This window comes from Actinoplanes derwentensis (assembly GCF_900104725.1).
Taxonomy (GTDB): Bacteria; Actinomycetota; Actinomycetes; order Mycobacteriales; family Micromonosporaceae; genus Actinoplanes; species Actinoplanes derwentensis.
On sequence record NZ_LT629758.1, the window covers coordinates 2,562,089 to 3,023,461 of the forward strand.

Annotated in this window: 326 protein-coding genes, 1 tRNA gene and 8 pseudogenes (2 of these 335 only partly in view); 131 read left to right on the plus strand and 204 right to left on the minus strand. The window is 69.3% G+C overall.

Going from position 1 to position 461,373, the window contains the following annotated elements; all coding sequences use genetic code 11:
* The 3 genes from BLU81_RS11860 to BLU81_RS11870 all read right to left on the minus strand — a co-directional run.
* Positions 1 to 1,252, minus strand: the 5' portion of a protein-coding gene (locus BLU81_RS11860) for a hypothetical protein (RefSeq protein WP_197686200.1). It extends 35 nt beyond the left edge of the window; 1,252 of the gene's 1,287 nt are visible here — the first part of the coding sequence; the start codon lies at positions 1,250 to 1,252; its stop codon lies off the left edge, out of view.
* A 56-nt stretch (positions 1,253 to 1,308) separates the two neighbouring features.
* The gene (locus BLU81_RS11865) at positions 1,309 to 2,001 is read right to left on the minus strand and encodes a phosphatase PAP2 family protein (protein WP_092544281.1); all 693 of its coding nucleotides are present in this window, start codon (positions 1,999 to 2,001) and stop codon (positions 1,309 to 1,311) included.
* 66 nt (positions 2,002 to 2,067) lie between these two features.
* Positions 2,068 to 6,693, minus strand: a complete 4,626-nt coding sequence (locus BLU81_RS11870; protein ID WP_092544283.1) for a family 78 glycoside hydrolase catalytic domain — start codon at positions 6,691 to 6,693, stop codon at positions 2,068 to 2,070.
* 250 nt (positions 6,694 to 6,943) lie between these two features.
* Here BLU81_RS11870 and BLU81_RS11875 point away from each other — a divergent pair, with 250 nt between their 5' ends.
* Positions 6,944 to 8,842, plus strand: coding sequence for a PAS domain-containing protein (locus BLU81_RS11875; RefSeq protein ID WP_172890532.1), 1,899 nt, complete (start codon positions 6,944 to 6,946; stop codon positions 8,840 to 8,842).
* Between the two features lie 46 nt (positions 8,843 to 8,888).
* Here BLU81_RS11875 and BLU81_RS11880 read toward each other — a convergent pair whose 3' ends face one another.
* Positions 8,889 to 10,031 (minus strand): chymotrypsin family serine protease, encoded by a 1,143-nt coding sequence (locus BLU81_RS11880; RefSeq protein ID WP_092544287.1) that lies wholly within the window; start codon positions 10,029 to 10,031, stop codon positions 8,889 to 8,891.
* A 291-nt stretch (positions 10,032 to 10,322) separates the two neighbouring features.
* Here BLU81_RS11880 and BLU81_RS11885 point away from each other — a divergent pair, with 291 nt between their 5' ends.
* Positions 10,323 to 11,873 (plus strand): GGDEF domain-containing protein, encoded by a 1,551-nt coding sequence (locus BLU81_RS11885; protein WP_231954429.1) that lies wholly within the window; start codon positions 10,323 to 10,325, stop codon positions 11,871 to 11,873.
* A 41-nt stretch (positions 11,874 to 11,914) separates the two neighbouring features.
* Positions 11,915 to 12,634: a DUF998 domain-containing protein gene (locus BLU81_RS11890; protein ID WP_092544291.1), complete on the plus strand. Its 720-nt coding sequence runs from the start codon at positions 11,915 to 11,917 to the stop codon at positions 12,632 to 12,634.
* A 38-nt stretch (positions 12,635 to 12,672) separates the two neighbouring features.
* Here the strand turns inward: BLU81_RS11890 and BLU81_RS11895 are convergent, their stop codons facing one another.
* Both BLU81_RS11895 and BLU81_RS11900 read right to left on the minus strand, forming a co-directional pair.
* A complete protein-coding gene (locus BLU81_RS11895) occupies positions 12,673 to 15,564 on the minus strand; it encodes a GH92 family glycosyl hydrolase (RefSeq protein ID WP_092544293.1) in 2,892 nt (963 codons plus the stop codon).
* A 113-nt stretch (positions 15,565 to 15,677) separates the two neighbouring features.
* Entirely contained in the window at positions 15,678 to 16,553 is an 876-nt protein-coding gene (locus tag BLU81_RS11900; protein WP_092544295.1) for a serine/threonine-protein kinase, read from the minus strand.
* A gap of 457 nt (positions 16,554 to 17,010) precedes the next feature.
* Between BLU81_RS11900 and BLU81_RS11910 the strand changes: the two genes are divergently transcribed.
* Both BLU81_RS11910 and BLU81_RS11915 read left to right on the plus strand, forming a co-directional pair.
* Positions 17,011 to 20,106, plus strand: coding sequence for an ABC transporter permease (locus BLU81_RS11910; protein WP_197686201.1), 3,096 nt, complete (start codon positions 17,011 to 17,013; stop codon positions 20,104 to 20,106).
* Positions 20,103 to 23,153 carry an FtsX-like permease family protein gene (locus BLU81_RS11915; protein WP_092544299.1) on the plus strand — a complete coding sequence of 1,017 codons (3,051 nt, stop codon included), beginning with the start codon at positions 20,103 to 20,105 and terminating at the stop codon, positions 23,151 to 23,153. The genes BLU81_RS11910 and BLU81_RS11915 overlap by 4 nt, the downstream gene beginning before the upstream one ends.
* A 112-nt stretch (positions 23,154 to 23,265) precedes the next feature.
* Here BLU81_RS11915 and BLU81_RS11920 read toward each other — a convergent pair whose 3' ends face one another.
* Positions 23,266 to 25,446 carry a PAS domain-containing sensor histidine kinase gene (locus BLU81_RS11920; protein WP_092544301.1) on the minus strand — a complete coding sequence of 727 codons (2,181 nt, stop codon included), beginning with the start codon at positions 25,444 to 25,446 and terminating at the stop codon, positions 23,266 to 23,268.
* Between the two features lie 19 nt (positions 25,447 to 25,465).
* Positions 25,466 to 26,605, minus strand: coding sequence for an FIST N-terminal domain-containing protein (locus tag BLU81_RS11925; RefSeq protein ID WP_172890533.1), 1,140 nt, complete (start codon positions 26,603 to 26,605; stop codon positions 25,466 to 25,468).
* A gap of 101 nt (positions 26,606 to 26,706) precedes the next feature.
* Between BLU81_RS11925 and BLU81_RS11930 the strand changes: the two genes are divergently transcribed.
* Positions 26,707 to 27,798: a response regulator gene (locus tag BLU81_RS11930; protein ID WP_092544305.1), complete on the plus strand. Its 1,092-nt coding sequence runs from the start codon at positions 26,707 to 26,709 to the stop codon at positions 27,796 to 27,798.
* 62 nt (positions 27,799 to 27,860) lie between these two features.
* Complete coding sequence (locus BLU81_RS11935; RefSeq protein WP_092544307.1) at positions 27,861 to 29,105, plus strand: HDOD domain-containing protein; 1,245 nt, start codon at positions 27,861 to 27,863, stop codon at positions 29,103 to 29,105.
* Positions 29,106 to 29,145: 40 nt separating this feature from the next.
* Here BLU81_RS11935 and BLU81_RS11940 read toward each other — a convergent pair whose 3' ends face one another.
* Positions 29,146 to 29,679, minus strand: coding sequence for a hypothetical protein (locus BLU81_RS11940; RefSeq protein ID WP_092544309.1), 534 nt, complete (start codon positions 29,677 to 29,679; stop codon positions 29,146 to 29,148).
* Positions 29,680 to 29,701: 22 nt separating this feature from the next.
* Complete coding sequence (locus BLU81_RS11945; protein ID WP_157751496.1) at positions 29,702 to 30,568, minus strand: nucleotidyltransferase family protein; 867 nt, start codon at positions 30,566 to 30,568, stop codon at positions 29,702 to 29,704.
* 632 nt (positions 30,569 to 31,200) lie between these two features.
* Here BLU81_RS11945 and BLU81_RS11950 point away from each other — a divergent pair.
* Complete coding sequence (locus BLU81_RS11950; RefSeq protein ID WP_231954431.1) at positions 31,201 to 31,929, plus strand: EAL domain-containing protein; 729 nt, start codon at positions 31,201 to 31,203, stop codon at positions 31,927 to 31,929.
* Positions 31,930 to 32,491: 562 nt separating this feature from the next.
* Positions 32,492 to 33,277, plus strand: a complete 786-nt coding sequence (locus BLU81_RS11960; RefSeq protein ID WP_092544315.1) for a glycosyltransferase family 2 protein — start codon at positions 32,492 to 32,494, stop codon at positions 33,275 to 33,277.
* Between the two features lie 198 nt (positions 33,278 to 33,475).
* Here BLU81_RS11960 and BLU81_RS11965 read toward each other — a convergent pair whose 3' ends face one another.
* Complete coding sequence (locus tag BLU81_RS11965) at positions 33,476 to 34,120, minus strand: tetratricopeptide repeat protein (protein ID WP_231954766.1); 645 nt, start codon at positions 34,118 to 34,120, stop codon at positions 33,476 to 33,478.
* On the opposite strand from BLU81_RS11965, the gene BLU81_RS50520 reads away from it, so the two are divergent.
* The 3 genes from BLU81_RS50520 to BLU81_RS47950 are packed head-to-tail and all read left to right on the plus strand — an operon-like array spanning position 34,036 to position 34,992.
* The gene (locus tag BLU81_RS50520; protein WP_092544317.1) at positions 34,036 to 34,695 is read left to right on the plus strand and encodes a phosphotransferase; all 660 of its coding nucleotides are present in this window, start codon (positions 34,036 to 34,038) and stop codon (positions 34,693 to 34,695) included. The two genes, BLU81_RS11965 and BLU81_RS50520, sit on opposite strands and share 85 nt — an antisense overlap.
* Positions 34,658 to 34,807, plus strand: coding sequence for a hypothetical protein (locus tag BLU81_RS47945; protein WP_157751498.1), 150 nt, complete (start codon positions 34,658 to 34,660; stop codon positions 34,805 to 34,807). The genes BLU81_RS50520 and BLU81_RS47945 overlap by 38 nt, the downstream gene beginning before the upstream one ends.
* A gap of 11 nt (positions 34,808 to 34,818) precedes the next feature.
* The gene (locus BLU81_RS47950) at positions 34,819 to 34,992 is read left to right on the plus strand and encodes a P-loop NTPase family protein (protein ID WP_157751499.1); all 174 of its coding nucleotides are present in this window, start codon (positions 34,819 to 34,821) and stop codon (positions 34,990 to 34,992) included.
* A gap of 320 nt (positions 34,993 to 35,312) precedes the next feature.
* On the opposite strand, the gene BLU81_RS11975 is transcribed toward BLU81_RS47950, so the two are convergent.
* Complete coding sequence (locus BLU81_RS11975; protein ID WP_092544319.1) at positions 35,313 to 35,921, minus strand: methyltransferase family protein; 609 nt, start codon at positions 35,919 to 35,921, stop codon at positions 35,313 to 35,315.
* 73 nt (positions 35,922 to 35,994) lie between these two features.
* Here BLU81_RS11975 and BLU81_RS11980 point away from each other — a divergent pair, with 73 nt between their 5' ends.
* The 7 genes and pseudogenes from BLU81_RS11980 to BLU81_RS12010 all read left to right on the plus strand — a co-directional run bounded on the left by BLU81_RS11980 (position 35,995) and on the right by BLU81_RS12010 (position 42,489).
* Positions 35,995 to 36,318, plus strand: a complete 324-nt coding sequence (locus BLU81_RS11980) for an ArsR/SmtB family transcription factor (protein ID WP_092544321.1) — start codon at positions 35,995 to 35,997, stop codon at positions 36,316 to 36,318.
* Positions 36,318 to 37,046: a cation transporter gene (locus BLU81_RS11985; RefSeq protein WP_092544324.1), complete on the plus strand. Its 729-nt coding sequence runs from the start codon at positions 36,318 to 36,320 to the stop codon at positions 37,044 to 37,046. The genes BLU81_RS11980 and BLU81_RS11985 overlap by 1 nt, the downstream gene beginning before the upstream one ends.
* The gene (locus tag BLU81_RS11990; RefSeq protein WP_092544326.1) at positions 37,001 to 37,684 is read left to right on the plus strand and encodes a DsbA family protein; all 684 of its coding nucleotides are present in this window, start codon (positions 37,001 to 37,003) and stop codon (positions 37,682 to 37,684) included. Before BLU81_RS11985 ends, BLU81_RS11990 begins: the two co-directional genes overlap by 46 nt.
* Entirely contained in the window at positions 37,681 to 38,319 is a 639-nt protein-coding gene (locus tag BLU81_RS11995; RefSeq protein WP_373873334.1) for a vitamin K epoxide reductase family protein, read from the plus strand. The genes BLU81_RS11990 and BLU81_RS11995 overlap by 4 nt, the downstream gene beginning before the upstream one ends.
* A 438-nt stretch (positions 38,320 to 38,757) precedes the next feature.
* Positions 38,758 to 39,414, plus strand: a pseudogene (locus BLU81_RS12000) (IS5 family transposase); the annotation flags it as partial.
* Positions 39,415 to 39,801: 387 nt separating this feature from the next.
* Positions 39,802 to 40,932 carry a non-reducing end alpha-L-arabinofuranosidase family hydrolase gene (locus BLU81_RS12005; protein WP_407923901.1) on the plus strand — a complete coding sequence of 377 codons (1,131 nt, stop codon included), beginning with the start codon at positions 39,802 to 39,804 and terminating at the stop codon, positions 40,930 to 40,932.
* 213 nt (positions 40,933 to 41,145) lie between these two features.
* Positions 41,146 to 42,489, plus strand: coding sequence for a LacI family DNA-binding transcriptional regulator (locus BLU81_RS12010; RefSeq protein WP_231954433.1), 1,344 nt, complete (start codon positions 41,146 to 41,148; stop codon positions 42,487 to 42,489).
* Between the two features lie 44 nt (positions 42,490 to 42,533).
* Here BLU81_RS12010 and BLU81_RS12015 read toward each other — a convergent pair whose 3' ends face one another.
* Entirely contained in the window at positions 42,534 to 43,967 is a 1,434-nt protein-coding gene (locus BLU81_RS12015) for a glycoside hydrolase family 30 protein (protein WP_092544332.1), read from the minus strand.
* On the minus strand, positions 43,964 to 44,101 hold the full coding sequence (locus tag BLU81_RS47955) for a hypothetical protein (protein WP_157751500.1): 138 nt from the start codon (positions 44,099 to 44,101) through the stop codon (positions 43,964 to 43,966). The genes BLU81_RS12015 and BLU81_RS47955 overlap by 4 nt, the downstream gene beginning before the upstream one ends.
* A gap of 407 nt (positions 44,102 to 44,508) precedes the next feature.
* Between BLU81_RS47955 and BLU81_RS12020 the strand changes: the two genes are divergently transcribed.
* Positions 44,509 to 46,608 carry an alpha-glucuronidase gene (locus BLU81_RS12020; RefSeq protein WP_092544334.1) on the plus strand — a complete coding sequence of 700 codons (2,100 nt, stop codon included), beginning with the start codon at positions 44,509 to 44,511 and terminating at the stop codon, positions 46,606 to 46,608.
* An 88-nt stretch (positions 46,609 to 46,696) separates the two neighbouring features.
* Here the strand turns inward: BLU81_RS12020 and BLU81_RS12025 are convergent, their stop codons facing one another.
* The 6 genes from BLU81_RS12025 to BLU81_RS12050 form a co-directional block, all read right to left on the minus strand.
* Positions 46,697 to 47,329, minus strand: coding sequence for a hypothetical protein (locus BLU81_RS12025; protein WP_231954434.1), 633 nt, complete (start codon positions 47,327 to 47,329; stop codon positions 46,697 to 46,699).
* 50 nt (positions 47,330 to 47,379) lie between these two features.
* A complete protein-coding gene (locus tag BLU81_RS12030) occupies positions 47,380 to 48,912 on the minus strand; it encodes a GH39 family glycosyl hydrolase (protein WP_092544338.1) in 1,533 nt (510 codons plus the stop codon).
* A 63-nt stretch (positions 48,913 to 48,975) separates the two neighbouring features.
* On the minus strand, positions 48,976 to 50,625 hold the full coding sequence (locus tag BLU81_RS12035; RefSeq protein ID WP_092544340.1) for an ABC transporter substrate-binding protein: 1,650 nt from the start codon (positions 50,623 to 50,625) through the stop codon (positions 48,976 to 48,978).
* 28 nt (positions 50,626 to 50,653) lie between these two features.
* Entirely contained in the window at positions 50,654 to 51,562 is a 909-nt protein-coding gene (locus BLU81_RS12040; RefSeq protein ID WP_231954435.1) for a carbohydrate ABC transporter permease, read from the minus strand.
* Positions 51,559 to 52,542 (minus strand): ABC transporter permease, encoded by a 984-nt coding sequence (locus tag BLU81_RS12045; protein WP_092544344.1) that lies wholly within the window; start codon positions 52,540 to 52,542, stop codon positions 51,559 to 51,561. Before BLU81_RS12045 ends, BLU81_RS12040 begins: the two co-directional genes overlap by 4 nt.
* Positions 52,539 to 54,944 carry a beta-xylosidase/alpha-l-arabinosidase gene (locus BLU81_RS12050; RefSeq protein WP_092544346.1) on the minus strand — a complete coding sequence of 802 codons (2,406 nt, stop codon included), beginning with the start codon at positions 54,942 to 54,944 and terminating at the stop codon, positions 52,539 to 52,541. The genes BLU81_RS12045 and BLU81_RS12050 overlap by 4 nt, the downstream gene beginning before the upstream one ends.
* A 1,126-nt stretch (positions 54,945 to 56,070) precedes the next feature.
* On the opposite strand from BLU81_RS12050, the gene BLU81_RS12055 reads away from it, so the two are divergent.
* The 3 genes from BLU81_RS12055 (at position 56,071) to BLU81_RS12065 (ending at position 61,469) form a co-directional block, all read left to right on the plus strand.
* Positions 56,071 to 57,126 carry a non-reducing end alpha-L-arabinofuranosidase family hydrolase gene (locus BLU81_RS12055; RefSeq protein ID WP_197686202.1) on the plus strand — a complete coding sequence of 352 codons (1,056 nt, stop codon included), beginning with the start codon at positions 56,071 to 56,073 and terminating at the stop codon, positions 57,124 to 57,126.
* A 423-nt stretch (positions 57,127 to 57,549) separates the two neighbouring features.
* Positions 57,550 to 59,226: a ricin-type beta-trefoil lectin domain protein gene (locus tag BLU81_RS12060; protein WP_197686203.1), complete on the plus strand. Its 1,677-nt coding sequence runs from the start codon at positions 57,550 to 57,552 to the stop codon at positions 59,224 to 59,226.
* A 119-nt stretch (positions 59,227 to 59,345) separates the two neighbouring features.
* A complete protein-coding gene (locus BLU81_RS12065) occupies positions 59,346 to 61,469 on the plus strand; it encodes a family 43 glycosylhydrolase (protein WP_092544350.1) in 2,124 nt (707 codons plus the stop codon).
* Between the two features lie 514 nt (positions 61,470 to 61,983).
* On the opposite strand, the gene BLU81_RS50530 is transcribed toward BLU81_RS12065, so the two are convergent.
* Positions 61,984 to 62,511, minus strand: a complete 528-nt coding sequence (locus BLU81_RS50530) for a hypothetical protein (protein ID WP_231954437.1) — start codon at positions 62,509 to 62,511, stop codon at positions 61,984 to 61,986.
* Here BLU81_RS50530 and BLU81_RS50535 point away from each other — a divergent pair.
* Positions 62,447 to 63,436 (plus strand): glycoside hydrolase, encoded by a 990-nt coding sequence (locus BLU81_RS50535; RefSeq protein WP_231954438.1) that lies wholly within the window; start codon positions 62,447 to 62,449, stop codon positions 63,434 to 63,436. The genes BLU81_RS50530 and BLU81_RS50535 overlap by 65 nt on opposite strands.
* Positions 63,437 to 63,514: 78 nt before the next feature.
* Here BLU81_RS50535 and BLU81_RS12075 read toward each other — a convergent pair whose 3' ends face one another.
* Both BLU81_RS12075 and uxaC read right to left on the minus strand, forming a co-directional pair.
* The gene (locus BLU81_RS12075; RefSeq protein WP_092544352.1) at positions 63,515 to 64,642 is read right to left on the minus strand and encodes a mannitol dehydrogenase family protein; all 1,128 of its coding nucleotides are present in this window, start codon (positions 64,640 to 64,642) and stop codon (positions 63,515 to 63,517) included.
* Positions 64,639 to 66,042: a glucuronate isomerase gene (gene uxaC, locus BLU81_RS12080; RefSeq protein ID WP_092544354.1), complete on the minus strand. Its 1,404-nt coding sequence runs from the start codon at positions 66,040 to 66,042 to the stop codon at positions 64,639 to 64,641. Before uxaC ends, BLU81_RS12075 begins: the two co-directional genes overlap by 4 nt.
* 101 nt (positions 66,043 to 66,143) lie before the next feature.
* Here uxaC and BLU81_RS12085 point away from each other — a divergent pair, with 101 nt between their 5' ends.
* Entirely contained in the window at positions 66,144 to 67,361 is a 1,218-nt protein-coding gene (locus tag BLU81_RS12085; protein ID WP_092544356.1) for a lactate racemase domain-containing protein, read from the plus strand.
* On the opposite strand, the gene BLU81_RS12090 is transcribed toward BLU81_RS12085, so the two are convergent.
* On the minus strand, positions 67,274 to 68,353 hold the full coding sequence (locus BLU81_RS12090) for a LacI family DNA-binding transcriptional regulator (RefSeq protein ID WP_092544358.1): 1,080 nt from the start codon (positions 68,351 to 68,353) through the stop codon (positions 67,274 to 67,276). The two genes, BLU81_RS12085 and BLU81_RS12090, sit on opposite strands and share 88 nt — an antisense overlap.
* Before the next feature lie 92 nt (positions 68,354 to 68,445).
* Here BLU81_RS12090 and larE point away from each other — a divergent pair, with 92 nt between their 5' ends.
* The 4 genes from larE to BLU81_RS12110 all read left to right on the plus strand — a co-directional run bounded on the left by larE (position 68,446) and on the right by BLU81_RS12110 (position 72,046).
* Complete coding sequence (gene larE, locus BLU81_RS12095) at positions 68,446 to 69,282, plus strand: ATP-dependent sacrificial sulfur transferase LarE (protein ID WP_092544360.1); 837 nt, start codon at positions 68,446 to 68,448, stop codon at positions 69,280 to 69,282.
* On the plus strand, positions 69,275 to 69,949 hold the full coding sequence (gene larB, locus BLU81_RS12100) for a nickel pincer cofactor biosynthesis protein LarB (RefSeq protein WP_092544362.1): 675 nt from the start codon (positions 69,275 to 69,277) through the stop codon (positions 69,947 to 69,949). Before larE ends, larB begins: the two co-directional genes overlap by 8 nt.
* Positions 69,946 to 71,121: a nickel pincer cofactor biosynthesis protein LarC gene (gene larC / locus BLU81_RS12105; protein WP_092544364.1), complete on the plus strand. Its 1,176-nt coding sequence runs from the start codon at positions 69,946 to 69,948 to the stop codon at positions 71,119 to 71,121. Before larB ends, larC begins: the two co-directional genes overlap by 4 nt.
* Positions 71,122 to 71,605: 484 nt before the next feature.
* Positions 71,606 to 72,046: a helix-turn-helix domain-containing protein gene (locus tag BLU81_RS12110; protein WP_231954443.1), complete on the plus strand. Its 441-nt coding sequence runs from the start codon at positions 71,606 to 71,608 to the stop codon at positions 72,044 to 72,046.
* 10 nt (positions 72,047 to 72,056) lie between these two features.
* Here the strand turns inward: BLU81_RS12110 and BLU81_RS12115 are convergent, their stop codons facing one another.
* From BLU81_RS12115 to BLU81_RS12135, 5 genes are read right to left on the minus strand one after another with little or no spacing between them, the layout of a single operon-like run.
* On the minus strand, positions 72,057 to 73,019 hold the full coding sequence (locus BLU81_RS12115; RefSeq protein ID WP_197686204.1) for a cyclase family protein: 963 nt from the start codon (positions 73,017 to 73,019) through the stop codon (positions 72,057 to 72,059).
* Entirely contained in the window at positions 73,016 to 74,158 is a 1,143-nt protein-coding gene (locus BLU81_RS12120; protein ID WP_092544366.1) for an alpha/beta hydrolase family protein, read from the minus strand. The genes BLU81_RS12115 and BLU81_RS12120 overlap by 4 nt, the downstream gene beginning before the upstream one ends.
* The gene (locus BLU81_RS12125) at positions 74,159 to 75,079 is read right to left on the minus strand and encodes a fumarylacetoacetate hydrolase family protein (protein WP_092544367.1); all 921 of its coding nucleotides are present in this window, start codon (positions 75,077 to 75,079) and stop codon (positions 74,159 to 74,161) included.
* Positions 75,076 to 76,020: a VOC family protein gene (locus tag BLU81_RS12130; RefSeq protein ID WP_092544369.1), complete on the minus strand. Its 945-nt coding sequence runs from the start codon at positions 76,018 to 76,020 to the stop codon at positions 75,076 to 75,078. Before BLU81_RS12130 ends, BLU81_RS12125 begins: the two co-directional genes overlap by 4 nt.
* Positions 76,021 to 76,034: 14 nt before the next feature.
* The gene (locus BLU81_RS12135) at positions 76,035 to 77,165 is read right to left on the minus strand and encodes an FAD-dependent monooxygenase (RefSeq protein WP_092544371.1); all 1,131 of its coding nucleotides are present in this window, start codon (positions 77,163 to 77,165) and stop codon (positions 76,035 to 76,037) included.
* Positions 77,166 to 77,277: 112 nt separating this feature from the next.
* Between BLU81_RS12135 and BLU81_RS12140 the strand changes: the two genes are divergently transcribed.
* Positions 77,278 to 78,210: a LysR family transcriptional regulator gene (locus BLU81_RS12140; protein WP_092544373.1), complete on the plus strand. Its 933-nt coding sequence runs from the start codon at positions 77,278 to 77,280 to the stop codon at positions 78,208 to 78,210.
* 3 nt (positions 78,211 to 78,213) lie between these two features.
* Here the strand turns inward: BLU81_RS12140 and BLU81_RS12145 are convergent, their stop codons facing one another.
* Genes BLU81_RS12145 through BLU81_RS12155 form a run of 3 tightly spaced genes read right to left on the minus strand, consistent with a single transcriptional unit; the run spans position 78,214 to position 80,694 of the window.
* Complete coding sequence (locus BLU81_RS12145) at positions 78,214 to 79,371, minus strand: acetyl-CoA C-acyltransferase (protein ID WP_092544375.1); 1,158 nt, start codon at positions 79,369 to 79,371, stop codon at positions 78,214 to 78,216.
* Positions 79,368 to 80,003 carry a 3-oxoacid CoA-transferase subunit B gene (locus BLU81_RS12150; RefSeq protein WP_231954446.1) on the minus strand — a complete coding sequence of 212 codons (636 nt, stop codon included), beginning with the start codon at positions 80,001 to 80,003 and terminating at the stop codon, positions 79,368 to 79,370. Before BLU81_RS12150 ends, BLU81_RS12145 begins: the two co-directional genes overlap by 4 nt.
* Entirely contained in the window at positions 79,990 to 80,694 is a 705-nt protein-coding gene (locus BLU81_RS12155) for a CoA transferase subunit A (protein ID WP_092544377.1), read from the minus strand. Before BLU81_RS12155 ends, BLU81_RS12150 begins: the two co-directional genes overlap by 14 nt.
* An 89-nt stretch (positions 80,695 to 80,783) precedes the next feature.
* Here BLU81_RS12155 and BLU81_RS12160 point away from each other — a divergent pair, with 89 nt between their 5' ends.
* A complete protein-coding gene (locus tag BLU81_RS12160) occupies positions 80,784 to 81,554 on the plus strand; it encodes an IclR family transcriptional regulator (RefSeq protein WP_092544379.1) in 771 nt (256 codons plus the stop codon).
* Positions 81,555 to 81,580: 26 nt separating this feature from the next.
* On the opposite strand, the gene BLU81_RS12165 is transcribed toward BLU81_RS12160, so the two are convergent.
* The 5 genes from BLU81_RS12165 to BLU81_RS12185 all read right to left on the minus strand — a co-directional run bounded on the left by BLU81_RS12165 (position 81,581) and on the right by BLU81_RS12185 (position 88,415).
* A complete protein-coding gene (locus BLU81_RS12165; RefSeq protein WP_092544381.1) occupies positions 81,581 to 82,597 on the minus strand; it encodes a LacI family DNA-binding transcriptional regulator in 1,017 nt (338 codons plus the stop codon).
* A 76-nt stretch (positions 82,598 to 82,673) separates the two neighbouring features.
* Positions 82,674 to 85,232, minus strand: a complete 2,559-nt coding sequence (locus BLU81_RS12170; RefSeq protein WP_231954448.1) for a glycoside hydrolase family 78 protein — start codon at positions 85,230 to 85,232, stop codon at positions 82,674 to 82,676.
* 34 nt (positions 85,233 to 85,266) lie between these two features.
* Positions 85,267 to 86,169: a carbohydrate ABC transporter permease gene (locus BLU81_RS12175; protein WP_092544385.1), complete on the minus strand. Its 903-nt coding sequence runs from the start codon at positions 86,167 to 86,169 to the stop codon at positions 85,267 to 85,269.
* 2 nt (positions 86,170 to 86,171) lie between these two features.
* Positions 86,172 to 87,056 carry a carbohydrate ABC transporter permease gene (locus BLU81_RS12180; RefSeq protein WP_092544387.1) on the minus strand — a complete coding sequence of 295 codons (885 nt, stop codon included), beginning with the start codon at positions 87,054 to 87,056 and terminating at the stop codon, positions 86,172 to 86,174.
* Between the two features lie 60 nt (positions 87,057 to 87,116).
* Positions 87,117 to 88,415 carry an ABC transporter substrate-binding protein gene (locus BLU81_RS12185; protein ID WP_172890534.1) on the minus strand — a complete coding sequence of 433 codons (1,299 nt, stop codon included), beginning with the start codon at positions 88,413 to 88,415 and terminating at the stop codon, positions 87,117 to 87,119.
* Positions 88,416 to 88,658: 243 nt separating this feature from the next.
* Between BLU81_RS12185 and BLU81_RS12190 the strand changes: the two genes are divergently transcribed.
* Positions 88,659 to 89,663 carry a LacI family DNA-binding transcriptional regulator gene (locus BLU81_RS12190; RefSeq protein WP_092544389.1) on the plus strand — a complete coding sequence of 335 codons (1,005 nt, stop codon included), beginning with the start codon at positions 88,659 to 88,661 and terminating at the stop codon, positions 89,661 to 89,663.
* On the opposite strand, the gene BLU81_RS51505 is transcribed toward BLU81_RS12190, so the two are convergent.
* The 6 genes from BLU81_RS51505 to BLU81_RS12220 form a co-directional block, all read right to left on the minus strand.
* Positions 89,664 to 91,574 (minus strand): adenylyl cyclase, encoded by a 1,911-nt coding sequence (locus BLU81_RS51505; protein WP_197686205.1) that lies wholly within the window; start codon positions 91,572 to 91,574, stop codon positions 89,664 to 89,666.
* A gap of 155 nt (positions 91,575 to 91,729) precedes the next feature.
* Complete coding sequence (locus BLU81_RS12200; RefSeq protein WP_092544391.1) at positions 91,730 to 92,629, minus strand: LysR family transcriptional regulator; 900 nt, start codon at positions 92,627 to 92,629, stop codon at positions 91,730 to 91,732.
* Positions 92,630 to 92,811: 182 nt separating this feature from the next.
* Complete coding sequence (locus BLU81_RS12205) at positions 92,812 to 93,921, minus strand: S-(hydroxymethyl)mycothiol dehydrogenase (RefSeq protein WP_092544393.1); 1,110 nt, start codon at positions 93,919 to 93,921, stop codon at positions 92,812 to 92,814.
* A gap of 5 nt (positions 93,922 to 93,926) precedes the next feature.
* The gene (locus tag BLU81_RS12210) at positions 93,927 to 95,114 is read right to left on the minus strand and encodes a cytochrome P450 (RefSeq protein WP_092544395.1); all 1,188 of its coding nucleotides are present in this window, start codon (positions 95,112 to 95,114) and stop codon (positions 93,927 to 93,929) included.
* The gene (locus BLU81_RS12215) at positions 95,111 to 96,055 is read right to left on the minus strand and encodes a PDR/VanB family oxidoreductase (RefSeq protein WP_307833818.1); all 945 of its coding nucleotides are present in this window, start codon (positions 96,053 to 96,055) and stop codon (positions 95,111 to 95,113) included. Before BLU81_RS12215 ends, BLU81_RS12210 begins: the two co-directional genes overlap by 4 nt.
* 85 nt (positions 96,056 to 96,140) lie before the next feature.
* Positions 96,141 to 96,899 (minus strand): IclR family transcriptional regulator, encoded by a 759-nt coding sequence (locus BLU81_RS12220; RefSeq protein ID WP_092544399.1) that lies wholly within the window; start codon positions 96,897 to 96,899, stop codon positions 96,141 to 96,143.
* Positions 96,900 to 97,056: 157 nt separating this feature from the next.
* Between BLU81_RS12220 and BLU81_RS12225 the strand changes: the two genes are divergently transcribed.
* The 5 genes from BLU81_RS12225 (at position 97,057) to BLU81_RS12245 (ending at position 99,648) form a co-directional block, all read left to right on the plus strand.
* Positions 97,057 to 97,377, plus strand: a complete 321-nt coding sequence (locus BLU81_RS12225) for a hypothetical protein (protein ID WP_157751502.1) — start codon at positions 97,057 to 97,059, stop codon at positions 97,375 to 97,377.
* Positions 97,378 to 97,609: 232 nt separating this feature from the next.
* Positions 97,610 to 97,753 carry a DUF3311 domain-containing protein gene (locus tag BLU81_RS12230; protein ID WP_373873350.1) on the plus strand — a complete coding sequence of 48 codons (144 nt, stop codon included), beginning with the start codon at positions 97,610 to 97,612 and terminating at the stop codon, positions 97,751 to 97,753.
* A 6-nt stretch (positions 97,754 to 97,759) separates the two neighbouring features.
* Positions 97,760 to 98,452 carry a sodium:solute symporter family transporter gene (locus BLU81_RS12235; protein WP_157751503.1) on the plus strand — a complete coding sequence of 231 codons (693 nt, stop codon included), beginning with the start codon at positions 97,760 to 97,762 and terminating at the stop codon, positions 98,450 to 98,452.
* Positions 98,453 to 98,605: 153 nt separating this feature from the next.
* Positions 98,606 to 99,019, plus strand: coding sequence for a glycosyltransferase (locus BLU81_RS12240; RefSeq protein ID WP_092544405.1), 414 nt, complete (start codon positions 98,606 to 98,608; stop codon positions 99,017 to 99,019).
* Positions 99,016 to 99,648 (plus strand): glycosyltransferase, encoded by a 633-nt coding sequence (locus tag BLU81_RS12245; protein WP_092544407.1) that lies wholly within the window; start codon positions 99,016 to 99,018, stop codon positions 99,646 to 99,648. The genes BLU81_RS12240 and BLU81_RS12245 overlap by 4 nt, the downstream gene beginning before the upstream one ends.
* A 31-nt stretch (positions 99,649 to 99,679) precedes the next feature.
* Here the strand turns inward: BLU81_RS12245 and BLU81_RS12250 are convergent, their stop codons facing one another.
* The 15 genes from BLU81_RS12250 to BLU81_RS12320 all read right to left on the minus strand — a co-directional run bounded on the left by BLU81_RS12250 (position 99,680) and on the right by BLU81_RS12320 (position 121,143).
* Positions 99,680 to 100,738 (minus strand): hypothetical protein, encoded by a 1,059-nt coding sequence (locus BLU81_RS12250; RefSeq protein WP_092544409.1) that lies wholly within the window; start codon positions 100,736 to 100,738, stop codon positions 99,680 to 99,682.
* Positions 100,674 to 102,086, minus strand: a complete 1,413-nt coding sequence (locus tag BLU81_RS12255) for a hypothetical protein (protein ID WP_092544411.1) — start codon at positions 102,084 to 102,086, stop codon at positions 100,674 to 100,676. The genes BLU81_RS12250 and BLU81_RS12255 overlap by 65 nt, the downstream gene beginning before the upstream one ends.
* Positions 102,087 to 102,090: 4 nt before the next feature.
* Complete coding sequence (locus BLU81_RS12260) at positions 102,091 to 102,714, minus strand: helix-turn-helix transcriptional regulator (RefSeq protein ID WP_231954452.1); 624 nt, start codon at positions 102,712 to 102,714, stop codon at positions 102,091 to 102,093.
* Between the two features lie 91 nt (positions 102,715 to 102,805).
* Positions 102,806 to 103,009, minus strand: a complete 204-nt coding sequence (locus BLU81_RS50550; protein ID WP_231954454.1) for a hypothetical protein — start codon at positions 103,007 to 103,009, stop codon at positions 102,806 to 102,808.
* 216 nt (positions 103,010 to 103,225) lie between these two features.
* Positions 103,226 to 103,525, minus strand: coding sequence for a YbaB/EbfC family nucleoid-associated protein (locus tag BLU81_RS12270; RefSeq protein ID WP_092544415.1), 300 nt, complete (start codon positions 103,523 to 103,525; stop codon positions 103,226 to 103,228).
* Positions 103,526 to 103,542: 17 nt separating this feature from the next.
* Positions 103,543 to 106,818: a right-handed parallel beta-helix repeat-containing protein gene (locus BLU81_RS12275; protein ID WP_092544417.1), complete on the minus strand. Its 3,276-nt coding sequence runs from the start codon at positions 106,816 to 106,818 to the stop codon at positions 103,543 to 103,545.
* Complete coding sequence (locus BLU81_RS12280; RefSeq protein ID WP_092544419.1) at positions 106,818 to 109,577, minus strand: hypothetical protein; 2,760 nt, start codon at positions 109,575 to 109,577, stop codon at positions 106,818 to 106,820. Before BLU81_RS12280 ends, BLU81_RS12275 begins: the two co-directional genes overlap by 1 nt.
* 1 nt (position 109,578) lies before the next feature.
* Positions 109,579 to 110,916 (minus strand): type VII secretion protein EccB, encoded by a 1,338-nt coding sequence (gene eccB / locus BLU81_RS12285; protein ID WP_092544421.1) that lies wholly within the window; start codon positions 110,914 to 110,916, stop codon positions 109,579 to 109,581.
* Between the two features lie 6 nt (positions 110,917 to 110,922).
* Positions 110,923 to 112,326 (minus strand): type VII secretion integral membrane protein EccD, encoded by a 1,404-nt coding sequence (gene eccD, locus BLU81_RS12290; RefSeq protein WP_092544423.1) that lies wholly within the window; start codon positions 112,324 to 112,326, stop codon positions 110,923 to 110,925.
* Between the two features lie 28 nt (positions 112,327 to 112,354).
* Positions 112,355 to 116,320 carry a type VII secretion protein EccCa gene (gene eccCa, locus BLU81_RS12295; RefSeq protein WP_092544425.1) on the minus strand — a complete coding sequence of 1,322 codons (3,966 nt, stop codon included), beginning with the start codon at positions 116,318 to 116,320 and terminating at the stop codon, positions 112,355 to 112,357.
* Positions 116,317 to 116,652, minus strand: coding sequence for a hypothetical protein (locus tag BLU81_RS12300; protein ID WP_092544427.1), 336 nt, complete (start codon positions 116,650 to 116,652; stop codon positions 116,317 to 116,319). The genes eccCa and BLU81_RS12300 overlap by 4 nt, the downstream gene beginning before the upstream one ends.
* Positions 116,645 to 119,563 carry a hypothetical protein gene (locus BLU81_RS12305; protein ID WP_092544429.1) on the minus strand — a complete coding sequence of 973 codons (2,919 nt, stop codon included), beginning with the start codon at positions 119,561 to 119,563 and terminating at the stop codon, positions 116,645 to 116,647. Before BLU81_RS12305 ends, BLU81_RS12300 begins: the two co-directional genes overlap by 8 nt.
* A gap of 50 nt (positions 119,564 to 119,613) precedes the next feature.
* Positions 119,614 to 120,501, minus strand: a complete 888-nt coding sequence (locus BLU81_RS12310; RefSeq protein ID WP_092544431.1) for a hypothetical protein — start codon at positions 120,499 to 120,501, stop codon at positions 119,614 to 119,616.
* Position 120,502: 1 nt separating this feature from the next.
* The gene (locus BLU81_RS12315; protein ID WP_092544433.1) at positions 120,503 to 120,805 is read right to left on the minus strand and encodes a WXG100 family type VII secretion target; all 303 of its coding nucleotides are present in this window, start codon (positions 120,803 to 120,805) and stop codon (positions 120,503 to 120,505) included.
* Positions 120,806 to 120,819: 14 nt separating this feature from the next.
* Complete coding sequence (locus tag BLU81_RS12320) at positions 120,820 to 121,143, minus strand: WXG100 family type VII secretion target (RefSeq protein WP_157751504.1); 324 nt, start codon at positions 121,141 to 121,143, stop codon at positions 120,820 to 120,822.
* 252 nt (positions 121,144 to 121,395) lie between these two features.
* On the opposite strand from BLU81_RS12320, the gene BLU81_RS12325 reads away from it, so the two are divergent.
* From BLU81_RS12325 to BLU81_RS12345, 5 genes are all read left to right on the plus strand, one after another.
* Positions 121,396 to 121,803: a YbaB/EbfC family nucleoid-associated protein gene (locus BLU81_RS12325; protein ID WP_092544437.1), complete on the plus strand. Its 408-nt coding sequence runs from the start codon at positions 121,396 to 121,398 to the stop codon at positions 121,801 to 121,803.
* Positions 121,800 to 122,924: a hypothetical protein gene (locus tag BLU81_RS12330; RefSeq protein WP_157751505.1), complete on the plus strand. Its 1,125-nt coding sequence runs from the start codon at positions 121,800 to 121,802 to the stop codon at positions 122,922 to 122,924. Before BLU81_RS12325 ends, BLU81_RS12330 begins: the two co-directional genes overlap by 4 nt.
* Positions 122,925 to 122,928: 4 nt before the next feature.
* Entirely contained in the window at positions 122,929 to 153,927 is a 30,999-nt protein-coding gene (locus BLU81_RS12335) for a hypothetical protein (RefSeq protein ID WP_092544441.1), read from the plus strand.
* Positions 153,928 to 153,953: 26 nt separating this feature from the next.
* Positions 153,954 to 154,994 (plus strand): hypothetical protein, encoded by a 1,041-nt coding sequence (locus tag BLU81_RS12340; RefSeq protein WP_157751506.1) that lies wholly within the window; start codon positions 153,954 to 153,956, stop codon positions 154,992 to 154,994.
* A 189-nt stretch (positions 154,995 to 155,183) separates the two neighbouring features.
* The gene (locus BLU81_RS12345; protein ID WP_092544445.1) at positions 155,184 to 155,627 is read left to right on the plus strand and encodes a peptidase inhibitor family I36 protein; all 444 of its coding nucleotides are present in this window, start codon (positions 155,184 to 155,186) and stop codon (positions 155,625 to 155,627) included.
* A 74-nt stretch (positions 155,628 to 155,701) separates the two neighbouring features.
* On the opposite strand, the gene BLU81_RS12350 is transcribed toward BLU81_RS12345, so the two are convergent.
* Positions 155,702 to 156,337, minus strand: a complete 636-nt coding sequence (locus BLU81_RS12350; protein WP_231954456.1) for a pyridoxamine 5'-phosphate oxidase family protein — start codon at positions 156,335 to 156,337, stop codon at positions 155,702 to 155,704.
* 61 nt (positions 156,338 to 156,398) lie between these two features.
* On the minus strand, positions 156,399 to 156,869 hold the full coding sequence (locus tag BLU81_RS12355) for a GNAT family N-acetyltransferase (RefSeq protein WP_157751507.1): 471 nt from the start codon (positions 156,867 to 156,869) through the stop codon (positions 156,399 to 156,401).
* Positions 156,870 to 157,027: 158 nt separating this feature from the next.
* Between BLU81_RS12355 and BLU81_RS12360 the strand changes: the two genes are divergently transcribed.
* Positions 157,028 to 157,411: a PPOX class F420-dependent oxidoreductase gene (locus tag BLU81_RS12360; RefSeq protein WP_092544449.1), complete on the plus strand. Its 384-nt coding sequence runs from the start codon at positions 157,028 to 157,030 to the stop codon at positions 157,409 to 157,411.
* 5 nt (positions 157,412 to 157,416) lie between these two features.
* Here BLU81_RS12360 and BLU81_RS12365 read toward each other — a convergent pair whose 3' ends face one another.
* The 3 genes from BLU81_RS12365 to BLU81_RS12375 all read right to left on the minus strand — a co-directional run bounded on the left by BLU81_RS12365 (position 157,417) and on the right by BLU81_RS12375 (position 159,187).
* Complete coding sequence (locus BLU81_RS12365) at positions 157,417 to 157,749, minus strand: hypothetical protein (RefSeq protein ID WP_092544451.1); 333 nt, start codon at positions 157,747 to 157,749, stop codon at positions 157,417 to 157,419.
* Between the two features lie 397 nt (positions 157,750 to 158,146).
* Positions 158,147 to 158,338: a hypothetical protein gene (locus tag BLU81_RS12370; RefSeq protein WP_092544453.1), complete on the minus strand. Its 192-nt coding sequence runs from the start codon at positions 158,336 to 158,338 to the stop codon at positions 158,147 to 158,149.
* 78 nt (positions 158,339 to 158,416) lie between these two features.
* Positions 158,417 to 159,187, minus strand: a complete 771-nt coding sequence (locus BLU81_RS12375) for a hypothetical protein (RefSeq protein ID WP_157751508.1) — start codon at positions 159,185 to 159,187, stop codon at positions 158,417 to 158,419.
* 163 nt (positions 159,188 to 159,350) lie between these two features.
* On the opposite strand from BLU81_RS12375, the gene BLU81_RS12380 reads away from it, so the two are divergent.
* Positions 159,351 to 160,424 carry a hypothetical protein gene (locus tag BLU81_RS12380; RefSeq protein WP_231954458.1) on the plus strand — a complete coding sequence of 358 codons (1,074 nt, stop codon included), beginning with the start codon at positions 159,351 to 159,353 and terminating at the stop codon, positions 160,422 to 160,424.
* Between the two features lie 118 nt (positions 160,425 to 160,542).
* On the opposite strand, the gene BLU81_RS12385 is transcribed toward BLU81_RS12380, so the two are convergent.
* The 4 genes from BLU81_RS12385 to BLU81_RS12400 all read right to left on the minus strand — a co-directional run bounded on the left by BLU81_RS12385 (position 160,543) and on the right by BLU81_RS12400 (position 163,989).
* Positions 160,543 to 160,920, minus strand: coding sequence for a peptidase inhibitor family I36 protein (locus BLU81_RS12385; protein WP_092544459.1), 378 nt, complete (start codon positions 160,918 to 160,920; stop codon positions 160,543 to 160,545).
* Between the two features lie 160 nt (positions 160,921 to 161,080).
* Positions 161,081 to 161,467: a peptidase inhibitor family I36 protein gene (locus BLU81_RS12390; protein WP_092544461.1), complete on the minus strand. Its 387-nt coding sequence runs from the start codon at positions 161,465 to 161,467 to the stop codon at positions 161,081 to 161,083.
* Positions 161,468 to 161,628: 161 nt separating this feature from the next.
* Positions 161,629 to 163,233 (minus strand): fatty acyl-AMP ligase, encoded by a 1,605-nt coding sequence (locus tag BLU81_RS12395; protein WP_092544463.1) that lies wholly within the window; start codon positions 163,231 to 163,233, stop codon positions 161,629 to 161,631.
* 96 nt (positions 163,234 to 163,329) lie between these two features.
* A complete protein-coding gene (locus tag BLU81_RS12400; protein ID WP_092544465.1) occupies positions 163,330 to 163,989 on the minus strand; it encodes a class I SAM-dependent methyltransferase in 660 nt (219 codons plus the stop codon).
* A gap of 24 nt (positions 163,990 to 164,013) precedes the next feature.
* Between BLU81_RS12400 and BLU81_RS12405 the strand changes: the two genes are divergently transcribed.
* The 3 genes from BLU81_RS12405 (at position 164,014) to BLU81_RS12415 (ending at position 166,402) form a co-directional block, all read left to right on the plus strand.
* Positions 164,014 to 164,403, plus strand: a complete 390-nt coding sequence (locus BLU81_RS12405) for a VOC family protein (RefSeq protein ID WP_092544467.1) — start codon at positions 164,014 to 164,016, stop codon at positions 164,401 to 164,403.
* A 731-nt stretch (positions 164,404 to 165,134) separates the two neighbouring features.
* A complete protein-coding gene (locus BLU81_RS12410; protein ID WP_092544469.1) occupies positions 165,135 to 165,431 on the plus strand; it encodes a hypothetical protein in 297 nt (98 codons plus the stop codon).
* 530 nt (positions 165,432 to 165,961) lie between these two features.
* Complete coding sequence (locus BLU81_RS12415) at positions 165,962 to 166,402, plus strand: PALP domain-containing protein (RefSeq protein ID WP_157751509.1); 441 nt, start codon at positions 165,962 to 165,964, stop codon at positions 166,400 to 166,402.
* Here the strand turns inward: BLU81_RS12415 and BLU81_RS12420 are convergent.
* The 3 genes from BLU81_RS12420 to BLU81_RS12430 form a co-directional block, all read right to left on the minus strand.
* Positions 166,383 to 168,101, minus strand: a complete 1,719-nt coding sequence (locus tag BLU81_RS12420; RefSeq protein WP_092544473.1) for a hypothetical protein — start codon at positions 168,099 to 168,101, stop codon at positions 166,383 to 166,385. The genes BLU81_RS12415 and BLU81_RS12420 overlap by 20 nt on opposite strands.
* Positions 168,098 to 169,072, minus strand: coding sequence for a caspase family protein (locus BLU81_RS12425; RefSeq protein ID WP_092544475.1), 975 nt, complete (start codon positions 169,070 to 169,072; stop codon positions 168,098 to 168,100). The genes BLU81_RS12420 and BLU81_RS12425 overlap by 4 nt, the downstream gene beginning before the upstream one ends.
* A 158-nt stretch (positions 169,073 to 169,230) precedes the next feature.
* Entirely contained in the window at positions 169,231 to 170,361 is a 1,131-nt protein-coding gene (locus BLU81_RS12430; protein ID WP_092544477.1) for a lipase family protein, read from the minus strand.
* A gap of 155 nt (positions 170,362 to 170,516) precedes the next feature.
* Between BLU81_RS12430 and BLU81_RS12435 the strand changes: the two genes are divergently transcribed.
* Entirely contained in the window at positions 170,517 to 171,053 is a 537-nt protein-coding gene (locus BLU81_RS12435) for a hypothetical protein (protein WP_092544479.1), read from the plus strand.
* A 257-nt stretch (positions 171,054 to 171,310) separates the two neighbouring features.
* Here BLU81_RS12435 and BLU81_RS47965 read toward each other — a convergent pair whose 3' ends face one another.
* Positions 171,311 to 171,451 (minus strand): hypothetical protein, encoded by a 141-nt coding sequence (locus BLU81_RS47965; protein WP_157751510.1) that lies wholly within the window; start codon positions 171,449 to 171,451, stop codon positions 171,311 to 171,313.
* A gap of 249 nt (positions 171,452 to 171,700) precedes the next feature.
* On the opposite strand from BLU81_RS47965, the pseudogene BLU81_RS12440 reads away from it, so the two are divergent.
* Positions 171,701 to 172,888: pseudogene (locus BLU81_RS12440) on the plus strand (IS256 family transposase); the annotation flags it as partial.
* Positions 172,889 to 173,138: 250 nt separating this feature from the next.
* Here BLU81_RS12440 and BLU81_RS12445 read toward each other — a convergent pair.
* Positions 173,139 to 174,317 carry a hypothetical protein gene (locus tag BLU81_RS12445; RefSeq protein ID WP_092544481.1) on the minus strand — a complete coding sequence of 393 codons (1,179 nt, stop codon included), beginning with the start codon at positions 174,315 to 174,317 and terminating at the stop codon, positions 173,139 to 173,141.
* A 167-nt stretch (positions 174,318 to 174,484) separates the two neighbouring features.
* Complete coding sequence (locus BLU81_RS12450; RefSeq protein WP_092544483.1) at positions 174,485 to 175,108, minus strand: hypothetical protein; 624 nt, start codon at positions 175,106 to 175,108, stop codon at positions 174,485 to 174,487.
* Between the two features lie 512 nt (positions 175,109 to 175,620).
* Here BLU81_RS12450 and BLU81_RS12455 point away from each other — a divergent pair.
* Positions 175,621 to 177,819: a tetratricopeptide repeat protein gene (locus tag BLU81_RS12455; protein ID WP_157751511.1), complete on the plus strand. Its 2,199-nt coding sequence runs from the start codon at positions 175,621 to 175,623 to the stop codon at positions 177,817 to 177,819.
* A 237-nt stretch (positions 177,820 to 178,056) separates the two neighbouring features.
* Here the strand turns inward: BLU81_RS12455 and BLU81_RS47970 are convergent, their stop codons facing one another.
* The gene (locus BLU81_RS47970; RefSeq protein WP_157751512.1) at positions 178,057 to 178,311 is read right to left on the minus strand and encodes a hypothetical protein; all 255 of its coding nucleotides are present in this window, start codon (positions 178,309 to 178,311) and stop codon (positions 178,057 to 178,059) included.
* 222 nt (positions 178,312 to 178,533) lie between these two features.
* Between BLU81_RS47970 and BLU81_RS12460 the strand changes: the two genes are divergently transcribed.
* The 4 genes from BLU81_RS12460 to BLU81_RS12475 all read left to right on the plus strand — a co-directional run bounded on the left by BLU81_RS12460 (position 178,534) and on the right by BLU81_RS12475 (position 181,414).
* On the plus strand, positions 178,534 to 179,172 hold the full coding sequence (locus tag BLU81_RS12460) for a class I SAM-dependent methyltransferase (protein WP_092556978.1): 639 nt from the start codon (positions 178,534 to 178,536) through the stop codon (positions 179,170 to 179,172).
* Positions 179,173 to 179,601: 429 nt separating this feature from the next.
* Positions 179,602 to 180,300, plus strand: a complete 699-nt coding sequence (locus BLU81_RS12465; protein WP_092544485.1) for a winged helix-turn-helix domain-containing protein — start codon at positions 179,602 to 179,604, stop codon at positions 180,298 to 180,300.
* Positions 180,297 to 180,629, plus strand: coding sequence for an MFS transporter (locus tag BLU81_RS12470; RefSeq protein ID WP_092544487.1), 333 nt, complete (start codon positions 180,297 to 180,299; stop codon positions 180,627 to 180,629). Before BLU81_RS12465 ends, BLU81_RS12470 begins: the two co-directional genes overlap by 4 nt.
* A 29-nt stretch (positions 180,630 to 180,658) precedes the next feature.
* Entirely contained in the window at positions 180,659 to 181,414 is a 756-nt protein-coding gene (locus BLU81_RS12475; RefSeq protein WP_092544489.1) for an MFS transporter, read from the plus strand.
* Positions 181,415 to 181,513: 99 nt separating this feature from the next.
* Here BLU81_RS12475 and BLU81_RS12480 read toward each other — a convergent pair whose 3' ends face one another.
* Together BLU81_RS12480 and BLU81_RS12485 are read right to left on the minus strand one after the other, a co-directional pair.
* The gene (locus tag BLU81_RS12480; protein WP_092544490.1) at positions 181,514 to 181,852 is read right to left on the minus strand and encodes a hypothetical protein; all 339 of its coding nucleotides are present in this window, start codon (positions 181,850 to 181,852) and stop codon (positions 181,514 to 181,516) included.
* Complete coding sequence (locus tag BLU81_RS12485; protein WP_157751513.1) at positions 181,839 to 182,408, minus strand: hypothetical protein; 570 nt, start codon at positions 182,406 to 182,408, stop codon at positions 181,839 to 181,841. Before BLU81_RS12485 ends, BLU81_RS12480 begins: the two co-directional genes overlap by 14 nt.
* Before the next feature lie 796 nt (positions 182,409 to 183,204).
* Between BLU81_RS12485 and BLU81_RS12490 the strand changes: the two genes are divergently transcribed.
* Positions 183,205 to 183,480 carry a hypothetical protein gene (locus BLU81_RS12490; protein ID WP_231954459.1) on the plus strand — a complete coding sequence of 92 codons (276 nt, stop codon included), beginning with the start codon at positions 183,205 to 183,207 and terminating at the stop codon, positions 183,478 to 183,480.
* A gap of 379 nt (positions 183,481 to 183,859) precedes the next feature.
* A pseudogene (locus tag BLU81_RS51510) lies at positions 183,860 to 185,185 on the plus strand (NACHT domain-containing protein); the annotation flags it as partial.
* Between the two features lie 1,602 nt (positions 185,186 to 186,787).
* Here the strand turns inward: BLU81_RS51510 and BLU81_RS50560 are convergent.
* On the minus strand, positions 186,788 to 187,759 hold the full coding sequence (locus BLU81_RS50560) for an IS30 family transposase (protein ID WP_231954769.1): 972 nt from the start codon (positions 187,757 to 187,759) through the stop codon (positions 186,788 to 186,790).
* A gap of 569 nt (positions 187,760 to 188,328) precedes the next feature.
* Between BLU81_RS50560 and BLU81_RS12510 the strand changes: the two genes are divergently transcribed.
* The 4 genes from BLU81_RS12510 to BLU81_RS12525 all read left to right on the plus strand — a co-directional run bounded on the left by BLU81_RS12510 (position 188,329) and on the right by BLU81_RS12525 (position 193,119).
* Positions 188,329 to 188,793: a hypothetical protein gene (locus BLU81_RS12510; RefSeq protein WP_231954460.1), complete on the plus strand. Its 465-nt coding sequence runs from the start codon at positions 188,329 to 188,331 to the stop codon at positions 188,791 to 188,793.
* A gap of 333 nt (positions 188,794 to 189,126) precedes the next feature.
* On the plus strand, positions 189,127 to 189,864 hold the full coding sequence (locus tag BLU81_RS12515; protein ID WP_157751515.1) for a hypothetical protein: 738 nt from the start codon (positions 189,127 to 189,129) through the stop codon (positions 189,862 to 189,864).
* Positions 189,857 to 190,951: a KAP family P-loop NTPase fold protein gene (locus BLU81_RS12520; protein ID WP_092544502.1), complete on the plus strand. Its 1,095-nt coding sequence runs from the start codon at positions 189,857 to 189,859 to the stop codon at positions 190,949 to 190,951. Before BLU81_RS12515 ends, BLU81_RS12520 begins: the two co-directional genes overlap by 8 nt.
* 68 nt (positions 190,952 to 191,019) lie before the next feature.
* A complete protein-coding gene (locus BLU81_RS12525; protein WP_157751516.1) occupies positions 191,020 to 193,119 on the plus strand; it encodes a CHAT domain-containing protein in 2,100 nt (699 codons plus the stop codon).
* A 45-nt stretch (positions 193,120 to 193,164) separates the two neighbouring features.
* On the opposite strand, the gene BLU81_RS12530 is transcribed toward BLU81_RS12525, so the two are convergent.
* The 16 genes and pseudogenes from BLU81_RS12530 to BLU81_RS12600 all read right to left on the minus strand — a co-directional run bounded on the left by BLU81_RS12530 (position 193,165) and on the right by BLU81_RS12600 (position 221,616).
* On the minus strand, positions 193,165 to 194,184 hold the full coding sequence (locus BLU81_RS12530) for a CBS domain-containing protein (RefSeq protein ID WP_092544506.1): 1,020 nt from the start codon (positions 194,182 to 194,184) through the stop codon (positions 193,165 to 193,167).
* Positions 194,185 to 194,186: 2 nt separating this feature from the next.
* Positions 194,187 to 196,085: a GmrSD restriction endonuclease domain-containing protein gene (locus BLU81_RS12535; RefSeq protein WP_331717480.1), complete on the minus strand. Its 1,899-nt coding sequence runs from the start codon at positions 196,083 to 196,085 to the stop codon at positions 194,187 to 194,189.
* Positions 196,086 to 196,088: 3 nt separating this feature from the next.
* Positions 196,089 to 198,341, minus strand: coding sequence for a UvrD-helicase domain-containing protein (locus tag BLU81_RS12540; protein WP_092544510.1), 2,253 nt, complete (start codon positions 198,339 to 198,341; stop codon positions 196,089 to 196,091).
* Positions 198,338 to 204,823 carry a DEAD/DEAH box helicase gene (locus tag BLU81_RS12545; protein WP_231954461.1) on the minus strand — a complete coding sequence of 2,162 codons (6,486 nt, stop codon included), beginning with the start codon at positions 204,821 to 204,823 and terminating at the stop codon, positions 198,338 to 198,340. Before BLU81_RS12545 ends, BLU81_RS12540 begins: the two co-directional genes overlap by 4 nt.
* Entirely contained in the window at positions 204,811 to 206,040 is a 1,230-nt protein-coding gene (locus tag BLU81_RS49600; RefSeq protein WP_197686207.1) for a hypothetical protein, read from the minus strand. Before BLU81_RS49600 ends, BLU81_RS12545 begins: the two co-directional genes overlap by 13 nt.
* Before the next feature lie 660 nt (positions 206,041 to 206,700).
* Positions 206,701 to 206,811 (minus strand): annotated as a pseudogene (locus BLU81_RS52055) (hypothetical protein); the annotation flags it as partial.
* Positions 206,812 to 209,764: 2,953 nt separating this feature from the next.
* A complete protein-coding gene (locus tag BLU81_RS12555) occupies positions 209,765 to 212,434 on the minus strand; it encodes a DEAD/DEAH box helicase (RefSeq protein ID WP_231954462.1) in 2,670 nt (889 codons plus the stop codon).
* Between the two features lie 188 nt (positions 212,435 to 212,622).
* The gene (locus tag BLU81_RS12560; protein WP_092544514.1) at positions 212,623 to 213,675 is read right to left on the minus strand and encodes a serine/threonine-protein kinase; all 1,053 of its coding nucleotides are present in this window, start codon (positions 213,673 to 213,675) and stop codon (positions 212,623 to 212,625) included.
* Between the two features lie 189 nt (positions 213,676 to 213,864).
* Positions 213,865 to 214,149: a hypothetical protein gene (locus tag BLU81_RS12565; protein WP_092544516.1), complete on the minus strand. Its 285-nt coding sequence runs from the start codon at positions 214,147 to 214,149 to the stop codon at positions 213,865 to 213,867.
* A gap of 48 nt (positions 214,150 to 214,197) precedes the next feature.
* Positions 214,198 to 214,575 (minus strand): hypothetical protein, encoded by a 378-nt coding sequence (locus BLU81_RS12570; RefSeq protein ID WP_092544518.1) that lies wholly within the window; start codon positions 214,573 to 214,575, stop codon positions 214,198 to 214,200.
* Positions 214,572 to 215,657, minus strand: coding sequence for a hypothetical protein (locus BLU81_RS12575; RefSeq protein ID WP_092544520.1), 1,086 nt, complete (start codon positions 215,655 to 215,657; stop codon positions 214,572 to 214,574). Before BLU81_RS12575 ends, BLU81_RS12570 begins: the two co-directional genes overlap by 4 nt.
* On the minus strand, positions 215,657 to 216,466 hold the full coding sequence (locus tag BLU81_RS12580) for a thiopeptide-type bacteriocin biosynthesis protein (RefSeq protein WP_092544522.1): 810 nt from the start codon (positions 216,464 to 216,466) through the stop codon (positions 215,657 to 215,659). The genes BLU81_RS12575 and BLU81_RS12580 overlap by 1 nt, the downstream gene beginning before the upstream one ends.
* A gap of 20 nt (positions 216,467 to 216,486) precedes the next feature.
* Positions 216,487 to 217,719: a lanthionine synthetase C family protein gene (locus tag BLU81_RS12585; RefSeq protein WP_092544524.1), complete on the minus strand. Its 1,233-nt coding sequence runs from the start codon at positions 217,717 to 217,719 to the stop codon at positions 216,487 to 216,489.
* Positions 217,716 to 220,718 carry a lantibiotic dehydratase gene (locus tag BLU81_RS12590; RefSeq protein WP_092544526.1) on the minus strand — a complete coding sequence of 1,001 codons (3,003 nt, stop codon included), beginning with the start codon at positions 220,716 to 220,718 and terminating at the stop codon, positions 217,716 to 217,718. The genes BLU81_RS12585 and BLU81_RS12590 overlap by 4 nt, the downstream gene beginning before the upstream one ends.
* A 95-nt stretch (positions 220,719 to 220,813) precedes the next feature.
* Positions 220,814 to 220,993, minus strand: a complete 180-nt coding sequence (locus BLU81_RS12595; protein WP_092544528.1) for an FxLD family lanthipeptide — start codon at positions 220,991 to 220,993, stop codon at positions 220,814 to 220,816.
* Between the two features lie 71 nt (positions 220,994 to 221,064).
* Positions 221,065 to 221,616 carry a class I SAM-dependent methyltransferase gene (locus tag BLU81_RS12600; protein WP_092544530.1) on the minus strand — a complete coding sequence of 184 codons (552 nt, stop codon included), beginning with the start codon at positions 221,614 to 221,616 and terminating at the stop codon, positions 221,065 to 221,067.
* A 324-nt stretch (positions 221,617 to 221,940) separates the two neighbouring features.
* On the opposite strand from BLU81_RS12600, the gene BLU81_RS12605 reads away from it, so the two are divergent.
* Positions 221,941 to 222,987 (plus strand): protein kinase family protein, encoded by a 1,047-nt coding sequence (locus BLU81_RS12605; RefSeq protein ID WP_092544532.1) that lies wholly within the window; start codon positions 221,941 to 221,943, stop codon positions 222,985 to 222,987.
* Between the two features lie 138 nt (positions 222,988 to 223,125).
* Here BLU81_RS12605 and BLU81_RS12610 read toward each other — a convergent pair whose 3' ends face one another.
* The 8 genes and pseudogenes from BLU81_RS12610 to BLU81_RS12645 all read right to left on the minus strand — a co-directional run bounded on the left by BLU81_RS12610 (position 223,126) and on the right by BLU81_RS12645 (position 231,180).
* Entirely contained in the window at positions 223,126 to 224,115 is a 990-nt protein-coding gene (locus BLU81_RS12610; RefSeq protein ID WP_092544534.1) for a tyrosine-type recombinase/integrase, read from the minus strand.
* Positions 224,112 to 225,041: a tyrosine-type recombinase/integrase gene (locus BLU81_RS12615; RefSeq protein WP_092556982.1), complete on the minus strand. Its 930-nt coding sequence runs from the start codon at positions 225,039 to 225,041 to the stop codon at positions 224,112 to 224,114. Before BLU81_RS12615 ends, BLU81_RS12610 begins: the two co-directional genes overlap by 4 nt.
* A complete protein-coding gene (locus BLU81_RS12620) occupies positions 225,038 to 226,243 on the minus strand; it encodes a site-specific integrase (protein WP_157751518.1) in 1,206 nt (401 codons plus the stop codon). The genes BLU81_RS12615 and BLU81_RS12620 overlap by 4 nt, the downstream gene beginning before the upstream one ends.
* 108 nt (positions 226,244 to 226,351) lie before the next feature.
* Entirely contained in the window at positions 226,352 to 227,074 is a 723-nt protein-coding gene (gene fxlM / locus BLU81_RS12625) for a methyltransferase, FxLD system (RefSeq protein WP_092544538.1), read from the minus strand.
* 128 nt (positions 227,075 to 227,202) lie between these two features.
* A pseudogene (locus BLU81_RS12630) lies at positions 227,203 to 227,985 on the minus strand (SAM-dependent methyltransferase); the annotation flags it as partial.
* Positions 227,982 to 228,758 carry a GPP34 family phosphoprotein gene (locus BLU81_RS12635; RefSeq protein WP_092544542.1) on the minus strand — a complete coding sequence of 259 codons (777 nt, stop codon included), beginning with the start codon at positions 228,756 to 228,758 and terminating at the stop codon, positions 227,982 to 227,984. The gene BLU81_RS12635 and the pseudogene BLU81_RS12630, both read right to left, overlap by 4 nt.
* Complete coding sequence (locus tag BLU81_RS12640; protein WP_231954770.1) at positions 228,755 to 229,762, minus strand: acetamidase/formamidase family protein; 1,008 nt, start codon at positions 229,760 to 229,762, stop codon at positions 228,755 to 228,757. The genes BLU81_RS12635 and BLU81_RS12640 overlap by 4 nt, the downstream gene beginning before the upstream one ends.
* A gap of 5 nt (positions 229,763 to 229,767) precedes the next feature.
* Positions 229,768 to 231,180 (minus strand): APC family permease, encoded by a 1,413-nt coding sequence (locus BLU81_RS12645; RefSeq protein ID WP_092544546.1) that lies wholly within the window; start codon positions 231,178 to 231,180, stop codon positions 229,768 to 229,770.
* Positions 231,181 to 232,184: 1,004 nt separating this feature from the next.
* Between BLU81_RS12645 and BLU81_RS12650 the strand changes: the two genes are divergently transcribed.
* From BLU81_RS12650 to BLU81_RS47985, 3 genes are all read left to right on the plus strand, one after another.
* Complete coding sequence (locus BLU81_RS12650) at positions 232,185 to 233,063, plus strand: helix-turn-helix domain-containing protein (RefSeq protein WP_092544548.1); 879 nt, start codon at positions 232,185 to 232,187, stop codon at positions 233,061 to 233,063.
* Positions 233,060 to 233,278 carry a DUF397 domain-containing protein gene (locus BLU81_RS12655; protein WP_092544550.1) on the plus strand — a complete coding sequence of 73 codons (219 nt, stop codon included), beginning with the start codon at positions 233,060 to 233,062 and terminating at the stop codon, positions 233,276 to 233,278. Before BLU81_RS12650 ends, BLU81_RS12655 begins: the two co-directional genes overlap by 4 nt.
* Before the next feature lie 321 nt (positions 233,279 to 233,599).
* A complete protein-coding gene (locus BLU81_RS47985; RefSeq protein WP_157751519.1) occupies positions 233,600 to 234,949 on the plus strand; it encodes a hypothetical protein in 1,350 nt (449 codons plus the stop codon).
* Here BLU81_RS47985 and BLU81_RS12670 read toward each other — a convergent pair whose 3' ends face one another.
* The 13 genes and pseudogenes from BLU81_RS12670 to BLU81_RS12725 form a co-directional block, all read right to left on the minus strand.
* Entirely contained in the window at positions 234,950 to 235,780 is an 831-nt protein-coding gene (locus tag BLU81_RS12670) for an alpha/beta hydrolase (protein WP_092556984.1), read from the minus strand. It abuts the gene before it with no gap.
* A gap of 58 nt (positions 235,781 to 235,838) precedes the next feature.
* The gene (locus BLU81_RS47990) at positions 235,839 to 235,976 is read right to left on the minus strand and encodes a hypothetical protein (protein ID WP_157751520.1); all 138 of its coding nucleotides are present in this window, start codon (positions 235,974 to 235,976) and stop codon (positions 235,839 to 235,841) included.
* A gap of 128 nt (positions 235,977 to 236,104) precedes the next feature.
* Positions 236,105 to 236,308, minus strand: coding sequence for a hypothetical protein (locus BLU81_RS12675; RefSeq protein ID WP_092544555.1), 204 nt, complete (start codon positions 236,306 to 236,308; stop codon positions 236,105 to 236,107).
* A 142-nt stretch (positions 236,309 to 236,450) separates the two neighbouring features.
* A complete protein-coding gene (locus BLU81_RS50565; protein WP_092544557.1) occupies positions 236,451 to 237,149 on the minus strand; it encodes a DUF4192 family protein in 699 nt (232 codons plus the stop codon).
* Positions 237,056 to 237,592, minus strand: a pseudogene (locus BLU81_RS52060) (DUF4192 family protein); the annotation flags it as partial. The gene BLU81_RS50565 and the pseudogene BLU81_RS52060, both read right to left, overlap by 94 nt.
* A 45-nt stretch (positions 237,593 to 237,637) precedes the next feature.
* The gene (locus BLU81_RS12690; protein WP_092544559.1) at positions 237,638 to 238,930 is read right to left on the minus strand and encodes a hypothetical protein; all 1,293 of its coding nucleotides are present in this window, start codon (positions 238,928 to 238,930) and stop codon (positions 237,638 to 237,640) included.
* On the minus strand, positions 238,927 to 239,640 hold the full coding sequence (locus tag BLU81_RS12695) for a GGDEF domain-containing protein (protein WP_157751523.1): 714 nt from the start codon (positions 239,638 to 239,640) through the stop codon (positions 238,927 to 238,929). The genes BLU81_RS12690 and BLU81_RS12695 overlap by 4 nt, the downstream gene beginning before the upstream one ends.
* 137 nt (positions 239,641 to 239,777) lie before the next feature.
* Complete coding sequence (locus BLU81_RS12700; protein WP_092544563.1) at positions 239,778 to 240,374, minus strand: hypothetical protein; 597 nt, start codon at positions 240,372 to 240,374, stop codon at positions 239,778 to 239,780.
* Positions 240,367 to 240,789, minus strand: coding sequence for a hypothetical protein (locus tag BLU81_RS12705; protein ID WP_092544565.1), 423 nt, complete (start codon positions 240,787 to 240,789; stop codon positions 240,367 to 240,369). Before BLU81_RS12705 ends, BLU81_RS12700 begins: the two co-directional genes overlap by 8 nt.
* A gap of 31 nt (positions 240,790 to 240,820) precedes the next feature.
* Complete coding sequence (locus BLU81_RS12710) at positions 240,821 to 241,441, minus strand: RNA polymerase sigma factor (RefSeq protein ID WP_092544567.1); 621 nt, start codon at positions 241,439 to 241,441, stop codon at positions 240,821 to 240,823.
* A 108-nt stretch (positions 241,442 to 241,549) separates the two neighbouring features.
* On the minus strand, positions 241,550 to 242,011 hold the full coding sequence (locus BLU81_RS12715; RefSeq protein WP_092544569.1) for a hypothetical protein: 462 nt from the start codon (positions 242,009 to 242,011) through the stop codon (positions 241,550 to 241,552).
* An 834-nt stretch (positions 242,012 to 242,845) separates the two neighbouring features.
* Positions 242,846 to 243,691, minus strand: a complete 846-nt coding sequence (locus BLU81_RS12720; protein WP_092544571.1) for a TRM11 family SAM-dependent methyltransferase — start codon at positions 243,689 to 243,691, stop codon at positions 242,846 to 242,848.
* Positions 243,684 to 244,247 (minus strand): hypothetical protein, encoded by a 564-nt coding sequence (locus BLU81_RS12725; RefSeq protein WP_231954464.1) that lies wholly within the window; start codon positions 244,245 to 244,247, stop codon positions 243,684 to 243,686. The genes BLU81_RS12720 and BLU81_RS12725 overlap by 8 nt, the downstream gene beginning before the upstream one ends.
* A gap of 260 nt (positions 244,248 to 244,507) precedes the next feature.
* Here BLU81_RS12725 and BLU81_RS12730 point away from each other — a divergent pair, with 260 nt between their 5' ends.
* A complete protein-coding gene (locus BLU81_RS12730; protein WP_092544573.1) occupies positions 244,508 to 245,284 on the plus strand; it encodes a hypothetical protein in 777 nt (258 codons plus the stop codon).
* Positions 245,285 to 245,375: 91 nt separating this feature from the next.
* On the opposite strand, the gene BLU81_RS12735 is transcribed toward BLU81_RS12730, so the two are convergent.
* Positions 245,376 to 246,200, minus strand: a complete 825-nt coding sequence (locus tag BLU81_RS12735) for an NYN domain-containing protein (RefSeq protein WP_231954465.1) — start codon at positions 246,198 to 246,200, stop codon at positions 245,376 to 245,378.
* 310 nt (positions 246,201 to 246,510) lie between these two features.
* Between BLU81_RS12735 and BLU81_RS12740 the strand changes: the two genes are divergently transcribed.
* The 16 genes from BLU81_RS12740 to BLU81_RS50575 all read left to right on the plus strand — a co-directional run bounded on the left by BLU81_RS12740 (position 246,511) and on the right by BLU81_RS50575 (position 261,654).
* Complete coding sequence (locus BLU81_RS12740) at positions 246,511 to 246,804, plus strand: pilin (RefSeq protein WP_092544575.1); 294 nt, start codon at positions 246,511 to 246,513, stop codon at positions 246,802 to 246,804.
* 6 nt (positions 246,805 to 246,810) lie between these two features.
* Complete coding sequence (locus BLU81_RS12745) at positions 246,811 to 247,710, plus strand: hypothetical protein (RefSeq protein WP_092544577.1); 900 nt, start codon at positions 246,811 to 246,813, stop codon at positions 247,708 to 247,710.
* Positions 247,707 to 248,597 (plus strand): PrgI family protein, encoded by an 891-nt coding sequence (locus BLU81_RS12750; protein WP_092544579.1) that lies wholly within the window; start codon positions 247,707 to 247,709, stop codon positions 248,595 to 248,597. The genes BLU81_RS12745 and BLU81_RS12750 overlap by 4 nt, the downstream gene beginning before the upstream one ends.
* 41 nt (positions 248,598 to 248,638) lie before the next feature.
* Positions 248,639 to 250,345, plus strand: coding sequence for a VirB4 family type IV secretion system protein (locus BLU81_RS12755; RefSeq protein WP_157752143.1), 1,707 nt, complete (start codon positions 248,639 to 248,641; stop codon positions 250,343 to 250,345).
* A complete protein-coding gene (locus tag BLU81_RS12760; protein ID WP_092544583.1) occupies positions 250,342 to 252,807 on the plus strand; it encodes a type IV secretion system DNA-binding domain-containing protein in 2,466 nt (821 codons plus the stop codon). The genes BLU81_RS12755 and BLU81_RS12760 overlap by 4 nt, the downstream gene beginning before the upstream one ends.
* Positions 252,808 to 253,013: 206 nt before the next feature.
* The gene (locus BLU81_RS12765) at positions 253,014 to 253,871 is read left to right on the plus strand and encodes a replication-relaxation family protein (RefSeq protein ID WP_092544585.1); all 858 of its coding nucleotides are present in this window, start codon (positions 253,014 to 253,016) and stop codon (positions 253,869 to 253,871) included.
* 325 nt (positions 253,872 to 254,196) lie between these two features.
* Positions 254,197 to 254,898 carry a hypothetical protein gene (locus BLU81_RS12770; protein WP_092556990.1) on the plus strand — a complete coding sequence of 234 codons (702 nt, stop codon included), beginning with the start codon at positions 254,197 to 254,199 and terminating at the stop codon, positions 254,896 to 254,898.
* Positions 254,899 to 254,988: 90 nt separating this feature from the next.
* Complete coding sequence (locus tag BLU81_RS12775; protein WP_231954466.1) at positions 254,989 to 255,576, plus strand: hypothetical protein; 588 nt, start codon at positions 254,989 to 254,991, stop codon at positions 255,574 to 255,576.
* A gap of 139 nt (positions 255,577 to 255,715) precedes the next feature.
* Positions 255,716 to 257,089, plus strand: a complete 1,374-nt coding sequence (locus tag BLU81_RS12780; RefSeq protein WP_157751524.1) for a helix-turn-helix domain-containing protein — start codon at positions 255,716 to 255,718, stop codon at positions 257,087 to 257,089.
* A gap of 74 nt (positions 257,090 to 257,163) precedes the next feature.
* Positions 257,164 to 257,718 (plus strand): DprA-like winged helix domain-containing protein, encoded by a 555-nt coding sequence (locus tag BLU81_RS12785; RefSeq protein ID WP_092544589.1) that lies wholly within the window; start codon positions 257,164 to 257,166, stop codon positions 257,716 to 257,718.
* A 73-nt stretch (positions 257,719 to 257,791) separates the two neighbouring features.
* Positions 257,792 to 258,781, plus strand: a complete 990-nt coding sequence (locus tag BLU81_RS12790; protein ID WP_092544591.1) for a DUF932 domain-containing protein — start codon at positions 257,792 to 257,794, stop codon at positions 258,779 to 258,781.
* Between the two features lie 86 nt (positions 258,782 to 258,867).
* Positions 258,868 to 259,275: a hypothetical protein gene (locus BLU81_RS12795; RefSeq protein ID WP_231954467.1), complete on the plus strand. Its 408-nt coding sequence runs from the start codon at positions 258,868 to 258,870 to the stop codon at positions 259,273 to 259,275.
* On the plus strand, positions 259,272 to 259,712 hold the full coding sequence (locus BLU81_RS12800; RefSeq protein WP_092544593.1) for a hypothetical protein: 441 nt from the start codon (positions 259,272 to 259,274) through the stop codon (positions 259,710 to 259,712). Before BLU81_RS12795 ends, BLU81_RS12800 begins: the two co-directional genes overlap by 4 nt.
* A 37-nt stretch (positions 259,713 to 259,749) precedes the next feature.
* Complete coding sequence (locus tag BLU81_RS12805; RefSeq protein ID WP_092544595.1) at positions 259,750 to 260,091, plus strand: hypothetical protein; 342 nt, start codon at positions 259,750 to 259,752, stop codon at positions 260,089 to 260,091.
* 79 nt (positions 260,092 to 260,170) lie between these two features.
* Positions 260,171 to 260,512, plus strand: a complete 342-nt coding sequence (locus BLU81_RS48005) for a hypothetical protein (protein ID WP_157751525.1) — start codon at positions 260,171 to 260,173, stop codon at positions 260,510 to 260,512.
* 83 nt (positions 260,513 to 260,595) lie between these two features.
* Positions 260,596 to 261,654 carry a hypothetical protein gene (locus BLU81_RS50575; protein ID WP_231954468.1) on the plus strand — a complete coding sequence of 353 codons (1,059 nt, stop codon included), beginning with the start codon at positions 260,596 to 260,598 and terminating at the stop codon, positions 261,652 to 261,654.
* Between the two features lie 181 nt (positions 261,655 to 261,835).
* On the opposite strand, the gene BLU81_RS50580 is transcribed toward BLU81_RS50575, so the two are convergent.
* From BLU81_RS50580 to BLU81_RS12845, 5 genes are all read right to left on the minus strand, one after another.
* Positions 261,836 to 265,918 carry a tetratricopeptide repeat protein gene (locus BLU81_RS50580; protein WP_231954469.1) on the minus strand — a complete coding sequence of 1,361 codons (4,083 nt, stop codon included), beginning with the start codon at positions 265,916 to 265,918 and terminating at the stop codon, positions 261,836 to 261,838.
* Positions 265,919 to 266,019: 101 nt separating this feature from the next.
* Positions 266,020 to 267,207 carry a VWA domain-containing protein gene (locus tag BLU81_RS48010; protein WP_157751526.1) on the minus strand — a complete coding sequence of 396 codons (1,188 nt, stop codon included), beginning with the start codon at positions 267,205 to 267,207 and terminating at the stop codon, positions 266,020 to 266,022.
* Entirely contained in the window at positions 267,204 to 268,145 is a 942-nt protein-coding gene (locus tag BLU81_RS12835) for an AAA family ATPase (protein WP_172890537.1), read from the minus strand. The genes BLU81_RS48010 and BLU81_RS12835 overlap by 4 nt, the downstream gene beginning before the upstream one ends.
* A gap of 1 nt (position 268,146) precedes the next feature.
* Positions 268,147 to 269,112, minus strand: a complete 966-nt coding sequence (locus tag BLU81_RS12840; RefSeq protein ID WP_092544601.1) for an effector-associated domain EAD1-containing protein — start codon at positions 269,110 to 269,112, stop codon at positions 268,147 to 268,149.
* Positions 269,109 to 270,326 carry an effector-associated domain EAD1-containing protein gene (locus tag BLU81_RS12845; protein WP_231954470.1) on the minus strand — a complete coding sequence of 406 codons (1,218 nt, stop codon included), beginning with the start codon at positions 270,324 to 270,326 and terminating at the stop codon, positions 269,109 to 269,111. Before BLU81_RS12845 ends, BLU81_RS12840 begins: the two co-directional genes overlap by 4 nt.
* Between BLU81_RS12845 and BLU81_RS12850 the strand changes: the two genes are divergently transcribed.
* On the plus strand, positions 270,316 to 271,233 hold the full coding sequence (locus BLU81_RS12850) for a hypothetical protein (RefSeq protein WP_172890538.1): 918 nt from the start codon (positions 270,316 to 270,318) through the stop codon (positions 271,231 to 271,233). The genes BLU81_RS12845 and BLU81_RS12850 overlap by 11 nt on opposite strands.
* Positions 271,234 to 271,427: 194 nt before the next feature.
* Here BLU81_RS12850 and BLU81_RS12855 read toward each other — a convergent pair whose 3' ends face one another.
* The 3 genes from BLU81_RS12855 to BLU81_RS12865 are packed head-to-tail and all read right to left on the minus strand — an operon-like array spanning position 271,428 to position 276,317.
* Positions 271,428 to 272,846 carry a hypothetical protein gene (locus tag BLU81_RS12855; protein ID WP_092544607.1) on the minus strand — a complete coding sequence of 473 codons (1,419 nt, stop codon included), beginning with the start codon at positions 272,844 to 272,846 and terminating at the stop codon, positions 271,428 to 271,430.
* A gap of 28 nt (positions 272,847 to 272,874) precedes the next feature.
* Positions 272,875 to 273,573 (minus strand): prepilin peptidase, encoded by a 699-nt coding sequence (locus BLU81_RS12860; protein WP_092544609.1) that lies wholly within the window; start codon positions 273,571 to 273,573, stop codon positions 272,875 to 272,877.
* The gene (locus BLU81_RS12865) at positions 273,570 to 276,317 is read right to left on the minus strand and encodes a transcriptional regulator (RefSeq protein ID WP_092544610.1); all 2,748 of its coding nucleotides are present in this window, start codon (positions 276,315 to 276,317) and stop codon (positions 273,570 to 273,572) included. Before BLU81_RS12865 ends, BLU81_RS12860 begins: the two co-directional genes overlap by 4 nt.
* 188 nt (positions 276,318 to 276,505) lie before the next feature.
* Between BLU81_RS12865 and BLU81_RS12870 the strand changes: the two genes are divergently transcribed.
* From BLU81_RS12870 to aroA, 4 genes are all read left to right on the plus strand, one after another.
* Positions 276,506 to 277,600 (plus strand): tyrosine-type recombinase/integrase, encoded by a 1,095-nt coding sequence (locus tag BLU81_RS12870; RefSeq protein WP_092544612.1) that lies wholly within the window; start codon positions 276,506 to 276,508, stop codon positions 277,598 to 277,600.
* Between the two features lie 4 nt (positions 277,601 to 277,604).
* On the plus strand, positions 277,605 to 277,922 hold the full coding sequence (locus BLU81_RS12875; RefSeq protein WP_092544614.1) for a helix-turn-helix domain-containing protein: 318 nt from the start codon (positions 277,605 to 277,607) through the stop codon (positions 277,920 to 277,922).
* A gap of 224 nt (positions 277,923 to 278,146) precedes the next feature.
* Positions 278,147 to 279,649: a site-specific integrase gene (locus tag BLU81_RS12880; protein WP_231954472.1), complete on the plus strand. Its 1,503-nt coding sequence runs from the start codon at positions 278,147 to 278,149 to the stop codon at positions 279,647 to 279,649.
* Positions 279,650 to 279,832: 183 nt separating this feature from the next.
* Positions 279,833 to 281,071 (plus strand): 3-phosphoshikimate 1-carboxyvinyltransferase, encoded by a 1,239-nt coding sequence (gene aroA, locus BLU81_RS12885; RefSeq protein WP_092544616.1) that lies wholly within the window; start codon positions 279,833 to 279,835, stop codon positions 281,069 to 281,071.
* A gap of 199 nt (positions 281,072 to 281,270) precedes the next feature.
* On the opposite strand, the gene BLU81_RS12890 is transcribed toward aroA, so the two are convergent.
* The 11 genes from BLU81_RS12890 to BLU81_RS12940 all read right to left on the minus strand — a co-directional run bounded on the left by BLU81_RS12890 (position 281,271) and on the right by BLU81_RS12940 (position 289,916).
* Positions 281,271 to 281,702 carry a pilus assembly protein TadG-related protein gene (locus BLU81_RS12890; RefSeq protein ID WP_092544618.1) on the minus strand — a complete coding sequence of 144 codons (432 nt, stop codon included), beginning with the start codon at positions 281,700 to 281,702 and terminating at the stop codon, positions 281,271 to 281,273.
* Positions 281,699 to 282,199: a pilus assembly protein gene (locus tag BLU81_RS12895; protein WP_157751529.1), complete on the minus strand. Its 501-nt coding sequence runs from the start codon at positions 282,197 to 282,199 to the stop codon at positions 281,699 to 281,701. Before BLU81_RS12895 ends, BLU81_RS12890 begins: the two co-directional genes overlap by 4 nt.
* 8 nt (positions 282,200 to 282,207) lie before the next feature.
* Positions 282,208 to 282,615, minus strand: coding sequence for a TadE family protein (locus BLU81_RS12900; RefSeq protein WP_092544622.1), 408 nt, complete (start codon positions 282,613 to 282,615; stop codon positions 282,208 to 282,210).
* Positions 282,612 to 282,806: a hypothetical protein gene (locus BLU81_RS12905; protein WP_092544624.1), complete on the minus strand. Its 195-nt coding sequence runs from the start codon at positions 282,804 to 282,806 to the stop codon at positions 282,612 to 282,614. Before BLU81_RS12905 ends, BLU81_RS12900 begins: the two co-directional genes overlap by 4 nt.
* A 90-nt stretch (positions 282,807 to 282,896) precedes the next feature.
* On the minus strand, positions 282,897 to 283,679 hold the full coding sequence (locus BLU81_RS12910; RefSeq protein WP_092544626.1) for a type II secretion system F family protein: 783 nt from the start codon (positions 283,677 to 283,679) through the stop codon (positions 282,897 to 282,899).
* A gap of 217 nt (positions 283,680 to 283,896) precedes the next feature.
* Complete coding sequence (istB, locus tag BLU81_RS12915; RefSeq protein WP_269460971.1) at positions 283,897 to 284,688, minus strand: IS21-like element helper ATPase IstB; 792 nt, start codon at positions 284,686 to 284,688, stop codon at positions 283,897 to 283,899.
* On the minus strand, positions 284,685 to 286,307 hold the full coding sequence (istA, locus tag BLU81_RS12920; RefSeq protein ID WP_172890773.1) for an IS21 family transposase: 1,623 nt from the start codon (positions 286,305 to 286,307) through the stop codon (positions 284,685 to 284,687). Before istA ends, istB begins: the two co-directional genes overlap by 4 nt.
* Before the next feature lie 232 nt (positions 286,308 to 286,539).
* On the minus strand, positions 286,540 to 287,364 hold the full coding sequence (locus BLU81_RS12925; RefSeq protein ID WP_092544628.1) for a type II secretion system F family protein: 825 nt from the start codon (positions 287,362 to 287,364) through the stop codon (positions 286,540 to 286,542).
* A 3-nt stretch (positions 287,365 to 287,367) separates the two neighbouring features.
* Entirely contained in the window at positions 287,368 to 288,696 is a 1,329-nt protein-coding gene (locus BLU81_RS12930) for a CpaF family protein (RefSeq protein ID WP_092544630.1), read from the minus strand.
* A 7-nt stretch (positions 288,697 to 288,703) separates the two neighbouring features.
* Positions 288,704 to 289,396: a hypothetical protein gene (locus tag BLU81_RS12935; protein WP_092544631.1), complete on the minus strand. Its 693-nt coding sequence runs from the start codon at positions 289,394 to 289,396 to the stop codon at positions 288,704 to 288,706.
* A 1-nt stretch (position 289,397) separates the two neighbouring features.
* Positions 289,398 to 289,916, minus strand: a complete 519-nt coding sequence (locus tag BLU81_RS12940; RefSeq protein WP_157751530.1) for an SAF domain-containing protein — start codon at positions 289,914 to 289,916, stop codon at positions 289,398 to 289,400.
* Positions 289,917 to 291,047: 1,131 nt separating this feature from the next.
* On the opposite strand from BLU81_RS12940, the gene BLU81_RS12950 reads away from it, so the two are divergent.
* The 3 genes from BLU81_RS12950 (at position 291,048) to BLU81_RS12960 (ending at position 294,846) form a co-directional block, all read left to right on the plus strand.
* A complete protein-coding gene (locus BLU81_RS12950) occupies positions 291,048 to 291,437 on the plus strand; it encodes a primosomal protein N' (RefSeq protein ID WP_231954473.1) in 390 nt (129 codons plus the stop codon).
* Positions 291,425 to 292,282, plus strand: coding sequence for a hypothetical protein (locus tag BLU81_RS50585; protein ID WP_231954474.1), 858 nt, complete (start codon positions 291,425 to 291,427; stop codon positions 292,280 to 292,282). The genes BLU81_RS12950 and BLU81_RS50585 overlap by 13 nt, the downstream gene beginning before the upstream one ends.
* Before the next feature lie 824 nt (positions 292,283 to 293,106).
* Complete coding sequence (locus tag BLU81_RS12960; protein ID WP_092544639.1) at positions 293,107 to 294,846, plus strand: recombinase family protein; 1,740 nt, start codon at positions 293,107 to 293,109, stop codon at positions 294,844 to 294,846.
* Here the strand turns inward: BLU81_RS12960 and BLU81_RS12965 are convergent.
* The 3 genes from BLU81_RS12965 to BLU81_RS50595 all read right to left on the minus strand — a co-directional run bounded on the left by BLU81_RS12965 (position 294,828) and on the right by BLU81_RS50595 (position 295,990).
* Positions 294,828 to 294,911 (minus strand) — tRNA-Leu (locus BLU81_RS12965). The genes BLU81_RS12960 and BLU81_RS12965 overlap by 19 nt on opposite strands.
* Positions 294,912 to 295,085: 174 nt before the next feature.
* Positions 295,086 to 295,298, minus strand: coding sequence for a hypothetical protein (locus tag BLU81_RS50590; protein WP_231954475.1), 213 nt, complete (start codon positions 295,296 to 295,298; stop codon positions 295,086 to 295,088).
* 62 nt (positions 295,299 to 295,360) lie between these two features.
* Positions 295,361 to 295,990 (minus strand): alpha/beta hydrolase, encoded by a 630-nt coding sequence (locus BLU81_RS50595; protein ID WP_231954477.1) that lies wholly within the window; start codon positions 295,988 to 295,990, stop codon positions 295,361 to 295,363.
* Between the two features lie 404 nt (positions 295,991 to 296,394).
* Here BLU81_RS50595 and BLU81_RS12975 point away from each other — a divergent pair, with 404 nt between their 5' ends.
* Entirely contained in the window at positions 296,395 to 296,580 is a 186-nt protein-coding gene (locus BLU81_RS12975) for a hypothetical protein (protein ID WP_092544641.1), read from the plus strand.
* Between the two features lie 9 nt (positions 296,581 to 296,589).
* On the opposite strand, the gene metG is transcribed toward BLU81_RS12975, so the two are convergent.
* Together metG and BLU81_RS12985 are read right to left on the minus strand one after the other, a co-directional pair.
* Entirely contained in the window at positions 296,590 to 298,047 is a 1,458-nt protein-coding gene (gene metG, locus BLU81_RS12980) for a methionine--tRNA ligase (protein WP_092544643.1), read from the minus strand.
* A 195-nt stretch (positions 298,048 to 298,242) separates the two neighbouring features.
* Positions 298,243 to 298,905 (minus strand): DUF6199 family natural product biosynthesis protein, encoded by a 663-nt coding sequence (locus BLU81_RS12985; RefSeq protein WP_092544645.1) that lies wholly within the window; start codon positions 298,903 to 298,905, stop codon positions 298,243 to 298,245.
* A gap of 64 nt (positions 298,906 to 298,969) precedes the next feature.
* Between BLU81_RS12985 and BLU81_RS49145 the strand changes: the two genes are divergently transcribed.
* The 3 genes from BLU81_RS49145 to BLU81_RS12995 all read left to right on the plus strand — a co-directional run bounded on the left by BLU81_RS49145 (position 298,970) and on the right by BLU81_RS12995 (position 302,016).
* Positions 298,970 to 299,578, plus strand: coding sequence for a DUF3887 domain-containing protein (locus tag BLU81_RS49145; protein ID WP_231954479.1), 609 nt, complete (start codon positions 298,970 to 298,972; stop codon positions 299,576 to 299,578).
* The gene (locus BLU81_RS12990) at positions 299,575 to 300,363 is read left to right on the plus strand and encodes a CPBP family intramembrane glutamic endopeptidase (protein WP_197686210.1); all 789 of its coding nucleotides are present in this window, start codon (positions 299,575 to 299,577) and stop codon (positions 300,361 to 300,363) included. The genes BLU81_RS49145 and BLU81_RS12990 overlap by 4 nt, the downstream gene beginning before the upstream one ends.
* 156 nt (positions 300,364 to 300,519) lie before the next feature.
* Positions 300,520 to 302,016 (plus strand): MDR family MFS transporter, encoded by a 1,497-nt coding sequence (locus BLU81_RS12995; protein ID WP_092557002.1) that lies wholly within the window; start codon positions 300,520 to 300,522, stop codon positions 302,014 to 302,016.
* A gap of 75 nt (positions 302,017 to 302,091) precedes the next feature.
* On the opposite strand, the gene def is transcribed toward BLU81_RS12995, so the two are convergent.
* Complete coding sequence (gene def, locus BLU81_RS13000) at positions 302,092 to 302,631, minus strand: peptide deformylase (protein WP_092544647.1); 540 nt, start codon at positions 302,629 to 302,631, stop codon at positions 302,092 to 302,094.
* Positions 302,632 to 302,888: 257 nt separating this feature from the next.
* On the opposite strand from def, the gene BLU81_RS13005 reads away from it, so the two are divergent.
* From BLU81_RS13005 to BLU81_RS13015, 3 genes are all read left to right on the plus strand, one after another.
* Positions 302,889 to 303,332: a hypothetical protein gene (locus BLU81_RS13005; protein WP_092544649.1), complete on the plus strand. Its 444-nt coding sequence runs from the start codon at positions 302,889 to 302,891 to the stop codon at positions 303,330 to 303,332.
* A gap of 69 nt (positions 303,333 to 303,401) precedes the next feature.
* Positions 303,402 to 304,112 (plus strand): response regulator transcription factor, encoded by a 711-nt coding sequence (locus BLU81_RS13010; protein WP_269461042.1) that lies wholly within the window; start codon positions 303,402 to 303,404, stop codon positions 304,110 to 304,112.
* A 48-nt stretch (positions 304,113 to 304,160) separates the two neighbouring features.
* Positions 304,161 to 305,585, plus strand: coding sequence for a HAMP domain-containing sensor histidine kinase (locus BLU81_RS13015; protein WP_092544653.1), 1,425 nt, complete (start codon positions 304,161 to 304,163; stop codon positions 305,583 to 305,585).
* On the opposite strand, the gene BLU81_RS13020 is transcribed toward BLU81_RS13015, so the two are convergent.
* From BLU81_RS13020 to BLU81_RS13035, 4 genes are all read right to left on the minus strand, one after another.
* A complete protein-coding gene (locus BLU81_RS13020) occupies positions 305,578 to 306,144 on the minus strand; it encodes a hypothetical protein (RefSeq protein WP_157751531.1) in 567 nt (188 codons plus the stop codon). The two genes, BLU81_RS13015 and BLU81_RS13020, sit on opposite strands and share 8 nt — an antisense overlap.
* A 62-nt stretch (positions 306,145 to 306,206) precedes the next feature.
* Positions 306,207 to 307,019, minus strand: coding sequence for a hypothetical protein (locus BLU81_RS13025; RefSeq protein WP_092544657.1), 813 nt, complete (start codon positions 307,017 to 307,019; stop codon positions 306,207 to 306,209).
* 4 nt (positions 307,020 to 307,023) lie between these two features.
* Positions 307,024 to 308,172 carry a hypothetical protein gene (locus tag BLU81_RS13030; protein WP_092544658.1) on the minus strand — a complete coding sequence of 383 codons (1,149 nt, stop codon included), beginning with the start codon at positions 308,170 to 308,172 and terminating at the stop codon, positions 307,024 to 307,026.
* A 7-nt stretch (positions 308,173 to 308,179) separates the two neighbouring features.
* The gene (locus BLU81_RS13035; RefSeq protein ID WP_092544660.1) at positions 308,180 to 310,408 is read right to left on the minus strand and encodes a hypothetical protein; all 2,229 of its coding nucleotides are present in this window, start codon (positions 310,406 to 310,408) and stop codon (positions 308,180 to 308,182) included.
* A gap of 66 nt (positions 310,409 to 310,474) precedes the next feature.
* Here BLU81_RS13035 and BLU81_RS13040 point away from each other — a divergent pair, with 66 nt between their 5' ends.
* A complete protein-coding gene (locus tag BLU81_RS13040; RefSeq protein ID WP_157751532.1) occupies positions 310,475 to 310,639 on the plus strand; it encodes a hypothetical protein in 165 nt (54 codons plus the stop codon).
* Positions 310,640 to 310,667: 28 nt separating this feature from the next.
* On the opposite strand, the gene BLU81_RS13045 is transcribed toward BLU81_RS13040, so the two are convergent.
* Positions 310,668 to 311,054 (minus strand): GAF domain-containing protein, encoded by a 387-nt coding sequence (locus BLU81_RS13045; protein WP_092544664.1) that lies wholly within the window; start codon positions 311,052 to 311,054, stop codon positions 310,668 to 310,670.
* A 150-nt stretch (positions 311,055 to 311,204) separates the two neighbouring features.
* Positions 311,205 to 311,999 carry an SAM-dependent methyltransferase gene (locus BLU81_RS13050; RefSeq protein WP_092544665.1) on the minus strand — a complete coding sequence of 265 codons (795 nt, stop codon included), beginning with the start codon at positions 311,997 to 311,999 and terminating at the stop codon, positions 311,205 to 311,207.
* A gap of 136 nt (positions 312,000 to 312,135) precedes the next feature.
* On the opposite strand from BLU81_RS13050, the gene BLU81_RS13055 reads away from it, so the two are divergent.
* Complete coding sequence (locus tag BLU81_RS13055; RefSeq protein ID WP_092544667.1) at positions 312,136 to 313,560, plus strand: WGR domain-containing protein; 1,425 nt, start codon at positions 312,136 to 312,138, stop codon at positions 313,558 to 313,560.
* A gap of 63 nt (positions 313,561 to 313,623) precedes the next feature.
* Here the strand turns inward: BLU81_RS13055 and BLU81_RS13060 are convergent, their stop codons facing one another.
* Positions 313,624 to 314,589: a glycoside hydrolase family 6 protein gene (locus BLU81_RS13060; protein ID WP_092544669.1), complete on the minus strand. Its 966-nt coding sequence runs from the start codon at positions 314,587 to 314,589 to the stop codon at positions 313,624 to 313,626.
* A 326-nt stretch (positions 314,590 to 314,915) separates the two neighbouring features.
* Here BLU81_RS13060 and BLU81_RS13065 point away from each other — a divergent pair, with 326 nt between their 5' ends.
* Entirely contained in the window at positions 314,916 to 315,929 is a 1,014-nt protein-coding gene (locus BLU81_RS13065; RefSeq protein WP_172890539.1) for a LacI family DNA-binding transcriptional regulator, read from the plus strand.
* A 220-nt stretch (positions 315,930 to 316,149) separates the two neighbouring features.
* Entirely contained in the window at positions 316,150 to 317,412 is a 1,263-nt protein-coding gene (locus BLU81_RS13070) for a cellulose binding domain-containing protein (RefSeq protein ID WP_197686212.1), read from the plus strand.
* Positions 317,413 to 317,424: 12 nt separating this feature from the next.
* Here BLU81_RS13070 and BLU81_RS13075 read toward each other — a convergent pair whose 3' ends face one another.
* Together BLU81_RS13075 and BLU81_RS13080 are read right to left on the minus strand one after the other, a co-directional pair.
* The gene (locus tag BLU81_RS13075) at positions 317,425 to 318,039 is read right to left on the minus strand and encodes a TetR/AcrR family transcriptional regulator (protein WP_092544671.1); all 615 of its coding nucleotides are present in this window, start codon (positions 318,037 to 318,039) and stop codon (positions 317,425 to 317,427) included.
* 13 nt (positions 318,040 to 318,052) lie between these two features.
* Positions 318,053 to 319,642, minus strand: coding sequence for an MFS transporter (locus BLU81_RS13080; protein WP_092544673.1), 1,590 nt, complete (start codon positions 319,640 to 319,642; stop codon positions 318,053 to 318,055).
* Between the two features lie 166 nt (positions 319,643 to 319,808).
* Here BLU81_RS13080 and BLU81_RS13085 point away from each other — a divergent pair, with 166 nt between their 5' ends.
* The 5 genes from BLU81_RS13085 (at position 319,809) to BLU81_RS13105 (ending at position 324,996) form a co-directional block, all read left to right on the plus strand.
* Positions 319,809 to 322,532: an AfsR/SARP family transcriptional regulator gene (locus tag BLU81_RS13085; RefSeq protein ID WP_172890540.1), complete on the plus strand. Its 2,724-nt coding sequence runs from the start codon at positions 319,809 to 319,811 to the stop codon at positions 322,530 to 322,532.
* Between the two features lie 195 nt (positions 322,533 to 322,727).
* Complete coding sequence (locus BLU81_RS13090) at positions 322,728 to 323,402, plus strand: hypothetical protein (RefSeq protein WP_092544677.1); 675 nt, start codon at positions 322,728 to 322,730, stop codon at positions 323,400 to 323,402.
* Positions 323,403 to 323,653: 251 nt separating this feature from the next.
* Complete coding sequence (locus BLU81_RS13095) at positions 323,654 to 324,025, plus strand: hypothetical protein (protein ID WP_092544679.1); 372 nt, start codon at positions 323,654 to 323,656, stop codon at positions 324,023 to 324,025.
* A 64-nt stretch (positions 324,026 to 324,089) separates the two neighbouring features.
* Entirely contained in the window at positions 324,090 to 324,494 is a 405-nt protein-coding gene (locus BLU81_RS13100) for a hypothetical protein (RefSeq protein WP_092544681.1), read from the plus strand.
* 58 nt (positions 324,495 to 324,552) lie between these two features.
* Positions 324,553 to 324,996, plus strand: coding sequence for a hypothetical protein (locus BLU81_RS13105; protein WP_092544683.1), 444 nt, complete (start codon positions 324,553 to 324,555; stop codon positions 324,994 to 324,996).
* 27 nt (positions 324,997 to 325,023) lie between these two features.
* Here BLU81_RS13105 and BLU81_RS13110 read toward each other — a convergent pair whose 3' ends face one another.
* From BLU81_RS13110 to BLU81_RS13125, 3 genes are all read right to left on the minus strand, one after another.
* The gene (locus BLU81_RS13110; RefSeq protein ID WP_157751533.1) at positions 325,024 to 325,356 is read right to left on the minus strand and encodes a DUF2306 domain-containing protein; all 333 of its coding nucleotides are present in this window, start codon (positions 325,354 to 325,356) and stop codon (positions 325,024 to 325,026) included.
* A 115-nt stretch (positions 325,357 to 325,471) separates the two neighbouring features.
* On the minus strand, positions 325,472 to 325,927 hold the full coding sequence (locus BLU81_RS13115; protein WP_092544686.1) for a hypothetical protein: 456 nt from the start codon (positions 325,925 to 325,927) through the stop codon (positions 325,472 to 325,474).
* 561 nt (positions 325,928 to 326,488) lie between these two features.
* A complete protein-coding gene (locus BLU81_RS13125) occupies positions 326,489 to 327,277 on the minus strand; it encodes an aminoglycoside N(3)-acetyltransferase (RefSeq protein ID WP_092544690.1) in 789 nt (262 codons plus the stop codon).
* A gap of 176 nt (positions 327,278 to 327,453) precedes the next feature.
* On the opposite strand from BLU81_RS13125, the gene BLU81_RS13130 reads away from it, so the two are divergent.
* The 7 genes and pseudogenes from BLU81_RS13130 (at position 327,454) to BLU81_RS13150 (ending at position 333,805) form a co-directional block, all read left to right on the plus strand.
* On the plus strand, positions 327,454 to 328,086 hold the full coding sequence (locus BLU81_RS13130; protein ID WP_092544692.1) for a DUF7003 family protein: 633 nt from the start codon (positions 327,454 to 327,456) through the stop codon (positions 328,084 to 328,086).
* Between the two features lie 148 nt (positions 328,087 to 328,234).
* Positions 328,235 to 328,441, plus strand: coding sequence for a hypothetical protein (locus BLU81_RS48015; RefSeq protein ID WP_157751534.1), 207 nt, complete (start codon positions 328,235 to 328,237; stop codon positions 328,439 to 328,441).
* Between the two features lie 687 nt (positions 328,442 to 329,128).
* Entirely contained in the window at positions 329,129 to 329,773 is a 645-nt protein-coding gene (locus BLU81_RS13135; RefSeq protein WP_157751535.1) for a hypothetical protein, read from the plus strand.
* 173 nt (positions 329,774 to 329,946) lie between these two features.
* Positions 329,947 to 330,862: pseudogene (locus BLU81_RS13140) on the plus strand (transposase); the annotation flags it as partial.
* A gap of 526 nt (positions 330,863 to 331,388) precedes the next feature.
* The gene (locus BLU81_RS48020) at positions 331,389 to 331,550 is read left to right on the plus strand and encodes a hypothetical protein (RefSeq protein ID WP_157751536.1); all 162 of its coding nucleotides are present in this window, start codon (positions 331,389 to 331,391) and stop codon (positions 331,548 to 331,550) included.
* Positions 331,550 to 332,338 (plus strand): SDR family NAD(P)-dependent oxidoreductase, encoded by a 789-nt coding sequence (locus tag BLU81_RS13145; RefSeq protein WP_092544696.1) that lies wholly within the window; start codon positions 331,550 to 331,552, stop codon positions 332,336 to 332,338. Before BLU81_RS48020 ends, BLU81_RS13145 begins: the two co-directional genes overlap by 1 nt.
* An 87-nt stretch (positions 332,339 to 332,425) precedes the next feature.
* Positions 332,426 to 333,805 carry an FAD-binding oxidoreductase gene (locus BLU81_RS13150; protein ID WP_172890541.1) on the plus strand — a complete coding sequence of 460 codons (1,380 nt, stop codon included), beginning with the start codon at positions 332,426 to 332,428 and terminating at the stop codon, positions 333,803 to 333,805.
* Positions 333,806 to 333,807: 2 nt separating this feature from the next.
* On the opposite strand, the gene BLU81_RS13155 is transcribed toward BLU81_RS13150, so the two are convergent.
* From BLU81_RS13155 to BLU81_RS13195, 9 genes are all read right to left on the minus strand, one after another.
* Positions 333,808 to 334,230, minus strand: coding sequence for a MarR family winged helix-turn-helix transcriptional regulator (locus BLU81_RS13155; protein ID WP_157751537.1), 423 nt, complete (start codon positions 334,228 to 334,230; stop codon positions 333,808 to 333,810).
* Positions 334,231 to 334,313: 83 nt separating this feature from the next.
* On the minus strand, positions 334,314 to 335,387 hold the full coding sequence (locus BLU81_RS49605) for a hypothetical protein (RefSeq protein ID WP_197686213.1): 1,074 nt from the start codon (positions 335,385 to 335,387) through the stop codon (positions 334,314 to 334,316).
* A 90-nt stretch (positions 335,388 to 335,477) separates the two neighbouring features.
* A complete protein-coding gene (locus tag BLU81_RS13165; protein ID WP_092544702.1) occupies positions 335,478 to 336,686 on the minus strand; it encodes a pectate lyase in 1,209 nt (402 codons plus the stop codon).
* Between the two features lie 107 nt (positions 336,687 to 336,793).
* The gene (locus tag BLU81_RS13170; protein ID WP_092544704.1) at positions 336,794 to 337,417 is read right to left on the minus strand and encodes a hypothetical protein; all 624 of its coding nucleotides are present in this window, start codon (positions 337,415 to 337,417) and stop codon (positions 336,794 to 336,796) included.
* Positions 337,418 to 337,512: 95 nt separating this feature from the next.
* The gene (locus BLU81_RS13175) at positions 337,513 to 339,585 is read right to left on the minus strand and encodes an iron ABC transporter permease (protein ID WP_092544706.1); all 2,073 of its coding nucleotides are present in this window, start codon (positions 339,583 to 339,585) and stop codon (positions 337,513 to 337,515) included.
* Positions 339,582 to 340,622 carry an iron-siderophore ABC transporter substrate-binding protein gene (locus BLU81_RS13180; RefSeq protein ID WP_092544708.1) on the minus strand — a complete coding sequence of 347 codons (1,041 nt, stop codon included), beginning with the start codon at positions 340,620 to 340,622 and terminating at the stop codon, positions 339,582 to 339,584. Before BLU81_RS13180 ends, BLU81_RS13175 begins: the two co-directional genes overlap by 4 nt.
* On the minus strand, positions 340,619 to 341,443 hold the full coding sequence (locus tag BLU81_RS13185) for an ABC transporter ATP-binding protein (protein WP_197686214.1): 825 nt from the start codon (positions 341,441 to 341,443) through the stop codon (positions 340,619 to 340,621). The genes BLU81_RS13180 and BLU81_RS13185 overlap by 4 nt, the downstream gene beginning before the upstream one ends.
* A 100-nt stretch (positions 341,444 to 341,543) precedes the next feature.
* Positions 341,544 to 342,374, minus strand: coding sequence for a helix-turn-helix transcriptional regulator (locus BLU81_RS13190; protein ID WP_092544710.1), 831 nt, complete (start codon positions 342,372 to 342,374; stop codon positions 341,544 to 341,546).
* Between the two features lie 31 nt (positions 342,375 to 342,405).
* On the minus strand, positions 342,406 to 343,194 hold the full coding sequence (locus BLU81_RS13195; protein WP_092544712.1) for an SAM-dependent methyltransferase: 789 nt from the start codon (positions 343,192 to 343,194) through the stop codon (positions 342,406 to 342,408).
* Between the two features lie 125 nt (positions 343,195 to 343,319).
* Here BLU81_RS13195 and BLU81_RS13200 point away from each other — a divergent pair, with 125 nt between their 5' ends.
* On the plus strand, positions 343,320 to 346,316 hold the full coding sequence (locus tag BLU81_RS13200; RefSeq protein WP_157751538.1) for a CHAT domain-containing protein: 2,997 nt from the start codon (positions 343,320 to 343,322) through the stop codon (positions 346,314 to 346,316).
* Positions 346,317 to 346,324: 8 nt separating this feature from the next.
* Complete coding sequence (locus BLU81_RS13205; RefSeq protein ID WP_092544716.1) at positions 346,325 to 347,536, plus strand: TIR domain-containing protein; 1,212 nt, start codon at positions 346,325 to 346,327, stop codon at positions 347,534 to 347,536.
* Here the strand turns inward: BLU81_RS13205 and BLU81_RS13210 are convergent.
* On the minus strand, positions 347,511 to 348,398 hold the full coding sequence (locus tag BLU81_RS13210) for a macro domain-containing protein (RefSeq protein ID WP_197686215.1): 888 nt from the start codon (positions 348,396 to 348,398) through the stop codon (positions 347,511 to 347,513). The genes BLU81_RS13205 and BLU81_RS13210 overlap by 26 nt on opposite strands.
* Before the next feature lie 66 nt (positions 348,399 to 348,464).
* Here BLU81_RS13210 and BLU81_RS49610 point away from each other — a divergent pair, with 66 nt between their 5' ends.
* Positions 348,465 to 349,982: a macro domain-containing protein gene (locus BLU81_RS49610; RefSeq protein ID WP_197686216.1), complete on the plus strand. Its 1,518-nt coding sequence runs from the start codon at positions 348,465 to 348,467 to the stop codon at positions 349,980 to 349,982.
* Here BLU81_RS49610 and BLU81_RS13220 read toward each other — a convergent pair.
* The 4 genes from BLU81_RS13220 to BLU81_RS13235 form a co-directional block, all read right to left on the minus strand.
* Entirely contained in the window at positions 349,947 to 351,086 is a 1,140-nt protein-coding gene (locus tag BLU81_RS13220; RefSeq protein WP_172890542.1) for a glycosyltransferase, read from the minus strand. The genes BLU81_RS49610 and BLU81_RS13220 overlap by 36 nt on opposite strands.
* 114 nt (positions 351,087 to 351,200) lie before the next feature.
* Positions 351,201 to 352,034: a glycosyltransferase gene (locus BLU81_RS13225; RefSeq protein WP_092544720.1), complete on the minus strand. Its 834-nt coding sequence runs from the start codon at positions 352,032 to 352,034 to the stop codon at positions 351,201 to 351,203.
* A gap of 81 nt (positions 352,035 to 352,115) precedes the next feature.
* The gene (locus BLU81_RS49150) at positions 352,116 to 352,271 is read right to left on the minus strand and encodes a hypothetical protein (RefSeq protein WP_092544722.1); all 156 of its coding nucleotides are present in this window, start codon (positions 352,269 to 352,271) and stop codon (positions 352,116 to 352,118) included.
* 130 nt (positions 352,272 to 352,401) lie between these two features.
* Positions 352,402 to 353,247, minus strand: coding sequence for a helix-turn-helix domain-containing protein (locus tag BLU81_RS13235; protein ID WP_092557014.1), 846 nt, complete (start codon positions 353,245 to 353,247; stop codon positions 352,402 to 352,404).
* 83 nt (positions 353,248 to 353,330) lie between these two features.
* On the opposite strand from BLU81_RS13235, the gene BLU81_RS13240 reads away from it, so the two are divergent.
* Together BLU81_RS13240 and BLU81_RS13245 are read left to right on the plus strand one after the other, a co-directional pair.
* Complete coding sequence (locus BLU81_RS13240; RefSeq protein WP_092544724.1) at positions 353,331 to 354,089, plus strand: nuclear transport factor 2 family protein; 759 nt, start codon at positions 353,331 to 353,333, stop codon at positions 354,087 to 354,089.
* A gap of 65 nt (positions 354,090 to 354,154) precedes the next feature.
* Positions 354,155 to 355,207: a PQQ-dependent sugar dehydrogenase gene (locus tag BLU81_RS13245; protein WP_092557016.1), complete on the plus strand. Its 1,053-nt coding sequence runs from the start codon at positions 354,155 to 354,157 to the stop codon at positions 355,205 to 355,207.
* A 52-nt stretch (positions 355,208 to 355,259) separates the two neighbouring features.
* Here BLU81_RS13245 and BLU81_RS13250 read toward each other — a convergent pair whose 3' ends face one another.
* A complete protein-coding gene (locus BLU81_RS13250) occupies positions 355,260 to 355,733 on the minus strand; it encodes an SRPBCC family protein (RefSeq protein ID WP_092557018.1) in 474 nt (157 codons plus the stop codon).
* A gap of 159 nt (positions 355,734 to 355,892) precedes the next feature.
* Between BLU81_RS13250 and BLU81_RS13255 the strand changes: the two genes are divergently transcribed.
* The gene (locus tag BLU81_RS13255; protein WP_092544726.1) at positions 355,893 to 357,197 is read left to right on the plus strand and encodes a choice-of-anchor B family protein; all 1,305 of its coding nucleotides are present in this window, start codon (positions 355,893 to 355,895) and stop codon (positions 357,195 to 357,197) included.
* Positions 357,198 to 357,244: 47 nt separating this feature from the next.
* On the plus strand, positions 357,245 to 358,036 hold the full coding sequence (locus BLU81_RS13260) for a hypothetical protein (protein ID WP_092544728.1): 792 nt from the start codon (positions 357,245 to 357,247) through the stop codon (positions 358,034 to 358,036).
* Here the strand turns inward: BLU81_RS13260 and BLU81_RS13265 are convergent.
* Positions 358,026 to 358,598: a TetR/AcrR family transcriptional regulator gene (locus BLU81_RS13265; RefSeq protein WP_092544730.1), complete on the minus strand. Its 573-nt coding sequence runs from the start codon at positions 358,596 to 358,598 to the stop codon at positions 358,026 to 358,028. The genes BLU81_RS13260 and BLU81_RS13265 overlap by 11 nt on opposite strands.
* A 61-nt stretch (positions 358,599 to 358,659) precedes the next feature.
* On the opposite strand from BLU81_RS13265, the gene BLU81_RS13270 reads away from it, so the two are divergent.
* Complete coding sequence (locus BLU81_RS13270) at positions 358,660 to 359,520, plus strand: SDR family oxidoreductase (RefSeq protein WP_092544732.1); 861 nt, start codon at positions 358,660 to 358,662, stop codon at positions 359,518 to 359,520.
* Here the strand turns inward: BLU81_RS13270 and BLU81_RS13275 are convergent.
* Together BLU81_RS13275 and BLU81_RS13280 are read right to left on the minus strand one after the other, a co-directional pair.
* Positions 359,517 to 361,712 (minus strand): arginine/lysine/ornithine decarboxylase, encoded by a 2,196-nt coding sequence (locus BLU81_RS13275; RefSeq protein ID WP_197686218.1) that lies wholly within the window; start codon positions 361,710 to 361,712, stop codon positions 359,517 to 359,519. The two genes, BLU81_RS13270 and BLU81_RS13275, sit on opposite strands and share 4 nt — an antisense overlap.
* Before the next feature lie 103 nt (positions 361,713 to 361,815).
* Positions 361,816 to 363,030 carry an amidase family protein gene (locus BLU81_RS13280; RefSeq protein WP_092544736.1) on the minus strand — a complete coding sequence of 405 codons (1,215 nt, stop codon included), beginning with the start codon at positions 363,028 to 363,030 and terminating at the stop codon, positions 361,816 to 361,818.
* A 90-nt stretch (positions 363,031 to 363,120) separates the two neighbouring features.
* Here BLU81_RS13280 and BLU81_RS13285 point away from each other — a divergent pair, with 90 nt between their 5' ends.
* Both BLU81_RS13285 and BLU81_RS13290 read left to right on the plus strand, forming a co-directional pair.
* Positions 363,121 to 364,458, plus strand: coding sequence for an amidohydrolase (locus tag BLU81_RS13285; RefSeq protein ID WP_092544737.1), 1,338 nt, complete (start codon positions 363,121 to 363,123; stop codon positions 364,456 to 364,458).
* The gene (locus BLU81_RS13290) at positions 364,455 to 364,940 is read left to right on the plus strand and encodes a RidA family protein (RefSeq protein ID WP_092544739.1); all 486 of its coding nucleotides are present in this window, start codon (positions 364,455 to 364,457) and stop codon (positions 364,938 to 364,940) included. The genes BLU81_RS13285 and BLU81_RS13290 overlap by 4 nt, the downstream gene beginning before the upstream one ends.
* A 210-nt stretch (positions 364,941 to 365,150) precedes the next feature.
* Here the strand turns inward: BLU81_RS13290 and BLU81_RS13295 are convergent, their stop codons facing one another.
* The 7 genes from BLU81_RS13295 to BLU81_RS13325 all read right to left on the minus strand — a co-directional run bounded on the left by BLU81_RS13295 (position 365,151) and on the right by BLU81_RS13325 (position 375,311).
* Complete coding sequence (locus tag BLU81_RS13295; RefSeq protein ID WP_157751539.1) at positions 365,151 to 366,323, minus strand: McrC family protein; 1,173 nt, start codon at positions 366,321 to 366,323, stop codon at positions 365,151 to 365,153.
* A 29-nt stretch (positions 366,324 to 366,352) separates the two neighbouring features.
* On the minus strand, positions 366,353 to 368,632 hold the full coding sequence (locus BLU81_RS13300) for an McrB family protein (protein ID WP_092544743.1): 2,280 nt from the start codon (positions 368,630 to 368,632) through the stop codon (positions 366,353 to 366,355).
* Positions 368,633 to 368,957: 325 nt separating this feature from the next.
* Positions 368,958 to 369,806: a CPBP family intramembrane glutamic endopeptidase gene (locus tag BLU81_RS13305; protein WP_197686219.1), complete on the minus strand. Its 849-nt coding sequence runs from the start codon at positions 369,804 to 369,806 to the stop codon at positions 368,958 to 368,960.
* Between the two features lie 66 nt (positions 369,807 to 369,872).
* Entirely contained in the window at positions 369,873 to 371,333 is a 1,461-nt protein-coding gene (locus tag BLU81_RS13310; protein WP_092544745.1) for an MDR family MFS transporter, read from the minus strand.
* Entirely contained in the window at positions 371,330 to 372,796 is a 1,467-nt protein-coding gene (locus BLU81_RS13315) for an outer membrane protein assembly factor BamB family protein (protein WP_092544747.1), read from the minus strand. The genes BLU81_RS13310 and BLU81_RS13315 overlap by 4 nt, the downstream gene beginning before the upstream one ends.
* On the minus strand, positions 372,793 to 374,571 hold the full coding sequence (locus BLU81_RS13320) for a flavin-containing monooxygenase (protein ID WP_092544749.1): 1,779 nt from the start codon (positions 374,569 to 374,571) through the stop codon (positions 372,793 to 372,795). Before BLU81_RS13320 ends, BLU81_RS13315 begins: the two co-directional genes overlap by 4 nt.
* Before the next feature lie 110 nt (positions 374,572 to 374,681).
* Entirely contained in the window at positions 374,682 to 375,311 is a 630-nt protein-coding gene (locus BLU81_RS13325) for a TetR/AcrR family transcriptional regulator (RefSeq protein ID WP_092544751.1), read from the minus strand.
* On the opposite strand from BLU81_RS13325, the gene BLU81_RS13330 reads away from it, so the two are divergent.
* Both BLU81_RS13330 and BLU81_RS13335 read left to right on the plus strand, forming a co-directional pair.
* A complete protein-coding gene (locus BLU81_RS13330; protein ID WP_092544753.1) occupies positions 375,310 to 375,543 on the plus strand; it encodes a hypothetical protein in 234 nt (77 codons plus the stop codon). The two genes, BLU81_RS13325 and BLU81_RS13330, sit on opposite strands and share 2 nt — an antisense overlap.
* Positions 375,544 to 375,681: 138 nt before the next feature.
* Positions 375,682 to 376,785 carry a methyl-accepting chemotaxis protein gene (locus BLU81_RS13335; protein ID WP_092544755.1) on the plus strand — a complete coding sequence of 368 codons (1,104 nt, stop codon included), beginning with the start codon at positions 375,682 to 375,684 and terminating at the stop codon, positions 376,783 to 376,785.
* 52 nt (positions 376,786 to 376,837) lie between these two features.
* Here BLU81_RS13335 and BLU81_RS13340 read toward each other — a convergent pair whose 3' ends face one another.
* Both BLU81_RS13340 and BLU81_RS13345 read right to left on the minus strand, forming a co-directional pair.
* Positions 376,838 to 377,578 carry a MerR family transcriptional regulator gene (locus BLU81_RS13340; protein ID WP_197686220.1) on the minus strand — a complete coding sequence of 247 codons (741 nt, stop codon included), beginning with the start codon at positions 377,576 to 377,578 and terminating at the stop codon, positions 376,838 to 376,840.
* 42 nt (positions 377,579 to 377,620) lie between these two features.
* Positions 377,621 to 379,060: an alpha/beta hydrolase gene (locus BLU81_RS13345; protein ID WP_092544757.1), complete on the minus strand. Its 1,440-nt coding sequence runs from the start codon at positions 379,058 to 379,060 to the stop codon at positions 377,621 to 377,623.
* A 198-nt stretch (positions 379,061 to 379,258) separates the two neighbouring features.
* On the opposite strand from BLU81_RS13345, the gene BLU81_RS13350 reads away from it, so the two are divergent.
* Positions 379,259 to 379,612, plus strand: a complete 354-nt coding sequence (locus BLU81_RS13350; protein ID WP_092544759.1) for a hypothetical protein — start codon at positions 379,259 to 379,261, stop codon at positions 379,610 to 379,612.
* Between the two features lies 1 nt (position 379,613).
* Here the strand turns inward: BLU81_RS13350 and BLU81_RS48025 are convergent, their stop codons facing one another.
* The gene (locus BLU81_RS48025) at positions 379,614 to 380,030 is read right to left on the minus strand and encodes a hypothetical protein (RefSeq protein WP_157751540.1); all 417 of its coding nucleotides are present in this window, start codon (positions 380,028 to 380,030) and stop codon (positions 379,614 to 379,616) included.
* A 9-nt stretch (positions 380,031 to 380,039) separates the two neighbouring features.
* On the opposite strand from BLU81_RS48025, the gene BLU81_RS13360 reads away from it, so the two are divergent.
* Positions 380,040 to 380,534 (plus strand): hypothetical protein, encoded by a 495-nt coding sequence (locus BLU81_RS13360; protein WP_157751542.1) that lies wholly within the window; start codon positions 380,040 to 380,042, stop codon positions 380,532 to 380,534.
* Positions 380,535 to 380,651: 117 nt separating this feature from the next.
* Here the strand turns inward: BLU81_RS13360 and BLU81_RS13365 are convergent, their stop codons facing one another.
* The 3 genes from BLU81_RS13365 to BLU81_RS13375 form a co-directional block, all read right to left on the minus strand.
* Positions 380,652 to 382,013, minus strand: a complete 1,362-nt coding sequence (locus tag BLU81_RS13365) for an MFS transporter (protein ID WP_092544765.1) — start codon at positions 382,011 to 382,013, stop codon at positions 380,652 to 380,654.
* 92 nt (positions 382,014 to 382,105) lie between these two features.
* On the minus strand, positions 382,106 to 382,516 hold the full coding sequence (locus BLU81_RS13370; protein WP_231954486.1) for a cytidine deaminase: 411 nt from the start codon (positions 382,514 to 382,516) through the stop codon (positions 382,106 to 382,108).
* A 38-nt stretch (positions 382,517 to 382,554) separates the two neighbouring features.
* A complete protein-coding gene (locus BLU81_RS13375) occupies positions 382,555 to 383,574 on the minus strand; it encodes a hypothetical protein (RefSeq protein ID WP_092544767.1) in 1,020 nt (339 codons plus the stop codon).
* A 168-nt stretch (positions 383,575 to 383,742) separates the two neighbouring features.
* Between BLU81_RS13375 and BLU81_RS13380 the strand changes: the two genes are divergently transcribed.
* Positions 383,743 to 384,711, plus strand: coding sequence for an aldo/keto reductase (locus BLU81_RS13380; protein WP_092557026.1), 969 nt, complete (start codon positions 383,743 to 383,745; stop codon positions 384,709 to 384,711).
* Positions 384,712 to 384,733: 22 nt separating this feature from the next.
* On the opposite strand, the gene BLU81_RS13385 is transcribed toward BLU81_RS13380, so the two are convergent.
* The gene (locus BLU81_RS13385; RefSeq protein WP_231954488.1) at positions 384,734 to 384,997 is read right to left on the minus strand and encodes an amino acid--tRNA ligase-related protein; all 264 of its coding nucleotides are present in this window, start codon (positions 384,995 to 384,997) and stop codon (positions 384,734 to 384,736) included.
* A gap of 220 nt (positions 384,998 to 385,217) precedes the next feature.
* On the opposite strand from BLU81_RS13385, the gene BLU81_RS13390 reads away from it, so the two are divergent.
* Positions 385,218 to 386,390 (plus strand): EAL domain-containing protein, encoded by a 1,173-nt coding sequence (locus tag BLU81_RS13390; protein WP_157751544.1) that lies wholly within the window; start codon positions 385,218 to 385,220, stop codon positions 386,388 to 386,390.
* Between the two features lie 9 nt (positions 386,391 to 386,399).
* Here BLU81_RS13390 and BLU81_RS13395 read toward each other — a convergent pair whose 3' ends face one another.
* The 8 genes from BLU81_RS13395 to BLU81_RS13430 form a co-directional block, all read right to left on the minus strand.
* Positions 386,400 to 387,359 (minus strand): hypothetical protein, encoded by a 960-nt coding sequence (locus tag BLU81_RS13395; protein WP_092544771.1) that lies wholly within the window; start codon positions 387,357 to 387,359, stop codon positions 386,400 to 386,402.
* The gene (locus BLU81_RS13400; RefSeq protein ID WP_197686221.1) at positions 387,356 to 389,179 is read right to left on the minus strand and encodes a class I SAM-dependent methyltransferase; all 1,824 of its coding nucleotides are present in this window, start codon (positions 389,177 to 389,179) and stop codon (positions 387,356 to 387,358) included. Before BLU81_RS13400 ends, BLU81_RS13395 begins: the two co-directional genes overlap by 4 nt.
* A complete protein-coding gene (locus tag BLU81_RS13405) occupies positions 389,173 to 390,330 on the minus strand; it encodes a glycosyltransferase (RefSeq protein ID WP_092544773.1) in 1,158 nt (385 codons plus the stop codon). The genes BLU81_RS13400 and BLU81_RS13405 overlap by 7 nt, the downstream gene beginning before the upstream one ends.
* Entirely contained in the window at positions 390,327 to 391,127 is an 801-nt protein-coding gene (locus BLU81_RS13410) for an alpha/beta fold hydrolase (protein ID WP_092544775.1), read from the minus strand. The genes BLU81_RS13405 and BLU81_RS13410 overlap by 4 nt, the downstream gene beginning before the upstream one ends.
* Position 391,128: 1 nt before the next feature.
* On the minus strand, positions 391,129 to 391,419 hold the full coding sequence (locus BLU81_RS13415; RefSeq protein WP_092544777.1) for a hypothetical protein: 291 nt from the start codon (positions 391,417 to 391,419) through the stop codon (positions 391,129 to 391,131).
* Positions 391,416 to 396,338 (minus strand): type I polyketide synthase, encoded by a 4,923-nt coding sequence (locus BLU81_RS13420; RefSeq protein ID WP_197686222.1) that lies wholly within the window; start codon positions 396,336 to 396,338, stop codon positions 391,416 to 391,418. Before BLU81_RS13420 ends, BLU81_RS13415 begins: the two co-directional genes overlap by 4 nt.
* A 20-nt stretch (positions 396,339 to 396,358) precedes the next feature.
* Complete coding sequence (locus BLU81_RS13425) at positions 396,359 to 403,048, minus strand: type I polyketide synthase (protein ID WP_231954490.1); 6,690 nt, start codon at positions 403,046 to 403,048, stop codon at positions 396,359 to 396,361.
* A gap of 454 nt (positions 403,049 to 403,502) precedes the next feature.
* Entirely contained in the window at positions 403,503 to 404,369 is an 867-nt protein-coding gene (locus BLU81_RS13430) for an SCO6745 family protein (protein WP_092544784.1), read from the minus strand.
* A 140-nt stretch (positions 404,370 to 404,509) separates the two neighbouring features.
* On the opposite strand from BLU81_RS13430, the gene BLU81_RS13435 reads away from it, so the two are divergent.
* From BLU81_RS13435 to BLU81_RS13445, 3 genes are all read left to right on the plus strand, one after another.
* Entirely contained in the window at positions 404,510 to 405,379 is an 870-nt protein-coding gene (locus BLU81_RS13435) for a hypothetical protein (protein ID WP_092544786.1), read from the plus strand.
* A gap of 127 nt (positions 405,380 to 405,506) precedes the next feature.
* Positions 405,507 to 405,824 carry a CATRA system-associated protein gene (locus BLU81_RS13440; protein WP_092544788.1) on the plus strand — a complete coding sequence of 106 codons (318 nt, stop codon included), beginning with the start codon at positions 405,507 to 405,509 and terminating at the stop codon, positions 405,822 to 405,824.
* Positions 405,808 to 407,334 (plus strand): CATRA conflict system CASPASE/TPR repeat-associated protein, encoded by a 1,527-nt coding sequence (locus tag BLU81_RS13445; protein WP_092544790.1) that lies wholly within the window; start codon positions 405,808 to 405,810, stop codon positions 407,332 to 407,334. The genes BLU81_RS13440 and BLU81_RS13445 overlap by 17 nt, the downstream gene beginning before the upstream one ends.
* 47 nt (positions 407,335 to 407,381) lie before the next feature.
* Here the strand turns inward: BLU81_RS13445 and BLU81_RS13450 are convergent, their stop codons facing one another.
* The 12 genes and pseudogenes from BLU81_RS13450 to BLU81_RS50610 form a co-directional block, all read right to left on the minus strand.
* Complete coding sequence (locus tag BLU81_RS13450) at positions 407,382 to 408,305, minus strand: NPCBM/NEW2 domain-containing protein (protein WP_092544792.1); 924 nt, start codon at positions 408,303 to 408,305, stop codon at positions 407,382 to 407,384.
* A 63-nt stretch (positions 408,306 to 408,368) separates the two neighbouring features.
* Complete coding sequence (locus BLU81_RS13455; RefSeq protein ID WP_092544793.1) at positions 408,369 to 411,527, minus strand: CHAT domain-containing protein; 3,159 nt, start codon at positions 411,525 to 411,527, stop codon at positions 408,369 to 408,371.
* A 66-nt stretch (positions 411,528 to 411,593) separates the two neighbouring features.
* Positions 411,594 to 412,457 carry a 3-hydroxybutyryl-CoA dehydrogenase gene (locus BLU81_RS13460; protein ID WP_092544795.1) on the minus strand — a complete coding sequence of 288 codons (864 nt, stop codon included), beginning with the start codon at positions 412,455 to 412,457 and terminating at the stop codon, positions 411,594 to 411,596.
* Complete coding sequence (locus BLU81_RS13465) at positions 412,454 to 413,443, minus strand: 3-oxoacyl-ACP synthase III family protein (RefSeq protein ID WP_092544797.1); 990 nt, start codon at positions 413,441 to 413,443, stop codon at positions 412,454 to 412,456. The genes BLU81_RS13460 and BLU81_RS13465 overlap by 4 nt, the downstream gene beginning before the upstream one ends.
* Before the next feature lie 3 nt (positions 413,444 to 413,446).
* Positions 413,447 to 414,796 (minus strand): crotonyl-CoA carboxylase/reductase, encoded by a 1,350-nt coding sequence (gene ccrA / locus BLU81_RS13470; RefSeq protein ID WP_092544799.1) that lies wholly within the window; start codon positions 414,794 to 414,796, stop codon positions 413,447 to 413,449.
* Between the two features lie 90 nt (positions 414,797 to 414,886).
* Positions 414,887 to 415,525: a 4'-phosphopantetheinyl transferase family protein gene (locus tag BLU81_RS13475; RefSeq protein ID WP_231954491.1), complete on the minus strand. Its 639-nt coding sequence runs from the start codon at positions 415,523 to 415,525 to the stop codon at positions 414,887 to 414,889.
* Positions 415,522 to 416,577, minus strand: a complete 1,056-nt coding sequence (locus BLU81_RS13480) for a sulfotransferase family protein (RefSeq protein ID WP_092544801.1) — start codon at positions 416,575 to 416,577, stop codon at positions 415,522 to 415,524. Before BLU81_RS13480 ends, BLU81_RS13475 begins: the two co-directional genes overlap by 4 nt.
* 9 nt (positions 416,578 to 416,586) lie before the next feature.
* Entirely contained in the window at positions 416,587 to 417,342 is a 756-nt protein-coding gene (locus tag BLU81_RS13485) for a thioesterase II family protein (protein ID WP_092544803.1), read from the minus strand.
* A pseudogene (locus BLU81_RS13490) lies at positions 417,339 to 423,506 on the minus strand (type I polyketide synthase); the annotation flags it as partial. The pseudogene BLU81_RS13490 and the gene BLU81_RS13485, both read right to left, overlap by 4 nt.
* 93 nt (positions 423,507 to 423,599) lie before the next feature.
* Positions 423,600 to 445,226, minus strand: a complete 21,627-nt coding sequence (locus tag BLU81_RS51515) for a type I polyketide synthase (protein WP_269461045.1) — start codon at positions 445,224 to 445,226, stop codon at positions 423,600 to 423,602.
* A gap of 150 nt (positions 445,227 to 445,376) precedes the next feature.
* Positions 445,377 to 455,162: a type I polyketide synthase gene (locus tag BLU81_RS13500; protein WP_092544809.1), complete on the minus strand. Its 9,786-nt coding sequence runs from the start codon at positions 455,160 to 455,162 to the stop codon at positions 445,377 to 445,379.
* Positions 455,163 to 455,192: 30 nt separating this feature from the next.
* Positions 455,193 to 461,373, minus strand: the 3' end of a protein-coding gene (locus tag BLU81_RS50610; protein WP_092544811.1) for a type I polyketide synthase. The gene runs 15,017 nt beyond the window's last position; the window shows 6,181 of its 21,198 coding nt (coding positions 15,018-21,198); the start codon falls outside the window, past its right edge; its stop codon occupies positions 455,193 to 455,195.

The following is a 461,373-nucleotide window of genomic DNA, read 5'->3' on the forward strand; positions in this document are numbered from 1 at the left end:
CGGTCTGTTCGATGGTGGCGGCCCGGTCGGCGGCGAAGGCGGGGTCGAGCAGCGCGGCCGGATCGGCGAACGCGAGCAGGGCCGAGATGTGCAGGTGGCCGCCCGGAATGTCGGTCGCGCCGAGCGCCAGGCGCAGCCGGTTCGACCGGTACATGCTCTCGTTCGACAGATAGCTGCCCCCGCCGCCGGAGGACGCCTGACCGCCCGCTGTCGGCTCGCCGTCATGGCAGGTCACCGCACCGGTCGGCCGGTCGCCGGCGGCCCACTCACAGAGCTGCGGGTTGAGGCGGGTCGGCCACGGCCCGGTGCCGGCCCCGACCATCGCCTGGTGCGGCAGCGTCGTCTCGATCCACTCCGGGGCCGGGTCCGGCTGCGGCCAGCCGTGCGCGAGCGGCACCGGCTCAGGAGTGCCCTCGTTGTTGTTGTCCGGCACACCGCCCCGCCAGCCGGCCGCCCAGCGCTCGACGTGCATGACCCCGCGCCGCCCCTGACTGATCGTCATGATCAGGTCGGCCCGCTGCCGCGACTCCCCGGCCAGGTGCGGGCCGAACGCGTCCTCGACGATGCCCGCGTCGAAACCGCCCCAGGTCACCGGCAGCGCGACGGCCTGCACCTGCACGGTGCGCCCGTTCCGGACGAAGACGGCCCCGTCCAGCTGCAGCGCGGCGCCGCCGGACGGGTTGGAACGGCGGATCTCCGCGTCCAGCTGGTAGGGGTCGAAGCCGCTGACCAGCACCCGGGTGACGCCCGACCGGAAACCGGTCGAGGCGAGACCGCGGGCCGCGTACTCATAAGTCTGAAGAAGCTCGTCGCGCTGCGCCGTGGAGAGCGTAAAGCGCGGGGTCCAGCGCCGGATGTCGCGGGTGCCGGTCAGCCGGGTCCAGTAGAGCGGGCGATCATCGAGACGTTCGATGTCCCCCATGCTGATCCGGCCCTGCGCGCGGGCGACCGCGGTCTTCCACAGCCGCACCCCTTCGGCCTTGAGCTGCTGTTTCGCGGCGCCGAGCGATCGGGTGGAGCAGAGGGTGGCACGCAGTCGCGGCGGGAACCGCGTGAATCCGCCGGCGGCGATCAGCGCGCCCGGCACCTGCTGGCTGCCCAGACGCGCTTCTTCCACGGTATCGGACGAGCCGGAGACGGGCGAGCCGGTGCCGAAGCAGCCGCGGTCTCGCGCGGCGGCGGGCGCGGCCACGGCCCCCACCATGACGACGGCCAGTGCTGCGCTCAGTGCTCCGGTGCTGAGTCGTGCCAAGGCGACAACCTCTCCCGAGAGAAAATATCGACGCCCGTATATCTACATGGTAATGATCAGGATTGCCACCGGCCGACGCTGGACGGCCTCGCGGTCACCGCGTCGGCATACTCCCGTGGGGAGACCGCCGGGCGTGGGACCGGGAGACCGGGGCCGAGTGCCCAGCCGAGCGCCGGCCGGGACCGTCCCCACTCGACGAGCCGGGCGCCGGGCCGGGCCAGCAGCAGCGTGACCACGGCGGTGACAGCCGAGCCGAGAAGGTAGCCGGTCAGCACGTCGTGCGGGTAGTGCACGCCGACGAACACCCGGGAGAAGGCCGCCAAGGTGGCGATCGGCAGGGCGACCAGGCCCCAGCGCCACGACACCAGGAACGCCGCGATGAACAGCGCCCCGGCGATCGTGGAATGGTTGCTGGGGAACGACCAGTCACCGACGGGCGGGCACTCGGCGGCCACGATCGGCAGGCCGACGGCACGGCAGGGGCGCTCCTCGGCGAGAACCGTCTTGACGACCTCGCTGGTCAGGTAGGCGATCACCCCGGCGGCGGGCGCCAGCACGCTCAGCGCCATCATGGTGGCGCTCGCGTGCCGGGCCCGCCACCACAGCCACACCACGATCCCCACCAGAAGGACGATCGAGACCTCGGTGAAGTGCTCCATGAACCACTGGAAGCTCTCCGGCGACCGGTTGGCGATGCCGACGACGAGACGATAGACCTCAGTGGAGAACTCCGGTGGCTGCAGACCCATATGCGCAGATCTTAGTGACTGTTCACTTGAGAGATATCTTTGGGTTCTCCCTTGTTCAGCTCATGTTTACTCAAGGACGGACCACACGTCGGCGATGGACGGATCGTAGTTGTGGCCGCCGGAGTCCTCCTGGAATCGGACTCGCACCGTGCCGTCCGCGCCCAGGTCGGCCCGGTCCACCAGGATCTGGTAGCTGACGGTGCCCTCGGCACTCGCGGTGCGCCGGTAGGACCGGGCGTGGACGAGGACGCCGTCGACCAGCACGTCGTAATCCTTGATCTGCGCCTGGTTGTAGGTCTCGACGGCACGCAACACGAACGGCCGGCCGGCCGGGACCGCCAGGTCGAACTCGAAGTAGGCGCCGACGACTCCCTGCTGGGTGTATCGGCGGGTCTTCCCGGCTTCGGTGTTGGTGCCCGAGGTGGCCGAGGCCGTCAGGTGGTGGGCCTGCTCCGAGGTGCCGTCGCCGAGGTCGACGTGGTCGGCGGCACCGGACGGCGGTACCGCGACGACCACCCGTACCTCGGTCGTGACCCGCTCCGCCTGGCCGGGGCCGGTGGCAGCCGTCAGATTGGCGGTGCCCTCAGTGACGGTCAGTGGTGCGGTGACCGGTAGCGTAACCGTCTGTTCCCGGCCCGCGACCAGGGAGTACCGCTGTCCGGGGACGACGGGCCATCCGGCGGGCGCGGAGACGGTGAACTCGCCCTGTGCCGGGACCGTCGAGCGGTTGCGCAACGTCACAATGACCTCGGTCGTCTCGCCGGGGGTCACGGTGTCCCGGTCCGCGGTGAATCCGGTGATCTCGACCGGGGGTGCGATCGTGAGCGCGGCACTGATCGGCAGGGTGGCGGCGCCGGTGTGCAGCCGGTAGGCGACGGTGCCGGTCAGTTCGGCGGGGCCGGGTGTCTGGTCCGTCGCGACGCGAACGTCGTAGCGGGCGGTCACCGTCGCGCCGGGCTTCACCGTCGTCGACGGCGCCGGTCCGGCCGGTGTCACGGTCCATCCGGTGGGAGCGGGAACGGTGAAACGTACGCCGGTCAAGGGTGTGCCGCCGTTGTTCCGCAGTTTCGCCTCGACCCGGATCACCGCTCCGGGCAGGAGATCCCCGGCCGGCACGTGCACCGAGGCGACCGCGCCCACCAGCACGGCCGAAACCCGGGACAGCCGATTCCGTACGTCGGACAGCACGGCCCGGACTTCAGCGGCGGCCGGCGCGGGCAGGTGTCCGGCCCACCGGTCGAGATCGGCGGCTTGCGCCAGCGCGAGGTGCACGCTGGTGGCGGTGGCCGCCGGGGACACCGTGCGGTAACCACGGTCGGCGGTCGTGGTGGTGAGCGCCAGGGTCCGGGCCAGTGCCGTGGCCACCGGCCACTCACCGACCAGGCCGGGCAGTCTCCCGGCCGCGGTCCGGGCCTCGCCGAGGTCACCGCGAACGGTGTCGACGGCGAACCGGTAGCTGCCGGAGCCCACGGTGAACACCGCGTTGGGCCCGCTCATCTTGACGAAACGGACACCGGTGGCCGCGGAGGCGGGGCGGCCCGCCTCGGTCACCGCCCAGCGGCTGGCCGCCGGGATCTCCACGGTGGCCGTGGTGTTGCCGGGAACGGTGACGTTCAGCGACATCTGCCCGGCGGCGTCGAGTTTCCAGTCGCTGACGAACCGGCCGTACCGGGACTGGTAGGCGGCCCGGGCCGAGGTGAGGCCGCCGCCCGGCCGCGGCGCGATGGTGACGTGCCGGTATCCGGGTGCGGTGTCGTCCGGGCGGATGCCGCCGATGGTGCGGTACATCCAGTCGCCGACCGCGCCGTACGCGTAATGGTTGAAGGAGTTCATGCCGACGTCGCCGAAGGTGCCGTCGGGTTTGATGGAGTCCCAGCGTTCCCAGATCGTGGTGGCGCCGCGCTCGATCTCGTAGCCCCACGAGGGGTAGTCCCGGTTCGTCAGCAGCCGGTAGGCGATGTCCAGGTTGCCGGTTTCGGTGAGCGCGGGCAGCAGGTCGGGGGTGCCGAGGAAGCCGGTGGACAGGTGGTGGCCGCGGTCGGCGACCCGCTCCGCCAGGCGTGCACCGGCGGCGTCACGCAGCGCCGGCGGTACCAGGTCCATGCTCAGGGCCAGGACGTACGCGGTCTGGCTGTCGCCTTGGACCCGGCCGTCGGCGGAGAGGTAGGCGTCGGCGAAAGCGGCGGCGACGGCGGTGGCCCGAGCGCCGTACTTCTCGGCGTCGGCGCTATGACCCAGAGCCGTCGCCATCTCGGCGAAGAGCCGGGTGCTGTACGCGGAGTACGCGGTCCCCACCACACCGGCCGGAGTCGGGTCGTCCAGGTTCAGCCAGTCCAGGTACGGACCGGCGTCCGGCCGCAACAGTCCCTGACTGCTGGCCTGCAGGTAGTCGACGTACCGGCGCATCGAGTCGTAGTGATCGGCCAGCACCTTCGTGTCGCCGTACCGTTTCCACAGCGTGTGCGGCACGGTGATACCGGCGTCCGCCCAGCCGGACACGCCCTCACCGCAGCATTTCCGGGGCGCCACGTCCGGATAGGCCCCGTTGGCCGACTGGGCGTCCCGCAGGTCCGCCAGCCACTTGGTCAGGAAGCTCAGCGAGTCCATGTTGAACGTCGCGGTCTCGGCGAAGACGTTGATGTCGCCGGTCCACCCGAGGCGTTCGTCGCGGGCTGGGGTGTCGGTCGGGATGGACAGGAAGTTGCCGCGCTGGCCCCAGACGATGTTGCTCTGCAACTGGTTGATCATCGGGTCGGAGGTGGTCAGCTCACCGGTGAACGGCGCTGCCGTGCCCATCACCCGCCCGGTCACCGCGGACAGCGCCGGGGTGCCGGGGAAACCGGTCAGCTCCACGTACCGGAAGCCGTGGAAGGTGAAGCGTGGCTCGTACACCTCGGCGCCGGTTCCGGCCAGGGTGTAGTAGTCGGTGGCCTGGGCGGTCCGCAGGTTGGCGGTGTAGACGGTGCCGTCCGGGTTGAGGACCTCGGCGTGCCGGATCCGTACCTGTTTCCCGGCCTCGCCGGTGACCCGCAGCCGGACCGAACCGACCATGTTCTGGCCGAGGTCGAACACCCACACTCCGGGGCGGGGCTGGGTGACGGCTCTGGCCTTCAGCTCCGCGGTCACCTTGACCGGCGGGTCGACCTGTGCGACCAGGCGCTTCGTCGGGTCGTCGGCGCTGGTGTCCCGCACGGTGGCCGGGGACCAGGCGGTGTCGTCGTAGGCGGACCGGCGCCAGCCCGGCGGGTCGAGGCGCGCGTCGTACGTCTCGCCGTGGACGTTGTCGCCGCGCAGCACCGGGCCGTCGGCGGACCGCCAGGTGCCGTCACTGCCGATGACCTGTGACGTGCCGTCGGTGTAGTCGATGTGCAGTTGCGCCAGCAGTTCGGGCCGCTGGCCGTAGAGTTTGTCGCCGAACCAGGCGATGTGGCCGGACCACCAGCCGTCCCCGAGCATCGCGCCGATGGTGTTGTCCCCGGCGACGAGTTGTGCGGTGACGTCGAAACTCTGGTACTGGATCCGCTTGGTGTAGTCGGTCCAGCCTGGTGCGAGCTGGTGGTCGCCGACCCGGGAACCGTTGAGCGACAGTTCGTAGACGCCGAGCGCGGTCGCGTAGATCCGGGCCCGGCTGACCGTGCGGTCGACGCGGAACTCGCGCCGCAGCAGTGGCTTCCCGCCGAGGTCGGCCAGCAGCGTCTCGGTCGTGCCGGAGAGGGCGAGGCCCTGTGCGGTGGGCGTACCGGCGGTGAACGGGTTGGTCCCCTCGGTCAGATCCGCGTCGACCTCGACCCGGTCGCCGGCGGTGACCTTCACCGAGTGGACGACGGCCGTCTCCGGGTCCGATGTCCGCAGCCCGACGGTCCCGCTGGTGATCCGGCTGTCGACGGTGGTGTCGACCAGGGTGCCGTCCACGAAGGTCCGGATGGTGCTGCCGGCCGCCTCGATGCGCAGGTCGTGTGGCTTGTTGAAGTCCGCGGGCGCGACGACGTCGCCGATCGGCACCTGTTTCAGCAGCTGCCAGGTGCCGCCGATCCGGACGTGCGGGCGCAGCACCGGGACGTCACCGAAGTCGGCGAGTTGCCACATGTAGGCGTCGTTGACTCCGCGGGCACGGAAGAAGACACCTGCCGCGTCGCGGGTCACCGTCAGCCGGACGTCGACCGTGTAGTCCGTCCAGGAGGCGCTGGGGCGTTCGCGGCCGATCCACTTCGCCCGCCAGTCCTCGGTTCGCAGCAGACCCGTCTCCCACCAGGACGGTGCGCTCCAGGGCGAGCGGCGGCCCTCGGCGTCCCAGACGCGGACCTGCCAGTGGTAACGAGTGGCGGAGGTGAGGGCGGGGCCGTCGTACCGGACCTGGGTGGAGTTCGTGCTCGCCGTGCGGCCGCTGTCCCAGACGTCGGCGGTGCCGGCGGACAGTCCGGCTGCGGTGGAGGCGACTCTGACCTGGTAGGCGGATTGGGTGACGCCGCGCTGCGGGGAGCTGATCAGCCAGCCGAGTCGCGGCTGCGGCGTGTCGAGGCCGAGGGCGCCGCTGACGCCTTCGACGGTGAGGCCGGTGACGGCCGGGGTCGCGGCAGCCGCGGCGGCCGGGCCGGAGGTGACGGCGATCGCGGTGGTGGCGACCATCGTGACGGTAAGGAGTTGAGCGCCCGCCCATCGGGCGGCGCGCCGGAGTCTCGTTCCTCGGTTCATGATTCACCCTTCGAAATCGGGCATGCCGATGTGCGGCACGGGAGGCGTGCCGAGCAGGTGGAACGTGATGGTGAAACGTTTCACGAAACAGGTAACACGATCGTACGGACCCCGTCACACAAACGCAACGATTGACAACCGCGGATGCCGTACCACCGGTTGTTCAAGTCTTTCTCAAGTCGTCCGCCTCGCGACCGATCAGTCTCTACGCCGAATGGGGCAGCATCGCTGCGAGCGGAAGGAACGGACTTTGTCGGATCAGGCGGCCATCACGGGTGACACGGACGAGCTGCTGGCCGAGCTCAGGAGCCAGGTCGAGGCGTACGAGCGGGGTTCAGCCACCGCCGAGTACAGCCCGGACGGCGTGCTACTGCGGGCGAACAACGCCTTCGCCGCGCTGGTGGGCTTCGCCCCGGCCGCGATCGTAGGCATCGACCACCACTCGCTGGTCTCCCCCGAGATGGCCGGGTCACCGGAATACCTCACCCTGTGGGAGCAACTGCGTTCCGGCGGCAATCTCACCGGCGAGTTCCGGCTGCTCTGGCAGGGCAGCGACGAACGGTGGATCCGCTCCAGCTGGGTGCCGGTGAAGAACCGCGCCGGCCAGGTGGTCAAGGTGATCGAGCAGGCGCTCGACGTGACCCAGGGCAAGCGAGCCGCAGCCGACGCGCACGGCAAGATCCAGGCGATCTCCCGGTCCCAGGCGGTGATCGAGTTCGACCTCGACGGCTACATCCTGGACGCGAACCACAACTTCCTCGACCTGGTCGGCTACTCCCGGACCGAGGTCATCGGCCGGCACCACCGGATGTTCGTCCCCGCCCAGGACGCGCAGTCCGAGGCGTACCAGGAGTTCTGGCAGCGCCTCGGGGCCGGCGAATTCGTCTCCGGAGAGTTCCGGCGGATCGGCCAGAACGGGCGCGAAGTGTGGCTGCAGGCCGTTTACAACCCGATCCTGGGCGTCGACGGCGAGCCCTGGAAGGTGGTGAAGTTCGCGGTCGACGTGACCGCCACGAAACTCGCCAACGCCGAGTTCGAGGGGAAGGTCGCGGCGATCAACCGGTCGCAGGCGGTGATCGAGTTCGATCTGAACGGGCATGTCCTCAGCGCGAACGAGAACTTCCTGGACGCGGTCGGGTACCGGATGGCCGACGTGATCGGCCGGCACCACCGGATGTTCGTGTCGGCGGAGACGGCCGACTCCACCGAGTACGCGGACTTCTGGCGGCGCCTGCAGCAGGGCGAGTTCGTCTCCGGGGAGTTCCACCGTTACGGCAAGGACGGGCGCGACGTCTGGCTGCAGGCCACCTACAACCCGATCTTCGGGCTCGACGGTAAGCCGTGGAAGGTGGTCAAGTTCGCCAGCGACATCACCGAGGCCAAGGCCCGCAACGCCGACTTCGAGGGCAAGGTGACCGCGATCCGGCGCTCGCAGGCGGTGATCGAGTTCGACCTCGCCGGCACCGTACTGGAGGCCAACGACTCGTTCCTCGACCTGATGGGCTACCGCCTGGACGAGATCCGTGGCCGGCACCACCGGATCTTCGTCGCCACCGAGGAGGCGGCCCGGCCGGAGTACCGGGCCTTCTGGGAGAAGCTGGGACGCGGGGAGTTCCACTCCGCCGAGTACCGGCGCATCGCCAAGGACGGCGGTGAAGTGTGGATAAGAGCCACCTACAACCCGATCCTCGACGCCGACGGCAAGCCGGTGAAAGTGGTCAAGTTCGCCAACGACGTCACCGCTGAGAAGCTGCGTAACGCCGAGTTCGCCGGGCGGCTGGCCGCGATCGACCGCTCGCAGGCGGTGATCGAGTTCGACCTGGACGGCCGGATCCTGACCGCGAACGAGAACTTCCTGAGTACGGTCGGGTACACGCTGGCGGAGATCGCCGGCCGGCACCACAGCATGTTCTGCACCGCCGAGTACGCCGACTCCGCCGAGTACCGGGACTTCTGGGCTAGCCTGCGCAGCGGCGAGTTCCGCTCCGGCCGCTTCCACCGGCACGGCAAGGACGGCCGGGACGTCTGGATCCAGTCCAGCTACAACCCGATCCTGGACCTGTCCGGGCGGCCGATAAAGGTGATCAAATACGCCTACGACGTCACCGAACAGGTCCACCTCGAACAGCGACTGAGCGTCTCGGCGTAGTCACCCTCCTGGACCGGCCCGGGTGACCGGGCCGGTCCAGCGTGGGTCAGTCGGCGATCCAGATGCCGTAGTCGCGGGTCGCGGTGCCGAAGTCCTGGAAGCCCAGGATCGTGTTGTTGCCGACGTACGTGTAGTTGTTGATGCCCTTGGCGATGGTGTTGCCGCTGGCCGACGGGCCGAAGACGGGGCCGCCGCTGTCGCCGCCGCGGACCGCCGGCTGGCCGTCCACCTGCCGGGCCTCGACGGCGTCTCCGGAGTCGGTGTTGAACTTCTCGACCCGCAGGCCGCAGACCGGGGCGCCGGTGTCGCGGGCCGAGGAGCCGCCGGACTGGCACAGGTACTCGCCGGGGAACACCCAGTCCCAGCCTTCGACGGTGGTGACCAGGTTGCTGTCCAGGCCACCGACGTACATCAGGTTGTCGGATCCGCTCGGGGTGTGGACCAGCCCGATGTCGTGGCTGTCGAGGTCGCCGGTGAACGTGCCGACGAACTCGCCGGTGCCGTCGCGGATCGTGTCGCCGTTGCTGCCGCAGTGCCCGGCGGTCAGGATGAACTCGGCGTCGGCGTTGCGGACCGCGAAGCCGGTGGTGCAGCGGGAGTTGCCGTTGATCTGGTCGGCGCCGCCCTTCCACTGCGGCCAGTCGTCGCGGCGGCTGGTCAGGACCTTCTCCCCCTGGTCGGTCAGCTCGACCGGCACCCCGACCGGCGGGATCTGCGCCGTGGTGAAGCCGGCGCCTCCGCCGGCGACGTCGACGACCACCCGGCTGCCGTCCACGGCGTACTTGATGCGCGGCTTCCCGGCGGCCAGGGAGGTGCGGAGCTCCGCACCAGCCGCGCGCAGCTCGCTCAGCGAGTACGCGGCGCCGGCGATCCGGACGGGGGCCTGCCGGCGCGCGGTGTCGACGGCCCGGCGGACCGGGGCGGGAACCGTGCCCTTCCACCAGAGGACGACCCGGTCGTCCTGGATTTCGAGCCCGGCGTATCCGGTGTCCGCGTCCAGGTCGAGGACGCGCCGGATGGTTCCGGCGGCCTGGACCAGGGGGATCTGCCGGCGGGCCTCGGCGGGGAACTCGAACCGCTGCGAGACCGGCTGCGGGGCCGGTTTCGCGGCGGCGGGTGCGGGAACGCCGGTGAGGATCAGCGCGGCGACGATGCCGAATGCAGTGCCCAGACGCCTGTTGTCGTTCATACGGTGTGCCTCTCCACGTGGGGAACGGATGACCGTTAGATCGACAACAGTCTATAAGTAAAGGTTCCTAAATTCGAGACGGCGTCATCCGGATGTCGCGGCCGGCTGCGGGCGGGGTCGAGCGGCAGGTCACGCATCCGGCGGATCGGTGTGGAGAGGTAGATGATCGGGTCCTTGAAATGCCCGGGTGGCCGGATCCGCGGATCTGACGGTGACGGGCTCGCGGGCGGGTGATCCTTGAATCCGGCTCGGATCAGCCGACCATAGAGCCATGCGAGACGGGTCGTGCCGATGAACCGCCTGCCGGTGCTGGTGTCGCCGTACGGTCCCTTCGCCGGCATCGCGTTGCGGGTCCATGACCTCACCATGCGCGGGCACCACACCGAGACGCTGCTCGCCGCGGACGAGGCCGAAGCGGTCGCGGAGCTGCTCGGCGACCAGCGCACCCGCCGGATCAGCCGCCAGGCCCGGATGTATGCCCTCGGCGCTCTCGGCCGGCTCGACGAGGCACTGCTCATCGCCGAGGAACTGGTCGCCGAACAGAGCACCCTGGGCGGCCCGAAGGCCACCGACGCCAAGATCATGGCGGACGCCGCCGAGGTACTGATCCACCTCGGCTGCATCGACGACGGACTGCACTACATGGCCAAGGCCCTGGCCGTGCTGAAGGTGGCGCCACGCCGGAGCATGCGGTACTTCTCCGCGATGGCTTCGCTGGCCGAGGCCGCCCAGAGCGCCGAGCTGTACGAACTCGCCGACGACGCCATGCGCCAGGCGATCGAGGCCTTCGACGTGACCGACGTCCAGTACCGCGCCTCCGCCTCACTCGCCCACGTGGAGCTGTGGGTGGAGTGGGCTCTGCGATTGGAACAGGTGGGCCGGGCCGAGGAGGCGGCGGTCCTGTTCCGCAAGAGCACCACGGAGCTGGAGTTCTGGTTCGGTGAGGGTCTGGACTCCCCGATCGGTGTGGCGGTTCTCGCGATCTGTCACGCCAAGGGCGGCCGGATCCCCGAGGCCTTGGCCCTGGTCGCCGACCTGCTGCCCAACATGCGCGCGACCGGCCAGCACCACGAGGCCCGCCTGCTGCATCTCGCGCACGGGCTGGCACTGCGCGCCGACGGCGAGTGGCGGGCGGCCGGGCGCGAGTTCCGGGCCGCGCTGCAGCTCTCGGTGCTGCGTTCCCAGAAACTCTTCTTTCAGTACGAGGTGGCGGTCACCGCCGCACTCGAGTTCCCCGGCGAAACGACCCAGGCGATCCTCGAAGCGCTGCAAGGCCACGTCGACGCGCTGTGGCAGCTGCGGATGGACCGGCGCACCATGCTGCGCCAGGCGTTCCGCCGGGTGGAATTGGAAGCCGCCCGGACGACCGCTGACCTGGCCGCCAGCTCGGACGCCCTGACCGGGCTCGGTAACCGGCGGATGTTCGACCGCCGGATCAACGCGGTCACGAGCGGCGAATCCCTGCTGCTCATCGACGTGGACCACTTCAAAGGCATCAACGACCGCTACTCGCACGGCGTCGGCGACCGCGTGCTCAGCGAGATCGCCGCGGTGTTGCACGCACACTGCCGCCACGGCGAGGCGGCGATCCGTTTCGGCGGCGACGAGTTCGCCATGTTCCTCGCCGTCGGCGAGCAGGAGGCCCGGCAGATCGCCGCACGCATCCGCGGTGTGCTCCGGTCCCGCGACTGGGACACCATCATGCCGGGCCTGACGGTCACCCTGAGCATGGGCTTGGCCGAGTACCGCTTCGGCGAAGCCGGTCCCGACCTGTACAACCGGGCGGACGCCGGCCTGTACGCCGCCAAGGTCTCCGGCCGTGACCAACTGGCCACCGTCTGATCCCTCCCGCCCGGGGCCGGGCTGTCGATCATGATGGTGGGATGACACGGATCCGGCTCACGGCTGTCGCCGCCGCCCTGGCGGTGGCGAGCGGCACCGCCATGATGGTGTTCACGCTGGGCACCGGGCCCGGGCGCTGGTGGCAGGGGTACGTCAGCGAGGCCGGCACTGCCGGTCAGCCTTATGCGGTCACGTATCGCTGGGGACTGATCACGCTGGCCCTCGGCGTCGCACTGTTGAGCGTGGCCCGATCAGCGGCACCGCGCCGGGCCGGGCCACCGTCCGGAATACGGCGCCGGCTGGCGGGGACGTTCTGGTTACGAGGGTCGCTCGGGCCGCTGCTCGACGGCACGGTGACGGTGTGGGCTCTCGCGGTCGCCGCCGTCCTCGCGGCAGTCTCGGGAGCGGTGCCGTGCAGTGACCAGTGCCCGCTGCCGCCGTACGAACCGACGACCATCGCCGATGTCGTCCACGCGGGGGCGAGTGTCGTCGGCATGGTGGTGCTGGCGGCGGCGATGGCGACGATGTGGTTCTCGGCCCCGGAACGCGCCGTCCGATGGCTCGCGGGTGCAGCGGTCCTGCCGACTGTTCCGCTCGGGGCAGTGCTGGCGGTGACGATGCTGGTCGTCGGGCGAGGAACTCTGGGTGCCGTGGTGGAACGTCTGGTACTGCTGATCGCCGTGGCCTGGCTGGTCGGCGTGGCCCTGCTCACCGCCCGGCCGGTCCGGGAGTCCACTCCCCCGCCGCGGCCGGGACGCTGAGGGCGTCCCGGCCACGGTCGGAGTGGAACAGGCGACGGTCAGCTGACCGCGACGTCGAAGATGTGCATGATGCCCTTGTCGGTGTTCGCGGGCAGGGTCACCGACGCCACCGTCCTGGCCGGGTCCAGGGTGGCCGGGGCGGAGGCGAAGATGCGGAAGGTGCCGGTTCCGGCGGTGCCGTTGACGTTGTTGCGCCCGGTGAGGGTGACCGCCGTGGTCTCGCCCGCGGCCGGGTTCGCCGCCCAGTCGCTCAGGGTGAGCGGGACGTTCTGGCTGGTGCCGTCGGTGTAGGTGACCACCGCGGTTCCGGTGGCGGGGCCGTTGGTGGACAGGCCGAGGACGGACAGTGTGCGGCCGGATCCGCCGACGGTGATCTTCTGGCCGTGCGGGATCCAGTTGTCCGGCTTACCCGGCTCGGCGGTGGGCCAGGTGAAGGACGTCCCGGGCACGGTCGCGCCGGGTGTCACGCCGGCCGCGGCCAGCGACGTACGGGACAGGGACCAGTCGCTGAGGTCCAGCGAACCGAGGTTTCCCTTGCCGTCGGGGGTGGTGCCGGCGTTGTTGCGCGCGTCCGCGCCGTCGGTGTAGGAGGGCGGAACGTCGGCGGCGCCGGTGCCCCAGCTGTCGGCCGTGGATTTCATGGTGAAGTCGAGGGTGCCACCCTCGGTCAGGAACGTGCTGTCGATCCAGGACGCGGTCTGCGCCTTGCCGTTGACGCGGAGACCGTTGACGTAGCGGGCGCCGGAAGCCGTACCCGCCGCCTTGATCTTGATCTTGCGGGAGGGGGCGGCTGCCGGGTTGATGGTGATCTCGTCGAACATCGGGCCGCTGATCACCAGATCACCCGTGCCGTAGACGGCAGGATAGAGCCCGATGTTGGCGAATACGTACCAGGCACTCAGCGCGCCCTGGTCGTCATTGCCCGGCAGGCCGGACGGCGAGACATCGTACATCTCGGAGACAGCCCGGTAGAGGACGTCCGTCGCCTTGGCCGGCGCTTGCAACCAGTGGTAGACCCACGGGGTCCCGAACGCCGGCTGATTCGACAGATAGTTTCCGGTCTGGGTGTACGCCCCGGCGTCCAGCCGCTCCATCAGCTTGTCGAGCGCGATCGTGGACTCCGCGATCCCGCCCCGAGCCGCGACCAGTGTCGACAGATTGTGCGGCACCAACCAGCCGTACTGATAGCCGGTAGATTGGTTGAACTGCCCGCGACCGGCGGAATCGTCGCGGACCCGCAGGTCGAAACTCCGATCGAACCCGTTCCGCGACCGCGGAATGAGGTGTTTCGACACCGGGTCGAACACGTTCATCCAGTTCTGCGACCGCCCCGAGAAATACTCGTAGGCCTCGGTGTCACCGAGTCGCTGCGCGAGCTGCGCGATGGCGAAATCGTCGATCGAGTATTCGAGGACGCGCGACGTGGCGAAATCCCCCTTGGCGTTCTCGATCAGGCCGGTGGAGAAGTACTGGTAGCCGTCCGACCGGGTGGTTTTCGTGGCCGGAAGGGTCTGGGTGGCCTTCATGGACGCGAGCGCCGCCGCCCGGTCGTAATCGGTCGCACCCATGTCGTCGAGTGTCGCCAGGATGACCTGGTAGTTGTCGCCCTGCATGCGGGCCGCGCCGGGCGCCCAGGTGCCCTTCTGCTGGGTGAGCGCCACGATCGACCTGTTGATGTCGTTCGCGACCTGCGGGAACGTCAGCGCCAGGAGCTGAACCTGGCTGCGGTACGCGTCCCAGCCCGACCCGGCGAAGTTGACGTTCTTGTAGAAGTGGTGACCGCGATCGATCAGGTGCACCTGGTCGTCGAAGCCCAGGTACTGACCGTTCACGTCCTCCCGCACGTTAGGGTGCAGGAACGAGTGGTAGAGCGCGGTGTAGAACTTGGTGCGCTGCTCAGATGTCCCGCCGTCGGCGTCGATCGTGCCGAGGGCGTCCTTCCACAGCTTCTTGGCGTCGTGCTTGACGTCGTTGAAACCGTCCCGGCCGACCTCGGTATCCCGGTTGAGAGCCGCGTTCGCGACGCTGACGTAGCTGAAACCGGTCTTCGCGACGACCTTGGCGCCCTGCGGGAAGGTGAGCCACGCGCCGGTGTCGTGACGGTAGTCCACACCCGTGTCGGTGGTGCTCTTGACCGCGTGCGTGGAGCCGACGGTCATCGCTTCGTCGGTCCAGGTGCCGAAAGACGAGAATTCGTGGTCGTACGTGGTGGAGAAGTAGGCCTTGTAGAGGTTTCCCACATCACAGACGTCGGTTCCGTACATCCAGCCCGAGACGGTCCGGGTGGCGGCGTCCACGAACACCTCGCTGCCGAACGTCCGGTTGTTCGGCCCGGAGACGTCCAGGATCAGCGTCGAATCCCCGCTCTTCGGGAAATCGAATCGGCTGACCGCGGTCCGGGCGGTGGCCGTCAGTTCCACCTCGACGCCGTTGTCCAGCGTCACGCCGTAGTAGCCGGGTTGCGACTGTTCGTTGGCGTGACTGAACGGCAGGTAATAGTCCTTGATCGCCGAGGCCGGGCTGGACGGCAGGACACCGCCGGCCAGCCCACCGGCATACGGAATGGTCGGGAACTCGTACCCGCCGAATCGGCCGGTGCAGCCGGTTCCGGAATGGCGGGTCATCCCGAATCCGCGGATCAGCGAGGCGGTGTACTCGTACCCGCCCTTCTGCCCGACGTTGGCATTGCCCTCGGCCCAGGTCGTCGGGCTCGGCTGGACCATGCCGAACGGCACCGACGCGCCGGGATACGTGTTCCCGTAAGCGTCGTTGCTCTTGTTCTGCGTGGTGTCCAACTCGGTGCCGATGAATTGGTCGACGGCGTCGAACGCCGAGATCTCCGCGGGCGACGCGATCGCCGCCGACGGCATCAGAACCACGGTCGCCACCAGGACCGTCCGCAGGGTGCGCCCAGCACTCCAGCCAGTCATGTGTTTCCTTCACAGGTATCGACAAGTTTCGTCGGCGCCACTGTCGTCGGCGTATCTCGTCCTAACACGACGATCACGCAACGGGAAGGAAACCTAAAGATCAACTTCCGGGGTCAGCGGCGCCCGAGAATCGTCCGGAGACTCCACTCCCGTTTCTTCGCGGATACCGGCTGCTCCCCGCGGAGAAGGGCGTCGAGCAGCTCTCTCGCGGTGGGCCGCCGCGCCGGATCCCGGGTCAGTGCCCGCTCGACCAGCGGCCGCAGCCATCCCGGCAGCCCGGTCAGGTCCGGAGTGCCGCTGAGGATGCGCATAGCGATCGCCGACGCCGAGTCCCCGGCGAACGGGGTACGGCCGGTCGCCGCGAACGTCACCACCGCACCCCAGGCGAACACGTCGGCGGCCGCGGTCAGCGACTGCCCGCCCGCCGGGTCGAAGCGTTCCGGCGCCATGTACGTGATCGTGCCGACCAGGTGATCAGGTTTGGTGTGCCGGCTGGTCACCTCGAACGCCTGGGCGATCCCGAAGTCGATGACCTTGACGCCGTCCGGCGCGACCAGCACGTTGTCCGGCTTCAGATCACGGTGGATCACCCCCGCGCCGTGGATCGCGGTCAACGCGGTGGCCAGGCCGGTGGCGGTCCGGTGCAGGGTGGCCCCGGCGAGCGGCCCCTGCTCGCGGACCAGGGCGGCGAGGTTGGGGCCGTCGACGTACTCGATGACCAGGTACGGCGGGTCGTGACCGGGATCCGCGTCCAGCACCGCGGCGGTGGCCAGCGGCGGAACCTGCCGGGACCGCGTCACCTCACTGCGGAACCGTCCCCGGAACTCGGCCTCGTCCATGTGCTCAGCGCGGCCCATCTTGATCGCCACCCGGCGGCCGTCCGGTGCCCGGCCGAGGAAGACCGAACCCATCCCGCCCGAGCCGAGCCGGCCGATCAACTGGTACTGCCCGAGCGCGCCCGGGTCATCCGGCCGCAGCGGCTTGATCATGTAGCCATCTCTCCCCGCCACTGTCCTCTAGCGACGGCGAGCCTACTAGAGATCGATCTGAACGCGCCGGGGCCACCGCGGGGCATTGTCCGTCTCGCCGGCAGTGCTGCCATCGCCGCCTCCGGTAGACGCTGATCGCCAGGAAGAACACCTGATGACCGAGCGCCTCACCCCGGAAAACGGTGAGAAGAAGGGCGTTGCCGGCGATGCCCACCGGCCAGGCGAGCCCGCTGCGGCGCGGACCGAACAGCGCCGAGCCGAGCCCGAACGCATGCCGAGGATCTCCCCCGCTGGCGGAACGGCTGGTCCGCGGTCACCTGCCAGCGGGCGATGTAGAACGTAGTGATCGGATCGTCCGGCCAAGTCGCGGTTCGTCGTAGGCTCGCCACAGATCCGCAGTGCCCCCCACGCGCTGTGGCTATCGCGTAGCCTGCCCGTTGATCGGGGAGGGTGGAGTTTGTTCGCACTCGTTTTCGACGCGGTGCGGGCGCGGACCGCGCAGGTACTGACAATCTTCGTGCTGACCACGCTGGCCGCCACCGTCGCTGCCGCCGGTCCTTGGTACGCCTACGCATCCGCGACCCGCGCCGCCGAGGCGCAGCTGAGCGCCGCCTCGGCGGCCCAGCGCAACGTCTCGATCCAGACCGAGACCGATACCCAGAATGACGCGGCCGGCGCGCTCCGCCGGTTCGCCGACCTCGCCGCCGGTGAGCTGTCCAGCTCACTGGACCAGCCGGTGCGCGGGATCCAGCTGCGGCTGAGCGTCACCCGGGCCGGCGGAGACGCGAACATGGCGGTCGCCTACCGGGACGACCTCTGTCAGTACGTCCGCCTCGACGGGCCCTGTCCGTCCGCCCCCTTCCAGATCGCGGTCAGCAACACCACCGCCCAGAACCTGGGGCTGGAGATCGGCGACAAACTGACCCTGCTGGGCCGGTTGAGCGCCCCGTTCCAGTTCACGGTCGTCGCCCGTTACTCGATGCGCGATCCCACTGACCCGTATTGGAGCAATCCACTGTTCCGGGCCGAGGTCCGCGGACTGGACCCGGTCTTCACACCGGTCGAGACGTTCGGTTCCGGCGGGTTCTCGCAGCCGACGCTCACCTACGACGTCCAGGTCCCGCCAGACCTGATCCGCGGTGACGGCGGGCAGCGCCTCGGTGTCGCGCTGGCCGATGCCGAGGCCCGGCTGAACCTGGACCGGCTGCGGATGATCACCGGCATCGGCACGGTACTGAAGCGTATCGCCGAGGACCGGGACACCGTGCGCCGCGGCGTTCTGACCGTGGGCCTGCAGACGCTGATCCTCACCTGGTTCGCGATCGGGATCGCCGGACGTTGCACCGGCCGGGACCGGCGTACCGACCTGGCGCTGCTCAAACTGCGCGGCGTGAGCCGGGGCGGCATCCTGCGGCTGGCCTGGGGACAACACCTGGTGCCGCTGCTGCTCGGTGTGCTGGCCGGTGCGCCCGCCGGTCTTCTGCTCGCCGGTGGCCTGGCCGGGTCGGTGCCCCCGGGCGACCGGGGCGCCGCGCTGTTGCTCGTCGGAGCCGCCGTCGCCGCCGTACTGCTCGGCAGCCTGCTCGTGCTGAGCATCGGTGAGGCGCTGGTGCTGCGGCAGCCGGTCGCGGTACTGCTGCAGCGCTCGGCGATGGAACGCGCCGACTGGCGCTCCACCCTGGTCGACCAGGTGCTCGCCGCCGTCGCTGCCGCCGCGGTATACCAGGCCCGGTCCGGCGGGCCGGAGGACGGCCTCAAGGCCGCCGCGCCCGCGCTCGCCGCACTGGCGGTGGCACTGCTGGCCGCGCGGCTACTGGTACGCGTCGCCGACCGGGCCGGTGGCGTGGCCTTGCGTGGCGGGCGGCTCCGGCTCGGCCTCACCACCGTCCTGGTCTCCCGGCAACACGGCGTCGACCGGGTGTTCGCCCTGATCGTGGTGGCGGTCGCCATCTTCGTCACGGCGGCCGGCGGGCTGGCCGCCGACCGTACCGTTCGGGCCGATCGCAGCGCCGCGGAGCTGGGCGCCGCCCGGGTGCTCAAGGTGGAGGCGCCGAACCGTACGGCGCTGCTCGCGGCGGTCCGCCGGGCCGATCCGGGTGGCCTGGAGGCGATGGCGGTGGTCGCCGACACCACGACCATCCCGCCGGTGCTGGCCGTGGACACCACACGGCTCGCCGCGGTTGCCGAGTGGCGCCCCGAGTTCGGGCCGGTCGGTCTGCTCCCGGACGCGACGGCGGCCGGCAGCGTGAAACCGCTGCCGATGGTCACCGGCGACCGGTTGACCCTCCGGACGCGGTACGAGGGCACCGCCCCGGTCACTGTCGAGCTGCTGCTCCAGCACGAGGGCACCGGCCTGCCGGTGCAGGTCGACTTCGGTGTCCTGGACCCGGGCGAGGGTACGGTTTCAGCTCCGGCCCCCGGATGCGCCGCCGCGCCTGGCTGTCGCCTGGTCCGCTGGGGGCTGACCGTGCCGGGCTGGAGAAGCACGTGGAACCCGCTCCCGCCGGACACCGTGGTGACGCTGCAGAGCCTGCGGCAGGACGGCCCTGCGGTGGAGGTCCTGGACCCCGCCGGGTTCGGCGATGTCGGCTGGTGGCGGCCCGCCATCGGGGGCGTCGCCATCGACATCGCCACGACCGAAGACGGCCTGCGGCTGTCCGCCGACCGCAACGAGCTGGCAGTGCCGGTGAGTGGCACCGAGGTCTGGGCGTCCGACACCTCGATGCCTGTACCGGTGGTGCTGGCCGGCGAGGCTCCGGCCGAGTGGCGGCTCACCGATCCGCTGCTGAGCTCGTTCGGCCAGGTCCCGGCGCGGGTCGCCGGCACCGCGCGGGCCCTGCCCGGGCTGGGAACGACCGGGATCCTCGTCGACCTGGACGCCACCCGCCGTGTCGCGGGTGAGAGCGAGCCGCCCGGGCAGTTCCAGGTCTGGCTCTCCGCCGGCGCCCGCGCGGGCCTGGTGGCCGACCTGACCGCGGCCGGGCTTACCGTGATCAGGGACGACAGCGTCGCGGGACGATCCGCCGTCCTCGGCCGCCAGGGACCGGCGGCTGTCGCGCGGTTCGGGTCGCTGGCCGGCTTGGTCGTGCTGCTGCTCGCCGCGGCCACGACAGCCGTCGCCGTCGCCGTCGACCGGCCCATGCTGCGCGGGCACCTCGAGGCGCTACGCCTGCAAGGAATACCCGCCCCGGTCGCGGTCACCACGGGTTGTGCCGGGACGGCCGCCCTCGTACTGGCCGGTCTGTCGGTCGGTGTGTTCGCCGCCTCGATGGCCGGGCCGCTCACCCGGATCGTCGTGCCACCGTTCACCGACGGCTGGGCGGTGCTGCCGCCGCCGGCCACCCTCAGCGGCGCCGTGCTCGCGCTGTCCGCGCTGGTCGCCCTCGTCGTGCTCGGCGTGACCGGGTGGCTGTCGGTGCTGCCGATCCTTCGCAGCCTGCGAGCGCCCGGTTCGGCGCCGCCCGCCGCGCCGCCGCCTGACCGGCATGCCGGCGGCGTGCCGACTGGCGTGCCGGCCGGTCCCGGTGCCGACCCGAAAGAGGACGGTCGATGATCTCGCTGGTCTTCGTCATGCTCTGGCACCGCCGAGGGCAGGCCGTCACCCTGGCACTGCTCGGCCTGCTGGCGGTCACCTCCGCGGTCGCCGCGCCGGCCTATCTGATCGCGGTCGACCGTGCGGTCGCCGCCGGGCAGATCGCCACCGCCGCGTCGAACGAACTCGGCCTGGTGGCGAGCGCGGTGCAGAACGAGCGCGTCACCACCGAGGACGACACCCAGAACCCGAGCCAGGCGGAGCAGGGTGGTTTGCAGTTCGGCGACGTGGCCACGGCGCTGATCGCCCTGCCCGGCTTCACCTACGTCTACTCGGCGGAGTACTGGGTCATCGGCATCGACCCGAACCCGGCGAACGCCGATCTCTTCGTCTATCGCCAGGACGTCTGCGCCCACCTGCAGATCCTCACCGGCCGCTGCCTGGCCGCCGAAGGCGACATAATGCTCGGGGAGCACACGGCGCAGCGGCTGAACCTGAAGGCCGGCGACTCGGTCGAGCTACGGTCGGCCCTGCCGAGTCCGGATCCGAAGCGGAAGGTCTGGCTACCGGACGGGAAGCCGCGGCGCCTGCTGATCGCCGGCACCTACCGGCCGACCGAGCCGAGTGCCAGCTTCTGGGGCGCCCGCGGCTACTTCACCGCGACACCGGAGACCGGCCCGGGCGAACCGATCTTCACCGCCGCGGTGACACAGCAGACGATGGACCACGGCCAGATCACGCTGGCGATGGAGGGCCGGGCCGGGCCGGCCGCGTTGCACCCCGACCGTCTCGGCCAGCTCCGGGCCGACCTGCAGAGCCTGGATCGGACCACCGCCGACGTCGGCATGGCGGTGAAGATCGACACCGGCATCACGGCACTGCTGGACCGCATCGACATCGGACAGTCGTCGACCCGGCTGCTCGTGCCGGTGATGGCCGCGCCACTGATCCTGCTCGCCTGCTTCACCATCTTCCTCACCGTCGGCTACGGCCTCGAGGGCCGGCAGAGCGAGTTGGCGGTCGTCGCGCTGCGCGGCTCGCGATGGTGGACGCGGTGGTGGCTGGCGGCCGGCGAGAGCCTCATCGCGGTCCTGGCCGGTGCCCTGTGCGGCTGCCTGATCGGGCAGTTGCTGGTAAACGCGATCGCGGTGATCGTCTTCCCGGACGGCGGCATCCCCTCCAGCTGGACCTCCCTGCGCTACGCACCACTGGCTGCGGGGGCGGCGCTGCTGTCCGTGGTGGTGGCCCAGCGCCGCCAGTTCGTCGGCTCGGTCGCCGGACTGCTGCGCCGGAACCCCTCCGCCGCCAACGGCCGGTGGGCGATCGCGGCGGAGGTGCTCGCCGTACTCCTCGCCATCGCCGCCTCGGTCCAGCTCGTACTCTCCAAGGGGTCGCTGACCGGGGTGGGCCTGTTCGCACCCGCCATCCTGATGCTCGCCCTCGGCCTGCTCGCCGCCCGCGCCCTGCTCCCCTTGATCAGCCGGTACGCGGTCCGCGCTCTGCACCGCGGCCGTCTCGGTGTCGCCCTGGCCGGTCTGCAGCTCGCCCGGCGACCCGGCGCCGGCCGGCTCTTCGCACTGCTGACGGCCACCATGGCGGTGGCCGGATACGCGACCTGCGCGGTGGACACCGCCGCCGCCGGCCGCACCGTCGAGGCAACCCTCGGCATCGGTGCGGACCGGGTCCTCACTGTGCAGACGGCACAACCCCAGCAGCTGCTGGCCGCGGTACGCCGGATCGACCCGGACGGTGACTTCGCCATGGCGGTCACCCGGCTGCCCCCGGGCGGCTCCGCCGGCGACGCGCCCGGCCTGGCCGTGGACTCCACCCGGCTGGCGGCCGTCGCGGCGTGGCCGAACGACGGACCCGGCCCGGCCGAGGTCGCCAGCCGGTTGCGCCCGGAGTTGCCGGCTCCACCGGAGTTCCCCGGCCCGGACATCGCCGTCGACGTGTCGGCGTCCGGCCTGGTACCGGGCACGAAAGGCCTGCGGCTCCAGGTGTCGGTCTCGTCGCTGAACGGGATCGGTGACGCGGTGATCGAACTCGGTGAACTGCAGAACCGGTCGGCCACGTACAAGCAGAGGATCGCGGTCTGTCAGGAAGGATGCCGGATCGACGGCATCGGGTTCGCCCGGACCGGCTCGTCCCCCATCACCGCCTCGGTGGTGCTCCACGGCATGCGCGCCACCGGCACGCCCGTCGCCCAACTGGCCGACCCGAACAGCTGGCGGGCAAGCCCGGAGGTGCGGCTGGCGCAGGCGCCGGACGGCCTGCGGGTCGACTTCGCCGAATCGGTCAGCGTCTCCCAGCTCGTCTGGATCAAGCCGGCCAGCACACCGGACCCGATCCCAGTCGTCGTGGCCGGTGGCCGCCTCGCCGACGACGTCATCAGCGGCCTGGACGCCAAGCCCATGCTGATCACCGACACCGAGACCCTGCCGGTCGTGCCCCAACTGGGCCGCCGGGCCGTCGTGGTCGACCTCGAGTACGCGGACCGGATAACCATGAACGCCGGCCTCGGCAACGCTCCACAGATCTGGCTCAACGCGGCGGCACCGCCGGACATCCTGGACCGTGTCTCGGCACAGGGTCTCACCGTCTTCGCCGACGTCCGCTCCGATCAGTTACGCCGCCGCCTCGAACAGCAGGGGCCGGCGCTGGCGCTCTGGTTCCACGTACTGGCCGGCGCTCTGGCCGTACTGCTGGGAGCAGGCGCACTGGTGCTGGCGGCAGCGGTGGACCGGCGCCGCCGGGTCGAGGACCTCTCCGTGCTGCGGACCCAGGGGCTGTCTCCCGGCCCGGCCGGACAGGCGATGCTCTGGACGTACCCGGCACTGGCCGCTGTCGCCGTAGTGATCGGACTGTCGGTCGCGGCGATCGCGTGGCTGGTCACCGGCTGGGCACTGCCGCTCGCCGGCCCGTACCCGCCGGACCTCCCACTGCCCGGCTGGCCACGAGTCACCGTGCTGCTCGCGGTGGGTGCGGTGGTTCTGCTGGTACACACGGCCGTGGCCGTCGCCACGGGACGCGATCTGCGCCGGCGTGTGATGCGCCGGGGAACGCGTTGACACCGGGAGTGGGGTTGAGAACGGCGACCTTTCGGGGCTGACTCACGGTCGGCAGTTCGGGCATGTCGGCATGTCGATTGGTCGCGCGCCGATCAGCAGCACACTGGCGCCGTCATTCGGTAGTTCTTGTCTCCATGTGGGTGGGGATCCTGATGGTGAATTCGGCCCCTGCTCCGGGGGTGGACGTTACCTGGATGGTGCCGCCGTGCTTCTGCACGATGGTGGCGTAGGCCATGCTCAGTCCCTGCCCGGTGCCTTTGCCGACCTCCTTGGTGGTGAAGAAGGGGTCGAAGATCCGTAGCTGGGTGGCCTCGTCCATGCCGATGCCGTCGTCAGCGACGGTGATGCGGATGTCGTCCGCGGTCCGGGCGGTGCGGACGGTGATATGGCCGAGCCCGCCCCCACGCTGCGGTGCGGCCGCCTCGACCGCGTGTGCGGAGTTGACGATGAGGTTGAGGATGACCTGCTTGAGTTCACCTTCGTAGCAGGGTACGAGGCCGACGTCGGGGCCCAGGTCGAGTTCCAGTTCGGCGTGGTACTTCCACTCGTTGCGGGCGACCTGGGAGGTGCTCTCGACCGCGCGGTTGAGATCGACGTCGCCGAGGCCGTGACCGGGGTGGGAGAAGTCCTTCATGGCCCGGACGATCTGAGCGACCCGGGCGAGCCCTTCCAGCGACTCGGTCATCGCGGTGGGCACCTCGGCGACGAGGAAATCGAGGTCGAGGTCAGGGTCGATCGCGGCGATGGGTTCGCGGAGCTGGATGACGGCGTCCAACAGTTGGGTGAAGGACTGTTCGACGAAGCGGGTGTTGTCGGAGACGAACTGGATCGGAGTATTGATCTCGTGGGCGATGCCGGCCGCGAGTTGGCCGATCGCTTCGAGCCGGTTGGTCTGGTTGAGTTGGCGTTCCAGCGCGCTGATCCGGGTGACGTCGGCGCCGATGCCGATGACGCCGATGCGGCCGTTCCCGATGGGTTGGGGCAGTGCGCTCATCAGGATGGTGCGCAGGCTGCGGTCGGGGCCGGTCACAGTGGCATGGTGGTCGACGATCGGCTCGTTGGTCTCCAGCACGCGGGCTTCCAGGCCGGACAACAGCGTGGCGAGTTCGTCCGCCGCCCCGATCTCGTGCTCGGTACGGCCGGTGAGATCAGTGTCGGCCGGGAGGCCTCGGGTGGCGAGGAAAGCCGCGTTGTGACCCACGTAGCGGCCCTCGGGATCCTTCCAGTAGATGAGGTGCGGGATCGACGAGATGACCCCGGTCAGCACCGCCTTCTCCACCGACAGATCGGCAGCGAGTGATTCGGCACGGTTCTTGGCCGCCTTCTGCGCCTGTTCGGCGTTGTACCGCTTGGTGATGTCCCGTTCGACGGCCATCAGGCTGACGACGCCCTCGTCGTCGGCGACCCGGTACAGAGCCACACGCATCCAGCAGAACCGTCCGTCCTTGGTGCGGGTCTCGAACTCCGGGAGGACCATCGATTCGCCGACGGCCAGTGCGGAGAGGTCGAGGGGCGGGAGGGTGTCGGCGCCGAGCAGGTCGGTCCGCAGCCGCCCGGTCGCCTCCGCCCGGGTGTACCCGCTCAGGGTGATGAAGGCATCGTTGACCCACTCGATCCGGCCTTCGGTGTCGGCGATCACGACGCCGTCCTCCATGTGCCGGGCCACCAGGGCGAGCCGGGACGCTTCCCGGGTGGCGTGGTGCAGTTCCTCCTGGGTACGGACGGCGTTCGTCTCGTCGGTGAGGGTGAGCACGGCCTGGGCGTCGCCGTGGCCGCGTACCGGGTCGGCGCGTATCCGCCACCAGCGCGGGCCCTCGGCCGTCTCGACCTGGTGGGTGGCGGTGACCTGGCTCGCCTGGTTCCTCAGCATGTGCCGGACCTGGGTGGCCGCCTCCTGGGTCAGCGTGCCGAGCCCCTTCACCGACCGGTCCGCCAGCGTGAAGAAGCTGGTCGCGGTACGGTCACCCCGCGCCCGGTCCTGCATCGTGCCCCATACCTGGTTGGTGTCGACGATCCGGCCGTCACCGTCCAGGATGCACAGGCCCGCGTCGATCGAGTCGATGACGGCCCGTAGCAGCTGTTCGGCGTTGCGGATGCGCTCGGTGCGTTCGACCAGGCGACGTTGCAGCGTCATGTTGCGCTGCCAGGTGGCCAGGGCCGCGCTGTCGGGTTCCCCGGTGGTGCGCCGCTCGGCCGCGACGACCAGGGCGTCGATGGTGCGCCGCTGTTCCTCGATCGTGCGGCGCAGCGCCGCGGTCTCGTCGGTGTCGGGCTTCGTCGCGGTGTCGGTCATCGGGTCTCCTCGAAGTCGGTCAGCCGAACGCCACGGCCACCAGTGTCTGGTTCATGTGCATGCCGTTGAACTGCTCGCCGTATGTGCTGAAGCCGATCGCCCGATGCTCAGCGAGGAAGGTGCCGACCTTCTCGGCCAGCCCGTGTTCCTCGAACTCCAGGCGGCGCAGGATGCAGTCGAAGGTGAGTACGGCGCTGATCGAGCCGAGTTCGGCGGCGATCGCGTCGAACCGCTCGGTGAGCGTCTCCAGCATCCCTGCGGGCCGGCCGAGGCGCAGGACGTCACCGGTGTCGACCCGGGCGAACATGCTCAGCGACTCGTCGGCGTTGACCGCGGCGATGCTGCGGATCCAGCTCGACCCGCCCGCGTTCAGCAGCAGCGGATGCGTTGAGAACGTCGTCGGGCCGATGTCGGCCAGAGTGGTGCCGACCGCCTCCGCGTAGGCCGAGGCGGCGGGCCGCCCGTTGAACTGCCGGATGATCCGCCGGTCGGCGTCCACGTCGGTGGCCACCAGAATGGTGTCCGTCGGCTCGTGATGCTGCAGCCGCAGCAGATGGAACGGTGCCCCGGTCCGGACCAGCGTGACCGTGGCGGTGTTGGCCAGGAATTTTCCATCGTGGTAGACGGCGGTGTGGGCGAAGGCCAGATCGTCGCCGGCGGAGCCTCCCACGATCGGCACATCGCCCAGTGTCGCCATCAGGTTGGCGGCCAGCAGGTCTTCGTTACGGGTCAGCCCGTCGGTGAGCAACACCGCGAAGCCCTCGCCGTCGGCGGAGAGCTCCGACCGCAGCCCGGCCAGGGCCGAGCCGGCCTGTTCGACGGCGGTGGCGGTGTCGTCGAGAGGGCCGACCGTTATCGTCCGGGTCTGGAGGCCGCCCCCGGTGAGTGCGGCGGCGCAGATACCGGTCCGCTCGTAACCGTTCGGTCCGATGTTTCCGGAGCTGGTGCACCCGATGACCTGGTCACCGAAATGCTGTTTCAGTGCCGGTCCCACCACCTCGAGGTCGTAGCCGGTGGACACGAAAACCGTGTAGAGATCGGCCTGGGAGCCGAGCGCGGCGGCGATCTCGGCCACCGCGGCAGCGCCGTCCGACAGATGCGACGCCGCTGACGCGGCGGCGATGTGCTGCCCGCTTCGGGGCAGAGCGGTCGTGACCATGGATTTCCCCTGTCTGCCGCCTACTCCTTCGGCCCCGCGATGACGAAGCTGAGCTGCGCATTCAGCGTCGTTTCCCGGCGTACGGGACATATGCTGCGCCGGTGGCTGAGCGCATTCTGATGGTCGACGACGAACAGCGGCTCCTGGACGGTCTGCGACGCTCGCTGCACGGTCGCTATGTGATCGACTTCAGTACGTCGGGCGCTGACGCACTCGCGCGGATCGAAGGTGCTCCCAGCCCGTACGCAGTCGTGGTATCCGACATGATGATGCCGGTCATGAACGGCGCGGAGTTCCTCGCCCGGACCCGCGACGTCAGCCCCGACTCGGTGCAGATCATCCTCAGCGGCCAGGCCGACCTGACCTCCACCATCGCCGCCGTCAATGACGGAAACCTGTTCCGCTTCCTTACCAAACCGTGCGAACCGGACCACCTGACCCGCGCCCTGAACGCGGCCCTGCACCAGCACCGGCTGGTCATGGCCGAGCGGGAACTGCTTCAGCGCACTCTTGACGGCACCGTGGAACTGCTGACCGATCTGATGAAGGCGACCAACCCGCTCGCCGCGGCACGCAGCGAACAGTTGTGCGCCCTCGTCGACGCGGTCGCCCCCGCGGAGGCGTGGGAACCGCGGATCGCGGCAATGCTCGGGCAGGTCGGGCTGCTCGCCATCCCCGGCGAGGTCCTCGGCCGGGTTCGTGCCGGCGAGACCCTGGACTCGGAGTCCGAAGCCTTGTTCCACAGCCACCCCCAGTTGGCGTACGAACTGGTCAAGCGCATCCCCCGGCTCGGCCGCGTCGCCGACTGGGTGGCCGCGCAGCCGCTCACCGCCGGGGAGAAGCCAGCCGGTGAGGTCGACGAGCACCAGGCGCCGTACGCCGCCGCGGTCGCGTTCGTCGTGGGGGTCGAGGCGGGCCGAACACCGGCCTCGGTCGCCGCCGGGCTCACCCAGTACCCGAATGAGATCGTCCAATCCCTGCTGCGGGCCTACACGACGGCGAAGGTGCGCAAGCCCCGGAAGGTTTCCGGAGCCGAACTCATGGTGGGCATGGTGGTCGACCAGGACATCGTCACGAACAGCGGGCTCGTCCTGGTACGCGGCGGGGAACTGCTGACCGAGACGATGGCCATCCGCCTGCGCCACTTCGCCGAAGGCGTCGGCATCGTCGAACCGGTCGCGGTACTCGTCTGACCTCACCACCGAGGATTCCCGGCTCCACCGGTCGTGACCGAAGACATCAGGGAGGTGGCGGCGTGACACAGAAGCCACACGTCCTGTTCGTGGACGATGAACCACGCGTCCTCGACGGGCTGCGCCGGATGCTGCGTGGGCAACGAAACCGCTGGGAGATGTCGTTCGCCAGCGGTGGCGCAGAGGCGCTTCTGCTGATCGCCGAACGGCATTGCGACGTGGTCGTCACCGACTTCCGGATGCCGGAGATCGACGGCGCCGCGCTGCTGGAGAAAGTACGGAAGATGTCACCGGACACCGCCCGGATCATCCTGAGCGGCCAGACCAGCGCCGACAACGTCATGCGGGTGATGACACTCGCGCATCAGTTCCTCAACAAGCCAGCCGCCCCTGACGAGATCGTCGAGGCGATCGAACTGGTACTGGGCGCCCAGGAAACGACCTCGACGAGCGCCGGCATCATCAGCGACGTCTCCGGCGTATCAACGTTGCCGAGTCCTCCGGCGCTGCTCGCCGAACTGCTCAGCGTGCTCGAGGACGAGACGGCGAGTGCCTCGTCGATCAGCAAGGTGATCGAGGGAGATCCGGCCGTAGCCGCCAAGATCCTGAACCTCGCGAACTCGTCGGCCCATACGGCCGGCCGCCGGCTCGCCGACATCACCCAGGCCGTGGCACTGCTGGGCACCAACGTCGTACGAGGACTGGTGCTGCTGCACGACATCGTCAGCGTCTTCACCGAACGCGTACACCTGCCCACGGCCTGGCTGAACGCCCTCAACACGCACTCCGTGCAGACCGCTCAGCTCGCCAACCGGCTGTCCACCGGGGAGAGCTGGGCCCCGCACGCCTTCACCGCCGGGCTGCTGCACGAGGTCGGCCAACTCGTCCTCGCCACCTCACGCCCCGACCAGTTCGGCATCATCATCAGCGAGTGGCGACAGTCCGGCGAGGCGGCCGGCGCCGTCGCGAACGCCCCCGGGGCCGAGGCGCGGGATACCCCTGCACTCTGCGAACTCGAGTCCGCCAGACTCGGCACTTCACACAGCGATGCCGGCGCCAGTCTGCTGTCACTCTGGGGACTGCCCTCGGACATCGTCGAAGCCGCCGCTGGTCACGCGCGAACCGAGACGCCCACCACGGCCGGGGACCTGACCGCGGCCGTGGCGCTCGCACACGCGGTGGTGGAACAAGACTTCGGCGCGGTCTGTGGGACGCTGCCGACCAGCCCGCTCGACGAGGAGACACTCGGCCCCTCCGAGCGTCACCACATCCAGCGCTGGCGGGCATTCCTGCGTACTCCGAGGTGAGGCCCGCCAGTGTTCTGGGTCTGCCTCTGCTGGGCCGAAGTCAGCCCGCCGCCACCCGCCCCCGCTCCACGGGCAGCGGGAAGCTGCCCTGGCGGAGCGCCGCCCGCATGGCCGTCACACAACGATCGCGGGCGGCGTCCACCCGCCGGCGGTCATAGTGCTGTTCCAGGTTCATCTCCGCGTCGGTGGCACGCAGCGGTTTCTGCCAGGCAGTCTTCATCTGCACGCCGACTTCGGCCTTGGCCTCGTTGGCCAGCAGCCGGTAGGCGGCTCCGACCCCGGGTGCCTCGATGTCCAGCAGCGCCTGGTGGAAGGCGAGCCGCGAATAGATCCGGCTCACCTCCTCGGTGAGTTCCCGGCGCACCTCCACGGTGCCGGTGCGCCGGCGGATCCGGTACGGCATCTCCGCGTAGTCCTCAATGACGCTGAGCGCCTCACCGAACGCCCGGGCCCGGCGCTCGCGGCGCGCCCCGCGCTGGTTGAGACCATAGGTCATCAGTGCGGTGAGCGCCGCCCCGAAGATCGCGATGACCGGCACGATCACCGCCGCAGTCTGCGCGGCCGTCCAGGTCATACTGCGAAATCCATCCCGGACGTCAGAGTTGGTGAAGGACGCCGATGATTCTCGCAGCCGCGCCAGGATCCCATTGATCCGGGCCCGGCCCGAACAGCCGGTTGATCCCGTTCTGGCAGGGCAGGGCGGCGAAGGTCGCCGGATCGTCGCGGTGGGTGCGGCGCAGCCACGCCAGCGCGTCCCGATAGGCCGCCGAAGGTGACGCGGCCGAGCGATAGACCCGGTCGGGGACATTGAAGAGCAGACATTCGATCAGGTACGACGGGGCGAGCCAACCGTCGATCATCAGGTCCGCGCCGCCGAGCCGCCGGGCACGCTTGGCAGACCGGACCGCCGCCTTGAACCGGCCCTCGGTGCACCGGTCCTTGGCGTCGCCGTTACGCCGGTGCTGCCGGGGGAAGTTGACGATCGCCCGGCCGTCCTGGTCCCGGAAGAAGACGCCCTGCTCGTAGTAGTCGGCGCCGGGCACCGGGTACCAGCGATGCTCGGTGGCGACGAGCACGTCCACCATCTCCCCGAAGAGTGACCCGGGATCGTCGACGTTGAGGCAGCGGCGGCCCATCCGAACGGTGTACGACTTCCCCAGCACGGTCAGGACGTCATCGCGGAACTCCTCCCAGCCGTAGCCGGGGGCAGGCGCCGTGAGCATCAGCACCAGGTCGATGTCACTGCCCTGGTCGAGATGGGTGTCATTGACACGCGAGCCCTGCCCGAATATCTCGAACGGCCGCCCGTCGAGCATCGTGGACCGGCTCAGCGCCCGGCGTAACTCGTCCTCCGCCCAGTTCAGCAGGAATTGGCTCGGCGCTGGACTGCCGGACGGCCGTCGCGGTCGGGCCGGACGACACTGCGGTCTCGCCGTACCCGTCTGCGGCAGCCTTGTGGTCATGACGTCAAGTATGCGCTCAGGCCGGTTCGCGGAACAGATCGCGGCCCGGCACCAGCGGCCGTTCGCGAAGCAGCCCGCTGCGGCGCCCTCGCGTCGTCAGCAGCGGCGCCGTCCGCCATCCGGTCACCGACCAGTCTCGCGCACGATCCGAACCGCGCCCTCACGGAACTCACGGTCGGACCGTCGGCTCGTGTCGTCATTCGGGGGCGGCGGGATAGCAGGGGATGCGGACCAGCAGGCTGGCGCCTGGTGGTCGGTGTCGAGGGTGATGGTGCCGTTCCGCGATGGTGGTGATCGGTTGGGCGTGGGCGATGAAGGTCCGTTCGCGCTGGTCGGAAGAACGGATTAGCACGTCGGCGCCGCGCACGTGCTCGCCCAGCCAGATGAACGGGCAGCCGTCTGCTTGCCGGGTGAGGAACCTTCGTCTTCCAGTGCAGCCCGCGCTCAGGGCTTTCGTCGTCAGGGAAGTCGACGACAGGCAGCTCCGGCAGTCCGGGCCGAGGCGCGACGATTTCATTCGCGTCAGCCTGCCGCCCGTCCGGGCCGGCCCGGACGGGCGGCAGCCGGATTCTTGCGGTGATGGTGATGCCAGGCTGAACCGGGCTTGAGACAGCCCACCGATCGTTACCGGCATGACTTCGCCGCTGACTGCTTGCCCGGCCACCGTCGAGAGCGTGCACGCCGTTCTGGGTTCCGCCGCGATCGAGGCCACCTTCCAGCCGGTGCTTAGCCTGGCCGACAGCACTATCGTCGCCTACGAGGCGCTCGCCCGGTTCCCCGATCACCGCCTGCTCGACCCGGGAACCGCGTTCGCCGCGGCGAACCAGGTCGGTCTCGGTGTGGAGCTGGAACATCTGGCTCTGCGGCAGGCATTGTCCCGGCTCGGCGACGTCCCGGCCGGGGTCTACCTGAGTACCAACCTGTCCGTCGAGGCGATCCTGGACCCCGGGGTTCAGGAGACCGTGCTGACCCACGCGCACCGGCAGATCGCGGTCGAGTTGACCGAGCACACCCAGGTTCTGGACTATCCCCGGCTGGTCGCGGTCACCGACCGGTTCCGGCAGGCCGGGATCCCGATCGCGGTCGACGACGCCGGCGCCGGGTTCGCCAGTCTCAGCCACATCCTGCAACTGCGCCCGGACATCATCAAACTCGACATCACCCTGACCAGCGGCATCGACGTCGACCCGGTCCGGATGGCCCTGGCCCGTTGCCTTACCGGGTTCGCCAACGACATCGGTGCCATGCTCATCGCTGAAGGCATCGAGACCGCCGCTGAACGTGACAAACTCCTCGAACTCGGCATCACCTACGGGCAGGGGTACTTCCTGGGCCGCCCGGCACCCCTGCCCCACCACTGACACCAGCACCACACCGGCGGAAGCTGTGAGCGCTGAGATCGTGTCGCGTGTGGGCATCCGACCTCGAGACCCAGACCATGAACAGCAGCGCGCAGCCAGTCGTAGCGGCGATCGAGCGGGTCGCTCGGGCCGCCCAGAAGGTCGACGCCGTGCACGAAGCACACGCGATCGCCCGGCTGAGCATGTTCAGGTCAGGGCCCTCGTCGGCACCCATGGGATCCGGAGCCGGTTCGGCGGCGTCAGCCGGCAGCGCGCCTTTCAGCTGACCAGCCGGGTGGACTTCCCGTTCCCTGGCACCGACCTGGCGCAGGGCAAGGTGTGGCCCGCCGCCGACGCCGACGTCTGGACGGCCGAGTCCCGGCGGCCGCCGGCAGCCTGAATTCAGCGTGGACACCCCACCGCACACCCTGTGCCGCGGCGACAGTTCCACACTCCGTTCCAGGGTGCGGTGGCTGCCGGTGGGGCCGCCGAGTCGATTCGTGTCGTGCGGGGGTCGGTTTCTTGCGGGAGGGCGGAGTCTGGCCTGAGGTTGTCTTGAGACGGCGGGCCGATCTGGTGGGGCATGAACGCCACCGTGATCGCCGCCCCCGCCGCCCCCGCCGCTGCCGCCGCTGTGGCTGGTGTCGAGTTGAGTGTGGTGGTGCCGTACTTCAACCCGGGTGCGGCGCTGCGCCCGACGGTGCAGCGGCTGGTGGACTGCCTGGCCGAGGCGGGGGTGGCATTCGAGGTGATCGCGGTGTCCGACGGCTCCACCGACGGGTCGGCGGCGACGCTGGCCGGGCTGGCCGGGGTGACCGTGATCGACAACCCGGTCAACCAGGGCAAGGGCGCGGCGCTGCACCAGGGGTTCGCCGCCGCGAACGGGGCGTGGATCGGGTTCGTCGACGCCGACGGTGACATCGACCCGCGCCACCTGGTCGACTACCTGATGATCGCCCGCGCCGGTGGGCACGCCGTGGTGTACGCCGACAAGCGGCACGCCGGCTCGGTCAGTGCCGCGTCCGGGTTCCGCAAGCTGGTGTCGATCAGCTACTCCACCCTGGTCAGCACGATGTTCGGGCTGGGCGTGCGCGACACCCAGACCGGCTGCAAGGTGATCCGCCGCGACGCGCTGCTGGCGGTGCTGCCCCGGCTGCGCGAGCGCCGCTTCGCCTTCGACCTGGAACTGTTCGTGGCCACCCGGGCCGCCGGGATCACCGACGTGCAGGGCGCCCCGGTCCGGTTGGAGGCCCGGGTGGCCGGGTCGTCGGTCAGCACCGGCAGCATCATGCGGACCATCCGCGACACATTCGTCATCCACGGCCGCCGCCGCGCCGGCCACTACACCACCTACGCCCTGGCCGCCTGAGAGAGCGACCGTCGATTCACCCGCTGGCCCGGACACTGCCCGGGGCGTCATGGCTCCAGGTGTCCCCGTATTCGGTAGATTCCGGGACGGTACCCGACCGGCCGAGGGTGAGCGGTTGTTGCCCGCTGTGATGCGTGTTTCGGTTGTTGCTTGCTGGGTGGGGAGGGCTCGAGGCGTGTCCTGATCACGTTGAGTTGGTCAGGTCTCGGTGGGTGCCTGGGCCAGTTCCCGGCGTACCTGCTCGAGCATCGCCGTGTCATCGGCCAGATCGGGGTGCTCGACCTGCCGGTCCAGTTCCACGACCTGTTCCAGTTGCGCGACCGTGGCCGCCAGGTCACCGCTGTCCCGGTAGCGCATCGCCATGTTGTAGCGGGTCGCCGCCTCCCCCACCCGGTCCCCGACCTCCCGCCGGACGGGCAGGGCCTGCTCGTAGTAGGTCAGTGCCTGCCGGTAGTCGCCGAGCCCGACATACAGGCCGCCGATGTTGGTGAGGGTGGCGGCTTCGTCACCGCGGTCGCCGGCCTGCCGGTACAGGGTCAGAGCCTGCTCGTAGTCGTCCAGCGCCAGCCCGGGACGCCCGGTCGCCCGGTACGCCCAGCCCCGCTGGTAGAGGGCGTGAGCGTGCGGGGCGAGGGTAAGCGTCGCGCGGTGGCGATGGCCTCGACCTGGACGAACCAGGACCGCGGCAGCAGGATCCGGCCGAGGCGGCCGCCGGTGTCCCGGGCGATCGGGGCCTGCCTGGCCGAGAAGAGGCGACCGTGAGCGATCCGATGCAGCGGGGCCGCTTCGCAGCCCCGGTCCGCCGTGGGGAGACCGTCGAACGCTCGCCAGGTCCCGCCTCAGCCAATGTCCACGCCCTGCTGACCCATCTCGAACAGCAAGGCTTTGCGTTCTCGCCCCGGCTGACCGGCATGACCGCCGAGGGCCGCGAGATCCTGAGTTTCCTTCCCGGCGATTCCGGTGATCCACCGCTGACCGAGGTCCTACGCAGCGACGCCACGCTGATCAGCGTGGCCCGTGCTGGTCGGGCGCTGCACGACGCCACCCGAGGCTTCGTGACGCCGGAACCCGGACGCTGGCATCGGATGGAACTCGCCGTCCCGGCCGTGATCGACTGCATCGGCCACCACGACCTCGCCCCGTGGAATCTCGTATTCGACGACGGCGGCGAGGTGATCGGCATCCTCGGCTGGGACACCGCCGGCCCGTCGAACCGCGTCTGGGATCTCGCCTACGCGGCCCACCATCTGGTCCCGTTGCACCCGCCGGACGGCGTGGCCGGTTTCGGCTGGACCAGCGAACCCGACCGGGCCCGCCGGCTGCGGCCGCGACATCCGGCCCGACCACGTCCTGGACTTCGCCACCCTGCGCCTGCTGGCCATGGCCGTCTACATCGACGCTCAGGTACACGCCGGTGATCCGGCCTTCGCGGTCCACCGCGACGAGCGGCACGCCGACGGCTACCGCCGGGCCAACGCTTACATCCTCACCCACCGCGACGACCTGCTCGGCGAGGGCGGCAACCGATGACAGGGCACGGAATGCGGAAGATCGCGATCGTCGGGAACAGCGGCGCCGGCAAAACGGTGCTGGCCAACCGGCTCGGCACCCTGTTGGAGATCCCGGTGACCCACCTGGATGCGCTGCGCTACGACCCCGGCCTTCGCCGCCACCCCATTCGTTATCTCCGGTTGTCAAGTATTTGGACTGGTTAGCAGAATGTCGCAGTGTGAGCACGGGGATCCGGGCTGCAGTTGAGGTGCCCAGCGGCCCTGGACCCCACCGACATGACTACGGCCGAAACCGAGCGGCCGCTATAACCGGGCCGTGCAGCAGCCGTTTGAGCGGCTCCACGGGCATTTAGCCGCGACCATGGCCGCGACGCCGCGATCCTGCGACAGCTAGCCGGTCGGATCCGTTATGTCCGCCCTGACCGAGAGGTAGCCGGGACGCGGGGCCGGATACCCGGGCCAGATTTCACCGGTGCTGTTCGCGCATCGTGCTGTCCGTCGGTCAGCGGCGTCCGTGGTGAGAATCAGGCTGGCGTCCGCCCGACGCCGGGGAGGAACCGTCCGGTGCGGCGGGTGTAGCCGTCGTACGCGGCGCCGTGTGCGGATCGCAGGTGCGGCTCTTCGACGACGCGGACCTGCAGTTCGATGCCGGCGATCACGGCGGCGAAGGTGAGTAGCTGGGCCCAGGTGGGCGTCATGGCGGTGATGCCGGCGGTCGCGGTGATCATGGCGGTGAAGATCGGATTGCGGACGACGCCGAACACTCCGCCGGTCACCAGGGTTGTGCGTTCGCCGGTATCGACGCCGATTCGCCAGGAGGTTCCCATCGCGTGTTGGGCGGCCACGACGGCGGCGAATCCGGCTACCGCGACCGCGAGGCCGAGCCACTGGGTGGCGGTGTGATCGAGCCAGGCGACCGGGTGCAGGACCGCGGTCGCGTCCAGCAGCGGTGCGGCCAGCCCGCCGAGCAGTCCCGCGGCGAGTAGCACCTGGGCCCACCATGCCCAGGTGCCGGCTGGCGGGTGGCTGTGCCGGTGACCGGTGTCGCCGGTGCGGCGCCGGTGCAGCCAGGTGCGCAGGCCGAATGCGGTGAGAATGCCCGTCAGGTACAGGGCGAAAGCGAGTAAGGCCATAGCCGTTCCTCTCGATGCGCAGGTCTTGGAGTGGCGACAGTACAGCATTGGATGTACTGTTTTCAGGGTGGAGATGCTGACTCATGGCGCGGTGCTGGCCCGTTTCGGTCATGCGCTGTCGGACGCGACCCGGGCCCGGCTGCTGCTGGCTCTGATGGCGGAGCCGGGGTACCCAGCGCAGCTGGCGGAGAGGCTGGGCACGACCCGGCAAAACCTGTCGAACCATCTGACGTGCCTGCGGGGCTGCGGCTTGGTGGTCGCGGTGCCCGAAGGTCGGCGAGTGCGCTACGAGCTGGCCGACCGCCGATTGGCGCACGCGCTGGGTGACCTGCTCGGTGTGGTGCTGGCCGTCGACCCGGCCGCCTGCCCCGACGCGGCCGAGAAGGGCTGCTGCTGATGAGCCGCCCGTTGATCCAGATCGCCACCGCCGAGCCGTCGCCGCAGCGGCGGGCGCAGCTCAGTAGCCGGATCCGGCTACTGGTCGCCGCGACCATCACCTACAACGTGATCGAGGCGGTTGTCGCGATCACCGCCGGCACGATGGCGTCGTCGACGGCGTTGATCAGTTTCGGTCTCGACTCGGTGATCGAGGTGTCCTCGGCGGCCGCCGTCGCCTGGCAGTTCGCCGGCCGTGATCCCGAAGCCCGCGAGAAAGTCGCTTTGCGGATCATCGCGGTCTCGTTCTTCACCCTCGCCGCCTATGTGAGTGTCGAGTCGGTGCGGGCGCTGATCGGCGGGGCCGAGGCCGAGCACTCGTCGGTCGGGCTGGCGTTGGCCGCGCTGTCGCTCGCGATCATGCCGGGGCTCTCGTACGCGCAGCGCAAGGCCGGCCGTGAGCTGGGTTCCCGGTCGGCGGTCGCCGATTCGAAGCAGACGCTGCTCTGCACGTATCTTTCGGCGGTCCTGCTCGTGGGTCTTGCCGTGAACAGCTTGTTCGGTTGGTCCTGGGCCGACCCGGCCGCCGCCCTGATCATCGCTGCCGTCGCGGTGAAGGAGGGCCGGGAGGCCTGGCGCGGCGACGGCTGCTGCGCCGTCCCGGTTCCGGCCGCGCAGGCCCCTGGGACCGGTGATGTGTGCGGATGCGCGCCCGGCTGCGACTGCTGCGGGCCGGCGTCGACGCGGTAGGCGGCACTTACGTTCGGGGTGTCATCGTGCAGGACACGTCGGCACCGCAAAGGGGCCGCCGGGCCGGGACCGGGCCGGCCAAGCCCACGAAGTCCGCGGAGGCCACTCAGGTGGTCCGCGACGACAGCCACCGCCTGTCCACGGCCGCCGACGGCAAGGTCACCGTCGTGGAGTTCCTCGACTTCGAGTGCGAGGCCTGCGGTGCCGCCTACCCCGGCGTGGAGAAGCTGCGCGCCGAGTACGGCGACAAGATCACCTACGTGGTGCGGTACTTCCCGATCGCCAGCCACCCCAACGCCTTCAATGCCGCCCACGCCGCTGAGGCTGCCGCCCGTCAGGGCAAGTTCGAGGACATGTACGTCAAACTGTTCGACAACCAGGCCGCGTGGGGCCACACCGAGCAGTCCCGGGCGCCGGTCTTCGAGCAGTACGCGAGCGAGCTCGGCCTCGACATGACGAAGTTCAAGGCCGACGTGGCGGGCCCAGAGGTCGCCGAACGGGTCAAGTCCGACGCGGCCGACGGCACGGCACTCGGGGTCCAGGGCACGCCGACGTTCTTCGTCAACGGCGAGAAGTACACCGAGCAGCCCACCTACGAAGCGCTCAAGGCCACCATCGACAACGCGCTCGCCCCGTGACGGCCACCGCCGACATCGCCGCCCAGGTGGACGGCGACCACCACGATGATCAGCCGGCGCTCACCGACCGGCTGATCGGCTGGATCCTCACCGTCGGCGGCCTGGCCGGCGCCCTCGCAGCGTTCGTGCTGATCGTCGAGAAGGTGGCGCTGCTCAAGGACCCGTCCTACACCCCGAGCTGCTCGATCAACCCGATCCTGTCCTGCGGGTCGATCATGACAACCACCCAGGCGGAGGTGTTCGGGTTCCCGAACCCGCTGATCGGTGTGGCCGCCTTTCCCGTGGTGGCCGCTTCCGGCGCGGCGGTGCTGGCTGGGGCCCGGCTTCCGCGCTGTTGGTGGCTCGCCTTGCAAGGCGGTGCGTTGTTCGGGGTCGGGTTCGTGCACTGGCTGTTCTTCCAGAGCCTGTATCGCATCGGCGCGCTCTGCCCATACTGCATGGTGGTGTGGATCGTCATGATCGTGGTCTTCTCGTATCTGACGCTTTACAACGCCGAACGTGGCCACTTGCGTGCCCCGCGCCGGGTCACCGATCTGCTGGTGCGAATACACAGCACAGTCCCGCTGCTGTGGCTGCTGATCCTGACCGTACTGATCGGCGTCCAGTTCTGGGACTACTGGCGCACCCTGCTGTGAGCTGCGGGACCTTGACGGCGCCGATGACGACCACACTGGAGAAGTTGATGCGTGGCGATTGCCGTACGCAACACCCGTGTGGAGCGGGATCGATCCTTCCGCGACACTTGGCGACGATCGCCGCGGTCGCGGCTGGCCTGTTGACCAATCTGCTTGGTGCGGCTGGTCATGACCGCCGTCTCCGGGAAGTACGCCGTCCTTGACGGGCAGCCATGCGTCGTGGTGCCGGTAGTCGGCCGCTGACGAGGTGAGCAGACATTCCCGTGTCGTTCACAGCGAGGGGCTGGGCGCGGTCAGGCGGCCAGCCCCTCGCTAAGACTGCTCAGCTCAGAGGGCATTCGAGGAATTGCTGTCATGCCATGACCTATTTGCGGTGTGCCGGATACGCACCATCAACCACGTGAATGGCTATTTGGCCATGCTCTGGCGGGCTGAATGACGCACGCTCCATCCCGATATACGCCACACACCACGGTGTACTTCTACTATGCCGCCTGGCGCGACGAAGGCGTCTTCGCCCAGCTCAACGTCGATCTGACTGCCCTCGCACGAGTCAAGGCAGGCCGTGATCCGCAGCCCACCGCCGCCGTCATCGATACACAGAGCGTGAAGACGTCCACCAACCCGCCGACCGCGACGCAGGGAACCGACGCCGCGAAAAAGATCGTCGGCCGTAAGCGGAGCGTAGTCACAGACACCTTGGGTCTTCTGCTGGTCGTCATCGTCATGGCCGCGTCCGTGACCGAGAACCGTGCTGGTATCCAGGTCCTGGACCAGCTCAAAGTCGACTACCCGAGCGTCACCAAGACCTGGGTGGACGCCGGCTTCAAGAACCAGTTCATCGAACACGCCGCCACGCTGGGTATCGACGCCGAGGTCGTACCCCGCAACACCGAAACCCGCGGCTTCCACGTCGTGAAACGGCGCTGGGTGGTGGAACGGAGCCTGGGCTGGCTGATGCTGCACCGCAGACTCGCCCGCGACTACGAGACCCGCCCGGACAGCTCCGAAGCCATGATCCACATCGCGATGCTCGACAACGTCAGCCGCCGCATAACGGACGAATCAACACCTACCTGGAGAGGTACATACTAGTAGATAAATCGCAAATCGAACGCCCTCTAAGAGGGGTCCGCGATGCACGACACCGGGGGCTGAAGTGCACAGGCAGGATGCCGGTGCTCACGAAAGCATTGACGGGTGCGACCTTTATTGGATCATGGAGGGCACCAGACTTTATGATCACCAACCGGTCGCATACCTCCCCCATCGGACCCACCCCGCCCGAGCCCCCGCTCGGCCACGCCTCAACCGACTACACAACGGTCCTGGCCCCCCGAAAGGCAAGTCATGACAACGTCCGCACGTCCCCCCGGACATCGTCGACCGGCACGACGGCGCACCGCAATCTCAGCGGCCGCCATCAGCGGTCTACTCGCCGTCGGCGCGGGCATCGCCTACACCCAGACCACGGGCGCAACCATCAGCACGGTCGCCGCCTCTGCCCCGCCACCAAATACAGCCCACGGCTCGGCCTACGTCTCGACCCCGCCTTCGCAGACTGCCCCCGCCTCAGCCAGTTGCACAGTGACCTCGACGGCGAGCACCGCTCCGACCGGCAATAGCACCGCCCGCCCTCAGAAAACCTCCTGCCTCACCAGCAGCGCCGCCGCCAAGACAGCCACACCGACGAGCGCCTCGGCTTCATGCGCCCTGCCGTCGAAGTATCGCTGGAAGTCGACGGGGGCGTTGGCGACCCCGAAGTCGGGGTGGGTGGCGCTCAAGGACTTCACCTCGGTGCCCTACAAGGGCAAGCACTTGGTCTACGCGTCGTCGCACGACAGCGGGTCGTCGTACGGTTCGATGAACTTCGGCTTGTTCAAGGACTGGTCGGATATGGCCTCGGTTAGCCAGACCGGTATGTCGTCCAGTGCGGTCGCTCCAACGTTGTTCTACTTCGCGCCGAAGAAGATCTGGGTGCTCACCTACCAGTGGGGCGCGACCGCGTTTTCCTATCGAACCTCCAGCGACCCGACCGACCCCAACGGCTGGTCTGCTGCAAAACCGCTGTTCTCCGGCAGCATCACCGGCTCAGGCACCGGCCCGATCGATCAGACGATCATCGGCGACAGCACCAAGATGTACCTGTTCTTCGCGGGTGACAACGGCAAGATCTACCGAGCCAGCATGCCCATCGGCGACTTCCCCGGCGACTTCGGCACCGACTACACCACGATCATGAGCGACACCAAAAGCAACCTGTTCGAAGCGGTCCAGGTGTACAAGGTGCAGGGTCAGAACCAGTACCTCATGATCGTTGAGGCGATGGGGGCGAACGGGCGCTACTTCCGGTCGTTCACCGCTACCAGCCTGAGCGGGTCGTGGAAGCCGCAGGCCGCTACCCAGAGCAACCCGTTCGCCGGCAAGGCGAACAGCGGCGCCACCTGGACCAACGACATCAGCCACGGCGATCTGGTCCGAGCGACCGCTGACCAGACCATGGCCGTCGACCCGTGCAACCTGCAGTTGCTCTACCAAGGACATGCCCCCGGTTCGTACAGCAACTACGACACGATGCCGTACCGACCCGGTTTGCTGACACTGCAGCGCTAACAACCAGGTTGAATCGGCATCCGTGATTGCGCATGAGGGATCTCTTCACCGGTAGCCGTTCAAACCGTGCTCACCGACGGTGGGCGTGAGCCGCTACCGCCCTGTCGCGGCGGACCACCCGCGATGCTCGCCGTGCCGCATGCCCACTTGCGGCACGGCGAGCAGCAGAAACTGCGCAGTCGTGGAGCCAGAATTTCGTGTTACGGTGGCTCCATGGAGGATTCGACCGCATCCACGCGGCAGCCGCGTGGTGAGATCGAGACGCTTCCCAGCGGATCGTTGCGCGTGCGGGTCTACGCCGGCGTCGACCCGATCACAGGGAAGCGAATTCATCTAACCGAGACAATTCCGGCCGGCCCTGACGCGCAGGCCGAGGCCGAACAGATTCGCGACCGGCTGCTGGCGGAGCGCGACGCGAAGCGCCGGCAACGCGCTGCCCCTACCGGCCAATCGCCGAGGCACCTACGGCGGACGGCTTCCGGATCCGACACCGAGACGCCGCAACCGGCGACCGGCGCTGCCCCACGTGCGCCCGGCACTCGGCGCGGACGGCGGCGCGGCGAGATGACCGTTGCGCGGATCGCGCGACTGGCAGGCGTGTCCGCTCCGACCGTGTCGAAGGTGCTCAACGGGCGCTCCGGGGTCGCGTCCGAGACCAGGCGCCGGGTGGAGTCCGTGCTGCGGGAACACGAGTATCGCCGGCCGGAAATGGTAGTCGCGGCGGCCAGCGTGGAGGTCGTGTTCTACGGGATGCAGAGCAACCTGGCCATCGAGATCTTGCATGGCGTCCAGCGGGTCGTCGGTCTCCACAAACTGGCGGTGGGCTTCACCGACGTCGGTTCGCAGGCTGCACTGGGCCGTTCCTGGGCGGCCGACCTGCTGGCCCGGCGGCCGACCGGCGTGATCACCGCGCATTTCGATGTGGCTCCCGAGGAGCACAGTCTGCTGGCGGCGAGCGGGATTCCCCTGGTGGCGCTGGACCCGACGGGGCAGCCGTCGCACGACGTGCCCTCGGTGGGTGCCACCAACTGGAGCGGCGGGATCGTGGCGACCCAGCATCTCCTCGATCTCGGCCACCGGGACATCGCCGTGATTTCTGGGCCGCTCGACCGGTTGTCGGGTCGGGCGCGGCTTGAGGGTGCCCGGGCTGCGCTGGACTCGGCTGGAGTCGGGCTGGATGACCGGCTTGTGCGCTTGGGGTTGTTCTCGTTTGCCGATGGGCTGGAACACGGCGAGGATCTGCTGACGCGCCCGGACCGGCCGACCGCTGTGCTGTGTGGCAATGATCTGCAGGCATTGGGCGTGTACGAGGCGGCACGGCGCCACGGTCTGCGGATCCCGGAGGATCTCAGCGTCATCGGCTTCGATGACATCCCGAACGCTCAGTGGTGCGGGCCGCCGCTGACCACCGTCCGCCAGCCACTGGCCGACATGGGGGCCGCTGCCGGGGCCATGGTGCTCGCACTGGCTGCGGGGCAGCGTCCGGAGCAGCCCCGCGTCGAACTGGCGACCACGCTGGTGGTGCGGGAGAGCACCGCGGCCCCCGGCCGGCGGTGAGCAGGGGCACCCGGGCAGGCGACACACCCGGCGTGCTGCCCGGGTCACCGGCTGGTTTCGTCGATCACGTAGGTAACCAGCGAGCGCGCCGGGACCGTGGCGGTGAAGCTGCCACGATGCAGGCAGAGCGGCGCCTGGACTGCGGTGTCATGGTCGCTGTTGGTCAGGTACGGGGTCACCGGGCAGCCCCGCGCCGCTCCCCTGCCGCGCAGGCGGTAGGAGGTGGTGGCGTCGGTGGTCGCGGTGTTGAGCGCCACGACGACGCGGCTGCCGTCGACATTGCGGAACGCGGCCATCTCGAGGCTTTGCTGTGGGCTGCTCGCTCCGATCCGAACCGCGCCGGGCCGAATGAATCGGCTGAAGTTCACGAAGGCGAAATAGCGCTTGGCGGGGATCAGCGTCGTCCCGCTCAGCAGGATCAGAGAACTGTTGCTGCTGGCGCTGACCGACGTTCCCCACCAGTAGAGGAAGGCGTTGAGGTTCGCCTCGGTCAGGCCGGTGAGGATGTTCTGGGCCCAGGTGAACCCGGATTGGGTGCTGCCGTCGTCCCAGGCCGTGTTGAAGGCGCCCCGCCCGGTGGACCATTCGGTCTGCCACACCGGCTTGCGGCCGGTGGCCACCGGTGAGTCCGGTGGCGTGGCGTATCCGTGGCTGGTGAACACGTCGACTGCCTGCCGGGCCGCGGGATCGGACAGCACCGCGCTGGTGTAGTTGGGCAGGTCGCTCCAGCCGATGGCGTCGCAGCAGGTGATCCGGGTGGGCAGACCTGACGCACGCATGGTGGGACCGAGCACCTTGGCGAAGTCGGCGGCCTGGGCCGGGGTGAAGTCCATGCTGGAATAGCCGACGACGTAGTTCGGCTCATTCACGAAACCGAGGGCGGCGGGGGTCAGCCCGACCGACGCCCAGTTCTTGGCGTGCTGGACCAGGTAGTCCGCGTAGGCCTGGCGCCAATCGCCGCTGGCGCAGACGGCGCCGGGTGTACCGCACAACATCCCGCCGTTGGCCTCGTGGTTGTTCGTCTTCATGTAGCCCGGAGCGCTCCAGGCGTTGTTGTAGAACCTGGTGACGCCGTACTCCCTCGCCTTCTTGGCCAGCCAGAGCTGGCCCCAGTCGGTGGCGTCGCTGGTGCCGTCCCACACATAGGTGGGTGGGTCGGACGGGCTCGCCGGCGCCACCGGCGTCATGGTGTGCGCGGGGTCGGACGGGATCAGGTTGCGCAGGATGCTGAAGCCCGCCCCGGTGGAGGTGTCGAACAGCATGTCGAGCGCCTGCCGCTGTACCGGGGTGTCGCCCAGGTAGCGCAGCTGGTTCGCTGTACCGAATGCCTCCGAGATGCCGAAGCCGTCGATGCGCTGGTATCGGGTGGTGGCGTCGATGACCGCGGCGGCCAGGGGCCGGTCCACGCTCACCGCGCCGGCGGGCGTCATGGCGAACAGCGGGAGGATCGCCGCCACTGCGGCGGGGGCAGGGTTCATTGGTCTTCTCCTAGAGGTGGGCAGGTCGTGGCGGTGAGCAGGCCGAGACACCAGGGCAGGAACGTGTACGACGCGGTGGAGGTCAGGTCCACGTCCGGGTAGAGGTACTGCAGGTGGCGCGGCTCGATGCTCAAGTCTGGTCGTACCGGATCACCTCGCTGCGGCTGATCGAGGTGATCCACGCGGGGCCGGGGAAGGTCACGATGGCGGCGCCGGCGAAAGGGTTCGCCGGCTAAATCGCCAATGGCCGGCGGCTGGCCCTGTGGTCACCAGAAGGATGCCGGCCAAGGCGGCGACGAGCACGCCGGGTGTCCGTGGCCTGTCAAAGGCTCTTCTCTGGTTCATATGGATCGGCATCGTGCTGCCAGAGTCATGCTCGCAGAATCATTCGGTAACATCAAGGAACTATTTCTAAAACCTTTCGAAGTGCGAATGAACCTTGCCGTGGAGACATCAGGGCACCCCATGGAGCCGCTTGACCCGCCGGATCCCGTGCGGCAGATTGAGAAGCTTCACCCCACCTGACACCTGAGGAGCCCTGATGACCGTGTCCGACCGAACTCCCGCGCATCCGGCGTGGTTGCCGCCTGAGGCATTTCGCGCGATTGGGGCACGCCGCGTGCTGGTGCTCGGCGACGGGATGCTGGTCGAGACGGTGCGAGAGGAGATCACCGTCGCCTGCGCCCGGTTCGGTGGACAGGTACGACACCGGCAGGACCAGGCCGGTGAGCGTTTCGACCTCGTGCTTGCACTCACGGGCGCCCTGCCGGCGATGCCTACGGCGGCGGATGCCGGACATCCGTTCCTGGGCAGTGACGCCGCTATCGCCACCTGGCAGTACGGATGGCGCGGTGCGCCCGAAGCGCTGGGAGGCGAGGGTTTCGTGCTGACGCGGCGCGAAGAGGTCACCGTCGTTCTGGCCGATGAGCCGCGCGGCCTTCTCTACGGGCTGTTCGAGGTCGTCCGGCTGGGTGAGTCAGCATTCGGATCCGGCCTGGGCGCTGCGATACATCGCCCGGCGATGCGCCTGCGCATGATCAACCATTGGGACAATGTCGACGCCCATCCGGTGATGGGCCAGGTCGAGCGGGGATACGCCGGCGGTTCGCTGTTCTGGCAGGACGGCCTGCCACGTCGGGACCTGGCCCGGGTACAGGCCTACGGCCGACTGCTGGCGGCCTGCGGCATCAACGCCGCGACAGTGAACAACGTCAATGTACACCGAGCCGAGACACACCTGCTGACCGATCGACTCGGCGAGGTCGCGGCGATCGCGCGCGTGCTTCGGCCGTACGGCGTGCGTGTGCACCTGTCCGTGAACTTCGCAGCGCCGATCGTACTGGGCGCTCTGGCGACCGCCGATCCGCTGGACCCGGCTGTGCGGGATTGGTGGGCGAGTGCGACGCGACGGGTCTACGAAGCGATTCCCGACTTCGGCGGGTACGTGGTCAAGGCCGATTCGGAGGGCCAGCCGGGTCCGTTCGCGTACGGACGTAGCCACGCCGAGGGAGCCGACATGCTCGCCGACGCCGTGGCGCCATTCGGTGGAGTGGTGCATTGGCGTGCGTTCGTCTACAACCACCGCCAGGACTGGCGGGATCGGTCCACCGACCGGGCCCGCGCCGCGTACGACCATTTCGTACCGCTGGACGGCCGTTTCCGGGACAACGTCATCGTGCAGGTCAAGCACGGGCCGATGGACTTTCAGGTTCGGGAGCCGGTGTCGCCGGTGATCGCCGCGATGCCTGCCACCCGGGTCGCCGTCGAGGTGCAGGCGACCCAGGAGTACACCGGCCAGCAACGGCACATCTGCTATCTCGGACCCCTGTGGAGCAGCGTGTTGCGGTTCGCTCCACACGGGCCCGATGGCTCCACGGTGGCCGACATCGTCGCGGGTGGCGGCGGGTTCGTCGCCGTATCGAACGCAGGCGCCGACCATTTCTGGACGGGACATCCACTAGCCCAGGCCAATCTGTACGCGGCCGGGCGGCTGGCATGGCAACCCACGGCGGATCCGACTGCGCTGTTGGACGAATGGATCGGACTCACCTTCAACCCGGCCACCGGTGACGACGCGGAGCCGGTGCGGCGCACGTTGCACTTGCTGATGGACGATTCCTGGCGCACCTACGAGCAGTACACCGCGCCGCTGGGTATCGGTTTCATGGTGCGCCCTGGTCACCACTACGGACCCGATGTGGACGGCTACGAGTACACCCCGTGGGGGACCTACCATTTCGCCGATCGCGACGGCGTGGGGGTGGATCGCACCCGCGCGTCCGGGACGGGTTTCACGGGCCAATATCCCGAGCCGTGGTCGCAGATCTACGAATCACTCGACGACTGCCCCGACGAGTTGCTGCTGTTCTTCCACCACGTCGGCTTCCGGCACGTCCTGCACAACGGCTCCACGGTCATCCAGCACATCTACGACACCCACTTCGCCGGTGCCGAGCGCGTGGCCGAGATGCGCCAGCAGTGGCACGAGCTGGACGGACTGGTCGATCCGGCCTTGTTCACCCGGGTGGTTGCGCTGCTCGAGGAGCAGGTGCGCAGCGCCGAGGAGTGGCGCGACCAGATCAACACATACTTCTTTCGCAAGTCCGGCGTACCCGACGCCAAGGGCCGCCCGATCTACTGAGCCGGTGGCCATCGGTCCAAATCTGCCGGGACCACCGTGCCAGGGTCGTTTTCTCGGCGCAACGGCGACGCCGCTGGTCCGGGCAGACTCACTCGGTGAACTCATGCCGCACGGTGGCGATCATCGGCCGGCAATTGTGCAGCAGCGCTAGCAGGAACACCGAACCCAGCAGGGCCAGCACCGCCTCCGACCAGAGCAGGATGGCGGCGACCGCGAGAACCAGCAGGCAGCCGCTGCCTGCTGTGACGCCCGGCGTCCGGACCAGGAAGTGTGCGGCCAGGCGCGCAACGTCTCGGGTGCGGAAGGCGAACAGAGCCGTGATGAGCAGGGCGTTCAGTGCCCAGAGCGTCGCGGCCACCGCGATCAGGGCTAGGGGCCCGACCCACCACTCGGACAGACCCGTGACGGAAAGGTTCGCCAGACTCATCGTGAGCACGGTGATCCAGAGCAGCCAGATCGCCCAGATCGGCAGCACGTCTCGGGCGTTGCGCCGGTACCCCCGCCAGAACAGGGCAGCCGGCCGCAGGTCGGTCAGGTCGAGCCGCCCGTGGTGCAGCGCGTAGAGCGCGGCAGACAGCGCGGGACCGGCAGGCAGCGCGCATGCCGCGGCCAGCGGCAGATTGCTCGGGTCCCGGTCGAGCAGCACCAGGGCGAGCAGTCCGGGCCCGGCCGTGGCGAGCAGAAGCAACTCGACGGTGAGCAGGTGATAGATCAGAGCCATGACACGGGCGAGAGGTCCGGCACCGAATCGCTCCCCCACCCCGGCGCCGCTCATGAGAAGGGTTCCGCCGTGGGATCGGCACCCAGTAGTCGTCGCTCGTCGTACCACGGTGGGGTCTCGTCGACTACCGGGGTGATCTCCAGCAGGGTCACCTCGTGCCGGCTCAAGGTCACGTCGAGGGTCACCCGGCCGTCGACCAGCGGCAGGCTTCGGTGGCTGCGTGCCGGCTCGGCTGCCTCACGCAGGACCTCCAATTCGCGCGGCCGGGGTGACCGTGGACGCCCCATTTCGCACCAGGCGGTCCAGGCGTTGCCTCGCTCCTCGTCGACCGTCGAACGCAGCACGAAGGCAGAGGACGCGCCGGGGGCCGAGACCGGGACGGAGAGCTGCAGCGGGTGGTGGCCGGGTGACGCGGTGCCGGTGTGGTCCACCGGCGACCAGGCCAGGATCGTGACACGACCGGTGTCGTCGACGGTGACCAGGTGGTCGGTGCCGCGCGTCAGGATCTGATCGCCCATCCGCGCCATGAACGCATACAGGTGGTAGGTGGGTTTCTTGATCTGGCGGTGGGTGAGCAGGCCGAAGCCGCCATGGAACAGCGCGGTCGGTACCCCTTCCTCCTCGAACATGTCACTGAACGTCCAGTAGGCGAAGGAGTCGGCCACCTCGCCTCCGGCCGCGATCACCGGGGCGAGGTAGGCGGCGTTGAACGCCGTGTCGTGGATCGGGTTGTCCGGCCGGTAGGACGAGTTGAACTCGGTGATGTGCACCGGCAGGCCGGCCAACGGGGTGCCGCGCAGCTGTTGCCGCGGCAGCGCGAACTGCTCCAGGAGCCGGGATGCGGGTTCCAGTGTCTGGTGGACGCCGAACGGGACCTGCTGGGCCGGGCCTGAGGTGTACGCGTGCCGGCTCACGAAGTCGATCGGCACCTCGCGATCGGTGACGAACGAGGCGAAGCGCAGCAGCCAGTCGTCCTCGCCGGGTGAGATGGCGGGCCCGCCGACCTGGAGGCTGCCGTCGATGTCCTTGATGGTGTTCGCCGTGATCTCGTACAACCGGTGATAGGCGCCGGCGTCCGCGTCCTGCCAGAACTGTTTGAGGTTGGGTTCGTTCCACACCTCGATGGGCCAGCCGCGTACCTCGTCCAGACCGTAGCGGTCGATCAGGTGCGTGACGGTCGCGCGGACCAGGGCCGCCCATTCGGTCCAGGATCTCGGCGGGGTGACGTTGCCGTGCCACCAGAAGACCGTCTGGTCGCCGGAGGCCAGTTCGGACGGCATGAAACCCAGTTCGACGAACGGTTTGATGCCGAGCTCGAGATATGCGTCGACGACCTGGTCGAGGTAGGTGAACGCGTACCGGACCTGGCGGACGCCCTGATATTCGTAGGGCCGGTAGATGCCGACTCCGTCGCTGAGCAGGCCGTGCCCGCGGATGTGCCGGAAGCCGATGTCACGCTGGAGCAGCGCGAGGGAGTCCTGGTAGTCGCGCCGCAGCGCGAGCTCGAACCTCCCGGTGCCGACGCAGGTGCGCCAAGCGTCGCCGAGCCGGCCGCACGGTGTTTCGGGAACATGAATGAGCATCGTCGTCCTTCGCGTACGCAGAGGCCGGGCCGCGACTCGACGCGGCCCGGCCGGGGAATCCGATCAGGGATTGCTCTTCTTGAACCGGTCGTACGCCTTGTTCGCCAGGTCGATGTACTGGTCCATGTTCTTGCCCTTGAGCTCGGCGAGGTAGGCGTCCCATTCGCTGAACGGCCGCTGGCCCAGGATGAACTTGACGCTCTGCTGGTTGACGTGGTCCTTGAGCCCGGTCTCCCACAAGCTGGCCTGCTCGCGTTCCTCAGGGCTGAACGGGTGCGGCGGCGGCACCGGCCGGATCTGGCGTTTGTTCATCTCCGCCTGGAAGGCCTTCTCCTCATCGGAGAACTGCGAGTTCAGCAGCTTGGTGCTGCCGGCGTACGCGAAAACGCCGTTGGAGTAGCCGTAGTCGACCTGCAGATCCCTGGGGGCCGTGGGGTTGATCCCGGCCCATTTCACGTCCGGCGCGAGTTTGAAACTGTCGTCCGCGACGCTGCCGTTGTAGGTCTGCCCTTCGATACCCCACTTGGTGAACATCTTGCCCGCGTCGGAATACCACAGCCAGTCGATGAACTGCATCATCGCGACGAAGTTCTTGCTCTCTCGCGCCTTTCTGCTGATCATGATGCCGTTTTCCAGTCGGCTGAGGCCTTCGAGTGACGGCCCCATCGGCCCGGTCGGCAGGGGGATCTTGACCACCGTCGCCCCGGGGATCTTCGCGATGTCCTTGCGGCATTCGTTGACCAGCGTCTGGGCGTTGCAGCTGATCACGAACGACTTGCCGTTGGCGAATTTCTGCCGGGCGTTGTCGTCGGTTTGGGTGAAGCTCTCCGGGTCGAGCAGCTTCTCGGCCACCAGCGTGTTCAGGTATTGCAGCACCTGTTTGTACTGGTCCATGGCCGCGCTGAAGACGAATTTACCGGCGGCGGCGTCCCAGAAGGCACTTTGGTAGGCCCAGCCGGCGTAGGTGCCGTAGGCCGCGCCGAGCAGACCGACGAGGTTGTTCGCGCCGGGGTTCGGCGGGGTGCTCCACCGGTCGGAGAAGGGGTACCGGTCGGGGTATGCCTGCCGCATCGCCCGGAGCACCGTTGTCAGTTCGTCCCAGGTCGTCGGCACCGCCAGGCCGAGCTTCTCCAGGATGTCGGTGCGCATCGCGAGGGAGTAGTCCTGCCAGACGTTCTCATGCAGGCCGGACAGCAGGTAGTACTTACCGTCCTGCTGGCTGATCGCCTCCAGGTTGCCCTGCAGGTTCCACTGCTTGACCTGGGCCGAGTAGTTCGGCATGAGGTCGACGTAGTCGCTGACCGGGATGATCGCGCCGCCCGCGATGTACGCTTCCTCGTCCGGGTGGTAGGTCTTCGGGATGATCATCGGGGCGTCGCCGGCGCCCACCACCACGCTGCGCTTCTGGTTGTAGTCGCTGAGCGGCACCACGGTGGGTTGCAACGTGACGTTGGTGCGCTTGCTCAACTCGGCCCAGAACGGCCAGTCCGCCTTGTACGGGTAACCCGGATTGCTCAGCATCATGATCGAGAAGGTGAGCGGCTCAGCGGCCTTGAACTGGTTGCCGACCGCGTAGGCGTCCATGGCCCCGACGCGATTGCTGTCGAGGCTACTGCTGTCGCTGTCGGGGTCATCGCTGCTACAGCCGGCCACCGTGGCAGCGGCGGCCGCACCGGCCGCGGCCAGTATCTGACGTCGGGTGAAATGATACATATCGGAACTCCTTGAGAAGGCGGAGAAGTCAGCCCTTGACGGCGCCCAGCGTGACGCCGGAGACGAAGAACCTCTGAATGAAGGGATAGATGAGCAGGATCGGCAGCATGGTGAGGACGATGGTGACGGCCTGGATGCTCGCCGCGATCTGCAGCGCGGTATCGCTGGCCGTGCTGTTGTCCGAGCCCGCGGTGGCGCCGGCGATCAGGTTGCGCAAATAGACGGTGACCGGGAACAGTTCCTGCCGGTCCATGTAAAGGAACCCGGAGAACCACGAGTTCCAGAACGACACCGCGTAGAACAGCAACATGGTGGCGAGCACCGCCTTGGACAGCGGCAGCACGATCCGCAGCAGGGTGCGGTAGGTGCCGCAGCCGTCGACGGCCGCGGCCTCCTCGAGTTCGACCGGCAGGCTCTCGAAGAACGCCTTCATCACCAGCAGGTTGAACACGCTGATCGCGTTCGGCAGCACGATCGCCCACAGGGTGTTGCGCAGCCCGAGCGTGCTGACCAGCACGTAGTTGGGAATCAGGCCGCCGTTGAAGAACATCGTGAACACCGCGATGCCGACCAGCACGCCACGGCCCTTGAGATGGCGCTTCGACAGCACGTAGGCGTAGCAGGTGGTGAGCACCAGCGCGATGGCCGTGGCGACCACGGTGTAGAGCACGGTGTTGCGGTAGTTGGTCCAGAACATCGCGTCGGACATGACGTGCTGGTACGTGGTCAGGTTGAAGCCTTTCGGCAACAGGACCACCTGCCCGGAACGGATCTCGTGCTCGCCACTGAATGAGCGGGCCACGATGTTGACGAACGGGAACAGCGTGGCCACCACCACGGCGGTGAGCACGAACGCGTTGATCACCTGGAAGGCCCGGTACGCCCGGGTCGCCTGCGGAACCCCGTTACGTGCTGGTCGGATGGCGGCCGAGGTCACCACAGGCTCGTCCCGATCGTGCGCCGGGACAGTGTGTTCGCGCCGAGTACCAGCAGCAGGCCGATCACGGACTCGAACAGGCCGATGGCCGCCGCGTAGCTGAAGCTGCCGGAGACGACACCGACGCGGTAGAGGTAGGTCGAGATGACGTCCGCGGCCGGGTAGGTGAGCGGATTGTAGAGCAGCAGGATCTTCTCGAAGCCGACCGCCAGGAACGTGCCGATGTTGAGGATGAGCAGCGTGATCATCGTGGGCCGGATCCCGGGCAGCGTGACGTGCCAGGTCTGCCGCCACCGGTTCGCGCCGTCGACCCGCGCCTGCTGGTAGAGGTCACTGTCGATGGTGGTGAGCGCGGCGAGATAGAGGATCGTCCCCCAGCCGACGGTCTGCCAGACCTCTGAGGAGACGTAGATCGTGCGGAACCAGCCGGGCTGCTGAATGAACGCGATCTTGTCGTGCCCCATTGCGGCAAGCCCGTGGTTGATCACGCCGTCCACGGACACCGTCTGCAGGACCAGACCCGCCACCACCACGATGGACAGGAAGTGCGGCAGGTAGGAGATGGTCTGCACGAAGCCCTTGAGCCAGCGGGTGCGGACCTCGTTGAGCAGCAGCGCCAGCACGATCGGCAGCGGGAAGCAGAACAGCAGGGTGAGCGCGCCCATGATGATCGTGTTGGTGAAGACCTGCCAGAAGGTGGGATCGGCGAGGAACATCCGAAAGTAGTGCAACCCGACCCAGTACTCGCCGACCAGTTCACCGCCGGGCTGGTAGCGCCGGAACGCGATCACGTTGCCGAGCATCGGCAGATAACGGAACACCGCGAAGAACAGCAGCGGCAGTACGGCCAGCGAGTACAGCTGCCAGTCTCGGCGCAGTGCGTGTCGCCAGCCTCTTCGTCGGGTTCGTTCAGGATGCGCGGTCCGGGGCGGCCGGCGGAGCGTGTCCGGCACGCGGTCGATCACCTTGGCCGGGTTCATGACGTCGGCCCTTGCCGCGCGGGCGCGAGGGCCGGCAGGCGGTCGACGCGGACCCGTGACTCCAGCATCCGTTGCGCTCCGGTCTCGCGCTCGGCGCCGACCAGCCGCAGCCGTACGGTGGCCGCGGCGTCCGCGCTCGACCGGCCGAACCGCAGCTCCACGTCGCCCGGTTCGACCACGCGCCGGCCGTCGACGCCCGTGAACGACGCCATGTCGGCCGGCACGGCGAAGCTGACGTAGGCGGCTTCGCCGTGCTTCAGAGCGACCCGGGCGTAGCCGATCAGCCGTACCACCGGCCTGGTCGTCTGTGCGACGGGGTCGTGCAGATACAGCTGGACGACCTCGACGCCGTCTCGCTCGCCGGTGTTCCGGACGGTGATCCGTACCGTCGCGTCGCCGTCGACGGGCCAGACGGCGGGCTCGTCGACCGGAACCTCTTCAATACTGAGCGCGTGCGCGTCGGTCCAGTCGAAGGTGGTGTAGCTCAGGCCGTGCCCGAACGGGAACGCGGGCGTCGGGTCGATCGAGGACACCTGGCTGCGGCGGCCCAGCGGCGGCGACAGGTAGGTCGTGGGCAGTCCACCAGAGTTGCTCGGCACACTCACCGGCAGCCGTCCTGACGGGTTCACGGCACCGGTCAGGATCTCGGCTAAAGCCTGGCCGCCCTGTTGGCCGGGGAAGAACGCCTGCACGATGGCGGCGGCCGTGGCGACCTCGGGGCCGAGGGCATAGGGGCGGCCGGCCAGCAGCACCAGCGCCACCGGGGTGCCCGTGTCGAGGACCGCCCGCACAAGGTCCGACTGGATGCCGGGCAGCCGCAGGTCGTCGGCGTCGCAGCCCTCGCCCGAGGTACCCCGCCCGAACAGGCCGGCCCGGTCGCCCACCGCGAGGACGCACAGGTCGCTGTCGGCTGCGGCGGCCACGGCTGCGGCGATGCCGGAGGCATCGTCGCCGGTGATCGTGCAGCCCTGCTCGTACACCAGGTGCGGAGCGAGATCGCTGAGTGCCTCGCGGAGGGTGGGAACGTTGATGCCGAGGTCGTGGTCCGGGTGTCGTTGTCCGACGTGGAGCGGGAAGGAATAACACCCGAGCATGGCGAGCGGATCGTCGGCGACGGGGCCGACCAGCGCGATCCGCTGGGCGGTGGCCAGCGGCAACACGGTTCCGGTGTTGCGCAGCAGCACGATCGACTCGCGGGCCAGACGTAACGCGACGTCGCGCCCGGCTTCGTCGTCGAGCCGCAGTTCTCCGGCATCATCGACCAGGGGCTGCCAGTCGGCGTCGAGCAGGCCCAACTCCGCCTTCTGGGTCAGCACTCGAAGCAACGCCCGGTCGACCAGCGCCTCCTCGACGGCGCCTGATCGGATCGCCTCGAGCAACGGCGGACCATAGGCGTCGACCGTAGGAAGTTCGACGTCGATGCCAGCGCGGAGAGCGAGCCGGGCCGCATCGGCGGCACCGTCCGCGACACCATGCAGCGTTTCCAGGAATCGCACGGCGAAGTAGTCAGCGACCACCGTCCCTCGGAAGCCCCACTCGTCACGCAGCAGCCGGTTCAGAAGTGCACGGTCGGCCGCGACCGGAACACCGTCGATCTCGGCGTAGGAGTGCATCACCGAACGGGCCCCGCCCAGCCGCAACGCCATCTCGAACGGCGGCAGTATCACGTCATTCAACTCCCGGACGCCCATCGGCACCGGGGCGAGGTTGCGTCCTCCACGCGAGGCGGAGTAGCCGGCGAAGTGTTTGAGTGTCGCCACCACGCCGGCGTCCTCGAGCGCACGGACGTAAGCCGCACCGACGGAGCCGACGAGGTAGGGGTCCTCCCCGATCGTCTCCTCGGTGCGGCCCCAGCGGTAGTCCCGGGTCACGTCGAGAACCGGAGCGAGTCCCTGATGGACTCCCGCGGCCCGCATGGACCGCCCGATCCCGCCGGCCATCTGCGCCACCAACGCGGGATCGAATGAGGCGCCCCAGGCCAGCGGTGCCGGGTACACCGTGGCACGCCAGGCGGCGAACCCGGTGAGGCACTCCTCGTGCACCTGCGCCGGCAAACCGAAACGGCTCTCCGCCATGATCCGCCTTTGGGCTGCAGCGAGCGACCGCGCACCGGCTGCGGGTTCGACCGGGGCCGTGCCGAACGGCCGGGTCAGCTGCCCGAGCCCGTGACGGATGAGCGAGTCCCACGCAGGCGTCTCGCCGCTCATTTCGGCCTGGTACGGCGCCACGCCCCCGCCGGACGCGTCCGCGCCGACCCACACGCCGACGAGCTGTGCCAGCTTCTCTTCCAGCGACATGAGGGGGAGCAGGGCCCGTGCCCGATCCTCCGGGGACAAACGCGGGTCGCGCCATCGGCCGCTCGGCGGCTCGGGACGGGTGTCGATAGACGGCTCGATGCTCATATCAGTCCTGTCTTCAGCGCTGACGGGAAGTCACCGTATTCATCGTGAGGCGAGCGAAACTTTCGTCGGCGCATCGAGATTCGTGACTGGGAACGTAAGCCTCGGGTTTCGTCGATGTCAAGACGCCGTAACGAATACATCTTTAGCATCAACGAAATACTTCTCCACGCGCTGATCAGTGCATGGAGCTTTTCGTGGAGTGGCATGCACGCCCCATGGAGATTCATCCTGAGGGTCTGCCGAGGGCCGGACCGACCCGGTAGCGTCCGCTATCGTCCCGGTGTGACGTCGCAGTGGCCGTGCGCACCGATCGACCTGACCGAAACTACCGGTGGCAGTGTGAGAACAGATGGCAGGACGCGCAAGCAGCCGAGGATGGTCCGGCAACCACGCGGATCAACCCCGTAAGCGAGTTGCCCGTACGGGAGAGCAGCGCATCACCGGAGCCTCCAACGAAGGAAATCGGCGTGCGGATTGTTGACGCTCCCGTGATCGGCACCCGTCCGGACGGAACTTCGTCACCGTGAAAGTCGGCGTGGACGACGGACTCACCGGCTTAGGCGACACCTCGCTCAACGGCCCGCGAGCTCGCCGTCGCGAGCTACCCGACCATGGGGGCCGGCGCTGATCGGCCGCGATCCCGCGCGGATCGAGGACACCTGGCAGTGCGGGAGATCCGCAGCTTATGTCCACTCCCACCTATCGCGCCGATGGAGGCTCTGGACGAAACATCAACGACATACTATGTTAATGTTTCGTGCAGGTCAGGAATTAGTTCTTTCGCACCGGCGCTCCCCGCCTGCCGCAGCAGGGAGGCCAATGGTAACTACCTGCCATAACCCTCACCTCTGATGGCGATTGCCGGGCACCCCGGCCATCCACCGGAGCTCCCTGAACGCGCAGCTTCAGGCTCCACATCGGCTCCATTAGTCTCCACGAAGCGCCGCTGTCGACCTGCCCCGGCCCATTCCCCAGGCGTCCGGATCATTGAACGCCCGAAACGGCGCAGCCGAGCACTACCCGGAGCGGGCTTCAGCGACGCTCAGCCGCGGGAGCCACCACCACCGTCCCCCACCGTCCCCGGCCGTCTGTGGCACCGTCCGGCCGCGCGTTCCCCGGAGGTCTCGTGAAACACATCCCCCATCGGCTGTGGTTGGCAGCCACTGCCGTCGTCGCCCTCGCCGCGGGCGTCATCGTCACCGCGAACCCCGCTCAAGCCGCCACCATGCAGAGGAGCTACCAGTGGAGCTCGAGCGGCATCCTGATCGCGCCGAAATCAGACTCCAGCCACAGCCTGGTGTCGATCAAAGATCCGTCGGTCGTCCACTACAACGGGCGATGGCACGTCTTCGCCTCGACGGTCGACTCGGCCGGCGAATACAGCATGGTGTACCTGAACTTCACCGACTGGTCCTCGGCCGATTCGGCCACGCCGTTCCACCTGGACGAGACCGCCATCGGCACCGGGTACCGGGCGGCCCCGCAGGTCTTCTACTTCGCCCCGCAAAGCCTGTGGTACCTGGTCTACCAGACTGGCGGGAACGCCTCCTACTCCACCAACACGGACCTTGCCAACCCGTCCGGATGGACCGCTCCGAAGGGTTTCTACTCCGGCGTGCCCTCGATCATCCAGCAGAACATCGGATCCGGCAGCTGGGTCGACATGTGGGTGATCTGCGGCAGCGTCAACTGCCATCTGTTCTCCTCGGACAACAACGGCCATCTCTATCGCTCGCAGACCAGCATGGCCGGCTTCCCCAACGGCATGAGCGATCCGGTCATCGTTTTGTCCGACTCGAAGTTCAAACTGTTCGAGGCGAGCAACATGTACAAGATAGCCGGCGCCCAGGAATACCTGCTGCTGGTCGAAGCGATCGGCTCCGATGGCAAGCGGTACTTCCGGTCCTGGACCACGGATGCGATCAACGGGGCGTTCACCGCGCTGGCCGATACCGGGAGCAATCCGTTCGCGCGGTCCACCAACGTCGCCTTCGGTGGCACCGCATGGACCAAGGACATCAGTCACGGCGAGATGATCCGCGCTGGATACGACCAGAACATGATCATCAACCCGTGCGGCTTGCGCTACGCATATCAGGGCTTCGACCCGGCCTCGACCGCCGGTTACACCTTCCCGCCCTGGCGGATCGGGCTGCTGACCCAGACCAATTCGGCCTGCTGAAACGCGAGGGCTGCAACGCCCCGAACCAAGCCGGCGCCCCAGGCCACCCGCCGCACCGGCCCTCCCCTGCCGGATGACGGTCGCTGGTCACCTAGATGGTCCGTGGACTCGAGCGGCGCGCCGGGTGTCGCCCTCTGATTCCCGTGCCGGTTCGGCAGCGCTGAGGCGATTCCGACACACGCAAGCATCGATATCAGTCAGTGCCGCGCGCCGCCCCGGACGCGCGAGCCGAAGCTCGCTCGACTCGCTCGTTCCATGGCCGCGTGGCCTCGGTACGGAGGGAAGCAGGAATGTCGCGAAACATCAGACGGCAACTTCAGAGCGCGCTGGCAGCCATGACCGTGCTGAGTGCGGGTGGGCTCGTTGCTCTGGGCCAGTCCGCCGCGTATGCCGCGGCGTCGGACGCAACCATCAACGGCACGAATGTCCTGCAGCCCGATCGACGGCTTCGGCTTCTCCGAACACTTCGGCCGGGCGACCATCATGCACGGCTCAGAGGGCCTGTCCGCCCAACGTCAGCGGGAAGTGCTGGACCTGCTGTTGAGTCGCACCAGCGGCGCGGGGCTGAGCATCCTGAGGTTGGGTATCGGTTCGGCCGGCAAGACGTCGATCCAGCCGACCGACCCCGGAGGTCCGGGCGCGACACCGCGATACGTGTGGAACGGCGACGACGACGGTCAGGTGTGGCTGGCGCAACAGGCCAAGGCATACGGGGTGAACCGGTTCTATGCCGATGCGTGGAGTGCGCCCGGCTACATGAAGACCAATGGCGACGAGTCCAACGGCGGGACGCTGTGCGGCCTGTCCGGCACCGCGTGCGGCAGCGGGGACTGGCGGCGGGCTTACGCGAACTACCTGGTCCAGTACGCGCGTTTCTATGCCCAGGAGGGCATCACGATCAACGATCTCGGGTTCACCAACGAACCCGACTACACCACCTCGTACTCCTCGATGCGGTTCACCCCGGCCCAGGCGGTCGAGCTCACGAAGATCGTGGGACCGATCGCCGGCGCGGCCGGGCTGAAGGTGGCCTGCTGCGACGCCGTGGGCTGGACTTCACAGGGTCCATTCACCGCGGCGATCGCCGCCGATGCCGAGGCGCACAGCTGGATCACCACTCACACCGGACACTCGTACAGCAGCGCGCCCACGGCACCACTCCCGGTGAGCGGCCGACGTACCTGGATGTCGGAGTGGTCACCGAGCGGCACCACCTGGAACGAGAGCTGGGACGACGGCAGCGGCTACGACGGATTCACCGTGGCTCAGGCGGTCCACACCGCGCTCACCAGCGGAAACGTCAACGGGTACGTGTACTGGTACGGCGCGTCCACCGGCACCACCCGCGGGCTCGTCCAGCTGGACGGGGACGGGTACCGGACCTCGAAGCGGCTGTGGGCGCTGGCCTCTTACAGCCGGTTCATCCGGCCGAACGCCACTCGGATCGGCGCATCCACTCCGGACGGCAATCTGCGGCTGTCCGCTTACCAGAACACCGACGGCTCGCTGGTGCTGGTGGCGCTGAACGCGTCGAGCAGCGCCACCGAGGTGTCGTACGCGCTGCCGAACACCGGCGTGACGAGTGGAACCGCTACGCCGTATCTGACCAACGGAGTGAACAGCATGGCCGTCCAACCGGCCGTAGCCGTCACCGGCGGGGCGTTCACCGCCGCCGTGCCCGCCAGATCACTGATCACGTACCGGATCACCGGCCAGGGCACGACCGGGCGGATACGTAGCGAGGCGGCCAGTCGATGCGCGGACGTCCCGAACAGTTCCAACGCCAATGGCACCAGGTTGCAGGTCTGGGACTGCAACAGCAACGCCAACCAGCGGTGGACGCTCACCGGCGGGGAATTGCGGGTACTCGGCAAATGCCTGGACGCCCCGCTGGGAAGCACTGCCGCAGGCACCCCGGCGCAGCTGTGGGAGTGCAGCGGCAATCCCAACCAGCAGTGGACCGTCAACGCGAACGGGACGATCAGCAACCTCGCATACGGGTTGTGCCTGGACCTCAACGGCGGCGCCACGGCAAACGGCACCGCGATGGTCATGTCCACGTGCAACACCGGCGCCGGCCAACGGTGGGCACGGATCTAGCCGCCAAGACCTGTCCGGGCGATCGACCCGGACACCCCTGAATCTCATCACCCGATCACCTATCAGAGATCAAGGAGAGTCATCCGGTGGAGCACCCCTTACCAGTAAAGATCCCCCGAATGTTCACCGTGCTCGTGACGGTTAGTCTCATGCTGGTCGCCGGGGTCGTTACGGCGGCTCCGGTCCGGGCGGTCGACTCGAACCTCATCGTGAACGGCGGATTCGAGGACGGCCTGGCCGGCTGGTTCCCCAACGACACGACCGGCAGCGCCACCCTGTCGTCCACGACCGATGCTTACTCCGGCTCGAGCGCCATGCTGGTCACGGGCCGGCCGAAAACCGGATCCGGCCCGATGCAGGACCTCACCGGCACGGTGCAGCCCGGCAAGATCTACACGGTCACGGCACGGGTGAAGTACGAGAACCCGAGCAGTCCAGCGACCAAGCAGTTCGTCCTCACCATGCACTACGGTGGCTCGACGTTCGCCCGTCTAGGCGCCGGGACGGTGACGCGTGGACAGTGGGGGCTCATCCGCGGCACGTTCGTGATTCCCGCGTCGCAGGACGTCACGACCGCCAGGATTTTCGTCGAAACGCCCTGGGTGGCAACCCCGTCGACCGATCCGGACACGCATCTGATGGACTTCAAAGTCGACGACGTGGCCCTCGAGGAGTACACGACGTCGAGAACCATCGAGGTGCTCGGCAAGATCCCGGGCGAGGGCAACCCCCTCATCTCGCACAAATTCGGCGCGGACGCCTACGCCTTCGTCCACGGCGACCGGGTGTATCTGTACATGACCAACGACACGCAGATCTACTATCCCGGACCGGACGGGATCTCCCCGGCCAACAACTACAGCGGGATCAGGACGATCACGGTCATCTCCTCGAACGACCTGGTCAACTGGGTCGATCACGGGGAGATCGCGGTCGCCGGCCCGGACGGGATCGAGCGCTACGCGGGCGAGTCGTGGGCGCCCGCGGTCACGAGCAAGGTCATCGACGGCAAGGAGCGGTTCTTCCTCTACTTCGCGAACAACGGCGGATCCACCGGCGTCCTGGTCGGCGACTCGCCGCTCGGTCCGTGGCACGATGAGCGCGGCAGCCTGCTCATCACGAACGCGACGCCAGGAGCCTCGAACGGCCGGAACTGGCTCTTCGACCCGGCTGTTTTGATCGATGACGACGGCAAGGGCTACCTCTACTTCGGCGGTGGCGGGGACGACCGCTCAGGCAGCTATGAGAACACGAACCACCCGAAGTCCACGCGGGTCATCAAGCTCGGCGACGACATGGTCAGCACGGTCGGCTCGGCGGAGGTCATCGATGCACCGCTCGTTTTCGAGGCGAGCCACATGTTCAAACGCCAGGGCAAGTATTACTACTCGTACTCGTCGAACTTCGGGTTCTCCGGCCCGGTGGACCCGAACGGTCCGCCGACCGGCGCCATCGCATACCTCATGGCTGATGACCCGATGGGTCCCTGGACACCCGAGACCTACGCGGGCGTGATCTTCCGCAACCCGGGCACCTACTTCGGAGCCGGCGGCAACAATCACCAGTCGGTGTTCGAATTCAAGGGCCAGTACTACTTCACCTATCACGCCCAGACGCTCAACCAGCGCGTCACCGGCGGCACCACCCAGGGCTTCCGCAGCCCGCACATCGCCAAGCTGGCGTTCAACGAGGACGGGACGATCCAGGAGGTGATCGGCACCTACGACGGCGTCGACCGGGTTCGCACACTCGACCCGTACCGTCCGATCGAGGCCGAGACGATCGCGTGGCAACAGGGCATCGCGACGAAGAAGATCGACGAGCCCTCACCCGGGTTCGGCCCGCAAGCACCGAACCTGGCCGTGAGTGACATCGACAACGGCGACTGGACGGCGCTCGCGTCGGTCGACTTCCGACGGGACGGCGCCGCCAGGCTCACCGCCACCGTGCTCCCGCTGACGCCCGGTGGAAAGATCCAGGTTCGCCTCGACGAGCGCACCGCCCCCGTGATCGCGACCATCCCCGTCGACGCACCACCGGGCACATGGACGAGGCTGACAGCACGCCTCCACGGCGTCACCGGCGTCCACGATGTTTACTTCACCTACACCGGGCCCGATGACGCGGATCTCTTCGAAATCGACTCCTGGTCATTCCGATCGTCGAAATCAAAGTGCCGGCCAGAACTACCGCGCGGGTCCGCGGCCTCGTCGGCGAGCGTGCGCCACTGTGCGGGCGTGTGACGACCACAACGCCCTGATGAACATGGCTCAGCAGACCCTGCACGGCGGGCGGTTCCTCTCGAACGTGGTGCTGGCAGGGAGCGTTCACCGGTCGTGAGCCACCCGGACGGTCCGGAGTTCGCGCCAGCTCCGTGACCGTCCGGGTGATTCACGACAGCGCGAAGGTGACGAGCGGCCTCGACTCGTAATCGGGGCGTAACCGAAGGCCAGCCCGTCGCCCCGGTTCCTCGCCACCCTGCTCGGCTGTTGCCTTGATCACGTCTCGCCACGGCGGTAGCCGAGTGGGTATGGTCGCATTCGCCCTGACATGATCACCAACCGTTCGCATCCATCCCCCATTGGACCTACCCCCGGTCCGAACCAAAGCTCAACCGACTACGCAGCAGCCCAGGCCCGAAAGGCAAGTCATGACAACGTCCGCACGCCCCCCAGGACACCGTCGACCGGCACGACGGCGCACCGCGATCGCCGCGGCCGCCATCACCGGATTGCTCACCGCCGGCTCGGGCATCGCCTACACCCAGATCACCGACACGACCAGCACGGCCACCGTCTCCACCCAGCCCCCCGGCTCCACCCAGTTCCCCGGCACCGCCACCGCTTCAGGAAGACCCGCCACCTCCATCAGTTGCACAGCGGCGTCAACCGCGAGCACCGCTCCGAACGACAGCAACAGGACTGCCCAACCGCAGAGCGCCCCCTGCACCAGCGGCAGCGCGGCCACCAAGACGACCGCGCCCGCCGCCGCGGCGGACATCACGGTCAACACCGCCACCAAGTTCCAGACGATCGACGGCTTCGGCTCCGCCGTCTCCATCTGGGGCAGCGCCTGGTCGACGGCCGAGACACAGACGCTGATCGGCACGGGCGCCAGCCAACTCGGCTTGTCCATCGTGCGGACCGGCATCTCGCCGATCTCCAGCGAATGGGTAAAACAAGTCAAGGCCCTCAAAGCCGCCAAGGCATCGGGATCGAACGTGAAGATCCTCGCAACGCCGTGGACCGCTCCGGCCGCGTGGAAGACCAACAACAGCCAGATCAACGGCGGCAAACTGAAGACCGACTACTACGACGACTACGCCAACCACCTCAACAAATACGTCACATACATGAAGAGCCAGGGCGTGACCATCGACGTCGTCTCCATTCAGAACGAGCCGGACTATCACCCCGACTACGACTCGATGGAGTGGACCGGCACTGAACTGCGGAACTTCGTCCGCGACCACGGGGCGAAGATCAAGAACACCAAGCTGATGGCCGCTGAGAGCACGGGCATGGAATACGATCTCACCGACCCGATCCTCAGCAACGCGACCGCCCGCGACAACACCAGCTACATCGGCGGGCACCTGTACGGCACCGAGGACTCCGGCCGGCTCAAGGCCTACTCGCTGGCCGACCGGTACAACAAGCCGGTGTGGATGACCGAGTGGAACTACCACAAAGCCGCCGGCGACACCTCCACCACCTGGGGAGATCCCAGCAACCAGGCTGTCTGGGACGAAACCCTGGACGAGGTCATGCGCACCGTGCACAGATCGATGGAATCGAACTGGAGCGCCTACATCTGGTGGTACGGCAAGCGCTACTACTCGTTCATCGGCGACGGCAGCGCCGGCACCACCACCGGGGCGCCACTCAAACGCGGCTACGCGTTTTCGCAGTACGCGAAGTATGTACGCCCCGGCGACCAGCGCGTCGCCCTGACCAAGAGTTCCCAGGCCTCTCGCCTGGAAGTGACCGCATACCAGGGCGGCGGAAAGATCAAGCTGGTGATCCTGAACCGATCGACCCGTGCGGTCGACAACGTCGTCATTCAGGCGCCGAAGACCGTCACCAAGGCGAAGAACTACGTCACCTCGAAGTCTGCCAACGCGTCCAGCCAGGCGACTAGCGTCAACGGCGAACAGGTGACCGTCAGCATTCCCGCCCGGAGCATCTCCACGGTCGTTCTCACCCAGTAACAGATTGCGAGATCCGTTCGAAGATTGACCGGGTCTCGCAATCTGCTCGGCGCGCCGATCACGACCTCCCGGGTCGGCTCACAGGGCTCCGAAAACGGCGGCGACCAGCTCCTCGTCAGCGGCGAGCCGCTCGTCAAGCGAACGCAACACTACGGGCACCGCTCCGGTCGGTGCTGCGGTGTCACGCACCGGGACCGACTCGCCGCGCAGGTGCCGGGTCCACGCCGCGAGCAGTTCCACCGCCGGGCGGGGCAGGCGGCCCTCGGCACGGGCCCGTAACAGCGCCGGGACGATCCGGACCGGGATCTTCACGCTGCCGTCGGCGGCGATCTGCGCGAGGCGGTGCTCGATGCGCGCGTTGCTCCACCGTTCGAGCAGGCTGGTCCGGTAGACGCCGGCCTCCGGCAGCCGGGCGTCGGCCTCGTCCCACCATTGCTCGAGCAGTCCCCGGCAGTACGGGTCGGCGACGGCGGACGCGACGGTGATGTGCCCGCGCAGGCTGCCGACGTAGGCGAGCAGCGTGTGCCCGCCGTTGAGCAGCCACAGTTTGCGCTGTTCATAGGGGGCCACGTCGTCGACGAACCGGGCGCCGGCCTCCTCCCAGGCGGGCCGCCCGGCCGGGAAGTCGCCGGCGAGAACCCATTCGGTGAACGGTTCGGTGACCACCGCCGTGCCGTCGGCCGGTGTCGAGGCCGGGGTGATCCGGTCGACGACGGTGTCCACGAACGACACGTTCGCGGCGATCCACTCGCGCAGCGCCGGATCCGCCTCTTGCGTGATCAGGCGGGCGAGGACCGTACCGTTGCCGGGAAGGTTGTCGCAGCTGATCAGCGTGACCGGGCCGCCGTTCGTGTCGCGCCGGGCGGTGAGCCCGGCAGCCAGCCGGCGTGGCAGCGGTCCGGGGCGATAGGCCGCCTCGGTGACGGTCAGGGTGACCACGGCCAGGTCCGGGGCCGCCCATTCGCGCAGCCAGGCCGCGTCGTCGGCGCCCGGATAGGCGGCGGCCAGGGTCAGTTCCTGATCGGTGTCGTGTGACGGTCCGCGGGTGATCAGGGTGTAGCGGCAGCCTTGTGCGTTGAGCGCGTCCGCGACGGCGGGCGAGCGGCCGGTGAACGCGGCGATGTCCCAGCCGCCCGCTGCCGCGGTGTACCAGGCCTGATGGGCACGGAAGAAGTTGCCGAGCCCGAGGTGCAGCATCCGGCTCATAGCTTGAAGACCTTCCGCGGCTGGGCGCTGACCAGCGATGTCAGCGTGTCGAGAGCTTCGTCCTCGTCGAGGCGGTGTGCGACGACGAGTTCGGCGAGGTGACCGGCGTCGAGGCGACGGGCCATGTCGTGCCGCGCCGGGATGGACAGGAACGCCCGGGTGTCGTCGATGAAACCGGAGAGCCGGCTGAACCCGGCAATCTCGGTGACCGAGCGCTGGAACGCGCGGATCTCCGACGGGTTGTCGAGGAACCACCACGGCACGCCCGCGTAGACCGACGGGTAGAAGCTGGCGAGGGGTGCGATCTCGCGGCTGTAGACGGTCGGGTCGGTGGTGAACAGCACTAGGTGGAAGCCGGGGTGGGTGCCGAAGCGGGTCAGCAGTGGCCGCAGCGCGCGGGTGAACTCCACCTGGGTCGGGATGTCGTGGCCGGTGTCCGGACCGAACCGGTCGAAGGTGGGCGGGTGGTGGTTGCGGGCGATCGCCGGGTGCAGGGTCATCACCAAGCCGTCCTCGCAGGACATCCGCGCCATCTCGAGGATCATGTGCCGGCGGAAGGCGGTGGCCTCCGCTTTGAGGACTTCCCCGCTGAGGGCTCGCGCGTAGATCCGGGCCGCCTCGGCGAGCGGCAGCGGCTCGGCTGCGGCATCGGCGTGGCTGTGATCGGTGGAGACCGCGCCGTGGGCGATGAAGTGCCGCCGCCGGTTCTCCAGCGCGGCGAGGAATCCGTGGTACTGGCCGATGTCGGTGTCGGCAACGGCGCCGAGTCGTTTGACCGTGTCGGCCCAGCCCGGCGCGGCGGTTTCGAGGTAGCGATCCGGGCGGAAGGTGGGGACGATCCGAGCGCGCAGACCGGCTTCGGCGAGGGCGGCGTGTGCGGTGAGGTCGTCGGCGGGGTCGTCGGTGGTGGCGAGGAACTCGATGCCGAACCGGTCGAGCATCGCGCGCGGACGGTGGCTGTCCTGGGCGAGCCGGGTGGCGATCCGGTCGTACAGATCGTCGGCGTTGCCGGTGCCGGGCCGGTCGCTGATGCCGAAGACGTCACTCAGCGCCGTCTCGAGCCAATACCGGACGGGGGTTCCGCGGAACAGATCCCAGCGGCCGCAGAGCAGCCGCCACACCTGACGGGCGTGGGCTTGCGGCAGCGGTCCCGCTCCGATGCCGAGATCATTCAGGGGTACGCCTCCGGCGTGCAGCAGCCGCGTGACGTAATGGTCGGGCTGGACGAACAACGAAACCGGATCGGTGAACGGGGCGTCGTCGAGCAGCAGCCGCGGATCGACGTGCCCATGCGGTGAGATGATCGGCAGGTCCCGTACCGCGTGGTGGAGTCTGCGGGCGACCGCACGGGTGCCCGGGTCCGCCGGCAGAAGCCGGTCCGGATGCGAAGTCAGCGACATGCAACCGAAGGCTGAGGGCGACCTGCACACGGTGGCAAGCGGTTGCCAGCTGTTGCCCGCTGCCCTTGCCGTAAGCCGGGCGATCAGCGCAAGGTGCGACGATGACAAGCGTTATCGGTGGACCTCAGCAGACCTTGCACGACGAGCAGGTGCGCGCCTTCGTCGTCGCACAGCTGGCCGGGGCCGACCTCGACGGCCGCAGCGTGTGCGTGATCGTGCCGGACGCGACCCGCAGCTGCCCGTTGCCGATGCTGATGGGCGCCCTGCACGAGGTGTTGCACGGCCGGGCCGCCGCGGTCACCGTCCTGATCGCGCTCGGCACCCACGCCCCGATGACCGACGAGCAGCTGCTGGCGCATCTCGGTGGCTCCTACCCGGGCTTTACGGTCCGTAACCATGAGTGGTGGGAGCCGTCCGAGCTGGTATCAGTCGGGGTGATCCCGGCGGCTCGGGTCGCCGAGCTCTCCGACGCGCGGATGGCGCAGGACGTCGACGTGGTGGTCAACCGGGCCGTCGCCGAGCACGACGTGTGCCTGGTGATCGGGCCGGTGTTCCCGCACGAGGTGGTCGGTTTCTCCGGCGGCAACAAGTACTTCGTCCCCGGCGTCGCCGGGCAGCAGATCATCGACTTCTCGCACTGGCTGGGTGCACTGATCACCAGCGCGGAGATCATCGGTACGCGCGGGATCACCCCCGTGCGGGCGCTCATCGACCAGGCCGCCGCGCTGATACCGAGCCGCAGGCTGGCGCTGTGCCTGGTGGTGCAGTCCGGCACCGGCGCGCTGCACGCCGCCGCGTTCGGGCCGCCCGAGCAGGCCTGGTCGGCATGCGCCGATGTCTCTGCGGAAACCCACGTGCGGTATCTGGATGCGCCTGTCGACCGGGTTCTGTCGATCATTCCGGAGAAGTACGACGACATGTGGACCGGCGCGAAGGGCTTCTACAAGGTGGAGCCGGTCGTCGCCGACGGCGGCCAAGTGATCATCTACGCCCCGCACATCACCCGCATCTCGGAGATGCACCCGGAGATCGAACAGATCGGCTACCACTGCCGGGACTACTTCCTCAAGCAGTGGGACCGGTTCTCCGATCAGCACTGGGGGGTGCTCGCACACTCCACGCATCTGCGCGGCGCCGGAACCTACGACCCGGTGCACGGCGAGCGGCTGCGCGTGACGGTCACCCTCGCGACCGGCATCCCGGAGTACGTGGTCCGGGCGGCGAACCTCGACTACCTGGATCCGGCAGCCGTCGACACCTCCGCACCCGGCGCCTTCGTGGTGCCCCACGCCGGCGAGGTCCTGTTCCGTCTGCGGTGAGCGGTCGACGCCCGCACCACCAGCCGCGACGGCAGGCTGACCGGTTCGGCGGTCTGCAGTCTCGCGCCCCGGATCATCGCGAGCAGGTTGCGGACCGCGGTGGTGCCCATCGCGGCCAGCGGCGCGGCGACCGTCGTCAGCGCCGGGGTGACCAGGTCGGCGGCGAAGATGTTGTCGAAGCCGATCACGCTGACGTCCTGCGGGATCCGCACCCCATCGGTGGTCAGGGCCCGGATCAGCCCGATCGCCATCATGTCGTTGTAGGCGATCACCGCCGAGGTGGGGTGTTTCAGCAGCTCGGCGGCCGCCCGGGCGCCACCGGCGACGGTCGGCTCGTAGGGACCGATCCGGCGTACCTGCAGCTCCAGTGCGAGGCCTGCCTCGCGCAGTGCCCGCCAGCGGGTGCCGTCGGCCCATGACGCCTCCGGGCCGGCGACGTAGGTGATGCGCTCGTGGCCGAGCTCGCCCAGGTGCTCGGCGGCCCGGCGCATGCCACGTGGGTTGTCGGTGACCACGCTCGGCACGTCGGCCAGGGTGCGGTTGAGCACGACGGTCGGCCGCTGCTTGGCGATCATCCGGATCGCCGAGTCGGGCATCCGCGAGGTGGCCAGCACGATGCCCTCGACGGTCGACATCGTGCGCTCCAGCACTTCGCGTTCGCGTGACCCGGACTCCTGGGCGTCGGCGAGCAGCATCGTGTAGCCGGCCTCGGCCACGGCGGACTGCGCGCCCCGCAGGATCTCGTTGTGGAACGGGTTGGCCAGATCCGAGACCACCACGGCGATCATCGAGGTGCGGCCGGTCGGCAGTGCCTGGGCGATCGGGTTCACCCGGTACCCCAGCTCGGCAGCGGTCTGCCGGATCCGCTCGGCGGTTGCCGCGTTGACCCGGCCCGGCCGGGCGAACGTGCGAGAAACCGTCGAGGCGGCCACCCCCGCCGCCTTCGCGACGTCGTAGATGGTGGGCGCCCGGTGTGGAGCTTCGTCCGACATGTGACCTCCCCGGATGTGGCGGCCACGCTAATGCCGCCCGCAACATCTGGCAACCGCTTGCCACCGAGTTGTCCGCCGCCTGGAATGAGGTGATGAGTGCATCGCCGACCGTGGACGCGATAACCCGCTTGACCAGCGAGCTGGCCGATATTCACCGCCTCGGCGTCGCCGTCTCCGGCGGAGTGGACTCCTCGGTGCTGCTCGCCCTCGCCGCCCGTGTCCTCGGCCGCGAGCAGGTGGTGGCGCTGCTCGGGATCTCCCCCAGCCTCGCCGCCGACGAACGGGCCGGCGCCCACGCGGTCGCCCGGGACCTCGGGGTGACGGTGGTCGAGGTGACCACCCGGGAGATGGACCGGGCGGCCTACCGGGCGAACGGACCTGACCGCTGCTTCCACTGCAAGGACGAACTGTTCACGACGATCGACACCCAGGTGATGGCCGCGCATCGGCTGGACGCGGTCGCCTACGGCGAGAACGCCGACGACGCCCGCCGCCCGGACCGCCCCGGCAGCCGCGCCGCCACCGAGCACCGGGTGTTGCGGCCCCTCGCCGACCTGGGCCTGACCAAAGCCGCCGTCCGAAGCATCGCCCGTGACCTCGGCCTGGCGTGCGCCGACAAGCCGGCCGCGCCATGCCTGGCATCGCGGATCCCGCACTTCGCCGAAGTGACCCCGGCCAAACTACGGCAAGTGGAACGGGCCGAGTCGGCGCTGCACCGGCTCGGCTTCACCGACATACGCGTGCGCCACCACGGCGACGTGGCCCGCATCGAACTGCCCGATGAGGACCTGCTCCGCGCGATCTCCGAGCCGCTGCGGCACGCCGTACGACAGGCGGTGACGACCGCGGGCTTCCGGTACGCAGCCGTCGATGTCGGCGGCATCCGATCCGGTGCCTTCACCCTAGCGCTGGTGGCCACCCATGACTGAGCTCACCGACGTGGCCGCAGTTGCCGATCTCGATCTGGGCCGCGCTGCCCGGCGCGGCTATCCGGAGGCCGTCTATTGCCCCGGCAAGTCCCCTGACCAGGCCGCGGTCATCGCCGCCGCCGTCCGCGAACGCCCCGACGTGACCACCCTGTTCACCCGGGCGACCGCAGCGCACGCGGCGGCCGTGCTGGGCGAACTGCCCGAGGCGCACCACGACACCACCGCCGGTCTGCTGGCTTGGCCGCCCACCCCGCCCCTGCCGACCGGTGGACCGGTTCTGGTCGTCGCCGCCGGCACCTCCGACCTGCCGGTCGCCCGCGAAGCGCTGCTCACCGCCCGCTACCTGGGCCGCGCCGCCGACCTGATCGTCGATGTCGGGGTGGCCGGTCTGCAGCGGATCCTGGGGCAGTTGCCCGCCCTGCGCGCCGCCCACGCCGTCGTGGTCGCCGCCGGGATGGACGGCGCCCTGCCCAGCGTCGTCGCCGGCCTGGTCAGCGCACCGGTGGTCGCCGTACCGACCTCGGTCGGTTACGGCGCCGCCTTCGGCGGGCTCGCGCCCCTGCTCGCCATGCTCAACTCCTGCGCACCCGGCGTCGCCGTCGTCAACATCGACAACGGGTACGGCGCCGGGCACCTGGCCGCTCAGATCACGGCGGTCCGGTCATGACCCACGTGTGGATAGACGCCTCGGCCGGGATCGCCGGGGACATGTTGCTCGGCGCACTGCTCGACGCCGGAGCCTCCCTCGACCGGGTGCAGGCGAAGGTCGACGCGGTGCTGCCCGGCGCGGTCCGGATCACCGCCACCGAGGTGCACCGGGCTGGTCTGCGCGCGTGCAAGGCCGACGTCACCGCGCTGACCACCGACCTGCCGCACCGTAGCTGGCGCGACATCCGCGGCCTGCTCGCAGCCGGATCCCCGGCCGCCGCCGTCTTCGCCACCCTGGCCGGCGCGGAGGGCGCGGTACACGGCATCGGCCCCGACCAGGTTCACTTCCACGAGGTCGGGGCGCTCGACGCGATCGCCGATGTGGTAGGCGTCTGTGCCGCGCTCGACGACCTCGGTGCCACCACCGTCTCCGCCGGGGAAGTGTCGGTCGGCTCCGGCACGGTGCGTTCCGCCCACGGCCTTCTGCCGGTTCCCGCACCCGCTGTCGCCGAACTCTCCCGGGGCTGGCGGATCCGCTCCGGCGGCACCGGCGAGTTGGCCACCCCGACCGGAATGGCGCTGCTGCGCACCCTCGCGGTGAGCTGCGAGGATCTGCCGTCGATGACGGTGTCGGCGGTCGGGGTGGGCGCCGGCAGCCGGGACACCCCCGGACGACCCAATGTGGTGCGGGTGCTCATGGGCGGGAAAAAGACGGCCACCCAGGATGCCCTGCTCCTGGAGGCCAACGTCGACGACCTGGATCCACGGCTCTGGCCAGGGGTGCTCACCGGCCTGCTGGACGCGGGCGCGGACGACGCGTGGCTGGTGCCGATCCTGATGAAGAAAGGCCGGCCCGCGCACACGTTGTCCGCGCTCTGTGCACCCGCCGCCGTCCCCGCCGTGCAGGCCCGGATTTTCCGGGACACCAGCACCCTTGGTGTCCGAACATCCCCCCGCGCCAAGACCGCCTTGGACCGCACAGTCGTCCGGCTCGACGTGGCCGGCCACCCTGTCGCCATGAAGATCGGCCTCGACGGTGGGGCGATCGTGCAGGTGACGCCCGAGTTCGAGGACGTGGCAGCACTGGCCCGTGCCCTCGGAATAGCGGAAAGTGAGGCCCTGTCCCGCGCCGCGCACGGGGCCTTATCTGCGGGCATGATCGTCGGCGAGCCCGTACAGCCCGATGGCTAGACGCCACAGGTGGCAGCCGTTGCTACTCGCCGTGCATAAGTGCCCATGGGCCATAGTCGAAACCCCTGCGCACCAGCGCCGAGACCTGCACGGGGTACTCGAGGCCTGTCTAGAACTCGTGCAGTCCCGTAGTCCGCCAAACCGGCCTGCACAGCAGCAACATGAAGGGCGTCATCCCTGCAAGACGACGCGTCGTCAGTTGATGCGGATGCATATGCAGCGGTTCCGCATGCGGTAAGTGAGTAGGAGCAGAGCGCATCCGATCACGATCAGAGCGATCCCGGCCAGGGCGATCGATAGGGATGGACGACCGGTCACCGGCAAGTCCCCGTCGCCACGGGTGGGTGAATCGCTCGGCGAAGCGGACACCGATGGCGATGGGGACGGGGAGGGGGACGGGTGGGCCAGCGGCGGGGACCACCACCGTGGAAGCGGCCGTGGCTTGGACTGGTGGGGCCTCAGGCTGGATGAGGTGGCCGACGACGTGGGCCTTGTAGGTCCGGTGGCCGCGGACGATCTCGTCGGCGGTGAGGTGGTAGGTGGCGGAGGCGCAGTGAACGGCCATCCGGCGGTCGTCCGGGCCATGCGCCTGATGGAGGCGGCGCCCGACCGGCCCTGGACACTCAACGATCTGGCGGCCGAACCCCACCTGGCCCGGGGGCATCTCTTCCGCCTCTGCAAGGCGGTCACCGGCCTGCCGCCGATCACCTACCTGTTGCGCCTGCGCGTCGAGCTGGCCACGTCATTGCTGCTGTACACCGACCAGTCGGTGAGCCAGATCGGCGAGTCGGTCGGCTGGCCGGACGCGAACTACTTCGCGCGCCGTTTCAAGGCGCACTACAGGCTCAGCGCCTCCACGTACCGCACCCGTTTCACTCACAACACCGCACTCCTGCGCGCGGGGAGCCCTCAGCCCGGCGGCTGAGGGCTCCGGGTCATTTGACGGCGATCGGGTTCACCGGGCTGCCCACCGCCCCGGTGATCGGCAGCGGCGCCGCCGTCAGCCAGAACTCGTAGACCCCGTCGGCCGCGCAGTCTTCCGCGAGCGCGTCCAGGTCCCACATCTCGCCCAGGAACAGGCCGATGTGCGGGATCGCGACCTGGTGCAGCGGCTGGAACGCATCGTCGAACTCGTTCGGCCGCACCTCGAAACCCCAGGTGTCGGTAGCGATCGCGGCGATCTCGGTACGGTGCAGCCAGTCCGCCGTGGTGAACGACAACCCGGGCGCTGGTCCGCCGGCGTAGTCGCCCCATCCCTGTCGGCGGACCCGGGCGAGCTGCCCCGTGCGTACCAGAACGATGTCGCCGCAACCCACCGCGGACGTCGCGCCCTGCAACGACATCGTCTCGCGCAGATGGTCCTCCGTGATGGCGAAGCCATCCGGCAACTCCCCCGAGCCCAGCGCACGGCCGACGTCCAGCAGCACACCCCGGCCCGCGATGACCGAAGCCACCGTCTCGATGCCGGTGACCGCGTCACCGAGGCTGGTCACCACTTCTCCCGCGGGCCGCCCGTTCCAGGCGACACCGTGGTCGAAGATGTGACCGAGTCCGTCCCACTGGGTCGAGCACTGCAACGGCATGGCGATGACGTCGTCGGCGCCGCCGATGCCGTGCGGGAAACCCTGGATTCCGGCGGCAGCGTCGGTGCCGGTGTCGAGCATGGTGTGCACCGGGTTGGTGCGCCGGCGCCAGCCCTTCTGCGGCCCGTCGGCGTCGAACGACTGTGACAGCGAGAACGAAACCCCGCGCCGCACCAGCGATGCGCCCTGTCTACGCTTGTCCGGGGTCAGGAAATTCATGGTTCCCTGTACGTCGTCAGCGCCCCACCGCCCCCAGTTGGAGCAGCGTTTCGCGGCCGCCGCGATCGCGCCCTCCGGATCGGTCCGGTCGATCAAGCGAACTCCTTGGCGATCCAGTCGGCGATGTAGCTCTGCACGTGGGCGAGGTGATCGAGCCCGATGTGCTCGGCACCGCCCTCGGCAGGGGTGAAGATCCGCAGCTCACGGTTCGGGGAGTTGACCGCCTGCTCGTACGAGCGGTGTGCGTACTGCAACGGGATCTGCCGGTCGTTCTCGCCGTGGCAGATCAGGAACGGCACGGTGATCTGCTCGACCACACCGTCGAGGTTGACCGCCTCGGCCTTCTTGATGAACGTGTCCAGGTCGTCCTCACCCCACACCCAGAGCACGTGGTCCCAGTAGTGCGGAACCGGGTTCTCACCCTCACGCTCCAGCCGCCGTTTCTGCACCGCGCCCCAGTCGTGGTTGGCACCCCACGCCACGGCCAGCGCGAGCCTCTTCTCGAACGCCGCCGCCCGGGGCGCGTAGTAGCCGCCGAGCGACCACCCGGCCAGCCCGATCTTCCCGGCCACCACGTCGTCCCGGGTGAGCAGGTAGTCGACGCACGCCGCCGCCCAGTCCTCGGTCTCGACGCGGGACGTCAGCCCCAGGAAACGCAGCGCCTCACCACTACCGGGGCAGTCGACCATGAGCGTGTGGATGCCCCGCGCCGCCATCTCGTGGGCGAACCCGGCGGCGTACATGTGTTCCTTGGTCGAGTCGAGCCCGTTCCACAGGATGATCACCGGGGCGGGCCCGTCGACGGCGGCCTTCGTGAAGTAGGCCGGAAGAAGCGATCCCTCGAACGGGATCGACACCCGAGTGGTCGCCGGGTCGATCAGGTCGAAGACTTTCTGCTGCAGGTCGAGGAGCCGCTGGTAGAACGCCTTGCGGTCGGGCGACTTGGCGCTCTGCATCCGCTCGGCCTGCGCCAGGTAGTTGGTGGCCCGCTGGTATTTCTGCCCGGCGGTCCGCGTGTTGCCGGCGGCCTCGTCGGCCGCCGCCTGCGTCGCCAGGTCCTCCGCGACGGCGGCCCAGGCCGCCATGAACTCAGCTGTGCCGACGTCCGAGCCCTGCGCGGCCAGCTCTTTGATCGGACGGCAGGCGCGGTCCACCTCGTCGATCAAGCCGCCACTGTTCAGGGTGGCGACGACGCTCAGGTTCCAGACGTAGTTGCCGGGAAAGTACTCGAACATTCAGTGCTGCCTCTCTGCCCTTGCTTGTGCCTGGTCGCGACGGCGCACAGGCGGAAGGTCACCGGTCTGCGGACCGGTGACGACACGATTGGTCAGGCTGCCGATACCGTCGACGGTCAGGGTGACCACGTCGCCGTCACGCAGCGGCGGCGGATCCTGTTTCCCGTTGCGGCCCCAGAGTTCGGCCAGGCAGCCACCGTTGCCGACGGTCCCGGAGCCGAGCACGTCACCGGCCATCACCCGGCTGTCGCGGGCCGCATAGGCGATCAGGGTCTCGAAGGTCCAGCCCATGTTGCTCAGCAGGTCGCGCCCCACCTCGACGCCGTTCACCTGGGCCGTGCACCAAAGATCCAGAAAACCTTCTTCGTGGTACGGATCAAGCTCGTCGGCCGTCACGATCCACGGGCCCAGAGTGCTCGCGAAGTCCTTGCCCTTGGCCGGCCCCAGGCTCACCTGCATCTCACGTCTCTGCAGGTCACGGGCCGACCAGTCGTTGAGGATCGTATATCCGAAGATGCTCTGCTCAGGACCCGCGATCACGGCGACCTCGAGTTCGAAATCACGGTCCACCGACCTGGCGGGGAACGGGATGTCGTCGTCCGGGCCGTAGACGCGGTGCGGATTGGTGAAGTAGAAGGTCGGCGCGTCGTACCACGCCTCCGGCACACCGCTGGAACCGTCGATGCTGCGCCGAACCCCTTCGACGTGCTCCTCGAACGCGACGAAATCGCGCAGCGTCCGAGGCTGCAAGGGGGCCATGAGCTTCACGTCATCGAGAGGTACGGGTCCGGCTGTGCGCTGTTCCGCCGAGCCGTCGATGATCTCCAGCATCCCGGGATCGCCCTCGAACGGCAGCACGTGATCGCCCTCGACGACACCCGTCCGGACCCGGCCGTCGTGCCGGAAACGCGCCAGCCTCATACCGGCGGCGCCACGAAAACACCACGGTCGACGTCGTTGAAGGACTGTTTGGCGACGAACTCGCTCATCGGGTTCGCCGTACCCCACTGGTCGGTGACCGTCGGGTCGGAGAAGTCGTAGAGGTGCGGGTGCCAGGTGTCCTCGTCGAGTTCCTCCAGCTCGGTGGTGTACTCGACGGTGTTGCCGTGCGGGTCGAGGAAATAGCTGAAGGTGTTGTTGCCGGCCATGTGGCGGCCCGGTCCCCACACCTTCTCGACGCCGCCGCGCAGCAGCCGGCCGGTGCCGCGCATGTACTCGTCGATGCCGCGCATCTCGAACGACGCGTGGTGCAACGACACGTGCGGGCCGCGGGCGATCGCCAGGCTGTGGTGCCAGCGGTTGGTCCGCAGGAACCACATCACCTCTCCCATGTGCGGGGAGTGCAGGGTGTCGGAGAGCGCGAAGTGCAGGTGCCGCTGGTAGAAGGCGACGGTCGCCTCCGGGTTCGGCGAGTTGATCACCACGTGCGAGAGTTTGACCGGGACCGACTCGCCCTCTTCCAGCTTGCGGTGCTGCCGGACCCGCACGTCGGAGGAGATCTCGACGGTACGGCCGTCGCAGTCGAAGAACCGGAAGCCGTAGCCTCCGCCCGGGGTGAGCAGGCGGCCCGGCTCGCAGACCAGCTTCACGCCGGCGCGGCCGAGACGCTCGGCGAGCGCGTTCACGTCGGCCTCGTTCGCGGCGCCGAACGCGATCAGGTCGAGCCGCTTCTCGGCGGCTGCACGAAGCCGTACCGAGTACTGCTCGGGTGAGCCGGCCGCGGCCAGGAACGCAAGGCCGTCGTCGGTCGTCTCGGCGTCCAGGCCCCACATGCTCGTGTAGAACTCGAGCTGCTTGTCGTAGTCGGGCACGGCCAGGTCGACGTGCCGCAGGTGGGTGACGAGTCGTTCGTCGTTCATCATTCCCCTTGTGAAGATCAGGCGGGCGTCTCGACGAGGTGGGCGACGCGGGCCATCAGGCCGGGCACGTCGCCGCGTTCGTGGTCCAGCAGCCAGCGGGTCAGTTGCAGAGAGGCATCGACGACCGCCTTGGCGCGGTCCAGGCGGCGGGCGGTGAACTCCTGCCAGAGGCCGTCGGTGACCGTGTCGTCGCGCAGCAGGAGCGCAGCGAGCACGGAAGCGTCCTCCAGGGCCTGCGCGGCGCCCTGGGCCAGGGTGGGCGGGCAACTGTGGGCGGCGTCGCCGATCAGCACCACCCGGCCGCGATGCCAGGGTCCGTCGATGACGTGGCTCTCGAAGGCGGTGTAGTTGACGCGGGCCGGGTCGGTCAGGTTCGCCCGGATCTCGTCCCACGGGCCGTGGTACGCCCCGGCCAGCTCGCGCATGGTCGCGAGCGCGTCCTGCGGGCTCAGGCTGAACCGGTCCTGGACGTCCTCGACCAGGTATGCGTAGAGCGTGTCCGGGCCGGTCGGGCAGTACCCGGCGATGTAGGCGGTCCCGCCGTAGTAGAGGTCTGTCCTCTCCACCGAGGCGGGGCGCTTCGTGAAGGCTCGCCAGATGCCCATGCCGACCGGCTGCGGCTCGCACACGACGCCGATCTGCTCACGGGTCCGGGAACGGAGCCCGTCCGCGCCGATCACCAGGTCGTACCGGCCGGTGGATCCGTCGGCGAACGTCGCCAGCACGGTGTCGCCGTCCTGGTCCAGGGCCACCGCGTGGGTGCCGAAGCGGACCTTCGCGCCCGCGGCGGCGGCCCGTTCGACCAGAATCCGGGCCAGAGTCGGCCGGTACATGCCGAGGGTCGCGGGCAGGTCCGGACCGCCGGTGCGACTGTCGGTGAGCTCGGCGATCAGGGTGCCGGCCGGGTCGGGAGCGCGCAGGCCCAGCGTGTCGAAGGCGTACCCCTCGGGCTTGATCTGGTCCCAGACGCCCAGATCGCGGAGCACGCGCAGGGCGTTGCCCTGCAGGGTGATGCCGGAGCCGAGCGCGGCGACGTCGGGCTTGACGTCAATGAGGTCGACCGCGACGCCGCCCTCGGCGAGCAGGATCGCCGCAGCGGCGCCGGCGGCACCGCTACCGACGATCAAGACGTTACGAACTGTCGGCACGACGGTTTCCCTCCTGTTACTTCGGTGACTGGGGTCACTGTCTCGCGAGCGTCATCCATCAGGGAAGGTCCAGTTGGTGATGCCGTTCATCAGCCAGACTTATAGTGTCGGGATGACGGCTGACCGGGTACTGGCCAACCTCGACCTGAACCTGCTGGTCACGCTCGACACTCTGCTGCGCGAACGCAACGTCACCCGAACCGCTTCACGACTCGGTGTCAGCCAGCCCGCGGTCAGCGGCGCTCTGGCCCGGTTGCGGCGGCACTTCGGCGACCCACTGCTCACCCGCATCGGCAACCACTACGAGCTGACGCCTCTCGCCGCCCGTGTCGGGGAGCTGACCGGGCCCGCTCTGGCCGGGGTCCGCCGGGTCTTCGACTCAACGGCGGATTTCGACCCGTTCCGCCTGGACCGCGAGTTCACCCTGGTCATCTCCGACTATGCGGCCACCGTGCTGGCTCCCCTGGTGGCCCGGCGGCTCACCACACTCGCGCCCGGCGTGCGCTTACGCCTGGAGCAGACGACGCCGTACGCGGTCGACCACGCCGCCGAGACACTGCGCTCCGCCGACGGCCTGGTGGTCCCGCACGGGTTCGTCACCGGCCTGCCCTACCTGGACCTGTTCACCGACCGCTGGGTGTGTGTCGTGGCCGCCGACCACCCCGACGTCGGCGACACGATCAGCCTGGACCAGCTCGCCGGCCTGCCCTGGGTGGTCGTCTTCGACCGGCCCACCGCGTTCGCACCGGCCGCCCGGCAACTACGGATGCTCGGCATCGAGCCACACGCCGAGGTGGTGGTGGACGGTTTCGTCCAGTTGCCGTTCCTGGTCGCCGGCACCCGGCGGGTGGCGCTGCTGCAACAACGACTCGCTGACCTGCTCGGACCGGTCGCCGGGGTCCGCACGCTGACATGCCCGTTCGACGTCGTCCCGGTCGCCGAGGCGTTCTGGTGGAACCCGATGTACCGCACCGACCCCGAACACTCCTGGTTCCGCACGGTCATGACCGAATCGGCCCGCGAACTCGCCACCGACGGGAGGTAGCGCTCAGATCGCCTTCAGAATGACCCCGGAACCCTGGCCGCCTCCCCCACAGATCGCGGCCGCGCCGAGGCCCCCGGTTCCCGATTCGCTCAACTGGCGGGCCAGGGTGCCCACGATCCGGGCGCCGGACGCGCCGATCGGGTGGCCGAGGGCGACCGCGCCGCCGTGGACGTTGACGACGGCGGGGTCGACACCCAGAGCAGCGGTGGAGGCCACCGCCACGGCCGCGAAGGCCTCGTTCACCTCGATCCGGGTCAGGTCGGAGGGTACGGCGCCGAGCCGGCCGAGGGCGGTGCTGATGGCGTAGGACGGCTGATGGTGCAGCAGTACGTCCGGGCCCGCGACCATCGCCGACGCCAGCACCCGGGCCAGCGGTGTCACGCCGTGCGACGCCGCCGCGGCCGCACTCATCAGCACGACGGCGGCCGCGCCGTCGGTGAGCGGAGAGGAGTTACCGGCGGTGATGGTGCCGTCGGCCGCGAAGGCCGGCCGCAGTCGTGCGAGCGTCTCCGCTGTGCTGCCGGGGCGCACGCCGTCATCCGTGTCGAGGATCCGGTCGGCCACAGTGAACGGCGCGATCTCGCCGGCGAGGAACTCCCGGGAGGCCGCGGCCCGCTGGTGTGATCGGGCGGCCCAGGCGTCCTGAACGGGCCGGTCCAGGTGCAGGGCGGTGTTGCCGGCTTCGGTGGACGCACCCATCGAGCGGTGTTCGAAGGCGTCGGTGAGGCCGTCGTGTTCGAGGGTGTCGAGCATGTCGACGGTGCCGTAGCGGGTTCCGGTGCGGCCGTGCCAGGCGTGCGGGGCAAGCGACATCGACTCCATGCCGATCGCCACGACGATGTCGGCACGGCCCGTTGCGATGAGGTCGGCGCCCGCGACGACGGCTTCGAGGCCGGACAGGCAGACCGCGTTGACGGTGGTCGCCGGGGCGGTGAGCGGGATCCCGGCGGCGACGGCGGCCTGGCGGGCCGGGTTCTGCCCGGCCAGCCCCTGCAGGACGTGACCGGCGAAGACCCGCTGCACAGCCTCGGCCGGGACACCGGCGCGGGCGAGTGCGGCCCGGGCCGCGTGGGCGCCGAGCGCGACAGCGGGAATGGTGGCGAACGCGCCGGTGTAGCGCAGGAACGGAGTCCGGGCGTATCCGGCGATCACGGCGCTCATCCGAGGTCCACCGTGAAGCCGGCGCCGGTCAGTGCGAGCACCCCGTCGGTCGTCTGGCCGTCGGCGAGGCGCCGCAGCACCAGGCCGTCGGCGGTGACGTCGAAGACCGCGCGGTCGGAGATGATCCGGTCGACGACGCCGGCGCCGGTCAGCGGCAGGGTGCACCGGTCGACGATCTTCGGGGTGCCGTCCTTGGCGACGTGTTCGGTGACGACGATGACGCGTGGGGTGCCGGCGACCAGGTCCATGGCGCCGCCCATGCCTTTGACGAGCTTGCCGGGGATGGTCCAGTTGGCCAGGTCGCCGTTGGACGCCACCTGCAGGGCGCCTAGGACGGCGGTCTGCACGTGGCCGCCGCGGATCATGCCGAACGAGGTCGCCGAGTCGAACACCGACGCGCCGGGCAGCAGAGTGACGGTCTGCTTGCCCGCGTTGATCAGGTCGGGATCCTCGTCACCGTCGTACGGGAACGGGCCCATGCCCAGGATGCCGTTCTCGCTCTGCAACGTCACCCTCACCCCGGCCGGCAGGTGGTTGGCCACCAGGGTGGGGATGCCGATGCCGAGATTCACGTACTGGCCGTCGGTCAGTTCGGCGGCGGCGATCGCGGCCATGTCGTCACGCGTCCACACGGGGCCGCACCGTCCTCTGCTCGATGTCCTTGTCCTGGATCTCGCTGCGGACCAGGTGATTGACGTAGATACCGGGGGTGTGTACGTCGTCAGGGTCGAGGAAGCCCGCCTCGACGACGGTGGCCTCGGCGATGGTGATCCGCCCAGCGGTCGCCACCAGGGGGTTGAAGTTGCGGGCGGTGAGCCGGTACCGCAAGTTGCCTTCGAGGTCGGCGCGGTGGGCGCGCACGAGGGCCAGGTCCGCGACGATGCCGTGTTCGAGGATCGTACGAACGCCGTCGAAGTCTCTTTCGGGTTTTCCGTCACCGACCGGGGTGCCGGCGCCGGTGCGGGTGTAGAAGGCGGGGATGCCGGCGCCACCGGCGTGCAGGCGTTCGGCAAGGGTGCCCTGGGGCACGAATTCGACGTCGAGTTCACCGTCGAGGTACTGCTTGGCGAACAGTTTGTTCTCGCCGACGTAGGAGGCCAGGACCTTGGCGACCTGGCGGTTCTCCAGCAGCAGGCCGAGGCCTTTGCCGTCGACTCCCATGTTGTTGCTGACGATGGTGAGGTCCTTGACGCCGGTGTCGCGCAAGGCGGTGATCAACGAGGTGGGGATGCCGGAGAGGCCGAAGCCTCCGACGGCCACGGTCATGCCGTCCCGGGCGACGGCCGCGACGGCTTTCGCCGCGCTGTCGACGAGTTTGCTCATGGCGCGGCACGGTAGACATGCCGGTGGCGCAAGTTCCCGGGCTGATCACTGCGTGACTGTTCTGGGCACGCGATGCTCATAATGTGAGCATGCAGGGGACGCAGTTGGTCAGCCGGGTAGCCGCGGTACTGCGCCGGGTCGGGTCCGGCGCAGCCGACGGTGTCACCACTGCGGAGGTTGCCACGGCGACCGGTCTGCCCCGGTCGACCGCCCAGCGGGTGCTCGCGGCGCTCGCCGAGGAGGGGTTCGTCGACCGTGACGCCCGCAGGGGCCGCTGGCATCTCGGCCCGGAGCTGTTCCTGCTCGGGTCGGTCGCGGCCGAACGCTACGACGTCACGTCGACGGCCCGCGACATCCTGCGGTCGCTGGCGGTCAAGACCGGGGAGAGCGCCTACTTCTCGGCACGCCGCGGCGACGAGACGGTGTGCCTGGCCAGTGAGGAGGGCAGCTTCCCGCTGCGGTCGCACGTGCTGCACGAGGGCATCCGGCTACCGCTCGGGGTCGCGTCGGCGGGGCTGGCGATCCTCGCTTATCTGCCGCTGCCCGACGCCGCGGCCTACGTCCGCTCACGGGCCGGTGAACTCGCCGCAGTCTACGGCGAGCAACACGGCGCGGCCCCGCTCTCGCGGCGGGTCACCGCCACCCGGCGCCGCGGCTTCTCGGTGAACCCCGGTCTCGTCGTCCCCGGCAGCTGGGGCGTCGGCGCGGTCGTGTTCGACCGCACCGGCTCCCCCGCGTGGGCGCTGAGCCTGACCGGGGTGGAATCCCGCTTCAACGGCGACCGCACGGCCCAGCTCGGCGCACTACTGCTGGAAGCCGCGCACGCTCTGACGCAGCGGATCGCCCGCCGCGGCGGATAGCCCCGCCACGAGTGCCGATGTCCTGGTCACCTGATGAGGCTCCGCGTGGTGGCCGTGGACTCGCGGATCACCAGCTGGGGTTCGAACACGATGTCCTCGACCGAGTGCACGGACCGGTTCATCCGGTCGGCGATCAGCCGGACGGCGGCAGCGCCCATCGCGGCCGCGGGCTGGCCCACACTTGTCAGTTCGACGGCGCTGGCCGCGCTGGCCAGATCGGTGTCGTCGAACCCGACGACGGCGAGGTCGTCCGGAATACGCCACCCGATCCGGGTGGCGACCTGAACGACACCGGCCGCGATGAGATCGTTGGCGCAGAAGACCGCGGTCGGGCGCTGAGCATGATCGAGGCCGGCCAGGTGGGCACCGGCCGTCAGTCCGTCGGCCAGGCCGGCGCCACCGGTGCCGATCCAGGTGAGAACCGCGCCCGCTTCGGCCGCGGCTCGAGCCGCCCCCTGGTAGCGCTCGTCGTGACGCCACCCGGCGAAGGCGAGCCGCCGGTGACCGTGGTCGAGCAGGTGACGGGCGGCCAGGACACCACCGAGAACGTCGTCGCAGCGCACGGCGCTGCGACGACGGCCGGGCACCTCCCGGGCGAGTACGACCACGGGTGTGCCCCGCTGCTCGATGGCCACCAGCAGGGGGTCTTCCACGTTGTTCGGAGTGATGATCAGACCGTCGAGGTGGCGTTCGGCGAGGCGGTGCAGCAGCCGCTCCTCGCGGGTGCGCTCACCGAGACCGGTCTGGAACAGGGCGATATCTGCGCCGGCTTCCACAGCCGCCTGTTCCGCACCGGCGGCGACCTCGGCGAAGAACGGGTTGCCGAAATCCAGCACGACCAGGCCGATGGTGCGGGTCCGGCCGACGCGCAGGGCACGAGCGGCCGCGTTCGGCACATACCCGACCGTCGCCATCGCCTGCCGGACCCGGTCACGGGTCTCCGGGTTGACCAGGTGCGGACGGTTGAGGGTGTTGCTGACCGTCCCGTCGGAGACTCCGGCGACACGGGCGACATCCCGGATCGTTGCGCGCCCCACCGTCATCCCCACTTGTCTGCCGTGAGCCCGGCCGCTGCCGGAGGCGGCTCCCGGCCTGAGCCTACGGGAGCCGCCGGCCGGTTCAGAAGTACCGGCGTGCCGGAAGCGGGGCGATGGGATCGTCGGCTGCCGCCCGGTAGGCGCAGGTGAGGGTGTGCGCGCCGCTGCCGGCGGTGATCGGCTCCTGCCCGGGTAGTTCGATCACGGCATCGCAGCCCGGTGGCACGCTGACCTCGACGTGCAAGGTGGCGTCCTCGCGTCGCCACCGGACCGAGGCGGCTCCGTAAGGGGTGAGATGCCGCGCCTCGGCCCAGGTCAGACCTCCGCCGGGCAGCGGGCGCACGCGCAGGGTCCGATAGCCGGGTGCCGCCGGCGCCAGGCCGGCGACGGTACGGTGCAGCCAGTCGGCCACCGCGCCGAGCGCGTAGTGGTTGAACGAGGTCATGTTGCCGGAGTTGATCGACCCGTCGGGCAACATGGAGTCCCAGCGTTCCCAGATCGTGGTGGCACCCATGGTGACCGGGTACAGCCAGGACGGGCAGCCCTTCTCCAGCAGCAGCCGGTAGGCCTCCTCGAGATGGCCGGTGATGGTGAGGGCGTCCAGGATCAGCGGAGTGCCGGCGAAACCGGTGCCGATCCGGAACTCGCCGTCGCGGACCAGAGTGGCCAGCCGACGGCCGGCGTGTTCGCGCTGTTCATCGCCGTCGAGCAGGTCGAAGCAGAGCGCGAGGGCATGCGCGGTCTGGGTGTCGGACACGCACCGGCCGGTGGGGGTGACGAACTCACGGCGGAATCCGGCGGTGACCCGGTCGGCGAGAAGGTCGTACTCGGCGGCGTCGTCGGCCTTGCCGATCAGCCGCGCCTGCCGGGCCAGCAGACGCGCGGAACGGGCAAGGTAGGCGGTGGCGACCAGGTACGGGTCGGTGAGCGCCTGCTGTGGGCGGTCCGGCGGGGCGGCCGGGTCGAGCCAGTCCCCTAGCTGCAGTCCCCCGGCTATGACGTGATGTTCGTTGAGGAGGCGGCGGCAGCCCTCGACCCAGGCGCGAGCGGTGTCGTAGCCGCGCAGCACCGGTCCCGGGTCGCCCGCCCGGTCGAACAGGACCAATGGGACCACGGTGGTGACGTCGCCCCAGACCGCGCAGTGGAACTGCGTGAAGTCGGTCTCGATGTGCGGCACGTACAGCGGGACGAGCCCGTCGGCGCCCGTCTCGGACACGACGTCGGTGAGCCAGTCGGAGATGCTGCCGGTCGCGTCGTAGAGGAACGCGGCGGTGGGGGCGAAGACCTGCAGGTCACCGGTCCAGCCGAGACGCTCGTCGCGTTGCGGGCAGTCGGTGGGCACGGAGACGAAGTTGCCACGCATGCTCCACCGCACGTTCTCGTGCAGCCGCTCGATCAGCGGGTCGGAGCAGGAGAACGTGCCGGCCTCGGGCATGTCGTCGTGGCAGACGACCGCGACGACGTCGGCCGGGTCGAGGTCGCCGGGCCAGCCGGTGATCTCGGCGTACCGGAAGCCGTGATAGGTGAACCTCGGCTCCCACGTCTCCGGGCCGGTGCCGGCCAGCACGTAGACGTCGTGGGCGACGGCGGTGCGGATCGGCCGGGTGCACAGGCGGCCGTGTTCCAGCACTTCGGCGTGCCGGATATTGATCTCGGTGCCGGCCGGGCCGCTGACCGTGATCCGCAGCCGTCCGGCCAGGTTCTGCCCGAAGTCGAGCAGATGGGTGCCGTCGTCGAGCCGGGTGACATCGGCCGGCGGCAGCGTCTGGTTGCGGCGGACCGGCGGGCCGGTGGGTGCGGTCAGCTCACCGACCGTCGGTTTCCTCACCTGTACGGGACTCCAGCCGGCCGGTTCGATCCGGGCGTCGTGGTGTTCGCCGTCGTAGATGCTGGAGCGCTGGATCGGCCCGTACGCCCAGTTCCAGGTGCCGTCGGTGACCACCCGCTCGATGCTGCCGTCGCGGTAACGCAGTTCGAGCTGGGCCAACAGCGCGGTGTCGGCGCCGTAGCGTTCGCCGACCCGGTTCCAGCCGTATTCGCCCCGCCACCAGCCGTCGGCGAGCCAGCCGGAGATCGTGTTGGCGCCGGTGGACAGCAGGCCGGTGACGTCGTAGGTCTGATAGGGCAACCGGTGGTGGTAGCTGGTCCAGCCGGGCGCGAGCACGTCCTCGCCGACCCGGGAAGTGTTGAGCCGCAGTTCGTAGACGCCGCACGCGGTCGCGTACACCCGGGCTTCGAGCAGTCCGGGCCGCACCGTGAATTCTCGCTGCAGCAGGACCGGCCGCCGGTCACCGTCGCTGCTGTCGGCGGAGCCGACGAACACGGCCGTCCAATCGTCATGCTCCAGCAGACCGGCTTCGACCGTGGTGGCCTCACTCCACGCGGAGGGTTCCGCATCGCCGTCGGCCCAGACCCGTACCCGAACCGTGGCCTGGTCGCGGGATATCAGCGCGGGGCCGGGCCACGGGACCAGGACGCTGTCGGCAGAGTCGGTCCGCCCGCTGCTCTGCCCGTTGATCTGGATCTCGTAGGCCTGCTGCCGCCAGCCGGTCCGGACGGTCTCCACCTGCCAGGACAGGCGTGGGGCACGTTCGCCGACGCCCAGCGGGTGGTCGTGGTGTTCGATGCGGGGCGCACGCACACGCGTACCCGCTCCATGCGGTACAGACAACGGATCAGCCCTTCACCGCGCCGGCCGCCAGGCCGCGCATGACTCGCTGGTTGAGGAAGATGTAGATGGCCAGGATCAGCAGCACGTTGATACAGATGGCCGCGAAGGTGGGGCCGTACTCGACGACACCGAACTGGCCGGTGAAGTTGAGCAGCCCGACCTGGACGGTGCGCTGGGCGTCGTCGGTGGTGAAGGTCAGCGCGATGAGCAGGTCGTTCCAGAGGAAGAAGAACTGCACCAGCGCGATGGTGAGCACCGAGTTGCGCATCATCGGGAATCCGATGGAGATGAACGAGCGAATGATGCTCGCGCCGTCCATGGTCGCGGCTTCGAACACCGACTTGGGGATGGCCCGAAAGTAAGTGGCCATCATGAACACGGTCAGCGGCAGGCCGGTCGCGGTGTAGGTGATGATCAGCGGCCACAGGGTGCCGGTCAGATGCAGCTGGAAGTAGACAGTGAAAAGCGGCAGCAGGATCATCTGGCCGGGGATCATGATGCCGGCCAGGAACAGCATGAGTGTGGTCTGCCGGCCCTTCCAGACGAGCACTTCGAGGGCGAATCCGGCGGCGGTGCCGAACGCGATGATCAGCGCGAGTGAGGGCAGCACGGTGAGCAGCGAGTTCTGCAGGTAGGTCGCCACCGACGACCAGGCCTGGCTGTAGTTGGCGAAGTTGGTGAAGCTGTCCGGCAGCGAGGTGGTCGGATTGTTGAGGAACTCGTCCTGCGTCTTGAAGGACCCGAGGAACAGCCAGATCAGTGGGTACGTCACGACGACGAGCAGCAGGGCCACGGCGGCGTAGCCGGGTAGCCGCCGCAGCGTACGGCCCACGTTGCGGTTGCGTTCGGGCTGCCGTTGGGCGGCAAGCCCCGCCGTGGTGATCGGTCGGTCGGTAGTCAGTGCCATGGTCACCCCAGCCCGGTGTCGCGGCGTGTGCCGCGGAAGATGAAGACGGTGACCAGTAGGCACAGCACGGTCAGCGTGAGCGCGATCGTCGAGCCGTATCCGTAGTCGCCGTAGGCGAACGAGGTCTGATACATGTACAGCGTCAGCGGGGTGGTGGCGCTGCCCGGTCCCCCGCCGGTGAGGGCGTAGATCGAGTCGAACGCCTTCAGGGTGCCGTTGATGCTGAACACCAGGGAGGAGACGAGCACCGGCAGTGACAGCGGCACGATGATGCTGCGGATCAGCCGCCGGGTGGACGCGCCGTCGATCGAGGCGGCCTCCATGATCTCGTCCGGGATGTCGAGCAGGCCGGCGTAGAGCAAGACCGCGTAGAAGCCCATGGACCGCCAGATGTCCATCAGCGCGACGACGAAGAACGCGTTGCCGGGGCTGCTGAACCAGTCGACGCCGGTGCCGCCGAACGCCTCGATGAGTGCGTTGACGGGGCCGGTCTGCGGGGCGTACTCGAAGAACTTCTGGAACAGCAGGGCGACGGCGACGGTCGGCAGGATGACCGGGAAGAACACCAGGGTCCGTACGAGCGAACCGGCGCGGCGCAGGAAGAACACGTAGAGCAGGGCGAGGGCATAGCCGACGAGCACCTGCCCAACGGTGATGACCACGGCGTACTTGACGGTGAACCAGAGGGCCTCGGGCAGGGCCGGGTCGTCGACGAGCTTGCCGAAGTTGTCGAAGCCGGTGAAGGTGAAGCCGGTGATGACGCTGCCGGTGAAGAAGGTGTAGCCGAGCGACCACAGCATCGGCACCAGCATGATCAGGGAGTAGACCAGCAGGGCCGGTCCGAGAAGGATGGCGACCGATCGCCGGTCACCCAGGACGCTGTGCATCAGCTCGCCTTTCGTGCCGCGGCGACCCCGACCGTGGCCGGGGCCGCCGCGAGAGGGTGATCAGCTCAGGTTGCTGCTGACGGTCTGCATGAACTTCTCGCCGGTCAGCTGGCCGGCGGCGAGCAGGCCGCCGTTGGCCTGGCTGACTGTGGTGGCCTTGGCGGAGAATTGGCCCTCGAACCAGAGCACGCTGGTCTGCACCTTGCTGATCTCGTCCTGGATCTGCTTGGTCAGTGCGGGCACCTGAACGCTGCCGTCGGTGGCGAAGCCGGTGATCTGGTTGGAGTCGCGCAGCGCGACGGTGCCGTAGTTCTCGACGATGCACTTGACCCATGCCTGGGTGTTCGGGTCGCTCTCGTAGGCCTTCTTGGACACTGCGACGGCGGTGCCGACGTTGGCGGGCATCTGGTCGGCCGTGCCGGCGCCACCGGCGACGGTCGGGAACTTGAGGAAGCCGATGTTGTCGGCGCCGACTTTGTTCTTGGCCTCGTCGTTGAAGTCGGACAGCGCCCAGGAGCCCATGTAGATGAAGGCGGCCTTGCCGGTGAGGAAGGTGTTCAACGCGGTCGCGTAGTCGATCGAGGTGGGCGACTTGCCGAAGTAGCCGGCCTTGCCGAGCGCGGCGATCGCGTCGGCGGCCGCGACGTACTGCGGGTCGGTGAGCTTCGCCGATCCGTCGGCGACCTTCTTCAGTGCGTCCGGGCCCTGCTGACGCAGGATGTAGTTGCCGACCCAGCGGGTGACACCCCACCCGTCGCCGCCCTTGCCGGCCTGCGAGATCGGCTGGACGCCCGCGCCCTGCAGCCTCGCGAACGCCGCGACCAGGTCTTCCCAGGTAGCGGGCGGGGTGGTGATGCCGTTGTCGGCGAGCAGCTTCTTGTTGTACCAGATGCCCTCGATGTTGAGCTCGGTCGGCAGGACGAGCTGCTGGCCGTCGTAGAGCGACTTGATGGTCGACGACGCGGCCGGCAGCACGCCGGGCGCTGCCGCGGCGGTGTCGAGAACCGAGCCACTGCCGGCGAGCTGCTTGGTCAGCGACGGTGCGTTCGCGGCGATGAAGGTCTGCGGCAGTGCGCCCTGGCCGGCGAGGAGCTGGAGTTGCTGGTCGAGGCTAGCCTGGGCCTGCTTCTTGATCTCCAGCGGCTGTGCCGTGTTCTGGGCGGCACATTCCTTCTGGCTGAGCGTGGTCAGTGTGGTCGGCACCGTGGTGTTCTCGTTGATGGCGAGGAAGGTGAAGTTCTTCGCCGAGGTACTGCCGGAGCCGTCGTCGTCGCTGCCGCCACAGGCTGAGGTGGAGAAGACGAGGGCGAGCGCGCTGAGCGCCGCCGCAACTTGGGTCCGTCGGTTTATGAGTGCCACAGGTCCTCCTAGACGACCGCGGGATGCCTTCGCTTTGAAGCGTCTAAAGCTTCAGATGGGGATCCTGGACCGTCAACATCGTCATCCTGATACTCGCCATTGACCGGTTGGATACACGCCGTTCACGTGCGGCATTAGAATCTGGAACGATTCAACACCGGGGCCACAGGCCCGTGACCGCTATCGGCTTTCTGGACCACCCCGGCCTGCCGGAGATTGAAGCGTCTGACATACCCTCGGCCGATGGCGAGAATCGAGGACGTCGCCACCCATGCAGGGGTATCGGTGGGGACCGTGAGCAATGTGCTCAACCGGCCGGGGGCCGTCGCGGCCACGACCCGCGATCGGGTCCTCGCCGCCATCACCGCACTCGACTACCGGCCCAACGAGGCGGCCCGGTCGCTGGCCGCCGGGCGCAGCCGCACCCTCGGCCTGATCGTCCCGGACGTCACCAACCCGTTCTTCGCCGACCTGGCCCGCGGCGCCGAGCAGATCGCCGATCAGCGCGACGTCGTGGTGATGCTGTACAACAGCGGTGAATCCACCGAGCGGGAACAACGCTACTTCGGCCGGCTCGAAACCCAGCGTGTGCAGGGTGTCCTGGTCAGCCCGGTCCACGAGGTGGGTACCGCGGTCGATGACCTGGTACGGCGCGGCACGCCGGTGGTGCTGCTGGACCGCGGCTCCGGTAAGCACGGCTTGTGCTGCGTATCCGTCGACGACCACACCGGAGGCGATCTCGCCGCCCGTCACCTCATCGGCTGCGGCTATCGCAGCCTGGCATACGTGGGCGGCCCGTTGTCGGTTCCGCAGACGGCCGCCCGGCTCGCCGGTGCCCGCGAGGTCACTCAGGGCGCGGGGGCGACTCTCGAGGTCATCGAGACCAGGGCCGTCACCGTCGCGGAGGGCCGGGCGGCGGGCACGGCGATCGGCGTCCGCCGTGCCGGGCAGCGGCCGGAGGCTGTGTTCTGCGCCAATGACCTGCTCGCTCTCGGCGTGCTGCAGGCGGTCACCCGGCAGGGTCTACGGGTTCCCGACGATCTGGCGATCGTCGGCTACGACGACATCGACTACGCAGCCGCGGCTGCCGTACCGCTTACGTCGGTACGGCAGCCGCGCGCCGAGCTGGGCCGGGTCGCCGCCGGTCTGCTGTTCGAGGAGATCGACTCTCCGGAACAGCATCGGCATCGACAGGTGGTGTTCCAACCGGAACTGGTGGTCCGACAGTCCTGCGGGGTCAGCCGATGATCAGTGGGGGTAGGACGCCAGCCGGGCGGAGGCGGTGAAGCCGGGGACGACCTGGTTGGGCTGGGTCGATTCGACGGCGGCGCCGCTGTCGCCGACGATGTGCCGGATGCCGCCGCCGAACGCGATGACGGCGGTCGTCAGCGACGTGAACCGGACGCTGGCGAGTGGGGGCGCCTCGATGGAGGTCCAGGCGTGCGCCGGCGCGCCGGCGGAGGTGGAGTCGATAAACAGCGTGTAGACGGCCGTGCCGGTGGCCGTGTGGGTAGTCACGCCGGGTGCTACCCGGTATGAGGCGTACCCCTCCTTGGCGCCGTCCATCCAGGCGGCCTGGTTCGGCGGGTCGTACGGGAACTCGCTCTGGTAGAAGATGGTCCGGCCGCGTTCGCCGTTCCAGACGACCTGGTTCTTCTGGTGGTGCTCGACGAACAGGCCGAGGGCTGTCACATCGGTGCCGTTGACAACGAGGCCGGTGTCGCTGGTGTTGCTGCTCCAGCCCACACCGGTGCCGTGGTCGGCGCGCCAGAGCCAGTTGTCGTCGAGGATGACCTTGCTCTGGTTTACCTGCAGGGCGGTCTTGGTGGAGCCGGCCTGGGCGCCGCCGATCCGGATGAACAGGTCGCTGAGCGTGGTCGGGTTGGTGTCGTCGCCGATGTTGACGGCGTTGCCGGTGCCGACCTTGACCAGGACGTCGGTGCCGGGGCCGGCGTCGACCAGGAGGCTGGAGACGACCACGCCCTTGACGTCGCCGACCTCGATCGCGGCCCGGCCACCGGTGGGAGCCAGGGTCGCGTAGCCCATGCCCATGATCACCGTGTCGGCCCGGGCCACCTTGATCGGGCCGTCGAGACGGTAGACACCGGGGGTCAGGATGAGGTTCTTGCCCGAGGCCAGGGCCGTGTTGATCGTCGCGGCGGTGTCGGTGCCCGGCTTGGCGATGTGGAAGCGGGAGATCGCGATGCTGGTACCGGCGGTGCTGTCGGTCGCCCAGTTGGCGCCGGAGGTGTTGGTGCGCGCCTTCGGCACGAAGACCGCGTAGGCGTCCCCGTTCACGGTCAGGAAGGGTGCTGGCCGGGAGGTCGGGGTGGTGGCGAGGGTGGTGATGCCGCGACCGGTGAAGTCGGTGGCCGGTGCTCCCTTGACGCCGGAGAAGACCAGGTTGGCGGAACCGCCGCTCCAGGCGCCGATCTGACTGTCGCGTACGTAGTACTGCGCCTGGCCCGGTCCGGCGTCACCGCCGCTGTTGACGGTGCCACTGATACGGCTGTCGGCCATCGTGGTGCCGAAGAGCGTGGCGCCGTAAGCACCGTTGAGATCGAGGTTGCCCTGGATGTCGACCCGGCGCAGCGAGGACGCCTGGGAGGTCGCCCAGCGCATGGTGTGTGCCGGGGCGACGCCTTCCGGCTTGGCCCGAGCGGCGTCGGCGCCCACCGGCCGCTGGACGGGGTTGATGGAGAGGTTGGCCAGCGACCGGTAGAAGTTGGTCAGGCCGTCGGAGGAGCCGTCGGCGTTCTGACGCGGTTCGGAGTGCAGCGCACCGTTGATCTTGACACTGGTGGGCGAGGAACCGAGTCCGGCGATCGCGGTGTAATAGCCGACCTCGCTGTTGACGATGTCGGTGGCGGTCGCCGGGTCGTTCTGGCCGGCCGCGCTGCCGTAGACACCCGGCTTGAAGTACACCGCGTGCCGGCTGGTGCTGAACTCGGGCTCCGCCGAGATGCTCTGCAGGTAGGCGTTGATCTGAGCGGCCGGTGTGGCCGGGTCGAAGATCCTGACGTTCGGGCCGAAGTCGGGGGCCGTCGCGGCCCATCCCGACAGGGCGGGGCCGGCGACCGCGAAAGCACCGGCGGCGGCCAGGACAGCGAGGGCGGTGCCGACCGGGAAGGCCACGTGCTGTCGGCTGCGTTTTCGCATGGGTGTCTCCTCTGTTCCCGCGTCGTACCCGCATGGGGACTGCGGGTGGGGACGGCGCGCGGGTTCCGTCACGGTGCCTGACCGAAGGAGTGCCGGAGAAGACGAAGTTGTTTATGCAATGTATCCGGCATGTTAATAGACCGTGGTCACAGCGTTCACTGCTGGACCTCGATGGCCGCGTCCGCGAAACACCGGCGCAGCCATCGATGGGCGGGATCGTTCTCATGTCCCGGATGCCACCACATCGCCTCGACGACCGGCGCCGTCGGGAACGGGCACTCCACCATCCGGACCCGGCCGCTCTCGGCCATCGCCGCGCCGAGCTGCCGTTGGATCAGAGCGACCCGGTCGGTGCCGGCGATCAGAGCGGGCAGCACCGTGTAACTCTCGACTACCAACCGGGCGTCGAGGTCGATGCCGTGGGTACGCAACTCCCGGGCGCCGGTGGTGATCGCCGTGCCGTCATGGTAGGTCAGCACCCAGGACCGAACGGCCAGGTCCTCGACGGTCAGCTCGGCGTCCGCGGCGGCGTCGACCAGACAGGCCCACTCGTCCTGATACAGGTTGTGGTGCGGCAGGCCGGTGACGATGCCGTGCGGCAGCACCAGCAGGTCGACCTCACGCAGTTCGTCGGCGGCCTGATCGACGTTCTGCCGGGTGGTCGGCTGGACATGCAGGCGCACGTGTGGCGCCCGCTGGTCGATCAACGCGGCCACCGCGGCGCCGAGGACGGTCACGGCGTAGTCGGACATGATCACGGTGAACGTGCGCCGCGACTGCACGGGATCGAAGTCGGGTTGGGCGCTGAGAACCTGATCGGCGGCCGCGACCACGTCGGCGGCCGCGGCGGCGAGCCTGGCCGCGAGCGGGGTGAGCTGGTAGCTCTGCCCGGCCCGGATGAGCAGGTCGTCGCCGAAGTGCCGGCGGAGCCGGGCCAGCGCCGAACTCATCGCGGGCTGGCTGATCTGCAGCCGCTCGGCGGCCCGGGTGACGCTGCATTCGGTGAGCAACGCGTCCAGCGCGGTCAACATGTTGAGATCGGCATGGCGGGCCATCGCCAGACAACTCCGTTCCGGGACAGCCGGCCGGGCGAGCGCCGTATCACCGACGCCCGCCTGGCCGGCCTAGATTTCTTCGAGGCGGGCGCGCTCGGCTTGGATCGTGGTGTCGCCGCTGTGACCGGTGTCGGCGGCCAGGATCGCGCCGGCCATCACGCGGTGATCGATGCGGACGCCGGTCACAGCACCACCACCGAGCGCAGCACCGGCTGAGCGCCGGGACCATGCATCTTGGTGAACGTCTCTTCCACGTCTGCTATACCGATTTCCTCGGTGACGAACGCGTCCAGGTCGAGACGGCCCTGCTGGTAGAGATCAACCAGCATCGGGAAGTCGCGGCTGGGCAGGCAGTCGCCGTACCAGCTGGACTTCAGCGCCCCGCCGCGGCCGAACACGTCGATCAGCGGCAGGTCCGGCAGCGTCATCTCCGGTGTCGGCACCCCGACCAGCACGAGGACACCGGCCAGGTCACGGCCGTAGAACGCCTGTTTCCACGTCTCCGGACGGCCGACGGCCTCGATGACCACGTCGGCGCCGTCCGCGCCCTCGTACGTCTCGGCCGTGATTCTCTTGATCTCGGTGATCGGGTCGGTCCGGGAGGAGTCGACCAGGTGGGTAGCGCCGAGCCTACGAGCCGCTTCGAGTTTCGCCGGGTCGATGTCGACGGCGATGATCGGGCTGGCGCCGGCCAGGGCCGACCCGGCGACGGCCGCGACACCCACTCCCCCGCAGCCGATGACCGCGACCGACTTTCCCGGGGTCACGGCGCCGGTGTTGATGGCGGCGCCGATGCCCGCCATCACCCCGCAGCCGAGCAGCCCGACCGCCGCCGGACGGGCCGACGGGTCGACCTTCGTGCACTGCCCGGCCGCGACCAGGGTCTTCTCGGCGAACGCGCCGATCCCCAGGGCCGGAGACAACTCCGTACCGTCCTCGAGTGTCATCTTCTGCTTCGCATTGTGGGTGTTGAAGCAGTAGTGCGGGTCGCCGCGTCTGCAGGCCCGGCACTGGCCGCACACGGCCCGCCAGTTCAGCACGACGAAGTCGCCGGGTACCACGTCGGTGACGCCGTCGCCCACGGCTTCGACGATGCCGGACGCCTCGTGACCGAGCAGGAACGGGAATTCGTCGTTGATACCGCCGTCGCGGTAATGCAGGTCGGTGTGGCAGACCCCGCACGCCTGGATCCGCACCACCGCCTCACCCGGCCCGGGATCGGGCACGTTGATCGTGACAAGTTCGACCGGGGCGCCCTTGGCACGGGCGATGACGGCCTTGACCTGTTGCATGGTTCTCACTTCCGGTGCAGGCGGACGGGGATGCTGTGCCAGGCGCGCAGCGTGTTGTTGTGGTGGCGGGCCACCGGACCGGCGAGCTCGATCCGGGAAACCCGGCGGGCCAGTGCGGTGAGCAGGGACTCGGCTTCCAGGCGGGCGATGTGCTGGCCGATGCACTGGTGGATACCCATGCCGAAGCCGACGTGCCCGGACGGGTCACGGCCGAGGTCGAAGGTGTCGGGGTCCTGCCAGCGGCGGGGGTCGCGGTTCGCGGCGCCGAGGAACATCAGAATCTTCGCGCCGTCCGGGATGACGGCGTCCCCGACGGCGACGTCGGTGGCGGCGGTGCGGAAGAAGGTCTGCACCGGCGACTCCCAGCGCACCGCCTCGTCGAACGCGACGCGAGCCAGCGACGGCTGGGCGCACATCCGCTCCCACTGATCCGGGTTGGTGGCGAAGGCGTAGAGCACGGCCGACAGCCCGTGCACGGTGGTGTCGACACCGGCCGACAGCAGCGACCGGACCACCAGTGGCGCCTGCTCGTAGGTGAGGTCGCCGCGGTCGGCGGCAGCCCAGATGGCGGCGCCGAAGGTGTCCGGGGCGAGCACGTCGCGGGCGCACTGCGCGTTCACCCAGGCCGATAGACCGGCGATCCGGCCAGTGCCGGCAACGACCAGATCGTTGGGCGGGCCGAACGCGTTGAACAGATGGTCGCCGTAGGGCAGCAGGTTCTCCCGCCCGGCGTCGGGGATACCGACGGCGTCCGGGAAGACCCGCAGCGGGAACGCCTCGGCCAGCGCCGGCACCGCGTCGACGACGTCGCCCGTGCTCAGGACGCGGTCGACCAGGTCGGCGGCGTCTGCGGCCCACCTGTCCCGGAGCCGGTGCAGGGCCCGTGGGCCGATGATCGTGGACAGGACGCGGCGCGGGGCGTCGTGCTGCGGCGGATCGGCTTCCAGCAGCAGGCTCGGCGGGCGCCACGGCTTCTCGTACCGGAAGTTGCTCAGGCCGACCCCGGCGGCCGATGGGAACCGCTGCCAGTCGGTGAGCGCCGCATGCACCTGCTCGTAACGGGCCAGCGCATAGGTGTCGTAGCGGCTCAGGTGCACGACCGGACCGGCCTCACGCAGAGCCGAGTGCAGTGGTCCGGGATCTTCGAGATGGTGATGGTCGAACGGGTCGGCGTGGGACGCGGGCGGTTTCACAGGTCGACCACCAGTCGGTCGGAGCGGGAGCGGGAGACGCAGGCGAACATGCAGGTGCCGGCAGCGCGCTCGGTGTCGTTCAGGACGCTGTCGCGGTGGTCCGGCTCCCCCGACAGGACGGTGACCTCACAGGTACCGCAGACACCCTGACGACATGAGGACAGGACGTCAGCGCCAGCCTTGGTGAGCACGTCGAGAACCGACGAGTCGGCGGGGACGGTCAGCACGGTCTTCGACCGGGCCAGCTCGATCTCGAACGGTGTGCTGCGCGCGGGGCCGGTCGGGGTGCAGGCAGCGAACCGCTCGGTGCGCAACGAATGCGGCGGCAGTCCGGCGCCGGCCCGTTCGACGGCGGCCAGCAGCGGGGCCGGACCGCAGCAGTAGACGCGGGTGCCGGGTTGCCAGCCGGAGAGGAAACCGGGCAGGTCGAGCAGCCCGTACCGGTCCTCAGGCCGCAGGTGGACGCGGTCGCCGTACCCCGCAAGGTCGTGGCCGAAAGCGAGGCTCGCCTCGCGCCTGCCGCCGTAGAGCAACCGCCAGTCCGCGCCGAGCAGGTCAGCCTGCGCGATCATCGGCAGCAACGGGGTGATGCCGATGCCCCCGGCGATGAACAGGTATCGCTGCGCGGGCACCAGCGGGAAGTTGTTGCGCGGGCCGCCGAGGCCGACGGCATCGCCAAGATCAAGAGCGTCGTGGATGTACGCGGAACCGCCGCGCCCGTTCGGTTCGCGCAATACCGCGATCCGGTATGAGCAGGCGTCCCAGCGGTCGCCGCACAGCGAGTACTGACGCACCGATCCGTCGGGCAGGATCAGGTCGATATGAGCGCCGGGCGTCCAGTCCGGCAGCCGGGCCTTGTCCGGGTCGGCCAGGGTCAGCGCGACCACACCGTCGGCGACCGGTTCCTTGCCGACCACGCGCAGGCTTCGTGTTTCCGCCACGTGAACCTCCTGTGACATCAGGCCGCCAGAATGCGACGCCGGTCACATCGGTACCAGTGTCCTTCTCACTCAGCGAGAGACGAGTTCACTGAAGTCGTCTCGCGATACCCCGGGCTGCGGCTTGCAGCGCCGGCACCAGCGACGGCGCACGGCCGTCGTTGGGAACAATGGCCGACAACCCGGCGATCACGGGACTCATCGGAGCGGCGTCTTCCCGCACGGGAACCGCGACACCGGCGGCATCGGCGTGGATCTGCCCGTCCGAGACGATGTATCCCTGCCGGCGGATGCCGTCCAGCACGCTGCGAAGCCGTGCTGGCGTGGTGATCGTCGCCGCGGTGTAACCGGGCAGCGGGCCGGCCAGCACCTGCTCCTGGAGCTCGCGCGGGGCCCACGCGAGAAGCACCAGCCCGGCGGAGGAGGCGTGCACCGGCAGCCGCCCGGCGATCCGGGTCACGTTGATCACCGCGTCGCGGGCCGACAACCGTTCGACGAACAGCACCTCGCCGGCATCGAGCACACCGAGCTGCACGTGGTGCCCGATGACCGCGTGCAGATCCTCCAGATACGGCATGGCTGCCTCACGCAGCCCCAGCGTCGGCGAGGCCCGCTGAGCCAGCTCCCACAGCCGCACGCCGATGCGTACCTTCCCCGTCGCCGTCCTTGCGAGAAACCCTTCGTCGACGAGTGCGGCGATCAGCCGGGAGGCCGTGGCTACATGCAGCCTGGCACGGCGGCCGACCTCGGAGACCGACAACTCCGGCTCGTCCGGCGTGAAGGCCTCCAAGATCCGGGCAGCACGGGCAAGGACGGACTCACCGCGGTGCCGGTCATCAGGTTGCACAGCGACATCGTGACACTGAGCGGGGCTGCGGCACCGCCCGGATCAGGCAGGCCGGGCGGCAGCTCGCCGCCGAGCTGGGCGCGTCCGCCGCAGATATCGAGCACGCCTGGTCCGACACCGGCAGCGGCCCGACCTGGTCTGGGGAATGCTGGACCGGTTGACGCAGCGCTGGCTGCTGGTCATCGACAACGCCGACGACACCCGGCTGCTCACCCCACCCGACGAACCGGTCGCTGCCGGGCGCGGCTGGCTCCAGCCCGTCCCGCACCGCCACGGCTTGCTGCTGCTCACCACCCGCGACGGTGATCCCGCCACCTGGCCCGCAGCCCGGTATCCCGACGACGGGGTCCGCGACGACTGGTACCGACTGCATCCAGTGGGGATGCTCACCCCGGCCGACAGGGCCACCCTGGCCGCCGCCGCTCTCCTGCCTGGCCTCACCGGCGAGCACCTCAGCTCGCCGGCGAACGCCGGCTGACCCGCGGCAGCCACTCGTTCGTGCTGCGCATCGACCCAGCCGCCTACCAGAACTTCAACCTCGGCCACTGGACGTTCACCCGCCGCTGACCACACCGGGCCTCACCGAGGCCCGGTGTAACCCTCGTCGCCCAGCCACCGCCGAACTTCGCCGGAGGAGCCAGCTCTGGAAGGGCATGACAACACCTCCTGACGATCGCAGCCGATGGCACTGGCTACTGATAACGATCGTCGTGCCCCTGACGACGGTCCTCTACAACACCGCGGGACCCGAACTAGGCGGTTTCCCGCTCTTCTGCTGGCTGCAGCTGGCCTCCGTCGGCCTGGTCGTCGCCATCACCGCGCTGGTCTACCGGCTCACCCGGCGGGGGCGGTGACCACACATGTGGCGTGACCACCTCACCCAGATCATCATGTTCGCCGTGCTCTTCCTCGGTGTCAGCGCGCTCGGCTTCGCCGCCTCCAGGTGGCGGCGCACCGGCACGCTGAACAGCCTGGACGAGTGGGGTCTGGGCGGCCGCGGCTTCGGCGGCTGGATCACCTGGTTCCTGCACGGCGGCGACATCTACACCGCGTACACCTTCGTCGCCGTCCCGGCCCTGCTGTTCGCCGCCGGTGCCACCGGCTTCTACGCCGTGCCGTACACGGTGGTGATGTATCCGCTCGTCATGCTGGTGCTGGTACGGCTCTGGCCGGTCTCCTACCGGCACGGTCTGGTCACCCCGGCCGACTTCGTCCGCAAGCGCTACCAGTCGCCGACACTCGCGCTGATCGTCGCGATCACCGGAATCGTGGCGACCGCGACCGTCTCCAAGATCGTGTCGCTGGTGGTCAAGTTCGGCGCTCTGCTGTTCATCGTCGCGATCAGCCCGCAGTTCGCCATCGACCTGCAGCTCATCGGCGGCGTCATCATCCTGCAGACGCTGCCCGCGGTCGGCATCGGCACGGGTCCGGGACAGCGGCGACAGCACCGCACCGGACGACTACACCGCCGATCGGCCGGCCGCCGCGGCGACCACCTGACCGCGATTCCAGTCCCGGAAGTCATAGATCAGTGGCTGTCAACAGCTCACTGATTGACTTCATCAGGCGGTGACACCTCCGGATGTCCCGGCCGCCCGTCCCGACCCCTGTTCAGGTACGGGCGGCTCCGGCGACTCAGTGTGTCCCGGACCAGAGCCGCCGGACCTCTCACATCACCGGACGTCTGACACCACAAGGAGACGCGCATGCGCGTGGTGATTCTCGCGATCGGAACCCGCGGCGACGTGGAACCCGCCCTGGCCCTGGCCTGGCGGCTGCAGAAGCGGGGGCACGAGGTCACCGTGGCGGTGCCGGTGGACCTGCTCGCCTTCGCTGCCGAGGCCGGCGTGGACGCCCGGCCGGTGAGTGTCAACGCCCGGGAGTTCCTGGAGTCGCCGGAGGGCCAGCAGTTCCTGACGGCCGGGAACAGCCGGGCCTACGTACGGCTGCTGGTCACCAAGAAACACGAGATCGCACCGGCCGTGCACGCCGACCTGACCGCGGCGGTCAAGGGCGCCGACGTCATCGTCGCGACCCGGCTGGTCGAGGAGGAGGGGTCGCCGCCACCCGCCTGGCCCGGTCCGGTTCGGTGGAGTTGCAGGCATACAGCCGCCACTTGATTCCGGAGCTGGCCGACTGGAGCCTCCGGCGGCCGCTGATCGGAGCGCTGCGAATGCCTCCCGAACAGCGCTCGCTGATCAGCGCCGACCACGGCGACCAGGAACTCGACAGGTGGCTGGACGACGGCGACCCGCCGGTCTACGTGGGTTTCGGTAGCCAGCCGTTCCTGGACGGGCACCGCCTGATCGGCGCGATCCGCGACACCGCCACCTGGCTGGGCGTCCGGGTGCTGCTGAACGCGGGCTGGAGCCACCTGGAACCCGCCGATCTCGGCGACCGGATCCTGCTGCGCGGCTCGGTCGACCACGAACGGATCTTCCCCCGATGCAGCGCCGCGGTGCACCACGGGGGTGCCGGATCCACCGCCGCGTCGATCGGCGCGGGACTGCCCACGATCATCTGCGCCGACTACGGCGACCGGGCGCTGTGGGGGCAGGTGATCACCCGGCTCGGGGCCGGCAGCACCATGAGCTTCGCCGAGATCGGCGCCGCCCCGCTCATCGCCGCCATCAAGCCGCTGCTGAGCGGCGAGGCGGCCGGCCGGGCCCGGGCGATCGCCGCCCGGATGAGAACCGAGCACGCCGCCGAACGGGCGATCGCCGTCGTCGAACGGCACGAACGACTGTGAGGGGCCTCCGCTACCGGAGGCCCCTGTCAGGTCAGGCCATGCACTTCGCGCGGACCGCTCCCCCGGCGATGTGCGGATCGGTCACCGGGTAACCCCACGGGATGCCCCGGTCGGTGATCTTGACGCCGATCGTCCCGTTGCTGACCGGGTAGCTGCCCAGCGATACCCAGCTGCCGTGGTTCGACGCCTGGGAGACGGTGCGGGCGCCGGACGGGCTGCTGTAGGCGGTGCTGTTCAGGCCGGTTCCGGTCAGCACCGCGATGTGCACCGGGTTCACGATGACGTCGCGGCGGCCCTGGCCCGGGTCGGCCGTCGTCGGCACGGTGGGGCTGACCGGGACGTACAGGTCGAGGGCGCAGCTCTGGGCGCCGGCGCCGGTCTGGAAGCCGAAGACCATCGCCCGGCCCGGGGTCGCCGCGTTCGCGTCGGCCGAGGTGGGCATGTCGTCGAACTGGCCGTTGCAGCCGCCAGTGGTGGTGCTGCCGGACGCCAGCGTCCACCAGCCGCCCTTGCCGTCCTTGAACCAGCCGTGCCGGGTGTAGCTGGTCCCCGCGCCGGTGCAGCCGAGACCGGCGATCGCGCTGTAGGTGACCTTCTTCGCCACCACCGCCGTGGCCGGCTTGGTGGTCGCCGTGGTGCCGGGTTTCGTGGTGGCGCCGGTGGTGGGCGAGGCCGTCCCCGTGGTGGTGGTGACCGCCGGGACGGCCGGTTTGCCGGGAGTCGGGCCGGTGGTGCCGGCCGAGATCGCCGGCGCGGCCGGGTTCGGGGAGATCCAATCGGCCCGGCCACCGTCCGGCGCTGGGGCCGGGGGCACCAGCGCGTCAACGGCCTCGGCGGCGGGCTTCGGCGCCGGCGGCTCATCGGCGGGCGCGGCCGCGGCCAGCCCGGCCACCGCACCGGCGACGATCACGGCAGCGACACCTCCGGACGCGAGACGCACCGCCCGGTTCCCCCACACCCGCCGGATCACCGGCCGCGACGGCGGGGGCGGCGGCGGCTCGGTCGGCGGTTCGGTCGCCCCCGGCTCAGTGGGCTCGGCCCAGAACAGGACTTCCCGCTGTTCCGTCGGCTCCTCGGCTGGCTCGGACATCCCGTTGTTCCTCCTGGTGGTGGGGTGCGATGTCGACCTCGACATCGATCGGTGCGGCGGCCGCCGGGGCGGGTGCCACCGCCGGGGCCGGGGCTGGTCGGACTGTCGCCGCGCGGCTGGTGCCGGGCGGCGCGACGATGGTGAGTACGCGTACCGGCGCGGGCTCGTCACCGGTGCCGGCGAGCCGATCCACCAGGTCACCGGCGACATCACGCAGCCGGGGAAGCAGTGCCAGCTCGGAGTCGTCGACGAGAACGTCCGGACCGCGGTCGCCGGGCACCCGGCCGCGGACCGCCCCGGAGTGCGGGGGTGTCCGCAGTGGCCGCACCCAGAGTCCGGACTGGACCACCTCGACCGCGACGTCGTGGGTGTAGTGGTAGACCCGTGGTTCGGCCGGCTCGCCGAGGAAGTCCGGCACCCACAGGTCCTGGATCCGCGGCGCCGGTGCCGGCCCGAGGCCCGTCCGCGGCTGAAAGCACAGCTCCCGGGCGTAGATCCGGCGGCCGAGACCACCGTCCGGGGTGACCGCCCGCATGTCGGCGGCGCCGGGACGCCCGGTCGGCAGGCCGGTGAAACAGGTGACCGGCGTGCCCAGGAGGTCGGCGAGCGCCTGCCCGAGGGTCGTCCCGGCGGGCAGGCGCACCGGGCCGTACCCGACGAACCGGGCCGCGTCCCGCCACTGCTCCGGGACACCCAGCCAGAACCGGGCCACGTCGTCGAGCGACAGCGGCGTGGTGCCCGGGCAGCCCAGGACCACGGTCATCGTCGCGGGCAGGCACGGCACGTCGGCGAACAACAGCCGCCGGTGGGTGGCGGCGGCGTCCTCGTCCCGGGTGTCGCGGATCCACACTCCGGTGGGCAGCGGTTCGGCGACACCGTGCGCGCTGGTGCCGCGATGCGCGCCGCCGGCCTCGTCCCACACCGGCCGCGGATAGCGCCGGCCCTCCCGCTCCGGAACCCGGCCCGGCCGGTGCCGCACCCAGCCGCCCTCCGGGCCGTCCTCCGCCAGCAGCATCCCGGCCGGAGTGCGGACCACCGGGCCGTAGGGCACCGTGACATCCCGGTCCAGCCGGTCGCTCAGCCACTGCCCCAGCAGAGCCGCCATCTCGTGCCCGGCACCGCACGGCACGATCCGCAGGCCCCGCCCACCCGGCGGCAGGGCCCGGGCCGCCTCGTCCCAGAAGCCGACCGGCAACGGTCCACTCACGTCCAGGACCACCAGGTCGTCCTCGGCTCCGGCCGGGGCGGCCAGCGCGATGTCGCAGGCCTGCCGGCTGGGCCGGTCGTGCGCGTGCAGCACGAGGGCGTGGCCTATCGTCAGCGCACTGAGCGCCACCGGGTCGCCCATCGGCTCAGATCATGCCGAGACGCATGGCGTACGCCACCGCGTGCGAACGGTTCCGCAGACGCAGGCGGCTGGTCATGCTGTAGATGACATTCTTGACCGTGCGCTCGGCGTAGCACAGTTTGTCGGCTATCTCGTAGGTGTCCAGGCCGTCGGCCATCAGCCGCAGCACGTCCACCTCGCGCGGGGTGAGGCCGGAGGCGTCCAGGCCCTGCGGCGCGAGGACCTCACGCTGCAGCCGTTCCAGGTGTTTGAGCAGATCGCCCACCAGGTTCGGGGGCAGCACCCCGCCACCGGCGGCCGCGGCCGCGGCGAGCACGGCGTGCACCAGCCGCTCCCCGGTGACCGCGGCCCGCGGCAGCACCGCGACCACCCGGCACTCGACCGCGACCAGCAGATCCATTTCGGACATCTCACCGACCACGAGCACCACCGGCACACCGGTCTCGGCGGCCGACAGGCGCAGCATCACGATCACCTCGGAGCTGAGCCGGTCGCAGCAGACGACAAGCGCCTCGGCGCGCGCCGCCTCCGCCTCGGGCAGGACGGTGAGACCGGGGCTCGCCTTCAACAGGCTGGTGAGCCCCTCCCTGCTCAGCGCGTCCGACGAACGTACGACCACCCGAGACACTTTCGCTGCCACCTTCCGGCTTCGGACACGACCGGGGCCCAGTGTGGCGGGCGGTTGTTGACGGCCACTGGAACGCTTATGGACGGGTGGCTCAGCCGGGCCCGCGGGCGGTGGCGGGGCGCCGGGCGAGCCGCAGCGCGGCAATGTATCGGGGCAGCTCAATGGCCGCCTGTTCGAGCCGGCCGGGGGCGATCTGCTCGATGAAGACGCCGTTCACAAGATCGCCGGGACGGGGCTGCGCCCGGCACCCGGCGCAGCTGTTCCAGTGCTGGACGGCCGCCAGCCGGGCCAGCACCGTGGCCAGCGACCGCTCCAGCCGCGCGACCGTCTCGTCGGCGGTGTCCGCGTCGAGAACCAGCCGGCCCTACCGGGCGAGGCTCAGGAACAGCCGGCCGGCGAACGGCGTCTCGGCGGGCACGTCATCGCGTCCACCCGGATCACCGCCGCCGGTACAGAAAGTCACGGCCGGAGTGCCCGTGGTTACCTCGCGATCTGCCCGGTCCGGCATCGGTCAGCTCAGACTGATCTCGATCGGTCCCATCCGGGTCGCGGCGAGACGTTCGGCGTTGTTCGCGGCGGCCCGGATGGCTTGCAGGATCGCGGTCTCCAGGGCCGGGGCGTCACGCCCGTCGAAGACCGCCGCCTCGACCCGGACCGCGAGCGTCCGGCCGAGACCGCTGGCTACCACGGTCACCAGGCCGTCTGCCGAGTTGCCGGTCACCACCGACTGCTCCAGCTCCTTCTGTGCGCTGACCATCCGCTGCTGCATCTGCCGCGCCTGCTCGGCGAGGGCGGTGAAATCGGGTTGCATGATGTTCCTTCCAGGTGTCAGCCGACGGCGGCGAGGCCGCCGGTCGTCGCGGCACGGCCGGCGATCCCGCCCAGGTCGGCGACGGTCAGGGTGCGGGAGGCGGCGGTACGGGTGATCGAGCCGGACAACAAATGCGCGGCCCGGACCGTACGGTCCGGCAGGGTCACCGCGAGGTCGGCGATGGCCTCGCGCACGTCCTCCGGCACCTCGTGCCCCCGCCGCACCAGATGCCGGACGATCACCTCGGCCAGTTCCTCGCCGGAGTAACTGGGCATCGTCCAGCGCTGCCCGAAGACCTCGGCCAGCCCGGGCACCGCGGCACCCAGCGCGCCGATCGCGGCCGGCTCGCCCAGCAGCACGACGACCGGGTTGCCCAGAGCCGGGCGCATCAGCTCCACCAGACTCTCGACCACCTCCGGGCCGTCGCCGCCGCCCTCGGAGTAGTCGACCACCAGCACGCCGCCGTCGGCGTCGGCCAGCGCGGTCCCGGCCAGACTGCGGGCGTGCCCGTGCCACTGCGGGGCCAGCTGATCACGGGTGGCGACCCGGACCAGCTGACCGACCGGGACCAGGCCCAGCTCGGACAACCCGGCGGCATAAAGCCTGGCGAACTCACTGCGGCCGGTTCCACTCGGGCCGCTGAACAGGACGTTCGCCTGCTTTCCGTACGCCCGGCGACGGTTGCGCAACTCACACGCCTGCAACAGGGCCGCACCGATCGCGTCCCGCACCCCGGCCGCCCCGGCCAGTGCGCCGATCCGCTGCCAGCTGCGGCTCGCGGTGATCGCCGCCCGCGGGTTCTGCGCCGAGTCCGGGGTGTCCGGCGCCCCGGCCGGCAGGTCGTCCAGCAGCGCCAGTTCCGGCGCGACGTCCTCGGCGGTCAGCCGGTTCAGCTCGTTGTCCCGCTCCGGCGGCTGCACCGCCAGCCGCGACGCCTGATTGTTGATCATCGCTTCGAACAGCTTGCGCGCCACCCGGCCGTTACCGAATGTCGCGTTGCGCGGGACCCGCGTGTAGTAGGTGGTGAGCGCGTCCACCGCGTCGTCGGTCAGCTCGTAGTAGTGCTTGACACACAGGTTGGTGGTGATGGTGACCAGCTCGGCCACCGAGTAGTTCGGGAATTCCACGGTGCGGGTGAACCGGGAGGCCATACCAGGGTTGGACTCCAGGAACTTCTCCATCAGCTCGGAGTAGCCCGCCACGATCACCACCAGTTCGTCGCGGTGGTCCTCCATCATCTTCATCAGCGCGTCGATCGCCTCCTGGCCGAAGTCCGGGCCGGAGCCGCCGGAACCGGCCGACAGGGTGTACGCCTCGTCGATGAAGAGAACGCCGCCCAGCGCCTTGGTGATCAACTCGGTCGTCTTGATCGCGGTCGAGCCGATGTACTGCCCGACCAGGTCGGCCCGCGCCGCCTCGATCATGTGCCCCTTGGTGAGGATGCCCAGCTCGGCCAGGACCGAGCCGTACAACCGGGCCACCGTGGTCTTACCGGTTCCGGGCGGGCCGGCGAAGACCAGGTGCCGGCTCATCGGCGGCATCGGCAGGCCCTTCGCCAGCCGGGCCTGCGCCACTTTGATCAGGTTGATCAGCGCGGTGACCTCCTGCTTCACCCCCTGCAGGCCGATCAGTGCGTTCAGCTCCCGCAGCGGCCCGGCCAGCTCGCCGCCGAGTTCGGGCAGCGCGGCCGGTTCGTCCTCGGGGCCGTCCGGCGCCGGAGCCTGCGCGGGCCCGGGGCCCGCCGGGCGGCCGGTGCTCAACGACTCGGCGGTCACCCGGGCGCCGTCGGCGCGGCGCAGATCCTCGCCGCCGCTGCCGTGCACGATGCAGCGCTCGATCCGGACCGGCTCGGTGGTGCCAACGTCGAATCCCGCGGCGCCGCTCTCCAGGATCTCGCAGTCGGTGAAGGTGCCCCGGCTGCCCGCGGCCATGCTCACGCCGTTGCGGCCGGCCCGCCGGATCCGGGTCCGGGAGGCGGTCACCACGGCCGCGCCGTCCAGCGCCAGGGCGTCGCCCGGGGCGGTCGCCAGATCGCCGTCGGTGAGCCGCAGATCGCCCCGGACCCGGACGCCGGTGCCCCGGAACCGGGCCGACGTCAGCGTCAGCAGGGTGCCCTCCCCCACCAGCACCGATGCTTCGGCGGTGCCGGTGAACTGGGCGTCCCGGACGATTCCCCGAGCGCTGTCCCGCAGGTCGGCCGCGACCGCCGCGCCGCTCTCGATAGCGAGGTCGGTGCCGTCGAAGGTGGCTCCTCCGGTGACCAACAGGCCGGCCCCGGACGTGACGGTGGCCCGCAACCGTTGCAGCACCGTGGAACTGTCACCGGTCAGGGTGGCGAGCTGGTCCCTCGTACCACGGAAAGTGGCGCCCTCGAAACGCGGTGCGCTCTCCCCCTCGGCGTTCACCCCCACCGGCGCGTCGGCGATCGTGCAGTCGGTGAACACCGGCCGCGCCTTACCCGCCACGTGCACGGCGGTGTGCCCGGCCGGGCCGAACACACACCGCTCGAAACGCGGGGCCGCCGCCTCGACGATGTGCACGGCCTGCAGGGCGGCACCGGTGAAACGGCAGTCGGTGAACGCCGCGTCGATCTCACCGCGCAGGAACACGTCCACGTTGACACTGTCGGTGACGGTCAGCCGGTTGATCCGGGCGTGGCCGTTCTGCTCGATCACCACCGCCGGCTTGCCGGAACCGCTGATCTCGGCCTGCTCGACGGTGAGCCGCCCGGAACCGTTGACACACAGGCTGTTCGCCCCGGCCCGGCTGATCACGCAGCGGCGCAACGTCAGGACACCCTGGTCGGTCACCACCACACCGGAGGTCGGCACATCCTTGATCGCGGTGTCCTCCACCGTGCTCGGCCCCGGTGAGGTGACGACGATCCCGGCACCGGACGTGCTGGTCACCGTGCACCCGCGCAACGCTACCGAACCGTCCAGCCGGGCCAGCATGGTCACCCACGACGCACCGGCGATCCGGCAGTCGTCGAACGCCGCCTCCCCCGCGTACACGTCCACCGCGGCCAGCTTCGGATCACTACCGGCCAGGTCGATGCCACGCAACTGGGCGCCCTCGCCATGCACCGCCAGCACACTGCCCTGCTCCACCCGCACCTCGACCGGGCCGTCACCGGCCGCGCTGATCGTCAGGCGATTGCCCACCACCAGCTTCTCCACGTACCGGCCGGCGTGCACGGTGATCGTCGCCCCCGCCTCGGCCCGGGCCACCGCCGCCCCGATCGTCGAGAACGCCCCGGGCTCGTTCCCGCCCACCACCAGATGCCGGCTCATCAAACGCTTCCTTCTCGGCCGTCCAGGCCGGGCAGTGTGCCGAACCGGCCGGCCGAACCCGCACCGATCCGCTGTCTCGTCTCCGCCGTCGCCCACCGCTCGACACTGCGGCGCAGCGCGTTCACGGCCAGTTCGTCCAGCGCGGCCCGGTCGGTGGCGACCCGGCCGTCCGCGCCGATCTCCTCCGCGCCCAGCTCCCGCAGCAGGATCGCGCCCCGCTCGCCGTCCGCGGGCTCGTGCAGCTCCAGCACCTTGAAATGGGTCCCCGGCAGGAACACCACCCGGTCCTCGACCCGGTCCTCGTCATCTGGCTCCAGCAGCGCCGTGCGGCGCGCGGTCATCGACCAGACCAGCACGTCGGTGTCGCCGTCCTGGGTGCTGCACGGGCCGGTCAGGACGTTCACGAAAGCCCAGTCCGTCACCAGCTTGTGCGACCGGAAATGGGCCCACTCCTGTTCGCTCAGCGACGTGCGGACGACCGTGGTGCCCCGGAACGACGGCAACCGCGACAACCCGGCCACCGTGCAGCGGGCGAACGGCACGTGCGGGCCGCCCTTGCCGGTGCGCAGACCGGCGTCCACCCCGGCGCCGCGTCGCGACAAGTAGAGGCGGACCGCCACCGAGTCGGCCAGGATGTCCTCCTTCGGGACCGTCGCCGAGGACTGCAGGCCCGGGTGCTCGGACATGATCCGGGCGACCGAGCTGGACATGATGTCGAACTCGCGGCTCAACGTGCGGCGCAGCCAGGAGCGTTCCTCGGTCAGGCCGTTGCGGGGCAGCAAGGCCGCGGCCGAGGCCGACGGGGTGCCCTGGAGACGTATCCCGGCGATGGTGGCCGGGGGCGGCTCGGGGGCGGCCGGGGGTGCGATGGGCTCGGCCGGTTCGGCAGGGCCCTCCCCGGCGGGGACCTGGCGGCGCTCGGTCACCGGGGCCTCGACCGGTTCGATCACCGACACCGGCTCGATGCCGGAGGCAGGGGCGATGGCTGGCGGTGGTTCCACGGGTGGTGGTGGTGGTGGTTCCACCGGCGGTGCGGGCTCCACCGGTGGTGGCGGCTCGACAGCAGGCGGCGAATCGGCGATGGGTGACGGCTCTACCGCGGGTGACGGCTCTACCGCGGGCGGCGGCTCTACCGGCGGTGACGCGAAGGCCGACCGCGACATCACGCGCGTCGGTTCCTCGGCCTCCGGCTCGAATCGCGCGGGCGGCCGGACCGGGACCAGGATGGTCGCGGGCGGCGTGACCGCCGGTGGCGGCGCGACCTTTGGGGCCCGGGCCTGGCCCAATGCTCGCGGGACTTCGGCCGGACGCAGGACGATGGTGGCGTACTCGCTGGTCGCAGCTTGAACGGCGGCCGCGACCCGGGAGTCGGCGGACGGCGGCTCGATCGCCGGGGGCGGCATCACGGCTTCCGCGCGGACCGGTAGCGCCCGCATGTCGGACGGCGCGAGGATCGCCTCGGCCCGCCCGGCCGGCGCCTGCCCCGGCACCACGACCGACGCCGGGAACAGCGCGGTCTGGTCGCCCATCACGGCGTCGACCTGGGCGGCCAGGTCCTCGGCGAGTTCCCGCATCCGGCCGGTCGACGCGGCCACGGTGTCGTCGAAGATGAGCGTGTTGCCCTCGGGGTCGAGTGTGGTGGCCCGGACCCGTTCGCCGTTGGCAGGTTCGGCGGCCGGACGCACCCACAGCCCGGACTGGACGACCTCGACGACGGCGTCCGGCGCGTACCAGTAGACCCGGGGCGCCACCTCGTCCGGCCAGGCCAGTGGCGCGCGGTGGCTGAGCACGGCGGGCCGGCGGGGTTTCGACTGCGGGTGGAGCCTGGGAACATACCCCAGTTCCAGGGCGAACGGCGGCCAGCCGAGCAGGCCGTCGGCGCGGATCGTCCGGATCTCGTACTTGCGGGGCGCGCCCACCGGCACTCCGGTGTAGCAGACCACCTCGGTGGCGAGCAGGTCGGCGAGGGCCTGCCCGAACGCCTCGCCCTCCGGCAGGCGGACGTCGCCGTACCGGACGAACCGGGCCCGGGTCCGGGTGTCGTCGTCGAGGTCGCGCCAGAACCGGACCACGTCGTCGAAGGACAGCGGCGCGGTGCCCGGGCAGCCGAGCAGCACCGTCATCAAATCGGGCTGGCACGGCAGGTCGGCGACGAGCCTCCGCCGGTGTGCGGCGACCACGTGCTGGTCGCGCATGTCACGGATCCACACTCCGCCGGGGAGCGGTTCGATCTCAGCGGTGGAGCTGGACGCCCTGGTGTCGGTGGCGGCCCGGTCCCAGACCGGCGCCGGGTATCGTTTCGCCTCCCACACCGGCGGGCGTCCGGGCCGGAACCGCACCCAGCCGCTGCCCGGCGCGGTTCCGGCGAAGAGTCCACCGGCCGCCCCGCGGACCAGTTCCCCGGTCGGCGCGATTACCGCCCGGTTGAGGCGCTGGGACAGCCATTGTCCGGCCATCGCCGCCGCGTTGTGGTTGCCGCCGCAGGTCATCAGCCGGATGCCGCGTTTGCGGCGGGTCAGCATCCCGGCCATCGCCTCCCAGGCGGCGACCGGCATCTCGTCGTCGAGGTCGAGGACAACGACGTCGTTCTCGGTGTCCTCGACGACGGTCAGCGCCAGCGACTGGGCTTCCGGGCTGACGCCGTCCTCGTCGTGCAGTACCAGCGCGTTGCCGATGGTGTGCGGCACGACGCCGCGGCCACTGTGGTCGCCGCCGTCGCCGCCTCCGCCGCGTAGCAGGTTTCTGATCACTGATGCCATGTCAGCCCTTCGGCAATCCGACGACGGCCTCACGGCTGAGCACCGGCCCCTGTTCCATTCCCGCGAGCAGCCCGGCCGGGAACGGGACGGGTGCGGCGGCGTCGAGTTTCAGCGCCCCGGTCGCCTCGCTGTCCGCCAGGCGGTAGGCGATGCCCTGGTCGGAGACGAGATAGAGCGGTGCCTCGGTGGCCGACGGCGCGGGTTTGACCACCATGCCGGACCCGATCCGGGAGAGGACGAACGGCCGGCCGTTGGAGTCCACCGCGGCCAGGCCACGTTCGACGAACACGACCTCACTGGTGAACGCGTCGGCGGAGACCGGTTTCTGCCGTACGCAGAGGGCCCGGCCACCCGGCGTGACCGGTTTGAGCGCGGCGAGGTCCGGCAGCCGGTCCAGCAGCGAGTTGTCGGCCGAGCGTTCGGCGCCGACCAGGGCCGACGGATCAAGTTCGACCGGGGCGGCCTCGTCGGCGGCGTCGGCGATCAGGAACTCGGTGCGGCTCATCGGGGCGAGACCGTCGGTACGCAGGACGAACAGCTGACCGCCCTGACGGAACAGGGTGCCGACCTGATGGCGCTCGCCGCCGACCTCGGGGCCGTTCTTTCCGGCGCCGGGGATCACGGCCGGGCCCAGATCCGGGCCGTCGCCCAGCGTGCCCAGCCACACCGCGGGCGCCGCCGGTGGGCCACTCGCTGCGGCGCCCAGGGCCACCAGCGCCGCCTCGTCGGCGATCTTGTACTTGAGGTACTGGGTTACCAGGTAGTGGACGCGGCCCCGGCCCCGTACGACGGTGAAGGAACCGGCGGGCAGATGTTCAGCCGGGACGGCCGGTTCCAGGTTGAGGCCGACCCCGGACGACTTGGCGCCGGGCACCGCCGAGTCCGGCAGGCAGGCCAGCCACGGCCCGGCGACCAGCGCCTCCGGCTCCGGCACCCGCGCCGGGGCGCCCGGCACACCCACCGCATAGGACCGCGGCACACCCTTGAGCGAGTCCCTGGAGATCAGCTTGATCTGGCCGCCGTTCTGGATCAGCAGCGCCGACGCCAGATCGGGGGTCGGGTGCAGGGCGCCGTCCAGGTAGACGTACCGATTGCCGGTCTCCTTCTCCACCAGGATCGCGCCGGTTTGCTTGTACACGGTGCTGCCACCGGGCACGATCCAGCCGTAGACGGCGAACCCGGCCACCAGCAGCACCGCCAGCAGGGTGCCGACGGCCAGTCCGGTCTGCAGTCGCTGGCCGGGGATCTGCGCCGCGGTCGGGTCACCCTCGACCAGGGCCGAGCTGATCCGCCCGACCATGAAGGTCTGTGCGTGTACGTGGTCGCGCTGAGTCTGCACCGGCGTCTACCCGAACAGTCCGCGCGCCCAGGCGTACAGGCCCAGGATCTGCACCAGCACCGGCAGCGCCACCACACCGGTGGCCACGTCGAAGAAGGTCGCGGTGTACTCCCAGAACGGCAGCATCCGCCGGGCCCCGGGCCGCATCGCCGCCATCACCAGCGGCACCAGCAGTACGAGCAGCGTGGTCAGCAGCACCCACCAGCCGGCCGCCGGCAGCAGTTCGGTGAGCCGCCGGACGACCAGGACGATCCCGGCGGTGCCCGCGACGGTCAGCGCCACCCGCTGCCACAGCCCGAAGAACGCCCGCGCCCGCAGCAGCAGCGCCGCCGCGACCAGCAGCACGTAGAGCCAGCCGGCCCAGCCCGGGTCGCCGAGCGTGTAGTGGAACAGCACCGGCAGCACCAGAGCCCCGGTGACCATGACGACGGTCAGGTACGTGTCGGCCTCGTGAGTCCGGTCGCGCACCGTGTCGAAGGCGGCCGGTTCGATGTCGTACGTCATGTCCGCACCGGTTTTGGGAAGTTGCGGCCCGCGCAGACGGGCCAGTTTCACCGCCACCCGGGGAGCGACGACCACCACCACCACGAACAGGGCGATTCCGAGCGCGGCGGACTGCGGCGGCGTCATCCCGGACGCGGACTGGGCGAGCAGCAGCAGAACGGTGACGCCGGCCGTCAGGGCCGCCACCATGGTCGGCGCCACCGGCAGGTACGGGGTGACCGTCCGCTGGGCGAGCAGCAGCAGGTCGGTGAGCACGAAGACGCCGACCGCGAAGGCGAGCGCGGTCGACCAGGTGACGGCCGGGCCGTCCGGAACGGTCACCACCCGGGCCGCGGCGAGACCGGTGTATCCGGCCGAGCCGAGCCCGAAGAGCAGCGAGAACACCCCGTCCGGCACTTTGCGCGCGCTGATCAGCGCGGCAGCGCCGAGCGCGACCGCGATCACGGCGGCGGCGGCCACCTGGCCGGTGAGCGCGCCACGGCCGGTCAGCACCATCGCCACCAGGACCATCAGCACGGCGGCCAGGATCACGAACAGCGGCCGACGGTATTCCGGCTGCCAGCGGTCGCCGCGCCGGTTCACCACCGTCGCGATGCCCTCGGCCACGTCGTCGAAGTCCAGCTCGGGCAGCGGGTCCTGGGCCGGGCGCAGGTGCAGTTCCTCACCTTCCAGCCAATCCAGGCTCTCCGGTGTGCCGGCCAGATCGAACGGCTCCTCGCCGAGGCGTTGCAGCACCCAGGCTCCCTCGTCGCCGCCGGGCGGCGTGCTGTCGGTGGCGGCGATGTGCCGCAACAGCACCGGCAGCAGGGCGGCGACCGTGACGGTGTGCGGCACCGCGAGGTCGGCCCGGCGATCCGGGCCGACAACCGTGATCCGGCACAGCTGGCCTTGCGTCGCGGTGCTCACCGCGGTCCCCCTTCGGGTCGTACGTGGATCATTCGACGATTCCGGTCTGCATCAGCGTCACGCCGCGGCGGGTGACGAGTTGGGCACGGCCGGGTGGCAGGCGGCGCGGGACGGCCTCACCGAGGAACTTGCCCTCCTCCTTGGGGTAGGAGAGCAGCGTCGCGGGCGTGCCCAGTTCCCAGAGGCGGCGGATGACCGGGTCCATCATCGCCCGCATGGCGCCGGAGGTGCTGCGCGCGATGATCACGTGCAGGCCGATCGAGGCGCCCTGGGCGAGCAGTGGCAGCAGCGGGTCCAGGGTGGAGCCCATGCCGCCGCCGCGGGACATCAGGTCGTAGTCGTCGACGACCACGAACAGCTCGGGCCCCTCCCACCAGTCGCGGCGGCGCATCCGCTCGGAGGAGATCTCCGGACCGGGCACCCGCTTGTTCATCGAGACGGCGGCCTGACCGGCCAGCTCGTACAACTTGTCGCCGGTGAACCCGAAACCGACCAGGTAGTCCGGGCGGACCGCCAGGTCGAGGTCGCGCCGCGAGTCACCGAGCACGATCTTGGCCTGGTCCGGCTGGTACTTGTCCTGGATCGCCTTGAGCACCAGGCGCAGCACGTTGGACTTGCCGGTCTCGTTGTCACCGAGGACCAGCATGTGCGGGGTGGCCAGGAAGTCGTGCCAGACCGGGGCGAGACGCTGCTCGTCCAGACCGGTGCAGACCCGGAACACGTCCTCCGGTGCGGGCAGTTGCGCCACCGGCAGACGGGCCGGGAGCATCCGCACGGCCGGGGCGGGTGGCCCGCTCCAGAACGTGGAGATCTCCTCGACCACCGACTTGGTCGCCTCGGTCAGGTCGTCGGTGCCGGTGCCGGCGTCCATCCGGGGCAGGGCGCCGAGGAAGTGCAGCGCCTTGCCGGTCAGGCCGCGGCCCGGCTGGTTGGGCACGGTGGCGCCCTTGCGGGAACCGTGCTCGGACTCCATCGCGTCGCCGAGGCGCAGCTCCAGCTTGGTGCCGAGCAGGTCCCGCATCCAGGTCCGCATCTCCGACCAGCGGGTCGCGGTGACCATCACGTGTACGCCGAACGACAGACCGCGCGACGCCAGCTCCTGGAAACGGGTCTCCAGGTCGAGGAAGTCCTGCTTCATCGTGTACCAGCCGTCGACGACCAGGAAGACGTGCCCGAACGGGTCGTCGATCTCACCCCGGTCACGGGCCGCGAGATACCCCTGCATCGAGTCGAGGCCACGGGCGGCGAACTCGGCCTCCCGGCGCTCCATGATCTGCCCGAGCTCCTGGATGGTCCGCACCACCCGGTCGCGTTCCATCCGGGTGGCGACCGAGCCCACGTGCGGCAGCCCGGCGATCGACGACAGACCGCCACCACCGAAGTCGAGGCCGTAGAACTGCACCTCACGCGGGGTGTTGGTGAGCGCCAGGGACAGGATCAGGCTGCGCAGCAGGGTGGACTTGCCGCTCTGCGGCGCCCCGGCGATGCCGACGTGCCCGTCCGCACCGTTCAGGTCGGCCACCAGCAGCTCGCGCAGCTGGTCCTGCGGCCGGTCGACGATCCCGACCGGCACCCGCAGCCGGCCCTGTGCCGCCGGGTCGGTGACGGTCATGCCACGCACCGGATCCGGCACCACCGTCGGCAGCAGCGCGTCCAGGCTGGGTGCCGACGACAGCGGCGGCAGCCACACCTGACGGGCCGGCGGACCGGCACCGGCGAGCCGGCTCAGCAGCACGTCGACCAGGCTGGGGCCGATCGCCTTCTCCGCCTCCGCACGCCGTTCGGCGGCCTCGGCGGCGACCTGGGCGGCCCGCTCGGCGGCCGGGTCGAACCGCACCGACGCCTGCCGGGTGGAGAACGGCACCACATCCAGGGCGGCGTCGGTCCCGCTCGGCCCGGCGTCGCCGCCGTCGATCCGGCCGGTGTACGGGCCGGAGACGTAGGCCGCCTTGAACCGCACCAGGTTCGTGGTGTCCAGCTTGAGGAAACCGTTGCCGGGCTCCGGCGGCAGTTCGTAGGCGCTGGCCACCCCGATCACCGAGCGTGATTCCATCGACGAGAAGGTGCGCAGGGCGATCCGGTACGACAGGTGGCCCTCCACCCGGCTGATCCGGCCCTCGTCCAGGCGCTGCGAGGCCAGCAGCAGGTGCACGCCGAGACTGCGGCCCAGCCGCCCGATGGACACGAACAGGTCCATGAACTCGGCCTTGCTCGACAGCAGCTCGGAGAACTCGTCGACGATGATCAGCAGCACCGGGAACGGCACCAGCTGGGTGCCGGCCGCGCGCGCCTTCTCGTAGTCGAACAGCGACGCGTACCCGCTGGCCCGCAACAGCTCCTGGCGACGGGTCATCTCGCCGTTGAGCGCGTCCTGCATCCGGTCCACCAGCGGCAGCTCGTCGGCCAGGTTGGTGATCACCGCGGAGGTGTGCGGCAGCCGGTCCATGCCGAGGAACGTGGCGCCACCCTTGAAGTCGACGAGCACCAGGTTCAGGATCTCCGAACTGTGCGTGGCGGCCAGCCCGCAGACCAGGGTTCGCAGCAGCTCGCTCTTGCCCGAGCCGGTCGCGCCGATCAGCAGGCCGTGCGGGCCCATCCCGCCCTGTGCCGACTCCTTCAGGTCCAGCTCGATGACCTCGCCGTCCTCGGTCACGCCGATCGGCACGGTCAGGCGGTTCCGCTGGGCGTTTCGCCCACGCCACAGCTGCGGTACGTCGAACGTCTGCGCGTCCCGGATACCCAGCAACGCGGTCAGTTCGAAACTGGACTCCATCGGCTCGTCGACGATGTCCAGGCTGCCGCTGGTGCGTTTCGGCGCCACGATCCGGGCCAGCGCGTCACACTCGGCCAGCCCGAGACCGTCCCGGGTCGCCGAGCCGACCTCCGTACCGGCCGGGTAGGTGACCTGGTCACCGTCGATGCTCAGCCGCAGCACCTTCGGCCCGCCCGGCATCGCACCGGTCAGGTCCAGCAGCACCACGTTGCGCATGCCCACGTCCAGCAGCCGGGAGTTCTCCGGCAGGTCGGCCAGGTGCGCGAGGATCACCACCAGCGGCTCGGCCGACGTCGGCCGGGCGTCCCGGTCATGGTCGCCGCGTTCGGTGATCTCCGGGCCGAGCAGCTCCATCAGGGTGTCGTGGGTGCCGGCGAACAACCGGACCGGTCCGGCCGCGTCCATCGCGGTCGGATGCGCGTTGTGCGGCAGCCACTTGATCCAGTCCCATGGCTCCCGGTTCACCTCCGGCGCCAGCACCGCGATCCGCAGTTCGTCCGGCGCGTGGAAGGTGACCAGCTGCGCCACCATCGCGCGGGCCAGGTCGATCGCCGGATCCGCGTCACCCTCGAACTCGATGCTCGTGAAACTGCGCAGACCCACCGCGATCGGGATACCACCCACCGTCCGGTACGTCTCCTGGAACCGTCGCAGCGAAATGGACGCCAGGGGTTCCAGGTCCTCGATCGGTTTGGTGCTCGGTGGCGTGAACGTCAACGCCGCGGTCTGCCGGCCCAGCCCGATCCGGACCCGGCCGAAATCCTCGTGACCGGGCCGCCGCTCCCACAGCCGGCCACTCATCGCCAGCGACCACAGCCAGCTCGGCTCCGGGTTGTTCCAGAGCGCCGCCTCCCGCTGCTGGGCGGCCGCCGACCGGGCCTGCCGGCGCAGCTGGTTGATGTAGCGCAGGAAGTCACGGCGCTCGCCACGCATCTTGCGTTTGCGGTCCGACGCGGCCTTACCGACCTGCACCACACCCATCAGGACCATGCCGGCGGCCATCACGCCACCCATCACGTACATGATCGGGGCCCGGTTGTAGACACCGAACATGGCCATCATCGCGCCGACGCCCAGACCGGTCGGCACCACCATGGCGAACGACCGGAAGTCCAGCGGCGCCTCCTCCGCCATCACCGGCGGCTCCTGCAGCTCGATGTCGCCCGACGGGGCGTCCGGGCCGGCCACGCGGGGCGGACGTTTGACGGTGACGGTGCTCATCCCAGCGCTCCCAGATCCGGGCCGCCGGAGCCCCACACGTTCTCCTGCTGGCGCAGCAGCTTCACCGCGTAGCGGTCGTTGCGGTACCGCTCGGCCGCCTTGTCCGGGTCCTCGTCGTCCTTACGGGCCTTGAGCTTGGCGTCCTCGGCGGCCTTCTCCTCCTCGATCCGCTTGTTCTCCGCCATGTACGCCAGCCGCTTCTCCCGCATCTGCAGGAAGTACTCGCGCGACGTCGGCTCACCGTCACCACACAGGACGTCCTCCGCGAACTGCTGCGCAGGCACCGCGCCCGTCGAACGGCGCCACACCTTACGCCGGGCCTCGTCAGTCATCCGTCTTGTCCTCGTCACTGTCGGTGAGCCAGTCCGCGCCGTCGACGTCGTCCCAGCTCGCCATGTCGTCCTCGTCCGGAACCGCCACCACCGGCACGAACTCCTCGTCCGGCTGCTCGGGAACGTCCGCCGGCCGGCCCCAGCTGCCGTCGTCCGCCAGCAGTTCGGCCGACGAGGGGCGCCCGGCCTCGCCTTCGGTCTCGCCGTCGGTGACCACGCCGCCGATCCGGTCGCCCGGCACCACCAGATGGGCGGCACCGTCCCGGCCCGGGCGGGGCGCCGCACCACCGGGCGCGACATCGTGCGCCGGCGGCGCGACCGGCACCTGCTCCACCGGCACGGTCACCGCGGTCACTCCGGCCACCCCGGCCGCCGCAGCCACCGGAACAGCCGCACCGGGATCCGGCACTTCCGCATCCGGTCGGCCCGGATGGTGCGGGCCTGCATCCGCCGGGCCCGACTCTCCAGCCGACGCCGCCGGGGCTGTCGGCGCCTCGGGCGCGAGCGGAGCCGATTCCGCCGAACCCGTCAGCGCGTCAGGCACGGGCGGACTCAACTCCGCCGAGTCCGTCGGCACATCAGACGAGAGCGGACTCGATACCGCCGAACCCGTCGGCGCGGCAGGCGCGGGCGGGTTCGGCGCCGCAGGCGCGGGCGGTGTCGAGGCCGCCAGGGCCGCTGGTGCGACAGATGCGGATGGCGTCGTTCGGGCCGGGGCCGCGGGTTGCTGGCCCTGCGGCGGGGACCCTGGCGGAGGTCCGCCCGCAGCGGCCAGCACACCCGCGGCGGCGGTCATCGCCACGGAGGTCGCGGCGATGTCGACGCCGGCCGGCGAGATGTCCGCCGCCGCCGGGGCGATGTCCGCGGCAGCCGGGGCGATGTCCGCCGGGGCCGGTGGCACGGAATTGCCGGATGTCAGGCCGGCGCCGCCGGGTAGCGTGCCGCCGATGCTTCCGGGAACCTCCGCGGCCGGTCCGGCCGCCGGAGCCCAGTCCTCGTCACCGGCTCCGACGAGATCCTTGGCCTCGGGGGCGTCCGGAATCCCGGTTCCGCCGGGGCCGCCCGTTCCCGGGCTAGCCGGGCCCGGCATGCCGCTGCCCATACCGGCACCACCGCCGAGACCGGCACTACCGCCCAGCCCAGCGCCGCCACCCAGTCCGGCGCCACCGGCCGCCACTCCGGACGGGGCATCCGGCACGCCGGAGCCGCCGCCGATGGCGGACCAGTCCTTCTCGTCGCCGCCCAGCAGGCCGCCCGCGTCCGGGGCGTCGGGAATGCCGGAGCCGCCCGAACCGGCGGGTCCGCCGCCCGACCCCGGCGAGCCCGGCATGCCGTTGCCGAGGCCCGCGCCACCCGGGAGACCACCGCTGTTGCCGAGGCCCGCGCCACCCGGCGCGACGCCCTCCGGTGCGTCGGGCAGGCCGATGCCACCGGCGGCGGGACTCCAGTCCTCCTGGTCACCGTCGAGCAGGCCACCCGCGTCCGGCGCGTCCGGCAGACCCGAGTTCGAGCCGCCGGGGCTGCCACCCCCGGCCGGCGAGCCGGGCATGCCGGCGCCGGAACCGGCACCGCCGAGCCCGGGCGTGGTCACCTTGCCGGGGCTGGTCAGCCCGGGTGCGGTGACCTTCGGCGGGACGAACGATCCGGCTCCGGTGCCACTGCCGGCGCCGACACCCTTCGGCGGTTTCACCGTACCGACCCCGTTCAGGCCGCTGCCGGTGCCCCCGCCGATCCCGCTACCGATCCCGCCGCCGACGCCGCCGAGGCCGGGCAGTCCGCCGCCGAGGCCGGGCAGGGCGGTACCCACACCGGGCAGGCCGCCACCGGTGCTCGGCGAACCGCTGCCGGGAGTCGTCAGGGGCGGGATGTTCGGGGTGTTGATCTGTGGAATGTTCGGGTTCGCCGGCTTCGACGGGGTGCTGAGGCCACTGCCCAGGCCACCACCACCACTGCCGCCACCGCTACTACCGCCGCCGCCACTGGAGCCGGGCGGTGCGGTGAGGTCCGGCGTACCGACGCTGGGTGTTTTGATGTTGCCGCCGCCACCACCGCCACCACCGCCACCGCCGGTGAGACCACCACCGAGACCACCCGGGCTCGGGATGTTGGTGCCGCCACCACCGCCGCCACCACCGCCGCCACCACCGCCGGTGCTGGGAGTCTTGGGCAGGTCCGGCGTGCCGCTGCCGCCGCCCGTGCCGCCGGGGGTCTGCGGGCCGTTGATGCCGTCGCCGCTGACCTCGGGGCTCGCCTGCACGGTGAACTGGTACTGGGTGGCCAGCACGTCGACGACCTCGGCCATCTGCTCGGCCATCTTGTACTGCAGCGGCGAGAGGCTGATCGACACCGAGCCGGTGCTCGGGTTGTAGTGCGTGCCCTGTGACTTCGCGAGCTCGCCGTACGCGTGATCGAGGTAGACGATCGACTCCTGGGCCCACTGCAGGTACTGGGCGCCTTTCCAGAGGTTCGCCGGCACCGAGTACATGTCGTTGGTGCCCGGCGGGCCGTTGAGATGCTGGATCTGTGCGCCGATGCGGTCCGACACCAGCGTCATGTTCTCCAGGAAGACGTCGGCCGCGGGGCCCTTCCACACCTTGCCCTCACCGGCGATCGCCTGCGAGCCGTCCCGAAGCAGTTTCTCCACCCAGACCAGGACGTCGTTCGAGTACTTGAACGCCGCGTACGTCTCCATCAGGGATGCGGGGCTGACCCGTCCGGCGGCGAACCGCCTGCCGTCGGTGCTTTCGCCCATCGCCGACCCGCCCATGACGGACGCCTCGATCTTGCGCCAGCCCCGGTCCTCCTTGGCCCACCGCTTGTAATCCTCGGTGTCACCGGGATCGATCTTCTCCGGAGGGTAGGTGCCGGCGCCGTACTGCTTCTGCTTCCATTCTTCGTTCTCGTCAGGCACAGGGCGACCGTTTCACTAGTGACTCTCGATGACGGGCGTACAAAACTCGGTCAGGCGCCCTCGGTGGTGGTTTCCTTGCCGTACTCGCTGATGTTGGTGCCGGCCTTCCAGCCGCCGTCCATCACCTCGCCGAGCTTGTCGGCGGTCAGGTCGTTCAGTTCCTCGGTGCTCTCGTAGTTCTTGGCCAGCAGGCGCAGGCCCGTCTCCACCTGGAACACCGTCGACCGGACGGCCATCAGCATGTTCTTCGTCTCGACCTGCAGACCGGCCTGGCCACCCGCGGCGCCCTCCAGCTGCTGGCGCAGCGCCTCCGCGCGGGCGAACGCACCGGGCCGCGGCGCTGCCGCCTCGAGCATCTGGACCGCCTGGTCGAGCGGGGTGGCGGTACCGTCGGTGACGGCCTTCAGCTGGTCGGCCATCCAGATCAGTGCCTGGGCGTTGACCGAGACGTTGCTCTTCGGATCGCCCTCACCGGTCCACTTGCCCGGGTCCGGCGCGGTGAAGCTCGGATTGTCGTTGTCGAGGTACGTCTTGTCCGGGTTGAAGCCCCCGGCTATCGGATTGCCGTTGGCGTCGGTCCCGGGGCCGACCGGCGGAGGGCTGGTGTCACCCGGCGTGGTCCCACCCTCGTTGTACGACGCGACCAGGCCCTTCCACTTCTCCTCGCTGTACGCCGACTGGTAGTACTTGTAGGCCGCCATCTCGTCGTCGTCGTACTGGACGATCTTCTGCGGCTTCACGCCGCTGCCGCCCCCGGGACCGGAACCGTCGACGTCACCCTCGATCGACTCGGCCGGCGGATTGTTCTCGATCTGGTCGACGACGTTGCGGAAGGTGCCCGGCGGCCAGCCGTGCTCCTCGTCATAACGCTTCCAGAACCCCGGATCCACCGAATCGATCGACGCCATGGTCGGCGGCCAGGTGATGTCGACGGCCATGTCAGCGGGATCCGTTGATGTCGCTGAAGTTCTGCTGGTTCCGGATCTCGGTCGCGGCGTAGTTGCTGGCGATGTTCTGCAGGGCGGTGCGCGCGGTGTTCAGGTGGGTGGCCATGTCCAGAGCGGCCTTGTCCCACGCCTTCTTGGCCAGCGTGTACTCATCGCGGGCGGAACCGGTCCACTCGGCGAGCCGGGTCTCGACGTTCGTCTCCATGTTGCTCAGCGTGGTGTCGATCGCGGTGGTGGTGGTGCCGATGTTGTCGATGACGCTCTGCGCCTCGGCGAAGTTGAACGTGTACGTCATGGTGTCTCTCCTGCTCAGAAGTGGGGAAGGCCCTTGTCGAAACCGCCGGCGTCGTCGACGCTCTGTGCCTCGGCCGCGGTGTACTGGGCGCGGGACACGCCCATCACGTCGGCCATGTGCCCGAGCTGGCTGATGATGCCGCTGAACGCGGTGCTCCAGTTGTTCATCGCGTTCTGGAAGTTCGTCGAGGCCTGACCGGTCCAGGACGAACTCAGGGCGTACACGTCGCTGTTGACGTTGCTCAGCTTCAGGGAGAAATCGCCGTACGCGTCGACGAACTCCTGCCCGGCTGCCTGCATGCCCTCGGTACTGGTGGAAACCTGATTGCCTGTCGCCACTGCCAACTCCTCACGTCGTCGCATTCGAAATGCCTGGGCGAGTCTTCGCGCGGGTCACCCCCGGACGCCATGCCCGACGGTTCGGACGGGTGCTGACGGGCGATCGGATGTGCACGGAAGCGCCGTGCCTGCACCACTTCCGGGAAACACCGGCTGCACTTTTCCGCCCTGTACCGGGACGAGACCTGTCCGGCGTACCGGAAAAGGGACTTCAATCAACGCCTCGGGCGTACGTGGGAAGGAGAACGGTTCATGGACGGCGACCGTGTCGAAAGACTGTTCGCGGAGTACGAACGGCAGCGCGGCGCGATGGCCGACATGCAGCGCCGGATGAGCGAGATCTCGGTGACCGTCACCTCACCACGACGTGAAGTGAGCGTCACGGTCGGGCAGAACGGCGTACTCACCGGCATCGACTTCCCCAGCGGCGCGCACAAGCGCCTGACCACCGCGGACCTCACCAGACTGGTGATGGCGGCCTATACCGAGGCCAAGGAGAAAGCCCTCGACCAGGCCGCGGAACTGCTGGCGCCGAGCCTGCCCGCCGGAATCGACGCACGCGGTCTCGTGCGCGGCTCCACCGATTCCCTGATGCCCGCACAGCCACGCTTTCCGGAGAGCGTGCGGGAACTGCTGATGAAAGGCCGGTCGACGTCGTGAGCCAGCCGCACGGAACACTCCGGGTGGACCCGGACGGAGTGGCGTCGGTCGGTGACACCTACGCACGTCAGGCGGTCGTCTATCAGGAATACCAGAACCGGCTCCGGGAACTCCGGGATCGATACGTGTCCGCATGGGGCACCGACGAACTCGGCGCGAAGTACACCGAGAAGTTCGAGGACGGCGTGGAGACCGTCAACGGCATCGTCGGCGGCACCCGGCAGCGGCTGAACTACGCCGCGGCGGCGTTGCAGGCGGCCGGTAAGGCATACAACGACGCCGATGACAGTGCCCGCGACCTCACCCACCGGGTGGCGCTGGGCCTCGACCAGCCAGGCGGTTCCGCCGGTGGCGGTTCGCTGAGCCGACCGCTGACGGGCGAGCGGCTGGACCCGGCCTCCGGGGCGGCGCCCGTTCCGTTCGCGGACGGGGCCGCTCGCGCCGACGTGCCCGGCTTCGTCCCGGGCGGCGCGCTCACGGGCAGCGACCCCGAACCACACTCGGCCGGTGCGGCCTCGGCCAGTGTGCCCGGGATCCCCCGCGGCGGCGCCGCCACCGGAGCCATGGCCGGGACGCCCCTCGGCGGCGCGGCCACCGGCGCAGTGGCCGGGGCTCCCCTCGGCGGTGCCGCTACTGCTGCCGTGGCCGGGGCTCAACTGGGTGGCGCGGCTACCGGTGCCGTGGCCGGGGCTCCGCTGGGCGGCGCGGTCACCGCTGGTCTGGCGGGTGAACCCCTTGCGCCGGCGGTGCGGCTCGCGGTGCCCGAAACGCCCGGCTCGCCCCTGGGCGGCGTACCGCTCGCGCCCGCCGCCGGCGCATCCGCGGCAGCCGTGGACACGCCGCCGCTCGCCCCCTGGGGCGCCCCGCTGGAAACCGGCGCCGCACTGGCCGCGCCGGTCCGGATGGAGCCGCGGCTGGAGGCGCTGCCGCCGGGCCCGGACGGCGGTTCCGTGGTGGACGCCGCCCGCTACAACTCCGTCGCCCCGGCCGTCGGACCGGACGGCCAGATGGCCGACGACCGCGGCTGGCGGTACTTCATGGTCGAGGACAACCCGTCCGTCGACCCCACCGCGGCCGGGTACCGGCCGCTGCACGTGACATATTCACCACCGAACGAATAGCGACATGCCTGACCTTCACATCCCGAACGACCCCGCGTGGGAATGGCTCTACGTCGCGATCCTCTACGGAGCCGGCGAGGAGTATCCCGAGGCGTACCCCGAGGAACTGCGGGAGGCCAGGGAAGAGCTCGCGCGGTTCACCGCCGACCTGGTGGGCAGCATCTCCGGGACCAACGCCATCGGTGGTGCGCTGGACGGTCACCTGGACGGCCCGGCGGCGGACGTCTTCCAGGACGTGCGTGGCCAGCTGGTAGCGGGTCTGCCCGAAGGTGCGGACATCTCGGCGCTACTCGGCGACGCGGCGGTGGGTTTCGCACTGGACGCCGAGGCGACCCAGATCGAGATCCTGATCGCGATGATCTTCATCGCGTTCGAGGTGTTCCACGCGCTGACCTCCGGGTTCGGGGCGGCGGCGGTTCCCGGCCTGGTCAAGATCGGTCAGGAACTCGTCGGGACGCTGATCCGGCAGCTGAAGAACCGGTCCTGGTCGTCGATCGCGCGGATGTCCTGGAATGCATTCGACGACATCGTCATCGAGGGCGCGCTCACCGAGGTCGGTGAGAACATGGGAGCCCAGCTCGTTCAGATCTTCTCCGGCGACCGTAAGGGGATCGACGGCCACGCCGTCAGCGAGGCGTTCAAGGCCGGCCTGATCATCAGCGGTCTGACCACCGGTTTCCACAAGATCGGGACCAAGTTCTACCCGAAACTCGACCACACCGCGCTCGGCCGGCACGGCGGCGGCGCGGGCTTCGAGACCGCCGCCGAGTGGATCTACACCGCGGGTGCGGGCGGCTCGTTCAACGCGATCGCCACCGCCAGCTCCTCGTTCCTCGGCGGCATGCTCGTCGAGATGGCCCACCGGATCGGCGGCGGAAACCCACAACACGGCACACCCAACCTGGGTACGCCCGGGGCGCCCGTTCTCACCGGCGGATCCGGATCGTCCACCACGTCACCGGGTGGCGGCGCGACGTCCCCCGCATCGGGAGGCGTTCCGCAGGTGGCCGCACCGTCGATCGGGGCGGCGCCGGGCAGCACGGGCGACGCCACCGGCGCGGGCCCTGTCGCCGGCGGCACGGGCTCCGGTCAAGGAAGGCCGGGCGGCGCCACAGGCACAGGCACCGGCACCGGCACCGGCACCGGCGGCACCACGGGAACCGGCGCGGGCGGCACCACGGGAACCGGCACCGGTGTGGACGGAACGACCGGTGCGGAGACAGGCGGCGCGACAGGTTCCGGGACCACCGGCACGACCGGATCCGGTGTCGGCTCGGGCGCGGCAACCGGCAACGGCACCACCTCCGGGGCACCGGCGGGCACGCCTGCCGGTACTGGTCAGGGCGGTGCCGGAGACGGCAGGACCGACACCGGCGCGGGTACGTCCACCGGCTCGGCCGACTCGCCGGCCGCACCGAGCGGCATCGGTACCGGCATCACAGTCGACGCTCCGGCCGGTCCGGCCCCCGGCGTCACCGGCCCGGGCATGGACGGGCTGTCCGGCTCCACCTCAGCCCCGGCCGGTCTGCCCGGCTTCGACATCGGCTCGGTCGCATCCTCCGGCAGCACGGCCACGCCCACACCGGCCGGCACTACGCCAGCCGCGGGTCAGGGCCCATCGGCGGGTTCCACCTCATCGGTCAGCGGCCAGCCTTCGGCCACCGGAGCGGCTTCGACCACCAGCCAGGGTTCAACCACCAGCCAGGGTTCAACCAGCGGTCAGGGTTCGGCCGCGGGCCAGCCATCCGGTGCGGCGGCCGGCAAGAGCAGCACCGGCCCGGCCGGCACCGCTCCACAGGCCGGCAACTCCCAGCAGGGCAGCGCCACCCCGCCGGCCCGTGGTTCCCAGACCGTCAGCGGCAGTACTCGGTCCGGAATCGACGGCACCACCGGTCAGCCGGTGGCGAGCACGGCTCCGATCGACCTCGCCGCCGGGATCACCGTCGATCTGCCCGAGACCGCGCCGGTGACCGAGACCCCGATGGTGGCCGAACCCGAGACGGTCGTCACCACGGTCGAGGGTGTAGCGGCACCGGACACGGCTGGGGCAAGCCCGGCAAGCCTGTCGCGGCCCACCCGGAAACCCCGAGGACCGCGTACTCAAGACGCCGGGCCGTACCAGGACAGCGCGCCGGTGACCGTACCCAAGGAATCCGAACCCAAGGAATCCGAAACCGCGGCGGTGGTCGCGCGACCCACCGCGACCACCGCGAACCCCGCGCGTCCGGAACGGCGGCCCGCGGGTCCCCGCCCGATGCGGAGCACGCCCGGCCGCGAATCTTCCGCCGGTACGCCCGCGCCGCCGACCGACTCGGCGACCGACCTCACCGTCGACATCCCGACAACGGACCTCACCGTCGACATCCCGGAGACCAGCGTCCCGGAGACCGGCACTCCGGCCGTCGAGGAGACCTCTCGACCGGACGAGGTAACCGATACGTCGTCCATGACCGAGACATCGTCTGACTCCGATGCGCTGTCCAGCACCGACACGTCGTCCGTCACCGACACCTCGTCCGTGGCGGAGCCCGAAGTGGAAGCGCTGCGGGGACAGGTGCTGTCGACCAGCGGGCGCACCAAGATCAACGTACCGCCGTTCGGGGATTGTCTGTTCTACGCGACCAAGGTCAGCGCCGTTCGCCAGGGCGTCGATCTCCGCGTCACCGACGACTACGGGATGCCCATCGCCAAGCCCACCATGAAGGACATCCGGGCGCACGCCGCCCGTCGATTCCTCCAGCTGGACGACCCGACCGGCAGGATCACCGTTTTCGCGGGTTCCCCGACGGAACTACTCGTCTCGATGCTGACCGACGTCAGCCCCCGCCTCCGGCAGTGGCGAATGAGTCAACTCGACCTGCCCGTCGACACCGGCGCCAGGGCCGTCTCCGAGTTCCTCACCAGACCCCGCTTCCGGAAGCATCTCGCAAACAACCTCCACAGGATCGGGTTGGCCCGGTCCGACCAGGCCCTGGCCCGCCGCATCATGGAGGGCGCCTCATTCCGGGAACTCCTGCACGACGGCTTGAGCGACAAGACCTTCTGGGACAGCGCTCTCGGCGACTTCATCCCGGACGCCCTGGCAAGGTCACTCGGTGTCAACATCGTCGTCCACAACGAGAATCTCGCGGAAACCTTCTCCACCAACAGCGATGCCGACGACGCGATCATCGTCTTCCGCAGGAACGACCACTTCCAGGGGTACACGGCAGTGACCCCGAGCCCGGTGGCGGAGGTCCCCGCTCCACCCGGGAGGTTCGGTCGTCTGATCGCGGACGCCTACCGTCGGGGCGCCACGTTCCCGCCTGGTGCGCCGACCGCCGCGGAACTGGCCACCGATCCGGCCGCGCCCGGCCGGCTGCGGCAGGCCTTGGCCGACGGCCTGACCCGACAGCACCTGCGGAACCTCACCGGCCGGACCCAGCGGGCTGAAACTCTACTGGCCACGACGCTATGGCAGCACCTGCCGCCGGACAGCCCGGTGATTCGGGCGAACCCCGATCAGGCGGCGTTCGTCCAAGCAGTGCGGCTGATGTTCCGTGATCCGATGCGGCGGGGTGAACTGCCGCTGGCCGCGCTGCCGCCGGGCCACCGTGAGCTCGCGCATCTGATCGTGGCCGGCCAGAGTTACGAGACGATCGTGAAGACGGCGCTGACCAGGGAGGAGCTGTCAGGCACCGCGATCGATGAGGACATACCCACGATCACCGCCGAGATTCTCGGCCTGACCCCGCACGGCGAGATCATGCCGGACACCCGGCCCGCGCTGACGATCGCCGCGGAGCAGGCCCGGCGGCACCAGGAGTGGCTGGGGCAAGTCAACCCGAACCGGGATACCCCCAACCACCTGGTCGCCGCGATCGCCGTCGATCTGATGCTCACCACAGGTGAGATTCATCCCGCGCCGCCGGTCACGACCACCCCGGAAGAGTTTCTGGAAGGCTACGCCGGCCGGGCGCCGTATCCGGTGACGGGCTTCGCCGAGATCGAGCGGATCCTGCGGACGGCGGGTCCCGGCGCCCACGGCATGGTCCTCGTCGGTGACGGCCGTGTGGTCAACGCGGTCCACGACGGGAACCGGGTCGTCTTCCTCGACGGGCAGGCCGGGCGGCCGGCCGAACCACCGGCGGACGGTACGCCGATCCGGTTCGTGCCCCGCGGCGATGTCCAGCGGGTCCCCAGCTTCCCCGAGGTCGATGCCGTCCTCGCCGACGGTCACGCCGGCCCGGACGAACGGGTGGCCGCCCTGTTCACCAGGTCCGCCATGCGGACCGAACTGCTCAGCGGGCTCGCCTTCACGCCGCATGTGGTCGCCGCGAACAGCTACCGGGGCCCGGACACCGAAGCCCGGATCGACCTGGTCACCGAGCAGTTCCTGGCCGGAATCGATCAGATCCCCGGCCTGGCGGGCGCCGACCGGCACACCGCCGCACAACTCGTCGACGACTTCCTGGCAGGCAGCACCTCACCGTCGGCGCCGAGGGCGACGGTCCAGGACCTCGACGAGCTCGAACGACGGATCGGGCATTCCTTCGGGGGCGGCCTCGACCTGGAGACCTTGGCCGACCGGCTTGCTCCGCTGCCTCCGTACTCCCGGGGCATCGTCACCATCGAGACAGAGCAGTCATGGCACGTCGTCAACGTGGTGAAGACGGAATCGGGTCATCTACTCTTCGTAGACGGCCAGAACGGCGGCCTGGCCGCGCTGCCGAGCCACGCCGAGTCGCCTCGATACCACTTCATGGCGACGTACGTGCCGGGGCAGACAGGTCCGGATCCGGATCCGGACCGTCAGGCGTGGTCGGACGGCATCGCCCTGATGGGCGAGGACCTGGCCGGCCGGTGGCCGGCGGCCACGGCGTACGGCGCACGGCATACCGAGGCCCTGACCGCACTCGCGTTCGCGCCCGGGCCACCGATGCTCACCGGACGCCAGATCACCCTGCTCAGCCTCGCCCCGCTCACCGGAACACTCGCCGCGGAACAGGCGGAGGCGGTCGCGGACGCCACCCGCGTGGCAAGGGACTTCGACCCGGCCCTCCTCGACTTCGGCAGCGCGCTCGGCCCGCTCGTCGTGACGGCGCTCGCGAAACAGTACGAACGCACAACGGCCGACGAAGCGGTGACCGCCTCGATGACCGCCGCAGCGACACCGGTGACCGCCGCGGAGATCCGTGCCCTGCGCTCGGAAACGCCCGCGCGACGCCGGGCCGGCATCACCGCGTACGACGTGGTGGATCTCGGCCGAAGCGACGGCGAAGTACCGAAGGCCGTCGCCCGGTCGCGAGCCGAGGCCAAGCTGGACACACCCGACGGGCCGGTCTTCCGGCCGGTGCTCACCCACGTCGACGGCCTGATCGCCTACGACCACCGGCTGCTGACCGCGGCCGGCGGCCGGCGTGTCCAGGACTTCACGATCCGGATCCGGCTGGAACCGCAACCCGGCGTCACCGACGAACAGCAGCACAAGGTGCGACGGCTGACCACCGAGGCCGTCGCGGCCGCCTTCAACACCGGCCACACCATCGGGGCCGCCGCCGACCAGCTCAACGTCAACGTCGAGTTCACCGACGACCCCGCCGAGGCACACACCACCATCCGGCTGTACGGCGAGACCGCCCCGGCGATGACACAGACCGATTGGAACGTCGACGCCACCGGCCTGAAGATCGCGCACGAGGTCGGCCACTACCTGGGACTCAAGGACGAGTCGCCGGATCGGGGGCCCAACCCACGGGTTCTGCTGCGGACCACGGCGGACACCACCGGCTCACTGATGGCCACCACCGAAGCCGCCGGTAATCCGAAGATCAAGCAGCATCATCTCGCCGCGATCGGCGCCACGGCAGACATCGCGCTCTCCCCCGACCGGGGTGACCTGCCGGTGACCGGCCGCCCCACCGACCTGACCCCGGACGAGGGCATCCGCACCCGGCCCGCACCGGCCCCGGTCAACGGAGCGCGCAACGCGGCTTTCGCGGCCCTGGTGGCCGAGGCCCAGAGCGCCGCGGTCCGGCAGGACATCAGCACCGACTATCAGCAGGTGTCCCGCCGCCTCATCGAGTCGCGGGCGGAACTGGCCTTCGTCGTCAACATCATCCTGCCGGTCGACGACCTGCCGCGGATTCCCGACGTGGTCCAGGCCGTCACCGACGGGCTGCCGGCGAACGTGCGAGTGGCGTTCGTCTTCGGCGCCAACACCATGGAGACGACGCCGGGCGACAACTTCCGGACCAGAATGGCGACCGTCAGCGCCGTGATCGACGGGCTCGACGTGCCGGTGGCCGTCCACGGTTTCGCGGTCGGCGCGGCCGCGGCCACTACCCGGGGGGACACCGGCCCGAAGTTCCCGTTCGGCACCGCCCGGAACGCCACACTGGACCACCCGGACACCGTAGAGGCAATCAGCGCCCTCGCCGCGGCGGGTCACTACCCGTACATCTCGTTTCAGGACTTCGACACCGGCAGCAGGCTGACCCCCGGCGACGCACACGTCTTCACCGCTTTCCGCGACCTGACGGAATTCGACCCGACCGAAGGCCTCCTGCCGTCCCGGCCACTGATGTTCTCCGGCGGATACCGCGGCGGCGACACCGCGGAGCTGATCACCGCGGTCCAGGACCGGCTCGACCGACGGGCGCCGGAGGACAACGGGCCCGCGGGGGCGGTGAAGGACGAACTGTTCGGCGATCAGTTTTCCACACTGGACGAACAGAAGGCGCGGGACTTCAACCTCGCGCTGCTGGAGGACATGTGGACGCGGGATCGGCTCACGCTGTTCCACCCGCTGTTCCCCTACGCTCCCGAGCCGAACCTGTTCGTGGACGGCATCGCCATCGCCGGTCGCGAGACCTTGCGGTTCGGCGGCGGCGCGGGCGAGTACTCGGGGCTTCGCAAGGATCTCCTGACGGCGTACAGCCAGGAGGTCGCGCGTCTGGTCCTAAACCACTTCACCGACCCGCGTCCGGCGACGACCGACCTCGCCCTGAGCCCGGATCAGATCCGCGGCGAACTGCGGCGGCACCTGCACAACAACAGTCATCCGGATCGCAACATCGGATTCCTCAGCGACTTCGTCGGCTCCGCCGTGCCCACCGACACCTCCCGGCTCGCCCTGAACTATCTGCAGAAGGGTTACCCGGCACAGGTTCAGACAAGAAACAGTCCTCCGAACCAGATCCAGCAGACGCTGAAGAATGCCGGCCTGAAGGTCGACATGCCCGTTGCGGCCGAGGAGCTGGAAAATGCCGAAGAGCTGGAAGACATCGAGAGAAATCGCGGCCGGGTCAGCGATTCGGGGACGGCGTCGTCGGAAGCCTGGGCCGCCGACACCGAAGCTGATCTGCTGGCGGACAGCGTCGGCACGTACGAGGAGTCGTTCAAGACCGACCTCAGCCGGTTCAAGGCAATGCCGATCTTCGACCCGAAGTGGGTGGGGCAACAGGCCGGTGTCAGGCCGCCCGCAGTCGGCAACCTCAAGATCGAACAGGTCATCGGAATCATCGCAGCGATCCGCGGCATCAGGCGGCTGCACCAGCTGAAGAAGCTCGACCCGGCCGACCCGTCACACGCGGATGCCTTCACAGCGGTAAAAGCGCTCAAGTTCAGGCGTGTCACCGACTGGCAGATCATAACCATGCTGCAGCAGGCGGACATACTTCAGAGTTCCGGCCGGCTCAGTGCTGTCCGGCAGCGCTTGCAGACCGAGGCACTACGCACGCGTCCCGGCACCGGTTCGGTGCTGCGGCGATGGTTCGCCGACCTGGAACGGCAGGCCGTCGTCGTCGCACCTGACATCGCCGGGGACTCGCTCTATCACGCCCTGACCACGGCGGGTGTGCCGTCCGGCGCCGGCGGCCCCGAGTCACTACGGCAGACGGTTCTGCGGGCCGCGGCAGCCGCCGGCGGCTCGATGCAGGCCGACATGGTCCGCGCCCACCTGACCGCGCCCCCGCCTCAGGGCGACCTGGCCCTGGCGGCACTCGCCCCACCGCCGCCCCGGATCAACCGCCGCCAGGAGCCGGTCGGCCCGATCCGGCGACAGGCGATCCGCGACGCCAACGCCGTGGTGCTGACCGCGGCCGCGTTCGCCACCGGCACCGGCATCGACGTCACCGACACGGACGGCACCACCACCATCTTCCGGCCGGACGGTCAGGCGAACACCGTTCAGCTGTGGCGGACGATCGACGCCACCGGCCACGTCGGTTACCTCACCGAGGAACCGGCCCGGGTAGCCACACCCGCTCCCCGTACGTACGAGGTGGGAGACTGCCTGTTCGACGCCGTCATCGACAGCGCCGCCGTCCAGGGCGTCGACCTGCCCGGTGGCGGCCCCGGCCAGGTCACCGTTGAGCAGTTGCGCCAGTATGCCACCGCGCGCTACCAGCAGAACCCGGATCTCGTCGGGGGGCCCATCCTGCACCGGACCCGGGGCCAGTTGCTGGTGGATACCATCTGGACTCCGAACGAAACACTCCGGAACGAGCGGTTGCGCGCCCTCGGCCTGGATCAAACGACGCGCGATCAGCTGGCCGGTCAACTCGACATCGCCCTGACCGATTCGTCCGGGCCGATCGTCACGGCGTTGAGACAGCTCCGGCTTCCCCTCGGCGACCGCGCGCTCGTCGATCTGGTGCTCGGGGGCACCTATTACACCGAACTCATGGCCGAGGCCCTGCGCACCCCACTCCTGTGGAACACCACGATCGGTGACGACGTGCCCTACGTTCTCGCCAGGGCTCTGGGCATCGACATCGCGATCGAACAGACCGGTCAGGCCCCGGAACACACGAACCAGGACGGCGACGCCACGGTCCTGATCCATCGCACCGGCATCCATTTCACAGCGGTCACCCCCGTCGAGCCGAGTCCTTCGGCGGAGACGCCGGAGACGGCCGACCTGAGTCCGATCCGGAACGCGCTCGTCGAGCAAGCGGACTCTCTGGCCACCCGCCGGATCGACGCCGGGCAACGACTGGACCGGCTCCGGGAACAGCTCGACGCCACCGGCACATCCACCGACCCGCGGCGGGCTCTGCGCATCGCCGAGATCGCGGCCGCACTGATCGGCACCGCGTCACTGCTGCGGCGGGCCGGCCGGGCCACCGAACAGGCCGAGGGAACCCTGCGGCTGTTCGACTCGGCGTCGGTCAAGGTCAGCGAAGCCGGCGACGATCCGGCCCGGATCGGGCGGGCCTGGCGCCACGTCACCATCGCCGAGCAGCGCTTCGGGATGCACGTGACCGGGCCGGCGACCGACCGCCTCGACGAGGCCGACCGGGATCTCGACCGCTACGAGCGGATGCTGGCTCAGCTCGGCACCGGTACCCCCACGCCGCTGGACGTGCTCGCCCAGCGGACCGAATCCCTGGTACTGCGCCGGGTCGCCGCGGAGCAACGCCTCACCCGGCTCCGTGGTCTTCTCGGCACGGCCGGAACGCCCGCCGACCCGGTACGCGCCGCCGAGATCGAGGGTGAGCTGCTGGTCATCGCCTCGCGGCTGAGGCGGGCTGAGGACGCCACGAACCAGGCCCGGATTCCTGAGGGCCGGGGGTACCTGGATCATCTCCAGCAGGAGACGGACCGGGCCGCGAGAGTCGCCGGTGACCCGGCCCGGGCCGAGGCCGCCCAGCGCCGTGTCCTCCGGTCCGAGACCCGGTTCGAGATCGACGTCATCGGACGGGCGACCGTCCACCTCGGCGAGGCCGAACAGGCCCTCCAACGCTACGAGCGGATGCTGCCGGCGGACACCGGCCGGCCGACGCGGACGACCCGGACCCTGCTGGCCGACGACGCGGTGAGTCTGGACGTGGCGCGGCGCTTTCCCGTCGTACCCGGGCAATATCTGGTTTTTGCGCACGGCGAAGCCGGTGTGGTGCGTCTCGGTGACCGGGTGGTCACCCCCGCCGAGCTCGCCGCGATCATCCAGGCCGACCCGCAGTGGCGGAACCAGCCGGTCACCCTCGTCATCTGCGACACCGGTGCCGACCAGGTGCACGGGTTCGCGGCCCAGCTCGCCCAAGCACTGCCGGCCCGCACTACAGTCACCGCTCCCAGTGGCACCGTCTGGACCACACCGTCCGGACAGGCCTTCGTCGCCGGGCGCCAGCTCACCGACGACGGACGCCCACGACTCGCCACCACCGGCGACACCTGGCGAGTCTTCGTCAACGGACCGCCCCCGACCGTCGAGGACGCCGGCCCGGACCTGCCACAGGCGCCGGTACGACCCGGCACCGACACCGAAAGTCCGTTCGCCTGGGGCACCGGCGACCCGATTCACCAGCAGCAAGCCGCCGCCTTCGAGCAGAACCTCGGGGACGCCCTCTATCAGGACGACGGTGTCCGGCACGCGGCCCGGGCCACGCTCGCCCATCTGCGGGACGGCCTCGTCCCCGACGTGGACACCCCGGAACTCATGACGGCCATCGTCGACACCTGGACGGCATCGGACACGTCCGGGATCATGGCGGCGTTCGACGAGGCGAACGTTCCCGGCGTCCTGCGCGAGGAGTTCCTCGCCGGTGTCACCGCGTGGATGCTGGCCAACCGGCACCAGTCGCTCGCCGAGATCCTGCGGGACGCTGGCGTCGCGAACGGCGGCCGGATCAACGACGCGTTGAGTGTCCTCGGGCTGACCCCGGCGCGGGTCCGGGCCGCCGGCGCGCTCACCGCGATCCGGATCCGCGACCACGCGTATCTCACCGGCCTGGCCCCGAGGCTCGTCCGGCAGGCGCTGAACCCGCGGATGCTGCCGCACGAGTCGGCCTACGTCCTGCGGGCGCTGGAGTCGAACCCGGACGAGGTGGTCAGCGCGCTCCAGACGATGGCCGATCTCCGGAACGGCAGCTCGGCCACCGACCCGGACGCGTTCCGGGCCGCCGCGGAACAGCTGACCCTGGCGCACGTCATCGCCCTGACGATCCACGCCGGAGACCGGCCGGAGCCGGCCGGGCACCACGAGGTTATCGCCGAGGCCGCCCTTCTCCTGCCGCCCGTCACCGGCATCGTCCCGCTCACCGGGCCCGCTCCCGACCCGGACGCGTGGACGGAACAGACCCACCGGGCCGCCGCACACGCCGATGACCTGCTGCGTGTCGTGAACGGGATGCACGAGCACACGCACACGGGCATCGCCGCGATCCAGCGCCTCCCACTTCCGGAGGAGACACTCGACAACGCGCTGGGCGAGCAGCAGACAGCGGCCGACACCGCCCGGGAGCAGCTCGTCGCGCTGACGCAGACCCTCGCCGCCGGCCGGGACACCGAGAAGGCGAAACTTCGCGCCCTGCGGGACGAGGCCGCCCGCGCCCTGCACGAGAGCATCGGCCCGAAGCGGTCGGCCCGGCAACGACAGGATCGGTCGACGCGGCGGATCCACTCCGTCATCCAGCTCACCGACCGGGCACTGCACGATCTGGAATATCGCTTCCACCATCTGGAAGGGTCGATCGGCGAGGCCGACGCCCTGATCGAGCAGTCCCGCCGCCAGCGGGTCCGGGCCGCCGCCGAGATCACCACGCTGACCCGGCGACGGAGGCCCGACCCGCTGCTGATCGAGGCCGACGCGCTGCTGGAGCAGACCACGACGGCCCAGGCGCGGGTACGATCCATCAACGGCCGTCCACTGTCGACCGCGACCTGGACCGAACTGCACGGGGCACGGCGCGACCTGACCGACAGCTTCGCCTCCCTCGCCGATCTGCGTACGAGTGTGCGCAACCACCGGGAGGCGGAGCGGGCCGGACTCGACCGGGTCTCGGCACGGCTGGACCGGAGCATCGCCGACGCTCGGGCGGCACAGACACCGATCGCGACGGCGGAACGCAACCTCGGCACGCTCACCACGGACGTCGACAACGCGGTACGCGTGCTCACCGACCGCCTGCACGCCAGGTCGACGCTCGACGAGACCCTGCAAAGCGGCCTCGCCCTGCTCGACGACAGCGCCGTACGGCTGGTGCTCACCGGCGACGACGCCGTCATCGAGGAAGCCGGCCGTTTCCCCATCCCGGTCGGCCACTACGTGATCCTGGCCCACGGCGACGACCTGCCGATCACTCCGGAAGACCTGGCCGGGTACATCACCGGCGACCCGGACTGGCGCGGCAAGACGATCCTCCTGATCATCTGCGACACCGGCCAGGACCAGACCGGCGGGTTCGCGGCCCGGCTGTCGCGCGCCCTGCCACCCGGCATCGCCGTCATCGCCCCCAGCGGCACCGCCTGGACCACCCCGTCGGGGCAGGCGTTCGTCGCCGGGGCGACCTACACCGCCGACGGCCGGCCCCGGCCCGCAACCGCCACCGACGCCGACACCTGGCGAATCTTCGTCACCGTAGTGCCGCCCGGGGAACCCGCCGCCACCACGGTCCGGGCGCTCGGCTCCGACCTGATCCCGGACCGGCCTCGCGACGACACGACGTGGACGGCCACCGACCGGCCGGTTCGGTGGGGCACCCCGCCGGCCGGCTCACCCGAGGCCCTGCAGAAGTCGATCGACGATATCCGCCGACGGCTCGAAGCGGCACTGGCGGCCGGTGATCCACGCGTACGGCAACTCGAACGCAGGATCCGGGACGGGCTGCGGATCGCCACCTCGCTGCTCCAGAAGATCCGCACGTCGTCGAAGGACGTATCCGGGTACAACAACGAGCTCGACGGTGCCCTGCGCGCGGACGAACGTACCCGGCACGCCGTGTTGCGGCTCGCCGGTGACACGATGCTGGATCGCGACGAGACCTCGGTGCGGTTCGACGAGGCTTTTCACGATCGGGTTCGCATGGCCCGGGCGAAGTTCCCCGGCGACGGAGACAAGAACAGAGCTCGAGCCAAACACATCGAGGCCGAGCTCAAAGAGACGATGAAGGAGCGCACCGACTCGTACCGGGAACAGGCCGAGGCGGCGATCGCGCGGTCCGCGCAGCTGCTGGAGATCGGCCTGGTCACACCGCTGCGGTTGCCGGCCGGCCTGCTGATCCCCGCGCCCGGCACCAGGTTCCCGGCCCTCGACGCGGTCCGGCCCCATCCGGACCGCTACCTCGTGGTCGGCACCGTGGCCGGCGACGGCATGCTCCTCGGTGAGTCGACGCTCCCCACGGCCGAGGTCGCCGCCACGATCCGGAACGACGAGTCCTGGCTCGACCGCCCGCTGATGCTCCTGGTCGACGGAGCCGCCGCTGACCGCGCCGACGGTCTGGCCGCGCGGCTCGCCCGCGAACTGCCGGGCATCACGATCATCGCGCCGAGCACTGCCGTCGACGTGTGGGCAGACGGTCTCGCCGTCGTGCGGCCATCCGGCGAGCGTTCGGCGGACGCCCCCGGACCACTGGGCCGGTTCGTCTCCTTCCGCGTCGAGCCGGACGGCGCCGGCCCGATCACGATCGCCGAGCTTCCCCATTTCGTAGACCTCAACGGCGAACTCGACGACAGCGCGCCCGCGCCATCGGGGCCGGCCATCACCAGCGCGGCCGACGATTTCGTAGCGGCATTCTCCACTCTGACCCAAGAGTTCGAGGAGTACCGGGAGGCGTTGGACACGGCGCTGCTGGAGACGGCCCGGATCGACGCGATCAGCGCCCGCATCGACACCGTGCGGGCGACGACGCTCACGTCCGCCGCCGAGCTGGAACAGCGTCTCCAGGCCCAGAACGAACGGATGGAACAGCTCGACCTGCTCCGACGGCATCCGGAGACACCGCGGCCCCTCCGCGATGCCACCCGCGCGGACATGAAACTCGCTTATCACCATCTCAGGCGTGCGGCGACCGCGGCCTACGGCTCGCGGCATCAGCTGACACGCGACGGCAAAAACGTCATGGAGCACGCGCTGGACGTCATCGTCCGGCAGGCTCAAGCCTCCCGCCGCGTCGCGGAGTTGCTGGCCGAGTCACGCGTCCGATATGAGGGAGCCCTCGAACAGTACGACGACATCCGCGCCCTGTCCGCCACGGTCACCACCGCCCGCCAGGCCCTGGAACTCATCACGCCGGGACGTCCCTACGACGACACCACGCAGGCGGCGCTGGCTGACGCCATCGTGGTGACGCGCGAGTCCCTGGCCACACTCATCGACGCCACGCTACGTATCCGGATCCGGATGGATACAGCGAGCGCCGATCGGGTGCTGTCACTCGTCACCGGAGGCGACACCTCCGACCGGATCGTCACCCGATATGACGAGAGCCTGCGGAATGACACGTTCCCGCAGGCGGACAGCCACCTCGGTGTCGCCGCCGAGCACCTGAGACTGGTCGAGCAGGAGCTGGCAGGGATTCAGCTTCCTCCCGTGGCGCCCGCCGCCACGGCTCCGGCCCACAGCTCCGGGATGCGGGGCCGTACCCGTCTGGAGACCGCCGGCGGCGGGGACTGCCTCTTCCACGCGGTGGTGGACGGCGCCGCCGCGCAGGGCATCACCTTGCGGGCCATGACACCCGGCGGGGCGCCGCCGGCCCGGCCCACGATGGCCGAGCTGCGAGCGTTCGCCGCCCAGCGGTTCGATCCGCACCGGCATCTGCGGGTCACCCAGACACCGCGTCTGTCGGAGCTCACCATGGTCGCCGACACCCTGCTGGGCGGCGCACCCGCGGTGGCCCGGCAACGTCTGTCCCGGCTCGGGCTGCTCCCCACCCTCGACCGCGACGCCGTCACCCGGCGGCTGGTGGACGACGACTTCCAGCCGGAACTGGTGGCCGCACTGCCCGATCTCGGGCTGTCGCCGAGCGAGCAGCACCTCATCCGGCGGGTCGTCGAGGGCGCGACGTACGAGACCCTGATCCGGGAAGCCCTGGCCGGCCCCGAGCTCTGGGACAGCGTCATCGGCGACGACGTGCCGTACGTGCTGGCGGCGGTCCTCGACATCGACATCGTCGTCGACAATCCGGCGGCCGGTGAGGTCACCCACGCCAACATCGAGGCCGTCGACCGGGTCGCCGTGCACCGGGCCGGCTTCCACTTCTCGGCGTACGGGCCGTCGCCGGTAATGCACTGGCGCCCGCCCGCCACCGCGGCATCGATCCCGGACAGCCGTTGGCAGGACGAGGATCTGCTCGCCGGTATCCACGCCGCGGCGAACGGGCCCGCCGTCACCGAGCGAGCCGGTACGCGGGCCGCCCTCTTCCGGGCCGCCGCCTCCGGTGACCTGACGGAGGACCAGTATCTCGACCTCGCCGAGGCGGCGGGCATCAATGCCGAGATCGAGCGCCGTCTCGCGGAGCGACCGCGGGACACTCTGCTCCGCGAGCTGGCGCCCTGGGTCAACGGTCTGGGTCAACGCACCAGGGCGGATCGCGGAGATCTGCTGGCCGCGGCCGGCATCGGTGCCGCGGCCGCGATCCTGGCGCGCCACGACGACGCCATCGCCGACGCGGGACGCTCGTACCGGTCAGGCGCCCGGGGAGGGAAGAATCGGGACCGCATCGTGCCCGCCGAGCTGCCGCCGTCCATGCGGGATCTGCTGGCCGACCCGGAGGCCTCCGCGCGACGACTGGCCCTCTTCTGGGACCGTCTCCCGGCTCTCAGCGCGTTCATCGAGGGTGTCCGTCTCGGTGACCGGATCGGCACGGCCACCCTGCTGCCCCCGATCGCGGCGACCTCCGATCTGCCGAGCGCGGGCCTGGCCGAGGCACTGCGCCGGGCGATGTACGAGCAGGACATCGCCCTGTCCATCGCGATCGAGGAACACCTGGACGCGCTGGCGGCGCAGACCGAACCCGACCTCGCCCGGTTCGCCGCCGAGGCCGGATTGTGGGTGCACACCCTGGACCTGCCGGACGGCACGATCGGCGACGATCCCGCGGCAGCCGTCGAGGTGTACGGCGACGAGACCGCCCCGGACGTCATGGTCGTACGGCATCGCGGGCAGTGGCGGGTGCCGGTCCAGCCGGTGACCACCGACCCGGTCCGGACCGAGGCCGCCTGGCACGTCGGCCGCGGCGCCCTCGGCGAGTTCTCCGTCGGCGTCGCCACCTGGCACGACCCGGCGGCGACGGCGACGACTCTGACCGACGGCCTGACCGGTACCGGGGTGACCCCGGCGATCGTGGCCGGAGTCCGCGCCGAGATCGAGCGGATGCTGACCGACCGGGACCACTGGGACGCCCTGCTGACCCAGGGCGTGACAGTGGCGGTCGACGGCCGTCTGGTCTGGATCAAGCCCCGGCCGCACAGCCTGACCGCGCTCGGGAACCCGGTGACCGACGGCCGGTACGGGATCGCCGCCGCCTCCACCACCATCGCCACGTCCGTCGGCAGCGCCAGGGAGAAGTCGCTGACGGACCTCGGCGCTGAACTGATCTTCTACGCCGCGTCCGCGGCCCTGTCCCGGTTCCTGTTCACCGTACCGGCGATGAGCGTGAGCAGCGGCCGGGAGCACGGGTGGAGCCAGAGCCTGACGGTGCTCTCCGGCCGGACCACTGCTGCCGATGGAATGACCGAGTTCACCGGCGAGCTGTCCTTCGACGTGACGGTCGACGGCGAGCCGGTCGCGGCGCTGGCCGTGCCGCCCGCCGACGGTGACTTCGTGATCCGCTTCCCCCGGCAGTACGCCGAGGCCCCGCGCCGTCCGGACTTCGACAGCCGGGCGGAGAACGACTCCGGCGGGCACCGCGCCGCGGGCGGCAGCCGGGAGACCTTGAACGCGGTCGACGTCAGCACGCTGGTCCGCGGGCTGCACCGGCATCTCGCCACGACCGGCGACCTGACCGTGGAGGCGAAGGCCACGCTCGCCCGGCAGATCACCGCCGACGTGCTGAACGAACGCGCGCTGCGGGCCGGCAGCATCGCCGCCCTGAGCAACGGTGTCGTGTCGGATCCGATTCCGGTCCCCTCCGGCACGACCGTGCAGGTGCGGGTCCAGTTGCGCCCGGCGGGCATGCAGTACCTGGCCGGCGAGACCGTCCCGCCGGTCACCGTCTACGAGAACCGGGGCATCGTCCGCGGCTTCGCACAGGCACGCGAGAGCGGCATCGAGGTCTCGGTCTCCAGCACCGGGTTCGTGCGCGGGCTCACCGCCGCCCCCGCCACCATCGTGGACGGCAACCTGATCGGCGAGCTGGAGGGCGGCGTCCAGCGCGGGAACGCGACAGCGCTGAAGGTGCAGTCCGGCAGCCGGGACTCGTTCACCACGACCGGCGAGCAGCATCGATACCGGACCGAGTTCGCCGGAATCATCGAATTCCTCGGTGCCGAGACCCCGGTGCCACCGGTGACCGGGGTGGTCGAGGGCGAACTGGGCGTTCTCGACCGCGACCGTCACGACTTCGAGCAACAACATTTCGGCCGTACGCTTCCGGACGCCACGTCCCCACTCATCGCGGTGCCACCGCCGCCACCGGTCCAGCTGTCCGATCCGTTGGACGATCGTCAGCTCGGTGAACGTATCGGCGCCCCGCTGCCGGACGCCCCGCACCTGCGGGCGATCGGGGCGCGGACCGCCGTCGCCGGGGTGCCTCCGGTGCTCGCCGCCGGGCGCGGGCACGGCGAGGCGGTGGAGACCCGCTGGACCGGGATCGACCGGGTGCTGCCCGCCGTCGAAGCGATGCTGCGTACCGAGGCCCGCCACTATCCGGCGACGTCCGAGGAGTGGGCTCGCGCCGCCCGGGTGCTGGCCACCGCCTACGGGCAGGACGCCCTGGAAGCGGCACCGGACCGGTTGTGGGTCGGCGCCCAGCAGGACTTCGAGCTCGGCGGCCGTACCTTCCACGTCGTCGTGACGGCCCACCCCGGCCGGATCGGCGACGAGCGGGCGCCGGACCCGGTGACGGCCGACAGCCAGGTCCATCGCGCGCCGTCCATGACGGCCGCCACCTCATCGTCGGCATCGGTCACGGCCGAGCTGGCCGGGCAGGCACGGCTGGGTGACGGCGGGCTCCGGGTGCTGGGCGGCGCCGGAGTCTCGGTCAAGGGCGAGTGGGGCTCGGAGAAGCCGATCACCGCCGGGGCGAAGGCGTCGGTCGGGTCGACGATCGAGACCGGCGACGGTGTCACGGTGCCGACGGTCGTCTCGGTGGCGGTCAGCATGGGAGACCAGACCCCGGTCGTACGTGTCATCGAAGGCCCGGAGATCGTCGAGCACGTGTCGGTGCCCGGCTTCTTCCCGGCCGACGGCACCGCGCCCGCCGAGGTGACCGTGCGCCGTATGCAGCTGGGAGTCACCGCCGGCGACCGGGTGGCGCCGATCGGCGAGCACGGGGCCTCCGGGATCCGCCCGTTCTTCGGCAACCTACCCGAGCTGTCGGCCGCGGTGGCCGAACTGTGGGCGCGAACCCACCTGATCACCGCCAACCCGATGACGTGGCCGGCCCCGATCCGGATCCTCGGCGAGGGCGGCACGCTGGCCACGGTGTTCCGTGACCTGGTCGACGGGCGCGGCGCGTTCGTGCCGCTCGGCCGGCGCGGCGACATCGAATCGGCCGCACACATCACCATGACGGTGATCAACCCGGAGTCGTCCGGCACGGATCAGCGGGGTGAGATCACCAGGTCGTCGCAACGGAGTCACGAGTCCGGCGTGGAGAAGTCGGCGAAGGTGACCGCCGGGGTGCTGTGGGGTGGCGGCGGGCAGGCCGGCATCGGCTATCGGCACGGTGACGACGACGACATGCGCGGCAGCGACCGGGTGCTGGTCACCGGCGGCCGCGAGGAGGCCTGGGAGTTCGGGACGAGCCGCGGTCGCCAGCACGGCATGAGCGAATCCGGCGAGGAGACCACCCGTGGTCTGCACTACCGGGCGTCCGCCGTGCTGGAGGTCCGGGTGCTGAGCTGGAACGCGGGCTCCCTCCCGAGCCGGATCGTCCCGGCGCTCCGGCAGGCCGCCGGCGACCTGCCGATGATCCGCCGCACCCGGACCATCCGGCTGCGCGCCGACAACGCCCTGACGTTCCTCACCGATCACCGGCTGGCGTCGCTGATCGGGTTGCCCGGCGTCGATCCGGCCGGGCCGCCGACGATCACCCGGACCCTGCTCGACCCGGACCTGGCCCGGGCCCTCAGCCAGGTCGAACACATCGCGGCACCCCGGCTCCTGGATCGGATCGCCGCGACTCTGAGCCGCTGGAACATCGCGGTGGACGCGCCGTACAACCTGCTGAACAGCCAGCTCGACGAGACGTTCCGGCCGAACCGGATGGAGTCCGCCCACTTCGAACTCCTCGGCTCGGGTCTGCTCGGCTGGTTCCCGGTGCTGGAGGGCGCCCGCACCGGTTACCTGATCGTCGAGGCGAGGGTGCCCGCGGACGCCCGCCGTCCGCGAGGAGACCACGAGCGCCCCGGCGTCACCAGCACGCAGGGGTCCGAGGGAACCGACGCCGACGAGGAGTCGGCGAAGTACCTCCGGGCCTCCGGCCGGTTCATCCGGTCCCGGGTCCGGACGATCACTGAAGAGGGCCCGGCCGGCGGCGTGTCCCAGTCCAGCGGCTGGGGCACCGCAGCAGGCAGTACCCAGGGGAAGTCCACCTCGACCGATACCTCCGAGGAACGGACCGCCTCCTCGGACGACATGGTCGAGTTCCTCGAGGACATCACCGTCGACCTGCACATCGAGTTCATCGACAGCCCCCGCCGGCTGGTCGAGTTCGTCCTGCGCAGCTTCCGGTCGGTGCGCGACCGGGTGGCGGCGTCGCGGCAGCAGACCACCCCGTGGACCGTAGTGCTACGTGAACCGGCGCAGGTGCCCGGGAGCATCAGGTACGTCGTCCCCTCCTACGTCACCGCGACCGGAACCGGCGGCGGGCAGGTCGTGCTGACCGCGCTGCCCGGACCGGACCCGGCACTGCCCGGCCCCGATGTCCCGCTGAGCACCGCCGACGTCGACCGGGTCAAGGGGATGGCGTCGTACAACGCCTTCGTCACCGCCGACCCGCACATCCAGACCCTCGCGCTGCCGGCCGCCGAGCGGATCGAGCACCTGGTGAGCCTGATCGCCACGGGCCGACCGGTGCGGGACGCCGAGACCCCGGCGGAGACCGGGATCCGGGCCACCCGGGCGGCGACCGAGTCGATGCTGCGCCCGCGCACGGCCGATCTGCTGAGCCCGCGCGGGTACCCCATCGGCGACACCACGGTCCGGGTCGTCGTCACCGGCATCCGGATGTTGCACGGCCCGGACGGCCAGCCGGTCCGGACGGATTTCACGTCGGTGAACCACCTGTCGAGTTCGACATCACCGTCGCTGTCGGCGGTGGCCGCCACCGAGAGCAAGACCAGGCTTTCCGGGTACGGCGGACGCGTTCTCGACACACCGATCGGCCCGGAGTCACTGCAACTGGAGATCGCCGGCGGGCGTGCCGGTTACGGTTACGGGATCGAGACTGCCGCCCGGATCAGCAGCGAGCTGAGCCTCGGTACCAAGCGGAGCCACGACGACGCGGCGACCACCTCGTCGTTCATCGCGCTCGACGTCATCCTGCTGGCCGAGGAGCCGGGCGGCAGAGCCCACGCGGTCACCGTCGAGTCCGGTCTGCGGATGCTCACCAGCCGGGACGCCGACGCGCTCCGGGCCGCGGTCCCGGCCACACCGCCGCAGACACCGGCCGCGCCACCGGCGCCGTCGTTCTGGACCCGTGTCCGGGCCATGCTGCCCGACCTGCCATCGGTGCCGACGTGGCGGATGCTGTCCACGGTGACCGCCGAGATCGCCGCGGACGAGATCGAACTGACCCCGATCACCCCACGCGGTTTTGTGCTGCCGCTGCTCAGCGACAACGATGGCACTCCCGAGGCGCTGCGGGGGATCACCTCGCCGCGCGGCTCGTTCACGGTCGTCGCCCACGGCACCCCGGACGGCATCACCGTCGACGGTGAGCCGATCACCCCGGAACAGCTGGCCACGATCATCCAGGGCAACGAGAACTACCGCCCCGGCCAGCCGGTCGTCCTCATCGCCTGCGACACCGGTCTGCCCCGGGGATACGCCGCCCGCCTGGCCGCCCTGCTGCCGCCCGGCACCACGGTCACCGCCCCCGCCGCCCAGGTCTGGACCACCACCGCCGGCCAGGCGTTCGTCACCGCGCCCGTTGAGCACACCGCCGACGGCCGCCCACGGCCGCAGCTGCCGCCCACCGGAACCTGGACCGTTTTCACCCACCCCGGCGACACCGCCGAGGAGACCGGAAACCCCTACCTGACCGGCCCCGCGGACCAACCGGTGACCCCGGACATGGCGAACGCCACCGCGTGGTCGGGCCCGACCCGGACCGAACTGGCCGAGAGGTACGAGGAGATCCTCAGCCAGGGGCTCTACACCAACGAGAGGGTCGCCAAGGTCGCGCGGCGAATCGGAAGCCGGGTTCATCAGGTGCTGAGTGCCGCCACGGTCGATCCCACCGCCTCGTTCGTCAGCGGCGACGTCCGGCGGCCGGGCGCCGTCGGCGAACAGCTCACCGCCGGTGAACTGGCGACGATGCTCCGCGAGGGCAATGTCCGCGAAGTCATGACCGCGACCCGGAACGCGCTCATCGCCCCGGGCGGCCGGTCCTTCGTCGACCTGGCCATGAAACTCGTCGAACGACAGGACTGGGCCCGCGCCGAACGGTTCGGGCTGAACGTCGAGAAGATGAAGGAGCACCGCCGCTACCTGGACAACCCGGCACGCGCGCGGGCTCTGCAACTCCTGAAGGACAAGGGTGTCCACGACTATCCGGAGGCGCCGGACCACCCGACGACCTGGCTGAACATGACCGCCACCGGGCCCGATCCGCTGCGGGTGGCCGAAGATCTCGATCAGCTGTGGCCGATTCCCCGCGACGGTGCCGTCGAACACCGTACGACCAGAAGGCAGTTGCACCATCTCGGGATGGGCCTGAGCCGTCGTGAGGCGTCGTTCCTCGCCGGCCGGCGGGGTGAGGTGCCGCCGCTGGTCCTGGAGACAGTGGACGTCCGGGAGTTGTCCCCGGACGAGATCCCGTACGACGAGGACGGGCGGCCCGACCTCACCGCACTGCTGGACGCGGACGACACGGTCAGCGTGTCGGTGGAGTACGCCGGGCAGAGCGTCGCCAGGGTGCTGCACCGCGTCCGCCGGAACGTCGAGCACGCCCAGCCGTGGCTGTCCTGGACCGACCGCCCCGGGCCGGAGCTGCCGTTGCCGTCGATGAGCGGCCGCTCCAGGTTCCGGATCGAGATGCCGTCCCCGCGTGCCGAGCACCTGGCCGCCCAGGGTGTCCCGCTCGCCACCGGGTTGTCCGGAACCACCGCCCGGATGATGACCGTCTTCTCCTGGCTGAACCTCCCGAACACCAGCAAGGACGAACTCCTGGTCGTTCTGATCGCCTGGCAGCTCGCCACCGGCAACCACTCGCTCTATGAGGTCGTCCGTGCCGCGGAGGTGGGCGGTCGGGAGCTCGTGCCGGGCGGGGTGCACAAGCTGGAGAGCCCGTATCAGATGTACTCCGCTCTCCGGAAACTGAATGTGCATCAGCTGCTCGGCGACGCGGCTGCGGAAGCGGACCGCGTGATGGAGAAGCTGTGGTGGCACCCGGAGAACGTGGGACAACGACAGCCCCCTCACCTGCGGCCGGCCCTGGACCCTCCGTCCGAGTTCCTGACCATGCCCGACCTGCCGGTGACCGATGACTGGAAGAATCAGGCAAGACTTGCCGTACCGCGAGGATTCCTGATCGTCGGCGGGAACGGAGCCGGCGGCAACGTCATCTCCGAAGAGCACCGGGTGGCCCACGACGTGATAGCCGCCCAGATCCGGACGGTCTCGAAGCAACGGTTCCGCAATGTCGTGCTCATGGTGAACGAGGCCGGAGTATCCGGCGGTATCGCCGAGTCGGTCACCCGGTCCCTCCGCAACACCACCGTCTACGCAGCGAACGCGCAGGTGTGGACCACACCGTCGGGCGAGGCGTTCGTCTCCACCGGGAACGGCGGCGCACCGGTTCTGCCGCCCGACGGCAACTGGATCAAATTCACCATCGGTGCCGGCAACTCGGTGCGGCGGCAGGTGCTCGGCTCGTTCCTGTCCGGTGCGCGGAACACGCCGCTGACGCCGGAGATGACAGCCGCGACACGGTGGAGCCCGGTGGTCGGGTTCACCGTCGTCAAGGGATTGTTCAACACGAACGACACGCCTGAAGTACGGAATGTCGTACGGACCCTCACCACCACCCACGGCGTGTACACCGTCGTCGCGCACGGCACCGCAGACGGCATCGTGATCGACGGCCGGACCATCACCGCCGAAGAACTCGCCGAAAACGTCCAGAACGACGGGGATTACACGCCGGGCCAGCCGATCATCCTGGTCGCCTGCGACACCGGTATCCCGGACGGGTACGCCTCCCGGTTCGCCCGGCTCATGCCGTCCGGCACCATCGTCATCGCCCCCAACGCCACGGTCTGGACCACCCCGAGCGGCCAGGCCTTCGTCACCCCAACGATCAGCTACGACCTCGACGACAACAACCGGCTCACCGGCCGCACCCGGCCCGCGGTCCCACCCGTCGGCACCTGGACCGCCTTCGACGACAACGGCCGGATCCTCTGGCAGGACGGCCCCTACCTGCGCGGGCCGATCAATCAGCCGACCACCGCCGACATGTACGACGGCATCCCCTGGTCGGCCGGCTTCGTGCTCCCGCTGCTCAGCGACAACGACGGCACCCCGCCGGCACTACACGACGTCACCGCACCACACGGTTCCTTCACCGTCGTCGCCCACGGCACCCCCGACGGCATCACCGTCGACGGCGAACCGATCACCCCGGAACAACTCGCCACGATCATCCAGGGCAACAAGAACTACCGCCCCGGCCAGCCGGTCGTCCTCATCGCCTGCGACACCGGCCTACCCCAGGGATACGCTGCCCGGCTCGCCGCCCTACTGCCACCCGGCACCACCGTCACCGCACCCGCCACCCAGGTCTGGACCACCGCTGCCGGCCAAGCGTTCGTCACCGCGCCCGTCGACCACACCCCCGATGGCCGCCCACGGCCGCAACTGCCACCCACCGGCACCTGGACCGTGTTCACCCACCCCGGCGACACCGCCCAGGACACCGGAAACCCCTACCTGACCGGCCCCGCCGACCAGCCCGTCACCCCCGACATGACGGACGCCACCGCCGGGTCGGGCCCGACCCGGCTCGAACTGGCCGAGAAGTACGAGGAGATCCTCGGCCGAGGCCTGGCCACCAACGAGCTGGTCAAGACGGTCGCGCGCAGAACCGGGCTGCGGCTCCTCAAGGTGCTGGGCGACTCCGGGCACCGCAACACCGCCGATTCGTTCGGCACCGACGACTTCCGGTGGGCGGGCGCCATCGGGGAGCGGGTCACCAGGACCGAGTTGGAGACGGTATTCAAGGACGGCGGCATCCGGGAGGTCATGAACGCGGTCTGGCACGCGATGGTGAACACCGATACCAGCTCGACGTTCGCCGGCGTGGCGATGGCCCTCATCAGGAACAACGACTGGACCACCGCCGAACGGTACGGCCTGAACGTCACGGAGATGAAGAAGTTCCGTGCCTTCCTGGACAGTCCGGTACGAAGGCAGACGGTGCAGGCGCTGTTTGCCAGGGGTGTCGAGTTCACCCAGCGGGACCACCCGGACGACCCGACCGCCATGATCAACATCGTCGCCACCGGGCCGGCCGGAATGCACGCGGCCGAGGATCTCGCTCAGCCGAAGAAGATCAAACGGACCGACGATCAATACCGTACGACCAGAAAACAGCTCCACCACCTCGGGATGGGCTTGAGCACCCGTGAGGCGGCGTTCCTCAACGGCCAGCGCGGCGTACGTCCACCGACGCTCGAACTGGAGACCGTGGACGTCCGGGAGTTGTCCCCGAACGAGATCCCGTACCACCGCAACGGGCAACCCGATCTAAGCGCGCTGTTGAGTGTGAACGACACCGTCAGCGTCTCCGTGGAGTACGCCGGGAATCGGATCGCCAAGGTACTGCATCGGGTCCGCCGCACTGTCGAACACGAGCAGCCCTGGCTGTCCTGGACCAGCGGGCCCGGCCCGGAACTGCCGTTGCCGTCAAGGGCCGGCCGATCCGGCTTCAAGATCGACTTGTCCTCCGAACGGGCCGAGGAACTGACCGCCAAGGGCATCCCGCTCGCCACCGGGCTGTCCGGATCCACGGCCCGGATGATGAAGATGTTCTCCTGGCTGAACGTCGACGGCATCAACCCGTACGAGTTCCTGGCAGCTCTGACCGGCTGGATGCTCACCTCGCACAACCACTCGCTCTACGAGGTCATCCACGCCGTGGAGGCCGCGGGCCTGCCGGTCCACAAGGATGGGGTACACGGCCTCGAAAACCCGGTGGATCTGTATGAGTATTTCCAGAGAAGAGGCTGGCACGGGCTCCTCGGCGACGCCGCGAAGGAGGCGGATGACACGCTGGCCGCCCTGCGGGAGCACCCGGAGAACGCGAACCTGCGACCGTTCGGGCCCCGGCCACCCTTGGAACCCCGATCCGTCGTGCAGGCCATGACCGAACTGGCCGATACCCGCGATCTGGAGCGGCAGGCCCTCCTGGCAGTGCCACGGGGGTACCTAATCCTCGGCGGGGAAGGCCAAGGCGGTGAAGTCCTGTTCCGCGGGAACCCGGTGAACCACCACAACATCATCGCCGGCATCCGGCAGAACGCGAACGGGCTCAACCGTGTCCTGCTGATGATGAACGAGGGAGCCGTCGCCGGAGGTGTCGCCGAATCGGTCGCCCGCGCCTTCCCCCGGGTCATGGTCTTCGCCGCGACCGGGCAGGTCTGGAGCACCCCGTCCGGCGACGCGTTCGTCTCCACCCGGACCGGCGCGGCGCCGATGCTGCCGCCCAACGGCAACTGGGTCGGATACCAGTCGCACGACGGCCGACTGGTTCATCGGCAGATGTTCGGACCGTTCCTGTCCGGAGCGCAGCACCGGCCCGTGACACCGGAGATGGCGGCGGCGAATCGGTGGGGCCCGCAGGCGCCGGCCGGGCGGATCGCGGTGTACCACCACCCGTCCGACGATGCCACCACCCGGCGCGTCATCAGGGGCCTCACCGTGCCCAGGGGCGCGCTCACCATCGTCGCGCACGGCACCTCGCACGGCATCCAGGTCAACGGCAAGATCCTCACCGCCGAAGAACTCGCCGCGGAGATCCGCAAGGACAAGGACTACACCCCCGGTCAGCCGATCGTCCTGGTCGCTTGCGAAACCGGTTTCCCGGCCGGGTACGCCGCCCGGCTCGCCACGCTCCTGCCGGCCGGCACCACCGTCACCGCCCCCAGCACGCTGGCCTGGACCACGGCGAGCGGCCAGGCCTTCGTCACACCGTCCACCGGCTACACCGTCGACGGCCGGCCCATGCCCAGGATTCCACCCACCGGCACCTGGACCGTCTTCAACGACGCGGGGAAGGTCTCCCGGCGCACCGGCCCCTACCTCAGTGGGCCCGCCGACCAGCAGGTCGCCGCCGACATGTACCACGCGACACCCTGGTCGGCCGATCTGACCCCGGCCGACGAGCGCTACCTCGAGGCGGTCAACGCCGAGACCGGCGGTTTCCCCAGCATCGGAGCCGCCGAGCGGGACGGCGCCGCCACCGCAGTGGAGCGGATCCGGAGTTTCGGTGACGCGTCCTGGTGGCAGCTGTGGCGGGCCGACCCGGCACTGACCGCGTGGCAGTGGCGCAACGCGGCCCGGATCAACGAACTGACCGCCCGGATGAACACCGCGCAGATCACCGCCCTGCACCTCTACAGCCGGTCGGACTCGGCACTGATCAACCTGGCCATGCGCAACCCCGGTGACTCCGGGCCGGTCTTCGAGAGGGTCCGTAAGGCGCTGCTGGCGAATCTGGACGCCTACGCCGAGGACGCCGAGGGTCTGCCCGGCGTACTCCGCAATGATCCGGTCCTTTCGGCCCTGCGCGGTGAGTGGCGGGAGGCGGCCGCGCAGTCCGTCGAGGGCGCCAGGAGCCCGGCCGAGGAGCGACGGCGGCTGCGGGACTTCAAGGTCCAGCAGCGAACCACCGACATGCGGTCCGAGATGCTCCAGCGCCTGGACGAGCTGCGGGACGATCTGGACGCCGAGATGCGCGTCCACGGCGACCGGGTCGTCGAGGCCCTGCGGCCGCTGCCCGCGGTCAGCGGACGGACCGTCTACCGCGGCATGCGGTGGCCGGGGCGCAAGATCGGCGACGAGTTCACCGAAACGGTGCTGACCAGCGGCAGCCGAAGCCGGGACGTCGCGTTCGGGTTCGCGGCCGAGACCGACTCGCTCACCGTCATGTCCGTGCGGCTGACCGGTCATTCCGGACGCGACATCGACATCTTCTCGGCGTACGGCTTCGAGAACGAGGTCCTGCTGATGCCGGGCGCCCGATTCCGGGTCACCGACATCGGCACCTATCCGTACGGCCGGTTCCAGATCCCGCTGATCACCGTAGTGGAGATCGAGCCGTTGCCCACGGCGCCGGTGACGAATACGCCGCCCGGAGACGACGCCGAGACCAACGCGCGTCGCGAGCGGCAACTGGCGGTGGACCTCTACCACGACCCCAGGATGGTCGAGGTCGCCCGGGCCACCGCACAACGGCTCCTGGACGTCTTCGACCGCGTCGGACCGCGGGCCCTCCGGGTGTTCACGAAGGACGAGACCCCTTCGGCGGGGCAGATCGGCACGTCGGTCTCCGAGCCGGATCTCCGGGCGATGCTCGCGACGGGCGATCTCCGGGAGGTCATGACCGCGGTATGGAACGGCATCTACTACAACGACAAGGCTGTGGACCGAACCTTCGCCCGGCTCGTGGGCGAGATCGTAGCGAACGCGGACTGGGCCCGGGCCGGGGAACTCGGCCTCGACGTCCCGGCGCTGCGCGCCTATCGCCAGTTCCTCTCCAGTTCGGTACGGGGCGAGGTGCAGCGCGCGATGGCCGGGCACGGTCTCGGGCCGGCGGCCCGCAGCTTCGGTCCGGACGATCCGACCGATGCGATCAACATCATCGCCCGGTCCTCGTCCTGGCAGGAGGCGACCATCGATCAGGTCGCCCTGAAACGCGCGCAGCGGGCCCGGACCGACAACCGATTCCGCACGACCCGCCGGGAGATCCACCAGTTGGGCATGGGCCTGAGCCGCCGGGAGGAGACGTATCTCCGCGGTGGTGTCGCCTACACGCGGGCCACCGACCAACGGGAGGTGGAGAACTGGAAGCTCGCTCCCATCTCCGTGGACACCGTCGACACGACGTCGTACACCGCCGACGACATCGGCTACCACGAGGACGGCAGCCCCGACCTCACCGGTCTGCTGAGCGCCGACGACACGATCAGCGTGTCGGTCGAGTTCGACGGGGACATCGCGACGCGGGAATCGATCAGTTCAGTGGTCCTTCTGTCGCGCGGAAAACCCCATGACCACGTCGACATGGCGCGATCCTGGATCGACGGCATCGGCCCCGAGCTCCCCCTGCCGTGGACGACCGGGCAGTCGATGTGGCAACTCGACGAGTCGAGCGACTGGTTCCGTAAGCGTCACGAGGCCGGAATCCCGCTGCTCGCCGGTACCTCCCTGACCACGTCACGGCTGCTGGTGCTGTTCGACTGGCTCAACGTCCCGGGCGTCAGCAGGCGGGAGTTCGTGCTCGCCAGCGCCGCATGGATGATCTCCAGCAACGATCACAGCCTGTACGAGGTGCTGATGGGCGCCGAGATAGCGGGTTTCAGCATCTCCGGGACCTCGTCGATCCGCGATCTGACCCGGCCCGAGACCATGTACGAATGGGTCGCCGAGGACGGGCGAACCGACGTCCCGGCCGCCACCATCGAGACACGCGAACCTACCGACGACCGTACGGTGAAGGTGGTCCTGGCCGGTTCCGAGGACACCGCGTCCCAGGCCGCCGGCGCCCGGTTCCCGCACCGGCCCGGGCACTACACCGTGGTCGCTCACGGAGATCGCGACGGTATCCCCGGCCTGTCGCCGTCCGAGCTCAAGGCGCGGATCGAGAGCGACGACCGGTTCCGCGGCCAACCGATCACGCTCGCGGTCTGTGACGCGGGGCTGCCCGGTGGATACGCTGCCACGTTGTCGGGACTCATGCCGGGTGTCGAGATCCACGCGCCGGACGGACTCCTCTGGAGCACCGGCGCCGACGCCTTCGTCAGTCCCGCCACCGGCTACTCGACGGACGGCAGGCCCCAGTTGCCGCCCCAGGGGGTGTGGCGGATCTTCGTCACCGACACCACGGGCGTCTCCCAGGACGAAACGACCGGACCGTACATGTCCGGAGCCTCTACGCACCAACCGGTCACGCCGGACATGCTCACCGCGTTCCGGTGGGCGCCGCGGGGCCGCCGCCCGTTCGGTTCCCGGCCGTTGGGACCACGATCCCGGGTCGAGAGCATGCCCTACGAGAGGCTGGTCGCGGACCGGATGCGGGCGGGGAACACCGACAGCCTCTTCCGGATGGCCGCTCGCGCCTCCGACGTCCGGCTGTGGCTCGACCGCTCCGCCTTCCCGGGCGACGCGGTGAGCGCCGGCCTGACCAGCACCGACCCTGCCGTCGTGGAGCGCACGTTGTTCGCCACACTGCTGGCCGGTCCGCGGCCCCTGCATGCCCTGCTCTCCGCCGCGGCCGGCACCCCACCCCCGGGAGTCGACACCGCCCTCCTGAACAGGTTGCGGGAATCCGCGCGCTCCCCCACGGCGACGACGACAGCGGCCTTGCTCACGGCCGCGGACCAGCACTGGAGCACCGGCGGGCGACTGTTCTCGCCTTCAGTTCTCCTAGCCCTGTTTCTGACGACTCCGGGCCAGCAGATCTCGCAGGAGAGAACCAACAATCTCGCATCGTCGACGTCCTGGCGGATGGCGCAGACCACGATGATGCTCCGGCTCCTGGGGGGGCCGCCCCAGGAAGTGATCGCCGTTGTGCAGAGGCTGGCCGGATATCTGCACTCGGTGGATCAGAGCCTGTCCCTGCACAAGATTCTGAATGGTACCCAACTCGGCCAGGCCCCGATGGGTGGTTTCACCTGGGACACCACCTTCGACCAGGAGGACGTCTACCGGGCTCTGAACAGTCTCGGTTTCTCCCCGGGAACGGAGAGTCGCCTGCATACGCCGTACGAGGCCGCCTACTGGCTGCGGGCGACGGGGACGAGTCCCGTGTCTCACCAGAATCATGTGAGCCTGTCGACGATAGGCCTTCAGGAAGTCAAGGTGCTTTACACCGGCTTCCGGGATGTCATCCTCTACCGGCCGGTCGACAGCACCCGCCAGAAGCTGGTGGATGACTGGCTGCTCCGGAATCCGGGATTCCACCGACGAACTCCGATTCAGTTCACCCCGGCACAAGCGGCCGCCGTCTACATCTACACGACCGGGGCCTACAAGCTGTTCCAAGCCGTCTATTCCCAGCCCGATAGCGTGAAGGCCGTACACGACCAGCTTCTCGAATTTCACAAATCCGACCTGATGAACGACCCTCCGTGCAACGACTCGGACATGCCGCTCGGCTTCTTCAACTACGACCCGATCATGCGTGTCCTCCGGGCGCGATATCAGGCGGCGGTCGCGGCCGACGCTGACGGCGACGTCGAATCCGCCCTGCTGTTCAACATGCGTGAACGCATCAGAGCCATGGCCCCCGCCGTCCTCCTGGAGATGAAGGACCACGCGGACATGCTGATTGATGCCTTGTACGCCCTTCCGCCGCTGCACGGCCCTGAGATCTACCGAGGCGTCAAGAGGGACCCACGACTGAGGCCCGGCGACGTCTACGTACCGGACTCTGTGATCAGCGCCAGCAGAAGCATGGAATCCGCGGGCGCCTACCTCCCTTCCGCCGCCACAACAGGAGGAGCCGTCCTCGCCATCGAGACGAGGGGCTACGCCGCCAGGGACATCGACATCTTCTCCAGGTACGAATTCGAGAAGGAGATCGCCATCCTGCCCGGTTCGAGACTCGTGTGCGTCGAAGTCACCTATTTCGACCACACGATCCTCGGCAGAACCAGGCGGTATCCCCGATACCTCCTGAGAGAAGAAAACCCGTGAACATCCCAGCAATCTGGAGAACCGCTATGACAACACCCGACACCCGAACGGTCGTCCAATTCCACCAATTGCTTCTCCGCCTCGCCGGATGGGCCCCGGACGACACCATCCGCGACGCCCGTGACCTGCTCGCGCGCGGACTCGTCACCGATGTCGCCGCCCGCGTGGTCGAGACCGTAGTCAGTGATCGGGTGCCGATCAGGCCCCAGGACGCGGGCCTGCTCGCCGCCACCGTGCCCGATCTGCCGGAGACCGTGATGCTCATGAACGCGGCCGAGGCCGGGGAGAACGAACGTCCGGCAGTGGAGTTCGTGCCCTCGCTCCCCGACCCGCTCACCATGACACCGCCGCCGATGCTTCTCGATCTCACCGGCACCGGCACCCTCGACCCGCTCGACGCCGCTGTCGTGGAGGCGCTCGACCAGGTCGCCGGCCCGGTCGCGCTGTGGCGTGCCTGGCGGCTCCCGCAGCACGACCGGCCGGCCGGGACCCCGCCGATCCCGGTCTACCTGCTGGAGACGGCGGGTGACGCGGCCGGCCGCCCCGGCGCCGCCGCCTGGATCCAGTCGTCGATCGCCGCCGCCGGTCGCGACGATGCCCAGGTCGAGGTCTTCGGATCCGACGCGGAGCTGCCGCCCTACCAGCGGTCGGCTCGCGGCCGGTCGGCGCTGCTGTGGGCGGCGGCCCCGGCCGAGCCGGTCACCGTCGCCCGGGTCTTCGACTCGTACACCCCGGAGACCGGCGGCCAGTTCGACCCGGAGCATCCGCTGCTGGCCGGCGGTGACGAGGCGACCCGGGTCCTGGACTACCTGAACCAGGGCCATGTCCTGCTCGCCACCACGATGCGCGAGCCGGACGTCTTCGACACCGATGCCGGGCCGGTGGTGCCGTCGAGTTTCCGCACCGACGGCCGTTTCGTGTGGACCGACGCGGTCGGCTACTACCTGCGCACCTACGCCCTGAGCCCGGACGCCGAGCTGCTGGATCACGTCCGGGAGCGGGATTTCGCAGCGCCGGAGGTGGACGCGGTGGCCGAGCATCGAGCCTTGGCCGCGCTGATGGGCTGACAGACCTTTTTCACCCCTTGGTCGTACGATCCCCGAGCGCCCGCCTTTTCGCCCGAGCAATTGTCGGAATCATCAAGAAACCGTCAACAGATCCTCCACAGCCGACGATTACGTTTCTCCACAAGGGCATTCGGCGGAATCTCGGAACAGTGATTTCCGTCGCATGCCGAGGTTTACCAAGGAGGATTCGTGAATCTGTTGAACAGGCGTATCGCCACCGTGGGCGCGAGTATCGCCGTGGCCCTGACCGGCTCGCTCGTCGCGATCTCCTCGCCCGCTTCGGCCGCCTACGCCTGCCCGGCGAAGCAGGTCTGCCTCTACGAGGACTACAACCAGCAGGGCAGCCCGGCCACGCTGGCCGGGCTGGTCCAGGGCGCCGGTGGGGTCGGCTACTTCTGGGACCACAAGTTCCACAACGGCGTGAACCTCAACGACAAGGCGTCGTCGGTCCACAACAACACCAGCCAGTGGGTACGGGTCTACGAGAACAACAACTTCGGCGGCCGGTCGACATTCGTCGCGCCGTACGCGAAGACCAATTTCACCGGCGGCAACGCCCAGGTTCGCAACGACCAGGCTTCCTCGGCCCGGTTCGAGGAGCCCTGCCAGCCGAACGAACCGTGGTGTGTCTGAGTTCTCCGGTAATTGAAAGTAATTGAAAGGGAATCGGGGCGGGCCACGAATGAAGTGGCCCGCCCCGATTTCGTTCAGGCAGGTGGCGCGCCGAGTTCCCGGCGCAGCCGCTGGTTGGTCTCCCGCAGATCCGCCAGCTCGTTCTGCAGCTTCTCCAGCGCGGGGGCGAGCTCGTCCTGCGTCCATCGCGGGGTGATGTGCTGCGGGCAGTTCCAGTCGAAGGCGTGCACCTCGACGGTGATCACCCGTTCGATGTACGCGCGATAGTCCGGGGTGCTGACCAGCGCCACCAGATCGGCCGCGTCGGGACGCCGGGCGTCGACCACCCGGGCCTCGCCGAGGATCTTGAGCCGGCGCTGCAGCGGGTAGTCCATCAGCAGCAGCGACACCTTCGCGGACGATCCGAGGTTGCCGACCGACACGTACTGCCGGTTCCCGCGGTAGTCGGCCCAGCCGAGCAGGGTCGGGCTCAGCACCCGCAGGAATCCGGGCGGCCCGCCCCGGTGCTGGACGTACGGCCAGCCGCTCTCGCCGACGGTCCCGAGGTAGAAGGTGTCGCGCTCGGCGATGAACGCGGCCTCGTCGTCGCCGATTTCGGTACCGGTGTCGTATCCGGCGATCAGGCGCCGCATCGCGGTGTGGCTGCCGTACTCCCGTTGCGCGGCTTCGACCGAGGGTGTTTCGAGCGCGTTCAGGTAGCGGTATGGCACGGCATCCTCCAGGAGCTGGTTTCGCCGCGATGCTAGCCAGCCGCACTTGACGATTCGTGGATCAGCGCTCGAGGACGTACTGCCGGACGCCCTGCCCCGCCGAGGACGACAACCGCCAGTCGCCCGGCTGGAACGCGGCGCCGCGATCCAGCCCCAGCAGGGCTGCCACGGCCGTGTTGCCGGCGGCGGACAGCGCGGACACCCGGGTCATCCCGGACGCCGCGCACCGGTCCAGCAGAGCGCGGACCAGGCCGGTGCCGATGCCCCGGCGCTGCCACTCGTCGGCGACGAAGACCGCGATCTCGCAGCCGACACATTCCGCGACACCCACCGGCGTCCCGTCCACGAACGCCACCTCGATCAGATGCTCGGCCTGCTCCAGCTGGTGCAGATAGGCCGTGGGGAGCACACACGTGCCGGTCAGGAAACGAGCGGTCAGGGTCTGTGCGGAGAACGAGCCGGCCGCCGCCCGGAGCAGGGACAGATCAGCACGCCGCCACGGCCTGATCTCGGCGGCCATCGTCGCGATCATGAGGTTCCTTCCAGGAGAGGCCCCGGCCCTTGACGGGAGTGAAGAGGACCGGGGCCGTCCCGGGTTCATACGGTAGGGCGGAGCAGTGGACGGCCACTGGATCGTGAATCCACCGCCGGGTGCACAAGCTGTCAAGTCGCCCTCGATACGGTCGCGGCATGACTGTCCTGGAAGAGCTCGGCGCCGCGAAGTACGTCCTGCTGACGACCTTCCGCCGGGACGGCCGCGCGGTGTCGACAGCGGTGTGGATCCTGCCCGCCCCCGGCGGCGAGCTGGCCGTCTGGACCGGCGAGGACACCGGCAAACTCAAACGGATCCGCAACAACAGCGACGTCACGCTGGCGCCCTGCACGGTCCGGGGCAAGGTGCTGGGCGAGACGGTGCGGGCAACCGCCCGGATCGGCAGCCGTGAGCAGACCCTCTGGGCGACGAAGCGGATCCTGCGCAAGTACGGCCTGATCGGCCTGTCAGTCCTCACCGGCAGCCTGCTCAAGAACCGCCGGATCGGCGGCGTCGCGGTCCTACTGACCCTTCAGGACTGAGGTCGTCACCGGGTCAGCTTCTCGGCCAGGCTGTCGAGCTGTTCGCACATGTGCGGAGGCCCACCGCCCTGGAAGGAACCGAGTACCTCGCTGGCCCGGTCGAACGCCTCCCGCGCCCCGCCTCGGCACCGAGGGTGATCAACAGCTCGGACAGGCCACGGAACGCCTGAAAGCGGTACGGGCCCTGGCCGACCGAGCGGCCCCGTCGGAGCGAACACCACCTGCGGGTTGAAGCTGCTGTGCAGGTAGTACTGCAGCAGCCGGGTGACCGCGGCACGCTGATCAGCCTCGGTGTCGATCGAGTGGAAGAGCTCTTCCGCGTACGCCCGGACCAGCACGTGCGCGGTGTAACAGCCGCCGTTCTGCTCGTTGACCAGCGCGGCCTCGGCCGGTTCCTACCGGCCTCGGCCGGTTCCTCCAGGGCGGCCCGGATGGCGGCGGCGTCCACACCGGCCAGACTGGCACAGGCCTCGGCGGTGATGCCTGCGGTGGGCGCCTGCGACAGCAGCCAAAACAGCCGGGCCGCGCCGGGGCCGAGCTGGCGGTACGACCAGGAGAACGCGGTCCGCGGGTCTATCACGCCACGGCCCTCCGGGAACGCCGCCAGCCGTCGCGCGCCGTCACGCAGTTCGGCGGTGACCGTGGCCATCGACAGTTTCGGGCGCACACTGAGCCGGGCGGCCCGGACGGCCAGGGCCAGCGGCAGCCGGCCGCAGAGCTCCGGCCCGGGCGGACCTAGAGAGTCTTCTGCGACGACGCCTTGTCGTTCATCTCGTTCGTCGACCAGTCCGGCCCGAAGTTCATCTCCCGGCCCGCCCACACCCAGATGGCGATGCCGCCCTTCTTCGTGTTGTAGCTACCCTCCGAATAGATGTAGAAACCGCGGTTCGAATCGAACCTCTTCGTGCCGGAAACCCAGCGATCCACCACCGGAAGAATGGCGGATCGCTCTTACTTTCCCGACGTTAATCACCGCCTCTGGACAGCCGATGGACGGTGACTTGATCAGTCGAGGGCCGGCAGCGAGGCCTTGCCCTTGTCCGGGATGACGAACGGGGTGTCGATGTCGGCGGTGCCCTCGCCGATCTTCACCGCGGCGACCCCGACCCCGGTGCCGGCGATCTCACCGGTCGGGTCCTGGATGATGAAGACGTCCGCGCCGGTCCGGATCGTGTAGGTGGGCTTGCCGTTCGACTCACCGGTCTGCCGGAACCGGAAGATCTGGTCGGCGGCCGCCGCGTTACAACCGGCCGTCACCACGGTGCCGGGCCGGCCACCCGCGCCGAGTTTCGCCGACACGCACAGCGCCTCACCGCCGGACCGCACCTTGGCGGTGCGGATGTGGAATTCATCGCCGCCAGCCGTGTCCGGTGTGAGCACGAACAGTTCTTTGTCACCGAACGACGACGACAGACCAATCTTGCCGCCGTTGACCACACCGAGGGTGGCCTCGCTGTTCTGCGGCAGCAGGTAGACCTGCCGGGTTCCGCTGAACACGCCACTGCCACCACCGCTACCAGTACCGCTACCGCCGGTGGCCGCGGTGGTGGCGGTGGCTGCCGGGCGGGTGGTCGTCCGAGTCGCGGGTTCGGTGGTCGTGGCGTCGGCGGTCGGCGCGGCGGCCGACTCCGACACCACCGGCAACGATGCCGGGTCCACCCCGAGCGACGGCGCCGAGACCGGCGGGGAATCACCCCCAGCGCTGTTGCAGGCGGAGGTGAGCAGCAGACCGGCGAGAGCCGCGGCAATCGCTGGAACACGAGCTGAGGAAAGCACGGCGAACTCCTAATACAGAGGTGTTTGTCGAAGTCTTTCCGCAGGCCCAGGGCCGCCACCAGCACCTGGAGCGGAACCGGTGACGAAGAGGCAGCGCCGATGGGCCGTTGTTACGGCCTACCGCCTCGTCGGATACGCCTTCCTGCGTGCGAGGATGCGGATCATGAGCGTTGCCGCGGCCCTGGTGTTCTTCGTGGTCGTCGCGGGCCGGTTTCTGCTGCCGCTGGCCATTCCGTACTTTCCGCTACCCGCCGTCATCGGCTGCCTGGTGCTCGACGGCGTGGACCAGACGATCTTCCAGAGCTTCGGGTACGACCCGCCTGGCTACCAGTCGTACGACAAGGCGATGGACGTCTACTACCTGTCCATCGCCTACCTGTCGACACTGCGCAACTGGACCAACCAGGCCGCGTTCGAGATCTCCCGGTTCCTGTTCTTCTACCGGCTGGCCGGAGCGCTCCTCTTCGAGGTCACGCAGGCGCGCTGGCTGCTGCTGGCCTTCCCCAACGTCTTCGAGTACTTCTTCATCGCGTACGAGACGATCCGGTCCCGCGGGTCACCGGTCACCCTGATGGCCACCTGGTGGATCAGCCTGGCCGGGGTGATCTGGGTGGTGGTCAAGCTGCCGCAGGAGTGGTGGCTGCACGTCGCCCAGTTGGACCTCACCGACGAGATCTCCGGCCATCAGTGGATCCTCGGGCTGATCGTCGCCCTGCTGGCCGGGATCTCCGTGCTGTTTCAGCGACTGATCCGGCCACGGCTGCCGCCCGCCGACTGGGATTGGCGGGTCCGTCCCGAACCGCTGCCGGAGGAGATCGACGAGCCGCACGAGCAGGACGCCTGGCGGACCCGGTACGACGCCGTCTGGTCCTGGAACACCTTCGAGAAAGCGCTGCTGCTCAGCCTGGTCTGCGGCGTCTTCGGCCAGATGCTGCCCGACTTCACCGGCTCCACCACCGAACTGTTCGCCGGTGTGGCCGTCGCCGTCGTCATGAACGCGGCGATCTCACTGGCCGTCGCCCGGCGCAACTGGACGATCCGGTCCACCGGACTCGCCTTCGCCACCCGGCTGCTGCTCAACGTGGCGCTGGCCACGATCGGTGACTGGCTGCTCGGCCGGCAGATGGACGGTTACGACACGCTGTTCTTCCTCACCATGATCTCGCTGATCACCACGTTGCACGACCGCTGGCGCCCGGTGCACCACTACCGCAGGCTCACCGCCACGGCCGGGTGAGCCACGGCGGACCTGTCGCCGCTCCAGCTTCACGACCCGGGCCGCGGGGTTCGACCCGCGATCCGGGTCGAACCCCGCAGCGGATCAGGCGCTTGTTCGGTACGGGTGGATGCTGCTGTCAGGCAACGCTGATGAAGGACATGGTGTCGTTCGCCAACCGACCGCCCAAGCCGTCGAAGTTGATCCGCTGGCCGGACAGCAGCCACGTGCTGGCACCCTGGGCGTTGAAGTCCGCGGTGACCCGGACGTTGGTGTCGGTGTTGTTGATGATCGAGGAAGCGGCGTCGTTGGCGGCGTCGCCGTTGTAGAAGTGCCAGTCCGGCAGGAAGTTGTGCACGCCGCTGTAGACGATGAGGACGCTGCCCGTCAGGTTGACGTTCTGGTAGATGCAGACCTCCCCGTTCTTGCAGGCGTAGGCGGCCTGGGCCGGCGCCGGCAAGGCGACCAGGCTGGCGGCGACGGCCGCGGCTGCAGCGGCAACCATGCGCTTCTTCATACGATCTCCCCATTCATGAACAAATTGTCTATCTCACCCTGACCGGCCCCTCTGGACAGGCAGTTCCTCCGCAGATGCGCCTGGTCGGAGCTGCCCCGGCGGGCGCGCCGCCCGGCCGGCCGACCTGCTCGGGCGGCCGGGTGCGGTGCCCGCTGAGGAGTTATCTGGTCAGCGAGATGTAGGACATGCTGTTGTCGGCCAGGACCAGGCCCTTGCCGTTGAGATTCAACTGCTCGCCAGGCGGGACCCACAGGCTCTTGCCCTGGGCGTCGAAGTCCTCGGTGATCCGCGCTGTCAGCGTGGTGGACCTGTTGATGATCGAGGAGGCGGCGTCGTTGGCGGCGTTGCCGTTGTAGAAGTGCCAGTCCGGCAGGAAGTTGTGCGCGCCGCTGTAGATGATGAGGACACTGCCCCTGAGGTTGACGTCCTCGTAGATGCAGACCTCGCCGGTCTGGCAGGCGTAGGCGGCCTGCGCGGGCGCCGGCGACACGACCAGACCGGTGACGGCCGCCGCGACGGCAGCGGCTGCTGCCATGCGCTTCTTCATGGGTGCTCCTCGAATCTGAGTGTGCTTTCGGCATCACGCTGCCACGCGGCACTGGACAGACACTTTCCGATCTGTTGACCGATGGGTGTTCGGAGTTGATTCGCCTGGTTGGCGCGGAGTTGGACGGGTGACGGCGACCTACCTGTCCTACAAAGGAATGCCTAACCGTCCGTGGCCGCGAAAAGTGCCCGGGCCCGCAGCCGCCGGACCTTGCCGCTCGTGGTCACCGGGATGCTGCCGGTCGGAACCAGGACGATCTCGGTGATCTCGACGTCGTGCCGATCGCGGACCGCTGACCGGATCGCGGACTCGATCTCGGCGCGTAGGACGGCATCGACCGGCAGCGCGAGCCGGACCTCGGCGGCGACGGCGAGCCGGTCCAGGGCGGGGCCGTTCGGGACGACCGCGCAGCGCCGGCCGCGCAGCGCGGGGTGACAGCCCTCGATCGTGAACTCGACGTCCTCCGGGTGCAGGAAGCGCCCGTCGACCTCGATCACGTCGGCGAGGCGGCCGGTGACGAACAGCTCGCCGTGGTGCAGAAAGCCGAGGTCGCCGGTACGGAAGTAGTCCTGACCGTCGAACCCGGAGATGCGGGCGCCGTACACGGTGGTGGTGTCGTCCTTCTCGTAGCCGCGCGCGACGTTCGGGCCGTGCAGCCAGATCTCGCCGATGCCCCCGGGGCCGCGTTCGACGTGGGTGGCCGGGTCGACGATCCGGGCCGTCAGGCCAGGTGCGACGATGCCGCAGCTGACCACCTCCGGCCCGGTGTCCGGCTGCTCGACGGCGGCGCCGGTCTGCAGCGCTCGCCGGTCGAAGCGCACGACGCGGGGCGGGCCGCCGTACCGGAGCCCGCTGACGAAGACGGTGGCTTCGGCCATGCCGAAACAGGGCGCCAGCGCGTCCGGATCGAAGCCGGCCAGGCGGAAGTGCTCGGTGAAGCGGGTCAGGGTCTCGGCACGGACCGGCTCGGCGGCGTTCAGCACGACCGCCATCGACCGCAGGTCGAGCCCGGCCGCCTCCTGCTGGGACACGCGCCGGGCGCAGAGGTCGAAGGCGAAGTTCGGCGCGGCGGTGATCTGGCCGCCGGTCTCGCTGATCGTGCGCAGCCAGACGCCGGGGTCTTTGAGGAAGTGCAGCGGGGAGATCATGGTGGCGGTGCCGGCCCGCCAGGCGGCGAACAACAGCAGGGCCAGGCCCATGTCGTGGAAGACCGGTAGCCAGCTGACCACCTGAGCGGTCTCCACCCGCGGGCCGACCGACCGGACGAACTCGTCGAGCATGCGCAGGTTGTGCAGGTAGTTGTCGTGGCTCACCAGCACGCCCTTCGGCGCTCCGGTGGAGCCGGAGGTGTACTGGACGAGGGCGAGTTCGTGGCCGGCCCGGTCCGCCGCACTGGTGAGACCTGTTTCCACTGCCTGGTCGACGGTGATGCCCCGGTCGCCGAAACCGACCAGTTGGTCCGAGGTCACGATCATCGTGGCGCCCGAGTGCTCGGCGGCCCGCCGGCCGGTCCGTCCCGGGGCGATCGGCACCGCCACGACGCCGGCGTACCAGCAGCCGAACAGCGCCGGGACGAAGTCAGCGTCCGCGCCGAAGAGCAGGGCGACCCGGTCACCGGGTGCGGTGAACTTGGCGAGCGACCCGGCGACCGCCTGCGCCCGGCTGTCGACCTGGGACCACGTCAGCTCCGGCTGCCCGGCGGCACGGACGGCGATGCGGTCGGGGTGGTCGGCGGCGTTGCGCCGCAGCAACTGGACGAGATCCATCGGGTTTTCCTCTTTCGTGAATGGAGAACCCGCGGAACGGTACCTATGCGTTGTTTACGTTTTCTGACCGTTATATACATAAATATTTCACTGCGATCATCGACCGGTCAGATCATCGGCACGGGCCAGCACCATCGCCTGGTCGTCGCGTTCGTTGTCGCGGGGGCGGCGGATCAAGCGGCTGACCTCGCGCAGACCCGCCGACGCCAGGAAGCCGGCGACCTGATCGGCGGAGTAGCAGTAACGATCGAGCCGGACCTGGTAGCCGAGCCGCAGGTAGACCGGGGAGACGTCCCGGACCCCCTCCCCGGCCTGGAACCCGATCAGCAGATGACCACCCGGCCGCAGCACCCGGGCCGCCTCCGCGAACAGCCGGGACTGACCGGCGGGCGGGGTGTGGATGGCCGAGTACCAGAGCAGCACCCCGGCGAACCGCCTGTCCGGGTAGGGCAGCGCGGCCAGCGAGCCGACCGCGAAGTCCAGATCGGGATGGTCCCGGCGGGCGTACGAGACCATGCCCTCCGACAGGTCGACACCCCGCACCCGGCAGCCACGATCAGCGAGGTAGCGGCTCATCCGCCCGGCACCGCACCCGGCATCCAGGACCAGCGGATCGGCGCCGGCCGCGGTCACTGCCGCGATGAAGGCGTCCACCATGGCGCGATCGATCGGGGCTTCGACCCCGGGATCCGGGACGGCACTGACGTACGCGGCGGCGCCGGTGTTGTAGGCGAGGCGCACCTGGTCGGGATTCATGGGCTCGCATCGTAGGGTGCTGAGGTGCATATAGACCTGGTGACCCTGATCGTGGACGAGTACGACCCGGCCATCGCGTTCTTCACGACGGTGCTCGGTTTCGAGCTGACCGAGGACTCGCCGTCGCTGACCACCGACGGGCGGCCGAAGCGCTGGGTGGTGGTGCGCCCGCCCGGCGGCGGGACCGGGCTGCTGCTGGCCCGCGCGGACGGCGAGCGGCAGAGCGGCGCGGTCGGCGATCAGACGGCCGGGCGGGTCGGGTTCTTCCTGAACGTCGACGACTTCGACGCCACTCATCAGCGGATGGTGGAGGCCGGGGTGACGTTCGTCCGCGAGCCGCGTACCGAGTCGTACGGCCGGGTGGCAGTCTTCCTCGATAGCGCCGGAAACCGGTGGGACCTTCTGGGAAAATAGTCCCATGTGTACCGATTACGAGACCCGGCACGGGCTCACCCGCAGGGCCGCCGTCCTCGGCGCGGCCGGCACGCCCGCAGGATGGCGCCGACCTCGAACGGTTTGTAGGCGACGTAGGCCAGGCCGCGCCATGCTGACCGCACGACGGGGGAAGCTTGCACCACTGCCGGCCTCCGCCGGGAACAAGCGGCAGGAAACGCCGTAGTCGCCAGGCCGCCATCAGCGTCTATATCAAAGCCCTCCAGCGTGAGGTCGCCCGAGACCTCCCGGGCGGACCACGCCCCCTTCGCCGACGGCGACCCAGGACCGTGATGCTGTCCGCGTGTCTGGGCCAGCACTGGAGACTCCCGGCCACGATGGAGGATGCAGCGGCCTACCAGCAGCAACCCCGAGTGTTCGGGGTCACACGAGCTCTGCACCCCTGGTGGGGGAATAGGCAGAGGAACCAAAAGTAAGCCCCACCCTGACCCGGGTGGGGCTTACTTTGTTGTCATAAACGACGCCCGGTAGGGCTAGTGGCTATCATGTTCCACATGAACACCCTTTTTGAGCAAGGGTGCCACATTTCTGTGTCCGAGGATCGACACAAACCAATACCCCATTGCCGCCGATTCTTGAAATCGACGTAATTCAAGTCTAATCGCTGCGGGACTCCCACACGATAACCCATACGAGTGGCAGCAGGTCCGGGGAGTGGGGTCGGCGGCAATCCTTCTCCGAAGGAGGCGACGATGACCGATCCCGATCCGGCCCACATGCTCCACTACTGCAGCACTGTCGTACCCGACATGCTCACCACGGTCTGCGGCGTCGATGTGGACCTCGCGCACCGTATCGGCTGCGACATCCTGGACCGTGCGGAAGCGTTCGCCGCTCTCACCGCATCCGACCAGCGGGTGCTGATCGTTCCGTTCCTGGAGGAAGCGGCTCATCACCGCCGCTGGACGCTTCGGTGGACAGCCGGGCGAAGGTCACCGTTGTCGTGCGGAACAGCCTGCTCGAACAAGCCCACCACGACGGCCTGCTGACCTCGGGTGCGATCGTGTCGTTGACCCGATCCGCTGTCGCACCCGCTGGCCGCCCGTCACCGGAACCCGATCAACCACACCGGCCGAACCAGTTCACCGGGCTGTCCGACCGCTACCCCCGCCCCTGGGCCTGCCTGACCGCAGTCGCCGACGCCTTCACCGACCGCCGCCGACACCCGTTGCGCCTGACGGCCGCAGCAGCACCCCAGTTACCCGGCGGCGCTGACGTGGCCCCCGCATCCCCCGTCACCACCACCACCGGCGGCGGGCCGGTCTTCAGCGCCATCGACCCCAGATACGACCACCACCAACTACATGATCCGCCCGACCGACGTCTGGATCCCTCTCGTGCGCCCGGACAGCACCGACTCCTACACCGGCATTGCCTGTACCCGAGGCCTTACCAGCACCCACCGTAAGATCACCGAAACTCTCACCCGCCAACAAGCTCTGCCAGCGCACCACCAGGCCTGGCGACAACACGCACGACGGACAACTCCACACCCGCCGCAGACGACCCCTGCGCGAGCATGAGAATGCTGCCTGACCAGCGCGGACGGCATTCTCGGCACCCGCAGGGCTCCCCCGGCAACAACCCGATCGTCACCAGCTGGCCCGGACCGTACCTGCCGCTCCCCAGCGACGTGGTGATCACCACCGAGCACAACGAGCCACTGGTGAACTGGCACGCCCTCCGCGGACCGCAAGCGATGGCCGCGGTCGCCGCCACCGGCGGCCAGGTCCACGCCGCCGCCGACAACGAACTGCTGACCGCCCGGACGGTCCTGGCCCGCACCGGCTGGACGTCCACCAATCCGGAGCGGCCGGACACGCCGGACTACTGCGGACGGCGCGTTCCGGTCAACTCACCGCAACCCCGATCGTGGTGCTCACCGCCCGTCCGCCCTGAGCAGCCATCGTCCGCACGGTCCGGTCACCCGGGCGGACGCATCACACGAGGCCGTCGATGATCGCCTCGAACACCGGGTGTCTCGGCGGGTAGCGACGAGAGACCGCGCGCCAAGCGCTACGAGTGGTCCGGGCCGCCTCAGCCACCGATCGACGGATCAGAGGAACGTCGTTGTCGGTCAGGGATTCGACCGGGACAAGTATTGCTCTGATGACGTCGCGGGAAACACTGACGTGGAAGGACACCGGAAGCTCAACTTCCCAGCCGACAGGCTCGATCAACGGCACCAGCACGTCGTAGGTCCGCCGGTCGACCACATAACGTACGCGTACTACGCCCTCGGACGATCCCTGAACGCGGAGGAGATGAGGGGACAATTGAATGACGACGATGCCTGCCGTGGACCGCCACAACCTCTCGATCTGACGCGGACGGTCTACCTGAACGGAATCGGCGTGCGATATCGGGCCGGCGGCCAGTTCGTAGGCGTCCCGGCCGTAACCGAGTCCGCGCAGATTACGGAAAATCTGCCTGCGGACACGGGCCTTCAGATCCGCGGACCGCGCACGATCGCCGAATCCGTCAACGGCGCTACGTTCGGCCTTCTGCACGGCACGAATAGTTGGCGACGCCAACGACGACTGTACCGGTGCCGGCTCGTCGAAGAGTCGACTCTCCCAGCCCTCGGTCAGCTCGTGACGCATGGAAAGCCGCGTCCAGTTCGCTGGCTCGGCGGGTGTCGACGCCTGGTCGAGCCTTAACGGCACGTTGGGGGTGAGAGACGAGTACGTGGTCAGGGCGGCATGCCCCATGGCTCGTTGATACTGACGAACGTTCCCGAGAATCACTGCCGTCGGCCGATGGGGAAGACCCTCCCGATCATGAGACACCAAGGCCAAGCCGTCAGCCAGCAGACGCACACCGGAGGCGATCACCGGACCGCCGAGCTCGTGAGCCCGAGTCAATGACCTCCGTACCGCTCTGATGTCGGGCTGCGCCGACCGCAGTTCCTGCCATGCGGCCAAGACATACGCGTCTGCCGATCCCGGCAGCCGCCGTACGAGTTCTTCTGCTGAGTCAGCATCCGGCTCTGCCTCGGTGAGGAATCGGACGTATGCCAGTGCCACGGCGGCGCTTGTGGTAAAACGATCCGAATCCCGCGCGTGCCGGTCCGCGAGCAGCGCGGCCGCCCGCAGATCGCCGTGGCTCAGATAGCCCAGCAGCGCTGCCGCCACGTCGTCGCCGAACAGCGCGACCTCACCGCCTTCCGCTGCCCACGACCCGATGAGCAGGTCCTCACCCTGCACCGTCAACACCGTCGCGATGGGACCGTCGTCCCCGCCGAGCTGGACGGCGACGGGTGTACCGGCATGTTGTCGTGGCAGTTCCGCCAGCAGGTCGGCACTCAGTGCCTGCATGGCTGTCATCGGTACCCATCGGCGTTTGTCGCGCATCCAGGGAATGACCCATCGAACGGCATGTCCCGGACCCGGGGATCTGTTCGTCTGCGGAGCCGGTGTGACGACGACATCGGTCTGATCGTCAGTATGAAAGAACTCCTCGAACGGCCGCCCAGTAGGTGTCCAGCCGCGAACGAGATAGCGCCCCGGATAGGGCAACGGGACGACTGTGCGCCCACTGTAGATCGGCACCTGCGCCACGACACGAAGATCCTCGCCGAGGATCTCCGCTACCGAAGCGTCGGGCTGACTGCGGTCGTCGTCGGGCTGTTGCCGAATGACGATCGCGGACGACGTCATCGCCGCACCACCGGAACGGAGTAGCGGTGATTCGGCGGCACCAGCATGCGCCGGTTGACAGCGTCGTCGAAGTCGCCTCCGCCGAACGTCGCGGCGACCGTGTACGAGTCGGCTGTCGCGTGATCCTGCCACGCCTCCGGCCGCGGAGCCCGGTGCAGCTTCTCCACCGTTCCGTCCAGGGTCAGATCCGCTAACTCCATGGCCTCAGCGGGACGGCACTCGATGCGGAATGGGACCCGAGGCGCCGAAGCGAACGTGCGGATCACACCGCCGTGATAGCCGCCGCCGAACGCGGGCTGCTGTCCGAGGGGTTTCGGCCATGCGTTCCACTCCATGACCCTGGCGATGGCAGCACCCAGGGATCGAGTGTCGATCACCCAATCGTCGTCCTGCCGGGCCCCCAGCCCGCCCAGCGTGTCCAGGACGGCCGCGGCAAAGGGTGTCGGCTGATCTCTGACCCCGTACGCCTCCGTCCCGACGGAGGTGGAATAGATGATCGGAGCGTCGCGGGGCGGCTGATGCAGTGAGGGCGTCATCAGCGAACGTGGCCGCAGTTCCAGATCGTCGAGATAATCGGGCACGTCCCGGCAGGCGTCGATGAAATAGCACTGGATGCCGGCGGCACAGGCGGACATCGCGCGATAGGTTGCCCCGAAATCCACGGCGTTGTCGAAGAATCCGGCCTCGGCGTCGCAGACGTCTTCCAACAGCAGAACGTCGTCTGCCTGGATACGGCAGCCGTGCCCGAAAAAGAAGAAGAGAGCGACGTTGTCCGGGTTAGAACCGCATCGTTTCCGCCAGAGCTCAAAAGCACGGCGGACGTTACCGAACGTCGCTCTTTCCACCTCCGTCGTGCCCTCGTCTACCGGGAAGAGAATCGGTCCAGCCGCGGACACCAGCAACTCGAGGCTGCCGAGCGGCCTGAAGTCGTCGCCCACCAGATTATCGAGGAGCCAGTTCGCGGTCGTCACCGCTGAGGGAACGGCACATGTCAGATCTGAGATCTGCCGCGCCGCCGACCCGAACCTACCCGCGTGCCGAGTAGTCGGTCCGCAGTACGGATACCTGTCGACGCCGACAACAAACGCATGGATCTGCGGCCGGGAACCGGCCCTGTCGAGGACCGTTGTCATGCCAGCGCTCCCTTGACTCGTTCGGCAAGGCGCAGGTGGAAGTTCGGCTGCCGGAAGTACGCGCTGTGCGCCCAGATCGCGTCAGTGGGATAGCAGTAGTCAGTCGTGCCGGACACGATCCGCGATACTCCGTAGGAGAGCACGTCCGCACGATCGACCACGTTGATCCACTGGGCGACGTTCTCGGGCCGGGCGAGACATGGCGGCGGAGTTTCACTGTGAGATGAGAGCACGGGTCCGCTCGCACGGAACAGGCCGAGTTCCGCGAAAAGGCCGACCTGCGAGCCCACCGTCACTAGGACGTCGACTTCGAGGTCGGTCCGGAAGTGGGTCACGATGTCGTACAGGATGTTGCCGCCCATGCTGTGCGCGACCACGACCAGCGGCTGATCCGGCTTTCGTTCCCGAGTCGCCTGGTCGAGGTCGTCCAGAACCGCTCGGACGATGGGCCCCGGTCGATCGCGGTCCCCGCGTTGCGCGAGGTAGGCCAGCACGTCGCCGGCCAGTTCGGTGACGGTGCGCGACGTGGCCCGGCGGACGCCCGACGCCACCCTGCGGGCCGGGATGCCCATCACGTGCTGACCAAGCCGCCGCACCCCCTTCGTCAGCGCTTTGCGAACCGCCCCGGCCCCACCCATGGACTCGATCCGGTCACCGGCCCCGGCGTGCGCGGGTCGCAGGTCACCGGCTAGATGCCACTGCGCGGAGCGTTCCAGCAGCTCTGCTACCAGTTCACTGTCGTTCTCCACCTCGGCGATCCACGGATGACGCTCGACCTCGTCCAGCCCGGGCCGCAGGAGACGATGATGGTGACAGAAGGCGACAGCGCGGGCGGCGGAGTCTGCGACGGACGGATCCCAATCGTCTGCCGAGAGCAGGCCGAAGACGAGATCGATCGCATCGCCGAGGTCACGGCGGGCGACGCCGCAGACTATACGGTCCGGGACGGCGATGTCTTCGGTAGCCGCGACCTCGTCCCGCAGGCCGTCGTCGCCGGCCCCGCCCAGCGCCTCGACGTCGTCGATGCGCAGACTGACGCCGCCCCACCGCAGCATTCCGGCGGAAGGTCCCCAGAGCGGATTCCGCACCACGTCGGTGTCGGGCCACGCGTTGATGACGGGGAACATGAATCTTTTGAAAAGTTCGTCCCGCGCCGTCGCAGCGCTCTGACACCGCGAATCAGGTCGGTTTCCGATGCCGTGTACGAAGACGAGAGGCATACGGAGCCCTTTCCCGGGAACGGCGGCCGTGGATTCACGGCAACGGCCCACCACCGTAGCCAGTGGACAGTCGTCCGGCAAAGTATCCGCGTGCCTGGGCCTGTTTCACCGTCCTGGCCGAGGCGTTTACCAACCGTGGCCGGCACCCGCTACGCCTACCCGCCGCGCCGATCCCCGAACTGCCACACGGCGACGAAGTCGTCACCGTTCCGCTGTCCGGCGTGGACGATGCCGGGCCGGTCTTCAGCGCCATCGACCCGCGCTACGACCAGCACATGATCGCGGCCCTACGCGACGCCGCGACCGCACCTACGACCGCCTGGATGTCGGCGTTGAGTCGGTACTCCCGCAACAGCGACAAGTTGCACCGCACCGTCGAGTACCTGCTCGCTCACCAGACCACCATCCTGACCACCAATTACCTAATCCGACCCACCGACGTCTGGATCCGCCGCGGACACCTCCGCAGGCTCGACAGCCGCGACCCGTACACCGCACTCACCGACATCCACGGTCTGGCCGGCACCCACCGCAACATCGTCGAAGATCTCACCCGCCGGCTCAGCGGCATAGACCGAGCACCGATCACGGCTGGCTGAATGATGCCGAACGGTAGATCAGTGGCCCATCGGGCCCGAAGCAACCTCCGACTCCCGCCTACGCGGGACTCTGCCCGCCGTGGCGGCGCAGTGTGTGGAAGGCGCTGACCTGGCGTTCCGTGCTCGCTCAGCGCCACTGCCACCGTTTCATGGGCAGTCCCGTTCGGCGGACAGTGCGAAGTCCGCAGCTGAGCCAGATGATCATCCCCGATGACGCGCACGGCCGGGGACTCTTTCGTTGGTCCGCTCTGGCCCTCCTACTGGAGTTCGCTGATGCCGTAGAGCGCGCGGAGCCGGTGTCCGGTGGTGTCGCTGAACTGCCACGGCAGGTTGACCCTCGGTGGGTTGTCCATGCTCGGGTTGTAGCCCGGGACGTTACCGAGGGGCAGGTGTTGCATGATCCTGTTGAGAGCGCCCAGGCATGCTGGGAAGAGCTTGTTGACCAGTTGCCGTACGTCGAGGACCAGTTCCCCGTCGAGAGGATCTGCGGGTCTCGGCGCACCGGTCCGCCGGGGACGGAGTGGAGTCCCTGATAGTGGTGTAACGCGGTTGGCGTGATCGTCGGACAGCTTGTCCGGCATAGAGCGCGGCCATCGCGTGATCTTTCGAGCGAACGTCTCACGGAACTCTCGAAAGGACCCACCACGATGGCCGCTCCTCACATCATCGACCCTGCCGGCCTGCTCGGCCAAGCGCTGACCGACGCGTCACCGGATCTGATGCGCCACCTACTGTCCACCGTCATCAACAGCCTGCTCTCCGCCGAGGCCGACGCGATCTGCGGCGCCGAGTACGGCATCAGCAGCCCGGACCGGGTCAACTCCCGTAACGGCTACCGCCACCGCGAGCTCGACACCCGCACCGGCACCATCGACGTCGCCATCCCCAAGCTCCGCTCCGGCTCCTACTTCCCGGAATGGCTGCTCGAACGCCGTAAACGGGCCGAAGCCGCCATGGTCAGCGTGGTCGCGACCTGTTACCTGCTCGGCGTCTCCACCCGCCGGATGGACAAACTGGTGCAGTCTCTGGGGATCACCAGCCTGTCCAAGTCGCAGGTCTCGCGGATGGCCGCCGACCTCGACGACCAGGTCCACGCGTTCCGGACCCGGCCCCTGCACGAGTCCGGGCCGTTCACCTTCGTCGCCGCCGACGCGCTGACCATGAAAGTCCGCGAACAGGGCCGGGTCGTCAACGCCGTCGTGCTGGTCGCGACCGGTGTCAACGCCGACGGCCACCGCGAGGTCCTCGGCGTCAAGGTCGCCACCAGCGAGACCAAGCAGGCCTGGAACACGTTCTTCGCCGACCTGGTCGCCCGCGGCCTGACCGGCACCCTGCTGGTCACCTCCGACTCCCACGCCGGCCTGGTCAACGCCATCGCCGCGAACCTGCCCGGCGCCTCGTGGCAGAGATGCCGCACCCACTTCGCCGCAAACCTCATGGGGATCTGCCCGAAGTCGGCGTGGCCGGCGGTCAAAACCATGCTCCACTCCGTCTACGACCAACCCGACCCCGACTCGGTCCACGCCCAGTTCGACAAGCTCCTGGACTCGGTCGGCAGATCGCTGCCGAAAGTGGCCGCCTACCTCGACGACGCCCGCGCCGACCTGCTCGCCTTCACCACGTTTCCGCAGCAGATCTGGCGTCAGATCTGGTCCAACAACCCCAACGAACGCCTGAACAAGGAGATCCGCCGCCGCACCGACGTCGTCGGGATCTTCCCCGACCGCGACGCCGTCACCCGCCTCGTCGGCGCCGTCCTGGCCGAACAACACGACGAATGGACCGAAGGCCGCCGCTACTTCGCCCTCGACGTCCTCGAACGAGCCCGCAAGACACCGCCCGCAGCCACCGCCACCACCACGGACCTGCCCGCACTGGAGACCGCAGCATGCCCCACCCGACCGGCGACCCCGCCATCCCCGACCCCACCGAACGCGCCCGGCGCAACGCCGCCCTGCACACCGACAACATCGAGACCGGCTTCTGGGACGACCGAGGCCGGCCCGCACCCTGGCCCGACGACATCGACCACTGGCGACCCGAAACCCGCGACCCCGTCACCGGACAGCCCGGCGAACAACCCTTCTAACCAGCACAACTCGAAAGATCAGCCGTTACACCACTTCCAGGGGCTTGACCCCGGACGGTGACGGTGTAGCGGCCGACACCCGGCACCCATCTGCCCTGCGTTGCGCCCCCGGGCGGCTGGACTTTGATACCGAGTGTCGTGGTGGTCCATCCGGGATGGCTTTCGCGGAGGAAGGAGCGAAGCCTGCCCTGGGTGGTGGGCTCGGTGGTGAGGTAGAAGGTTCCGTCCGCGCGGGTCAGGTTGATGGCCTCGTTGTGGACGCTGTTGCGGAGATCTCGCAGGACGCGGAAGGCGTGCTGCATTTCGCTCCCGGGTTTCGTGTGGTCGAACAGGTCTTTGGCGACCGGTTCCAGGCTGGACTGCCACTCCCCATTCTGAGTGTTCTGCCATCCGCCCCGGCGTCCTCCGTTGCGTCCAAGCACGACGTCGGTGATGCGGGCGGCGACGTCGAAGGCCCCGACCAGGGAAAACAGCAGCGAGTCCAGCTCGCACAGCATGTCTTCCGGCTCGTGGCCGACCATCGTGGCTGACAGCGCGAAGATGCTGTCGCGAAACTGAAAGGCCCGCGAGATGCGGGTCAGGAGGGTGCGGTTGAGGTTCTCCAGGGTGAGATCGTTCTTGGTGTCGTACCAGACCCTGCCGGCCTGGTTCCAGCGCTCGAAGGCGGGCATCGCGATGTAGGCGGCGCTCCGCCTCATGGACGTGGGATGCCACCGAGTCGCCGACCCTCCGATGATCACTGGCCGCTGGTGCCAGCGCAGGTAGAGGCCGATGATTGCCAGCGCTTCGTCTGGTGAGACCACGTTGGCGAGGAGTTGGCCGTACGGTCGGTGTCGTTCGGCCAGGAGCCAATCCCGCTCGGTGACGATCAGGTCAGCCTCCTGATCGCTGCCGACGCGGTAGAGCAGCACGCCGTCGCGAGCATCGTTCATGTCGATGCCATGCTTGGCCGCCATCTCGTCGACTTCGACGACCGAATCGGGGTAGTCGTTTACGTCGTTGTGGTCGAACTCGTCGTCGGCGAGCCTCACTTCGAGTGCGTCATGGCCGAAGTAGCTGCGCAGCACCGTCGGGGCGTCGGGGAAGCCGGTACTCCCATTACCGAGGAAGGGATAGCCGTGAAAGGCGCCTTGGCCGTCGACCTGGCCGGTTGCGAGCGGCTGATCGATGAGCATAAGCAGCCGCTGAGGCTGTGATCGGTCAAACGGGTTCGGCGCCCGCGATGAGCGCAGCGTCGGCGGTGCATACGGCGGGAGAGGCACCCATCTACTACAGCACCACCTGAACCCGGCGAGCGACCCAGTTACCCCGGTCATCGAGCCTCGGCAGTCGACGTGACGAACTACTGACCGCTTTGTGTAGTGCTTCGCTGCTTCAGGTATTCGGCCAGGGTGGGCTCCCTGTCGTCTGGCTCGCCTTCGGTCTGGGTAATGAGGAGGTCGAGGCGGCCGAAGATCCACGTAGCCACCATGTCGGGGTAGGCGGACGTGAAGTCGCGTGGTGCCGGCTCCTTCTCATCGATTTCGTAGCACCAGGCGGAAACGACGTTGTCCCCGGCGGCTAGGTCGGCGACTGCGGCTCGGAGGCGGCCGGTGTGTTCGATGATGGTCTGCCGGTGCAGACCCCAAATCGGGCCGGTCGACATGCCTTCGTGCGCGATGAAGTTGCGCGCACGGCGAGCGCGGTGAAGGAGATCCATCTTCGCCATGTCGCTGCTGAGTTGATAGCCGGTGATGTCCTGCACGGTGGCCGCGAGCATCTTGTCTTGTGGCAGCGCGGCAAACGCTTGCTCCAGCGTCAGCACCGGATCGGACTCGACGATCTGCACCAGGTTGAGTATTCGCAGTACGTACTGGCACTTGGTCTCGAACGCGTTAGCCAGGTACAACGCCTTGCCAGCGGCTAGCAGCAACTCTTCGGCCAATAGGGGCTGCCGGAACTCTCGGAGACTCAGCGACCACGCCACGACACCAAGGGTAGGACCGATGTCCATCGAAATAGACTGACGCGCACAGGGGGGCGCCGAGCCAGACCCAAGACATCGCCCGGGTCGGGGCCCGCGGTAACAGTCGGGAACGCGATGCTCGGCGGTCAGCGTGTGATGGGAATGCCGTAGCGCGGCCGAAGAACGGCTGTAGCGAGCAGGTGGCAGCTTGGTCGATGTCGGCGGGCAGGTCCACCGGCCCACCGACAGGCGTACGGCCGCGATCACGGGCGAAGTCCATGACGGTGAGAACGGGTGGGGGCCGGGTGCTTCCGCTGTGGCAGGCGTCGTGCGGGTGGTAGGTGGCTCGATGCCAATGCTGGAGAGAGGCTGGACGCAGCCTCGGGCTGCAGCCCGCGCGGTCGTGCGCGCGTGGACAATCGCGGACAGGATTTTGTAGTCACTGCGACCATGGCTGCATGGTTCGGTACCCCGGCGCTCGACCGCGCCGCCCTGCTCGTCTGGCCGCTGTAGTGACCGTTGCCGCAGTCCTGGTGGCGGTGGTGATGTGGGGGCGGCATCTGCTGGCGAACGCCCTGGTCGTGCCGAGCTGGGACGTGCTCGAGCGTGCTTCATGGGTCGCCGCGGTGGTGGCAGTAGTCGTTCCTGCCGCGGTCGCAGGCCGTACAGCATTGCTGAAACGAAGAACGCGACGGCAAACGTCAGTCCGGATCGGGCGAATCCCCCCGGAGCCAGCCTGGTTTCAGCAGCGGCCCGATCTGCTCGGTCAACCCGGCACCCGGTGGCGCAGCCGGAACCCTTGGCCTACCCAGGTGCTATCGGGGCTGGGCGGGGTCGGCAAAACCCAGATTGCCGCAGCATTCGCCCGTCAGGCCGCCGGCCGCGGTGACCTGAAGCTGCTGGTCTGGATACCCGTGTACGGCCTAGACTCGATCATCACCGCGTACGCAGAGGCCGCAAGAGCCCTGGCAATCGTCGACGACCAGGCCCATCCGCAACAGGCGGCCGACCAACTGATGGTGTGGCTGGAGCAAACCGATCAGAACTGGCTCATCGTCTGGGACAAACTCGACAGCCCTGCCGACGCGGCCGATTGGTGGCCACCTGTGAGCACACATGGCCGGACCATCGTCACCACCCGACGCCGCGATGCCGTGCTCGACGTAGGACACCGTACCTTGATCACCGTTGACCTGTTCACAGCCGACGAGTCAGTGGCATATCTCAGGCGGGCTGTCGGCAAGCCCGTTCAACGCCAGCATGCCGTAGCCCTGGCCAAGGACCTGGATCATCTTCCGCTCGCCCTGGCACAGGCTGCCGCCTTCATCCGGGACCGTGAGCTCGACTGCGTTACCTATCGACGCCGGCTCAGTGACGTGAGACTCAGCCTCGCCGACGTGGTCCCGCCTGAGGACGGGCTTCCGGACAACCACCGCACGACGCTCGCCGCGACCTGGGCGCTGTCGATCGAAGCGGCCGACAAGGCCGGTCCGCCAGGCCTGGCACATTCCATCCTCCACCTCGTCTGCCTCCTGCAACCCGAGGCGATCCCGTTGGACTTCTTCACGAGTACGCCCGCCATCGACTACATAACTTTGGAAGGCGAACTCGGGCAGGAAAGCGATATTCTCGACGTCCTGCACACTCTCGATCGGCTGAACCTGGTCACCTGCAATCAGCGCACCGCCCTGGTACAGACGCATGTGCTGATCCAGCGTGTCATTCGCGATGACCTGGATGCGGACAGCCTCGACGTGCTGGCCTGGATCGCCGCGGACGCGCTGCTGGAAATCTGGCCGGAGGTCGAGCCTGATCGGCTCCGCGAACAGATGTTGCGCGCCAACACGCTCGTCCTCTTCGAGGCGGCGCGCGCCTACTTGATCGAACCCCGTACTCACCGGCTGCATTTCCGCATCACCGACAGCCTCGTCGAAGCGGGGAACCACGATGCTGCGACCGCCATACTGCGACAGCTTCTGGCCGAACAGACCGGCCTGATCGGCGCCGATCATGTCGATTCGCTGACCACCCGCCGACACCTTGCCGACGCGATGGAAGAGAACGATCCACGCGAAGCCGCGGCGGCCTACCGGAGGCTGCTCGACGACTGCGTGCGCATCATGGGCCCGGAACATTCCTACACTCTGGTCACCCGCTGCGAAGTTATGAAACGGGACGCCGACCACGACAATCCGCAGCACACCGTGGCCCGCTTCGAGGAACTGCTCGGCGACTGCCGCCGCATCCTCGGACCAGACGACCCAGTCACGCTCGGCGTACAGGCATCCTTGGCCAACTGGCACGGAGAGACCGGTCACTTCGACGCGGCCAACGAGGTATACCACGAGGTCCTCGCAGCGGAAACCCGGATATTCGGCCCCGACCACCCCACCACGCTGCGCACCCGCAACAACGTTCTGTGCCTTCAGCAGGACTCCGGAATTCCCCTCAACGGATCCGTCAGCTTCCGGGAGCTTGCCGAGGAATACACACGAGTATTCGGTCCGGACCACCCACGCACCCTCGCCACCCGAGCCAATCTCGCCTCCGCCATCGGTGCGGAAGGTGACGCGGAAGGTGCTGCCGACGCATGCCGGACACTGCTCGATGACTATGCCCGGGTTTACGGCGCCGACCACTTCGAAGTCTTGGTCATGCGCTTGGCGCTGTCGTACTGGCAGGCCCACGTCGACGCAGCTCGGCGCACCAACGATCTGTCACCGAAGCGCTGAGACCATTTGCCAGGCCCCTCTCTGTCTGAAATAAGGACAGCACCCGAAGGCTGGCTCCGCCTGCCGAACCAGGCGGAGCCGGCGAACGGGCGGACAGCCCCTATCTCCGCGGATTCGACAGGGTCGATGCGCAGCTGCTCGCCAGCGCGGGCACCACAAATGGCGGATGCTGTACTAAATCAACTTTTATGATCCCTGGTCGCGCATCCGTTAAGAAACTCCGTCTTCGAGGGCGGGCTACCAGTCGTGGTTGTCCATAAAGTTGATGTCGCCGCCGAGCACGGTGCGATATATGGCCTCCTCATGCTCGGCTGCAGCGCGGGCCCGAGCTCGATCACGATCGGACTGGCTCTGGCGCCGTCGCCGCTCGTCCTCGCTGATCGCCGGTGCCGCCGGGGCTGCGCGGGTCTTGTCGGCCGGACTCTGCTGCTGCCGATGCTTGCGCTCGGCCGGGGGAAGGCCCGCCCATCGACGGGGCTGCTGTCCTGCCATCACTCCATGGTGGTTGCCGTCAGCTGGATCCGCGAGCCCTCACCAATGCCACGCTGCGGTGCCACTCTGCGGTGGCATCGTGCCCTTCAACTACGGGAAGTAGGCCCGTCCGACTGGCAGAGTCGCGTAATCCAACCGTCGCCTATTCATGCTTCAACTGGACGGTCGGTCGCTCTGAGTATCGGTGGGGCGGTGCTCGGGGCTCCGTCGAGTGCGCAGACAATGATCGATATGAACGTCCGATATGACGAGGTTCTCGACCCGCTGCGCCAGGCATATGACACCCGCGCGGCCTGGCGCGACGGGCTAACCAAGGAACCGTGGAAGTTGGCAGAGCGTCAGGCGTTCCGGGACCGTCTGGCATCAGGTGCGCGGTTGCTGGAGATCGGTGCGGGCACCGGGCAGGACAGCGCCTTCTTCCAGCAGGAGGGTCTTGACGTCGTCGCAGCCGACCTGTCGCCGTTGATGGTGGAGCACTGCCGGGCCAAGGGCATCGAGGCTCACGTGATGGACTTCCTGCACCTTGACTTCCCGCTCGGCTCCTTCGACGCGGTGTTCGCGATGAACTGCCTGCTGCACGTGCCCAACCACGACCTGCCTGTGGTCCTGGCCGTGATCCGGGCTATCCTGCGTCCCGGCGGCCTACTCTTCGTCGGGGTGTATGGCGGCAGCGAAAGCGCTGAGGGTCCGATCGACGATGACCAGCACGTGCCGCCGCGCTTCTTCTCGTGGCGAACTGACGAACAGTTGCTCGGCTTTGCCGCCGCCGCGCGGTTCGACGTGGTGGACTTTCATCCGGTCGATACGGGTCGCGGCTACCGCTTCCAGTCGCTGACCCTGCGGCGCCCCAACGGCGACTGAGTAGCCGGCAGCAGCGGACCCGTGGTCACGGTGCGCTGCAGCCGGGGCGGCAGCGGTTCCAGGTAGTAAATAACCCAAAACCAACGACAGCGCAGGTCAGAGCCCCGATATCACCGGGTGGTCGCCGCCCATTCCGTCAAGCGGTTGACCAGCGCTGGCGTTGATTCGGGCTGGAAGCTACGGCTTGGCCAGTTGAGGTGGTCGCCATTGGTCGATAGACCTCACACCCACCCCAACCTGGACGGGGGGTGTCAATACCTTGGAGGATTTGATCGTTCTGGGACGGTGCGAATATGCGGGCGCGCTGGTGACGTCGCGGACGCGTCCCGCCCCCAACGATGATCACTGCTGCCATTCCATCGACTTTGCGTCGCACGCTATGCCAACGATCCGTTGCAAAGAATCCTTTGCCAAGATACGTTGGCATGCATGGCTGAGGGCCCCCGTACCCCCGGGTACGACTCCACGCACGATGTGGTTCTGGACGCTCGAACGCTGCGAGGCGTTGCCCATCCACTACGCCTGCGGCTACTCGGTTCGCTGCGTCACGAAGGACCGCAGACCGCCACCCAGCTGGCTGCTCGGCTCGGTGAGTCCAGCGCTTCGACCAGCTACCACCTGCGCACCCTGGCAGCGCATGGCTTCGTTACCGACGCACCCGAGCTAGGCCGCGGCCGGGAACGTTTCTGGCGTGCCGTACATCGCTCGACCTGGTTCGAAACTCCCGACCAAGACGCGCCGGAGCGCGAGCTCGGTGAGGCTTACCTGCGCACCGTCGCGCGGATGTACGCGGACAACGTCGAGCAATCGATCAATGAGTTAGCCGACTGGCCGCAAGAGTGGGTGCAGGCGTCGAACATGAGCGACACCACCATCCGCCTGAGCGCCTCGGAGACCCGGCAGCTCTCCGACGACTTGATGGCCCTGTTGGCGCGCTACCGGAAACAGGCGACGGAGCGGGGCGACGACGAGTCGGAACGCGTCGCGATGACCACACAGTTCCAGATCTTCCCGCGGCGAGGCCAACTGGACGATCTGTTGGCGAGGCGGACCGCGCCTGCAGATACCGAGTCGTCCGGTGCCGTGGTCGATGAACCGTCCGGCGCCGTGGCCGGGGACCAGGCGTGAGGCGGGCCGCGTACGGGCTCCTCGTGGCCGAGGCGGTCTCGGTCACCGGCACCCGAATGTCGGTGGTGGCGGTGCCCTGGTTGGTGTTGCAGACCACCGGTGATGCCCTGTTGACGGGCATCACCGCGTCCGTGGAGATGGGCACCCTGGTCGCGGCAAAAGTACTCGGTGGACCGCTGGTCGACCGGATCGGGTTGCGGAGCACCAGTATCGGCGGTGACCTGATCGCCGGTCTGGTGCTCGGCGTGGTGCCGCTACTGCACATCGCGGGACTGCTCGATTTCCCGGTCTTACTCGTCTTGGTCGGGGTAGTGGGACTGTTCTGCTGATCGCGCTGGTCGGAGCGCCGGCGGTCATCGTGCTGGACGCGGCCAGCTTTCTGATCGCCGCTGCGCTGGTGGCGACGCTGGTCCGCGTCCGGCGGGCCGCACCCGGCCCCGCCGAGCAAGACAAGCCCACCGGTGCCGGCGGCTACCTCGCCGATCTCGCAGCCGGGCTGCACTTCATCCGGCGTGACCCGCTGTTCCGGGCGATCGTCGCGATGATTCTGCTGACGAACATGCTCGACCAGGCCATGACGGCGGTACTCATCCCGGTATGGGCTGCCGAGCGCTTCGACGACGCCGTACCCATCGGACTCGTGTTCGGCGCGGTGAGCGCCGGAGCCGTCGTAGGATCGCTGCTCGTGTCGGCGTACGGCCAGCGGCTGCCGCGATGGCGCACTTACGCCTTGGCATTCCTGCTCGGCGCTGTGCCGAAGATCTTCGTGCTGGTGCTGCCGGTCGGACTGCCCGTCATCGCCGGCGTCGCGCTCGTCTGCGGGGTACTGATCGGGGCCATCAACCCGTTACTGTCCGCTGCTGAGTTCGAACGCATCCCCGCCGGGCTGCGGGCGCGCGTGCTCGGCGCGGTCGGTGGTCTGGCCTGGGCCGGTATCCCCCTCGGTGGGCTGCTGGGCGGAATGCTCGCGTCAACCCTCGGCGCCACCGGCAGCATCCTCGCGGTAGGGGCGGCGTACCTACTGGTCACCCTCGACCCACTGATCCGTCGACGCACCTGGCAGCTGATGAACCGGCCGCCCTCAGACGCCGCTGCGGTATCCGCAACGGCTTAACTACAGCGTCACGTCGCAACCCGGCCGCCGAGCTGGAGCGAAACAGCCTGAACAGCCCCGCCGCCGGACGCAGTATGCGGGACCGGATCCGCAGGAACATCAACTCCTTCGGACAAGTTCATCGCGGGGTGAGGAAATCTCAGCTGCGGAGAGCGCGAGATGCCCATCGACGATCTCCGCGGGCAGCTTGAGGTGAGCGAGTTCCGGGTAGTACTCGGCGGCCCGGGCTAGACCGAAGTCGCGCTCGGCCGGGTCGGCGGGCCGCAGCGGGCCGTCCTCGTCGTCGTTGCGGACCACATCACCGGGGGGCGTCAGGTACAGGACAGGTCCCCAGTAGTTGAACAGCGGGAGGCACCCGGGCCGGACCGAGCCGCTGCGCCAGTCGTCAGCCTGTGCCGTCTCCTCGATCAGCCGATGGAAGAGTTCAGCGTTCGTCATGGTCGTCTCCGGGAGATGTCAGGTGGAGCAGATCGGCGACCCGGAACGTGCGCTGGACGGCGTCGGCGACGAGGGCGGGGCGGATCACCCGGCACTTGTGGACGGTGAAGAGCTCCCGTTCGCAGACCGTCCACGCGGGGATCCGGCCGAGTAGAAAGTTCGCGCGCAGTGGCGATTCGCTGTCCGGTGGGACGGCACCCACCAGTTCGTACTCCAGGTGATATTTCATCAGTGGCGCCGGGGACGGGAGCTCGACCACGACGAACAGGCCTCTCGTGCCGGTTGACACCATTCCGGCGAGGGCGTCGCCGCGCCACCTGATCTCGCCCGCGACGACCGGCAGGCCCTGAGCCGAGAACGACCATGCCCGGTGAACCTTCACCTCCCCGGTCCAGGGCCAGTCCCGTGAGCCGGCCTCGACGGGCACCCAGCCCGCGTCCGTCACCTGACGCGCCATCTCGCGGTGCGCCTTGTTCTCCTTCACCAGCCCGACGACGAACCAGGTAAGGACCAGGAGCAGAGCCGCGCCGGAGAACTGGACAGGATAAGTGCGCATAGCCCAGTCCGCTGACACCATCACCAGCGAGTACAGCATGCCGCCCAGCACGTGACCGCAGGCCGCGACTGCCCAGCCCCTCATCCGTTGACGGACTGACATCGGCGTTCCCCGTGGTGGAATCGACTGACTGCCGACCACGGTAACGACCACCGTCAACGGATCAAAGGCCGATGACCGGGCCAGAGCCAGCCGCTGACGCGGGCGAGGTGGGCGGCTTCGATGCGGTTGCGGGCGCCGGTCTTGCCGACGGGCCCACCGGTCACCCCATCTACTTCCGCCGGGTGACAACAACCACCGAAAAGCCGTACCAATGCCACCAAAAACCGAAAGTCGGTGCCAACCGTCGCCGAAACCCCTGCGCGGCCCCGCAGGTCGCCTCCTCTGGGCAGTGCCAACTACGACGGAGAGCACGGCCCCGCCCCAGCCGACCGCGGAGGAACGTGCCACACAACGGCGAGCAGCACAGTGGGAACGCGAGAAGAAACTCTGGGAGAAGGATAAACGCGCCCGCGGGCTCTGACCTCCGGTGAGTCACCCGGCCGGTGCCAGGGAATCGAGGAACGTCACATCTACCGCCCGCTGCGGCCGCCCGTCCGCGCGGGACCGGACGACCGCGGTGTCCCCGTCTGAGAACGCCTCCCGCTTGGCCGGATGGAGACGCGTGGTGCCGTGGGCAGGGTGGCGACCTCGGTCCGGATCGTATCCAGCGCGCCGATCACATGGGCTTGCACCGCGTCCCAGGGGGTGCGGTCGTTGGAGGACCCCGTCGCCGATCAACACCGCCGACGAGGGCATGGGCCGAATCGCGTTCCTGCTGCTGGCACTGTTCGCGAAGATGGAGCGCACGTTCGCCGCCGAACGCGCCGCCAACGCCCGCGCGGTCTCCGAGGCCAAGGGCCGGCACGTCGACCGGCCCCTCGCACACCTAACCGACAAGATCGAGTACGCGCGGTTGCTCAAGGCCCAAGGTCAGAGCCTGGGCACGATCGCTGGCAAGACCGGTATCCCGAAGACGTCGCTGCACCGCCATTTGTCCGACATCGATACCGCGCCGGTACCGTCGGCATAGCAGAGCACGAGATCGGTAGATGGGTGTGGCCTCGGCGACGAGAGGGTGCCGGCCGACGATTGGCGATCTTGCAGAAACTAGCGTTTAGGCTGCTCAAGATACTTGCGGCAGATGATAGTGGGGCCGTTCCGGCTGAGCGTGACTCCTTCTTTCGGGTGACTGTCGCGGTATGGGGGTCCACATAGGTTTATTGCTGGTGGTCGATGATGATGGAACCGAGTTCCTGTCTGCCGAGCAGGCGGTCGGGCACGGGCGGTTTCCAACCGCCACCAGCGGGCCAACGGAGGGTACTGCGCGAGCCCGGCCGTGGCGACGACCCGTTAGCTGCCGACACACGCAGGGCGTTCGGAGGTAAGGCGGAAGGCGAGGGAGACAAGGCATGGGTGTGGTCGAGACAGCGCTGCTGCGTACAGCAGGTTCGGTGGTCTCACCGGCGGTGCGACGGTGGCTGGGACGCCGCCGTGACAAGCGGGAACGCGAGACACCGCTGATCGAGCTGATCGGGACAGGGGTCGCCGACGATCTCGGCGTACGCCGAGCCAGCCGCCGGCTGGGCGACATCACCGACACCGTCTACGAACGGCTCCAACCGCTTATCCGCCGCCGCGAGCAAGCGCTGGCCGACAACGAGATCGTCGCTGTCCTGGACGCGGTCACCGACACCCTGCAAGCCGCTGACCTGTCCGACGCCGCGGTGTTCGCCGACGACGTCGACCCCGCCCTGATGGCCACCCGCCTACGGCGGCAGCTACCCGACATGCCCGCCCTGGCCGGCCTGAGCGAGGCGGCGGTCCATCTGTACGGCAGGGTTCTCGACGAGTGCTGCACCTGCCTGACCCAACTAGTCGTGCAACTCGGCCCGTTCCAGGCCCGCGCCACCATCCAAACCCTGGAGCGACTAACCACGGTCGCCGACGGCCTCACCGAAGTCCTTGCCCGGCTACCGGTAACCAGCCTCGACGCACCCACAGGCACCAGCCACGACACCCAGTTCCGCAACCGCTACCTGGCCCACATACTCACCGAATTGGATCACCTGGAACTGTTCGGCGTCGACGTACACCGCTACCGCCTGCGCACTCCGCTGAGCATCGCCTACATCAGCCTCACCGTCACCGGTTCCAACACGCGGGGCTTACGTCGAGCCGGGTTCCGCTGGAATCCCGGCCAGTTCCGCGCCGATAGCGGCGCGGACAGCGCATCGGTCCGCGCCGAACAGGCCCTCGGCGACGCGGCACGAGTCTTACTACGCGGCGACGCTGGTTCCGGCAAGACCACCCTGATGCAGTGGATCGCCGTTACCGCTGCCCGGCACGGGTTCGCCAGTGAGCTCGACAGCTGGAACGGACGCACCCCGTTCCTGATCCGGCTACGCGACCATGTCACCCAGCCATTGCCAGCTCCGGAGCGTTTCCTAGACCTGATCGCCGCCGCCATCGCTGGTTTGATGCCCGTGGGATGGGTCCACCGTCAACTCGATGCGGGAGCCATACTGTGTATCGACGGTGTTGATGAAGTACCCGAAGCCCAACGCCGAACCGTCCGCGACTGGCTGCGCGGCCTGCTCGCCGCCTACCCCAACCTGCGAGTAGTCGTCACCTCCCGGCCCGCCGCCGCATCAGCTCGCTGGCTGGACACCGAAGAATTCTCCTCGGTCTTCCTGGAACGCATGGGCCCGGCCGACATCAAAGCCCTCATCCGGCACTGGCACGAAGCCGTGCGACGTGCCGGAGACCTACCCTGTCAACCACACCAGCTCTCCGGCTTCGAGCAGCGGCTACTCGCCCAGCTCGACGGCAGCCCCCACCTGCAGAACCTGGCCGCCAGCCCGCTGCTGTGCGCGATGCTGTGCGCGCTGAACCTCGATCGCGACAGCAACCTGCCCCGCAACCGGATGGATATCTACCAAGCCGCGATCGACATGCTGCTGCACCGCCGCGACTCCCACCGCGGCGTAGCTACTGAACTACCCGAACTCACCAGCCGCGACCAAGCCCAAATCCTGCAGGAAGCCGCCTGGTGGATGACCCAGAATGGCCGCGCCGAACTTACCCGAGCCGAAGCCGCACAGCGGTTCTCCCACCGCCTCGCCGGAATCCGGCACATCACCGCACCGGCTACCGAAGTTCTCGAGCACATGATTCAACGCAGCGGCATCCTGCGTGAGCCGGTCCCCGACCGCATCGACTTCGTTCACCGCACCTTCCAGGAATACTTGGCCGCCCGCGAAGCCGCCGACCAAGGCCACACCGGCGCCCTCATCGAACACGCACATCTCGACACGTGGCGGGAAACCATCATCCTGGCCACCGGCCACGCCAACGCGCCCATCCGCGCCCAGGTGCTGACCGGCCTGCTCGCGCTCGCCGACAAACAGCCCAAGAAAACGCGGCGGCTCCGGCTACTCGCCGCAGCGTGTCTGGAAACCGCACCGGCGGTCGAACCGGATGTCCTCACCCAGGTCCGCGGACACCTACGCGACCTGCTGCCCCGTTCCGTCACCGAAGCGAGATCTGTGGCCGCAGTCGGAGAACCGCTGCTCGCCGAACTGCCCGCAGACCTCACCGCATTGAGCGAAGCCCAGGCCGCGGCCACTGTCCGAGCCGTCGCACTGGTCAACGGGCCGGCAGCGCTCGACACCCTCGCCCGCTACGGTCCCGACCCGAGGCCCCGCGTCCAAAGGCAGCTCATTACCGCTTGGGAGTACTTCGACCCCCACGACTACGCCGAGAAAGTCCTGGCTGACTCACCCCTCGACGGCGGCGCGATAGAAATCCAAAACGCGAGCCTAATATCGGCACTGCCGCGACTGCGTCACCTCACCGACACGAGCCTGGACACTTTCCAGAGGCTGGAAATCTCCTATCTATCGAACGTACCACACCTCACCAGGCTGCTCCTTCAAGGAGGATTTTCCGGTGACCTACGGCAACTGTCCCTACATTCTGAACTTCGGTGGTTATATCTCAACGCAAAAGATCGGCGCCTTGATCTCTCACCGCTGCAGGACCTTCCTGAGCTCACATCTCTCTCGTTGTCGAATCTCGACCCGAATCAGGATTTGACTCCTCTTCGCCAAATACCGAAGCTTTCTAGCCTCGGCATTTCGGGATTCGCAATAACCGAGACAACTTTCGCAGAGTTGTCCGAGTTGAAGCATCTTTCCTTGATGGCACCCTCGTCGTGGAATCCTGAGACGCTGAATTGCCTCCAGAACATGAACAGTATGTCTTTTTCAACAGACGGCGAGCCAGTGGGAGGAGCCCACGCTCTGGCAAAAGCAACCCAGAGGCTGGGCTTGGCAGATTCAGGCAGTCGAAGCATTTGCCTCTACGAGTTCGGCGAATATCTCGGAGGGCTTCTTCCAATTGTGGATCTTACGGGGTCGGTCATTGATTTCGGAAGCCACCATTGCCAGGTATTTCGGATCCGATGTGATCGGGACGCCTTTCGGGAAGTACTCGCGCAGGATGCGGTTCGCGTTCTCGTTGCTGCCGCGCTGCCATGGTGAGTGCGGGCGGGCGAAGTAGACCGGCAGCCCGGCGGCGGTGATCCGTGCGTGTCCGGCCATCTCGGAGCCGCAGTCCCAGGTCAGCGAGCGGGCGATCTGTGGCGGCAGCGTTCCGGCGGCGGCGATCACCGCGTCGCCGACGGTCAGCGCGTCGCGTCCGGTCAGCGGGACCAGGACCAGCATCCGGGAGGTCCGCTCGACCAGGGTCGCGACTGCGGACCTGCCGGCCTTGCCGATCACGAGGTCGCCTTCCCAGTGGCCGGGCACCTGCCGGTCCTCGACCTCGGCGGGGCGTTCGTCGAGGTAGCGGGGCTCACGGATCCGCGGGGCCGGGGCCGGGCGGGGGCCCGAACGGCGGGCGGTCCGGCCGGTGCGCAGCTTCAGCAGTTCCCGAGCCAGGGCGGACACCGGCTGGGCGTAGACCCACTGGTAGATCGCTTCGTGTGACACCCGTACAGCCTGATCGTCGCGGTAGTCGCGCGGCAACCGGCCCGCGATCGACGCCGGCGACCAGCCGCCCTTGAGCAGCTGCGTGACCACCGTCCGCAGCCGTGGTGACCGGTCGACCGCGTACGCCTTCGGCCGCAACCGACCGGTCAGCGCCGACTGGTCCGCAGTCACGGCCCGGTACTCCGCCCGGCCGCCGTGGCGGGCCACGTCCCGTGAGACCACCGACGGGTTCCGGCTGATCAGCCGGGCAATCTCCTTGAATTCCAGGCCCTCGGCCAAGCCACGGGAGATCTCTTCACGATCGACCAGGGTCAACATGTTGCGCACGGCGGGCATCCTGTCCCACCGACCCATCAAGATCAAATGCTACGACTGACTGAACTCGCCCTTGACATCCCTGAACTGCTACCTCCGCGGCGAGACCTGGCTCACGGACTTGGCGCCGCTCGCCTCCATCGACTCCCTGACTACCCTGCGGATCGAGTACACACCCGTCACTGATCTGAGTGCCTTGGCCAACCATCCCCGGCTCACGGAGTTGGCGATCGAAAATGAGGTACATCTTTTCGATCTGGCGCCGCTTGCAGACATACCCGGGTTGAGAAAGCTCTGGATCAGAGCCTCGGCCCCTGGCCTTGACCTAACGCCCCTGCGCGGCAGCGACGTCACTGTATTTCTTTCCCGACGGCTAAGGGCCACGACCGCGGATCCTGGTGGGATACGAATCCGAACGTAGTGGTCATCTCGTTGCGCGCGCTATCACAGAAAGCAGACTATTTTCTGCGATAAGCTCCGCGACGAGCCGCCTCGGCCTGCCCACACCCCGGCGGACGAGGCGGCGAATACCGGTTCTTTTCTGCGATAAAGCCGCGCGGGAGGATCTTCGGATGGGAACCGTGAACAGGCTTGCCCGCCCGGCGACCCCGACCGCGGCCGAGGCGAGCACGGCCTACCTGGGCATCCTCGACCATCCTGAGAGCGTCGGCACCCGCCGCGTCTACGCCTCTACCCTGCGCCAACTAGCCGACGATCGCATTGAGCAGTCTAGATTGGCGCCCCACGCTGGGCTACTCGTGGAGCACTGGAGCCGCACCGCGCTACGCCGTGCGGCTGAGCAGATGGCGCAACAATTCCGCCGGGAGACACGTTACGACTTCACCCCGTACTCAGCGGAGGATCCTGCCGGTCAGCTGGTGATTCTGTTGCCATCGCACCGGTTTCTCGTCGGTCGAGGGAAACTCATTGCTGGTGCGGTCGGCATCGATCCCTCAGTGCAGTATCGCGATGAGCGGACCCCAGGCCATGCGCGACTTGGATGTACGTCCACCCCTACGAGCGAGGATCTGGTCTGATCTCCGGGGTGTGGCCGTATCTCGTTCAGCGGTGGCCCGGCTTGCCCCTTCCAGGGCCGTTCACTCCCACCGGTCTTGCACTGCTGCGTAGCCTCATTGCCAAAGGTCTTCATCCAAGCCATATCGGAACCGTGCCCGCAGAGGAGGCCCAGTAGCCTCCACTGTGTTACGAACGTTTGTTCTGTTCTACTAGTCCTTTCGGCCAGAGTAGAGGAGGAAACCAGCTTTCCGGGTTCGTGCCCTCGGCGGCAGAGACTCCATCGAACGAATCGGCCATTCATGTCGGCCGCTTGGTACGAAGGTGATCGCCGGGCGTGCCGGTATCCTTTCACTGTGTCACAGGCGAATCCGGCGGCCAGCAGGCCCACCACGATGAGTCGGCTCGACGCCGGGCTGGCCGTGGCCCTCGCGGTGCTGGCATTCGCGGCCGGGTCGGCGGTGTCTCCGTTGTGGTCTGGCGCGCCCTGGGCACGGGGCGGGCCAGCGATGGCCGATGCTGCGGACGTCCGGAGGCTCGCGAACGCTCAGCAGAGAGCCGACGCGGTGCGGTCGTTTCGTGAAGCGCTCAAGTCCAGGCTTGCCGACGAACAGGTAGACCAAGTGGCCGACCGGGCGGCGGCGGACCATGCGAGCGAGCCGGAGGCGGCAAAGCTCCAGGACGGCATCAAAACTCGCGAGGCGTTGCTGAGTGCGCTGCGGGTCCAAGCCGACGACGCGGTTACCGACCAGTCCGCGGCGGATCGGGAGCTGCGGCTCGCGACCGAGAAGGCCAACAAGAGCGAGAAGAAAGCCACTGGCCGCCTGCGGATTCTCGGCGACCTGACGCGCGCCGCCGTCGCCGCCATGGTCTGGTTGGTATTCGCCATTTTCCTCCTAGCCGGTGTCGGGGTTGTCCGGCTGTTCATGCGGCGGAGGGCTCGCTTGATTCACGTGTGGACGGTCGTTGGCTGTAGCTTCGTCCTGCTCGCTGCCCTGCTACTCGCGGTGACGGCGGGTTGGATCGCCGCGACCGCCTTCGTGGCGATCGTGGTGGTCGGTTGGTTGCTCGTGGCGGGGAGACGAGTTGCCTGACGCCACCGAAGCGGCAATCTCCGATCCGCGTGACGACCTGCTCGCGATGGCCGGTGACGCGGAACGGCTGGCCCAGCGCATAGCCGGGCGGCCGCTGCCGTTCACGCTGGGCATCTACGGCGCCTGGGGTGAGGGGAAGACCAGCCTCGCCAACCTGGTCGTGGGCTTTCTCAAACAACAGAACGGCTGGGAGGGGCTGCGCGTAGTCGAGTTCTCGGCGTGGCCGTACGTCACGGCCGACGCCATCTGGCGCGCGCTGCTGGAGAAGGTGGCCCGAATGGCCTACGGCTTCGACTCTGACCCCGGCCCCGCGCCGGTCCAGCCGTTGCCGGCGCGGCTGCGAGGTCGCCTGCTTGCCGAGGTATTCCTCGGCACTGTCGCCAAGACCGAGGAGGAACAGCACGCCGAGGAGTTCGAGCAGTTGATGGCCACGCTCGGCCGGGCCACGGCGGTCGCCAATCGCGTCGCCGCAGAGTCCGAGTCGGCGCGGCAGCTGTCCTCGCTGGCCGGCGCCGTCGTCGATCTTGCCGCTGCGGCGGCGAGCCCGCTCGGCTCGCTGCGCGGCCTGCTGGGCAAGGACGAGACTGCGAAGAGCACTGCTGATCGTGCCGTCGCCACCATCGAGCAGATGAGAGCGGGTGTACGTCAGCTGTTCCGAGCGGCCAGTAATCCCCGCACCGTGGTGCTTATCGACGACCTCGACCGATGCCTGCCCGAGGTGGCCTTCGACGTTCTTGAAACTATCAAGATCTTCCTCTCAGAATGTGCCGAGGCCGAGGCGGAATGCCTGTTCATCGTGCCTGTCGATGAGGCCGTACTACACCGGGGTCTTCATGCCCGGATCGGCGGCGACTATGTGAACGCCCGGATGTACCTGGAGAAGGTGATCCAGCTGGGGATCGACGTCTCGGCCGTGCGCGCCCCCTCGTCCGAGCGGTTCATCGCTGCGCAGTTCCCGGAGTGGGTGGGCGCCGCCGACCTGATCGACCTCGCGAGCCGGGGCAACCCGCGCCGTCTCAAGCAGCAGTGCGACCTGCTCGCCTTCAGCTTCGGCCGCGAGCCACAGGAGAAAGGCGAGACGAAGTGACCACGACCCCGGCCGAACTCGCAAAGGTTTGGCATCGCCTAGTGCAGTCGACCGCGACGGATCCCGGCATGGCCGAACAATTCGCCGTCAATGGCGTCACCGCCCGGACGCTGGAGATCCTGCGGGGTTTCACCGACGCGCGCGCCGTCGACGGCTCGATCGTCAGCAAGGACGGACCATTCACATACATTGCGCGGACCGTCAGTGATCAGGCGGCCACCACCTCGGTCGGCTGGCTGCACCTGCGGTTCTTCAACCGGGTGCTGAGCCTCTGGCACGACAATCACGGCCTCGCGGCGAGCGTGCGGCAGGCCGCCAGCCGGGACGGCTATGTGGACGCGATCGGGGCCGTCGACAGGTGGTTGGATGACCCGCATCCGCCCAAGGACTTCGACGGGCGCCCAGCGTTGCTGCGCGCGCTCGATCCGAGCGGGGAAAAGGGCCGTGACGAATGGCGGCTGCTGTTGGCAGGATCGCCGCGGATCTCGCAGGTACCGAGGGAGTATCTGCTTGCCGATCCTGCCGAGTTGCCGAAGTACCCTGGTGAGTTCAAGGACTACAGCGAGGACCCAGACACCTACCACCGGGCGGCCCAGGTGTTGCTGGATGCGGCCAGGGCCGCCGACGAGGACTTTGATGCCTGCGCGGAAGCGCGCCTCGCCGTCGCCCTCGACCTTGTCCGGCGCCGCCGATTCGCCAAGGTTCGCATGCTGGAGGTCGGCTGGCCCGAACTTGTGGAGCGGGTCCGGACGCCCGGCGGTCGCCGGCGGCTACGGCAGCTGGAGGCGCGGGTCCTCGGTGACACCGATACGGAGGCTTTGCCGGAGGCTTGGCAGAGCGCCGAGAGTGACGAGCGGCTGAGCGAGTTCCTGCGGATCGGCCCGTACTTCCGGACGATCTTCGACGACCAGTTCGCCCGTGTCGTCGGCGTGGTGGAGGGTAGCGCATCATTGGCCGCGTCGATGGTGACGTGGGAGCCCTATGCCGACATCGAGCTCCATCTGGAGCCACCGGATCAGACCCGCGCGGTGAAGTCGCCGAACCAGACAACTGCGGCGCGGCGGCCCAAACTGCTGCGTTGGCGAGGCATCGCCCGACTGGCTATCGGACCAGATCATCATCGCTGGCCGGTCGAGATCGACGTTGAGAAATTCCGGAGGCTGGCCGCCAGCCTACTGAACGCCTATGCGTCCGCCTACACCATCGCAGCCCGGCCATCCACGACCACCCGGGACGTCGCACCCGCGCCGAGCGCGGCTGCGACGGTGGAACAGATCGGTGAGCTTCTGTGGCACCAGACGTTCGGCGCGCAAGCCGAGGCAACATCGAAGTTCCTCACCGTCATGAACGCAGGCAAGCGAGTGCGGCTTACCATCTCCTCCGGCATGGCCGATCTGACCGGCCTGCCGTGGGAGTGCCTGCAGATTCCTGACCTCCGGATTGTGGCTGGCCTGACTGTGAAGCTTTCCGTCGTCCGGCGGGTTGGTGACGCGATCGCCGGGGATCGCTCCATCGGTACGACTCTGCGGGTCCTGGCCGTGCACTCCGAGCCACGGGGCTTGGCGCAGCTGCCCGGCGCGCGCCAGGAACTGCGCTTGCTGCGGGCGAGCTTTGCCGAGGCTGAACAGCAGGGCTGGGCGTCGTTGACGACCATCGAGGATGCCACCGAGCGGGACCTGCGGGAGAGCCTCCGCAGGGTGCGTCCGCATGTCCTGCACTACACCGGCCACAGTGGGATCATCAACGACACTGCGACGCTGATTCTTCAGGACCACCACGGTGCCCCTGCTCTGCTGACGGCCGAACAGCTCGCCGTGCAGCTGTGGGATTCCGGTGTGGTCCTGGCCGTGCTGAATGGCTGTGACACGGGCGTGGACCCTGGTGTTCCCGGCCAGGCGGCGTTCGGAGTGTGCCAGAACATAGTTCGCCAAGGCGTACCGGCCGTCGTCGCCACCATCCGTCCGGTCCTGGACAACGCCGGCTTGCGCTTCGCCCAAGAGTTCTACCAGGCGCTGATGGACGGCTACCCGCTCGAGGCCAGCGTCACCGAGGCCCGCAAGGGCATCTTCATGCAGGGCTGGGACTGGTCGGCATGGGCGTTGTTCGCCGCCGATCCCAGCGCGCTCGAACCTGTCCGCCTCCGCCGTCCGGGCGGATTGATCGTGTGACCTCACTCGCCGCAGCCGCAGCTTCCTTCTTCTCGAAACGTTGCGTTACAGGAGCTGTTTGAGCAGTCCGGAGAACTGATACAGCTCGTCAGTCTGCCGCACGGTCAACGGCTGCTCGTCGAAGTGCGCGATCTGGTTGCGGATGGTTCTGACTCGGTCGAGTTGAGCTACGAACTGGGCTTGGTCGACCCCGGTCCAGCCCAGTGTCGCCCAGTTGGTTTCGGCGAGTTGAGCCAGCCGCGCGTCCTGCTGATCGGTGGCCAGCAGCTTGACGTAGTCGCCGAACATTAGTCGCGAGAAATCGCCCGACTGGTACTTCTTACCCAAAGCTCGTACCGGATCGCCCGTCAGTTTGGGTCCGAGGCATCGCCGGATGCGGAACTCGATCTCGCCGACGAGGAAAAACGGCTGGGCGAGCTTGTGGAACCGTGCCGTGATGTCGGCACCGGTGATGATCCCGGCGAAGGTGCCGTTGTTCTCCCGTACCAGGAGGTATCCACATCGCTGAAGTTCGGGCAGGCGCGTGAAGAGTTCCTGGTGCACCTCGGCCAGCGGGAGGTCGTCTCGGATCATCGCGCTGGACAGCGTCGGCACCTCGCCCTTCTCGTAGCGAGCGGCGATCGAATCCCAAGTGATGACGCCCTTGAGGTCGGCAAGGCCGTCGATCACCGGCAGTTGCGAGTAGTTCTTCTGACGCATCGTGTGCGTTACCGTGCTGAGTAGAGCGCTGGAGTTGACCGATTCGACGCCGTTGCGGGCCGAGGGAACATCGCCGATTTTGAACGACTGTTGAGGCAGGGTGCCGGGGAGTACCTCCTCTTCGGCTTCGTCCTCAGCTTCAGTGAACAGACTCTTCGCGACGACCAGCATCTCGGTCGTGAGTCCGCACGTGGTGAACGACGGGTGGGTGTCAAGACCGGCCTCGTGCAGGGCCTCTTGGATCATCGGCACGGTCTGGTGGTTTCGTACCCGGGTCCCGAACATGGTGAGCAGGTCGGAGGTGCGCAGGGACCTGCCCTTGAGCCCGACGAGCTCCTCGCGGGTGGGGCGGCGGGAATCGGCCATGTTCATCGGTCCGACTCGGCGCGGAAGACGGTGCGCTTACCCATGGCCTCGTTGACCAGTTGGACCAAGCGGGCGGACCTGTCAGCGTAGAAGGCGTCGAAGTCGTCTTCGTGCAGTGTGGCTGGATCGATGACGTGGGTGGTGACAACGTCGTCGAACCATTCGGGCCGTGTGCCGGCTTCTCGGGCGAGCACCTTGAGGTAGCTCGACGGTGAGCCGATGAGACTCTTGCTCGCCCGGTAGGACAGCGGGGTCTTGTTCACGATCGAGTTGCCGCGGTTGTCGTCGGGGAAGTTTCGGGCGAGCCAGTGCTTCGGGAACACCTGCCGGATGGCGACGGCATGCTGGATGAGAGCGCTGGCGGTCAGCGGGCCCTCGCTGTGGTACCAGTCGACCGCTCCCTGCTTGACGAGGAGCGCATAGATTCCCTTGTAGGCCGCGCTGTTGCGGGTTGTCAGGGTGTCCAGCCGGTCGGCCAGGAATGCCGCCTCCATGATCGTGTCAGGCAGGCCAGTCCGTGTCGAAGACATCGACGATCCGTGCGATTCGCCTCTCACCGCCGCGATGAGCTGTTCAACGTCGCGGGTGAAACGACTCTCGGTGGCCCCGCCGTACATCTCGCCCAGCACGCCACACCAGTACCAGCGGGTGAGCAGTTCCCGGGTACCCGGGTCCTCTGCCTCATCGTCGAGCAGGATCGCCCGCACCGCGGCCATCGGTACGAGCTGGGTCCGGTAGGGCAGGTCGGCATGGCGCACGATCAGCTGCTCGCTGAGGAAGTCGCCGACCCATTCGAACGCGCTCGCGACCCGGGGCGCGATCCTGATGAAGTCCTCCAGCGGCAGGTTCAGAAGATCGCGCCGCTTGCAGGAAACCGCCATGGACGGTCTCTCCCGCTTGCGTTCCCAGGTGCTGACGAGTGTGACCGCTTGCAGGAAGTCGCTGCTGCTCAGCCCGTCGTCGACGCCCTGCTCGGTGCGCCCGAACACCGGATAGGAGGTGGTCAAGCCCTTCTTGATGTCGTGCCAGGCGTCCGGCAGTCGGTAGTAGTCGCCGTGGGTCAGCTCGTACTCGCTGTCGCCGGCGTAGGTGGCGGTCAACAGTTCGAACACGTTCAGCGGAACACCGCCGGTGTTCACCCGTTCGAACACGGAGCACACCGCGTCCTTGGTAGTCGAGGCGGCTAGTTTGATCATCGGGATCTGGAAGGACCGAACGTTGTGCAGGATTCCGTGCTCGAACTTGGCCCAGAGGTCCCAGTTGGCCTCGTCCAGCAGGACGAACTCGCGTTGCCAGGCGGTGACCTTGTTACTGTCGAAGACGATGCTCAGGGGGAAATGCCTCGCCTGGCATTCCAGCGTTCGGCTGCTGAGATCGAGTTGCACCCGGCGGGCGAAGTCCGAACGCAGGACCCGATCCCTGGGCACGGACACGATGGCCTCGTCGCGGTCCGTGGATGAGCCGACGGCTTTGACGATGTCGACGTAGTACCAGCGCTCAAGTTCTCGACCGCGCTCGTCGGTGGTCCGTACCGGCTGGTTCAGGTGCAGAGCCTGGTACAGAGAGGTGAGCCGCTGCTGACCGTCCAGCAGCAAGAGGTCAGGCGCGGTGGACCGGCCGGACTCCGCACCGGTGAGCGTGCGCGGCCGGAACGGCTTCTTGCCACCGGTTTCGAGAGTCATGACGACGCCGAGCGGATAGTCGAGGGTGACCGTCGCGATCAACTCCCGGATGCGCTGGTCGTCCCACTTCCACTCACGCTGGAAGTCCGGAAGCTGAAGCAATCCCGACCCGATATCCGCCAACACCGTCTGCAACTTCGGACTATCAAGAGCCACCGAGCGTTCCCCCTGGCAATCATCTGGTGAGCAGCCATCGAACGTATCGATGCCCGCCACCACGTGTCAATGCCGTAATTCCATAGTGGAGGATTGATCATCAGAGCTTACCGTCAGCCCCGCCAGGGACGCCGAGATGAAAGGGCTGCGGTTTCCATGCCAGAAGACCGCGAGGTCATCGCGGGCACGGGTGGCTGCGACGAACAGGCGTGAGCGGTCCCGGGCGCGTTCCTGCTGGTAGCGCTTGGCGTCGGTGTCCCGGAACCGGTCGATCGCACGCCGTGGGACGAGGCCATCGCTGGCACCGGCGATGATGACGCGCTGGTATTCGAGGCCTTTGAAGCGGTGCATGGTGCCCACGTGGACGCCGTCTGGTCGTGCCGGGCCGTCCGGGCCGATCTCCACGGCTTGGATGCCGTCGTCGGTGAGCCACTGAATCACCTCGGCGACATACTCCTTGGTCGGGACGCAGACAGCGGCGGACCCGTCGGACGTGTTGGTCCAGGCTCGGAGCTGCCCGATGATCAAGCCGCGTTCCTGGCCCCAGGTCGGCGCTCCCCGGAAGATCGGCGGCGCCCCGTGGAGCAGGGAGCGGTAGCCGTTGAGGGTGTCGGTGCCACCGTCCAGGTCGTCGTAGGTCTCCCCGGTGAGCAGTTGGGTCGCGGCTTTCAGGATCTCCCGGGTGGTGCGGTAGCTGATCGTGAGCCTGGAGGACCTGCGGCCCCGGATGTTGATGCCGACGGTGGAAAGCGCGACCTGGTTATCGTAGAGGCGTTGGTGGGTGTCGCCGACGATGAACATGTCGTCGGGGCCGACGGGGGTCATGGCGCGTAGTAGTCGCCAGTGGGTGGGGCTGAGGTCCTGGGCCTCGTCCACGACGATGTGCTGGTAGCGGTAGCGCAGGGTCTGCCCGGTCGCTGAGGACTCGTCGTTGTTGGCTTCGAGGATGCGGGTTTCCCGGTCGAGTTCGAGGCGGGCGGCGCGGGCGGCGATCTGGCGCCAGGTCCAGATGCCTTCGCTGTCGAGTTGCTTGGTGAAGCGCTCGGTGAGTTGCCAGATGGCGTCCCGCTGTTCTCGGGTGATCGATTTGCCGCGGCCGACACGTCGCGCGCGGAAGTATTCGTCGCGGGTGGTCGCGGCTTGGCCGAGGACGACGTGTGCCCACTCCGCGTTGAGGAATTCGGCGTCGAAGCGACGCTCACCGAGTTCGAGGAGGAAGGCGTTCCAGCGTTTCAGGGCCTCGGCCTCGTTGATGACGCGGCGTTTGGTGTCGGTGCCGGCCTCGTTGACGATGCGGTTCGCGAGTTTGTCGATGTTCACGATGTCGACGCGGGCGCTGAGTTCGGCGCCGGCTAGGTCGAGCAGACGGGATCGGAGATCGGCGGCGAGGTTGCGGTTGAAGGTGGTCAGCAGGATGGGCTTGTCCTTGCCGGCTTTGAGACGTTCGGCGAGGTACCTGACGCGGTGCAGGGCGACGATGGTCTTGCCGGTGCCGGGGCCACCGCTGACCCGGGCCGATCCCGGGTAGGGATGGTCGACAACCTTACGTTGGGTGGGGTGCAGGAAGACCTGCCAGCGGGCGAAGGATTCGGCCAGGATCGCCTGTAGCGCGGAGTCGTCGGTGGTGACCTGGGTGGCGGGGCTCGCCGAGGCGGCCGCCCAGTCCTCGGTGTCGACGGGTTCGTCGGCCTTGACCGGGGTGGTGACGAGATCCAGCACCTCGTCGAACGTCTTGCCATCGTTCAGGGCGAGGAGGACATCGGCCGTCAGCGCCGGAACACAGTCGACGAAGCGGAGCAGGTCGTCGTCGGTGAGCAGCCGGCGGATGCTGGGGAGCAGGGGTTCTGCCACGCCGAGGTCGGTGAGTTGTTGGTCGGTGTGCGAATCGAAAAGCGTGGGAATCTCTGCGGTCTTGGGAGGAACGGCCGTCGGGTCGTCAGCGGGCAGGAGACGGCCGACGATGCTGTTCCCGACTGCGGCGAGGTCGATGACCTCGATTCCTCCGGTGACCCGGTTGATCTGGTACGAGTACCGGTCGAGATCGTCATAGACGTCGCTGCGGTGCCGGACGGACACGAGCAGGAAGTGCTGGTCGCCGACGTTGAGCAGGATGGCCCGGTAGGCGTCGGTGACTCGGGCGGAGTACAGCCGTGAGCCCTTGAGCTGCTTGAGCCAGAAGCCACGCGCATTCGGGTTCTGCCGAAACTTGCTCTGAAAGTTGTAGACCGCGCCGGCATCGGCCCGGGACAGAGCCAGGATCTCCTTGTCGGCTCGATCCAGGATCTGCAGGATGACCGGGCCTCGACTGGTTGCGGTCATTCTTCTCCTCCGTTGACCAGGGCGGCGAGCTCGTCGACATCCCACTCTTTCGCCGGGCGGGCATGCCATCCTTCGGCGGCGAAGGCGGCGTCGCGGTCCTGCTCCTCGATTTCCGCCGCCGGGCCGTGCAGCCGCTGGACGACGGCGATTCGCAGCCTGGGCCAGGCGAAGTCAGCCTGCCACCCGGCATCGTTGAGTTCGTATCCACCGACGGGTGCCGGGACGTGCCGTTGGATCAGGCCGCGCAGCAGGCTTTCGACACCGGATTCCTCCAGGTCAGCCAACTCGATGACACGCTGCCAGGCTGAGTCGGGTTCGTCGCTGGATGCGGTTGCGGCGGACGTTGGTTCGGCGCTGCGGCCGAGCCAGGTAGCGGTCTCGTCGTCCAGCAGCTCGGGACGGTGTGCTGCGATGAAACCGGTGCCTTCGGCCGCGTACAGCAGCGTCGGGTCGAACGTGCCGAGGATGCTCTTCGCCAGTTGTGCGGCGTCGCCGTCGCCATCGGCGAGGAACTGGATGATGTTGCCCCACCAGAGCCAGGCCGCCCACCGGCGCTTGTGCTGCGCGTCCGCGCTCAACGTGGCCGGGCGGTCGTCGACGACCGTGAAAGCGGACCAGACCGGACGCCGGGGATCGGCCCGTTGGTCGAGGATCAGCACGAGCGGGCAGCCGTTGGCGTCGCTGGCACGGGCAATGACGATTCGGCCGCCAGCAACCGCAGCGGGCAACGGCTGGCCGTGGACTGCTGCGTTGACTCTGGCCGTCACACCGGTGGAGTCGGTGGTGACGCGCTCGTTGTCGGGCTGACGGAGCAGGCCGGCCAGGGTTGCTTCGGCGCGGAAGCGCCACAGGTCGCGGTCCGGGTCACGCAGGAATTGCAGGAGCAGGTGGATCGGGTTGCCCCAGACGAGATCGTTGAGTTGCTGCGGGTCGTTGCCGGTCCGCTGGCGATACAGGTCGCGGGCAGCCTGTTGAGCGAGGCCCTGGTACGGCGGCCATACCGGGTCGTGACGGACGTCGGTGTTGCGCCAGGACTGGACGTCGTCCCAGGTCAAGGCGAAGACGTGTAGATCGTGAGCGCGAAGCCTGGTGCGTTTGATGGTGTCGTCGGCCAGCCGGTTCACGCCGGGCGGCGGGCTGGCGTGGTACTGGTAGCCGTCGAGGTAGACGGCTACCTCCTGCGCGGCGGCGTCGAGGCGTTTGAAGTGCACGTCCGGGCGGGTGCCGGTGATGGTGTTCTGCAGCTTCATCCGCCAGTGCACCACGCGGCCGTCGGGTGCTTCCAGGAGAAGGTCGGCGAAACGCGCGCCGTCGGTGTCGGCGCGCCGGGTCAGCCGTACGGTCGGGTCCTGATCGGCCCATGCGAGGAGCTTGTGCAGGAACTTGCGTTCCAGCTCGCTCTCGACCAGCGGTGTCAGTGAGATCTCGTCAGCGGGTCCCACATCGGTGGAGATCTGCCAGTCGTCGAGGAGTTGGCGCAGGATCTCCAGCGCCTCGTCACGGCTCATCAGCGGGAACTCCTCGTCGCGGGCGAACCGCAGCAGGCAGCGGTGGCACGCCTTGCGGCCCTCCCGATTGCACTCACACGTCGTGATCGCCTCGACGGCCGTCTCCAGTACCTGCTTGAACTCTTCATCGGCCGACAGGCGGTGCAGGTAGCCGGTTCCCGAGGGCTGGGTGTCGTAGACGACCAGGAACTGGCGGACGTTGTCGCTGTCACGGTCGGCCATCGGCGCTCGGACCACCCGAAGATGGTCGGGCTCACCGCCGTACTTGACGGTGATGCCCAGCATGAGCGCCGCTGCGAAGGAGACGACGCGCTCGTCGACGAGCGCCGTCGCGGCGGGGATCAGGATCCGCAGCGCCTCGGTCTCCAACTCGTGCACCAGCAGCAGTGGCGTGTGTTTGGCCGTGTTGGGCGATCGGCGGTGCCGACACCAGGGCTGGTGGTGTTCGGTGCCCGGCACGTTGCCGGTCGGCGCGAGGCCGGCACCGGAAACGGGATCGGAACCGGGGAGGTTCGTAGCCGTGGGCGGCGGGCCGTCCGCGGTGGCCCCTCCACAATCCATACAGACGTAAAAGGGATTGAGCCGTACGGACGAACCGGCGAAGGCGTCGGTGGCCGGTCGGTCGAAACGGGCCGCACCCAGGTTGAACTCCCGGATCTTCGCGTGCCTGGTGTAGTCGACACCGAAGGTGACCTTCTTGTGCCTCCACGGATTCTCGACGGTGGGGATGTCCACCGCGAAGGTCGTGGTGTAGCGACGCTGGGTTCTTTCGTCGGTGTCGTCTCGAATTCGGGCTTCCTCCCGGCGGTCCCGGGAACGTACGACGGTCGGGCGCAGAACGTAGTGCAGGCAGCCGGCGTCCGCGATGGCCGGCGTCTTGCAGCGTAGGCAGGCGCTGGTGTCGGCCACGGCGTTACTCGTGCGGACATGGCCGCAGGACGGGCAGATCCGCCATCGCTCGTACAGCGGCCGATCTGGTCGGCCGATCTCCAGGCCGTCGATGGTGTGGCGGTATCCGCGGACGTAGTAGGTGTTGCCCGGTGCCAATTCGACCAGCGCGGTGCGCGCCGGCCGCGAGTATTCGCGCAGTTCACCGCCGTAACGGCGGTCTCCGTCCTCGGTCGAGTTCTCCCAGGTGAGAGTGGCGTCCAGGAGGGTGCGCGAGTCGATCAGCGAGTAGTTCGGCAGCAAGCCGAATTCGACCATCGTGGCGTGCGCACTCGCGCTGCCGATGTCGCCGAGCCGGTCACCGACCGCCTTTCGCTCGGCCTTCAGCGCTCTCAATTCCCGCGCCTGGGACGGATCTGAGGCGATGAGGCCGGCCATCGCGGCGTTGATGGCATCCTTGCGCTGGCGCAAACCGTCGATGCGGTCCTCCCAGCTCAGCACGAACTCGGCGACCGCAGCGGCGATCCCGTCAGTGGCGAAAGATCTCAACTCGCCGGCGGCGCTTTCGTTCACGGCTCCGGCAAAGAGATCCAGGAAGTCGGTGACCAGGCGCTCGCCTTCGGCGATCGCAGTGGTCACCAGATCGTTGAGCCAACCGGTGTCGCCGAACAACGCGGAGGCGCGCCGCGGCATCGGTGCGGCATCGGTGAGTCGGTCCCGAGCGGCGAGGTCGATCAGATATGCCAGGTACTGTCGACGCAAGATGGCGACGGCGGACAGGTAGCAGCCGGGCGGTCGGATCTGACCGGCGATCATGTCGCGCGGCTCGTTCAGGTAGTAGCGGTCCCGTTCGCGCCGCCCGACGAAGGTCAGCACCAGCGAGTTGCCGCTGGTGCGCCCCGCCCGGCCGGCGCGCTGCACGTAGTTGGCCGGGCCGCGAGGCAACGAGCCGAGAATCACGGCGGACAGGTCGCCGATGTTGATCCCGAGCTCCAGTGTCGGGGTGCAGGCGAGCACGTTCGGGTCGTCATATCGCCTCTTCTCCCGGCGGAATGCCTCCTCGACGCTTTCACGCTGGGCTCGGGTGAGCATGCCGGTGTGCTCGGCGGTCACCACACGGAAGACCCCGCCGTCGAGGTAGAGACGCCGGTAGTAGTCACCAGCCGCATTCGCATCATGCGCTGCGACGAAATGTCCACCGCACCGGTACCGCAGGCACCGTTGCCCGACCCAGTCGGATATCCGTGCGGGCGGTACGGTCTGCTCCCACGCACATGAGTCGCAGCGCACTCCGGACTCGGCAGCATCAGCATCGCTGAGCCGGATCAGGTTCATGTGCCCCGGCTGCAAACCGTAGACGACCGTTGAACTGTCGACGGTCGTCCGTGCCGCCAGCACCCCTTCCCGCGCCAGCACGACCAGCAGTTGCTGCAGATAGCGACCGGCCTCAGCGCGGGACAGGCCCAGACACCGCATCACCCAGTCTTCGTACCAGTTGTGCGCTGCGGAGAGCACATCGAACTCGCTACGGCCCTTCGGCGCGGTCATCGCGAACGCCGGCGCTGCCTGGCCGAACGGGAAGGCGGGCATCCCGTCCGGCCGACCACGCCACACCTGCCAGCGGCGACCGCCTTGGTGTATGTACGGCTCCAGCCAGGTGTGCCGGACACCGCCCCGGATCCGCAATCGCTCCAGCAAGCCGCGAACCATGGTGACGAACACCGCGTCGTCGGGCAGCGAGTCCAAGGTGAGCTGTGGACCGTCCAACAGCACGTCCCGGCACAGCGCCACGACCTTAGGTAGATCGTCGATCACGACCTCGACGGCGGCGGTACGAGTCAACTCCAGCGTCCGGCCCTGCCGTGACCGCAGCCCGACCTCCATCACCGTGGCGAACGCCAACCGTTCCCCGATCAGCCGCCAGGTGTCCCGGTCTGCCATGCCGCCGGAAAGCAGCGCGTCGACCCCCGGATCGTCGTGAAGGTCGGGCGGCACGACCGCGGCCAGCGTCGCCGGGGCGCTGGCCGCCCGGATCACATCAGCCATGACGTCGTTGAGGCGCGCCGGAACACCCGGGGCCAACTGGTCGACCAACAAGGCCCGTAGCGAGAACTTGTACGACCGGTTAGCGACGAAGCCCGCCCGGTGTGCGGCATCCTGCACCGAATCGTTGAACAGCAGAGTCTTGCGCTCGTTGTCGACGAGTTCGCCGCCCGTGAACAGTTGCGTCACAGCGACCGAGGCGAGACTCGCCAGGCCCGCGCCGAGGAACCGAATGCCATCGTTGAGTCCGCACGCCGGGCATCGGTCGGTCTCGGCGTCCCGGTCCCGGTACAGGTCGCCGAGGACCACCACGCCGCCGTCGGCCACGGCTAACCGATCGACCGCAGGATTGAACGGGCGAATCCGGATGCCCGACGCTTCGAGAACCAGGAGCCCTTCACCGGAGCCGCCCTGGATCTCTTCGCCGGTTGCGGCGATCAGCGATCGTACCCGGCGTTTGTCCCGTCCGATACTGGCGCGGTAGATCTTCTCCGGATCACCGATCAGTTCCTCGGGATCGCGCTCTGGCGAGATCGCCGACCAGCCCGATCGACCGCAGTGCCGGCAGTAGATCGCCGGCAGCAACGAGTACCGCCGGTCCGCGACCACCGAGTCGGCGTCCGAGGTCTCGTCCTCCGTGCCCCGAGGGAGTTCACCGGACCACCCGAACGCGGGCCTGGTGGCAACCGCCCGCAGCAGCCGGGAAACCACTCGAACCCACATGTGCGTCTCGACCGCCAGCAGCGGCAGATCGGGTGCCTCGGGCCGCCGCGCCATCGACAGCAACGCCACGAACCGGGCCAGCGCGGTCGCCGCCACTTCCGGCTCCACCCGGAACGCGCGGCCCCACGAGTACGCGCCTTCCCGTGGCACCAATTCCAGGATCTCTGCGAACGTCTGCGGCCGGTCGCCCAGCACGCGCAGTACCGCCTGGGTCAGGATGTGCTTCCGCAAACCCGCGCCCAGCTTGACCGGCGTCAGGTCGTCGGTTCCGAGCACCGCCAGCGCGATCGCTCGCATCGCCGCCGGATCCCGCGACGGATCCGGGAACGCCGCGAGTTCCGCCGGTTCCGGGAGCGGGAACCCGAAGTCGATCTCCTTCAGGATGTCGTCCGCGGCAGCCCGAGACTCGCCGATCACCGCTTCCTCGTCGAAGTCAGTGCCGAACACCTGCGCGGCGACGTCACGCAGCTTCTGAGTCACGTCGCCCGCTCCACCGTTTCCCAGCGTCGCCGACGTGGCTACCAGGCAGATGTCCCCCAACGGCTGTCCCGGCCGAGCCTGCCCCGTCACCGCGGCCAGCCTCCGCAGCAGCATGGCGACGTCGGTGCCCTGGGCGCCGTCGTAGGTGTGGAATTCATCGAGCACTACGAAGGCCAGGCCAGCGTCCTCCCACAACTTCTTGTCCTCGGAGCGCTGCAGCAGCAGGTCGAGCATCTTGTAGTTCGTGATGAGGATGTCGGGCGGGTTGTCGCGGATCTCCTGTCGGCTGGTCATGACCGGTGTCTGGGACAGTTCGGCGACATCGCCGATGTACAGCCCGGCGGTCACCGCGGCCAGGGCTGGCTCCTCGGCGAGGAGCTTCTTCAGCCGCAGGGTCTGGTCGGTGGCGAGGGCATTCATCGGGTAGAGCAGGACGGCTTTGACCCCGGCCCGCCCGTCCTGGCGGGCTCGTCGGCAGTGGTCCAGGATCGGATACAGGAACGACTCGGTCTTGCCCGACCCGGTGCCGGTGGTGACCAGGGTGGGGCGGGCGGGGCCGGCAACCGTGCTCAGCCGGGCGAATGCCTTGGCTTGATGCTCGTAGGGCGAGAATCCTGCCGGAAGCCATTCGAACGGCGGCCGCCACCTCTTGCCGACCTTCCGGAACGGCATCCGCACCCGCAGGTACGGGCCTCGGAAGATGCCCTGCTCGGGATGGTTGAGGAACCCGGCGAGCGCCTCCCGGACCCCGGTGTCCGCGAGCGCGAACGTGGTCGTCAGGTACTGCGTCAGCGTATGCCGAAGACTCTCAGCAGCCAGCGTCGGCCTCACGGCCGCCACCCCCTATCCTTCGCCGCCTGAAGCCGCGCGCTGAACACCGCGTGCGCCTGACGCATCTCCTTCGGTCGATCCGCCTTAACAAACGGTGCCGAGTATCCCTCTGGAGCCGCAACGCCTACAGGATCGTCTAGGTGTGCGTCGAGTCGCACAAAGTGTTCTTTCTGCTGGCCAATCCCGAAGGCATAGGGATCCGCCGCGAGCCTTCGTCCTGCACTGTCGAAGTACATCCCGGCCTCACGGTCCAGCAAGATCGGGAACCGAGAGCGGTAGATCGCCAGAAGCTCGTCGATGTCGATTCCCAACCAGACGGATACCAGGGCATCGATCTCCACCAGCGCTGCACGGCGCTCTTGTTCAGTTCGGAGGGGCGTCGAGCTTGACCAGTGCTGCTCGACCCGACCAAGGGCCTCGAGGCCAGCTGGCTGCGATGCCCAGGCGTCCTCGATCCAGCTTCCATCAAACAGCTCCTGCCAAAGATCGGCGTACGCCTCAGTAAGACAGTTCAGTCGCAACACGCGTAGCAACAAGGACTCCGCGAGTGGGTGGTCCTCAGCGGGCGCAGGCATCGCTTTAGCCTCAGCGACCTGCAGGTGCGACCGCCCTGTGATCCGGAGCAGATAGTCGATCGGAAGGCTCGCCCAGAACCCAGCGTTCAACACGGTGAGGCGCGAGGTGGATAGCACGAGTGAGTGCACAGCGTGCACATGAGACGGGCCGGGCGGCAGAAGTGCTGCGAACAACGAACGTTCAGTATTAAAGGCAATCATGCTGCGCCACGTCAACCGATAAAAGTCCACATGACGCACGCCGTTTCGATGATCTTGACCGCCACGACTGAGGATTTCTTCACCTGTTAGCGCATAGTTTGCCCCCGGTAAAAACTGACTACTAAGTTCGCGGAGATCGAGCTGATTCCAGTCGTTATTGCTGCGGTATGGAACTCGGGGCTGCTTGGCGAATGGCGTCGCAATTCCGAAGTGTGGACCCTGTATCACCAAGTGCTCCAACGACTCCGGAGTTCCTTGCTGCCAGCGAATCAAGCCGTCCCTCTTTGCGCCGGACTCATGATATCCGCTGCTAATCCAGGGGTCGTCTTCAGCAAGCCGCCTCTTGACATTGGCCAACGCCTCAATGGCCTTTTCTTCGTACAACGTTACCGGTTGCAGCAGGCTCGCCTGCTCGGGATCTCCCGTTCCAGCAACCAATCGCTGCCACACTGTCAAGGTGCCGTGATCAACGTTGATTACGCGGGCACGGTGCGCTCGAAGATCCCACCCTCCTCGATACCGCTGTCCAGGGATCGAGCCCTCGCCTGAGTGGTCTAGGGAATCGACAAGAACCTGAGCGCCGTACATTTGGCTGAGATGCCTGAAATCAATTCTTTGCGGAGAGCCGTATACGTGTACTCCGAATTCAACGTTACGACTTGCGTCATCGAACGCCCAATTTCCGACATTGATGAAACCCCCGTGGACCCGGAGTCGGTGATAGGCGGCCCTTCGGAGGCGCGCTTCTCGAACGCCTCCGAAGTGTGTGTCCGGATGAACTAGCCCAATTGCCCCACCCTCGCGCTGATGACTCCAAACCCGACACATGAAGCCTCGGTAGAGGTCTGGCTGGGTACCTTCGACAAGCGGAAAGGTACTCGGGTGCCCCAAGAATGCAACTATGCCACTGCTGTCGGATAGCTCGCGGAGGTAGTAGTTACGGCTTGAGGGAGAATCCAGGAGTGCCGTCTTGCGTTCACTCCAATCCTGCACCGACGGTTTATCCGCCAAACGGAACCACGGCTCCCTCTCGGCAAGCACAAGGTCCTCTCGCCATTGCGGGCGCACCCACGGCGGGTTGCCGACCTGCAGGTCGAAGCCGCCATCGGCGAAGACTTGGGCGAACTGCAACTCCCAGTGGAAGAAGCCCTGGCCGGCAGCGATCTCCTCGACGACGCGGGCCCACGGGAACCGCTCGGCAACGCGGGTAGGCGTCTCCATCCCGGTCCACCGGAGCAATTCGTCCTCGTACTCCTCAAGGGTTTCGAGGTTGTCGAAGGTGGCGACGAACGAGTCCTCCGGGACGTCGTGGGTGCCGAGCAGGGCTTCGCAGAAGTCAAGCCAGTCGTCCAGGCGCGCGAGGGGCACCTTGCGGGCGAGCCGTAGGGTGATTCGCTCCTCGCTAAACCGCAATTTCTGCGGCCTACTCGGGGCAGGGAGTGTGAGCTGCTCGGGCAGTCCGAGTTCGGCGAGACCGAACAGGGCGCCGTCTGCCCACACGTCGACGAGAGGTGCCTCTTCCGGAACGAGCCGCTCTTCGATCCTGGATCGGATGTCGCCGCCTGCCCGTATTCGGGAGCGGTGCCGTCGAGGAGATTTGCGTGTTCCAGAGGCCAAAACCAGAGGGCGCACCAAGCGTCCATCAGGGTCTTGAGTCGCCAGTACGGCGCGCCGACGGCTTCGAGCGCGGCGAGGATCTCCTCGCGCGGGGCAGAATCGTCCGCATCAGGCAGGCCGGTCGCGCCCCAGACGTCGATGTGACGGCGGATCTTGTCCTCGGACAGTTTGATGCGCTGGCGGACCAGATCCCAGAACATCTCGACTCGTCCAGCGAGCCCCTCCAAACGCCGGAGATGGGATGCCGACTTTTTGGTGTCCGGATGCAGGATGCCCTTGCGCCAGTCACGAAGCCGCGCGGCATCTTCGGGGGCCCAGGCGCGAGCCTCCTTCTCCTTGGACACGGTTCCCCAGCCGTCGGCGGGGAGAAGGAAGTGATGGAGTTCCCCCGCTGGCAGATCGCCGTCGCGTAGCGGCCGATCCTGTGGTGCGGTGTTGAGCCAGGCGCGCTTGGTCAGTGCCTTCTTCGGGTACGTGCGACGGCCGGCGCCGATGAGGGAGTTGCCGTGGCGGAGATGGAGGCCGAACCAAGGAGCGCGGAGCCCGCGGTGCATCACGTTGAGCCAGATCGACACTTCGGCCAGCTCGACCGCCGTCTCATTGAGATCGACGCCGTAGCAGTTGTGCAGCGCGATGTACGCCTTCACATTCTGCAACTCGGCGGCGTACTGCTCCGGGTCGAGGGTTCGCTCTTCCCGCTCCTGCGCCCGTCGAAGGTACTCGGCGGCGACCTGATTGATCGCCTCGTTGAGGAACGCGCCGGAGCCGAGGGCCGGCTCGCAGATGGTCCAGGTGAGGACGTCCTCAGGACGTTGCGGCGGGTTTTCCTCGACGAGTTGCCTGAGCGCCAGCTTCACCGTGACCTCGGTCAACGAGGGCGGCGTGTAATAGGAGGCGCTGGTCTGCCGGTCACGGCCGGCGAGCCGGTAGACGAAGTTGCCGACCGGGTAATACACGCGATCGCGGCGGCCCTCCTCATCGACGCGGGTGACGAAGACCTCGTCGGGGAAAGCGTGGACGGTCGAGGCGCGGATCATCCAACTGCCGTCGCTGGCATCGCCACTCTTGGCGACCTCGTACAGGTCCTCGTCGGCGATGAAACCGGTGTAGGACATCAGGCCCTCGTAGACCGCGCCGAGTTGGCTGATGCCGAGTTGGGCGTACGAGATGAAGCCGCCTCGCTCCTTCTTGTTGCCGCGGGTGAGCATGAGCAGGCGAAGGACGGTGTGCAGGGTGGCGTTGCGGAGCCTGGTGTCGATCGTCCGTGCCTCGGGCTCGTCAGGATCGTCGTCGGGATGGGTGAAAGCTTTCGGCCCGATGTGTTTGATCGCGCCGTCCAGGAAGAGGTTGGAGCGCAGCGGCTCGAACCGGATGCTTTCGCTTTCGCTCGTGGTGCGGGTGACCTCGGCGGTGCCGCGCTCCCGATAGCCGTTGTTGACCTTGTGGAACAACAGGTCGAGTGACTCGTAAAGGTGGAAGCCGTTGGCAGCGGCCTCGCCGACCAGTGGCCGGGTGACCAGGTCGCCGAGTCGGGCGAGGCTGTAGCCCTCCATGTACTCGGGATAGTCGACCGGCAGCACGCCGAGGTCGGGCCGGGCTTCGGCATAGAGCAGGAACAGGATGCGGTAGAGGTAGCGCAGGGCCTCGCGGGCGAGGGACCGGCCGAGCTCGGCGGGTTCCATGAGCTGTTCGGGGCGGACCCCGGTCTGGGCGATTCGAGCCAGGACTTCGTTTGCGATGTGCTCGACCGACAGTCTGATGCCTTCACGTAGTTCGGAGGAGACCCCGGCTGCGTTCTGGCGGGAGCCGGCGATGAGACCAGCCAGCGGTTCGGCACCGCCTTCGGGCGGAGGGCGAAGGGCGTCGGCGCTGAACAACGCGGCGATGACGTCGAGTTCACCGGCGTTCCGGGTGTCGTTACGCGCATACGCGGTGTCCAGTGCCGCAGCGAGGTATCGGCGCTCGCCCCAGGTGAGCCGGTCGGTAAGGACCAGCACACCGCCGCAGAGGATCAGTACATAACGGGGTGGGTTGTGTTCCGCCCCGAAAAGCCAGGCAGCGAGTGCGAATCCGGCGTCGATGTGTTCCCGCCGGTCCAGGTCGAACGGGTGGCGGAGTCGGCCGGCGTCCTCGTCGGGGTCGACGACCTCATCCGGGTCGGTGGCCCAGCCGCACTCGATGACCACGATGCCAGGTTCGGAGTGCGCGACGAGGACTTCGTATTCGTGGTTGGCGCGTTCCACGGTGATCGCCACCGGTTCGCGTTGGGTCGTGCCGGGTTCCAGATAGCCGAGCCAGCTGAGGATGGTGGTGTGCAGATCGTGCAGGACGATGCTGCGTTTCTCCGCGTCTCCGAGGTCGGCCAGGTCCCTTTTCGCGTCGAGGTAGTCGCGGCGCAGCGCCCGAATGCCGACCCGAGGAGTCGATCGTCCGTCGCTCTCCTCCTTCGCCCATCTGGCGAGCAGGCCCTCGTCTCTCTTCTTCAGGTCTCGCGGCAGGACTTCGGCTAGGTAGTACGAGGACAGGTATTCGCCGCGGTTGGCGATCGCGTCGAACGTCATCGTCCCTCCGCCCCTTCATCGGTCCGGGCAACGAGTACGGCCAGCAACCGCAGCAGCGGTTCCCCGTCGGTCGCAAGCCGCCCGACCAGTTCCTCCTGCTCAGCCACTGTCGTCTCGACCTCACGTTTGCGGCGGGTGCGCTGGCCCGCACTGGTCTGGTCGTCGCCGAACAGGCTCTCCTGCACCCACCGTTGAAGCTGTTGGCGGTAGTCGCGGATCGGCTGTTCCACGATCTCGTCCCAGCGCTGTCGCTCACCGGCCAGGTGGATGCGCGCGGCGTCGATCGCGGCCGGCACCCACTTCTGGAGTTGCTCCAGGTCGAGAGGCGTCAGCGGGTTGGTCATGTTCGGACCGACCCGTGCTGCGGCGAGCGCCTCGGACAGCGGCTTGATCGTGGGTTCTCCGGCGAGACCGCTCACCGCCATCCAGTCGACGACGGTCGGCTGGCCGAGGCGGTTGCAGTACACGCCTTGGACCAGGTAGGTCGGCTCATGCACGTCAGCGATCAACACTGGTGCCTGCTGGCGGCCGAGACGGAGCAGCACCTTGTCAGCCAGCCACTCGACCATCGGGTGCACGTCGCTGACGAAGGTGACATCCGGCCATGCGGTCTTGCTGAGCCGCCGCGCCTGTACCAACTTCGTCTGGGCGAGATCCCTGTCGAAGGTGACCCGTAACCGCAATCCTCGCTCGGTGCGCTGTGCTGCCAGGTAGGAACGTGGCAGGTCGGACAGCCGGGACGTGAGATCCGGTGGTACGTCGAAACTGAGCAGGCCCGATTCGCGGCGCAGGCCTATGGTGTCTTCTGCGGCGTCAAAAACCTCGGTCAGCGCCTGATCGACGAAAGCCTCTGTGCTCTCGAACAGGGTCGGGATGGTCGCCTTGGCCGGTGTCGGGTTGCGCGGTGCGTCGCCCATGCCACCCAGCAGGTCGGCCAGTACGTCGCGCTCTTCGACTGCCTCCAGGGATTGCTCGATGGTCTTGCCGGCGAGCAGGTCCTGGACGAGGCGACGCTCTTCTTTTTCCGGCAGATACTCACCCGTGACTGCTTCGGCGGTACCGAGGCTGCGGTGGGCGGCTTCCTCTCGCTTGAGCAGATGCTCGGCAACCGACCGGTCATCGAGCGCGTCTTTCGTCGCCGAGGTGAGGATCAGCGCGTCGAACTGCGGCTGGAATCGCTGCCCGTACCGGTCGATCCGGCCGTTGCGCTGCTCGATACGAATCAGGCTCCATGGCAGGTCGTAGTGGATCAGATGGTGGCACTGGGTGTGCAGGTTGACTCCCTCGGAGGCGATATCTCCGGTAAGCAGAAGACGGACGTCGCTGCCGGCCAGCGAGAACTCCTCGACGATCTGCTGCTGCTCGGTGTCCGTGCGCCCGCCGTGCATAACGCGGATGGCGTCCTTCGATAGGTCGAGACGGGCGGGGAGGGCCTCGGCGAGCCATTCGAGTGTTGCCACCCGCTCCGAGAAGACCACGACTCGTGTACCGCTCTTCTCCCTGACGCCGATGTCGGTGAGCAGTGTGACCAGGGCTGACAACTTCGCCGAGTCATCGTCCGACATTGCGCCGGTCAGTGCCTGCAAGCGGGTCAGCGCGGCGCGCTCGGCGGGCTCGGTGCAGTTCGACGAACCGAGTCGGTTACCGACGGTGTCGGCCAAGGCCCGGTGCGAAGATAGGAAGGCCTTGACCATTGTGTATGGCAGCAGGCGCCGCCCTGCACCGGTGCTGACGCCGTTCTTGGCCAGCCAGGTGTTCGTCAGCTCCTGGAAGATCGCTTCCTCGGCCGGTGTGGCAGCGCAGTGCGTCGGCACGGACGGGCCTCGGTCTGCCCACTGCTCGCCGATCTGGTCGCGCACTTCCGGGCTGATCTTGGTGCGGCGCAAGTAGACATGGGCGATGTCCGAAGCCGTGTAATTGTCCCTGTCGGCGATAGCGGCGGGATCGAGCAGCCGGATCAGGTCGGCGAATGAGCGTTTGTCACCGTTGTGCGGTGTGGCGCTGGCCAGCAATAGGGCGTCGCTATGGGAAGCGAGTAGCCGGGCAAGCCGGTTACGAAGGCTGGTTCCGCCGATCAGATTGTGTGACTCGTCGATGACGACCGCGTCCCACCAGACGTTCTTCAGGTGGTGCTCGTACTCGGCGACCCGCTTCAACGTGTCGATTGAGATGATGATCCGTCGGAAGTATGTGAACGGGTTACGGCCCGCTGGAATCTCGCGCTGAATACGCTCCAGACCGCTGGAGTCGAGTCGCACCAGCGGGATCGAGAACCGGGTCCACATTTCCCGCTGGAACTGATCCAGGATGTGCTGCGGGGTGACGACCAGCATCCGATCGCCTCGGCCGCGCCGTACCAGTTCGGCAAGGATCATGCCGATTTCCAGCGTCTTGCCCAGCCCCACCACGTCGGCGAGCAGGATTCGCGGGCGCAACGCCGAGAGTGCGAGTTCGGCCGGCCGCTGCTGGTAGACCAGTGGATCGGCGACGAATCCCCCGGACAACGCCAGGCCACGTTCCGAGCGTGGCAGTGGCGTCCGGCGCAGCACCGCTTCCAGGAAGAGACGACTGCGCCGGAACCGCGGCGAGTTGTCAGTCACCAGCAGGGTGTCCTCCGGGCGGAGCACTTCGATCGTGTCGATCTTTGTGAAGAACGTGGCGGGCATGTCCCGGACGTATTCGGAGACCCCGATCGCCTCGATCTTCGTGCCGTCATGGTCCGTGGGGACGGCCCGCTTGACCAGCCACTCCTCGTCCCGTACAAGGATCCGCGCCCCTGGCGGGAACGGTGACTGGGGTTCCGTGCTCATGTGTCTCGCATCCGTGATCTCTTATGGCTGTCTGTCCGAGCTCGTCAGAAGCGCGCGTCCCGGGCATAGGCGGCCCGGAGTTCCTCGGCGAGCCAGCGCACGTCCGCCTCCACCGGCTCGGGTTGCGTTGGTTCGGGAATAGGATCCGCTCGGTCCTCGGCATCCTCGGGGTCGACACGCGGATCCGCCAACTCCGGCGGCACCACGATCGATGGAGGCGCGTCGAACGTCGCCTTGATCAGGCGTCGGCGGATGGTGGACACGCTCTCCCCGCTGCTCGTAGCCAGCGCGATGAGCTGGTCGTGAACCACCCTCACGCCAGGCCGGGCAGTCGGCTCGTGCGCGAGCATCAATCCCAACAATGGCACCAGTTCCGCCGGAGCACCGGTCAGGTCAGGCTGGACCACAGGATCGCTGATGCGGTGAGCCAGCACGATGCCAGGCGGCCCCGGGTACAACGGGCGGCCGGTCACCGCGTACGCCAGCGTGGCGCCCAGGGCGTACACATCTGTGGACGGCAGCAGGTCACTCTCGGCTCGAACCTGCTCGGGTGCCATGTACGCCAGAGTGCCGATCCATTGTCCGGGCGCGGTTACCTGGTGGTCCCGGGCGAGGAGCACCTTCGCGAGCCCGAAATCGATGACCTTCGGCCCCTCTTTGCTGAGCAGAATGTTCTGTGGTTTGAAGTCCCGATGGAGGACTCCCGCCTCATGGATCTTGTTCAGCCCGTCGGCCAGTTGGGCGCCCAGCATGGCGGCCAGGGTGACATCCAGCGGGCCGGAGCGTTCCACGCGCTGCCGGAGCGTCGGACCCTCGATGTACTCCACCGCCAGCCACGGTGGCTCGTCATCCAAGCCGGCGCCTTCGAACCGAGCGACGCGAGCGCCATACACGGTCTTGAGGTTGACGACCTCCAGGGCGAAGCGCTCCCGGAAGTCCGCGTCGTTGAGCAGCGGGCTCTTGATCACCTTTACGGCCACGCGGTCCGCCGTTGGCGAGACGCCGAGAAAGACCTGTCCCATACCGCCAGCACCCAGCCGGCCCACGATCTCGTATGGGCCGACCTGCTGCGGATCACCAGCCTGCAAAGCCTCCATGCCACCGCCCCGTGTCCGCGCTCTTGGGAAGTCGAAACGTATCATGGCCCGTCACGGACGGTCACTACGGATTGCACCCGTTCCCGGCGTCATGAGATTGCGACCGCGAGCACCGACATACGCCCGACTACTCTGCGTGCATGGACCGTCATCGGTCGTATCTGGCGAATGGCTTTGGAGACGTGCTGGTTACGCGACGCCTTGGGCTACGAGTTGGTCGTCGACGTAGGCGTAGACCGGTTGTGGGCGGAATCCGGCGAACAGCCGCTCTCGGTGCTTCTCGATGCGGACGTGGTGCTGTTCCTCGGTGCCGACCATGAACTCGTAGCGCTTGACGAGGTCGATCGAGGCGAATCGGGCAGCCCGGACGACACTGACGTCGTCGACTTTGATGGACAGGTTGCCCCAGAACTTGTTGAACGAGAACGTCACGTGGTGGCGCTCGGTGACGCCGACGTCGAAGGCGAGAAGCACCCGGTCACTGTACGACCCAACGCCTCGCGGGCACTCGTTCCTTTCGATTCATCGCTGTCGCGCTGATACCGGACAGACTGGCTGGTGTCCGGCGATTAGGCTGTTGGTGCGGTTCAGTGCGGCGACGACGGTGTGGTAGCCGTGCCACGGGTCAGTTTTTGATCGCGGTGACGGGCCCGGCGGCCCGGTTCGGGTGCAGCGGATGAACCGGGCGTACAGGTCCTCGGCGGGCGGGGCGCCGTCGCCGAGGTCGGCAACGGCGGTGCGTAGTGCCGCCCACATGAACATGGCGAGCGGGATGGAACCGAGGTGTTCCCGCAGTGCCTGCCGTGCCGGTGCGCACGGGAACGAGGCGCCGCAGCTGCGGCAAGTCCATGAGGTGCGGTCCGGCTGGTGGTTGTCGACGCTGAATTCCGGGTCGATCACGGTTGTGTGACCGCCGTCAGGCTGCTGCGCAATCCGATCGGTCCGCCAGGGCTGCGGATGGCTGACTCGGTCGCGTCGAGAAGCCGGTTTATCCGGTTCAGGCCGGTTGTGGGGATGTGTCCTCGGTCGAGGCCGCAGTCGTTGACGATCTTGAGTAGGCGATGCCGCTGTCGGTTTCCGGAGAGGTGGTGACAGCCTGGGTGGGCGAGAATGTCACGGGCTGCGTACCCGTCGTTTGTTCGGTCCAGAAGGTTGTTGGCGATGGCTGTGGCCGTCGGGTGGTCGATGCCGAGGGCGTCGATGACGCTGAGGTCGTGGCGTGTCCAGAACACCTCTGTGCCTGGTGCGCGATGGCGGCTCGGCAGGTATGGAGGTCCGTCGTGTGCGCCGGTGGTGGTGCAGAGCAGGTTCAACACGGTGGTGACGGCGTTTTCCCACGGTTCGCCGGGCATGGTCGTGCGTAGCAGGTCGGCGGCGTGGTGGTGGCGTCGGGCGAGGGTGTGGGAGATGACGGCGATCTGGCGGCCGTCGAGCATGCGGTGTCCGATGCCGTGGTGCTGTTCGAGGCGGTGTCGGGCGTCGTCCCAGCGGTTGGCGGAGGCCAGTGCGTGGGCGCCGGTGCCGAGCAGGACCGTCCAGATCCATTGGCGTAGCTCGGCGTGCTCCGTCGCGCTGGCGGTGAGCGCGGTGGTGGCGATGGTGATGCCGTCGATGGTGACCGTGGCGTGGTCGGCGACGGCCTGGTAGAGGGTTTCGAGGATGGTCCAGGCGGTGGCGCCGTCGCCGTCGCGGATGCGGAGCCGGGCGAGGTTGACCAGGGGTTCGAGGGCGTTGCGGCCGGGGTGGGGTCGGCTGAGCGTGGCGTGGGCGAGTCGATGGCACCAGTGGTGGGCCAAGTCGTGGTCGCCGCAGTCGGATGCGATCAGGGCGGCGAGGTTGAAGACGGCGGACGCGGTGGCGAGGTCACCGGTGGTGGCTTTGTCGGCGAGCGTGCTCAGGCTGGTGATGCGTTCGGGCAGTGGGGTGCAGGCAGGCCGGGCCCGGGCGATCAGCGGGAACCGGCGGGTGGTGCTGGCGTCCATCAGGCTGCCGTCGCCGTGGTGGCGCTGAGTGTGGGGTCGTCGCCGAAGATGACCGTGCGGGCCGCGGCGGCGAGGGCGGCTTGTTCGTTCTCGGGGATGCCGCGCCGGTTGAAGGCGAAGATGACGTGGTGGGTGAGAACGTCGCGCAGACCTCGGTGCAGCTGTCCGGAGTCGTACAGGCGGCGCAGAGCTTGGCCCGCGGCGGTGAAGGCGGCGTGCCATTCGATGGCGGCTGCCAGTGGCGCTCCATCGTGGGTGAGGCCAGCCGGGTCGGCAGTTAGTAGCCGCTGGATCGGGTCGTGGAGGTGTCGGAGGTGTTCGGGCCGAATCGGGTCGCGGTGGGCGGTGACGCGGGCCCATACGTCGCCTTGCTCGTACCAGTCCAGCCCGGCCGAGCGCAGCAGCTGGGTGCACTGCAGCATGGACAGTTCCCGGCGGTGGGGCTGGCTGGGTGGACGGGTGAGCAGGTGACGGCTGTCGAGGTGCCACAGCCGGTGGGCGATGGTCATCGCCTTGTGTCCGCCGAAGGCGTGGATTTCGGGTTCGTAGACGCCTTCGGTGACGGCAGTCAGGTGGCCGGCACGGCGAAGGTCGTGCAGGTGACCGGTGATGTCGGTCGGCGCGTCACTGCGGGTGGGCAGGTAGCGCAGCCGCCAGTGGGTTCCTTTGCGGACGACGAACCAGGCGTCGATCATCTGGGTGTTCTCGGCGTGGGTGAGGATCGGGATGACGTGGGCGACGGCGATTCGCTCGGCGTCGCGGTGCTCGGCGAATCCGATGGTGAATTGCTGCCAGCCGGGCTCGTACATCGGTGCCTCCGGAAGCGTGTTCAGGCGAGCAGGAGGAAGGCGTCCCAGCCGGTCGCGTTGGTGCCGGTGTGGGCGTTGTGCAGGGCGAGGGCGGCTCCGGCGAGGCCGTTCATCAGCTCTGGCGTGTCCGGTGCTGCGGTCTGGAGTTGGTGGGCGAGGTCGTCGGCCAGGCCGGGCAGATGTGTGGTGATCTGGGCTGCGGTGGCGGTGGTGCTGCTGGTGGCGGTGCGCCAGGCGGCTTGGAGCAGTCCGGCGCTGCCGTGGCAGAGGCCGGGTTCGGTCAGTAGGGTCCGCCAGCCGGGTTCGGTGACGGCGGTGCGCATGGCGGCCTCGGCGCGGTGTTGCCGGACGGTGTCGTGCAGGGCGAGTCCGGCCAGTTGCTGGGCGCGGGCGATGCCGGCGGTGCCGTAGCACCAGGACGGCCGGTGCCGCGAGGGCGTTGCCCGCGCTGCGGCGTCGGTGAGGTACGGGGGCCACCACCAGCTGGTGCCGTCGTGGTGGCAGTGCTGGTCGGTCCAGGAGCACAGGTCGGCTATGGCGTCGAGGGTGCCGGGCGGGTGCTGGCCGGTGGTGACGGCGAGAGCGAGCAGCGCGATGACGGCGCTGATGCCATGGGCGACCCCCAAGTTGCCGTGACCACCTGGAAAGCTGGGGTCGGGGGTGCCGCCGAGTCCGGAGTCCAGCCACCACGGTGGACGTCCGCCAGCGCTTGCCAGGGGTGTGGTGAGCCGGGTCAGGTAGGTGAGGACGTCGTGGGTGATCGGATGGTCGGGGTGGCGGCGTAGGTGGTAGACGCCGTGTCCGGTCAGGCCGTGGACGAGGTCGAACTCGCTCATGGTCAGCGCCTGTCCGGCATCCAGGCGGGCGGTGGCGGCGGCGAGCCGGGTACGGGTGAGGGCGACGGTTCGATCGGACAGCAGGGCCGCGGTGCGCTGATAGCCGCCGAGGGCCGTGGCGGCGTGCAGGAGCAGGGCCAGGGTGGGTACGCCGTGGAACAGGTTGGCGTTGGGGCCGGCGCTGACCGGGTCGCCGGTGGCGGCGCGGATCCAGTGGTGCGCGGTGGCTTCATCGCCGCGCCCGGAAACCGCCCGTTCCAGATGGAGCAGGGCGATCCCGACAGCTCCACCGGCGAGGGAAGCGGGGTTGGTCCGCTCACCGGCGGTCCGGTCGATGATGCCGGGATCGGCGAGCTGGGCGGCGATCGTGTCGAGGAGGTCGCCGGTGTTGGGGCGGGTTGCGGTGGTGAGGGTCATGGGGTGCTCCGGGCTCGGGCAGCCCAGCTCAGGGCGGCGGCGCGGGCGAGGTGCAGGCAGACGGCTTCGGCGGGCCGGTCCGGGCCGGCGACGCGGGTGTGGTGCAGGTGCAGCAGGTCCGGAAGCAGGGTGGCCGGTGTGAGGCCGGCGGTGTGGAGGGCGTCGCGGTAGCGCAGGACGGCGGAGGCTCGGGTCTGCCAGGCGGCCAGGATCTGATGTCCGCCGGGCAGTGCGGTCAGTGCGGTGTGGGCGGGGTCGGCCAGGGTGACGGCCTGCTCGTAGAGGGTGCGTTGTGGTGCGGGGCGTTGGGTGCCGACGTGGTCGGTGAGCCAGCGCCGGGCGTGGTCGAGGTCGTCGAGCAGCGCAACGGTCAGGTCGAGCATGCTGGCCGCGGTCAGCGCTGCCCCGGCGGGTCCGCCGCGCTGGATGGTGGCGGTGAGTTGGGCGAGGGCGGCGGCGGAGTCGGCGGCGAAGAACGCTTCGGCGGCGGGGTAGGCGGTAGGTCCGCCGAAGCGGTCGGTCTCCGGGTAGTCGGTGTCGACTTGGCTGCGGCTGGTCAGACCGTGTTCGCGAAGCCTTCGGACCCACCAGCGCAGGGTGGCCGGGTTGTTGCCGGTCAGCCTCAGCCGGAGGTGTTGGTCGGGGTCGTGGTAGCGCTGGAACCACCACGGTCCGGGTAGCTGGGTGAGCAGGTCCGGGAGGTGGGTGGTGAGGATGCGGTCCTGGGCGGCGGGGTCGGCGTAGACCTTGAGTAGGGTGCGGTGGCTGCCGGGAAGGTGGCCGTGATCGCGGACGCGTACGACGCTGTCGGGTAGCCGTGGTGCGGGAACGGGTGGGGTGGTTGCGGCGAGAGGGATGACGATCTCGTGGGCCCGGCCGCCGATCCAGCCTGCTGGGGCGGGGGCTTCGTGCAGCACCGCGGTCCGCTGGCGGTGCAGGTAGTCGCGCAGTAGTTCGTGGTGGGCGGGTTCGTCGAGGTCGAGGGTCAGGCACTGGTCGCCGCTGCCGAGTGACACGTGTGGTGGGCAGCCGACCGTCTCGCGCCACCGGTGGAGCCGTTCACTCCAGTCGGGTTCGTCCGGTGAGAGGTCGTCGGGGGTCAGTCGCCAGCGGGCGGCGCTGAGCAGGGTCCGGCCGTAGCGCAGGGCGGGCAGGAATGGCAGGTCCTGGGCCGCCGGTCCCCAATCGAACGGGTGGCAGGGGGCGGCCAGGGCGGTGCTGGCCTCGGCGAGGAAGCGGGTGATCGGCATCATCTGCCGGTCCGGTTCGACGGCGGTGACCGGGACCGGCTGCACCGGCCGCCGGTGGGACCGGCTGATCAGGTAGAGCCGATGCGGGTCGGCGGTGATGGCTATGTCGTCGATCGTGATCCTCTGCGAACCATCGGTGTGGAATTCGCCGAGGGCGACCAAATAGGGCAGGACGTGCGGTGCGCGGGCTACATCCATGCTGATCGCGTACCTGGTCGGTGCTACGAGCTGGGCGATCATGGCGTCGTCGGTGATCGGTGGGGTGCCGGTGGCGTATGCGGTGGCGAAGCGGTGTTGCTCGTCTACGTCGAGCAGGTCGAGCAGGCGGCCTGTGCTGGTCCCGGCGTTGCGCGAGACCCGTACGAGCGACAGGCTGAACCGGCCGTCACGTAGACCGGCCGGGTCGTCGGCGTGCACGCGGACGGTCAGTTCGGTGGTGACCTGCACCGACGACGGCAGCAGCTCGGGTGACGCCCAGGTGGTGATCGTGGCGTCGTCGAGTGCGATCTCCCGCTGCCGGGCCAGGGCTGCACGCTGAGCCGCCGCGAGTAGAGCTCGATCTCGGTCGGTCACCGTTACCGACGGGGCGGGGTCTGCTCCGGCGTAGCCGGCGGGATAGCCGAGCCCGCCGACAGGGTCGACGGCGTCGAGGACCGGGACCAGCGCGTACGGGCCGAATCGCTCGAGGAACCGACGATGCCATCCCGCCCATCCGACACGCGGCGGCACTGCGAGGCGGGTCAGCGCGGACGCCGCCCGGCACGCCTCGGCCATCACCACCGGAGGGAGGGAGATCTCGCAGTCCAGGCGCAGATCGACGCCGATCGCCGGGCGGTCGGCCACGGTGGCGGCGGTGACAGCGAGCGCTCGCCTATGCGCGGCGGCCTCGGCGCCGGTGGCGTGGTCGTGTTCCTGCTTCTGTTTAGCCAGGCGCCGCAGGGTGTCGACCAGCTCAGCCACGTCCGACTCGGCGGCATCGGGCATCCTGTCCAACGTCTCCAGCAGTGCGGACAGCGGATCAGTACAGCTGGCCGGCGGCCGGAGTTCAGTGACGAGCAGCCGCTGCGCCACCAGCTGGGCGAGCAACCTATCGACCACCTGCGGGGGTGCGCCCTGCTCGGTGGCGATCCGGTCGGACAGCACCCCGCCGCGGATCGGGGTAGCGGTGACCGCAAGGGCGGCGGTGACCGGACCGGTGGCCCGAACCCGTACGTGCACCGGTGCCGCGTCGGCATCAGTTCCGGCCCGGTGATGCAGGATCACCTCACCGTCCCGCTCCACCAACAGGTCGTTGCGGCGAACGAGCAGATGGCAGCGGATTCCCGGGTCGGCCTCCAGCCGGTCGATCACCTGCTCCAGCCAGCCGGCACGGATCCGTGCCGTCGCCCGGTGGTTGGTGCCGAACCGGGCGTGGGGCTGCTCGGCGATGGTGATGGCGGCGATCCCGGCGAACAGCCCGTACGGGGTGGCGCGGCCGGTGGCGCGTATCAGGTACCGCATGACCGCCAGGACCACCCGCCGGGCATCGCGCGGGGTCACGGTTCCCCTCTGGACGGCGGTGATGCGGCGGGTCAGGTCGGGGCTGGCGTGGTGCACGGCGACGGCGAAGCCGGGGATCGCCATGGCGCGGGTGAGCCAGTGGGCCCAGGATGCGGTGGTTCCTGCGGTCAGGTCCGGCCACGTGTCGACCTGACCGGGCGTACAGACGGCGGCTCTGATCAGCGCGGCGTCGGGCAAGCTTCGGTACACGGCACCTCCGGTTGCGTTGAGATCCGGGCTCAGGGGTCTCGGGTCCGGAACGGCACTCCCGGACCCGAGACGCGCTGGCCGCTATCGGGCGTCAGTCAGCAGCTGGTACAGGCGGACTCGCAGGTGGTGCCGCAGTTGTCGCCGGTCATCTTGATGATGTGGGTGACGCTGTCGCCGGCCTCGAGGAACGTGATGTCCAGCTCGAAGTCGGTGTCGGGCTGGTCGGCCGTCGGCGGGGTGACGACGGTGGTGCGGTCGATCGTGGGTGCGGTCATGACAACCTCTTCTTCGTCTCGAACAGGGGGTATGGGGTTTCTCCGGCCCTCGCACGGACCGGAAACTCAAGTCACGTCCAGCTGATGGCCAGGACGCCGTGGCGTTTGACCGACCGCCATCCGGGCAGCCCGGTGATGTCGGTACCGGCCGGGTAGTAGACGATCCGGGCGGCACCGCGCCGGAAGTGGTCGGTGCCCCAGTCGCGGACCAGGTCGAGCATCCGCTCGCCGACCTGCTGCGCCTGCGGCCCGTACGCGCGGACCCCGGCCTCGAAGCCGCTGGCGAACTGGGTGCTCTCGCGTTTGGTCCGGTAGGCGAAGCTGCCGCCCTGCACCAGCACCGGCAGGCCGTGGCGGACCGCGGGCTCGACCACATGCTCGTCGACGGCCTTCTGCGCGGCGTGCATCATCGCCATGCCGGAGCCACCGTTGGTCAGCTGGAACATCGCGAGTTCGTCCGGCATGTCGAACGGCGTGCCGGCCCACAACTCGACCGCAGGAGCCGCTAACGCCGTCCGCAGAGCTTCGACGTCAACGTCGAGATCGTGCTGGGGATCGACGTACAAGCCGACGTCAGCGGTGATCCGGATGAGCCGTTCGGTGTTCGCCCCGTCGCCCTGCATCGGTACTTATGCGGACCTCACGGTTATGCCGATGGGGCCTGCGCAGAAGTCTCGTCCCGCTCAGGAACGTGAGGCACCCGGGCCATCGGCATTGCGACGCCGGGTGAGCCGGGCAACCCGCCGTCGTTGCCAGCGGAGAGGGATCGTTGTCGTGGGATGACACGCGGATCGTGCATACGAGTGAGTCGTCACGTTCTGTACCAGTGCTCTTCCAAACCTTTGCGGCGCCGTCACCGTCGCATTCGGGCGCATCATCGACGCCTGCCGCAGGAAGGCGCTCGGCACTGCACCAAGAGGGCTGTCGCCCGATGGCATGATGCAGCGATGCTCCCTACCCGCCGTGCCCTCCATGACCGTGTCGCGGCGTCGTTGGCCGCCTGCGCCGACGGTGAACTGGCGGCGTTGTTGCAGGCCGCGTCACCCGTAGGTGTAGGCGTGGGAGGCGGCTCTTCGATCGCCGATGTCGATGGCACGCCCGTGTTCGTCAAGCGGGTTCCGATCACCGATCGGGAGCTGGATCATCCGCACAGCACGGCGAACCTGTTCGACCTGCCGGTCCGTTGCCAATACGGTATGTACCGCCTGGCCGGTCCGGGCTTCGGCGCGTGGCGCGAGCTGGCCGCAAACCAGAGCGTTACCGAGGGCGTCCTCGCCGGGGAGACGGAATCGTTCCCGCTGTTGCACCACTGGCGGGTGCTGCCGGGCCGCCCGCCGGTCGCGGCTGAGCACCTCGACATTGACGCCGTCGTCGCCCAGTTCGGTGGTAACCAGGCTATGCGTGCCCGGTTCGAAGCGCTGGCGGGCGCCACCGCGAGCCTCGTGCTGTTTTTCGAGGCTCTCCCCGACGGGCTGCCTCGCTGGCTGAGCGACCCGGTCGGCAGAGCCGCGGCGGTCGAGCGGCAACTGTTCGACATGGTGGCGTTCCTGCGTCACCGCGATGTGCTGCACTTGGACGGACACTTCGGCAACATCCGGGCCGACGACGACCGGCTCTATCTGGTCGACTTCGGGCTCGCCACCTCACCACGCTTCGACCTGTCGGACGCCGAGCGCGAATTCGCTGCCCGCAACGCCGGTCACGATGCCGACTATGCTTCCATGCGGCTGGTGAACTGGCTGGTCACTTCGGTATGTGGGGTGCCCGTGTCGCCCGACAGTGGTCCCGTCGCCCGCAATCAGTTTGTGCGGCGATGCGCGTCCGGCGACATCCCACCGGACGTGCCGCTACCCGTCGCGGAAATCATCGCCAGACACGCCCCTGCAGCCGCCCGGATGAACGACCTCTGCTGGCGCCTGTTCGACGGCGACCTTCACGCCGAGTATCCCGGCAGTGAAACCACGGTCCGGATCACTGCGGATCGGGCAAGTTGAGGAAGCGGACAACGCCCTCTTCCCGGCCAGATCTGGACTGTCGTCGGGTCGACGAGCCCCCACCTCGTTGAGTCGAGGATTCTTGTGTGCAGCCGACCCGCTGGCTCGTCGGCGAGCCAGCGGACGGCGTCGGCATAATCACAGGCTCTCCAGGAAGGCGACGATCGTGTCGGTGGGCTGGTAGCGCCCGGGGGTAGTGCCGAGCGGTGTGGTTCGGGCCAGCGCGCGTTCCTTGAGTGCGAGGTCGGCGTGGACATAGATTTGGGTTGTGGCAACGCTTTCGTGGCCGAGCCAGAGGGCGATGACGGTGGTGTCGACTCCGGCGTTCAACAGCCGCATGGCTGCGGTGTGGCGCAGGACATGCGGGGAGATCTTCTTCTCGGCGAGGGTCGGGCAGGCCAGGGCGGCGGTCGCGGCGTGCTTAGTGACTCGCCGTTCGAGCGCGTCCCGGGTGATGGCGGTGCCTGAGCGGGTGGGAAACAGTGGGTTGGCGGGGAGTCCGCCGCGGTCTTTGATCCAGTTCTTCAGCGTGGTGACGGTGTCCTTGGTCAGCGGCGTGATCCGCTGTTTGCGGCCTTTGCCGATGCAGTTGACGTGCGCTCCGGTGCCCAGGTGCGTGTCTTGAAGCGTCAGGGTCGTCAGTTCTGTGGCGCGCAGGCCGGTCTGGATGGCGAGGGTGAGCAGCGCATGGTCGCGTCGCCCGGTCCAGGTCGCTTGGTCGGGGGCGGCGAGCAGTGCGTCGATCTCTGGGTCCGTGAGGTAGGTGACGATCGCCCGCTCGAAGCGTTTGGCCGGGATCGCCAACACGCGCTGGATGACGGCCGCGTCCTCGGGGTGGCGCAAAGCCGCGTAGCTGAACAGGGAGCGGATCGCGGCAAGGCGGGCGTTGCGGGTGCGGGCGCTATTGCCGCGCTCGGCTTCCAGATGATCGAGAAACGCGCTGATCATGGGAGCGTCCAGGTCGGCTATCTGCAGGTGGGACGGTGTGCGGCCGGTGCTGGCCGTGGCGAAGGTCAGCAGGAGTTTGAAGGTGTCCCGGTAGGCGGCGGTCGTGTGGCTGCTGGCGTGACGCTGCCGGACCAGTCTGTCGGTGAAGAACGACTGCAGGGTGGGGCCGAGGGTGCTCATGCGGCTTCTCCGGTGTTGAGGTGGCGTTCCAGGCGCTCGCCGGCGAGGCCGAGCAGTTCCGGAGCTGCCGAGAGGTACCAGTACGTGTCTTTCGGCTTGACGTGCCCCAGGTAGGTCGACAGGCGCGGCAGCATTGCTTGGACGTCGTCGCCGTTGCGGTAGGCGTCCAGCAGCGTCGCGACGGCGAAGCTGTGCCGGAGGTCGTGAACCCGCGGCCGGCATGCCGCCGACCTGGCCGTCACGCCGGCATTCTTGGCGATCTGCCGGAACGTTCGGCCCACGTTCGGGCGGTCCATCGGGCCGCCCGAGGACGAGACGAACAACGCCCTGACCACCGTCGCAGGGACGAACTGTTCGCGGGCCTGCCGGTAGCGCAGGAGCGCGTCGATAGTGCTCGGGTGCACGGGCAGCAGCCGGGACTTGCCGAACTTGCCGTCCCTCACTGTCACGATGCCCTGTTGCGCGTCAACGTCCTGATCCTGCAGAGCCAGCGTCTCACCGACCCGCATCCCGGTCACGGCCAGCAGTCCGATCAGGACCGGATAGACGAGGGCGTGCAGAGGGAACGGCAGCTGCCGAGCTGTCGCTACCAACGCATCGATCTGAGCGGGTGAGTAGAGGTACGGGGTTGCCCGGCTCGATCCGTAGCGGATGAGTCCGGCCGGAGGCACTTCGTGGCGAGGGTCGCGGGCGTGCAGGTAGACCGCGAACGGGCGAACCGCGTTCAGCCGCAGAGCATGCCACCAGGGATCCCCGGCCGGTGCGGTCGCCCACGCGAGGGCATGCTCGACAGTGACCGTGTGGGCGTCTTCGTCGTGTAGATAGTCCAGGAATTGTCCGAGGAGCTTTTCCGCGCGCTCGAGCTTGTAGCCCAAGGCCCGACGGACGGCCAGGTAGTCGGCGAGGGTCTGCCGCAGGGCACTCATGCGGCTGCCTCCGGCGTCGGCCACGGTCGGGCGACGCGACGCAGTCCCGCGATGTCGACCTTGGCGTAGATAGCCGTCGTTGCCGTGTGCTGGTGGCGCAGCACCTGACCGATCTCGGTGAGCGAACCGCCGGCGGCGAGCATGGCGGTCGCGGCGCTGTGCCGCAGCCGGTGTCCACGGACGATTCCGAGGCCGGCTTTACGAGCGGCCGCCGCGGCGACGTTGCTGATCGCGTCGGGGCTCATGGGCCGGTATGGGCCCCGGGCAGAGAGGAACACCTCCCGATGCGCACCGGCCTGTCGGCCGTCCTTCAGATACGCCACGATCGCGCCGCCCGCGTCACCGGGCAGCGGCAGCCGCTCATAGCGGCTTCCTTTGCCCATGACCATGACCTCGCCGCGGCGCCAGTCGATGTGCTCGAGCCGCAGGCGAGCCACCTCACCGGAACGCAGTCCAAGCCGGGCAAGCAATGTCAGGATGGCCAGGTTGCGGCGTCCCACAGCCGTATCCCGGTCGCAGATCGCCAACATGGCGGCAACCTGCTCCGCGGGCAGCGCCTTGGGCAGCCCGGCCAGTCTCCGGCTGTTGGCCGCCGGCACCGCGCTGGCCAGTCCAGCCGAAACGAGACCCTCAACATGCAGGAGCCGCAACAAGGAGCGCAGCGCAGTGACCGTCGGTGGCACCGACGCCGGCCGGACCTTGGATTCCGCGACAATGAAGGCGGTCACATCCTCAGCGGTCAGCGACGGCAGATCCAGCCCACCGCGGTCCGTCAGCCCTACCAAGAACGGGCGCACGAGCTGCATCCGCAACGAGACCGTCGACTGCGCCAGGCCACGCTCCTTGGCCAGATACCCAGCGAACCGGAGGAGCAGCGCATCGACCTCGCCGACCGGCGCCTGCTCCGGCAACCCGATCACACCGACGCCGCGCAGGTAAGCCAACAATGACGCGAATGAGCCGACCCGCAACCGCGTCTGACGGCCCTTTGCGTGACGTTCAACCAGGAATTCTTCGATCAGTCCTTCGCCCAGTACGTCGGCTCCGAATGCGCGGGTTTCCAACCAGCGACTCAGGTGTCCCACATGCTGGCGGTAAAGCACCACGGTCCCAGCCGCGTAGCCCTGGGCGGCCAACACCGCTGCGAAGCCGTCAACGTACGGCATCAGCGGCCCGGCCATCGGCGCGGCAGCACTCGACACGTTCAGTCCCCTCCCTCGTTCTCGACAGGAGGAAGCAACCGCGCCCGATAATCGGATTATGCCGAGATGTGAACCATCGAACACCAGGAATATACGGCTGCCCGCTGGTCAGTTCGGCATAACAACCAGGTCCGCATAAGTGCCGTTATGCCGACTTCGGCATAACGGAACGAACCCGCCGAGCCGGTAGCTGTCGGCGGTCAGCGTGTCACCGGTGCGGTCGAACGCGATCATGCGGGTGATCCCGGCGAAGCGCAGCGGGACCACGATCCGGCCCTTCTCGGTCAGCTGGGCCAGCCAGGCTGGTGGGATGTCCCACGCGCCGACGGTGACGATGATCCGGTCGTATGGGGCATGCTCCGGTACGCCGTGCTCGGCATCGGCCAGCACCACGTTGATGCGCTCGTAGCCGGTCGCCGCCAGGCAGGTCCGGGCGCGCTCGACGACGCCGGCATCGATGTCCACTGTTGTCACCGCGCCGTCCGGGCCGACGACCTCCGCGATCAGCGCCGCGTTGTAGCCGCCGGAGCCGATCTCCAGGACCCGCATGCCGGGCTGGACGTCGGCCATCTCCAGCTGGATCGCCTGGATATGGGTGGCCGACACGACGCTCGACTGGCTGCCGTCGGCGAACAGCACCGGCTCCAGCGTGGTGTGCGTGTCGTACACCTTGGCCAGATCGCTCTCCCCCGGAGCGAACGCATGCCGGGGAACCGTCGCGAGCGCGGCGGCCACCCGCTCGGAATGCAACAAGCCCTGCTCACGTAACGAGGCCACCATCGCCGCGCGGAGCACGGCCGGGTCCGGGGTCTGGATCGGGGTTGCTGTCATGATCGCTTCTCATCTCCGGTCATCGGGTCGGTTCTGGTCGTCTGAAGGTCTATCGCCTGTTCCGAGTCGCCCGGTGCGGAGCCCCGCGCCGGGGGCGGCGTCTGTCCGTATCGGGTGACAGGCGACGCCGGTTTGCGGGCGACACCCGCCCAGTAGTAGGCGTCAGTCGGATCTGGTGGAGGATGGTCGGGGCGCCAACTCAGGACGGGCACGAGGCCGGGATCGAGGAGCTGCCAGTCGCCGAACAGGGCGGCCACCTGCTCTTCGGTGCGCGGCACGAAGGTCAGCCCGACCTCGCGGGTGGTGCTCACGACGGCGGCGACGGCGTCCGGGTCGTGGTCGGCGGTGGGGTGGCTGATCGCCAGGTGGCTTCCGGCAGGTGCCCAGTCCCGCAATCGCGCGGTGATCTTCCACGGGTCGTCGTGGTCGGACAGCAGCATCAGCACCGAGGCGCAGACGATCCCGACCGGTCGGCTGAGGTCGAGTACCGTGTTCAGGTCGGTGTCGGTCAGTACCGCGTCGATGTCGCGGATGTCGGCGTCGAGGTAGGCGCAGCGACCTTGCGGGCTGCTGGTCAGCAGAGCCCGTGCGTGCACGAGCACGAGCGGGTCGTTGTCGACGTACACGATGCGGGCATCCGGGACGATCTGCTGGGCGCACTGGTGCAGGTTCGGTGTGGTGGGGATGCCGGTGCCGATGTCGAGGAACTGCCGGATGCCTGCTTCACGGGCCAGGACGGTGACGACGCGGTGTATCCACTGCCGGTTGGCGCGGACCATCGTCGCGACCGCGGGTACGGCCTGGGCGATCTTGTCCGCGACCGCCCGGTCGGCGGCGAAGTTGTCCTTGCCGCCGAGCCAGTAGTCGTAGATGCGGGCCGCATGCGGCACATTCCCGTTGAGTCGGGTCATCGGATCGCTGCCACGGCGAGGTCACCGCGTCCGGCGTCGACGGCCTGCACGACGGCGGTGATGGCCGTGTGGTTCTGGCGTTCGGCGACCAGGGCGAGCCACGTGTTGAGTTCGTCCACGGGCATCGCGTCGTACAGGAATTCCGCCAGCTCCAGCACGGTGATCAGGCCGCACAGGGCGGAGCTCTCGTCGCTGGGTGGGGTGGGGCGGTAGCGGGAGCTCTGCGCGTGGTGGGCGACCGCGTCACGGATGCGGGCGCGCGCCCGTACGGCGAAGCCGTAGTGCACCGGAAGGTAGACGTCGGCGGTGATGAGTCCGGCCAGGCGGCGGCGCCGGGTGCGCTGGAGCAGGCCGGCGGTGACCAGAGCGGCGCGGGTCCGCTCGTAGAGGTCGGCGGACGCGAACGAGCGTAGCCAGGCGCGCAACTGCTGCTCGTCACGGCGGCGGGTTTGCCCGATGGTCGCCACTGCAGCGTCCCACAGGGTGTTGCCGGTCGCCTGGCTCTGACACACGGTCAGTCGGCCGGGTCGGGGTTGCCACTGGCGACGGAACTCGTCGTAGTCGTAGCCGACAGCGACGTGCTCGGCGAAAGCCAGCTCGAGCAGCAGGGCGCCGGCCAGACCGAGTTCGAGGGACTGCTGGTTGATGAGCAGGGCACCGGTGTCATCGTTGTGGGCGAGGAGGTACAGCTCGGCGTGCAGCGGCAGCACACTGCGCGGGCCGCTCGGGTTCATCGGGTCGGCCTTGCCGGTGGTGGTGGCATATGTGGTCATCGCGATTCGGCTCCACCAGTGCGCAGCCGTCGGTGGGTGCCTCCGTAGATGGCGGCGGCATCGGGCAGCAGGTGTTTGGGCAGTCGCGCGAGCATGGTGTAGTTCGGATCCACGACGTTGCCGACCGGTGCGGTGCCGGCCTGCGACACCAGCTGGTAGGCGTCGAGGGTGTCGAGGCCGGTCAGCTCGGCGGTCCAGGCGACGAGGTCGTGCTGACTGATCCGGAACGCGTCCTCCAGGGGACGGGCGCAGCCGATGGACATGATGGCGTCGTCGGATTCGATTCGCGGCCACCGAGTCCTCACCTGCTTGAGGACCTCGACGGTGATCGTCGTGGTCATGGCGACCTCGACCGCGACGCCGCAGACCTCGCCCTGGCCCTGGCGGGCGTGTCCGTCGCCGAGGCCGAGCAGCGCGCCGGGCACGTTGACCCCGAGATACAGCGTGGTTCCGGCGCGTAGCTCGGGGGTGTCCAGGTTCCCGCCGTGGGTATCGGCGGTGAGGCTGGAGCGGGCCTCGAAGGCGGCCGGGGCGACGCCGACAGTGCCGTGCATCGGGTCCAATGGCAGGTCCACGGTGTACTCGGCGTTCCGGGCCCGGTAGCGGACCACCCCGGCGGCGCTGTCGATGTCGTACAGCCACACCCGTTCCTCCAACGGTGGTTGCAGGCTCGCCGTATGCGACGTCGAGGTGAGCGCTCCGAAGTGCGGGAACGTGCTGGACACGCCGGTCGTTCGGGCCGGGACAATGGACTGGAAATGCACGGCGAGCGTATCGCCGGGTTCAGCGCCGTCGATGAAGAACGGCCCCGTCACCGGGTTCAGATACGGGAACTCACAGACCCGGCTCGGCAGGTCGTCGACCGTGGTGACGGCGCCGCCGAAGCAGTCCTCGGTGAACAGCGTGAGGGTGTCGCCGGAGCGCAGGCTCGCCACCGGTTCCACGCCGCCGAACGTGTATGCCAGGTCCGAGGCGATCGGGGTGTACGTGTGGTGTTCTCCCACGAGCGTCACACCTCCTGACGTGCGCGGGCCGCCGGATGCGCCACTGACGCGAAGCCGGACAGCTGCGGTCGACGCCCGGTCAGGTGGAGACCGATCAGCACCAGGACACCCAGACCGATCCACACGAACCCGAGATGCTGCGCGGCGACATTCGCGTTCCACACCACAAAGGCGAGGATCGTCGCGCCGACGAGCGGCATCAGCAGGTGAGCGATCAGCTGGCGGCTGCGCAGCCGGATGACGTAGTAGACGATCACCGACAGGTGCAGTAACAGGAACGCGGTCAACGCCCCGAAGTTGATCAGACTCGACAACAGGGCGATCCCGTCACCGCGCTGGTTCATGTAGAGGCCGAGCACGAGCGAGACCGCGGCGACGAGCAGAATCGCGTTGCGCGGCACGTTACGTTTACGCGACACCTTCGCCAGGAACGCCGGAAGCTGCTTGTCGCGGGCCATCGCATACAGCAGCCGGGAGATCGCGACCTGCGCCACCATCGAGTCCGGCAAGCCCCAGGCGATAGCGGTCGCGACCGCGCACACGGTGGCCAACCACGGCCCGGACGCCACCTCGGCCGCGGTGTAGAACGCCGTCCCCGCCGGATCCCCGTTCGTGATCAACGCTTGCGGATCGGGGGTCAGGATCGCCGCCACCCACGTCTGGGCGATGAACAGCAGACCGGTGACGAACAAGGCCCCGGCCATCGCCCGGCCGATCGCCTGCGAACCGCCCTTGGCTTCCTCGGCGAGCATCGCGATGCCGTCGAAACCCAAGAAGCTCAAGACCGCCACCGAGGTCGCACCGAGCAGCAAGGCCCAGCCGAAAGTGTTCGGGTTGTACAGCGGCTCCCAAGTCCACTGGCCGGCCCCGCTCAGGATCGCCCACACGCCGAAGCCGAGGAAGATGAACAGGACAACCAGTTCACCGATGAGCATGATCCAGGTGAACCGCGCGGTCATCCGGATCCCGAGTGAGTTCACGATCGTGTTCGCCGCGACGAACCCGATCAGCCACAGCCACACCGGGACCGACGGGACAGTGGCGTTCATCGCGACTGCGGCTACCAGGTAGAGAAGCGAGGGCACCAGGATGTAGTCGAGCATGATCGCCCATCCGGCGACGAACCCGACCGGCGCTCCGATGCCTCGGCCGACGTAGTTGTAGACCGACCCGGACAGCGGGAACGCCTTCACCATCTGTGCGTACGAGAACGCGGTGAACACCAGGGCAACAACGCCGATCGCGTACGCGCCGACTACCATGCCGCCGGACGCGGAGAACACCGCGCCGAAGATCGCCATCGGGGCGATCGGCACCATGAAGATCAATCCGTACGCGAGCAGGTCCCGGAACCGCAGTGCCCGCCGTAACTCCTGCTGATATCCGAACCGCTGTAACTCTTCGACCGGGTACGACACCGGAGAGTTTCCCTTCGCTGGACTGGATGATGTTTTGCTGGCCCGGACGATCCGGGCAAGGCGTCGTGGAATGTGGCGGGCACCTGCCTCCGGAAGGTGGCCGACGGCGGTGCGCAACCCGCCGCCGCGCCCCGCTCGGCAGCGACGACGGGCGCGGTCTCATGGGCGCGGTACAAACCTGATGTCGTCTAGCGTCCCGCCGACCTCGATACGGCCGGGGCCGTCGATGGCTGTAAACGTTTGAGGACCGCTCTGACCAGCTGCTGCCGGTATCGCGTGAAGCATGTTCCTGGTGGCGGCCACCTGACGCTCGATGGTGTCCGCATCGATCGGCCGTAGCCGACAACCGCACACCGTCATGTACTCGCGCCGAGCCCCGGGCGACTCCGATCGGTAGAACCGGGCACCGCAACGGCAGAACAGCATCCCGCACAGCGGATGTCGCGCGGGTGGGCGCTGCTCGCGGTTGCCATCGGCCACCGGATGGGCGATCTCGGAAGCTGCCGGAACGACGTTGAACCCGGAGTTTGCTGGGCTGGGCGGTCGGCCGGCATGTGCCGACCGACCGCCCAGCTGGTCCCGGTCACGACGCTCGGGGGAAAGCCATGACCGGGCGATCCACCCTTCACCGACCAGCGGCAGCGACGTGTTCGACATTGGGGAGTGTTCGGTCATCACGTCCTCCACGGTGGTGTTCGGGTGTTCCGGCGCGTCAGCGGCGAGGCTGTCGCAGCCGGTGACTGGCGACCCGCGACATCGAAACGTCGCGTGTCGTGTGCCTACGATCACCGACAGTCCACAAGCGCGGAACCCCGTATTAGTAGGAGAGTTAGCAGGAGAGTTGGTAGGCGAACTGCCGTTGACCTGCGGTTCCGTAACCCTGGCGAGAGGCCAGAAAGGTCCTGAAGCCGAAATCCGGGGTTACGCTCTGGCAGCACCCGACAGTCCCGAGTTGCCGGACAGTCGCGATGCGCTCTCACATTTTTGGTGCCGGAGGTTTGTTGATGATCAGCCCCTACGTGCGGCGCCATCGCCTCGCGGCTGAGCTGAGACAGCTCATGCAGGAGCATGGCTACTCCGCCCTGCGGCTCGCCGCGGCAACCCGCATCCCGAGGCAGCGGATCAGCCAAATACAGAACGGGCACGTCGGCCCGAGCGATGCCGAGATGATGCGCATCCTCGAAGTGCTCAAGGTCGGCCAACGCCGCTGGGACGAGATCATGGCCGTGACCCGAGACTGCCGGGAACGCGGCTGGTGGGAGAAGTTCCGCGATGAAATGGGCCCGCAGCAAGCCCTCTACGCCGACCTTGAGGCCGGCGCACGTTCGATCACCGAGTACCAACTCATGGTTCCCGGCTTGCTCCAGATTCCCGCCTTCACCGAAATCCGCGTACGCGCCAACCGCGGCACCCGCCCCGAGCACTTCGACCCCGCCCGCGCGCTGGAGGCTCGCGCGTTTCGCCAACGCGTACTCGACCGCGCTGGTGGCCCCAGCTACGAAGTCATCATCGACGAGCAGGCGGTACGTCGGCCAGCGGCCCCACCAGACGTGATCCGCGCACAGTTGCATCATCTCGTCCAGGTGGGACGCGACCGTAACAAGATCACGCTTCGAGTCCTTCGCCTGTCCGCCCAACTACCTGGCTACGTCGTGCCCAAATCGTCCTTCTTCACCTACCGGTTCCCGGACCCCAACGACCCGACCGTGGTCGCGGTCGACACCGACGGTGAAGACCTGGTCCTCACCAGCCCGACAGCGACCAGCCACTACCTGGACCTCTACCAGCGCATCCAGCAGGCGGCTCTTTCTCCCGCCGACAGCCTCGACTTCCTCGCCACGGTGGCCGAGGAACAGCCCGACTACGCAGGGAACCGACCATGAGCAGCAGCAAGTTCACAACCTGGTTCAAGTCCAGCAGGAGCGACGGCGCCAGCAACTGCGTCGAGACCTCCTTCGCCGACGACGGAACCGTGGGCGTTCGCGACAGCAAGAACCCCACCGGCCCGATCCTCGAGTTCACCCCCACCGAGTGGAGCGCCTTCGTCGCCGGAACCAAGGACGGCGAGTTCGACCGCAATCCGACCAACGGCAGATAGGCAATCGGCACGGCGGCTGCAGCGAATGGTGCCGCCGCCGTGCCCACCAACCTATCGCTGTCCGGCGGAGAAACGGTATCGACGGAGTCCGTCACGCCGACGCTCACCTGCATCACGCCTTCCGGGGAACACGGAACTGTCGCAGGCGGCGCGGCCTGTTGTCCGCGGTGAGGATCCGCTACCGTCAACGCACGGCGGATCCACCACAACTGCGACACAACGGCGACGCCGGAACAACCGCAAGGTCTGGACGAGAAGCGCAGTTCGACAAGTCGCGGCCGAGGGCTGATTTTGGTGACTACTCGCAAAAAACCAGGCACCATGCCGAACGGCAAGCTGATCGAGGCCCGTCTGCGTCTCCTCTCGCCCACCGGCTCCGGCCAGCCGATGTCGCGGCAGGAACTCGCGGAAGCGGTCAACGCTTGGCAGTGGGAGCACGAAGCAGCCAGAGATCACCTCGACGAGAACGACATCGGAGCCTATGAGCGCGGCGAGTACCGCTGGCCGCGGCGGCGGCGCAGGGATGGCCTTCGCGCCGTCACTGGTGCACGGACTGACGCTGAGCTTGGTTTCTACCGAAACCGTCGGCCGTCGTCGACCCGTGCGGCTACAGCCGCAGCAGAGCTACTGAATCATGAGAACGGCCGTGCCGCTTTGCCGAGTGAGCGGGTGGACCGTCGTGCTCTGATCAAGTACGTTGCGGCAGCCGGAACCGGGCTCGCGGTGGCGCCGGCGCTCATACTCGATGATCTGGACCGGATCGAGGCGGTGGGCCGGGACAGCCACGAATATGGCGACGAGGCGCTCGTTGCCTTCCTGACCGGCAAGCTTGCCGAAAGCGCAGGGGACGATGGGCTTCATGGTCCACGTTATGCTCTGCCGACCGTGCTCGGAATCATTTCGATCGTGCAGCGTAAAGCGCGATCAGTCGATTGGGACATGCGCCGTCCCCTGATGCGCGTCGGCGCCCAAGCGTCAGAGTTCGCCGGTTGGCTGTATCGCGACCTGGGCAATCCCGTCGCCGCAGACTATTGGCGAGACCGGGCATCGGAGTGGGCCATGGAAGCAACCGATTACGCCATGCCCGGATACATCTTGGTCAAGAAGAGTCAGGCTTCGTGGGACAATCGCGACGCCGCCCGGATGTTGGGACTTGCCGAGGCAGCCCAGGAAGGGCCATGGCGATTACCGGCGCGAATCATGGCGGAAGCGGTTCAGCAGCAGGCGCGTGGACTGGCGATGATGCAGACGAGTCGACAGAAGGTCGATGACACGCTGAAACGAGCACGTGACCTCCTTGAACAAGGCGCAGGAGATAAAGGCGCATTGGCAGCCCATTACGATGGAGAATTGTTCAAGCTGCAAACCGCGATCTGCTATGGCGAGTCCGGTCGTCCTGAGAAGGCTGCCGAGATCTACGAGACAACCTTGAGACCGGATATCTTCTCAGCGCGGGACTTCGGGTACTTCTCCGTACTGCGGGCCCAGAACATGGCATCCATCCAGCAGGCTGATGCAGCCGCATCCATCGGCTGCGCGGCCTTCTCCACTGCCACTCTGGCCGGATCGGTGCGGACCGTGCAGGAACTGTCCCGGTTACGGGCTCACCTGCATCCCTGGTGGAAACGGCCGGCAGTTGCCTCGTTCGCCCAACTCATGGAAACGGTGTAGCTAAGCGCTCCAGGCGGCAATGTCCTCGATTGCCTTCGCCTGCCATATTTGCGTCTGCGGATTCCGGTACTGCGGATCGTCATGGACGGCGATCCCGTGCTGCGCACCCTCGATCTCAATCAACTCAGCGCGTGCGGCGATCTTCGCTATGAAGTCGCGTGAACTCTGCACGGGAATGAAGGTGTCACCGGTCCCGTGCAGGATCAGCGTTGGTGCCTGAATGTCGCCCGACTTTCGATCAGGGCGCAGATAGAACACCTCGTTGAGCAGAGGACGGCCAAGCTTGAACGTTGTCGAGTGTGGCAAGAACCCATCCTGAATCAACTCACGACCCGCAGACTCGGCGATCTGATCATTATTCCAGTAGGGCTTATCGTCAATAAACCGCTTCTTGTAATTGACCAGCGGGTTGATCAGGATGAGCCTAGCGATCTCCATCGGAAATTCGGCAGCGAAATACGCACAGATGCCGCCGCTGAAGCTGGCCCCTAAGAGATTAACGGGAACACTATTAGATAGCTCGCGGGCATGCGCGACAGCAGCACGGATGTCGTTGAGGACCCCGGAAAGCGTGAGATCCTCCTGTCTGCCTTCGCTTTCACCGTGGCCGCGAAAGTCGAAGCGCAGCGACGCCACACCAGCCGAAGTCAGGCCCGCAGCGAGCCGACCGAAGAACCCGCCCTCTTCACGGGTCACACCTCCACCGTGTACCAACACGGTGCAGGACCGCGGCGGTCCGCTCGGCGCGACAAATGTTCCGCGAAGAAGCAGGCCGTCGGCACTGCGAAAGCTCGTTTGCGTGGTCGCGGCCGACGTGGCGTCGTCTGTCATGCTCGGGGTTCCCTCCAGCCGGATCCGCACCTCGCCGGTAGCTTAACGGTTCCACGCCTCACGGTTGGCCTGCGCTCAACGTGCCGACGTCAGGGCGGCGATCGTCGTCAACCAGCGTCGGTTCCAGGCGGGCCAGTGCCACCGGTTCGTAGCCCGCCAGTTCCTCCCCGGCGCGGGCACGCCAGGCCGGGATCATCGCGACCGTTGCTCCCCATAAGCACAAAAAGCACGCCTCTCGCGCGTTGCGGCTGATAGCGGGGGCGGCGGAGCGAGCCGTGACGGCTCGCTCCGCCAAGGTAGGCCAGTAGATGGGGCGGTCCCGATTTACCGGCTGTCCATGATCTGTAGGAGTTTCTCTGCCAGCCACTGTCGTCCGTGCGGAAGGGCGACGATGTGGGCTGCGTTGATCCTGGTGGCGTGGTCGATGGCGCGTCGGTCGTCGGAGGTGAGTGCGGCCACGACGACGATGCCGCCGCAGTAGAAGGGCTTGCGGACGCGTCCGACGAGGTCCGTACCGATGATGATCATCGGGCGATGGCGAGCGTTCTTACGGCCGTCCGGAAGGGAGCCGGTGACGTCGAAGTCGCATCCGGCGTGCTGTTGGACTTGTTGTATTTCTTGGCGGAGCCAGGTGCTGGCGGTGATGGCGACTGGCGGGTACCAGAGTGGCCTACTTGCCATGGTCGTCCTCCCTCCGTGATGCGGTGCTCTGGTCGTCGATCGACCGCTCGATCTCTGCCGCACTGATCCCCGCGTTCACTGCGTAGAGGATGGCGAGGGCGGTCTCGTTGGCCGGGTCGATGTTCAGGGCGCGTTCGGCAGCCAGGGTGGCGATCATGCCGTCGCCGAATCTCCAGGCGGTGAACGCGAGCAACGTGGCGGGGGCGAGGACGAACGGTTCGGGTGCTCGGCGGGTGATTTCGATCCAGAACGCGAGGTGTTGCTGGTTCGGTTCGGTTCGCCCGCTGGCCCGGTTGCATACCGATGGGTGCGTGAGCAGGACCAGGAGCCAGGCGAGTTCGGCTTCGTCGGGTGAGATGCCGTTGGCATGCTGGCGGAGAGCCTCGGCGATGGCCGATACTCCGGCTTCGTCGAGGTCGTCACCCAGCATCTGTAGACGGGCGGTGGCTTCGATGATCGCCTGCTGGATCGCTTCACCGGTGGCAGCGGTGTCCGGTGTGAGCAGGGCAGCCTTGGCGTCCCGGTTGGGCAGGGGGCGACCACCCCGGCGTACGTGGCTTCGGCGGGGACCGGCGAGGCCGAGGGATCGAAGGGTATGCCGTCCGGCGGGCAGTCGGAGTGGGTGCAGCCGGGGTGCAGGATGCGGTTGTCGGTCACGCGTAGCAGCGGGCGCACGGGCAGTCCGCAGAGGGAGAACACGGCGGCGGCAGCGTGCAACGCCGGGTCGAGGTCGGCCGCTGGGCCGTAGCCGATCAGACCCAGCGTGGGGTTCGGGTGGGCTCGGCGGGCGACGTCAGCGATGTGGTGACTCATTTCGATCAACGCCGCGGCGGGGTCGTCCGGGCCGGGGAGTTCCAGGCGTGCGCCGAGTACGACGAGGTTGTCGGCGAAGGCGATGACGACGATGCTGCCGTCGCCGGGCTGGAATCCGAGCAGGTAGGGCGCGACAGCGACGAGGTCGACGTCGTTGCGGATCCGTAGTTCGGGTAGGGCGTCATACATGAAGAGGCTCCTTGGCAAGATTCTGGTAGCACTGCTGATGCGGCGCCGGGCGCATTGGGACCGGCCGGCCCCGTGAGTCGCGCGATGCGCGCTCCGGCGGGGCGAGACACCGTCATGAACCGGGTCCATGGCGCCGTGGCGGGTGAGGCTCGGCCTCACCCGCCACGTGCCGGATCACTCTGGTGAGCGGTTTCCGGTGTCAGGCCGTCCGCGCAGGATGCGGACGGTGGTGCTCAACTTGATGGGCAGGTTCTCGTCGCCCTTGAGGAAAGGCTGGACGTCGATGGGACGGCGCAGGCTTCGGCCGGGGCCATACGCCTGTTGACGTTCATGACCGGAGACCCAGAACCGGTGGTCGGGCTTGGCCCGCGTCCGCGAGCCGCCCCGCCTCTGATCCGGTTGCGCCATAGTGGTGGTACGGGGTTTGATCCGTACGGTCTTGACCTCGGGTGCCGGGCGTCGGCTGCGCTGGTAGGCGCGGATCGTGCCGTTGGGCAGTTTCGTCGCCACGGTGTCGGCCATCTGCTGATGGATCAGCAGCCAGGTGGTCACCATTGGGCTGAGCGGGTGATCACCGTCGATGGCGGCCCGGCGGGTGAGGTGTTCGGCGTGGATGGGCAGCAGCCAGCCGATCTCGTGCCGCAGCTGCGGCATCAGGGTGTCGGGGACGGCGGTGCCGATGCTGCGGTAGCCGATGAGCTGCCAGCCGTCGGTGCTCTGGGTCCAGGAGACGGCGGCGAGTTCCTCCCTGGTGCCGACCGGTTCGGACCAGACGATCAGGCCGTCCGGGGTGGGTGCGAGGTCGTCGGTGAGTCGGGCGGTGGGCTGGTCGGTGCTGACCGCGGTGACCAGGCCGGTGAACTCGTCGTTGACCCAGTACATCGGTGCGACGTCGAGTTGGTCGGCCAGGTGCCGCCGGCGGCTCGGCTCGTTGATCGGGCCGGGTAGCCGCACGCTGCCGCGGAGCAGCCCGGTGAACCGGTCACGGATCTTCGGCAGCATGTCGGCGGTGATCCGGGCCGGTGGCCACGGCGTGGTGGCCAGCAGGGTCCGGTCTTCGCGGCCGAGGACGATGCCGCGGTGCAGCAGGTGGAGTTGGGTGTACTCGATGCTGCCGGGACGCCATCCGACCAGGCCCGCGCACCGTGCGGTGAGAGCGTCGATGTCGTCGGCCTCGATGAGCTGGGCGCACGGGTAGCAGATCTGCCAGTGGTCGTTGTAGGTCTGCACGACACCGGCGTCGACGGCCAGGAGTTGGATGAGCCCGGTCCGGTAGTCCCAGACCGGCAGGCCAGTGGAGCAGGTGTGGCAGCGGTGGAAGACATCGCGCAGCAGGGTGGCGCTGATGGGCGTGACCGGGTGGTCCTTCTCGGCGACCGGGTGCCGGTAGCTGACGTGTTCACCGTCGTGGTGTTCGGTCAGGGCTTCGCGGCAGAGGGCACAGGCCATCAGGTTGGCGAGGTTCATGCTCCGCCGCCGTTCGGGGTGCGACGCTGGTCGCGCAGGCGGGGTCCGCGGCGCGGCGGGCGGGTGGGCATCGTCATGCCGGCCCGGTAGAGGACGTACTGGTTCCCGCCTTGCTGTTTGGCGTGGTACATGGCCAGGTCGGCGTGGTGCAGGGCAACGCCTTCGAGCAGGTCGGTGCTGGAGGCGACGGCGATGCCGAGGCTCGCGGTAACCGTGACGAGGGCGGGCCCGTCGTCGGTGCGAACCTCGACCGGTTCGGCGATCACGTTGGTGAACAGCAGGGCCATGTGAGCGAGCCGGGTGGCGTCCAGCGGCGCGATGACGGCGAACTCATCGCCGGCCAGCCGCGCGGCGTGCCCGCTGTAGAGGGCGGCGAGCCGGGTAATCCGGACGGCGGCCGCCTTGAGCAGGTCGTCTCCGGCGTCGTGGCCGTACGCGTCGTTGACTTCTTTGAACAGGTCGAGGTCGATGAGCACGGTGACGATCTGCCGGGGCTCGGATGCGGCGATGGCGGTGTGGATGGCGCGGAGGCCGCTGCGGTTGTTCAGCCCGGTGAGCGGGTCATGGGTGAGCTGCCAAACCTTGTCGGCCAGGTCGTCACGCAGCCGGGCGATGATCAGCCGGGTTGCCCGGCGGCCGGTCAGGAAGCCGATGACGGCTCCGAGCGTGACGGCCACGAGGGTGGCGATCACGAGGGGTGTGGTGAACACTGGGTTCCTCCATTTCTGGTGGAGAAACCCGGGACGCGCGTTTTCCAGGCGAGGCGTCCCGGGTTCCGGATACGACGACGGCCCGCCTTCTGGCGGGCCGTATTTGGTGCTTCGGGCGCCGTGTACGGCGGCCCGGGTCAGGTGGTCTCGGGCGTCGCGATCGAGCCGTCCCAACTGACGGTGGCGCCGACACGAGCCGGGTATCGCCCGGCGGAGCCCTTCAGGCCGGTCCGGTCGGGCGGGCGTGGCTCGTCGGTGCGGGGCCGCCGGCCGATCACGTGTGTGGAGCCGGGCGGAGTCCCCTGGGGGCGCAGTTCGTAGCGCTCGTACACGCCCCTGACGTAGTCGATGTCAGAGTCCAGCGGGTGGTAGTCGCCGCGCAGGATGGTGCCGCCGAGCCGGTTGCAGCAGGCCACCGTGACGGGGTACCAGCCGGTCAGGGCGACGAAGACCGTGTGGCCGCAGGACAGGTCGAACTCGAACACGCACAGCCGGTACTCCACGAGATCCCCGGTGGCCGAGCTGACGGGCGCGGACGGCGCGCAGGGCTGGCAGATCGGGCCGAGGTCGGCCTGGTATCCGCCGTCGCAGTGTTCGCAGACGATCCGGAGGCAGGCGCGGCATTCGCCGGAGGCGACGTCGTGGAGGCCGGTGCCGCAGAACCCGCAGTCGCCGGTCAGGCATGCGTCGGTGTGCTCGCCCGGCCGGTGCTGATGGCAGGGATGCTCACCCATGGTGGCTCCGACGCAGGTGCTGGTAGATGGTGTCGGCGGTCAGTGCCTGGCCGGTGCGGTTGTCCGGACTGTCGATGCGTCGCCAACCGGCGAACTCGCACGCCAGGAAGATGGTGGTCTGCTCGGTGGTGATCCCGAGGACGTCGCCGGCCGATAGCGAGCGCAGTTTCAGTAGCCGGTAGGTGCAGGCGAGCAGGAAGTCCAGCTCGCCGCCGCCGGGGTATCCGCGGCGGTCTTGCAGCGTGTCGAGGTCGGCGTTGAACAGGGCGAACGCCCAGTCGGCGATGTCCTCCGGGCTGGTCTCGGCGGGCAGGTCCCGCCAGTGGGAGATGACCTTGGTGAGGGTGTGGCCGGGCTCGTACGGGAAGAAGCGGCTGTCGGTGTTGTGGTAGACGGCGATGTAGAACAGCGTCATGATCGGCCTTTCGCTGGTGTCTGAACGGGATTCATGCCGGGACCGGCGCAGTGGTGAGGGCTGCTTGGAGGTGGCGCAGGCCGCGTCGTTCCAGGTCGCGGACGGCTTGGGTGCTGCGATCCATGAGCCGGGCGGTGTCGTCGCGGGGGTAGCCGTCCAAATAGCGCAGCTGGATCGCGCGGCGCTGGGCGGCGGTCAGCCTCGCCATCGCGTGGGCGAAGGTGATCCGCCCGAGCCGGTCAGGCGGCGCGGCGACGGCCGGGGCGGTGGGCGCGGGCTCGTGGTCGCGGACGACGTACGCGGCGCGGACGTAGCGGCGGCGGGACCAGTCGTGCTGGTTGCACGCCTTCGCGGCGTGCCAGATGAACCAGCCGCGTACGTCGAGCAGCGCGGTGTTCAGGTCCGCCAGGGCTCCGGTGAACGTCTCCTGCACGAGGTCGGGGATCGCGTCGCGGTCGCGGCCTCGCAGGCGCACGGCCACATACCGGGTGACCGGTTCGCGGAAGGTGAGGTAAAGCTGTGCGAAGGCGTCGCGGTCGCCGTGCTGGGCGCGGTCTAGCAGCGCGAGAACCTGCGGGGCGACGTCCGGACGCCGGCGGGGCGCAGGCACGGCGGGGCGGTGGCGTGGCGTACCGAGGTCGGGGTACGGCATGGGATTCCTCCATCCATCAGGTGGAATCCGGGCACGCCAGATCGGCCGTGCCCGGAAGAGTGCGCGGGATTCGCGCGGTCGGCCGGGCACGGCCGAAGAGGGAATCAGCTAATACGTGAGTCCGTACAGCCGCAGGTGCGCCTCTTTGAGGTGTCCCGCGACCAGCTCGCTGTTGGCGCCGGCGGCACTGAGGCTGTCGATAATGGCTCGCAGCGCTGCGGCTGGTGCATCGACGGAGCCGGGGAAGGCACGGGCATCGGTGTTCGCGGCGATGCGCTGGATGGTCTGGGTCAGGTACGCCTGAATCAGGTTGAGGCCGCACACCAGTCGGGCCAGTTCGGCGAGGTCGTGCAGTTCGGCGGCGTGGGTCATGATGTCGCCGAGGTGTTCCACCGCGAGCAGGATGATGTAGGTCATCGCGACGGTGACCGGCGGATCCAGGCGCGGATCATCGCCGAGCATCTGAGCGAGCATGTTCACGACGTCTTGGCCGTCATCGTCGATCCCGGGACGATCGGGGACCTGCGCGTACCAGTCGGCACCAGGCAGGTACCAGGCGGGTTTGAGCATGTCGTCCTCCTCCGGACAGCAGGAAGGCGGCCATCGGGTGATGGCCGCTGCTGGAAATTTGGGTGTGCGCTACCGCGCCCTGGCCGTGTCAGCGGAGGGCGTCAGCAGATGGGTGCCAGATCCGAGGCTGGCGGCGGCGGCCGACCGTGATGGTGGGCGCGATGCCGTCGCGCGGGGCAAGGGATCGGGACACAGAAAGAAAAGGAGAACCTTCAGCGTACGAGGGACCGGCGGTCCCGGTGCTCGGCTGTCAGACCGGCAGGTCTGTCAAAACCTGTCAGCCGGGCAGTCCCGCAGTCCCGGTCAGGTCCCCTCGATCGAGCGGGACTGTGCGGGACATCGGCGAAGTCCCGCTCGACGGGACTCCTCCAGCCGGCGGGTCCCGCTTCGGTCGCCGAGGCGGAGCGGGACCCGCCGCCGGGACTCGCTCGACGGCGGCCGGTCTGGTCGAGTACCGCTCCGCCGGGACGAGGCGGGCGGCCTCAACGGTCACCCGTTGTCGGCCAGTGATCGGTGAGACCGGGCCCCTGACACGGGGCAGCAAACGGCAGGCAGGACAGCGCCGGGTGGCACCTGTCAGGTTCCCGGTTCTGACCGGGTGGCACCTGTCAGGTTCCGGCTGCACCGCCGTGCGGACCTGTCAGGTCGGGCACGGCGGCCAGCAACAGCCCGACGACCCCGGATGATGGCGACGCATTCCCGAACGCCCGCCCCGAAGCCGTGTCAGGCCGGTCAACGATGACGAGGATTGCTCCGATAAACAGTGCCTGACCTGCATGGACCCCAGGATTGGCCGGACGAACCCATTGGGTTGCTACGGAACTTCAGGAGTTTTTAACAGCGTCGCAGGACCAAGACGTCCTCATGCGCGATGAGGTGGACGGGGACGCCTTCGGCACGGGCTCGGCGCACGGCCATCAGCCCAAACATGGAGGCGCGGTGCACGATCTGCCCGTCACGGACGGCGGCGAGCATCGCCGCGCATCGCTGCACCGGGACCAGTCCGACCGACTGGGCGACCGCGAGCAGTTCGCCGGGCAGGTCGATCAGGTTGTCCCGCTGGCGGCGTACCGGTCGGCAGGTGATCACCACGGTCCCGCCGGGACGCAGCAGTTGATACGAGGCGGCCAGGATCGTGGCGAATCCGTCGAGCAAGCGGGACCATCCCGCATAGGCGAGGTTCCCGCGTTCCCGGTCCCCGTACAGATGGTCCCGCTTGCGTACCCCGGTACTGTCCGCCCGCACCAGCCCGTGAGTCCCGCGCCCGTACGGCGGCGAGGTGAGCACGAGTCCCACCTGACCGACCGCGGACGCCGGGACCAGATCGAGCAATCCGGTGGCGTCCCCGGTGATGACCTTCGCGGTGCCGGCCGCGCCCTGCGACGCGGCCAGAGTGATGTTCTGCTCGGCCATCGCGGTGAATCGGGGCTCGATGTCGATGCCGATCGCGTCACGGCCCAGATGCATGGCCTCGACCAGTGTGGTGCCGGACCCGGCCATCGGGTCGAACACCAGATCACCGGGCGCAGTGAATGAGCTGATCGCGTGGGCGGCCAGGTGCGGCAGCATCTTGCCTGGGTGGGTCGAGGTTGCCGGAATGTAGCGGCCCCGGCGCTGGTCACGTGCCGGTTGCTGGCAGGTCAGCCAGACCGAGGTGACCGGCAGAGTGGCGTCAGCCATCGCTGCCTCCGTTCTCCGCACTGTGGGTCATGATCAGCACGTCGGTGTGGATATCGAGCTGGGTCTGATTCCCTCGTCGCAGCGGCCGGCCCGCCGCCACGATGTGCTGCAGGTACGCCAGCCCGGCCTTCTTCGCCGCGGTGATGACATCGACCGGAAGAACCACGTCGCCGTGCGGCAGCAGGACGGCCACGCAGCCGCCCGGCAGCAGACTGGTACGGCACCGGGCGAAGAACTCCCTCGGGTCGCTCGAGGGCCAGCCGGTGACGATCAGGGTCGCGGTGTGCCAGTCCCAGCCGACCGTCCGGGTGTTCTGCAGGTGGCTGCGACGCCGGGCGGCGATGATCGCGCGGGCCAACTGCGGCCCGGCGGTGAGGTCGGTGATCAGGTCAGTCGGGTGGGTGAGGTTGTGCACGAGCCGTACGCCCATCGCGTTAGACATGGTCTCGCCCGGAACGGGAGCGGGAACCGGCCAGAACGTGATCGGCACGGGCGGGTCGCCGGACACCACGTCCCCGACGGGAACCGGCGCCTGACGGTGTTTTCTCTCGGTCATGGGCTTCGTTGGCCCCCGGACCGGCGGGCGCGCTGACGATGCACAGGTCCTGTTTGTCAGGCCGATCGAACTCGGCCGTGTCCTGTCAGCATCGGTCACCCCAGCGACCTGACAGCCGCCCGGCGGGCGTCGGATCTGTCCCGACCGGTCGCGACCTGTCTCGATCTGACAATCGCTTCTGGTGTCAGACCGGGCTGTCCCAATCGGTGCCTCGGAGCCGTTCGCATCCCGCGACACGCCCCCGACCGAGGAGACCGATCATGGCTACGACACGCCGCCCCCGGAATGCCAACACCGCTTTGACCAGCGCGGAGAAGGCGTTCGCGCTGCTGACCTGCGAACCGGCTCCGCTAGTGTTCGACGCCCGGCCCGTGCCGGGGATGCCGAACACGACGATGCCGCTGGACCGGCTGCGCACCCTGCTGGTGTACGAGCGGTACGACAGCGACACCACCGACATCCTGTGGCGCCAACTCGCCCGCCACGCCCGCGAATGGGGACCGGCCTGGGTCGTCGGCGCGATCGGCGTCGCGCTGCCCGCCCTGACCCACCTCGCGGCGAAGATCAGTCACGGGCGGCCCAGGCTCGCCGACGACGTCGACTCCGAAGTCCTGGCCGGGTTCCTGGAGGCGCTGCGCAACACAGACCTAGACAAGCCGCGGCTGTGGCTGCGGATGTGCTGGACGGCTTGGCGCGCCGGAGCCACCGTCATCAAGGACCAGGAAGACGAGGAGCTACCGCTGGATCTGTCCACCGGCTCCCGCACCCCGCGCATGCCCTACGGGCACCCGGATCTGTTGCTCGGCCGGGCCGCCGCCGCCGGCATGATCAGCGACGAAGCCGCCGAACTGATCAGCGCCACCCGCTTCGGTGACGCCCTGATCGAACAACTCGCCGCCGAGCAAGGCATCACGGCCCCAGCGCTGCGGATGCGGCGCCGCCGCGCCGAACGAGTCGTCGCGGCCGCAGTCAGGCGCGGCGACCTGTCCGGACCCTTCGCCCCGAGCGACCGCAGCGCCAGCCCGACGGCAGCGTGAGGCGCTTCCGACATCACCGGATCGAGGCCGCACCGAGCAGATGCTCGGCGCGGCCTCGATCCGTTTCAGCGGACCGTCGTCGCGCGTCCGCTCACGCTGGTGCGGTGATCAGACGCACGGTGATGTCGCTGCCGGAACGCCCTACGGCGGCGACCCGGTGCGGCAGGCGGCTGAGGAAGTCGCGAAAGTTACGGCAGCCGTAGTTGGCCTGGTCGAACGACGGGTCCAGCACGAGCATCTTGTTCTTGACGGTGCCGGCGGTGGGAGTGTCGGTAGGGATTTGCTCGAAGGCGCGCACCAGCAGGGCTTCGGCTGCCGCGATGTCGAAGACGGCGGTCACGGCGGGTCTGGCGGCCGGTTCCACCTCGGCGACGACGGTGCCCCAGAACTTGTACTCCGAGCAGACCGAGACCAGTCGCTGGCTGGCGGTGGCTTGCGTGCCGACGCCGACGACGTGTTTGCCGAACTCGCGTAGCCGGTGAACCAGTGGCGAGTAGTCGCTGTCGCCGGTGACCAGGATGAACACGTCCACGTCGGGGTGGCTGATGAGGACTTCCATCGCGTCGACGGCCATGCGGATGTCGGCGGCGTTCTTCCCCGCGATGCCGTGGTGGGCGATCTGGACGAGGTCGACGCCGTTGTTGGCCAACGCTGGCTGGTAGCGGCCGAACCCGGTGTTGGCCCAGTCGGCGTACGCCTTGCGAATGGAGGCGTTGCCGTAGAACCCGCGGCACAGGTGCGTCAGCGCCTTGGCGGGGATCGGCTCGCTCTGCCCAGGAAGGCCCTTGCCGGCGCCGCAGACCAGGTTCTCGAAGTCGATGAACACCGCCACCCGAGCCTCGGGCGAGTACCGCGTCAGCCGTTGTGACCGCATCCATCCGCCGAGCGATCCCTGAGCCAGCCTCTCACCGTCCATATAAGAGAGCCTGTCTCGTTCACTCACCGATGGCTACCCGGTTCGACCGATCGGGTCAGGTCGTGACAGGAGTGGCACGAGTTCGATCGACCTGACATCGCGGATCTGGGTGGTGCATGTCATCCACGGCATGCCCGCCCGGTGGGGACCATCGAAGCGGCGAGGCCCTGATGGTCCGGCAGGGCTGGCGCGGCGCGCTGACACCGCCACCCTTCGCGAGACGCGAGGAGGAGCGCCCCACCGGATCAGTCTCGACCTTCGCCCCGGTCCCCATCGCGGCGGCCCCGCAGAACTCCTGTGGAGCCTCGCGATGCACACCAGTCTCACCCTTCTGTCCCTTGCCGCAGCAGCTGACGTGCCGCTGGCGGCGGCCAAGACCATCCCGCAGGTCATCGATGGCATCACCGGCTGGATCATGGGCATCATCGCGGTCGTCGCGACGATGTTCCTGGTCATCGGCGGCCTGCGCTACATGGCCGCCGGAGGCGACCCCGCCCAGGTCGAGCAAGCCAAGGGCAACTTCAAGTCCGCTCTGATCGGCTACGCGCTGGCCGTGTTGTCCCCGGTGGTCCTCGATGTGCTGCAAAGCATCCTCGGCGGCTGACCGATCATGACCGACTGGCTGATGGACGGCCTGGTCACCTGGCTCGCTGAGCAGGTCGTCGACCTGCTCAGCGGGCTCCTGGCCCTGCTGGCCTCAACACTGTTCGTATCGCCGGACGTCACCGTCCTGCCGCAGGTCACGTCGATCGCCGACAAGAGCGCGCTGGTCGTCGACTCCTGCTTCGTTCTCGCCATCATCGCCGTGGGCATCGCGACCATGGTCGGCGACTCGGTCCAGATGCGCTACGGCATCAAGGAGCTGATCCCACGCCTGGTCGTGGGTTTCGTGCTGTCCGCCTTCTCGATACCACTGACCAGCCAGATCATCGCCATCGCCAACGCGCTGACGGTCTCCATGACCGGTACCACGGCGCCCACTACCGAGACGGTCACCTTCGTGAAGGCGCGTATCGCCGCCGCGATCAGCGACGACGGCAACACGCTGCTGATCGCGATCATCGCGCTGCTGATCGTCGTGTTGATGGCCATGCTCATCGGGAGCTGGTTCGTGCGCGTCGGCGTGCTGCTCGTTCTGGCCGGGCTCGCGCCGGTGGCGCTGGCCTGTTACGCCACCCCGTGGTCGCAGGGTGCCGCCGACCTGTGGTGGCGCTCCCTGCTGGGCTGCTTGGCCACCCCGTCACTGCAAGCCGTCGCGTTCACCAACGGCATCGACATGGTGATCAACCCGGACGCGAACCTGCCGATCGTCTTGGGCGTGCCCGCCTCGGACACGTTGAACCTGATGCTGGTCGTCGTGATGCTCTGGCTCACGATGAAGATCCCGGCCCTGCTGGGCCGGTACGTGACAGGTGGTAAGGGCTCACCCAACATCGGCGGGTTCCTGCTGCGCGCCATCGTCGTGCAAGGCATCGCCCGCCGCATACCGCTGCTGCGGGGTGTCCGATGACCAACGAGGACACCACGCCGCGCGCAGTGGTACCAGCGAACGTCTCCGAACCGGACCGCATCGCCTTCGGGCTGACCTTCCGGCAACTCGTCATCATCGGCGGCCCTGCCCTGGCCGGGTTCGGCGCCTATCGCACCTACGGCCCGTTCCTGCCGCCTGCGGCGTGGATCGCCGCAGGGATCGTCGTGTTCGCTGTCGCAGTCGTCATAGCGATCGGCCGCCGCGACGGTCTTCCGTTGGACGTGTGGCTCAAGCACGGTTTCGCGTTGTCGCGCAGCCCGCGCACTCTCGTGCCCGGCACGGCGCGGGCCAGCTCGGTCGCCGTCGTGGCTGGCAAGCCGAGCATCCCGGCGCCGTTGCGGTCTCCGGTCATGAGCATCAATCCTGCCGGGGTGCTCACCAGCGAAGGCACCAGCAAGGTCCTGATCGCCTGCGGCACCACGAGTATCCACCTGCGCACCGGCGGCGAGCAGGCCGCTTTGTTGGACGGGTTCGGCCGGTTCCTCAACTCCCTGACCGGCCCGGCGCAGTTGCTCGTCGCCGCGCAGCGGCATGACCTGAGCGTGTATGCGCGGGCGACCGCCGACGTCGCGCCGCGCCTGCCGCACCCTGCGTTGCAGACCGCCGCCGACGACTACGCCGGATTCCTGCTCGATCTCGACGCCGAGCGGGATCCGCTGCGGCGCCAGGTTCTGGCCGTTGTCACCGGCGAGCACGCGGCCGATGCCGCGGTACGCGCTCTGTCCGGCCTCGGTGTCGAAGCCGCCGCGCTGGACGGGCCGGCCGTCGCCTCGGCATTGGCCGCCGCCGTCGATCCTTTCTCTCCTCCCGCGCCGGGTCCGCGTGCGGTGCCCGGCGCCCCAATCACCGTACGGAGCAACCCGTGAACCTGCTGAAGACGAACAAGAACATCGCGGCCGGGGCGGACATGCCGTCCCCGGCCGCACTGACAGTTGCCTCGGCACATGTACGAGTCGGGGACGGCTACGCCGCCACGTTCGTAGTGTGCGGCTACCCGGCCGAGGTCGGCCCCGCATGGTTGGACCCCTTGCTGTCCTACCCAGGCCGGGTCGATGTCGCGGTCCACATCAGCCCGGTCGCGCCGCAGCTGGCCGCGCCGATGCTCAAACGCCAGCGCGCCCGGCTGGAATCGTCGCGGCGCCTGGACGCCGGTAAAGGCGGCCTCGGCGACCCGATGACCGACGCGGCAGCCGCCGACGCCGCCGATCTGGCCGAGCGGGTGGCCCGGGGCGCGGCGAAGCTGTTCGACACGGGCATCTACGTCACCATCCACGCCCGCGACCTGGACGAGCTGCGCACCGTCACGGCGGGGGTGAAATCAGCTGCTGCGTCCGTGTTGTTGGACTTGCAACCGGCCACGTTCCGCCACCAGCAGGGCTGGATCTCGACCCTGCCGATCGGCGTGGACCCGCTGCGGATGCGGCGCATCCTCGACACCACCGCCCTGGCGGCGGCGTTCCCGCTCGCCTCGGCCGACCTCGCCGCCCCGGTCCCCGGCACCGTCGCCGCCCCGGACGGCGTGCTCTACGGGCTGAACACCACCAGCAACGGCGTCCTGCTGTGGAACCGGTGGGCGCAGGACAACCACAACAGCGTGGTCCTGGCCCGCTCGGGCGCCGGTAAGTCGTACTTCGTCAAGCTGGAAGTCCTCCGCAACCTTTACCAGGGCACCACCGTGTCGGTCATCGACCCGGAAGACGAGTACACGCCGCTCGCGGAACACGTCGGCGGCACGGTCGTGCAACTCGGCGTACCCGGGGTACGGGTCAACCCCCTCGACCTGCCGGACGACGACCGGCCCGACACGCTGACCCGGCGGGGCCTGTTCCTGCACACGCTGATCTCGGTGATGCTCGGCGCGACGCCACCACCGGCCGAACGAGCAGCCCTGGACCGTGCCATCACCACCACCTACAACCGGGCCGGGATCAACACCGATCCCGCCACCTGGAGCAGACCCGCACCGCTGATGCGGGACCTGGCCGAGGTCCTCGCGGCCGACGACGACCCGGCCGCCGCCCAGCTCGCGGCCCGGCTCGCGCCGTGGACGGTCGGGAACTTCGCCGGCCTGTTCAACGGCTCGACCACCACAACCCCCGGCGGTCACCTCGTCGTATGGTCGCTGCGGCACCTGTCTGACGAGCTACGTACCGTCGGCACGTTGTTGGCGTTGGACGCGATCTGGTCGAGCATCGACGCTCCGGCCCTCAACGGACGCCGGCGCCGTCAACTCGTCGTGGTCGACGAAGCTTGGCTACTGATGCGCGACGGCGAAGGCGCACGGTTCCTGTTCCGGATGTCCAAGGCCGCCCGTAAACGCCTCGCCGGGCTGTGCGTGATCACCCAGGACGCCGCCGACGTACTGTCGACCGATCTTGGCCTGGCCGTTGTCTCCAACGCCGCCACCCAGGTGCTGATGCGCCAATCCACCCAGTCGATCGACGCGGTCGCCGAGGCATTCGGTCTGACCGCCGGAGAAGCCCGGATGCTCCTCGCGGCCTCGCGTGGGGAAGGCCTGCTCGTGGCTGGCCGGTCGCGGATCGGCTTTCGCAGCGTCGGATCGGCGGCCGAACACAAGATCGCCGTAACCGGAATTGGGGAGGTGGGCGCATGACCACCGCCCCGACCTGGCCCACTGACCTCGCACATTTGGTGATCGCCCGGCCGTGGCTCGGGCTCGTAGCCGCCGCCCTGATCGTGGCCGGGGTGATCGGCAACGACCAGCTCCTCGCCTGGCGGCACCGCCGCTTCGTCACCGGTGCCCGGTGGGTGACGATCGCCGCCCCACCGGAGGTGACAGCCGAGGCCGCCGCCGCGTTCTGGAGCACCCTGGTCGGCGTGCTCACGCCGTCGGTGTGGCGGCGCAGGATCTACGGCTACCCGCACGTCGGGTGGGAGTACACGTGGACCGGCCGCGCTCTGGCGATCCGGGTGTGGGTGCCCGGGACGGTGCCGCCCGGAGCGGTCGAGGCCGCCGTCCGCGCGGCCTGGCCCGCCGCCACGATCACCGTCGGGGACGCGGGCGCGCCGATCCCGGCGACGGTGGGTGAGCAGGCGGGTGGGGCGCACTGGCCGCAGCACGCCGACGTGCTGCCGCTGCGTGTGGAGCATGCCGCGGACCCGTTGCGGGCGCTGTTGTCGGCCGGGGCCGAGGTCTGGCACCGTGAGTACGCGTGCGTGCAGGTGCTGGCCCGCCCGGCATCGGCCCGCCGCGTACGGGCAGCCCGCCGCTCGGCAGCCACCTCGACCAACCACCCGCATGGGCGGCCCGACCCGGCGACCCGCGCCGCCGCAGGTGCGGCCCGGTTGGCGATCGAACCGCTGCTGTGGTTGCTCGAGGTCTTCCTTCCTGGGCCGTCCCGGCCGGCTACCACTACCCGCTCTGCCTCTCGACCGGAGGTCCGGGACCCGGTCGCCGGGGCCGAGGCGCGCACTGTGGTCGAGAAGGCCGTACGGGTGCCGCACTTCGAGATCGCCGTGCGGTTCGCGGTCGCCGCGCAGCCGGACAAGAATCCGCCCACGCCGCAACGGGCCGAGGAGGTCCGGCGGCGGCTGATCGGGCTCGGGCACACGATCGCGTCGGCCGCCGCCGCGTACACCGGCCCGAACCGGCTGCGCCGGATGAAGATGCCGCACCCAGTCGCCACGCTCGCCGGACGCCGGTTGCGGCGCGGGTTCCTGGCCACCGTGCCGGAGCTCGCGGCGCTGGCCGCGCTGCCGCAGGACGTGGCGGTTCCCGGTTTAGATCGGGCTCGGGCCAAGGCGGTGCCGGCGCCGGTGCAGGTCCCGAGCGGTGGCCGGGGCGTGAAGATGTTGGGCCGCTCGCAGGTCGGGCATCACAAGGTCGGGCTCAAGGTAGTCGACTCGCGGCAGCACATGCACATCGTCGGCAAGACCGGCGTCGGCAAGTCCACGCTGCTGCTGAACCTGATCCTCGGCGACATCAAGGCCGGGCGCGGGACCGTGGTCATCGACCCGCGCGGGGACCTGATCAACGACATCCTCGACCGGCTCCCGGCCTCCTACGCCAGCCGCATCCACATCATCGACCCGGACCAGGAGAACCCGGCGTGCTTCAACCCCCTCGATGACCAGGGCGATCCGCATCTCGCGGTAGACAACCTGGTCGGGATCTTCGCGAAGATCTTCCAGGGCCAGTGGGGGCCGCGCATGGACGACACCATGCGCGTCGCGTGCCTCACCCTGATGCGGCACGCCAAGCCGACCCTGAGCCTGGTGCCGTCGCTGCTGCAGGACCGGCAGTTCCGCGGCCGGTTCACCCAGGGCCTCGACGACCCGGACGGGCTCGGCGGGTTCTGGCTCTGGTACGACGGCATCAACGAGCAGTTCCGCGGCCAGGTCATCGCGCCGGTCCTCGCGCGACTGAGGGCGTTCCTGCTGCGGGATTTCGTCAAGAACGTGATCGGCAACGCCCACTCCTCGTTCGACATGGGCAAGGTCCTCGACGGTGGGGTGCTGCTGTGCCGGCTGCCGAAAGGGCAACTCGGTGAGGAGACCAGCCGGATCCTCGGCTCGCTGATCGTCGCCCGGGTGTGGCAGGCCGCCATCGCCCGCGCCGCGATGCCCGAGGAACAGCGCAAGGACGCCACGTTGTACGTGGACGAGGTGCAGAACTTCCTCACCCTGCCGGGCTCGGTCGGCGACATGCTGGCCGAGGCGCGCGGCTACCGGCTCGGCCTGGTCATGGCCCACCAGGACCTCGCCCAGCTGCCGAAGGACGTCGCCGCGGCGATCAGCGCGAACGCTCGCACCAAGGCGATCTTCAACGTCGACCCGGCCGACGCGCGGGAGCTGTCGCGGCACACCAAACCCGAGGTGGACGAGCATGACCTCGCCCACCTTGACGTGTTCACCGCCGTGGCCCGGGTGCTGGTGGACAACCGGGAGCTCCCGGCGTTCACCTTCGTCACCAACCCGCCCGCTGCGGCGGACGGGGAGCCGACCGCGATCCGGCAGGCGTGCGCCGCCGCGAACACGCCTGCCGGCGAGGAGCCGCCGATGCAGCAGTTGGCTCGCACGGTGATGAAGCGGCGTATGACCGACCGGGACCGCTGACAACCGGCTGCGTTCGGGGGCTCGTCCGGGTGCGGCATCGGGGGCTCGTTTGGGGGTGTCTGCGACACGAGACCCCAGACGAGCCCCCTGCCCGCCGTCTGTCAGGTACCTGAGCTGGGCAAACCCGGCCACCGGCGACCCCAAATTCAAGATCCACACGTCCAGACTCCCTACAGGGTGTCCTTCTCCCACCGGGGGTGACGTCTATGCCGCTCTCTCGCACGGCCAGCCTGCTGTCCATCTACCCCCATATCACCAGCCGTGACCGGCTCCTGCTCCAACTCCTCGACGACCACCAGGTCCTGACCACCGGCCAGATCCACCGCATGCTGTTCACCGCGCGGCGAACCTGCCAGATCCGGCTCAACGAGCTGGCCGCCCTCGGCCTGATCGAACGGTTCCGGTTCCCCCGCGACGGCGGCGGCAGCCAGCCATGGCACTGGACGCTCGGCCACAACGGACAACGCTTCCAAGCCGCCGCCCACCAACGGCCCGAGCCCACCACCCGATCAAGCAATCAGACCGTGCAACGGCTGTCGGCCAACCCGCACCTGATCCACCTCGTGCTGACCAACGAGTTCTTCGTGCGTCTGATCGAGCACGCCCGCCGGCACGACGACGCCCGCCTCGATCGGTGGTGGTCCGAGCAGGTCACCCACAAGCAGTTCCGGACCATCACCGCCGACGGGCACGGCCTCTGGACCGCCGACGCCGTCACAGTCGGCTTCTTCCTGGAGGCCGACACCGGCAGCGAAGCCCTCGGTAGCCGGGTTGTGGCGAAACTCGACAAGTACGCGACGTTCATCCGCGACAGCGGCGGCACCCGATACCCGGTGCTGTTCTGGCTCGGCAGCGAGCAACGCGAAGAACACCTGCACCGGCTTCTACCCGGCCAGCACACCGGCGTCCCGGTCGCCACCGCCACCCACGCCGCCGATCCCGCCGCCCGCGTGTGGCTCCCGCGCGGCTCCACCAGCCGGGTCTCCCTGGCCGAGCTGCCCAGCGACCACGGCCAGCCCATAGCGGGCAACCCGAACCTCGCAGGTGGCGTCTTCCGTGCCTGACAGCCGCTGACAGCTGCACGGCTCGACCTGTCAGCCCAGGTCAAGGGCATGATCGCGAATCCTGACAGAGGCGGTGCTGTCAGATCATGAAGCTACGGTGCAGCTTCTTCTCTTTCCTTTTTGTTCGCACCGCCGCCCGTCTCGACCCGCCTCGCGGGACTGCCGGTGCCCGGCCCAGCTCACCCGTAGCCCACCGTCTCCGGTCGGCTCGTGATCTGCGCCCCGCGCATTCCTTTCGGCAGCTTCCCGCCGGTCCAGACGCCGCGATCCGGTGGCACCACCGCGCATCACCACCCCCAACCCGCTTCGCGAAGGGAGCACCGCCATGCCCACGTCCGCCCCGCTGACCGATCAGATCGTCACTGTCTGCTTCAACCCCGGCGAGGACGCCGACTGGTTCGCCGCCAGTGAGAAGGTCAACGACCTCATGAATGCCAACGGCACCCCCGCCCGCCGGTTCCGTGTGCGGCACCGCAAGTTCATCGGCTGGCTGACCCGATTCCTCGGCTACTACCTGCTCGACGCCGCCCGTAAGTTCGGCGCCATCACCCTCGCTGCCGGAGGCCGTAAGAGCCGACTCGATCTGTCCGGCATGTCCATGATCGCCACGAACGAGGCCGTCGCCCGCTGGCGCGCCTGGAACTACCACATCAACGCCACGACGAAGCCCGCCCGGCTCTGGGAGGACTTCCTCGCCCAGCACCACGCCGAACCGGCCAAGGTCAGCCTGGCCGAGGCCCGTCGCCGCTTCGAGCAGCAGCCCCGCGTCCTGGCGATGCTCGCCTTCAGCGGCGGCCACGTCTTCGACCCGTACGAGTTGTCGCTCTACCAGGCCGGCGAGGCCACCTACGCGGGCCTCTACTGGCGAGCCGCCCTTGTCGGCGACGCGCTGATCACCACCGACGGACGCATCATGCGGCCCGCCACCAACACCGCAGCCGACCGGCTGCGGTTCCTCAACGAGGCGTGCATGTACCTGCGCACCCTGCACAACCGCGCACGGCTGTGCGCCGTCGCCATCGCCTGACCCACCCCCTCCACCGCACCTCGAAGACCGGCCACAGCTCCGCTGTGACCGGTCTTCGGCGTGCCCGAACCATGTGAAAGGAGACCCGTGATGTACCTCGACCTGGTGGAGAGGTGGATCGTCCGGACCACCGGGCGGACCCTCGACCAGCACGCCGCCGATCCCGTCCCGGCCGCCGCAGCGTTCCCGGCATCCGCGGATCAGGTTCGCCTCGCCCGTGAGGTGCTGCTCACGGCGGTGGACGAGTTGCGGACTCTGCTCATCAACGGCGACGACCTGAACAGCTCGCCCACGGTGCTGGCGGGCAGGCTCGACGAGATCAGCGGCCACGTCAGCGACTACCACGGTGCGCGCCTTCACCTCGACCGGCTCATCACCGATCCCGACCGCACCGGACACGTCGCGACGAACCCGGTGCAGCCGGTCCGGCGCCGCTACGTCAACCCCGGCGACACCGTCCTGATCGTCCTGCCGCACCACGACTATCTGCGCAAGCAGAAGATCGCCGGACGAGCCGTACGGGCTCAGATCAACACGGCCGACGTCGAACTCGACCCCGCAGAGTTCCCCGGCCCCGTTCGCCTGAGCCACGGCATCGCCGGGATCTACCGCGACCGCGTCGAGGACCGCCTCTACCACCTACGGGCCACCGGCGAACGCCGGATCTCCCGCCGCTGATCACCCCGGCCCATTCGCGCCGGGCGTTCACCCCTCGACTCGCGCGTGGCCACCCGTCGGTCGCACGCGCCGTCGAGAACCATCCCCAGCGCCGTCCGGTGCCGGGGCGTCACCCCTTATTCCCGAGGAGGGAAACCCCATGCAATTGCAGTCCCTGACGCCTGCCACCCAGGCCGTCCTCACAGCGCTGGCCGAACTCGGCCAGGGCAACGTCCACGAACTGGCCGAGAAATCGGGCAAGGCCCGGTCCACCACCGACAAGGCCATCCGAACCCTGGCCGACGCCGGTCTGATCGTCGAGATCGACCTCGGCGGCGACGCGGCCGAGGGCACACCCGCCCGCTGGACCCTGTCGGACGACACCGCCGCCGCGCTGGACGCGGCCGACATCGCCGACGAGAACACCGCCAGCCCGGACGAGCCGGCGGACGAGCCGGACTCCGACCCGGCCGACGAGGCAGCCAGCGACGAGAGTTCGCCGACCGGCGACGACGACAGCCAGCCTACGGAAACCGGTAACTCCGGCGACGAGGCCACCGGCGAGCAGGCCACGTCCGACGGAGACGGCGACGGCCAAGGTGACGAGGACGACGGCGATGAGGACGACGGCGATGAGGACCAGGACCAGGATGATAAGGAGGACACGGACGCCCCGGCCACGGGCGAACCGCGTACGGTCGTTGCACCGCCCCGTCCCGGCGATCGCAAGGTCATGGCCATCAAGGGTGTCCTGGCCGAATTCGGCGACGACGGCGCGGCCGTCGACATGATCGTCGCCGAGAGCGGCATCAGCCACCCCACCACCATCCGGCTGCTCGACGCGATGCAGCAGGCCGACGCCGCCCGCCGCCTGCCGCCCAAAACGGGCCAGCCCGAACGGTGGATCGCCGGACCGACCAAGGCATCCGAGGTCGACCCGAACCCGGAGCCGCCGCGCTGCGCGCTGTGCTTCCAGGTGATCCGCGGTGTCACGAGCACCCCGGCCGCCGTCGCCGCGGTACAGAGCCTGATCCGCACCGACGGAACCCTGCACATCGTCGGCCCGGACGACGAGGTCCACGCCGTCAAACTGCCGACTCGGCTGCCCCCGCGCACGCTGAACAACACCCCGATCCCCCTGGGGCACCGCAGCGACGCGACCGCCAACGCCGACGGCAACCAGCCCTTCCAGCGCGGCGAGTTGGAGAAGCTGACCGTCGCCGAGCTGGCCGCCCGCCCCGGCCAGCCGATGACTCCGCAGGAGATCGCCACCGCGATCAGCGCGAAGCTGGGCGGTCGCAACGTCAGCTCCGGCGCGGTGCGCAACAACTGCACCAAGGCCGCCGCCGCGGGCAACATCCTGCTGGTCTCCGAAGCGCCGCTGACCTTCGTCTTCCCGAAGCCCGTCGTCAACGACGACACCGGCGACGCCGAGACGGAAGCCGAGCAGAACGACCACGGCGACGGTTCGGGCGACGACCAGGCCGAGCAGACCGACAACAACCAGGACAGCGGCGACGCCCAGCAGTCCTGACCGATTCCCAACCTCGCGGGGCCGAGCGCACATGCGCCCGGCCCCGCACCCGTTCCACGAGAGGAGCAACATCCATGACCGACCTCCCCGGAGCCGGTTCCGGCGCACCGGCCGACCGACCCGCAGTAGTCGGCAGCACCAGGCAACACCACACGCCGCCGGGCGACGGTCCTCGGCAGCCGTACGATCAGCTAGACAACGAGTCGGCGCAGATCATGCGCGCGATGCCCGACCGTGGCTCCGTAACGCCGGAGCAACTGGCCGCGCGCACGGGGCTCCCGCTGCGCATCGTGCTACGGCGGCTGCCCTTGCTGGAACTGGCGGACCTCGTGCACCGCCACGACGGCGGTGTGGCCTTGGCCAAAGGCGACAGCCAGGTCGATGCGGCGTCGGCTGACCTGGTCAGCGCCTACTGCGCCGCCAACCCCGGCCAGCCGCTGAAACCGTACGAGATCGCCCGAGGCATCACGGCTGCGACCGGCCGTCACCTCGGCACGGCCGCTGTCCTCAACTGCTGCCTGCTCCTGACGTCCACTGGCAGCCTCGCCCAGGTCGCCGAAGCACCGATCGCGTTCGCCTTCCCGACGGCCAGGATGCCGGCCGACGAAGACCGCACCCCTCAGCCCTGACTGACCACCCACTCATTCCATCGCGGGGCCGAGCGTCTGCTCGGCCCCGCACCTGTATCCGAAAGGAGCTTTCATGCCACACGAACTCGAGCAATTCGCCGATGGCAGTACCGCGTTCGCCAGCGCCCGCCTGTCGGCCTGGCACCGGCTCGGCACCGTCACCCAGAACACCATGAAGGCCGAAGAGATCATGGCCGCCGCCCAGCTCGGCAACTGGGGCGTACGGACCATCCGCACGGTCGGCATCGACATCGTCGACGGCGTCGAGGTGCACATCCCCGCTGACGATAAGCAGATGACCGTACGCCGCAACCCGGTCACCGGGGCCACGGAGTATCTGGGCATCGTCGGCACCGACTACACCGTGGTCCAGAACGAGCAGTGCGCCGAGATGCTCGACCGACTCGTGGACCAGGTCGGCGGCGCCCACTTCGAGACGGCCGGCAGTCTGCGGCGCGGTAAGAGCGTATTCGTCACGCTCAAGCTGCCCGACGCGATGCAGATCGCCGGAGTCGACCGGATGGACCTCTACCTGATCGGCACCACCAGCCACGACGGGACCGCCGCGCTGCGGGTGGACGCCAGCCCGATCCGGGTCGTGTGCGCCAACACCCAGCGAGCCGCGTTCGAGGCGGCGGTCGGGCACTACACCTTCCGGCACACCTCGAACGTCGGCTCCCAGATCAGCCAGGCCCGCGAAGCGCTCGGGCTGATGTGGAAATACATGGACACCTTCGAGAAGGCCGCCGAGCGGATGCTGAATACTCCGCTGCTCATGCGGGAGTTCGAGCAGGTCGTCGGGCAGGTGTGGCCGGTCAAGGACAACGCCTCCGACACCACCCGCCGCAACGCCAAGCAGCGGCTCGGCACCCTGAAGTACCTAATCACCGAGGCCGACACCCAGAAGGCCATCACGGGCAGCCGGTGGGCCGGCTACCAGGCCATCACCGAGTACCTGGACCACTACCAGCCCGCCAAGAACGAACTGGTCCGCGCCAACCGCGTGCTCACCGGCACCACCGGCGATCTCAAGCTCGTCGCCTTCGACCTGCTGAAGGTCTAACCACCAACCCTCCACCCGCCTGGGGCGTGTTGAGCCCGCGCGGGGCCAACACGCCCCGGCTCGTACCCGCGAAAGGACACGAGCTGATGATCGCGATAACCCCTCATCTGCGGCATCCCCGCGACCCGCGCCAGTCGGTCTGCGGGATCCCCGTCGACAAGGTCCGCCGGTGGGAGACCGAAGATCCGCCCCGAGCCCACACCTGCGAGGACTGCCTCACCCAGTACGAGGAGGCGGCCCGGCCCGACGACGCCAACCACCCGATCGGCGACGCCACCCTCATCGACACGCTGCGCCGCATCGTCGCCGAGCGCCAGTACGCCAAGATCGACGGGGTCCTGGTCGACGTCTGGTCCGCCAGCGTCACTGTCCTGATATGGGACAACCTGCGCGAGGACAAACGGCAACGCCTCCTGAAACTGCCCTCGCACGAGCTGATCTTGCGATGCATCCGCATCTATACGTCCCTCGCCACGAAGCGAGGCGAACGATGACAGACAGGCAGCCACAGTGGTTCCACTTCGGCCCGTACGTCTTCGACATCGACGCCGCCCTGGCGCTGATCGACGCCGCGCTCCGCGACACCCTCGCCCTCGACGTCACGGCATGGGCGACCGGGTACGGCCTGACCCGTCTCGACGATTCCGACCGCACGACGGCCAATCTCATCGGTCCTACCTCCGACGGCCTCGACCGGCTGTACGCGATGAGCACCGACCTGACCAACCCGGTGCTGCTCGGCATGGTCCGTATCGGCGACCAGTCGCCCGCCGCGCTGCTGATCGACGGCGTACACCGGCTCTACCACGCCTGGCGCAAAGGCATACCGCAACTGCCGGCCTACCTGCTCACCGTCGAGGAAACCCGAGCCGTCCAGCACGACAAGCTCCTCGGCCCCGGCGGCACCAGCCTCATCCGCCCCGACTCCTGACCACCGACACCCCCGTCGACATCGATACGGAGACACGATGCTGACCTACCTGATGCCATGGCAGCGCCCATGCGACTGCCGCTGCCCCGTGCACCACAAGCGGACCCGGCTCACCTACGACGAGTTCGGCTGCGCGTGCACGATCGCTTGCGCCACCCAGCCCCTCACCCTGCTGGCCGACCGCTGGAACTGCGCGCTCTTCCTCGACCAAGCCGGTTACCTCTGGCAGGTTCCCGCCCTGACTGACGGCACCTGGGACTGGGGGAACGCCGGAGAGATCGACACCCGGCACGACTTCTACCACGCGAGCGTGGTGATCGAGAGCCGGTTGCGGGAGCTCGTTCACGTGCTCGCGAACCCCGAGGTCTTCAACCTCTGAAACCTGCAAATCCAAGGTGGGCCGCCCGCGCGGGCGGCCCACGGCCCTTTTGTGTTTCACGACCCTTGGGGAGACAGCTATGTACCAGACCCCTCGCCCGGCCTACGACCTCGCCTGCGATTGCAACTGCCCCATCCACCGCGGGCTACCGCGCTCGGCCTACAACGCGCCGGGCTGCCGGTGCCTGACCAGCTGCGCCAGCCAGCCCATAACCGTGCTCGCTCCACAGATCAACGGCGCGTTGTTCCTCGACCGCGCCGACGCGCTCTGGTTCGTGCCCGCCTTGCAGCCGGGGCACTGGGACTGGCGCTGCGCAACCCCCGTCACCGACGGCCACCCACTGGCCGACGCCGACACCCTCGTCAGCACGTTGCTGGCCGAGGTGCACGCCCGGCTGGTCGCGTTCACGCACTGCCTCTGACCAATCCCTGATCGCCTTCCTCCGGCCGGCCGCGCACCCGCGCGCAGCCCGGCCCTTTTTGTCTTCACCGAAAGGCATCGCCTATGACCAAGGCCATCCTCGGCATCGTCACCATCGTCATCCTCGCCTGCCTCGGACTGCCCATGCTGCTGCTGTCCGCCGTGATGGGCGGCGGCTCCGGAGCATGCACGGTCGCCACCACGCCGAGTACCGACACGTCCGGACAACCGGCGGACACTACGAAATGGGACACCAACCAAATCAACATCGCCGTGACCATCATCGAGGTCGGCGTCACCAAAGGCGTCGGCAGCTGGGGCCAGACCATCGCCCTCGCGGTCGCCATGCAGGAATCCGGACTACGGAACCTGCCCTACCTCGGGGCCGACAACGACCACGACTCCATCGGCGTCTTCCAGCAGCGCCCAAGCCAAGGATGGGGCACACCCGAGCAACTGGCCGATCCCGCGTACCAGGCGGGCAAGTTCTACGACAAACTCAAGACCATCACCGGGTGGCAGACAATGCCGCTCACGGAGGCGGCCCAGGCGGTCCAGGTGAGCGCCTATCCCGACGCGTACGCAAAGTGGACCAACGACGCTATCGCCTTAGTTGATCAATACGGGGCCGGTGAGATCGGCCTCGACTGCTCAGCGATGCCGTTCGGCAGCGCCGAACCGGCGCCCCGCAACCCGGACGGCTCCTGGCCCGAGGAGACATGCTCCATCATTCCGGACCCGACGACCGGAACCGGCTGTCTCACCCCGCGCACCCTGCATCTCGTCCAGCAGACCACTGCCGCCGGCTGGCCGAAGCCCAGTTGCTACCGCGTGGACGACCACGGGGAACACCCCAAAGGCCGGGCGTGTGACTTTATGATGACCTCCGGCGGCGAAGCGACCGGCGCGCAGAAGGCCAGAGGGGACGCGATGGCGGCCTGGGCCGTAGCCAACGCCGACCGCCTCGGCATCAAGTACGTCATCTGGTTCCGGATGATCTGGACACCCGAACAGAGATGGCACGCCTACGACAACCCCTATGGGAGCGACGATCCGTCCGGCTGGCACACCAACCACGTCCACATCTCGATGTACTATTCTGACAAAATTGCATATGCACTGATTTGTTCGATATGCAGGTGACAGCACGTAGACATCGTTTGTCGAAGTGGTCTGAAAATGGCTTGAGCGGGCGGGCCACCCAGAGCAGCGGACGCTCACACCAGCAAGGCATCGGAAGATGTCACTGTAGTTGTTCCTGGCCACTACGGCCAGGCCGGGACGGTAGATTCCGGGGACGCGCCCTCGGTCGGGCTGAGGGTGATCAGCCCCTAGCACGGGCCTGTGTCAGTTCGTGGCGTACCTGTTCGAGCATCGCAGTGTCGCCCGCCAGGTCCGGATGCTCGACCTGCCGGTCGAGGTCGACCACGCGTTCGAGTTCACCGACCGCCAGAACGAGATCACCACCTGCCCGGTGGATCATCGCGATATTGTACCGGGTGGTGGCTTCGCCGGCCCGGTCCCCGACTTCCCGCCGAATGGGTAGAGCCTGCTGGTAGAAGTCCAGCGCCCGTTGCCGGTCACCCAGCCCGTCGTACACGAGACCGATGTTAGTAAGGGTGGTGGCTTCGCCGGCCCGGTCCCCGACTTCCCGCCGAATGGGTAGAGCCTGCTGGTAGAAGTCCAGCGCCCGTTGCCGGTCACCCAGCCCGTCGTACACGAGACCGATGTTAGTAAGGGTGGTGGCTTCGCCGGCCCGGTCCCCGACTTCCCGCCGAATGGGTAGAGCCTGCTGGTAGAAGTCCAGCGCCCGTTGCCGGTCACCCAGCCCGTCGTACACGAGACCGATGTTAGTAAGGGTGGTGGCTTCGCCGGCCCGGTCCCCGACTTCCCGCCGAATGGGTAGAGCCTGCTGGTAGAAGTCCAGCGCCCGTTGCCGGTCACCCAGCCCGTCGTACACGAGACCGATGTTAGTAAGGGTGGTGGCTTCGCCGGCCCGGTCCCCGACTTCCCGCCGAATGGGTAGAGCCTGCTGGTAGAAGTCCAGCGCCCGTTGCCGGTCACCCAGCCCGTCGTACACGAGACCGATGTTAGTAAGGGTGGTGGCTTCGCCGGCCCGGTCCCCGACTTCCCGCCGAATGGGTAGAGCCTGCTGGTAGAAGTCCAGCGCCCGTTGCCGGTCACCCAGCCCGTCGTACACGAGACCGATGTTAGTAAGGGTGGCGGCCTCGTTGCCGCGGTCACCGGCCTCCCGGTACAGGTCGATGGCCTGCTGATAGTCGTCCAGCGCAGGCCGGGGCCGGCCGGTTGCCCGGCGTGCCCAGCCCCGATCGTAGAAGGCGCCGGCGTCCGGTCCAAGGGTCAGGGTGGCGGTGGCAATGGCCTCGACATCGGCGAACCTGGACCTAGGAAGCCAAAGCCTCGCCATCTGGCTGCCGATGTCCCGGGCGATTAGCGTCTCACCGCTGGATACGGCCAGACGGTGCACCTCCTCCCCGTGACCAGCGGATATTCCGAAGCCGAGCTCGCCGAGGGATCGGGCGGCTGCGGCGCAGGCCCGGATGTGTTCGTCGTCGGTGAGGGAAAGCAGGGGGCGCAGGACGTTGGAGACGTAGTAGCGGTGCCGGCGGGTGGTGGGGTCGGTGCCTTCTTCGATCAGGCCGAGTTGGACGGCGCGGGTGAGGTACCGGGTGGTATCGGGATGGCCGTGGACGGCGTGGACGGTTTCGGCGGGGATGGGGAGTTCGACGACGCTGACGGTGGCGAGCATGTGACGTAGCTCGGGATCCTGGGAGTCGAGGAGTTCCTTGGCAAGGATGTTCTCGCGGAATCGGATGGTTTCGTTCTCGATCGCGGTAAGCAGGGCGTCGACGTCGAGGGTGGTGTCGGCGACGATCCGGTCGATCCGGTCGAGCAAGCCGGGGTTGCCGTCCGCGGCGGCGATGGCACGCCGGCGGATTTCGCGGTCCAGATGTGAGCCGGGGCGCAGGTTGGCCAGGTTGCTGATCTTCTTGGTCTGCTCGACGGGGGTGAGGGTTTCCAGCGATTCCACGGTGACGCGGGTACCGGCCGGGGTCGGGAACCGGTAGCGGCTGGTGATGATGACCCGGCTACGGCTGCCCGTCTCATCGATCGCGGTCAGTAGTGCCGGGAGGATGTCGGCCATCTGCGGGGCTAGGACGTGGCTGCCGTCGCGTTCGTCGAGGTTGCCGTCTTCGAAGTCGTCGAACACGAACAGACACGGGGTCCGCCCGAGCGGCCCGTCGGCGTCGAGCAGGAATTGCAGTCGGCGGGCGAGGGGGATCTGCTCGGTATCGAGGATTTTTGTCGCCTCGACTTGCTGGTCCAGGGTGGAGAAGCGGATCTTGGTGAGTAGTTCCCGTAGTTTGATCGCATCGACACGGCCGTACCAGACGGCGCGCTGGTGGGTGGGCATGCGTTCCAGTAGCCGGGAGGCGAGGCTGCTCTTTCCCAGGCCCTCCATGCCGTGTAGGACCAAGGCCCCGGCCGCAGTGTCGGCGGGCTGGTTGAGGGCGCGCAGGCAGCGTTGGATGACACGCCGGCGGCCGACGAACGTGGAACGGGACGCGACCCGGGACAATCCGGTCTGCGGGTCCAGGAATGCCTGGTCCGCAGCTCGGACCCGGATCGCTTGCCGCCTCATGGTGTTCAATGGTGTGACCATCGCGCTCAGCGGTGACCGGTCGGCGAAGACGCGCAGCAGATGCCAGTTGGGGCTCTTCTCGTCTCGGTAGAGGTGCCGGCGTGCCTCGATCACGGCCCAGTCCAGGCGGCCGCCGTCGGCCAGGCTCTCGTATAATTTCGCGGCGAAGTCAGTCGCGGAGGTGTCGCCGACCGGTAGTGCCCAGCCCAGCACGGTCGGGGCTCCGGCGCGGACCAGGCTTTCGCTCATCGACGGGAACGCGCCGCTGTCAGGGCTGTGGGCGGTCCCACTGCCGGACACGAAGACCAGGCGCGGCCAGGTGCCGGACAATGCCTGCGCGATCTGGTCGGCGGTAGCGGCGACGGCCGCGCCGAACTCGTCCTCCACCACGAAGCCGGGCCCGATGCCGGTCAAGGTGGCGTGCCCGCTCAGGTGCAGCACGTCGAAGTAGCCGTCGCCGTAGTCGCGCATCAGCGCTCGCAGGCCGTCCAGGGTGCCGCTCTCCTCGACGACCAGTTCGGCGCCGGTACGCGAGGTCGCCGCCAGGATCGCCGCTTCTTCGGCCTCGAAGTTCAGGACTGGCTCGACATGTTCCGGGGAGGTGGCCATGAACAACACCCGCAACGGCCGGTTACCCGCTGCCGTATCGGCGGGCAGGCGAGCGTGGGTGCCGACGACCCGTACCGGGAGTACCGGTGACCCGGCGGCCACCGCCAGGTACGAGCCGCCGGTCGCCAGCAGTTCCCAGGGCAGTTGCCGCAACCGTTTGTCCGCCGTCGTGATCCGTAGGGTGCTCCCGGGCGGATGCCGCAGGACCGAGGTGAGCCAGCGCTGATCGCCGTCCAGGAAATCGAACAGCCTCGCGCCGAGTTCAGCCAGCAGCGGGGAAGCGAACACCCGTTGAGCGACCGTGTCCCGGCGGTAATCACGGTCGACAGCCTCGGCCAGCGCATCGACGCTGGCCCGGTCCATGCCCCGCGTCGCCTGCGGCCCGCCGTCCTCGGACAGGTGAAGCTCGATGTACGTGGAGGCTTGCTCAAAGATTTCTACATCGACGACCCTCATCTGGCCTTGCGTGGCGCTGAGACCAGTGTTGGGTTGCACCAGCGGGTTGACGACCGCAGTCAGGCCGCGCAGACGCTCCAGCAGCTGAAGCTCCTCGTCGGAACCGGGTGCAGACCGGAGAGCCACGCTTACAGCGGCCACGTCGCTGCCGGGAAGAAGTCCGAGAGCCGTGAGATCGGCGCGGGCGGCCGAGTCGCCCAAACGCAACCGCTGCGCCGCTGCGCCGATCTCACCGTCCAGCCGGACGGTCGACACGGGCTGCGCTTCCAGCCGACCCCGCATCGCGACGAACCAGTCGGGGGAGAGCTCGACCTGGGCAGTCACGTCCGTCTGGACGTCGTCGAGCCAACGGAGCGCCTTGGCCGGGTGGAGGACGCTCAAGGCTGTGAGCCGTTGGGCCTGGGCAAGGTACGGCTCGCCGCTCCAGGCGCCGACCAGGTCTGAGTAGCGTTCGAGTAGCAGCGCCACCCGTTCCGTGCGCTCCCAACGGTAGACGCTTTGCAGGCTCACCAGAAGCCACCGACGTAGCTCGGGATCGATCTCGAAAAGCTCGCCGCCCAACTCGCGGAAGAGCGGTGAGCCCAGAAGCTCGGCCTCGACGGTCCACGGCAGATCGTCCGGCGGGTCCATGAAAAAGTTGATGCGCAGCAGGTTGAGGAAGGTCGGATCGACGACCACAGGGACGGCGGCGTGGCAGGCGAGTTTGATCGCGCCTGGCGGTAAGCTTGCCCAAGCCTCCGCGAGTCTGACGCCAGCCCTCGATCCGGCAGCGACGGCGTTCACAGCGGCGCTTTCACCATGGCTGGCCGCCCCCGTAGGACATCGACCGCCGCGTACATGCCAGCGCGGTCCAGCGGATACATCGAAATATGGCGAGCAATCTGCTCGGCGGTGGCGTCGATCCACCGGTCGGTGCTGAGCGGATTGAGCCACGCTATGCGCGCGTTCTGGGCGGTGACGGCCAGACCGAGGGCAACCGCATCGAAAATTCGGGTGACGACCAGAGAACCTCGTTGTGCGCCCGCGTCGCTGACGACGACGACTCCCGACCCGGGGGCAAGTCCCTCGAGTACCCGACGCAGCGGCCTCCGCCGGGTGAGGGCGGGATCGTCGTAGACCCAACCTGCAGTAAGCGGCGGAATGCGATCGACAATGGCGTCCAGTTCGACGGACACCGGGTCGATGAGCTCCGTGAGCACGCTGCGGTCAGGGCTGTTGCCAGGCGAGTTGCGAAAGTATCTGACGGTGATCGAGTCCAAGCGGGCGGCGCGGACAATCGATCTGGTGACGTGGTCGACGAAGTTGTGGAACGGTGTCATCGAGCCGTGCCGGTCAATGAGCAGGAGCAGACGGGCGGCGTTAACCCGGCGTGGCATGAGCACCGGGCCGGTGACCACGCCGGTAGCGGCGTACCGATTCACTGTTGCCTGGACGTCGAGTTCGACGCGTGGACCGTGGCGCGTCGGGCGTCGCAGACGTCGCCATGCTTCTGCGACCTCACGCTCCGACACCGGATATTGCGGGCTCATGATTAGGAAGGGTGCGGACTGACCCGAGCGAGGAGGTTCAACTCCGCCAACGCGGAGTGACGGCTGGGCAATGCTTAAGTCCTCATCATCGACGCCAACAGCCGCAGGCTGCGATCCCAGGACGGGTTCTGCGTGACTCAACGGCGGCGCGGAGGCCGGCAAGGGTGTTGGCACGTCCCCAACCTCGATGCCGACCGTGGCCATGGACCACTCGGGCAGGCCGACCAGAAGCAGTGTCGACCTGATGATCTCGGCGTCACGACGAGAGGTGGCCCACAGCGTCACACACAGTGCGCTCAGCGCCTCGGTCGAGCCGAGGCCATGCCCGGCAGCGAGTGCGGCGCGCAAGGTCACCAAGTCGTCGACCCCCAGCGGCAGACCGCGCCGACGCAATCGTGAAATCAGGTCGCTGGCGAACGCCGGAACCGACCCGGTCATTTCGAGCGCATCCGCTTCTCAACTCGCAGTAGATCGCCGTAGTCCTTGACCAGCGCGCCGACACTCGGCAACTCGGCCACCTTGTCTGCGCCGACCTCGTCCCGGCGCAGACATTCGACCCAATCGAGCAGCTCACTGAGACCGGGGCGGTGGGTCAGATCGAGCTTGCGTAGATCCAGCAGGATCTGGATGGCGCGGTTGCGTAGCCCACTGTCGACGATGTCGTGCATGTCGAGGATCTCGTTAAGGTTGTTCTCGGGAAACTCGATGTAGTGGAAGGCGCAACGGCGCAGGAAAGCACCGGGTAGCTGCTTTTCCTCATTGTTCGTGACGATGATGATCGGCCGCAGGTCAGGGCGGTCGAGCGGGACGGCGTGACGGACCTCCGGCAGTTCGTCGACCTCGAACCGCAGTTCGTCCAATTCGCGTAACAGGTCGTTTGGAAAGTCGAGGTCAGCCTTGTCGATCTCATCAATCAGCACGACCGTCCGCCGTCCGGCCTGCGCTCGGGCGATCGCCCGGCCCAACGGGCCGAGTCGCACATATTCACCTGGCGCCCGGAGCTTCTGGTGCTGCAGGCCGCTGAGCTGCGCGTCAGAGAGACGGCGTACGGCGTCGAAGGTGTAAAGGAGGTCGCGGGCGCGGCTGGTGGACTTCACATGTGCCTGTTCTAGGGGCAGCCCCAGCCGGTAGGCGATCGCGTGTGCAAGCCGGGTCTTTCCGACGCCTGGATCGCCCTGAACGAGCAACGGCCGCCCCAAGGTGATCGCGACGTTGACTGCCTCGCATATCGCATCGGTCAGTAGATACGGCTCCGGTCCCACGAGGGTCTTTTTCGGCGCGTCGAGCGGGGAGTCGACCTCCTCAATGGTCTGCGCGTTCGGCGGCTCGCCCGGTTTGAGGCGAAGAGAGGTGTCGATGGCGCGGCGGACCTGCACTTCAAGCCTTCTCTCTTAGCCAGGCAAGGAACCCATTAGGATCGTTGCGATGTTGGCGTACGCCCTGCGTGCTGCGGTTGAACGCTCCATAGGTCAAATGGAGGTCGAGTTGGTCCTCAGACAACTTCGCCTTGCGCTGCATCCACTCGCTCCATGGGACGGCGACATCCCGCGGCCAATCGAGCATCGCGGCCACATCTGTTGTCCATCTGTTCACATCGGCGACTCGGAAGGCCGGACAGCCGAGGTCCAGCACACCGGTGGCGCGCCGGTCGTCGGAAACGGTCACGAACACCAGCACGAACCAGTTCCCGACTGTGTCGCACTCCGATTGCACACCCTGCCAGAATTCCTCCACAGCCGCGGCAGTCGCGTCCTTGACCAACACCCGGCACACCACGCCGGTTTCCTCGAGCTCGGGTAAGTGTTGCAAAACCTGCTTGACCTTGTGGCCGGGGTCGGTCATGACTGCACCCAGGCTCACATCGTCCTTCAGCTGCAATTCGCCGAGGCAATGCGGCAACCACGCGCAAAGCCTCTTTGCTACGGATTCCTCTTCAGTGGTGATACTGAGACCGAGCAGGCCCCGCTGCCTACTGAACATGACACCAGTGATCAGATCCTTTGCCGAACTGAGGTCGAAATATGCGTCGTCGAACAGTTGCGTCCCCGCAGGAACGGCCAATTCGGCTTCACTGTAGGTACGTAGCCGGTAGACCTTGGCAAAGGCGAATACTAGTTCATTTTCGGGGTAGCTCGCGAGAAGAGTGCGGACCAGGTTGTGCAGCCATCCGCGGCTCTCCGCTTCCTTGATCAGTTTGTACGCCCGTACCTCCAGACCGCCCGGCGGGACGAACGCGTCAAGATTCTTACCTAGATAGAGGTCGACGTACATGACCAACGCGTCATCTGTCGGGCAGACACTGACGATGGCGTCTCGGAGCAGCCGACGCTGATTCGGAATCATCGATGCGCATCTATCACAAACGCATTGATTTCAGGCGATAGAACTCCGCGAATCATCAGCGCGGGGACGGCGAGATTGTGAGTCGGCAGGTGGCCACGGCGTCTGTCCGGATCCCCTCCTTGGTGGACGGCGACCAGGTCGAGTTTGATGTCGAAGCAGGGAGCACCGGACGAGCCGTGCGCGGTGTTGACCGTGTGTCGGAGACGGGTGTGGTTCCCGTTGAAATCGATCGCGGCGCCGAAGGCTAGGGACTGCGGCTCGCCGTCGAGGTGCTGCAGGACTACCAATTCGTCGTATTGTTCAACGGCGCGTTCACGAATTTTGGTGACCCACCCACGCCGCTCACCCGACGCCAGGAGTTCAGTGCCCGGGCTGCCGGCGACCCGTAGCACGGCGAAGTCGAGCTCGTTCGGTGCAGGGAGCCGGCCGCCAGGGTCGGCTAGTTCGTCGACAGGGCTGCGTGAGGATTGAGCGACTCGCCAGTCGGTGTGCAGGCCGAATGCCCGGTTGTTCACGAACCGCAGACGCAAGGCATCAGGCTTGCGGCCGACTTTGAGCGCCTCCTCGACGACATGGCCAGCTGTGAGGCACAGGTCGGGTCCGATGAGAAAGCCGGTCCCGAACGGCACGTAACCCGCCGATGTGCCCATGTCGATCCGGCAGGTTCGGGACTCCTGCCGTGCCAGGCGTTGTCGCCACCTGGCCGGATCAAGCTCGGGCGCATGGGCCCGAACCGTTCGTTCGAGGGTGCTAAGAACTTCCGGCTGTTCGACGGGCTCGGTATTCCACCCCACGTCGCTGGCCCACTGCCGCAGCAACGGATTTCCGGACCGATCCACGAGGACAGCCTTGATGAACTCGTCGAGCCAACCTTCGGCTCGGGCCACAGTGATCACTGTGAAGGTAGCCTCGGACATGCCGACGTTGCCTACGATGTGGCCGAGTTGGCGGTCGAGGTAGTAGTACATCACCTGCTCGAGTCCGTCGCGGCGGGGGTACGCGTTGAGCAGGGCTTCAGAAAACCGGCGCTGCTGCGGTCCGGTTAGCGGCCGGGAGATGGTCCACCACCTTCGGATCGGTACCGCGAACGCCGCAACTATACGACGACGAGTCGTACCGATGGTCCCCCTCTCGCCCTGTCGAGCTTCGGACAAACGGCCACACCCGGGCTTTAATGGCCCGATGAAGCCGACGAGGTACGTGGTGGACCGCATCACGGTAACCAGAGAGCAACTTGTTGATTGGCAGGCCGTTCCCAGCCGCACCGAACTGACCCTGCGCGGCCCGTGTCCCGTATGCGGCGATGTCACAGCCACCAGCCAGGCACGGACGACGGCAGTCCTGGAAACCAACGTTCAGTCGACCCCGGCCCTTCTCACGGCCGACGTGACATGCGAATGCCGGAGGCAACATCCCGGCCGACCTGCCGACGCCGGTGAAGGCTGTGGGCGGACCTGGGCAGTGACAGCCGTCTTCGCGGACGACGGAACCGTGACTCTACGGCCGCCGGGCGAGCCGTCCCTGGTGAAGGCGGCCGAAGCGTTGCGCCTCCACCAGGCTGGGCAATTGACCGCGCTCAGAGCTGCCGCCGACCGCTGGACGCTCGGCGTGTCCGCGCTAATCGGACTGACCGCGCTGATCTTGCCGGCCGTCGGCCGCGACGTGATCCGGACGCTGCAGCCGTGGGCGCAGATCGTCACGGGAGGCCTACTGGCGGTAGCGGCCGCGGCCGCGACGTTTGCAACCTTGTGGGCGTATCGGGCCGCATACGGCTTACCCGTCATCCGCGCGGTCGACGACGACGCATCACTGTTGAATTGGTATGCGGTGTACCAAGCCAGGCCCGTCGAGGCGGCTAGCCAACTGAGGCGAGCGATCCAGGCTGCCCTGGTGACAGTCGTCTTACTCGCCGCCTCGGTCGGAGTCGCCGTCTTCGGACCTGCCCGGCCGATCACCTCAGCGCCGATACAGATCACTCTGTCCGATGACTCGGTAGTTTGCGGCCTGTTCCTGACGTCCCGTGCTGATGCCCGGCTACGAGTGCGGCGCGCCGACGACGGTGCCGTTGCCGTGATCGTTGTGGCCGAGGTGGCCCGAATCAAACCAGTGAAGGCTTGTTGACTAACGTGAATAGGAACGCGCCGCCGGTGCTGACGGACGGTTGACTATAAAGCGGTTCCGGTGATCCGGCTTCCACCTCATGGGCGGTGCCCGCGCCATCGCAACCAGCGTCGCTGAGAACCGATAGCCCGGACGGCGAATGCCCTTGCTGGCCTGGTGCCTCCGCCCGAGCGGAGCACCAGGCCAGAGCTGTCTCAGCGCCCGGCTGTCGCGGTGACCCTGATGTGGTCGGGAAGATCGACCTCCCACTCGCGGCGTTTACGCCGCCCGAGACCGGTGCTGGGCGGAACTCCGGTGGCCCGGGAAAGCTCGGCACCGGTGGGGACACGACCCTGGGCGATCTCGCTGTCCCAGAACCGGCGCATGGCAGCGACAGCCGAACGGTCGGCTTCCTCGTCACCGCTATGTTCGTCGTGATCCTCGTCGGGGTCGTCATAGGGATCATGCGGCGCGGCGGTCCACGGCTCGGATCGGCCGGCCGCTCCAGGATGTTCGCCAGGCCACCGAGCGCTGTTGTGATCCCGCTGCATCTCTTCTCCTCCTCCCGGCCCGAGACGAAATTCGTCGTGAGGCTGCTGGGGTGACTCGCCTTCAGCAGCGGTCTCAGATGGCAGATCGGCGGGGCTGGGCGGCACTGGTTGCCGCGCGGGCTTGGCCGTCGCAATCATCTCCGGGCCACCCGGCGCAACGGCTGCCGGGCCGAGGCCGGTTGAAGCTGTTGGCGTTGGCGCGTTGCTGGTGCTCAGCCGCCAAGCGTTGAATCGGGCCACTGCCTCGGGAGAGGTGGCGTCGACCACGCCGTAGAGGGTGGCCATGTAGATCTGCATAGCTTCGCGTTCGTCGGCAGTGCCGGGGAAGTCGGCGAGGCCGATGTGTTCGGCGGCGTGCATGGCGTGCCGGATGACCCGGTTGTGGGCGCGCCGGATCCGCCAGGTGGCGGCCTTCTTGTTCTGGAGCGTGTAGAGGCGTAGGCGGGCGCGGCCGAGCCGGGCGCGGCGGCGGGCGCGGTCTACCTCGGTGACGTCGCGGTCCTGGGCCTCGGCCAGCCGCAGCCAGACGAGGATCCGCTCGACGGTGACCGTCCAGTGGATACTCGACATGGTGCGCCCGAGCCGGACGCTGCGCTCGGCAGCGAGCGCGCGTTCCCACATCCAGGCGGCGACGGGCGGTGCCGCCAGGCGTAGGCAGAGTTCCCGGAAGCTGCTGGCGTCAAGGGCCGAGAGGCCCGCGGTCAGCCCGGCGAAGACCCAGACCGCGACGCCGTCGACGCCGGTGGTGCCTTTCTCCGGCTCCCGCAGTAGCCGTGCCCGTGCCAGCAGCGCGGACGCGAACAGGGCGACCTCGATATAGGCGAAGAACACGATCCGCAGCGGCGATTGGCCGAGGATGTCGGTGAAGAACTTCCACATGCCCGACGCGGAGACCATCGTTGCCAGGGCCGCCGCGATGACGGTCAGGATGTTCGCGACGAGCAGCGTCAACCGGTGCTCGGCCCGCCGGCGGATCCGGTGGGTGACGAGCAGGATCAGGCCGAGTCCGGTCAAGAAGGCGGCGCTGACTACGAGCTTGTGGTTCTCGTTGTAGAGGGTGCGCAGGTCGTCGAGGTTCACCATGAAATCCGGTTCTGCTGGTGTGCGCCGGTCACGGCCAGAGCACAACGGTCAGGGCGGCGCCGATCAGGAACGGGCCGAGGGGCAGGGCCGCGCCGCGCGGCAGTCGGCCGATCTTGCGGAGCGTGATCGCGGCGAGGGCGGCGGACCCGAAGCCCAGCAGCATTCCGGCGTACACGGCGCGCCAGCTGTTCCAACCGAGAGCGGCGGCAAGCGGGACGGCGACCGTGACGTCACCCCAGCCGAGTTGTCCGCGTGCGAGGACGGCCAGGACCGCGAGGAGCACGGCGAGCGTGACCGCGGCGACGGCGGCCCGGCGCCAGGCGTGATGGTCCCCGGCGACGGCGAGCAGGCCGAGAAATCCTGCCGTGGAGGTAATGCTGATTCGCAGCGGGAGCAGCATCGCTGCCAGGTCGACGAAGACCAGCACGATCATCGTCGCGGTCCACCACGCGTACGCGGCGAGCGTCCACCCGCTCTGGCCGGTCAGGGTGAGGGCGACGGCGGCCAGGACGGTGGCCGTTTCAACGGTGTAGGGCGTACGCTGCCCGCACCCGGTGCACCGGCCGGTGGGCGCGGCGGTGCTGGCCCACAGCGGTCGGCCACACGTGCAAGCGGTGCGCCAGGGCTGGTCGTCGGGCACGCTGTGCGCGGCGATGGCCCAGCGCAGCAACGGGGTGATCGCGAGCGTGAACAGCAGGCGAGCGCGGCGCGGCGTGGTGGTCGTCATTTGCTGTCCAGGCTGGTGCGCAGCGTGTTGGCCAGTTCGAGGGTGTCTTCGCGCGGTTCGGCATCCAGGTCGGCCAGGGCCTTGGTGAGGGCGCGCAGCAGGGTCCGGATTCCGTCGGCGTCGGCGAGGGCGTGGCGGGCGTGCATCGCCTTGACGTAGAGGGCCTCGTTGTAGCGGTCCATCCCGATCGCGTTGTCGAGCAGGTCGGACGCGGCCTGTGGGTCGTTGTCGAGCAGGTCGTCGGCCAGCATCAGATGCGCTTCGGTGCCCCAGCGGCGCACCGTCTCGCGGTGCGGCTGGATCCACTCGTAGTCCTGGCCCTCGGCCAGGGGCGCGCTGCACAGATCGCAGGCAGCGGCCAGCAGCCCGCGGCGGTGCGGCTCGGAGGCGATGGTGGCCTTGCGCATCAGGTCCCGCAACGTCCAGACGTCGACGTCCACGGTTGCCGGATCGAGCCGGTAGCGTCCGGCCGACTTGATGACGTACGCGTTCTTGGCCTCGGCGATGCCGGCGCGGCCTAGCACGTGCCGCAGGTTGGAGGCGTTGGTGTGCACGCGCTGGTCGGCCTGGTTAACGCGGGCATCGGGTTCCAGGTACTCGCCGATCTCCCGCGTGGCGGCGCCGTCGGGATGCACAGCGAGATACACGGCCAGTTCGAGGGCTTTGGCTCGTAGCGGCCGACCTTCCGCGGTGATGTCTTCGATGCGGGGTCGGCCGAGGACCCGCAGCCGCGCCCGCCCTTCTCCGACCGCGGGCGCTGCGGGGGCCGGTTCCGTGGAGTCCGGGACGGCGACGGTGGGCGGGGTCGTGTCGGTCGGGGTGTTCTCGGTGCGGCTGGCGTGCAGCGGTACGACGGTGACCGGGATCGCCGGTGAGGTGATGGCGGGTGGTTCCCCGGTCTGGGCTTCGCGCAGCGTGGTCAGGATTTGGATCGCCGCGCCCGGCTCGAGGACGGGCAGCCGGGACGGCATCGGTTCGCTGGGCTGCCCGGAGACGAGCGTGGTGTGTCCGTCGGAGGCGACCTTCATGGTGGCGCCGTGGGCCCATTCGCCGAGCAGCAGCGCTGAGACGTGCAGTCCTTCGCCCAGCGCGAGGGCGACCTTGGCGCGCATGCGGGCGCCGGCGGGCGGAGTCTCGGTGATGAGCATGACCGGCGGGAGAGCTTCCTCGTCGGGCGCGGCCGTGCGGAGTTCGTCGAGGTCGGTGAGGGTGTGTTCGTCCAGGATGCGGCTGCGGTGCAGTAGCCGGGCTTCGGTGGCGGTGAGGGCATCGTCGAGGTTGTCGGCCAGGTGCAGGCGCGGCCAGTGGCCAAGCGTCACGACGTCCGGGCCGAGCAGGGTGGCCAGGGTCGCGGCGTCGATGATGACCTCCGCGCGGGCATCCGGGTGGTGCGGGCCGCCGGAGGCGAGCACGGCCACAAGGGCGGCACGGGCGGCAGCGGTCGCGCCGTCGCCGACCAGGCCGGTTCCGCCGGGCGGCAACGGCGCGAGGTCTGGCAGGCCCGGCGGCTCGGCTTCACTGTCGTCGGGGTTCGGCAGTTCGGGGTTGCGGTTGACCGCGCGGCGCAGCGTGACCACCGGCGGGGGAAGCTCGGTTGGCGGGGCGTCGTCGGGTTCGCCGGTGTAGCGGCGGCGACGCTGCCGCCAGACCAGGAGCGTGGCGGCGCTGATCGCGGCGGCGAGGATCCACGGGACCCAGCTCGACGGCGAGAGTTGCACGCCGTGCTCGTCGTGCGACGCGGCCGTACCCGTCGTGTCCGGAGCTGACGCCGCCGAGGCCGAGGATGCCGGGACGGACGCCGATGTCGGGGAGCCGGACGCCGCGGGCGACGCGGCCGGGGCCGCAGCGGTCGCGGAACTGCTCGGTGCGGCGGCCGACGAGGGGGCTGCCGTGCTGCTCGTCGTGGCTGCGGGCGAGCTGGGATCGGCGGCTGTCGTAGCGGGCGCGCTGCTCGGTGCCGCTGATGTTGGCGCGGACGCTGACGGGCTGGCCGTCGTGGTCGGGGCCGCTGCCGGAGGTTGCGTGGGGTGTTGGGTGCCGCCGGTCTTCGCGGAACTGGGCGGCTTGGCGTCGGCGGGCAGCCGCAGGTCCCAGCCGGGAAAGATCAGGTTGCAGTCGCGCAGGGTGCCGCCGACCGTGGCGAAGTGACGGTGCTTGTTCAGCCGGCAGACCTCCGGCCACCGGTCGGCATCGCCGAGCCAGGCGGCGGAGATCTTGGACAGGCTGTCGGCGCGCTTGACGACGTACACGTACGTCTGGTTGCCGACGTGGATGGTGGCCGGGCCTTCGCTGACCGTCGCCAGCGCGACGGCTGGCAGGGCGCGCGGCGTCGCGGCGACGGCGGCTCCGGCGGCGGCGTGCGGGCTCGCGGTGGCCGCCGTCGCGGTCAGGACAGTGCCGAGCAGCATCGAGCTGACCAGGATCGATGCCGTACTGCGCAGCGGGTTGCGATGTGCCCGCAGATGCAGGTCTTTGACGCCACGAATGGTGTCGCGCAGTTCAGCGCAGACGGCCTGAGCGAACAACATCCAGACGAGCCAGATCGCGATGGCCAGCAGGTTGACCACCATACGGTCGGTGACCCCGCCGGTCAGGAACGTGGTGAGGCTGCCGCGGTCGGGCACCCTGGCCGGTAGTGGCCAGCCCACGGCGATCACGAGCCAGGCAGGGACTCCGGCGACGATCGCGGTCAGGAGGCTGCCTGTGCTGATGCGGATGGCCGCACGGCCGAGCCAGGACAGCATCGTGTGTCTCCTCGTCAGATCAGAACTGTCGTGAGTTCGATTTCGGGCGAGACCCGTTGGGACTCCTTATTTGCAGGTGGAACATGGTTCCCTCGCCTGGGTGGCTTTCCTGACCGGATATTGCTTTTCTGCCGCTTTCTTCGATATTCCTGAGCTTCCAACACCTTCGGCGAACCGGAGTTCGCGTCATGGGCTTGGCAGAGGTGCGAAAGATTGGGTCGGCGGGACGGTTCCAAGCGCCCTCTGCTCAGGTCTTGGAGGACTTCGAGCAGGAACTCGTCGACCAGTACTGCCTCGCCGCCGTCGGAGCGGGCTTGACCGATGGCTACATCGCCCGCGAACGCGCCGCGGTGTTCCGGTTCGCGAGTCACCTCGGCGATCATCTGTGGACCGCGACCCCCGACGACGGAGATCGTTATCTGGCGTGGGCGAGGCGAGACGTCGGCTGGGCTCACAGCACCATCGAGATGGAAGCCGGGTGCCTGTCGCGGTTCTACGAATTCGTCATCGACCGATACCAGGGCGACATCCATTCGTTGACCGGCCGCGTCGTCATCCAACCCGTCGACGAGTTCAATCGGCCCGCCAAGGGCTATCACATGCCGGTTCGAGTGCCCCCTTCCGAGCAGGAGGTGGCGTTGCTGTTCGACAACTGGCGTAACTCCCTGCCGCACGCTCGTAAATTCCTGCCCGCTGCGCGCGACTACCTGGCGGCCTCGCTGTGGCGTCGGGGCGGCTTGCGGATCTCCGAAACCGTGCACCTGGACATCCGCGACTGGCGGCCTGACCTCGGTGGTCACGGCAAACTGCACGTACGCTTCGGCAAGGGCAGCCGCGGCCGAGGACCCAAGACGAGGATCGTTCCCGCGATCAACGACATCGATGCGCTCCTCGATTGGTGGCTGGGCGACGTGCGCCATCAGTTCGGCCAGGACTGGTCGAATCCTGACGCGCCGATGCTGCCCAGCGAACGGCGGTCCCGAGAGACCGGCGCGTGCAGCAGGGCGGGCGTCGATGCGCTGCGGTCTGGACTCGCAGCTGCCGTCGCTCGATGGCTTCCCGCATGGTCCGGTCGCCTGACACCGCACACGCTGCGCCACTTCTGCGCCTCGCTGATGTACGCCAGAGGCCTTGATCTGAAGGCGATCCAGGAATTGCTCGGGCACGAATGGCTGTCGACCACGACCCGGTACATCCACGTCCACGACGACCACATCGAGCAGGCCTGGACGGCCGCCAACGCCCGGATCGCCGACCGGCTTGACCTGAAAATGGGACGGTGACGCGATGCGCTGGAACCTGCGGATGCGCGCCGCGCAGACCGGCATCTGGAAGTCCAACGAGATGCGCCGCCGACTCGCCGAAGCAGGGCTGGAGATCTCGGCGGGCAAGATGTCGGCGTTGTGGACCGGGCAACCCACCACGATCCGCCTCGACGACCTCGACGTCATTTGCCTCGTCCTGCAATGCACGCCATCGGACCTGCTGATCTGCGAGCCGGAACAGGCGGCGGCACGCCGGCCTGCCACGTCCGCCATGGAGTCGGACGAGCCGGTGGCGGTCGCACCTCGACTTGGCCGAGGACGCTCGATGCCGCCGGCATGAGCGCGCCCCGCCGCTGCGCGCGCTGCCGACGCAACCGGGTCGCCTGGAGCAAGCCCCGAGTCGACCTGTGCTACGCCTGCCTGCCCGGAGGACCGTTCACCCCACCACGGTGCTCGCGATGCGGTGCCGATGACCGCTACTTCTCTGGGGGTCTGTGCGAACGCTGCCATCGCGACGCACCCCGCCGCCTCGACACCTGCCGCGACTGCCTCGCCTGGGGACTGGTGGCACGCCAGAACCACGGGCTCTGCGGGAGCTGCATCGGCTGGCACCAGCGCTACCCGACCGGCGTCTGCGGCACCTGCCGGCGACGGGTGGCGATCCACCCCACCAGGCACTGCCGCCTGTGCTGGCGGCAAGCCGCCATGCTGAGACACGACGACAAACGGATCACCGTCGAAGACGCCAACAGGCACGGCCAGCAGCTCTTCTTCGCCGGCATGTTCAAAGTCCAGGTCACCATCCGCACCCTCGACCGACGACCGCGGCCCGCCACCGAGCCAGCCTCCGCCCCGCTGCGAGCACACTCGATCTGGCAACCGGCCAACAAGCAGCTCCCGTTGTTCTACCTGCCGCACGACTTCCGCGCGGGCTTCGACAACGGCTTCCCCGAACCACCCGACTCGGTACTGGTCGACGTCCTGTCCCGAGAGCTGGCCGACTTCGCCACCCGCTACGGCTGGAGCCCTCCAGTCGCCAAGCGAGCCCGCCGCGCTCTGCACCGGCTGCTCGCCGTCCAGGAGCACCCCGACGACAAAATCAAGGTCAGCCAGCTCAAACAGCTCAACAGGATCAACCTGCCGATGCTGCGCATCCGCGACTTCCTCAACGCTCACGATCTGCTCGAGGACGACACCGAACCCAAACTGCTGGCCTGGTTCGCCGGCAAGACCCGGGGCGTGCCCGAGCCGATGCTCGCCGAGCTCACCTTGTGGCGCGACATCCAATGGCACGGCCACCCCACACCACCGCGAAGCCGCCCACGCACGCACAACACCATCCAGTACCGCCTCAACGCGGTCCTGCCGATCCTGCACCGCTGGGCACACCACGACGGCTACGAGTCGCTGCGCGAAATCCACCGCGATGACGTCCTCGCCGCCCTGGCCGAGACCCCCGCCGGAACGCAGCGCTTCGGTGCCGGGTCGGCGCTGCGCGCCCTGTTCAAGACACTGCGCGCCCACAAGGTCGTCTTCCGCGACCCGACCCTGCACATCACACTGGGCGCCAACTTCTACCGCAAAATCGTGCCCGAGGACCTCGCTGGCATCCGCGAAGCCATCAACTCCGAGGACCACACCACCGCCCTGCTGGCAGCCATGCTCGCCTTCCACGCCCTGCGCTCCGGCCAGCTGCGTGCTCTGAAGGTCACCGATATCCAGGACGGTCACCTGCACCTCGACCAGCGCAGCATCCCGCTGGCCGACCCGGTCCGTGAGCGGCTCGCGTCCTACCTGGACTACCGCAATAGCCGCTGGCCGCAGACGGCCAACCCACACCTGTTCATCCATGTCCACAACGCCGGTGGCGTCAAATCCGCGAACAGCACCTGGATCGGCAAGAAACTGGGCACCTCGCCACGCAACATCCGCACCGATCGCATCGTCCAAGAGGTCCTGGCCACCGGCGGCGACATCCGCCGCATCTGCGACATGTTCGGCCTCAGCGTCGACGGAGCCGTGCCCTACGTCGCCGTCCTCGGACACCCCGACACCGACCCCAGCTAGCTGCCTAGCCAATCTCCCCGTTGATCGGGATATCGCTGAGTTCGAACGGTCGCCCGCCCATGAGACGAGGACCGTCACCACCCGTGCAACACCGCCTGGCTCGACGCCAAGGATCGCCACCGCGCCCAAGAACTCGCCACAGTCCCGCCTGAGCGAAGGCCGGGCATCGCTACGCTCAACGCCATGACGATCACGCACGTCCCGGGCTCGAAATCCATCACCGCCCGCGCGTTGTTCCTGGCGGCTGCGGCACATGGCACCACGGTGCTGCGTGATCCCCTGGTCTCGGACGACTCGACGGGATTCGCAGAAGGGCTCAGCACGCTCGGCTACACGCTGGATCGCCAGCCGGGAGTATGGACGATTGAGGGCCGCCCGCAGGGACCCGGCGTCCAGGAGGCTTCGGTCTACTGCCGCGACGGAGCTACCACCGCAAGGTTCCTGCCGGCCCTGGCAGCGGCTGGCCACGGCGTCTACCACTTCGACGCGTCCGCACAAATGCGCCGCCGCCCGCTCGGCCCGATCACCCACGCGCTGCGTGAACTCGGCGTCTCGATCATTCACCACCAGAACGAAGGACACCATCCGCTCACCGTCCACGCCGACGGAATCAAAGGCGGCCACATCACCCTGGACGCCGGGCTGTCCTCCCAGTTCCTCACCGCTCTGCTGCTGGTCGGCCCACTCACCAACGACGGGCTCACCATTACGGTGACCGATCTTGTCTCGGCACCGTACGTCGACATCACCCTGGCGATGATGGAACGCTTCGGCGTGCAGGTGCATCGCGACGAGAACACCTTCACCGTTCCGGCACAGCCATACACGGCAGCCGACTACCGCATCGAACCTGACGCCTCCACCACCAGCTACTTCTTGGCGGCGGCAGCGGTCACCGGCCGCAGCGTCACGATCCCCGGGCTGGGCTCCAGCAGCCTGCAAGGCGATCTGCACTTCGCCGACGTCCTCGCCCGGATGGGCGCAGACGTCACGCTGACCGACGACAGCGTGACCGTGACCGGCGCACCCGGCGGACACCTGCGCGGCATCACGGTCAACATGCGTGACATCTCTGACACCGCCCCCACGCTCGCCGCGATCGCGCCTTTCGCGGACGGCCCCGTCCGCATCGAAGACGTCTACAACATCCGCATCAAGGAATGCGACCGGCTCGAAGCCTGCGCCGAAAACCTGCGCGCACTCGGCGTTCCCGTCGAAACCGGCCGGGACTGGATCGAGATCCAACCATCCCCGCCCCGTCCCGCCCACATCACCTGCCACGGCGACCACCGCATCGCCATGGCCTTCAGCATCACCGGCCTGCGCACCCCCGGCATCACACTGGACGACCCCGGATGCGTGAAAAAGACCTTCCCCGATTTCCACCAGGCCCTCACCGACCTTCGCACTGCCTGGCGGTAAGACCACGAACTCAACGCCGATGCCGCACAAGGAGCAGCCCGCTACAGCGCGATCCCGGACCGTCTCAAGCTCGACATCGACGCACCGCAGGGGTGGCCAGCCGCGAGTTTGCGAACCGAGGCCCTCAATCTGGCTATCCACGGTCACCTCCACTTCGGTTCTGGCCTGAGAACACTTCAGTAATCGCGAACTGACGGCTTTAGGGGGTGATCGCTTCGGCGGTCGCCGTGGCGTGGACCGGGATGCTGCGGATACCGATCAGGCCGAGCAGTTGCGTCGGCTGGGAGGTGGTCACGCTGACCGTGACGGTGTTCGCGGTGACGGTGACGGTGCCGCGTAGTCCGGCGCGGGTGCTCCAGCCTGCGGCGGAGGTACGGGCCTTGTTCTGGTCGATGCGGATGACGCCGTTGATTCGCAGGGCGGCCAGGTCGAGTTCCCGTGCTCCGGCTCGGGCGGCGGCGTTGGCGACGGCGCGGGCGTTGACCTTCGTCGAGACGGCAAGTCCGGCGTCCAGGACGAGTCCGGCGAGGACGAGGGCGGCGGCCAACCAGACGACGGTGAACGCGGTGACCGTCCCCCGATCGGCGGCACGGATGCGACGGCGGGTCGTAGGTGCTGGTGTACAAGTCATGTCCCCGCCCGGTAAATGTCGATAGGTTCGGTCGCGGTGGCGTGGGCGGTCTTGGTCCCGCCGAGGCTGGGGATGCCGAGATCCGCCATGGGCAGGACGCATGCGGCGCGGACGGTGACGGACCCGCCCCGCCGGAATTGGCCGGTGTCGGTCGTCGCGGTACAGGTGAACTTGCTGCCGAAGGCCATCGCGTTGGCGGCCCGGCTGGCGGCCGTACGTGCGGCTCCCGCCGTCGGAGCGTCGGCGGCGGCACGGGCCGCAGCGGCAGCCACGGCGTGAGCGTCGATCGACACCGAGGCTGCCCGGCCGCAGAACACGATGAACATCGCCATGAGGATGAGGAACGGCACGACGAACACCGCGAGTTCGCTCGTGATCGAGCCACGGTCGCCGGCCGGGAACCGTCGGCGAAGCGAACCGGACCTTATCCCCGTCCTGCGTCGCCGATCGGATCGTTGCCCCGCACACGCACCAGGGTCTTCGATGTTCGAATACATGGTCGTCCTTACGCGGGGGTTGCTGGATTTGCCGGAATCCGCTCGACCGGCGCGGTGACGGTGACTTTGATCGGGAAGGACAGACCGGGGATCACGGCTTCGGCTCGGCCGGTGATCGTGATCGTGGCGGTGGTGGCGCTGCGGCTGGCACTGACGGAGGTGCCGGACAGGACGCCGCCGGACAGGTCGGCCAGCAGTGCCTCGGTGTCGGATCGTCCGGCGGCGGCGCTGCTGCCGTACGCCCGCGCGATCTGCACACCTTCGTTGGCGGCGGCCTGTGCCATGTGGCTGGCGTGCTGCCAGAGGGCGAACTGGACGGCGGCCATCAGCAGCAGGCCGAGCAGAGGAGTAGCCAGCACCAACTCGACGCTGGCCGCCCCTCGGTCGCGCCGGCGTCGGGGCGCCGTAGTGGTCACAGCGTGACGCCGTTGATCTTTTCCAGGACCTTCGGGCCGAGGATCGCCAGTGCCGCGAGGGCCAGTGCGACCACGAAGGCGGTCACGGCGATCATCTCCGTGCTGTAGCCGCCGTCGCGGTGGTGCCGACCCGTGCGCTCCCGGATCTGCTGTGTGGAGGCTGCGGCGTACGCGGCCAGGTAGTCCAACATGTCGAGTACCTCCTGTGAGGGTTGACCGGCCTGGTGGATTCCGGACCGGAAGTTTGAAGACACTTCGGAATTCCTGAACTAACGGATCTCCTAGAAAGCGCCGAGAATCGTGGCGAAAGCAGGGAAGATTAGAAAGATCAGGAACCCGCCGAGCAGGCAGACCAGCGGCAGCACCATCCGTTCGGTCGCCGACGCGGCGGCGGCCTCGGCCTCGGCCAACTGGTGAGTCATCAGCGCGGACGACCGGGCCGACAGCGTCGACTTGATCCGTGCGCCTTCACTACCCGCCATCGCCAGTGCAGCCGACAACTCGGCCAGGGCGGTCAGCCCGGCGGTCTCGCCGAGCGCACCGAGGGTCTGCCACGGCGGGACCCGCCGCAGGTGAGCCGCTTCGACGGCCTGCCGCAGGGCGGTCTGCGCCCATCCCTCGGATTCGGTGGTGGCGTCACGGAGCGCTTGATCTACGCCCGCGCCACCGGCCAGCGAGATCACGACCAGGTCGAGCATTTCCGAGACGGCTTCCCGCAGTTCAGCGCGGCGCTTGACGGCTTCGGACGCTACAACGAGATCCGGCACGAACGCGCCGAGCGCGCCCAGGATCAGCGAGGCCCAGACCGGCAGTTGCCAGCCGATCGGCGTGCCGCCGAGCGTGACCAGAGCGACGAACGCCGGGGGTAGAAGGAAGCCCAGCATCGCCATCGCGGCTTGCTCGGCCAGGTGCCGGCGGGGATCTCGGCCGCAGATCCCCAGGTCGGCGCGGACCTTCGCACGTGGCAAGCCGAGCCGCTCCAGCAGCGGAGCGAACGGCCGCCCCAGCACGGCCAGCTGTCCCGCGTCCTCAGACGGGATAAACGGCCGCGCGTAGATCGTCATGCCGGTGGTGCGCGGATGCAGGGCGGCGAACGCCTGGGCCAGAGTGGGCCGGGCCGGGAATGGCTATGACGGTTGTATTCGGCTCCACCAGGGCGGCTTGACCTGGCCCCACTCGCGAGGAGTGTGACGGTTTGAATCGGCTCCACCAGCACGGCTTGAAGTGGCCCCACCTGCGGGCCGGATTCAGTCTTTCGGGGCCGGTCCAGTGGCGTGCCGGTCAGGATCTGCTGGTGGCGGGTTGTTTCGCGGCGGTTCTGGAGAGTCGGTAGGAGTCGGTGCCGGTCTCGATGATCGTGCCATTGAAGGTGAGCCGGTCGACGATCGCTGCGCAGAGCCGTGGGTCGGTGAAGGTGCGGGTCCAGCCGGAGAAGGATTCGTTGGATGCGATGGCGACGCTGTTCTTCTCTTCGCGTTCGGTCAGGACTTGAAACAGCATCTCCGCGCCGCGGCGGTCGAGTTCGAGGTAGCCGAGTTCGTCGATGCAGAGCAGGTCGACCCGGCCGTAACGGGCGATGGTCTTGGTCAGTTGCCGGTCGTCGGCGGCTTCGACCAGTTCGTTGACCAGCTTCGCGGCGAGGGTGTAGCGGACCCGGAACCCGGCCATCGCGGCTGCTGATCCGAGGCCGATTAGCAGGTGTGATTTGCCGGTGCCGGAGTCACCGATCAGGCAGAGTGGCTGGCCGGAGCGGACCCAGTCGCAGTTGGCGAGGTTGTTGACCAGGCCGGGGTTGATGTTCGGGTTGGCGGTGTAGTCGAAGTCGCTGAGCCATTTCTGGCGGGGGAAGCCCGCTGCCTGCAGCCGCCGCTGGGAACGGCGCCGGTCCCGTTCCTCGCATTCGGCCATCAGCAGTTCGGCGAGCATGCCTCGATAGCTGAGCTGGTCACGTTCGGCGCGGGTGATCAGTTCGGAGAACTGGCTGCGGACCGTGGGCAGGTGCAGGACCCGGCAGGAGGTCTCGATCGCCGCGTCGGCGGCGCTTTCGGTCATGGCTCGAGGAACACGGCTCACGATGATTCCTTTCTCCGGTGGTGTAACAGCTGGTCCCAGCGGTTTAGGTCCGGTGGCGGCCGATGATCGGCGGGCAACCGCGCCACTCGCTGCAAGGTTCGTTCGGTGACCGCTGGCGGTGGCGGTGGCGGCGGTGGTGCCGGCGGCGGCCCGGCCGTGATCGTGGGTGAGGGGCCGGCGTTCTGGGCGGCTTTGCGAGCTTCGACCGCGACGATGTCAGCGGTCGCGGCGCCGACGCTCAGGGCGGCCCGGATGCCCGCGGTCACGTCCTGACCGCGCAGATGCCGGTGCAGCAGTAGGACCTGGATCAGTTGCCGGGTGCCGGTGGCCTCGTTGGTGGCGGCCTTCGCCGCTGCCCAGAAGGCTTCATGATCGGCGGTGAAGGTGCCTTCCCGGCGTGCTTGGTCGAGGGCTTCCGACCCGGCGAGGGCTCCGGGTTTGCGCAGCAGGATCTCCAGGTAGTGATCCAGCAGCAGCCGCTGGCCGCCGCGTCCGGGCAGGCGGGGATGCCGGGCGATCTCGGTGCGGCCGTCGGCGATGACCACTTCGGTGGTGCCGAGCGTGACCTGCAGCTTGCGGCCGATGAACCGGGCCGGGACCGAGTAGTTGTTCATCCGGACGGTCACCGTCGCCTCGCGATCGACCCGCGGCCGCAGCGTCAGTGAAGCCCCGAACTTCTCCGCCGGCAGCCGGGCCAGCAGCGCCGCCTCAGCGGCGAAGTCCTCACCGATGGTCCTCGACCGGAGCCGGATCTTGCGGTCCCGGTCGGCCAGATCGGCGACCGCCAGCCGCTGGTTCAGCTCTTCCAAGGTGGCGACGGCCGGGACGGGGGTCAGCCGGTTGCGGCGGTAGTAGCCGACCTGGCCTTCGACGCCACCCTTCTCATGAGCGCCTTCCAACCCGGGGATGCAGTAGAAAGCCGTGAATCCATAGTGCTCTCGGAAGCTTTCCCACCTGGGGTTTTCCATTCTTGATCGGCTCCGGAAGACTACCCGGCGCACTGCCGAACTCAAGTTGTCGTAGCGGATCTGCCCGACCGGGATCCCGCCGATCAGCTCGAAGGCGTATTCGTGTCCTTCGAGGAACGCTTCCTGTCCGCAGGACACCGTCACGCGATGCACCGACAGGCCGGAGTAGGCCAGCCGGAACGCGAACAGGTGACAGCGGGTCATGATCCCGGCCAGGCAGATCACGACCTCACCGAAGTCGACTTCGGCATCGGCGCCGGGCCGGTTGTGCCTGATGATGAACCCGTCCGCCGGTGCACCCGCTTCCGCCGCGATCTGCCGGCGTCGCGTCGACACGTAGTCACGCACCGTCGAGTACGGGACGTCGGCTTTCAGCTCTTCTGCCAACCGGTCCTTGATCCGCCGAGCGGTGTGCCGCTGCTTGCGCGGTGCTTCCAGATCCGCCCGCAGCCACTCGTCGATCGTCTTCTTCACCGGATCCAGCCGCGGCGACCGGCGAACCGGCTGCCGACGCGGCGTCGGCTCGGCCGAGGTCAGCGCTTCCCGGACAAACCGGCGGTGCACCCCGTGCTTACGCGCCAGCGCCCGGATCGAGAGCTCTTCGAGCACCGCGTCAGAACGTATCCGGCGGAACAGTTCGACCTTGGTCAACGACACGGGCGCCCCCAACAACGGCGAGCACACTCAGGACTTCAAGCGCAACACCGCAGGTGGGGCCATTTCAAGCCGCCATCACCCATTCGTGCGGGAAAGTCACTCGCGAGTGGGGCCAGGTCAAGCCGCCCTGGTGGAGCCGAATACAACCGTCATAGCCACGGGAACGCGAAGGCGACCAGCATTGCCAGGCCGAGCCCGGCCCCCGCGCCCAGCATGGTCGCCGTGATCATGTTCGGGCTCCTTCGCTCACGCCGATGCGGGCGAGGCGGGCGATGCCCAGGAAGCCGACCGCGAAGATGGCACCCACCACGACGAGCGTGAGCTGACCGGCGAGGCTGCGGTACGGGGCGAGGAACGTCGGGTTGAACAGGATCAGCCCGACCGCCATCACGATCGTGAACGCGGTGATCACCCGGGCATTGGTGCGGATTTTCGCGTGCCCGGGGGCGATCTTCAGTCGCAGGGTGGCGCGGGCACGTGCCCGGGTGGCCAGCTCGGTCAGCAGGTCGGCGAGCTGCCGGGACTGGCGAGTGGAGGCTTGGATCAGCGCCCGCACCACCAGCCGGCCGGTCCGGTCGTTGAGCCGGGCGCGCAGCTCGGCCAGGGCGATCGGTAGCCGGTGACCGAGACGCACGGCGGCGGCGAGATCGTCGATCTCGTCCTTGATGGCGGCCGGCGCGTACGGGGCGGTGACGAGGATGGACTGTTCAAGCCCAGAGGCCCCGGACAGGTTGTCGCGTAGCATCTCGGTCCAGACGGCGACGGCCTCGGTGCGCGCGAGGTCGCGGGCCGCCTTCTTGTTGGTGCCCAGCGCGATTGGCAGCGCGTACGCGCCGATCCCGGCGAGGATCGCGCCGACCGGCCAGCGGGTCAGCAACCCTGCCAGGGCGGCCATAGCCACCGCGACGGCGAGCCGGATGACGTGCTCACGGGTGAACCGGATCCCGGAGGGACGGCGTGGGTCGCCGACTGCGGGTGGCCGAAGACCGGCGACGACCGCCAGGAAGCCGAGGCCGACGCCCGCTCCGAGCAGGGCGGCGAGTGCGGTCATGAGTCACCACCCGACTCGGTCGATGAGGTGCGGGTCGAGCCCGGCGGCTTCCAGCCGGTCCAGGGTCTCGGTGCGCAGCGGCGTGTTCGGCACGGCGCGTCGTTCGTGGCCGGGCCGCCACACTTCGTTGGAGATCACGTCGCCGCCGTCGAAACCGACGACCTCCCGGACGCTGGACACCACGCGGGTCTTCGTCGGGGTCCAGTCCAGGTGCACGACCAGATCGAGAGCTTCGGCGATCAGCATGGCGCTCGCGTCGAAGTCCAGCTTCTCGGGCGATTGCTTGGCGTACAGCTTCATCCGGGTGAACACCTGTACGCTGGAGGACGCGTGGATCGTGGCGAAGCTGCCGTCGTTGCCCTGGCTCATGGCTTTGAGCAGGTCGATCACTTCGTCGCCGCGGGTCTCACCGACGATCACCCGATCTGGGTCCAGGCGCAGGGCGGTGTGCACCAGTGCCGTCATCGGGACCGCGCCGACGCCTTCGAGGTTCGGTCGCCGCGCCTGGAACATCACCACGTTCGGATGTGCGACCGGATCCTTGAGTTCGAGTTCGTACTGGTCCTCGATGGTGACTAGCCGCTCGTGCGCGGGGATGGCGCGGGCGGCGGCCCTGGCGAACGTGGTCTTGCCGGTGTTGGTGCCGCCCGCGAAGACCATGTTGAGTTTGGCGCGCATCGCGGCCTGGATCACCCGGCACAGCGGCTCGTCCAACATGCCTCTGGCCATGAGGTCGTCGAGGTCGGCGTTGAACATTGTGGGGCGGCGGATCGCCAGCGCGGGTCGGCTTGACACCGACATCGTCGCGCACAACCGTTCCCCGTCGCGTAGCCGCATGTCCAGTACCGGGTTGGCGCGGTCGAAGGTGCGTTCCTCGCCCTGGCCGGACAGGTCCGCCCCAAGCGCCGCCTCGGCGGCCAGCGCCCGGATCATTTCGATCATGGCTTCGTCGGATTCGGCGATCGGCGGCCCGACCTCTGACTTACCGCCGACGTAGCGGATGAAGACCTCGTCGGCGCCGTTGGCGTGGATGTTCTCGATCTCGGGGTTGCTCAGCAGGTGTTGCAGCCCGCCCGCGCCGACGATGTGGTCGATGACCGCGCGAGCCACCCGGGCTTCGGCCTCCGCCGACAGCGGGGCGCGCCCTTCGTCGAGCGCCTGCCGAGCCAGGGCGTCCAGAGCTTCGCCGGTGTAACGCTCGGCGAGCACGCGCCGTTCGGTGGCGGGCAGCAGGCCGCCTCCGGCATGCGCCCCCATCGCCTGGGTGACTTGCGCGCGAAGCTCCGCGACGAGATCTGATTCGGACAATGCTGTAGTCAGCGGCATGGTCATGGGATCTTCACCTCACCTGGAAGTCGCCCTGGCGGACGAGGGACGCGGCCAAGGCTCGCGCGGTCGCGGGCAGGCCGAGGCGGTTCCACGCCCGGCCGATCCGGCGTTTGCCCGCGATGATCTCGGCGCTGTGCCGGTCCCACGGCATCTGCGCGATCAGCGGGATGCCGACGAGGTGAGCCAGGTCCTCATTGGAGTAGCCGACCCGGCCGATGGTGACCAGCCGCGCCCGGTCGCTGGGGATCTCGGCCAGCGACAGGCGCAGCAACGACAGAGCGTCGCCGCCGGCCACGACGAGGACCACATCCGCCAACTCCAGCAGCGGCGCCGCCGGGGAGCCGGGTTCCAGGCGGCCGAGGTCGAGCACGGTCGGGCGTTCCTTGGCCCAGCGGGCGGGCTCGGTGTCGGCCAGCAGCCCGATCGCTGCGCTGGCCTGTGGCCGCCCGGCGGCGGCGAGGACCGTGTCGATGCCGAACGGCAGGCGGGTGGTGTGCTCGCCGATGTCGGGGTGGCCGCTGCGGCAGGCGTTGGCCAGCGATGCCAGGCCGGGGTTGTCGGGAAGGCCGTGCCAGCCTCCGAGGTCACCGCCGGCCGGGTCCGCTTCGATCAGGAGCGCGGACTCGTCCGGCCACGCCGCGGCCAGTGCGGCGGCGAAAGTGGTGGCACCACCGGATTTGACTGAGGTGACGGCGACCAGCATGTCAGCTCGCCACCAGGACCAGAGACATGTCTGTTCCCGCCCCGGCGAGCTTCGTCGCGTCGGCGCGGGCCAGCAGCAGCGACACGATCGTTGTGCCGGTGCCGTCAGTGCCCTCGGTGATGTCGACGACGGTCCCGGCGACCGGTTGCGGTGTCGAGGTCGCGGCGGAGGTTCCGGTGACGTCGCTCTTGGCGACGGTGACGACCAGCGCGTGGCTGCCGGGGGCCAGTCCTGCCGGGACAGCGCCAGGCTTGAACACCGCAGCGACAACGGCCTGACCAGTGGCAGGCCAGGACGCCGGGCCGAGCTGGGACTCCGCGAGCAGCGTGCCGGGCGCCAGCGGAACCGCCGGACTTCGGCCGATGACCTGGTCAACCTCGACAGCTTTGACCAGCGGCACGCTGGGGTCGGGCACGATGCGAACAGCCTTCAAGTCGTCGGCGGTCAGTGGTTGTCCTGCGGCCACCGCGCGAGCAATCGCCAGCACCTGGATCCGGGCGTCGCCCTGAAGCTGGACCACCGCGAAGATGCCCGCGCACAGCAAAATTGATAGCAGTCCGCCGATTAGCAACGACCAACGTCGCTTTGGTTGTACCGCCGGGTTAGGACTCGGCCTGGCCGGCGCTGCCCGCCGGGCTTCTGCGACCACGGTCATGGATCATCACCCCCGTAGCAAAACGCGAATCTCCGTCGTACCGGAGATCCAGAAGGCGTCGCCACGGACAAGTGCGTACGTAGATCGCCTACGTACACCGTGTACGTTCGCCACGACAGTGAGTCGCCGCGCTTCTCGCAGCGTACCCACAGATAAGGACATGTCACGATTCGTCATCGCACGAACGGCTGATAGATGATCGTCCAATTAGGGCAGAGCCGTCAGACCTTTCGGCATCGAATCGGAAACCGTTTGCCGCTGGCGATCACCCGATGGCACGGTATTTAGGTTCTCGTGCAACTTGCAGACTCGGGGGAGTCAAGATTGACATCGAGCAGCTAATCCGTATTTCCGACCTGTTTCGCTTTCGCTGGGATCCGCCAATCCTGGCCGTACTCGCCGAAGCGCCGTTCCGGTTCCGCGCCCTGCATGGGCGCCTGGAGACGCACGTCGGCGAACACGTAGACGACAACGCGTTGACGCGAAGTTTGAATCGCTTGACGCGTGCGGGGCTGGTTCGGATCGACGCTATCCGATCAGGTCGGCGGCCGATCAAGACGTACAGCCTGAGCGACAGAGGTCGCGAGCACCTGGCGATCTACGAGGCGCTCGTCGCTGTCTATACGCACCCGCCATCGGCAAAGTGAGGCGGCTTATGCCCCGTCCACGAGCGACCCTCGATGGAGCGTACGCAGACTACAGACAGCATGTACGTGCCCAACTGTCAGTAGCGCACCGGCGTGTCCTCCGGTAGGAAAGATCGCTCGGGGCCTCTCGTGTTGGAGGACAGGCATGAAACGCACAAACCCAGGACCGATTCTGGCGGCAGCGCTCGCGATGGCGGTGACGACACTGACCGCGTGCACGGACCGCGACCCGCCACCGGTCGAAATACCGACGGCCAGCTCGTCAGTGCCAGCACCAACCCCGTCAGCTCCATCACCGACGCCGTCCGCGACACTGCTGACGGCCGCCGAGGCCAAACAGCAGGCACTCGTGGCCTACATGGGAATGCAGGCAGCCTTCGCCGCCGCTGGCCAGACCAGTAATCCGGACCACCCGGACCTTCGCAAGTACACCACCGGAGCAGCGCTGGACCTTTTCACGACGGCACTGGCCAAGAGGAAGCAGGAAGGCGTCATCTCGCGAGGCGAAACCGTCAACCACGCCAAGGTGACCGCGGTGAGCCCGGCCAAGGCCCCGACGAAGGCGGTGGTCGAGGACTGCATGGACACCAGCAAGACCGAGCTCTACAAGGCAAATGGTGGTCCGGTCTCCCAAGACAAAGGCGGATTCCGGCTGGCGCTGGCAAATCTCGAACTCGCCAACGGCTCCTGGAAAGTCACCGATCTAGCGGTACGAGGGGTGGGGTCGTGCAAACCGTAAGGCGCCTGCTGCTACCGCTGATTGCGGTGCTCGCGTTGCTCACCGTAACGCCAGGTGTGAGCCGGGCGGATGGCTGGGGAGGGGTCGACTGCTCCACATCGCCCAATAACCCCGGCTGCACGGTCGAGGTCGGCTACACCGGCGGCGGCAGCGGCAATAGCGGAGATGGCGGTGGGAGCATCTCGTGCACCATCGGCGGTCAGCCCGTGGAGTGCTACAACGAATTCGGCTGGCTCGGCAGCGACGGCTGCTACTACGGCAAGGACGCAGGTGGATACTTGCCGGCCAACCAGTGGATCAAGACCTGTATCAATCCCGAGACGGACGAGACGACCGACTGGGGCATCGTGATACTGGACCAGCCGCCCGCGGCGCTTGGCGTTCTCACCCAACGCGCCGTCGACAGCCTCGAGATCCCCACTCCCGCCATCGCGGCCAATCCCAAGTTCACCACCACCCAGGTCGTCTGGGTTCCGGTGTGGTGGTGGGTGCAGCCCGGATGGTGGCAGACCCAGACTGCGTCCGCCTCCGCAGGTGGGCTGACCATCACCGCCAGAGCCGTACCCAAGAAGATCACCTGGGACGCGGGCGACGGCACTTCCGCCCGCGTATGTGACGGTCCGGGAACTCCGTGGACTGCAGCGGCCGGCATGGACAGTGAGTCACCGACCTGTGGGCACACCTACAGAATCCCCTCGGGCAGAAGCGGCTACACCGTCCGAGCCATCGCGACATGGGATATCTCTTGGAGTGGCGGCGGATTCTCCGGAACTGAACCGGCGATCACGACTGCCACCACAGCTAACGTCACCGTGACTCAACAACGCTCGGTCGTGTCCGGTTAGTTTGCCGACAGATCTGACGATTCCTCGCATCGGGAAGTCTCATCGGATTTCCGGGCGGCGATGATTTCTTCCGCATAGCTCCTTACGAGTGCCGGATGGCCTGCAGAGTCCACTGCTCTGCGGGCCATTTGCCGTTTCTGACATCCTGCCACCTGTGAGATTGACGAGCCTGGTCATCGTTGCGTACGGCCGGCCCTTCAGCTTGTTGGTAAATTGACTAAGTAGCGCAGGTCTACTGCTTGGCGTTTTCCTTTTGCTGTGTGCCGTCAGAGCTGTCGATACACGGGCTGTGTGCGGGGTGCCGTCAACCGGTGTCATCCTTCTTCGCGCGGTGGGCGTTGCCGACACGAAGGCAAGCCTCACGAGCATCCGTATCTGCATGAGGAGCAAGGGCAGGTCCGATGGATCGCGGCCCCCTTCGAGGTGGCTGGTACCCGAGTTGTGCTCGAACGGCTGCGGCCGTAATGGGACAGGGGATCTCGATGGTTCATGCCTGCGAGATTCCGTGCTCAATGGCGAGTGAAATGAAGTCCGATAAGAAATTCATGTTGCGAAAGGAGTCCCCGGATATGAATCCGCTGATATTGCAGTTTGATAGTCAAGAAAAGGGAACAAAATATGACAGGTTTGCAATGGAACCCCCCTGATGGGGTAGCTGGCGGATATGATCAGTATGGCTACGCGACGTCGGGTCAGGCGGAAAATGAATCGGACGTTACGGTTCTGTCCCTGACTGTCACGCCGGAAGCTGCGCGCGCCCTGCTGGCTCTGCTCATCGGAGTCCACCGGAAGCGCGAGAAATTGCACAACCCCAAGGAGGAAAGATGACGATAGATCACGCGCGGATCGCCGCCGATTTCGCGAAAGAGAGCTTCGTCGACGCGAAGCTCTCTTTCGCTTTCTATGGCCGCGTCTCCACCGAGGACAACCAGGATCCCGAGTCGTCCCGGCGCTGGCAGCTCTCGTTGGCGCGGAATCTCATCACGTCGCGTGGTGGGGTGATCGACGACGGTTTCCAGTTTTTCGACGTCGGGCAGAGTCGCTCGCTGCCGTGGTCGCGTCGCCCGGAGGCGAACCGCCTGCTGGCGGCGTTGCGAGACCCCGGGCGTGGGTTCACCGCGGTGGTGATCGGTGAGCCGCATCGCGCGTTCTACGGCAACCAGTTCGGTCTGACGCTGCCGCTGTTCGCCCACTACGGGGTGCAACTGTGGGTGCCGGAGGTCGGTGGCCCGATCGACCCCGACAACGAGGCCCACGACCTGGTCATGTCGGTGTTCGGCGGGATGAGCAAGGGCGAGCGGAACCGGATCAAGATCCGGGTCCGGACCGCGATGGCATCACAGACACAGGTCGAGGGCCGGTTCCTGGGTGGCCGTCCACCGTACGGCTACACCCTGGCCGATCTGGGCCCGCACCTGAACCCGGCCAAGGCCGCCGACGGGCGGCACCTGCGCGGGCTGGTGCCCGATCCGAACACCGCTCCGGTGGTGCAGCGTATCTACGCCGAGTTCCTCGCCGGGAACGGTCTCTACGTGATCGCGGAAGGGCTCACCGCCGAGGGGATCCTGAGCCCGTCGGGTTACGACCGTAAGCGGAACCCGCACCGGCCGGGAATCGCCTGGTCGAAGAGTGCGGTGCGGGTGATCCTGACCAACCCCCGCTACACCGGCCGTCAGGTGTGGAACCGGCAACGCACCGACGAGGTCCTTCTCGACGTCAACGACGTCGCGCTGGGCAACACCACGGTCCAGCGGTGGAACCCGAAGGACCGCTGGGTGGTCTCCAAGGAGATCGTGCACACGCCGCTGATCGACGCCGACACCTTCGAACAGGTCCAGCAGGTTCTGCAGGGCCGAGGCTCTGGTCCCGGGTTCGAGCACAAGAAGCACCGCAGCCGGCATCCGTACGTACTCAAAGGTCTGGTCTACTGCGGGTTGTGTCACCGCCGGATGCAAGGCCAGCGCTCCAACGGCGAGGCCTACTACCGGTGCCGGTACGCCCAGGAGTACGCCCTGGCCAACAAGATCGACCACCCGCGTAACGTCTATCTCCGGGAACGCGACATCGTCGGCAGCCTTGACACGGCTCTGGCGGCGGCGTTCGCGCCCGGCCGTCTCGCGGACACCGTCGCGATGATGGCGGCGGCGCAGGATCCCGAGCCGGTGGAGAGTGAGCCGGTGCGGCAGGCGCGGGCCCGGCTGGCCGACTGTGACACGAAACTCGCCCAATACCGGGCGGCCCTGGAATCCGGCGCGGACCCGGTGGTGGTCACCGGCTGGATCACCGAGGTCCAGAACCAGCGCAGGCAGGCCACCGAGGTGCTGAACGCGCCCCGGCCGCAGCGAGCCGCGCGGATGAGCCCGGAACAGATCGCCGACCTCATCGGGCAACTCGGTGACATCGTCACCGTTCTGGACGAGGCGGATCCCGACGATCGGGCCGAGGTCTACCGGCAGCTCGGGCTGCGGCTCACGTATCATCCGGAAATGCAGAAAGTCCGCGTCCAGGCACAGCCTGTAGCGGACTCTCATGGGGATTTAGTTTGTGTCCGAGGGGGGACTTGAACCCCCACGCCCGTTAAGGGCACTAGCACCTCAAGCTAGCGCGTCTGCCATTCCGCCACCCGGACCTGCCTGAACAACCTAGCAAGTCGATCATGATCGACTTGCTTCGGGGGCCTCGGTCGTCGTCACCATGAGTGTTCCCGGCGGCACCGCGCCGACGTTGGACGCGCACCTCATCGTGGTCGCTGTCGCCGGGATAGCGGCCCCGTCGCGGTCTTCATTGCGGCCAGGCGAGTGATTCACCCGGCGGCTGCCGCCACGAAGTCGGCGCCGGCTGCCGGTTCGCACCGATGGACCTCCGGACAGTCGGGTGACGGCGCGTCCAGGAATGCTGTGGGCCGGCCGCGCAGATGCAGGTCGAGGAACGCGCGGACGTACCGGCGGGTGATCTCGGCGCCACGCGGCCCGGTCAGTTCGGTCCCGAGGTCGAGGCCGGCCTGTTCGGCGAGCAAGGCGAGATCGGTGAAGTGCAGGTGGATCGCGCCGTCGACGACGAGCCGGCGTTTCCAGCGGGTCAGCAGTGGCCAGTCGCGGTCCCAGTTGCCGGCGGACGGCAGTCCGGGGCTGAAGTGGTCCTGCCCCGGCCCAGGAACATGAACGGCCGGGACAGGCCGGTGTGGCCGTCGACGTCGATCCCAGCGTCGACGCGGGCGTCCGTCACCATCGTGGCCTGGGTGGCCGCGCCGCCCACCGGCTGACCGGACATCCCGAAGCGGCGCGGATCGATCAGCGCGGCGCCGTTCCACTGTGGGTGCGGTCCGGTCAGCTGGTCGAGGACGAAGGAGACGTCGGCGGCCCGGCCTTGCGTGACCGTGCGCCAGAACGCGGGGTCCCGGACCGGTGTCTCGCAGGCGACACAGGTGGTGACACGGCCGTCGGGGAACGTGGTGGCGACGCTCTCGTAGGTGTGCTCGATCGCGACCACCACGTACCCGCCGGAGGCCAGGTCCTCGGCTAGACCGGTGAGTTCACTGCGCGGTTTGCCGAAACCGGGCGAGAGCACGATCAACGGCAGACTGTGCTTACGGCCCGCCGGTTCGGCGTCGGTCCAGGCGTTGGTCCGGACCGTGCTGAACAGGTAGGGCGGCGGAAGATCGGTGAGGCCCGCGTCCGCAAGGAGCAGCCGCGATTCGGTGGGCGTCATATATCCCGCCCGGTTCCGCCTGCCGACCGGGCGGGATACCAGAGCGAGACCACCATTGCTCGTACGCCTACGCCTGGCATCCATGGGTCGGGGCGGGATGTGGTGCCCGCCGGTGCCGGTCCCGTCGGTGCTGGCAGGCTCATCGGGGCCAGGATCGCCGTGGCCGCGTGAAGTAGTTTCCATGCCGAGGAAACCTGGCTGCCCTCAAGGGACTCAGCATCATCTTGAGGATGTATCTCCCGGGACGACCTCACACGACAGCAACCAGGAGCCCGCTTGCCGACTCGACTCCATTTTGGTCACTACACGTAATGTCCGCGGCCGGTAACCGCGCGCAACACGGTGGCCGATCTCACCTGAGCTGGGTTTTTACGCGAGCGACACAATGCCTTACCGTACTCAGCGTGATCTTTTTCGACGACTCGGATGCCGTCATGGTTCAGTACACAGGTACCCCGGACGGGCGGCTCGCCATCCGGACCGTCGCCGGGCGGCTCGCTGCCGGAGCCGGCGCGGCGACGCTGATGCTCATCGCTGTCGCCGCCGCGGTGGCCGCGACGGTGGCCTTGGTCGGATCAGCGGGCGTGTAGCCCGCCGGCTCAGCCGAGGGCTCGACCGGATCGCGGCGCCCAGCGCGGGAAGACCGGCACCGGCCAGCCGACCTGTGTGCCGTGGCCGAGTTGCCGGCGCAGGCGTTCGGCGCCGTCGGGGATGAACGGGCGCAGTTCGCCGGCCAGTACCCGGCACGTGTCGACGAGACCACCGAGGACGCCGTCGAGACGAGCGGTGTCCCCGGCGCGGGCCAGACGCCACGGCTGTTCGGCGTCGACCAGGCGGTTCGCGTCGTCGACGACGTCACCGATCGCTGTGGTCGCCGCGCGGAAGTCGTAGGCGTCCAGTGCCCGGTCGATGCGGGCGGGCAGGCCGGCACACGTCCCGGACACCAGTGGCACGCGCCCGGCCCGGTACTTGTGGACCAGACTCAGCGTGCGGTGCACCAGATTGCCCAGCGCGTTCGCCAAATCGCGATCGGCACAATGCACAAGCCGGTCGACGGTGAAGTCGGTGTCCCCCACCGGCGGGACCTCGCGCAGCAGCCACCAGCGCAGCGCGTCGGTGCCGTACCGTTCGGCCAGTTCGACCGGGTCGACGGTGTTGCCCGAACTCTTGGACAGCTTGACGCCGTCGGCAGTCAGATAGTCGTGCACCAGAATGGTCGTCGGCAACGGCTGCCGCGCCGACAACAGCAGTGCCAGCCAATGGACGGCGTGGAAACGCACGATGCCCTTACCGATGACGTGCACCCTTTCGGCGGCGTCGATCCACCATTTCCGGTACGCCGGATCGTCGCCGTACCCCAGCGCGGTCACGTAACTGGCCAGCGCGTCCCACCACACGTAGACGACCTGGGTGGGATCGCCGGGCACCGAGACTCCCCAGCCGGCGGCACGCGTGGCCGGCCGGGAGACACTGAAATCGGCCAGACCGGCCCGGACGAACGCGAGAACCTCATTACGTCGCGCGTCCGGCACGATGCGCACCTGCCCCGATTCCAGCACCCGCAACAGCCGATTCTGATGACGCGACAACCTGAAGAACCAATTGCTTTCTTGTACGCGTTCAAGCTCCCGCCCGTGCTCCGGGCAACGACTGTCGGACCGGAACTGTTCGCAGCCGGTGCAGTACAGCCCGGTATAGCTGCGCTGGTAGAAGTCGCCTGCCTCGGCGCACTGCTGCCACAACCGGCGCACTCCGGCGGCGTGCCGGACATCGGTGCTGGTGGCGATGAAGTCATCGAACGACAGCGCCAACGGTTCGCGCAGACCGGCGAAACGGGCGCTGTTACCGGCGACGAACGTCGCGGTGTCCACTCCGGCGGCGCGGGCGGCGGCCACGTTCTTCAGAGCGTTGTCGTCGGTGCCGGTCAGGAACCGCACCCGCTGACCACGTGACCGGCGATGGCGGGCCAGCACGTCGGCCTGCACCAGCTCCAGGGCGTGTCCCAGATGCGGGGCTGCGTTGACGTACGGGATAGCCGTGGTGATGTAGAAAGACATGATTCCTCCTCCGCCCTGCCGCGAACGAGGAACCAGGAGCCAAGCCCTCGCACGGCGGGGACCTGGTCGTCGAAAGTCGTGCTAACGCACGCCGAACAGCCCCGGAGCAGGGCGTGTCATCAGATTCCGGCATGGCTGCATGACACGCATCGTGGCACCCGGCGCGGTGCTCGGCAAACGCTTTCCGGGCTGGATTCAGGGTGCCGGGCGGCCGGTGGAGCCGTCGAAGACGAGGCGACGGGCCAGTGGTTCGCCGAGACGTACCGTCACCAGGTAGAAGTTCTCGCCGGAGGCGACGGGCTCCGACGGGCAGGCCGCGTCGCATCCGGCGAAGACGCTGACGTAGACCGGACCGGGGATGTCGTTGATCCGGACACCGGCGGGCGGGACGTCGGCGCGTACCCCGAGCACCAGCCAGGTGCCGGTCTGGCCGGTGAGAGCCGGCGCGACGTACGCCGGTGGCGCGGCGGCGTCGACCACCCGGTGCCGAAGGATCTTCACCCGCCCGGCCGAAGCCGGCTGCGCGGTCAATACCGGCACAGTGACCACGGTGGCGTGGGCGACGCCGAACTGCGAACGCAGCTGCTCGGCGGCCTCAGCGGAAGTGACTGGCGTCGGCGCGGGGCGCGCATCGGTGTCGGCGCTGTCGGTGGCCAGCCCGATGACCTGCCACACCAGCACGGCGAGCATCACCACGCTGCCGAGGCGGGTCAGCGCGAACGCGGCGTCGCTCGGCTCGTTCGCTTCCGGGTCGCGGTAGCTCCAGGCGGCGAGGATCCGCCACTGGGACCGCGGGGAGATCACCGACCACAGCAGCATGGCGGCGACCGGGATCAGAATCAGAACGAGGCCATCCACGGCCGAGAATGTTACCGGCGACCGCTGTCCGCTCGCGCCCGGGTTGTAAAGGTAAGCTTGACACGTGCAAGACAAATTGACGGACGCAATGCGGGCTTTACGGGCGCAGATGGACGCGTTCCTGGCGTCGCGTGTTCTGACGAGCGGCGACGACTGGGCCGAGTCGGTGCGCCGGGCGGTGCGCATTCAGGCGGCCGCCGACGACGTCGTGCGCACGGTCGTCCAGCAGGCCCGGCAGAACGGCGCCACCTGGCAGGTCGTCGGGGACGCGCTCGGCGTGACCCGGCAGGCGGCGTTCCAGCGCTACGGCAAACCGATCGATCCCCGAACAGGAGAGCTGATGAACACCACACCGCTGCCCGAGGCCACCGAACTGGCCACTGCAGTGATCCGGGACCTGGTCGCCGGGCACTGGTCGCAGATCGCCGGGCAGTTCGATCCGACCATGCGCGACGGCCTGTCGGAGGACGCGCTGGCCGCCGCATGGGCGCAGATCATCGGGCTGTCCGGGGCGTTCGAGCAGCACGGCGAACCGGAGGCCGCCCGCGCCGGCGACATGACGATCACGAACACGCCGCTCACGATGGAGGCGGGCGACTACACGATCCGGATCACGTTCCGCGACGACCGCACCATCGCCGGTCTGTTCATCCTCGAAAGGAAGGACCCGTGAGCGTCGCCGTCTTTCTCGGCCTGGCCTTCGGGCTGTCGTGGCTACTCGCCCTGCCGCTCTGGCTCGGTGACGGGCTCGCCAGTGGTTGGTTTCTGGTCGTGTCCATCGCCGTCATGGCGACTCCGGCGATCGCCGCGCTCGTCGTGGTGTTCTTCGTGGAGCGGCCGGAGCACAAGGCGCAGGTGCTCGGGCTGTGGCCACTGAAGCCGGCCCGGCCGTTGCTCGGCTATGCGGCGGCGGGTGTCTTCGGGGCCATCGCGCTGGTCCTGGCGGCCCTTCCGATCGGTGCGCTGTTCGGGGTGTATCCGGCTGATATCGTGCACTTCTCGGGGTTCCAGCAGGTCCTGGACGAGCAGGTGAGCGCCGCCGGAATGGGTGAGCTTCCGGTTCCGACCGGTGCGCTCGTCGCCCTCCAACTCGCTGCGCTGCCCCTGGCCGCGGTCATCAACCTTATTCCGGCACTCGGGGAAGAGCTCGGGTGGCGCGGCTGGCTGTTCCCGAGGCTGATGCCGCTCGGCGCGATTCCGGCGATCCTGATCTCGGGCGTGATCTGGGGCGTGTGGCACGCTCCGCTGATCCTACGGAGCAGCCGGCTCCTACCTCCTGTTCGCGAAGGCCGGCGAACACATCGACACCACACAGGCGACGGTCCTCGGCTGGAGCGGCTGGATCGTACCGCTGGTGATCGTCGTGTACCTCCTGGCCACCGGGAGGTTCACCGTGCACGGTTCGCCGGCAACCTGACCGCCACCGAAAGCATCGCCGATGCTCCGGGGCTCGGCTAAACAGCCTCCGGGGCACGCCGATGGGTAAGGCCGTCTGCCGTTTCAGCGGCGGGGTCAACCGGGGGAAGGAAAGGCATGGCGGGAGTCGCCGCGCCGCACGTCGAGGCGCGTGAGTCAGCGGGGCTGGGTTTCAGCCATCGCGAGATCCTGGTGACGATGAGTGGGCTGGTCATCGCCATGCTGCTCGCCCAGCTCGACAACATGATCGTCGCGCCGGCGCTGCCCACGATCGTCGGTGACCTCGGTGGGCTGGAGCATCTGTCCTGGGTGACGACCGGGTACATCCTGGCCACCACGGTCGCCACGCCGATCTGGGGCAAGCTCGGCGACCTGTTCGGGCGGCGGATCACGTTCGTGTCCGCGGTGGCGTTGTTCCTGGTCGGGTCGATGTTGTGTGGCATGGCGCAGAACATGGCCGAGTTGATCGCCTTCCGCGCGGTCCAGGGCCTGGGCGCCGGTGGCCTGATGGTCGGTGTGCTGTCGATCATCGGCGAGATGATCCCGCCCACCGACCGCAGCAAGTATCAAGGCGTGATGATGGCGGTCATGCCGGTCGCGATGATCGGCGGCCCGCTGATCGGCGGGTTCATCACCGATCACCTGGACTGGCGCTGGGCGTTCTATGTGAACCTGCCGTTGGGCCTGGTCACCCTGGTCGTCTCCTGGATCACCCTGGCCCGGTTGCCCCGCGGCACCGGACGGGCCCGGATCGACTGGTTCGGCACCGCGCTGCTCACCGTCTGGATCACGTCGCTGGTGCTGATCGCGACCTGGGGCGGCACCCAGTACGACTGGGACTCCCCGCAGATCCTCGGGCTGGCCGCGCTGACCGTCGCCGGGCTGGTCGCGTTCATCGTGGTCGAGCGGCGGCAGGCCGAACCGATCATGCCGCTGCACATCTTCGCCAACCGTAACTTCGTGCTGGCCGGTGGCATCGCCTTCATCTCCGGGTTCGCGCTGTTCGGGGCGATCGGTTACCTGCCGCAGTATCAGCAGTTCGTGCAGGGCGCCTCGGCCACCAACAGCGGGCTGCTGCTGATGCCGCTGATGGCCGCGGTCATGGTGGTCAGCATCGCGGCCGGTCAGATCATCGGCAGGACCGGCAAGTACCGGATCTTCCCGATCGTCGGCTCGGCCCTGGTCGCGACCGGCATGTTCCTGTTCGCCACGGTCGACACCGGCACCTCGCAGACGGCCACCGCGCTCTACATGGTGGTCCTCGGCGCCGGCATGGGCTGCCTGATGCAGACCAGCACCCTGATCGCGCAGAACAGCCTGGAGCTGCGCGACATCGGCGCCGGCACCGGCGCGTCCACGTTCCTGCGCAACATGGGCAGCTCGCTGGGCGTGTCGATCCTCGGCGCGATCTACACCCACCACCTCACCGCGTCGCTGACCGAGTCGGCGGCCGGGGGCACCGGCTCCGGGCCGGGCGAGATCGCCTCGATGACCCCGGCGATGCTCAAGTCGATGCCGGAGGCCGTCCGGCACGCCTTCCAGCAGGCCGTCACCGACGGCATCTCCCACCTGTTCCTGTGGGGCAGCATGGTCGCCGCGGCCGGCATCGTCGTGGCGCTGTTCATCCGGCAGGTCGCCCTGCGCGGCAGCAAACCGGCCGCGAAGCCCGAACCGGCCCTGTCCGACGCCAACTGAACCAGAACGCCAGCTGAACCAAGGAGCCAGCGGCGGTGCCGGGGCCACCACCCGGCCCCCGCCCGCGCGACGTCTCTAGTGGGGGCTGACCCGGACTTCGGGGAGGTCGGTGAACCAGGAGGCCTCGCGCAGCGTGTCGAGGATCCGGCGGCGGCCCTGTTCGTCCTGCCGGTCGATGAAGAGGATGCCGTCCAGGTGGTCCGTCTCGTGCTGCATGCAGCGCGCGAGCAGCCCGGTGCCGACCACCTGGACCGGGTCGCCGTGTTTGGTGTAACCCTTGGCGGTCACGTTGAGACGGCGCTTGGTGTCGAGGTAGATGCCGGGGATGGAGAGACAGCCTTCGGGGCCGCCCTGGATCTCGTCGTCCGGAAAATCCAGCACCGGGTTGACCAGGTGGTCGAGGCCGAGTTCGTTGCCGGGCAGGGCCGGGTTGAGCGCGAAGACCCGCAGTTCGACGCCGATCTGTGGGGCGGCGAGACCGGCGCCGCCGGACGCACCGAGCGTCTCGGTCAGGTCGCGGACCAGGGTCTCCAGTTCGGCGTCGAAATCGGTGACCGGGACGGCGATACGGCGCAGCACCGGGTCGCCGACCTTCCGGATGTCCAGCACGGTCATCAGAGCCTCCTCATATCCACTGTCGTCGTGGACATCTTCGCGAACGGCCGGTGCGCTCGGCCACTCGGTGGTCGCCGCTGGGACTCGAGCCCGGCGAAACGCGTACGCCGCAAGGGTCTCTTGATCTTCTCCGGGGTTGCCACAGCGGATTCTCACGAAACTCTCACGAACTGCCGCTATGGCTTCTTATCCCCGGCGGGCATCGTGGAACTCGCTGGTGTGGAGCCGGCGATTCGGACTCGGAACGGGGAGACACCATGAGTGACCAGATGCCGCGGACACCTGACGACGACACCGCGGCCTTCGTCGCCGACTCGGAGCCGAAGGCCGTGCCGGCCGCGCCTGAGCCGGCACCGACGGCGCCAGTAGCAGCGGCGGCGGTGCCGGCCGGGCCCGCTGTGAGCCGGTGGCGGGGGCGCCGGGTTCCGGTGCTGGTGGCGGGGGCCGCGCTGGTGCTGGGCATGGTTCTCGGCGGCGGGGTGGTCGGGGCCGCCGCGCTGATCGGCGGTCACCACGGCGAGGACCGCGGCGGTCACATCAGCCGTGAAGGACGGCCCGGCGCGCGGGGCGGGGACCACGCCAGGGACGGCGAGCGCGGCCCCCGGCCCGGCGGGAACCGGGAGCGGGACGGACGTGGGCCTGGGCGTGACGGCCAGGACACTCCGGCGCCGGTACCGTCGGCGGTCGCTCCGAGCGCCTAGCGACCCTGCCACACTTGCCGAAAGTCGCCCCGAACCTGCGTGAGCACGGCAAACCTGGAAGGAGCGACAGTGGCGGAGGGGAACATGCGGGTGCTGGTGGTGGACGACGACGAGTCGGTCCGGGACTCGCTCTCCCGGACACTGCGGTTCGAGGGGCATGACGTCGACACCGCGCGGGACGGCCAGGAAGCCTTGGACATGGTTCACGCCGGGGAGCCGGACGCGATGATCCTCGACGTCAACATGCCGTTGATGGACGGGCTCGAAACCTGCCGCCGCCTGCGCCTGGACGGGATCCTGCTACCGGTGCTGATGGTCACCGCCATGGACACCGTCGGGGACCGGGTGGCCGGGCTCGACGCGGGAGCCGACGACTATCTGGTCAAACCGTTCGCGTTGCAGGAGTTGAAGGCCCGGCTGCGGGCACTGCTGCGCCGGACCCGGCCGATGCCGGCACCGGCCGCCGCGGCTCAGGGGCCGTTGAGCTTCGCCGACCTGCGGCTGGACCCGGTGACCCGGGAGGTGTGGCGTGGCGCGCGGCTGCTGCGGCTGACCCGTACCGAGTTCGCCATCCTTGAAGTGTTCCTGCATCATCCGCGCCAGGTGCTCAGCCGGCCGGCGCTGTTCGAGCAGGTGTGGGGCTGTGACTTCGGTGAGACCTCGAACAGTGTGCACGTCTACCTCGGCTATCTGCGCCGCAAGCTGGAGGCCGACGGCGAGAAGCGTCTGCTGCACACGGTGCGCGGGGTCGGCTTCGTGCTCCGGGAGGAGCCGCTGTGAGAGTGATCCGGAAGGAGCCGCTGTGACAGTGATCCGGGAGGAGCCGCTGTGACGGCGGTCCGGCAGTGGTGGGAGCGGCGGACGCTGCACGCCCGCCTGGCGGTGCTGATCAGCGGGGCGGTGGCCGCCGCCGTACTGAGTGTCGCGGTCGCGGCGTGGGTGGCGGTCGCCGAGATCCAGCACCACCGGTTGCGGACCGCGCTGAGTACCGACGCCGTCGCCGTCGCCGCGGCCGGGCCGCCGGTGGCCGCCCCGGAACGCCGTAACGGGGACGGCCGCCGCGGCCCGCGCGGGTGGGGGCCACGCCGGCAGATCCTCGACTCCACCGGAACGGTGCGCGAGGGCGTGACCGATCCGCTGCCGGTGACCGATCTCGCCCGCCGGGTGGCGACGGGCGGCGGGGGCCAGACCGAGGAGGAGATCCGGGTCGGTGACGACACCTACCTGATGGTGACTGTGCCCGTCACCGGTGGTGGGGCCGTGCAGGTCGCCATCGACCAGGACGGCGACGAGCAGACGCTCGCCGCCTTCGGGCTGCTCCTGGTGGTGTTCTCCGCGCTCGGGATCGCCGGTGCGGTGTTCCTCGGCCGGGTCGTGGCCCGCGCCGGGCTGGCGCCGGTCCAGCGGCTCACCGAGGCGGTCGAGGACGTCGCCGTCACGATGGATTTCCGGCAGCCCGTCGCCGTCGGTGCCGGTGGGGACGACGAGGTCGCCCGGCTCAGTGCGTCGGTCAACACGATGCTCGCCGCCGTCGACACCGCCCGGCGTGCGCAGCGGGCCCTGGTCGCGGACGCCGGGCACGAACTGCGGACCCCGTTGACCAGCCTGCGCACCAACATCGAACTGCTGGTGGACGTGGAGCGGCATCCGGAGATCGCGCACCGCCTGTCGCAACACGACCGCGACAAGCTGCTCGCTGACCTGGAGGCCCAGATCGGTGAGTTGTCCAAGCTCACCACCGAATTGATCGAACTGTCCCGGGAGGAGACCACCCGCGAGGCCGCCGAGCCGGTCGCCCTCGCCGACGTGGTCGAGGCGGCGATCAGCCGGGTACGCATCCGCGCTCCCCGCCTCACGTTCCGCGCCGATCTGACGACGGTCACGGTCCCGGGCCGCCCCGGTGAACTGGAGCGGATGCTCGTCAACGTGCTCGACAACGCCGCCAAGTGGAGCCCGGCCGGAGCCACCGTGCACACCGCGCTGACCGTGGACGGCGACGAGTGCCTGGTCACGGTGGCCGACAGCGGGCCGGGGATCGACGAGGCCGACCGTCCGTACGTCTTCGACCGCTTCTACCGGGCGGCGACCGCACGCTCCGCACCCGGTTCCGGGCTCGGGCTGGCGATCGTGGCGCAGACCGCCGCCCAGCACGGCGGAACCGTCACCACCAGCGGCCGCGAACCACACGGCACCGTCGTCACCATCCGGCTTCCCCAGCTCGTGCCGGCCGTCCCCACCGCCGGCCTCAGCTAGCCGGGGAGGGCCGGGCGAGGGCGTCGCGGAGCGTGCTGCCGTACGAGAAACCGAGGTCCTGCAGCTCGTCCAGACGGTCGGCCAGCCGATCACCGAGGGCCCGCAACTCGGTGTCCCCGGCCGGTTTCAGCGCGGTCCAGGCACGCAGACCGGAGGTCGCATGGAATTCAGCGGCCGTGTCGTTGACCGCCAACAGGCACAGAGCCAAGAGCCAATGCGCGCGTACGGCGTCGCTGCCGACCGCCCCGGCCAGCTCATCCTGCAGCTGACCGGCCCGCACATACTCCCGTTGGACCGCGTCCTCGACGGTCGCGACCAGCACGTTGAAACCGTTCTGGAGACCGGCCTCATCGACCCTTACGACAAGTTTGCCGGACAGTCCGCTGTTGAGCGTGAACCGAACAGCGCCGAGGTTCATGACGAACTGGCCCAGCGGCGGTTCTTTGCCCGCACCGCGCTGGATGAGATGTCCCGTGACCGGAACAGGCCGGCCGTTCTCATCCTGTCCGCGCCCGAGAAGTCTCGGCAGGTCGACCTCCACCCGGCCCTCGAAGATCACGATTCCGTTCGGACGGCCTAGCATCCGCGTCTTGCGGGCCGCCCTGATCGGGGCCCACGGGTTCAGGTTGTCAGGATCAGCGCTGTCAGCAGGGCGAGCAGAAGCAGCGCCGCCGGGATCCACAGCACCGGGCTGCGGAGACGTTCCAGCGGCGCGGGCACTTTTCCCGGCGTCCGGAGCCGGGTCACCTCGCCCAGCCGGCCTTCGGCGACCAGCACCGCGAACACCGTGTCACCCGGTGGATCGGGATAGACCGCGGCGGCGGCGTCCGCGGCCTGCCGGGCACCGTCGAGGGAGGCGATGGCGTGGGTGGTGAAGGCCATGCCCGGCCGTCCGGCGAGCAGTTCGTCGACGGTGGCCAGGAACCGGCGGCAGGCTTGCGGGTCCTCGGCCGGTCCGGCCCAGTCCTGCTGAGGACCGCTCACCGCGTCGACATCGGGGAGATCGGAATCGATCCGGGACAGTACGGTGTCGAGCCGGTCCCGGACCTGGTCGATGCCGGCAGTGTCGGCGTGCTGAATCCAGCCGTCCACACTGGCTGCGTCGAAGACCTCGTCCAGGCGCAGCCCCAACTGACGGCGCGGGGTGTCGTGCAGCCCGGCCCAGACCAGCCGGCGGACCAGATCCCCGTCCCCAGGTCCCGCGGTGATCACCAGCCGGTACCGGATGACGGTGTTCACGGCGTCCCGGCGCTGCGACGGAATGCCACTGACGAGCAGGTGCAGACCCTCCCCCGTGCTTCGTACGATGACTTCCGGCTCTTCCAGGACCACCCAGCCGAGCACCGGTTCCCACCAGGGCACCGGTGGTGCCTCGCCGAGGAAGGTGTAGTCCAGGCGCCGGGCGTGGCCACGGGTCATCAGGTACGTCAGCATCGGCTCACCACTGCTCGACACGGGGATCGGTGTTGAGGCCGCCGAGCTGGGCCAGCGCGTCCTCCAGCTGCTGCCGCCGCCGTTTCGCCGCCTCGATCTCGATCCTGGTCCCGGCCCGTTCCCGCCGGTTGGTGAGCGCCTCCCCGCCGAGGTAGTAGTCCAGGGCGCCCCAGAAGCCCTTGTCCTCGGCCTTGCGTTGCAGCAGGTCCTGGTAGTGGGCCACTTCCTGCCCGAGCCGGACCCGTTCGGCCTGCCGCTGACCGGCGACGATGCAGTTGCACATCTCCTTCATCACGGTGTCGGCGGCTTTCGGGCGCAGCGTGGTCCCCCGGAACCGGTAGTGACCACGGAAGTCGAGTCCCGGCAGCCCGTCGCCGTCGTCGACCTCGAACCACTCCGCCTCCATCAACTCCACACACCCGTACGTGTCGATCGGCGCATAGACGACCCGGGTGATCCGGTCGCGGGACTCCTGACGGATGATGTCGAGCAGCGGTTCGTACGCGGCCCGGACCTTGGTCCGCAGGTCGTGCCCGGACCGGCCGGTGCCGCCGTTGTCGTCGAAGTACCGCTCGCACTTGATCGGGGCGATCACCAGCACGGCCGGTTCGTCGCGATGTTCCTCCAGGTTGCGGGCCTTGGCCCAGCGCCGGGTCACGGCCTGCACGTCGGCGAAGCCGAGCAGGTCCGCCACCGCACCCTTGTGCCGGGAGGTCACCGCTTCCATCAGTACCGCCGCGTCCACCGGCACCAGAAGCATCAGGCTCTCCCGGATGTGGGTCTCGCACTGCGGCCAGTTGGCCGACACCTCGGGGCGCATGCTCCGGTAGATCGGGTCCAGCCAACGGCCCGGATAGTCCAGGATGCTGAACGGCACCCGCATGGTGGCGTCGCCGCTGGACTCCAGTGCCACCTCGTACAGGAACATGTCCTCGGTCCCGCCCAGCGAAGCGGCGTCGAATTCGCCGGCCGCGACCGCTCTGGCCAGGTCCCGGCGGTGCCGTTGGACCCGCACTTCGGTCTGCTCGCCGAGGGCCACGTTCACCGGTGTGCTGCCCAGGAGCCTTTCGGTCTCCGAGAGTACGGCGGTCAACAGTGTCGTCTTACCCACCCGGGACGGGCCGATCATGGAGATCTTGAATGTGTCAGCCACCGTTGTCCTATCGTGCCGTCGTGATCAGCTGATGGACGATGCCACGAACATGCTGGGTGTGTGCCGTCACCAGCGCGGGACCGTCGAGTTCGTCCGGCCAGAGCTGGTCCCGGAAAGCCGCGGACAGGCGCCGGAACTCGGCCCGTGACGTGCTCGACCGGATGAACTCGTCCTCGAACTGCTCGGCGTACGCGTACAACACCTGGGCTGCCATCCGTGGTTCGTCGGCCAGGAGCACCCCGGCGTCGTACGCGGCCTGCCGGGCGAGTTGGGAGAGCTGGAGGAACAGGTCCCGGGCGCCGTCCGGTGACCGTGGCAGCCCGGCGACCGCCAGCAGCCCACCGGGCGGGCCGTTCACCGGTTCCGGTTCCAGCACGTCCAGGGCCCGGCGCAGTTTCGGCAGGATCCGGGTGTGGTAGTCGAGCCGGATGTCCAGCACGAAGTCGATCGTCTCGGCCAGCCCCGGGCACGGTTCCGGGGACTGCCGGATCCGCTGCGCCAGGGTCCGCAACGCGACCTCACCGTCCTGGTCCTTGTCCCACATGTGCGCGAACCGTGGGCCCAGCGCGACGGTCAGCCCGGTCCAGAACTCGTCGCGGCGCCGGTTGAGCACGTCGTCGATCGCCGCGAACTGCCGAGCCAGATGGACCCGTACGACATGAAGGGTCTGACTGGCCAGTGGCAACGCGCCCTTGTCGACCCGCATCCGGCTCAAGGCCCCGGTGATCCACTCCTGTTCACCAGCACCGAAGCCGTCCAGGATCCACGAGCGGATGCCGGCCTGGGCCACCGCCACCCGCTCGTGGAACTCGACGTCGTCGTGGTTCTCGTCGGCACGCTGCCGGTTGTCGTCGACCCAGTCCTGCACCGACGTGGTGACCTCGGCGCGCAACTGGTCGGCGCGGGCCAGCACCTCCTCCAGGTGGGTCGGCGCCATCAGTGTCCGCAGGCCGTCCAGGGCGTCGCCCATGGCCGTGACCAGCGCGGACCGGGCCGCCTCGCAGTCCTCCAGCACCGCCGTGATGACGGCGTCGTCCATCCGGGGCAGCGCATCGGCGAGGTGGTCCAGCACCGCGCCGAGAACCGCGGCGCGCACGATCTCCCGGTCGGCGCAGTCGGCCTGGATCGTCCAGTAGTTGCGGCCGCCGACACCGTCGTTGAGACGACGGTGGATGTCGTCGCGCAGCGCGTTCACGTTGACCGGCTCACAACCACCGTCGTTGATCAACAGCAGGGCGAAGTCGCGCAGTGCCGCCGCGCCGCGGGCCTGCCCGATCAGTTGCAGGGCCTGGCTGTCCTCGGCCGACCACATCGCGTTGGTGTCGGTGGGCCGTTTCACCACGATCACGAAGTCGACGTCGTCCCGCAGCCCGGCCAGGTGGTGCTCCTCGGCGCCGGGCACCAGTTCACCCAGGCCGGGCAGGTCGATCAGGCCCAGGGCGATGACGTCGTCGATCGGGAACGGGCAGGTGATCACGGCGTCGCGGACCGCGAGGTAACGCCGGTCGGAGCCGGCACCGATCGCCGGGTAGGAAACCCAGGACCGTAGTTCCGCCATCTCCACGGTGCGCTGCCGTCCGGTCAGCAACTCCCGGTACGAGTCCAGTGCCTGCTGCATCTCGCGGAGCCGGGCCAGCATCGGCGCAGCCTTCGGGTGGGCGGCCGAACCGGCTCCCTCGGCCGGCCGGTAGTCGAACCTCGCGAAGTCGCCGAGCGTCGCCGGAGCCGGATCCAGGCCCAGTTCCTCGTGGTACGGCGCGACCACCTCGTCCAGGAAGGACCGGACGGTGTGCATGGTCAGGCGGGCTTCGCGCTGGTCGGGTGCGTGGTAGATCCGGCTGCGCACCGCGGTCACCGGCTGGCCCTGACCGGTCGGGATCTGCCGGTCGTCGAGCCCGGACAGGCTCTGCAGCAGGGTGCTCTTGCCGTTGCGGGCCCGCCCGGAGACGCCCAGGTTCACCGTCGACCGGTTCAGTCGCCCGCGCACCGTGGCGAGGCCGGTCAGCCGCTCGGCCGCGGTCCGCAGCAGAGCCCCCGCGTCGAGGCCGGCCAGCCGCTGGGCCACCGGTCCGCCGTCGTCGGCCGACCGGATCACCTCCAGCGCGGTGTCCAACTCGCCGAGCAGGACCCGGATGGACTCCCACCGGTGGATCTCGTGCTCGACGGCGGGAATCATCCGGCGCCGGCGAGCGAGTGTGCTGTTGATCCTGTCGCTGACATCACGAACGGTCGTCATGTGCTCCCCATCAAGCCGCTACCGGACGACGCTATCCCGGAATGCAGCGGGTCCCGGGAGAGCCGTGTGGACACTGTTTCCGGCTCCGGAGAGGACACATTCCGGTTCGCCGACGACACCAGCGACCAGGATCCGTACGGCGGCCGTCCCGCCGCGTACGGCCGCACCGTCGCCGACGCCGCTACGGAGATCGAGAAGTCGGCGTCCGCTCACCCCAGGGGTGGGGTGTAGCCCAGCATGGCCGGGATCCGGCACAGATTCAGCAGCAGGTCCAGGGCAGCACGGCCGTGTCAGTCGCGACCTCGGGACGGTTGCCGTTCCAGCCGTGGGTGAAGACGCCGGGCAGCTCCAGTTCGTACCGTTCGAGGGTTAGCAGTTCCGCGGCCGCGGCGGCGAACGTCGTCGCCGCCAGATGTTCAGCGCGGCCCAGCGGGCCGGGGGTCCGCCGGTACAGGTCGACGGCTCCGTCGTGGCGCACCCCACCGGCGTGCAGGGGCAACGCGAACACCGCTCGCACCCCGGCGGCCAGCGCGGCGCGGGTGAACCACGGCCACCGCTCCCGCCAGGACTCGGCCTCCAGGTCGGGCACCAGCACCGGCCGCCGCGTCGCGGTCGCGTCCCGGCACGGGCCCTCGTCCAGGGTCAACTGTGCCGACTCCAGTTGTGGACCTCGTGTCCGTCTCGGCGCCACCGTGACGACTTCAGATCCGGCACCACCAGAAACCGGCATCCCACCGAGACAGGGGTCCTCCACCTTGCGGCGGATTCACCTCCACGCTACCTCGACCGCCCACGATCACCGTTTCACGGCCACCCCGCAGTACTGGTTGACGTCGATCTCTGCACTGTCGGTGTCCGGGCGCCACCGGTTACAGGGCACCACTCCCGGATCGAGCAGGTCCAGGCCGTCGAAGAACGCGGCGATCTCCGCCGAACCGCGATACTTGATCTTCGGGGTGCCGCGTTCGTTCCAGAACTCGACGATCCGGTGCGCCTCGGCGGTGTTGATGTCGTGGCAGCCGTGCGCGATGGACAGGAAACTCCCGGCCGGGACGGCGTCGGCGAGTGCACCGACGATCGCATGGGCCCGGTCGTCGTCCCGGATGAAGTGCAGGATGCCGAGCAGGTTGATCGCGACCGGCTCGGTGAGATCCAGAGTCTCGGCGGCTCGCGCCAGCAGGGCGGCCGGATCGTCGAGGTCGGCTTCGACGTACGCGGTCCGGCCTTCGGCGGAGCCGGTCAGCAGTCGCCGGGCGTGTATCAGGACCAGCGGATCGTTGTCGGCGTAGACGACCCGGGTGTCCGGGGCGATCCGCTGGGCCACCTGGTGGGTGTTGTCGGCGGTCGGTAGCCCGCTGCCGATGTCGAGGATCTGCCGGATCCCACCGTCGCGAACCAGATGGCTCACCGCCCGGCCCAGAAACCGGCGGTCCTCGCGGGCCAGCGCGACGATCGAGGGCATCATGCCCGCGATCGCGGCACCGGCTTCCCGGTCGGCCGGGAAGTTGTCCGTGCCGCCCAGCCAGTAGTCCCACAGCCGGGCGGAATGTGGCGTGCCGCTGTCGATCCGGTCATCGGTCTGCCCCGTCATGACGCACCCTTCCCCGCGATCCCCAGAACCACAGTGGTCAATATACGGGCCGGGCGGCGGGTGGGCGTGCGAAAGAATGTCGTACCCCACGGCTAGGTTCTCAGGTGTTCCTCGCTTCTGCCGAAAGGTGGCCCGGATGCCGGCCGACACGACGTACCTCGAACTCTCCGAAGACAGTGGGAGCTCCCACAAGTTCTACGAGGTGACCATCGACGGCACCGACCTCACTGTTCGGTATGGGCGGATCGGTGACCGTGGTCAGGTCAAGCAGTCGTCGTATGCCAACGAGGACAAGGCCCGTTCCGAGGCGGCCAAGAAGATCGGCGAGAAGGTCCGCAAGGGGTATGCACCGGCCGTCGCCGGCCAGCGGCAGGCCCGTTCGGTCAGTCGCCGGCAGATCGTCAGCACCCGGTCCACCGCCAAGCGGGCCCCCGTCCTGTGGCGTTACAACTCCGGCAGCCCGGCGTTCGGGGTCTTCGTCGACGGCGACGTCTGCATGGTCGGTAACGAGGCCGGTCTGATCACCACGCTGAGTCACCAGGCCGAGGTGCTGCAGCAGTTCCGGCTGCCCGACGGCGTGAAGTGCATCGTCGCCGACGACCGCTGGATCTACGCGGGGTGCGACGACGGCAACGTGTACGACCTGTCCGGCAAGGTGCCCCGCCTGGCGTACCGGATCGCCCCAGAGATCGACATCTACTGGCTCGACATCCACGATGGTGTGCTCGGTGTCTCGGACGCCAACGGCGGTATCGCCGCGATCGACCACGAGGACGAGTTCCTGTGGCAGCGCCCCGGCCGGGGCTCGTCGGGCTGGATGGTCCGCTGCGACGACAACGCCGTCCACCAGGGCCACAGTGCCGGTGTCACCAGTTACGACTGGCGTACCGGTCAGGAGCTGTGGCACACCGGCACCCGCGGTTCCGTGCTGTTCGGCTGGCAGGAGCGTGACACCGTCTACGCCGGCACGTCCGACCGGCGGGTCGTCGAGCTGGGCAAGGACGGCAGCAACCGGCAGACCTACCAGTGCGACGCAGCCGTGTTCTCGTGTGCCGCCGCCGAGGACGGCCGCTACATCTTCGCCGGTGACAGCGCGTCCTCGGTCTACTGCTTCGACGCCGCCGGTAACCGGTTGTGGAAACTCGGCACCGGCTGCGGCTCCGCCTACTCCATGCAGTACCACGACGAGCGTCTCTACATCGTCACCACCGACGGCTCGCTCGCCTGCATCGACGCCAGCGAGCAGGCCATCCGCTCGGCCGTCGACGGCACCGTGCCCCAGGTCGTGGACGTGAAGGCCCCGCCCCGGATGGCCCAGGTCGCTCCGTCCAGCACTGTCGAGATCGTCCACGACCCGGCCGACGGCATCGTCGTCGAGTGCGTCGAGGAGTCCGGCCGGCTCCGCATCCGGGTGGTCTCGGCGGGCTACCACGCCGACTGGCAGGTCCAGTTCCCGAAGGGCATCCGCCAGAGCGGCACCCGTTACGTGGTCACCGGTATCCGCGAGGCCTCCCGCGGCGGCTTCTACCGCGCTTACGGCGAGATCCGCCGCCTCTCCTGATCGACGACAGCCGCCGGATCGCCCGCGGCCCGGTCGAACCGGGTCGCGGCGTCTCCCCGGCAGTCAGTAACCGTAGATCATCTTGTAGGCCACCTCCGGCAGGAACTGACCGGCGCTGGAGCCACCGCCGACCCCGCAGTTGCCGTCGGACTCCCCCGGCGTCTTGAGCCACAGCAGCATCTCCGCACCGCCACCGAGCTGACTCGGGGTACCCAGCCGCCGGCCGGCCGGGTTGCACCATTGGCCGTTGGCGCCGTTGCCGTTGCGACTGGTGTCGATCACGAAGGGTTTGGTGTGACCGAGGCGCCGCAGTTCGGTGGCGAGCCGGTTGCCGTAGGTGGCGTTCTCGCCGGTGCCGAAATAGTTCGACACGTTCAGCGCGAATCCGTGCGCGGCGGCTACTCCCGCGGTGTTGAGCCGCTGTGCCATGGTGGCGGCGTCGACCCAGCCGGGGTTGCCGGCGTCCAGGTACGCCCAGGTGTTGGGCGCCTTCCTGCGGAACTGATCAGCGGCCCGCGACAGCATGCCCACCCGGTCGTTGATCTGCGCCTGGTTCATGCAGCTGAAGTCGCCCAGGGAGTCCGGTTCCAGAACCACCACGGCGGGCCGGTTGCCGATGGCGGAGGCGAAGGACGAGATCCACGAGTCGTACGCGGCGACGCTGCCGGCGCCTCCGCCCGAGTGGCCGCCGCAGGCGTCACGGCCGGGGATGTTGTAGGCCACCAGCAGCGGCAGTTTGTCGGCCGCGTCGGCGGCTCCGACATATCCGCCGACCGCTGATCCGATGTCGCCGCTCCAGTTGCCGAACCAGCTCGCCATCGGCTTCTGGGCGATCGAGGTCCGGATCGCGGCGGCCCGCCCGTCACCGGGGTTGGCCGCGGCCCACGACGCCGGGCTGGAGTAGGGGTTGACGTAGAACCCGCTGGTCTGGCTGATCGGGTCGGCGTGCGCGGCGGGCGCGCCGAGCAGGACCGCGGGGACGGCCAGCGCCAGCGCGGCGAGGGTACGGGTCAGTGCGATGCGTTTCATCGACGGGTCTCCTGAGCGTCAGAGGGGTCGGCTGTGGAGCCTTCGCCGCGCTGCGGGGTCAGCGGCGGAGACGGACGTTCACCGGCCGGAGGCGATGCCATGGGGCTGGAAGCGCTTCCAGGCCGAAACAATCCATTAACTTAAATGTGATGCTGGGCAATGCCACGGCCGATGTCAAGGGGCCCGAGCGGCCTACCGCAAGTCCGGGACCGCTTCCAGAAACGCCGGTGCCGTTCATCGACGCCATCGTCAGCACTCGATATCATCGGCCGTCAGCCACCGGACCCGGCGGCGACGGCGACGGACCGGAAGGACTCGGACTCGCGATGGCGTCAGTGGCACCTCGGCGGCAGCCCACTCTCGACGAGGTGGCCGCACGCGCCGGCGTGTCACGCTCGGCGGCGTCCCGTGTCATCAACCAGGCGCCACATGTCAGCCGGGCCACCCGCGAGGCGGTCGAGCGAGCAGTGAAGGAACTGGGGTACCGGCCGAACCGTACCGCCCGCGCTCTGGCCACCCGGCAGACCGGGATCATCGCCCTCGCGCTCTCCCACGATGATCCCGCGCTGTTCGCCGATCCGTTCTTCGCGCAGGTCATCGTCGGTGTCTCCGCGGCCCTCGAGGACACCGATCTGCATCTGCTGCTGTGCCTGGCCAGCTCCGGGCGGGGCCGGTCCCGGCTGACGAGTCTGCTGCAGACCCGCGGCGTGGACGGCATCATGCTCATGGCGCTGCACGGCGACGATCCGCTGACCCGCATCGTGGAGCAGGCCGGCCTGCCCACGGTCCACGGCGGCCGGCCGTTGCACACCGAGCCGCGATGGTTCGTCGACTCCGACAACCTCGGCGGGGCGCGGCTGGCCACCGAGCACCTCATCGGCCTCGGCCGGACCCGCGTCGTCAGCATCACCGGCCAGATGTCGACCCAGGTGGGCGCGGCCCGGCACCGCGGCTACCGGGAGGCGATGGTGATGGCCGGCCTGGTTCCGCACGGCACGGTGGAGAGTGACTTCACCGAGTCCGGCGGCGCCGCGGCGATGAGGACACTGCTCGACCGGCATCCCGACCTCGACGCCGTCTTCGCGGCCAGCGACAACATGGCGGCCGGAGCGCTGCGGGTGCTGAGCGAGACGGGGCGGTCCGTACCGGGCGATGTGGCGGTGGTGGGTTTCGACGACCTGGACGTGGCCGAGCGGACCGGCCCACCACTGACCACGGTCCATCAGCCGATCCAGGCTCTGGGCCGGGAGATGGCCCGGATGCTCCTCGGGTTGATCGCGGGGCAGGAGCCCACGTCCATCATCCTGCCGACCAGATTGGTACGGCGCGGCTCCGCCTGACGCGGCGATCCACGATTCCGGTGAATGCGAAAACCACCGTCGCGGAATCTGTTACGCGCGAGCCGGTGACGTTCTGAGCTGGCAAAACATAGATCATCTACTCTCACGTTCACGCATTGTGGAGCTGGGAGCGCTCCCGTAACATGCCGGAAGCAATGATTGATTCTTGTCGATTCATTGCTGGAAAAGCGTCCCCGGCGATTCCCTGAGGAGGTCCCTGATGGCGGAACCGAGAAGACGGGCACGTGCGGTTCTCGGCGTGCTGGCCACCGCCGCGTCGATGCTGATCGCCGCGGGTGCGGCGGTTCTGGCGAGCGGGACCGCCTCAGCCGGGCAGACCAGCACCCTGGCGGCGACCGCCGGCTGCGGCAAGGCCCCCACCTTGCGCGACGGCACCTACACGATCCAGAGCGGCGGCCGCGCCCGCACCTACATCCTCCGGCTGCCGGCCGGCTACACCAGCACCCAGGCGTACCGCCTCGTCGTCGGCCTGCACTGGCTCAACGGCAGCGCCAACGACGTGCTCGGCAACGGCTTCTACGGACTGCAACAGCGGTCCGGCAACAGTGCGATCTTCATCGCGCCCCAGGGCCTCGACGCCGGCTGGGCCAACACCGGCGGCCGTGACGTCACCCTGGTCGACGACATCCTGCGTACGGTCGAGAACGACCTGTGCGTCGACACGTCACAACGGTTCGCGCTGGGCTTCAGCTACGGCGGCGCGATGAGCTACGCCCTGGCATGCGCCCGGCCGACGGTGTTCCGGGCAGTGGCGCCGATCGCCGGCGCCAACCTCAGCGGCTGCTCCTCGACGTCCCAGCCGGTCGCCTACTTCGGTATCCACGGCATCCGCGACAGCGTCCTGAACATCTCGGCAGGCCGGTCCCTCCGCGACGCTTTCGTGCGCGCCAACGGCTGCACGGCGCAGAACCCTCCGGAACCGGCATCGGGCAGCGGCACCCACATCACCACCGGTTACAGCGGATGCCGGGCCGGATACCCGGTTCGCTGGGCCGCCTTCGACGGTGACCACGTGCCATTGCCGACCGATCGCAACGCCTCGTCCTCCTGGGTCGCCGGTGAGGTGTGGCAGTTCTTCACCCAGTTCGGCGACACCAGCACACCGTCGAGCCCCACACCGTCGGCGTCGAACAGCTCGGCACCGGGTTCCGGGGCGTGCCGCGTCAGCAGCACGGTCAACGCCTGGAACAACGGGATGACCGTCAACCTCACCGTCACCAACACCGGCGGCACCGCCCTCAACGGCTGGGCCCTGGCGTTCACCCTCCCCGCGGGACAGGCCGTCACCAACGGCTGGAACGCCACGTACGCTCCCGCGTCCGGCCGGGTGGTGGCCACCAATGTCGCCCACAACGCCGCACTGGCCGCCGGCGCGTCGGTCGCTTTCGGATTCCAGGCCACCCACACCGGCGACAGCGGATCACCGACCGCTTACACCCTCAACGGCGCGACCTGCACCTGACCACGACCGCCGTCAGGCAGCCGCCCCGCGCAGGACCGCGTCGACAAGGGTTTCGGCGAAGCGGTCCTCCGGGACCGACGGGGTGATACGCAGCATCGACTGGATCATGCCGGGGGCGGAGAGCATCAGCTGGGTCAGCTCGACGTCGAGGTCGGCGCGTAACTCGCCGGTCTCGATGCCGCGCCGGAGCACCTGACGGGTCACCTCGCGGCGGGGCTCGACGAAGTCCTGATACATCCGGGCCAGCTCGGTGTCGCGGAGCAGTTCCGGGAGCAGACAGGCGGTGACTTTGCTGTACCGCTGGGCACGCGGGGTGCGGTTGGCTTTGATCAGGGCGATCAGGTCATCGCGTACCGAAAGGCCGGTGGGCTCTGGCAGTGGCCCTTTCATCGACCGGACCGCGTCGATCAGCAGGGCTTCCTTGTTGGGCCAGCGCCGGTAGATCGTCGCCTTGCCGACGCCCGCTTTGGCGGCCACCGCCTCGATCGAGATCGCGGCGGCGCTCTGCCCGTCGCTCAGCAACCCCAGCACCGCGTCGAGGATGGTCTCGTCGGCCTGGGCGTTGCGGGGCCGGCCAGGAGCCTTACGCTCCTGGCCGGCCGTGGTGCTGCTGCTCATGTGGTTCATTGTTGCCGGTCGGTTACGCGCCGGCCAGTTCCCGGTCATGTTTCTCGGCCGAGGCCGGAGCGGCTCCGGCCTCGGACGGCGCGGCGGCCGGGCGCTTGCCGGGCAGCCAGAGCACCGCCACCAGGACTCCGAGCAGGGCGAACACGGTCGACCCGATGGCCGCGTAGTGCATCGCGGTGACGAACGCCGCATTGGCGCTGTCCAGCAGTGCGGGCGCGGCCGGGCCGGCCTGACCGGCGACCGCGTAGGCACCGGCGATCGACTCGCGGGCCAGGTCGGCGGCGTCGCCCTGAAGGCCGGCCGGTGCGGTCAGGTGACTGCGGTAGACCGAGGACACCACCGCGCCGAGGACCGCGACACCGAGTGCTCCGCCGAGCTGGCGGATGGTGTTGCTGACGGCCGAGCCGACGCCCGCCTTCTCCCGCGGCAGCGTCGCCATGATCGCCTCGGTGGCCGGCGGCATCACGTTGGCCATGCCGACGCCCTGGACGAAGAACGCCACCGCGACCAGCGCGATCGGGGTGTCCACGCCGATGAACGTCCAGGTGGCGAGGCTGAGCGAGACCAGGAGCAGACCGACCGTGCTCACTGCTTTCGGGCCGAACCGCTTCACCATCGAGGAGCTGGCCGGCGCGAAGATGATCTGGCCGAGCGCGAACGGGACGAACAGCGCGCCGGACGCGAGCGGCCCGTACCCGCGGACCATCTGCAGGTAGAACGCGCCGAAGAACATCGAGCCCATCGCCGCGAAGAAGACCAGGCCGATGATGCCGGTGGAGGCGGAGAACTGCCGGTTCATGAAGAGCCGGACATCGAGCGACGGGTACGAGATCCGGCGCTCGTAGAGCACGAACCCGACCAGGACCAGCAGGCCGGCGGTCAGGGTGGACCAGGCCGCGAGTTCACCGAAGCCGTCCTCGCCACCCTTGATCACGCCGTAGGTGAGCAGGGTCAGGCCGACGATCGACAGCAGCACGCCGATCACGTCGATACGGCCCGGTTTCGGGTCACGTGACTCCGGCACCAGGATCGCCACCAGGGTCACTCCGGCGATCACGATCGGCACGTTGATCAGGAAGACCGAGCCCCACCAGAAGTGTTCCAGCAGCACTCCGCCGAGCACCGGCCCGATCGCGACGGCCAGGCCGACCGCGCCGGCCCAGACGCCGATGGCGCGCGGGCGTTCCCGCGGGTCGAAGACGTTCGCGATGATCGAGAGGGTGGCCGGCATGACGGCCGCGGCGCCGAGTCCCATCAGGGCGCGGGCGGCGATCAACTGGTCCGGTGAGGTGGCGTAGGCGGAGATCAGTGACGCGATCCCGAAGACGGTCAGCCCGGTGATCAGACTGAGGCGGCGGCCGAACCGGTCGGCCAGGATGCCGGCGGTGAAGAGCAGACCGGCGAAGACCAGTGTGTACGAGTTGATCGACCACTCGAGTTCACTCTGGGTCGCGCCGAGTCCCCGGTCGGGGTCGGCGATGGTGCTCATCGCGACGTTGAGCACCGTGTTGTCGAGCACGACCACCAGCAGGCTGATGACCAGCACGCCGAGGATCGCCCATCGCCGGGGATGCCCGGTCTGGGGCTGAGCTTGGGTTTCCATGTGCGGGTTCCCCCGAAGACTTTCCGAAACGGAACCGTTCCGTTTCACAAAGGAAGTTAACGTCTCACCCCCATTAACGGAACGGCCCCGTATCGAAAGTGTTGTCGGTCACTCCCGGCCCTCCGCTCCGTGGTGAACCGGGGCATAATGCGGCGTGCAAACCGGCTTGAGGTTCGAGATTCTGGGGCCGGTGCGGGCCTGGCGCGACGGGCACGAGGTCCACCTGGGCAAGCCGCAACACCGGGCGCTGCTCGGGCTATTGCTGGTGGCTGGTGGCCGGCCGGTGGCGATGGCCGAGCTGATCGACGTGCTGTGGGGTGACGAACCGCCGGACTCCGCGACCAACGGCATCCACCGGATCGTCGGGATTCTGCGGCGGGTACTGGAACCGGATCTCGCACCCCGGGAAACCGGCCGCTGGCTGGGCCGCTCGGCCGGCGGTTACCGGATGGCGGTGACCGCCGAGCATCTGGATCTGCTGCGGTTCCGGGCACTGATCAACGACAACCCCGACATCGGCGGGTACGTGGCGGCCTTGGCACTGTGGACCGGCCCGGTGCTGGCCGGCCAGTTCCGGGAACAGCCGATGGTGGTGGCCGTGGACCGGGAGTACCAGCAGGCCGCCCGGCAGGCCGCCGATCTGGCCCTGACCGCCGGAACCGCCGGCCAGGTGCTCGGGGTGCTGCGGCAGGCCGCCGACCGGCATCCACTGGACGAGGCGCTGCAGGCCCGGGTGATGCTGCTGCTGACCGCGGACGGCCGGCAGGCCGACGCCCTGGAGGTGTACCGGCAGATCACCCGGCGGCTCGCCGACGAACTGGGAGTAGACCCCGGAGCCGAGCTACGGGCCGCCCAGCAGCAGGTGCTCCAGCAGGAGACCGACGAGGCGGACCGGCCCGCGCAATTGCCGCGGGATCTCGCCGTGTTCGTCGGACGACAGGACGAGCTGGCCGGGGTGCTGGCGCTGTACCGGCCGCCGACCGGTGCGTCGACCCCGGTGGTGATCAGCGCGATCGGTGGGATGGCCGGTATCGGCAAGACCACCCTGGCCGTGCACTGGGCCCACCGCGTCGCCCACCAGTTCCCCGACGGGCAGCTCTACCTGAACCTGCGCGGCTTCGACCCGTCCGAGCGGCTGATGGATCCCGGCGACGCCCTGGTGCGGTTGCTGGACGCACTGGGCGTACCGGCGACCAGGATTCCCGCCGGCCGGGACGCCAAGGCCGCCCTGTTCCGCAGCCGGATGTGGGGCCGCCGGATGCTGATGCTGCTCGACAACGCCCGCGACGAGCAGCAGGTCCGCGATCTGCTGCCGTCCTCCCCCGGCTGCCTGGTGATCGTGACCAGCCGGCACAGCCTCGCCGGGCTGGTCGCATCCGACGGCGCGGTGGCCGTCACCCTCGACGTGCTCGCGGCCCCGGACGCGCGGGCCTTCCTGACCCGCCGGCTCGGCCCGGTGCGAGTGCACCGCGAGTCGGACGCGGTCGATACGATCGTCGCGTTCTGTGGCGGGCTGCCCCTGGCGCTGGCGGTCGTCGCCGCCAAGGCGGTGCTGCGGCCCCAGCAGCCCCTCGCCGAGATGGCCGCCGCGCTGCACGCCGCGCGTGGACTCGACGCACTCACCTCACCGGACGTCACGGTCAACGCGCGCGCCGTGTTCTCCTGGTCGTACGCCGCTCTCACTCCGGTCACCGCACGCCTGTTCCGGCTGCTCGCGGTGCATCCCGGCCCCGACGTGACGGCGGAGGCGGCCGCGTCGATCGCCGGTCTCACCGCCGACCGGGCGCAGGCGGCACTCGACGAACTCGCCCACGGCAGCCTGATCACCGAACACGCTCCGGGCCGCTATCAATCCCACGACCTTCTGCGGGCGTACGCCACCGAACTGCTCGCCGACGATGAGGCAACCGACGCCCGGCAGCGTTTCTTCGACCACTACCTGCATTCCGCGGTGGCGGCCAAACTGCTGGTGGTGCCCGGTGCCGTCCCGGTTCCGCTGGACCCGCCCGCCGCCGGGGTCCGGCCGCGGGTGCACGCCGGGCGTGACGCCGCGTTCGCCTGGCTCCAGGCCGAGTTGTGGGTGCTGGTAGGTGCCGTCGAGGCCGGTTTCGGGCACGGTATCGACAGCCACGTGTGGAAACTGACCTGGTCGACGTCGCGGATGGGCCTGCACGCGGACACCGAGATCCGCATGCTGACCATGTCGTTGACCGCGGCGGAACGGCTCGGCGATCAACGGGTGATCGCCCGGATGACCGACGGCCTGGCCATCACCACCCTGCGCGCCGGCTGGCTGGACCAGGCCGAGACGTACGCCCGCCGCAGCCTGGAGATCGCCACCGGTCTCGGCGACAGCGGCGCCCAGATCCGCGCCCTCATGGGCCTGTGCGAGATCTATCAGCGTACCGAACGCGCCCACCTGCTGATCGACGTCGCCGAACACGCGCTGGCCCTGGCCCTGGACAGCGGCGGCGCCGACGCGGAATCACTGGCCCGAGGCGCGCTGGCCTGGGGTTACGCCGCCATGGGCGAATACGACAAGGGTTTCGCCGAAGGCGCGAAGGTACTGGCTCTGGCCGAGATCTCCGGCAACTTCATCGACCGTCACGCAGCGCTGGACAGCATCGGATTCGGTCACCTGTGCCGCGGCGACCACGCCACCGCGGTCCGGTACTTCGAGGAGTCGATCGAGGTACTGCGAAACTCCGGGCACCGTGTCAGCGACGAGGCGGCGGTCTGGGAACACCTCGGCGACGCCCACCTGGCCACCGGCGACACCACCGCCGCCCACCAGGCCTGGCGCCGGTCCCTGACGATCGCCGACGACTTGGACGCATGGACGGCCCACCGGGTCCGCGCGAAACTGGCGGCACTCCCGACAGAGACCTGACCAAGCGATCCCGACACCCTGACGCGTCCTCACCCGAACGGCTCCATCCGGCCCCACCGAGGCGGCCATGCACGGCCCGCCGTGTCATGACGCTGCGCGCACGGCCTCACCCGGCCACGTCTTATCTGCGGCAGAAGAGCGCGCCGGGGAAGCGCCCCAGGCCGTGCCGATGGGCCTTCGTGGTTCGATTCAGGCGTGACGACGATTGAACAGATGCTCACAGCCGCTGAGTCCGACCCGTCTTCAGATTTCTGGGAGCAGTTGTTTGAGCAGGCACGTCACATTGGCATTTCCGATGACGACCAAGCGTTGCTCCTCCGACGTCTGCCTGAGATTGCCGGACGCTACTCACCCACTGAGCAGGACAGCGTCCTCTTCCTCGCTGGGCAAATCGCAGCAGACCTGGACGAAGCACGCTGGCCTGGATTCCGCGAAGAGTTGGCGGCCCTGCGCTTGCTGGCCGGCGGCTGGCTCACCTCCCCGGCCGGCCCACAGGACTTCTTGTATCGCCTGCAAGCGATGGTGGCGCTGGAAGGCGATGCGTTGTGGGGTGCGGAACTGGGCCGCATCGTTGACGATGAGATCGAGGTGGAGTGCCCCCACTGCGGGACCATGCTCTTCGTGGCCTTCGGCGACGGTGGCCACTTCGCGACCCACGAGGACTATGCGACCAAGACCGTCGTCGAGCAGACACCCTTGCTCCCGGCCAGTCCCGCCGACCTGGACGGTGCCGGACAGCGGCTCTACCAAGCAAGCGTGCAGCACGGGCAAACCGCCATCGCCACTGCACTCACGTACCTGTTCGGCCATGCCATCTGCACACAGTGCAGCACCGAATTCCGCGTGTCTGACCAGGTCTCCCGCTACTGACTCGGGGCTCGGGCGGGCGCGGATCACGGCAAATGAGTGAGTCTGTTCGAGGTTCGGGTATAGCCCACGCACCGGCACAGCTGGTGGGTCGCACGTTTGCGGGCCGGGTCCGACCGCATCGGCGAACCGGTTCACGAGCACCCGCGGTTGTGCCTCGTCCGGCGTCATTGCCGCAATATATCGACGACCGCGCAGGGGCACGGTCCGCCGGTTTCCTTCAGGTTGGCATTCGGTTGCCGATGCGGTGGCCCGTGACCGAACCACCCAAGTTCTCCCTGCCCCGATGGCTGCCGCTCGTTGCTGCCACCGCCGTGGGCGTCGCTGGGATCGCCGCGGCCGCCGCTGTCGCCTGCCGAAGGCAGCCCGCCATCCTCGTCGAGGACGTGCCCGAACTGCCGCCACCGGTTCCGGTGACGCCCGCGGAGAGCAGCAGACCGCCGCGGTCTCGCGGGATCGTGCTCGTGATCGTGGCCGTCGTCGCCGCGGTGTGGGCGCTGGTGGTCATCTGCGACGACCTGAACGAGGTGGAGTGCGCGAGGGCCCGCAGTTCCTCCTATAGCGTGGGGGCCGGCCGGCCGCTCGGCGAAGTCCACAGTGTTTCCGGCGACTGTGCCGAGCGTTGATCACCGGCCGGATGCCGGGAACGGTTTCCTTCAGGTTGGCATTCGGTTGCCGATGCGGTGGCCTGTGACCGAACCGTCCAAGTTCCGCCTGGCCCGATGGGTGCCGTTGGCCGCAGCGGTCGCCGTGGGGGCCGCCGGTCTCGCCGCCGTGGCCGTGGCCCGCCGTCGCGAGCCGGCCGTTGCCGAGGCGCCGCTGACACCACCATCACCGCGGCCGGGAACGGAGACACCAAGTCCCCTCCGTTTCCGGGCGATCCTCGTGGCGATGACGCTCGGGGTACTCGCGGTGTGGACGTTCGCGATCCACACCAATGCCATGGCCGAGGTGGCCTGCGTGGAGGCCCGCGAGCACCTCGACTCCCGGGACAACAGCTGGCAGACGGCCTATCGTTACGTCGGTGGCCTCAGCTCCACCATCGAGGCCACCGGCTCCTACGAGGTCGCCATCGCCTGCGCCTACCGTCGCTGAGGGAGTCTCCCGAAGTGGTTTCCTTCAGGTTGGCGTTCGGTTGCCGATGCGGTGGCCCGTGACCGAACCGTCCAAGCCCTCCCTGCCCCCATGGTTGCCGTTGGCCGCCGCCACCGCCGTGGGGGTCGCCGGTCTCGCGGCGGCGGCCGCCGTCGCCTGCCGCCGCAAGGTCGTCGAGGAGCCCGCACTCCCGCCGTCACCACCGGCGCCGGATCGTCAGCGTCCCCTCGAGAGTCTCGTGGGCGTTCTGTCGGCCGAGAAGCCCGCCGCCTCGCGGCAGCGGCCGCCCCGAGTGACGTCGCCGCTTCCGCCGGTGAATCCGAGAGCCCAGCGGAACTACGTGATCCTGCTGGTGATCGCCGCCGTCGTCGTGTGGGCATGGGTGGTCGGGTACATCGTCCACGCGTCGGCCGACCCCACCTACGATCCACGTCCGGCGTTGACCACCGACTTCGACGCCGGGTACTTAGGCGATCTTCGGGGTATCCATGTGGACCGGTAGTGAGCCGCCGGCCCGACGGCGGATCGGTCACTCAGAGACCAGGATGTCGATCAGCCGGGCGGCGGCCATCGTGCCGGTGCGGCTCGCCGGGGTGAACGGGCCGGACGCCACAAGCCACGCCGGCTGGGTGAAGAGCTGGGTGCCGACGCCAATGCCGACGGCGTAACCACGGATCATCCACGCGCGGTGGGCTGTGAAGTCGCGGCGCCGGGCGGTGACGACGCCTAGGACCAACTCCGCAGTCAGCGCATACCGGTGGACCTGACCGTCCGCGGGCTTCGCCTGGGCGGTGATCGCCTGCGCCGCGGTGAAGTCCTCGTCGCTTACCGGCGCCGGACGCATGCGTTCCGGGGAGATCACCCACTCGTCCCGAGGGATTCCAGACCCGGACCGAATCAAGACTGACACGGACAGCGGCATGAGCGGACATTCTTGGCCGTACCCGAGATGCTCGTGAACCGACGGACAGTGGAGGTCAGGTCCGAAGCTCCCCGAGCGCCGGGTTGACCGCGAGTCTTGGGTACTCGGCAGCGAGCTGGTTCAGCACGTCTTGGCGAAAGTTCAGCCAGGCATCCCCGAGGTCGGTCAACCCGCATATCGCCTCAGCTCGCGAGTAGGTGCACGAAACCTTCACCCGTTCGGCAACCGGAGCAAACTCGATCAGCTCAGCGTTCTCGGTGAAGCCGATCGCAGAGTGCTCACCCCGCTCCAGTTGACCAAGTACGCCCTTCATCGACCAAAGGAAGTCGAATACAGGTGTCCACGACCACGGCAGGGTCAACTCGACATCATCGATCGTGAAGGATAAGTCGGACAAGAAGTAGTACCAGCGCAAGTCGGCGGCGCTGACTACAGCGAGGTCTGCTCCGCATTGGACTTCTCGGCCGTGGTCAACGTATGGACCGGTACGGAGATACCTGAACTCGATCATTGGACAGCTCCTGCTGGACGCCTCTGCACGTCGGCAACGCCATGATCCAACACCTGCCCATCGGCCACGGTTCTCGTCCCGGTTGGCGTCCGTAAGCCGCCACTTGGGGAGGGCGGCGGGCGGATCGCGGCAGTAGAGGACGTCCGAGGTCGTTCCGCCGCATACGGTTGCTGGACGCGGCGCCGAGATCAGACGATAGGAACGTGTTCGACTACCGGTGCCCAAGGTGCGGCCAACGTGCGGCCAACGGGGCTTGGTCGATAAGCCTGAACGCTGCGACGAGCTCTGCGGGACCTGCAAGGCTGAGGCGACATGGGACTCACTCGACCCCGACGTGAAGTACGCGATTGACGCCGAGATCCGCCGCGGGTCGATACAGGGGCTGATCGCGATGCGAGACGCCACACCGCCGATCCGACTACCCCACGCGGTCGTTCTCTTCCATTACCGGTATGCCTCAGGCGTGCGTTCAGAGGCGGCCGGCCAGTAGCCGGGTAGGCGTTGTCCGCGGCAGACATCCGTGTGTCGGATCTGTGGGATGAATGCCGGAAGCGCAGGCTGTTATGGCCGGTGCCGGCCCATCCAGGCGGTGGCGAAGTCGACCAGGTCGCGCTGTGGCATCAGGCGAGCCATAGCGCTGCCGACGGGCCCGACCTCGACAGTGCCTGCCACCTCGTACGCGCCGCCAATGTCCTCAAAGTCGGAGGCATCAACGACCGGTGCCGTCCAGGTGATCCAGCGATTGTCGCCGTCCTTGCCACGAACCGCAGCTCCGTGATCGGCCATCGGGACTTCAGCCTGGCGACACTCCGCAAGATGCAACGACGTGTTGCGCCGGTGTCCGCAGCCCAGCAGCAACACCTTGCCGTGTTCCCGGTAGAGGGCACCGAGGGGCGACTTCTCGCCCAGCCCGTCCTCGAGTGAATGGTCGTCGACTATCACCGCGGCCTTCGCCCCCAGCGCTGCGAACGACACGTACGGATGCACACTGCGCACAGCCTCCGGCCAGGTACGTACCGTCTCGGCCAGGACACCCATGTGCCGGCTCGGTGTACACGCCGGATCGAAACCGGGGCTCTGCTCCCGAATGATCGGCCACCACGCCGCCGGAACAGGCGGATTACGCCAACCGGCCGGATCGGAGTTAAACGGCGTGTGCGTCGGCACGACCAGCGTGCCCGTCGGACCCAGCGCTTCCAGCAGGGCTTGGACGACAGCTTGGACCTTGCCCACGACGAAACCCAGCGATCGAACTGACGAGTGCACCAGCACCGTATCGCCCGCTAACAGACCGATACCTCTAAGATCCGCGGCCAAGGTTCTCTTGGTGTGCGGCAACGGTTGTTCCACCGCGTCATTGTGCTCATCCTGCGGACTGACGCTGCACCGGGCTATAGCGAGCACACTCGCTCATCGGCACGACGGGACGTCGGCCGGTGGCGTATGCTCGCCGCCGTTCCTGATGTGTGACCAGTACGAGGCCCAGCGGGCCTTGCGACGAGCGTGCCCGGTTACGCTGCACGGCAATGGATTCCGGTGAGATCTTCAGCCAGCTCGACGCCGCGGCGGAGCAGTGCGACTTTCCGGACCTTAGCAACGGCTACTACTACGCTGTCGACGCCAGGCTTCACGTCTACCGGGACGCGCACCGGTGGGCGCTGATAATCGAGACGGTTGGTTACTCGCCGCGGGCGCGCAACCTCACTGATGTCCTTCATACCTTCGGCAACTGCCTGACGAGCGGTGATCCGGGCTTCGACAACGCGGACTTCCTCGACCGGATCGACAACTGGGACGCGATCGAGGACATCGACGAACCAGAGGCGTACAGCGGAGCCTCGATCATGGTCCGAGGGCACCGGATCGAGGTGCCTGCTGGAAATGGCGCCGAACTGGTCGACATACTTCGCCGGCTCGTCCCTGACCATCGGGAACTCCTGCTGGCTGATGAGGCGGAGCTCAGGCGCCGGATCCCGGCCGACATCCCTGAGATCATGCGGCTCGACCAGTGGCACCATCCTGTCGACGACCTGCCCAGCGAGTCAACGACGTTCCGTCAACTTACTGGCGTACTCGCGACCGGCGATACCAAGCTGTACGCGCCGAGCACGACACCCAACACGCATTGGTCCCACTGGCCGGAGTCCGGAACCCTATAGACCCGCACAGACTCTGACCATCAGCGGCATGTGAGTGTGCGGCTCCGGGAGAACGAGGCGCGGTGCCCCGGCTGGGTGTTGTGCCTGCCAAACAGGCCTTGCGACGACGACCTGCAGAATTGTCATACCCGCCTGCTGAGATGCTGGCATGTCACAACAGCCGCGCCCTCTCGTCGATATTTCAACTGTCACCCCCGCGCAGCGCGCTCAAATCCTCCGTGAGGAGGCAGCCCTGCTTGTAGCAGAGATGAGCAAGGGCGGAATCGATACTCTTAGTGATATTATCGTCACTCTCGAAATGCGAGTGGACGAGATTGAAGACAGCGTCGCTGCGGATTACTATTCGCCAAAGTAGCCAGGCTTGTTGTAAGAACGCATAGCCGCCCGTGGCCAGTAAACAGTCTCCACGCGCTTCCGGCAGGGAATGGTTACCAGTCACGGGCCTTTCGCTGAGCACCTAACATCACATTGCTTAACTGGCTTCCGTCGAGCCGTGAAAGTAACGGCCGAATCTCGGCTCCGCGCAGTTGAACGTACTCTCTTAGGCATGTGATCGCGGTGTCAGGAGTGCACCTTGACGCCCGGACTGCAACTCTCCGTGACCCAGGTATTGAGCCGCCCCGGATGCCTCGGTGGGGCCGCGGGACAGGGCCATTGCGTTGTCTGATGGCAGGGCTCTGAACTGGGGATTCGCGGCGTAATTGGCCTCCGTGGAGGCGAAGGCGGCGGGTGAAATCACGTCGGTGATCATGACGTTCTCCAGGCCACACGAAGCTCCGAGGACCTCACCCGCCGATGGCATCGCCTCTCATCACCTCACTGAACGTCACGACACCCCACACCACCACTGCGCCGGCGCCGGCGCCGATCACCGTGCCGCCCGCACCGAGGCGCGCCTGATCCATGTCCAGCACCGTTTCAAGATCAGTATTTCTGGCACCGGGAAAGCCGCACAAGCATGGGGCCCGCCATGGGTGGACTTGACCTAGGCATCAGAGGAGACTCGGCCCGAGGAAGCGCATTCTTCTGCGAGGGGGACCTGTTGAAGATCAGACACTTTCTTGACGAGAAGGAATTGAACGGGCCAGCGGAGACGCGGCGGACCGCACTGGCGCAATGTGCGGTCACCTGCACGGTCAATGTCGCCGAGCAACTGCAGGAGGTGCGCGGTTTCCGGAAAGATGGCGATTTTGAGGGATGGGTCCGTGGCCAGCCTTTCGCCGCAAAGGTCGAGGAAACGAAGGAGCTGGTAACCAGATCACGGGCACACGAGTCCCAGGACGCACAACGAGTCGTGGAACGGCAACGAATTCTGAACCAGCGCACCGTCGAGGATCTGATGGAGCTTTCTCAGCGGCTCGACCTGGCGCCCACGTCCAGGGAGCTTCTCGACCTCGCCCACCGTGGAGTCTCACCGCTGGAGCCGCCGATCCTCCACTCGGCCGTGCTCTTCGACAACTCGCCTTCCGGCGCGGTTACGTTCATCCTGCCCACCGGTATTCCGGTGCCCTCATTCGGCGGCGGTAACGATCGCACTTCTCAGGTCGACATAATCGCGGCGGCTGTCACGACGCTGTGGGACCGGACGTGGTGGCGGGGCGCCAGTCACGTCATGTTCGGGGTCGGCCTCTTCTCGCTCTTCAACAGTGCCTTCGACAACCGCGCAGCGTCGGGTATCTGCCTATAACACATTGCTGTTCTTCAACAGGATTTCGTGGTGGACTCTACGGTCGGGGCCTCGATTTCATCTCCGGCCACGGCGCGCCCACCGAGTGATCCGACATTAGCCTCGGGCCCTTCGTTAAAGAGTGTCCAAGGACTGAGTCAGAAATAGAGAAGTGCCCTCTGAACAGGGAAAATAGGCGTCGAGGACGGCACGATCCCGGCCGGATCGCCGTCGATCTCGCCGTGAGCCTCGCTGATGGCGGCGAGGCCATCGCCGCTCTGGCCGTGCCGCGCAACCAGTCCGCCCCGGTCGGGCCGGTCGCCTCCGACCCGACCGCGTGGCGGCTGCTGTCACCACTCGACCAGGCGACTCTGGCTGAACTTCGCGGGGCCCGAGCCCTGGCCCGCGAGATCGCCTGGGCCCAGCACGCCGATACCCGCGGTGACTTCCCGCAGGTCACCGCGGCCGGTCCGCGGGCTCCAGCCACGGCTTCCTCGCCCACATCCGCGTTCTGCGCGAACAGTATCTGGACATCCTGTTCTCCGTCGGCGCCGTGATCACCGAACCGGTCCGAGCTGCTATCCAGGCGGCGACCGGCTGGTTTCCGGCCGTCGCCACCGGCGGTGAACTGCGCGAACACGCCGAAGTCTGCGAGATCACCGGCCTGCTCGACGCGGCCGGCTGGCCAGAAGGCACCCGGTTCCTGGTCCGTCGTGAACGCCCGCACCCCGGTGCTCAGCTGTCGCTGTTCGACACCGTCGAAGGATGGCGTCATCAAGTCGTCGCCACCGACACACCCGCAGGTCAGAGCAGTATCCAGCACCTCGAAGGCGGCACCGGGCTCATGCCCGCGTCGAAGACCGTATCCGCACCGGCAAGAACACCGGCTTCGGCCGGTTCCCGTCCCGGGTCTCCGCCATCAACCAGGCCTGGCTGCAACTCGCTTTGACCGGCATCGACCTGCTCGCCTGGACCCAAATCCTTCTGCTGGACGGCGACCTGGCCACCGCCGAACCCAAGAAACTGCGCTACCGGCTGCTACACGTCGCCGCCCGGATCACCCGCACCGCCCGCCGAACCCGCCTCGCCATCGCCGCCGACTGGCCCTGAACCAACGCCCTGACCAGCGCCTTCAACCACCTCGCCGCACTGCCGCAGCCCACCGGCTGACCCTGCAGCCCACGCTGCGACCAACGACACGGAGGAGTCCGGCCACGCGCCGGACCCTCACCATGCCCACAAAAACGCAGCAAGAAGACGAATCGGATCCATCGAACGGCAGCTATGAACCGGCGCCTAAATGAAAGACCGAGGCTAACTGCAGATGAGGCGTTGACCAGAAGTGCCGATGAGCAGGTCCGCCGGGGCGGGCGCCGGTTGATCGGCATGTCGGAGAAGATCAACCCGATTCTCCATCCAGTGCAGGACGATCGCCTATGAGCACCGAACCTGCGGCCGCGACGGTCCACCCATATACAGGCCGTGCTGCTCACATCGGCTACTTGAGCGTGCGGCAGGAGAGGCACACGAGTGCCTGATCGCGACGTCCTGCGATCGTCGGACCGTCGGACCCACTGATCGGGGCCCGGAACCGCCGCACACACTTTGTCCACAAGCTTCTTTCAAGCTCAACGGCATGTCCACACCAGTCATTTTCATCCACGGTCGGCGGTCGTACGCCTCGTCGTGGCAGCCCTGGACCGACCCGTCCGCCGACCGCGGTAACCGCGCCGTCGCGCCCCGCAGGCCCGAAGTCGCCGCAACCGCGCTGACCCGGCTGAAAGGGCGGAACCTCTGATGGACCTGCGACTCTCTGGCAAGACCGCCCTGGTGACCGGCGCGAGCCGCGGCATCGGACTCGCGATCACTCAAGCTCTCGCCGCTGAGGGTGTGCGGGTGGTGGCGGGCGCCCGTAACACCTCGGCCGCCCGTGACACCTCGGCCGGCAGTGAACTGATCCACCCGGTCAAGGCCGACCTCAGCACCGCTGACGGGGCCGTCTCGCTGGTCGAACAGGCGACCGAGCTGCTCGGCGGTCGCCTGGACATCCTGGTCAACAACGTCGGCGGGGTGCACCCGCGGCCTCGGGGGTTCCAGTCGGTCACCGATGACAGCTGGCTGGAGACCCTGACGATCAACTTCCTTGCGGCGGTACGGGTGACCAGAGCCACTCTCCCGTCGCTGCTCGACAGCCGCGGCACCATCGTCACGATCGGTTCGGTCAACGCGGTGCTGCCCGATCCCCTGGTCATCGACTACAGCGCCGCCAAAGCCGCCCTCGCCAGCTTCTCCAAGTCCCTGTCCAAAGAGCTGGGACCGCGCGGAGTACGGGTCAACACGATCAGCCCGGGGCCGGTCGAAACCGATCTATGGCTGGGTGCGGGCGGGGTCGCCGAGACCGTGGGCGGTGCCCAGAACCTGACTCCCGCGCAGGTCGCCGAAGGCGCGGTCGCCGGTATCCCGACCGGACGGTTCACCCGCCCGGACGAGGTCGCCGACCTGGTGCTGCTGCTGGCGAGCGGCCGGGCCGGAAACGTCACCGGCGCCGACTTCGCCATCGACGGCGGACTCGTCAGCACTCTCTGAACCCGTACCCGCGAAAGAACCCGTACACCCGCGAAAGAACCCGTACACCCGCGAAAGAACCCGTACACCCGCGAAAGGTTTTTGATCGTGAACGCCAACGCAGTCGACGTCGCCACCCTGCGGGCGGCCGTCACCGGTCCCGTCCTGCTTGCCGGTGACGACGGTTACGCCGAAGAACTCCCCACCTACAACCTGACGGTCGTGCACACCCCGGCGGTCGTCGTCGGGGCCACCAACGCCGCCGACGTGCAGGCCGCGGTCCGTTTCGCGGCCGCCCATGATCTGCCGGTCGCCGTTCTCGGCGCCGGGCACGGCAGTTCGGTGCCGTCGGCCGGTGCGGTACTGATCTCCACCCGCCGGCTGGCCGGACTGTCCATCGACGAGACCGCCCGGACCGCCCGGGTGGAGGCCGGGGTGCGCTGGTCGGAGTTCGTCGACCAGGCGAGCAAGGTCGGCCTGGCCGCGCCGAACGGATCGTCACCGACGGTGACCGTGGTCGGTTACACCCTCGGCGGCGGGCTCGGCCCGTTCGGGCGTAGGCACGGGTACGCCGCCGACCACGTGACCGCCCTGGACGTGGTGACCGCGGACGGCGAACTGCGGCATGTGACAGTGGACAGCGAACCGGATCTGTTCTGGGCGCTGCGCGGTGCCAAGGGCAACTTCGGCGTGGTGGTGGCCATCGAGTTCACCCTGTTTCCGCTGGTCGCGTTCTACGGTGGCGGCATCTTCTTCCCCGGTGAACTGGCCGCCGACGTGCTGCACCTGTTCCGGGAGTGGGTGAAGACCGTGCCGGAGGAGATGTCCGCGTCGGTCGGGCTGCTGCACCTGCCGCCGGCGCCGTTCGTGCCGGAGCCGCTGCGGGACCGCCTGGTGGCGCACCTGCGGATCACCTACCTCGGCGGGCCGGCCGACGGGGCGGTGATGGTCGCGCCGTTCCGGGAGCTGGGGACGCCGATCATCGACGCGGTCGGGCCGCTGCCGTACTCGGCGATCGCATCGGTGCACAGCGACCCGGTCGACCCGCTGCCGCTGTACGAGCACGGCACCCTGCTGCGGGACCTTCCGGCCGAGGCGGTCGACGAGTTCCTGCGCCTGGCCGGGCCGGGTTCCGGGTCGCCGCTGGTCCTCGCCGAGATCCGGCACATGGGCGGGGCGCTCAGCCGGGCCCCGCAGCTGCCGAACGCCGTCGGCAACCGCGACGACACGCTGTTCAACGTTTTCCTGGTCGCGGCCGGTGGCCCGCCCGACGCCGCCGCCCTGCACGCCTACGAGCAGCAGGTCGTCGACGCGCTCGCCCCGTGGTCGACCGGCCGCCGCTACCTGAACTTCCTGTTCGCCGGGGACACCGCTCCGGGTACCGCGACGCTCGCCTACGCCCCCGAGTCCTGGGAACGCCTGGTCGGTCTGAAGCGCCGCTACGACCCGCAGAACCTGTTCCGGATCAACCACAACATCGTGGGCTGAATCTAGTGCGGTGTGGCGGCCAGTTCCCACAGGGCCGCCACGAACTCCGCCCGGCCGGCCGGGTCCAGTGGTTGCAGCACGGTGTCCTCGGCGAGTCGCAGGTCCCGGTCGAGACCCGCGACGACGGTGCGGCCCCGAGCGGTGAGCACCGGCCGGCGGGCGCGCCGGTCGCCGGGCCGGGCTTCCCGGCGCAGCAGGCCGGACTCCTCCAGCGCGTCGATCCGGTGGGTCAGCACGGCCGGTTGCACGTTGATCCGGCGGGCCAGATCGGTGAGCGTGCGATGGTCCTCACCGGCCATCGCACGCAGGATCTCGTACCCGTGGACTCCGCCGGGGATCGGGCCGAGCAGTTCCTGAGTCTCGGCGAGATACCTCTGCAGAACGATGCGCAGGGCGAGGCCGATCTGTACGGGCGGTGGGGGCACGCGGTCACCTCGGGAGTAGTCCGGTCGATTCCGGTCGACTCTGCGGGACGCGTGTGGACAAAATGTGTGCGGCGGCGGCTGCGTCAGCCGGCCTGGGTCAGCATGTCGTTCACCAGCTTCTGGACCAGTGACTTGCTCTCCGGCTGGCTGTGGACACCCACCGCCACCTGCCATTTCGAGCCGTCGGCGACGGTGATGAAGTGGCTCATGTCCAGGGTGTAGCGGCCGTCGGCGTTGCGGGCGGTCTCGACGTACGCGGTGCGGTCGTCGACGAATTTCGCCTTCGCCCCGTCGTCGAACCAGTCCCGGCTCAGGGTCACCACGTCGGCGTTGTCGCACGTGCCGGGGCACGGTCGCAGCATGAACTGCATCCGCTTGCCACGGTCCGGTTCGGGCGCGCTCGCGTCGAACGGGTCGCCCTCGTCGACGCAGACCCAGGCGGTGGCGCCCGGCACGTCGATCTTGCCTTTCAGGCAGCCCCACGTGGACGGCACCCGGAACGCGAACGGCACCCCGGGGATGGCCATCGTGTAGGTCCGGTCCCTGGTGGAGTACGACGGCCCGACGAGAGTGCGCGCCGGAGTCGGCCGCAAGGTGGGTTTGCCGGCGGCGGGAGCAGCCGGCGAAGCGGCCGACGACGGGACGGCCGACGGTTCGGCGGCGGTGGAAGGCGGGACCGTCGCGGGGTCCGTCGTGCTGACGGGCGGCGCGGCGGCCGGCCGATCGGTGTCCCTGTCGACGACGTTCACGACCCCGAGCAGGCCCAGGACGCAGAGCAGCAGGGCGATCGGGACGGTCATCAGCGCGACCCCGGCGACCATCCCCCGGTGGCGTTGCGGCGGCGGGCCGATCGTGCCACCGAGCCAGGCGATCACCGGCACCCGGTACTCGACCTCCACCACCTGGCCGGGGTAGACCGGCACCATCGAGTCGGCCGGGCCGATCCGCGGCGGCAACAGGTAGGGCACGTGGACGTGCACGTGGTGCTGGCCGGCCGGCATCGGGATGACGGTGCGCCCCCAGCCCGCTTGAACGCGGTGCCCGTTGATCGCCACGAACGGCTGGAACAGGCCGATGATGAAGGTCATCCAGTGGTACCGCGTGGTCACGGCGATCGCCCCGGCGTTCGGGTCGGCGGGTTGCTGCTGGTGGTACATGGTGTTCCTTCCCCCGGGTTCCACCGGGGAGTGTACGTAGTGGCAGCTCACCGTTCGGGCGCCCACCTCGCGGTGAGCGCCCGTCGGCTGCTACTTGCGGGTGATGTCGCTCTGGGTGACCTTGCAGTTGCTGTCGTTCCAGCCCTCGCCGAGGTACTTCGGTTCGCTGCCCTTGGCGACGCCCTGGTACTTGCCGCAGACCGTGGCGCTGGAGCTGTTGGTCAGGGTGACCCGGGTGATGGTGGCGGTGTCGCCCCAGTTGCTGTTGATCCCGGCCACCATGTCGATGTCGTTGAGCAGCACGTTGTCGATCTTCACGTGCCGTTGGTACGACGTGGTGCAGTTGCCGCAGCCCCGGTAGAGCTTGCCGGAACCGCTGAGGTAGAAGCCGGAGATGCTGACCGTGCCGTTGCCGTTGTGCTGGAACGTCTTGTCGCTGCCGTTCCGGGCGCCGCCACCGATCACGTAGCTCGTACCGCCGCCGGTGCCTTTGAACGTCGCGGCGTCCTCACCGATGTCGTTCCACCATACGTTGCGGATGGTGCAGGTGCCCTCGCAGTGCACGCCGTCACCGGCCGGGGAGCCGAGGATGACGTTCTGCAGGGTGCCACCGTTCGCGATCTTGAACATCGGGTCCTGGGACTCGCTCTGCGATCCGTCACCGATGCAGCAGTACGTCTTCATGCCACCGTCGAAGGTGCCGGAGACGCTGACCGTGCCGGAGATGCTGACCGAACCCGCCGACGCCGGCCACGCCCCGGTCGGGGTGGTGCCGGTGCCGCCGGTCGGGCTCGGGCTCGGCCCCGCGGTGGGGCTGGTGGTCGGGGTGGTGCCGCCGCTGGAGTACGTCTCGAACTCGGCGATCCGCGGCGCGGCGGACGCGCTGGTGATCTCGAAGGTGAGCTTCTTCAGCGAGGTGGCGGTGAAGTTAACGGTGCTCGGGCTGCCGCTGCCGCTGGTCAGGACGGATCCCGAGTCGGCGTTGAGGACCCGCCAGGCACTGATCGTGCCGCCGCCGGAGGCCTGCTGGATGACGGCTGAGGACACCGTCGTGGCGCTGCTCCACTTGACCGAGACGTAACCGGTCGAGGCGGTCGGCGCCCAGTAGGTGGCGGTGTCGCCGTCCCGGACGTTGCCGTAGCTGGTGCCGCTGGCCTTGCTGGAGCCGTCCGCACCGGCGGTCAGGCTCAGGTTGTCGGCGGCCATGGCATACGGCGACGGCAGCGCCAGCGCGATGGCGGCGCTGGCGGCGGCGGTGGCGCCCACGGCGGTCCACCGTAGAGCGGCTGGTCGTTTCATGAGGTCTCGCCTTCAGATTGGGGATCGGAAGCGCCTTCAAGCGGGGGGAAAGCGCTTTCCTGTGGACCATAGGCACTGATCGATGTTAAGACAAGATGTCTTCCGTTTTACGGCACGATGCGAGTCACGCCGGAGCGGCGGCTAGTCAGCCCGACGACGATCAGAACCAGCGAGAGCAGCGGCATCGGATGGCCGATCACCATCGCGAGGGCGAGATCCGCGAGACCGCCGAGAACGGTGACAATGAAGATCCAGGACGGTGCGGTGGCCGGCACGGTGCGCAGTCCGGGGCGTACCCGTCCCCAGGGTTTCGCTATCGACAACCAGCACTGGAAGGCGATGGCACCGGCCATCAGCGCCCCACCGGCGATCTGAGACGGGGACGGCCCGGCGACGGCCGAGTGCTGGAGCGCCGGAGACAGCAGGAAGATCCCGACATTGAGCTGGACCAGGGTGATCACGAACTTGGCGAGCACCCACCAGTGCCGGAAGAAGCCCCAGGGGGTGGCCGCGGCCAGCATGATCCCGGTGAACGCCGACGCGTCCGCCATCGGGCCGACCAGGCGGCCGTCCAGGGCGAGGGCCATCGCGGTCGCCGCGTCCCGGCCGGGCCCGGCACCGGCGGCCAGCCCGGTGGCGAGCAGCACGCACAGGGCCATCACCTGCGCCATCCAGCCCACCGACGTGAGCACGTGCAACCAGATCGTCAACTGCCGCCACCGTTTCGCCATGACTCGATGCTGGCGGTGACGGCTGCCGAGTTTCCATGCGGACAAACCCCGGACCGAGGATCAGGGAGACGTACGTCCTGGGGCGATGTCCCTGATCAGGCTCGGGATCGGCGCAGCAGCCAGACGAAGTAGGGGGCTCCGATCAGGGCCATCATCAGGCCGGCCGGGATCTGGGACGGGGCGATGACCGTGCGGCCCAGCGTGTCGGCAGTGGCGACCAGTAGGGCGCCGAGCAGCATCGCGACCGGGATGATCCGGCCGTGGCGGACGCCGACCAGGCCACGGGCGATGTGCGGGGCGACCAGGCCGACAAAACCGACCACACCGACGGCGATCACGCTCACCGCCGCCGCGATCGCCGCGATCGTCAGCAGGGTGAACCGGGTGCTCTCCCGGCGTACGCCGAAGATCCTCGGGGTGTCCTCGTCGATGGCCAGCAGGTCCAGTCGGCGGCGCATGCCCAGCACCACGGGGGTCGCCAGAAGCAGGATCACCACGACCGGGAGTACGTCGGCGAAGGTCCGGCCGTACGTCGTTCCGGACAGCCAGGTGAGGATGCGCGGGGTGTCCCACGGATCGGCGCGCAGCAGCAGGAAGGTGCTGATGTTGCTGAGCGCGTACCCACAGCCGATGCCGATCAGCAGGAACCGGTCCGGGAGCAGGCCGCCACGCCAGGCCAGCAGGGCGATCAGGGCGAACGTGCCGAGCCCCATCGCGACGGCCGTGACGATCAGGATCGGGCGCCCGCCGGAGACGCCGGAGGTCACCACGATCACCGCGCCGAGACCGGCACCGGCGGTGATGCCCAGGACGCCGGGCTCGGCGAGCGGGTTGCGGACGGTGCCCTGCACGACGGTTCCGGCCAGGGCGAGCGCGGCTCCGGCGACTACTGCGGCCGCCACCCGTGGGGCGCGATCGTCGAGGGCCCGGGCGATCAGGTCCGGTGCGGTGCCCTGCAGCCAGAGCACGATGTCGCCGGTGCGCAACCACAGGCTGCCGGAGAGCAGACCGGCGACCACCACCACACCCAGCAGTACCGCGGAGACGGCCCCGACGAGCAGGAACCGGCGGCGCGACCGGAGGGCGACGTGGGCGCGGGGTGCTTCCCGGATCGCTCCGACGTCGCGGAGCCGGAGTGCGAGGATCACGATCACCACGGCACCGAGCAGTGCGGTCGGGATGCCGGTCGGGATCGAGGCGGCGGCCTGTGCACCGAGGACCGCCCGGAGCACCGCGTCGGCGAGGAGCACCAGCAGTGCCCCGGCCAGCCCGCACGCCGGGATCAGGAGACTGTGCCGGCTCAGCACACCGATCCGGTTCGCGGCCAGGCGCACCGCGACGGGTGCGGCCAGGCCGACGAAGGCGATCGGGCCGGCCAGCGTCACCGAGATGCTGGTCAGCAGGACGGCACAGAGGATCGCGATCAGCCGGGTCGAGCGGATCGGCACGCCCAGTGAGGAGGCGGTGTCGTCGCCGAGGCCGAGCACGTCGAGCCGGCGGGACAGCAGCAGGGCGAGACCGAGCACCACGACGATGACCGGGGCGGCGCGGGTGGCGGCGTCCAGGTTCAGCTGTGCCAGCGAACCGCTCCCCCACGCGTACAAGCCGGTGGTGCTCTCCTTGAAGAGGATCAGGAGCATGGCGCTCATCGCGTCGAAGGCCATCGCGACCGCCGAACCGGCCAGGATCAGCCGGGTCGTGCCGATGCCGGAGGCGGCGCCGACAAGACCGAGCACGAGACCGGCGGCGAGCAGGCCACCGGCGAACGCGACGGCGCCGGAGGCCCACAGCGGGACGGCGAGGCCGAACGCGGCGACCACACACAGCGCGAGGTACGAACCGGCGGTGACGGCGAGGGTGTCCGGGGCGGCCAGGGCGTTGCGGGTGACCGACTGCAGCAGCGCGCCACCGGCGCCGAGGGCCACGCCGACCGCGACGCCGGCGAGCATCCGTGGCAGGCGGGAGCCGGTGAGCACGTCGGTGATCGGTACGCCGCCGACGTCCTCGCGGGCGCCGAGCAGGTAGCGCAGCAGGTCGGTGAACCCGACGCCGGAGGTGCCCTGCGTGACGTGCCACAACCCGACCACGGTGACCAGGGCGAGCAGGGTGCCCAGGACGGCCGCCCCGCCCGCGCCGCGGCTCAGCCGCGGCGCGAGGGTTCCGGTCACTTGCCGGTCAGGATGTTCACGTAGGCGTCGATCGCCTCCTCGTTCGACTTCGGGCCACCGGCGCCCCAGACGCCCGCGGGGAAGGGGTACGCGCGGCCCTCGGTCACGGCCGGGAGCTTGGTCCAGATCGAGCTCTTGGTCAGCTCTTTGACGTAGCTGTCCGGGGTCGCGTCGTCGGAGTAGAACAGGCTGGCGCTGCCGACGGCGGTGAGGCCTTCGATGTCGGTCTGGGCGAGACCGTACGCCGGGTCGACACCGCCGCTGCCGTACGCCTGGTTGATCTCGTCGGTCCAGGCCGGGGTGAGGCCGAGCTGCTCGCCGAGTTCGGTGAACAGGGCACCCTTGCCGTACGGGCGGATCACGACGTTGCCGCCTTCGATCCAGCCGTCGAAGAACAGGAAGTCCGTCGCGGTCACGTTCGCGGCGGCGACCTTCTGCTTGGCTTCGGCGAGGTGCTCGTCGAACTGCTTCAGCACCAGGTCGGCGCGTTCGGTGCGGCCGGTGGCCGTACCGATCATCGAGAAGACCTTCTTCATGTTCGCGATCTGGCCGGACGCGTCGGCGCCGACGGTGGCGAGCACCGGCACCCCGCGCTTCTCCAGCTTGGTGATCAGCTCGTCGTCGGCCTTGAACGCCTCCACGATGATCAGGTCCGGGTTCGTCGCGTACAGCGCGTCCAGGTCCGGCTCGCCACGTTCGCCGGTGTCGGCGACGCCGGCGGGCAGCGCCTCCGCCTTCACGTAGGTGCCGTAACCCTTCGCGTCGGCGACCGCGACCGGGTTCAGGCAGAGCGTGAGCACGTCCTCGGTCTGCTGCCATTCCAGGACCGCGACCCGGGACGCGGGTTTGGCGAGTTCGACAGTGCGGCCGACGCCATCGGTCAGCGACACCGGCGCGGTCGACGTGGTCGTGGTGTCGTCGGCGCAGGACTGCGACGCGGGCGCGGCCGAGCTGACGGCGGCGGGTTCGACCTCGGTGGTGCCGCAGGCGGAGACGGCCACCGCGAGCAGTGCGGTGGTGGCGACAAGACGGATCATGCGTTTTCCTCTACTGGGTGTTTCCTGGTGCGGGCCGGGTGGCGCCCGATCGGGTCGATGCGGATGCGGCCGGTGCGGGGGTCGGTCTCGACCTCTACGGGCAGGCCGTAGACCTCGCTGATGTGCTCGGCGGTGAGCACCTGGTGGGGTTCGCCGGCGGCGTGGACGCGCCCGTCACTCATGAGCAGCAGGGTGTCGGCGACGCGGGCGGCGTGGTCCAGGTCGTGCAGCACGATGCCGACGGCGGCACCGCGGTCGTCGGCGAGGTCACGGACCAGGTCGAGTGTCTCGATCTGGTAGCGCAGGTCCAGGTGGTTGGTCGGTTCGTCGAGGAGCACGACGCCGGTCTCCTGGGCCAGGCAGGCGGCGAGCCAGACCCGCTGCATCTCGCCGCCGGACAGTTCGCCGACCGCCCGATCCGCCATCTCCTGGACGCCGGTGACGGTCATCGCGGTGTCGACGGCGGTCCGGTCCGCCGGGGACGGCCCGCTGAAGCGGCGCCGGTGCGGATGACGCCCGAACGCGACGACCTCCCGCACGGTCAGCCCGTGCGGGGCCTGACGAGACTGGGAGAAGAGGGTGACCTCGCGGGCGAACTGCCGGGCGCCGAGCAGCGACACCGCGCGGTCGGCCAGTCGGATCTCGCCTTCGTCGGCGCGGTGCAACCGGGCGAGGGCGCGCAGCAGAGTGGACTTCCCGCTGCCGTTCGGGCCGATCAGGGCGGTCACCCGGCCGGGGGCCAGCTCCACCGAGACGCCGTGGACGACGGCCGTCCTCCCGTAGCGGAGCAGCAGCCGCTCGCCGCGTAAGAAGGACATCATCCACTCCGAATTAGGTTTGCCTTGCCTAACGGAGGCTAGATGATGATCTTGCTGGTCGGCAATCCTGCACCCAGGACACCCGATACGCGATTCCGGACAATCAAGCGCGGAACGACGGCGCCAGCAACCCCGGAGTCACCTTCATCACCCGGCGGAAAGCCGCGATGAACGTGCTGGGCTGGGCATAACCGAGCCGCTCGGACACCGACCCGACATCGGCGCCCTCGGACAGCAGCGCCAGCGCATGATGGATGCGCAGGGCCTGCCGCCACTGCGCGAACGACAGCCCGGTGGCGGCCCGGAAAGCCCGGGTGATCGTCCGGTCGCTCAGGTCCAGGTGCGCCGCCCACTCCAGCAGGCCGCGGTCGTCGGACGGGTTCGCCAGTAGCGCCTCGGCGATCGGGTCGATCCGCGAGTCACCGGGTAGTTCCAGCGCGAACTGCCGTTCCGCGGGTTCGAGCACGTCGAAGACGACCGCCTCGGTCCGGGCCCGTGCGCCCGCGTCGAGGTCGGTACGGGCCAGGCGCGACAGCAGCGACTCCAGCAGGGAACTCACCGCGATGGAGGTCGGCCCGGCGAACTCGACCGGGGTGCGGTCGGGGGCGAAGAAGGCGTCGTGCAGTTCGGCGGCGGCGGTCAGCCGGCCGCCGTGGACCACCCCGGCGGGCAGCCACAGGCCGAACCCGGGCGGAACGGTGACGATCCGGTTGCCGATCCGGGCCGTGAGCGTGCCCCGGCGCACCCACACCAGCTCGTGCATCGGATGCGAATGGAGCGGCCAGTCGGTGGCGACACCGGGCACCTCCGACTCGGCGATGATCGTGAGCGACGCCGCGTCGCCGGCCGGCACCGACACGGCGCGGCGGACCACGGTGCCCGGGTCACGTCGCCAGGTGCCCAGGCTGAGGTCCTCGTGGGCGGGTGCGGCCATGCCGACGAGACTACGTCGGCATGGCCGGCGCTCACGGCTTGCGGCCGACCGCACCGAACTGGTCGATCGCCGGGACGTCGTCCTCCGGGCGCCAGAGGGTGACCGGGACCAGACCCGGCTCGACGAGCTCCAGGCCGTCGTAGAAGCTGGCCAGACGGGCCGGGCTGCGCAGGTGGTAGGGCTGGGCGGCGGACTCGTTCCAGATCCGGGCCGCTTCGACGTTCGCCGGGGTGATGTCGGCACCGTCGTACGTGGCGAGGAAACTGCCGGACGGCACCGCCTTCAGCGCCTGGCGGACCATGTCCTGCGCGACGGCGTCGTCCTCGACGTGACCGAGGACGCCCATGAACAGCACCGCCACCGGCTGCGAGAAGTCAAGCGTCTTGGCGGCCTCGCTCAGCACCAGCCCCATGTCGAACATGTCGGCGTTGATGTAGCTGGTGACACCGTCCGGGTGGCTGGTGAGCAGCGCCCGCGCGTGCGACAGCACCAGCGGGTCGTTGTCGACGTAGACCACCTTGCTGGTCGGGGCCACCTCCTGCGCGACCTGGTGGGTGTTGTTCGCGGTCGGCAGGCCGGTGCCGATGTCGAGGAACTGCCGCACCCCGGCCTCACCGGCCAGGTAACGCACGGCCCGGATCAGGAACGCCCGGCTCAGGCGGGCGTTCTCGGCCAGCTCCGGCCGGCTCGCGAGGATCTGCTCCCCGACCGCCCGGTCGATGGCGAAGTTGTCCTTGCCGCCCAGCAGGAAGTTCCAGATCCGCGCGGTCTGCGGGACCGTGGCGTCCAGCGTGGGTGGCACATCCTGATCGTTCGGCACAGGGACTCCTATGTGGATCGGCGTTCACGGGTGCCTCCAGCATAGAACCCGGAAGATCACCCCGGGGCGCAGCACCTGCCCGATAGTGGGGTGCCGTCCGGCTAGTGGGCGGCCACAATGGAACGGTGACCGATGTCGACGTGCGGGCTCTGCTGGCTGAGGCTGAGGCGACCGGGGAGACGGCGGAGATGATGCGGGCCGCCCGGATGGCGGCGCGGTCCGGGGAGGTGGCCGATCTCCATCTGCTCGCCGAGGCGTTGCAGGTCGCATTTCGGTTCGAGGGTTCGCTGCCGCTGCTCACCGAAGCACTCGAACACGCCCAGCGGGCCGCCGGGCTGCTCACCGAGGACGACCCGGATCTGCCGCTGGCGCTGTCCGGCGTGGGCATGATCCAGACCCGGCTGGCCGAGGAGACCGGTGATCCGGAATTGGCGGGCCAGGCCTTGGAGACCGGCCGCCGGGCCCTGGCTCTGCTGCCCGCCGAGGACCCGAACCGGCCCGGAATGCTGTCCAACTTCAGCTTTCAACTGCTGGGCGCGGCCCGGCGCACCGGGGAGACGGTGCTGGTGACCGAGGCGATCGGCCACTCCCGGGAAGCGGTCGAGCTGGGCGGGGACGACGATCCGCACCGGGGTGCGTACCAGTCCAATCTCGCGCTGGGCCTCGGCATCCTCGCCGAGGAGACCGGCAGCCCCGAGGCGGCGGCCGGCGCGGTCGACGCGGACCGGACAGCACTCGCGCTGGTGCCCGACGGGCACGCCGGCCGGGCCAGGCTGTTGTCGAACGTGCAGGCGTCGTTGACCCGGCTCGCGTTCCTGACCGGCGACGCGAGCGAACTGGCGGAGGCCGCCCGGATCGGTGCCGAGGCCGTCGCGGCGACCCGGCCGGAGGATCCGCGCCGCCCCGCCCGGCTGCTGAACCTCGCCGACACCCACCAGCAGATCCATCGGTACACCGGCAGCCGGGAGGCGCTGGCCCAGGCGATGGCACTGTCCCGGGAAGCCGTGGCGACGGTCCCGGCCGGGCACGGCGACCGTCCTGACCTGCTGAACAATCTGGCGGGACTGCTGCGGTTGCAGTACTCGGAGACCGGGGCGGAAGCCGATCTACGGGAAGCCGCCGGGATCGCCCGGGAGGCCACCGAGACGGGCGCCGATCATCCCGAGTCGCCGGACTACTCCGCGAACCTGGGGCTGATCCTGTTCGCCCTGTACCAGGTCACCGGCGAGTCTCAGCTGCTCCTGGACTCCATCCACGCGCAGCGGACGGCAACGGAGACGGCCCGGACCGGGCTGTCGCGCGCCCAGTACCACGGCGGCCTCGCCGAGACCCTGCACATGCTGCATCACCGCACGGGTCGCGACGAACCCCTGGCCGAGGCGGTGACGGCCGCCCGCGCGGCGGTCGCCGAGGCACCCGAGGGTCATCCGGTTCGAGCCACGGCCTGGGCGCTGCTCGGTGTGTGCCTGCGGTCGTCGTACCGGCTCAGTGAAGATCCCGGTGAACTCGCCGAATCGGTGGCGGCGGCCCGGGAGGCGGTGGAGGCCGCCGCCGACGACCGGGCGCGGGCGTACCTGCTCAGCAACCTGGCGGCGGCGATGGTTCCGGTCGGTGCGCCGGCGGAGCCGGAGATCGTCGCCGAGGCTGCGGGATACGCCCGGCAGGCGGCGGCCGTGTTACCGGACGGGCACCCCTCGCTGGCCTCGGTGCTGGCGAACCTCACCAACGTGCTGCTCGCCGGACCGGACAGTCCGCAGGCCATGAGCGAGGCCGCCGAGGCCGGCGCGCGGGCAGCGAGGATGGAGACGGCACCCCCGCGGGTCCGGATCCGGGCGGCTCGGAACTGGGGGCGCGCGGCCCGGCGTGGGGGTGACACGGTCGCCTCGCTCATCGCGTACCAGCAAGCGGTTGATCTTCTGGTCCGTGTCGCACCGCGGGACCTGGAACGCGACGACCGCGAGTTCGGGTTGGGTGAGATCGGTGGACTGGCCGGTGAGGCGGCCGCCGCGGCGCTCGACGAGGATCAACCGGAACTGGCCGTGGAGCTGCTGGAACGCTCCCGTGGAGTGCTTTTCGGCCAGCTGATCGACGCGCGCGGTGCCGCCCCGGCGACATCGCTGCCGGGGCCGGTGGTCATCCTCAACGCCGCGCCGCACCGGTGTGACGCGCTGGTGCTGGACGGCGGCCCGGTCCGGCTGATCGAGCTGCCGGGGCTGACCGAGCAGGTGATCATGGATCGCGCCAACACTCTGCTCACGCTGACCGGCCCGGCCGCCGCCACGAAACGGTCGTACGCGGCGAACCGCAAGCTCCGGCAGGATGTCCGGGACGTGCTCGCGTGGCAGTGGGACGCGGTGGCGAGTCGCATCGTGCCGGAATCCGGCGGCGGGCGGATGTGGTGGTGCCCGGTCGGCGCGATGGCCTTCCTGCCCTGGCACGCGGCCGGACACCACGACGGTTCCGGCCGTAGCGTCCTCGACCGGGTGGTGTCGTCCCACATCCCCACGCTGCGTGCGCTGAACTATGCGAGCCGACCTGTTCCGCAGCAGCGCCCGGCTCTGGTGATCGGGGCGGCCGCGCCGGACGGCGAGACACCGCTGACCCGGGTGGCCGAGGAGACCGAGCTCGTCCGGTCCGCGCTGCCCGGCGCGTCCACCCCGCTGCTGGACGCGACCCGCGCCCAGGTTCTGAAGGCCCTGCCCCGGCATGGGATCGCGCACTTCGCCTGCCACTGCGAGAGCGACTGGCTGGTCCCGTCGGACAGCCGGTTGCTCCTGATGGACGGGCCGCTGACGGTGGCCGAACTGTCCGGCCTGGATCTGCCGCACGCCACGCTGGCCTATCTGTCGGCGTGTGCCACCACCCGGACCAATCTGCGCCTGGCCGACGAGGCGGTGCAGGTGACGGCCGGGCTGCTGATGGCCGGGTTCCGGCAGGTGATCGGAACGTTGTGGAAGGTGGGCGACAACGACGGCCTGACCGTGTCGACGGCGTTCTACACGGGTCTGCGGGGTGATCCGGACCGGGCTGCCGAGGTGCTGCACACCGTGGTCCGGGCGTTACGGGACGAGGATCCGGTCTCGGTGTCCCGGTGGGCCGCGTACATCCATGCCGGGATCTGAGGGGGATCATGACTGACGAACCGCTCGCCGAGGTGGAGGTCCTCCTGGTCGAAGACGACCAGCGGGGTGACCCGGCCAGCGAGGTGAGCCTGGGGACGGTGCGTTTCGGGAGCTGGCGGATCCAGTCGCTGCCGGCACCGGAGTACGCCACCGACGCCTATCTGGTCCAGGTGGTCTTCGACATCGAGCTGGCGCCGGAGGTGCCCGGGCCGGTGTGGGCCGAGATCGGGCTGGAGTTCGGCGAGGGGGTGAACGTGCTCGATGTCATCCCCCGGGCGATCACCCGGGAGCACGACGACCGCACCTATGTGCTCGGCCCGGATCTGCGGTTCACCGGGCCGGGCTCGCCGGACGGCCGGTCGTTCCTGCTCGAAGGGCTGACCCCGACGATCGCGGCGTTCGGGCTGGGCAGCCGCCGGATGCGCTGGCGGCACACCGCAACGACGGCGGCCGGGGTGCCGGTGGGTTCGCACACCGGCTGGCTGGTGGTGGAGACGCCACCGGACGTGCGTGAGATGGCGGTGCGTTTCTCGGCGGACTACCGGCTGGAACCGAAGGACACCATGGGCCTGCGGGCCGGTAGCCGTCCGGTCGACCGGACGGTGGCGCTGCCCGCACCGGCTCCCGGGCCCCGGGCCGAACCGGATGCGGACCGATCCCGGCGAGTGTTCCTGATCCACGGCCGGGACGACGTCTTCGCCGGCCGGATGCGGGATCTGCTCAGCAATCTGGGGCTCCGGGTGCTGGAGTGGGATCCGCTGGTCCGTACCGCCGGACGCGGGGCGTCGCCGCACGTCCTGGAGGTGATCCACCACGGGCTGAACAGCGCACAGGCGGTCGTCGCGCTGCTCACTCCGGACGACGTGGTGTCCCTGCATCCCGACCTGTGGGCACCGCGCGAGGATGCGCACGAGACGGTGCCGATGATGCAGCCTCGCCCGAACGTCCTGATGGAACTCGGGGCCGCGCTGCTCGCGTTCCGGGAGCGCACGGTGATGGTCAAGGTGGGTGAGATCCGGCCGCTGGGCGACATCGCTGGGGTCAACTACATCGACTTCCACGAGACGGACGCCGCCCGAGGAAAGCTTGTCTCCCGATTGAAGGCCGCCGGATGCACGGTTGACGACACCGGCACCGAATGGCGCCGGCCCGCCCGGTTCGAGGGGCTGGCGGTCTTCGACCGTCGGCCGCCGGTCACAGGGCCCGCAGGAACGCCCTGACCTCCAGCAGGTCGATGGTGTGCAGGTCGTCGGGGTGGACGATGATCCGCAGCTCCCGGCAGATCGGCATCTCCCGGGAGCGGGCCAGGAAGGAGATCAGGATCAGCTTCAGCAGGGACTCCCGGTCGAGCTGGTCGATGCGGGCCAGCCCCGAGCCGACGATGGGCATCGCGAGCGGGCGCCGTTCGGCCCGCTCGTAGACGGCGTCCCACAGGCGGTTCAGGCTGACCCACATGTCGTCCACCGAGGAGCGTGGCACCAGATCATTACCGAGCCGGCTGTACGCCAGGGCGAAGACCTGTTGTCCGGGCTGACCGGCGACGGCGACCGTGCCGATCGGGTACCGGGTGCGCTTGCCCACTTTGGTGCCGGGCCGTTCGGTGACGACCGGGGCGGCCCGGCGCAGGGCGGTCGCGAGTTCGTGGTCGAGGCGGCGCTGGTCGTCGCCGTACCGGCGGTGCAGCAGTTGTCCCTGGACCGATGTGCTGGAGATGATGCGGTCGTCGGTGACCGAGGTGTCGAAGGTGTCGGTGAAGCCGACGACCAGGTGGGTGTCCTGTTCGAACAGGTCACCGACCTCGATGCAGATCCGGGTGTCCGGTTTGTCGAACTCGCGCTCGATCCGGGACCTGGGGTAGGCCTGCGCCACTGCCCAGGCCAGGCAGCCGGCCAGGGTCAGGGCGGTCACCACGATCGGCGCCGGGAACGCCTTGTTGAAGAACATCTGCCCGAGGAACTGGATCACCGCCGACACCAGCCCGGCGGCCGCCAGCAGGTGCGCGAGGAAGATACGCAGACCACGGCGGGTACGGAAGATCAGCCGGGTGGCGTAGAACGGGCTGATGACTGAACGTCTTCCCATGGTTACATTATGTGCTTTCCGTGCCAGGAGACTTCAAGGTCCACTGTGTCGGAGAACGGAGGCGACATGACGATCCGCTACGAGCCGGTGCACTTCACGATCGTCGCCATCGACGTGGCCGGCTCCGGCGGCCGCGACGACCAGCTGCTGCTGCAGATGCGCGCCGATCTGCGCCGGATGGTCGGTGACGCGCTCCTCGATCAGGGCCTGGATCCGGCGGACGTGTCGATGGAGGATCTCGGCGACGGGGTCCGGCTCATCGTCCCCGCCTCGGTCACCCCGGCCCGGCTGCTCGACCCGTTCGTCACCCGGCTCGGCGCGGCCCTGCGCGCCCATCGCAAGATCATGGCCGACGCGGCCCGGCTGCGGCTGCGAGTCGCGGTCCACATGGGACTGCTGCACCGTGACAACGGCGGCTGGGCCGGGGAACCACTGGTCCACATCGCCCGGCTGCTGGACGCCCCGGCGGTCCGGCAGGTCATCGGCACCGGTCAGGTCGATCTCGCGGTGATCGTCTCCGGTGACGTCTACGACAAGGTCGTCCGCCACGGGTACGGGCTCGACGACTCCAGCTATCGCAAGGCCACCATCGCGGTGAAGGAGACCCGGACCGTCGCCTGGCTCTGCGCGCCCGGCCACTCCGCACCGCCTGGCCTGGAGCCCACCCCGGAACCCCCTTCGGCCGTGACTCCGTCGGCGGTGGCCCGGGTGCGGCGGCGGTCCTCCCCCGGCCGGTTCCGGCAGGCGTTCGGCACCCGGCGCGGCGTGCGGGGGTTCGGCCGGCGTCTCGCCGTCACCTCCGGCGGCCTGCTGTCCGGGGCGGCGCTGGCGGTGGTGGCGTTGCGGCTCGGCGCGCCGGTCGCGCTCGCCGTCGTGGCACCGGCCCTGCCCGGCGTCCTGTGGGCCCTGGCCGGCACCTATGCCGGGTGGGCTCCCGGGCACCGGCTGCACCGTCCGGAGGTGACCGTGACGTTCCGGGTCGGGGATCTGTTCGACGAGGACGCGCACCTCGTCGTGGGTTTCACCGACACGTTCGACACCTCGGTCACCGGGGACCGGATCATCAACAGCGCCTCGGTGCAGGGCCAGCTCCTCACCCGGCTGTTCGACGGTGATCAGCGCCGCCTCGACCGGGAGCTGGCCCAGGCACTGGCCCGGCACACCCCCACCGGTTCGGAGCGCCGGGACGCGAAACGGCTGGGCAAGCTGGTCCGGTACCCACTGGGCACGGTGGCCGTCCTCGGTGCGCCGGACCGGCACGTCTTCGCCACCGCGTACAGCCGGATGGGTAACGACCTGGTGCCACAGTCCGGCGTCGACGATCTCTGGCGCAGCCTGTCGGCCTTGTGGGACGCGGTCTACGAGCGCGGTCAGCGCGCACCCCTCGCGATGCCGGTGGTCGGGTCGGGTGCCGCCCGGATCGATCAGCTGAGTCCGCAGAGTCTGCTCAAGCTGGTGCTGATCTCGTTCGTGGCACGCTCGCGCCAGTCGCTGATCTGCCGGGAGCTGCGGATCGTCGTGCATCCCGGCGATCTGGGCGCCATCGACCTACCCGAGATCCGGCGATTCCTGAAGGGACTGTGACTCGTAGATCGCCGACAGACGTTTCAAGAAGACCTCCGGGGAGTACGCCGCCGCGGCCGCCCGCCCTTGACCGGCCATTGTGGATCTCAGCGCGGCGTCGTCGAGCATGCGCAGCAGCGCGGCGGCGACCGCGTCCGGCTCCGGTTCGCAGGTGAACCGCCCGGCCTCGGTGGCGCCCGGCCGGATCGCGAGCCCCGGATCGGCGACCACCACCGGCAGCCCGGCCGACTCCGCCTCGGCCAGCACCAGGCTCTGGGTGTCGGTGGTCGAGGTGAACGCGAGGACGTCAGCGGCCCGGTAGTGGCCGGCGACCTCGTGATGCGGCACCGGCGGCAGCACGTCGACGTGCCCGGCCAGCCCGAGGCCGGCGATCCGGCGGGCCAGGTGCCGGCGCCGCCGCCCGATCCCGAGCAGCACCAGGCGGGTCTGCGGCCGGGCCGCGTGCACCCGGATGAACGCCTGCAGCAGCAGCTCCGGGTTCTTCTCCGCGGTGCCCCGGCCGACCGAGAGCACCACGTTCGCGGTGTCACGCTCCGGGCGAGGCGCGACGGCGGTGACCGGGGTGGGCAGCACCCGGATGTCGGCGGTGGTGCCGAACTCGGCGAACCCGGCGGCGGTTTTGGCGGACGGGGCGATCACCACCGTCGTCCGCGCGAACATGGCCCGGCCCAGCTCGACCAGCCGGGCCCGGCGGACGGCACCGGGCCGGGTCAGTTCCCGGTACTCCCGCAGCGACCAGCGCAACCCGAGACTGTGGGCGCACCAGGCGGCGCCGATCGGGATCTCGGCGAACAGGTCGGCGTACGCCAGCAGGTCGGTGTGCCAGGTGATCACCAGGGGCACACCCCAGTCGGCGGCCGCCCGGAACCCGTACATCCCGATCGGTCCGGTGGTGTGCACGTGGACCACGTCGGCCGGGCGGGCGGTGAACGGCAGCCCCACCCGGACCTGCCGAAACGGCACCGGCACACTCGGCACCCGGCCGGGCCGGTGCAGATCGACCTGGTATCCGGCCGACCGCAGCAGCCGCACGGTCGTCTCCACCGACCGGGTGACACCGTCCGGCCGGCCGGGATGACTGTCGCAGAAATGGGCGATCCTCACGGCTCGGAGATCATTGCGTGCCCGGCGCACGACCGCTACCCCGCGTCGTAGGCTCGGGCCGGTGAACCGGGTGAAACGGGTGCTTCCGGCCTTCGGGACGCTGGCCGCCGTGCTTCATCGGGCTGAGGTGGATCGGTCTGGCCGCATGGCGTTCGCCCGTCCGCCGTCGCCGCGCAGGGCCGTCCACGGGCGGGGATGGGCGAAGGCGTACGCCAGGCGCAGCACGGGAAACAGCGTGAGCTGAATACGGGTGACGATCCAGGCGCGGGCGTACGCGTACCGATGGCGCTGGTAGGTCTGCTCGGTCATCAGGGCGTACGCGCGGTAGTCACCGAACCGGTTAGCGATCCGGCGAGCCGACGTGCCCGCACGCAAACCCGCCGCGAAGACCGTCTTCGAGCCCTCCTGATGCAGGTGGATGCCCAGGTCGATGTCCTCGTGCACGTCCGCGTCGGTGCACAGCGCCGGTTTGACCCGTCGCCAGGCGGTGGCCCGGATCGCCATGTTGGCGCCGAGCAGCCAGTCGAGAGAGTCACCGCCGGACAGCCGCCGGAAGAGGGCGTCACCGCCGTCGACCAGCCCGGCCATCGTGATGTCGTAGTAGCCGACCGGCCCGGTGGCCGCCTGCACCACCGGGTCCGCGAACGTCTCCCGCACCGCCCGGGACCAGCCGGGCGCGAGCCGGGTGTCGGCGTCGATCCGCCCGATCACGTCGCCGGTCGCCGCGTCGAGACCCCGGTTGCGGGCGTGCTGCACGCCGGGAACTGGTTCGTGCAGCAGGATCACCCGGCCCGGATGGCCGGCCAGCTCGCGGAGGGTGCCGTCGTCGGAGCCGTTGTCGACCACGATCACCTCGTGGACCGGCTCGTCCTGACCGAAGATCGCGTCCAGGCATTCGCGGAGGAAATCCTGCTCGTTGTGGACCGGCACCACGATCGAGATCAGCATCGCTCCATTGTGGTGCCACACGCACACGAAAGGGCGCCCGGCAGAAGCCAGGACGCCCTTTTCCGTATCGCCTATCGGCGACTAGAACCAGACTTTTCGACCACCGACCGGACGGCCAATCGCACCGAGGATCCAGAGAACGGCTCCGATGACCAGCAACACGATGCCGATCGTGTAAAGGATCGAAACCTTCAGGAGCACTCCCAGAAGGACGAGGATGAGTCCCAGGACCAGCATGACTATTGCTCCGTTCGTTGGCGTGTCTTTTCTAGCGCGACCCACTGATACCCAGCACGCCAGATCACCAATCAAGCTCCACCATGAAAACGCCGGTCCATGTCCCACGTCACACTCCAGCGTCTGCCGATCATGGACGGACGGTGCCGCGAAACATGATCGGGGTGACGCCGGTGCGCTGGTGGAAGTACTTGCTGAAGTTGGTGGCGCTGGTGAAACCGAGCCGGGCCGCGATCTGGGCGGCGGTGTGTTCGCTGTGGGCCAGCAGCCGTTTGGCCTCCAGGACGACACGCCGGTCGATGTAGTCCTTGGCGTTGACACCGGCGGCGGCCTGGGTGGCGCGCGACAGCGTCCGGGCGGAGTAGCCGAGCCGGTGTGCGTAGTCCTCCAGCCGCCGGTTCCGGTTGAAGTCGCGTTCGACCGCGTCCCGGAAGCGCAGGAACGTGTCCCCGCCGTGCGGACCACCGCCGGTGGGGGCGAGCTGGAGCAGTAGCACCGACAGCAGATGTCGCAGGATCGCCTGGCGGACCTCGATCGGCATCCGCCCCGGCCCGGTGAACACCCGGTCCAGATGGGTCACCGAATCCACGAGTGCGGCCTGCTCGGACGGCGCCGGGTCGTGGACGACGGCGGCGTGCGGATCGTCAAGGTGCACGGCGGCGGCCGTGGCCGGGTCGAGGAAGTCCGGCTCGAAGAGGACCAGAGTCCCCTCGGCGGTGCCCGGGTCGCCCCACTGCTGCACCTGGCCGGGCCGTACCCACAGCCACCGGCCGGGGGTGAGCATGACGGCGGCGAAGTCGACGGTGTGCCGCAGGGTTCCGGCGCGCAGGGACAGCAGGTGATGGAAGGTGGGCCGTTGCGGGCCGCCGCCGACCCGGCCGCGCACCCGGTCCAGGTCCAGCACCTCGATGCCACCCGGCATCCCGGCCGGAGCCGCGAACCCCAGCTCGACGATGCCTTGTCGGTTTTTGACCATCACGAGTCGGAACGCTACCCGGTCGCGTCCTTGGGTGGCTCATAGCGTGGAACCAACAGCACAGAACGAGAGAAGGAACCACGATGAGCGCCAAGGAAATCGTCCTCACCGCAGCCGGTCAGCTCTTCGGTGACAAGGACCCGTCCGCCGTCGACCGCTGGGCCGCCGCCACCTACCGTCAGCACAGCGCACTCGCCGCCGACGGTCCCGAGGGCCTGCGGGACCTGGTCGGCAGCCTGTCCGACGGCTTCCGCTACGACCTGCACCGGGTTGTCGCCGACGGTGATCTGGTCGCTCTGCACGGCACTTACCACGGCTTCGGCCCCGAGCCGCTCGTCGCCTTCGACGTCTTCCGGGTGGCCGACGGCAAGCTGGCCGAGCACTGGGACGCCCTCGCCCCGGTCGTCACGAGCACGGTGTCCGGCCGCTCCCAGACCGACGGCCCCACCACTGTCACCGACCTCGGCCAGACCGAGGCCAACCGGGTGCTGGTGACCGATTTCGTGGAGACCGTCCTGAAGGGCGGCAAGGTCGACACGATCACCGACTACCTCAGCACCGAGACCTACCACCAGCACAACATCGGCATCGGCGACGGCCTGGACGGGCTCGGTGCCGCCTTGACCGCACTCGCCCAACAGGGCGTCACGATGACCTATCACGCGGTGCACCGGGTGATCGCCGAGGGCAATTTCGTCCTCACCGTCTCGGAGGGCAGTTTCGGCCCCACCCCGACCGCCTTCTACGACCTGTTCCGCGTCGACTGCGGCCGGATCGTCGAGCACTGGGACATCACCCCGGAGATCCCGGCCGGCCTGCCGCACCCCAACGGCCTGTTCTGACGCTTCGGATGGCATCCTCCCGAATGGCGACATACATTGACAGTTGCCTATCAATGGAGGTGCCCATGCACCGCACGATCATCGGTGTCACGCTCACCGCGGCACTGCTGGCGGCCGGCCCCCACCCGGCCGCCGGCGCGGCGGAACCCGACCTGGCGAACCCGCAGGTGGTGGCGAGCGGCCTGACCGTCCCGTGGGGTCTCGGCTTCCTGCCGGACGGCAGCGCGCTGGTCGCCGAACGCAACAGTGCCCGTGTGCTGCGGTTGGTGCCGGGCAGCGCGCCGGTCATGGTCACCACCATCGCCGGGGTCTCCCCCACCGGCGAGGCGGGGCTGCTCGGCCTGGCGGTCTCACCGACCTTCGATCAGGACAATCTGGTGTACGTCTACTTCACCTCGGCCTCCGACAACCGGATCGCCCGGTTCCGCCTGGACACCCCCGCCAGCCAGCAGGTGATCCTCAGCGGCCTGGCGAAGGCGAGCATCCACGACGGCGGGCGGATCGCGTTCGGCCCGGACGGCATGCTCTACGCCGGCGTCGGCGACGCCGGTGTGACGGCGAACGCGCAGAACCAGCAGAGCCGCAACGGCAAGATCCTGCGGATGCGCCCGGACGGCGGCGTCCCCGCCAGCGGCAATCCGTTCCCCGGTTCGCTGGTCTACAGTCTCGGCCACCGCAACCCGCAGGGCCTGGCCTGGGACGCGCAGGGCCGGTTGTACGCCGCCGAGTTCGGCCAGAACACCTGGGACGAGGTGAACCTGATCGTGGCCGGCGGCAACTACGGCTGGCCGACCGTCGAGGGCACCAGCACCGACACCCGGTTCCGCAACCCGATCGTGGTGTGGACCACCGCGGAGGCGTCCCCCAGCGGCGCCGAGATCGACGGCTCGACCCTGTACGTCGCCGCCCTGCGCGGCCAGCGCCTGTGGTCGGTGCCGCTGGACGGCGCCGGCGGCGCGGGCACCCCGGTGTCCCGGCTGCAGGGCCGGTACGGACGGCTGCGCACGGTGGAACGCGCCCCCGACGGCGCCCTGTGGGTGACCACCAGCAACCGTGACGGCCGCGGTACCCCCGCCGCCACCGACGACCGGGTCCTGCGCTTCCCGCCGCTCACCTGACAGCCCGCCGGTCCCGGTCCTTCCCGGGCCGAGACCGGCCGGCGGGGCTTCTTCACGGCGCCGCGGACGCGGCCTCGCGCGCCATCGCCCGCAGTGTCGCCGCGAACCCCACCCGGCCGATCACTGTGAACGCCGGTGCGGTGAACCGGGCGAGGCGGTGCGGCCAGACAGTGACGTCCTCTCCCCACACGACGTGACTGTGCCCGCCCGCCAGCGGTGTCACGGTGAACCACGCGCGGCCGCGGATGAAGTCACCGCGCTTCTGCACCTCGCACCGCCCGGGCCGGTCGCCGGGCGCGTCCCCGCCGGGCGGCTGCCACACGGTGACCGTCATCGGGTCGTCGAACGCGAGCCGCCCGACGCCGGTGCGGGCCACGAAACCCGCGCCCACCCCGTCCGGCCGGTCCGTGGTCACGCCGACAGTGGTGAGCGGTACCCAGCCCGCGTGCCGGGGCCAGTCGGTCAGCGTGGACCACGTGATGGTGGCGGGCGCCCGGACGGACCGGGCGACGGTGAAGTGGGCCATTCGCCGACCGTACCCGCCAATGATCTTGATCTGGCTCTTCGCCACCAAAATCGGATATATTGACGATCATCGAATGGTTGCATAGCGTTCAGGCACGCATCCCGGCGCGTGCCACACCCCCGCACGGGCCGGCCCTTCCCCCAGAAAGGGCGTTTGACCATGCTCCGAGGAGTACGGCGCACCATGCTCGCCGCCGCGACACTCATGCTGTCGCTGGCCGTCGCCGGGCCGCCGGCCGCCGGCCACGACCCGGGCACCCCGGAAGGCAAGGCCGAGCAGGCGGAACTGCTCCGGATCTACGAACCGGCCTGGAAGAGCGGCACCGCCATCGCCGCCACCGTGACCTGCGTCAACGGCACGGCCGGCAGTTACCCGTGCAAGAACGTCGACCTGCTCAGCTTCCTGCCGCAATCCACACTGGGTGGCGGCAGTTCGTCGAGCATGTGGTACTGGGCCGACACCCCGAACAACACCGAGTACATCCTGTACTGCCGGTCCAACGGTGTCTCGTTCGTGAACGTGACCGACCCGTCCAACCCGAAGTACCTCGGGAACCTGCCGTCCGCGAACGGGGTCAGCTCGTCGTGGTGTGACATCCGCACGTACGGCAACTACGCGTACATCGGCAAGGACTCGGTCTCGCACGGCATCCAGATCTTCGACCTGACCAAGCTGCGCGGCGTCACCACCACCCAGACGTTCACCGCCGCCGCCCGGTTCACCGGTCTGACCAACAGCCACACCCTGCAGATCAACCAGGCCACCGGCTTCCTGTACGTGTCCGGAGCCAACACGTGCAGCAAGGGCCTGACGATCTACAACATCAAGTCGCCGCTCACGCTCACCCTCGCGGGCTGTTACAGCGGCGCGGTCTACTCGCACGAGTCGATCGTGGTCAACTACGCCGGACCGGACACCCGGTACACCGGCCGGGAGATCGCCTTCAACTACACCGGACAGGGCAAGACCTTCCAGGTCCTGGACGTCACTGACAAGTCGAGCATCAAGGTCCTGTCCAGCGCCACCCACCCTGGCGCCAGCTTCATCCACCAGGGCTTCGCCACCAGCGACTACAAGCACATGATCGTCAACGACGAGACGATCAGCACCGCCTCCGGCAGCCCCGACTTCGTCTACAACATCGAGAAGCTGGACGCCGTGAAGTACGTGGGCCGCGACAACGGCACCCGTGGCACGTTCGTCAACCACAACGGCTACACCGTCGGTAACCGGCACTTCCAGGCGTCGTACCGCGGTGGCCTGCGCATTCTCGACACCACGAACGTCGCCTCGGCCAGCCTGCCCGAGGTCGGCTACTTCGACGTCGACCCGTCGTCGAACGCCAGCGGTTACAGCGGGAGCTGGATGGCGCTGCCGTACCTGAAGAACGGGGTGGTGGCCGTACAGAGCATCGGGGTCGGGCTCTTCCTGGTGAAGCCCACCGGCGCGGCGGCCGTCAGCTGACCGCCGAACCAACCGGCACGGACCGTCATCGCCGCCTGACCGCGGCGGTGACGCTGGCCGGCTTCCTCGGTGCCGCCTACCTGTTCTTCGACAGCCAGGCCCCCGCCGCCGCGCCACCCGCACCGGCGCCGTCGGCGGTCGCCTACAACAGCGACGGCCTCTCCGACGTCTACGACGGCTTCCAGGTGGAGGCACTGTCCCTGCCCACCGGGCGCGGTCCGGCCACGATCAAGCTGAAGGTCAACGGTCCGACCAGCAACTTCCAGACCATTCACACCAAACCCATGCACATGTACGTTCTCCGCGACGACCTGTCCGGGTACCAGCACCTGCACCCGTCCCTGGCCGACGGCGTGTGGACGGCTCCCGTGACGATCACCGACGGCGGCGCGTACCGGGTCTACATCGAGTTCACCCCCGCCGGACGCCCGTCGACAGCCGACCCGACGGTGCTGGGCGTGCCGTTCGTGATCCCCGGCGACACCAGCATGGTCCCGGTCCCCGCCCCCGTGGCGGAGGCGTCGTCGGGCGGCTACACCGTGCGCCGTCTCGACGGCACCGCCGACCTGACCTCGGGCATCCCGGCCGCCCTGCAGTTCCAGGTGCTGTACGACGGCCGCCCGGCGACGCTCGAACCGTATCTGGGCGCCTACGCCCACCTGTCCAACTTCGAGGTCCGCACCCAGGCATTGATGCACCTGCATCCACTCCCGGCGACCTCCGGCGGCCTGCTGGCGTTCCACGCGGCGTTCGCCGAGCGGGGCGACAAACGGATGTTCCTGCAGTTCCGGGCGGGCGGGAAGTTGCACGAGGTGGCGTTCACCGTGTTCACGACCTGATCCGGTCGATCAGCATCCGGAGCAGTTCGTCGCCGGTGGTGTTCCACTTCTCGGCGGTGAGGTGACCGCTGTTCTCCATCGCCACGATGCCGTGGACGCTGGTCATCAGCAGCGCGCCGGCCGGCCCGGCGCGCCGCTGATCGCCGGTTACCTCGGCGACGATGCGCAGGAACTGGTCGTGGGTGCGCGACACCGCGGCGACGGCGGCCGGGTTCTGGTCGGCCGGGGCGGAGAACATCAGCGCGTACGCGTGCGGGCGATGTCTCCCCACGTCCATCAGCCCGGTCAGGGCACGTTCCAGCCGCTGCGCCGGCGGCAGGCTCTGGTCGGCGAGCAGCCCGTCGAGCGCGTCGCCGATCGCCGTCCAGCTCTCCTCGGCGATCGCCCCGAGCAGGTGCTCCTTGTCCGGGAAGTGGCCGTAGGGCGCACCCCGGGACACTCCGGCACGAGCACCGACGGCCCGTAACGTCACCGCGTCCGGACCGCCCTCGTCGAGCAATCGTGTGGCGGCGTCCACCAGCGCGCGCCGGGTCGCCGCCGCGCTCTCCACCCTGCTGACCATGGCGGCAATCTACCCTCCCGTTCGTTTGACAACGTCATATGAAACGCCTACCTTCGTTCATATGACAACGTCACATGAAGAGCTGGTCCTGATCAGCGGCGCCTCCACCGGCATGGGTGCGGCCGCCGCCCGCGAACTGGCCGGCCGCGGTTACCACGTGCTCGCCGGGGTCCGCCGCGAGGCCGACTTCCTCCACGGCCCGAACCTCGAATCGGTGTTCCTCGACGTCACCGACCCGGCTCAGATCGAGGCCGTCGCCCGCCGCATCGCCACCGACCCGCGCCGCCGCCCGCTGCGCGCCGTGATCAACAACGCCGGCATCGCCATCAACGCACCGGTCGAGCTGCTCTCGATGGACGAGTGGCGACGCCAGTTCGAGGTCAACTTCTTCGGCCACGTCGCGGTCACCAAAGCCGTCCTGCCGGCTCTGCACGCCAGCTCCGGCCGGGTGGTGAACATCAGCTCGGTCGGCGGGAAGGTCGCGCTGCCCACCTACGGCGCGTACGCCGGGGCGAAGTTCGCCATGGAGGGCATGAGCGACGCCCTGCGCCGGGAGCTGGCGCCGCACGGCGTGCAGGTGGTCGTCGTCGAGCCCGGCGGTGTGCAGACCGAGATGACCGGCCACGGCATCGACCGGATGCAGAAGACCATCGCCACGATGTCGGCGACCGAGCGCACCCGCTACGGCGCCCTGTTGCAGGCGATCATCAACCAGGCCACCGCGTTCACCGCATCGGGCCTGCCCGCCGAGCGCGCCGGCCGGATCATCGCCGACGCCACCACCGCACGCCGCCCGCGCGCCCGCTACACCATCGGCCGGGACGCGGCCGTCCTCACCCGGCTCCCCCGCCTGCTCACCGACCGTCTGCTGGACCGGATGATGGCGGCCAGCCTGCGCCCGCACTTCCCCAAATCCGTCTAAACCGCCGGCGGAGACTCCAGGCAGGCGACGGTGCGGCCGGTGCCGATGTCGGTGATGCCGTGGGTGATGCCGGTGAAGCCCGGCCACCGCACCGCCAGAGCCTGCTCGTGCTGCAGGAACCGGACGATCGTCGCGCTGACCCGCTCTCCGGGGACCAGCAGCGGGATGCCCGGCGGATAGGGGGTCAGCAACACCGCCGTCGTACGCCCGGCCAGCTCGTCCACCGGCACGTGCTCGACCCGGCCGGCCGCCATCGCTGACCACGCGTCACCCGGAACGGTCACCTGCTCGACCGGCTCGGTGTAGATCGCCGTGGTCAGTTCGGCCAGGTCGGCGTCCCGATAGGTGGCGTGCAGGTCGTCGCACAGGTCCCGCAGCCGCCGCCCGGCATAACCGGGGAACTCGGCGGTGAACGCCGGCATCAGACGGTCGATCACGGCATTGCCGTCGTACGCGCTCTTGAACCGGTGCAACTCCGCGACCAGCGAGTTCCAGCGCCCTTTGGTGATGCCGATGGTGAACAGCACGAACAGCGAGTAGAGCCCGGTCTTCTCCACCACTACCCCGTGTTCGGCGAGGTAGCGGGCCAGCACGATGCCCGGGATGCCGGGCGTGCCGGGTTCGCTGAACGCGCCGTGCACGGTCAGGCCCGGTGTCATCAGGGTGACCTTGATCGGGTCGAGCATGGTGAAACCGTCGTCGACCCGGTCGAAGCCGTGCCAGTCGGCGTCCGTGGTGAGTTCCCACTCGGCCCGGTCCGGCAGCCCGGTCCGCGCCGGAGTGTCCGGCCCCCAGACGCCGAACCACCAATCCGCAAGCTCCTCGCCGGTACGGATGACGGCCCGCCGGAACTCCATCGCCTCGGTGATCGTCTCCTCCACCAGGGCCGGACCACGTCGCCCGGCCATCATCTCGGCGGACACGTCACAACTGGCGATGATCGCGTACTGAGGGCTGGTACTGGTGTGCATCCGATAAGCCTGGGCGAACACCCGCTCGTCGAAGTGCCCGCCGGTGGTGTCCTGAACCAGGATCTGCGACGCCTGGGACAGTCCGGCGAGCAGCTTGTGGGTGGACTGGGTGGCGTAGACGACGGTCCGGCCGGTGCGCTCGCGGTCGTTGGCGACCCCGTGCATGCCGTCATACAGCTCGTGGAACGGGGCGTGCGGCAGCCAGGCCTCGTCGAAGTGCAGGGCGTCGACCACCCCGTCCAGGCTCGCCTTCACCGCGTCGGCGCGGTAGACGATCCCGTCGTAGGTGGACTGGGTCAGCGCCAGCAGCCGGATCCGCCGGGTCTTGTCGGCGATCAGCGGACTGGCGTCGATCTTGGCCTGCAGCGCCTCGCGGGAGAACTCGCTGCGCGGGATCGGCCCGATGATGCCGGCCTTGTTGCGGGTCGGCATCAGATAGATCGGGACGGCCCCGGTGAGCACGATCGCATGCAGCACCGACTTGTGACAGTTGCGGTCCACGGCCACGATGTCACCCGGCCCGACCAGCGAATTCCACACGATCTTGTTGGAGGTGGAGGTCCCGTTGGTGACGAAGTACAGGTAATCGGCACGAAACGTCCGGGCGGCGAGCCGCTCGCTGTCGGCGATCGGGCCGGTGTGATCGAGCAGCTGCCCCAGCTCCTCCACCGCGTTGCACACGTCGGCACGCAGCAGGTTCTCCCCGAAGAAGTCGTGGAACAGGGTGCCGACCGGACTCTTCAGAAACGCGGTGCCACCGGAATGCCCCGGACAGTGCCAGGAGTAGGCGCCGTCACTGGCATAACGCATCAGAGCCGCGAAGAACGGCGGAGCCAGCTGCCCGAGATAGTGGCTGACCTCGCGTTTGATCTTCCGGGCCAAGAAGTCGGGAGTGTCCTCGTACGCGTTGACCACACCGTCGATCCGCGACAGCACCGCCTGCGGAATCTCCCGGGCGGTCAGCTGATCGCCGTACAGCAGGATCGGGATCCGGTCGTTGTGCCGCCGGACCGCCCGCACGAACCCGGCCGCCGCCTTCTCCGACTGCAACGCGCAGATCACCGCCGAACTCGTCCGGGCGATCTGCGCCAGCGGCCCCTCGTCGTCGAAGTGCCGAAGCCCCAGGCCGGCCCGGTCCAGGGCGGCTTCGAGCAACTCCAGCGGCTGCCGCGAACCGGTCAGCCCTTCCGCGGGCGTGACGATCGTGACCGGAAACGGCACCGTGAACGTCCTCTCACCGGCGGCTGACACTGCACGTCGCCGTGACCCTAGCCAGCAGCGATGCCTTCCGTCCCGGAAACTCCGCACGAGGAGCCCGTTCCGGTCAGGCGCTGACCGGTGGCGGCGGCAACGTCACCCGTAGCAGGCGGGCCACCGTCACCGCCACGTCGTCGCGTCCGTGCCCGGCGACCACCTGCAGACCGACCGGCAGGCCCTCGGCCAGGCCCGCCGGGACGCTCACCGCCGGGTGGCCGGTGATGTTGAAGTCCCAGCAGAGGTCGCCGACGAAGTCGCTGGTGACCGGCCCGTCGTAGGGGTGGGCCACGGTCAGCGTGGTCGGCGTGACGATCGCGTCCACCGTGTCGAAGACATCTGCCAGAGCCCGGTCGGCGGCACGGCGCAGCTCGGTCGCATGCCGCACCTGGTCACCGCTGACGCCACGACCGGCATCGAGGGCGGCGAGGGTGTCCCAGGCGTCCTCGGGCGCGGCCAGGTCCAGAACCACGCCGACCAGGTCGAGCCCGGCCGGTCCTTCCAGCGACATCCCGGCGGCGATGCGGTCCCGGACTACCGCGGCCACTGCGGAATCTGCGGTGCCGCGTCCGAAACTGGTCAGGAAAGCGACCCGCAGGCGCCGGCCCGGTTCGGTCACCGGGACCGGCCAGAACGGCGAAGCCGACGGATCGCACCGCTCCGGGCCGCTGATCAGGCTGGTCGCGGTCACCACGTCGTCCAGGTCGGCGCCGATCAGGCCGGAGACCGCCAGCCCGATCAGCGGCCGGCCGGGCCGGGGCACCCGCCCGGCGCTGCCCTTGAAGCCGGTGACCCCGCAGAAGGCCGCCGGGATCCGCAGGGATCCGCCGCTGTCGCCGCCGGTCGCGAGCGGCACGACGCCCGCGGCGACGGCCGCCGCCGCGCCCGCCGACGAGCCGCCCGGTGATCGCGTCAGGTCCCACGGGTTGCGGGTGTAGTCGGTGCCGTTCCACCCGTGGGTCTGTGAATCGGTGCCGGGCCGGTTGCGGGTGGAGACACCGATCGGGATCGCTCCGGCCGCCACCAGCCGGGTCACGACCGGGGAACCGGCGGCGGTACCGGATTTGATCAGAAACGGCACTCCGGCGAGCGGCAGCTCGGGCGATACCCGCCGGGCCGCCGCGAGGGCGCCGGCCGGATCGAGGCTCTCGGCGAAGTGCAGCACCGGGTCGAGCGCCTCGGCCGCGGCCAGTGCCTTTTCCACGAGTTCAACGGGAGTACGCCCGCCCGCCCGCACCGCCGCCGCGGCAGCCAGCGGGCCCACTCCACCACCACTGCCAGACACCGGCCCATGGTAGCGGCGGCCTCAGGGATAAGCTTCCCCATCTTCAGGATCCAGGATATTATGTATTGGATCCAATAACCGGAGGCACGCATGCCCTCACCCCGCGTCGTGATCGCCCCGATCGTGACCATGGACCCGGTCTCGCCTCGCGCCGAGGCCCTGGCCGTCGACGGCGACCGCATCCTGGCCGTCGGCGACGTCACGTCGGTCCGTGCCGCCTGTCCGCCCGGCACCACTGAGGAGCGGCTCGACGCTGTCATCGTCCCCGGCCTGATCGACGCCCATCTGCACATGCAGCGCGGCGGCCTGAAGGCACTGTCGGTGCCGGCGCCGGGCGGCTACTGGGACGCCGCGTCCTTCTGCGCGGAGATGCTGCGCACCTTCCACCTGGACGAGTGGCCCGCCGGATCAGTCCCGCAGCCGGCCGACCGGGCCGCCGGGCTGGCGCTGATCCAGCCGCTGCTGCACGCCCTCGGGATCACCGGCGTGGTCGATCCGGCCGTCACGCCTGCCGAGATGCGCGCCTACCAGCGGGCTCACGCCGACGGCGCGCTGACGATGCGGGTCACCGCGATGCCCCACCCGGACCCGGAGGACTCCCCGCTGACCAGGCTGGCCGGTGTCGGCGTCGCCACCGGCTTCGGCGACGACCTGCTGCGGATCGGCGGCATCAAGGTCTACTTCGACGGCGAGGGCGTCAAGAAACAGGCCCTGCTCACCACCGAGTGGACGCCCGGCAGCGGCGACCTGGGTGTGCAACGGATCTCCGACGACGAGTTCCGTTCACTCGCCGGTTTCTGTGCCCGCAACGGCTGGTCGCTCGGGGTGCACGCGGTCGGCGGCGGCGCTGTCGCCGCGGTGCTGCGGATCTTCTCCGAGATCGACCGGGTGACCCCGATCCGTGACCTGCGCTGGCAGCTGATCCACGCCTATCTGGAACCGTCCGCCGAGAGCATGGCCCTGGCCGCCCGCCTCGGCGTCATCGCCTCCCTGCAACCCTCGATCCACTGGCACAACGCTGAGGGCCTGATCGGCCACCTCGGCGAGCGGGCGGTTCCCGCCGACCCGATCCGCTCCTGGCTGGACGCCGGCGTGCGGGTCGCGCTGGGCTCGGACGGCCCGTTCTTCCCCTTCGACCCGCGCCGGCTGATGTGGCAGACCCGCACCCGCATGGTCCGCGGCAGGGCCGCCCCGGTCGCCCCCGAGCAGGCGATCAGCGGCACCGAGGCGCTGGCCGGTTACACCACCGGCGCGGCGTTCTCGGCCTTCGCCGAGGATCGGCTGGGCATGCTGCGCGCCGGGATGCTGGCCGACTGGGTCGCGCTGAGCACCGACCCGACCACGTGCACCCCCGAGGAACTACTCACCACCACCGTCCTGCGCACCGTCGTCGGTGGCCGGACCGTCTTCACTGGAGAGACCCCATGAGCACACCGGAAAACCGTGTCCGCGACCTCGGGCTGGACATCCCCGACTACGCCGATCCGCCCTACGGCGGCCGCTACGGCACGGTCAAACCGTTCCATCGGGCCGGTGAACTGCTCCTGCTCTCGGGCATCACGCCCGAGGACCGCTCCGGCAACCGGCTGCACCCTGGCCGTCTCGGCGACGACGTCACCGTCGAGCAGGGCCGCGAGGCGGCCCGGATGACAGCGGTCAACGCCCTGGGCCTGATCCGCCTGGCCGTCGGCAGCCTGGACAACGTCGTGGCGATCGGCCGCAACCTGTGTTTCCAGCGCACCACTGACGACTTCGAGGACCTGCACCTGGTCTCGGCCGGCGTCTCCCAGCTGTTCATCGACGTCTTCGGCCCCGAGGCGGGCATCGCCGGCCGAGCCTCGATCGGCGTGGCCGCCCTGTCCCGCCACAACTGCTTCGAACTATGGACCGAACTGCAGGTCAAACCCTGAACACCACTTTCCGGTACGCCGCGGCAAAGCCCCGTGGCCACCACGCAAGGCAGGCGACCCCCCAGGCCACCCCGCGCCCGCCGGGCCGAATGCGGTGGCCAACCCACAACCGCCGGCCGACCCGAACGCGTCAGATGACTGCCTTGCCACTCGATCTGGCCCGGAAGCCGACCCCTCCGGACTTCGCGTCACCGGCGGCAGATCCGGAGGCTAGCGCTGACCTTCTGCGCCGTCCACGGTTGCAGCGATCTTCGCGGCGATCGCATCGATGGTGTCAAGGATGTGCTCCGGCGAATCGGCGAGCGAGACGACGTGGGAGTAAAGACGGACGCCTGCATTCCGGACGACGATCGCGGGTGCCGGTGTCCCTGCGGCATAAACGAGGTGCCCCGCACGAAGGCCGAGCGCCGTGCAGTAGGCGAGGACTTGGTACAGGTCCTCCGGTCGAGGCCCGGCTGGCGGGAGCCGCTTGTACTTCGCATCCACGACAGCCACACAGGCAGCCCCGGACCACCAGGTGATGTCGGTCTGCATGGTGACCCTGCTGCCGTGGTCGAGTGCGAGTGGCTGCTGCCGCCGTCCTTGACCGCCGATTGCCTCCAACGCGGAGATCAACGCTTGGGACAGCCAGTCCTCGTAGACACGGTTCATGTCGAACAGGAACCCGTTGGCGCTGCTCGTCCCGGATCTGTCCTCGACGCTCGTGCGTTGCAGGATCATCTGGGCGAGGTGCAGCGCCGGCCAGTACCGGCGATTGAGCCGGGTCTCGGTGATCACCGGTAGCCGTAACCCAGGAGTGAGCAGCGCCGCGTCGGCGAGATCCCGGGTCATCCTGGTCAGAGCCATCCGTACGGCAGGGGCAACGCCGTCGACCGCTAGCAGCTGCGTCGCGGCGGTCCGGAGCACACGGTTTTCGGGTACATCGATGGTGTAGTCGTCGTAGCGGACTTCCAGCGGCAACGGGATGCCGGGCCGGGCACGCATCTGATCCGCTTCGCGCAGTCGGCCTCGCAGCCCGGGCAGGGCCTCTTCACGTTCCTGGTAGCCGTGCAGGATCCCGGCCGCCAGCGCCCGCCGGCATCGGGCCATGAACATCGTCGCCATCGCGGCGACGACCCCGATGTCCGTCCCGACCTGGACGTCGTCTTCACGCCATCCGGACTGATTCCTCGCGTGGCCCAGCAGCCACACGAGGCGAGATACCCCGACCTTGGGCCGAACGTGCAGCTCGACGGCATCGTCACCCGTCCCGGCGCGAACCGCACCGACGGTGCTGCGGGCCTGCAGAACCGTGTCATTGCCGCCGAGGGCACCGCTGACCTGGACTGCGCCGGTACCGTGCAGCGCGCGGGCAGCTCCGGCAGTCAGGGCTGGAAACACCATCCGTTGATGCTCGCCGATAGCCACTCGCCTCATATTTGATCCGCAGCCGGTATTCGGGCATCGCTGCTGGAAAGGGCTTTGCCCTCCTCCAGCACAGGGCCGACAGATGCCGACGATGCCGGGGTGCTACCGCCGGTTCCCCCTTTGAGCTGGCTGAGCAGGGACGCGAGGGCGTATGTGGCGTGAACGTCGACACCGTTCCCGGCGAATCGTTCTTCCAACAGCGGGATGATCGCGGTCCGCCAGATCCGTTGAAGACCGGCGGAGGTGCGGGATCGCTCGCTCATGAAGTACGACGGTCCGACAGCGCTCTCCGGATCGCCCAGCATGCTGTTCAGCGCGTCGAGCAGGTCAGCAGCGGTCGCCGGGATGGCATTGGCGGCGAGCCAGTCACGCAGCATCGCCTTCAGCGGGGCCTGGCCCGGAAACAGGGGAACGAAGTCGAACCGGCGGCGCATCGCCTGATCGACCAGCGCAATCGACCGGTCGGCCGTGTTCATCGTTCCAATGACCAGAAGGTTTCTCGGCAGGGAGAAGTCCTCGTCGGGTGAGTACTGCAGACCGACCGCCCGGTTGCGGTACTCGAGGAGGAAGTACAACTCCCCGAACACCTTCGCAAGATTCGCACGATTCAGCTCGTCGATCACCAGGACGTACGGGCGGGTCGGGTCCGCGTCCGCGAGAGCCGCCATACGCCGCAGTGGACCGGGCACGAGGTCGAACACGAGGGAACCCTGGGTCTCACCAGGTCGCGGCCGGAACCCCTCGAAGAAGTCTTCGTACGCGTACGACGGATGGAACTGAACGAGACGCTGCTCGCCGCCCGCGGTCTCGGTCAGGAACGTGGCGAGGGCCTGCGCGATGAACGTCTTGCCCGTCCCTGGCGGCCCGTAGAGGACGACCTGTCCCTTCTCACGGAGCAGATCGATGACCTCACGAAGCCAGTCCAGCGGCAGGAAGAGCCCGTCGGCGAACGCCTTCGTCGGGTCCGGAAGTTCCAGCGCGACCGGAGCGGTCAACGCCGACGTCGGCTCCTCGACCTGACCGGCGCCGGCGGCTTCTTCCACAGTGGCGAGCGCGAGGATCTCATCCGCGTACAGCCCCAGATCGCTGACGACATTCTGGCCGCTCAGCTTGCCCTGGGCTCCGGCGGAGAGATCAGCGCGAGCGATCGGCCGGCCGGCATTGAGCCACGTGACCGGGCGTCGCCGGTTTGACAACGCATCCGAGGACTCGCCCCATTCAGCCGCCCCGGCGATGCGCCCCGCGAAGACGTCAGCGCCGTGGACCGTCACCACGACATGACCAACCTTGATCCGGTTCAGGAACCGATCCAGGGTGCCGGTCTTGGAGCGCCGCTCCTGCGTGCTCACATCAGGCAGAGCCGCTGCCACGACCTCGGCGATCTTCGCGTGCGACGTGCCGGCCGGGATCGAGGGGACGTCCGGGAACGCGACGGAGCAGTACCCGTCGTCGAGCCACTGGGGGATCAGGTCTACACCGTGCACCTTGGCACCCCGGACGAGCCACCCCCGGGTCGTCGTCTTCGTCGTTCGCCAGCCGTCCCACGGCGGCCGGTAGAAATGTATGGGTTCGCCCTGTCCGTCGGCGAGCGCGTCGCGCAGTAAGAGCATGTCCCGGTCGTCGTCACCCGACCGCGCTGCCAGACGCTCCGCGTAGAAGTCCAGGATGCGTCCTTTGTCCAGGCTCGCCACGATGGACTCGAACGTATCCGGGAACATCAGATGCAGCAGCGCCGCGCGTTGGTTGTAGCCGCTGTTCAACGGCACCGAGCCCAGCAGATCCCGGAACATCCATGGATCCGAGGTCACCGCGGTGCGCTCGTCATCAGTCAAAGCGGTGAGCGCGACAACACATCGAATGAGGAACGTCAGTTGCACATCGGGCCTGGTCATGTACCAGGTGCCTGGATTGGCGACACCACCGGTGAATGCCTCCAGGACGCGGTCGGGCAACGGACCGGTCGTACCTGCGAAGGCAAGGATGCCTTCCACCATCCGCCGTTTGGCGGGCACACCCACGTTCACGGGCGTCAGCTCATAGATGACAGCAAGCTCAGCCATGAGCCGGATCGCCTGCGGGCTCACGTCCGCCAGCTGGGTCTGCAGCTTTTCGAGGAACGTCTTGGAGCCGAGATCGGGGGCGTTCACGAAATGCACAATGAGTTCATCGGCAGCGGCAGCCGCCCAGACATGAGTGCCGGGGCTCAGCAAGCTGTCCAGCTGGCCAAGGCAACGCTGCCGAATCTCGTCGGCCAGGGCATAAACCTGTTCAGGGCTGTCGCGCATGTAGGAACCCTACGGGCGTTGTTCCGGCCCCGCCGTCGCATCGATTGACACTTCCGGATCGCGAGAACGCCCGACAGCCCGGAGCGGCCCGCTCGGCGCCTGATCAAAGATGCCGCCGTTGACGGACGAGGAACTCGGGTGGGCAAGACGTCCCCACCCGGTTCGGCCGGCGATCAACCTGGAACCCTGTCTGATGTGTTTGGGGGCCGCGATGGCACTCAAGGTACGGAGATCAACTTCGGCCTCGAATCGCCCGCGGACGGGGATCCGCGGTCACCTTGACGGCACTACCGGACCGTGCGGGCCGAGACGGGGCTGGTCCCGGTCAGTCGTAAGCCTCGTGTTTGCCGGCCGGTGGTTGGTGCCGGGTGGCCTGTGCTGCGGCGGGCGGCTGGTTGCGGATGAGGAAGACCGCTACGACGGCGAACAGCATGAGACCGATCGTGGCGATGCCGGTCAGCGCCGACCAGCCGCGGGCTCCGGCGGTGTCGACGGCCTGGTCGATGCCGCCGGTGGACAGGAACGTGGTCGGGTCGGTGAGGCCGTGCAGGACGATGGCCGCCCAGAGGGTGCCGGTCACCCGCATCACCAGGTACATGCAGACACCGAAGCAGAAGGTGTAGCCGACGGTGGACGCCACGGTTGCGAGTTTCATGCCGGAGAGCAGGTTGATCGAATGCATCAGGGCGAACACCAGCGATGACACGACGGCGACGAAACGTTCGCCGTGGTCGGCGTCGCGCAGCATCTTGACCGCCAGGCCGCGGGTGGCCAGTTCTTCCACGACGCCGATGCACAAGCCCAGCACCGCGATCAGCGCGATCTCCGTCCCGGTCCAGTTTCCCCAGTCGGTGGCGCCGACGTGCCCGGCGATCGCCAGTGCGACCAGGGCCGGTCCGATCCACATCCAGGCGCGGCCGTGGATCGGCTGTGGCCCGAAGACCTCCCGGAGCCAGCCGGCCCGCCAGGTGAACACGAGCAGGGCGGCCGCTCCGATCGCGATCGGCAGCACCAGCGCGAGGAAGATGCTGCTGGGATCGGCCAGCAGGTTGCCGGTGTCGATCCGGTCGCCGAAGAGCAGGCCGATCAGTTGCCCGACGGCGACGTAGAAGGCCAGGTAACCGGCGATCAGCAGGAACGGCTTCCAGATCGCCGGCCGGTTCCAGAAAGTCACGGACGGATTCTGTCAGGGCTCGGTCACCTTCGGCGACGATCCATGTCACTGATCATCGTCGCGTCTTCAGGAGCGTTTCTCCACGGTCGGGGTGGGCAGGTCGAGGGCGGTGCGCAGCCGGACCGGCTCGAGGAGGACGGCGGCCAGGACTCCCAGCAGGGCGACGCCGGCGGAGATGGCGAAGACCAGGCCGGTGGCGTCGCCGTAGGCGGTGGCGGCCGGGACCGAAGCGGTGGTGTGGGTGGCTACCTGGCGGGCCAGAACCGCGCCCAGGACGGCTACGCCGATGGTGCCGCCCAGGGAGCGGAAGAACGACACCGTGGCGCTGGCGGCTCCGATGTCGGAGAGAGGCACGGCGTTCTGGACCACCAGGACGAAGTTCTGCAACGTCATACCCACCCCGGCGCCGATCAGGGTCATCGCGACGCCGATCAGGATCAGTGACGTGTGGGCGTCGACGAAGCCGAGGATCACGAAACCGGCGGTCAGACTGGTCGAGCCGATCACCAGGTACGGCTTGATGGTTCCGTGTTTGCTGATCAGCCGGCCGGTGATGATCGACGACAGCAGGATGCCGACCATCATCGGGATCGTCAACAGCCCGGCCTCGGTGGGGGTGCGCCCGCGGCTGACCTGGAAGTACTGGGTGAGGAAGACGGCAGCGCCGTACATCGCGGTGCCCGCGGCGAGACTGCCGAGGATGGCCAGGGCGGTGGTGCGCTGGCGCAGGATCCGGGGTGGGACCACCGGTTCGGCGGCGCGCGTCTCCACCCAGGCGGCCGCCACCAGCAGGATCAGGGTGCCGCCGACCATGACGAGGGTCTGCCAGGACGCCCAGGCGAAGGCGTCGCCGACGAACGACACCCAGGTCAGCAACAGGCTGACGCCGCCGGTGATCAGCGTGGAACCCCAGTAGTCGATCTTCACGTTGTCCCGGCGCAGCACCGGCAGTTTGAGCGTGAGCTGCAGCAGGACCATGGCGATCAGGGCGAACGGGATGCCGATGAAGAAGCACCAGCGCCAGCCCAGCCAGCCGGTGTCCACGATCAGGCCGCCGAGCAGCGGGCCGCCGATGGTGGAGATCGCGGTGACACTGGACTGGTAACCGGCGTACTTGCCGCGTTCCCGGGGTGGGATCATCGCGCCGATCGCGATCTGCACCAGCGGCTGCAAGCCGCCGACGCCGATGCCCTGCAGGGCGCGGGCGGCGATGAGCTGGCCGGAGTTCTGGGCGAACCCGGCGGCGATCGACCCGGCGATGAAGACCACGGCGGCGAGCTGGAGCAGGGTCTTCTTGCTGTACAGGTCGGCGAGTTTGCCCCAGATCGGGGTGGCGGCGGTCGCGGCCAGCAGCGTCGCGGTGACCACCCACGTGTAGTCGGTGGCCGAACCGTGCAGGTCGCTCAGCATCCGCGGCAGCGCTGTGGCGACGACCGTGCTGGCCAGGGTGGACACGAACAGGGCCAGCAGCAGCCCGGTCAGCGCTTCGAGGATCTGCCGGCGCGACGGCGCGGCGGTGTCCGTCATCGGATCTCCAGCCGGGTGATCGAGCCGTCGGTGGTGACGACGAGTTCGCCGCCGGCCGTGGTGAGTCCGGCGAAGCCGCGCGGCACTCCGGGCAGACCCCCGGACGCAAAGACTGATGGCGTACGGGGGACAGAGCCGTCCAGCGGCACCTCGGCCACGACCGAAAGCGCGCCGGTCGTCAGGTCCACCGACAGCACCCGCCCCGCCCCGGCCTCGGCGACGAACAGCCGATCACCGGCCACCGTGATCCCCTGTGGCCGATCCAGGTCCGCGACGACGACGGCCGGCCCGGAGGACGAGAGCCGATACACCGCTCCGCGGTCCTCGTCGCTGACGTAGCAGTGGCCGTCGTCGCCGAAGACCACGTCCACCGGCCGCCCGAGGCCGTCGGCCAGCACCGTCACGGTGTCGTCGGGCGCTACCGCGACGACCCGCGCGGCCCCGGATTCGGCGATCACCAGCGCGCCGTCGCCGTCGACAGTGATGCCGAGCGGCTGGTCGAGGTCGGCCCGGTGCCGGTAGGTGCCAGTGTTCCCGTCGAGCGTGCGGACCCGCCCGTATTGGGAGGTCACGTGCAGGTCTTCGCCGTCGGCGGCCACGCCGTGCACGAAGGTGGACAGTGCGATGCCGTTGCGGGAGATGACTCCGTAGTGGTCGGCGGCGTGCACGAGTCCGCCCGAGTCCACGGTCAGCCCGTACGGGCCGGTCGGCCCACCCCGTACCAGCAAACGGTGGTGACCGTCGGGGTTGACCTCGGTGATGCCGCCGGTGGCGTAGCTGGAGACGAACATCCGGTTGTCGGCGTCGAAGGCGGCGTTGTCCATGCCGGTGACGCCTGTGGGGTGGACGTCGCGGCCACGGTCGTCGATGCGGGTCAGGGTGCCGCCCGCGTCCCGGGACAGCACGAACAGCGTTCCGGCCCGGTCGAAACGGACCGCAACCGGTTCGTGGACCTGCTCGGCGAACAGTTCCGGCGTCCCGCCATCGGGGCTGATCCGGTAGACCTCGCCGGTGATCATGTGCGGGTAGTAGAGGTAGCCGTCCGGTCCGGTCTGCATGGCGTTGCCCATGGCCAGCCCGCCGGTCAGCACCCGCGGTTCGCGGCCGTCGCTGAAGAGTTCCAGCAGCCGGCCGCCGGGGATCATCTCGTTGACGAACAGCCGGTCACCGGCGACCGCGATCCCGTTGGGGTTGCGGATCTGGTCGGAGAGCAGGTCAAATGCCCCTGCGGGGGTACGCCGCCAGACCCGACCCGGGACCAGGTCGGCGATGTACATCGAACCGTCCGCACCGAAGACCAGATCGTCGGGGGCCTCGATCGGGCCGCCCGCCGCGACCACTACCTCCACGTCACCGGTGGCCAGGTCCACCGCGGCGATCTGCCCGGCGACGAACTGGGCCACATAGAGCCGGCCGTCCGGCCCGAACGCCACCCCGTTGGAACCGCGCAGCGCCATGGTCATCGCAGTACCTCGGCGATGGCGCCCACGTCGCGCCAGCGGCGCAGCAGTTCGTGGAAGACCACCGGGCCGGGCCCGAACGAGTTGTTGACCTCGCGCGGCCTGCCCTCGTTGTTGTAGTAGCCGGGTGTGCATTCGGCCTGGAAGCGGTAGTTGTCCGGGGCGGTGTCCCGGATCACGGCGGCCCAGTACTCCTCGGCTTCGGCGGTCGGCTCGATCCAGCGGGCACCGCGTTTGCCGGCTTCGGCGACGACCGCGGCGATGTGCCCGGCCTGCTCCTGCAGTACGTGCACGAAGTTGACCGAGGCGGCGTTCTGCAGCGAGCCGAGGTGGAAAAGGTTCGGGAAGCCGTGGCTGTAGAAGCCGTGCAGGGTGCGCGGACCGCGCGCCCAGTGGTGCAGCAGTGGCAGGCCGCCGCGGCCGTGCACCGGCAGGGTGCCGGAGACGACCCCGGAGACGCCGACCTCGAAACCGGTGGCGAAGACGACGCAGTCCACCTGGTACTCGGTGTCGCCGACGACGATGCCGGTCTCGGTCATCCGGGTGATACCACCGTGGTCGGCGGTGTCCACCAGGGTGACGTTGGGGCGGTTGAACGACTGCAGGTAGAAGTCGCTGAAGCCGGGGCGCTTGCACATGTACCGGTACCAGGGCTTCAGCACCTCGGCGACGGCCGGATCGGTGACCACCTCGTCGACCCGGGCGCGGATCTCGTCCATCTTGCGGAAGTCGGCGATCTCGTCGAGGTACTCGCGCTCGTCGTCGCTGAGCGAGTGGTCGAGCGTGCCGGTGAGCATCTGCCGTTGCAGGCGCGCGGTGCTGGTCCAGCCGTCCCCGATCAGGTCCTCGGCGACGTGACCGCCGGTGACGATGGTCAGGAAGTTGTCCATCCGCTCCTGCTGCCAGCCCGGCCGCACCGCGTCGAGAACCGACTGGTCGGTGGGCCGGTTGGCGCGCACGTCGATCGACGAAGGGGTGCGCTGGAAGACGTACAACTGCTCGGCGGTCTCGGCGACGTGCGGGACCACCTGGATGCCGGTGGCGCCGGTGCCGATCACGGCGACCTTCTTGTCCGCCAGGTTCTCCAGGTCGTCGCCGGTGTAGCCGTAGTCCCAGCGGCTGGTGTGGAAGGTGTGGCCGCGGAAGTTCTCGATACCCGGGATGCCGGGGAGTTTCGGCTGGGTGAGAGTGCCGGAGGAGGTCACCACGTAACGGGCCCGGAACCGGTCGCCGCGGTCGGTGCTGACGATCCACTCGGCGGCGTCCTCGTCCCAGGTCAGGTCGGTGACCTTGGTGTGGAACATGGTGTCGTCGTAGAGCTGGAAGCGTTTCGCGATGGCGATGCAGTGCTGGCGGATCTCCTCGCCCGGGGCGTAGCGCCACTTCGGGACGTAACCGACCTCCTCCAGCAGCGGCATGTAGACGGTCGCGTCGATGTCGCAGTGGATGCCGGGGTAGCGGTTCCAGTACCACGTACCGCCGAAGTCGCCTGCTTCGTCGATCATCCGGATGTCGGTCAGTCCGGCCTGGCGCAGCCGGGCCCCGGTGAGCAGGCCGCCGAAGCCGCCGCCGATCACCGCCGCCTCGACCCGGTCGGTCTTCGCGTCCCGCTCGGCGAACGGGGTGTAGGGGTCCTTGGCGTAGTAGCTGAACTCGCCGGCCGCTCGCCGGTACTGGGTGTTGCCGTCCGGGCGGATCCGCCGGTCGCGTTCGAGCCGATAGCGGGCCCGCAGGGCCTCGATCTGCTCGGGACGGTAACGGCGCGGGGTGTTGGACATGTTCGGGCTCTTTCGTAGGGTTCGCCCAGCCAATCGAGCGACACATTTTAAGTCAACTGACTGACTTAAAGTGTGGCTGACAGCACTGCACAGTGGACCATCGACCCCCGTTATCGCGGCGCTGAGTGATCAGCCCGGTACAGACCTTCAATCGCGTCGATCAATCCCGACGCGGTCGCCGTCCAATCCGGGTGCGCGGTCAGCTCCCGCTGCGCGCACGAGTGAACGATCAGCGTGTGCGCCATCTCGTCCCGCTCCCGCCGCACCTCCACCGGCAGATGCGGCAGACAACCGTGCAGCCCCTCGCTCACCGCCCACAACATCGGTGCCCGCCCCATCGTGACGCCGGCCAGCTCCCGCAACTGCGGATCAGCCATCAACTGGGCGGCGAAACGGGCGTACCAGGTCGGGCCGCCCAGGTCGGTCAGATGATCGGTGTACGGCCGGACCACGCACGTCACCCAGTCCCGCAACCCGGTGCTGCCCTGATGCCGGGCGACCAGCGTCCGGCGGATCTCCTCCATCGGCTCGGCGTGCCGCGCGATGATCGCCTGCACCAGATCCGGCTTACTGCCGAAGTGATAGGTGACCGCGGTGTTGTTACCCTGCCCGGCCGCCTCACTGATCTGCCGATTCGACACCGCGAACACGCCACGCTCGGCGAACAACCTCTCCGCGGTGGCCAGGATGACCGCCCGGGTCTGCTCCACCTGATCGACACGTAACCGGCGGCTGGCCATGGCACTGCTCCTGAAAACGGAAAGCGGGAAGCACGCCAGAATAGCCGTCGAACGTCCACACCGGCCGGTCACCGCCTCGGATCCGCTCGGGATCGCTCGCGTCACCGAAGACGCTACCGCCCACACGGAGTGGCCGGGCGGCATTTCGGTGATCGTCATGCGGCTTGCGGTCCGAACGCAGCCTCCGGTTCGGCTGGCGGCGCTTGCGGCCCTCGGCGACGGCGAAGTGTGACTTTTGGCCCTAGCCGAGCGGGCACTTCTTCGCAAAAACTATAAAGGCCACTATCCGGGCTAAAGGTCTGATATCCGTAGACGCGAGCATCTGTCCCTGCAGCACCCACTCGCCAAGAGACCGAGGACGGCCGCCAGAATGAACAGGACATTCTTCCGCACCGCGAACGATCGCCGAACCGGCGAGGCCACCGCGGCGCCGGCCGACGGCACCACCGGGGTCGACCTCGCCACGACAGGCGCTCGTCACATCCTCGACTGTGCGCAGGCGAACATTTTCGTGGCGGATCTCGCTTTGAACATCGTCTACGCGAATCCCCGAGCGATGCAGACGTTGCGCCAGATCGGCCCCGAGATCGAACGGGTTTTCGGGGTCCGCGTCTCCGATGTCCTCAACGGCAGCATCCATCGATTCCACAAGGACCCCGCCAGGATCGACCGCATCCTTTCCAATCCCGCCTTCGAACCTCGCGACGCCGCCTTCACGTTCGGCTCCATCACCCTCGACACCCACATCAACCAGGTCAAGGACGGCCGTGGTGCGGTCATCGGATATGTGGTGGCCTGGGAGGACGTCAGCGCCCGGAACGCAGCCGAACGACACTCCCAGATGGTGACGAACCGGCTCGTCGACACTCTGGCCATGACCGGTGAGGCCAGCGGGTCACTGAACTCCGTGGCGAGCGCCATGGAACAGTTGTCCGCCACCGTCGCCGAGATCGCCCGCAGCGAGAACGAGGCATCCGAGGTGGTGATCGACGCAGTGGCCGGGATCGAGGCCGCGACGAGCACGATGGACCGGCTCACGGAAGCATCGAGCCGGATCGACGAGGTGGTCAGCACCATCTCCCAGATCGCCCGGCAGACGAACCTTCTCGCTCTCAATGCCACGATCGAGGCCGCCCGGGCGGGCGCCGCCGGCAAGGGATTCGCCGTCGTCGCCGGCGAAGTGAAGGACCTTTCCATCGCCACCCAGACAGCGACGCAGCGCATCGGCGACCTCATCACCAGTGTGCAGACGCTGAGTACCGTCGCCGGCGGTGAGATCTCGAAGATCGCGGGGATCGTGGACGCCGTCCGGGCGAACCAGAGCTCGGTCGCGGCAGCCGTCGAGGAGCAGACGGCCGCCAACCAGGAGATCACCCGGAGCCTGACCGAAGCGGCCGACAAGGTACACGCGGTCACCGGTGACCTCACCACGTTCCTGGACACCATCGCGGGCCGAGACCGCCCGGGTCGGTAAGGCTCTCGACAGGTGGCCGGCCCGGTCTCACCGACGTGGACGAGGTGATCGGCTACCGCCCGGCGTCCGGGTAGATGATCGCGTTGGCTCGTTGCATGACGTCTATCTGGGCGGCGTTGAGCAGCTCGACGACCGCGTGCAGCAGAACCGGCTGGGTGTCCGGGTCGCCACCGGCCTGGACCTTGTCGACGGCATCGCCCAGCAGCGGGTGCTCGGTCATGTCGCGGCGGATCTCGGTGGCGAACCGGACGGCAAGGTCCTGCCGGGTCTCCTCGCTCGCTTCACCGGTCAGAGCGTCGAACTCGGCAGCCGCCGAGGTTCGGGGTCTGGCGTTCAGCGACCGCATCACTTCCATCACCTCGGGTTCGAAGATGCGGGAACCGAGCAGCATGAACGTCCGATCGAGGTCGGACAGGTCGTCGGTGGGGTCCTCGAAACCGGCTGGAGAGTCGACCAGGCCGGGATTGCGCAGAATGACGGCCAGCTCCGCACGCATCCGCTGCTGGCGTTCGATGCTCGCGGCCAACTCGGCGTCGAGGGCGCGGAGCTTCTGCTCCGCGCCCTCCGCTGACAGCTGTATGGTGGCGATGTCGGCCAGTGCCACGCCGAGATCCACCAGCCGCCGGATGCGCATCAGACGGATCAGGTGCTGGACCCCGTACTTCTTGTAGCCGTTCGCAGAGCGCTCCGGCTCGTCCAGCAACCCGATGCGGTGGTAGTGCCGCACCGTCTTCAGTGTCGTGCCGGCGAACTCGGCGATCTCACGAGTGCTCCAGCCGCCCTTCATCCGCATGCCGACATTCGATACCGTGCCCTCGGGGCACAGTCAAGGCGATCAGGCGCGGCAGGTCGTGTCCCGGGCCGGCAACTTCCCATCCACCAGATACGACGTGGTCAGGTTCAGGGCGCACGCGTTGCCGCCGATGACGTAGACGCCGTGCCCGCTCCCGTCGGCGGTCACCAGGCGGGCCCGCTGGCCGAACGCGGCACGCAGCAACTCGGCGTTGATCGCCGGGGTGACCGGGTCGTGCCGGTTCTGAAGCATCAGCACCTTGGCCGGCCCCTGATCGTCGACTTTGACCGGCGGCTCCGACGGCTCGTACTTCCAATGGGCACACGGCAGTACGTTGGCGGCCGCCGCGCCGAACATCGGATACCGCTCGCGAGCCTCGGCGACATCCTTCTGATAGGTGGCCAGGTCCTCCGGCCAGTCGACGTCATTGCAGGTGACGGCCAGGAACACGGTCAGCGCGTTGTCGGCGGGGTGCGGCGTGGCAGCAGCCGCTGCCGGAGCCGCCGGACCGGAAGACAGCAGGGACTGCCACAGCCGGGCCGTGTTGCCGTACTGCACCTCGCTGTAGAGGCCGAAGAAGGTGCCGAACCGGAAGTGGGCGCCGTTGGTCCCGTCGGGCGCCGGAGCCCGGTCGAGCCGTTCGGCAATGGTGAAATACGTCTTCCGAACCTGCGCCGGCGTGTGCCCCAGACCGTACGACGCGTGCCGTGCCGCCACCCATTTCGCGAAGTCGGGGAACGTCTCCTCGAATCCGTGCGCGAACCGGATCAGCGAATTCCGGTCGAGGTGCGTGCCGGCGAGGTTGCTGTCCAGCACGATCCGATCGGTGGTGTCCGGGAACAGCGAGACGTACGCCGCGCCGAGCGCCGAACCGTAGGAAGCCCCGTAGAAGCCGGCCTTCTTCTCGCCGAGGGCGGCGCGGATCCGATCCAGGTCACGGGCCATGTTCGCGGTCGACAGATGCCGTAGCCGCCCGCCGGTGTCGTTGGCCGCGCACCGCTGTGCGACCTCCGCGGCGATTGCCGACTGCGCCGTCACGGCCGCCTCGTCCACCGCGTACGGCGGAACGTTCGCCCAATAGGCGTCGTCGGCGGTGAACCCACAGCTCACCGGCGACGAATGACCGACGCCGCGGGTGTCCATGCCGATCAGATCGTACGAATCCAGAACGGTGGCCGGCAGGCCCTTACCAGCCAGGAACGCCGGCTGGTCCAGTCCGGTGCCACCCGGCCCGCCCGGATTGAACATCAGGATCCCGCGCCGCTTTTCCGGGTTGGTACTGGCGATCCGCGAAATCATGAGTTCGATCTGCGTGCCACCGGAATCGCTGTAGTCGAGAGGAACCGGAACGGTCGCGCATTGCACCGCGAAAGTCCCCGTGTTCACCTCCGCCGGGCAGGGGGCCCATTTCAGTTCCGCCGGTGGTTCCGGTGCCACGATCAGTGCGCCCACCAGGCCGAGCGCTGCTATCAGCGCATTCATGTCCAGCCTCCATCGCTCGTCCGATTTCCGTGTTCTGCCCTCCATGCGACGCTGTGTCCCGGGGGCACAGTCAAGCGTCGATCGACGATTCACGCTGCGTGACGAATTCCTGGCGAGCTGTCCTATGACTACGCGCTGGTACAGGAGTACTACTTGGCGATTATCGCGTTCACAGTCGCGGTGAGGCAGTCTGACCTGGTGAAACTCGAGTCATACAACCTGGCCTTCGCCGAACTTCGTCTGGGCAACCGGGATCAGGCCCGGAAGCTGCTCAACGAGTGCCGCGAGCAGTCGGGGCCGTCCTTCGTGCCGTACCTGGCGATCGGCGCCGCCGCCCTCGCCGTCGCTGACGGTGATCACCCACTCGCGGCACGGATGATCGGCGTCGCCGACAGCGCGTTCGCGGTCGCTGGTGAGGGTCCGGGCGCCGACGACGCCGCCGAACTGGCCAAGGCGCACACCGCCGCCGTCGAAGCCCTGGGCGAGGACAAATTCGCCGACTACCGTGCCGACGGCGCGCTGTGGGAATTGGACGCCGTATTCGCGGCGTGAATCAAGACGCGCGGGTGTAACGGTGTTCGACCCCGCGTGGAAAGAATTCCGGATCGCCGGCCGGCCGTAAATCGATCCGCGGCGTCTGCTGCTCCGCCGGCACATAATGGGCGAACTCGCTGTTCAGGCGAAGCAGCTCGGTGCGGATCGACACGGCCGCCGATCGTTCCCGTTCCGAAGTCGGCTCGGCGCCCGGCGCCATTTCCACCACCACCGACAGGTGCCGGTCACGGTCGGCGTCCTCGATGGTGCGCAACACGAAACGGCCGGTCGCCCAATCGCTGATCCCCGGCCGTTCCAGCCCGACCGTGACGTTTTCCGCTTGACGTCCAGCGCCGCCCAGTCCGTCCCGGCGTCGATCACCTTCTTGATGAACGGCCGTTGGCCGGCCACCCGTTTGCGAGCGCGCGACTGCCAAGATCGACGCATGCTGCCATCAGTGGAGATCACGACCGTTCTCGAACTGGCCGAAGCGCCGTTTCACAATCTGCACTGGACGAAGAAGATCGAACTCAGCCTGGACTGCTTCGTCTGCCGGCGGAACGGGCGCACCACCATGCTGGAATACGGCTCCGAAGAGGGAATCTGCTCCGGCGACAGCGCCTTCCCCCGACATCCGGCGGCAGCCCGGATCAGCGCCTTCGACGTCACCTCGGAGGAGACCCGGACAACACTGCGGGTAGTGGCCGAACACTGGTGGGCACCCTTTGACGACACCAAACACCAGCAGCCGTCGGTGGCTCTGACCAGCGCCCCCTGGGTGCGGCTGTACCTCGGTTACCTCTGCCCGGCCCCGGGATCGGCTGGCGGGAAGTTCTCCACCCAGACCAACCTGGTCCGGCCGTCGTCCTACCGGTGCGATCAATGCGGCGAGACGCTGGCACGCAGCGACGAGGCGCCCCGGCTCCGGCTCCTGCCCTGAACCCGGCCACCGGGTTGACGACCCGCGTGACGCGGTCGCTTTGGTCGGCGGCCGCCTGACCGCCCGGCAGTGACCACGTCGACGGTGGCATCTTCAGGCAGGCCCGGGCTGGCCGGGTCACGGCAGCGGTCCGGGGCGGGCGGCGTGGTCCGGCTCCGGGTCGGCGGTGGTGGAAAGGGCGGCCGGGACGGCCGGCTCCGGGGCGGGGGCGGAGGCTCGGGCTTCGGCCAGGGCTTCGGCGGGGACGTGGGTTTCCAGGAAGCGGCGGGCCAAGCGGGTGGACGGGTGGATGGCGATGGTGGCGATCACGATGATGCCGGCGATCAGCAGCCAGCCGGTGGCGCCCCAGTTCATCGCCAGGAAGGTGTAGACCGCCGGGGCCCACACCTTGCCGAGGGTGCCGCTCAGGTTGGCGGTTCCCTGGTAGGCGCCGCGCTGGCGGGGGTCCATCAGTTCCGCGTCGAACGTCCAGTCGGCGGCGGACAGGTACAGCTCGGCACCGGTCACGGTGACGTGGCCCAACCAGACCAGGGCGATCGTGATCCAGCCGACGGTGTCGTGGGTGGCGAGAGTGATCACGCAGGAGATCACGAAGAACGTCGACGAGATCCGGATCGCCCGCAGTGCGGTGGGCAGGCCGGTGACGCCGCGAGCCGTCACCATCGGCAGGAAGATGCACATCACCGTGTTGGTGCCGAACAGGAACGCCAGCAGCACTCGCGGGGCGTCGGTCTGCTCGACCAGCCACAGCGGGATCACCAGGTTGAGCAGCACCTGGTTGGTCCAGAACACGCCGCTGAGGAAGGACGTGAGGATCCAGCCAGGGTTACGCATCGGCCCGGGGCCGGGGATCTTCACCTTGCGTTCGGCTGCCGTGCGGTTGTCGTGCGAGGCCCTCGGCAGCCGGGTGACCGCCACGGCGTTGACCACAAAGACCAGGCTGGTGAACCAGGGCAGCGCGTGCAGGACGTCGTTGGAGTGGAACGCCAGCGCGATCCCCCCGGCGAACGAGCCGAGGGTGAAACCGAGGTTGAGCGCCGAATACATGTAGGCACGTGACGTCACCCGCTCGCCGGGCGGCAGGACGTCGATCGTGTACGCGCCGTGTGCGGCATGGCCGAGAGAACTGATGACCTCCATGCCGACGGCCATCATCAGGAAGCCCGGGAAGTCGGTGATGAACGGCCACAGCGCGAACATGGCCGCCTGACCCACCGCGCTGACGGCCCACATCCGTTTCGGGCCGAACCGGTCGACCAGCTTGCCCATCGGCACCGCGGCCAGGAAGGCGGCGATCCCGGCGCAGGTCAGGCCGAGACCGACCTGGGCTGCGGACAGCCCGACGATCTGGGTGAAGAACACCGCCGAGCCGGTCATGAAGGCACCGTCGCCGAGGGCGAACAGCAGCGACTGGCCGGCGAGCCGCCCCGCCAGTGGTGATGGTGGGCGCATGTAACGCAGGGCGGCGGTGAGAATCACCCGGCAAGTCTCCAGGCATCGATGACGGATGTCGCGCCATTTTCACCGGATTGAATGCGCCCGGTCCCGGCCGGGACCGGGCGCATTCAATCTCAGTGACTGTCCTGGTACGCCTGCAGGGTGCGGGGCCCGAAGGCGTCCGGCAGGACCTCGTCGATGGTCTTGATGCCGCTCACGGTGTCCAGAAGCATGCCCTCGGCGGAGTGTTCGTAGAGCAGCTGACGGCAGCGGCCGCACGGCATCAGGGCGTTGCCGTCGCCGTCGACGCAGGCGAACGCCACCAACTTTCCGCCGCCGGTCATCGTCAGGTCGGAGACGAGGGTGCATTCGGCGCAGAGGCCCAGGCCGTACGACGCGTTCTCGACGTTGGCGCCGGTGACGATCCGGCCGTCGTCGACCAGGGCCGCCACCCCGACCGGAAAACGACTGTACGGGGCGTATGCCTTGGTCATCGCCTCGCGGGCCCGGGCCCGCAGGGTCTGCCACAACTCTTCGGTGATCACCGGACGAATTTATCCCGCACGCCCAGCACTGAAGATCATCAGGGCGCGGTCAGCGGCGCGGTCAGGCCCTCGGTGGAGGTGCGCGGGGTGAGACGGCTGGCCGGGGCGACGACCGCCGGAAAGCCCAGGGTGGCCAGGCGGCCGTTGACGCCGTTCTCGGCCTGGCAGTCGGTGGTGCAGGTGGTCGGCGGGTTGGCGACCTCGGTGGCGTCCTCACCGGTGACCATGCCCATCCGGCCGCCGCTGGCCACGTCCCAGATACTCGTCGCGCCGCACTGGTCCTTGGTCTCGGTCAGGCCGAGCGGGTTGGTGAAGTCGGGGCCGCACGACGCCTGCGGGATGCGGGTGCCGACCTGCGGGCTGTCCCGCAGCACCAGCGCGGGAGCGACGGTGCTGCCGATGTTGACGCGCGGGCTCACCCGTACACAGAAAGTGCTTGCCGGTCCGGTCTGTTCGGAGGTGCAGGCGGAGCCGAGCCACGCGCCGAGCCTGGCCCGGAACTGCGGGTTGTCGTAGTAGAAGGTGGTGTCGGCGAGCGTGTGCACGATCCGGGTGCGGGTGCCGTCGCCCCGAGACGGTTCCATCTGGAAGATGCCGCCCTGAGCGCAGTCCTTGGCCTGGATCTTCATGCTCAGACCATTGGCGCCGGTACGCGAGACGGTCAAGCCCTCATCGCGCAGTTCCAGGCTGATCGTGCTGGTCAGGGCCAATCCCCGGTGGTCGGGAACCTTGCTCGCGTAAACGGCGGCCGGTTTGCGCCCGGTCATGTCGCCGACGTTGGCGGCGCCGGTGAACGCGTAGTCGTAGATCGCGAAGGTGGCCGGGTCGATGTCGAAGCGGGTGTACTTGCCCTGAACGGTGAAGCGCCCGGCCGGGGCGGCGACGGTGCCACGGAACCGGTCCTTGGTGCCGGTCTTGCCCAGCACGGTGTAACTGCCGCCGTCACAGAACTTGGAACTGGCCGCGACGGCGGCGGTCGGCCCGATGATCGCGGCCAGGGGGACGGCGGCTGTGAGAACGGCCAGGGCCGCCAGGTGCTTCGAGCGCAGTGATCGCATGCCGGGAACTATCGCGGCCGGACCGGTAACGGTCGGTTAGGCCAAGGTTAAGCCGACCCTAAGGCGCTGCGGCATCTCCGGCCGGGTGTACCGGGTGGCGTCCCGTCCCACGTGCGAGGCTGGGCGGGCGTGGTGACGGCGCACCCGCTGATTCTGGGAGGTATCGCGGTGGAGTTCACACGACTGGGCCGGACCGGGCTGAAGGTGAGCCGTCTCGGGTTGGGATGCATGAGCTACGGCGATGCCGCGGCCGGCATGCATCAGTGGACCCTCGATGAGGATGCCGCCGCGCCGTTCTTTCGGCAGGCCGTCGAGCTGGGGGTGACGTTCTGGGACACCGCGAACGTCTACCAGGCCGGCACTTCGGAGGAGTTCGTCGGGCGGGCGATCAACCGGTTCTCCCGCCGGGAGGACATCGTGCTGGCCACCAAGGTCAGCGGGATGATGCACGACGGTCCTGGTGGCAGCGGTCTGTCCCGCAAGGCCGTCCTCGAGCAGGCCGACGCCTCGCTGCGACGGCTGGGCACCGACTACATCGACGTCTACTACATCCACCGCTTCGACCCGGGGACTCCGGTCGAGGAGACCATGCGGGCCCTCGACGACCTGGTCAGGGCAGGTAAGGTGCGCTATCTCGGCGCGTCGTCGATGTGGGCGTGGCAGTTCGCGAAACTGCAGCACACGGCCGCGATGAACGGGTGGACCACGTTCTCGGCGATGCAGGACCAGTACAACGTGCTCAAACGCGAGGAGGAACGGGAGACGATCCCGATGTGTCTCGACCAGGGCGTCGGTCTGACCCCGTACTCGCCGCTGGCCAAGGGCCGGGCCACCCGGCCCTGGGGCCTGCAGACCGGACGGTCGTCATCGGACGACGTCGCCAAGGCGTTCGACCGTGACGCCGACGAACCGGTGGTGAACGCGATCCAGAAAGTCGCCGAGGGCCGCGGCGTCGCGATGGCCCAGGTGGCGCTGGCCTGGGTGCTGTCCAAGCCGGTGGTCTCCTGCCCGATAGTGGGCGCCACCAAGCCGCACCATCTGAACGACGCGGTGGCCTCTCTCGCGCTCGACCTCACCGAGGATGAGATCGCCGAACTGGAGGCCCCCTACCAGCCGCAGGACAACTACTGGTGGTGAACGTCGGCGTGATCGGGCTGACTCACTGCCCGCCGGATGAGCCGGCGGCCGGCCGATGGAACGGGAAAGCGAGGGTGGCTCGGATCGGGGTGCCGGTCAGCAACATGACGATGCGGTCCACGCCCAGGCCCAGGCCGCCGGTCGGGGGCATCGCGAACTCCAGGGCGGACAGGAACGCCTCGTCGACGCTCATCGCCTCGGGATCGACGGCTGCCGCTTTCAGGGACTGGGCGGTGAGGCGTTTGGTCTGCTTCTCGACCAGCGCGTCGTTCCGGTCGAGGACCAACTCTCCAGGAGAAACCGCGCAACGGGAAGCTCAGCACCACCCAGATCCCGGCGAGGGTGACGACCCGGCCGGGCCAGACGGCGAATCGATGGTTGACCACGAGGGTCACGTTAGCCAGTTCCGTCATCTCAGGTCGCCGCACCGCCCGCCGATGAGGCGCGGCGACAAGAAGGCGCACCGCCCGCCGATGAGGCGCGGCAACACAGAGGTGAGGAGCCCGATGCCCGTCACACATCCGGCACAGCAGGCGGCGGAGACCACGATCGGCGAGGTGATTGCCCGGCGGCTGGTGCAGCCGCTGTTCCAGCCGATCGTGGACCTGACCACCGGTGGTGTGGTGGGTCTGGAAGCGCTGGCCCGTGGGCCGGCCGGGCAGTCGCTGGAGTTCCCGGACCGGATGTTCGACGCCGCCCGCGCGGCCGGCCGCCTGGGAGACCTCGATCAGTTGTGCGCCGAACGGGCGCTGGAATGTGCCGTCGCCGCGGAGCGGCCGCCGCCGCTGCTGTTCGTCAACGCCGAACCCGCCGTGCTCGACCAGCCGCTCTCGGCCCGGATCGCCGAACTCGTGATCGCCGGGCTGCCGTTCCGGGAGGTTCTCGAATTCACCGAGCGGGCCCTGCCGACGGTACCGGGGAGCATGCTGCGCCTGGCCGGGCTCACCCGGGCGTTCGGGCACGTGGTGGCCCTCGACGACGTCGGTGTCGACCCGATGTCGCTGGCGTTCCTGCCGATCCTGGAACCCGAGGTGATAAAGCTGGACATGAGCCTGATCCGGGACCCGAAGGCCGCACTGACCCGCCAGGTCAGTGCGGTGGTGCGGGCGCAGGCCGCCCGTACCGGGGCGCTGGTGATCGCCGAAGGTATCGAGACGGCCCAGGACTTGGCGGTCGCCCGGGACCTGGGCGCCCATTGGGGGCAGGGATGGCATTTCGGCCGTCCCGGCCCGATCGACACAGCCGGTCATCGGTACGACCCGGAGGCGGCGGACGCACTCCCCCTTCCGTACACGACGTTCCACGAACGGCTGCGGTCCCCGTTCGAGGCCACCGACAGGCATGCGCCCGCCGTACCGGCCACCGCGGATTCCGTCGCCACGGCGATCGAACGGTTGCACGACGTACTGGCCCGCGACCCCGACGTCATCGTGTTCGCCAGTGAACCCGACAGCACCTGCCCGGACGTCCCGGTGTCCCTGCACACGCTGCTGGGCCGGGCCCGGTCGGTGATCATCAAGGATCGGCCGGTCCCGGACGAGTTCGCCGTCGCGATCCTGGGCGCCGGTTACGGGGCCGGGCTGTGTGTCCGCTCCCGCCCGGACCATGAGGCCCGGCACCTGGACCAGCTACCCGCCGTGGCGGAGGTGGCCCGCATCCTGCTCGCTGATCGCGGGTGAGGCCGCTCGCTAGGCCGCGCCGGTGGGGGTAGCGGTCAGGAAACGGGGGCGGTGGGTGGTGGGCAGGGCGGTGCGGATCGCGGCGCGGACGCGGGCCAGGTCGGTGGCGTGAAGCAGGAGGCAGAGCGCCGGCCGGGCCGGGGTGCCGATGGTTACGGCACCGAGGGCACCGGCGGCGGTCGCCGCGACCGAGGCGGCGGTGAGAGCCGGGGCCGCCGCGGTCATCAAGGGGCCGAGCAGGGCAGGGTGGCCGTCGCGGAGGGCCGTGGCAGCTTGTTCGGCGACGCCGTCCGGGGTTTCCGGGTCCGGGCCGGGTTGCTGGCCGGTGGGGGTTCCCGGTTCGACGACGAGCAGGCGCAGGCCGTGGGAGGGCAGGTCGCACGGTAGGCGGTCGGCGGTGGTGTCCGCACGGGCCAGGACCGCCTCGCCGGGGCGGGCGGTCAGGGCGGCCAGGTCGGCGGCCCGGTCCGCGACGATGATCGACGAGGCCACGGCGGCCATCGCGGCGGGCCGGGGTAGCTGGTACAACTCGATGAACGCGGACGTCGTCGCCGCTGTCGTGGCGGCAGCCGTCGGGATCGCCAGGGAGTCGGGCAGGCCGGTGTGCACGACCAGGGTGGCGCCGCCGATGCCGAGGCCCGCCGCGCGCAGCCGGGTCGCCACCCGGATCGCGGGACGCGCCCAGGACGGCGCGTCCGAGGTGGTCCACCGGTCCGGGCGGAGAGTCAGGCCTTCGGTGGGGCGGTTGCGGGAGCGTAGTTCCAGGACGCCGTCGTCGCGGGCGGAACCGGCGACCGCGGCACCCCACGGCACGGTCACCGCCAGGGCGGCGGACGGGTCGGCGAGCAGGGTGAGGCCGCCCGGTGCGGCGCTGAGCACGTCGGGTTGGCGGCCGAACATCCGCAGGTACGTGTAGGGCACCATGCGCAGTTCGGCGGGGGCGTCGACTCGGGACATCACGTCGGTCACGATGACGACTCCGGCCGCTGGGCCAGTATCCGGTAGCAGTTGCCGCCGTCGGTGCGGGCGATCACCGCGCCGAGCAACTGGTCCAGGATGTTCCCGGCGACCAGCAGGGGGACGGCGGCCACGAACGCCGTCTGCCGGGCTAGCCGGGCGCCCCGCGATCCTCGTGGTGCCCACGGGCGGTCGGGGTCGGGGAAGAGACTGTTCACCCAGAGCAGGGCCGCGCCGGCGAAGTCGCACGGCTGGTGGGCGCGGCCGAGTTCCACGGCGACCGGCTGGAGGCCGCGCTGGTGCAGGGCCGCGGTCAGATTCCGTACCGGGACCAGGTTGAGGTGTTCGGGTTGGAAGTAGGGGACCCAGTAGCCGCGCAGCAGGCGGGCCAGGCGGGTGGCCGGGTTGGGGACTTCGACCAGCAGGTAGCCGCCGGGTTTCACCACTTTGGCGGCGGCGTCGAGTTCGGCGCGCGGATCGCGGGTGTGTTCCAGGTAGTGGTGCATGCTGACGACGTCGTAGCTGTCGGCGAGTTTCTCGGCGAAGTCGGGGAACAGGCCGCGGTAGCCGGTGGTCACCCAGCCTCGGCGCTGGGCGTCGTCGATGGAGTCGGAGATGTCCAGGCCGTCGAAGACGGTGTCCGGGAAGACCTGCCGGGCGTACGTGCAGAAGTGGCCGTGGCCGGTGCCGACGTCCAGCCAGTTCGCCGGGGCGGTGTGCCGGCTGACCAGGTCGGCGCGGCCCACGTAGGAGGCGACGGACAGTCCGAAGGCGTGTTCGGTGCTGTCCTCGCCGAGCCGGTCGTAGACGTCGCGGTAGTAGAACGCCAGGCCGTCGAGGCTGAGACGTGGGTTCTGGAAGACGTGCCCGCAGCCGTCGCACTCGACGAGGGTGAACCGGCCCGGTTTGCCCTGGACCCGGTCCCGGGTGTGGACCCGGACGGTCAACTGCCGGCCCTCGCACCACGGGCAGTCGTCGCGGGGCGGTTCGAAGAATCGCTCGGTGCCGCTGGACAGTTCGTCGGCGTACTCCAGCCGGGCCTGCTCGTGAAGCGCTTGCCGCGCGCGGTCGTGACCGGATCTCCAGGTGCCGCGGACGGTGCGCAGCCAGCGCCACGGTTCGGTGATCAGTCTCAGCCAGGCGCGGTTGCGGTCGGCGGGGCGCAGCGGTGTCCCGGCGAGCATCAGGTAGGGCTGCAGGCTGTAGACCACGAGCGCGGCCAGGCCCCACGGCGGGTTCAGTGCCACCGCCGCCGCTAGCAGCGCGTACCCGATCACGGATCCGGTCAGTGACATGGCGACGATCGCACCGGCCGCCCGCAGTCGCGCCTTGCCGGTGGCGGGATCGGCCGCCACGGCGCGCAGACCTGGGGCGACGGCGACTTCCATGCTGGTGGAGGCGTACTTCTTGAGGCGGGCGGTGAGCCGGATGATCGCCGCCGGATCGAGGTTCGTCGACGCGGTGACGCCGGCCCGTTCGGCGAGTCCGGTCGCTACCAGTAGCGCGTGCCCGGCTCCGCGTCCCGTCGCGAGCCGGTCGGTGCGATAACTGCCGGGGTCGACAGCGCGGGCCAGGTTTCGGCTCTCGGTCACCGGCAGATCCACCGGGACAAGATCAACAACTTCGAGACCCTGATTGCGGGCGTACGTGTGGGCAGCCTGCCGAGTCGGCCCGTCGACAACGGCTCCGGCCACGGTGAACAGCTGAAAGTCGTCCCGCTCCGCTTCGGTGGGCGGTGGCAGCACCGGCAGCGCGGCCAGCCGCCCCCGCGCCCGCAACGCGCCGAGCACCAGAACCACCATGATCGCAACGGCCGGCAGCACGGTCAACACAGCTTCTCCAGACGATCGGCAGCCGCCGGTGCCCCACCCGCGGCGGTGAACGACGACCGCACCCGGCGGGCGGCGGCGCGATAATCAGGTTCGGTCAGGACCGCGTGCAGGGCGGTCCGCAGTTCGTCCGCGCCGGACCGGGCGAACCGCACCCGCACCCCGGCCCCGGCGGCGGTCACCTGACCGGCGATGACCGGCTGGTCGTCGCGGATCGGCGCGACCACCAGCGGCAGTCCGTGCGCGAGCGCCTCGCACACCGTGTTGTGGCCGGCATGGCAGACCACCGCGTCCACGTGCGGCAGCAGGCCCAGTTGCGGCAGGTAGGGCTGGACCAGCACGAACGGCGGCGGGTCAACGATGACGCCGGGTGGCGCGGCGACGATCAGCTGAACGCCCAAGGGTTCGGCGGCGCTGACGACGGCGGCGAAGAACCGGGCCCCGGCGTCGCCGTTGACCGTGCCGAGGGATACCAGCACCCGTCGTTTCGACGAGTCGAGGGCGTCCCAGGGGAAGCCGGTGTGGTCCGGACGGGTGCCGAGGGCGGGGCCGACGAACGCGTAGTGGCCGGGGAACCGGTCCGCCGAGCCGATCAGCGCGGCCGAGGTGAAGGCGAGCACCAGGTGGCCGGAGAAGCGCAGGTCGGTCTCGGGGACGCCGGTGTCGCGGCACAGTTTCGCCATCCGCTCCCGGATCCAGTCCTCGACCTTGGGCATGGCCGCGTACGGGTCGGTGAACTCGCCCGACGTGGTCGCACTGGTCGCCCAGGTCAGGCCCCGGCGCTCGGCGACCAGCGCCCCGGCGATCGCCTGCTGATCGGCGACCAGCACGTCCGGCCCGAACGCGTCGATCGCGGCCTCCACTCCGGGACGAGAAGCATTGGCCAGCGGTACGAGGAACTCCTCCCACAGGAACTTGAGAGCGCCGGCGCCCCGCAGTCCCAGCCAGCGTTCCCGGGATCGGGCCAGCACCGTGTCGAGTTCCGGGGCACCCGCGTCGTGCACCTCGGCGTCCGGACCGACCAGCGGGCACAGCGTCCCGGCGCGTCCCGCCCAGGCGACCCGGTGGCCGCGGGCGGTCAGCTCCCGGGCCACCGCGACGGTCGGGTTGATGTGCCCGGTCAACGGCGGGACGACGAACAGGAATCGGCTCATGCCGGCACCGCCCGCCTGGTCAGCCAGTCCAGCACCAGGGTCCGGACCAGGGGTGTCGCCTCACGCAGCACGGTGTGCGCCTGGCCGGGGATCATGTGCAGGGTGCAGTCCGGCAGGTACCGGTCCAGTTGCCGGCCGGCGTCGGCCAGATCCGAATGTTCGCCGTAGACGGCCAGCACCGGGCAGCCGATCGTCTTCAGGTCGGGGCCGCGCAGCGCCGGGTTCGCTGCCACGTCGTCGATCAGGGTGGTGCCGTTGAGCAGGTCGTCGGCGAGCCGGGCCGCGCGCGCCAGTTTCCGGTCGCCGAGTCTGCTGAGCTGGTCGGCGAGGTCGTCGTGGGCCAGGCCGAGCGCGGTCACGGTCAGGGTGTTGCTCATGTGCTCGGTCCAGTCACCGGCGCCGTCGCCGACGGTGTGCGCCTCGATCACCACCAGCCCGGCCACCTGCCGCGGGTGGCGCAGGGCGAACCGCAGCGCCACCACCCCGCCGTAACTGTTGCCGACCAGATACACCGGCCGGTCCACACCGAGTGCGGCGAGCAGCGCGGTCAGATCGTCGACGGCGTCGTCCACGGTGTATCCGGCCGGGGGCCGTTCCGAACGCCCGTGGCCACGCAGGTCGTACATGATCGTCTCGGCGCCGAGCGCGGCCACCGGACCGGCGAGCGTGTAGTAGAAGCTGGACAGGTTGTCCAGGATCAGGCCGTGCAGGAAGACCACCACCGGCCCGTCCCCACCGGCTGGCGGGCTGATCCGCTGCACGTGGAAACGCACGTCCCGGGCGACGACATCGACCATGTCAGACCGTCGCCAACGTGCCGGCGATGTACTGCACCAACCGGCCCACCGTCAGCGACATGATCTCGTCGAGTTCCATGCCGGCGATGAACCTGGCGAAGTCGACCCGGTCGCCGTACTTCTCCCGCAGATATTCGCCGAGCGCCACGAACTCGATGCTCTCCAGGGCGAGGTCGTCGTCGAACCGGGTGTCCTCGGTGATCTCGACCGCGAGCAGGACTTCGTCACCCATCACCTCAGCGAGGGCCACCCGGATGTCGTCAAGGAGCTGGCTGGTGTCGGGCACGGTCACGCGGTTCCTCCTTGGATCAGCGGTTCAGTGGTCCAGGCCACGACGTAGCGGCCGCCGGGCCCCTCGATCACCCGGTGCCGGACCGTCCAGCGGCGGCCGTCCTTCTCGACGGCACAGCCGTGCGCGGTCAGGCCGGTCACGGCGAACCGGCGGGGACCACCGTCGAGCCCGGTGCCGGCGGCTTTGGCGGCGGCTTCCTTCGCCGTCCACAGGCGGGTCACGAGTTCAGCCCGGTCCGCCGGGGCGGCGTCGCGGACCAGCCGCGACTCCATCTCGGTCAGCGCGACCGCGGCGATGTCCCGTTCGGCGACCGCTTCGACGTCGATGCCCACGCCGTCCGCGGCGGAGGCCACCGCAACGGCTATCGGGCCGGCGTGAGCCAGCGAGACGTGGAACCGTTCGCCGCCCGGACCGCGCGCCCAGGGGCGGCCGTCAGCGTCGTTGCCGATGCGGATCTGGCACGGGAACAGCGGATCCCCGGTACGCAGCAGTTCCCGGACGGCGTCCTTGGCGGCCACCCGGCCCAGAAGCCACTCGCGCTGGGCCATCGGCGTACGGTCGGCGTACTCGGCGCGTTCGGCGGCCACCAGGTAGCGGCGCATCACCAGTTCGCGGGTGGCCGTGTCCGGCCAGCGTTCCCGGACCAGGCACCAGCCGTCCGGCTGCGGTTCCCCGGCGCCGATCTCGCCCGGATGCTGTTTCAGCTGCCACATGCGGTCGTCGGTGGAGAACCGGTGCGTGGCCCAGTCGGTGATCGTCACCCGGACCCGGCCGTCGCCGCCGACCAGTTGCGCGTCGGCTCGCATCCGGTCGGCGGTCAGTTCGGTGATCCGGGCGGTGCAGTGCAGGCGTTCCCCCGGTTCCGGCGGCGGGCCGAACCAGCGGACCGTCTCGATACCGATCGGGAAGACCACCTGGTCCACGTCGGCGCTGACCTGCATCCAGTGGCCGATCAGCTGGCCGGCCGCGTCCAGCAGCGCGCCCGGAGCGGGCCGGGCGGTCAACTCACCCCGGATACCGTCGGCGGCCAGCGTGTCCAGGCTGGTCACTCCGGCGAACTCCGGGCCGTGGAACATCCAGTTGTCCGCGTAGAGCCGGAGGGCGTCGACCGGGGCTGGGCGCTCGTCTCGCAGTGGTCCGTCGTCCACCTGCGGAGGCACCGGGTAGGCGGCGGCCAGCAGGACCGTTCCGGAGGCGTACCCGGCAATGGTGATCTTGACCCGGTCTCTGCTCTCCGCGACGGCCCGGATCGTGGCGGTCGTCGGGGGCGCGACCACCAGCCAGCGGCGCACTCGCACCTGCTCCAAGCCGATGACGACGCGGTCCGGGGAGAGTTCGCGGGCGGCGTCGGCCATCATCTCCAGCAGGCCGGTCATCGGCACCACCGGGAAGCGGTCCGACGGGTCCGGCCAGCCGTCCGCCTGCGGAATCAGGCTGTGATCGGACAGCCAGGGCATGGCAGTCAGCGAACATTCCACCGTGCGAACCAGTCCGGGACCACCCGAACCCGGCAACGGCCGGGCTGGCGGGGACGGCCTTGAAAGGGCCGGCAGAGGCGGTCTCGGAAGGACCGGCGGAGACGCCGGAGACGGCGGGAATATCGGTGAAAGGGCTGGTGGTGACGGCAAGGACTGTCGCGAAAGGGCCGACCGGGACGGCACGGACTGCCGTGGCAGGACCGTCGGTGAGAGCGGGGATCGTGCCGGGTGGGCCGAGGCCGAGGGCTGCGGTGCCGGGCCGCGGGCCGGGATCACCGGCGACAGGCCGCGAGCCGGGCCAGTGACGGACCAGGCCTCGGTGACGGCTTGGGCTGCGGCGGTGGCTTCGGTGAGGGTCGCGGCCAGGGCTGCGAGGACCGGGTTGTCGGTGGGGGGCAACGTGACAGCGGGCCCGGTTTGTCCAGAGAAGGTCGCCGGGATCAAGGGCTCGACCAGACCGGCCAGTCGCACGGCAGGCGCTCCCAGCGCAAGCTGAAACAAGGCTCCAGTGATGCCAGCCGTAGCTGAGGACTGTTTCGCCGCGCTCTCGGCCTCGTTCGCCCGGATCGCCGCCCCGTTCGGGAGGACCGCAGCGCCGTTCGCGGCCCGGTTCCCGGCGATCGCGGTGATCGCGGTTGTCGACGCCGTCGGCAGGCGGTTCCACCGGGGCGAACGCCCCTCCACCCAGAGCGCTGCCGCCACCCGCCGCAACTGCGCAAGACCACCCCGCGCCGGTACGTGGGCCGCGATCGCCAGATGATCACGGCGTCCCAAGGTGTCCGCGACGAATCCGGTGAGACTCCCCGGCCCGACCTGGACGAACCCACGGACTCCGGTGTCGTGCAACCGCTCCAGCAGTTGCCGGAAGCGAACCGGCTCCAGCAGATGACGAACGAGCAGTTCCCGCACCTCGCCGGGCTCGTCCGGGTAGGGCGCGAGTGTGGTCGCCGACCACACCGGCGTGTGCGGCGGATCCAGTGGCAGCACCTCGAACGAGGCCCGCACCTCGGCCAGATAGGGCGTGGCCATCGGCGTATGGAAGCCGGACCGGAACGCCAGCACCTCCCCGGGAACCCCGGCGGCGCGAAGCCGTTCGAGCCCCGCCGCGATCGCATCCGGCGGCCCGCACAGCACCGACTGATGCGGACAGTTGTCGTGCGAGATCACCACCGCGGGCCCACGGGGTTCCGCGACGTGCTCGGAGACCTGATCCGTGGCGATGGCCAGGGCACGTTCGGCACCGCAGCCGACGGCCGCGTAGTCCACCTCCGGCACCGCGACCGTGCCCGGCCGCAGCGAGTCCACGAACTTGTCGACAGCGTCGGCCCGGTAGCTGCCGGCCGCCACCATCGCGGTCCACTCCCCCAGGCTGTGACCGGACACCAGATCCGGTACGACCCCCAGCTCACCCAGCGCCTCAGCCAGGAACCGCCCGACCGCCACCACGTCAGCACCGCGGGAATGCAGTTCGCCGCCGCCGGTGAGGCGTGGCCCCGGCAGCCCGAAATGCCGGGCGACGTCAGCGACCCGAGGGGCGAACTCCGGCTCGAACCCGGGAAACAGGAACGCCAGAGTGCCGTCCCCGACGAGCAGCGGCTCGGTGGTGAACCAGATGTCCTCCCGCCCCCGCCACGGCCGCCCCCGCTCGACGACTTTGCGGGCCAGCGCGAGCCGGCGCGGGGTAGGCGCCACGATCGCCAACCGGCACACTCCCGACCCGGTCGTCGCCTGGTGTGGTGAGCTCGGGTGCGATTCGAACCCGAACTCACCACGCGAGAAGGCGGCTGCCCGGGCAAGGAGCTCGGCGTCGGTAACCGCGAGCTGCGCGAACAGGTTCTCCCGGCTGTCCGCAGCGAACAGAAGCAGCGTCTCCACGGCGTCGCTCGCCTCCTCGGCGCTGCCCGTCCCGGCGTTCCCGGCACCGATGGCACTTCCCGATCGGACGGCGTTCCTGCCGCCCCCGCCGGAAGCCCCGGCACCGGCACCGGCACCGGCACCACCGAAGCCAGTGCCAAGACCGGTACCAGCGGGAACGGAGGCGGGCGGGATCGCGGCCGACGAGGCGACAGCCTCCAGGACTATGTGGGCGTTGATGCCGCCGAACCCGAACGCGTTGACGCCCGCCCGGCGTGGGGTGTCCGACGGCCACGGGGTGGTTTCGGTCTGGGGGCGGCAGCGGGTGTTCTGGAAAGCCGGGTGGGGTTCGTCGACGTGCAGGGTCGGCGGGAGGATGCCGTGGTGGACGGCCAGGGCGGCCTTGATCAGGCCGGCCATTCCGGCGGCCGGCATGGCGTGGCCGATCATCGACTTGACGGTGCCTACGCCGATCGGGGGTCCGTCGGTGCCGAAGACCCGGGACAGGGTGGTCAGTTCTACCGAGTCGCCCACCGGGGTGGCGGTGCCGTGGGCCTCGATGAGACCCACCGCATCCGGGGTGGCCGGGTCCAAGCCGGCCGCCGCCCACGCGCGCTGCACGGCCAGGACCTGACCGTCGGCGCTGGGGCTGACCAGGCTGGCGGCCCGGCCGTCGCTGGCCACCCCGACACCGCGGACCACCGCGTAGACACGGTCTCCGGCCCGGATCGCGTCGGCGTAGCGTTTCAGCACCACCACTCCGGTGCCCTCGGCCATCAGGGTGCCGTCGGCGCGGCGGTCGAAGGGGCGGATCCGTTCGCTCGGGCTCAGTGCCCGGAGCTGGGTGAACACACTCCACAGCGTGGGGTCGTGGCAGACGTGCACCGCCCCGGCGAGGACGGCGTCGCAGCGGCCGGAGGTCAGTTCCCGGACTGCCGCGTCGACGGCGAGCAGGCCGGAGGCGCAGGCGGCGTCGATCGTGTAGGACGGGCCGCGCAGGTCGAACCGGTTGGCGAGCCGAGCGGCGGCGAAGTTCGGTACCAGGCCGATCGCCGCGTCGGGGCTCGCCGGGCCGAGGGCGGTCAGGAACTGTTCGCGGACGTTCGCGAGTTGGCCGCCGGACAGGCCGGGCACCAGTTCCCGCAGGGTCGACAACAGTTGGGTGACGGTGCGTACCCGCTGGTCCAGCCGTGCCATGCCGGGTGTCAGGTAACCGCCCCGGCCGATGATCACCCCGATCCGGGCCCGGTCCGGCAGGGCGTCCACACCGCCGGCGTCCTCGATCGCCTCAGCGGCGGCCCGCAGGGCGAGCAACTGGTCGGGGTCGGTACTGGCGACCACGGCGGGCATGATGCCGAACCGGGTCGGGTCGAACGACGCCACATCGTCGACGAATCCGCCGCGCCGGCAGTAGAACCGGTCCGCCACCGGCGGCCGGTGATAGGCCTCCGGGTCGTAGAAGGTCGCCGGATCCCACCGCGACACCGGAACCTCACCGGTCGCGTCCACTCCGGCCACGATGTTGCGCCAGAACGCGCCGACGTCACCGGCTCCGGGAAAGACCGCGCCCATCCCGACGATCGCCACCGCATCAGGCTCCGACGCGATCATCGGGACCCGGCGTCGTCAAGCGACTCCTGCGAACCGGCGTCGTCAAAGGAGCCCAGCGGACCGGCGAGGAAACCGATCTGGCACTGGTCAGGCCGGCCCCAGGCCAATTCGGCGAGGAGCGCGGCCACGCCTTCGGCCGGGTCGATCAGGTCGACGCCGCGGCGGGCGTACTCGCGGGCCAGTTCCGGGGTGATCATGCCGCCGGCTTCGGACGACCACGGCCCCCAGTCCACCGACAGGACCCGGCGGGCGACTCGGCCGTGCCAGGTCCGGGCCAGGGTGTCCAGGGCGTCGTTGGCGGCGGAGTAGTCGACCTGACCACGGTTGCCGAAGACTCCGGAGACACTGCCGAACAGCACCAGATGCGCCAACTCGGGGGGCGCCGACCGGACGACGGCCCGTGCGCCGTCGACTTTCGTGCCGAACACCCGGTCGAACGAGTCCGGTGTCTTCTCGGCCAGCAGTCTGTCCTCGCAGAGTCCGGCGCCGTGCACGATCGTGTCGAGTCGTCCATGCCGGGCCCGAACGTCGCTGACCAGCTGAGACACGGCTACGGCGTCGCGGACGTCCACGGCGGTGTACCGCACCGACGCGGCCCGGCCGGCCAGCCGGTCGAGGGTCAGACGGATCTCCCGCTCGGCGGCGAGACGGCGTGCGGCGGCACCGATCTCCGCCGGGTCCCGCATGCCGCGTTCGACGAGCAGACGGCGCAGGGCCGGTTCGCTGTCGGCCGCCATCACTGCGGGGTCCGGGCCTTCCACCCCCAGCTGGGTACGCCCGGCAAGCTCCAAGTGGCATCCCGCGACTCCGGCGAGCACGTCGGCGACCGCGGCCGTGATCCCGCGCGCTCCTCCGGTCAACAGCACCACCGACTCAGGCCCGATCCCGGCAGCCCGGCAGGCCGCCCCCACATCCACCGAACCGCCCGTCGACTCCCCCACCCCGCCGCCGCGCGAGGCGGGACCGGCCGTCGGCTGACCGGCCGCTCGCAGTGTGGTGCGGGTGCCGTTGGTGTAACCGACGACGGTCGGGCCGTCGGGGCTGGCGAGTTCGTCGAGCAGGTGCCGGGCGATCTTGCGGGGCGCTTCCTTGAGGTCGATGTCGACCGCCCGGACCAGCAGGTTCGGGTACTCCCGGGCGATCGTGCGGATCAGGCCGCGCAGTCCGGCACCGACGGTGGGGTCGGTGGCGGGATCACCGGACCAGCCGTGCCCGAAGGTCCCGGCCGAACCGGTCACCACGATCAGCTTCCGGACACCGCCGAGGACGGCCCGGCGCAGGATGCCGAAGACGGCGGGTACGTCGGGGGCCGGTTCGGGTCCGAGCCCCGCCAGGTAGACGAGCCCGTCCACGGCGGGCAGTTCGGCGCCGGTGTCGTGGACCGACGCCGACGCCCCGTGTTCGTCGAGCAGATCGGCCAGTTCCAGTCCGATGCCCCGCCCGTCGGCGACGATGGCGACACCACTGCCGGTGAACGCGGCGGACAACGCCGGAGCCGGATGGGCGATCTCCCGCACTTCAACAGCGAACCGCTGCAGACCCGGCGAGGTCTCGACAGGCGAAGAGGGAGCGGTACGTGACTCGATCCAGTCGGCGATGCCTCGGATCGTCTTGATCCGCGCCAGCTCCTCGACCACCGCCTCATCGACCTGACCACCGACTCCACCGAACCCGAGACGATCAGCCAACTCACCGATCAACTCAGTCCGCTTGATCGAGTCGACCGACAGATCCGCCTCCAGATCCAGACCCGGATCCAACATCTCCGGCGGATACCCCGTCCGCTCACTGACCGTCGCCACCACCAGCGCCAGCACGTCCAGCGAAGGCGCCTCAGGGGCGACCGGTACCGGGCTCGGAATACTGCTGATCACTGGTTCGATCGCCGGAGCCAGTGCGGGAAACTCGGCGACCGGCAACATCGGCGTGCCCAGATACCCGAGCATCACCTCACGCTGGGTGGCGACCAGCTCCCGCGTACCGCGCAGGAACTCCATCACGGCCGCGTCCCGTTCGGCGACCACCGGAGCGACGGCCGGTTCCGGGGAACGAGGAGCCACCACCACTGCGGCGGGCCGCAGGCCTCCGGCCAGGGGTGAGCCGTCGACGGTCCGGACCATGTGGCCGTCGACGGTCCAGCCCGGCCGAGCCGGAACCGACGCGGCGGTGACGACTGCCGCGTCCCTCCCGGCGAACAGCGCCTCGGGGTCGACCGGGACTCCGGTGACGGCTAGTTCGGCGAGCACCCGCAGCAGCCGGGGCAGGCCGGGGTCGCCGGCCCGGTCGAGGGCGACGGCGACGTACGGACGGTCGCCGAGGATGCCGCTGACCAGCCGGGTGAGGACGTCACCGGGACCGGCTTCGACGAACGTGCGCGTGCCGGACGCGTACATCGCCTCGATCTGCTCCGCGAAGCGGACCGGGTCGGCGATCTGGCGGGCGAGCAGCGACCGGATCCGGCCGGGCTGGGTGGGGTAGGGCGCCGCGTCGGTGTTGCTCCACACTTCGACGGCGGGGGTGCCGACGGTGCGTTCGGCGAGCGTGGCCAGGAAGGTGACGGCTCCGGCGGCGACCACCGGACTGTGGAACGCGCAGGCCACCGGCAGTCGTTTGGCGCCGATCCGGCGGCTCGCCAGGGTGGTGAGGGCGGCGTCGACGGCGGCGGTGGGGCCGGAGATGACGGTCTGGGCGGGGGCGTTGTGGTTGGCCAGGACGACGTCCGGGTGACCGGAGAGAGCGTCCCGGACGTCCTCTGCGGACGCGGCCACGGCGGCCATCGTGCCGGGGTCGTCGCCGGTCGCGCCGAGGATCGCCTCGGCGCGGGCGCGGCTGAGCGGGACCAGGTCGGCCGGGTCGAGGGCACCGGCGGCGGTCAGCGCCACCACTTCGCCGTAGCTGTGCCCGGCCAGCTGGCCGGGGTGCACGCCCAGGCCGGTGAGCAGCCGGTAGGCCGCCAGGTCGGCGATGCCGAGGGCCGGCTGTGCGTTGCGGGTGTCGGCGAGGGCGGTCCGCTGGGCCTGTTCGGTGGCAGGGTCGAAGGCGGTGGGCGGGAACATCAGGTCGGCGTACGCGGCGGCCGGTCCGGTGATCGCGGCGCGCAGTGCGGGGAACGCCACGAACAGGTCGGCGAGCATGCCGGGGCGCTGGCTGCCCTGGCCGGGGAAGAGGAACGCGACCTGGCCCGGGCCGGTGGCGTCCGGGTCGGCCACGAACACCCCGAGGCGGGCGTCGGCGGTGAAGGCGCGGGCCGGGGCCAGGGCGGCGATCAAACCCTCGATGTCGTACGCCACCACGGCCACCTGCACCGGGAGGTCGGTGTCCACGCCCGCGGCCAGGGTCCACGCCAGGTCGCGCAGTCGCCACGGCCGGCCGGCCGCGTCGTTGGCGGTGATCAGCCCGGTGAGCCGGTCGAGGTGCCGGACGGCGGACGCTTGGTCGACGCCACGGAACAGGAACAGTTCGGCGGGCCACTCGTCGAGGCCGTGGTCGGGTTCGCCACCGCCGTCGTAGCCGGACACGACGGCGTGGAAGTTGGTGCCACCGAACCCGAACGCGCTGACACCGGCGATCCGCTCACCCGGCGGGCGGGCCCACGGGCGGGCGGTCCGGTCGAAGGTGAACGGGCTGGACGTGCCGTCCCAGTACGGGTTGGGCGCGTCCAGGTGCAGGGTCGGCGGCCGGACCCCGGTGTGCACCGCGAGCGCGGCCTTGATCAGTCCGGCCAGTCCGGCGGCGCACTTGGTGTGCCCGACCTGGGATTTGACCGAGCCGAGCGCGGTGCTGCCGGGGGCGGCCCCGGCTTCGGTGAAGACTTCGGTCAGCACTTTCAGCTCGGTGCGGTCGCCGACGACCGTGCCGGTGCCGTGTGCTTCGACCATGCCGACGTCGGCCATCGACAGTCCGGCGGTGGCGTAGGCCCGTTGCAGGGCCAGGCGCTGGCCTTCCGGGCGGGGCGCGGTCAGTCCGAGGGACCGGCCGTCGCTGGATCCGGCGACCGCTTTGACCACCGCGTACACCCGGTCGCCGTCGCGTTCCGCGTCGGCCAGGCGTTTCAAGGCGACGCAGGCGACACCTTCGCCGAGGGCGATACCGTCGGCCTCGGCTCCGAACGTGGCGCACCGGCCGGACGGTGACAGGGCCCGGACCGCGGCGAACATCAGGTAGTCGTAGATGCCGTTGTGCAGGTCGGCGGCACCGCAGAGGACCAGGTCGCTGGTACCGGCGGTGAGTTCCTTGCAGGCCAGGTCCAGGGCGGCGAGCGAAGCGGCACAGGCCGCGTCGACGGTGTAGTTGACGCCGCCGAGGTCGAGGCGGTTGGCGATCCGGCCGGCGATCACGTTGGACAGCACGCCCGGGAACGAGTCCTCGGTCACCCGGGGCAGGTGCTCGTCCAGTTCCGGCGGGAGTTCACCGAGGTAGCCGGGGATCAGGGCACGGAAGCCGTACGCGGTGGCCAGGTCGTGCCCGGCTTCGGCGCCGAAGATGACCGAGGCGCGGTCGCGGGCGAACGGGCGGTCGGCGTACCCGGCGTCCTCGAGGGCCCGGGCGGCCACCTCCAGGGCGAGCAGCTGCACCGGTTCGATGCTGGCCAGGGAGGCTGGCGGGATCCCGTACGCCAAGGGGTCGAATTTGATCCTGGGAATGAATCCACCCCACTTGGACGGGGTGGCGTCGCGTTTGGCCCGGCTGTAGGCGTCCGGGTCGAAGTAGCGGCCGATGTCCCACCGCCCGGACGGGACCTCGGTGATGGCGTCGACGCCGGTCACCGTGTGATGCCAGTAGCGGGTGACGTCCTCGGCCTGCGGCAGCACACAGGCCATGCCGACGATGGCGATGTCGAGTGGTTCCGGTTCGCGGACGATCGTGGGTGCCGGGGCGAGCGCTTTCGCCCGTCGTAGAAGAAAATCGGTCGCCCCGGTGGTGACCTGGCGGTGCAGTTCACCGATGGTGGTCGTGGTGGAGCGCAGGGTGGCGACGTCGCCGAGCATGTACATGCCGTCGCGGTGCTGGATCTCGCCGTCGACCTCCCGCAGGGCTCCGTCCTCACGGCGCAGGCCTTTGCTCGCGACGCGCAGCCGGCCGAGGTTCAGGCGTTCCAGTTCGGCCCAGCTGTCCTGCACTCCCGATCCGGTCTCGGCAAGGCGTTGCCGGGCCAGGGCGAAGGTCTGGACATAGCCGGTACGGGCGCAGCGGGTGGCGTGGCCGGGCGAGGTCTCCAGCAGCACCGTCTCGGCGGTCTCCACCGCTACCTGCTGGAATCGCGGCACGATCGCCCCGGCGCTGACCGCCTCGGCGGTGAACAGGTACGCGGTGCCCATCAGCACGCCGACGGTGGCGCCCCGGCTGGTGAGCGGGGCGGCGAGGGCGGCCACCATGGCGGCCGACCGTTCGTCGTGGATGCCGCCGGCGAAGAGGACCCGCACGTCGCTGAGGTCCTCGCCGAACTCCAGCAGCCGGTCCGTCTGGCTCTGCCAGAGCGGGAAGCTGGCGCGCGGGCCGACGTGGCCGCCGCATTCGGAACCTTCGAAGATGAACCGGCGGGCGCCCTGGGCGAGGAACCGGTCCAGCAGGCCGGGTGACGGCACGTGCAGGAACGTGACGATGCCGGCGGCGTCGAGCGGCGCGGCCTGGTCGGGGCGGCCACCGGCGATGATCGCGTACGGCGGGCGGACGGCGAGAACCGCGGCGAGCTGCGCGGACCGGATCTCGGGCGGGGAGAAGCCGAGCAGCCCGACACCCCAGGGACGGTCGCCGAGCAGAGCGGCGGTCGAGTCCAGCAGCCGGGCGGTCTGGTCGCCGTCCATCAGGGCCAGGGCCAGGAACGGTAGCCCTGCCCCGTCGGCGACCGCGGCGGCGAAGGTGGCCTGGTCGCTGACCCGGGTCATCGGGCCCTGCACCACCTGCTGCAGGGGTGCCGCGGTCGCCGCCCCCGCCCGGGCCGCTTCGGCGACCGCCCGGACCACGGCTGCCGCGGACCGGTGGCGTTCGGCGAGCGGGCGGGCGAACGCGGCCTCGGCCCCGACCGGCAGCAGCTGGCGGTTCAGGTCTCCGGCCCCGAACCGGGTGAGAGTGGCGATCGGCAGGTCCGGTCGGGTGTAGACACGATGGCCGTCGATCACGGTGGTCTCGGTGCCGTCCATCGCCCGGATCGCGGCGGCGACCCGGTAGGGCAGTTTCACCTCGGCGACCAGGGCGAGCTGTCCGTCGAGGACCACTCCGGCGGCACCTCCGGCGACGGCTGCCGCGGCGGTGTGCGGCCCGATGCCGCCGGCCACCCAGACCGGAAGGTCCGGCAGCTCCTCCAGCAGTGTCTGGAGCAGCACGAACGCGGTGAGGGAGCCGATCCGGCCGCCGGCTTCGCTGCCGCGGGCCAGCAGACCTGCCGCACCGGCTTCCCGGGCCGCCCGGGCCTCCTGCAGGGACACCACCTGGACCAGGACCGGCAGGTCGGTGGCGGGCATTCCGTCGGGGGCGTCCACGACGACGGCCCGGACCGCACTCGGCAGATCTGCCGTCAGCGCCGCGGACTTCGCGAGGCGGACCGCGAAGCCTTCCGGCACCAGGCGGTCGGTCTCCTCCAGGGCCCGGCGGTCCGGGCCCAGGTCCAGGACGCCGAGTCCGCCGCCTCGGGCGACGGCCGCGACGAGCCGGGGGTTGGGCTCGCCGGTGGGACACAGGCCAATCACGAGATTGCGGGGTACGGCTGCCATCGTCGGCCCTTTCCGTCACGCAGAGGTGATCTACCTTTTCACTGATTTGTACAGCTTCAGGCGTTTCCAAAGCTACCAGCGATCGAGCCCCGTGGATGCATACCGCTGCAACGAGGAAACGCCATTGCATCGAGATATGTCAATAAGAATCTAGGATCACGCCAGGTTAAGGCCCTGTTACGCCAGCGTGTCAGATCAAACGAAGGGCGTACATCATCGACTTTCGTCAATGGAAACGCCCACAACTTCCCACCCACGGCACTGTTAACAATCAGTAAACGGCCGGGACGATCACCGACGACGTTACCGCCGGGTAGCCTCGCATGTCGACAGTCAGCCGAGCTTCATCATCGTGGTCGAGCGTGCCCGGAACCGGATCCGGCGGGCCCCCGGCCAGGCGGTCGAACGCCGCCGGGAACCGCGTCGGTCGTCAGCTCCGGCTTACCGCCTTGTCGACGTTCAGGGCGCCCGCCTTGACCACGGTCCGGCTCAACGGCCGGGTCAACTCGGCGAGCCGGGTGCACCCGTCCACACCGAGCACCGCGTAGGCCGGCGCGGCGAGCCGGTCGGTGGTCTCCTCGATCGAGGCCCGCAACGCCCGTCCACCCTCGCTCAGCGCCGGTTCGTCCCCGTCGACCAGCCCGCGTTCGCGCAGCCCGGCGACCGCAGCGTCCCACTCCTCGGCGCTCCAGCCCCGGCTCAGCTGCAGGAAACGGCGCGGGATCTCACCGCTCGCGACGTGCAGAACCACCGCTTCCAGGCCGGACAGGCCGGACAGCAGCAGGGCCGCGACGTGCCCATCACCGCGGAACTCTCGCAGAACCGTCTGGGCGTGCCAGAGGACCAGATGCGGCTGCTCCGGCCACGGCAGGGCGACGTGGGCGGCGAAGAGCGGACGTCCTTGCGGGTACGCCGCGGCCGACTCGGCGGCACGCCGGGCCAGGTCGGCGGCCTCCCGCAGCTCCGGGGAGTCCACCGCCTCGCCGAGCAGCCGGGTCAACGCGGCACCGGCCGCCTCCACCCGGGCCTCCAGCACGGCCGCCGGCGTCGTCCGCTCCCACGCCGCCGGCAGCGCCCGGGCGACCAGTCGCGGGTTGAAGTTGAAGAAGGTGGCCGTCACCGGACCCGGACCGACCGGTCCCATCGCCGCCGACCGGGACGCGAAGTAGCCTTCGGTGGCGTCGAGACCCAGTGCCGCGTAACGCTCCCGCGCCTCCGGCACGAAGTAGATCAGCCCGTGCAACGGTTCCGCCGACCGCCAGGCATTCCGCGCCGCCTGCTCGTGGACCTCGGTCATGCCCGCCGCCTCTCGTCGCCACCATTACCGACCGGTAGCCTCGCACGCCGCAGCCGAGCTGTCACCCGCCCCCCGGTGGATGATCTTGTGCAAGATCATCCACCGGGGGACCGTACTGGCTGGTGGCACAATGGTCGGTTGTGGACAGTTTCGTGCGGCAGGGCGTCGACTACTGCCAATACCAGGTGCGTTCGGCGCCGTACTGGCGTACCGGAATGGAGATCTTCGTCGTCGGTGACGACCTGCTGCATGCCAGCAGCAGCACCGAGTGCACCGGATTCGCCGGCACCCACACCGGCGGGATCCAGATGCGGGTGGTCGTGCTCGACGGGCCGCCGGACGAGATCTCGGACGACTGGGACGCGATCAGCGAGACGACACTCTGGTGCCCGCACGGGGAACTGTCGGTGCACGCCCTGATGGGCGGCTCCGGCGAAGGGCTGGACGCGATCTCCGTACCGCCGGGTCTGATCCGGATCCGGGCCCACGCCCGCGACCGGATCCACGAGGTCACCCGCACCGACGACGACCCGCCGGAGCAGCACGAACTGCTCGTCTGGCCGGTGTCGGAGGAGATCGGGCCACTCACCTTGCGCGAGGACCACATCCGCCGCGGGCGGGAACAGAAGCGGGCGAAAGCCGCTGTCTACGCGATGCTCGACGTGATCCGCCCGTACGGCACGCACGAGGACCACGATCCGGACCTGCCCCGCGTCACCGTGGTCCGCCGACTACCCGGCACGATGCCCAAGCTGGCGCGACGTCTGCCGGTCGGCGACCGCTCGGTGCACCTCACCCGGACCGGCGCCGACACCTTCGAGTGGCGGTGGACCGGCGGGTCCGCCGCACTTCCGGACGACAAGCCCAGCGTGGTACGCATCGAGAACGGCTCACTCCGCCACGAGGGGGTGCTCGGCCGGCACGCCGTCATGCTGGGCCTGATCTGGGACCACCTGCTGGAGCGCAACCCGGACGACCCGCCCGCCTGGGAACGCGAACGGGCCGAATAGCACCGCCGTCACGATCGACGGTCATCCACATCGGCCACGCGAGTGGCTGGGAAAAGTCAGCCGAACCGCTGACCCGTTCCGGTTTCGGGTGGGCTTTCGGGCCGGGATTCGCGGATACGATCGGCGCATGTTCGAGCTTCTCGACGACCTCTGGATGGTTCTGGACAAGACAGAGGAGTGGTATCTCAGCGAGCGCCGGTGGGCGCTCATCGACGTTCTGCTGGAGCGGGTGTCGGTTGCTCTCGGGAACGGCTCGGTCGATGCTCTCCGCCAGGCCATCCGCGACCTGGAGCTTAGTGGCCACGACCGGGGCCGGAGCGCGGACAGCGGCCCGCCCGGTAAACAGCCGCCGAAGACCAGGGACAAGGTGCAGCAGATCAGGGACCAGCTCGACCCGCCGAAGGCCGCAGCTAAGGAGGCGTCGCGCGGTGGCTCCGGCCGCTGACCAGGAGCTGGTGATTCATCTCTTCGCCCGGAGCGAGGGCCCGTCCGCCGTCACGGCGTACGCCGAGATCCGGGCGATCTGGGATCGTTGCCGGGACGTTCTGGGACTGACCGTTCCGCTGGCCGGGGTGGGGCTGCCCACCGATCTGCCGACGGTGCTGCCCCGGGATCCGGGTGAGCTGGTGGTGGCCGCGCGAAAACATCCCGGCCTGCTGTACCAGGCGATCCTGCGCCGCTTCCCGACGACCGTCAACCTGTCGGTGGTGCTGTCCCCCGGCCCGGGCGGTCCCGGCTGGCGGGACCTGGACCGGCTGTGGCAGTCCGTCGCGGGGCCCTGGTCGGGCACGTTGCTCGGGGTCGCGTACCTGTTCCTCGGCAAGAGCGCCGACCTGACCTGCACCGAACGGGACGCCGCGGATCTCCCGGTGTCCGGGCCGGTCGGCTGGTGGTTTCACGGGGTGCCGACCGCGGACGGCTTCGCGCTGTGGGAGCCCGGTGTCCACGACGCCGACGGTCGCGCCGAGCGCCGGTTCCTGGTGCTCGCCCGCCCGGACGAGGACGACCGGCTCGCCGACTGGACCTGGTCGTCAGGTGTACCGGTGCTGCCGCCGCTCGGTCACCACCTGCGGCACGCCGCCGTGCTGCGGCATCAGGTCCGGGTCTGGCAGCGGGCCGACGGGCTGCGCCGGGTCCAGGATCGGCTGGACGACGGCGGTGATCCCGCGGAGGTCCGCCGGGACATCGCCTACTGGCGGTCGGCGCTGCGCGACATGCGGCGCACCGTCAAGAACCTGGAGACGGCCATCCACGAGGTCGGCGGAGCCGAGGCCGGGCCGCTCGCCGACGACCTGGCGGTGGCCGTCTGGTTCCGCGGTGCCCTCAAGGACGACCTGGCCGCCCTGGCCGTCGCCGACGAAAGAGCGGCCGCTCTGAGCACTTTGCCCATCCCATCAGGAGAGATCGAACCCATGCCCGATCCGCGTCATGTCTTCGTCATCCACGGCCGCGACGAGCAGGCCCGTTCAGCCCTGTGGACGTTTCTGCAAGCCATCGACCTGCACCCGCTCGACTGGGAGGAGGTGGTGCAGCGGACCGGCGCGCCCTCCCCGTACATGGGCGAGGTTCTGGCGAAAGCCTTCGAGTCCAACCAGGCGGCCATCGTCCTGATGACCCCCGACGACGGCGCGCTCCTGCACGAGAGTCTGCGCAACCGCGGGGACCGCGACTTCGAGGGCAAGCTGACCGGGCAGGTCCGGCCGAACGTGCTGCTGGAAGCCGGCATGGCCCTGGCGGTGCAGCGCGACCGCACGATCATCATCGAGATCGGCGATCTGCGGCCGGTCTCCGATCTGGCGGGTATCAACACGATCCACTTCAACGGCACGGTCGCCAGCCTGCACAAGATCGCCCAACGGCTGCGGGGTGCGGGCTGCGCGGTCAACACCGACGGCACCGATTGGCTGGACGCCACCCGCTTCACCGATCTGGACGCGTACGACCGCAAGTTCTGAGGTTCTGAAGTTCGTGGGCCGGTGGCGGCCGGCCCACGACCCGGCGGTCAGTTCAGGATGACGACGGGGTCGCCGAGGGAGGCGTTGGTGTTGCGTTCCTCGTTGGTCTTCGAGTCGCGGGTGGAGCAGGTCATCCGGAGGCTGGTGACACCGGCCAGCGACAGGGTGATGTCCTTGGGGCGGCCCATCGAGACCTCGACCGGCTTGCCCAGTTTGCGGCCGTCCTGGTCGTAGAACTCGAATTCGACGACCTTGCCGAACGTGTTCTCGGTGTTGTCGTCGATACCGCCGACGGCCTGGAACTGGCTGAAGCCGGCCACGTTCCACTGGTAGGCGTTCTCGCTGGCGGACCGGCAGTAGAAGGTGATGCCGCGGGGGTAGCGTTTCGCGGCGAAGGCGACCGCGTCCGCCTCGGTGTAACCCTCCAGTTCGTCCTCGTTGTCCAGGTACTTGGTCGATCCGGGCGCCGGGTCCAGACTCGGGTCGACGCTGGGCGATTCGCTGAGTTCCTCAGTCAGCGATGGCGACGGCGGCTCGGTGAAGGTCGGTTCCGTGAAGGTCGGTTCCACGGGAGTCGGCTCCACGACGGTCGGCACCGGAAGCGGAGTGAGAGCGACCGGCTCCCCGGAACGGCTGAGGACCCGCACACCGGTGAACGCTCCGGTGCCGACCGCCACGAAACTGAGACCGACCAGCAGGATCAGCCACTGGCGCAGGTCCAGGACGTGCAGGAGCCGGCTCGGTGGCAGGCCGGCCTCGGTCATCTTCGCGCTGCGACGGAACGCCATCACGATGCGCACGGCGGCGATCGCCATCACGAACGCGACAAGCACACAGCCGATCACCAGGGGGACGGCGGTCCGGTCGGCACCGCTGTGGGCAAGATAGAGGATCACGCCCGCGATCAGCGCGGCCACCAGGAAGAGGAAGACGAACAGAGCGGCGTTGCGGCTCTTGGTCACGGCGTTCACAGTTTCCTCCTGTTACGAGAATCGCGAAATGCACTGCCCCGATCTGACGGACGGCGCGGTGACTCAGCCGCCGTGGTGGGCGAACGCGGCCCAGTGGGCCGGGTGCGCCAGCCGGGCCGGGCGATGGGTCCACACCGGGGCCAGTTCGGCCGGCAGGGTGGGGCCGGGGTCGAGCATCCAGTTCTGGGCGGCGCGCAGCGCGTCCCGGTCGCCGAGTCCGCCGGTCCGGAACCGGTGGAACATGTGCATCAGGCAGACCGTCGCCGGTTCCAGCATCGCCCATTTGGTGCCGACCACACTGGCCGCGCCCGCAGCGAGGAAGGCGGTGGCCAGGGTCAGCGCCTCGTCGAAGTCGGCCGCGGCGAAGTCGCTGGTGCACGACGACAGCACGATCAGTCCGCCGGGGCTGTCCGGGTCCCGGGTGTAGGCCTCGGCCAGGATCTCGGCGACGCTGCGATCACCGCCGGGTACGGCGAGCAGCGATTCGGCGGGTCTGCGCGCCGCGACGGCGTGGGCGGCGACGTGCACCACCGGGGCGCCGCTGAACCGCACGGCCGCGGTGGTCGCCGGGTAGTGCGAGGCGACGAGGGCGAGTTCGGTGGCCACCAGCGGCAGGTCCGGGGCGGTCCCGGCGACCAGGACGGTCTCCCCTTCGGCCAGGCGGGGCCGGTGGACTGCCGCGATCCACTGCCGGGCTGAGGCGGCGTACGAGAAGGCGAAGTCCTGGCAGGCGTATCGCTCCCCGAGACGGGCCGCGTGCCAGGGCACATAACCGAGGACGCCGTACGGGATCAGCACCAACCGGCCGCCCGGCAACGCCCCGATCAGTGCCTTGCCCGCCCACTCGCAGACGTCGTCCAGCGCGCCGCTCCACGACGGCGCGTCCGGGTCCTGTGCCCGGCGGGCGTCGTGCGCGAGAAGATATCCGCTCAGCTCCGGGGCGTCGAGACGGAGAAGCGGAAGATCAATGGCGGACACCGCGCCGGTACGGTCGACCAGAAGCATCCACCCGTCCAGCAGATAGACCAGCGCGTCGGCATCCGCGTCCACCAGAGTCGCCGCGATCTCCCCCGGACCCGGCACGGTCACCGGCCGCAGTTCCCGCCCGGCCGCCTCCAGCGTCGCCAGTACCCGTGGCGTCAGGTCGTCGAGGACTCCGGGTGTACCGGCCATCACGTGCGCGATGACGCCGGTGAGCGGGGTTCCGGGTGACGGCCGGGCGGCCCATTCCCGGGCCAGGTCCGGTTGTCCGGCCGCGCGCAGCATCCCCGGCACCCGGGCGGCGGTCATCGCGCCGTGCAGTACCAGGCCCCGGCCCAGTTCGGCGGCTTCCAGGGCCGCTTCGGGACGGCCGGCGTCCCGGCACCATCCGGCGACCAGCAGCCCGAGACCGGCGGCTTCACGGCCCGCGTCCAGCGCGTGCGCGGCCCCGGCCTGCAGGAGGGTGTCGTGGCCGTACGCCCGTAACGCCGCGAGTCCGGCGTCGATGGCCCCGGCCCGGTCGCCCGCCGCGTGACCGGCCAGCGCGAGCCGTTTCGCGACGTGCGCGGCCAGCGGATGCCCGGGGGCGAACCGCAGTTCCCGCAGGCCGTCGACGGCGAGGCGCAACTGTTCGGGGTCGCCCCACCGCTCGTACCGGGCGAACGCCGTCTCCGCCCGCAACACCGCGAGGTCGGTCAGGTCCGGGGCCGCGTCGACGACCCGGTCGAGAGCTTCCGCGGCGGCGGCGGCCTGATCGGGGTCGCCGGTGCTGAGGCCGTCCAGCAGGCCGGCGAGGGCGGCGGCGGCTTTCAGGGCCGGGCGCCCGGACATCTCGACGGCCAGTTCCGCTCCGGCACGGCGCAGGCCGTCGAGGCCGAGGCGCAGGTCGTCGCGGTCGCCGCCGACGGTCAGCCGGCTCAGGTGGGCGAGGCCCAGGGCGGCGTCGAAACGGGAGCGCCAGGGATAGTCGGCGGGCAGGGCGGCGAGGTGCCCGGTCAGTTCGGTGACTGATGCGTCCAGTTCGGCGCGGTCCCGGCGCTGCACGGCCGCGATGGCACGGGACATCGCCCCGGCGTACGCCGCCATCGGCTCGTGATCGGCGACCGCGTCGAGCAGTTCCCGGGCCGCGTCGCCGTCGGCCCGGACACCCGCGGTCAGGTGCCGGTCGTGGATCAGCGCGCCGAGCATCCCGGTGATGGCCGAGTGCAGGTCGTCGGTGGGCGGCACCGCCCGTACCGCCGCTTGAAGGTCGTGAACCGCGGCTCGTAGATCGTCAGGGTCGTTGCGTAACCGGCCACGCAGCGTCAGCGCCATCGCCCGCAGGAAACGGTCCCGGCCCACCGTGACCGGATCACCACCGGCGGCGATCAGGGTGTCGGCCACCCGCAGGATCGGCGCCACACTGTCCATGTCGCCCTGATGGGCGGCACCGCTGAGCAGCAGTCCGGCCAGCCTGCGCAGCGTCTCGGCCCGCAGCGGATCGTCGGGCTGGACGGCCTCGAGGCTGTCCCGGATGACCCCGTGCATCCCGGCCAGCGCGGACGGGAGGCCGCCCACGTGACCACGCTGAGCGAGCAGCGCCCCGGCTTCGGCGACGATCATCGGACGCAGCCGGTGCCCGGCCGGAAGCTGCCGCAGCACCGCGTCGAAGGCCGCGCCCAATTGGTCGTGGTCGTCGTCGTTCCAGGTCCGGACCAGGTCCACCAGTTCGTCCAGGCCCTGGCCGAGCCGGGGCAGTTTGGCGAACGCGGCCGGGATCCCGGCGAGACCGTGGCCGTCGAAGATGCCGAGCACCGCCAGCAGGGCCTCGGCCACCGCCCGGATGTCGGCCTCCGGCGGCTGGTGCTCGACCACCCACGCGAGGTGGGCGGCGACCCGGCGCCGGTCGGCGGCACTCTCCGGAGTGTTCAGTTCGCCGCGCATCAGGGCCATCCCGAGCGAGATTCCCGCCGCGCCGAACGGGTCGCCGCCGACCGGGATGGGCAGCGCCCGGAACAGCAGCAACGCGGCCAGCCCGACGTGGGTGACGGTGGCGTCCTGCACGGACTGCGGGCGGGTCAGCGACTCGTCGAGGCGTTCGGCGGCCTCGTCCCGGTCGGCGGTACCGCTGCGCTGTTGGAAGTGCCGCAGGAAGAGCTGCCGGCCGAGGGCCCCGGCGAGCCGGGCCGCTTCCGGACTGCCGGTCGGCGCGTCGCTCCAACTCTGCCGTAGGCGGTCGATCTCGTCACGCTCGTCGGTCACAGCGGCTCGCTTCCGTCAGTCGGCCCGGGCGGTGGATACGCCGGTGACTGACGGACGGCCTGCTTCTCAGGGGTTCGGGAAAAAGCCACCGCCGGTCTTGCGGCCCAGACGGCCTTCGGCGACCAGCGTGCGCAGCAAGGCCGGGGGCGCGTAGATCGGGTCGCCGAACTCGGCGTGCAGGGCCCCGGCGACCGAGGCGATCACGTCCAGGCCGATCAGGTCGGTCAGTTCGAGCGGTCCCAGCGGGTGCGAGCAGCCGAGTCGCATCCCCCGGTCGATGTCGGCGGCCGAGGCGTGGCCGGTCTCCACCATCCGGATCGCGCCGAGCAGGTACGGGATCAGCAGCGCGTTGACCACGAAACCACCCCGGTCGGCGGACCGGATCGGCTGTTTGCCCAGCACCTCGACGGCGAAGGCCTCGGCTCCGGCGGTGACGTGCGGGGCGGTCTGGGCGGTGGGCACCACCTCGACCAGTGGCAGCACCTGCACCGGGTTGAAGAAGTGGGTGCCGATCACCCGCCACGGCTGTCCGGTGTACCCGGCGAGCTGGGTGATCCGGAACGAGGACGTGTTGGACGCCAGGATCGCGTCCGGGTCCTCGATCGCCGCGTCCAGGGCGGTGAAGACGTCACGCTTGAGTTTCTCGTCCTCAGGCACCGACTCGATGACCAGTTGCCGGTCGGCGAGCCCGGTCAGCGTGCCGGTGAACGAGACGGCGCCGAGGGCCCGCTCCCGGTCGTCGGCGCTGATCTTGCCGCGGGTCACCGCCCGGTCGAGGGACCGGCTGATCCGGTCGCGGCCCCGCGTCATCGAGTCGGCTGACGAGACCGCGACCCTCACGTCCAGGCCGGCCCGGGCGCAGAGTTCGGCGAGCCCGGCGCCCATGGTGCCGCAGCCGACGATGCCGACCCGGGTGATCGTCGAGTTCATCGCTGTCCCGTCCAGCGCAGCAGTGCGGCACCGAGGGACATGCCGCCGCCGAACCCGGCCAGCAGCACCAGGTCGCCGTCGTGCAGGTGCCCGTTGGTGGCGGCGTCGTCCAGGGCGAGGGCGGTGGACGCGCTGCCGGTGTTGCCGTAGCGTTCCAGGTTCCGGTGGGTGTGCGCGTGATCCAGCCCGGACCGGGTCACGAGTTCGCTGAGCATCACCCCGTTGGCCTGGTGCGGCACGAAGTGGCCGACGTCGGCGAGTTGGTGGCCGGCCCGTTCGACCAGGGTGCGCAGCGCGCCGGGCACGGTGTCCATGACGAAGTCCCGCACGCCCCGGCCGTCCATCCGGAACAGGTGGTCGCCGTTGTCGACGGTCTCGTGGGTGGTGGGGGTGCGGCTGCCGCCGGCGGTGACACTGATCAGGCCGTGGGCGTGACCGTGGCTGGACAGTTCCATGTCGAGGAAACCGCCGGTGGGCACCGGGCCGACGACTGCCGCGCCCGCGCCGTCGCCGAGCAGCACCACCGTCTTACGGTCGGTGACGTCCAGGATCCGGGAGTAGACGTCGGCGGCGACCACCAGCGCGTACGTGCCGGGGTCCTGGGCCACCAGCGCCCGGGCCAGGGCAAGGCCGTAGACGAAACCGCTGCACACGACGTTGATGTCGAGGCAGGCGGCGCCGGTCGTACCGAGGAGGTTCTGCACCAGGTAGGAGGTCGGCGGCTGCGGTGAGTCCGGGGTGGAGGTGGAGACGATGAGATAGCGGATCGCCGAGGCGTCCAGCCCGGCCCGGTCGAGGGCCTGGGCCGCGGCGTGCGCCGCCAGGTCGGAGGTGGCCTCGTCCGGGGCGGCGTACCGGCGGGCGGCGATCTGCGTCTTACGTTCGATCCACTCCGGCGTGACACCGGCCGGGCCGGCCACGTCCTCGCCGGTCACGATCTGTTTCGGGACGTACGCCCCGGTGGCCAGGATCCCGATCGCTGACACGAGTCACACCTTCGCTGTCGAGGAGTACCGGCGCCACCCGGTGAGCCGGTCGGCACCGATGCGGGCACGCGCCAGCGGATCGGTCACGCCGAGGCCTTCGGTGGGGGCGAGACAGAGCACACCGACCTTGCCGATGTGACCGTTGTTCTGGACCAGGCGCAGTGCCTCGCCGGTGTCCGCCATGGTGAAGACGTCGGTCAGGATCGGGACGAGGCCGCCCTGCCGGAACAGGCGTGCGGTGTCCCACTGCTCCTGCAGGTTGGCGATGTGGCTGCCGATCACCCGTTTCAGGTTCATCCACAGGTACCGGTTGTCGAACTGGTGGTGATAGCCGGTGCTGGAACCGCAGGTGACGACCGAGCCGCCGCGGCGGACCACGTGCACGGACGTACCGAAGGTGGCCCGGCCGACGTAGTCGAACGCGATGTGCGGGTCCTCGCCGAGTTCGGCCCGGATCCGGCGGCCGAGCCGTTTGCCGTACTCGACGGCCTCCGCCGGGGTGTCCGCGCCGTCGCCCATGCCCAGTTCGCGACGGTCGATGACCAGGTCACAGCCCTGTTCGCGGAGGATCGCCGCCTTGCGTTCGGAGCTGACCACACCGACCGCGACGCCGCCGCCGTTCTTGACCATCTGGACCGCGAAGCCGCCGAGACCACCGGTGGCGCCCCAGACCAGCACGATGTCGCCCTGTTTCATCCGGGCGCCGCGGTCGCTGATCAGCATCCGGTACGCGGTTCCCGCGCACAGCGTGACCGAGGCGGCCTCCTCCCAGGTCAGATGCGGCGGCTTCGGGACGAGCTGGCTGGCACGCACCACCGTGTAGTGGGCGAGCCCGCCGAAGTTGGTCTCGTAACCCCAGGCCCGGCCCTCGGTGCCCATCATGGCGTCGGCGTGCGAGCCGGGGTCCTGGTCGTCGACGTACGCGGGACTCACCATCACGTGATCGCCGACGTTCCAGTGCCGGACCCCGTCGCCGACGCGCACCACCACGCCGGCCGCGTCCGAACCGACCACCTGGTGCGGCAGGTCGTGACGGGCCGCGTAGCCGCCCTGCTTGGCGAACCGGCGCACCGCCGTGAACGTGGAGATCGGCTGGTACATCGCCGACCACACGGTGTTGTAGTTGACCGAACTGGCCATCACCGCGACCACGACCTCATCGGGTGCGAGCACCGGCATCGGAACCGGCCCGACGTGGGTGGTCCGCCGGACGTCCCGGTCGGCCTCCTCCGCACCGAACAGGGTGGCGTCCTGTTCCCGCAGGTGCACGGCGGTGAACGACTCCGGCAGAGGGATTCGGGCCAGCTCGTCCGGTGGCGCGCCGGCGAGTACCGCTGCGGCCAAGGTGTCCATGGGTGTCCTCGCGATCGTGGTGCGGTCAGCCGGTTGCCGTCCGGGCGATCCTGGCGCCCGGACGGCCCTGCTCCCACCCCAGCGGCACCCCTACGCGGGCACCGCGATCGCGGTGACGACCAGCCCGTTCGCGCAGATCCAGCGGCCGGTGAACCCGGCCGGGTCGCCCGCGCGACGGTCCAGCATGGTGGCGGCGAAGGTGCCGCCGGGATCCAGTTCGATCCGGGCCGCCTCGAAGCCGATGAACCGGCGGGTGAGCGGGAACCACGCCTTGTAGACGGATTCCTTGGCGCTGAACAGCAGCCGGTCCCACGGCACCCCGGAGTTCTCCACGGGCAGCTTCTCCTCCGGGAGCGCGATGGCGTTCAGGACACCGTCCGGCAGGGGGGCGGCGGGTTCGGCGTCCAGGCCGATGGTGAGCACGTCGGCGGCCCACGCCACCGCGCTGCCCCGGAAACCGTCGCAGTGGGTCATGCTGCCGACCACGCCGGCCGGCCAGCCCGGGGCGCCGCGGTCGCCGGGCAGGATCGGCACGGCCGCCGTCCCGAGCCGGGCGAGGGCGGTCCGCGCGCAGTGCCGCACGGTGGTGAACTCACGGCGCCGCTTACCGACGGCCCGCGCGATCACCGCCTCCTCGGCCGGGAACAGCACCAGACCGGGCGGGTCCGTGTACGTCTCCGCGGTGACGACCGTCGCCGGCAGCAACCCGGCCAGGATGCCCGCGTTCACAGCGGCACGTGCAGCAGGACGCCGGCGGCGGCCGCCACGGCCTTGTCGATCGCCGTGCCGGGGGCGCACGACCGGCGCAGGGCCGCTCGCAGGCGTGAGTCCAGGCGTGCCGCACCGGTGCGCCGGCCGTCGTCGACGAGTGCCGCCGACGCGGTCAGCCACGACCGGTTCGCCGGCACCCCGAGGAACCCGGCCAGCCGGGTGAGCTGGCCGCGGGTGTCGGCGATCAGGTTCTCGTAGGACAGCATCGTCCACCGGTCGGCGGGCAGGCGCAGCAGTTCGTCGGCGCCGTCGCGGGTCATCTCGGACCACAGTGCCCCGAACGCGGTGACCGGCACGTCCCGCGACATCAGTCCGGGCAGCTCCCGCGGGTCGGCGAGCATCCGGCCGATCTCGGACGGCAGCATCGGCATCTGGGCGGGCCCGAGCTGGTCCGGGCCGCGGACGCCGCTGAGCCGGGCGGCTTCCCGGCCGACCAGCATCAGCCGGAACCCGGCATGGCCGCTCATCGAGACCGCCGAGTCGGCGCCGTCGCGGGTCAGGTAGACGAAACGCGCGTCCGGGAACGCCGCCCGCAACTGCGGCAGCATGTTCAGCGAGCCGCCGGAGCGTTCCACCACGACCGGCCGGTCGCAGCGGGCGGACAGGAAGGAGAACAGGGCCCGGTACTGGTCGGCGACCGGCCGCGACGGCCATGCCGGCACTTCGGCGGCCAGCTCGTCGTAGAGCGTGTCCGGGTCGTCGGTGAGCATCGGCAAGGTCATGTGGCAGATCGCAGGAACGCCTTCGGCGGGATCGAAACGACCGCGGCCGTACGGGTAGATCAGCTCGGAGACCGTCAGTCCCTCGGTGACCATCAGGTCGACGGCGGGATCGGGGTCGCTGAGCATCCGCCAGAACTCGGCGCCGTCGGTCTCACCGCCGAACGGATGCCGGGACCGCACCGTGCTGAGCAGCTCACTGAGGCTGAGCACGTCGGGGTGCAGGCGCAGCATCCGGGAGAGCAGGGTGGAGCCGCACCGGCCGGTGCTGATGACGAAGGTCGGAGCCATCCGTGCTCCTCAGGAGACCACGGTCAGCAGCTGATCGCTGATCAGGTTGATCACCGCGCGCTGGTGCTGGGCCAGGAAGAAGTGCCCGCCGGGGAAGGTGCGCAGCTCGAAACCGCCGGTGGTGTGCTCACCCCACGCCTGCGCCTCGTCCCGGCTGACCTTCGGGTCGCTGTCACCGGTGAGGGCGACGATCGGGCAGGTCAACGGCGGGCTCGGCGACCAGCGGTAGGTCTCGGCGGCGTGGTAGTCGCTGCGGATCGCCGGCAGGATCATCCGCAGCAGTTCCGGGTCGCCGAGAACCCGCGCGTCGGTGCCGCTGAGGGTCTTCAGCTCGGCCACGATGCCGTCGTCGTCACTGCGGTGCACGGTCTCGTCCCGGTGCCGGGACGGCGCCCGGCGGCCGGAGGCGAACAGGGTGACCGGGGCGGTGCCCAGTGCGGTGCGCATCCGTTCGGCGACCTCGAAGGCCAGGGTGGCGCCCATGCTGTGCCCGAAGAACGCCAGCGGCTGGTCCATCAACGGGCGCAACGCGGCGAACGACGCGTCGGCCAGGGCGGCGATGCTGGTCAGCGGCTTCTCCAGGTGCCGGTCCTGACGGCCCGGGTATTGCAGCGCCACCACCTGCGCGGTGGACTGCATGGCGTCGGAGACCGGGTAGAAGAAGCTGGCCGAGCCGCCTGCGTGCGGGAAACAGACCAGGGTGGCCCGGCTGTTCGGCTCGTGGTGGAACCGGCGGATCCACAGGTTGTCGGCGGGGTTGGTCATCGGCTGGCCGCTTTCGGAGAGGTAGGACGGAGACCGGACAGCCAGGTGTCGACGGTCCGGGCGGTGGTGAGGGCATGCTCCTCCATCACGGAGAAGTGGTTGCCGGGAGTGTCGGCGACGCTGTGCGGCAGGGTCCACGAGGAACGCCAGTCGCCGTCGCGGGACCAGCCGAACATCGGTTCGGCCGCCCGTACCAGCAGGGTCGGTGCCTTGACCGGCACCGGCTGCCAGCCGTGGAAGAGACGGACGTAGCCGCCCATCGCGGTGAGCCGGGTGTCGTCCATCGGGACGTAACCGTCCTCCCGTTCGATCATTCCGGCGCTCAGCACCGGCTGGATACCGGCGAGCGCCTCCACGTCGTGAGAATAGATGTCGATCAGGACGAGCGCGTCGACGGTGACGCCGCGGCTCTCCAGTTCGGCGGCCACACCGTGCGCGAGCATCCCACCGGACGAGTGCCCGACCAGCACGATCGGCTGGTCGCCGGCGGTCGCGAGGGCCGCGTCGGCCTGGACGCCGATGACCGCGCCGACGGTGGCGGGCAGCAGTTCGCCCCGGCCGAACCCGGGTGCGGCGATCGCGGCCACCGTCCGGTGGCCGCGCAGCACCCCGGCGAACCGGACGTACTGGTGCGGGCCGGAGATCGCCAGGATCGACGGCAGGCAGATCAGCGCCGGGCCGTCGGCGCCGGTGGCGAGCCGGACCACCTCGACCGGGCGGGGCAGGTCGGCGCTACCGTGGAACGCCGGACGGAACGCCGCCGCCGACGTCAGCACCTGGAAGAACTCGCCGCTGCGCCCGGTCGCCGAGGCCTCCCGGAACATCACGCTCAACGTTCCGGCCGCCGCCGGCCCGGTCTGGCCCGGCCGGGCCAGCCGGTCGGTGAGGTGGCGGACCACGGCGTCCGGGGAGGGGTGGTCGAACAGCAGCGTGGTCGGCAGTTTCAGCCCGGTGGCACCGGCGAGCCGGTTACGCAACTCCACCGAGGTCAGCGAGTCGAACCCGGCTTCCAGGAACGGCCGGTCCGGATCGACGTCGCCGGTCCCGGTGTGGCCGAGGACCACCGCGGTCTGCCGGGCCACCAGTTCGGTGAGGGCGGCCCGCAGTGCGTCCGGGGGCAGGGTGGCGAGCCGTCGCTGGAAGGCGGCGAGTGCCCGCCGATCCGGTGCGCCGTCAGCCTTTTCGGCCGGGACCAGGCCGTCTTCGGCCGGAACAAGGCCGTCTTCGGCCGGGACCAGGCCGGTGAGGACCGCGGGCAGTGCTCCGGCGGACGCGGCGGCGTGCAGACCGGCCGGGTCGAGGGCCACCGGCACCACGACCGGTTCGCCGGAGGCCAGAGCGGCGTCGAACGCGGCGAGCCCCTGCGCCGCGGTGAGCGCGAGGATGCCGCCCTGGCGCATCCGCCGCCGGCCGGCCTCACCGAGTGAGCCGGCCATGCCGTCCTCCCACAGGCCCCACGCGAGCGAGGTCGCCGGCACTCCATCGGCGCGCAGGGCGACGGCGTAGGCGTCGAGGAACGCGTTGGCGGCGGCATAGTTGGCCTGCCCCGGGTTGCCGAGCGTGCCGGCGGCCGAGGAGTACAGGACAAACGCCGACAGCGGCTGGTCACGGGTGGCGTCGGCGAGCGCCCGGGCGGCGTCCACCTTGGCGCCGAAAACCCGGCTCAGGCGTTCCGGGGTGAGGTCGGCCAGCAGCGCGTCGTCGAGGACACCGGCAGCGTGCACCACAGCGGTGATCCGCTCCCCGCGCAGAGCCCCCGCCACCGCCTCCGCATCGCCGACATCACAGGACAACGACCTGACGACCACCTCGGGTACGTCCACCGAACGCCCCGACCGGGACAGCAACAACAGGTCACGCACCCCGTACTCGCGAGCCAGGTGCCGGACGAGTAGCCCACCGAGCGTGCCGCTGGCGCCGGTGACCACCACCGTGCCGTCCCCGAGGTCACCGCGCACGCTGGCCGGGCGCAGCCGGGTCAGGAGCGGTACGAGGGCCATCCCGTCCCGGATCAGTGCCTGCGGCAGCGCGCTGGTCACGTTCTCCGGCCCGTCGATCAGGTGCAGCCGGTCCGGGTACTCGGCCTGTGCCGACCGGACCAGCCCCCACAACGCGGCACCGTCGGCGTCGGTGACCCGCTCCCCCACGGCCCCGTCGGTGCGGACCACCAGGCGGGAGCCGGCCCAGGACGGTGCCACCAGCCAGGACTGCAAGATCTCCAACAACGCGGCGGTACGATCACCGGCGGTCCCCGGCCCGGAGGCGTCCACGAGCAGCGTCCCCACCGGAGCCGGCAGCCCCGCACCCAGCGGAACAACCGCATCAGGCACACCGATCACCGTCTCCTGAGGCGTCCAGATGATCTGGTGCAGCAGACGATCCACCACACTGCCGCCATCCGGACCGACCGAGCCGTCATGGCCAACCCAGCTGTCCTGGCCGACCGATCCGAGCGGACCGACCGAGCCGGACAGTCCGCCCGGGTTGGCCGGGGCAGCCGGGGCCGGGCGCAGGGTGAGCCGGTCGATGCGGGCGACCGGCAGACCGGTGCCATCGGCCAGATCGATGCTCACCGCGTCGGGCCCGGCCGGCGTCAGCCGAGCCCGAAGGGTGTCGCCGGCCGGGCCGAACCGGTGCACCCCCGCGAACACGAACGGCAGCCGCAGCCCTTCACCGAGCAGCACCTGAGCCGGTCCGATGGCATGCAGAACCGCGTCTGCCAGCGCCGGATGCAGCCGGTATCCGTCGTCCGGAGCCTCGATGCGCACCTCGGCGAACACGTCGTCGTCCCGCCGCCACAGCCGTCGCAGGCCTCGGAATGCCGGTCCATAGCCGAGACCAACGGCGGCAAAGGTGTCGTAGAGCCCGTCCAGCGGCAGTTCCCGGGCCCCTGCAGGCGGCCAAGTGACCAGGTCAGCGTCGACTTCGTCGGGTTCGTTCCCGGAGAGAACACCTTGCGCGTGCAGTGTCCAGGGCGCGTCGTCGGCGATCCGGGAGTAGATGGCGACCGGGCGACTGCCGTCGCCGTCGGACGGAGAGTCGATGGTGACCAGGTCGTCGGCATCGGTCGGAGAGTGGATGGTGACCGGGTGGCTGTCGGCGGCGGCGGGCCTGGAGCGGATGGTGGCCTGGCTGTCGTCGTCCTCGGTCACCGTGACTCGGATCGAGGCTGTGCCCGTTGCGGGCAGGGTGAGCGGCGCGTGGAGGACCAGTTCGTCCAAGGTCGGGACGCCGGCCTGTTCCCCGGCGGCCAGAGCCAGTTCGGTCAGTGCGGTGCCGGGCAGCATGAGGCGGCCCTGCACGGTGTGCTCGGTGAGCCATGGTTGGGCGGCGGGATCGAGGGTTCCGGTGAGGATCAGGGTCCCGGTGTCCGGGACGGCGACCGCGGCACCCAGCAGCGGATGTCCGATCGGGTCCAGGCCGAGACCGGCGGCGTCGACGCGGGCGCGTGGACGCGGGCGGGGCCAGAGTCGGCGGTGGGTGAACGGGTAGGTGGGCAGGTCCGCGTGCCCGGTACCGCCGGTGATCGCCTGCCAGTCGACATCCTGGCCGCTGGTGAACAGGGTCGCCACCGCGGTGAGCAGGGTCTCCGGTTCGTCACGGTCCCGGCGCAGCGCGGCGACCGCGGTCGTGTCCGGGAGAAGGTGGTGCAGCAGAGCGGTGAGAATCCCATCCGGTCCGACCTCGATGAATCGGGCGGCGTTCAGCCTGGTCACGGCTTCGGCGAAGCGGACCGGCTCGCGGACCTGCCGCACCCAATACGACGGATCCATCCAGTCACCCGTTGAATCAACAGTTGACACATACGACAGGCGCGGCTCATGGAACGTCAATGTTGATACGACCGCATGGAAGTCAGTCAACATCGGATCCATCAATCTTGAATGGAACGCGTGACTGGTACGCAGCCGGGTCGTCTTCCACTCGGCCGCCATGACTTCCGAAATATCGGATTCCTGCCCGGACACCACCACCGCTCGGGAACCGTTCACCGCGGCGATGTCGATATCCGGGAACGCCGACCGCACCTCGGCCTCGGACGCCAGCACCGACACCATCACCCCACCGGGCGGCAACGCCTGCATCAGACGAGCACGAGCAGACACCAGCGTCGCCGCGTCCTCCAGCGACAGCACTCCGGCCGCGTGAGCGGCGGCGATCTCACCGGTCGAATGACCCACCACCACGTCGGGGACGACACCCCAGGAACGCAGCAACGCCAGGAGGGCCACTTCCAGGGAGAAGATCGCCGGTTGTGCGTAACCCGTGTCGTCGATGTCGCCGGACAGATCCAGCAGCGCGGCCACTTCGTCATGTGCGGCCCGATAGACCGGGAACGCCTCGTAGAGCCCTCGGCCCATGTCCAGGCGCTGGGCGCCCTGGCCGGTGAAGACAACAGCGAGCCGTCCGGGCTGCCCGGCGACGCCCCGGACGGTGCCGCCCGCGGCGAGGTCCGTGGCCAGGCGGGACCAGGTTCGGCCGAGAGCCACCGCGCGGTGCGGCAGGCGGGCCCGTCCGGCCAGCGTCCGCGCCACCTCAGGCCGGACCAGTTCAGGCCAGGCGGCCAGTCGGCTGAGCTGGATGTCCAGAGCGGTCTCATCCGCAGCCGTGATCACGAGCGCGACGACCGCCGCGTCAGCGACGAATTCGGGAACGGATTTGGCTTCGGCGCGCTCACCCGGTTCCAGGGCGGGTCCAACGCTGCCACGCGCGACAGATTCCAAGGCCGGTCCGGCCTCGCCGGGTTCCGGAGTGGACGGGGACGGGGACGGGGACGGGGACGGGGACGGGGACGGGGACGGGGACGGGGACGGGGACGGGGACGGGGACGGGGATGCCTCGAGGATTATGTGGGCGTTGGTGCCGCTGATGCCGAAGGAGGACACGGCTGCTCGGCGGGGGCGGTCGGCTAGGGGCCAGTCGCGGGCCTCCGTGAGGAGTTCCACCGCGCCGGCTGACCAGTCGACCTGCGTCGACGGGGCGTCGACGTGCAGTGTTGCCGGGAGAACGCCGTGCCGCATGGCCTGGACCATCTTGATGATTCCCGCGACACCGGCGGCGGCCTGAGTGTGACCGAGGTTCGACTTCACCGAACCCAACCACAACGGGTCACCGGAACGGTCCTGACCGTACGTAGCCAGCAGAGCCTGCGCCTCGATCGGGTCGCCCAGGGACGTGCCGGTGCCGTGTGCCTCAACGACGTCGACGTCGGACGGTTCGAGGCGGGCCGTAGCCAGGGCCTGGCGGATGACGCGCTGCTGGGAGGGGCCGTTCGGGGCGGTGAGGCCGTTGGAGGCGCCGTCGGAGTTGACCGCGCTCCCGCGTACCACCGCAAGGATCTGGTGACCTTGACGTTGGGCATCGGACAGGCGCTCGACCAGCAGCATTCCGGCGCCCTCGCCCCAGCCGGTGCCGTCGGCGCCGTCGGCGAACGACTTGCAGCGGCCGTCGACGGCCAGGCCGCGCTGCCGGGAGAAGCCGATGAACGTGTTCGGGGTGGCCATCACCGTCACCCCACCGGCCAGGGCCAGGTCGCATTCCCGGTTGCGCAGCGCCTGCACGGCCAGGTGCAGTGCGACCAGCGACGACGAACAGGCGGTGTCAACGGTGACGGTCGGGCCTTCGAGGCCGAAGGTGTAGGCGATCCGGCCGGAGGCGATGCTGCCGCCGGTGCCCATGAAACCTTCGGCGGCGTCCGCCGATTCGCCCACGACCAGGGCGTAGTCGTTGTACATGACTCCGGCGAACACCCCGGTCCGGGAGCCGCGCTGTCCTTGCGGGTCGAGTCCGGCGCGTTCAAACGCCTCCCAGGTGACTTCCAGCAGCAGCCGGTGCTGCGGGTCCATGGCCAGCGCCTCGCGGGGCGAGATGCCGAACAGTCCCGGGTCGAAGTCGGCGGCGCCGGACAGGAAGGCACCGTCGCGGGAGTACGTCGTACCAGGGTGATCGGGGTCGGGGTGGTAAAGGTTGTCGATGTCCCAGCCACGGTCCTCCGGGAACGTGCCGACCGCGTCCCGGCCCGCCGACACCAGATCCCAGAGGTCCTCGGGTGAGCCGACCCCACCGGGGAACCGGCAGGCCATCGCGACGATCGCGATCGGCTCGGCAGCCGCCTGTTCAGCGCTCCGCAGCCGTTCCCGGGTGTCGTGGAGTTCGGTGGTGACCCGCTTGAGGAAGTACCTCAGGCGGTCCTCCGGGACCTGGCCCGACTCGCTCATGTCTGTGTCGCCTTTCGTGTCTCGATCGGGGCCGGCCGGTCAGGAGATGCCGAATTCCTTGCCGAGCAGGTCGAACATCTGGTCGTCGCTGGCCGACTCCAGTTCGTCGGCGAGCGACGCGCCACCGGCCGGTGCGGTGCCGGTGCCCTGCCAGGCCGCGAGCAGCCCGTGCAGGCGGGCGGTGACCCGGGACCGGTCCTGTTCGTCGGCGCTGGTGTCGAGCAGGCCGCGTTCCAGCTGATCCAGTTCGGCCAGCAGGGCCACCATCGGCGAGACCACCGCGGGCCGCAGTCGCTCCACCAGGTGGGCGGCCAGGGTTCCGGCGTTCGGGTAGTCGAAGACCAGCGTCGACGGCAGCCGCAGGCCGGTGGCGGCACCGAGCCGGTTGCGTAGTTCGACGGCGGTCAGCGAGTCGAAGCCGAGTTCGGAGAAGGCCCGTCCGGCCGGTACCGCCGCACCCGAGTCGTGGCCGAGCACCGCGGCGACCTGGTCCCTTACCACGTCGAGCACGAGCCGGTCCTGATCGTCCTCGGACAGTCCGGTGAGGCGCTGCCCGAGCGACGGCCCGGCCGGTGCCTCGGCACGCTGCCGTGGGGTGCGGATCAGCCCGGCGAGCAGCGGCGGCAGCATTCCGGCCGCGGCGGCCTGCCCGAGCGCCGCCGGGTCGAGGGCGAGCGGGGCGATCACCGGCACTCCGGCGCCGAGCGCGGCGTCGAAGGCGGCGAGACCCTGCTCGGCGGTGAGCGGCAGGATGCCACCGCGGCGCATCCGGGCCAGGTCGGCGGTCTCCCCCATGCCCGCGTCCCACAAACCCCAGGCCAGCGAGAGCGCCGGTACGCCGGTGGCCCGCAACGTGGTCGCATAGCCGTCGAGGAACGCGTTCGCCGCCGCGTAGTTGGCCTGTCCCCCGGTGCCGAACAGTCCCGCCGCCGACGAGTACAGGACGAACGCCGTCAGCGGCTGTTCCCGGGTGACCTCGGCGAGTGCCCGGACGGCGTCCACCTTGGCCCGGAACACGGTGTCCAGCCGGGCCGGGGTCAGCGACTCCAGCGCCCCGTCGTCGAGCACACCGGCCGCGTGCACCACGGCTGTGATCCGTTCCCCGGCGAGCGCGGCCCGGAGCGCTTGCTCGTCAGCGACGTCGCAGGCCACCGCCCGCACCCGGGCGTCCTCGATCACCAAGCCACGGCCGGAGCGGGACAGCAGGATCAGATTCTGCACGCCGTGTGCTCGCACCAGGTGCCGAGCGACGAGTTCGCCCAGGGTTCCGGTCGCCCCGGTGACCACCACGGCCCCGTCGCCCAGGTCCACCGGCGCGCCGGGGATGATCCGGGACAGCCGCGGCACACCGGCCACGCCGTCCCGGACCAGGACCTCCGGCGCCGGGTAGAAGAGGTCCGCCGGACCGTCGACCAGGTGGAACCGGTCGGGGTGTTCGGACTGCGCCGAACGGACCAGGCCCCAGAGGGCGGCACCGTCGGGGTCGGTCACGTCGGCGCCCACCGCACCGGAGGTCCGCACGACCAGCCGGGAATCGGCCCAGCCGGGGTCGGCCAGCCAGGTCTGGAGAAGGATCAGCAGGGCCGCCGAACGGTTCCGGGCGGTTCCCGGTGCGGTGGCGTCGACGACCAGGATCGGCGCCGGGGCGGGCAGGTCCCCGCCGAGGGTCAGGACCGCCGGGCGGACGGGGTCCGGGGTCAGGGCGGACGGGGTCCAATCCACCGTGTACAGCAGGCGGTCGGCGGGGCTGGTGGCGGCGACCGGCCGGAGCGAGAGGCTTTCGACGGCCGCGACCGGGAGGCCGGACGGGTCGGCGAGGGTGATCCGGACGGTGTCGGTTCCCGGGGCGGGGGTGATCTCGGCACGCAAGGCGGTTCCGGCCTTGCCCGTGATCCGCAGGCCGGTGAAGCCGAACGGTAGCCGGGCACCACCCTCGGCGGGCAGTGCGCCACCCGCGCCGATGGCGTGCAGTACCGCGTCGAACAGGGCCGGGTGCAGGGCGTATCCGCGGCCCACGTCGTCGATGGCGGCTTCGGCGTACACCGTGTCGGCGAGTCTCCAGACCCGGCGCAGCCCCTGGAAGGCGGGACCGTAGTCCAGCCCTCCGGCGGCCGCCGTGGCGTAGAAGCCGGAGATGTCGAGTTCCTGAGCGCCGACCGGGGGCCAGGTTCCGGCAGGGAGCTCCGGCACCGGGTCGGCCGTCTCGGTCAGCAGGCCCGCGGCGTGCAGTGTCCACGGTTCGCCCGTGCCGGTACGGGAGTGGATGGTCACCGCGGAGCGTCCGGCGTCCGGGACGGCCAGGGTCACCCGGACCTCGGCCGGCTCCCCGGCGTCGAGGGTCAGCGGCGCTTGGAGCAGCAGTTCGTCCAGGACCGGAAGGCCGGCCTGGTGACCGGCGGCGAGGGCGAGTTCGGCGAGGGCGGTGCCCGGTACGACCGTCCGGCCGCCGATCGTGTGATCGGTCAGCCACGGGTAGGCGGCGGTCGACAGGCGGCCGGTGAGCACCCGTTCGCCGGACGGCAGTTCGACGGCGGCACCGGCGAGCGGGTGACCGGTTCCGGTCAGGCCGAGCCCGGCCGCGTCACCTGCCGGGCCGGTTCGGGCCCGCGGCCAGAAACGCCGGTGCTGGAAGGCGTAGGTCGGCAGGTCGGCGCGTGGCCCGTCACCGAGGACCGCGGTCCAGTCCACCTCGACACCGGCGGTGAACAGTGTGCCGACGGCGGTGAGCAGCGTGGTGACCTCGTCCCGGTCCCGGCGGAGCGCGGCGACGGCGGTGATCCCGTCCCGCTCGTGCGCCTCGGTCACGGCCGGGATCAGGCTGGTCAGGACGGTGTCCGGGCCCAGCTCCAGGACATGGACGTGCCCCAGTCGTGTCACCGCGTCGGCGAAGCGGACCGGTTCGCGGACCTGCCGCACCCAGTACGACGGGTCGGTCCAGTCGGCTTGCGCGCCCACGGTCGACACGTAGGCCAGGTCCGGGGTGTGGAAGGTGAGGGTCTCCACCACGGCCCGGAAGTCGTCAAGCATCGGGTCCATCAGCCGGGAGTGGAACGCGTGGCTGGTGCGCAGCCGGGTCGTCTTCCAGTCCGGCATCTCCGGAACGTCCGGGCCGGAGACGACCACCGCGCGGGGCCCGTTGACCGCGGCGATGTCGAGGTCCGGGAACGCCGCGCGCACCTCGGCCTCGGACGCCTGCACCGCCACCATCGCCCCACCGGCCGGAAGAGCCTGCATGAGACGGGCACGGGCGGACACCAGGGTCGCCGCGTCCGTCAGGGAGAGCACTCCGGCGGCGTGGGCGGCGGCGATCTCACCGATCGAGTGGCCGGCCACCACGTCGGGTTCCAGGCCCCACGATCGGATCAGCGCCAGCAGGGCCACTTCCAGGGCGAAGATCGCCGGCTGGGCATAGCCGGTGTCGTCGACGTCGAGAGACGTTGCACGGGCAAGGTCCGAGCGCCTTTCAGCGTGGTGATCCGGGGTTCGATTCGCACCCGAAGTCACCACGCTCTTCGGGGCACGGGACGTCTCCAGCAGCGCGGTCACCTCGTCGTAGGCGGCCCGGTAGACCGGGAACGCCTCGTAGAGTCCGCGGCCCATGTCGCGACGCTGCGAGCCCTGGCCGGTGAAGAGGACGGCTAGGGGTGCCCGGTGGGCTTCGCCTGAGGTGATCGGGCCGGTCAGGGCGTGGTCGAGGGCAGTGCGGTCGGCGGCCACGAAGACGGCGCGGTGACGCAGTGGTGCCCGGCTGGCCAGGGTCCGGGCCAGCTCGCCGAGCGGGGCGTTCGTCCGGTGCAGGCGGTCGGCCTGAGCACGGAGGGCGTTCTCGTCGGCTGCGGTGATCACCACCGGCACGGCCGACGCCAGCGGCACGGCCGACGCCAGCGGCACGGCCGTCACTACCGGCACGGCCGGGCGGGCCGTGCCGGTGACGGGGAGCGCGGTGCTGGTTGGGGACGGTGCTGCTTCGAGGATGACGTGGGCGTTGGTGCCGCTGATGCCGAACGACGACACGGCTGCACGACGTGGGCGGTTCGCGGACGGCCATTCGCGAGACGACGTCAGCAGCTCCACTGAACCAGCCGACCAGTCGACCTGCGAGGACGGGCTGTCCACGTGCAGCGTTGCCGGGAGCACCCCGTACCGCATCGCCTGAACCATCTTGATGATCCCGGCTACACCAGCCGCAGCCTGCGTATGACCCAGATTGGACTTCACCGAACCCAACCACAACGGGTCACCGGAACGATCCTGACCATAGGTGGCCAGCAGCGCCTGCGCCTCGATCGGGTCGCCGAGGGACGTGCCGGTGCCGTGTGCCTCCACGACGTCGACGTCGGCGGTGCTGAGCCGGGCCGCAGTAAGGGCCTGGCGGATGACCCGTTGCTGTGAGGGGCCGTTCGGGGCGGTCAACCCGTTGGAGGCGCCGTCCTGGTTGACCGCGCTCCCTCGTACCACAGCAAGGACCTTGTGCCCTTGCCGTTGAGCGTCGGACAAACGCTCCACCAGCAGCATGCCGACACCCTCGCCCCAGCCCGTGCCGTCAGCGGCCTCCGCGAACGACTTGCAGCGGCCGTCCGCGGCCAGACCACGCTGGCGGGAGAAACCGACGAACGTGGACGGCGTCGCCATCACCGTCACACCACCGGCCAGCGCCATCGAACACTCACCGTTACGCAACGCCTGCACCGCCAGGTGCAGGGCGACCAGTGACGACGAGCAGGCGGTGTCGACGGTGACGGCCGGCCCTTCCAGGCCGAACGTGTAGGAGACCCGGCCGGAAGCGATGCTGCCGCCCGTACCCATGAAGCCTTCGGTCTCTTCGTCTGATCCTCCGAGGACCATGGCGTAGTCGTTGTACATGACGCCCACGAACACGCCGGTCCGTGAGCCGCGCAGTCCGAGCGGGTTCGCTCCGGCCCGTTCGAACGCCTCCCACGACGTTTCGAGGAGCAGCCGGTGCTGCGGGTCCATGGCCAGGGCCTCGCGCGGCGCGATCCCGAACAGTGCCGGGTCGAAGTCCGCGGCGTCGTGCAGGAAGCCGCCCTCACGGGTGTAGGACGTGCCGGGATTGTCCGGGTCGGGGTGATACAGATCAGGCCAGCCACGGTCGGTGGGGAATAGGCCGATGCCGTCCCGGCCGGTGGACACCAGCTCCCACAGATCGTCCGGCGACGCCACCCCACCCGGATAACGGCAGGCCATGCCGACGATCGCGATCGGCTCGTCGGCGGCGGTGACCGGGGTGGCCGCTGTCGGAACGGTGGCGGCCGGGGCGGGCCCGGCGAGTTCGGTGGCCAGGTGACCGGCGAGGACCTGCGCGTTCGGGTAGTCGAAGACCAGCGTGGAGGGCAACCGCAAGCCGGTGACCGTGGCCAGGCGGTTGCGCAGGTCGACGGCGGTCAGCGAGTCGAAGCCGAGTTCGCGGAACGCCCGGTCCGCTTCGACCGCGTCCGGCCCGGGGTAGCCGAGCACCCCGGCCACGTGAGTGCGGACCAGGTCGAGGGCGGCCCGTTCCCGCTGGTTGGTGGGCAGGCCGGCCAGCCGCCGGGCCAGGGCGTTGTCGGTGCCGGCGTTCGCGCGGACCGGTACCCGGACCAGGCCGGCGAGCAGCGGCGGCAGCAGCCCGGCAGCGGCGGCGACCCGCATCGGCGCGAGGTCGAGAGCCAGCGGTGCGACGGCGGCGTGGCCGGCGCCGAGGGCCGCGTCGAAAGCGGCCAGGCCCTGCTCCGGGGTCAGTGGCAAGATGCCACCCTGCCGGGCTCGGGCCCGTTCGGCGTCACTCAGCGACGCGCCCATGCCGGCTTCCCACAGGCCCCAGGCCAGCGAGGTGACAGGCACGCCTTCGGCGCGGAGATTGCTGGCGTACGCGTCGAGGAAAGCGTTCGCGGCGGCGTAGTTGGCCTGTCCCGCGTTACCGAGCACGCCCGCCGCCGACGAGTAGAGCACCACCGCCGTGAGCTGCTTGTCCCGAGTGGCGGCGACGAGGTTCCGGGCCGCGTCGATCTTGGTGCGGAAGACGGTGTCCAGGCGTTCCGGGGTCAACGACTCGACAATGCCGTCGTCGAGCACCCCGGCGGCGTGGATCACCGCGGTCACCGGTTCGTCGCGCAGCGCCGCCGACACCGCGTCGGGATCCGCGACGTCGCAGGCCAGCGCCCGCACACGGACGCCGTCAACAGCGAGAGAGCGGCCGGTACGGGACAACAACAACAGATCCCGTACGCCGTACCGGTCCACCAGGTGCCGGGTGATCAGCTCACCGAGTGTGCCGGTGGCGCCGGTGACCACCACGACGCCGTCGCCGAGCCCGATCGGGGCGGCGGCCGGAACCCGCGACAGCCGGGGCACCCTCACCACCCCGTCCCGGCTCAGCGCCTGCGGCACCGGTAGGTACACGTCGTCCGGCCCGTCCAGCAGGTGAACCCGGTCCGGGTGCTCGGACTGCACGGCCCGGACCAGGCCCCACAGCGCGGCACCGTCCGGGTCGGTGATCTTCTCACCGGCTGCGCCGTGGGTGCGGACGACGAGCCGGGAGCCGGACCATTCCGGGGCGGCGAGCCAGTTCTGCACCAGCCGCAGCAGGTCGGCCGCCCGGTCCCGGGCGGTGCCCGGCGCGGTCGCATCCACCAGAAGGACCGGCGGGCGGATCCCGGTGGCGGCCGGCGCGGCCGCCGTTTGGTTCTGGGTGGTGCCGGGCTCTGTCAAGGCGGCCGGCAGGTCCTGCCCCAAAGTGATGACGTGCGGGGCCTCCGGTGCGGCCTGGATGTCCTGCGGGGTCCAGGTGACCGTGTAGAGGAGACGGTCGGCGGCGCCGGTACTGACACCGGCCGTGGCCGGGCGCAGCGCCAGGCTGTCCACCTCGGCTACCGGTGTGTCGGCCGGATCGGTGATCGTGATGCGGACGGCGTCGGCTCCGGTGGTCCGGGTGAGCCGGGCCAGCAGGCGGTTCCCGGCCGTTCCGAAGACGCGCAGACCGGTGACCGCGAACGGCAACCGGGTCTCACCGTCGGCGAACATGCCACCGGCGGCGATCGCATGCAGAACCGCGTCGAACAGGGCAGGGTGCAGCCCATACCCGGTGACCGGATGGTCGAGTTCGACCTCCGCGAAGATATCGTCACCACGTCGGTGCACCGTCCGCAGCCCCTGGAAGGCGGGGCCGTAGACGAGCCCGGTGGCAGCCGTCGCCGTATAGAAGCCGGTCAGATCAAGCGGTTCAGCACCGTCCACCCCGTTCCAGACGGGGCCCGTCTTGGACGAGGCGGTGGGTTTGCCCGAGGCGGAGCTTGGGTGGGCGAGGCTTGGGTGTGCGGGCTCGGCCAGGGCGAAGCCTGGGTGGGTGGGTTCGGCCGAGGCGGTCAGGACGCCGGTGGCGTGGCTGATCCAGGATTCGTCGTCCTCGGTTCGGGCGTGCACGGTCACCGTTCGGCGGCTGTCCGGGCCGGGCTCGGCAAGCGTGACCCGCAACTGGACACCACCCTGTGCGGGTAGTGGTAGCGGGGCCTGGAGCAGCAGTTCCTCGACCACCGGCACACCCACGTGCTCTCCGGCGGCGCGGGCCATCTCGGCCAGCGCGGTGCCGGGAACCAGCGGGCGGCCCAGCACGACGTGGTCGGCCAGCCACGGGTGGGTGCTCAGCGACAGCCATCCGGTGAACAGGGCGGTGGTGGCGTCCGGCGCTTCCACGGCAGCACCGAGCAGCGGGTGGCCGGTGTCGGCGAGCCCGAGACCGAGGGCGTCCCGGCTGCCGCCGTCCCGCGGGCGCGGCCAGAAACGCCGGTGCTGGAACGGATAGGTGGGCAGGGCGGCGATGGGTCCGTCACCCAGTACCGCGGACCAGTCCACCGAGGTGCCCCGCCGGTACAACTCCCCGAGAGCGGTAAGCAGGGTCGCAACCTCGTCATGGCCACGACGCAGAGCCGCGACAGCGGTGACGACTTCCTGATGACCGGGCCGCGAGGCGGCCATAGCGGTGACGGCGTCGTCATGGTCGGGACGTGGTGCGGTGGCGGCCTCATCGTCGTCGTGGACCGTGTTCGAGATCAGGGTGGCCAGGACCGTGTCCGGGCCCAGTTCGAGGACAAGATCTGCGTCCAAGGCGTTGACAGCATCGGCGAAGCGGACCGGCTCGCGGACCTGACGTACCCAATATGACGGATCCATCCAGTCACCCGTTGAATCAACAGATGACACGTACGACAGCCGCGGCTCACGGAACGTCAATGTCGATACAACCGCACCGAAGTCAACCAGCATCGGATCCATCAACCGCGAATGAAACGCATGACTCGTCCGCAGACGAGTCGTCCTCCACGGCGACGCCACGACCTCCGCGATCTCGGACTCGCGACCAGAGACCACCACCGAACGCGGACCGTTCACCGCGGCGATGTCGATATCCGGGAACTCTGCCCGAATCTCAGCCTCAGACGCCTGCACCGCAACCATCGCCCCACCCGCGGGAAGAGCCTGCATCAGGCGAGCACGAGCAGACACCAAAGTCGCGGCATCCGCCAGCGAGAGGACCCCGGCCGCATAGGCAGCCGCGATCTCACCGATCGAATGACCCGCCACCACATCCGGCTCGACACCCCAGGAACGCACCAGCGCCAGCAGCGCCACCTCCAAAGCGAAGATCGCCGGCTGCGCACAACCCGTGTCGTCGATGTCTCCGGACAGATCCAACAACGCGGTGACCTCGTCATAGGCGGCCCGATACACCGGGAAAGCCTGGTACAGACCCCGGCCCATGCCGAGACGCTGCGCGCCCTGGCCGGTGAACAACACCGCCAGAGAGGTACGCCGGGCTTCACCGATGACGATGTCGCCGGTGAGGGCGCGATCGAGTGCGGCGCGGTCGGCGGCCACGATCACCGCGCGGTGGCGCAGTGGCGCACGCCGGGTCAGGGTTCGGGCGAGTTCCGCGAGTGGGGCGCGCGTGCGGAGCAGGCGGGCGGCGTGCTCACGAAGGGCGTTCGCGTCCGCACCGGTGAGCACGACCGGAACAGCAGCCAAAGCGGAGGGCTGCCCTGGAATCGATGTCAGCGCGGCGAATTCACCCGGAACAGCTGTCGGCTCATCCGGAATAGCTGCCAAGGCGTGCTCACCCGGAATGGAGCCTAGAGCCGCGGGTCCTCCCAGGACGCCTGACCGGTCCGTGGGCTCGGCGGCTGAGTCCGGAGACCAGGAATGGGCCGGCAACGGAGACGCCGACGGGGACGGGGACGGGGACGGGGACGGGGACGGGGACGGGGACGCTTCGAGGATGATGTGGGCGTTGGTGCCGCTGATGCCGAAGGACGACACGGCCGCACGACGGGGGCGGTCGACGGCGGGCCATGAGCGGGATTCCGCTAGTAGTTCGACCGCTCCGGATTCCCAGTCGACCTGGGTGGACGGGGCGTCGGCGTGCAGCGTTGCCGGGAGAACCCCGTACCGCATCGCCTGAACCATCTTGATGATTCCGGCTACACCGGCGGCGGCCTGGGTGTGACCGAGGTTCGACTTGATCGAACCCAACCACAACGGGTCACCGGAACGGTCCTGACCGTACGTAGCGAGCAGGGCCTGTGCCTCGATCGGGTCGCCCAGCGGCGTTCCGGTGCCGTGCGCCTCCACCACGTCGACGTCGGCGCTGGTCACCCGGGCGTTGGCCAGGGCCTGCCGGATGACGCGCTGCTGGGACGGGCCGTTGGGGGCGGTCAGGCCGTTGGACGCGCCGTCCTGGTTGACCGCGCTGCCCCGGACGATCGCGAGCACCGGATGACCGAGCCGCTCGGCGTCCGACAGACGTTCGACCAGGAGCATGCCGACGCCCTCGGACCAGCCCGTGCCGTCGGCGCCGTCGGCGAACGATTTGCACCGGCCGTCAGCCGACAGACCGCGCTGGCGGGAGAAACCGACGAACGTGTTCGGCGTCGCCATCACCGTCACACCACCGGCCAGCGCCATCGAACACTCACCGTTACGCAACGCCTGCACCGCCAGATGCAGCGCCACCAACGACGACGAACAGGCCGTGTCGACGGTGACCGCCGGGCCCTCCAGGCCGAACGTGTAGGAGACCCGGCCGGAGGCGATGCTGCCGCCCGTACCCATGAAGCCTTCGTCGCTGTCGGCCGACGCCCCCAGCGCCATCGAGTAGTCGTTGTACATGACACCGACGAACACACCCGTGCGTGTTCCGTGCAGCCCGAGCGGGTTGACCCCGGCACTCTCGAACGTCTCCCACGACGTTTCGAGGAGCAGCCGGTGCTGCGGGTCCATCGCCAGGGCCTCACGCGGCGCGATCCCGAACAGCGCCGGGTCGAAGTCGCCGGCCCCGTAGAGGAAGCCGCCTTCTCGCGTGTAGGACGTGCCGGGATTGTCCGGGTCGGGGTGATACAGATCAGGCCAGCCACGGTCGGTGGGGAATAGGCCGATGCCGTCCCGGCCGGTGGACACCAGCTCCCACAGATCGTCCGGCGACGCCACCCCACCCGGATAACGGCAGGCCATGCCGACGATCGCGATCGGCTCGCTGGAGGCGGCGGTGGCCGTCACCACCGGTACGTCCGGAACCACCGCGCCGAGGAGTTCGCCGAGCAGGTAGGTGCCGAGCGCGGTGACGGTCGGGTAGTCGAAGACCAGGGTGGACGGCAGTCTCAGGCCGGTAGCGGTGGCCAGGCGATTGCGCAGTTCGACGGCGGTGAGCGAGTCGAAGCCCAGGTTGCTGAAGGCGAGTGCCGGGTCGACGGCGGTCGCGTCGGCATGTCCGAGGACCGCGGCCACGTGGGTGCGGACCAGGTCGAGGACGGCGCGTTCCCGGTCGGTGGTGCTCAGCCCGGCGAGGCGGCCGGCGAGACCTCCGGCGGCCGGGTCCGTGCTGGTGCGGCGGCCGGTGGCACGGACCAGGCCGTGCAGCAGCGGGGAGATTCCGGGCCTGCCGACAAGGGAGGAACGGGAAGCGAAGGAAGAACCGGAGTCAAGGGGGGAACCGGAGGCCAAGGAAGAACCAGAGGCAAGGGGGGAACCGGAGGCGAGGGAGCCGAGGGCGGCGAGGTCGAGGCCGAGCGGCACGACGATGGCGCGATCGGCGTCGAGAGCGGCGTCGAACGCGGCCAGACCCTGCTCCTCGGTGAGCGGGATGATGCCGGCCTGCCGGGCGCGGGCGCGTTCGGCATCGCTGAGCGCACCGCCCATGCCGGCTTCCCAGAGACCCCAGGCCAGCGAGATCAACGGCACGCCTTCGGCGCGGAGCTTGCTGGCGTACGCGTCCAGAAAGGCGTTCGCGGCGCTGTAATTGGCCTGTCCCGCGTTGCCGAACAGTCCCGCCGCCGATGAGAACAGCACCAGCGCGCGCAGGTCCGGCCCGGTGGCCGCCGCGGCCAGGTTGCGGGCGGCGTCCACCTTGGCCCGGAACACCGTCGCGAGCCGTTCCGCTGTCAGGCTGGTGAGCAGGGCGTCGTCGAGCACTCCGGCGGCGTGGATGATCGCGGTCACCGGTTCGCCGCGCAGTGCCGTGGCGACCGCGCCGGGGTCGGCCAGGTCGCACGCGACGGTGCGGATCCGGGCGCCGTCGATGCCGGGGTCGCCGCCGGAGCGCGACAGCAGCAGCAGGTCCTGGACACCGTGTTCGGTGACGAGGTGCCGGGTGATCAGGCGGCCGAGGGTGCCGGTGGCACCGGTGACGACCACGACACCGGCACCGAGCCCGCCCGAAGCTGAGGCCGGGGCGGGAGCGGGGGCCGGGGCGGGAGCGGGGGCCGGGGCGGTGAGGCGTTCGAGGCGTGGTACGAGGACCTCGCCGTCGCGTACCACCGCTTCGGGAAGGTCTTCGAGGATCGTGTCGTCGGCCGCGTCGACGAGCTGGAGCCGGCCGGGGTGTTCGGCCTGGGCGGAACGGATCAGGCCCCACAGGGCAGCGCCGTCGGGGTCGGTGATGTGGTCGCCGGCCGCGCCATGGGTGCGCAGTACGAGCCGCGCCGCCGACCACTTCGGGTCATCGAGCCACTTCTGCAGGAGTGTGAGCAGGGCGGACGTGCGGTCCAGGGCGGTTCCCGGCGCGGTGGCGTCGACCAGCAGCCGTGCGGCGGGGTCGGGGAGTTCGGCGCCGAGCGTGATGGCGGTGAACGGTTCGGTCGTCGGGGTGGCGTCGGCCGGGGTCCAGCGCACGCCGTACAGGAGCCGGTCGGCGGTGGACAGCTGGGCGCCGGTGACGGGGCGCAGGGTGAGACGGTCGACTTCGGCGATCGGGCGGCCGTCGCCGTCGGCCAGTTCGACGCGGACTCCGTCGGGGCCGGTGGCGGTGAGGCGGGCCCGCAGTACCGGTCCGGCCTCCCCGGACGTGCGCACGCCGGTGAACGTGAACGGCAGCCGGATGCCTTGCGTGTCGAGCAGGCCACCGGCACCGACGGCGTGCAGGGCGGCGTCGAACAGGGCCGGATGTACCGCGTACCCGGCGCCGGTGTGCTCGTTGCCGACCTCGGCGAACACCTCGTTGCCGACTTCGGCGAACACTTCGTCGCCGCGGCGCCAGACCGCGCGCAGCCCTTGGAAGGCGGGCCCGTAGACCATGCCGGTCGCGGCCAGTGCGGGGTAGAAGCCGTCGAGCGGGACGGGTTCGGCGCCGGTCGGTGGCCAGACGGTCAGCCCGGCGTCGTGCGGGCGTGTCTCGTCGCGGGTCAGGGTTCCGGTGGCGTGGGCGGTCCACGGTTCGGTCTCGTCGGCGCGGGCGTGCAGGGTGACGGCGTTCCGGCCGTCCACGGTGTCGGCGGCCACGGTCACCCGGACCTGGACGCCACCGGCGGCGGGCAGGGTCAGCGGGGCCTGCAGCAGCAGTTCCTCGACGGCGGGCGTACCGGCTCGCACGCCGGCGGCGACGGCCATCTCGAGCAGGGCAGTGCCGGGTACGACGATGCGGTCGAGGACGGTGTGGTCGGCCAGCCACGGGTGGGTGGTGACGGCGAGGCGGCCGGTGAGGACGGTGTCGGCCGAGCCGGGTAGTTCGACCGCCGCACCGAGCAGGGCGTGACCGGTGCCGACCAGGCCGAGCCCGGCCGGGTCGGTGGCGGGGGCGGCCGGGCGGGGCCGGGGCCAGTAGTTGACGTGCTGGAAGGCGTAGGTCGGCAACTCGACGCGGGCCGCACCGGTGACGACGGCTCTCCAGTCGACGTCGACACCGGCCCGGTAGAGCGCGCCGACCGCGGTGAACAGGGTGGTGACCTCGTCGCGGTCCCGGCGGAGTGCGGCGACCGCGTCCGGGATCAGGGTGGCGAGAACGGTGTCCGGGCCCAGTTCGAGGACCCGGGCGGCGTCCAGCCTGGTGATCGCGTCGGCGAAGCGCACCGGTTCCCGGACCTGCCGCACCCAGTACGACGGGTCGGTCCAGTCGGCCAGCGCGTCCACGGTCGACACCACGGCCAGGCTCGGCTGGTGGAAGGTGAGGGTCTCCACCACGGCCCGGAAGTCGTCCAGCATCGGATCCATCAGCCGCGAATGGAACGCGTGGCTGGTCCGTAGCCGGGTGGTCTTCCACTGCGGCATCTCCGGAACATCCGCACCGGAGACGACCACCGCGCGGGGCCCGTTGACCGCGGCGATGTCGAGGTCCGGGAACGCCGCGCGCACCTCGGCCTCGGACGCCTGCACCGCCACCATCGCCCCACCGGCCGGAAGAGCCTGCATCAGCCGGGCACGCGCGGACACCAGGGTCGCGGCGTCCTGCAGCGACAGCACGCCGGCGGCGTACGCCGCGGTGATCTCTCCGATCGAATGCCCCGCCACCACGTCCGGCGTGACACCCCACGACCGGACCAGCGCCAGCAGCGCCACCTCCAGAGCGAAGATCGCCGGCTGTGCGTAACCGGTGTCGTCCACCTCACCGGTCAGCTCCAGCAACCCGGAGACCTCGTCATGGGCAGCCCGATACACCGGGAACGCCGCGTGAAGACCACGCCCCATGTCGAGACGCTGCGAGCCCTGGCCGGTGAAGACGACCGCCAGCCGCCCGTCGACGGCCGCGACCGGGGCGGGCACGCCGCCGGCGATGTCCATCAGGTCCATGACGGTCTGGTCGGCGGTGCGGGCCAGCACGACGGCCCGGTGGGTCAGCGCGGCCCGCCCGGCCAGTGCCGCGGCCACGTCCGGCAGCCGCACGGTGGGCCGGGTGTCCAGGAAGTCGAGCAGCCCGGTGGCCTGGGCGGCGAGCCCGTCCGGCCCGTGCCCGGAGAACACGAACGGCACGACCGGCAGCGGGTTCTCGGCCGGTTCCGGTTCGGTGGTGGCCGGGGGTTCCTCGAGGATGACGTGGGCGTTGGTGCCGCTGATCCCGAACGAGGAGATCCCGGCCCGGCGCGGATGCCCGGTACGGGGCCACAGGCGCGGTTCGGTGAGCAGTTCGACCGCTCCGGCGGACCAGTCGACCTGCCGGGACGGGCGGCCGACGTGCAGGGTGGCCGGGAGTTGCCCGTACCGCATGGCCAGCACCATCTTGATGATCCCGGCGACCCCGGCCGCCGCCTGGGTGTGCCCGATGTTCGATTTGATCGAACCGAGCCGCAGCGGTACGTCGCCGCGCCCTTTGCCGTAGGTGGCGAGCAGGGCCTGCGCTTCGATCGGGTCGCCGAGCGCGGTGCCGGTGCCGTGTGCCTCGACGGCGTCGACGGCGGTGGCGTCGAGTCCGGCGACGGTCAGGGCCTGCCGGATGACCCGCTGCTGGGAGGGCCCGTTCGGGGCGGTGATGCCGTTGCTGGCGCCGTCCTGGTTGACCGCGCTGCCGCGGACCACGGCCAGGATCGGGTGGCGGTGACGGCGGGCGTCGGAGAGCCGTTCGAGGGCGACCACTCCGGCACCCTCTCCCCAGCCGGTGCCGTCGCCGTCGTCGGAGAACGCCTTGCAGCGTCCGTCGGCGGCGAGTCCGCGCTGCCGGGAGAACTCGACGAACGCCCCGGCGGTGGCCATCACCGTGACACCACCGGCCAGGGCCAGGTCGCATTCGCCGGACCGCAGGGCCTGGGCGGCCAGGTGCAGGGCGACCAGTGACGACGAGCAGGCGGTGTCGACGGTGACGGCCGGCCCTTCCAGGCCGAACGTGTAGGAGACCCGGCCGGAGACGAGACTGCCGGGGCTGGTGCCGCCGGATCCGAGCAGGTTGGCGTAGTCGCCGTAGAGCACGCCGGTGTACACCCCGGTCCGGCTGCCGCGCAGCGAGTGCGGATCGATGCCGGCCCGTTCCAGGGCTTCCCAGGAGGTCTCCAGCATGAGCCGCTGCTGCGGGTCCATGGTGACGGCCTCGCGGGGGCTGACCCCGAAGAAACCGGCGTCGAAGTCGCCCGCCCCGGTGAGGAAGCCGCCCTGGTTCACGTACGAGGTGCCGGGGTGGTCGGGGTCGGGATGGTAGAGGGCGTCGAGGTCCCAGCCACGGTCGTCGGGGAAACCGGTCACGCCGTCGCGGCCGTCGGCGAGCAGCCGCCACAGCTGCTCGGGGGTGCTGACGCCGCCGGGGTAGCGCAGGCCCATGCCGACGATGACGATCGGGTCGTCCAGGTCGGTGGTGACCGTACGGGCGGGAGTGGCCGGGCCGGTGTCGGTGAGGTCGCCGACCAGTTCGTCACGCAGGTACCCGGCCAGCACGACGGGTGTCGGGTAGTCGAAGGTGAGCGTGGCGGGCAGGCGCAGCCCGGTCGCGGTGTTGAGACGGTTGCGCAGTTCGACGGCGGTCAGCGAGTCGAAGCCGAGTTCGTTGAACGGCCGGGCGGCGGGCACCCCGTCGGCGCCGGCGTGGCCGAGAACGGCGGCGGCCTGCACCCGGACCAGGTCCAGCAGCAGCCGGTCCCGGTCGGCGGGGGCGAGCCCGGACAGCCGCCGCGGCAGCGATCCGGCGTCGGTTCCGGCGGCCGCGCGGCGGTTGGTGTCCGGGGCCAGGTCCCGCAGCATCGGCGGCAGCCCGGCGTCACCCTGCCGGGCGCGCAGCACGGTGTGGTCGATGCGGATCGGCACGAGCAGCGGGCGTTCGCTGGTGCGGGCGGCGTCGAACAGGGCGAGGGCTTCGGGTAGCGGCAGCGGGGCGATGCCCCCGCGGGTCAGTCGCCGCCGGTCGACCTCGGACAGGTCGGCGGCCATCCCGGCGGTGGTGTCCCAGGCACCCCATGCCAGCGAGACACCCGGCAGGCCACGGCGGCGGCGGGCGGCGGCGAACGCGTCGAGGAACGCGTTGGCGGCGGCGTAGTTGCTCTGGCCGGGGGTGCCGAACAGGCCGGCCACCGAGGAGTAGGTGACGAAACTGTCCAGGTCGGCACCGGCGGTGGCCTCGTGCAGGTTGATCACGGCGTCGACCTTGGCGCGCAGCACCGCGCCGAGCCGGGCGGCGGTCAGGCCGGTGAGGACGGTGTCGTCGAGGACTCCGGCGACGTGCACGACCGCGCGGACGTCGACGCCGTCGAGGACCCGGTCGAGGTCGGCACGGTCGGCGACGTCGCAGCGCGCCAGCCGGACCCGGGCACCGGCCTCGGTCAGTTCCGACCACAGCTGTTCGGCGCCGGGCGCCCCGGTGCCGCTGCGGCTGAGCAGCAGCAGATCCCGGACACCGCGGGTGTGGACGAGGTGGCGGGCGAGCAGGGCGCCGAGGGTTCCGGTGGCGCCGGTGACGACGGTGGTGCCGGTGTCCCGGTCCGGGCGCGGCATGACGAGCACATTCTTGCCGATGTGCCGAGCCTGGCTGACGAACCGGAACGCCTCCGGGGCGTGCCGGATGTCCCAGGCGCGGACCGGCGGCAGCCGCAGCACACCCTGGCCGAAGAGGGCGGCGAGGTGGGTGAGCATGTCGTGGATGCGGTCCGGGCCGGCTTCGAACAGGTCGAACGGCCGGTACGTGACGCCGGGCAGGGTCGCCGGGTCGCGCAGGTCGGTCTTGCCCATCTCCAGGAATCGGCCGCCGGGGCGCAGCAGCCCGATCGAGGCGTCGATCAGGTCGCCGGCGAGGGAGTTGAGGACCACGTCGACCGGCGGGAACACGGCGGCGAACCCGGTGTCGCGGGAGGACGCGATGTCCCCGGCGGCCACGCCGAGGGCCCGGACGGCGTCCCATTTGGCCGGGCTGGCGGTGGCTACCACGCGGGCGCCGAGGTGCCGGGCGATCTGCACGGCGGCGGTGCCGACACCTCCGGCGGCCGCGTGCACGAGCACGGTGTCACCGGGCTGGACGCCGCCCAGATCGACCAGGGCGTACCAGGCGGTCAGGAAGGTCATCGGGACGGCGGCGGCCTCCGGGAACGTCCAGCCGCCGGGGATGTGCGTGAGCAGCCGCGCGTCGGTGACCGCGACCGGCCCGAACCCGCCGGCGAAAGCGCCCATCACCCGGTCGCCGGGGACCAGCCCGGTGACGCCGGGCCCGGTCTGCAGGACCACACCGGCACCCTCACTGCCCAGGTCGAGAGGGTTGTCGCTGGGGTGCACGCCGAGGGCGATGAGAACGTCGCGGAAGTTCAGTCCGGCCGCCCGGACACCGACCCGGACCATGCCGGGGCCGAGCGGGCCCGGGTCCGGGTAGGCGGCGAGCCGCAGCCGGTCGAGGGTGCCGCCGCCGGTGCTCTCCAGCCGCCAGGCCGGGGCGTCCGGCGGGGTCATCGCGGGGTTCGGCAGCACCCGGCTCAGCCGGGGCACGGCCACACTCCCGGCCCGGACCAGGGCCTGCGACACTCCGGCGGCGACCAGGGCGGGCAGGACGGCCCAGGACGCGGGGCTGCCGTCGACGTCGGCGAGCACGATGCGGGCCGGGTACTCCGACTGCGCGGACCGGATCAGGCCCCACACCGCCGCGTGCACCAGATCGGTGGGTTCCTCACCGGGCCCGCCGGCGACCGCCCCGGTGGTGGTGACCAGCAGGGTGGTGGCGGTGTACCGGTCGTCGGCCAGCCACTGCCGCACCGCCGTCAACACCCGCGCGGTGGCGGTGTGGACGTCGGCGGCCAGATCGGGGGTGCCCGGCTGCGGCGGGCAGTCCAGCAGCAGCACGGCCGGGGTGAGCGCGGTCAACGGCAGGCCGGTGTCGCGGGCCGGCCCGAACGCGGCCCAGTCCGCGGGTACCGGCACGTCGTCGACCGGTGTCTCGGCCCAGTCCACGCCCCACATCGAACGGCCCGGTCCCGCACCGGCGGCCGGATCACCGACCGGCCGCATGACCAGCGATCCAACGGTGACGACCGGGGCTCCGGTCCCGTCGGCGGCGGCCAGCGCCACCCGGTCGGCGCCGTCGGGGGTGAGCCGGACCCGCAGGGTGGTGGCCCCGACCGCGTGCACGGTGACGTCGGTGAACACGAACGCCATCCGCGCCGACCGGTCCGCACCGGTCTCGGCGAGCGCCACACCGTGCAGGGCCGCGTCCAGCAGCGCTGGATGCAGGTGGAAACGGCCCGCCGCGGCGGTCTCCGACTCGGGCAGAGTGACCTCGGCGTACACGTCACCGCCGAGGCGCCAGGCGGCGGTCAGGCCCCGGAACGCCGGCCCGTAGCCGAACCCGGCGCCGGCCAGCCGCTCGTAGAAGCCGTCCACCGGCAGCGCGACGGCCCCGTCCGGCGGCCACACACTGAGATCGAGATCGGTCACGGCGGCGGACGCCGGGACCAGACGGCCGGTGGCGTGCGTGACCCACGGCTCGCCGGGCAGGGCGTCCTCGTGCCGGGAGTGGACACTGACCGGGCGGCCGCCCGTCTCGTCCACGGCACCGGCGACGACCTGCAAGGCCACTCCCCCGGTGGCCGGCACGGCGAGCGGCGCCTGGACGGTGATCTCCTCCAGAACCGGGGTACCGGCCTGGTCCCCGGCACGCAGGGCCAGTTCGACCATCGCGGTGCCGGGCAGCACCGCAGTCCCGGCGACCGCGTGGTCGGCGAGCCACGGATGGGTGGCCGCGGCGATCCGGCCGGTGAGCACACTCCCGTCCCCACCGGCCAGGGTGAGCACGGCACCGAGCAGCGGGTGCCCGGTCGCGGCCAGACCGAGCCCGGCCGCGTCGACGGTGACCAGGTCGGCCGGCGACGGCCAGTAGACCCGATGCTGGAACGGGTAGGTGGGCAGGTCCAGACGGGCACCGCCGGCCGGGTACAGGCGCGGCCAGGTCACCGTGGAACCAGCGGCGTGCAGGCGGCCGAACGCGGTCAGCATCGACGTCGTCTCGTCCCGGTCACGGTGCAGCACGGCCACGCTGACAGCGGTCTCGGGCAGGGACTCGGCGGCCATCGCGGCGAGCACGGTGTCCGGCCCGAGTTCCAGCAAGTGCCCGGCACCCAGCTCGCCGAGGGCGGTGACGGCGTCGGCGAACCGGACCGGACGCCGCACCTGGTCCACCCAGTAGCCGGGGTCACTCCACTGGCCGACGGCCACCGGACGGCCGGTCACCGTGGACACCGCGGCGATCCGCGGTTCGGCGAAGGTCAGTCCGGCGACGACGGCCCGGAAGTCGTCGAGCATCGGCTCCATCAGCCGCGAATGGAACGCGTGACTGGTCCGCAGCCGGGTCGTCTTCCACTGCGGCATCTCCGGGACGTCCGCACCGGACACGACGACCGACTGCGGCCCGTTCACGGCGGCGATGTCGAGATCCGGGTAGGCCGCCCGCACCTGAGCCTCGGTCGCCCGCACCGCCACCATCACACCACCGGCGGCGGGCAGGGCCTGCATCAGCCGGCCCCGGGCGGTGACCAGCGCCGCGGCGTCGTCGAGGGACAACACCCCGGCGGCGTACGCGGCGGCGACCTCCCCGATCGAGTGGCCGGCGACGACCTCCGGTTCCAGGCCGAGCCCGCGGACCGTCTCCAGCAGGGCGACCTCGACCGCGAACAGGGCGGGCTGCGCGTACCCGGTGAGGTGAACATCGTCGGTGTCGAGCACCTCGTGCAGTGGCCGGTCCAGGTGCCGGTCGACCGCCGCGGCCACCGTGGCGAACGCCGCGGCATAACCGGGAAACCGTTCGGCCAGTCCACGGCCCATGCCGGGACGCTGCGAACCCTGCCCGGTGAACAGGAACGCGAGTTTCCCGGCGACCGGTTCCCCGGTGACCAGACCGACGCCGGGCTCCCCGACGGCGAGCGCGGCCAGCGCCCCGGTCAGGGTGTCCCGGTCGGCGGCCAGCACGACCGCCCGGTGTTCCAGCGCGGTCCGGCCGGCGGACAGGGCCCGGCCCAGGTCGGCGACCCCGACGTCCGGACGGTCCTCGACATACGTGTAGAGCTGCTGGGCTTGGGCGCGCAGGGCCGCCGCGTCCCGGGCGGACAGCACCACCGGATGCGGCGCCACCACCGGGACGGTCTCGGCCGGTGCGGCGGCGGGCGCCGGCGGCTCCTCGATGATCATGTGAACGTTGGTGCCGCTCACCCCGAACGACGACACCCCGGCCCGGCGCGGAACAGCCCCACGCGGCCACGGCCGGGCCTCGGTCAGCAACTCGACCGCACCGGCCGTCCAGTCCACGTGCGGACTGGGCTCGTCCAGATGCAACGACCGCGGCATCGTGTCGTGCCGCATCGCCAACACCGCTTTGAGGACCCCGGCGACACCCGCGGCCGCCTGCGTGTGCCCGATGTTGGACTTGACCGACCCCAGCCGCGCCGGCCCCCCGGCCCGGTCCTGGCCGTAGGTGGCCAGCACCGCCTGCGCCTCGATCGGATCACCGAGCCGCGTACCGGTGCCGTGCGCCTCGACCAGGTCCACGTCGTCGACCGACAGACCAGCATTGGCCAGAGCCTGCCGGATCACCCGCTGCTGGGACGGACCGTTCGGGGCGGCGATCCCGTTGGACGCGCCGTCCTGGTTGACCGCACTGCCCCGGATCACCCCGACGACCGGATGACCGAGCCGCTGCGCCCGCGACAGCCGCTCCAGCAGCACCACACCGACACCCTCGGACAGGCCGATCCCGTCCGCCCCGGCCGAGAACGCCTTGCACCGGCCGTCGGCGGCGATCCCCCGCTGACGGCTGAACTCGGTGAACGCGTCCGGGGTCGCCATCACCGTCACCCCACCGGCCAGCGCCATCGTGCACTCGTCGTTGCGCAGCGCCTGCGCGGCCAGGTGGATGGCGACCAGCGACGACGAACAGGCGGTGTCGACGGTGACCGCCGGGCCCTCCAGGCCAAGGGTGTACGACACCCGCCCGGACAACACGGCAGCGGTCGTACCGGTGATCAGGAACCCCTCGGCGGCCTGCACGGTGCCACCGATCAGGCGTACGTAATCCTGGGTGTTGGAACCGATGAACACCCCCGTGCGACTGCCCCGCAGCGTGGCCGCGTCCATCCCGGCCCGCTCGATGACCTCCCAGGACGCTTCGAGGACCTGCCGCTGCTGCGGATCCATCGACAGCGCCTCACGCGGGCTGACGTCGAAGAACGCCGCGTCGAACTCGGCTGCCCCGTCCAGGAAACCACCGGCCGGCTGATGACCGTCGCCGCCGTCGGCCAGGTTCCAGCCCCGGTCCGCGGGTGGCCGGCCGATCGCGTCACCACCGGAATTGATCAGCCGCCACAGGTCGTCGGGAGTACGCACCCCACCCGGATAACGGCAGCTCATCGCCACGATAGCGATCGGCTCCCGATCGGCGGACTCCGCCTGGCGCAGCCGCTCACGGGTCTGGTGCAGATCCGCGGTGACCCGCTTGAGATAGTCGAGGAGCTTCTCTTGGTCCGTCAACTCGGGCCTCACCTGTCGGTTCGCGCGGTCAGCGCGGGGAAAGCGACGCAGAACCCGCCGGAGCGTCGTCTCCACTACCGGCAGCCTGGCCCGAAGGTAGGGGCCGACCGGCGCACCGGCCTACCCCTACCGCGCCCCTGCCGGAACCCCTCAGACGCCGAGTTCGTCGATGAACCGGAACACGTCGTCGGCACTCGCCGACTCCAGCCGCTCACTCACCGCGGCCGGCACCGCGACCGCACCGTCACCGAGACCGAGACCGTCGAGCAGCCCCCGCAACCGCATCTCCACCCGCAACCGCAACGCGGTGTCCCCGGCCGTGGCGGCCAGCGCAGCGGCGAGCTGGTCCACGGTGGCCATCACCGTCTCCGGCGTACTGCCGCCCGCATCGACCAGACGGTCCAGCAGCAGCCGGGTCACCGCCACCGGCGTCGGATGGTCGAACACCAGCGTGGCCGGCAACGTCACCCCGGTGGCCGCGGTCAGCCGGTTCCGCAGGTCCACCGCGGTCAGCGAATCGAACCCGATCTCCTTGAACGGGCGGCGCGGATCGACCGCGTCCGGGCCGTCATGACCCAGCACCGCCGCACCGTGCGCCCGGACCAGGTCGAGAACGATCTGCTCATGCTCGTGCGGAGCCGCCGCGCCCAACCGGGTCCGCAACGCCGCCCCGGCGTCGGCCGCCGGAGCCTGCTCAGCGGTCGCGGCGAGCGCCTTGACCGCGGGCAGGTCGGCGATCAGCGGCCGGGACCGGGAGAAGGCGAACGTCGGCGCGAACGTGGCCCAGTCGACGTCCGCCACCGCCAGGAACGTCTCGCCCGCACCGGCGGCCTGCCGCATCGCCGTGATCGCCGCCTCCGGCGCCATCCCGCGGAATCCACGCCGCCGCATGTAGTCCTCACCACCGGAGTCCTCGGCCATCCCGCCGCCGTCCCACAACCCCCACGCCACCGACGTCACCGGCAGCCCACGGTGCCGGGCCTGCTCGGCCAGGGCGTCGAGAGCCGCGTTCGCCGCACCGTAGACACCCTGCCGGGCACTGCCCCACACACCAGCGTTCGACGAGAACAGCACCACCTGCTCCAGATGCGCCGGATCCAGCAGATCCAGCAGATGCCGCGCCCCGTCGACCTTGCCGGACCGGACCTCGTCCAGATCCTCCCGGGTCGAATCGGCCAACAGGACCGGGCTGAGCGTGCCGGCGGCGTGCACCAGCGCCGTGACCGGCTCCGGCAGACCGGCGATCAACTTCGCGACCTGGTCCCGGTCGGCGGTGTCACAGGCCACGATCGTCACTTCCGCGCCGTACGACGTCAGCTCCGCCCGCAACTCGCCCGCACCGGCCGCGGCCGCACCACGCCGGCTGGTCAGCACCACATGCCGGGCCCCGTCACGGGCCGCCCACCGGGCCACGTGCGCACCGAGCGAACCGGTACCGCCGGTGATCAGCACCGTGCCGCTCGGCTGCCACAGCGGCGTGCCCACCGCGGCCGGCGCCGGACGCAGCCGCCGGGCCAGCACCCCGGTCACCCGTACCGCCACCTGGTCCTCGTCGTTCAACCCGGCCAGCACCGCCGCGACCCGCCCGGCAGCCCGCTCATCCAGCACCACCGGCAGATCGATCACCCCACCCCAGGACTCCGGGTGCTCCAGCGCGAACGTCCGCGCCAGAGCCCACACCTGCGCTCCGGCCACATCCGACGGACCGTCACCGGGCACCGCGCACACCCCGCCCCGGGTGAGAATCCACAACGGCGACCCCAGCCCGCCGACCGCCCGCAGCAGAGCCAGGGTCCCCGCGACATCACCGGTCAGCCAGACCACACCCGCCCACCGCCGCGCGGAGAGAGCCGTCTCGTCGCCGGTCACCGCCTCCGCACCGGCCGCCGTCAACAGCCCCACCACGGCACTCGGATCGACACCGTCGTCGTGCCGCACCAGCCAGGCCCCGGCCAGCCGCCCCGGCTCCGGCTCCGGCAGCGGCTTGAACACCACCCGGAACCGCCAGTCGTCCACCTGCGAACGCTCCCGGCGGGCCCGCCGCCACCCGGCCAGAGCCGGCAACACCGGCGCCACCGCGTCCGCGCCGACCCCGAGCGCCCGCCCGAGCGCCGTCGCGTCAGCGGCCTCGACCGCACCCCAGAAATCGTCGTCCGGATCGCCAGCCGCCACACCCGGAACATCAGCCAGCCAGTAATGCTGGTGCTGGAAAGCGTAGGTCGGCAGATCCGGCGCCCGCCGGCCACCGGTGAACACCGTCGACCAGTCCACCGGGAACCCGGCCGTCCACGCCTCGGCCAACGCCCGGACCACCCGCTCCGGACCGTCCTCGGCACGCCGCAACGTACCGGTCACCGCCACCGGCACACCGGCCGCGGCGGCCACGTCCTGCAACCCGGCGGTCAGCACCGGATGCGGACTGACCTCGACGAAATGCCGGTAACCGTCTGCGATCAACCGCTGTGCGGCGGCGGCGAACCGGACCGGACGGCGCATGTTGTCGTACCAGTACCCGGCACCGTCCACCAGCGTCACCGGCTCGGCGTGCACCGTCGAATACCACGGCACCCCCGGCACCGCCGCCCGCACCGGACCCAGCAACTCCAGAACCCGCTCCCGCAACACCTCGACCTGAGCGGTGTGCCCGGCCGCGCTCGCCCGGATCCGCTTGGCCCGCACCCCGTCCCGCTCACAATCAGCGGCAAGCATGTCGATCGCGACGGTGTTCCCGGCGACGATGACCGCCGCCGGCCCGTTCACCGCGGCGACCTCCACACCGTCCAGCGCGGCCAGCCGGACCGCCACCTCGGCCTCCGACTCGGCGATCGACAGCATCGCCCCCGAACCGGCGATCGTCGTCATCTCCCGGCTGCGCAACGCCACCACACGAGCCGCGTCGTCCAGACTCAGCGCCCCGGCCACACACGCCGCCGCGATCTCACCCTGCGAATGACCGACGACCGCCGCCGGAACCACCCCGTGCTCCCGCCACCAGGCAGCGAGCGACACCATCACCGCGAACAACACCGGCTGCACCACATCCAGCCGATCCAGATCGGGCGCCTGCGGGTCGCGGCGCAGCACCGACTCCACCGAGTAGTCCAGGTACCGCCCGAGCGCCGCGTCACAGGCACGCAGCCGCTTTGCGAACGCCGGGGAACCCTCCAGCAGCCCGGCGGCCATCCCCTCCCACTGACTGCCCTGACCAGGGAAGACGAACACCACACCGCCGTCCGGGCCGGCCACCCCGGTGACCACCGCCGCCGACGGACGCCCCTCGGCCAAAGCCGCCGGACCGGCCGCGTCCAGCGCCACCGCACGATGCTCCAGCCGGGCCCGGCCCACCAGCGCATGCCCCACGTCAGTCAGCGGCACGTCGGCCCGATCCCGCAGATAGGTGTCCAGACGGCGGGCCTGCCCGGCCAGCGCGCCCCGGTCCCGGCCGGACAGCAGCAACGGCACCACCGGCAGCTCCGGGTTCGCCCGCTCCGCGACCGCGGGCGGCGCCTGCTCCAGGATGATGTGGGCGTTGGTGCCGCTGATACCGAACGACGAGACACCGGCACGACGCGGACGCGCCGTCACCGGCCAGTCCACCGCCTCGGTCAGCAACTCGACCGCACCACTGGCCCAGTCGATCTGCGGGGACGGCGCGTCGATGTGCAGACTCCGCGGCAGACGGCCGTGCCCGAGCGCCAGCACCGTCTTGATCAGGCCGGCCACACCGGCGGCGGCCTGCGTGTGCCCCAGGTTCGACTTGACGCTACCGAGTCGCAGCGGGATCTCACGACCTTGGCCGTACGTGGCCAGCAACGCCTGAGCCTCGATCGGGTCGCCGAGACGGGTACCCGTGCCGTGCGCCTCCACCGCGTCCACCTCGTGCGGCTCCAGCCCCGCCGACTCCAGCGCCGCCCGGATGACCCGCTGTTGCGACGGCCCGTTCGGAGCCGTCAGCCCGTTCGAGGCACCGTCCTGGTTGACCGCGGTCCCGCGTACCACAGCAAGAACGGGGTGGCCCTGACGCCGGGCATCGGACAACCGCTCCACCAGCAGCACCCCGGCCCCCTCCGACCAGGTGGCACCGTCGGCCGCCGCCGAGAACGGCTTGCACCGCCCGTCCGGCGCGGACCCGCCCTGCCGCGCCACCTCCACGAACGTCGCCGGATTCGCCATCACCGACACCCCACCGGCCAGCGCCACATCACACTCGCCGCGGCGCAGCGACTCCACCGCCAGATGCAACGTGACCAGCGACGACGAACAGGCGGTGTCGACCGTCAGCGCCGGACCCTCCAGCCCGAACACATACGACACCCGGCCCGACACCACACTCCCGGACACGCCGGTGGCCCGGTATCCTTCGACCCCTTCCGGCAGCGAGGTCAGCCCCGTGCCGTAGTCGTGGTACATCAAACCCGCGAACACGCCGGTACGGGTACCGCGCTGGCCCATCGGGTCGAGGCCGGCCCGTTCGAACGCCTCCCAGCTCGTCTCCAGCATCAGCCGCTGCTGCGGATCCATCGCGAGGGCCTCCCGCGGCGAGATCCCGAACAGCCCCGCGTCGAACTCACCGGCGTCGTAGAGGAACCCGCCCTGCCGGGTGAAATCGGTGCCGCTCAGATCCCAGCCCCGATCCGTCGGGAACCCGGAGATCGCGTCCACATCGTCGCTGAGCAGCCGCCACAGATCCTCCGGCGACCGCACCCCACCGGGGAACCGGCAGGCCATCCCGATGATCGCGATCGGCTCGTCCGCGCTGACGCCGCTTCGTGCGCCGCCCCGCACGATGCCGTCGGCGCTGTCGGTCCCCACGGCGCGGTCGATGAGGTGGCGGGCGATGGCGCGGGCATTCGGGTAGTCGAAAGCCAGCGTCGCCGGCAGGGTCAGCCCGGTGACCAGTTGCAGCCGGTTACGCAGCTCGACCGCTGTCAGCGAGTCGAAACCCAGCTCCCGCAGCGCCCGGTTCCCGTCGATCGCGGCACCACCGGCGAACCCGAGCACCCCGGCGATCGTGCTCCGGACCAGTTCCACCACGGTCTGCTCCCGCTCGGCGACCGCCAGCCCCGCCAGCCGCCGCGCGAACGACCCCGGATCGGCCGCGACCCCGGCCCGGCGCGGCCCGGTGCGCACCAGCCCCGACAACACCGCCGGCAGCAGCCCGCTCTCGGCGGTGGCCCGCAACGCGGACAGACTGAGCGCCACCGGCACGGTCAGCGCCCGGTCCGCCCGCAGGGCCGCGTCGAACAGGGCGAGCCCCTGCTCCGGCGCCAACGGCAGCACTCCACCGCGCCGCAGCCGCCGCCGGTCGGCATCGGTGAGCCCACCGGCCATCCCGGCATCGGTCTCCCACAGCCCCCAGGCGAGCGAGGTACCCGGAAGCCCGAGCCCACGCCGGTACGCGGCGAACGCGTCGACGAACGTGTTGGCCGCCGCATAGTTGGCCTGACCGGCGTTCCCGAGCAGTCCGGCAGCCGACGAGAACAGCACGAACGCGACAACCGGATGCCCCGCCACCGCCTCGTGCAGGTTGATCACGGCATCCACCTTGGGCCGCATCACCACGTCGAGCCGCTCCGGCGTCAGCCCGTCGAGCAGCCCGTCGTCGAGAACCCCGGCGGTATGCACCACAGCACTGACCGTCACCCCGGCCAGGGCTTCCGCCACCGCCACCCGATCGGTGACGTCGCAGGCGACCGCCCGGATCCGCACTCCCCCGGCTGTCTCCGTGCTCCCGGTTTCGCCTCCCCCGGACCGGGACAGCAGCAGGAGGTCCCGCACGCCGTGCTCGGCGATCAGATGCCGGGTGATCAGCCGGCCGAGGGTGCCGGTGGCGCCGGTGACCACGACGGTCCCACCGGTGAGGTCCGGCAGTTCAGCGATGTCGCCGGAGTCCCGGACCACCCGCGGCACCAGGATCCGGCCATCCCGGACGGCGGCCTGCGGATGGCCGGAGGCGAGTACCGAGGAGATCACCGCCGGGTCGTCGGTGTCCACGAGGGTGAGCCGACCGGGATGTTCACTCTGCACCGACCGCACCAGACCCCACACCGCCGACGCATCCAGATCCGCGACGGATTCCCCGGCGGCCACGGCAATGGCGCCATCAGTGCGAACAACCAGATGCAGCCCGGTCGTGCCCGTTCCGCCGGCGACACCCGGTTCGTCTTCGCTGTCGCTGGCGTCTTCGCGAAGGAAACGCTGAAGAGTCGCCAGCACCTGGGCGGTCAGCTCGCGAACGCCGGCCGCATCGGTGAACCCGGAGCCGGCGCAGTCGAGCATGAGCGCGTCGCCACCACCCCTAAAGCTTCCTAGGAAGACAGCCTGATCGCCTGGCGCGATCGCGGTGGGCGCATCCGTGGCCGAAGCCAGAAGCCCGCTATCGGCCCAGTCCAGGGTGTACAACGGCAGGGCCCGATCCGCAGCGGTCCGTTCGGCGACGGCCGGGCGGACGCTGAGCGCCTCGACCGTGAGCACCAGCCCACCGGTGCCGTCCAGGGCGGTGAGCCGGACGGTGTCCTGCCCCTCCGCCGCCGTGAGGCGTACCCGCAGCTCACCGGCACCGATCGCGTGCAACCGGACGTCCCGGAAGGCGAACGGCAGCCGGGCCGCACCGTCCGCACCGTCCACCAGTCCCCCGGCCGCCAGCGCGTGCAGGGTCGCGTCGAGCAGAGCGGGATGCACCCCGTAACCGTCATCGCCGAGCCCGTCGGGCAGCACGACCTCGGCGAGGATCTCACCGTCGCGCCGCCACGCTCGCCGCAGACCTTGAAAGGCGGGACCGTACTCGAGCCCGGTCGCGGCCAGGGCGGAGTACAGCTCGGCGGCGTCCACCGGTTCGGCGTCGGCGGGCGGCCACGCCTGATCCACCGCCACGGGCCCCGCGCCCGGATCGGCCGGGTGCAAGGTGCCGGTGGCGTGTGCCGTCCACGGGTCTTCGGGGGTGGGGCGGGAGTGGATGGTCAGTTCGCGGCGGCCGGTGACCGGGTCCGGGTCGGTGACGGTGACCCGCAGGTCGGCGCCGCCGGTCGCGGGCAGCGCGAACGGGGCCTGCAGCAACAGTTCCCCGACGACCGGGGTGCCGGTCCATTCGCCGGCGGCGAGCGCTGCCTCGAGGAGGGCCGCGCCGGGGACCAGAACCGTGCCGAGCACGTCATGGTCGGTCAGCCATGGCTGGGTACGGCGGGAGACGTGGCCGGTGAACACGACGGTTCCGGAGCCGGGCAGCAGCACCGCGGCGGCGAGCAGCGGATGGCCGGTGCCGTCGATCCCGGATCCGGCGAGGTCTCCGGTGCCGGGTGCACCGGTCAGCCAGTAGTGCTGCCGCTGGAACGGGTAGGTGGGCAGTCCGGGCAGGCGGTGGCCGTCGGTGGGCCATGCGTGCCAGTCGACGGTGGCGCCGCGTACCCAGGCCTCGCCGAGGGCGCGGATCCGCCCGGCCGGACCGTCCTCGCCGCGCCGCAGGGTGCCCCAGACACCGGCGCCGGGGGCGCACTGTTCGAGGGCGACGGTGAGAACCGGATGGCCGGAGACTTCGGCGAACAAGCGGAAACCATCAACGGCGAGGCGTTGTACGACCGGAGCGAAGCGCACCTGGTTCCGCAGGTTGGACCACCAGTAGTCGGCCCCGGCCGGGGTGGTGACGGGCTCGCCGGTGACGGTGGAGTACCACGGGATCACCGGCACCGCGGCACGCAGCCCGTCGAGCGCGCTGATCACCGCGTCGTGCACGGGCTCCACATACGGCGAATGCGACGCGTAGCCGACCTCGACCAGCCGGGCCCGCACGCCGTCGTCCTCGACCCGGGACACGAACTCCTCGACCGTGTCCCGTTCGCCCGCCACGACGACCTGCGACGGTGAGTTGACCGCCGCGATCACCAGGCCGGCCCAGCGCGGATCAGCCAGATACGACTCCACCACGTCGGCCGGCGCGCCGATCGACGCCATCCGCCCGGTGCCGTCCAGGTCCACCAGGGCCCGCGACCGGGCGGCGACCACCCGGGCGCCGTCCGCGACGGACAGCGCCCCGGCCACCACCGCTGCGGCAACCTCACCCTGCGAGTGCCCGGCGACCGCCGCCGGGCGCACACCGAACGACTCCCACCACGCCGTCAGGGCGACCCCGACGGCCCACAGCACCGGCTGTACGACGGCGACCCGTGTCAGCCAGTCCTCGTCGCCGCGCAGCACGGCTTCCACGGAGAACCCGACGAGCGGCTCCAGCGCGGCATCACATTCCCGGAGCCGGTCCGCGAACGCCGCCGACTCCAGCAGCCCGACTGCCATCCGCAGCCACTGACCGCCCTGCCCCGGATAGACGAACACCACATCGGTGCTGCCCAGCGGGGATCCGGCGACCGGAGCGAGACCGGCGGCGACGGCGTCGAGCCCGGCGGTGTCCCAGGCGACCGCGCGGATCGGCAGCGCGCCCCGGCCGATCAGGGTGGCGCCCAGGTCGGCGAGGGTGCCGCCGGTGGCGCTCAGGTGGTCGCGGACGACGGCGGCCTGGGCGCGCAGCCCGTCCGGTCCGGCGCCGGAGAGCGGCAGCGGGACGATCGGGGTGCTGCCCGCCGGAACCTCGGCGGGCAGCGGCGGCTCCTCCAGGACGACGTGGGCGTTGGTGCCGCTGAAACCGAACGACGAGACCGCGGCCCGGCGGGGTGTCTCGCCGCGCGGCCAGGCCCGTGCCTCGGTGAGCAGTTCCAGCGCGCCGCTGGACCAGTCGACGTGTGTGGAGGGCGCGTCGACGTGCAGGGTCTTCGGCAGTAGGCCACGCCGCAGCGCTTCCACGATCTTGATGACGCCGCCGACACCGGCGGCGGCCTGCGTGTGGCCCAGGTTGGACTTGAGGCTGCCGAGTAACAGCGGTTCTTCTCGATCTTCGCCGTACGCCGCCAGCAGGGCCTGCGCCTCGATCGGGTCACCGAGACGGGTGCCCGTGCCGTGCGCCTCGACCACGCCGACCTGTTCCGGGGTGAGCCGGGCGTCGGCGAGCGCGTCGAGGATGACCCGCTGCTGGGCGGGCCCGTTCGGGGCGGTCAGCCCGTTGGAGGCACCGTCCTGGTTGACCGCGGTCCCCCGTACCACAGCAAGGATCTTGTGCCCTTGACGTTGAGCGTCGGACAGCCGCTCGACGAGGAGCAGCCCCGCCCCCTCGGACCACCCGGTGCCGTCGGCCGCCGCGGCGAACGGCTTGCACCGGCCGTCCGCGGCCAGACCGCCCTGCCGGGCGAACTCGACGAACGTGCTGGGACTGGCCATCACGGTGACCCCACCGGCCAGCGCCATCGTGCACTCGCCGCGACGCAGCGCCTGAATCGCCAGGTGCAGCGCGACCAGCGACGACGAACAAGCGGTGTCGATGGTCAGCGCCGGGCCTTCGAGCCCGAACGTGTAGGCGACCCGCCCGGACACCACACTGCCGGAGGTGCCGGTGGCCAGATAGCCCTCGACCCCTTCGGGCAGGGCGGTCAGCTGGGTGGCGTAGTCGTGGTACATCACTCCCGCGAAGACCCCGGTCCGGGACCCCTTCACCCCGAGCGGGTCGAGACCGGCCCGTTCGAAGGCCTCCCACGCGCATTCCAGGAGCAGCCGCTGCTGCGGGTCCATGGCGAGCGCCTCACGCGGCGAGATCCCGAAGACGGCCGGGTCGAATGCACCGGCGTCGTCGAGGAAACCGCCGCGCAGCGCGAAGTCCCCTTCGGCGACGTCCCAGCCGCGGTCGGACGGGAAGTCGCCGATCGCGTCCCGGCCGGCGTCGAGGAGATCGCCGAGTTGTTCGGGAGTGCCGACCCCGCCGGGATAACGGCAGGCCATCCCGATGATCGCGATCGGCTCCGCAGCCCGTTCCTGAACGTCGACCAGATCACGCCGGGCCTGCAGGAGGTCGGCGGTCGCCCGCTTCAGGTAGTCGCGGAGCTTCGCTTCGGTGTCCATGTCTCGCCCACTCCAGGTGATCGAAAGGGGTCAGTTCGCGCCGAGTTGACCGTCGAGCAGGCTGAACAGCTCGTCGTCGTCGGCAGCGGCGATATCGGTGTCCGGCGTCTCCGTGGACGTGCCGGAAGTGGTGGTCCGGCCGGACGTTGTGGTCCAGCCGGCCAGGAGCGCCCGCAGCCGCAGTGTCACCGCGGTCCGGGTGGCGGTGCTCGGCGCGGCGCCGGCCAGGCTGCTCTCCAGCCCCGCCAGCTCGGCCAGCAGGGCGGCGTCACCGTCGACGGTCTCCGGGGCCAGCCGGTCACGGAGCGCGCCGGCCAGCGCCAGCGGCGTCGGATGGTCGAAGATCAAGGTCGGGGCGAGACGCAGCCCCGTGTCGGCGGCCAGCCGGTTACGGAACTCGACCGCCATCAGCGAGTCGAACCCGAGATCCCCGAACGCCTGGTTGTCCCCGATCGCCGCCGGGTCGGCGTGCCCCAAAACCGCGACCGCGTGGGTACGGACGACGCCCAGCAGCATCCGCGTCCGCTCGACAGGCGTGAGCGTGGCCAGCCGCGCGGTCAGCGCCTGGTCCCGGCCGCTCGCCCCGTCCCGGCCGTTGCTGTCCCGGCCGTTGCTGTCCCGGCCGGTCTGGGTGGTCGGTCCGGACCGCATGGGTGTCAGGCTGGTGAACATCTCGGGCAGGCGCCCGGCGGCCACGCGCATCGCCGTGAGGTCGAGTCCGAGCGGCGCGAGTTGCGCGGCCCCGAGGGTGAGTGCGGTATCGAACAGATGGAGGGCTTCCGCAGTGACCAGCGGCACGATCCCACCACGGCGCATCCGTTCGAGATCCACTCCGGCGCCCAACCCGGCGTCCCACAACCCCCACGCGAGGGAGGTCGCCGGAACACCTTCGACCCGAAGACTTGCCGCGTACGCGTCCAGGAAGGTGTTCGCCGCGGCGTAGTTGGCCTGCCCGGCATTACCTAGCAGCCCCGCGACCGAGGAGAACAGCACGAACGCGCTCAGCTTCGACCCCGCGGTAGCCGCACGCAGATTGACCGCGGCGTCCACCTTGGCACTCAGAACGGCATCGAGACGTTCCGGCGTCAACGAGACGAGCGTGGCGTCGTCAGTCGTGCCGGCAGCGTGAACGACCGCACTGACCTCGCCCGCCACCGACCCGATCAGCCGTGCGACGGCGTCCGGGTCGGCGAGGTCACAGCTCTCCAGCCGAACCCGCGCACCCGACGCGCCCAGTTCACCCACCAGTTCGCCCGCACCGGGAGCGTCGTACCCCCGCCGGTTCACCAACAGCAGACTCTCGACCTGCCGACTGGCGACCAGGTGCCGGGCCAGAGCCGCACCGAGCGCCCCGGTCGCCCCGGTCAGCACCACGGTGCCGCCCCCAAGCGCACTCACCGAGGCCTCTGCCGCCGGGTCCGATGTCCCCACGGGCTCTCTCCCCCCGGTCTCTCTCCCGGCGGCGTTCTCCCTCGCGGTCTCGGCTGCTGCCGGATGGGTGTTCGCCGGGCCGGGCTGGGACGTGACCGGGACCAGCCGCGGAACCAGCGCCACCCCGGCACGGATCGCGACCTGCGGCAGCCCTGCCTCGACGATGCCCGGAAGCAGCGTGTGGTCCTCAGCACCATGACCGGTATCGATCAGAGTGAAGCGACCAGGGTTCTCGGTCTGAGCGGATCGAACCAGACCCCAGAGTCCGGCGTACGCCAGCCCGTCCACCGTGTCGTCGTCACCGGTCGCCACGGCACGGGAGGTGAGCACCACGAGGTGCGACTCGTCCCAGACCGGATCGCTGATCCAGGTCCGCAGCGTGTCCAGAGCGATCTCCACGGCCCGCCGAACGTGTACAGGCTCACCCGGCGGTGGGGCGGTAGCGTCGAGCAGGACGACCGAGGGCGCAACCGGCAGTTCCGGAAGCGGCTCACCGAACGGCAGGTGATGCCACCCGGCTGGTTCCGCATCGGAGTCCGGGAGCATGGCGGGCTGCCAGCGGATCGAATAGAGCCCAGCACCGGAGCCCTCGGACGTGACAGCCGTCCGGCGGAACGCGACCCGCTCGATGTGGGCCACCGGAAGGCCGGTGCCGTCAGCCACGGTCAGACGCACACCACCGGGCCCGTCCGGGCTGACCCTGACAAGCAGTCTCGGCGCCCCAGGCGCAAACAGCCGAACCCCGGTGAAGGCGAACGGCAGCCGAATGCCGTCCCCATCAAGCATCCCACCAGCGGCAACAGCATGAAGGACGCTGTCCAGCAGAGCCGGATGCAGGGCGAACCCAGCGCCTACGTCAGCAAGTTCAACCTCGGCGTACATCTCGTCACCAGCACCCGCAGGTCGAGTGGACCCAGTGCCGGCAACCCCGGTGCGAGCAATCTCGGTGCCAGGAGTGCCGGTTCCAGAAATGCCAGTGCCAGCCACACCGATGCCAGCGCTATCGGCGTCGGTGTCGGTGCCAACCCGCCAAGCACGGCGCAGACCCTGGAAGGCCGGGCCGTACCCGAGTCCGGCCGCGGCCATCGCCGGATAGAACCCGGTGAGGTCGAGCTCCTCGGCCCCATCCGGCACGACGACCGCCGCGGGCACCACGAATCCGGCGGGCACGGCGACCGCCGCGGGCATGGCGAATTCGGTGGACACGACGCCCGCAGCGGCAGGAACGCCCGAAATGGGCACGGCGACATCGACGGAAACCGCGGGGCCGTCCTCGCCGATGTCCGCGAAGGGCTGAGCGGTGGAAGGCTGAGCGGTGGAGGGCTGAGCTGGTGACAGGTGGCCGGTGGCGTGTTCGGTCCAGGGTGCGTCTGGGTTGGTGCGGGCGTGGATGGTGATCGGACGGTGGTCCCGGTCGTCGGGGGCACCGACGGTCACGCGGATCTGCACCGGATCTCCGGCCGGCAGGATCAGCGGGGCCTGGAGCAGTAGTTCCTCCAGTACCGGGACCCCCACCTCGGCGCCCGCGGTCAACAGCAGTTCGGCCAATACCGTTCCGGGCACGACGGTACTGCCGTGGACGGTGTGGTCAGCCAGCCAAGGATGAGTGGCCGTGGAGAGGGAACCGGTGAACAACACCATGTCCGTACCGGGAACCTCAGCTACGGCACCGAGAACAGGATGACCGATTCCGTTCAGGCCCAGTCCGGCCGCGTCCCCAGCAGGGGCGATCCGTGGACGGGGCCAGAAACGCCGATGCTGGAAGGGGTAGGTCGGCACGTCCACCGTGTCCCGCCCGACGATCGCGGCCCAGTCAACTCGACGGCCACGCACGAAGAGTTCAGCAACGGCAGTCAGCAGGGTGGTGGTCTCGTCCCCGTCCGGGTCCTGGGTCTGGTCCTGGCTGCGAGGGCGGCGTAGAACGGCGAACGCGGCCGGGCCGTCGATCATCGGGGTCAAGACCGCGTCCGGGCCCAGTTCGAGGACAAGATCTGCGTCCAAGGCGTTGACAGCGTCGGCGAAGCGGACCGGCTCGCGGACCTGACGCACCCAATACGACGGATCCATCCAATCACCCGTTGAATCAACAGATGACACGTACGACAGCCGCGGCTCACGGAACGTCAATGTCGAAACAACCGCACCGAAGTCGGTCAGCATCGGATCCATCAACCGCGAATGAAACGCATGACTCGTCCGCAGACGGGTGGTCTTCCATTCCGACGCCACGACTCCCGCGACATCGGACTCGTGACCGGAAACCACCACCGACCGGGGGCCGTTCACCGCGGCGATGTCGATATCCGGGAACACCGACCGCACCTCGGCCTCGGACGCCAGCACCGACACCATCACCCCACCGGCCGGCAACGCCTGCATCAGACGAGCACGCGCCGACACCAACGTGGCCGCATCCCGCAACGACAAGACCCCAGCCGCGTAAGCCGCCGCGATCTCACCGATCGAATGACCCACCACCACATCCGGCACGACACCCCACGAACGCAGCAGCGATAGCAGCGCCACCTCCAAAGCGAAGATCGCCGGCTGCGCACAACCCGTGTCGTCGATGTCTCCGGACAGATCCAACAACGCGGTGACCTCGTCATAGGCGGCCCGATACACCGGGAACACCTCGTAGAGGGAACGGCCCATCTCCGCACGCTGTGAACCCTGACCGGTGAAAGCGAAGGCGAGGCGCCCCTCGGCGGCCACACCACGCACCACACGGTCCCCGAGCCGGACAGCGCGCCGCGGCAGTACAGCCCGCGTGGCCAGGGTCGCCGCGACTCTGGCCGGCGGCAGATCAGTGCGGCCCGCGATCAACAGATCCAGGGCATCCACCGCAGCCTCGTCCGCCGCGGTGATCACGAGCGGCACGACCGGTAGGACCAAAGGCGCCGCAGGCACAGCGGGCACAGCGGCGGTCGCTACGGCCGGGATGACGGTGGAAGGCCCCACGGCCGAGGGGACGGTGGGCGCGGCTTCGAGGATCACGTGGGCGTTGGTGCCGCTGATGCCGAAGGAGGAGACCGCTGAGCGCCGGGGACGGTCCGTGGACGGCCAGGCACGGGACTCGGTAAGTACTTCCACGGCGCCCGCCGACCAGTCCACCCGGGACGACGGGGTGTCCACGTGCAGGGTTCGGGGCAGGGTCCCGTACCGCATGGCCTGCACCATCTTGATGATCCCGGCGACACCGGCCGCGGCCTGGGTGTGGCCGATGTTCGACTTCACCGAACCCAGCCACACCGGGTCACCGGAACGGTCCTGACCGTACGTGGCCAGCAGCGCCTGTGCCTCGATCGGGTCACCGAGGGACGTGCCGGTTCCGTGTGCCTCGACCGCGTCGATGTCGGCGGGGCGCAGACCGGCGGCCGACAGCGCCTGCCGGATCACCCGCTGCTGGGACGGCCCGTTGGGGGCGGTGAGCCCGTTGGACGCGCCGTCCTGGTTGATGGCACTGCCCCGGATCACCGCGAGCACCGGATGACCGTGGCGCTGGGCGTCGGAGAGCCGTTCGACAAGCAGCAGGCCGACGCCTTCGGACCAGCCCGTGCCGTCGGCGCCGTCGGCGAACGACTTGCACCGGCCGTCAGCCGACAAGCCGCGCTGGCGGGAGAAACCGACGAACGTGGACGGCGTGGCCATCACCGTCACACCACCGGCCAGCGCCATCGAACACTCACCGTTACGCAACGCCTGCACCGCCAGATGTAGCGCCACCAACGACGACGAACAGGCCGTGTCGACGGTGACCGCGGGGCCCTCCAGGCCGAACGTGTACGAGATCCGGCCCGACGCCACACTGCCGCTGACGCCGAGGAATCCTTCGGCGGAGCCGTCGAGGACGAGGCCGTAGTCGTTGTACATGACGCCCACGAACACGCCGGTCCGTGAGCCGCGCAGCCCGAGCGGGTTCACCCCGGCCCGTTCGAACGCCTCCCACGACGTCTCCAGGAGCAGCCGGTGCTGCGGATCCATCGCCAGGGCCTCACGCGGCGCGATCCCGAACAGTCCCGGATCGAAGTCGGCAGCGCCGGGCAGGAAACCACCGCGCCTGGTGTACGACGTACCAGGGTGATCGGGGTCGGGGTGGTAGAGGTCGTCGAGGTTCCAGCCACGGTCCTCGGGGAAGGTGACGATCCCGTCGCGCTCATCCGCTACCAGGTTCCACAGGTCGTCGGGGCTGGTGACGCCGCCCGGGTAACGGCAGGCCATGCCGACGATGACGATCGGGTCGTCGTCCACCCGCACCGGGCCGGTGTCGGCGGCCACCGTTCCGTCCGCCCCGGACAGCCGCTCCCCCAGGAACGTCGCCAGCAGCCCGGCGTTCGGGTAGTCGAAGACCAGCGTCGACGGCAGCCGCAGCCCGGTCGCCGCCGCGAGCCGGTTGCGCAGTTCGACGGCGGTCAGGGAGTCGAAGCCCAGTTCGGTGAAGGCCCGTTCGGGTGCCACCTGGGCGGCGGAGTGGTGTCCGAGCACGTCGGCGACCTGGGCGCGGACCAGCCCGAGTACCGCGTGGTCCCGGTCGGCGGGCGGCAGCGCGGCCAGTCTGCCGCCGAGTTCGCTGGTGGCGCGGGCGGTGGCCCGGGTCGGGGCGAGGCCGTGCAGCAGTGCCGGCACGCCGGGGGCGTTACGCAGCGCCACCAGGTCGAGCACGAGCGGCGCGACCAGGGGGAGACCGGAGCCCAGCGCGGCGTCGAACGCGGCCAGGCCCTGGTCGGCGGTCAGCGGCAGCACCCCGCCGCGGCTGAGCCGCTCCCGGTCCGCGCCCTCG

Excerpts from the sequence above, each read along its gene's own strand:
- BLU81_RS11865 (WP_092544281.1), bottom strand. The coding sequence starts at position 2,001 with ATGGGTCTGCAGCCACCGGAGTTCTCCACTGAGGTCTATCGTCTCGTC.
- BLU81_RS11870 (WP_092544283.1), bottom strand. The coding sequence starts at position 6,693 with ATGAACCGAGGAACGAGACTCCGGCGCGCCGCCCGATGGGCGGGCGCT.
- BLU81_RS11880 (WP_092544287.1), bottom strand. The coding sequence starts at position 10,031 with ATGAACGACAACAGGCGTCTGGGCACTGCATTCGGCATCGTCGCCGCG.
- BLU81_RS11885 (WP_231954429.1), top strand. The coding sequence starts at position 10,323 with ATGAACCGCCTGCCGGTGCTGGTGTCGCCGTACGGTCCCTTCGCCGGC.
- BLU81_RS11890 (WP_092544291.1), top strand. The coding sequence starts at position 11,915 with ATGACACGGATCCGGCTCACGGCTGTCGCCGCCGCCCTGGCGGTGGCG.
- BLU81_RS11895 (WP_092544293.1), bottom strand. The coding sequence starts at position 15,564 with ATGACTGGCTGGAGTGCTGGGCGCACCCTGCGGACGGTCCTGGTGGCG.
- BLU81_RS11900 (WP_092544295.1), bottom strand. The coding sequence starts at position 16,553 with ATGATCAAGCCGCTGCGGCCGGATGACCCGGGCGCGCTCGGGCAGTAC.
- BLU81_RS11915 (WP_092544299.1), top strand. The coding sequence starts at position 20,103 with ATGATCTCGCTGGTCTTCGTCATGCTCTGGCACCGCCGAGGGCAGGCC.
- BLU81_RS11920 (WP_092544301.1), bottom strand. The coding sequence starts at position 25,446 with ATGACCGACACCGCGACGAAGCCCGACACCGACGAGACCGCGGCGCTG.
- BLU81_RS11925 (WP_172890533.1), bottom strand. The coding sequence starts at position 26,605 with ATGGTCACGACCGCTCTGCCCCGAAGCGGGCAGCACATCGCCGCCGCG.
- BLU81_RS11940 (WP_092544309.1), bottom strand. The coding sequence starts at position 29,679 with ATGACCTGGACGGCCGCGCAGACTGCGGCGGTGATCGTGCCGGTCATC.
- BLU81_RS11945 (WP_157751496.1), bottom strand. The coding sequence starts at position 30,568 with ATGACCACAAGGCTGCCGCAGACGGGTACGGCGAGACCGCAGTGTCGT.
- BLU81_RS11950 (WP_231954431.1), top strand. The coding sequence starts at position 31,201 with ATGACTTCGCCGCTGACTGCTTGCCCGGCCACCGTCGAGAGCGTGCAC.
- BLU81_RS11960 (WP_092544315.1), top strand. The coding sequence starts at position 32,492 with ATGAACGCCACCGTGATCGCCGCCCCCGCCGCCCCCGCCGCTGCCGCC.
- BLU81_RS47945 (WP_157751498.1), top strand. The coding sequence starts at position 34,658 with ATGGCCGTCTACATCGACGCTCAGGTACACGCCGGTGATCCGGCCTTC.
- BLU81_RS47950 (WP_157751499.1), top strand. The coding sequence starts at position 34,819 with ATGCGGAAGATCGCGATCGTCGGGAACAGCGGCGCCGGCAAAACGGTG.
- BLU81_RS11975 (WP_092544319.1), bottom strand. The coding sequence starts at position 35,921 with ATGGCCTTACTCGCTTTCGCCCTGTACCTGACGGGCATTCTCACCGCA.
- BLU81_RS11980 (WP_092544321.1), top strand. The coding sequence starts at position 35,995 with ATGCTGACTCATGGCGCGGTGCTGGCCCGTTTCGGTCATGCGCTGTCG.
- BLU81_RS11985 (WP_092544324.1), top strand. The coding sequence starts at position 36,318 with ATGAGCCGCCCGTTGATCCAGATCGCCACCGCCGAGCCGTCGCCGCAG.
- BLU81_RS11990 (WP_092544326.1), top strand. The coding sequence starts at position 37,001 with ATGCGCGCCCGGCTGCGACTGCTGCGGGCCGGCGTCGACGCGGTAGGC.
- BLU81_RS12010 (WP_231954433.1), top strand. The coding sequence starts at position 41,146 with ATGGAGGATTCGACCGCATCCACGCGGCAGCCGCGTGGTGAGATCGAG.
- BLU81_RS12015 (WP_092544332.1), bottom strand. The coding sequence starts at position 43,967 with ATGAACCCTGCCCCCGCCGCAGTGGCGGCGATCCTCCCGCTGTTCGCC.
- BLU81_RS12020 (WP_092544334.1), top strand. The coding sequence starts at position 44,509 with ATGACCGTGTCCGACCGAACTCCCGCGCATCCGGCGTGGTTGCCGCCT.
- BLU81_RS12025 (WP_231954434.1), bottom strand. The coding sequence starts at position 47,329 with ATGGCTCTGATCTATCACCTGCTCACCGTCGAGTTGCTTCTGCTCGCC.
- BLU81_RS12030 (WP_092544338.1), bottom strand. The coding sequence starts at position 48,912 with ATGCTCATTCATGTTCCCGAAACACCGTGCGGCCGGCTCGGCGACGCT.
- BLU81_RS12035 (WP_092544340.1), bottom strand. The coding sequence starts at position 50,625 with ATGTATCATTTCACCCGACGTCAGATACTGGCCGCGGCCGGTGCGGCC.
- BLU81_RS12045 (WP_092544344.1), bottom strand. The coding sequence starts at position 52,542 with ATGAACCCGGCCAAGGTGATCGACCGCGTGCCGGACACGCTCCGCCGG.
- BLU81_RS12050 (WP_092544346.1), bottom strand. The coding sequence starts at position 54,944 with ATGAGCATCGAGCCGTCTATCGACACCCGTCCCGAGCCGCCGAGCGGC.
- BLU81_RS12060 (WP_197686203.1), top strand. The coding sequence starts at position 57,550 with ATGTCCTGCAGCCCGATCGACGGCTTCGGCTTCTCCGAACACTTCGGC.
- BLU81_RS12065 (WP_092544350.1), top strand. The coding sequence starts at position 59,346 with ATGTTCACCGTGCTCGTGACGGTTAGTCTCATGCTGGTCGCCGGGGTC.
- BLU81_RS12075 (WP_092544352.1), bottom strand. The coding sequence starts at position 64,642 with ATGAGCCGGATGCTGCACCTCGGGCTCGGCAACTTCTTCCGTGCCCAT.
- uxaC (WP_092544354.1), bottom strand. The coding sequence starts at position 66,042 with ATGTCGCTGACTTCGCATCCGGACCGGCTTCTGCCGGCGGACCCGGGC.
- BLU81_RS12085 (WP_092544356.1), top strand. The coding sequence starts at position 66,144 with ATGACAAGCGTTATCGGTGGACCTCAGCAGACCTTGCACGACGAGCAG.
- BLU81_RS12090 (WP_092544358.1), bottom strand. The coding sequence starts at position 68,353 with ATGTCGGACGAAGCTCCACACCGGGCGCCCACCATCTACGACGTCGCG.
- larE (WP_092544360.1), top strand. The coding sequence starts at position 68,446 with ATGAGTGCATCGCCGACCGTGGACGCGATAACCCGCTTGACCAGCGAG.
- larB (WP_092544362.1), top strand. The coding sequence starts at position 69,275 with ATGACTGAGCTCACCGACGTGGCCGCAGTTGCCGATCTCGATCTGGGC.
- larC (WP_092544364.1), top strand. The coding sequence starts at position 69,946 with ATGACCCACGTGTGGATAGACGCCTCGGCCGGGATCGCCGGGGACATG.
- BLU81_RS12120 (WP_092544366.1), bottom strand. The coding sequence starts at position 74,158 with ATGTTCGAGTACTTTCCCGGCAACTACGTCTGGAACCTGAGCGTCGTC.
- BLU81_RS12125 (WP_092544367.1), bottom strand. The coding sequence starts at position 75,079 with ATGAGGCTGGCGCGTTTCCGGCACGACGGCCGGGTCCGGACGGGTGTC.
- BLU81_RS12130 (WP_092544369.1), bottom strand. The coding sequence starts at position 76,020 with ATGATGAACGACGAACGACTCGTCACCCACCTGCGGCACGTCGACCTG.
- BLU81_RS12140 (WP_092544373.1), top strand. The coding sequence starts at position 77,278 with ATGACGGCTGACCGGGTACTGGCCAACCTCGACCTGAACCTGCTGGTC.
- BLU81_RS12145 (WP_092544375.1), bottom strand. The coding sequence starts at position 79,371 with ATGAGCGCCGTGATCGCCGGATACGCCCGGACTCCGTTCCTGCGCTAC.
- BLU81_RS12155 (WP_092544377.1), bottom strand. The coding sequence starts at position 80,694 with ATGAGCAAACTCGTCGACAGCGCGGCGAAAGCCGTCGCGGCCGTCGCC.
- BLU81_RS12160 (WP_092544379.1), top strand. The coding sequence starts at position 80,784 with ATGCAGGGGACGCAGTTGGTCAGCCGGGTAGCCGCGGTACTGCGCCGG.
- BLU81_RS12165 (WP_092544381.1), bottom strand. The coding sequence starts at position 82,597 with ATGACGGTGGGGCGCGCAACGATCCGGGATGTCGCCCGTGTCGCCGGA.
- BLU81_RS12175 (WP_092544385.1), bottom strand. The coding sequence starts at position 86,169 with ATGGCACTGACTACCGACCGACCGATCACCACGGCGGGGCTTGCCGCC.
- BLU81_RS12180 (WP_092544387.1), bottom strand. The coding sequence starts at position 87,056 with ATGCACAGCGTCCTGGGTGACCGGCGATCGGTCGCCATCCTTCTCGGA.
- BLU81_RS12190 (WP_092544389.1), top strand. The coding sequence starts at position 88,659 with ATGGCGAGAATCGAGGACGTCGCCACCCATGCAGGGGTATCGGTGGGG.
- BLU81_RS51505 (WP_197686205.1), bottom strand. The coding sequence starts at position 91,574 with ATGCGAAAACGCAGCCGACAGCACGTGGCCTTCCCGGTCGGCACCGCC.
- BLU81_RS12200 (WP_092544391.1), bottom strand. The coding sequence starts at position 92,629 with ATGGCCCGCCATGCCGATCTCAACATGTTGACCGCGCTGGACGCGTTG.
- BLU81_RS12205 (WP_092544393.1), bottom strand. The coding sequence starts at position 93,921 with ATGCAACAGGTCAAGGCCGTCATCGCCCGTGCCAAGGGCGCCCCGGTC.
- BLU81_RS12235 (WP_157751503.1), top strand. The coding sequence starts at position 97,760 with ATGTGGCGTGACCACCTCACCCAGATCATCATGTTCGCCGTGCTCTTC.
- BLU81_RS12240 (WP_092544405.1), top strand. The coding sequence starts at position 98,606 with ATGCGCGTGGTGATTCTCGCGATCGGAACCCGCGGCGACGTGGAACCC.
- BLU81_RS12250 (WP_092544409.1), bottom strand. The coding sequence starts at position 100,738 with ATGTCCGAGCCAGCCGAGGAGCCGACGGAACAGCGGGAAGTCCTGTTC.
- BLU81_RS12255 (WP_092544411.1), bottom strand. The coding sequence starts at position 102,086 with ATGGGCGACCCGGTGGCGCTCAGTGCGCTGACGATAGGCCACGCCCTC.
- BLU81_RS12270 (WP_092544415.1), bottom strand. The coding sequence starts at position 103,525 with ATGCAACCCGATTTCACCGCCCTCGCCGAGCAGGCGCGGCAGATGCAG.
- BLU81_RS12275 (WP_092544417.1), bottom strand. The coding sequence starts at position 106,818 with ATGAGCCGGCATCTGGTGGTGGGCGGGAACGAGCCCGGGGCGTTCTCG.
- BLU81_RS12280 (WP_092544419.1), bottom strand. The coding sequence starts at position 109,577 with ATGGCATCAGTGATCAGAAACCTGCTACGCGGCGGAGGCGGCGACGGC.
- eccCa (WP_092544425.1), bottom strand. The coding sequence starts at position 116,320 with ATGAGCACCGTCACCGTCAAACGTCCGCCCCGCGTGGCCGGCCCGGAC.
- BLU81_RS12300 (WP_092544427.1), bottom strand. The coding sequence starts at position 116,652 with ATGACTGACGAGGCCCGGCGTAAGGTGTGGCGCCGTTCGACGGGCGCG.
- BLU81_RS12310 (WP_092544431.1), bottom strand. The coding sequence starts at position 120,501 with ATGGCCGTCGACATCACCTGGCCGCCGACCATGGCGTCGATCGATTCG.
- BLU81_RS12315 (WP_092544433.1), bottom strand. The coding sequence starts at position 120,805 with ATGACGTACACGTTCAACTTCGCCGAGGCGCAGAGCGTCATCGACAAC.
- BLU81_RS12325 (WP_092544437.1), top strand. The coding sequence starts at position 121,396 with ATGGACGGCGACCGTGTCGAAAGACTGTTCGCGGAGTACGAACGGCAG.
- BLU81_RS12335 (WP_092544441.1), top strand. The coding sequence starts at position 122,929 with ATGCCTGACCTTCACATCCCGAACGACCCCGCGTGGGAATGGCTCTAC.
- BLU81_RS12340 (WP_157751506.1), top strand. The coding sequence starts at position 153,954 with ATGACAACACCCGACACCCGAACGGTCGTCCAATTCCACCAATTGCTT.
- BLU81_RS12355 (WP_157751507.1), bottom strand. The coding sequence starts at position 156,869 with ATGATCGCGACGATGGCCGCCGAGATCAGGCCGTGGCGGCGTGCTGAT.
- BLU81_RS12360 (WP_092544449.1), top strand. The coding sequence starts at position 157,028 with ATGACTGTCCTGGAAGAGCTCGGCGCCGCGAAGTACGTCCTGCTGACG.
- BLU81_RS12380 (WP_231954458.1), top strand. The coding sequence starts at position 159,351 with ATGAGCGTTGCCGCGGCCCTGGTGTTCTTCGTGGTCGTCGCGGGCCGG.
- BLU81_RS12385 (WP_092544459.1), bottom strand. The coding sequence starts at position 160,920 with ATGAAGAAGCGCATGGTTGCCGCTGCAGCCGCGGCCGTCGCCGCCAGC.
- BLU81_RS12390 (WP_092544461.1), bottom strand. The coding sequence starts at position 161,467 with ATGAAGAAGCGCATGGCAGCAGCCGCTGCCGTCGCGGCGGCCGTCACC.
- BLU81_RS12395 (WP_092544463.1), bottom strand. The coding sequence starts at position 163,233 with ATGGATCTCGTCCAGTTGCTGCGGCGCAACGCCGCCGACCACCCCGAC.
- BLU81_RS12400 (WP_092544465.1), bottom strand. The coding sequence starts at position 163,989 with ATGAATCCCGACCAGGTGCGCCTCGCCTACAACACCGGCGCCGCCGCG.
- BLU81_RS12410 (WP_092544469.1), top strand. The coding sequence starts at position 165,135 with ATGACCGATCCCGATCCGGCCCACATGCTCCACTACTGCAGCACTGTC.
- BLU81_RS12415 (WP_157751509.1), top strand. The coding sequence starts at position 165,962 with ATGAGAATGCTGCCTGACCAGCGCGGACGGCATTCTCGGCACCCGCAG.
- BLU81_RS12420 (WP_092544473.1), bottom strand. The coding sequence starts at position 168,101 with ATGACGTCGTCCGCGATCGTCATTCGGCAACAGCCCGACGACGACCGC.
- BLU81_RS12430 (WP_092544477.1), bottom strand. The coding sequence starts at position 170,361 with ATGTTCCCCGTCATCAACGCGTGGCCCGACACCGACGTGGTGCGGAAT.
- BLU81_RS47965 (WP_157751510.1), bottom strand. The coding sequence starts at position 171,451 with ATGCAACACCTGCCCCTCGGTAACGTCCCGGGCTACAACCCGAGCATG.
- BLU81_RS12445 (WP_092544481.1), bottom strand. The coding sequence starts at position 174,317 with ATGCTCATCGATCAGCCGCTCGCAACCGGCCAGGTCGACGGCCAAGGC.
- BLU81_RS47970 (WP_157751512.1), bottom strand. The coding sequence starts at position 178,311 with ATGGCAGGACAGCAGCCCCGTCGATGGGCGGGCCTTCCCCCGGCCGAG.
- BLU81_RS12460 (WP_092556978.1), top strand. The coding sequence starts at position 178,534 with ATGATCGATATGAACGTCCGATATGACGAGGTTCTCGACCCGCTGCGC.
- BLU81_RS12465 (WP_092544485.1), top strand. The coding sequence starts at position 179,602 with ATGGCTGAGGGCCCCCGTACCCCCGGGTACGACTCCACGCACGATGTG.
- BLU81_RS12480 (WP_092544490.1), bottom strand. The coding sequence starts at position 181,852 with ATGACGAACGCTGAACTCTTCCATCGGCTGATCGAGGAGACGGCACAG.
- BLU81_RS12485 (WP_157751513.1), bottom strand. The coding sequence starts at position 182,408 with ATGCGCACTTATCCTGTCCAGTTCTCCGGCGCGGCTCTGCTCCTGGTC.
- BLU81_RS12490 (WP_231954459.1), top strand. The coding sequence starts at position 183,205 with ATGGGCCGAATCGCGTTCCTGCTGCTGGCACTGTTCGCGAAGATGGAG.
- BLU81_RS50560 (WP_231954769.1), bottom strand. The coding sequence starts at position 187,759 with ATGTTGACCCTGGTCGATCGTGAAGAGATCTCCCGTGGCTTGGCCGAG.
- BLU81_RS12510 (WP_231954460.1), top strand. The coding sequence starts at position 188,329 with ATGGGAACCGTGAACAGGCTTGCCCGCCCGGCGACCCCGACCGCGGCC.
- BLU81_RS12525 (WP_157751516.1), top strand. The coding sequence starts at position 191,020 with ATGGCCGAACAATTCGCCGTCAATGGCGTCACCGCCCGGACGCTGGAG.
- BLU81_RS12530 (WP_092544506.1), bottom strand. The coding sequence starts at position 194,184 with ATGGCCGATTCCCGCCGCCCCACCCGCGAGGAGCTCGTCGGGCTCAAG.
- BLU81_RS12540 (WP_092544510.1), bottom strand. The coding sequence starts at position 198,341 with ATGACCGCAACCAGTCGAGGCCCGGTCATCCTGCAGATCCTGGATCGA.
- BLU81_RS12555 (WP_231954462.1), bottom strand. The coding sequence starts at position 212,434 with ATGCCCGCCACGTTCTTCACAAAGATCGACACGATCGAAGTGCTCCGC.
- BLU81_RS12560 (WP_092544514.1), bottom strand. The coding sequence starts at position 213,675 with ATGGAGGCTTTGCAGGCTGGTGATCCGCAGCAGGTCGGCCCATACGAG.
- BLU81_RS12575 (WP_092544520.1), bottom strand. The coding sequence starts at position 215,657 with ATGGACGCCAGCACCACCCGCCGGTTCCCGCTGATCGCCCGGGCCCGG.
- BLU81_RS12580 (WP_092544522.1), bottom strand. The coding sequence starts at position 216,466 with ATGTACGAGCCCGGCTGGCAGCAATTCACCATCGGATTCGCCGAGCAC.
- BLU81_RS12585 (WP_092544524.1), bottom strand. The coding sequence starts at position 217,719 with ATGACCCTCACCACCGCAACCCGCCCCAACACCGGCGACCTCCTCGAC.
- BLU81_RS12595 (WP_092544528.1), bottom strand. The coding sequence starts at position 220,993 with ATGACCGCACCCACGATCGACCGCACCACCGTCGTCACCCCGCCGACG.
- BLU81_RS12600 (WP_092544530.1), bottom strand. The coding sequence starts at position 221,616 with ATGCAGGGCGACGGGGCGAACACCGAACGGCTCATCCGGATCACCGCT.
- BLU81_RS12605 (WP_092544532.1), top strand. The coding sequence starts at position 221,941 with ATGCTCCCTACCCGCCGTGCCCTCCATGACCGTGTCGCGGCGTCGTTG.
- BLU81_RS12610 (WP_092544534.1), bottom strand. The coding sequence starts at position 224,115 with ATGAGCACCCTCGGCCCCACCCTGCAGTCGTTCTTCACCGACAGACTG.
- BLU81_RS12615 (WP_092556982.1), bottom strand. The coding sequence starts at position 225,041 with ATGAGTGCCCTGCGGCAGACCCTCGCCGACTACCTGGCCGTCCGTCGG.
- fxlM (WP_092544538.1), bottom strand. The coding sequence starts at position 227,074 with ATGACAGCAACCCCGATCCAGACCCCGGACCCGGCCGTGCTCCGCGCG.
- BLU81_RS12635 (WP_092544542.1), bottom strand. The coding sequence starts at position 228,758 with ATGACCACATATGCCACCACCACCGGCAAGGCCGACCCGATGAACCCG.
- BLU81_RS12650 (WP_092544548.1), top strand. The coding sequence starts at position 232,185 with ATGATCAGCCCCTACGTGCGGCGCCATCGCCTCGCGGCTGAGCTGAGA.
- BLU81_RS12655 (WP_092544550.1), top strand. The coding sequence starts at position 233,060 with ATGAGCAGCAGCAAGTTCACAACCTGGTTCAAGTCCAGCAGGAGCGAC.
- BLU81_RS47985 (WP_157751519.1), top strand. The coding sequence starts at position 233,600 with ATGCCGAACGGCAAGCTGATCGAGGCCCGTCTGCGTCTCCTCTCGCCC.
- BLU81_RS12670 (WP_092556984.1), bottom strand. The coding sequence starts at position 235,780 with ATGACAGACGACGCCACGTCGGCCGCGACCACGCAAACGAGCTTTCGC.
- BLU81_RS47990 (WP_157751520.1), bottom strand. The coding sequence starts at position 235,976 with ATGATCCCGGCCTGGCGTGCCCGCGCCGGGGAGGAACTGGCGGGCTAC.
- BLU81_RS12675 (WP_092544555.1), bottom strand. The coding sequence starts at position 236,308 with ATGATCATCATCGGTACGGACCTCGTCGGACGCGTCCGCAAGCCCTTC.
- BLU81_RS12690 (WP_092544559.1), bottom strand. The coding sequence starts at position 238,930 with ATGAACCTCGCCAACCTGATGGCCTGTGCCCTCTGCCGCGAAGCCCTG.
- BLU81_RS12700 (WP_092544563.1), bottom strand. The coding sequence starts at position 240,374 with ATGGGTGAGCATCCCTGCCATCAGCACCGGCCGGGCGAGCACACCGAC.
- BLU81_RS12705 (WP_092544565.1), bottom strand. The coding sequence starts at position 240,789 with ATGACGCTGTTCTACATCGCCGTCTACCACAACACCGACAGCCGCTTC.
- BLU81_RS12710 (WP_092544567.1), bottom strand. The coding sequence starts at position 241,441 with ATGCCGTACCCCGACCTCGGTACGCCACGCCACCGCCCCGCCGTGCCT.
- BLU81_RS12715 (WP_092544569.1), bottom strand. The coding sequence starts at position 242,011 with ATGCTCAAACCCGCCTGGTACCTGCCTGGTGCCGACTGGTACGCGCAG.
- BLU81_RS12720 (WP_092544571.1), bottom strand. The coding sequence starts at position 243,691 with ATGGCTGACGCCACTCTGCCGGTCACCTCGGTCTGGCTGACCTGCCAG.
- BLU81_RS12725 (WP_231954464.1), bottom strand. The coding sequence starts at position 244,247 with ATGACCGAGAGAAAACACCGTCAGGCGCCGGTTCCCGTCGGGGACGTG.
- BLU81_RS12730 (WP_092544573.1), top strand. The coding sequence starts at position 244,508 with ATGGCTACGACACGCCGCCCCCGGAATGCCAACACCGCTTTGACCAGC.
- BLU81_RS12735 (WP_231954465.1), bottom strand. The coding sequence starts at position 246,200 with ATGGACGGTGAGAGGCTGGCTCAGGGATCGCTCGGCGGATGGATGCGG.
- BLU81_RS12740 (WP_092544575.1), top strand. The coding sequence starts at position 246,511 with ATGCACACCAGTCTCACCCTTCTGTCCCTTGCCGCAGCAGCTGACGTG.
- BLU81_RS12745 (WP_092544577.1), top strand. The coding sequence starts at position 246,811 with ATGACCGACTGGCTGATGGACGGCCTGGTCACCTGGCTCGCTGAGCAG.
- BLU81_RS12750 (WP_092544579.1), top strand. The coding sequence starts at position 247,707 with ATGACCAACGAGGACACCACGCCGCGCGCAGTGGTACCAGCGAACGTC.
- BLU81_RS12755 (WP_157752143.1), top strand. The coding sequence starts at position 248,639 with ATGCCGTCCCCGGCCGCACTGACAGTTGCCTCGGCACATGTACGAGTC.
- BLU81_RS12760 (WP_092544583.1), top strand. The coding sequence starts at position 250,342 with ATGACCACCGCCCCGACCTGGCCCACTGACCTCGCACATTTGGTGATC.
- BLU81_RS12765 (WP_092544585.1), top strand. The coding sequence starts at position 253,014 with ATGCCGCTCTCTCGCACGGCCAGCCTGCTGTCCATCTACCCCCATATC.
- BLU81_RS12770 (WP_092556990.1), top strand. The coding sequence starts at position 254,197 with ATGCCCACGTCCGCCCCGCTGACCGATCAGATCGTCACTGTCTGCTTC.
- BLU81_RS12775 (WP_231954466.1), top strand. The coding sequence starts at position 254,989 with ATGTACCTCGACCTGGTGGAGAGGTGGATCGTCCGGACCACCGGGCGG.
- BLU81_RS12780 (WP_157751524.1), top strand. The coding sequence starts at position 255,716 with ATGCAATTGCAGTCCCTGACGCCTGCCACCCAGGCCGTCCTCACAGCG.
- BLU81_RS12785 (WP_092544589.1), top strand. The coding sequence starts at position 257,164 with ATGACCGACCTCCCCGGAGCCGGTTCCGGCGCACCGGCCGACCGACCC.
- BLU81_RS12790 (WP_092544591.1), top strand. The coding sequence starts at position 257,792 with ATGCCACACGAACTCGAGCAATTCGCCGATGGCAGTACCGCGTTCGCC.
- BLU81_RS12795 (WP_231954467.1), top strand. The coding sequence starts at position 258,868 with ATGATCGCGATAACCCCTCATCTGCGGCATCCCCGCGACCCGCGCCAG.
- BLU81_RS12800 (WP_092544593.1), top strand. The coding sequence starts at position 259,272 with ATGACAGACAGGCAGCCACAGTGGTTCCACTTCGGCCCGTACGTCTTC.
- BLU81_RS12805 (WP_092544595.1), top strand. The coding sequence starts at position 259,750 with ATGCTGACCTACCTGATGCCATGGCAGCGCCCATGCGACTGCCGCTGC.
- BLU81_RS48005 (WP_157751525.1), top strand. The coding sequence starts at position 260,171 with ATGTACCAGACCCCTCGCCCGGCCTACGACCTCGCCTGCGATTGCAAC.
- BLU81_RS50575 (WP_231954468.1), top strand. The coding sequence starts at position 260,596 with ATGACCAAGGCCATCCTCGGCATCGTCACCATCGTCATCCTCGCCTGC.
- BLU81_RS48010 (WP_157751526.1), bottom strand. The coding sequence starts at position 267,207 with ATGACCGGGTCGGTTCCGGCGTTCGCCAGCGACCTGATTTCACGATTG.
- BLU81_RS12840 (WP_092544601.1), bottom strand. The coding sequence starts at position 269,112 with ATGATTCCGAATCAGCGTCGGCTGCTCCGAGACGCCATCGTCAGTGTC.
- BLU81_RS12845 (WP_231954470.1), bottom strand. The coding sequence starts at position 270,326 with ATGCGGTCCACCACGTACCTCGTCGGCTTCATCGGGCCATTAAAGCCC.
- BLU81_RS12855 (WP_092544607.1), bottom strand. The coding sequence starts at position 272,846 with ATGGTGAACCTCGACGACCTGCGCACCCTCTACAACGAGAACCACAAG.
- BLU81_RS12860 (WP_092544609.1), bottom strand. The coding sequence starts at position 273,573 with ATGACGACCACCACGCCGCGCCGCGCTCGCCTGCTGTTCACGCTCGCG.
- BLU81_RS12865 (WP_092544610.1), bottom strand. The coding sequence starts at position 276,317 with ATGCTGTCCTGGCTCGGCCGTGCGGCCATCCGCATCAGCACAGGCAGC.
- BLU81_RS12870 (WP_092544612.1), top strand. The coding sequence starts at position 276,506 with ATGGGCTTGGCAGAGGTGCGAAAGATTGGGTCGGCGGGACGGTTCCAA.
- BLU81_RS12875 (WP_092544614.1), top strand. The coding sequence starts at position 277,605 with ATGCGCTGGAACCTGCGGATGCGCGCCGCGCAGACCGGCATCTGGAAG.
- aroA (WP_092544616.1), top strand. The coding sequence starts at position 279,833 with ATGACGATCACGCACGTCCCGGGCTCGAAATCCATCACCGCCCGCGCG.
- BLU81_RS12890 (WP_092544618.1), bottom strand. The coding sequence starts at position 281,702 with ATGACTTGTACACCAGCACCTACGACCCGCCGTCGCATCCGTGCCGCC.
- BLU81_RS12895 (WP_157751529.1), bottom strand. The coding sequence starts at position 282,199 with ATGTATTCGAACATCGAAGACCCTGGTGCGTGTGCGGGGCAACGATCC.
- BLU81_RS12905 (WP_092544624.1), bottom strand. The coding sequence starts at position 282,806 with ATGTTGGACTACCTGGCCGCGTACGCCGCAGCCTCCACACAGCAGATC.
- BLU81_RS12910 (WP_092544626.1), bottom strand. The coding sequence starts at position 283,679 with ATGACGATCTACGCGCGGCCGTTTATCCCGTCTGAGGACGCGGGACAG.
- BLU81_RS12925 (WP_092544628.1), bottom strand. The coding sequence starts at position 287,364 with ATGACCGCACTCGCCGCCCTGCTCGGAGCGGGCGTCGGCCTCGGCTTC.
- BLU81_RS12930 (WP_092544630.1), bottom strand. The coding sequence starts at position 288,696 with ATGACCATGCCGCTGACTACAGCATTGTCCGAATCAGATCTCGTCGCG.
- BLU81_RS12935 (WP_092544631.1), bottom strand. The coding sequence starts at position 289,396 with ATGCTGGTCGCCGTCACCTCAGTCAAATCCGGTGGTGCCACCACTTTC.
- BLU81_RS12960 (WP_092544639.1), top strand. The coding sequence starts at position 293,107 with ATGACGATAGATCACGCGCGGATCGCCGCCGATTTCGCGAAAGAGAGC.
- BLU81_RS50595 (WP_231954477.1), bottom strand. The coding sequence starts at position 295,990 with ATGACGCCCACCGAATCGCGGCTGCTCCTTGCGGACGCGGGCCTCACC.
- metG (WP_092544643.1), bottom strand. The coding sequence starts at position 298,047 with ATGTCTTTCTACATCACCACGGCTATCCCGTACGTCAACGCAGCCCCG.
- BLU81_RS12995 (WP_092557002.1), top strand. The coding sequence starts at position 300,520 with ATGAGTGGGCTGGTCATCGCCATGCTGCTCGCCCAGCTCGACAACATG.
- def (WP_092544647.1), bottom strand. The coding sequence starts at position 302,631 with ATGACCGTGCTGGACATCCGGAAGGTCGGCGACCCGGTGCTGCGCCGT.
- BLU81_RS13005 (WP_092544649.1), top strand. The coding sequence starts at position 302,889 with ATGAGTGACCAGATGCCGCGGACACCTGACGACGACACCGCGGCCTTC.
- BLU81_RS13025 (WP_092544657.1), bottom strand. The coding sequence starts at position 307,019 with ATGCTGACGTACCTGATGACCCGTGGCCACGCCCGGCGCCTGGACTAC.
- BLU81_RS13035 (WP_092544660.1), bottom strand. The coding sequence starts at position 310,408 with ATGACGACCGTTCGTGATGTCAGCGACAGGATCAACAGCACACTCGCT.
- BLU81_RS13050 (WP_092544665.1), bottom strand. The coding sequence starts at position 311,999 with ATGACGGGGCAGACCGATGACCGGATCGACAGCGGCACGCCACATTCC.
- BLU81_RS13055 (WP_092544667.1), top strand. The coding sequence starts at position 312,136 with ATGCCGGCCGACACGACGTACCTCGAACTCTCCGAAGACAGTGGGAGC.
- BLU81_RS13060 (WP_092544669.1), bottom strand. The coding sequence starts at position 314,589 with ATGAAACGCATCGCACTGACCCGTACCCTCGCCGCGCTGGCGCTGGCC.
- BLU81_RS13065 (WP_172890539.1), top strand. The coding sequence starts at position 314,916 with ATGGCGTCAGTGGCACCTCGGCGGCAGCCCACTCTCGACGAGGTGGCC.
- BLU81_RS13070 (WP_197686212.1), top strand. The coding sequence starts at position 316,150 with ATGGCGGAACCGAGAAGACGGGCACGTGCGGTTCTCGGCGTGCTGGCC.
- BLU81_RS13075 (WP_092544671.1), bottom strand. The coding sequence starts at position 318,039 with ATGAACCACATGAGCAGCAGCACCACGGCCGGCCAGGAGCGTAAGGCT.
- BLU81_RS13080 (WP_092544673.1), bottom strand. The coding sequence starts at position 319,642 with ATGGAAACCCAAGCTCAGCCCCAGACCGGGCATCCCCGGCGATGGGCG.
- BLU81_RS13115 (WP_092544686.1), bottom strand. The coding sequence starts at position 325,927 with ATGATCGAGTTCAGGTATCTCCGTACCGGTCCATACGTTGACCACGGC.
- BLU81_RS13130 (WP_092544692.1), top strand. The coding sequence starts at position 327,454 with ATGGATTCCGGTGAGATCTTCAGCCAGCTCGACGCCGCGGCGGAGCAG.
- BLU81_RS48015 (WP_157751534.1), top strand. The coding sequence starts at position 328,235 with ATGTCACAACAGCCGCGCCCTCTCGTCGATATTTCAACTGTCACCCCC.
- BLU81_RS48020 (WP_157751536.1), top strand. The coding sequence starts at position 331,389 with ATGTCCACACCAGTCATTTTCATCCACGGTCGGCGGTCGTACGCCTCG.
- BLU81_RS13145 (WP_092544696.1), top strand. The coding sequence starts at position 331,550 with ATGGACCTGCGACTCTCTGGCAAGACCGCCCTGGTGACCGGCGCGAGC.
- BLU81_RS49605 (WP_197686213.1), bottom strand. The coding sequence starts at position 335,387 with ATGTACCACCAGCAGCAACCCGCCGACCCGAACGCCGGGGCGATCGCC.
- BLU81_RS13165 (WP_092544702.1), bottom strand. The coding sequence starts at position 336,686 with ATGAAACGACCAGCCGCTCTACGGTGGACCGCCGTGGGCGCCACCGCC.
- BLU81_RS13170 (WP_092544704.1), bottom strand. The coding sequence starts at position 337,417 with ATGGCGAAACGGTGGCGGCAGTTGACGATCTGGTTGCACGTGCTCACG.
- BLU81_RS13180 (WP_092544708.1), bottom strand. The coding sequence starts at position 340,622 with ATGATCCGTCTTGTCGCCACCACCGCACTGCTCGCGGTGGCCGTCTCC.
- BLU81_RS13185 (WP_197686214.1), bottom strand. The coding sequence starts at position 341,443 with ATGATGTCCTTCTTACGCGGCGAGCGGCTGCTGCTCCGCTACGGGAGG.
- BLU81_RS13190 (WP_092544710.1), bottom strand. The coding sequence starts at position 342,374 with ATGGCCGCACCCGCCCACGAGGACCTCAGCCTGGGCACCTGGCGACGT.
- BLU81_RS13205 (WP_092544716.1), top strand. The coding sequence starts at position 346,325 with ATGACTGACGAACCGCTCGCCGAGGTGGAGGTCCTCCTGGTCGAAGAC.
- BLU81_RS13210 (WP_197686215.1), bottom strand. The coding sequence starts at position 348,398 with ATGGGAAGACGTTCAGTCATCAGCCCGTTCTACGCCACCCGGCTGATC.
- BLU81_RS49610 (WP_197686216.1), top strand. The coding sequence starts at position 348,465 with ATGACGATCCGCTACGAGCCGGTGCACTTCACGATCGTCGCCATCGAC.
- BLU81_RS13225 (WP_092544720.1), bottom strand. The coding sequence starts at position 352,034 with ATGCTGATCTCGATCGTGGTGCCGGTCCACAACGAGCAGGATTTCCTC.
- BLU81_RS49150 (WP_092544722.1), bottom strand. The coding sequence starts at position 352,271 with ATGCTGGTCCTGGGACTCATCCTCGTCCTTCTGGGAGTGCTCCTGAAG.
- BLU81_RS13235 (WP_092557014.1), bottom strand. The coding sequence starts at position 353,247 with ATGGTCAAAAACCGACAAGGCATCGTCGAGCTGGGGTTCGCGGCTCCG.
- BLU81_RS13240 (WP_092544724.1), top strand. The coding sequence starts at position 353,331 with ATGAGCGCCAAGGAAATCGTCCTCACCGCAGCCGGTCAGCTCTTCGGT.
- BLU81_RS13245 (WP_092557016.1), top strand. The coding sequence starts at position 354,155 with ATGCACCGCACGATCATCGGTGTCACGCTCACCGCGGCACTGCTGGCG.
- BLU81_RS13250 (WP_092557018.1), bottom strand. The coding sequence starts at position 355,733 with ATGGCCCACTTCACCGTCGCCCGGTCCGTCCGGGCGCCCGCCACCATC.
- BLU81_RS13255 (WP_092544726.1), top strand. The coding sequence starts at position 355,893 with ATGCTCCGAGGAGTACGGCGCACCATGCTCGCCGCCGCGACACTCATG.
- BLU81_RS13265 (WP_092544730.1), bottom strand. The coding sequence starts at position 358,598 with ATGGTCAGCAGGGTGGAGAGCGCGGCGGCGACCCGGCGCGCGCTGGTG.
- BLU81_RS13270 (WP_092544732.1), top strand. The coding sequence starts at position 358,660 with ATGACAACGTCACATGAAGAGCTGGTCCTGATCAGCGGCGCCTCCACC.
- BLU81_RS13285 (WP_092544737.1), top strand. The coding sequence starts at position 363,121 with ATGCCCTCACCCCGCGTCGTGATCGCCCCGATCGTGACCATGGACCCG.
- BLU81_RS13290 (WP_092544739.1), top strand. The coding sequence starts at position 364,455 with ATGAGCACACCGGAAAACCGTGTCCGCGACCTCGGGCTGGACATCCCC.
- BLU81_RS13295 (WP_157751539.1), bottom strand. The coding sequence starts at position 366,323 with ATGGTGTTTCCAGCCCTGACTGCCGGAGCTGCCCGCGCGCTGCACGGT.
- BLU81_RS13300 (WP_092544743.1), bottom strand. The coding sequence starts at position 368,632 with ATGCGCGACAGCCCTGAACAGGTTTATGCCCTGGCCGACGAGATTCGG.
- BLU81_RS13310 (WP_092544745.1), bottom strand. The coding sequence starts at position 371,333 with ATGACGGACACCGCCGCGCCGTCGCGCCGGCAGATCCTCGAAGCGCTG.
- BLU81_RS13315 (WP_092544747.1), bottom strand. The coding sequence starts at position 372,796 with ATGACCATGGCGCTGCGCGGTTCCAACGGGGTGGCGTTCGGGCCGGAC.
- BLU81_RS13320 (WP_092544749.1), bottom strand. The coding sequence starts at position 374,571 with ATGTCCAACACCCCGCGCCGTTACCGTCCCGAGCAGATCGAGGCCCTG.
- BLU81_RS13330 (WP_092544753.1), top strand. The coding sequence starts at position 375,310 with ATGGCACTGCTCCTGAAAACGGAAAGCGGGAAGCACGCCAGAATAGCC.
- BLU81_RS13325 (WP_092544751.1), bottom strand. The coding sequence starts at position 375,311 with ATGGCCAGCCGCCGGTTACGTGTCGATCAGGTGGAGCAGACCCGGGCG.
- BLU81_RS13335 (WP_092544755.1), top strand. The coding sequence starts at position 375,682 with ATGAACAGGACATTCTTCCGCACCGCGAACGATCGCCGAACCGGCGAG.
- BLU81_RS13340 (WP_197686220.1), bottom strand. The coding sequence starts at position 377,578 with ATGCGGATGAAGGGCGGCTGGAGCACTCGTGAGATCGCCGAGTTCGCC.
- BLU81_RS13345 (WP_092544757.1), bottom strand. The coding sequence starts at position 379,060 with ATGAATGCGCTGATAGCAGCGCTCGGCCTGGTGGGCGCACTGATCGTG.
- BLU81_RS13360 (WP_157751542.1), top strand. The coding sequence starts at position 380,040 with ATGCTGCCATCAGTGGAGATCACGACCGTTCTCGAACTGGCCGAAGCG.
- BLU81_RS13375 (WP_092544767.1), bottom strand. The coding sequence starts at position 383,574 with ATGCGATCACTGCGCTCGAAGCACCTGGCGGCCCTGGCCGTTCTCACA.
- BLU81_RS13390 (WP_157751544.1), top strand. The coding sequence starts at position 385,218 with ATGCCCGTCACACATCCGGCACAGCAGGCGGCGGAGACCACGATCGGC.
- BLU81_RS13405 (WP_092544773.1), bottom strand. The coding sequence starts at position 390,330 with ATGAGCCGATTCCTGTTCGTCGTCCCGCCGTTGACCGGGCACATCAAC.
- BLU81_RS13410 (WP_092544775.1), bottom strand. The coding sequence starts at position 391,127 with ATGGTCGATGTCGTCGCCCGGGACGTGCGTTTCCACGTGCAGCGGATC.
- BLU81_RS13430 (WP_092544784.1), bottom strand. The coding sequence starts at position 404,369 with ATGACCGAGGTCCACGAGCAGGCGGCGCGGAATGCCTGGCGGTCGGCG.
- BLU81_RS13440 (WP_092544788.1), top strand. The coding sequence starts at position 405,507 with ATGTTCGAGCTTCTCGACGACCTCTGGATGGTTCTGGACAAGACAGAG.
- BLU81_RS13460 (WP_092544795.1), bottom strand. The coding sequence starts at position 412,457 with ATGAACTCGACGATCACCCGGGTCGGCATCGTCGGCTGCGGCACCATG.
- ccrA (WP_092544799.1), bottom strand. The coding sequence starts at position 414,796 with ATGGACACCTTGGCCGCAGCGGTACTCGCCGGCGCGCCACCGGACGAG.
- BLU81_RS13480 (WP_092544801.1), bottom strand. The coding sequence starts at position 416,577 with ATGGCTCCGACCTTCGTCATCAGCACCGGCCGGTGCGGCTCCACCCTG.
- BLU81_RS13485 (WP_092544803.1), bottom strand. The coding sequence starts at position 417,342 with ATGACCAACCCCGCCGACAACCTGTGGATCCGCCGGTTCCACCACGAG.
- BLU81_RS13500 (WP_092544809.1), bottom strand. The coding sequence starts at position 455,162 with ATGGACACCGAAGCGAAGCTCCGCGACTACCTGAAGCGGGCGACCGCC.